This window comes from Streptomyces sp. NPDC021225 (genome assembly GCF_044332865.1).
Lineage (GTDB): Bacteria > Actinomycetota > Actinomycetes > Streptomycetales > Streptomycetaceae > Streptomyces.
The window spans coordinates 450,142-901,561 of record NZ_JBIRPV010000002.1 but is presented as its reverse complement, the minus strand read 5'-3'; the positions used below and the strand labels follow the sequence as shown (position 1 = coordinate 901,561).

The 451,420-nt window shown below is 71.3% G+C and carries 408 protein-coding genes, 3 tRNA genes, 6 pseudogenes and 1 riboswitch (2 of these 418 running past the window's edge); of the genes and pseudogenes, 193 read left to right on the top strand and 224 right to left on the bottom strand.

The window, feature by feature from the left end; translation table 11 throughout:
- The 7 genes from rho to ACH4S9_RS12220 all read right to left on the bottom strand — a co-directional run.
- Window positions 1–908 carry the 5' portion of a transcription termination factor Rho gene (gene rho / locus ACH4S9_RS12250; protein ID WP_385339143.1) on the bottom strand. 1,258 nt of this gene lie to the left of the window's left edge, so only the first 908 of its 2,166 coding nucleotides appear in the window; the start codon lies at window positions 906–908; the stop codon falls past the left edge of the window.
- A gap of 436 nt (window positions 909–1,344) precedes the next feature.
- Window positions 1,345–2,259: a homoserine kinase gene (gene thrB / locus ACH4S9_RS12245; RefSeq protein WP_311727857.1), complete on the bottom strand. Its 915-nt coding sequence runs from the start codon at window positions 2,257–2,259 to the stop codon at window positions 1,345–1,347.
- Window positions 2,260–2,688: 429 nt separating this feature from the next.
- A complete protein-coding gene (gene thrC / locus ACH4S9_RS12240; RefSeq protein ID WP_398371479.1) occupies window positions 2,689–3,804 on the bottom strand; it encodes a threonine synthase in 1,116 nt (371 codons plus the stop codon).
- A gap of 28 nt (window positions 3,805–3,832) precedes the next feature.
- Entirely contained in the window at window positions 3,833–5,125 is a 1,293-nt protein-coding gene (locus ACH4S9_RS12235; protein ID WP_311727855.1) for a homoserine dehydrogenase, read from the bottom strand.
- A gap of 128 nt (window positions 5,126–5,253) precedes the next feature.
- The gene (gene lysA / locus ACH4S9_RS12230; protein ID WP_311727854.1) at window positions 5,254–6,645 is read right to left on the bottom strand and encodes a diaminopimelate decarboxylase; all 1,392 of its coding nucleotides are present in this window, start codon (window positions 6,643–6,645) and stop codon (window positions 5,254–5,256) included.
- 19 nt (window positions 6,646–6,664) lie between these two features.
- The gene (nrtL, locus tag ACH4S9_RS12225; RefSeq protein WP_398371476.1) at window positions 6,665–7,678 is read right to left on the bottom strand and encodes an ArgS-related anticodon-binding protein NrtL; all 1,014 of its coding nucleotides are present in this window, start codon (window positions 7,676–7,678) and stop codon (window positions 6,665–6,667) included.
- 157 nt (window positions 7,679–7,835) lie between these two features.
- Complete coding sequence (locus ACH4S9_RS12220; protein ID WP_311727852.1) at window positions 7,836–8,264, bottom strand: response regulator; 429 nt, start codon at window positions 8,262–8,264, stop codon at window positions 7,836–7,838.
- Window positions 8,265–8,499: 235 nt separating this feature from the next.
- On the opposite strand from ACH4S9_RS12220, the gene ACH4S9_RS12215 reads away from it, so the two are divergent.
- Window positions 8,500–8,571: transfer RNA gene (locus tag ACH4S9_RS12215), tRNA-Arg, on the top strand.
- A 73-nt stretch (window positions 8,572–8,644) separates the two neighbouring features.
- On the opposite strand, the gene ACH4S9_RS12210 is transcribed toward ACH4S9_RS12215, so the two are convergent.
- Together ACH4S9_RS12210 and ACH4S9_RS12205 are read right to left on the bottom strand one after the other, a co-directional pair.
- Entirely contained in the window at window positions 8,645–9,277 is a 633-nt protein-coding gene (locus tag ACH4S9_RS12210; RefSeq protein WP_398371473.1) for a hypothetical protein, read from the bottom strand.
- Window positions 9,278–9,480: 203 nt separating this feature from the next.
- Window positions 9,481–11,175 (bottom strand): TIGR04141 family sporadically distributed protein, encoded by a 1,695-nt coding sequence (locus ACH4S9_RS12205; protein WP_398371471.1) that lies wholly within the window; start codon window positions 11,173–11,175, stop codon window positions 9,481–9,483.
- A gap of 194 nt (window positions 11,176–11,369) precedes the next feature.
- Between ACH4S9_RS12205 and ACH4S9_RS12200 the strand changes: the two genes are divergently transcribed.
- From ACH4S9_RS12200 to ACH4S9_RS12175, 6 genes are all read left to right on the top strand, one after another.
- The gene (locus ACH4S9_RS12200) at window positions 11,370–13,490 is read left to right on the top strand and encodes an N-6 DNA methylase (protein WP_398371469.1); all 2,121 of its coding nucleotides are present in this window, start codon (window positions 11,370–11,372) and stop codon (window positions 13,488–13,490) included.
- Between the two features lie 78 nt (window positions 13,491–13,568).
- A complete protein-coding gene (locus ACH4S9_RS12195) occupies window positions 13,569–15,635 on the top strand; it encodes an N-6 DNA methylase (RefSeq protein WP_398371467.1) in 2,067 nt (688 codons plus the stop codon).
- Entirely contained in the window at window positions 15,632–16,894 is a 1,263-nt protein-coding gene (locus ACH4S9_RS12190) for a restriction endonuclease subunit S (protein ID WP_398371465.1), read from the top strand. Before ACH4S9_RS12195 ends, ACH4S9_RS12190 begins: the two co-directional genes overlap by 4 nt.
- Before the next feature lie 7 nt (window positions 16,895–16,901).
- Window positions 16,902–18,143, top strand: coding sequence for an AAA family ATPase (locus ACH4S9_RS12185; RefSeq protein WP_398371463.1), 1,242 nt, complete (start codon window positions 16,902–16,904; stop codon window positions 18,141–18,143).
- Window positions 18,140–18,754 (top strand): DUF4276 family protein, encoded by a 615-nt coding sequence (locus tag ACH4S9_RS12180; RefSeq protein WP_398371461.1) that lies wholly within the window; start codon window positions 18,140–18,142, stop codon window positions 18,752–18,754. Before ACH4S9_RS12185 ends, ACH4S9_RS12180 begins: the two co-directional genes overlap by 4 nt.
- A 54-nt stretch (window positions 18,755–18,808) precedes the next feature.
- Window positions 18,809–21,967 (top strand): type I restriction endonuclease subunit R, encoded by a 3,159-nt coding sequence (locus tag ACH4S9_RS12175; RefSeq protein ID WP_398371459.1) that lies wholly within the window; start codon window positions 18,809–18,811, stop codon window positions 21,965–21,967.
- 48 nt (window positions 21,968–22,015) lie between these two features.
- Here the strand turns inward: ACH4S9_RS12175 and ACH4S9_RS12170 are convergent, their stop codons facing one another.
- Window positions 22,016–22,429, bottom strand: a complete 414-nt coding sequence (locus tag ACH4S9_RS12170; RefSeq protein ID WP_398371457.1) for an ATP-binding protein — start codon at window positions 22,427–22,429, stop codon at window positions 22,016–22,018.
- Window positions 22,430–22,672: 243 nt separating this feature from the next.
- On the opposite strand from ACH4S9_RS12170, the gene ACH4S9_RS12165 reads away from it, so the two are divergent.
- The 3 genes from ACH4S9_RS12165 (at window position 22,673) to ACH4S9_RS12155 (ending at window position 25,426) form a co-directional block, all read left to right on the top strand.
- Window positions 22,673–23,524: a helix-turn-helix domain-containing protein gene (locus ACH4S9_RS12165; RefSeq protein ID WP_398371455.1), complete on the top strand. Its 852-nt coding sequence runs from the start codon at window positions 22,673–22,675 to the stop codon at window positions 23,522–23,524.
- A gap of 11 nt (window positions 23,525–23,535) precedes the next feature.
- Window positions 23,536–23,727 carry a hypothetical protein gene (locus ACH4S9_RS12160; protein WP_398371453.1) on the top strand — a complete coding sequence of 64 codons (192 nt, stop codon included), beginning with the start codon at window positions 23,536–23,538 and terminating at the stop codon, window positions 23,725–23,727.
- Window positions 23,728–23,809: 82 nt separating this feature from the next.
- Window positions 23,810–25,426, top strand: coding sequence for a protein kinase (locus ACH4S9_RS12155; protein ID WP_398371451.1), 1,617 nt, complete (start codon window positions 23,810–23,812; stop codon window positions 25,424–25,426).
- Window positions 25,427–25,442: 16 nt separating this feature from the next.
- Here the strand turns inward: ACH4S9_RS12155 and ACH4S9_RS12150 are convergent, their stop codons facing one another.
- The 8 genes from ACH4S9_RS12150 to ACH4S9_RS12115 form a co-directional block, all read right to left on the bottom strand.
- Complete coding sequence (locus tag ACH4S9_RS12150) at window positions 25,443–27,557, bottom strand: AIPR family protein (protein WP_398371449.1); 2,115 nt, start codon at window positions 27,555–27,557, stop codon at window positions 25,443–25,445.
- Window positions 27,558–27,583: 26 nt separating this feature from the next.
- Window positions 27,584–28,948, bottom strand: coding sequence for a hypothetical protein (locus tag ACH4S9_RS12145; RefSeq protein ID WP_398371447.1), 1,365 nt, complete (start codon window positions 28,946–28,948; stop codon window positions 27,584–27,586).
- A gap of 418 nt (window positions 28,949–29,366) precedes the next feature.
- Window positions 29,367–30,419 carry a beta family protein gene (locus ACH4S9_RS12140; RefSeq protein ID WP_398371445.1) on the bottom strand — a complete coding sequence of 351 codons (1,053 nt, stop codon included), beginning with the start codon at window positions 30,417–30,419 and terminating at the stop codon, window positions 29,367–29,369.
- Between the two features lie 363 nt (window positions 30,420–30,782).
- Window positions 30,783–31,811 carry an HPP family protein gene (locus tag ACH4S9_RS12135; protein ID WP_398371443.1) on the bottom strand — a complete coding sequence of 343 codons (1,029 nt, stop codon included), beginning with the start codon at window positions 31,809–31,811 and terminating at the stop codon, window positions 30,783–30,785.
- Window positions 31,795–33,612 carry a DUF262 domain-containing protein gene (locus tag ACH4S9_RS12130; RefSeq protein WP_398371441.1) on the bottom strand — a complete coding sequence of 606 codons (1,818 nt, stop codon included), beginning with the start codon at window positions 33,610–33,612 and terminating at the stop codon, window positions 31,795–31,797. Before ACH4S9_RS12130 ends, ACH4S9_RS12135 begins: the two co-directional genes overlap by 17 nt.
- A 366-nt stretch (window positions 33,613–33,978) precedes the next feature.
- Window positions 33,979–35,898, bottom strand: coding sequence for an ATP-binding protein (locus ACH4S9_RS12125; protein WP_398371840.1), 1,920 nt, complete (start codon window positions 35,896–35,898; stop codon window positions 33,979–33,981).
- Window positions 35,899–36,400: 502 nt separating this feature from the next.
- A complete protein-coding gene (locus tag ACH4S9_RS12120; RefSeq protein ID WP_398371439.1) occupies window positions 36,401–37,036 on the bottom strand; it encodes a DUF6879 family protein in 636 nt (211 codons plus the stop codon).
- Window positions 37,029–37,298 (bottom strand): hypothetical protein, encoded by a 270-nt coding sequence (locus ACH4S9_RS12115; RefSeq protein WP_147966487.1) that lies wholly within the window; start codon window positions 37,296–37,298, stop codon window positions 37,029–37,031. The genes ACH4S9_RS12120 and ACH4S9_RS12115 overlap by 8 nt, the downstream gene beginning before the upstream one ends.
- Window positions 37,299–37,935: 637 nt before the next feature.
- Here ACH4S9_RS12115 and ACH4S9_RS12110 point away from each other — a divergent pair.
- Together ACH4S9_RS12110 and ACH4S9_RS12105 are read left to right on the top strand one after the other, a co-directional pair.
- Entirely contained in the window at window positions 37,936–38,277 is a 342-nt protein-coding gene (locus ACH4S9_RS12110; protein WP_398371437.1) for a helix-turn-helix domain-containing protein, read from the top strand.
- 369 nt (window positions 38,278–38,646) lie between these two features.
- Window positions 38,647–38,892: a hypothetical protein gene (locus tag ACH4S9_RS12105; RefSeq protein WP_398371435.1), complete on the top strand. Its 246-nt coding sequence runs from the start codon at window positions 38,647–38,649 to the stop codon at window positions 38,890–38,892.
- 113 nt (window positions 38,893–39,005) lie between these two features.
- On the opposite strand, the gene ACH4S9_RS12100 is transcribed toward ACH4S9_RS12105, so the two are convergent.
- The 9 genes and pseudogenes from ACH4S9_RS12100 to ACH4S9_RS12060 form a co-directional block, all read right to left on the bottom strand.
- Window positions 39,006–40,232 carry a hypothetical protein gene (locus ACH4S9_RS12100; protein ID WP_398371433.1) on the bottom strand — a complete coding sequence of 409 codons (1,227 nt, stop codon included), beginning with the start codon at window positions 40,230–40,232 and terminating at the stop codon, window positions 39,006–39,008.
- Window positions 40,232–41,614, bottom strand: coding sequence for an N-6 DNA methylase (locus ACH4S9_RS12095; protein WP_398371431.1), 1,383 nt, complete (start codon window positions 41,612–41,614; stop codon window positions 40,232–40,234). Before ACH4S9_RS12095 ends, ACH4S9_RS12100 begins: the two co-directional genes overlap by 1 nt.
- 119 nt (window positions 41,615–41,733) lie before the next feature.
- On the bottom strand, window positions 41,734–41,919 hold the full coding sequence (locus ACH4S9_RS12090) for a hypothetical protein (protein WP_398371429.1): 186 nt from the start codon (window positions 41,917–41,919) through the stop codon (window positions 41,734–41,736).
- A gap of 1,202 nt (window positions 41,920–43,121) precedes the next feature.
- Window positions 43,122–43,256 (bottom strand): hypothetical protein, encoded by a 135-nt coding sequence (locus ACH4S9_RS12085; RefSeq protein WP_398371427.1) that lies wholly within the window; start codon window positions 43,254–43,256, stop codon window positions 43,122–43,124.
- Window positions 43,253–44,443 (bottom strand): sensor histidine kinase, encoded by a 1,191-nt coding sequence (locus ACH4S9_RS12080; protein ID WP_398371425.1) that lies wholly within the window; start codon window positions 44,441–44,443, stop codon window positions 43,253–43,255. Before ACH4S9_RS12080 ends, ACH4S9_RS12085 begins: the two co-directional genes overlap by 4 nt.
- 157 nt (window positions 44,444–44,600) lie before the next feature.
- Window positions 44,601–47,144 carry an FtsX-like permease family protein gene (locus ACH4S9_RS12075; RefSeq protein WP_398371423.1) on the bottom strand — a complete coding sequence of 848 codons (2,544 nt, stop codon included), beginning with the start codon at window positions 47,142–47,144 and terminating at the stop codon, window positions 44,601–44,603.
- The gene (locus ACH4S9_RS12070) at window positions 47,141–47,938 is read right to left on the bottom strand and encodes an ABC transporter ATP-binding protein (RefSeq protein ID WP_398371421.1); all 798 of its coding nucleotides are present in this window, start codon (window positions 47,936–47,938) and stop codon (window positions 47,141–47,143) included. Before ACH4S9_RS12070 ends, ACH4S9_RS12075 begins: the two co-directional genes overlap by 4 nt.
- A 212-nt stretch (window positions 47,939–48,150) precedes the next feature.
- Window positions 48,151–49,631 (bottom strand): annotated as a pseudogene (locus tag ACH4S9_RS12065) (hypothetical protein); the annotation flags it as partial.
- A gap of 177 nt (window positions 49,632–49,808) precedes the next feature.
- A complete protein-coding gene (locus ACH4S9_RS12060) occupies window positions 49,809–50,195 on the bottom strand; it encodes a YrdB family protein (RefSeq protein WP_398371419.1) in 387 nt (128 codons plus the stop codon).
- A gap of 596 nt (window positions 50,196–50,791) precedes the next feature.
- Between ACH4S9_RS12060 and ACH4S9_RS12055 the strand changes: the two genes are divergently transcribed.
- Together ACH4S9_RS12055 and ACH4S9_RS12050 are read left to right on the top strand one after the other, a co-directional pair.
- Entirely contained in the window at window positions 50,792–51,466 is a 675-nt protein-coding gene (locus tag ACH4S9_RS12055; protein ID WP_385339229.1) for a lytic polysaccharide monooxygenase, read from the top strand.
- A 333-nt stretch (window positions 51,467–51,799) separates the two neighbouring features.
- A complete protein-coding gene (locus ACH4S9_RS12050; protein ID WP_398371417.1) occupies window positions 51,800–52,024 on the top strand; it encodes a hypothetical protein in 225 nt (74 codons plus the stop codon).
- Here ACH4S9_RS12050 and ACH4S9_RS12045 read toward each other — a convergent pair.
- The 4 genes from ACH4S9_RS12045 to ACH4S9_RS12030 all read right to left on the bottom strand — a co-directional run bounded on the left by ACH4S9_RS12045 (window position 52,021) and on the right by ACH4S9_RS12030 (window position 55,470).
- A complete protein-coding gene (locus ACH4S9_RS12045) occupies window positions 52,021–52,491 on the bottom strand; it encodes a hypothetical protein (RefSeq protein WP_385339233.1) in 471 nt (156 codons plus the stop codon). The two genes, ACH4S9_RS12050 and ACH4S9_RS12045, sit on opposite strands and share 4 nt — an antisense overlap.
- A 37-nt stretch (window positions 52,492–52,528) precedes the next feature.
- Window positions 52,529–52,942: a DUF427 domain-containing protein gene (locus tag ACH4S9_RS12040; RefSeq protein WP_398371415.1), complete on the bottom strand. Its 414-nt coding sequence runs from the start codon at window positions 52,940–52,942 to the stop codon at window positions 52,529–52,531.
- 74 nt (window positions 52,943–53,016) lie between these two features.
- Entirely contained in the window at window positions 53,017–54,735 is a 1,719-nt protein-coding gene (locus tag ACH4S9_RS12035) for a PHP domain-containing protein (RefSeq protein WP_398371413.1), read from the bottom strand.
- A 141-nt stretch (window positions 54,736–54,876) separates the two neighbouring features.
- Complete coding sequence (locus ACH4S9_RS12030) at window positions 54,877–55,470, bottom strand: MarR family winged helix-turn-helix transcriptional regulator (protein WP_398371412.1); 594 nt, start codon at window positions 55,468–55,470, stop codon at window positions 54,877–54,879.
- Window positions 55,471–55,599: 129 nt separating this feature from the next.
- Between ACH4S9_RS12030 and ACH4S9_RS12025 the strand changes: the two genes are divergently transcribed.
- Window positions 55,600–57,915: an MFS transporter gene (locus ACH4S9_RS12025; protein WP_398371410.1), complete on the top strand. Its 2,316-nt coding sequence runs from the start codon at window positions 55,600–55,602 to the stop codon at window positions 57,913–57,915.
- 907 nt (window positions 57,916–58,822) lie between these two features.
- Here the strand turns inward: ACH4S9_RS12025 and ACH4S9_RS12020 are convergent.
- Window positions 58,823–59,089: a hypothetical protein gene (locus ACH4S9_RS12020; RefSeq protein WP_385343097.1), complete on the bottom strand. Its 267-nt coding sequence runs from the start codon at window positions 59,087–59,089 to the stop codon at window positions 58,823–58,825.
- A 274-nt stretch (window positions 59,090–59,363) separates the two neighbouring features.
- Between ACH4S9_RS12020 and ACH4S9_RS12015 the strand changes: the two genes are divergently transcribed.
- Window positions 59,364–60,125 (top strand): alpha/beta fold hydrolase, encoded by a 762-nt coding sequence (locus tag ACH4S9_RS12015; protein WP_311728849.1) that lies wholly within the window; start codon window positions 59,364–59,366, stop codon window positions 60,123–60,125.
- Between the two features lie 62 nt (window positions 60,126–60,187).
- Here the strand turns inward: ACH4S9_RS12015 and ACH4S9_RS12010 are convergent, their stop codons facing one another.
- Window positions 60,188–61,402 (bottom strand): MFS transporter, encoded by a 1,215-nt coding sequence (locus tag ACH4S9_RS12010; protein ID WP_398371407.1) that lies wholly within the window; start codon window positions 61,400–61,402, stop codon window positions 60,188–60,190.
- Window positions 61,403–61,540: 138 nt separating this feature from the next.
- Here ACH4S9_RS12010 and ACH4S9_RS12005 point away from each other — a divergent pair, with 138 nt between their 5' ends.
- The gene (locus ACH4S9_RS12005; protein WP_398371405.1) at window positions 61,541–62,449 is read left to right on the top strand and encodes a LysR substrate-binding domain-containing protein; all 909 of its coding nucleotides are present in this window, start codon (window positions 61,541–61,543) and stop codon (window positions 62,447–62,449) included.
- A gap of 90 nt (window positions 62,450–62,539) precedes the next feature.
- On the opposite strand, the gene ACH4S9_RS12000 is transcribed toward ACH4S9_RS12005, so the two are convergent.
- The 6 genes from ACH4S9_RS12000 to ACH4S9_RS11975 are packed head-to-tail and all read right to left on the bottom strand — an operon-like array spanning window position 62,540 to window position 65,946.
- On the bottom strand, window positions 62,540–63,055 hold the full coding sequence (locus tag ACH4S9_RS12000) for a GNAT family N-acetyltransferase (protein WP_311728852.1): 516 nt from the start codon (window positions 63,053–63,055) through the stop codon (window positions 62,540–62,542).
- Between the two features lie 34 nt (window positions 63,056–63,089).
- Window positions 63,090–63,332: a hypothetical protein gene (locus ACH4S9_RS11995; RefSeq protein ID WP_398371403.1), complete on the bottom strand. Its 243-nt coding sequence runs from the start codon at window positions 63,330–63,332 to the stop codon at window positions 63,090–63,092.
- Window positions 63,329–64,297 (bottom strand): MerR family transcriptional regulator, encoded by a 969-nt coding sequence (locus tag ACH4S9_RS11990; RefSeq protein WP_398371401.1) that lies wholly within the window; start codon window positions 64,295–64,297, stop codon window positions 63,329–63,331. Before ACH4S9_RS11990 ends, ACH4S9_RS11995 begins: the two co-directional genes overlap by 4 nt.
- Before the next feature lie 50 nt (window positions 64,298–64,347).
- Window positions 64,348–64,977, bottom strand: coding sequence for a hypothetical protein (locus ACH4S9_RS11985; protein ID WP_398371399.1), 630 nt, complete (start codon window positions 64,975–64,977; stop codon window positions 64,348–64,350).
- Window positions 64,974–65,504: an RNA polymerase sigma factor gene (locus ACH4S9_RS11980; protein ID WP_385343116.1), complete on the bottom strand. Its 531-nt coding sequence runs from the start codon at window positions 65,502–65,504 to the stop codon at window positions 64,974–64,976. The genes ACH4S9_RS11985 and ACH4S9_RS11980 overlap by 4 nt, the downstream gene beginning before the upstream one ends.
- 31 nt (window positions 65,505–65,535) lie before the next feature.
- Window positions 65,536–65,946, bottom strand: coding sequence for a hypothetical protein (locus ACH4S9_RS11975; protein ID WP_398371397.1), 411 nt, complete (start codon window positions 65,944–65,946; stop codon window positions 65,536–65,538).
- A gap of 137 nt (window positions 65,947–66,083) precedes the next feature.
- Between ACH4S9_RS11975 and ACH4S9_RS11970 the strand changes: the two genes are divergently transcribed.
- Window positions 66,084–66,905: a helix-turn-helix domain-containing protein gene (locus ACH4S9_RS11970; protein WP_398371395.1), complete on the top strand. Its 822-nt coding sequence runs from the start codon at window positions 66,084–66,086 to the stop codon at window positions 66,903–66,905.
- Here the strand turns inward: ACH4S9_RS11970 and ACH4S9_RS11965 are convergent, their stop codons facing one another.
- Both ACH4S9_RS11965 and ACH4S9_RS11960 read right to left on the bottom strand, forming a co-directional pair.
- On the bottom strand, window positions 66,906–67,106 hold the full coding sequence (locus tag ACH4S9_RS11965) for a DUF397 domain-containing protein (protein WP_311728859.1): 201 nt from the start codon (window positions 67,104–67,106) through the stop codon (window positions 66,906–66,908).
- Between the two features lie 11 nt (window positions 67,107–67,117).
- The gene (locus ACH4S9_RS11960) at window positions 67,118–67,999 is read right to left on the bottom strand and encodes a helix-turn-helix transcriptional regulator (protein ID WP_311728860.1); all 882 of its coding nucleotides are present in this window, start codon (window positions 67,997–67,999) and stop codon (window positions 67,118–67,120) included.
- Between the two features lie 230 nt (window positions 68,000–68,229).
- Between ACH4S9_RS11960 and ACH4S9_RS11955 the strand changes: the two genes are divergently transcribed.
- Both ACH4S9_RS11955 and ACH4S9_RS11950 read left to right on the top strand, forming a co-directional pair.
- Window positions 68,230–68,664: an ATP-binding protein gene (locus ACH4S9_RS11955; protein WP_398371392.1), complete on the top strand. Its 435-nt coding sequence runs from the start codon at window positions 68,230–68,232 to the stop codon at window positions 68,662–68,664.
- A gap of 90 nt (window positions 68,665–68,754) precedes the next feature.
- Window positions 68,755–69,462: a hypothetical protein gene (locus ACH4S9_RS11950; protein ID WP_311728862.1), complete on the top strand. Its 708-nt coding sequence runs from the start codon at window positions 68,755–68,757 to the stop codon at window positions 69,460–69,462.
- 17 nt (window positions 69,463–69,479) lie between these two features.
- On the opposite strand, the gene ACH4S9_RS11945 is transcribed toward ACH4S9_RS11950, so the two are convergent.
- From ACH4S9_RS11945 to ACH4S9_RS11925, 5 genes are all read right to left on the bottom strand, one after another.
- Window positions 69,480–70,022, bottom strand: a complete 543-nt coding sequence (locus ACH4S9_RS11945; protein ID WP_398371390.1) for a tetratricopeptide repeat protein — start codon at window positions 70,020–70,022, stop codon at window positions 69,480–69,482.
- Between the two features lie 443 nt (window positions 70,023–70,465).
- Window positions 70,466–71,092: a DUF6879 family protein gene (locus ACH4S9_RS11940; protein ID WP_398371388.1), complete on the bottom strand. Its 627-nt coding sequence runs from the start codon at window positions 71,090–71,092 to the stop codon at window positions 70,466–70,468.
- The gene (locus ACH4S9_RS11935) at window positions 71,085–71,354 is read right to left on the bottom strand and encodes a hypothetical protein (protein ID WP_311728865.1); all 270 of its coding nucleotides are present in this window, start codon (window positions 71,352–71,354) and stop codon (window positions 71,085–71,087) included. The genes ACH4S9_RS11940 and ACH4S9_RS11935 overlap by 8 nt, the downstream gene beginning before the upstream one ends.
- A 144-nt stretch (window positions 71,355–71,498) precedes the next feature.
- A complete protein-coding gene (locus tag ACH4S9_RS11930) occupies window positions 71,499–72,476 on the bottom strand; it encodes an ADP-ribosylglycohydrolase family protein (protein ID WP_398371386.1) in 978 nt (325 codons plus the stop codon).
- Between the two features lie 95 nt (window positions 72,477–72,571).
- Window positions 72,572–73,111 (bottom strand): YceI family protein, encoded by a 540-nt coding sequence (locus ACH4S9_RS11925; protein WP_311728867.1) that lies wholly within the window; start codon window positions 73,109–73,111, stop codon window positions 72,572–72,574.
- Between the two features lie 142 nt (window positions 73,112–73,253).
- On the opposite strand from ACH4S9_RS11925, the gene ACH4S9_RS11920 reads away from it, so the two are divergent.
- The gene (locus tag ACH4S9_RS11920) at window positions 73,254–73,769 is read left to right on the top strand and encodes a MarR family winged helix-turn-helix transcriptional regulator (protein WP_385343139.1); all 516 of its coding nucleotides are present in this window, start codon (window positions 73,254–73,256) and stop codon (window positions 73,767–73,769) included.
- A 24-nt stretch (window positions 73,770–73,793) separates the two neighbouring features.
- On the opposite strand, the gene ACH4S9_RS11915 is transcribed toward ACH4S9_RS11920, so the two are convergent.
- A complete protein-coding gene (locus tag ACH4S9_RS11915) occupies window positions 73,794–74,903 on the bottom strand; it encodes a ferritin-like domain-containing protein (RefSeq protein WP_311728869.1) in 1,110 nt (369 codons plus the stop codon).
- 217 nt (window positions 74,904–75,120) lie between these two features.
- Between ACH4S9_RS11915 and ACH4S9_RS11910 the strand changes: the two genes are divergently transcribed.
- The 4 genes from ACH4S9_RS11910 (at window position 75,121) to ACH4S9_RS11895 (ending at window position 78,616) form a co-directional block, all read left to right on the top strand.
- Window positions 75,121–76,050, top strand: coding sequence for a diiron oxygenase (locus tag ACH4S9_RS11910; protein ID WP_398371383.1), 930 nt, complete (start codon window positions 75,121–75,123; stop codon window positions 76,048–76,050).
- 30 nt (window positions 76,051–76,080) lie between these two features.
- Window positions 76,081–76,860, top strand: coding sequence for a TetR/AcrR family transcriptional regulator (locus ACH4S9_RS11905; RefSeq protein ID WP_385343145.1), 780 nt, complete (start codon window positions 76,081–76,083; stop codon window positions 76,858–76,860).
- Window positions 76,861–76,870: 10 nt separating this feature from the next.
- Entirely contained in the window at window positions 76,871–77,134 is a 264-nt protein-coding gene (locus tag ACH4S9_RS11900; RefSeq protein WP_311728872.1) for a hypothetical protein, read from the top strand.
- A gap of 177 nt (window positions 77,135–77,311) precedes the next feature.
- On the top strand, window positions 77,312–78,616 hold the full coding sequence (locus ACH4S9_RS11895; RefSeq protein WP_385343149.1) for an NlpC/P60 family protein: 1,305 nt from the start codon (window positions 77,312–77,314) through the stop codon (window positions 78,614–78,616).
- Between the two features lie 17 nt (window positions 78,617–78,633).
- Here the strand turns inward: ACH4S9_RS11895 and ACH4S9_RS11890 are convergent, their stop codons facing one another.
- The 5 genes from ACH4S9_RS11890 to ACH4S9_RS11870 are packed head-to-tail and all read right to left on the bottom strand — an operon-like array spanning window position 78,634 to window position 84,642.
- Window positions 78,634–79,974: a styrene monooxygenase/indole monooxygenase family protein gene (locus ACH4S9_RS11890; protein WP_398371380.1), complete on the bottom strand. Its 1,341-nt coding sequence runs from the start codon at window positions 79,972–79,974 to the stop codon at window positions 78,634–78,636.
- Between the two features lie 13 nt (window positions 79,975–79,987).
- The gene (locus tag ACH4S9_RS11885) at window positions 79,988–80,638 is read right to left on the bottom strand and encodes an ATP/GTP-binding protein (protein WP_385343153.1); all 651 of its coding nucleotides are present in this window, start codon (window positions 80,636–80,638) and stop codon (window positions 79,988–79,990) included.
- Complete coding sequence (locus ACH4S9_RS11880; protein WP_311728876.1) at window positions 80,619–80,996, bottom strand: DUF742 domain-containing protein; 378 nt, start codon at window positions 80,994–80,996, stop codon at window positions 80,619–80,621. The genes ACH4S9_RS11885 and ACH4S9_RS11880 overlap by 20 nt, the downstream gene beginning before the upstream one ends.
- Complete coding sequence (locus ACH4S9_RS11875; protein WP_311728877.1) at window positions 80,993–81,487, bottom strand: roadblock/LC7 domain-containing protein; 495 nt, start codon at window positions 81,485–81,487, stop codon at window positions 80,993–80,995. The genes ACH4S9_RS11880 and ACH4S9_RS11875 overlap by 4 nt, the downstream gene beginning before the upstream one ends.
- A complete protein-coding gene (locus ACH4S9_RS11870; RefSeq protein ID WP_398371377.1) occupies window positions 81,484–84,642 on the bottom strand; it encodes a nitrate- and nitrite sensing domain-containing protein in 3,159 nt (1,052 codons plus the stop codon). The genes ACH4S9_RS11875 and ACH4S9_RS11870 overlap by 4 nt, the downstream gene beginning before the upstream one ends.
- Window positions 84,643–85,000: 358 nt before the next feature.
- On the opposite strand from ACH4S9_RS11870, the gene ACH4S9_RS11865 reads away from it, so the two are divergent.
- Entirely contained in the window at window positions 85,001–85,774 is a 774-nt protein-coding gene (locus tag ACH4S9_RS11865) for a hypothetical protein (RefSeq protein ID WP_398371375.1), read from the top strand.
- Between the two features lie 111 nt (window positions 85,775–85,885).
- Here the strand turns inward: ACH4S9_RS11865 and ACH4S9_RS11860 are convergent, their stop codons facing one another.
- Complete coding sequence (locus tag ACH4S9_RS11860; protein ID WP_311728880.1) at window positions 85,886–86,368, bottom strand: MarR family transcriptional regulator; 483 nt, start codon at window positions 86,366–86,368, stop codon at window positions 85,886–85,888.
- A gap of 275 nt (window positions 86,369–86,643) precedes the next feature.
- On the opposite strand from ACH4S9_RS11860, the gene ACH4S9_RS11855 reads away from it, so the two are divergent.
- Window positions 86,644–87,483 (top strand): lysozyme, encoded by an 840-nt coding sequence (locus tag ACH4S9_RS11855; protein ID WP_311728881.1) that lies wholly within the window; start codon window positions 86,644–86,646, stop codon window positions 87,481–87,483.
- Window positions 87,484–87,575: 92 nt separating this feature from the next.
- On the opposite strand, the gene ACH4S9_RS11850 is transcribed toward ACH4S9_RS11855, so the two are convergent.
- Both ACH4S9_RS11850 and lon read right to left on the bottom strand, forming a co-directional pair.
- Window positions 87,576–88,100, bottom strand: coding sequence for a Uma2 family endonuclease (locus tag ACH4S9_RS11850; protein WP_361191432.1), 525 nt, complete (start codon window positions 88,098–88,100; stop codon window positions 87,576–87,578).
- 163 nt (window positions 88,101–88,263) lie between these two features.
- Window positions 88,264–90,684: an endopeptidase La gene (gene lon, locus ACH4S9_RS11845; RefSeq protein WP_398371372.1), complete on the bottom strand. Its 2,421-nt coding sequence runs from the start codon at window positions 90,682–90,684 to the stop codon at window positions 88,264–88,266.
- A 218-nt stretch (window positions 90,685–90,902) separates the two neighbouring features.
- Here lon and ACH4S9_RS11840 point away from each other — a divergent pair, with 218 nt between their 5' ends.
- The 8 genes from ACH4S9_RS11840 (at window position 90,903) to ACH4S9_RS11805 (ending at window position 97,422) form a co-directional block, all read left to right on the top strand.
- Window positions 90,903–91,268, top strand: a complete 366-nt coding sequence (locus ACH4S9_RS11840) for a 6-carboxytetrahydropterin synthase (RefSeq protein WP_311728883.1) — start codon at window positions 90,903–90,905, stop codon at window positions 91,266–91,268.
- 82 nt (window positions 91,269–91,350) lie between these two features.
- Window positions 91,351–92,031, top strand: a complete 681-nt coding sequence (locus ACH4S9_RS11835; RefSeq protein WP_398371837.1) for a 7-carboxy-7-deazaguanine synthase QueE — start codon at window positions 91,351–91,353, stop codon at window positions 92,029–92,031.
- A 1-nt stretch (window position 92,032) separates the two neighbouring features.
- Entirely contained in the window at window positions 92,033–92,629 is a 597-nt protein-coding gene (gene folE / locus ACH4S9_RS11830) for a GTP cyclohydrolase I (protein ID WP_398371370.1), read from the top strand.
- Between the two features lie 54 nt (window positions 92,630–92,683).
- Window positions 92,684–93,847, top strand: a complete 1,164-nt coding sequence (locus tag ACH4S9_RS11825) for an IMP dehydrogenase (RefSeq protein ID WP_311728885.1) — start codon at window positions 92,684–92,686, stop codon at window positions 93,845–93,847.
- The gene (purB, locus tag ACH4S9_RS11820) at window positions 93,844–95,217 is read left to right on the top strand and encodes an adenylosuccinate lyase (protein WP_398371367.1); all 1,374 of its coding nucleotides are present in this window, start codon (window positions 93,844–93,846) and stop codon (window positions 95,215–95,217) included. The genes ACH4S9_RS11825 and purB overlap by 4 nt, the downstream gene beginning before the upstream one ends.
- Complete coding sequence (locus ACH4S9_RS11815; RefSeq protein ID WP_311728887.1) at window positions 95,214–96,233, top strand: adenylosuccinate synthetase; 1,020 nt, start codon at window positions 95,214–95,216, stop codon at window positions 96,231–96,233. Before purB ends, ACH4S9_RS11815 begins: the two co-directional genes overlap by 4 nt.
- Entirely contained in the window at window positions 96,230–96,757 is a 528-nt protein-coding gene (locus tag ACH4S9_RS11810; RefSeq protein ID WP_311728888.1) for a phosphoribosyltransferase family protein, read from the top strand. Before ACH4S9_RS11815 ends, ACH4S9_RS11810 begins: the two co-directional genes overlap by 4 nt.
- Window positions 96,754–97,422, top strand: a complete 669-nt coding sequence (locus ACH4S9_RS11805) for an HAD family hydrolase (protein WP_311728889.1) — start codon at window positions 96,754–96,756, stop codon at window positions 97,420–97,422. Before ACH4S9_RS11810 ends, ACH4S9_RS11805 begins: the two co-directional genes overlap by 4 nt.
- 273 nt (window positions 97,423–97,695) lie before the next feature.
- On the opposite strand, the gene queC is transcribed toward ACH4S9_RS11805, so the two are convergent.
- Window positions 97,696–98,424: a 7-cyano-7-deazaguanine synthase QueC gene (gene queC, locus ACH4S9_RS11800; RefSeq protein WP_398371364.1), complete on the bottom strand. Its 729-nt coding sequence runs from the start codon at window positions 98,422–98,424 to the stop codon at window positions 97,696–97,698.
- Window positions 98,421–101,468 carry an ATP-binding protein gene (locus tag ACH4S9_RS11795; protein ID WP_398371835.1) on the bottom strand — a complete coding sequence of 1,016 codons (3,048 nt, stop codon included), beginning with the start codon at window positions 101,466–101,468 and terminating at the stop codon, window positions 98,421–98,423. Before ACH4S9_RS11795 ends, queC begins: the two co-directional genes overlap by 4 nt.
- Window positions 101,469–102,206: 738 nt before the next feature.
- On the opposite strand from ACH4S9_RS11795, the gene ACH4S9_RS11790 reads away from it, so the two are divergent.
- Genes ACH4S9_RS11790 through ACH4S9_RS11770 form a run of 5 tightly spaced genes read left to right on the top strand, consistent with a single transcriptional unit; the run spans window position 102,207 to window position 106,459 of the window.
- A complete protein-coding gene (locus ACH4S9_RS11790) occupies window positions 102,207–102,806 on the top strand; it encodes an RNA polymerase sigma factor (protein WP_398371362.1) in 600 nt (199 codons plus the stop codon).
- Window positions 102,803–103,738: a zf-HC2 domain-containing protein gene (locus tag ACH4S9_RS11785; protein WP_398371360.1), complete on the top strand. Its 936-nt coding sequence runs from the start codon at window positions 102,803–102,805 to the stop codon at window positions 103,736–103,738. The genes ACH4S9_RS11790 and ACH4S9_RS11785 overlap by 4 nt, the downstream gene beginning before the upstream one ends.
- Entirely contained in the window at window positions 103,735–104,547 is an 813-nt protein-coding gene (locus ACH4S9_RS11780) for an ABC transporter ATP-binding protein (RefSeq protein ID WP_398371358.1), read from the top strand. The genes ACH4S9_RS11785 and ACH4S9_RS11780 overlap by 4 nt, the downstream gene beginning before the upstream one ends.
- Window positions 104,544–105,851, top strand: coding sequence for a hypothetical protein (locus ACH4S9_RS11775; RefSeq protein ID WP_398371356.1), 1,308 nt, complete (start codon window positions 104,544–104,546; stop codon window positions 105,849–105,851). Before ACH4S9_RS11780 ends, ACH4S9_RS11775 begins: the two co-directional genes overlap by 4 nt.
- Window positions 105,848–106,459, top strand: a complete 612-nt coding sequence (locus tag ACH4S9_RS11770) for a hypothetical protein (protein WP_398371354.1) — start codon at window positions 105,848–105,850, stop codon at window positions 106,457–106,459. Before ACH4S9_RS11775 ends, ACH4S9_RS11770 begins: the two co-directional genes overlap by 4 nt.
- On the opposite strand, the gene ACH4S9_RS11765 is transcribed toward ACH4S9_RS11770, so the two are convergent.
- Complete coding sequence (locus tag ACH4S9_RS11765; RefSeq protein WP_398371352.1) at window positions 106,411–107,286, bottom strand: rhomboid-like protein; 876 nt, start codon at window positions 107,284–107,286, stop codon at window positions 106,411–106,413. The genes ACH4S9_RS11770 and ACH4S9_RS11765 overlap by 49 nt on opposite strands.
- A 171-nt stretch (window positions 107,287–107,457) precedes the next feature.
- Here ACH4S9_RS11765 and ACH4S9_RS11760 point away from each other — a divergent pair, with 171 nt between their 5' ends.
- From ACH4S9_RS11760 to ACH4S9_RS11745, 4 genes are all read left to right on the top strand, one after another.
- Entirely contained in the window at window positions 107,458–108,201 is a 744-nt protein-coding gene (locus ACH4S9_RS11760; RefSeq protein WP_385343199.1) for a spermidine synthase, read from the top strand.
- A 100-nt stretch (window positions 108,202–108,301) separates the two neighbouring features.
- Window positions 108,302–109,042 carry a response regulator transcription factor gene (locus ACH4S9_RS11755; protein ID WP_311728899.1) on the top strand — a complete coding sequence of 247 codons (741 nt, stop codon included), beginning with the start codon at window positions 108,302–108,304 and terminating at the stop codon, window positions 109,040–109,042.
- Window positions 109,039–110,280, top strand: a complete 1,242-nt coding sequence (locus tag ACH4S9_RS11750; protein ID WP_398371349.1) for an ATP-binding protein — start codon at window positions 109,039–109,041, stop codon at window positions 110,278–110,280. Before ACH4S9_RS11755 ends, ACH4S9_RS11750 begins: the two co-directional genes overlap by 4 nt.
- A 294-nt stretch (window positions 110,281–110,574) precedes the next feature.
- Window positions 110,575–114,381 carry a multifunctional oxoglutarate decarboxylase/oxoglutarate dehydrogenase thiamine pyrophosphate-binding subunit/dihydrolipoyllysine-residue succinyltransferase subunit gene (locus ACH4S9_RS11745; RefSeq protein WP_398371347.1) on the top strand — a complete coding sequence of 1,269 codons (3,807 nt, stop codon included), beginning with the start codon at window positions 110,575–110,577 and terminating at the stop codon, window positions 114,379–114,381.
- A 90-nt stretch (window positions 114,382–114,471) separates the two neighbouring features.
- Here the strand turns inward: ACH4S9_RS11745 and fxsT are convergent, their stop codons facing one another.
- Entirely contained in the window at window positions 114,472–118,308 is a 3,837-nt protein-coding gene (gene fxsT, locus ACH4S9_RS11740) for an FxSxx-COOH system tetratricopeptide repeat protein (protein ID WP_398371345.1), read from the bottom strand.
- A gap of 324 nt (window positions 118,309–118,632) precedes the next feature.
- Between fxsT and ACH4S9_RS11735 the strand changes: the two genes are divergently transcribed.
- A complete protein-coding gene (locus tag ACH4S9_RS11735; RefSeq protein ID WP_311728903.1) occupies window positions 118,633–118,830 on the top strand; it encodes an antitoxin in 198 nt (65 codons plus the stop codon).
- A gap of 50 nt (window positions 118,831–118,880) precedes the next feature.
- Here the strand turns inward: ACH4S9_RS11735 and ACH4S9_RS11730 are convergent, their stop codons facing one another.
- Window positions 118,881–119,249, bottom strand: coding sequence for a hypothetical protein (locus ACH4S9_RS11730; protein ID WP_311728904.1), 369 nt, complete (start codon window positions 119,247–119,249; stop codon window positions 118,881–118,883).
- Between the two features lie 76 nt (window positions 119,250–119,325).
- A complete protein-coding gene (locus ACH4S9_RS11725; RefSeq protein ID WP_398371343.1) occupies window positions 119,326–119,850 on the bottom strand; it encodes a cupin domain-containing protein in 525 nt (174 codons plus the stop codon).
- 96 nt (window positions 119,851–119,946) lie between these two features.
- Between ACH4S9_RS11725 and ACH4S9_RS11720 the strand changes: the two genes are divergently transcribed.
- The gene (locus tag ACH4S9_RS11720; RefSeq protein WP_398371341.1) at window positions 119,947–120,333 is read left to right on the top strand and encodes a DUF397 domain-containing protein; all 387 of its coding nucleotides are present in this window, start codon (window positions 119,947–119,949) and stop codon (window positions 120,331–120,333) included.
- A gap of 89 nt (window positions 120,334–120,422) precedes the next feature.
- Here the strand turns inward: ACH4S9_RS11720 and ACH4S9_RS11715 are convergent, their stop codons facing one another.
- Complete coding sequence (locus ACH4S9_RS11715; RefSeq protein WP_398371339.1) at window positions 120,423–121,562, bottom strand: methyltransferase domain-containing protein; 1,140 nt, start codon at window positions 121,560–121,562, stop codon at window positions 120,423–120,425.
- A 438-nt stretch (window positions 121,563–122,000) separates the two neighbouring features.
- Here ACH4S9_RS11715 and ACH4S9_RS11710 point away from each other — a divergent pair, with 438 nt between their 5' ends.
- The 3 genes from ACH4S9_RS11710 (at window position 122,001) to ACH4S9_RS11700 (ending at window position 125,902) form a co-directional block, all read left to right on the top strand.
- A complete protein-coding gene (locus tag ACH4S9_RS11710) occupies window positions 122,001–123,260 on the top strand; it encodes a helix-turn-helix domain-containing protein (RefSeq protein ID WP_358845928.1) in 1,260 nt (419 codons plus the stop codon).
- Between the two features lie 90 nt (window positions 123,261–123,350).
- A complete protein-coding gene (locus ACH4S9_RS11705; protein WP_358845927.1) occupies window positions 123,351–123,761 on the top strand; it encodes a hypothetical protein in 411 nt (136 codons plus the stop codon).
- Complete coding sequence (locus ACH4S9_RS11700) at window positions 123,758–125,902, top strand: tetratricopeptide repeat protein (RefSeq protein WP_398371336.1); 2,145 nt, start codon at window positions 123,758–123,760, stop codon at window positions 125,900–125,902. Before ACH4S9_RS11705 ends, ACH4S9_RS11700 begins: the two co-directional genes overlap by 4 nt.
- Before the next feature lie 262 nt (window positions 125,903–126,164).
- On the opposite strand, the gene ACH4S9_RS11695 is transcribed toward ACH4S9_RS11700, so the two are convergent.
- Entirely contained in the window at window positions 126,165–126,536 is a 372-nt protein-coding gene (locus ACH4S9_RS11695) for a hypothetical protein (protein WP_398371334.1), read from the bottom strand.
- Window positions 126,537–126,807: 271 nt separating this feature from the next.
- Between ACH4S9_RS11695 and ACH4S9_RS11690 the strand changes: the two genes are divergently transcribed.
- Window positions 126,808–127,251 (top strand): nuclear transport factor 2 family protein, encoded by a 444-nt coding sequence (locus tag ACH4S9_RS11690; protein ID WP_398371332.1) that lies wholly within the window; start codon window positions 126,808–126,810, stop codon window positions 127,249–127,251.
- A 149-nt stretch (window positions 127,252–127,400) separates the two neighbouring features.
- Here the strand turns inward: ACH4S9_RS11690 and ACH4S9_RS11685 are convergent, their stop codons facing one another.
- Window positions 127,401–127,790, bottom strand: a complete 390-nt coding sequence (locus ACH4S9_RS11685; RefSeq protein WP_398371330.1) for a hypothetical protein — start codon at window positions 127,788–127,790, stop codon at window positions 127,401–127,403.
- Window positions 127,791–128,442: 652 nt separating this feature from the next.
- Between ACH4S9_RS11685 and ACH4S9_RS11680 the strand changes: the two genes are divergently transcribed.
- Window positions 128,443–129,051 carry a hypothetical protein gene (locus tag ACH4S9_RS11680; RefSeq protein WP_398371328.1) on the top strand — a complete coding sequence of 203 codons (609 nt, stop codon included), beginning with the start codon at window positions 128,443–128,445 and terminating at the stop codon, window positions 129,049–129,051.
- A 230-nt stretch (window positions 129,052–129,281) separates the two neighbouring features.
- Here the strand turns inward: ACH4S9_RS11680 and ACH4S9_RS11675 are convergent, their stop codons facing one another.
- From ACH4S9_RS11675 to ACH4S9_RS11665, 3 genes are all read right to left on the bottom strand, one after another.
- The gene (locus ACH4S9_RS11675; RefSeq protein ID WP_258572997.1) at window positions 129,282–129,407 is read right to left on the bottom strand and encodes a hypothetical protein; all 126 of its coding nucleotides are present in this window, start codon (window positions 129,405–129,407) and stop codon (window positions 129,282–129,284) included.
- Between the two features lie 197 nt (window positions 129,408–129,604).
- Entirely contained in the window at window positions 129,605–130,321 is a 717-nt protein-coding gene (locus ACH4S9_RS11670) for a bleomycin resistance protein (protein WP_398371326.1), read from the bottom strand.
- Between the two features lie 57 nt (window positions 130,322–130,378).
- The gene (locus ACH4S9_RS11665; protein ID WP_311729850.1) at window positions 130,379–131,197 is read right to left on the bottom strand and encodes a nucleotidyltransferase domain-containing protein; all 819 of its coding nucleotides are present in this window, start codon (window positions 131,195–131,197) and stop codon (window positions 130,379–130,381) included.
- Window positions 131,198–131,261: 64 nt separating this feature from the next.
- On the opposite strand from ACH4S9_RS11665, the gene ACH4S9_RS11660 reads away from it, so the two are divergent.
- The 3 genes from ACH4S9_RS11660 to ACH4S9_RS11650 are packed head-to-tail and all read left to right on the top strand — an operon-like array spanning window position 131,262 to window position 133,280.
- On the top strand, window positions 131,262–131,621 hold the full coding sequence (locus ACH4S9_RS11660; RefSeq protein WP_311729849.1) for a DUF6204 family protein: 360 nt from the start codon (window positions 131,262–131,264) through the stop codon (window positions 131,619–131,621).
- On the top strand, window positions 131,621–132,424 hold the full coding sequence (locus tag ACH4S9_RS11655) for an NAD-dependent epimerase/dehydratase family protein (protein ID WP_398371323.1): 804 nt from the start codon (window positions 131,621–131,623) through the stop codon (window positions 132,422–132,424). The genes ACH4S9_RS11660 and ACH4S9_RS11655 overlap by 1 nt, the downstream gene beginning before the upstream one ends.
- A gap of 31 nt (window positions 132,425–132,455) precedes the next feature.
- Window positions 132,456–133,280 (top strand): SDR family oxidoreductase, encoded by an 825-nt coding sequence (locus ACH4S9_RS11650; RefSeq protein ID WP_398371321.1) that lies wholly within the window; start codon window positions 132,456–132,458, stop codon window positions 133,278–133,280.
- Window positions 133,281–133,314: 34 nt separating this feature from the next.
- On the opposite strand, the gene ACH4S9_RS11645 is transcribed toward ACH4S9_RS11650, so the two are convergent.
- Window positions 133,315–134,175, bottom strand: coding sequence for an alpha/beta fold hydrolase (locus ACH4S9_RS11645; protein WP_398371319.1), 861 nt, complete (start codon window positions 134,173–134,175; stop codon window positions 133,315–133,317).
- Between the two features lie 89 nt (window positions 134,176–134,264).
- Window positions 134,265–134,672 (bottom strand): Pycsar system effector family protein, encoded by a 408-nt coding sequence (locus ACH4S9_RS11640; RefSeq protein WP_385343260.1) that lies wholly within the window; start codon window positions 134,670–134,672, stop codon window positions 134,265–134,267.
- Window positions 134,673–134,909: 237 nt separating this feature from the next.
- Here ACH4S9_RS11640 and ACH4S9_RS11635 point away from each other — a divergent pair, with 237 nt between their 5' ends.
- Window positions 134,910–135,512: a hypothetical protein gene (locus ACH4S9_RS11635; protein ID WP_398371316.1), complete on the top strand. Its 603-nt coding sequence runs from the start codon at window positions 134,910–134,912 to the stop codon at window positions 135,510–135,512.
- A gap of 4 nt (window positions 135,513–135,516) precedes the next feature.
- Here the strand turns inward: ACH4S9_RS11635 and ACH4S9_RS11630 are convergent, their stop codons facing one another.
- Window positions 135,517–136,575, bottom strand: a complete 1,059-nt coding sequence (locus tag ACH4S9_RS11630) for a methyltransferase domain-containing protein (protein WP_398371314.1) — start codon at window positions 136,573–136,575, stop codon at window positions 135,517–135,519.
- 128 nt (window positions 136,576–136,703) lie between these two features.
- Here ACH4S9_RS11630 and ACH4S9_RS11625 point away from each other — a divergent pair, with 128 nt between their 5' ends.
- Window positions 136,704–136,886, top strand: a complete 183-nt coding sequence (locus ACH4S9_RS11625; protein ID WP_014176503.1) for a DUF6104 family protein — start codon at window positions 136,704–136,706, stop codon at window positions 136,884–136,886.
- 51 nt (window positions 136,887–136,937) lie between these two features.
- Here ACH4S9_RS11625 and ACH4S9_RS11620 read toward each other — a convergent pair whose 3' ends face one another.
- The 3 genes from ACH4S9_RS11620 to ACH4S9_RS11610 all read right to left on the bottom strand — a co-directional run bounded on the left by ACH4S9_RS11620 (window position 136,938) and on the right by ACH4S9_RS11610 (window position 140,889).
- Window positions 136,938–139,079, bottom strand: coding sequence for a hypothetical protein (locus ACH4S9_RS11620; protein WP_398371311.1), 2,142 nt, complete (start codon window positions 139,077–139,079; stop codon window positions 136,938–136,940).
- Between the two features lie 299 nt (window positions 139,080–139,378).
- Window positions 139,379–140,194: an AfsR/SARP family transcriptional regulator gene (locus tag ACH4S9_RS11615; protein ID WP_358845911.1), complete on the bottom strand. Its 816-nt coding sequence runs from the start codon at window positions 140,192–140,194 to the stop codon at window positions 139,379–139,381.
- Window positions 140,195–140,217: 23 nt separating this feature from the next.
- Window positions 140,218–140,889, bottom strand: a complete 672-nt coding sequence (locus tag ACH4S9_RS11610; RefSeq protein ID WP_398371309.1) for a TetR/AcrR family transcriptional regulator — start codon at window positions 140,887–140,889, stop codon at window positions 140,218–140,220.
- Window positions 140,890–141,026: 137 nt separating this feature from the next.
- Here ACH4S9_RS11610 and ACH4S9_RS11605 point away from each other — a divergent pair, with 137 nt between their 5' ends.
- Window positions 141,027–141,650, top strand: a complete 624-nt coding sequence (locus ACH4S9_RS11605; protein WP_398371307.1) for a malonic semialdehyde reductase — start codon at window positions 141,027–141,029, stop codon at window positions 141,648–141,650.
- 60 nt (window positions 141,651–141,710) lie between these two features.
- Here ACH4S9_RS11605 and ACH4S9_RS11600 read toward each other — a convergent pair whose 3' ends face one another.
- The 3 genes from ACH4S9_RS11600 to ACH4S9_RS11590 form a co-directional block, all read right to left on the bottom strand.
- On the bottom strand, window positions 141,711–142,109 hold the full coding sequence (locus ACH4S9_RS11600; RefSeq protein WP_385343278.1) for a nuclear transport factor 2 family protein: 399 nt from the start codon (window positions 142,107–142,109) through the stop codon (window positions 141,711–141,713).
- A gap of 76 nt (window positions 142,110–142,185) precedes the next feature.
- Window positions 142,186–143,130, bottom strand: a complete 945-nt coding sequence (locus ACH4S9_RS11595) for an NAD(P)-dependent oxidoreductase (protein WP_311729837.1) — start codon at window positions 143,128–143,130, stop codon at window positions 142,186–142,188.
- A gap of 71 nt (window positions 143,131–143,201) precedes the next feature.
- Complete coding sequence (locus tag ACH4S9_RS11590; RefSeq protein WP_398371304.1) at window positions 143,202–146,036, bottom strand: AMP-binding protein; 2,835 nt, start codon at window positions 146,034–146,036, stop codon at window positions 143,202–143,204.
- Between the two features lie 311 nt (window positions 146,037–146,347).
- Between ACH4S9_RS11590 and ACH4S9_RS11585 the strand changes: the two genes are divergently transcribed.
- The 4 genes from ACH4S9_RS11585 to ACH4S9_RS11570 all read left to right on the top strand — a co-directional run bounded on the left by ACH4S9_RS11585 (window position 146,348) and on the right by ACH4S9_RS11570 (window position 150,071).
- Window positions 146,348–147,232: a DUF4097 family beta strand repeat-containing protein gene (locus ACH4S9_RS11585; protein WP_398371302.1), complete on the top strand. Its 885-nt coding sequence runs from the start codon at window positions 146,348–146,350 to the stop codon at window positions 147,230–147,232.
- Window positions 147,232–148,290: a helix-turn-helix transcriptional regulator gene (locus ACH4S9_RS11580; RefSeq protein ID WP_398371300.1), complete on the top strand. Its 1,059-nt coding sequence runs from the start codon at window positions 147,232–147,234 to the stop codon at window positions 148,288–148,290. The genes ACH4S9_RS11585 and ACH4S9_RS11580 overlap by 1 nt, the downstream gene beginning before the upstream one ends.
- Window positions 148,291–148,382: 92 nt before the next feature.
- A complete protein-coding gene (locus ACH4S9_RS11575; protein ID WP_361183248.1) occupies window positions 148,383–149,264 on the top strand; it encodes a hypothetical protein in 882 nt (293 codons plus the stop codon).
- A 90-nt stretch (window positions 149,265–149,354) separates the two neighbouring features.
- Window positions 149,355–150,071: an antibiotic biosynthesis monooxygenase gene (locus tag ACH4S9_RS11570; RefSeq protein WP_385343288.1), complete on the top strand. Its 717-nt coding sequence runs from the start codon at window positions 149,355–149,357 to the stop codon at window positions 150,069–150,071.
- Window positions 150,072–150,109: 38 nt separating this feature from the next.
- Here the strand turns inward: ACH4S9_RS11570 and ACH4S9_RS11565 are convergent, their stop codons facing one another.
- Window positions 150,110–151,072 (bottom strand): zinc-binding dehydrogenase, encoded by a 963-nt coding sequence (locus ACH4S9_RS11565; protein WP_311729831.1) that lies wholly within the window; start codon window positions 151,070–151,072, stop codon window positions 150,110–150,112.
- Between the two features lie 161 nt (window positions 151,073–151,233).
- The gene (locus tag ACH4S9_RS11560) at window positions 151,234–152,466 is read right to left on the bottom strand and encodes an NADP-dependent malic enzyme (RefSeq protein WP_358845903.1); all 1,233 of its coding nucleotides are present in this window, start codon (window positions 152,464–152,466) and stop codon (window positions 151,234–151,236) included.
- A 531-nt stretch (window positions 152,467–152,997) separates the two neighbouring features.
- Here ACH4S9_RS11560 and ACH4S9_RS11555 point away from each other — a divergent pair.
- The 3 genes from ACH4S9_RS11555 to ACH4S9_RS11545 are packed head-to-tail and all read left to right on the top strand — an operon-like array spanning window position 152,998 to window position 155,706.
- Window positions 152,998–153,960: an ABC transporter substrate-binding protein gene (locus ACH4S9_RS11555; RefSeq protein WP_385343293.1), complete on the top strand. Its 963-nt coding sequence runs from the start codon at window positions 152,998–153,000 to the stop codon at window positions 153,958–153,960.
- 37 nt (window positions 153,961–153,997) lie between these two features.
- A complete protein-coding gene (locus ACH4S9_RS11550) occupies window positions 153,998–154,948 on the top strand; it encodes an amino acid ABC transporter permease (protein WP_311729828.1) in 951 nt (316 codons plus the stop codon).
- 5 nt (window positions 154,949–154,953) lie between these two features.
- A complete protein-coding gene (locus ACH4S9_RS11545) occupies window positions 154,954–155,706 on the top strand; it encodes an amino acid ABC transporter ATP-binding protein (RefSeq protein ID WP_311729864.1) in 753 nt (250 codons plus the stop codon).
- A gap of 104 nt (window positions 155,707–155,810) precedes the next feature.
- Here ACH4S9_RS11545 and ACH4S9_RS11540 read toward each other — a convergent pair whose 3' ends face one another.
- Complete coding sequence (locus tag ACH4S9_RS11540; protein WP_398371296.1) at window positions 155,811–156,599, bottom strand: class I SAM-dependent methyltransferase; 789 nt, start codon at window positions 156,597–156,599, stop codon at window positions 155,811–155,813.
- Between the two features lie 88 nt (window positions 156,600–156,687).
- Between ACH4S9_RS11540 and ACH4S9_RS11535 the strand changes: the two genes are divergently transcribed.
- A complete protein-coding gene (locus ACH4S9_RS11535; protein ID WP_352129827.1) occupies window positions 156,688–157,380 on the top strand; it encodes a CGNR zinc finger domain-containing protein in 693 nt (230 codons plus the stop codon).
- A gap of 98 nt (window positions 157,381–157,478) precedes the next feature.
- Here the strand turns inward: ACH4S9_RS11535 and ACH4S9_RS11530 are convergent.
- A pseudogene (locus ACH4S9_RS11530) lies at window positions 157,479–157,649 on the bottom strand (S24 family peptidase); the annotation flags it as partial.
- 246 nt (window positions 157,650–157,895) lie between these two features.
- Here ACH4S9_RS11530 and sodN point away from each other — a divergent pair.
- From sodN to ACH4S9_RS11515, 3 genes are all read left to right on the top strand, one after another.
- Entirely contained in the window at window positions 157,896–158,291 is a 396-nt protein-coding gene (sodN, locus tag ACH4S9_RS11525) for a superoxide dismutase, Ni (protein WP_311729825.1), read from the top strand.
- A 231-nt stretch (window positions 158,292–158,522) separates the two neighbouring features.
- Window positions 158,523–159,185, top strand: coding sequence for a response regulator transcription factor (locus tag ACH4S9_RS11520; RefSeq protein WP_398371293.1), 663 nt, complete (start codon window positions 158,523–158,525; stop codon window positions 159,183–159,185).
- On the top strand, window positions 159,182–160,567 hold the full coding sequence (locus tag ACH4S9_RS11515) for a sensor histidine kinase (protein ID WP_398371291.1): 1,386 nt from the start codon (window positions 159,182–159,184) through the stop codon (window positions 160,565–160,567). Before ACH4S9_RS11520 ends, ACH4S9_RS11515 begins: the two co-directional genes overlap by 4 nt.
- Here ACH4S9_RS11515 and ACH4S9_RS11510 read toward each other — a convergent pair.
- A complete protein-coding gene (locus ACH4S9_RS11510) occupies window positions 160,548–161,468 on the bottom strand; it encodes a hypothetical protein (RefSeq protein ID WP_398371289.1) in 921 nt (306 codons plus the stop codon). The genes ACH4S9_RS11515 and ACH4S9_RS11510 overlap by 20 nt on opposite strands.
- A 166-nt stretch (window positions 161,469–161,634) precedes the next feature.
- Window positions 161,635–162,462 carry a hypothetical protein gene (locus tag ACH4S9_RS11505; RefSeq protein ID WP_398371287.1) on the bottom strand — a complete coding sequence of 276 codons (828 nt, stop codon included), beginning with the start codon at window positions 162,460–162,462 and terminating at the stop codon, window positions 161,635–161,637.
- Between the two features lie 107 nt (window positions 162,463–162,569).
- Here ACH4S9_RS11505 and ACH4S9_RS11500 point away from each other — a divergent pair, with 107 nt between their 5' ends.
- Window positions 162,570–163,232, top strand: coding sequence for a dihydrofolate reductase family protein (locus tag ACH4S9_RS11500; protein ID WP_398371285.1), 663 nt, complete (start codon window positions 162,570–162,572; stop codon window positions 163,230–163,232).
- 61 nt (window positions 163,233–163,293) lie between these two features.
- Here the strand turns inward: ACH4S9_RS11500 and ACH4S9_RS11495 are convergent, their stop codons facing one another.
- Complete coding sequence (locus ACH4S9_RS11495) at window positions 163,294–164,232, bottom strand: nitroreductase/quinone reductase family protein (RefSeq protein WP_398371283.1); 939 nt, start codon at window positions 164,230–164,232, stop codon at window positions 163,294–163,296.
- Between the two features lie 431 nt (window positions 164,233–164,663).
- Here ACH4S9_RS11495 and ACH4S9_RS11490 point away from each other — a divergent pair, with 431 nt between their 5' ends.
- Window positions 164,664–167,177, top strand: coding sequence for a SpoIIE family protein phosphatase (locus ACH4S9_RS11490; protein ID WP_398371281.1), 2,514 nt, complete (start codon window positions 164,664–164,666; stop codon window positions 167,175–167,177).
- A 51-nt stretch (window positions 167,178–167,228) separates the two neighbouring features.
- Here the strand turns inward: ACH4S9_RS11490 and ACH4S9_RS11485 are convergent, their stop codons facing one another.
- Complete coding sequence (locus tag ACH4S9_RS11485) at window positions 167,229–168,227, bottom strand: LysR family transcriptional regulator (protein WP_398371279.1); 999 nt, start codon at window positions 168,225–168,227, stop codon at window positions 167,229–167,231.
- Window positions 168,228–168,505: 278 nt separating this feature from the next.
- Here ACH4S9_RS11485 and snpA point away from each other — a divergent pair, with 278 nt between their 5' ends.
- Window positions 168,506–169,168: a snapalysin gene (snpA, locus tag ACH4S9_RS11480; RefSeq protein WP_398371277.1), complete on the top strand. Its 663-nt coding sequence runs from the start codon at window positions 168,506–168,508 to the stop codon at window positions 169,166–169,168.
- Window positions 169,169–169,323: 155 nt separating this feature from the next.
- Window positions 169,324–169,542 (top strand): hypothetical protein, encoded by a 219-nt coding sequence (locus tag ACH4S9_RS11475; RefSeq protein ID WP_361183267.1) that lies wholly within the window; start codon window positions 169,324–169,326, stop codon window positions 169,540–169,542.
- Between the two features lie 23 nt (window positions 169,543–169,565).
- Here ACH4S9_RS11475 and ACH4S9_RS11470 read toward each other — a convergent pair whose 3' ends face one another.
- From ACH4S9_RS11470 to ACH4S9_RS11460, 3 genes are all read right to left on the bottom strand, one after another.
- A complete protein-coding gene (locus ACH4S9_RS11470) occupies window positions 169,566–169,982 on the bottom strand; it encodes an anti-sigma factor antagonist (RefSeq protein ID WP_358845889.1) in 417 nt (138 codons plus the stop codon).
- 229 nt (window positions 169,983–170,211) lie between these two features.
- On the bottom strand, window positions 170,212–170,604 hold the full coding sequence (locus ACH4S9_RS11465; RefSeq protein WP_311729813.1) for an STAS domain-containing protein: 393 nt from the start codon (window positions 170,602–170,604) through the stop codon (window positions 170,212–170,214).
- Window positions 170,605–170,741: 137 nt separating this feature from the next.
- On the bottom strand, window positions 170,742–171,923 hold the full coding sequence (locus ACH4S9_RS11460; protein WP_398371274.1) for a DUF2330 domain-containing protein: 1,182 nt from the start codon (window positions 171,921–171,923) through the stop codon (window positions 170,742–170,744).
- Window positions 171,924–172,228: 305 nt separating this feature from the next.
- Between ACH4S9_RS11460 and ACH4S9_RS11455 the strand changes: the two genes are divergently transcribed.
- Complete coding sequence (locus ACH4S9_RS11455; RefSeq protein ID WP_358845888.1) at window positions 172,229–173,185, top strand: beta-ketoacyl-ACP synthase III; 957 nt, start codon at window positions 172,229–172,231, stop codon at window positions 173,183–173,185.
- 68 nt (window positions 173,186–173,253) lie between these two features.
- Window positions 173,254–173,658, top strand: coding sequence for a VOC family protein (locus ACH4S9_RS11450; RefSeq protein ID WP_398371272.1), 405 nt, complete (start codon window positions 173,254–173,256; stop codon window positions 173,656–173,658).
- Window positions 173,659–173,683: 25 nt separating this feature from the next.
- Here ACH4S9_RS11450 and ACH4S9_RS11445 read toward each other — a convergent pair whose 3' ends face one another.
- From ACH4S9_RS11445 to ACH4S9_RS11435, 3 genes are all read right to left on the bottom strand, one after another.
- Window positions 173,684–174,454: a helix-turn-helix domain-containing protein gene (locus ACH4S9_RS11445; protein ID WP_398371270.1), complete on the bottom strand. Its 771-nt coding sequence runs from the start codon at window positions 174,452–174,454 to the stop codon at window positions 173,684–173,686.
- Complete coding sequence (locus ACH4S9_RS11440) at window positions 174,451–174,675, bottom strand: hypothetical protein (RefSeq protein ID WP_311729809.1); 225 nt, start codon at window positions 174,673–174,675, stop codon at window positions 174,451–174,453. Before ACH4S9_RS11440 ends, ACH4S9_RS11445 begins: the two co-directional genes overlap by 4 nt.
- A gap of 90 nt (window positions 174,676–174,765) precedes the next feature.
- The gene (locus tag ACH4S9_RS11435; RefSeq protein WP_358845938.1) at window positions 174,766–175,677 is read right to left on the bottom strand and encodes a glutaminase; all 912 of its coding nucleotides are present in this window, start codon (window positions 175,675–175,677) and stop codon (window positions 174,766–174,768) included.
- A gap of 166 nt (window positions 175,678–175,843) precedes the next feature.
- On the opposite strand from ACH4S9_RS11435, the gene ACH4S9_RS11430 reads away from it, so the two are divergent.
- Window positions 175,844–176,434, top strand: coding sequence for an N-acetylmuramoyl-L-alanine amidase (locus ACH4S9_RS11430; protein ID WP_311729808.1), 591 nt, complete (start codon window positions 175,844–175,846; stop codon window positions 176,432–176,434).
- 31 nt (window positions 176,435–176,465) lie between these two features.
- Here the strand turns inward: ACH4S9_RS11430 and ACH4S9_RS11425 are convergent, their stop codons facing one another.
- The gene (locus ACH4S9_RS11425) at window positions 176,466–178,067 is read right to left on the bottom strand and encodes a Na+/H+ antiporter (RefSeq protein ID WP_398371267.1); all 1,602 of its coding nucleotides are present in this window, start codon (window positions 178,065–178,067) and stop codon (window positions 176,466–176,468) included.
- Window positions 178,068–178,111: 44 nt separating this feature from the next.
- Between ACH4S9_RS11425 and ACH4S9_RS11420 the strand changes: the two genes are divergently transcribed.
- The 3 genes from ACH4S9_RS11420 (at window position 178,112) to ACH4S9_RS11410 (ending at window position 180,093) form a co-directional block, all read left to right on the top strand.
- The gene (locus ACH4S9_RS11420; RefSeq protein WP_358845885.1) at window positions 178,112–178,372 is read left to right on the top strand and encodes a UBP-type zinc finger domain-containing protein; all 261 of its coding nucleotides are present in this window, start codon (window positions 178,112–178,114) and stop codon (window positions 178,370–178,372) included.
- A gap of 382 nt (window positions 178,373–178,754) precedes the next feature.
- On the top strand, window positions 178,755–179,168 hold the full coding sequence (locus tag ACH4S9_RS11415) for an anti-sigma regulatory factor (RefSeq protein WP_089511125.1): 414 nt from the start codon (window positions 178,755–178,757) through the stop codon (window positions 179,166–179,168).
- Window positions 179,169–179,208: 40 nt separating this feature from the next.
- Window positions 179,209–180,093, top strand: a complete 885-nt coding sequence (locus ACH4S9_RS11410) for an RNA polymerase sigma factor SigF (protein WP_385343410.1) — start codon at window positions 179,209–179,211, stop codon at window positions 180,091–180,093.
- A gap of 52 nt (window positions 180,094–180,145) precedes the next feature.
- On the opposite strand, the gene ACH4S9_RS11405 is transcribed toward ACH4S9_RS11410, so the two are convergent.
- Complete coding sequence (locus ACH4S9_RS11405; RefSeq protein WP_311729805.1) at window positions 180,146–180,676, bottom strand: hypothetical protein; 531 nt, start codon at window positions 180,674–180,676, stop codon at window positions 180,146–180,148.
- A gap of 85 nt (window positions 180,677–180,761) precedes the next feature.
- Between ACH4S9_RS11405 and ACH4S9_RS11400 the strand changes: the two genes are divergently transcribed.
- Both ACH4S9_RS11400 and ACH4S9_RS11395 read left to right on the top strand, forming a co-directional pair.
- On the top strand, window positions 180,762–181,730 hold the full coding sequence (locus tag ACH4S9_RS11400) for a diacylglycerol kinase family protein (RefSeq protein ID WP_311729804.1): 969 nt from the start codon (window positions 180,762–180,764) through the stop codon (window positions 181,728–181,730).
- Window positions 181,731–182,048: 318 nt separating this feature from the next.
- Window positions 182,049–182,306 carry a WhiB family transcriptional regulator gene (locus ACH4S9_RS11395; RefSeq protein WP_003953983.1) on the top strand — a complete coding sequence of 86 codons (258 nt, stop codon included), beginning with the start codon at window positions 182,049–182,051 and terminating at the stop codon, window positions 182,304–182,306.
- Window positions 182,307–182,503: 197 nt separating this feature from the next.
- Here ACH4S9_RS11395 and ACH4S9_RS11390 read toward each other — a convergent pair whose 3' ends face one another.
- From ACH4S9_RS11390 to ACH4S9_RS11365, 6 genes are all read right to left on the bottom strand, one after another.
- Window positions 182,504–183,973, bottom strand: a complete 1,470-nt coding sequence (locus ACH4S9_RS11390; RefSeq protein WP_311729860.1) for a PAS domain-containing sensor histidine kinase — start codon at window positions 183,971–183,973, stop codon at window positions 182,504–182,506.
- A 447-nt stretch (window positions 183,974–184,420) separates the two neighbouring features.
- Window positions 184,421–185,491 (bottom strand): SIS domain-containing protein, encoded by a 1,071-nt coding sequence (locus ACH4S9_RS11385; RefSeq protein WP_311729803.1) that lies wholly within the window; start codon window positions 185,489–185,491, stop codon window positions 184,421–184,423.
- Window positions 185,492–185,556: 65 nt separating this feature from the next.
- Window positions 185,557–187,134 (bottom strand): glycoside hydrolase family 3 protein, encoded by a 1,578-nt coding sequence (locus ACH4S9_RS11380; protein ID WP_398371263.1) that lies wholly within the window; start codon window positions 187,132–187,134, stop codon window positions 185,557–185,559.
- A gap of 8 nt (window positions 187,135–187,142) precedes the next feature.
- Window positions 187,143–187,973, bottom strand: coding sequence for a carbohydrate ABC transporter permease (locus ACH4S9_RS11375; RefSeq protein ID WP_311729801.1), 831 nt, complete (start codon window positions 187,971–187,973; stop codon window positions 187,143–187,145).
- Complete coding sequence (locus ACH4S9_RS11370) at window positions 187,970–188,986, bottom strand: carbohydrate ABC transporter permease (protein WP_398371260.1); 1,017 nt, start codon at window positions 188,984–188,986, stop codon at window positions 187,970–187,972. Before ACH4S9_RS11370 ends, ACH4S9_RS11375 begins: the two co-directional genes overlap by 4 nt.
- Before the next feature lie 5 nt (window positions 188,987–188,991).
- A complete protein-coding gene (locus tag ACH4S9_RS11365) occupies window positions 188,992–190,263 on the bottom strand; it encodes an extracellular solute-binding protein (protein ID WP_398371258.1) in 1,272 nt (423 codons plus the stop codon).
- Window positions 190,264–190,502: 239 nt separating this feature from the next.
- Between ACH4S9_RS11365 and ACH4S9_RS11360 the strand changes: the two genes are divergently transcribed.
- The 3 genes from ACH4S9_RS11360 to mctP all read left to right on the top strand — a co-directional run bounded on the left by ACH4S9_RS11360 (window position 190,503) and on the right by mctP (window position 193,444).
- Window positions 190,503–191,330, top strand: coding sequence for a GntR family transcriptional regulator (locus ACH4S9_RS11360; protein WP_385343414.1), 828 nt, complete (start codon window positions 190,503–190,505; stop codon window positions 191,328–191,330).
- Between the two features lie 201 nt (window positions 191,331–191,531).
- Window positions 191,532–191,813, top strand: coding sequence for a DUF3311 domain-containing protein (locus ACH4S9_RS11355; protein ID WP_398371256.1), 282 nt, complete (start codon window positions 191,532–191,534; stop codon window positions 191,811–191,813).
- Entirely contained in the window at window positions 191,810–193,444 is a 1,635-nt protein-coding gene (gene mctP / locus ACH4S9_RS11350; RefSeq protein ID WP_361183280.1) for a monocarboxylate uptake permease MctP, read from the top strand. Before ACH4S9_RS11355 ends, mctP begins: the two co-directional genes overlap by 4 nt.
- 67 nt (window positions 193,445–193,511) lie before the next feature.
- Here the strand turns inward: mctP and ACH4S9_RS11345 are convergent, their stop codons facing one another.
- Window positions 193,512–194,195 (bottom strand): TetR/AcrR family transcriptional regulator, encoded by a 684-nt coding sequence (locus ACH4S9_RS11345; RefSeq protein WP_385343360.1) that lies wholly within the window; start codon window positions 194,193–194,195, stop codon window positions 193,512–193,514.
- A 96-nt stretch (window positions 194,196–194,291) separates the two neighbouring features.
- On the opposite strand from ACH4S9_RS11345, the gene ACH4S9_RS11340 reads away from it, so the two are divergent.
- A complete protein-coding gene (locus ACH4S9_RS11340) occupies window positions 194,292–195,827 on the top strand; it encodes a DHA2 family efflux MFS transporter permease subunit (protein WP_398371253.1) in 1,536 nt (511 codons plus the stop codon).
- 92 nt (window positions 195,828–195,919) lie between these two features.
- Here ACH4S9_RS11340 and ACH4S9_RS11335 read toward each other — a convergent pair whose 3' ends face one another.
- Together ACH4S9_RS11335 and ACH4S9_RS11330 are read right to left on the bottom strand one after the other, a co-directional pair.
- Complete coding sequence (locus tag ACH4S9_RS11335) at window positions 195,920–199,930, bottom strand: GDSL-type esterase/lipase family protein (protein ID WP_398371251.1); 4,011 nt, start codon at window positions 199,928–199,930, stop codon at window positions 195,920–195,922.
- 81 nt (window positions 199,931–200,011) lie between these two features.
- Entirely contained in the window at window positions 200,012–200,527 is a 516-nt protein-coding gene (locus tag ACH4S9_RS11330) for a hypothetical protein (protein WP_385343369.1), read from the bottom strand.
- A 269-nt stretch (window positions 200,528–200,796) separates the two neighbouring features.
- Here ACH4S9_RS11330 and ACH4S9_RS11325 point away from each other — a divergent pair, with 269 nt between their 5' ends.
- Window positions 200,797–201,585, top strand: coding sequence for an MBL fold metallo-hydrolase (locus ACH4S9_RS11325; RefSeq protein ID WP_398371249.1), 789 nt, complete (start codon window positions 200,797–200,799; stop codon window positions 201,583–201,585).
- A gap of 22 nt (window positions 201,586–201,607) precedes the next feature.
- Here ACH4S9_RS11325 and ACH4S9_RS11320 read toward each other — a convergent pair whose 3' ends face one another.
- On the bottom strand, window positions 201,608–202,093 hold the full coding sequence (locus ACH4S9_RS11320; RefSeq protein ID WP_398371247.1) for an ATP-binding protein: 486 nt from the start codon (window positions 202,091–202,093) through the stop codon (window positions 201,608–201,610).
- Here ACH4S9_RS11320 and ACH4S9_RS11315 point away from each other — a divergent pair.
- Together ACH4S9_RS11315 and ACH4S9_RS11310 are read left to right on the top strand one after the other, a co-directional pair.
- Window positions 202,086–202,595, top strand: a pseudogene (locus ACH4S9_RS11315) (DUF5753 domain-containing protein); the annotation flags it as partial. The gene ACH4S9_RS11320 and the pseudogene ACH4S9_RS11315 overlap by 8 nt on opposite strands.
- Window positions 202,588–202,797 (top strand): DUF397 domain-containing protein, encoded by a 210-nt coding sequence (locus tag ACH4S9_RS11310; protein WP_394816874.1) that lies wholly within the window; start codon window positions 202,588–202,590, stop codon window positions 202,795–202,797. The pseudogene ACH4S9_RS11315 and the gene ACH4S9_RS11310, both read left to right, overlap by 8 nt.
- Window positions 202,798–202,908: 111 nt before the next feature.
- On the opposite strand, the gene ACH4S9_RS11305 is transcribed toward ACH4S9_RS11310, so the two are convergent.
- Window positions 202,909–203,349 carry a hypothetical protein gene (locus tag ACH4S9_RS11305; RefSeq protein WP_311729790.1) on the bottom strand — a complete coding sequence of 147 codons (441 nt, stop codon included), beginning with the start codon at window positions 203,347–203,349 and terminating at the stop codon, window positions 202,909–202,911.
- A 178-nt stretch (window positions 203,350–203,527) separates the two neighbouring features.
- Between ACH4S9_RS11305 and ACH4S9_RS11300 the strand changes: the two genes are divergently transcribed.
- From ACH4S9_RS11300 to ACH4S9_RS11275, 6 genes are all read left to right on the top strand, one after another.
- Entirely contained in the window at window positions 203,528–204,802 is a 1,275-nt protein-coding gene (locus ACH4S9_RS11300; RefSeq protein ID WP_311729789.1) for a histidine kinase, read from the top strand.
- Entirely contained in the window at window positions 204,787–205,434 is a 648-nt protein-coding gene (locus ACH4S9_RS11295) for a response regulator transcription factor (RefSeq protein ID WP_311729788.1), read from the top strand. Before ACH4S9_RS11300 ends, ACH4S9_RS11295 begins: the two co-directional genes overlap by 16 nt.
- 112 nt (window positions 205,435–205,546) lie before the next feature.
- Window positions 205,547–205,942: a sortase-dependent protein gene (locus tag ACH4S9_RS11290; protein ID WP_311729787.1), complete on the top strand. Its 396-nt coding sequence runs from the start codon at window positions 205,547–205,549 to the stop codon at window positions 205,940–205,942.
- Window positions 205,939–206,562: a class F sortase gene (locus ACH4S9_RS11285; RefSeq protein ID WP_398371243.1), complete on the top strand. Its 624-nt coding sequence runs from the start codon at window positions 205,939–205,941 to the stop codon at window positions 206,560–206,562. The genes ACH4S9_RS11290 and ACH4S9_RS11285 overlap by 4 nt, the downstream gene beginning before the upstream one ends.
- Before the next feature lie 90 nt (window positions 206,563–206,652).
- Window positions 206,653–207,144, top strand: coding sequence for an RNA polymerase sigma factor (locus tag ACH4S9_RS11280; RefSeq protein WP_311729785.1), 492 nt, complete (start codon window positions 206,653–206,655; stop codon window positions 207,142–207,144).
- Window positions 207,128–207,619, top strand: coding sequence for a hypothetical protein (locus tag ACH4S9_RS11275; RefSeq protein ID WP_398371241.1), 492 nt, complete (start codon window positions 207,128–207,130; stop codon window positions 207,617–207,619). Before ACH4S9_RS11280 ends, ACH4S9_RS11275 begins: the two co-directional genes overlap by 17 nt.
- Before the next feature lie 15 nt (window positions 207,620–207,634).
- On the opposite strand, the gene ACH4S9_RS11270 is transcribed toward ACH4S9_RS11275, so the two are convergent.
- Window positions 207,635–208,462 (bottom strand): alpha/beta fold hydrolase, encoded by an 828-nt coding sequence (locus ACH4S9_RS11270; RefSeq protein WP_398371239.1) that lies wholly within the window; start codon window positions 208,460–208,462, stop codon window positions 207,635–207,637.
- Window positions 208,463–208,552: 90 nt separating this feature from the next.
- Between ACH4S9_RS11270 and ACH4S9_RS11265 the strand changes: the two genes are divergently transcribed.
- From ACH4S9_RS11265 to ACH4S9_RS11255, 3 genes are read left to right on the top strand one after another with little or no spacing between them, the layout of a single operon-like run.
- Window positions 208,553–209,155, top strand: a complete 603-nt coding sequence (locus ACH4S9_RS11265; protein ID WP_398371237.1) for a sigma-70 family RNA polymerase sigma factor — start codon at window positions 208,553–208,555, stop codon at window positions 209,153–209,155.
- Between the two features lie 25 nt (window positions 209,156–209,180).
- Window positions 209,181–209,681 carry a GNAT family N-acetyltransferase gene (locus ACH4S9_RS11260; protein ID WP_398371235.1) on the top strand — a complete coding sequence of 167 codons (501 nt, stop codon included), beginning with the start codon at window positions 209,181–209,183 and terminating at the stop codon, window positions 209,679–209,681.
- A 16-nt stretch (window positions 209,682–209,697) separates the two neighbouring features.
- Window positions 209,698–209,829 (top strand): hypothetical protein, encoded by a 132-nt coding sequence (locus tag ACH4S9_RS11255; protein WP_398371233.1) that lies wholly within the window; start codon window positions 209,698–209,700, stop codon window positions 209,827–209,829.
- A gap of 98 nt (window positions 209,830–209,927) precedes the next feature.
- Here ACH4S9_RS11255 and ACH4S9_RS11250 read toward each other — a convergent pair whose 3' ends face one another.
- Window positions 209,928–210,536, bottom strand: a complete 609-nt coding sequence (locus tag ACH4S9_RS11250) for a TetR/AcrR family transcriptional regulator (protein ID WP_398371831.1) — start codon at window positions 210,534–210,536, stop codon at window positions 209,928–209,930.
- A gap of 32 nt (window positions 210,537–210,568) precedes the next feature.
- Between ACH4S9_RS11250 and ACH4S9_RS11245 the strand changes: the two genes are divergently transcribed.
- A complete protein-coding gene (locus ACH4S9_RS11245) occupies window positions 210,569–211,903 on the top strand; it encodes a M14 family zinc carboxypeptidase (RefSeq protein ID WP_398371231.1) in 1,335 nt (444 codons plus the stop codon).
- Entirely contained in the window at window positions 211,900–212,655 is a 756-nt protein-coding gene (locus ACH4S9_RS11240) for an alpha/beta fold hydrolase (protein ID WP_398371229.1), read from the top strand. The genes ACH4S9_RS11245 and ACH4S9_RS11240 overlap by 4 nt, the downstream gene beginning before the upstream one ends.
- A gap of 19 nt (window positions 212,656–212,674) precedes the next feature.
- On the opposite strand, the gene ACH4S9_RS11235 is transcribed toward ACH4S9_RS11240, so the two are convergent.
- The 4 genes from ACH4S9_RS11235 to ACH4S9_RS11220 form a co-directional block, all read right to left on the bottom strand.
- Window positions 212,675–213,937 (bottom strand): alginate lyase family protein, encoded by a 1,263-nt coding sequence (locus ACH4S9_RS11235; RefSeq protein WP_398371227.1) that lies wholly within the window; start codon window positions 213,935–213,937, stop codon window positions 212,675–212,677.
- A 203-nt stretch (window positions 213,938–214,140) separates the two neighbouring features.
- Entirely contained in the window at window positions 214,141–215,595 is a 1,455-nt protein-coding gene (locus tag ACH4S9_RS11230; RefSeq protein ID WP_398371225.1) for an FGGY-family carbohydrate kinase, read from the bottom strand.
- 115 nt (window positions 215,596–215,710) lie between these two features.
- Window positions 215,711–216,511 (bottom strand): DeoR/GlpR family DNA-binding transcription regulator, encoded by an 801-nt coding sequence (locus ACH4S9_RS11225; protein ID WP_311729770.1) that lies wholly within the window; start codon window positions 216,509–216,511, stop codon window positions 215,711–215,713.
- Window positions 216,508–217,257, bottom strand: a complete 750-nt coding sequence (locus ACH4S9_RS11220; protein ID WP_398371223.1) for a histidine phosphatase family protein — start codon at window positions 217,255–217,257, stop codon at window positions 216,508–216,510. The genes ACH4S9_RS11225 and ACH4S9_RS11220 overlap by 4 nt, the downstream gene beginning before the upstream one ends.
- Window positions 217,258–217,367: 110 nt before the next feature.
- Here ACH4S9_RS11220 and ACH4S9_RS11215 point away from each other — a divergent pair, with 110 nt between their 5' ends.
- From ACH4S9_RS11215 to ACH4S9_RS11200, 4 genes are all read left to right on the top strand, one after another.
- Entirely contained in the window at window positions 217,368–218,417 is a 1,050-nt protein-coding gene (locus tag ACH4S9_RS11215) for a 2-hydroxyacid dehydrogenase (protein ID WP_311729768.1), read from the top strand.
- A 103-nt stretch (window positions 218,418–218,520) separates the two neighbouring features.
- Window positions 218,521–219,999 carry an FGGY family carbohydrate kinase gene (locus ACH4S9_RS11210; protein WP_398371220.1) on the top strand — a complete coding sequence of 493 codons (1,479 nt, stop codon included), beginning with the start codon at window positions 218,521–218,523 and terminating at the stop codon, window positions 219,997–219,999.
- 313 nt (window positions 220,000–220,312) lie between these two features.
- A riboswitch (cobalamin riboswitch) is annotated at window positions 220,313–220,443 on the top strand.
- Between the two features lie 123 nt (window positions 220,444–220,566).
- The gene (locus ACH4S9_RS11205) at window positions 220,567–222,981 is read left to right on the top strand and encodes a ribonucleoside-diphosphate reductase subunit alpha (RefSeq protein ID WP_361183303.1); all 2,415 of its coding nucleotides are present in this window, start codon (window positions 220,567–220,569) and stop codon (window positions 222,979–222,981) included.
- A 62-nt stretch (window positions 222,982–223,043) separates the two neighbouring features.
- On the top strand, window positions 223,044–224,000 hold the full coding sequence (locus tag ACH4S9_RS11200; protein WP_311729857.1) for a ribonucleotide-diphosphate reductase subunit beta: 957 nt from the start codon (window positions 223,044–223,046) through the stop codon (window positions 223,998–224,000).
- An 86-nt stretch (window positions 224,001–224,086) separates the two neighbouring features.
- On the opposite strand, the gene def is transcribed toward ACH4S9_RS11200, so the two are convergent.
- The 8 genes from def to ACH4S9_RS11160 form a co-directional block, all read right to left on the bottom strand.
- Complete coding sequence (def, locus tag ACH4S9_RS11195) at window positions 224,087–224,716, bottom strand: peptide deformylase (protein ID WP_311729765.1); 630 nt, start codon at window positions 224,714–224,716, stop codon at window positions 224,087–224,089.
- 97 nt (window positions 224,717–224,813) lie between these two features.
- On the bottom strand, window positions 224,814–225,800 hold the full coding sequence (locus tag ACH4S9_RS11190; protein ID WP_043486837.1) for a tetratricopeptide repeat domain-containing protein: 987 nt from the start codon (window positions 225,798–225,800) through the stop codon (window positions 224,814–224,816).
- 219 nt (window positions 225,801–226,019) lie between these two features.
- On the bottom strand, window positions 226,020–227,627 hold the full coding sequence (locus ACH4S9_RS11185) for an HD-GYP domain-containing protein (protein WP_398371217.1): 1,608 nt from the start codon (window positions 227,625–227,627) through the stop codon (window positions 226,020–226,022).
- Window positions 227,624–229,078, bottom strand: a complete 1,455-nt coding sequence (locus ACH4S9_RS11180) for an HD domain-containing phosphohydrolase (RefSeq protein ID WP_398371215.1) — start codon at window positions 229,076–229,078, stop codon at window positions 227,624–227,626. The genes ACH4S9_RS11185 and ACH4S9_RS11180 overlap by 4 nt, the downstream gene beginning before the upstream one ends.
- Window positions 229,079–229,302: 224 nt before the next feature.
- Complete coding sequence (gene rsrA / locus ACH4S9_RS11175) at window positions 229,303–229,620, bottom strand: mycothiol system anti-sigma-R factor (RefSeq protein ID WP_089504922.1); 318 nt, start codon at window positions 229,618–229,620, stop codon at window positions 229,303–229,305.
- Complete coding sequence (locus ACH4S9_RS11170) at window positions 229,617–230,306, bottom strand: sigma-70 family RNA polymerase sigma factor (RefSeq protein WP_311729762.1); 690 nt, start codon at window positions 230,304–230,306, stop codon at window positions 229,617–229,619. Before ACH4S9_RS11170 ends, rsrA begins: the two co-directional genes overlap by 4 nt.
- Before the next feature lie 306 nt (window positions 230,307–230,612).
- On the bottom strand, window positions 230,613–231,245 hold the full coding sequence (locus ACH4S9_RS11165; protein ID WP_398371828.1) for an alpha/beta family hydrolase: 633 nt from the start codon (window positions 231,243–231,245) through the stop codon (window positions 230,613–230,615).
- Between the two features lie 171 nt (window positions 231,246–231,416).
- The gene (locus tag ACH4S9_RS11160) at window positions 231,417–232,250 is read right to left on the bottom strand and encodes an SOS response-associated peptidase (RefSeq protein WP_385348414.1); all 834 of its coding nucleotides are present in this window, start codon (window positions 232,248–232,250) and stop codon (window positions 231,417–231,419) included.
- Between the two features lie 119 nt (window positions 232,251–232,369).
- On the opposite strand from ACH4S9_RS11160, the gene ACH4S9_RS11155 reads away from it, so the two are divergent.
- The 4 genes from ACH4S9_RS11155 (at window position 232,370) to ACH4S9_RS11140 (ending at window position 236,105) form a co-directional block, all read left to right on the top strand.
- A complete protein-coding gene (locus ACH4S9_RS11155; RefSeq protein ID WP_398371212.1) occupies window positions 232,370–233,083 on the top strand; it encodes a M50 family metallopeptidase in 714 nt (237 codons plus the stop codon).
- Between the two features lie 154 nt (window positions 233,084–233,237).
- Entirely contained in the window at window positions 233,238–234,623 is a 1,386-nt protein-coding gene (gene aroA / locus ACH4S9_RS11150; RefSeq protein WP_311729759.1) for a 3-phosphoshikimate 1-carboxyvinyltransferase, read from the top strand.
- A 12-nt stretch (window positions 234,624–234,635) separates the two neighbouring features.
- On the top strand, window positions 234,636–235,643 hold the full coding sequence (rsgA, locus tag ACH4S9_RS11145; protein ID WP_385348421.1) for a ribosome small subunit-dependent GTPase A: 1,008 nt from the start codon (window positions 234,636–234,638) through the stop codon (window positions 235,641–235,643).
- A 138-nt stretch (window positions 235,644–235,781) separates the two neighbouring features.
- Entirely contained in the window at window positions 235,782–236,105 is a 324-nt protein-coding gene (locus ACH4S9_RS11140; RefSeq protein ID WP_311729757.1) for a multidrug efflux SMR transporter, read from the top strand.
- A 21-nt stretch (window positions 236,106–236,126) separates the two neighbouring features.
- Here the strand turns inward: ACH4S9_RS11140 and ACH4S9_RS11135 are convergent, their stop codons facing one another.
- The gene (locus ACH4S9_RS11135) at window positions 236,127–236,750 is read right to left on the bottom strand and encodes a TetR family transcriptional regulator (protein ID WP_358844473.1); all 624 of its coding nucleotides are present in this window, start codon (window positions 236,748–236,750) and stop codon (window positions 236,127–236,129) included.
- 157 nt (window positions 236,751–236,907) lie between these two features.
- Here ACH4S9_RS11135 and hisN point away from each other — a divergent pair, with 157 nt between their 5' ends.
- The 3 genes from hisN to ACH4S9_RS11120 all read left to right on the top strand — a co-directional run bounded on the left by hisN (window position 236,908) and on the right by ACH4S9_RS11120 (window position 238,880).
- Window positions 236,908–237,702 (top strand): histidinol-phosphatase, encoded by a 795-nt coding sequence (hisN, locus tag ACH4S9_RS11130; RefSeq protein WP_311729755.1) that lies wholly within the window; start codon window positions 236,908–236,910, stop codon window positions 237,700–237,702.
- A gap of 244 nt (window positions 237,703–237,946) precedes the next feature.
- Window positions 237,947–238,348 (top strand): CBS domain-containing protein, encoded by a 402-nt coding sequence (locus ACH4S9_RS11125; protein ID WP_311729855.1) that lies wholly within the window; start codon window positions 237,947–237,949, stop codon window positions 238,346–238,348.
- A gap of 115 nt (window positions 238,349–238,463) precedes the next feature.
- A complete protein-coding gene (locus ACH4S9_RS11120; protein WP_311729754.1) occupies window positions 238,464–238,880 on the top strand; it encodes a Fur family transcriptional regulator in 417 nt (138 codons plus the stop codon).
- Window positions 238,881–238,959: 79 nt separating this feature from the next.
- Here ACH4S9_RS11120 and ACH4S9_RS11115 read toward each other — a convergent pair.
- The 4 genes from ACH4S9_RS11115 to ACH4S9_RS11100 form a co-directional block, all read right to left on the bottom strand.
- Window positions 238,960–239,036 (bottom strand) — tRNA-Met (locus tag ACH4S9_RS11115).
- A gap of 109 nt (window positions 239,037–239,145) precedes the next feature.
- Window positions 239,146–240,936 carry a tetratricopeptide repeat protein gene (locus tag ACH4S9_RS11110; RefSeq protein ID WP_385348426.1) on the bottom strand — a complete coding sequence of 597 codons (1,791 nt, stop codon included), beginning with the start codon at window positions 240,934–240,936 and terminating at the stop codon, window positions 239,146–239,148.
- Window positions 240,937–241,118: 182 nt separating this feature from the next.
- Window positions 241,119–241,192, bottom strand: a tRNA-Met gene (locus tag ACH4S9_RS11105).
- A 75-nt stretch (window positions 241,193–241,267) separates the two neighbouring features.
- A complete protein-coding gene (locus ACH4S9_RS11100) occupies window positions 241,268–244,246 on the bottom strand; it encodes a UPF0182 family protein (RefSeq protein WP_398371826.1) in 2,979 nt (992 codons plus the stop codon).
- Window positions 244,247–244,378: 132 nt separating this feature from the next.
- Between ACH4S9_RS11100 and ACH4S9_RS11095 the strand changes: the two genes are divergently transcribed.
- Complete coding sequence (locus ACH4S9_RS11095) at window positions 244,379–244,945, top strand: PPA1309 family protein (protein ID WP_311729752.1); 567 nt, start codon at window positions 244,379–244,381, stop codon at window positions 244,943–244,945.
- Between the two features lie 70 nt (window positions 244,946–245,015).
- Here ACH4S9_RS11095 and ACH4S9_RS11090 read toward each other — a convergent pair whose 3' ends face one another.
- From ACH4S9_RS11090 to ACH4S9_RS11075, 4 genes are all read right to left on the bottom strand, one after another.
- Complete coding sequence (locus ACH4S9_RS11090; protein ID WP_352129762.1) at window positions 245,016–246,104, bottom strand: PDZ domain-containing protein; 1,089 nt, start codon at window positions 246,102–246,104, stop codon at window positions 245,016–245,018.
- 78 nt (window positions 246,105–246,182) lie between these two features.
- Entirely contained in the window at window positions 246,183–246,353 is a 171-nt protein-coding gene (locus tag ACH4S9_RS11085) for a hypothetical protein (RefSeq protein ID WP_311729750.1), read from the bottom strand.
- Window positions 246,354–246,553: 200 nt separating this feature from the next.
- Window positions 246,554–247,021, bottom strand: coding sequence for a molybdenum cofactor biosynthesis protein MoaE (locus ACH4S9_RS11080; RefSeq protein WP_311729749.1), 468 nt, complete (start codon window positions 247,019–247,021; stop codon window positions 246,554–246,556).
- 65 nt (window positions 247,022–247,086) lie between these two features.
- Window positions 247,087–248,220, bottom strand: a complete 1,134-nt coding sequence (locus ACH4S9_RS11075; protein ID WP_385348433.1) for an SDR family oxidoreductase — start codon at window positions 248,218–248,220, stop codon at window positions 247,087–247,089.
- Between the two features lie 190 nt (window positions 248,221–248,410).
- Between ACH4S9_RS11075 and ACH4S9_RS11070 the strand changes: the two genes are divergently transcribed.
- Entirely contained in the window at window positions 248,411–249,865 is a 1,455-nt protein-coding gene (locus ACH4S9_RS11070; RefSeq protein ID WP_385348436.1) for a zinc-dependent metalloprotease, read from the top strand.
- Entirely contained in the window at window positions 249,862–250,389 is a 528-nt protein-coding gene (locus tag ACH4S9_RS11065) for an NUDIX hydrolase (RefSeq protein ID WP_358844477.1), read from the top strand. Before ACH4S9_RS11070 ends, ACH4S9_RS11065 begins: the two co-directional genes overlap by 4 nt.
- A 252-nt stretch (window positions 250,390–250,641) precedes the next feature.
- Here ACH4S9_RS11065 and ACH4S9_RS11060 read toward each other — a convergent pair whose 3' ends face one another.
- The 4 genes from ACH4S9_RS11060 to ACH4S9_RS11045 all read right to left on the bottom strand — a co-directional run bounded on the left by ACH4S9_RS11060 (window position 250,642) and on the right by ACH4S9_RS11045 (window position 254,480).
- A complete protein-coding gene (locus ACH4S9_RS11060) occupies window positions 250,642–251,400 on the bottom strand; it encodes an AIM24 family protein (RefSeq protein WP_361183317.1) in 759 nt (252 codons plus the stop codon).
- Window positions 251,401–251,417: 17 nt separating this feature from the next.
- Window positions 251,418–252,101, bottom strand: coding sequence for an AIM24 family protein (locus ACH4S9_RS11055; protein ID WP_311729744.1), 684 nt, complete (start codon window positions 252,099–252,101; stop codon window positions 251,418–251,420).
- A gap of 10 nt (window positions 252,102–252,111) precedes the next feature.
- Window positions 252,112–253,758 carry a TerD family protein gene (locus ACH4S9_RS11050; protein ID WP_398371205.1) on the bottom strand — a complete coding sequence of 549 codons (1,647 nt, stop codon included), beginning with the start codon at window positions 253,756–253,758 and terminating at the stop codon, window positions 252,112–252,114.
- 107 nt (window positions 253,759–253,865) lie between these two features.
- The gene (locus ACH4S9_RS11045) at window positions 253,866–254,480 is read right to left on the bottom strand and encodes a M48 family metallopeptidase (protein ID WP_398371203.1); all 615 of its coding nucleotides are present in this window, start codon (window positions 254,478–254,480) and stop codon (window positions 253,866–253,868) included.
- A 189-nt stretch (window positions 254,481–254,669) separates the two neighbouring features.
- Between ACH4S9_RS11045 and ACH4S9_RS11040 the strand changes: the two genes are divergently transcribed.
- Together ACH4S9_RS11040 and ACH4S9_RS11035 are read left to right on the top strand one after the other, a co-directional pair.
- On the top strand, window positions 254,670–255,812 hold the full coding sequence (locus ACH4S9_RS11040; protein ID WP_398371824.1) for a ThiF family adenylyltransferase: 1,143 nt from the start codon (window positions 254,670–254,672) through the stop codon (window positions 255,810–255,812).
- A 76-nt stretch (window positions 255,813–255,888) separates the two neighbouring features.
- Window positions 255,889–257,367 (top strand): ABC1 kinase family protein, encoded by a 1,479-nt coding sequence (locus ACH4S9_RS11035; protein WP_398371201.1) that lies wholly within the window; start codon window positions 255,889–255,891, stop codon window positions 257,365–257,367.
- Window positions 257,368–257,438: 71 nt separating this feature from the next.
- Here the strand turns inward: ACH4S9_RS11035 and ACH4S9_RS11030 are convergent, their stop codons facing one another.
- From ACH4S9_RS11030 to ACH4S9_RS11015, 4 genes are all read right to left on the bottom strand, one after another.
- The gene (locus tag ACH4S9_RS11030) at window positions 257,439–257,747 is read right to left on the bottom strand and encodes a hypothetical protein (protein ID WP_311729740.1); all 309 of its coding nucleotides are present in this window, start codon (window positions 257,745–257,747) and stop codon (window positions 257,439–257,441) included.
- On the bottom strand, window positions 257,744–258,106 hold the full coding sequence (locus ACH4S9_RS11025; protein ID WP_043486847.1) for a WhiB family transcriptional regulator: 363 nt from the start codon (window positions 258,104–258,106) through the stop codon (window positions 257,744–257,746). Before ACH4S9_RS11025 ends, ACH4S9_RS11030 begins: the two co-directional genes overlap by 4 nt.
- A 116-nt stretch (window positions 258,107–258,222) precedes the next feature.
- On the bottom strand, window positions 258,223–258,492 hold the full coding sequence (locus ACH4S9_RS11020) for a hypothetical protein (protein WP_311729739.1): 270 nt from the start codon (window positions 258,490–258,492) through the stop codon (window positions 258,223–258,225).
- 141 nt (window positions 258,493–258,633) lie between these two features.
- Window positions 258,634–260,928: an ATP-dependent DNA helicase UvrD2 gene (locus tag ACH4S9_RS11015; protein ID WP_398371198.1), complete on the bottom strand. Its 2,295-nt coding sequence runs from the start codon at window positions 260,926–260,928 to the stop codon at window positions 258,634–258,636.
- Window positions 260,929–261,169: 241 nt separating this feature from the next.
- Between ACH4S9_RS11015 and ACH4S9_RS11010 the strand changes: the two genes are divergently transcribed.
- On the top strand, window positions 261,170–261,412 hold the full coding sequence (locus ACH4S9_RS11010; RefSeq protein ID WP_385348455.1) for a mycoredoxin: 243 nt from the start codon (window positions 261,170–261,172) through the stop codon (window positions 261,410–261,412).
- Window positions 261,413–261,469: 57 nt separating this feature from the next.
- Here the strand turns inward: ACH4S9_RS11010 and nudC are convergent, their stop codons facing one another.
- The 5 genes from nudC to ACH4S9_RS10985 all read right to left on the bottom strand — a co-directional run bounded on the left by nudC (window position 261,470) and on the right by ACH4S9_RS10985 (window position 271,746).
- Complete coding sequence (nudC, locus tag ACH4S9_RS11005; protein WP_311729736.1) at window positions 261,470–262,405, bottom strand: NAD(+) diphosphatase; 936 nt, start codon at window positions 262,403–262,405, stop codon at window positions 261,470–261,472.
- A gap of 51 nt (window positions 262,406–262,456) precedes the next feature.
- Window positions 262,457–263,860 (bottom strand): dipeptidase, encoded by a 1,404-nt coding sequence (locus tag ACH4S9_RS11000; RefSeq protein WP_398371195.1) that lies wholly within the window; start codon window positions 263,858–263,860, stop codon window positions 262,457–262,459.
- Window positions 263,861–263,922: 62 nt separating this feature from the next.
- Entirely contained in the window at window positions 263,923–267,567 is a 3,645-nt protein-coding gene (locus ACH4S9_RS10995) for a UvrD-helicase domain-containing protein (protein WP_398371193.1), read from the bottom strand.
- A gap of 156 nt (window positions 267,568–267,723) precedes the next feature.
- A complete protein-coding gene (locus ACH4S9_RS10990; RefSeq protein ID WP_398371191.1) occupies window positions 267,724–271,173 on the bottom strand; it encodes an ATP-dependent helicase in 3,450 nt (1,149 codons plus the stop codon).
- A 156-nt stretch (window positions 271,174–271,329) separates the two neighbouring features.
- Complete coding sequence (locus ACH4S9_RS10985) at window positions 271,330–271,746, bottom strand: MGMT family protein (RefSeq protein ID WP_398371189.1); 417 nt, start codon at window positions 271,744–271,746, stop codon at window positions 271,330–271,332.
- 185 nt (window positions 271,747–271,931) lie between these two features.
- Here ACH4S9_RS10985 and ACH4S9_RS10980 point away from each other — a divergent pair, with 185 nt between their 5' ends.
- The 3 genes from ACH4S9_RS10980 (at window position 271,932) to ACH4S9_RS10970 (ending at window position 278,183) form a co-directional block, all read left to right on the top strand.
- Window positions 271,932–274,823 (top strand): flippase-like domain-containing protein, encoded by a 2,892-nt coding sequence (locus ACH4S9_RS10980; RefSeq protein ID WP_394816822.1) that lies wholly within the window; start codon window positions 271,932–271,934, stop codon window positions 274,821–274,823.
- 119 nt (window positions 274,824–274,942) lie between these two features.
- Complete coding sequence (locus tag ACH4S9_RS10975; protein ID WP_398371187.1) at window positions 274,943–276,460, top strand: alpha/beta hydrolase; 1,518 nt, start codon at window positions 274,943–274,945, stop codon at window positions 276,458–276,460.
- Between the two features lie 109 nt (window positions 276,461–276,569).
- On the top strand, window positions 276,570–278,183 hold the full coding sequence (locus ACH4S9_RS10970) for an alpha/beta hydrolase (protein ID WP_398371185.1): 1,614 nt from the start codon (window positions 276,570–276,572) through the stop codon (window positions 278,181–278,183).
- 64 nt (window positions 278,184–278,247) lie between these two features.
- On the opposite strand, the gene moeZ is transcribed toward ACH4S9_RS10970, so the two are convergent.
- The 6 genes from moeZ to ACH4S9_RS10940 all read right to left on the bottom strand — a co-directional run bounded on the left by moeZ (window position 278,248) and on the right by ACH4S9_RS10940 (window position 286,574).
- Window positions 278,248–279,426: an adenylyltransferase/sulfurtransferase MoeZ gene (gene moeZ / locus ACH4S9_RS10965; protein WP_311727668.1), complete on the bottom strand. Its 1,179-nt coding sequence runs from the start codon at window positions 279,424–279,426 to the stop codon at window positions 278,248–278,250.
- A gap of 129 nt (window positions 279,427–279,555) precedes the next feature.
- Complete coding sequence (locus ACH4S9_RS10960; RefSeq protein ID WP_311727667.1) at window positions 279,556–280,527, bottom strand: NAD-dependent epimerase/dehydratase family protein; 972 nt, start codon at window positions 280,525–280,527, stop codon at window positions 279,556–279,558.
- Between the two features lie 45 nt (window positions 280,528–280,572).
- Window positions 280,573–281,898, bottom strand: a complete 1,326-nt coding sequence (locus ACH4S9_RS10955) for a hypothetical protein (RefSeq protein WP_398371182.1) — start codon at window positions 281,896–281,898, stop codon at window positions 280,573–280,575.
- Entirely contained in the window at window positions 281,895–283,775 is a 1,881-nt protein-coding gene (locus ACH4S9_RS10950) for a DUF3492 domain-containing protein (protein WP_385349893.1), read from the bottom strand. Before ACH4S9_RS10950 ends, ACH4S9_RS10955 begins: the two co-directional genes overlap by 4 nt.
- A 221-nt stretch (window positions 283,776–283,996) precedes the next feature.
- Complete coding sequence (locus ACH4S9_RS10945) at window positions 283,997–285,514, bottom strand: DUF3152 domain-containing protein (RefSeq protein ID WP_398371180.1); 1,518 nt, start codon at window positions 285,512–285,514, stop codon at window positions 283,997–283,999.
- The gene (locus ACH4S9_RS10940; RefSeq protein WP_385349899.1) at window positions 285,498–286,574 is read right to left on the bottom strand and encodes an alpha/beta fold hydrolase; all 1,077 of its coding nucleotides are present in this window, start codon (window positions 286,572–286,574) and stop codon (window positions 285,498–285,500) included. The genes ACH4S9_RS10945 and ACH4S9_RS10940 overlap by 17 nt, the downstream gene beginning before the upstream one ends.
- Window positions 286,575–286,785: 211 nt before the next feature.
- On the opposite strand from ACH4S9_RS10940, the gene ACH4S9_RS10935 reads away from it, so the two are divergent.
- From ACH4S9_RS10935 to ACH4S9_RS10920, 4 genes are all read left to right on the top strand, one after another.
- Window positions 286,786–287,016, top strand: a complete 231-nt coding sequence (locus ACH4S9_RS10935; protein WP_311727663.1) for a hypothetical protein — start codon at window positions 286,786–286,788, stop codon at window positions 287,014–287,016.
- A 135-nt stretch (window positions 287,017–287,151) separates the two neighbouring features.
- Entirely contained in the window at window positions 287,152–287,793 is a 642-nt protein-coding gene (locus ACH4S9_RS10930) for a TetR/AcrR family transcriptional regulator (RefSeq protein WP_311727662.1), read from the top strand.
- A 156-nt stretch (window positions 287,794–287,949) separates the two neighbouring features.
- The gene (locus ACH4S9_RS10925; protein WP_311727661.1) at window positions 287,950–288,177 is read left to right on the top strand and encodes a DUF3107 domain-containing protein; all 228 of its coding nucleotides are present in this window, start codon (window positions 287,950–287,952) and stop codon (window positions 288,175–288,177) included.
- A 211-nt stretch (window positions 288,178–288,388) separates the two neighbouring features.
- Entirely contained in the window at window positions 288,389–288,655 is a 267-nt protein-coding gene (locus ACH4S9_RS10920) for a hypothetical protein (protein WP_311727660.1), read from the top strand.
- Window positions 288,656–288,751: 96 nt separating this feature from the next.
- Here the strand turns inward: ACH4S9_RS10920 and ACH4S9_RS10915 are convergent, their stop codons facing one another.
- Window positions 288,752–289,531, bottom strand: coding sequence for a ferritin-like fold-containing protein (locus tag ACH4S9_RS10915; protein ID WP_311727659.1), 780 nt, complete (start codon window positions 289,529–289,531; stop codon window positions 288,752–288,754).
- A gap of 455 nt (window positions 289,532–289,986) precedes the next feature.
- Here ACH4S9_RS10915 and ACH4S9_RS10910 point away from each other — a divergent pair, with 455 nt between their 5' ends.
- Together ACH4S9_RS10910 and ACH4S9_RS10905 are read left to right on the top strand one after the other, a co-directional pair.
- The gene (locus tag ACH4S9_RS10910; protein ID WP_385349905.1) at window positions 289,987–291,762 is read left to right on the top strand and encodes a DEAD/DEAH box helicase; all 1,776 of its coding nucleotides are present in this window, start codon (window positions 289,987–289,989) and stop codon (window positions 291,760–291,762) included.
- Window positions 291,763–291,913: 151 nt separating this feature from the next.
- On the top strand, window positions 291,914–292,801 hold the full coding sequence (locus ACH4S9_RS10905) for an alpha/beta fold hydrolase (protein WP_398371176.1): 888 nt from the start codon (window positions 291,914–291,916) through the stop codon (window positions 292,799–292,801).
- Window positions 292,802–292,830: 29 nt separating this feature from the next.
- Here ACH4S9_RS10905 and ACH4S9_RS10900 read toward each other — a convergent pair whose 3' ends face one another.
- A complete protein-coding gene (locus ACH4S9_RS10900) occupies window positions 292,831–293,766 on the bottom strand; it encodes an NYN domain-containing protein (RefSeq protein WP_311727656.1) in 936 nt (311 codons plus the stop codon).
- A gap of 207 nt (window positions 293,767–293,973) precedes the next feature.
- Here ACH4S9_RS10900 and ACH4S9_RS10895 point away from each other — a divergent pair, with 207 nt between their 5' ends.
- Complete coding sequence (locus ACH4S9_RS10895; RefSeq protein ID WP_014176661.1) at window positions 293,974–294,126, top strand: hypothetical protein; 153 nt, start codon at window positions 293,974–293,976, stop codon at window positions 294,124–294,126.
- A 98-nt stretch (window positions 294,127–294,224) separates the two neighbouring features.
- On the opposite strand, the gene ACH4S9_RS10890 is transcribed toward ACH4S9_RS10895, so the two are convergent.
- The 3 genes from ACH4S9_RS10890 to ACH4S9_RS10880 form a co-directional block, all read right to left on the bottom strand.
- The gene (locus tag ACH4S9_RS10890; RefSeq protein WP_398371173.1) at window positions 294,225–295,130 is read right to left on the bottom strand and encodes a PHP domain-containing protein; all 906 of its coding nucleotides are present in this window, start codon (window positions 295,128–295,130) and stop codon (window positions 294,225–294,227) included.
- 70 nt (window positions 295,131–295,200) lie between these two features.
- Window positions 295,201–295,839, bottom strand: a complete 639-nt coding sequence (locus tag ACH4S9_RS10885; RefSeq protein WP_385349915.1) for a DUF6758 family protein — start codon at window positions 295,837–295,839, stop codon at window positions 295,201–295,203.
- A gap of 117 nt (window positions 295,840–295,956) precedes the next feature.
- A complete protein-coding gene (locus ACH4S9_RS10880) occupies window positions 295,957–296,562 on the bottom strand; it encodes a suppressor of fused domain protein (RefSeq protein WP_385349918.1) in 606 nt (201 codons plus the stop codon).
- A 472-nt stretch (window positions 296,563–297,034) separates the two neighbouring features.
- Here ACH4S9_RS10880 and corA point away from each other — a divergent pair, with 472 nt between their 5' ends.
- Entirely contained in the window at window positions 297,035–298,135 is a 1,101-nt protein-coding gene (gene corA, locus ACH4S9_RS10875) for a magnesium/cobalt transporter CorA (protein ID WP_311727652.1), read from the top strand.
- Window positions 298,136–298,162: 27 nt separating this feature from the next.
- On the opposite strand, the gene ACH4S9_RS10870 is transcribed toward corA, so the two are convergent.
- The gene (locus ACH4S9_RS10870) at window positions 298,163–299,107 is read right to left on the bottom strand and encodes a DMT family transporter (RefSeq protein WP_398371170.1); all 945 of its coding nucleotides are present in this window, start codon (window positions 299,105–299,107) and stop codon (window positions 298,163–298,165) included.
- 102 nt (window positions 299,108–299,209) lie between these two features.
- Here ACH4S9_RS10870 and ACH4S9_RS10865 point away from each other — a divergent pair, with 102 nt between their 5' ends.
- Window positions 299,210–299,749 carry a hypothetical protein gene (locus tag ACH4S9_RS10865; RefSeq protein WP_398371168.1) on the top strand — a complete coding sequence of 180 codons (540 nt, stop codon included), beginning with the start codon at window positions 299,210–299,212 and terminating at the stop codon, window positions 299,747–299,749.
- 244 nt (window positions 299,750–299,993) lie between these two features.
- On the opposite strand, the gene ACH4S9_RS10860 is transcribed toward ACH4S9_RS10865, so the two are convergent.
- Window positions 299,994–300,758, bottom strand: coding sequence for a hypothetical protein (locus tag ACH4S9_RS10860; protein ID WP_311727650.1), 765 nt, complete (start codon window positions 300,756–300,758; stop codon window positions 299,994–299,996).
- Window positions 300,759–300,954: 196 nt separating this feature from the next.
- On the opposite strand from ACH4S9_RS10860, the gene ACH4S9_RS10855 reads away from it, so the two are divergent.
- Genes ACH4S9_RS10855 through ACH4S9_RS10845 form a run of 3 tightly spaced genes read left to right on the top strand, consistent with a single transcriptional unit; the run spans window position 300,955 to window position 303,992 of the window.
- Window positions 300,955–302,259 (top strand): magnesium transporter MgtE N-terminal domain-containing protein, encoded by a 1,305-nt coding sequence (locus ACH4S9_RS10855; protein WP_361183350.1) that lies wholly within the window; start codon window positions 300,955–300,957, stop codon window positions 302,257–302,259.
- Entirely contained in the window at window positions 302,249–302,794 is a 546-nt protein-coding gene (locus ACH4S9_RS10850; protein ID WP_361183352.1) for a DUF1003 domain-containing protein, read from the top strand. Before ACH4S9_RS10855 ends, ACH4S9_RS10850 begins: the two co-directional genes overlap by 11 nt.
- Before the next feature lie 43 nt (window positions 302,795–302,837).
- Window positions 302,838–303,992: an Mrp/NBP35 family ATP-binding protein gene (locus ACH4S9_RS10845; protein WP_311727646.1), complete on the top strand. Its 1,155-nt coding sequence runs from the start codon at window positions 302,838–302,840 to the stop codon at window positions 303,990–303,992.
- 114 nt (window positions 303,993–304,106) lie between these two features.
- Here the strand turns inward: ACH4S9_RS10845 and ACH4S9_RS10840 are convergent, their stop codons facing one another.
- From ACH4S9_RS10840 to sigE, 5 genes are all read right to left on the bottom strand, one after another.
- Window positions 304,107–304,796, bottom strand: coding sequence for a hypothetical protein (locus ACH4S9_RS10840; protein WP_311727644.1), 690 nt, complete (start codon window positions 304,794–304,796; stop codon window positions 304,107–304,109).
- A gap of 117 nt (window positions 304,797–304,913) precedes the next feature.
- A complete protein-coding gene (locus ACH4S9_RS10835) occupies window positions 304,914–305,396 on the bottom strand; it encodes a sec-independent translocase (RefSeq protein WP_311727643.1) in 483 nt (160 codons plus the stop codon).
- Window positions 305,397–305,563: 167 nt separating this feature from the next.
- Window positions 305,564–307,513 (bottom strand): trypsin-like peptidase domain-containing protein, encoded by a 1,950-nt coding sequence (locus ACH4S9_RS10830; RefSeq protein ID WP_398371164.1) that lies wholly within the window; start codon window positions 307,511–307,513, stop codon window positions 305,564–305,566.
- 354 nt (window positions 307,514–307,867) lie between these two features.
- Window positions 307,868–308,767 carry an anti-sigma factor family protein gene (locus ACH4S9_RS10825; protein ID WP_385349935.1) on the bottom strand — a complete coding sequence of 300 codons (900 nt, stop codon included), beginning with the start codon at window positions 308,765–308,767 and terminating at the stop codon, window positions 307,868–307,870.
- Window positions 308,764–309,546, bottom strand: a complete 783-nt coding sequence (gene sigE, locus ACH4S9_RS10820; RefSeq protein ID WP_311727640.1) for an RNA polymerase sigma factor SigE — start codon at window positions 309,544–309,546, stop codon at window positions 308,764–308,766. The genes ACH4S9_RS10825 and sigE overlap by 4 nt, the downstream gene beginning before the upstream one ends.
- A gap of 131 nt (window positions 309,547–309,677) precedes the next feature.
- Between sigE and ACH4S9_RS10815 the strand changes: the two genes are divergently transcribed.
- Complete coding sequence (locus ACH4S9_RS10815) at window positions 309,678–310,343, top strand: O-methyltransferase (RefSeq protein WP_311727639.1); 666 nt, start codon at window positions 309,678–309,680, stop codon at window positions 310,341–310,343.
- A gap of 150 nt (window positions 310,344–310,493) precedes the next feature.
- On the opposite strand, the gene ACH4S9_RS10810 is transcribed toward ACH4S9_RS10815, so the two are convergent.
- The gene (locus tag ACH4S9_RS10810) at window positions 310,494–310,661 is read right to left on the bottom strand and encodes a DUF3117 domain-containing protein (protein WP_003966491.1); all 168 of its coding nucleotides are present in this window, start codon (window positions 310,659–310,661) and stop codon (window positions 310,494–310,496) included.
- 381 nt (window positions 310,662–311,042) lie between these two features.
- Between ACH4S9_RS10810 and ACH4S9_RS10805 the strand changes: the two genes are divergently transcribed.
- Window positions 311,043–311,846: an enoyl-CoA hydratase-related protein gene (locus ACH4S9_RS10805; RefSeq protein WP_311727638.1), complete on the top strand. Its 804-nt coding sequence runs from the start codon at window positions 311,043–311,045 to the stop codon at window positions 311,844–311,846.
- 4 nt (window positions 311,847–311,850) lie between these two features.
- Here ACH4S9_RS10805 and ACH4S9_RS10800 read toward each other — a convergent pair whose 3' ends face one another.
- Window positions 311,851–312,447: a DNA-3-methyladenine glycosylase I gene (locus ACH4S9_RS10800; protein ID WP_385345392.1), complete on the bottom strand. Its 597-nt coding sequence runs from the start codon at window positions 312,445–312,447 to the stop codon at window positions 311,851–311,853.
- 182 nt (window positions 312,448–312,629) lie between these two features.
- Window positions 312,630–312,965 (bottom strand): annotated as a pseudogene (locus tag ACH4S9_RS10795) (DivIVA domain-containing protein); the annotation flags it as partial.
- Between the two features lie 120 nt (window positions 312,966–313,085).
- On the opposite strand from ACH4S9_RS10795, the gene folP reads away from it, so the two are divergent.
- Window positions 313,086–313,946, top strand: a complete 861-nt coding sequence (gene folP / locus ACH4S9_RS10790; protein WP_311727633.1) for a dihydropteroate synthase — start codon at window positions 313,086–313,088, stop codon at window positions 313,944–313,946.
- 64 nt (window positions 313,947–314,010) lie between these two features.
- On the opposite strand, the gene ACH4S9_RS10785 is transcribed toward folP, so the two are convergent.
- Entirely contained in the window at window positions 314,011–314,760 is a 750-nt protein-coding gene (locus ACH4S9_RS10785) for a TIGR00730 family Rossman fold protein (protein WP_311727632.1), read from the bottom strand.
- Between the two features lie 114 nt (window positions 314,761–314,874).
- Window positions 314,875–315,945 carry a succinyl-diaminopimelate desuccinylase gene (dapE, locus tag ACH4S9_RS10780; protein WP_361183366.1) on the bottom strand — a complete coding sequence of 357 codons (1,071 nt, stop codon included), beginning with the start codon at window positions 315,943–315,945 and terminating at the stop codon, window positions 314,875–314,877.
- Window positions 315,946–316,087: 142 nt separating this feature from the next.
- Between dapE and ACH4S9_RS10775 the strand changes: the two genes are divergently transcribed.
- Both ACH4S9_RS10775 and ACH4S9_RS10770 read left to right on the top strand, forming a co-directional pair.
- Window positions 316,088–317,002, top strand: a complete 915-nt coding sequence (locus ACH4S9_RS10775) for a hypothetical protein (protein WP_385345395.1) — start codon at window positions 316,088–316,090, stop codon at window positions 317,000–317,002.
- 202 nt (window positions 317,003–317,204) lie between these two features.
- Window positions 317,205–317,897, top strand: a complete 693-nt coding sequence (locus ACH4S9_RS10770; RefSeq protein WP_385345397.1) for a hypothetical protein — start codon at window positions 317,205–317,207, stop codon at window positions 317,895–317,897.
- A 99-nt stretch (window positions 317,898–317,996) separates the two neighbouring features.
- Here ACH4S9_RS10770 and dapC read toward each other — a convergent pair whose 3' ends face one another.
- Window positions 317,997–319,109, bottom strand: coding sequence for a succinyldiaminopimelate transaminase (dapC, locus tag ACH4S9_RS10765; protein WP_358844509.1), 1,113 nt, complete (start codon window positions 319,107–319,109; stop codon window positions 317,997–317,999).
- A 113-nt stretch (window positions 319,110–319,222) separates the two neighbouring features.
- Window positions 319,223–319,549, bottom strand: coding sequence for a ferredoxin (gene fdxA, locus ACH4S9_RS10760; protein WP_014054705.1), 327 nt, complete (start codon window positions 319,547–319,549; stop codon window positions 319,223–319,225).
- A 114-nt stretch (window positions 319,550–319,663) separates the two neighbouring features.
- Here fdxA and ACH4S9_RS10755 point away from each other — a divergent pair, with 114 nt between their 5' ends.
- Window positions 319,664–320,704 carry a GNAT family N-acetyltransferase gene (locus ACH4S9_RS10755; protein WP_398371158.1) on the top strand — a complete coding sequence of 347 codons (1,041 nt, stop codon included), beginning with the start codon at window positions 319,664–319,666 and terminating at the stop codon, window positions 320,702–320,704.
- Between the two features lie 17 nt (window positions 320,705–320,721).
- Window positions 320,722–321,585, top strand: a complete 864-nt coding sequence (locus ACH4S9_RS10750) for a transglutaminase-like domain-containing protein (protein WP_385345402.1) — start codon at window positions 320,722–320,724, stop codon at window positions 321,583–321,585.
- 48 nt (window positions 321,586–321,633) lie between these two features.
- Here ACH4S9_RS10750 and ACH4S9_RS10745 read toward each other — a convergent pair whose 3' ends face one another.
- The 8 genes from ACH4S9_RS10745 to ACH4S9_RS10710 form a co-directional block, all read right to left on the bottom strand.
- Window positions 321,634–322,281: a response regulator transcription factor gene (locus tag ACH4S9_RS10745; protein ID WP_311727625.1), complete on the bottom strand. Its 648-nt coding sequence runs from the start codon at window positions 322,279–322,281 to the stop codon at window positions 321,634–321,636.
- Window positions 322,282–322,359: 78 nt separating this feature from the next.
- Window positions 322,360–323,469, bottom strand: coding sequence for a sensor histidine kinase (locus ACH4S9_RS10740; RefSeq protein WP_398371822.1), 1,110 nt, complete (start codon window positions 323,467–323,469; stop codon window positions 322,360–322,362).
- A gap of 210 nt (window positions 323,470–323,679) precedes the next feature.
- A complete protein-coding gene (locus ACH4S9_RS10735) occupies window positions 323,680–324,423 on the bottom strand; it encodes an ABC transporter permease (RefSeq protein WP_311727624.1) in 744 nt (247 codons plus the stop codon).
- On the bottom strand, window positions 324,420–325,391 hold the full coding sequence (locus tag ACH4S9_RS10730; RefSeq protein ID WP_311727623.1) for an ABC transporter ATP-binding protein: 972 nt from the start codon (window positions 325,389–325,391) through the stop codon (window positions 324,420–324,422). Before ACH4S9_RS10730 ends, ACH4S9_RS10735 begins: the two co-directional genes overlap by 4 nt.
- Before the next feature lie 133 nt (window positions 325,392–325,524).
- Window positions 325,525–327,714 carry a peptidoglycan binding domain-containing protein gene (locus ACH4S9_RS10725; protein ID WP_398371154.1) on the bottom strand — a complete coding sequence of 730 codons (2,190 nt, stop codon included), beginning with the start codon at window positions 327,712–327,714 and terminating at the stop codon, window positions 325,525–325,527.
- 173 nt (window positions 327,715–327,887) lie between these two features.
- Window positions 327,888–328,256 carry a DUF6113 family protein gene (locus ACH4S9_RS10720; RefSeq protein WP_311727621.1) on the bottom strand — a complete coding sequence of 123 codons (369 nt, stop codon included), beginning with the start codon at window positions 328,254–328,256 and terminating at the stop codon, window positions 327,888–327,890.
- The gene (gene mshB / locus ACH4S9_RS10715) at window positions 328,253–329,158 is read right to left on the bottom strand and encodes an N-acetyl-1-D-myo-inositol-2-amino-2-deoxy-alpha-D-glucopyranoside deacetylase (protein ID WP_398371152.1); all 906 of its coding nucleotides are present in this window, start codon (window positions 329,156–329,158) and stop codon (window positions 328,253–328,255) included. Before mshB ends, ACH4S9_RS10720 begins: the two co-directional genes overlap by 4 nt.
- Window positions 329,159–329,207: 49 nt before the next feature.
- Window positions 329,208–329,402, bottom strand: a complete 195-nt coding sequence (locus ACH4S9_RS10710) for a hypothetical protein (RefSeq protein ID WP_311727619.1) — start codon at window positions 329,400–329,402, stop codon at window positions 329,208–329,210.
- Window positions 329,403–329,663: 261 nt separating this feature from the next.
- Here ACH4S9_RS10710 and ACH4S9_RS10705 point away from each other — a divergent pair, with 261 nt between their 5' ends.
- Window positions 329,664–331,847: a prolyl oligopeptidase family serine peptidase gene (locus ACH4S9_RS10705; RefSeq protein ID WP_398371150.1), complete on the top strand. Its 2,184-nt coding sequence runs from the start codon at window positions 329,664–329,666 to the stop codon at window positions 331,845–331,847.
- Between the two features lie 6 nt (window positions 331,848–331,853).
- Here ACH4S9_RS10705 and ACH4S9_RS10700 read toward each other — a convergent pair whose 3' ends face one another.
- A complete protein-coding gene (locus ACH4S9_RS10700) occupies window positions 331,854–333,020 on the bottom strand; it encodes a hypothetical protein (protein WP_398371148.1) in 1,167 nt (388 codons plus the stop codon).
- Between the two features lie 470 nt (window positions 333,021–333,490).
- Here ACH4S9_RS10700 and ACH4S9_RS10695 point away from each other — a divergent pair, with 470 nt between their 5' ends.
- From ACH4S9_RS10695 to ACH4S9_RS10665, 7 genes are all read left to right on the top strand, one after another.
- Entirely contained in the window at window positions 333,491–334,528 is a 1,038-nt protein-coding gene (locus tag ACH4S9_RS10695; RefSeq protein ID WP_311727616.1) for an ABC transporter permease, read from the top strand.
- A gap of 16 nt (window positions 334,529–334,544) precedes the next feature.
- Window positions 334,545–336,344 carry an ABC transporter substrate-binding protein gene (locus tag ACH4S9_RS10690; protein WP_398371145.1) on the top strand — a complete coding sequence of 600 codons (1,800 nt, stop codon included), beginning with the start codon at window positions 334,545–334,547 and terminating at the stop codon, window positions 336,342–336,344.
- 151 nt (window positions 336,345–336,495) lie between these two features.
- Window positions 336,496–337,473, top strand: coding sequence for an ABC transporter permease (locus ACH4S9_RS10685; RefSeq protein WP_311727614.1), 978 nt, complete (start codon window positions 336,496–336,498; stop codon window positions 337,471–337,473).
- A 13-nt stretch (window positions 337,474–337,486) separates the two neighbouring features.
- Window positions 337,487–338,548 carry an ABC transporter ATP-binding protein gene (locus ACH4S9_RS10680; protein ID WP_311727613.1) on the top strand — a complete coding sequence of 354 codons (1,062 nt, stop codon included), beginning with the start codon at window positions 337,487–337,489 and terminating at the stop codon, window positions 338,546–338,548.
- Between the two features lie 11 nt (window positions 338,549–338,559).
- Window positions 338,560–339,699 carry an ABC transporter ATP-binding protein gene (locus ACH4S9_RS10675; protein ID WP_385345417.1) on the top strand — a complete coding sequence of 380 codons (1,140 nt, stop codon included), beginning with the start codon at window positions 338,560–338,562 and terminating at the stop codon, window positions 339,697–339,699.
- A 314-nt stretch (window positions 339,700–340,013) separates the two neighbouring features.
- Window positions 340,014–340,859, top strand: a complete 846-nt coding sequence (locus tag ACH4S9_RS10670) for a hypothetical protein (protein WP_398371142.1) — start codon at window positions 340,014–340,016, stop codon at window positions 340,857–340,859.
- Window positions 340,860–340,899: 40 nt separating this feature from the next.
- Window positions 340,900–341,289, top strand: a complete 390-nt coding sequence (locus tag ACH4S9_RS10665; protein WP_358844520.1) for a signal peptidase I — start codon at window positions 340,900–340,902, stop codon at window positions 341,287–341,289.
- A gap of 3 nt (window positions 341,290–341,292) precedes the next feature.
- On the opposite strand, the gene ACH4S9_RS10660 is transcribed toward ACH4S9_RS10665, so the two are convergent.
- Window positions 341,293–342,453 carry an ROK family protein gene (locus tag ACH4S9_RS10660; RefSeq protein ID WP_385345423.1) on the bottom strand — a complete coding sequence of 387 codons (1,161 nt, stop codon included), beginning with the start codon at window positions 342,451–342,453 and terminating at the stop codon, window positions 341,293–341,295.
- Between the two features lie 167 nt (window positions 342,454–342,620).
- Here ACH4S9_RS10660 and ACH4S9_RS10655 point away from each other — a divergent pair, with 167 nt between their 5' ends.
- From ACH4S9_RS10655 to ACH4S9_RS10640, 4 genes are read left to right on the top strand one after another with little or no spacing between them, the layout of a single operon-like run.
- The gene (locus tag ACH4S9_RS10655; RefSeq protein ID WP_398371139.1) at window positions 342,621–343,577 is read left to right on the top strand and encodes a carbohydrate ABC transporter permease; all 957 of its coding nucleotides are present in this window, start codon (window positions 342,621–342,623) and stop codon (window positions 343,575–343,577) included.
- Between the two features lie 19 nt (window positions 343,578–343,596).
- Window positions 343,597–344,514, top strand: a complete 918-nt coding sequence (locus ACH4S9_RS10650; RefSeq protein WP_311727605.1) for a carbohydrate ABC transporter permease — start codon at window positions 343,597–343,599, stop codon at window positions 344,512–344,514.
- 10 nt (window positions 344,515–344,524) lie between these two features.
- Window positions 344,525–345,868, top strand: coding sequence for an ABC transporter substrate-binding protein (locus tag ACH4S9_RS10645; RefSeq protein WP_398371136.1), 1,344 nt, complete (start codon window positions 344,525–344,527; stop codon window positions 345,866–345,868).
- A 41-nt stretch (window positions 345,869–345,909) separates the two neighbouring features.
- The gene (locus ACH4S9_RS10640) at window positions 345,910–347,112 is read left to right on the top strand and encodes a Gfo/Idh/MocA family protein (protein WP_385345428.1); all 1,203 of its coding nucleotides are present in this window, start codon (window positions 345,910–345,912) and stop codon (window positions 347,110–347,112) included.
- Between the two features lie 14 nt (window positions 347,113–347,126).
- Here ACH4S9_RS10640 and ACH4S9_RS10635 read toward each other — a convergent pair whose 3' ends face one another.
- The 7 genes from ACH4S9_RS10635 to ACH4S9_RS10605 all read right to left on the bottom strand — a co-directional run bounded on the left by ACH4S9_RS10635 (window position 347,127) and on the right by ACH4S9_RS10605 (window position 354,646).
- Window positions 347,127–347,909 carry a GNAT family N-acetyltransferase gene (locus ACH4S9_RS10635; protein ID WP_311727602.1) on the bottom strand — a complete coding sequence of 261 codons (783 nt, stop codon included), beginning with the start codon at window positions 347,907–347,909 and terminating at the stop codon, window positions 347,127–347,129.
- Between the two features lie 45 nt (window positions 347,910–347,954).
- Entirely contained in the window at window positions 347,955–349,016 is a 1,062-nt protein-coding gene (locus tag ACH4S9_RS10630) for an ABC transporter ATP-binding protein (protein WP_398371133.1), read from the bottom strand.
- Window positions 348,988–350,046, bottom strand: a complete 1,059-nt coding sequence (locus ACH4S9_RS10625) for an ABC transporter ATP-binding protein (protein WP_398371131.1) — start codon at window positions 350,044–350,046, stop codon at window positions 348,988–348,990. Before ACH4S9_RS10625 ends, ACH4S9_RS10630 begins: the two co-directional genes overlap by 29 nt.
- A 1-nt stretch (window position 350,047) precedes the next feature.
- Window positions 350,048–351,055, bottom strand: coding sequence for an ABC transporter permease (locus ACH4S9_RS10620; RefSeq protein WP_311727598.1), 1,008 nt, complete (start codon window positions 351,053–351,055; stop codon window positions 350,048–350,050).
- Window positions 351,048–351,971 (bottom strand): ABC transporter permease, encoded by a 924-nt coding sequence (locus ACH4S9_RS10615; protein ID WP_385345437.1) that lies wholly within the window; start codon window positions 351,969–351,971, stop codon window positions 351,048–351,050. Before ACH4S9_RS10615 ends, ACH4S9_RS10620 begins: the two co-directional genes overlap by 8 nt.
- Window positions 351,972–351,974: 3 nt before the next feature.
- Complete coding sequence (locus ACH4S9_RS10610; RefSeq protein WP_398371128.1) at window positions 351,975–353,639, bottom strand: ABC transporter substrate-binding protein; 1,665 nt, start codon at window positions 353,637–353,639, stop codon at window positions 351,975–351,977.
- A gap of 116 nt (window positions 353,640–353,755) precedes the next feature.
- Window positions 353,756–354,646 (bottom strand): AraC family transcriptional regulator, encoded by an 891-nt coding sequence (locus tag ACH4S9_RS10605; protein WP_398371126.1) that lies wholly within the window; start codon window positions 354,644–354,646, stop codon window positions 353,756–353,758.
- Between the two features lie 91 nt (window positions 354,647–354,737).
- Here ACH4S9_RS10605 and ACH4S9_RS10600 point away from each other — a divergent pair, with 91 nt between their 5' ends.
- Window positions 354,738–355,571, top strand: coding sequence for an NAD(P)H-binding protein (locus ACH4S9_RS10600; protein WP_311727594.1), 834 nt, complete (start codon window positions 354,738–354,740; stop codon window positions 355,569–355,571).
- Between the two features lie 87 nt (window positions 355,572–355,658).
- Entirely contained in the window at window positions 355,659–356,810 is a 1,152-nt protein-coding gene (locus tag ACH4S9_RS10595; RefSeq protein ID WP_398371124.1) for an epoxide hydrolase family protein, read from the top strand.
- Window positions 356,811–356,987: 177 nt separating this feature from the next.
- Here the strand turns inward: ACH4S9_RS10595 and ACH4S9_RS10590 are convergent, their stop codons facing one another.
- On the bottom strand, window positions 356,988–358,001 hold the full coding sequence (locus ACH4S9_RS10590; RefSeq protein WP_398371122.1) for an NAD(P)-dependent alcohol dehydrogenase: 1,014 nt from the start codon (window positions 357,999–358,001) through the stop codon (window positions 356,988–356,990).
- Between the two features lie 120 nt (window positions 358,002–358,121).
- Between ACH4S9_RS10590 and ACH4S9_RS10585 the strand changes: the two genes are divergently transcribed.
- On the top strand, window positions 358,122–358,940 hold the full coding sequence (locus tag ACH4S9_RS10585) for a helix-turn-helix domain-containing protein (RefSeq protein ID WP_398371121.1): 819 nt from the start codon (window positions 358,122–358,124) through the stop codon (window positions 358,938–358,940).
- Between the two features lie 56 nt (window positions 358,941–358,996).
- Complete coding sequence (locus ACH4S9_RS10580) at window positions 358,997–359,278, top strand: hypothetical protein (RefSeq protein ID WP_398371120.1); 282 nt, start codon at window positions 358,997–358,999, stop codon at window positions 359,276–359,278.
- Between the two features lie 13 nt (window positions 359,279–359,291).
- Here ACH4S9_RS10580 and ACH4S9_RS10575 read toward each other — a convergent pair whose 3' ends face one another.
- Complete coding sequence (locus ACH4S9_RS10575; protein ID WP_311727590.1) at window positions 359,292–359,489, bottom strand: DUF397 domain-containing protein; 198 nt, start codon at window positions 359,487–359,489, stop codon at window positions 359,292–359,294.
- 11 nt (window positions 359,490–359,500) lie between these two features.
- Window positions 359,501–360,391, bottom strand: a complete 891-nt coding sequence (locus ACH4S9_RS10570; protein WP_398371118.1) for a helix-turn-helix domain-containing protein — start codon at window positions 360,389–360,391, stop codon at window positions 359,501–359,503.
- 493 nt (window positions 360,392–360,884) lie between these two features.
- On the opposite strand from ACH4S9_RS10570, the gene ACH4S9_RS10565 reads away from it, so the two are divergent.
- A complete protein-coding gene (locus tag ACH4S9_RS10565) occupies window positions 360,885–361,202 on the top strand; it encodes a hypothetical protein (RefSeq protein ID WP_398371116.1) in 318 nt (105 codons plus the stop codon).
- Between the two features lie 70 nt (window positions 361,203–361,272).
- On the opposite strand, the gene ACH4S9_RS10560 is transcribed toward ACH4S9_RS10565, so the two are convergent.
- The 8 genes from ACH4S9_RS10560 to ACH4S9_RS10525 form a co-directional block, all read right to left on the bottom strand.
- The gene (locus ACH4S9_RS10560; RefSeq protein ID WP_358845216.1) at window positions 361,273–362,418 is read right to left on the bottom strand and encodes a dipeptide ABC transporter ATP-binding protein; all 1,146 of its coding nucleotides are present in this window, start codon (window positions 362,416–362,418) and stop codon (window positions 361,273–361,275) included.
- Window positions 362,411–363,469, bottom strand: coding sequence for an ABC transporter ATP-binding protein (locus tag ACH4S9_RS10555; RefSeq protein ID WP_311727585.1), 1,059 nt, complete (start codon window positions 363,467–363,469; stop codon window positions 362,411–362,413). The genes ACH4S9_RS10560 and ACH4S9_RS10555 overlap by 8 nt, the downstream gene beginning before the upstream one ends.
- An 11-nt stretch (window positions 363,470–363,480) precedes the next feature.
- Complete coding sequence (locus ACH4S9_RS10550) at window positions 363,481–364,446, bottom strand: ABC transporter permease (protein WP_311727584.1); 966 nt, start codon at window positions 364,444–364,446, stop codon at window positions 363,481–363,483.
- Window positions 364,439–365,365, bottom strand: a complete 927-nt coding sequence (locus ACH4S9_RS10545) for an ABC transporter permease (RefSeq protein ID WP_311727583.1) — start codon at window positions 365,363–365,365, stop codon at window positions 364,439–364,441. The genes ACH4S9_RS10550 and ACH4S9_RS10545 overlap by 8 nt, the downstream gene beginning before the upstream one ends.
- A 158-nt stretch (window positions 365,366–365,523) precedes the next feature.
- Window positions 365,524–367,170 (bottom strand): ABC transporter substrate-binding protein, encoded by a 1,647-nt coding sequence (locus ACH4S9_RS10540; protein WP_311727582.1) that lies wholly within the window; start codon window positions 367,168–367,170, stop codon window positions 365,524–365,526.
- 518 nt (window positions 367,171–367,688) lie between these two features.
- On the bottom strand, window positions 367,689–369,584 hold the full coding sequence (typA, locus tag ACH4S9_RS10535; RefSeq protein WP_311727581.1) for a translational GTPase TypA: 1,896 nt from the start codon (window positions 369,582–369,584) through the stop codon (window positions 367,689–367,691).
- Between the two features lie 146 nt (window positions 369,585–369,730).
- Window positions 369,731–370,393: a hypothetical protein gene (locus tag ACH4S9_RS10530; protein WP_361183411.1), complete on the bottom strand. Its 663-nt coding sequence runs from the start codon at window positions 370,391–370,393 to the stop codon at window positions 369,731–369,733.
- Between the two features lie 93 nt (window positions 370,394–370,486).
- On the bottom strand, window positions 370,487–372,517 hold the full coding sequence (locus ACH4S9_RS10525) for an ABC transporter family substrate-binding protein (protein WP_385345458.1): 2,031 nt from the start codon (window positions 372,515–372,517) through the stop codon (window positions 370,487–370,489).
- A 321-nt stretch (window positions 372,518–372,838) separates the two neighbouring features.
- Here ACH4S9_RS10525 and ACH4S9_RS10520 point away from each other — a divergent pair, with 321 nt between their 5' ends.
- The 4 genes from ACH4S9_RS10520 to ACH4S9_RS10505 all read left to right on the top strand — a co-directional run bounded on the left by ACH4S9_RS10520 (window position 372,839) and on the right by ACH4S9_RS10505 (window position 376,859).
- Complete coding sequence (locus ACH4S9_RS10520) at window positions 372,839–373,123, top strand: hypothetical protein (protein ID WP_311727578.1); 285 nt, start codon at window positions 372,839–372,841, stop codon at window positions 373,121–373,123.
- A gap of 141 nt (window positions 373,124–373,264) precedes the next feature.
- The gene (locus ACH4S9_RS10515) at window positions 373,265–374,110 is read left to right on the top strand and encodes a hypothetical protein (protein ID WP_358845222.1); all 846 of its coding nucleotides are present in this window, start codon (window positions 373,265–373,267) and stop codon (window positions 374,108–374,110) included.
- Window positions 374,111–374,127: 17 nt separating this feature from the next.
- Complete coding sequence (locus tag ACH4S9_RS10510; protein ID WP_358845223.1) at window positions 374,128–376,089, top strand: fumarate reductase/succinate dehydrogenase flavoprotein subunit; 1,962 nt, start codon at window positions 374,128–374,130, stop codon at window positions 376,087–376,089.
- Window positions 376,086–376,859 (top strand): succinate dehydrogenase/fumarate reductase iron-sulfur subunit, encoded by a 774-nt coding sequence (locus ACH4S9_RS10505; protein ID WP_385345461.1) that lies wholly within the window; start codon window positions 376,086–376,088, stop codon window positions 376,857–376,859. The genes ACH4S9_RS10510 and ACH4S9_RS10505 overlap by 4 nt, the downstream gene beginning before the upstream one ends.
- A gap of 33 nt (window positions 376,860–376,892) precedes the next feature.
- Here ACH4S9_RS10505 and ACH4S9_RS10500 read toward each other — a convergent pair whose 3' ends face one another.
- The 6 genes from ACH4S9_RS10500 to ACH4S9_RS10475 form a co-directional block, all read right to left on the bottom strand.
- Window positions 376,893–379,667 carry a SpoIIE family protein phosphatase gene (locus ACH4S9_RS10500; protein WP_311727574.1) on the bottom strand — a complete coding sequence of 925 codons (2,775 nt, stop codon included), beginning with the start codon at window positions 379,665–379,667 and terminating at the stop codon, window positions 376,893–376,895.
- A gap of 169 nt (window positions 379,668–379,836) precedes the next feature.
- Window positions 379,837–380,292: an ATP-binding protein gene (locus ACH4S9_RS10495; protein ID WP_311727573.1), complete on the bottom strand. Its 456-nt coding sequence runs from the start codon at window positions 380,290–380,292 to the stop codon at window positions 379,837–379,839.
- A 138-nt stretch (window positions 380,293–380,430) separates the two neighbouring features.
- Complete coding sequence (locus ACH4S9_RS10490) at window positions 380,431–380,823, bottom strand: (deoxy)nucleoside triphosphate pyrophosphohydrolase (protein ID WP_311727572.1); 393 nt, start codon at window positions 380,821–380,823, stop codon at window positions 380,431–380,433.
- 59 nt (window positions 380,824–380,882) lie between these two features.
- Window positions 380,883–381,068, bottom strand: coding sequence for an SPOR domain-containing protein (locus ACH4S9_RS10485; RefSeq protein WP_352129668.1), 186 nt, complete (start codon window positions 381,066–381,068; stop codon window positions 380,883–380,885).
- A gap of 220 nt (window positions 381,069–381,288) precedes the next feature.
- Window positions 381,289–382,962, bottom strand: coding sequence for an APC family permease (locus ACH4S9_RS10480; protein ID WP_311727570.1), 1,674 nt, complete (start codon window positions 382,960–382,962; stop codon window positions 381,289–381,291).
- Between the two features lie 464 nt (window positions 382,963–383,426).
- Window positions 383,427–384,179 (bottom strand): GntR family transcriptional regulator, encoded by a 753-nt coding sequence (locus ACH4S9_RS10475; protein WP_311727569.1) that lies wholly within the window; start codon window positions 384,177–384,179, stop codon window positions 383,427–383,429.
- Between the two features lie 290 nt (window positions 384,180–384,469).
- Between ACH4S9_RS10475 and ACH4S9_RS10470 the strand changes: the two genes are divergently transcribed.
- The gene (locus ACH4S9_RS10470) at window positions 384,470–385,891 is read left to right on the top strand and encodes a M1 family metallopeptidase (protein WP_398371108.1); all 1,422 of its coding nucleotides are present in this window, start codon (window positions 384,470–384,472) and stop codon (window positions 385,889–385,891) included.
- A gap of 15 nt (window positions 385,892–385,906) precedes the next feature.
- Here ACH4S9_RS10470 and ACH4S9_RS10465 read toward each other — a convergent pair whose 3' ends face one another.
- Window positions 385,907–386,722: a nitrilase-related carbon-nitrogen hydrolase gene (locus tag ACH4S9_RS10465; RefSeq protein WP_398371106.1), complete on the bottom strand. Its 816-nt coding sequence runs from the start codon at window positions 386,720–386,722 to the stop codon at window positions 385,907–385,909.
- A 114-nt stretch (window positions 386,723–386,836) separates the two neighbouring features.
- Entirely contained in the window at window positions 386,837–387,178 is a 342-nt protein-coding gene (locus ACH4S9_RS10460) for a DoxX family protein (RefSeq protein WP_358845229.1), read from the bottom strand.
- 94 nt (window positions 387,179–387,272) lie between these two features.
- Between ACH4S9_RS10460 and ACH4S9_RS10455 the strand changes: the two genes are divergently transcribed.
- The 5 genes from ACH4S9_RS10455 (at window position 387,273) to ACH4S9_RS10435 (ending at window position 392,260) form a co-directional block, all read left to right on the top strand.
- Window positions 387,273–388,172: a LysR family transcriptional regulator gene (locus tag ACH4S9_RS10455; protein WP_311727564.1), complete on the top strand. Its 900-nt coding sequence runs from the start codon at window positions 387,273–387,275 to the stop codon at window positions 388,170–388,172.
- 53 nt (window positions 388,173–388,225) lie between these two features.
- A complete protein-coding gene (locus ACH4S9_RS10450) occupies window positions 388,226–389,860 on the top strand; it encodes an FAD-binding oxidoreductase (RefSeq protein ID WP_398371103.1) in 1,635 nt (544 codons plus the stop codon).
- Between the two features lie 114 nt (window positions 389,861–389,974).
- Window positions 389,975–390,406 (top strand): XRE family transcriptional regulator, encoded by a 432-nt coding sequence (locus ACH4S9_RS10445; protein WP_398371101.1) that lies wholly within the window; start codon window positions 389,975–389,977, stop codon window positions 390,404–390,406.
- 37 nt (window positions 390,407–390,443) lie between these two features.
- A complete protein-coding gene (locus tag ACH4S9_RS10440) occupies window positions 390,444–391,022 on the top strand; it encodes a ParH-like protein (protein WP_352129652.1) in 579 nt (192 codons plus the stop codon).
- Complete coding sequence (locus ACH4S9_RS10435) at window positions 391,019–392,260, top strand: MAB_1171c family putative transporter (RefSeq protein ID WP_398371098.1); 1,242 nt, start codon at window positions 391,019–391,021, stop codon at window positions 392,258–392,260. Before ACH4S9_RS10440 ends, ACH4S9_RS10435 begins: the two co-directional genes overlap by 4 nt.
- Before the next feature lie 86 nt (window positions 392,261–392,346).
- Here the strand turns inward: ACH4S9_RS10435 and ACH4S9_RS10430 are convergent, their stop codons facing one another.
- Window positions 392,347–392,496: a class III lanthipeptide gene (locus ACH4S9_RS10430; RefSeq protein WP_311727559.1), complete on the bottom strand. Its 150-nt coding sequence runs from the start codon at window positions 392,494–392,496 to the stop codon at window positions 392,347–392,349.
- 189 nt (window positions 392,497–392,685) lie between these two features.
- On the opposite strand from ACH4S9_RS10430, the gene lanKC reads away from it, so the two are divergent.
- From lanKC to ACH4S9_RS10410, 4 genes are all read left to right on the top strand, one after another.
- Complete coding sequence (gene lanKC, locus ACH4S9_RS10425) at window positions 392,686–395,241, top strand: class III lanthionine synthetase LanKC (protein ID WP_385345481.1); 2,556 nt, start codon at window positions 392,686–392,688, stop codon at window positions 395,239–395,241.
- A 75-nt stretch (window positions 395,242–395,316) separates the two neighbouring features.
- Window positions 395,317–395,442, top strand: coding sequence for a SapB/AmfS family lanthipeptide (locus ACH4S9_RS10420; protein ID WP_311727558.1), 126 nt, complete (start codon window positions 395,317–395,319; stop codon window positions 395,440–395,442).
- Between the two features lie 202 nt (window positions 395,443–395,644).
- Window positions 395,645–395,773, top strand: coding sequence for a SapB/AmfS family lanthipeptide (locus ACH4S9_RS10415; RefSeq protein ID WP_398371095.1), 129 nt, complete (start codon window positions 395,645–395,647; stop codon window positions 395,771–395,773).
- 88 nt (window positions 395,774–395,861) lie between these two features.
- A complete protein-coding gene (locus ACH4S9_RS10410; protein ID WP_398371093.1) occupies window positions 395,862–398,207 on the top strand; it encodes a LuxR C-terminal-related transcriptional regulator in 2,346 nt (781 codons plus the stop codon).
- On the opposite strand, the gene ACH4S9_RS10405 is transcribed toward ACH4S9_RS10410, so the two are convergent.
- The 8 genes and pseudogenes from ACH4S9_RS10405 to ACH4S9_RS10370 form a co-directional block, all read right to left on the bottom strand.
- A complete protein-coding gene (locus ACH4S9_RS10405; RefSeq protein ID WP_398371091.1) occupies window positions 398,208–399,941 on the bottom strand; it encodes an ABC transporter ATP-binding protein in 1,734 nt (577 codons plus the stop codon).
- On the bottom strand, window positions 399,938–401,662 hold the full coding sequence (locus tag ACH4S9_RS10400; protein WP_398371089.1) for an ABC transporter ATP-binding protein: 1,725 nt from the start codon (window positions 401,660–401,662) through the stop codon (window positions 399,938–399,940). The genes ACH4S9_RS10405 and ACH4S9_RS10400 overlap by 4 nt, the downstream gene beginning before the upstream one ends.
- A complete protein-coding gene (locus ACH4S9_RS10395) occupies window positions 401,655–402,326 on the bottom strand; it encodes a flavoprotein (protein WP_311727553.1) in 672 nt (223 codons plus the stop codon). Before ACH4S9_RS10395 ends, ACH4S9_RS10400 begins: the two co-directional genes overlap by 8 nt.
- 39 nt (window positions 402,327–402,365) lie before the next feature.
- The gene (locus tag ACH4S9_RS10390) at window positions 402,366–402,497 is read right to left on the bottom strand and encodes an ALQxL family class IV lanthipeptide (protein ID WP_311727552.1); all 132 of its coding nucleotides are present in this window, start codon (window positions 402,495–402,497) and stop codon (window positions 402,366–402,368) included.
- A gap of 66 nt (window positions 402,498–402,563) precedes the next feature.
- A complete protein-coding gene (locus ACH4S9_RS10385) occupies window positions 402,564–402,683 on the bottom strand; it encodes an ALQxL family class IV lanthipeptide (RefSeq protein WP_311727551.1) in 120 nt (39 codons plus the stop codon).
- A gap of 44 nt (window positions 402,684–402,727) precedes the next feature.
- Window positions 402,728–402,856: an ALQxL family class IV lanthipeptide gene (locus ACH4S9_RS10380; protein WP_311727550.1), complete on the bottom strand. Its 129-nt coding sequence runs from the start codon at window positions 402,854–402,856 to the stop codon at window positions 402,728–402,730.
- A gap of 57 nt (window positions 402,857–402,913) precedes the next feature.
- Complete coding sequence (locus ACH4S9_RS10375) at window positions 402,914–403,846, bottom strand: lanthionine synthetase LanC family protein (RefSeq protein WP_398371086.1); 933 nt, start codon at window positions 403,844–403,846, stop codon at window positions 402,914–402,916.
- Between the two features lie 40 nt (window positions 403,847–403,886).
- A pseudogene (locus ACH4S9_RS10370) lies at window positions 403,887–405,683 on the bottom strand (serine/threonine protein kinase); the annotation flags it as partial.
- Window positions 405,684–405,988: 305 nt separating this feature from the next.
- Here ACH4S9_RS10370 and ACH4S9_RS10365 point away from each other — a divergent pair.
- Window positions 405,989–406,912, top strand: coding sequence for an NADP-dependent oxidoreductase (locus ACH4S9_RS10365; RefSeq protein ID WP_385345495.1), 924 nt, complete (start codon window positions 405,989–405,991; stop codon window positions 406,910–406,912).
- Window positions 406,913–407,160: 248 nt separating this feature from the next.
- Here the strand turns inward: ACH4S9_RS10365 and ACH4S9_RS10360 are convergent, their stop codons facing one another.
- The 4 genes from ACH4S9_RS10360 to ychF all read right to left on the bottom strand — a co-directional run bounded on the left by ACH4S9_RS10360 (window position 407,161) and on the right by ychF (window position 413,745).
- Window positions 407,161–408,414 carry an ATP-binding protein gene (locus ACH4S9_RS10360; RefSeq protein ID WP_398371084.1) on the bottom strand — a complete coding sequence of 418 codons (1,254 nt, stop codon included), beginning with the start codon at window positions 408,412–408,414 and terminating at the stop codon, window positions 407,161–407,163.
- A gap of 795 nt (window positions 408,415–409,209) precedes the next feature.
- The gene (locus ACH4S9_RS10355; protein ID WP_385345499.1) at window positions 409,210–410,628 is read right to left on the bottom strand and encodes an ATP-binding protein; all 1,419 of its coding nucleotides are present in this window, start codon (window positions 410,626–410,628) and stop codon (window positions 409,210–409,212) included.
- 154 nt (window positions 410,629–410,782) lie between these two features.
- Window positions 410,783–411,607, bottom strand: a complete 825-nt coding sequence (locus ACH4S9_RS10350) for an SDR family oxidoreductase (RefSeq protein WP_398371081.1) — start codon at window positions 411,605–411,607, stop codon at window positions 410,783–410,785.
- 1,049 nt (window positions 411,608–412,656) lie between these two features.
- On the bottom strand, window positions 412,657–413,745 hold the full coding sequence (gene ychF / locus ACH4S9_RS10345; RefSeq protein WP_311727542.1) for a redox-regulated ATPase YchF: 1,089 nt from the start codon (window positions 413,743–413,745) through the stop codon (window positions 412,657–412,659).
- A gap of 68 nt (window positions 413,746–413,813) precedes the next feature.
- Here ychF and ACH4S9_RS10340 point away from each other — a divergent pair.
- Window positions 413,814–414,509 (top strand): annotated as a pseudogene (locus tag ACH4S9_RS10340) (DUF6542 domain-containing protein); the annotation flags it as partial.
- 22 nt (window positions 414,510–414,531) lie between these two features.
- Here the strand turns inward: ACH4S9_RS10340 and ppgK are convergent.
- Window positions 414,532–415,428: a polyphosphate--glucose phosphotransferase gene (gene ppgK, locus ACH4S9_RS10335; RefSeq protein WP_311727541.1), complete on the bottom strand. Its 897-nt coding sequence runs from the start codon at window positions 415,426–415,428 to the stop codon at window positions 414,532–414,534.
- 39 nt (window positions 415,429–415,467) lie between these two features.
- The gene (locus ACH4S9_RS10330; protein WP_311727540.1) at window positions 415,468–416,478 is read right to left on the bottom strand and encodes a 4-hydroxy-3-methylbut-2-enyl diphosphate reductase; all 1,011 of its coding nucleotides are present in this window, start codon (window positions 416,476–416,478) and stop codon (window positions 415,468–415,470) included.
- Window positions 416,479–416,542: 64 nt separating this feature from the next.
- Between ACH4S9_RS10330 and xseA the strand changes: the two genes are divergently transcribed.
- The 3 genes from xseA to ACH4S9_RS10315 all read left to right on the top strand — a co-directional run bounded on the left by xseA (window position 416,543) and on the right by ACH4S9_RS10315 (window position 418,780).
- A complete protein-coding gene (gene xseA / locus ACH4S9_RS10325; RefSeq protein ID WP_311727539.1) occupies window positions 416,543–417,763 on the top strand; it encodes an exodeoxyribonuclease VII large subunit in 1,221 nt (406 codons plus the stop codon).
- A gap of 10 nt (window positions 417,764–417,773) precedes the next feature.
- Entirely contained in the window at window positions 417,774–418,055 is a 282-nt protein-coding gene (locus tag ACH4S9_RS10320; protein WP_311727538.1) for an exodeoxyribonuclease VII small subunit, read from the top strand.
- A 134-nt stretch (window positions 418,056–418,189) separates the two neighbouring features.
- Entirely contained in the window at window positions 418,190–418,780 is a 591-nt protein-coding gene (locus ACH4S9_RS10315) for a malonic semialdehyde reductase (protein WP_311727537.1), read from the top strand.
- Between the two features lie 84 nt (window positions 418,781–418,864).
- Here the strand turns inward: ACH4S9_RS10315 and ACH4S9_RS10310 are convergent, their stop codons facing one another.
- Entirely contained in the window at window positions 418,865–419,407 is a 543-nt protein-coding gene (locus ACH4S9_RS10310; RefSeq protein ID WP_398371819.1) for a DUF4245 domain-containing protein, read from the bottom strand.
- Between the two features lie 171 nt (window positions 419,408–419,578).
- On the opposite strand from ACH4S9_RS10310, the gene glpX reads away from it, so the two are divergent.
- Complete coding sequence (gene glpX / locus ACH4S9_RS10305) at window positions 419,579–420,610, top strand: class II fructose-bisphosphatase (RefSeq protein ID WP_311727536.1); 1,032 nt, start codon at window positions 419,579–419,581, stop codon at window positions 420,608–420,610.
- Window positions 420,611–420,679: 69 nt separating this feature from the next.
- On the opposite strand, the gene ACH4S9_RS10300 is transcribed toward glpX, so the two are convergent.
- A complete protein-coding gene (locus tag ACH4S9_RS10300; RefSeq protein WP_311727535.1) occupies window positions 420,680–421,036 on the bottom strand; it encodes a WhiB family transcriptional regulator in 357 nt (118 codons plus the stop codon).
- Window positions 421,037–421,185: 149 nt separating this feature from the next.
- Window positions 421,186–421,842, bottom strand: a complete 657-nt coding sequence (locus ACH4S9_RS10295; protein WP_311727534.1) for a DUF1707 domain-containing protein — start codon at window positions 421,840–421,842, stop codon at window positions 421,186–421,188.
- 211 nt (window positions 421,843–422,053) lie between these two features.
- Here ACH4S9_RS10295 and ACH4S9_RS10290 point away from each other — a divergent pair, with 211 nt between their 5' ends.
- Window positions 422,054–423,739 (top strand): fumarate hydratase, encoded by a 1,686-nt coding sequence (locus tag ACH4S9_RS10290; protein WP_398371075.1) that lies wholly within the window; start codon window positions 422,054–422,056, stop codon window positions 423,737–423,739.
- Window positions 423,740–423,761: 22 nt separating this feature from the next.
- Here ACH4S9_RS10290 and ACH4S9_RS10285 read toward each other — a convergent pair whose 3' ends face one another.
- Window positions 423,762–424,805, bottom strand: a complete 1,044-nt coding sequence (locus ACH4S9_RS10285; RefSeq protein ID WP_385340446.1) for a chitinase — start codon at window positions 424,803–424,805, stop codon at window positions 423,762–423,764.
- 340 nt (window positions 424,806–425,145) lie between these two features.
- On the opposite strand from ACH4S9_RS10285, the gene ACH4S9_RS10280 reads away from it, so the two are divergent.
- The 6 genes from ACH4S9_RS10280 to ACH4S9_RS10255 all read left to right on the top strand — a co-directional run bounded on the left by ACH4S9_RS10280 (window position 425,146) and on the right by ACH4S9_RS10255 (window position 433,462).
- On the top strand, window positions 425,146–425,523 hold the full coding sequence (locus ACH4S9_RS10280) for a hypothetical protein (protein WP_385340448.1): 378 nt from the start codon (window positions 425,146–425,148) through the stop codon (window positions 425,521–425,523).
- Between the two features lie 110 nt (window positions 425,524–425,633).
- Entirely contained in the window at window positions 425,634–427,766 is a 2,133-nt protein-coding gene (locus ACH4S9_RS10275; protein WP_358845252.1) for a bifunctional polysaccharide deacetylase/glycosyltransferase family 2 protein, read from the top strand.
- A 99-nt stretch (window positions 427,767–427,865) separates the two neighbouring features.
- Window positions 427,866–429,257, top strand: a complete 1,392-nt coding sequence (locus ACH4S9_RS10270) for a class II fumarate hydratase (protein ID WP_398371072.1) — start codon at window positions 427,866–427,868, stop codon at window positions 429,255–429,257.
- Window positions 429,258–429,314: 57 nt separating this feature from the next.
- Window positions 429,315–430,028, top strand: a complete 714-nt coding sequence (locus ACH4S9_RS10265; protein ID WP_358845253.1) for a DUF402 domain-containing protein — start codon at window positions 429,315–429,317, stop codon at window positions 430,026–430,028.
- A 263-nt stretch (window positions 430,029–430,291) separates the two neighbouring features.
- The gene (locus ACH4S9_RS10260; protein ID WP_311727680.1) at window positions 430,292–430,954 is read left to right on the top strand and encodes a class I SAM-dependent methyltransferase; all 663 of its coding nucleotides are present in this window, start codon (window positions 430,292–430,294) and stop codon (window positions 430,952–430,954) included.
- Window positions 430,955–431,011: 57 nt separating this feature from the next.
- The gene (locus ACH4S9_RS10255) at window positions 431,012–433,462 is read left to right on the top strand and encodes a SpoIIE family protein phosphatase (RefSeq protein ID WP_358845254.1); all 2,451 of its coding nucleotides are present in this window, start codon (window positions 431,012–431,014) and stop codon (window positions 433,460–433,462) included.
- A gap of 80 nt (window positions 433,463–433,542) precedes the next feature.
- On the opposite strand, the gene ACH4S9_RS10250 is transcribed toward ACH4S9_RS10255, so the two are convergent.
- A complete protein-coding gene (locus tag ACH4S9_RS10250; protein WP_385340453.1) occupies window positions 433,543–435,813 on the bottom strand; it encodes a transglycosylase domain-containing protein in 2,271 nt (756 codons plus the stop codon).
- 253 nt (window positions 435,814–436,066) lie between these two features.
- On the opposite strand from ACH4S9_RS10250, the gene ACH4S9_RS10245 reads away from it, so the two are divergent.
- Together ACH4S9_RS10245 and ACH4S9_RS10240 are read left to right on the top strand one after the other, a co-directional pair.
- The gene (locus ACH4S9_RS10245) at window positions 436,067–437,008 is read left to right on the top strand and encodes an SPFH domain-containing protein (protein ID WP_361183484.1); all 942 of its coding nucleotides are present in this window, start codon (window positions 436,067–436,069) and stop codon (window positions 437,006–437,008) included.
- An 80-nt stretch (window positions 437,009–437,088) separates the two neighbouring features.
- A complete protein-coding gene (locus ACH4S9_RS10240; RefSeq protein WP_311727679.1) occupies window positions 437,089–437,298 on the top strand; it encodes a hypothetical protein in 210 nt (69 codons plus the stop codon).
- Between the two features lie 147 nt (window positions 437,299–437,445).
- Here ACH4S9_RS10240 and ACH4S9_RS10235 read toward each other — a convergent pair whose 3' ends face one another.
- On the bottom strand, window positions 437,446–438,741 hold the full coding sequence (locus ACH4S9_RS10235; protein WP_385340457.1) for a helix-turn-helix domain-containing protein: 1,296 nt from the start codon (window positions 438,739–438,741) through the stop codon (window positions 437,446–437,448).
- A 239-nt stretch (window positions 438,742–438,980) separates the two neighbouring features.
- Between ACH4S9_RS10235 and rfbB the strand changes: the two genes are divergently transcribed.
- The 4 genes from rfbB to ACH4S9_RS10215 are packed head-to-tail and all read left to right on the top strand — an operon-like array spanning window position 438,981 to window position 442,324.
- Window positions 438,981–440,003: a dTDP-glucose 4,6-dehydratase gene (gene rfbB / locus ACH4S9_RS10230; RefSeq protein WP_311727523.1), complete on the top strand. Its 1,023-nt coding sequence runs from the start codon at window positions 438,981–438,983 to the stop codon at window positions 440,001–440,003.
- Window positions 440,004–440,008: 5 nt separating this feature from the next.
- Window positions 440,009–440,977 carry an ATP-grasp domain-containing protein gene (locus tag ACH4S9_RS10225; protein ID WP_385340459.1) on the top strand — a complete coding sequence of 323 codons (969 nt, stop codon included), beginning with the start codon at window positions 440,009–440,011 and terminating at the stop codon, window positions 440,975–440,977.
- On the top strand, window positions 440,974–442,113 hold the full coding sequence (locus ACH4S9_RS10220; RefSeq protein ID WP_311727521.1) for a DegT/DnrJ/EryC1/StrS family aminotransferase: 1,140 nt from the start codon (window positions 440,974–440,976) through the stop codon (window positions 442,111–442,113). Before ACH4S9_RS10225 ends, ACH4S9_RS10220 begins: the two co-directional genes overlap by 4 nt.
- A 25-nt stretch (window positions 442,114–442,138) precedes the next feature.
- A complete protein-coding gene (locus ACH4S9_RS10215) occupies window positions 442,139–442,324 on the top strand; it encodes a hypothetical protein (protein ID WP_385340461.1) in 186 nt (61 codons plus the stop codon).
- A 16-nt stretch (window positions 442,325–442,340) separates the two neighbouring features.
- On the opposite strand, the gene ACH4S9_RS10210 is transcribed toward ACH4S9_RS10215, so the two are convergent.
- The gene (locus ACH4S9_RS10210; protein WP_385340463.1) at window positions 442,341–443,531 is read right to left on the bottom strand and encodes a glycosyltransferase; all 1,191 of its coding nucleotides are present in this window, start codon (window positions 443,529–443,531) and stop codon (window positions 442,341–442,343) included.
- 227 nt (window positions 443,532–443,758) lie between these two features.
- On the opposite strand from ACH4S9_RS10210, the gene ACH4S9_RS10205 reads away from it, so the two are divergent.
- The 4 genes from ACH4S9_RS10205 to ACH4S9_RS10190 all read left to right on the top strand — a co-directional run bounded on the left by ACH4S9_RS10205 (window position 443,759) and on the right by ACH4S9_RS10190 (window position 448,197).
- The gene (locus ACH4S9_RS10205; RefSeq protein ID WP_014176769.1) at window positions 443,759–444,283 is read left to right on the top strand and encodes a PadR family transcriptional regulator; all 525 of its coding nucleotides are present in this window, start codon (window positions 443,759–443,761) and stop codon (window positions 444,281–444,283) included.
- The gene (locus tag ACH4S9_RS10200; protein WP_352127892.1) at window positions 444,280–444,966 is read left to right on the top strand and encodes an ABC transporter ATP-binding protein; all 687 of its coding nucleotides are present in this window, start codon (window positions 444,280–444,282) and stop codon (window positions 444,964–444,966) included. Before ACH4S9_RS10205 ends, ACH4S9_RS10200 begins: the two co-directional genes overlap by 4 nt.
- Window positions 444,963–447,419, top strand: a complete 2,457-nt coding sequence (locus ACH4S9_RS10195) for an FtsX-like permease family protein (RefSeq protein WP_398371066.1) — start codon at window positions 444,963–444,965, stop codon at window positions 447,417–447,419. Before ACH4S9_RS10200 ends, ACH4S9_RS10195 begins: the two co-directional genes overlap by 4 nt.
- Before the next feature lie 169 nt (window positions 447,420–447,588).
- The gene (locus ACH4S9_RS10190; RefSeq protein WP_398371064.1) at window positions 447,589–448,197 is read left to right on the top strand and encodes a Uma2 family endonuclease; all 609 of its coding nucleotides are present in this window, start codon (window positions 447,589–447,591) and stop codon (window positions 448,195–448,197) included.
- Window positions 448,198–448,201: 4 nt separating this feature from the next.
- Here the strand turns inward: ACH4S9_RS10190 and ACH4S9_RS10185 are convergent, their stop codons facing one another.
- Window positions 448,202–449,161, bottom strand: a complete 960-nt coding sequence (locus tag ACH4S9_RS10185) for a hydrogen peroxide-inducible genes activator (RefSeq protein WP_398371062.1) — start codon at window positions 449,159–449,161, stop codon at window positions 448,202–448,204.
- A gap of 138 nt (window positions 449,162–449,299) precedes the next feature.
- Here ACH4S9_RS10185 and ACH4S9_RS10180 point away from each other — a divergent pair, with 138 nt between their 5' ends.
- Both ACH4S9_RS10180 and ACH4S9_RS10175 read left to right on the top strand, forming a co-directional pair.
- Entirely contained in the window at window positions 449,300–449,854 is a 555-nt protein-coding gene (locus ACH4S9_RS10180) for a peroxiredoxin (protein ID WP_361183490.1), read from the top strand.
- Window positions 449,855–449,866: 12 nt separating this feature from the next.
- On the top strand, window positions 449,867–450,406 hold the full coding sequence (locus tag ACH4S9_RS10175; protein WP_311727510.1) for an alkyl hydroperoxide reductase: 540 nt from the start codon (window positions 449,867–449,869) through the stop codon (window positions 450,404–450,406).
- 63 nt (window positions 450,407–450,469) lie between these two features.
- On the opposite strand, the gene ACH4S9_RS10170 is transcribed toward ACH4S9_RS10175, so the two are convergent.
- Window positions 450,470–451,420: the 3' portion of a D-aminoacylase gene (locus ACH4S9_RS10170; protein WP_361183492.1), read on the bottom strand. The gene runs 630 nt beyond the window's last position; only the last 951 of its 1,581 coding nucleotides appear in the window; the start codon falls outside the window, past its right edge; it ends in the stop codon at window positions 450,470–450,472.

Below are 451,420 nucleotides of genomic sequence, written 5' to 3'. Positions count from 1 at the left end.
GCGCCGGGGCGCTGCTGGCCCTGGCCACGACCGTCGCGCTGCTGGCGGCCGCCGCCCTGCGCGGCGCTGTCCTCGCCCTTGCCGCCGCGGCGGTCACGGCCGTCACGGCCATCACGGCCGTCACGGCCATCGCGGCCGTCACGCTCGCGCTGGCCGCCGCGCTCCCGGCGGTCGCTCTTCTGGGCGCGCTCGCCGCGCTCGGACCGGTCCTGGCCCTTGATGCCCTTGCCCTCGGCCGTGTCCACGGCGGCTTCGGCCTTGGCGGCGGGCTCGGTCTTGACCGCGGCCTCGGCCTTGGCCTCCGTCTTGGTCTCGACGGCGGTGGCGGTGGAAGCGCTGTCGGTCGTGGCGGTGACGGGCGCGGTGGCCCGCCGGCGGCGGCGTCCCTCGGCCGGCTGCTCGTCGGCGGCGGGCTCACCCGGCTGGCCGGGAATCTCGATCTGCTGCTGAGCAGTGGCCTTCTCCGCCTTCGCGGACTGCTCGTCCTTGGCGGCGGGCTCGGCCTTGGTGGCGGCCTTGGCCGCGGCCGGCTCGGCGTCCTCGCCCGTACGGGCCTTGGACGTCGTACGGCGCTTGGGCTTTGTCACCCCCTCAGCGGCGGCGGGGGCGGCCTCGGCGGACTTGGCGGAGGCGCCGGAGCCGGAGGCCTGCTTCTCCTTGATGACCTCGATCAGCTGGCTCTTGCGCATCCGCGCGGTGCCCCTGATGCCGAGGCTCGAGGCGAGCTGCTGGAGCTCGGCCAGGACCATGGCGTCGAGGCCGGTGCCCGAGCGGCGTCGCCGCGGGGCAGCGCCAGTGGCAGCACCGGTGGCAGGCGCGGAAGCGTCCGTGGCGGGCGCGGCATTGCCGACACCGCTGTCGGAGGTGCCGGAGGCGTTCACGCCCATCAGATCGGTGGTGTCGCTCACGAAGGGTCCTTCCCTGGAGCGGGCGTCGGCCTGTCTGGCTCGGCGACCGGTTGTGCTGTCCGGCTGTGGTCCTTCTCGTGCGGACCGGCCGGGGCGGAGGTCCGCCAGGTGTGGCGGAGAGATCAATTCATTGGTTCCGACGCGACGGAGGCTTTGCCTGAATCCGCCACGCCATTCCGGAGCTCCGGAGCGTGCTCGGAACTGCTCAGGCAGGCTGCTCAGGCAGTTTGGGAGGCTCCCGGAAGAAAGGTGGTCCCGGAGGGGGACACTGAGCACTGCGCCTCCCCGCCCGGCGATCACTCCGAGCATGAGGCATCAAGTGCAGACTTGAGGTTAACACTACCGGATCCAACAAACATTCCCCCTCTCCAAGACCGGCTATCGAGTTTTTCGGGACTCGCGAGGCCCGCCTGGGCCGCATCGGGCGTCCGCGGTGTCAGGTGAGCGGCAGGACGCTCGCCCCCCCGGCGTCGAGAGCCAGCCGATTGGCCGCCCACCCCTCGCCCGCCAGCCGTGCGACCTTGTCGGCCGCACCGTCTTCGACCAGCGCGAGCACCGTGGGGCCCGCGCCCGAGATGACCGCGGGGACGCCGTCCGCCCGCAGCCGGTTCACCAGGGTCACGCTCTCGGGCATCGCCGGCGCGCGGTACTCCTGGTGCAGCCGGTCCTCCGTCGCCGCGAGCAGCAGCTCGGGGCGCCTGGTCAGCGCCTCCACCAGCAGCGCGGCGCGCCCCGCGTTCGCCGCGGCGTCCACATGCGGAACGGAGCGCGGCAGCAGCCCCCGGGCCGTCTCCGTGAGCACCGGCCGGCCCGGCACGAAGACCACCGGAACGATGGAATCCGCAGGGTCCATTCTGATCGCCCGGGCGGCCCCCGCGTCCGTCCAGGCCAGGGTGAAGCCGCCGAGCAGACAGGCGGCGACATTGTCGGGGTGGCCCTCGATCTCGGTGGCCAGCTCCAGCAGCGCCGCGTCGTCGAGCCTCTCGGCGCCGCCTATGGTCACCGCGCGGGCCGCGACTATCCCGGCGCAGATGGCGGCCGAGGAGGAGCCCAGGCCCCGCCCGTGCGGGATCCGGTTGGCGCACACGACCTCGAGGCCGCGCGGCTGACCGCCCAGCAGGTCGAAGGCGGTGCGCAGGGAGCGTACGAGCAGATGACCCTCGTCGCGCGGCAGCGTCTCGGCGCCCTCGCCGGCGATGTCGATGTGCAGGCCGGAGTCGGCCACCCGGACCACCACGTCGTCGTAGAGCCCCAGGGCCAGGCCGAGGGCGTCGAAACCGGGACCGAGGTTGGCGCTCGTGGCGGGCACGCGCACTCGGACGGCGGCGGCGCGGAACGCTGGACCGGCCATCGCTCGATGACTCTCCTTGTGTGACTGGGATTGCTCGAAGAGGTACGGAACACCGCGAGGGCCGTGACGGGAAGTACGGCAACGCCGTGCAGAGGCGGCTGCTCTGCGTCGGGGCGGATTCAGTACAGCCTATCGAAGGAAGGTTCTGTGGCGACATAGGGCGCACGGGAGGCGCACGGTGCGTGTCGCGCTCCCTCTCGTCGTCCGCGACCACTCTACTGGAGCGCTCCGCGCGCCCTCCTCGCTCCCGTACTTCTCCGCCCGCACTCTAGTGGATCTTGAGGCTCGGCGCCGGTGGGCCGGGCGGACAGCTCCGCCCGGCCCACCGGCGCCACATGAACCAGGGCCCCTGGAACCGGAGATCGACCCGACCGGCCCCTGGCGACCTGCGACCTGCGACCTGCGACCTGCGACCGCGTAACGGCCGGATCAGGCCAGCCCGAGCCGCTCGGCCGCCGCGTCCGCGTCCACCGGCACCGTGACCGGCTGCGGGGCACCCGCCACCGCCCAGTCCGGGTCCTTGAGGCCGTTGCCGGTCACCGTGCACACGATGCGCTGGCCGGGGTCGACCAGACCCTGCTCGGCGGCCTTGAGCAGACCCGCGACGCTCGCGGCGGAGGCCGGCTCGACGAAAACGCCCTCCTGGGCGGCGAGCAGCCGGTAGGCGGCGAGGATTTGACGGTCGGTCACCTCGTCGATGAGGCCGCCCGACTCGTCGCGCGCCTGCTCGGCGAAGGCCCACGAGGCGGGGTTGCCGATGCGGATCGCGGTGGCGATGGTGCTCGGGTTCCTGACCGGCTCACCGCGCACGATGGGCGCCGAGCCGGAGGCCTGGAACCCCCACATCCGGGGCGTACGGGAGGCGAGCGCGCCGAACGGGCCGTCCGTCGCGTACTCCTTGTAGCCCTTCCAGTAGGCCGTGATGTTGCCCGCGTTGCCGACCGGCAGCACATGGATGTCGGGCGCGTCGCCGAGCATGTCGACGATCTCGAAGGACGCGGTCTTCTGCCCTTCGATACGGGCCGGGTTGACCGAATTGACCAGCGCCACCGGGTACTTCTCGGACAGCGAGCGGGCCAGCTCCAGGCAGTCGTCGAAGTTGCCGTCGACCTGGAGGATCTTGGAGCCGTGGACCAGGGCCTGGCCCATCTTGCCCAGCGCGATCTTGCCCTGCGGGACGAGGACGGCGCAGACCATCCCGGCGCGCACCGCGTAGGCGGCCGCGGAGGCCGAGGTGTTGCCGGTGGAGGCGCAGATGACGGCCTCGGCGCCCGCCTCCTTGGCCATGCTGATGGCCATGGTCATGCCGCGGTCCTTGAAGGACCCGGTGGGGTTGGCTCCCTCGACCTTGAGGTGCACCTCACAGCCGGTGCGCTCGGAGAGCACCTGGGCGGGGACGAGCGGGGTGCCGCCCTCACGCAGGGTGACGACGGGGGTCGTCTCGCTGACCGGCAGCCGGTCGCGGTACTCCTCGATGATGCCCCGCCAGCCGTGCCACCGGCGGGTGCCGGACATCGCGGGCCCGGCGTCAGCGATTGTGTTCATGATCTTCCTTTACTCCCCTACTCACCCTCTACTCGCCCTCAACCCGCATGATGCTGGCGACATCACGGACGGTGTCCAGCCTGCGCAGCGCCTCGACGGTGGCCGTCAGGGCCGCGTCGCTCGCCCGGTGGGTGACCACGACGAGGGACGCCTCACCGTCCTTGCCCTGCTGGCGGACGGTATCGATGGATACGCCGTGCTCGGCGAAAACCGTGGCGACCGACGCGAGAACTCCTGGTTTATCGGCGACGTCCAGGCTGATGTGGTAGCGCGTGATCACGTCGCCCATGGGGCTGACGGGGAGCCGGGTGTATGCGGACTCGCCGGGTCCGGTGGACTGGGCCAGCTTGTTCCGGCAGGCGGCGACCAGATCGCCGAGGACGGCCGAGGCGGTCGGCGAGCCGCCGGCCCCGGGCCCGTAGAACATCAGCCGGCCGGCGGCCTCGGCCTCGACGAACACCGCGTTGTACGCCTCGCGGACGGAGGCGAGGGGGTGGCTCAGCGGGATCATGGCCGGGTGCACCCGCGCGGTGACCGACTGGCCGTCCTCGGCGCGCTCGCAGATGGCCAGCAGCTTGACCGTGCAGCCCATGCGCTTGGCGGAGGCGATGTCGGAGGCGGTCACCTCGGTGATGCCCTCGCGGTGCACATCGTCGAGGGTGACCCGGGTGTGGAAGGCGATCCCGGCCAGGATCGCGGCCTTCGCGGCGGCGTCGAAGCCCTCCACATCGGCGGTCGGGTCGGCCTCGGCGTACCCGAGCGCGGTGGCCTCGTCCAGGGCCTCGCTGTATCCGGCGCCGCTGGTGTCCATCCGGTCCAGGATGAAGTTGGTGGTGCCGTTGACGATGCCGAGAACCCGGTTGACCTTGTCCCCGGCCAGGGACTCGCGCAGCGGCCGCACCAGCGGGATCGCACCCGCGACGGCGGCCTCGTAGTACAGGTCGGCGCCGCGCTCCTGCGCGGCCGCGTGCAGCGCCGCGCCGTCCTGGGCGACCAGCGCCTTGTTCGCGGACACCACGCTGGCGCCGTGCTCGAAGGCGGTGGTGATGAGGGTACGGGCGGGCTCGATGCCGCCGATGACCTCAACCACGACGTCGATGTCGCCACGTTTGACCAGCGCGGTGGCGTCGGTGGTGATCAGCTCGGCCGGCACCCCGTCCCGCACCCGGTTGGGGCGGCGCACGGCGATCCCGGCCAGCTCGACCGGGGCGCCGATGCGCGCCGTGAGGTCCGCCGCGTGCGTCGTCATGATGCGCGCCACCTCTGAGCCGACCACTCCACAGCCCAGCAGCGCCACTTTCAGCGGACGCGTACGCATCATCCGACCTCGCTTCTCATCCATCTAGGTGGTGCACCAGTCTCACTCACTGGACGGGACTTTCTACCCCTGGTCCAGTATCCGAGATTTGTTTCTCGCCAGCCGAGCCAGCTACTACTCGGCTTGCTCGGCTAACCGACATCGAGCCGCAGGAGATCTTCCTCCGTCTCGCGCCGGACGATCTCGCGCGCCTGCCCGTCCTTCACGGCGACGACGGGCGGGCGGAGCGCGTGGTTGTAGTTGCTCGCCATGGAGCGGCAGTACGCGCCGGTGGCGGGGACGGCGATCAGGTCCCCGGGCGCCAGGTCGGCGGGCAGGAAGGCGTCCCGTACGACGATGTCGCCGGACTCGCAGTGCTTGCCGACCACGCGCGAGAGCATCGGCTCGGCGGTGGACGTACGGGAGACCAGCGCCACCGAGTACTCGGCGTCGTACAGCGCGGTACGGATGTTGTCGGACATCCCGCCGTCGACGCTGACGTAGGTCCGCAGCGCCGGCAGCTCCTTGACCGTCCCCACCTCGTACAGCGTGAACGCGGTCGGCCCGGCGATGGCCCGCCCCGGCTCCACCGACAGCCGCGGCACCGCGAGACCGGCGGACTCGCACTCGCGGTGGACGATGTCGCGGAGCGCCTTGGCGATCTCGTACGGCTCGCGGGGGTCGTCCTCGGAGGTGTACGCGATGCCGAGGCCGCCACCGAGGTCGATCTCGGGCAGCTCGACGCCGTGCTCGTCCCGGACCTCCTTGAGCAGCCCCACCACGCGGTGGGCGGCCACCTCGAAGCCCGAGGTGTCGAAGATCTGCGACCCGATGTGCGAGTGGACGCCGATGAGCTCGAGCCCGTCGAGCTTCAGCGCCCGCCGCACGGCCTCCGCGGCCAGCCCGCCGGCCAGCGGAATGCCGAACTTCTGATCCTCGTGGGCGGTAGCGATGAACTCATGGGTGTGCGCCTCAACCCCGACCGTCACCCGGATCTGCACCCGCTGCCGCTTGCCGAGCCGCTCCGCGATGTGCGCGACGCGCACGATCTCCTGGAACGAGTCGAGCACAATCCGCCCCACCCCGGCCTCGACGGCCCGGCGGATCTCCGCCTCGCTCTTGTTGTTCCCGTGCAGGGCGATCCGCTCGGCCGGCATCCCGGCGCCCAGCGCGGTCGCCAGCTCCCCGGCGGAGCACACGTCGAGGTTCAGCCCCTCCTCGTTGAGCCAGCGCACCACGGCGCGGCACAGGAAGGCCTTCCCGGCGTAGAACACATCGGCGTCCTCCCCGAACGCCTCCCGCCAGGCCCGGCAGCGGGCCCGGAAGTCGGTCTCGTCGAGGAAGTACCCGGGCGTCCCGAACTCCTCGGCCAGCGTCTTCACGTCCACCCCGCCGACGGTGACCACCCCGTCGGCGTCACGGTCGACCGTACGGGCCCATACGCGCGGGTCCAGGGCGTTGAGATCGGTGGGCGGTGCGGCGTAGTGCCCCTCGGGCAGCACATCGGCGTAGCGGGGCCCGGCGGGGTGTGCGGAACGGCTCATGGCGTCTCTCTCAGGTGTCTCACAGATGTTCCGGTGCGCTGATGCCGAGCAGATGCAGGCCGCCGGCCAGCACCGCCCCGGCGGCCTCGGCAAGGGCCAGCCGGGAGCGGTGGGCGGCCGAGGGTTTCTGCTCGCCGCGCGGGAGGGGCGGGCACGCGTCGTGGAAGCGGAAGAACGCGTCGGCGGTGGCTTCCAGGTGCCGGGCGAGGCGGTCGGGGGCGCGGTGGCGGGCGGCGGATTCGAGGAGGCGGGGGTAGTCGCCGAGGAGGGAGATCAACGCGACCTCGGCGGGATGGCCGTACGCAGCGTCGGGGCTGCTGTGAACCCCGAGCTGATGCCCGTTCCTGAGGAGGCCCCGAACCCGGGCATGGGCGTACCGCACCCGGAACAAGGCGTTGCTCTCCCGCTGGGCGAGGAGCCGACCGGGATCGAGGTCGGGCAGATCGTGCGCGGCAGGCCGTAGCAGCGCCCAACGGGCGCCGTCGCTCCCGAGCCGCCCGAGCAGCTCCTCAGCGTCGACCTCGACCGGCCGCACGCCGAGCACCTCACCCCCGTCAGCGACCTCGCCCTCTCCCCCACAAACGTCCACGAGCCGCCCCACGACGACCCCGACCAGCGCCCCACGTACCTCCCGCGCAGGCGCAAGCGTCACCCGCGTACCGGCGAGGGCGTCCGAGTGCCCGTAGGCCTCCCCGCGCTCCAGCACACCGCGCACGAGCGCGGCATGCCCGCCGGGATCGACGGTGATGTTCAAAAACCCGGGCCCGGCGATCTCCACCCGGGCAATCCCGGGCGTACGCACCAGCCGCCGCCGCAACACCTCGGCCACCCGCAGGGCGGCCGAGGGCCCGCCATCCCCCTTTACGAGCTTTGCAAGCTGGAGCGCCACATTAGTCGCGTAATCCCCACACCCCGCCCGCGGCGGAGTCTGCACCTTCACCCGCTCCGGCAGCACAGCCACCCGCAGCTCGTCGGCCTCGACGGCGCGACGCACGGTCTGTAGCACGGTGCGGGAGAGCTGGGCGGGTGTCACGGCACAAGCGTATGGGAGGAGGGGGGCGACCCCGCGAATGGGTTTCGCCCCTCGGACGGCGAACACCCAGCCCAGCCCGACAACCGGACGCGGGGACCGGGCGCGGGAACCGGGACAGAGGACAGCCCGCCCCGGCCCCGCACCCAGGCCCACGGACTCAGCCCGTGGGCCCCACAACGGGCTCCGCATCCCCGGGCGCCGCCGCAGCGGCGCCCCGGGCCATCAGCCGTCGCACGAGCTTCACCAGCGCGGCGGGCTCAAAGGGTTTCGCAAGGAACGCATCCACCCCCGCGGCCCTGCCGCTATCCACTTCGTACTGCGTACACGCGCTGATGATCGCGACGGGCACATGACACGTACGCGCATCGGCACGTAACCGGGATGCCGTATGAAGCCCATCCAGTCTGGGCATCACGACATCGAGAGTGATCACATCGGGCCTCACCTGGTGAACGATCTCCAGGCACTCGGCACCATCGGCCGCGGTCACGACCTCGAAGCCCTCAAGCTCGAGGTTGACCCTGATCAGCTGCCGGATGACCTTGTTGTCGTCGACGACAAGGACCCGGCCGGACAAGCCAGGCACATCTCGAAGGGTAGGCGCGCACCCAGCGCTGCGTCCGGGTTTTGCCCACTTCCGCCACGTGCGGGGGACCTTTCCTCAAGACGCCACCGCCAGGCCCCAGAATGCGGTATACCCCCCTCCGCTCGCGGTCCAGACCCCTGCCGACCGCCCCCTCCGCCCACCCTCGAAAAGCGTTCATGACCACCCTGAGCAAGCTGGTAGGGTTCTACCCGTCGCCGCAAACAACAGCGACGCCGCCCCCGTAGCTCAGGGGATAGAGCAACGGCCTCCGGAGCCGTGTGCGCAGGTTCGAATCCTGCCGGGGGCACTTCACTCGAAGTGCCAGAAGACCCCGCCACCAGCCAAGACGCTGGATGCGGGGTCTAATGCTGAGTCCGTCTTCAACTGTTGTCGGCAGGGTCGTTCCAGATCGCCGAAGAGCTGGATGGCGACCAGACACCAGGTGAGTCTCGGTCGAGGGCTGGGGGCTCCTCGTGGACAGGCAGCGGCTTGCCGTCGATGACGGACCCCAGAGACATCTGCACGTAGCGCAGGTAATTGCGGACATCTCGGACAAGCCGATCAGGGCGTTGGCCTCCTGCCCCACGCCACCCCGTGTCGTAGACGAGGCGTACCAACGCTCGGTACCGCTCACGCATCTCGGCGTCCGTGATCGAAAAGAGTTCGGTGAACATCCCACGGCGGACGGACTCCATCGCCTCGGCACAACGCACCCGCGCATGTTCACTCAGACTGGGGTTCTCAAGGGAGACATCTGGCAGTGAGGGCAACCAGGCATAGAGGTCGGCCAAGCGTTCAAGAAGCTGCTTGGCGGCGACTGCCGAGTTCTCCCGCTCCCTCTCAACGCGCGCCAGTTGAACACTGGCCACATGTTGATCAGCTGCTAGTCGGGTTTGCGCGTTGATCGTTTTGACAGTCTGCCAGCGCGCGACGAATACCGTGATCGCACCACCGAGGACAGTCCCCAGTAAGGCGCTGAACGCTTGGCCTATGAGATCACTCCAGTCCGACACACAAGACATGATCCGCAGGCCAGCCTAAGCCCAGCAACGGGCTTTTCCGGCCCCATCTGAAAAGTTCAGGGATCGCCGCCTCAACACGACGAAAGCCCCGGATCACTCCGGGGTTCGCGTCAGCCGATGGTCGTCACAGCCGTTTCATCACTCGGTGTCGCCTGCCTCTGATTCATCCTCCTTAGATGTGTTTGAGGCACCCGCTACGCGGCCAGGTGGCGGATTCCCGCCCCGCTCGGAGGCACCGCCGTGGCCTGGATCCCGATGACCTCGACTTCGACGCCCCAGGCCTCAAGGATCTTGGCCGTCTGCACGAGGGTGACCTGCGAGAACGGGAACAGCGTGTCGGCGGTGAGGTCAGCGCCGTCCTTCAGCAGGATCGCGAAGACGACCCTCGACGGCCGGAAACCTTCCGTCAGAGGCCGGCCAGGCCGGGCCGCAGCCACCTTCCGGGCAAATCCGTCCCCGGCCTCCGGCGAGTGCAACAGGGTCTGTACGGCGACGACGGCCTGGCCGAACAGATGGCTCAGCGCGTCGGAGCCCTTGGCCCGCTTCACCATGACCAGGACGTCGTCCGGGCTCAGCAGGTCACAGATCTCCACGCCGTTGCCCCGGTGCAGCGCGGTCCGGACGTTGTCACGGTCGAAGCAGACGTACCCGGGCCGCAGGTCGGGCACCGACTCGTTGTAGTCCCGCTCCTTGTCCCCGAGCACCCAGGCCGGAAGGTCGACCGAGGGCGTGTCGGTGATGAGCCGCTCCACCTGCGAACGGATCGCCTCCAGGTACGCCTCACCGATCTCATACCACTGCCCGTCCAACAGGAAGAACCGGCGAGCACCGAGCACCACCTCCGCCTCGATCCACCGCAGCACGCTCGACGTCCAGATGACGTCACCCTTCTCCGCCCGGGTGTGCGCGTAGAGGGTGACGGTGCCGTCCCGGAGCGCGGCAAAGCGCGTTCCCGCCCTCTGCACGCGGGCCCGGTTCAGGACGTAATCCAAGCTGAAGTCGTCGGTGAGGCGCGCCTCCGGGCTGTGCACCTTGGTGGCGAACGCCTGGGCGGTGCCGTAGTCGTCCCAGCGATCGGACGGGACGGCGACTGCGATACGTCCGTCCGGCACCTCGCCCAGCATGCCGTCGAGCCGCTCCTCCAGCCGAGTGGCGAGGTCGGCGCCCTTGACCGGGACGATGTGCTCGACGAACTCCAGTTCCGGAGCCGGGGCCTCGTCCCGAAGGACACGGGCGATGGCCCGGATGTCCGCGACCAGGTCCGCGGCGTCGATACCGAGGCGCATCCGCAGCCCGGTACCACCCTCGACGCTGGAGATCTTCGTACGGTTGTCCTGAGCGATCGTGAGCTCGATCCCGTCCAGTCGGCCGCCCAGCCGCCGCACGATCTGCGCGTGCTCCTGGACACCCAGGCTCCAGACCGGAGCGCCGCCGGGCACAAGGGTGATGTCGGTCCGGCCGCCGCCCGGCGTATGGGAGACCAGGTCCCGGATCTGGGCGGGGTCCACCCTGCGGATCACGAAACTCAGTCCGAACCGCCGGTCCTTGACCCGGTCGGGCACCAGGCGGAAGCCCTGGTCGTAGCCGATGGCGTACACCTCGCCGTCAACCGCGAGCATCAGCAGCCCGGCCGACCGGTTCACCGGCCGCGACACCTCGCACCCGGTCGTGCGGTTGATCTCGCCGCACCAGCTCGCCACCGGCTGCGCGAAGCTGCCGGTGACCAGCAGCGCCGGAACGCCCAACCACTCCCCCGGGAAGTCCAGTTCCGCACCGACGGCGTCAAGTCGGGTGGGGTCGAGGACGCCGAACATCGCGTCGACCGTGGGAGCGACACCCGTGAGCCGATACAGGGTGCGCTTGGACGTCCCGGAAGTGCTGGTGGCCATGGTGCCGCTCCATTCAAATCGACGTGTGGTGGGCAGGGGGAAGCCCGGGAGACCCGGGGAAGCCGGGAAGCCGAGTGAAAGCATGACCAGTAGAGCGACAACCGAAAGCACTGTCAAATACTTCACGGCGGTTGAGTGTCGGTATAGAGTGAAGCTGTCCAGCACGCCCGCCCCACGTCACCCGGCAGGAGCCCATGAACCAGCAGGCCAGTGCCCACGTGACCGCCGCCGACATCTCGCGGCTGGCCGGAGTCACCCGCGCCACAGTGAGCAACTGGCGTCGTCGGCATCCGGACTTCCCGGCCCCTGCGGGTGGCACGGACACCAGCCCGACCTACGACCTCGACGCCGTACGCGCCTGGCTCTCCGCCCGTGGCCAACTCCCCGAGGACACCCCGGCGGACCGGCTGCGCACCGCGCTGCGCACCCACCCCGGCGACAGCGAACTGGCCCTGCACCTGCTCCCTGTGGTGCTCGCGACTGCCCAACTGGACCGGAGAGAGCGCGAAGCCCGTTCCGAACTGCGTGACGACGCACTACTGCGATGGGTCCGGTCAGCTGTGGACGACGGAGCCCAGGACATCCCGGGAGCCGAGGACGCCGCATACGCTCCCGAGGCGACCGGGCCGGTGAGGGCCTTGTTGCAGTCCGTCATCGCGGATGGCGCCGAGGCTGCGTCGGACGTCCTGGCCGAACGTCTGCTGGAGGACGCGGGGGGCACCGGCACCTACCGCACGCCGCGCCCCTTGGCCGACCTCATGGCCCGGCTCCTGACCGACAGCGCGGGTGCTTTCCCCGCGAGCGTTCTCGACCCCGCGTGCGGTACCGGATCGCTGCTCGCCGCTGCGGCATCCGCCGGCGCGACCGCACTGTACGGCCAAGACGTGCTGGTCGCCCAGGCCGCACAGGCCGCCGTGCGGCTCCGGCTGAACGCCGCCGAGGCGGCGATCTCCGTACGTACGGGGGACAGCCTGCGCTCCGATGCCTTCAAGTTCCTCACCGCGGACGCCGTCCTGTGCAATCCCCCCTACGGGGTCCGTGACTGGGGGCACGACGAGCTGGCGTACGACCAGCGCTGGGCCTACGGCGTGCCGCCCAAGGGCGAGCCCGAGCTCGCCTGGGTCCAGCACTGCCTGGCCCACCTCACCCCCGGCGGCCGGGCCGTACTGCTCATGCCGCCCGCCGTCGCGGAGCGCACCGCCGGCCGGCGCATCCGGGCTCAGCTCGTACGGGACGGAGCCCTCCGCGCGGTCGTCGCGCTTCCCCAGGGCGCGGCCACCCCGCTCCACATCGGCCTGCACCTATGGGTGCTCGAGCGCCCCGAGCCACAAACTGAAGCCCCGGGGACCGTCCTGCTGGTCGATGCCGCCGCCGAGAACCGAGATCTTGACTGGTCCGCCGTCAACGACACCGTGCTCTCGGCATGGCGGGCATACCTCGCCGATCAGGGCGACTTCACGGGAGCCCCAGGCATCGCCGCCGCCATGCCGGTCACCGACCTCCTGGACGAGGCCGTGGACCTGACCCCGGCCCGCCACATCCGGACGGCTTCCCGGCAAGCACTCCGCCCCGCCCTGCTGGCCCGGCGGGCATCGGAGCGGTACGACCAACTACGTCAAGCGGCAACAGACCTGGTCGGCCTCAGTACTGGCGGCGACTGGCCGCCGGCCGACGACCGGCCCCGCGACTGGCGCACCGCAACGGTCGCGGACCTTCTGCGTGGCGGCGCTCTCAGTCTGCTCCACACGGCGCCCCCGGGCCGCCGGACCCGTAGCGGCCAATCGCAGCCTCGGCCCGAAGCAGAACCCGTCGCATGGCCAGCGCTCACGGCTGCCGACGTCTTCGAGAACCGGTCCGCCTCCGGAACGGATGCGGACCTTCCCACCGGCGTCGCCGTCCCCTTGATCCAGGGAAGTGACGTGCTGCTCACGGAGATCCTCCGCGTGGGACGCACGGCCGTGGCCCGGGTCGTCGAGCCTGGCGAGGCAGGCTGCTTCCTCGGAACCCACCTGCTGCTGTTCCGCCCGGATCGGCGTCGGCTCGACCCATGGTTCTTGGCCGGGTTCCTCGCGGCGGAGCAGAACGTCAACGCCGCCGCCACCGGCTCATCCCTCGTCCGGGTGGACCCGCGACGCCTGCGCGTTCCCCTGCTCCCGCTCGCCGAACAGCAGCGCTACGGCGCCGCCTTCCGCCGCCTGCACGAACTGCGCACCGCCGCCCGCCGTGCCGACCAGGCCGCCGAGGACGTCACACGTCTCCTCAGCACCGGACTCACCGGCGGCGCGCTGTTGCCGGACGGTCACGGATCGGCGTGAAACGTGCGGCCCGGCACCGCGAACGACCAGACTTGACGTCTCTGTCCCACAGGGACGGCGAACACCGGAAGGACTCCGTTGAACAGCAGTAAGCACACGCAACTGGCGAACCATGCGTGGTCGGTCGCGGACCTCCTGCGCGGCGACTACAAGCAGTCCGACTACGGCAAGGTGATCCTGCCGTTCACCGTGCTGCGGCGCCTGGAGTGTGTCCTCGCTCCGACCAAGGACAAGGTCCTGGAGGTCGCCGACCGCTACGAGAATCAGGACATCAACCCTGACCGCTTCCTGCGCAAGGCGTCCGGCCACAGCTTCTACAACACCAGCACCTACACGCTGAAGGCCATCGCGGGCGACGCCTCACACGCGGCGAAGTACCTCAACGAGTACTACGGCGCCTTCTCCCCCAACGCCCGGGAAGTCCTGGAGCGATACGAGTTCGCCCAGCAGATCAAGCGGCTGGAGGCGGCGGACCTGCTGTACCAGGTGGTCGGACGGTTCGCCGACCTCGACCTGCGGCCGGTGAAGAGGGACGCCGACGGCAATGTCGTACTCGACGAGGACGGCAAGCCGGTCGAGATCGTCTCCAACCACCAGATGGGCTATGTCTTCGAGGAGCTGATCCGGCGCTTCGCCGAGCAGTCCAACGAGACGGCCGGTGAGCACTTCACGCCGCGGGAAGTCATCCGGCTGATGGTCAACCTGCTCGTCGCACCGGACAGCGACGCGCTGGCCCTGCCGGGCACCGTCCGCACGGTCATGGACCCGGCCTGCGGTACCGGCGGCATGCTCAGCGCGGCCGAGGAGCACATCACCGCTTACAACCGGGATGCCACGGTCAAGGTCTTCGGCCAGGAACTCAACCCCGAGTCCTGGGCCATCTGCCGGTCGGACATGATGATCAAGGGTCAGGACCCAGAGAACATCAAGTACGGCAACTCGTTCAGCGACGACGGCCACACCGGCGCCACCTTCGACTACCTGCTGGCCAACCCGCCGTTCGGCGTGGAGTGGAAGAAGGTCAAGGACGCGGTCGAGGAGGAGCACGAACGCCTCGGTGAGAGCGGGCGATTCGGGGCCGGCCTGCCGCGCATCAACGACGGCTCGCTGCTCTTCCTCCAGCACATGATCTCGAAGATGAAGCCGGTGGACGCGTCGGGGTCAGGCGGCAGCCGGATCGCGATCGTCTTCAACGGCTCCCCGCTATTCACGGGGGCAGCTGAGTCGGGCGAGTCCAAGATCCGGCAGTGGATCCTGGAGAACGACTGGCTGGAGGGCATCGTCGCCCTGCCCGACCAGCTCTTCTACAACACCGGCATCTCCACGTACTTCTGGGTGCTCAGCAACCGCAAGGCCAGAGACAGGCGCGGCAAAGTCGTCCTGCTGGACGCGCGTGACTACTGGCGCAAGATGCGGAAGTCCCTCGGCGACAAGCGCAAGGAACTGGGCGAGCAGCACATCTCCGAGATCACGCGGCTGTACACGGAGGCGCTGGCGGTCCTCAACGCGGCGGAGAAGGGCGGCGGCCACGACCTGGCCGACCGGGCCGGGAAGATCAAGGTCTTCCGCAACGAGGACTTCGGGTATCGCCGGATCACCGTCGAGCGGCCGTTGAAGCTGCGGTTCGAGGTGACGGAGGAGACGCTGGCGGCGATCACCGCGTCGAAGCCGATCACACGGGCCACGGACGTCGAGGAGTTCGTGGCGGCGCTGCGCCCGCTGGTCGGGAAGTCCTGGACGACGAAGTCCGACGCGTGGATCGACCTGAAGGACGCGGTCGTCGCGGCTGGCCTGTTGTGGCCGACGGGTGCGCCGTTCGGTAAGGCGCTGCGGGAAGCAGTCGGCGTCCGCGACCCGGAGGGCGAGGTCCAGCTCGTCAAGGGCGAGCCGGAACCGGACCCGGAGCTGCGCGACTACGAGAACGTCCCGCTTGCGGAGGACGTGGAGGAATACCTGCGCCGCGAGGTCCTGCCGCATGTCCCGGATGCGTGGATCGACCACAGCAAGACGAAGATCGGGTACGAGATTCCATTCACGCGGCATTTCTACGTGTACAAGCCGCCGCGGCCGTTGGCAGAGATCGACGGGGAGCTGAAGGCGCTTGAGGCCGAGATTCAGGCGCTGCTTGGGGAGGTGACAGAGTGACTGTCGACCTCCAGTCGCTACCTGCTGGATGGAGCAGGACTCGGGTGGACCGGGTTGCTACGGTCAACGCGCGAATTGGCTGGAAGGCTCTCACTGCAGCCGAGTATCAGCCAGAAGGATACGCGTTTCTGTCAACTCCCAATATCAAGGGGCGCGAGATTGACTTCTTCAACGTAAATTACATTTCTGAATTCCGCTACGAAGAGTCCCCGGAACTGAAGTTGAGGCCAGGGGACGTACTGCTCGCTAAAGACGGCAACACTCTTGGAATCGTCAATATAATCCGGGATCTCCCTCGTCCGGCGACCGTGAACGGCTCGATTGCCGTCATCCGATCGACCGGGATTGAGCCGTCCTACCTTCGGTATGTCCTAGCGAGCCGGACGACACAGGAAACCATCAATATGCTCAAGGGCGGCATGGGGGTTCCGCATCTTTTCCAGTGGGACATCAATCGCTTGCCTGTCCCGCTGCCACCATTGGAGGAGCAGCGCCGCATCGCCGACTTCCTGGACGCCGGGACCTCCCGCATCGACCGCCTAGTAGCCCTGCGACGCAGACAGTCCGAGTTGGTTCTTGAGCGCTCAGATGTAGTTCTCACCGAGCTCTTCTCCGGTTCCAATAGGCACCGCGAGTACCGATTCAGGCACCTAATGAGATCAAACCCTTGCTACGGGGTGCTGGTGCCAAAATTCTCAAGCAATGGCATTCCGCTCATCCGCGTCAGCGACCTCGGGCGACTTGACCAAGACCTCGACAGGTTGCCAAGGATCGAGGAGGAACAAGCCCATGAGTATCGGCGCACTCGCATCTCGCCTGGCGACCTACTCATCACCGTGGTAGGTGCCACCATCGGGAGGTGTGATGTAGCTCCTAACGGCGTCGATGGGTTCAACGTAAGTCGCGCTGTCGCTCGAGTTCAACTCGTCCCGGAGCTGGAACCAGAGTTGATTGCTTCTTGGGTTCGAAGCAGAGGCTTCCGGCAGCAGGCTGAGGTTGCTACAAGTGGTTCTGCAGCTCAGCCTGCCTTGAACATGTCCGATCTCGCACACTTCACCGTCTGGCTCCCTGACGGCCTAGCGAAACGGCAGAATCTCGCCCGATGTGTGGGAGCGCACCAGCAACACACGGACACGTTGCTGTCGGCCTTGAACCGACAGTTGAGCCTCCTCGCCGAACGGCGCCAAGCCCTGATCACCGCCGCCGTCACCGGCCAGATCGACGTGTCCACCGCCAGCGGGCGAGGGATCGAGGAATGATCGCGCCATGAGTCCCGCCGCGCCCCACCGCCCGATGCCGTTCATCACCCGTGTCCGAGTCGACAACTACAAATCCATCGCTCATTGCAACGTGACTCTCGGCCGGTTCACCGTGCTGCTCGGGCTGAACGCCGCAGGCAAGTCGAACTTCCTCGATGCCCTGCGCTTCGTCCGCGACGCGCTGGTGAACGGCCCGACCGAGGCCGTGGCGACGCGTGGCGGGTGGGAGGAGGTTCTGCGCCGGGTCCCGGAGCCGGCGACCTCCTGCACGATCGGGCTGGAATTTCACCTGCCGGAGATCACCCCCAACGCGAAGCCGTGGGTGGGGCGGTACGAGATCACCCTCGCGCCGCAGACCATCCCCGAGACGGGGCGAGATACGGGGCATGGTGTCCGTATCCAGCGGGAGTTGTGCGAGATGCGCCGCCTGGGCGTCAAGGGTCGGGCGAATGCCGAGCGCTTCCTGATGCGCGACCGCAGCGGGAAGGGGCGTCGCCAGAAGCGACTGCAACTTTCACACCTGAGTGAGGGCGAGCCGTTCGGTGACCTTTTCGCGGCCCTCACGGAAATGTTCTTCTACAGCCCTGATCCGGCCAATCTCCGCAAGGCCAGCCCGAACACGCCGACCGCCGGAGCCCTGGGCGAGGACGGCGGCGACCTCGGCCCGGCCCTGGCCGCTCTCGGCGAACAGGAGCGCGAGCGCATCTCGCAGTACCTGGGGGTGATCGTGCCCGGTATCGTGGAGGTCGGTCCCACGGACCCCTCCGCCGATTACATCGCGGCGCGGATCAACTTCGCCACCGACGGCGAGACGGAACCCCACGTTTTCCGGGCCGAGTCCATGTCGGAAGGGACCATCCGGGCCATCGGCCTGCTGACCGCGCTTTTCCAGCCCGATGCCCGTGAAGGCTGGATTCCGCTCATCGCCGTCGAGGAGCCCGAGCTGGCGCCGCACCCGCTCGCGGCCGGGGCCCTCTACGACGCGCTCGCGGAAGCGAGCGAGCACGTACAGGTCCTTGCCACCACGCAGAGCGCGGAGCTGTTCGACCGCAAGGAGGCCGACCTGTCGGCCATCCGCGTGGTCGCCGCCGAGCGCGGGGTCACGGTGATCGGCGAAGTGGACCCGGTGAGTCGGTCGATCGTGGCCGACGGCCTGGCGACCACGGCCGAACTGCTGCGATCCGACCAACTGCGCCCGGTTGTCGAACCCCCAGCCCAGCCGGACGAGCAGCCGGAGGGTGAGGAGTGAACCCCCCGAGGGTCACGATCGCCTCCGTCGTGGAGGGTGAGGGCGAGATGAGCGCACTGCCCGTCCTCCTGCGGAGGCTGATGGGCGAGGCGCAGATCTGGGACGCGGACATCAAGCGACCCCTCCGGCGTGACCGCGGCCAGCTCGCCCGGCCGGGCGGGCTGGAAGCCGCCGTGGAGGCCCAGGCTCGACGCGTACCCGCCGACAACCTGGGTGGCATCCTGGTCATGATCGACGCCGCCGACGACTGCCCGGCCAGCGTCGGGCCTTCGCTGCTGGCCCGGGCCGAGGCCGCCCGCCCGGATCGCCGGACGGCCGTCGTGCTGGCGAACCGGGAGTTCGAGGCGTGGTTCCTCGCCTCAGCGCCCTCGCTCAGCGGCCGGGCGGGTCTGGCCGAGCACTTGGAGGTTCCGGCCAACAGCGAGACGTTACGCGACTGCAAGGGCCGGCTGACCCACCACCGGCGCGACGGGGTGCGGTACCGCCCGCGGGTGGACCAGGCAGCACTGACTGACGTCATCGATCTCGACCTGGCCCGCGCCAACTCATCCTCGTTCAACAAGTTCTGCCGCGACATCACCTATCTGGTCACTGGAAAGCGGGGAGAATAGCCGCTCATGCCCGTCCACGACGAAGCCGCATTCGGGAACGCCATAGTCGCCGCCATGCTGGAGCGTGGTTGGAGTGAAGGAAACCGACAGGACTACCGCCCTCACCTCGGCCTGGACACCGCCCAGCTCTTCGAGTTCATCGGCAAGACCCAAGCCGACGAATGGGCCGAACTGATCGCCGTCTACGGCGGAGATCCCAACACCGCCCAGGCCGGGTTCGCCAAGCGCGTGGACCAGGCGATCACGGACGACGGTGTGATGGATGTGCTCCGCAAAGGCGTGAAGGACCACGGCGTGCTGATGAGGCTCGCGCACTTCAAACCGTCGCTCGTCGCGTCGGACGCGGTGCTGGACGACTACTGGGGGAACCGGCTGACCTTCGTCAAGGAGCTGGAGTACGCCGCCAAGCAGGCGGACAAGGGCAAACGCCTCGACCTCACCCTCTTCCTCAACGGGATCCCGCTGGCGACCGCCGAGTTGAAGAACGCCCTCACGCGGCAGGGGGTGGAGGCCGCCAAGGACCAGTACCGCACGGACCGCGACCCCACCGAGCTGATCTTCACGCGGCGTGTGATCGCGAACTTCGCCATCGACACGGACCTGGTGTTCGTCGCGCCGGAGTTGCGGGGCAAGCCGACGCGGTTCCTGCCGTTCAACACCGGGTCGGAGGGCCCGGGGAAGCCCGGCGGCGCGGGGAATCCGGCGCCCACCGTCCCCGGGACGTACGCGACCTCGTACCTGTGGGAGCAGATCTGGGAGCGGGACACCTGGCTCGACCTGATCGAGCGGTTCGTGCACCTCAGCAAGGAGAAGGGCGCGGACGGGCGGACGCGCAAGAAGCTGATCTTCCCGCGCTACCACCAGTGGGACATCGTCAAGAAGCTCGCCGGCCACGCGGCCCGCCACGGCGCGGGTCACAACTACCTGGGCATGGCCTCCGCCGGCTCGGGCAAGTCGAACACCATCGGATGGCTGGCCCACCGCCTGTCGTCGCTGCACACTCCCACCGACCCCGCCGAGATCGACCCCGCCGCCTTGGCCGCCGGGCTCAAGCCGGGCGCCCCCGTCTTCGACAAGGTCGTGATCATCACCGACCGCCGCAATCTCGACGCCCAGCTCCGCGAGACCGTCGGCAGTTTCGAGAAGACCGCCGGTCTGGTCGTGAAGATCGACGAGAAGCACGGCGCGAAGTCCGACCAGCTCGCCAAGGCGCTGTCCCGCGAGACCGGGAAGATCATCACGGTCACGCTGCACACCTTCCCGGCCCTCATCGACTACCTGCGCCGCAACCCCACCGAGATCCAGGGCCACAACTTCGCGATCATCGTGGACGAGGCGCACTCCTCGCAGTCCGGCGGCGCGGCAACGGACGTCCGCGCGGCGCTGCGTGAGATGGGCCTGGACTCGGACTCCGACGAGGTCGGGGCCACCGAACAGGCAGCAGCGGCGGCCACCTCCACCGATGCCAAGCTCCGCCGGAAGGCCATCCAACGCAGCATGGCAGAGAACCTCTCCTACTTCGCGTTCACGGCCACGCCCAAGGCCAAGACGCTCGAACTCTTCGGCACCCTGGAGAGCGTCCACGGCAAGCCGACGTACGTCCCCTTCCACACGTACTCGATGCGCCAGGCCATCGAGGAAGGCTTCATCCTCGACCCTCTGCGCACCTACGTCACGTACAACACGTACTGGAAGCTGGTGAACAAGAACCCGGACGAGCGCGAGGTGGATCCGTCCAAGGCGAATCCACTGCTCGCCCGGTACGCGCTCACGCACGACTCCACCGTGACGCAGCAGGCACAGGTGATCGTCGAGCACTTCCGCACGCACACCGCCGGCCGACTCGGCGGGCGGGCCAAGGCCATGGTGGTGACGGCCTCCCGGCACAGCGCCGTGCAGATGGCCCGTGCAGTCAGGAAGTACATCGACGACCGCGCGTACGCCGACCCCGGCGTCCTGGTCGCGTTCTCCGGGAGCCTGACGTACGACGGCGAGGAGACGACCGAGCCGAAGGAGAACGGCGGCCTGGCCGAGTCCGCGCTACCGAAGGCGTTCGCGTACACACGCAAGGACGACAAAACCGTGCGTACCGGCGGGAAAGCGACGCAGCGCGAGTACCGCATCCTGGTCGTCGCCGAGAAGTACCAGACCGGCTTCGACCAGCCGCTCCTCACCACGATGTACGTGAACAAGAAGCTCGCGGGCATCAGCGCCGTCCAGACCCTCTCCCGCCTGAACCGCACCGCCGACCGCAAGTCGCAGGCGGACCTGGCCGTACTGGACTTCGTCAACGACGCCGAGGACATCAAGGAGTCCTTCCGCCCGTACTTCGAGGAGGCGACCACCCTCCCCTCCGACCCCAACCTCCTCTACACCGCGCAAAGCAAGGTCATGCAGCCCGACATCCTCGTCGAGGAGGAGATGCGGGAGTTCGCGGATGCCTATCTGGCGGCCGAGGAGAAGGCGGCGGGCTCCGTGGCCCGCTGGGAGAAGCTGCACGCGGAGCTGTACCGGAATCTGAGCCCCGCCGTCGAGCGGTTCACCGAGCTGCTGGACCGCAAGGACGAGGCGGGCGACCCGGACGAGGACGCCCAGGAAGCAGCCGAGCAGTTCCGCGCGGGCCTCAACGACTACGTCCGGAAGTACGGCTTCCTCTCGCAGATCGTGCCCTACCGCGACGCCGACCTCGAATGCCTCTACCTCTACGGCCGCCACCTGCTCAACCGCTTGCCGCGACGCGGAGACGGCGGCGTGGACATAGGGGACATCGACCTCAGTCACCTGCGCATCCAGAAGACCGGCGAGCACAACCTCGCGCTGACCGCCGAGGGAGCCGCGGAGCTGCGCGGCTTCGGCGAGGGTGCGGGCGGTGCCAAGGAGCAGGAGAAGTCGCTGCTGTCGGAGCTGATCGAGAAGTTCAACGACAAGTTCGGCACCGATTTCACGGAACAGGACGTGCTCACGCCGTTCGACGAGGCAAAGGCGGACCCGAAGGTCCGCGCTGCCGCCGTCAACGACGAGGAGAACTTCGGGCTCGTCTTCGACGAGGTCTTCGAGGACAAGATGGCCGAGCACATCGACACCATCGCCAACATGGGACGCCAGTACTTCAGCCACGACGACAGCTTCAAGCAGTCTCTCAACCAGAGTGCGCGCCGGGCGGCCTGGCGGATGATCCGCCGGGAGGAGAACATCGACGACGAGGCGGCCTGACCCGTACGCCCGGCCTTCCGGTCCCTCCCGGCGGACGGCTCCGCCCCGTCAACCGAACTGGCGGAAAGGGAGGCCCGCGATCACGGACGTTCCGCGCGTGGGGCGAGGCCGGACGGTCCAGGCGGTGGCGAGGCTGTCGACGAGGACCAGACCCCGACCGCTCTCGGAGTCCGTCTCCGGGCGGACCAGTTCGGGCTTGCCGGTGCCCGGGTCGGAGACGGCAAGCCAGTAGTGTCCGTCGGCGGGCCACAGGACGAGTTCGATGAAGTCCTCGTCCTCCCGGCAGGCGCCGTGACGGACGGCGTTGGTGACCAGCTCGGAGGTCAGCAGGCCGAGGTCGTCGCCGAGGTGGGGGCGAAGGCCGTACGGCAGCGACTCGGCGACGGCGTGCCGGGCCCGCCGTACGGAGGTGGGGTGGGCGGGGAAGCGCCAGTGGGCAGGTACGAGGGGGATTTCAGGCATGGCGGACTCCATGGCTGTATGAGGGGTTTTGGGGTCGCCGGTGGCCTGCCGCCCTGGTCGCGGGCACCCCGCCCCAAGGCAGGCAGGCATGCTCGCGCGGTGCGCTTCCGGCATTGCGGTGTGTAGCGTGCGCGATACTGACAGTAGAGCATCGGGGGCTACATGTGCTACCTAGTCTTGAAGACCCGTTGGAACGAACTTCGCTCAGCGGCAGACTGAGCCGCACATGACGAGAGGGAACGCATGCCGCCCAGGAGCAACCCAACCGCACGCCAACAGCGGCTGGGCGCGGAACTTCGCAAACTGCGGGAAGGGGCAGGACTGTCCACCGAACAGGCCGCCGCGCTACTGGACACGAAGCGGACGGTGATCACCAGCACGGAAGCGGGACGCCACGGTGTCAGCCCGGAGCGCGTCCGGCGCATTGCCTTCCGGTATGAGTGCACGGACCAAGCTCTGGTGGATGCGCTGGTCGCCATGTGCGGCGACCGTACGAGCGGCTGGTGGGAGGAGTACCGCGATATCCTGCCCGCGACATTCTTGGACATTGCCGAGTTGGAGTGGCACGCCCAGGGCTTGCGTGTGAGCACGATGACGCACATGCCGGGACAGTTCCAGACCGAGGCGTACGCGCGCGCTCTTTTCCAGGCTGCCATCCCGCCACTGCTTGCGGAAGAATTCGAAGCCAGAGTGGCGCACCGTGTGAAAAGACACCAGGCCATCGACCGGCCGGGGGCGTCGGCCTACGAGCTGATCATCCATGAAGCCGCGCTACGGATCGAAGTCGGCGGATGCCGGGGGCTACGGGACCAGCTCGGCCACCTCATGGCAGCGGCAGACCGCGACAACGTCACGATCCAGGCCATCCCGTTCTCGGCTGGCGTGTTCCCCGGTTCGGGTCAGGCGACCCTTTACGCCCTCGGCCAGGTACCCCCGTTGGACACCGTGCAACTGGATCGCACCATGGCGGGAGAGTTCCTTCATTCCGCAGCTGACTTGTGTAAGTACCGGCTGCAACTCGACGAGATGCAGAGAATCGCTCTTTCACCCAGCGCGACTCTTGACCTCATGCACACCATTTCGCGAAGCCTTTAGGAGAGTTGATTATGCCGGACATCAACTGGGAAGCCCCCTTCTGTCAGGATGCGAGCAACTGCTTCCGCCTCGGCACCGACGCCGACGGCAACGGCTACATAGCCGTCAACGGCCAGGAGGACCGCTACCTCACCGACTCCCTCGAAGCCCTGCGCACCCTCATCACCGACATCAAGGCCGGCAAGGCCGACCACCTGCTGTAGGACACGCCACGCGCCCCGGCACCAGTCGGTACCGTGTACGGCAATCGGCTGACGAGGCATCGGGATGGCGGGGGCGCGACGCGTGGCGCAGGCATGGAGAATCGGCGAGCAGGGCCGCTATGAGCTGATCGAGGAGATCGAGTCCGGCGGCATGGGCACGGTCTGGCGCGGCTACGACGCCGTTCTCGACCGGGAGATCGCGGTCAAGCTCATCCGGCCCGACGCCGTCGCGTCACCCGCGCAGGCGCAGGAGTTCACCCGCCGCTTCGAACGCGAGGCGCGCGTCACCGCACGGATCGGCCACCATGGCGTGCCGCAGGTGTTCGACGCGGTGTTGGACGAGGCGTCGTACGACCGGCTGTACCTGGTGATGGAGTACGTGCGCGGAATCTCCCTGCGCAGGGTGCTCACGGACACCGAGGACGGCGCGGCGGCACGGCTCCCGGTGAGCTGGGCCGCGTCGATCGCCGCTCAGATCTGCACGGTCCTGTCATACGCCCACGCCATCCCAGTCGTGCACCGCGACCTGAAGCCGGACAACGTCCTGATCGCCGGGGACGGGACGGTCAAGGTGCTGGATTTCGGCATCGCGAAGCTGCTGCGCACGGACATCACCCGACTCACGGCCACCGGCAACCGGATCGGTACCAGCCGCTACATGCCGCCCGAGCAGATCGACGGCGCGCAGATCACGCCGCTGAGCGACCTCTACGCGCTCGGCTGCGTGCTGCACGAACTCCTCGCCGGTGAGCCGGTCTTCAGCGGCGACAACGACTACCAGCTCATGCACCAACACATGGACGTGCCGCCGACGCCGCTGCGCGCCCTGCGGCCCGAGGTGCCGGAGGACCTGGAGGCACTGACCCTCGACCTGCTGGCCAAGGCGCCCGAGCAGCGTCCGGCCGACGCGTACGCGGTGTACGAGCGCCTGTCTCCGCACCTGCCGCAGCCGGGTTCAGCGGCTGACCCCGTGGTCTTCACCGACGGCGGCTCCCCTTCCGAGGTGCCCGACCCGACGGTGATCTACCGGCAGCCGAACGCACCGCTGCGGCGGACCACGACGCCTGCGCCCTCACCCGAGCCGACGGTTCCGGGCCCGGTCCCGGCGCGCGTCGACACCACCCTGCGGGACGCGATCCAGGACGCCTACGCCCGGTCCGCGGACCTCGCCGAGAGCGGGCGGTTCGCCCAGGCCGCGGACGTCCTCAAGACGGCGATCGCCACAGCGGCCACCGCCCTCGGCGCGCACAATCCCCGGGTGCTCGGCCTGCGGCGGCAGCGCGCTGCGGTCCTCATGGCCGGCGAGGACTTCCGGCGCGCCTTACCAGAGTTCGACGCACTGGCCGCCGTCTACACCCGTACGGCGGGACCATCCAGCGACAAGGCGCTGGAGTGCCGCCGACACGCCGCCCACTGCCGGGCCAACCTCGGCCAGGCCACCGCCGCCCTGCGGGAGTTCCAAAAAGTTCTGGAGGTCGTGTCCGACACGGACACAGACGCCTCCGAGACCGCTCTCGACCTGCGCCGCAGCATCGGCGTCCTCCTCTTCTCCGAGGGCCGCCGCACCGAGGCCGAGGCCGTCCTCGACGCCCTCCACGAGGACATGTGCGTCGTCCTCGGCGAGGACCACGAGGAGACCCGCGAAATCGCCGACCTCCTCGCCCGGCTACGCCACTCGGAGGGGCCAGGCCCCTACTGACGTTCCGCCGGTACCGTCATTCCTCGTCCTCGCCCTCTTCGTCCTCTTCGCTGTGGATGCGCTGTGCCAAATCCCATAGGCTGCGGCCGTCCGCAAGGAACCAGCGAGCTGTCCCCTGGTTGGCCACCGGCCGATCGTCCCATTCGGCATCCGCCCACATCTTCGACACCAGCCCAGACGGCGAGTACAGCTGCTCGTCGTACGCCCACAGGATCGGCTTGGTCCGGTGATTGACCCAGGTCGCCTGGCGTCGCCTTTCGTCTTCGACAAGCCACTCTTCCATGGCGTCACGCTCGGGCACGTTCAGAGCCTCGTACCGGAGGGGGGCTCCCTCCTTGATGACACGGCGGTCGACCAGGAGCGGCACCGTGTTCGGACGACGCGGCTTGCGCTCCTTCACGGGAGGTACGGGAACGGCGACACCATCGACCAGGTCGCCGAGGACCTGCTTCGCCAGCTCTCGGCATGTCTCCGCGGTCTGGAAGGATGCCTTGATCTGGGGACGCGGCCCGTAACGAGTGACGATCTGGTGCGTCAGCCGACGCACCAGATCCGGTACGAGGGCCGGGATTCTCTCCAGGACCTCGCTCTCCCAGTCGAAGTCGGGGTCCTCGATGCTCGTGGCCCCGAGATGCTGGAAGAGCATGTGGGTGACGAGAAAGCCACCGTGCTCCGCGGTCGCCGCCTCGCGGCTGTTCTGCCCGCTGCCCAGTTCGTAGACCGCGCTCCGTGCTGCCCGCAACGTGAGCACGGAACGCCACACCTTCTGGGGAGAGGGTTCGCGTTTGAACAGCAAAGTGTGGCTGCCCTTGGGACCCTGCTCCCAAAGGTTCTCCGTGGAACTGGCGGCCCGGGCGGCTTGTTCGGCATCCGGGTGCAGGCAGGCAAGGGCGAGGGCCAGTTCGTCCAGTGAACAGCCGGTCTCAGGCGCGGCGACCGGCTCGCCCCGCTTGATCACGTACTGCTTGCGCAGTTCGGCGCGCAGGTTGGCCTTGATCGCCTGGTGCACGGGTTCCAGCGCGATGTGGTCGCGCTGCTCGATGGCGTTCTGCCGGTTCGCCGCCTGCGAGACCTGGACGCTGAATTCCCGGTCCTCATGCGTGTTGATGACCTTGATGCTCAGAGTGGCGTTGGCCGCGGCCTCGCCGTCGTCGTGCATGGCCCTGGCGACAGCCCGTACCGTCTGAGCGCCGTTGACGATGCTCGCCCCCGTCACGGTGAGAGTGGTCGGCCTGCTCTGCGGTGCCTTGGCGCTGTCGTGCCTGGCCGTGAGCGAGTCGCAGATCATGGTGATGCCGTTGTTCAGATGCCAGAACTTGGTGGGATCGGAAGTGAGGGTCTGGCCGATCTCGGCATTCGTGACGGTGGTCCCGAGCGGGGCTCGGAGATTCTGCTCGAACAGGCCGGTACCGTGCGTCTCGTACCACTCGGCGACGCTCTCGGCGGAGACTGTGCCCTGATAGGCCTCGAGCGGTCCCTTCTGCTGGTACCAGTCGTCAAGGCGTACGTCGAGGCGGATCGGCTCCGGCCGGAGATCCGCGTGGATCTGGTCATGGAAGTCTGCGGCGTACAGCACCTCGACGCTCAAGCGGGCGCCGTGCTTGTTGAACTCGTCGAGAGCGTTGTCGAGAACCTCGCGTGCGGGCGGAGAGGGCTCCACGGTGCCCATCAGCGCGATGACCAGGGTGGCTCTCTCGTTGACGATGAACGGCCTGGCCTCCAGGGCGAGGGCACCGGCACGCTGGTTGAACTGGTCGTACAGCTCGTTCTCGATCCGGTTCAGGCCGTCCACCATCGCCTTGGCGGCGTCCACGTCGAAGGTCGCCGTGCCCTTGTCGCTCCACTTCGCCTGGACGAGCAGAGCCTGCCCGCTCTCAGGCAGGGGGGCAATGGCGTCCATTCCCTGGTCCGCGATACCGTCCGTGACGAACCGGGCCGCCTCGGCCACACTGCATTTGGCCACGCGTCGTACCGCGAGAGCTGCCAGAGCGCGGGAGAGGAAGCGCTGTTCGTAGTTGCCCCCTCGGAAGTGGGCGATGTCACTGTCCTCTATCACCCCGTCGAATGTTTCGTGCAGTTGCTCGCGGACCTGCGTTACCTGGCGAGGCGTGTCCGCCCCCGAGGTGGCCATGAATGGTTGCCTTCCCACTGGTGGTGTTATGCGACGCCCTGAGCCCGCGTCCCGATCCCTGAGCCGTTGCCACGCGGCCGACTGCTGAAATCGACGACCATCAACGCGACACCGACCGTTTCGACAGTGGCCTCCACCCAGTCCAAGGCCACTTCGAAGGGCACATCGCGCGCACCGAACCAGCCGTCGCGCACCAAGCGGGCGAAGTCGGTCGGCACCAGGTGGCGGGTGAGCATGTCCGTAGAGAGACCTGGGAGACCGTGCGCCGCGGTGGCCGAGACCGCTGCCGCGATCTGGCCGTATGGGTAGATCGCGCCGGGGCTCGTCCGGTCCAGAGCAGCAGTGAAGGGCACCTGCTCGTGAATGCGGAGAAAGAGAGGGTCGTCAAGCAAGCCGTAATCGTCGGCGCTGCGTCGGGCGGGTCTTGGCAGGCAGTGAACACGGCCGTGGAAATCGTCCAGACTGTGCCGGGCGTCGGACGACAAGAGCCCGTTCGGGGCAGGACTCAGGTAGCGCAGTATGACGAGCGTCCGGGTGGCGACGTGGTAGTAGTAGGCGTCGAGGGAGCCCTCCCCGCCGTCGACCACCCGCCGATCGGTTATAGACGTGGCCTCGAAGTCATAGCTTTGGCGGCCTTTGCCACTCACGAACGCCTGGACGACGGTCTCACCGACACCGCGGAACCTGTCCGCTGCCCGCCCACGGATGTCGTCGAGCATCGGCTGAACCGCGGTCCCGGTGAGCCCGCTGAGGAAGCTTTCTCGGGCGGCTGTCACGTCCCAGCCGCGTACCGGCGCGAAGTCGTTCGGGGTCAACCCGGCTATCTTGGCGAAGAGCAGCAAAGCGTCACGTTCATCGCGCCAGCGGAGCTCCCGTTCGCTCCAGCCTTCGGCGTCGTCGAGCAGAGGCATCAGCCTCTGGACTTCGGCCTCGACATCGCGGGAGATCCGCCGGAGATTGGCGAACACGGCGTCTGCGCCGACCGTGACAGGACCGCTTTCCGGTAACGACCTGGCGAGTGCGCCGTCCCGCCCACCGCCGGCGCACCAGAGCCCCGAGACAGGCACCAGGTCTCGAATCCTTCGTGTACGGGTGACGACGACCTTCCGGTCCCGGTCGGTCTCCCGAGCAGGACGCACGATGCCCAGCCCCCAGATCCGCTCCGGTTGCTCCCGGTCACCTTCGTCACCCTGCTGGTCGGCCGGAGCAAGCAGGATCGCAAGGTGTGACTTGACCTCGGGCCAGTCACGGCAGGGTTGGGAGTAGGACCTTCCCTTGGTGTAGTCGTCATCGAGCAGACGAAGGAAGCCATGGTCAGGGCGCAGAATCGCCAACCGTGGCGATCGCGCCGAAGACGGGAAATCCATCCGCCTTGGTTGTGCGAATGCCATCCACTCCCCCAAATCGCCTGCCGCCACACCGAGCCAGGCCCACAGGGATCGTAGCGCGCCAGCTCCAACTTCTGGCTCACGCGTCCTCGGTTCTCGCCGCCTCGGCCAGCTCCGTTACGTCTTCGCCAAGTTTCTCAAGGACCAAACCGACGGACTCACCGATTGTCTGGCGCCCGGTCAACGCTGCGCGCAGGTCGCTGTCCCCCGCGTCAAACGGCCAACCATGGAATCGACGTGTCCCGCATGGCCGTCGAGCCGATCACCGAGGCCTTCGGCCACCACTCCGCAGTCCCTCCTCGCCAACGCCGGCCTGCACGGGACAAGTACGCCATCGACGCCATGCCCGGCTCCGCCGCCCTCGCCGCACGTCCCCTCGATCACGGTGCTCAACCCGGTCCTGACCACCTCACCCACTTGCTCAGCGAAGGCGCCCTGGGAGACAGCTGACGACGAACGTCATGTGCTGGATGTTTCCCACTCGGTTCCACACGGAGTGGTTGCCGGTGGTGACGGATCCCTGGGCGCAATCGCGCAGCCAACCCTCCCCCGCTCCGGCCGACGGGCCGCGGAAGTCCGTGAGGCGGGTGAGGCGCCGAGCGGCGTCGCGGTTGGCCGCGTCGCGGTCCTCGCCGCGCTGCAGCACCTTGGCCAGGAAATAAGAACGGGCGGTGGTGTAGCGGAGGATGCCCCACTTCGGTCCGCCGTTTCCCGAGACCGGGGTCTGTGCCGCATATCTGGCCGGGAGGATGCCGTAGTCGCCGTAGTGCAGCAGGGGGAGATAGGAGCGCCCGCTGTCGTGGATCTCGTGCCACATGTCCCAGTCCGATCGGGGGGCCTCGCACCACCCGCTCTCCAGGAAGCCGTCAGGCAGCTCCGGGAAGCCGCCTGACGCTACAATTACCGCCCGCCAGGGGGCGAGTGGGACCAGAGCGTCGAGAGCGCACAGAGCTTCTTTGGCCGCGTCCTGGCGAGAGGGCTGTACAGAGCCCAGATCGAGGAACAGGTCGACTGGGTCGACGGGACAGGCACGATCGAGAAGCTCACACAGTCGTCCGACGTCTCGGTCGTGCCACCCACCCGGAACCCGTACACGTATACCCAGACCACCGCCATGCCGCCGAGCCACCGCGAGGGCCAGGGATTGCTGGGGGACGGGCCGGCCGGGGCCGGTCACCGGGCGCAGGTTTCGCTGAGCCCACCACTCGGGCGGCAGGGTTTCGGCCAGTACGGCGGCCTCGCTCTCGTCGGCGAACGGCGCGTCCAGCCATGCCGGCTGGTGGCGGTGCACGGTGGCGATCCGGCCCGCCTCCTTGCGAAGTTCCGCGGCCAGTAGGTCCGGCAGCATGCCGGGGCGGGGCGGCAGGGTCCACAGCGGGGCAACCCTGGCCTGAACATCGGGCCGCAGCCCGCGGTAGGCGGCCACGGCATGCGGTCGGGTCGGCAGCACAGAAACATATAGCGGTTCGGACATGGCGGCTCCCCCTCGGCGCAGACCGTGTCGTCTCCCCGCCTTCAGGGTGAATTGGGTTCCTGGAACGGGAAAGGGCGCCAATCAGCCACGACGGCGCGTTATGCGTCAGGAGCGAAGGGCCGAGGAGCCACGGCTCGCGCTTCTCTGCTGATGTACGTAGTGCCCTCACAGTGGTGGGGACCGGCCGCCCGGAGCTACGGGCTTGGGGGCTTCCCGCCGTGGCCTGCAGAGTCGTGAGAGGGGCAGTCCAGCGTGTGGGGCAGGCCAGGCGCCGCATCGTTGTGCGGACTGTCCCGGCCTGGCCGCGTGCATCCACGCCGAGGGCAGCGAGCACTGCTGCCCGAGGTCGGCATCGGGTTGCCTTCAGGTAGCGCTGGTCGCTCCGTAGTCCGGGTCGTAAAGCCGTAGCATGCCTACGAAGCGGTCGAGCAGGTCGAGTTGTTCGGGCTTGAGCGAGGGCGCGTTGAAGTGCATGACCGTGTTGCGGACGTCTTTCACACGGCTGAGCAGCCCGATGAAGTGCTCCCTGTCAACACCGGGCCAACCGAGCTTGTGCCAGCGTCCCTCGTTGTCCAGGAGCCGGATGTACTCGCCGAACATCATCTCGTCGACGGATTTCTTCTTCTTGTGCACTTTCTGAATATCGGACTCGTCGTAGGCCCGGCCCAGACAACGCCGCAATCGCCGCTCAATCTCCCCCAGGGTGAAGAACGGTCGAGCAACCGTGCCGAACTCGCCTGCGAGATCAGCAGAGGTGACGATGCCGCTCACCCGCCCGTCCGCAGCTCGGACCAGGACGAACTCATGGGCGCGAATGAGGGGCAGCACCGGCAGCAGGTGAGCGGACGCATTGACGATCTCGCACTCGCTGGTGATCGCACTGGCGAGACCCGGCTCGCGCCCGGTCGCGTGCATGTGGGCGATCGATTCCCAGGTGACGACCCCGTGCAGAGTACCCGCGAGGTCAAGCACAGGGAGTTGCGAGTATCCGTGCTCCGCCATCATGCCCATCGCGAGAGGGAGAGGATCGTCAGGCGCGATCGGTGTGACCCTGTGAGCGCATGGCAGGTCGTGGACCCTCATCGCCGTCTGCGGGAACATGCCGATGGAGTCCTCGGCGTCCTCAGCACCCTGGGCTGAATCCTGTTCGGAGTCCTCGGTCCTGACACGCTTATCGCGCTCACTGGTGGCCGCGATAACCTCAACCTGGTCGTCCAGTGCCCCGGCCGCAAAGTGCGGCACGGTGATCAGCCCCGCGTTCTTCAGGTCGATTTCGATCTGTGGGACGGATGCATGGTCGCGGATCCGGAAACCCCATAAAGACAGAAGGTCCCGGATCGATACAGTAGTGCCTTCCAGTTCCTTGAATGTCGCGTCATCCGGTGTAGCCATCGCTCGCCCCCTCACGGACCGCGGCTTTGCCCATCGCCCGATCCACGAGTCCCAGAAGCCTGGCCGTCCTGTCCTGGTAGAAGGCTTCGAAGTCGTCCGCACGCAGGGTCTTGGGGTCGATCAGATGGGTGCTGACGATGTCATCGAACCAGTCGCCCGGACTGCTTGTATGCCGTTCGAAGGAGAGCAGGTAGGCCGAAGGGACGCTGGTCCCCATAGTCTGCTGCGCCCGGTAGGACAGCGGGGTCTTGTTCACGATGCTGTTCATCGCCGGGCTGTCCACGCCGTTGTGCTCGAACCAGGTCTTCGGGAAGACCTGACGGATGTCCACGTACTGCCCGATGACGGTCTGCTCACTGATCGGTTCTTCGTGGAAGAACCAGTCGATTGCTCCCTCCTTGATGAGGAGAGCGTAGATTCCCTTGTACGCCGCGCTGTTGCGAGAGGTGAGCCGGTGCAGGCGCTGTTCCTGGAAGGTTGCCTCCGTGATGGTGTCTGGCTCCGGACCGCCGTCCCGGATCCAGCCGACCACCTGCTCGACATCCCGGACGAACCGGGTGTCGGTGACCCCTCCGTAGAGCTCTCCGAGTACACCGCACCAGTACCAGCGCGCGATCCTTTCATGGACGCCCGGGTCATTTACCACCTTCCCGAGAATGACGCCAATGGCTGCGAGGGGCACCACCTGAGACCCGTAAGGCAGGTCGCGTTCACGGAACACGTGCTGCGTAGCCAGGAATCGGCCGACCCAGGACAGCGCTTCTGCGGTTCTCGGAGCGATCTGCGTGTAGTCGGAGAGCGGAAGGTGCAGCAGATCACGGCGTTTACAGCTCACCGCCGGCGCGTTTGTCGCTCCGGGATGCTCCGTCAGGAAGTTCTGTTTGCGCCGGTAGGTTCGCACCAGTGCGATAGCTTGGAGAAAGTCCAGACTGGTGAGCCCCGTCTCCTGCCCACTGTCCTTGTCCAGGGTCCCGAAAACCGGGTACTCAGAGCACAATCCGCCCTTGATCGCGCGCCAGTCATCGATGAGGCTGAAATCCTCGCCTCCGTTGCGCTCAGCAAACTGTGCGTCACCCGCATAGGTCGCGGTGAGCAGCTCAAATACATTGAGGACAACGCCACCGGTATTCACACGCTCAAAGACAGAGCACACCGCTTCCTTACGGGTTTCCTTTGGCAGGCGGATCAACGGAACCTTGAATCCCTTGACCGTGTCGATAACCCGCGCCTGGAACGCCGACCACAGGTCCCAACGATCGTCGCCGCCGTTGACATAAGCCCGTTGCCACTTCCCGGTCCGATCCGGATCAAAGAGTAGATTCAGCGGAAACAGGCCGCTCTCGCACTCATTCACCCGCGTTGTGAGGTTCCAGGATGTTCCACGGCCGAAGGTGCCTCGCACGACTCGGTCCTCCGGAACAGAAAGGATCGCCTCATCCCGGTCCGCCGCCTCGTCCACTGCCTTGGCAATGTCGATGTAGTACCAGCGCCTGAGCGGCTTGTTGCGCGCACCAGTCGTCTCCACCGGGCGATCCGATTTCAGCGCCTGGAATAACGACGTCAGCCGCTGCTGTCCGTCGAGCAGCAGCTGTTCCGGGACAACGTGTGGGCCCACCTCGGTGCCATGGAGCGGCCGGGCCTTGAACTGAGCCTCGCCGCCGGTCTCCAGTGTCATGGCGACACCCAGCGGATAGTCGAGCGTCACCGTCGCCAACAGGGCACAAATCCGATCGTCATCCCATTTCCACTGCCGCTGGAAGTCGGGGAGCTGGATCCTCCCCGCCGCGACATCGTCCAGCATCTTGCCCAGGCTCGGCCCGTCCAACGCCACCCCACACCCCCAGTAACAAGGACGCTCTTCTGCGTCACGAGCCAGACATGCTACTGGCAGGCATGCCAACGCGCGTAGCCTTCGACATGCGCTGAACGGCGCCCACTAAAATGCACGACCGACCTCGCCGTGGACGGGCAGGCAGCGGCTCACGCGGTAAGCCCAAGCAAGTGGGATGCGTCGAGCCGTACAAGAGCGCCCATCCCGCCGTCGTTCAGCTGTACCCGGCCGGGAGCGTGGCCAGCACCCGCAGCTCGCGGTGCTGCGAAGACACCGCGATGGGTCTTCGGCTGATCAGCACCACCGGGCACCATCCGGAACGACTCAGCCCCTGCTTCAGCTTGTTTCTGCCACCTGGCGTTCGATTCCCTCACGCGCCGCCACTGCGCGAGGATCGTCGAAGTCGGCGAGTAGTCTCAGCGCCTGTGTCCAGTGTCGACGGGCTTCCTCCGGGCCTTCGCCGAGTACGACCGAGCCGAGACCATCGAGAGCCAGGGCCTGGTGCCACTCATCACCGAGCTCGCGGTGCGTCGAGGCGGCCTGGCGGTAGAAGTCGGCCGCCTCTGCATGACGTCCGAGCCGGCAGTACACCTCGCCCACGCCCTGCCAGGCCAGTGCCTCTCGGCTGCGGTCCGCGAGGCGTCGGTGCAGCGTGGCGGATCGCTGATAGGAGATTAGGGCCTCGGCGAACTGGCCCTTCGCTCGCTGGGCATCGCCGAGAGTCAGCAGCCAGAAGCCCTCCAGGCGCAGGTTGCGGAGGCCAAGGGCGATATCGAGGGCGGCCTGGGCAAAGACCAGGGCTTCCTCGGCATCGCCCTGCTCACGCCGGACGTCGCTCAGCACGCGCAGGATGTTGCCCTCACCGCGCTTGTTGCTGAGAGCTCGGTGTGCTGCCAGGGCCTGGTCGATGACGGTTGCTGCCTCTGGAAGCCGTCCGGCACGGTAGTGGGCGGTCGCCAGGTTGGACAGCGCGGTAGCGGCCCAGTGGGCGGCGTCCTGCTCCTGGAATACGGCGATGGCCTGCTCGAAGTGGCGGGCAGCGGCGTCGAGTCGTCTGCCGCGGAGGTGGTTGAGGCCGATCAGGTTGAGCGAGCGGGCTTCGCTCAGGCGGTCACCCAGCTCTCGCCGGATCAGCAGCGCTTTCTCGTGGTATTCGAGACTCTCAGCCAGGCAGTTGATGCGGGTGTGGGCCATCCCGAGCCAGGTGAGGAGTATGCCTTGCGCGGCGCGATCACCCAGCCGTTCCGCTGCCTCCAGCCCGATGCGGCCCACAGCCGGCCAGCTCGTGCCCGAGGCGGAAGGAAACTGCGCATTCCATAAGACTGCCGACAACTGCCACGCCAGTCGGTCTTGCCCGGCGTCAGCCGCTCTGCGTACGGCCTGGAGGAGGTTGGCGTGCTCCCGCTCGGCCCAGTCCACGGCAGCGTCGTAGTCGGAGAACATCAGCGGGCTGACATCATCCGGGGCAGGCGGGAGGGTCAGGCGGTCCTCGGCAGGGTTGATCCAGCTCTGCGCGGCATCGGCGGTGTGCAGGTACCACTCCAGCACCCGGCACAGGGCTGCCTCGCGCTCGGCGGGCGGCTCCTCGTGCTGAGCCTGGTCGATGGCATAGGCGCGCAAAAGGTCATGGAACTGGTAGCGGTCCGGGGCCGTCTGTTCCAGCAGATGGGCACCGACCAGGGAGTCCAGCAGCTGCCGGGTCCGGCTGCTGCTGGTCGACCCGGCCAGGGCCGCGGCGGCCTGCAGTCCGAACTCGGGTCCGGGGTGCAGGCCGAGCAGGCGGAACAGGCGGGCGGCCTGCTCGGACAGGGCGCGGTAGGACCACGCGAAGACGGTGCGGACTGCTTCGGCCTCCTCGTCGTCGCCCGTGCTCAGGGCGTCCCAGAGGGCCGATTCGTCGCGCAAGTCGGCAATGAGGTCGGCCAGTCGCAGGTGGGGGTGGCTGGCCGCGCGTTCCGCGGCTATACGCAGTGCAAGGGGAAGCCGTGCACAAAGCCGGGCCAGTTCGGCGAGTTGCTGCTCGTCGTCCACCGGCCGGTACCCAGCGGTGACGGCCCGCAGCAAGGCGACCGCTTCCGGCTCCGGCAGCACACCGAGCGTGAGCCGGCGGGCCCCGTCCCGGACGGCGAGGCCGGACAGGCGGCTGCGGCTGGTGACCAGCACCAGGCTGTGCGCGCTCCCGGGCAGCAACGGCCTGACCTGGCCCACACTGGCCGCATTGTCCAGGACGACCAGCACCCGACGGTCGGCCAGCAACGAACGGTACAACGCGGCAGCGGCATCGAGGTCCTGCGGTACGGCATCGGCCGGGACACCGAGAGAGGTCAGAAAGCGGTGCAGAGCCTCACGTGCCGCGACTGGCTCCCCGGGGTCGTAGCCACGCAGATTGGCGTACAGCTGGCCATCCGGGAAACGCTCCCGGACCTGGTGTGCCCAGCGCAGTGCCAGCGATGTCTTTCCAGCGCCGGCGGTACCGGCTATCACGTATACCGAGACGACGAGCGGACCGCCGCCCTCGCTGGTGAGAACGGCGTTCAGCTCGCCGAGCTCATCGGTACGGTTGACGAATCCGCGTACGTCAGCCGGTAACTGGCGTGGGGTGGGGCTGGCGGAACTTCCCGGGTCCGGCTTGTCCTGCGCGTGGAAGTGGATGCCGCCGTGGACATTCCTCGCCTGGACGACGTCACGTGAGGATCCCGACAGCTCGGAATGGGTGCTGCCGGACTGCTCGCCCCCTCCGCCTGGCGCTGCGATCGGCCTACTCCCTTCCTGCGCTCAGCGTCGGCGGATCAAAGTGCGCCACCTCACGGTCGAAGTAGGAGATCACATCTTCGCCTACCGCGTAGAGCGCCTTGATGTAGTTCTCCCAGCGCGTCACAAGATCACGGTCGGTGTAGCGGATCGCACCGTTCGCGACTCCTGTCTCGGTGTACAGGACCTGGAAGAGGGTGTGACCGCCGAGCACGACCAATTCCGGGAGTGGGTGAGTGCTCTCCGAAGCGGCCACCCGTTCGGCGGGGATGACCCTGATCCTCTGCCCGTACTGCGCACGCTGCCGCTGGGAGTGGAGTTCCCACTGCACATACGGTGTCAGCGGCTTCTCGACCACCCGCACGCGATGAAAGGCATAGCCCCTGCGCGCCTCTTCCTGAGCGGCCGCGGCAAGGGTGTCACGCCGGTCGGCGAGAAGTCGCAGCGCCTCGTCCCAGTCGCCCCGGCGCAGGGCGTCACGGCTCGGACTGCCCTGCTCCTCGAAGTGTTGCCGGCGCTCCAGCTTCCAGGAACTCCCGTCACGGATGGCGTTCTCCCGTTCCCGGAAGTCCTGCTTGTAGGCGGTCCGGGTGAGCCGTTCACCTTGCTCGGGGGTGAGGGCAGGGGCAAGGAGATCAAGCATCGGGGATGTCCTTCTTCGCCGCGCTGAGCATGTTCCCTGGGATGACGACCAGCCGCTCATCCGGAGCGAGGTTCACGCCATGAGGCAGACGGGTGCGGTAGTCGGCCGTCAGATCCCTGCCGATCACAGCAACATCGCCATTATCGAGCTGCCAGATGTCCGGGCACTCGTCATTGCCATCGGAGTTCCCCAGCTCTTCGGCTGATCTCCCCAGCCGACGCTCGAATAACGCGGACGGGTCAGCCTCCCAGGCACGGGCCATGTCTGCCTCCGGTCGAGGTGGTGGAGCACCCTTTTGCTACACAGTGTATCCAGGGCGGTACCCAAAGGTGAGAGGGTCGCCTTACGGTCATCACGCGGCTCACCCTGTGTGTGGATCTCGCCAAGGTCAGCGGGCTCGTGCCCGAGATCGCGTCTGGTTCACCAGCTCACCGCCCACTGCGGGGCCCGCCCGGTAGCCCCCGGACGAGACTCGGGCCGCTGGGTATGTCGCCTACGACATATATCGTTGCGCTGTGGACGAGCTCTTCGCGATCGGGATCGAACCCGAGGTTCGCGACTGGCTCGAGGCTCTGCAGCCAAGCACTTCCTCAAAGTCGACGCGTACGTCGGACTCCTCGCCGAGTACGCCGCCCAGCTCAGCGAGCCGTACGCTCGCCTCGCTGCCTCGGCGACGGAGTCCGCGAGCCGCGCCCCACCCCGGACGGAGCCGACACACGCATCACGTACTGGCTCACCCTCCATCGCAGGGTCGTCCTGCCGACCGTCTTCCGGAAGACGAAGATGAGAGAGGAAGCGGAGGCCAGGCGGGCCAAGCTCGCCCAGAAGACTTGTGAAGCCGAACACGGCCCCGCACATGAGGCGTTCGTACGCGTGATCGAGGAAGGAGAGCTTGAGCAATGAACCACAGCCGCTGGAAGACCCTGCGCGAACGGAAGCTCGCCGAGGGGGTCACCGAGCCGGATGACGTAGCCGAGGCCCGGCAGCAGATCGCGCTGTCCATGGCCCTCGCCCGCGCCGTGTACGAACGCCGCACCGAGCTCGCCCTGACCCAGGCCGAGCTGGCCGCCCGCGCAAGACTGACTCAGGCCAAGATCTCACGCATCGAGGGCTCCGACACCGTTCCCACGCTGCCTCTCCTCGCCAAGCTGGCCAAGGCCCTGGACGCCTCGCTCAACATCGCCCTCGACGATGACGACACACAGGTGACCTTCACCCCGCATCGCACCGAAGCGGCCTGATGCGGTGACGCTCCGGACGCCGCCGAGGGCAGCCCCATGACAGTGATCACGTAATGACCGCGTAATGATCTTGATGAGCTTTCCCGCAGGTCAGCGGGGATTTTTGAGCAGTTCCCGCAGGTGAAGGCCAAGGCGGACGCCGGATGCCGAGGCATGGCCAAGCAGTTCCCCGACCAGGCGGAAGCTCCACCACCGAAGCCGATAAACCGCGCCGTGGCGGCGGAGGCGAGTTGCCTGACCAGGGTGCGGCCCCCTGACCACGCCCGACCCCAAACCGGGCAGGCACCGGCCCAAGCCGCTCCGTCGGCCTCGTGTGGTGTGCGAGTTCCCCGGAAGCGGTTTCCGGCCACCTGCCCTACCGTGCCCAGTATGAGCACCCTCAATGAACGAGAGCTAGCAGTGCTCCGGGCGATGATCAGGTACTTCAACGACCATCACAACTCTCTTCCGCACTACTACGACCTGACCCAATACGTTCGTCTCGCCCATGAAGAAATCATCGAGGCAGGAGACGAGCTCGAACGTCGCGGCTACGTTCAGCTGGACCGATCAGCCTTCGGCGGGTGGGCAGTGTTCAAGGTCACCTGGGAGGGTCAACGGGCTGCCCAGCAGTAGGAGGTAGTGCGCGGCGGGGACGCCCCGGACATCTGGCAGCCGCCCTTCCCGAGATCCCCGCCCCGGCCCAGATCTCGCATAAGCGTCTGACGTGATCAGGCCGACACGTGCCTTCACGTTGACGAGTCAGTGCGTGGCACGGTTCCTTGCCGTTCGAAGAGGCCCCCTGACGTCGACGGGATGTTGCGGAGCAGCGTGTCGAGGAGTGCCTTCAGGGTGTGGTTCTCATCGAGCGCCGCGCGCGCCCTGCGGTGCAGGGGCTCCGCCGTCGCGTGGAATCGATGACGCGTCTCGGGGCCCGGCCAGGCGACGTCAAGGGCCGAGAAGCCCCGCTTGGTGAGCTCACGGGCATGTCTGCCGTGGGCTGCGTCCGACAGGTCTCTGCTTCGGGAACGGAGTTCGTGCAGAAGCCACCACAGGTCCGTGGGCTCGGCAGGAGTGACCGCGAGGACCCCTCTGGACGGTACGGCGGGCAGGAGGGTGACCGCGGTGCGAGCTCCGTCCGGGCGGGGCGCTATCAGGAGCGTCCCCGGAGGGGATACGACGCGTGGGTCGGCCGGCTCATGGGGAGTGGTGTCCTCGATGTACGGCAGGGAGGCGTTGAAGAGCTGGGCGGGAGCGACCCGGGGGGCCATCACGCCTTCGCTGTCCGGGAGAGGCGCGGAGGCCGACTTCCCGGTCCGCGCACGGGCAACTTTCTGGAATGTGCTCGGGGGCCAACCGGGCCGCTCGGAGGCCAAGATGGCGTAATGGGCGTCGGCCAGGGCGACCGCGTCGGCGGCGATTTGTCGATTGAGCTCGGTCTTCCGCTCGATCAGACTGATCAGTTCGCGGATCGTCCCCATCTGTTCGCGCGGGGGAAGGGCCACCGGCATCTTCCGCAGGGCGTCGAGGCTCAGGGTCGGCTCGACATGGGCGGTGACATGCTGTTCGATCCAGGACCTGGCGGTGGGAGTCCTGAGCCAGATACGCAGCCACTCGGTGACATCGGGATCCTTGGACCTGATGATCCCCACGGAGCGCGTCGCGATCCAGCCGTGGTGCTCCGCAGTCACCAGGGCCGCATCGCCGACCCGGCGGACCAGGACGACCACGAGATCGCCCTCCCGCAGCGCCGCCCGCGTCGTCCGCGGGTGGGCTCTGCCGGTACGGCCCGGCTGGTCGGTGGTGATCCGCCCATCGCCAATGTCGCCCGCGCGGACGACACCTTGATCGCCCGGCAGGCCGTTCTCGAGGATGCCGTACGTGAGCTTCCGGTCGGCGGCGTCTTCCACCGTCACGTTCTCCCAGGCCTCAAAGCGCCTCGGGAGGGAGGCGACCGCGGTCGTGAGGTCGTGCATCACAGGCTGTCCAAGGCTCGTCGCAGGTCACGCTCCAGCACGTGCGCTTCATCGAACTTCGCGTACAACTCCCGGGTGAGCCGCTCGACCTGGAGTCGCGCCGCCACGCCTTCCTCGACCGCTTCGGCTCCCGCGTATGACGTGGGCAGCAGATCGTGCTCACGGTCGGCGATCTCCTGAGCTGAGCTGGACCGGCACCAGCCGGGCTCATCCTCGTAGTCGGCTTCTCGCCCTCCGGAATCGGCCGCTGTCCCCCTCCAAGCGGCAAGCGTGCGCAGGATCTTCTCCACGCCGTCGGGGGCCAGGCGCCGCTGCCGGGATTTACCCACAAGCTCGTACGCCTCTCGGGCATGGATGAAGAGGACCTGACCACGACGGTCTCTCTGCCCCCAGCCCCTGTGCGGGCTCTTGTCCCGATTCAGCAGCCAGACGCAGCAGGAGATCTTGGTGTGGGTGAACAGTCCGGGTGGCAGCGCCACGACGCACTCGACGAGGTCGGAGCCGACAAGATGTTCGCGGATTCTTCGCTCGATCGGTCGTACGCCGGTGGCGGCACCGTCGGCCATGAGGACGGCGGCCCTGCCCTGAGGAGCGAGGGCGTGTGCGATATGCAGCAGCCAGGCGAAGTTCGCTTTGTCGCGTGGCGGAGCAGCTTCTTCCGGCCACCGCGGGTCGCTCTCGGGCAGGGGGTCGGGTCCCCAGGCCGACACGTTGAAGGGCGGATTGGCGAGCACGATGTCGTATGACGCGTGTGCGGGCCGCTCCAAGCTGTCCATCGGCGGCTCAAGCGTTGCCGTGACACCGTGCGCGGCGAGGTTCATCTGCGCGATCTGCAAGGTGCCGGCATGAAGGTCCTGCCCCGTCAGTGACAACTTGGCATCGAGAAAGCCGATCTGTTCACGAACCTGGCGTACGGCCTCGATCAGCAGCCCCGCCGAGCCGCACACGGGGTCGAGGACCCGGTTCCCGTCCTGAGGCACCGCCGCTGCCACCATCAGTCGCACGATGTCCCCGGGCGTGAAGTAGTGTCCGCCCTGAGCCTGAGCGGCGGACAGATCCGCCAGACATTGGTCAAGTAGCCCGGCCGGCTTCTCGGCTCGGTCGATGGCCACGATCAGCCGGCGGAGCTGATCCTCGACCGTCGCCGGAAGCCGGGGCACCAGGCCCGGGTCCTCATCGGCATCCTCCAGGCCAAGACCTCGCGGCAGCCACTGACTCAGGCAGCTTCGAACGCGCGGTCCCACCGGTGTGGAACGGTCTGCGGTCTGGGCGACGAGCCAGGTCCACGAAGGTCTCCTCGATACCGCCGCATGATGGTCCCGTGCCGCCCACCGCAGGTAGATCAAGCCGACGACAACGCGGCAGGCGTCCTGTGCGTTCATCCTGCCGCTGATGCTCCGCGTCAGCCGCCGAACCTGAGCCAGCACCGCGTCCGGTCCTGCTTCCATCATCCCTCCGGGCGTTTGCGTCCTTTGTCGCGCAGGCTGCCGGTCACGCACGCTCACACCACCCCCACGGTGGACATGATCAGGATGACAAGCGGCAGGGTGGCGGCGAAGGCCGCGGCCCCTGTCCGGATCGCCGCCGTAAGCCGCGCCCCTCCTGTCCTCTCCAGCATCCCGGCCAGCAGTGCGACCACCACCGCGAACAAGACCGCCACGGTCACGAGCAACAGCTTGTGTTCCATCTCCGACTCCCACCCTCTCGATGTGTCGCCCCATGGGGCGTACCACGAGTGCGTTCGGCTCGCTTTCCCTCGCCGACTTGTAAGAACCGTAGAGGTCGCACGGCAAGCGCCGCTCAGAGCACGCGGTTTGGGTTTTTCTTACGGAAAGGAGGAGGCCATCAGGGCCTGAATCAAGGAGCACAGGATTTGGGCTTTCCCGGCAGGGCGGAGTCGGCGTCCACGCAGGGGCAGTTACGTCCCCGGCCTTTCGGCCTCATCGGTCGCAGGAAGCAGCTCGGTCCTCCGTGGCAGGAGATGGCGAGAGCGGGAAGCCACGCCATGCGGCACCGGGGGCACTTCACCTGAAGCACCAGAGGACCGATGCGGCGTGACGGGTGGCACGACACTTCCCGCACACCCCGCCCAGCACGGGGAGATTTAGGTAAATCAGATCTACGTAAACTAAATCTACCTAGAGGTCGCGGAGAAGGCTGGCGTCGCCGTTCGACCAGCACGATCTCGCGGCCCTCCAGAAAGGCGCGGGACACGTGCCCGGCTTCATTGCAGGCAGTACCGGACTGGCTTTCGTTTCACTGTCCGGTACTGCCGAACAGCTGGACACCTCGACGATCGATCTGCTCTGGGGAGCAGTGGATGTCGTCGCCTCCTGGCAGCCATGACATGGGCGGCCCCGTGCGCAGCGGCCGACGGCCCGATCGGCTACGTGCCCGCTCGTTTCACCGGGACGGCCGTCTGAATCACCAGCTCGCCGCTCACCAATGGGTCGGTTTGTCCCCATTTCCTGGGTCCCCCGCCGGGGGCACCATCTGTGCAAGGAAAAGTGCAAGTCAGGGCCTTCTTGGGCGAACCCGGCAGCTGAGGGACTGACAGAAATACTCTGTCAGTCCCTCAGCTTTCCGTGTTCACGCAGGTCAGGTCTGGTACAAGTTCTTGCGCAGGTCGGTACCCCCGGGAGATACCCAATCCATAGGAAAGCTTTTCCGGCGGATGGTGACGAGCCAGCGTGCGCGCTTGGTTCTCGTGCGGCCATACGATCCACTCTGCCGAAACTGCCGCCCTGACGCCAATCATCCCAGGACTTCCCCGACACGGGCAGACGGCCCCGGTAAATATCGCGGACCTACGGCCCGCCCGCCCTCGGCATCTCCCACATCTCCCGAAGACACACCCGAACAGGGACGCTCGTCGCTCAGGATCGCACGTCAGCCCTCGTTCCAGTGCCAGGACGACGGCCCGCGTGCGGTCAGGGCGATGACTCCGGCGCGCATCACGGTGTGGTCGTCGACCACGACCACACGGATCCGGTCGTTCACGTTGTCGGTCACCGTGTCGGTCATGGTCGGTCCTGACTGTGAGTGGGAAGGGTGGCGAGGACGCGGGTGCCTTCCCCGGGGGAGCTGGTGACGGTGAGCTCGCCGTCGAGTTCGGCGAGCCGTCGCCGCATGCCGTCGAGGCCGAAGCCGCGGGCGTCCTCGACGACGAACCCGTGGCCGTCGTCGGTGATCTCCAGCTCCACTACGCCCGGCGATGCGCTGAGGAGCACGCCGACGGTGGCGGCTCCGGAGTGCTTGCGTATGTTGGCGAGGGACTCCTGCATGCAGCGCAGCAGGGCGACGCGGGTGTGCTGGTCCAGGTCGATGTCGGGCAGTTCGGCGGTGGCGGTGAGGCCGGTGTCCTGCGTGAAGCGGTCCAGGGTTCTGCGCAGGGTGGTGGCGAGCGAGCCGGCCGCGACTGCGCCCTTGGGGACGGAGCCGACGAGGACCCGGGCCTCGGCAAGGTTCTCGCGGGCGGTCTGTTCGATGGAGATGAGTTGCTGGGCGCAGCGTTCGGGGTCGCCGTCGGCGGCGGCACGAGCGGCCTCCGCGAGCACCACGATGGAGGCGAAGCCCTGGGCGAGGGTGTCGTGGATCTCCCGGGCGAGGCGCTCGCGCTCCTCGGCCGCCCCCTGCCGCTGATAGGCCGCTGCCAACTCCTCTTGGGTACTGGCGAGTTCGGCGGTCAGCTGTTCCTGCCGCTCGTTGCTCTGGTCGATGAACCGGTACATCCACAGGCCCAGGCCCGCCCCAGCGACGTAGGCGACCACGGTAACCACCAGGTTGCCGGTGCGGAATTGAGAGCTCCAGTCCTGGCCGATCGCGCCGCCGAACACGGCGAGCGCGGCGGCCGCCCCGCTGAGCGTGACCGCGTCGCGCGGGGCGCGGGTGTAGAGCCAGAACTGCGGCAGCGACATCACGTAGAGGGCGGCGGCGCCGTCCAGGGAGTAGGACGTCGCGCCCAGGACGAGGGCGAGGACGGCGAGGTAGGCACGGCGGCCCAGGACGGGGTTGTCCGGGCGGGTCAGGACAACGATGTGGCACAGGGCGACCAGGACGAGCAGGCCGAGCGTTCCGTACTTCCGGGCCGGCGACTCGTCGAGCACGGCGACGGCCGTCGGCAGCAGGCCGAGCAGGATCCAGCACGCCATGTTCCAACGGCGGATCCGATCCAGGGTGGGCCGGTCGCCCGGCTGCTGCTGCTGAGTCAATTGATTCACCTCGTACATAGGGCAGTTGAGTAGCGACCGACGGTCCGTTCGGGACAGCCCACCGAGCGAGCGGAGTTATGGCTCACGTGACTGTCCTCGAAGCCGACGGTGCGCTCATCAGTGGGGCGGATGTTCCTCGATGCGGCACCAGTCCGCACTAGTCCTTGATGCCCGCCATGTCCCCAGGGCGGCCCCGCAGCACGGCCCCCGCCGCCAGCAGCGTCGTCGTCAGGGTCAGTGCCGCCGCCGCGGCCAGGACCACGACGAGGATCCACGGGGAGCCGCCGGGTAGCGCCGTGCCGAGGACGCTCATGCTGAGCGGTACCAGCGTCGCCCCCGCGACCAGGAGGCCGAGGACGATGCCGGCCAGGGCCACCAGGGACGCCTCGACCGCCATCATCTGCAGTACCTGGCGGCGCGTGGCGCCGATGAGCCGCTGGAGCATGAACTCCTTGCGCCGCTCCGTCGTCGCGAGGACCTGCGTGTTGATCAGGGAGAGCGTCGCGTAGCCGACGACGACGCCGAGAACCAGGTACGCCATCCACGCCTGGGTGTCGTCCGCCTCCGCCTGCGCCGCTTTGAGAGCGTCCGTGTCCGACACCCGCAGGCCGGGCTGGAGCGCGGCCAACTTGGCGAGGGACGCCATGAGCTGGGCGCGGTCGGTGCCGGCCGACGCTGTCACCATGATCTGGGGCACGAGCGCGCCGTCCGTGTGTCCGACCAGCACCGACGCCGGAACGAGCGCGGTCTCGTAACCACGCCGTCCCTCGACCGTGGCCACCAGTTTCAGCTTGACCTGTGTGCCGTCGCCGAGCCGCATCGGGACCAGGTCGCCGAGCTCGCGGTCCTTCGCGTACGTGGCGGGCAGCGCCACCGAGTCGCCGCTGAGGGCGGTGAGACTGCCGCTCGACGCGTGGTAAGCCGTCGTACGGTCCAGGCCCTGTGGGGTGACGCCCTGCATCGACAGCTCGGTGGGTTGCGGGCCCGCGTCCTCTCCCTCGCCCGGGCGCATCGGCTCGTCCGGCTCGATGTACCCGGTCGTGGGGATCTGCGCGGACGCCGCCGCCACCCCCGGCTGTCTGCGGACCGTGTCGACGAGGTCGAGCGGCAGCCCACCGGAGGCCGATGTCACGACCGCGTCCGCGCGCAGGTTCTCGTCGAACGCCCGCTCGGCGCCTTCGGACTGTGTGGTCTGCATGTAGATCAGGCCTACCGCGAGACCGCTCGCCAGCATCACCGGCATCACGGCCGAGGCGAGTCGTGCCGTACGTGCCCGCGCGTTGTGCGCGGCGAGCTGGCCGGCGAGCCCGGACACCATGCCGACGGGACGGCGCAGCACGGCCACCATGGCGCGTACGACGACAGGACCGAGCAGACCGAACGCCGCCGCCCACACCATTGCCGCCGGCGTTGCGACACCGGCCGCGTCCGGCCCGGCCGAGCCCGCGGTGCCCCAGGCGAGGGCCGCGCCCCCGGCCATGCACAGCAGCCCGACGATCAGCCGGAACGCACTGAACCAGCGGCGCTGCAGCGTGGCCTCGGCCAGCGCCTCGATCGGGCGGGTGCGCGCCGCGGCCTGTGCCGCGATGTACGCCGAACCGATCGCGGTGAGCAGGGCCGTGCCCACACCGACGATCACTGGCACGGAGCCGGCCCGGTACGCGATCGACCCCGGTACCACGCCCGCGTCCGCGAACGCGTCCAGGAGCCAGCGCCCGAACCGGGGCCCGGGGATGGTGGCGAGCCCGGTGGCGACGACCGCGAGGAACAGGGTCTCGCCGAGGATGAGGCGGCGCAGCTGCCCAGGGGTCGAACCAATCGTGCGCAGCAGCGCCATCTCGCGCTGCCGCTGCTGGATAGAGAGGCCCAGCGTGCCGGCCACCACGAACACGGTGACCATCGCCGACAGACCGCCGAATGCGGCGGCGAGCGGGATCAGGTCGCTGCCGTCGGCCACCACGTCCGGGTCCTCGGCGCGGCCGCGGTTGTCCCCGGTCAGTACCGTGACCGGTGAGCCGTCGAGGACCGCGCGGATGGCCGAGGCGACCTCCTGGGTGTTCGCGCCGGAGGCCGGGAAGACACCTATGTTGTCGGTCGTGCCGACGCGGTCCGCGACCCTGGCGGCCTCGGCGTCCGCGAGGAAGACGTCGCTTTCGTCGTCGCCTCCGTCGTCCGGCCCGGTGGCAAGGCCTGAGACCTGGTAGCCCTTCTGTGTGCCGTGGACGAGGAGCTGGATCCGCTCGCCGGTGGTCAGCCCCGTACGGTCCGCGAACGCCTTGCCCAGCACGATCTGGCCGTCCTCGGTGGGTGCCGTGCCGTCGGTGAGCTGGTAGGGGGAGAGCCTGGCGGAGGACCAACCGTGGCCGGTGACCTTCCCGCCCTTGACGAGGGCCGCGGGGAAGGACATGTCCTGAACCGCCGCCGCAACGCCCGGTACCTTGTCGATCTTTTCCGTCAACTCGGCGTCGATACGCAGTCGTTCCGGGAAGACGAGGTCTTTCTGTGTGTACTTGTAGCGCTGGTCGCCGGTGACGACGATCGGTGCGGCGGCCAGCCGGTGCGGCGGTGCCGCGTTGTGGATCCCGGTCTCCAGGAGCCCGCCGGAGCCGATGACGATGACGGCACCGAGGAACAGGGCCATGAACGAGACGATGAAGCCGCTCATGTGGTGGCGCAGGGTGCGCGCCGCGATCCGGATCATCGGCGCACCTCGTGTCCGGTCCGCTGGATGTTGACGGGGTCGCCCCAGGTGCCCAGCTTCTGCAACTGCTCCGTCACCTGCTCGACAGTCGGCCGGTCGACTACACCGGTGAGCCGGCCGTCGGCCAGGAACACGACGCGGTCGGCGTACGCGGCGGCCACCGGGTCGTGCGTAACCATCACCACGGTCTGTCCCACCACGTCCACCGACTGCCGTATCAGCGTGAGCACTTCGGCGGCGGTGCGCGTGTCCAGGGCGCCGGTCGGTTCGTCGCCGAAGATCACCGCGGGCTGGGTGACGAGCGCCCGCGCGATGGCGACGCGCTGCTGCTGACCGCCGGAGAGCTCACCGGGACGGCTGCGCCACTTGCCGGACAGGCCGACCTGTTCGAGGACTTCGTCGACGACGGCCTTCTTGGGGCGTTTGCCCGCCAGCCGCAGCGGCAGTGTCACGTTGTCCACCACGCTCAGCGCCGGAAGGAGGTTGAACGCCTGGAAGACGAAGCCGATGCGCTCGCGGCGGAACTTGGTCAGCGCCTTCTCCCGCAGCGAGGCGAGGTCCACCCCGTCCAGGTGCACCGCACCCGATGTCGGACGGTCGAGGCCCGCGGCGCAGTGCAGGAAGGTGGACTTGCCCGAACCCGAGGGGCCCATGACGGCGGTGAAAGTACCCCTCTGCAGGCTGATGCTGACGTTGTCGAGTGCGGTCACTCGGTTTTTCGGTCCGCCGTAGAGCCGGCTGACGGCGTCGAGCCGGACGACCGGCCGAGCATGCGGGTCCTGTGTCCCGTCCATGGGCTGTCCTTTGGCCTGGGAAAGGGGGTGGCTTGGGGGTGCGGGGCGTATCACCGGGGGGAGAGAGATGGGCGCGCCCCGCTGCCATTCATGCTCTTCGTACGGGGTGTGGTGCCGACAGCGGCAAACAGTTGAACCTGAGGTCCACCGAACGGTGGACCCCCCGTACGGCTCAGTGGAAGCTGAGGGTGTGGTGGACGGTCACCTTGCCTTCACAGGCCGTGCTGGTCGAGGAGTCGCATCAGGTTGCGTTTGCGCTTCTGGCCGGCGCGCAGGGCGGTGAGGTACGTGGTGAACTCGTCCTGGGTACCCAGGCGGCGGTGGCAGTCGCGGATGCTGAGCAGCAGGCTGGTGAGCTGCTCGTAGATCGCGTTGCCCGTCTGCTTCGTGAGGGGTTGGCCAGGCGCAGGTAGACGCCGAGCGCGTCGGCGGGGCGGGTGGCACGGGCCTGGTCGGCGAGGGTGAGCCACTGTTGGTCGTGGGCGCCGGTCTCGGTGGCGGCTTGCCAGGCCGCGTCGGTGTCCTTGTCGTCGAGCAGGGCGTCGATCAGGGCCGGGCCGCCGTACCGAGAGTGATGTTGCTGCTCTGCGTCGGCACGCAGCAGGGCGAGCGCCCCCTCACGCTCGGCCGGCCAGCAGTCCGCGGCCCCGGCGTCCGCTCGCAGTTGCTGGTACGCGAGCAGAGTGCGGCGAGCGCCGAAGTGGTCACGGCGCAGGGCCACTGCATCGGGGAACCGGTCCGCCTGCGCGTAGCGGTCGCAGAGGTAGTCGACGAGGGCAGTGTCGACGGCGGCGAGGTCCCGGGTGTCTTGGATGCCGCGTTCCGCCCAGCGCAGGGCCTCGTCTGGTCGCCGGGCGGTGTCCAGCTCGTGGGCGATGACCAGGTGCGTGCGCCCGTTCGGTGAGAGGTCGGCCGCATGCACGGCGATCACCGCGTCGACGTCACCTCCCGCCTTGGCCAGACGCTCCATCAGGTACTTCTCGGCCCAGCCGCGGCGGTTGCCCCGCCACGCCTCGACCGCCAGCTTCCGCAGGACGGCCATCCCCTCTTCGCTGAGGATTTCCTCGTAGTCGAGCGGATCGATGTCTGTGAGGCCGTCGTCCACGTCGCCGAGCGCGTGGTCGACCAGCCAGCGCGCGAGCTCCTCGTGGTCGGGGCGTGCCGCACGGCACGCTTCGAGGTGGGCGTCGGCGAGGTCTGCACCGACCTGGCCGAGCCATCCGTCCGAGTCGTCGACGCTCTCCACCGCGTCGGCGAGCAGCTTCATCGCCTCCCGCGCCAGGGTGATCGCGTCGTCGGCCCGGCCAGATCTGGTGAGTGCGCCGATCGCGGACACCGCCTGCCCGGCCTGGTCGGCGTAGGCGCGGGCATCGGCGTACTCGACGTACCCGTACTGCGCGAATGGTGAGATGTTCAGCAGATCGCGGATACGGGCGCGGACCGCGGCGAGGTCCCCGCGAGCGCTCGCGGCCCGAAGCTCCAGGCGGCGCCGTAACTGCCGGTCCTCGACGATCTGTTCACGTACGAGGGCGAGCAATGCCTCCTTGGACAGGCCGGACAACCAGCCGTCAAGGTCCTGCCCACGGTCTCGGGCCGTCTTCCGCTGCCGCGGCAGACTCTCCCGCTGGGCAAGCACGGTCAGGCCGAGGGCGACCAGATGCTTGCAGAAGTTGCCCTCCATGCCATACGGGCAGTGGCGCTAGCTCCCCTCCGTGTGCAACGCAGGCGATTCCGGAAAGGTCGACACGTCTGCCTACGCGCCCGCTCGATTCACCGGGGCGGCCATCTGGACCACCAGCTCACCACCCATCAATGGCTCGTTTTCCCCATTTACCGGGTCCTTCGCCGGGGGCTCGTGCCGCGGCGGGGGTCAGTGGCTGAGGAGCCAGGTGATGCGGTCGTAGGCGAGGATCTGGTAGAGGACCATGACCGCCAGCAGCCAGCGGGCGGCGCGCTGCAGGCCGGCGAAGTGGAGGGCGGCCACCGCGCCGAAGAATATGGCGAGTTCGAGGAGCAGTCGCGCCGGGCCGGGGGTGTGGATGTCGCTCTCGCCGGACCGGGAGGGGTCGTCCGGCACGGTGAAGGTTCCCCATGCCCAGCCCAAGGCGACCGGGAGAGCGACGGCGGCGAGCCAGCGCCACGGCGGGGGCACGGCACGCCACGCCCAGAGTGTCACGCAGGCCAGCGAGGCGAGTTCGAGCAGGAAACGGACGGCGAGCATGCCGTCGTTGTTGGCGAGGGCCAGCGGGACGTTCATCTGGTCGCCTCCGGGCGGTCGTGGAGCGTCGTGCCGGAGGGGTCGCCGTGGAGGGCCTGGTCAGGTATCGAACGTGATGCGACAGGCACGGGGGCCACCCTTGTGCGAGGAACGGGAGGAACGGTACGAGCGTCGGCCGGGGTGAGCGGTCCAGTTGGCGGGCCGACCCGCCGTCTGGCATCGCCGCTGTCGGCAGGACAGTATCCGAGGCACCCGATGAGCCCGGGCCGGGCCGGCGCACCTGGCGGAAACCGCGGACAGGACCGCCTGGCGGCGGTTGCGCACAGCGGTGAAGGGTCGGCCTTACGGCCCGCCGAGCCCAAGCGGGGAGTTGGCCCCGCCCCGACGGCCGAAATCCGACTCCTCGCCGAAGCCCGGGAGCGGTGGGAGCGTCGGACGCGAGTGCCGCGTGACATGCCCCGCGGCCGCGCCCGGCGGGCCCCTTCGCCGCTCCTCCATCCCCGGCCGATTCGGCCATAGGTGAACCACATGTTTCGCTCCTGTGTCGTCGGGCACGCTCACGGCAATGGGAGCGCTCCCATCATCGGGCCTCCCCGCACCCATCGGCACCCCCCCACGGACGATGGAGATCGGCCATGAAGAATTGTCATGATCAGGTCAGACGCCCCTTACGCTGGGCCCTCCGCACCCTCGGCCTGCTGTCCGCCGCACTGCTCACCCTGATCCCCTGGACCGGCACCGCCTCCGCCCACGGCTCGGTCATCGACCCCGCGTCCCGCAACTACGGCTGCTGGCTGCGCTGGGCGGACGACTTCCAGAACCCCGAGATGGCACAGAAAGACCCGATGTGCTGGCAGGCGTGGCAGGACAACCCCAACGCCATGTGGAACTGGAACGGCCTCTACCGCAACGGCTCCGCGGGCAACTTCCCGGCGGTGGTCCCGGACGGCCAGCTCTGCAGCGGCGGCCACACCGAGAGCAACCGCTACAACTCCCTGGACACCGTCGGCGCCTGGCAGACCACGAACATCGGCAACAAGTTCACGGTGAAGCTGTACGACCAGGCCAGCCACGGCGCGGACTACTTCCTGGTCTACGTCACCCGCCAGGGCTACGACCCCACCACCCAGCCGCTCAAGTGGAGCGACCTCCAGCTGATCACCAAGACCGGTAAGTACGGCCCCAGCCAGAACTACTCGATCGACGTCAGCACCTCGGGCTACACCGGGCGCCACGTCGTCTACACCATCTGGCAGGCCTCGCACATGGACCAGACGTACTTCCTGTGCAGCGACGTCAACTTCACCTGAGCCGCCCACCACGCGGCAGGAGCGGCCCGCCAGGAGCCCTGGCGGGCCGCTTCGGCTTGCGGTGGGGAGTGGCCCATCGGCGTCAGGCGCCCTCCCGGCGCGAACCCGACGATCCCCGACGGACGGCCGACACAAACTCACACCGGACAGCAGGCGCATCTACGTCCGGTCGACGATCGAACCCGCCCTCACGCCTCCGTCCAGAGGCCGAGCCGAGGGGCATTAGCGAGGCGTTAGTGGGGCGTTAGCGGGGCGGCAGTGGCACGGCAGGGGGCGGGATCAGGGTGGTTGTCGTACCGATCAGCTTTCTCCGACCCCCGCAGGAGATCCGCCATGCGCCCCATCAGCTTCGCCGAATGCCGCGCCCACGCCGTGCAGATCACCGCCGTCGCGCTGGCCACCGCGGCCGCCCTGAGCGTGGCCGTGTGCGGGACCCTGGACGGTACGGGGCTGCGGACCGAGGGGAAGGTGGACCACGGTTACGGGCAGCAGGCGGTCACCGCCGACCCCATACGGGCGTCGCTCGTCGCCGACAGCGCCCAACCCATCGCGCGCTAGCGGCCGTTGCCGCGGGGGCATGGGACTCCGGGGGCGAAGCGGTTCGGGGAGCAGGTCACCAGGGCCAGGGAGAGGAACGACGTGCGGCCTGCGTAGAAGCCGACGGAGACGTCGCCGCCGTGCGTCAAAGTGTCCGCGGCCGTGGCGACCAGGTGGGCCAGGCGGGCCGTGTCCGCCTCCTGCTGGGAGTGGAAGCCGGGGGCGTGTTCGGTGAGCTGCCGGCCCAGCCACGCGGCGGCGTCCTTCGGTTCCTCGAAGGTCTCGCGGATCAGGCCGGGCGCCTTGAGCAGCCAGTGGGCGGTTTCCAGCGGGGGCAGCTCCGAGCGTCTGAAGGCGTCGACGAGGTGCCGGTGGTACTCCTGGTCCTCCGGGCTGACGGGTGGCCTGGGGCGGTCCGGTGGGCGGCGGAGCGCGTCCCGGTCGAACAGCTCCTTCTCGCCCAGCCAGGAATACGCGTGGATGTGCACGCGACAGCCGTTCCCGCCGCCGGGCCATCCGCTTCTCTCAGTCGGTCTCCTTCACCGAGATGTCGGCAACCGTGTCGTAGAACGACAGATGGTCCTTGATCTCCGCGACCGCGTCGAGCGGGTCCGGGTAGGCCCACACCACATCGGTGTGCGGGCCGCTCCCGCCCTCCTCGCCAAGGTACGTCCAGTACGCCGCCTGGCCCTTGAACGGGCAGGTGGTGTGCGTGTCGGTCGGCTCGAGGAGTGACAGGTTCACGTCCTGCGGGGGCAGGTAGTAGCGGACGGGCAGGCCGGTCTCGAAGAGGAGCAGCGGGCGGCGCGACTCGGCGACGACCCGGCCGTCGATCGTGACCGTGACGTGCTGGGTGCCGCGGACCACCTCCACGCGGTGGCCGCGGATGCCCGTGCCGGTGCCTGTGCCTGTGCCCGTCCCGTGGGGATGAGTCGTCATGACGGTCCTCCTCGCGGTGGTGACTCCGGGGGTGCGTCATCTACGACAACGCAGCCCCCGGGCCGGTCATTCCGTCAGTCCGCGACCTCGATGAAGATCGGGTTCGTGTAGCACCAGGTGTCGGCCCACGGGTCGCCGTCGCCAGGCTTGTGCGGGATCGGGCCGTGCGGGTCGACGGAGGCGCCCAGCAGGCCGGTGCCGTGACGGTTGCCGTCGCTGCCGCGGAGCCGGATGTAGCCGGACTCCTCGGCCCTGGCCAGGGGGATCCGCAGGGTGTACGTGCCGGTGCGGCCGGAGACGTCCGAGGTGTGCACGACGCGGGTGTCCGGGGCGCGCCACGCGTCACGGTCGCGCGCCGGGCCGCGGACCGCGCCGCGGATCACGTCGAGGTGGGCCAGGCGCGGCAGGACGCCGTGGAAGTTGGGGCGGGAGGCGGTGGTGACGGTGACCGTCAGGGTCAGCCGCTCGCCGCGGCGGACCCGCAGCCGGCCGCCCAGGGTGACCCCACGGCTCTTGCCGCTCTTGCCGTCCTGGTCACTACGGTCGCTCTCGCGGTGCAGGCGTACGTCCAGGGCGTCGAGCAGCTGCCCGTGGTCCACCCACACCCGCCCGGCCCGCAGCCCCGCCATCACCTGGCGGTAGCCGTACCCCGTCACGCCCACGTGCGTACGGCTGAACTGCCCCGGCCAGAAGTCGCTGCCCGGCTGCTCCTTGTCCGTGTCGACCGGGTTGGGCAGCCTGCCGGTGTTGTCGAAGTTCTGGCCGGGCTGCCAGTCGCCGTTGCGCCAGGTGTCGTGGACGGTCCGGTGGTTGTCGGAGTTCGTGGTGATCGAGAACAGCCGGCCCTCGGACAGCATGGCGTCCCACAGCCCGCCCACCGTCGCGGTCATCCAGTCGAAGCCGCCGTACGTGACGTAGGCCTCGGCCGGGTAGCCGGGCCAGGACTGGGCGGACGGCTTGTTCTCGTACTCCCCGCGGATGGCGGTGGCGCTGCCCCAGCCGGGCAGGGCCGCGCCCTGGGCGCCCGGGGCGCCCTCCGCGCCGATCATGACCTCGGGCGCGGCGTCGCGCCAGGCCCGCAGCTCGTGCGGGGAGTCGATGCCCAGCCGCAGCGGGTGGTTGGCGAGGACCAGCACATCGTCGACGTAGCCGCTCTTGCGCTGCTCGGCGAGCCACTTGATGCCCGCGACCGCGAGCGCCTCGTTCTCGGCGGTGCTGTCGGTGCGGCCCAGCAGCTTGCCGTCGTAGCGCAGCTCGAAGGTGCGCAGCAGGTCGGCCTCGTGGGGGCCGGGCGGCGAGAAGACGGTGCCGTGCTCGGCGCCCGGGATGTACCACTCCAGGCCCTGGAAGATCAGCATGCGCGGGTTCTCGGCGCGGGCCTTCAGGACGTCCTCGTGTTCGGCGAGCGCCCCGCCCGCGTTGGCGTGCCCGAAGTTGCTGTGCTCGGTGAAGACCATCCAGTCGAGGCCGTACTGCGCGGCCCGCTGGGCCTGCTGGGACGCGGTGTACTTCGCGTCGTGGCTGTAGACGGAGTGCACATGGTGGTCGCCGACCAGATAGACGAGGTCCGGGTCGCCACCCGCGTCGCCGCCGGCGGTGGTTGTCGCGGGCGTCTCGGCGGCTGCCGCGGCCGTGGGCGCCAGGGCCATGGCGCCCGCGAAGCCCGCGCCGTACAGGCCCGCCCGGCGCAGCAGCCCGCGCCGCGAGACGCCCTGCGCGTCCAGCGAGTGGGCCTCCACCTCGGGGTCCGCCCAGCGCGGAAGGGACGGAAGCGGTTCGTTCGGGCTCGGCATCGGGGCATCTCCTCGTTCGGGCCGGTCCCTTCCGGGCCGGTGCCCGGTGACCGTACGAGGGGGTGGCCACGGGTTTCCGAGCGGCGGGCGTACGGGGGGTGAACAACCCGCCGAAGCCCCTGGGACGCGTACGGCGTCGCGCTACGCGTCTCGTGCGTCCTCCGGGCGCGGCCAGGACCGTCCCTCGTCCGCCTCCACCTCCCGGTTGAACCGCGTCAGCGCGTCCTCGAACCGCCCCACCTCCTCCGGCGTCCAGTCGGCGAGCACCCGCGCCAGCCCCGCGCGGCGGCGCTCCCGGTCGGCGGTGAGACGGTCGGCGCCGGCGGCGGTGGCGCGCAGTTTGCGGGCGAGGCCCCCCTGGGGGTCCGGGATGCGTTCGAGCAGGCCGACGCGGAGCAGGGCGCCGGTCTGCCGGTTGACGGTCGAGACGTCGAGCCCCAGGGCGTCGGCGAGCTGGCCGATGGACAGCGCGCCCTCGGCGTCCAGGAAGGAGAGGAGGAAGTACGCGGAGCGGTCCAGGCGGTCGCCCGCGCACTGTCTGTCGCCCGCGCCCCGTCTGTCCCCTGCGCCCTGTCTGTCCCCTGCGCCCTGTCCGTGCTCCCTGGTTTCTTCGCCCCCTCCCTGTGCGCATTCCGTGCTGTGCGTGTCCTGCGCGCTCTGCCCCTTGCGGTCCCGGGGGGTCAGCAGAGTGCACCTGGCGACCAGCATCAGCTCGCGTTCCAGCCTCTCCAGCACGCTTCCTCCTCGTCGACCTCTCGCTCACCGCGAGAAATGTGCACGATACACACCGTGTGTAGGATGCACATCTCTCACTTCCTTATTCCGCTCATATGCACAGGACACCCGCTTGGAGGCGGCACCCGTATGTCCCCGTCAGCCCCACCAGCCCGCGTCGAGCCCCTGACCGCCGCGCCGCCCGACCGGACGCTCCCGCGCGAGGTGGGCGGCGGCTTCGTGGCCGTGCTCGCGTTCTGCGGCATCGCCGTCTCGGTGATGCAGACGCTGGTCGTCCCGCTGGTGACCGAGCTGCCGCAGCTGCTGCACACCTCCAGCTCCAACGCCTCCTGGGTGATCACCGCCACCCTCCTCGCGGGCGCCGTGTCCACCCCGGTCATGGGGCGGCTCGGCGACATGTTCGGCAAGCGCCGGATGCTGATGGTGGCCCTCGGGCTGCTGGTCGTCGGCTCGCTGGTGTGCGCCGTCACCTCCGAGCTGGTCGTCATGGTGATCGGCCGGACCATCCAGGGCGGCGCGATGGGCGCGATCCCGCTCGGCATCAGCATCATGCGCGACGAGCTGCCGCCGAAGAAGCTGGGCTCGGCGATGGCCCTGATGAGCTCCTCGCTGGGCATCGGCGGCGCGTTCGGCCTCCCGGCCTCGGCGTTCGTCGCCCAGCACACCGACTGGCACGTGCTGTTCTACGGGGCCGCAGGGCTCGGCGTCCTCGCGCTCGTCCTCGTGCTGGTCGTCGTCCCCGAGTCCGCCGTGCGGACCCCCAGCCGCTTCGACGCCGTCGGCGCGATCGGGCTCTCGGCCGGTCTGGTCTGTCTGCTGCTGCCCATCACCAAGGGCGGCGACTGGGGCTGGACCAGCGGCACCACCCTCGGGCTGTTCGGCGCGGCCGCGGCGATCCTGGTGGTCTGGGGGTTCGTGGAGCTGCGGACCGCCGAGCCGCTGGTGGACCTGCGGACCACCGCACGCCGCCAGGTGCTGCTGACGAACCTCGCCTCGATCATGGTCGGGTTCTCGTTCTACGCGATGTCGCTGATCCTCCCCCAGCTGCTGGAGCTGCCGAAGGCCACCGGCTACGGCCTCGGCCAGTCGATGGTCATGGCGGGGCTGTACGTGGCGCCGATGGGCGTGGCGATGATGCTGGTCTCGCCGCTCTCGGCGCGGATCAACGCCACGCGCGGGCCCAAGGTCTCGCTGGTCCTCGGGCTGATCGTGATCGGTGCGACGTACGGCGGCGGGATCGTGATGATGGACCACGTCTGGCAGGTCGTGGTGCTGTCGACCGCGCTCGGCGTCGGTGTCGGGATCGCGTACTCGGCGATGCCGACCCTGATCATCAGTGCCGTGCCGGCGGCGGAGACGGGCGCGGCGAACGGGCTGAACACCCTGATGCGGTCGATCGGCATGTCCACCTCCAGCGCCGTGGTCGGGGTGATCCTGGCGCACCAGACCACGGCCTTCGGCCCGCTCCAACTGCCGAACACGGACGGGTTCAAGATCTCGTTCGCGGTGGCGTGCGGGGCCGCCGCGGTGGGTCTGCTGATCACGCTGTTCCTGCCGAACCGGCGCCGTACGCCGCTGATCGCCCAGGCGTCGGGGAACCAGGAGCCCCAGCACGCTGAGCCGGTAGTGGCTGGCGTCCCGGCTGCCGAGGTCGCCTCCGGCATCCAGGGCCTGGTGCTCGGGCACGGCGACGCGCCGCTCGCGGGTGCCGCCGTCACCCTCATCGACAACACCGGCCGCCAGCTCGGCCGCACGATCAGCGGCCCGGACGGCCGGTATGCCCTGGCCGCGCCCGACCCCGGCAGCTTCGTCCTGATCGGCTCCGCCCCGGGCCACCAGCCGCAGGCGGCCACGCTGCTGGTGTCCGACGCCCCCGTCACCTGTGACGTACGGCTGGCCGGAGGCGGCGGGCCCATCGGGGCCGTACGCACCCTCGGCGGGGAGCCGCTGGCCGGGGCGGCCGTGGCCGCGACCGGTCCCGACGGTGCGGTCGCGGCCACGGCCGTCACCGACGAGAAGGGCGAGTTCGCGCTGCCCGAGCTGGCCCCCGGCTCGTACACGCTGACCATCAGCGCCGAGGGCCACCGCCCGCACGCCGAGCGGCTGGACGTCACCGGCCACGGTCAGCCCCCGCGGATCGACGCGGAGCTGCGGCCCGCGGCCAAGGTCCGCGGCACCGTACGGGCCCGGGGCGGGCGGCCGGTGGAGGATGCGCGGGTGACGCTGCTGGACTCGGCGGGCGATGTCGTCGGGCAGTGTCTGACCGGCGCGGACGGTGCGTTCTCCTTCGCGGGGCTCACGGGCGAGCACTACACGGTGGTGGCCGGCGGTTACGCACCGGCGACCGCCCCGGTCACGCTTGGCGGCTCGCGGGGGGCGCGGGGCGCGCAGGGCGCGCAGGGCGTCGAGGCGCGGGAGGTCGACTTCCTGCTGGGCCATGGCTGAGCGGCCCGGGGTCGGGGTCTGAGCGGGGCGGCGTAGGGGGCGTCGGCGGGTCGGACGCCTGCGGCGGGCTCGTCCCCTAACCGCCCCTTCCCACAACTGGGGCTCCGCCCCAGACCCCGGCGCGGCAAGGCCGCCCTACCTGGCCCGCTGCCGATGCACGGCTCCACTGCCGGGAAAGGCCCCGCCGCTCGCGGGCCGCACCGCCAGGAGGGATCCCGCCGCCAGGAGGGGCCCCATCACCAGGAAGGTCCCCGCCGCTGGAAGGGCCCACCGCCAGGGCTCCACCACCGGGCGGGACACCAGCCCCACCGCCCGACCGGGCTCCACCCCCGGGTCGGGCCCCACCGCCGGGCCGGGCTCCACCGCCAGGTGTCCGCCCCCGGGTCGGGCCCCACCCCCCGGGTCGGGCCCCACCGCCGGACCGGCTCCACCCCCGGGTCGGGCCCCACCGCCGGACCGGGCTCCACCCCCGGGCGGGCTCCACCGCCAGGGGTCCGCCACTGGACACGGGGTCCAGGAGTGGAGCCCCCGGCCGTGGGGCCGCCAGGCGGGACCCCACCGCCAGGGACCCCACCGCCGGGGACCCCACGGTCGGGGGCTCCGCCACCGCCAGAATGGGGCTCCACCGCCGGAAGGGGCTCCACCACCGGGAGGGGCTCCACCACCGCCAGGAGGGCCCACCGCCAGGTGGACATCACCGCCAGGTGGGGACACCGACCCCGGGGCGGGCTCCACAACCAGTGGCTCCGCCCCTGGACCCCGGGGTCCAGGGGCGGAGCCACTGGTTGTGGGAAGGGGCGGGTAGGGGAAAAAGCGCCGCTACGCGGCTCCGGCCGCGTCCGCCGGACGCGGGCACGCCGACGGCCCCTCGGCCGTCCGGCGCTCCGTCTGCCCCCTGAGCGCGCGCTCATTCCTCCATGGCGCCCTCCTCCTCAGGAAGGCTTTCCTCCTCCGGGAGGCTCTCCCACGCCTCGCCCTTCCTGAACAGCTCGTAGCCCTCCTCATCCGCGATCGACTCGGCCTCGGCGCGGCTGTGGAGGGGAACCTCGTAGGTGTGGCTGTCGACCGTCGCGTGGACGCCTTCGCCGTCGGTGATCGTTGCGATCGCGTGCGTCTCGTAGATGACGCACCCGGGCTCGGCCCTGCTCCAGACCACGTGCATGCTCACTGCCATCGGACACTCCCGAAGACGAGCCCCCTGGTATCAGGGTCTCACCTGCTGACCTGGTTCTCACCGAGTCGCCGCCCCGACCCCCTCGGGCAAGATCATCCGGCTCGTCGTACAGGGCCCCGACGGCGCACTCCGCGCGCCCGTCACCCGGTCCACAAACCGGTGCACCACCTAGAGCATTGAGCAACGCAAGCCCGGAAACAGGCGTGTGTGCAAGGGTGTTGACGAGAGGATGTTGAGCGGCAGGGGCACAGGGGCAGAGGAAGGAAGCACGACAATGACGAGCATCGCAGCGGACGCCGAGGCGTGGATCCGGCGGTACGAGAAGTCCCCGGGCAGCGCGGTACGGCTGGTGTGCCTGCCGTACGCCGGGGGGTCGGCCAGCTACTTCTTCCCGGTGGCGAAGGCGCTGGCGCCCTCGATCGAGGTGCTCGCCATCCAGTACCCCGGGCGTCAGGACCGGCACCGTGAGCCGTGCATCGACGACATCGGCAAGCTCGCGGACGCCATCACCGGCGTGCTGGACGGGCTGGACGACAAGCCGCTCGCGCTGTTCGGCCACAGCATGGGCGCCACGCTGTCGTACGAGGTGGCGCTGCGGCTGGAGAAGCGGGGGGTGGTGCCCGTCCGGCTGTTCGTCTCCGGGCGCCGGGCGCCGTCCCGGTACCGCGACGAGACCGTGCACACGCGGGACGACGCGGGGGTGTTGCAGGAGCTGCGCGCGCTGAACGGGACGAGCGGCGACGTGCTGGAGAACGAGGAGCTGCTGCGGATGGCGCTCCCGGCGATCCGCGGCGACTACCGGGCCATCGAGTCGTACCGCTGCGAGCCCGGGCGGCGGATCAGCTGCCCGATCACCGCGCTGACGGGGGACGCCGACCCGAGGGCGTCGGTCGACGAGGTGCGCGACTGGGCCAAGCACACGACCGAGGACATGGACCTCACGGTCCTCAGCGGCGGGCACTTCTTCCTCAACGACCATGTGCCCCAGGTCCTCAACATCATCTCCGAGCGGCTGCTGCCGACGACCCATTCCTGAAGCCGGAGGCCGGGCCCGGGTCCCCTTTCACCCGGGCCCGGGCCCGGGCCCGGCCCCCCGTCTCACCGCCGCCGCGCGACCGCCACGTTCACCAGGGCCAGCACCGCCAGCACGCCCCCGAACCACATCACGCTCGACACCCCGATCCCGTCGGCCGCCCGCCCGCCGAGCAGCGCGCCCAGGGAGATCGCGACGTTGAACACCCCGACGAACAGCGCCGAGGCCGCCTCCCGCGCGCCCGGCTCCGGCACCGCCTGGAGCACCCACGTCTGCGAGGTGACCGACACCCCTCCGTACGCCAGCCCCCACAGCAACAGCAGCACCGTGGCCCCCGGCGTCGTCCCGCCGACCAGCGGCACCAGCAGCTCCGCCACGGCGAGCAGGGTGAAGATGACCATGAGGGTGCGGCGCGGGTCGCGGTGGGCGGTGGCGCCGGCCAGGAAGTTCCCGGCGATGCCCGCCACGCCGTAAGCGAGCAGCAGCGTGCTGATCAGCCCGGTCTCGACCCCCGAGACCTCTTCCAGCACCGGGCGGATGTAGGTGTACGCGCAGAAGTGCCCGGTGACCACCAGCAGGGTCGTGATCAGGCCGGTGCGCAGCCGGGCATTGCGGAACAGGCCGGGCACCTCGGCCAGCCGGATCGCGCGGTCGGCGGGCAGCGGCGGCAGGGTGACGGCCAGCGCGGCGGCGACGGCCAGGGAGAGCGCCGCCATCACCGCGAACGCGGCGCGCCAGTGCACCAGATCGCCGATGAGCGTCCCGGCTGGCACGCCCACGACGGACGCCACGGCGATACCGCTGAAGACGACCGACGTGGCGTGGCCGACGGACTTCTCCGGCACCAGCCGCGCCGCCAGCCCCGCCGCGATGGACCACACGCCGCCGATGCTCACCCCCACCAGAATCCGGGCGAACAGCAGCACCGCGAAGCCGGGCGCGGCCGCCGACAGCAGGTTGGCGGCGGCCAGCAGCCCCAACAGGCCGATGAGCAGCCGCCGCCGGTCGATCCGGCCGGCGGCGACGGTCAGCAGGGGCGCGGCGACGGCGGCGACGACGCCGGGCACCGTCATGGCCAGTCCGGCCGTGCCGGGCGAGACGCCGAGCGCGGAGCCGATCGAGGTGAGGAGGCCGACCGGCAGCATTTCCGTGGTGACGACCGAGAAGGTGCCGACCGCCACGGCGGCGACGGCGAGCCAGTTCCTGAACGGCGAGCGCACGGATCCGGCCCCGGTCCCGGACATGCCCTCCGGGGTGGTGAGTTCCGTGGTGTTGGACATGTCTCAAGCGAACAGCCGGAATCGGCCGGGAACAACGGAGAATTCCTCAGCCTTCTATGAGCCGGGCTTATCGACACACGATTCGACGCGCGATTCGACGCGCGAATCGACACAAAGAAGCGGGGAGGCGGCCGAAAGGTGGGCACGGGCGGGCTGGACATCCGCGAGCTGGAGTGTTTCCTGACGCTCAGCGAGGAGTTGCACTTCGGCCGGGCGGCGGAGCGGCTGTTCGTGTCGCAGAGCCGGGTCAGCCAGCTCCTGCGCTCGCTCGAGGGGCGGATCGGCGCCCGGCTGCTGGAGCGCACCAGCCGCCGCGTGCGGCTGACCCCGCTCGGCGAGCGGTTCCTGGCCGACGTACGGCCCGCGTACGCATCGCTGCACGGCGCCCTGGAGTCGGCGCGCGACGCCGCGCGCGGCGTCGAGGGCGTCCTGCGGATCGGCTTCCAGGGGGCCGCCGACGAGCGGGTGATGGCGGCGGTCGCCGCCTTCCGCGCGCGGCATCCGGGCTGTGAGCTGGAGACCGTGGAGATCCCGTGGGCGGATCCGTTCGGCGCGGTGCGCGGCGGGGAGGTGGACGCCGCGATCGTCCTTCTGCCGGTCGCCGAGCCCGACCTCGTGCTCGGCCCGGTCTTCCCTCGGCAGCCGCTGACGCTCGCGGTCCCCGCCCGGCACCCGCTCGCGCGCCGGGTCGCGGCGGTCGGCGTGGTCGACGCCGAGGAGCTGGCCGACCACCCGGTGATCGAGCCGGGCGAGCCCGCCCCGCGCTACTGGCGCGACGTCGTGGCCCCCGCCGCCACGCCCGGCGGCCGTCCCGTCCCGCGCGGGCCGCGCGTGTGCACCCTTCAGGAGGGCCTGGCCGCGACGGCGGCGGGCCGGGGCACGATGCTGCTGTGCGCGCCGACCGCCGCGCTCCACAGCCGCCGCGACATCGCCTTCGTACCGGTCGAGGGCCTGCCGGACTCGGCCCTGGGGCTGGTGTGGCGGCGCGCCGGGGAGACCGCGCGGGTACGGGCCTTCGGCCGGGCCGTGGCCGAACTGGCCGAGTAGCAGCGGATTTGTGGTGAGTTTGGGACATCGACACGCCGTGGCGTCGGCGTGTCGATGTCCCAAACTCACCACAAATCCAGCCGCCCGCCGCTACGAGCCCAACTCGCGCCGCATGCACACCCGCGGCCACCGGTCAAGACCGTGCACCGCCTCGCTGCGCCGGATCTCCCGCAGCCCGGGGGTCAGTTCGTCCTCCCCCAGGGTCCGGAATCCGCACCGCGCCGCGTAGTACGGCGCGTTCCACGCCACATCGACGAACGTGGTCAGCGTCAGCGCCCCCGCCCCCTCGGCCGTCGCCCGCCCCGCCGCGTGCTCGATCAGCGCCCGCCCCAAGCCGCGCCGGGCGCTGGCGGGGTGCACGGAGACCTGTTCGATGTGCATGTTCCCGTCCACCGGGTCGGTGATCAGGTACGCCACGGCCCGGTCGTTGCCGTTCACCGCGACCCAGGCCCGCCCGGCGCGCTGGTACGTCCCCAGCTCCTCCAGGCTCAGCGGCTCGTCGTCGGCGATCTCGTCCATGCCGATGTCCCGGAAACACAGGCCCGCGGCCCGCTCGATGTCCTGGAGGACGGGGAGCTCTTCGATGGTGCTCGGTCGTATCCGCACGCGCCCATCATCCTCCTGGGCGCGGTCGGACGGGTCACACGGGACGCACCGGCTGCCGCAGGATCGTGCGCATCTTCGCCGGATCGCTCTCGCGGACGTCGGAGAGGTAGATCTCGTGGTGCGTCCCCGCCCGCTCCAGGCCCTGCTCGGACGCAGACGCCGTACTCGCTCCGCCCGGTTCGCCCTGCCCGGTCACCCCCAGGCCGTGGACCGGCCCGAAGGTCACGAGCTCGGGCTTGTCGGCGGCGGTATACCAGGTGTTGTCCGGGTGGTTCATGACGTCTCCTCCAACGGGATCAGCAGCTGGGTGGTCAGGTGGTCGGGGGCCGTGACTGCGGGGTCGTCGAGGTAGAGCTCCCGGATCGGCCCGGTGGGCGCGTGGCCGCGTTCGACGCACCAGGCCAGCAGGGCATGCGCGGTCAGGGAGATCTGGTCGTACGGGCCCGTGTGGGTCGCGCAGGCGAACGTGCCGCCGGGGAGCAGGTCCGCGGTGGTGCCCGGCGGGGCGGGGCGGCCCTCGGGGAGCGCGGCCGTGATGGTGACGGGGATGTACTCGCTCAGGTCGACGGGGAAGAGCCCGATCAGCCGAAGCCCCTCGCCGGGCGGCCCCGGAGGTCCCGAAGGTCCCGGAGGACCCGGTGGACCCGGAGGACCCGGAGGACCCGGAGGACCCGGAGGTCCCGGAGGACCCGGAGGACCCGGAGGACCCGGAGGACCCGGAGGACCCGGAGGACCCGGAGGACCCGGCGGACCCTGCTCCCCGCGCTCCCCCGCTGCCAGCAGCGCCAGCAGTCTGCCCACACACGCCCCCGTCACCCGCCCGATGTCCTCCGGCGAGTCGGCCACATCACGGACGACGGCCACCCGCTCGGGTTCCTCCCGCCGCAGGGTCACCTCGGCGGTGGGCAGGCCGTGGGCCAGGATCCGCTCCAGGGCGGCGAGGGACCGGCGGCGGCGGGCGAGCTCGTCGTCGAGCCGGTCGCGCACGCCGCTCAGCGCGTGGGCGGGGTCCTGCCCGCCGAGCACGTCCTTGATGGCGGCCAGCGGCACGTCCAGCGAGCGCAGCAGGCCGATGGACAGGGCGTCCCGTGCCTGGTCGGCGCGGTAGTACCGGTATCCGGTGTCGGGGTCCACCCAGGCGGGCGGCAGCAGTCCGAGGTCGGCGTAGTGGCGCAGCTGTTTGACGCTGAGCCGTACGATACGGGCGAACTGGCCGATGGACAGGGGGTCGTCGTCGTTCACGCGCCTCAGCATGGCCTGTCCTACGGGGGGAGAGTCCAACCGGCCATCCCTCATCCCTCCCGTCGCGGCGCCAGACCCAGCGCCTTGAGGACGCCCTCGCTGAGGGCCACGTCGTTGTCCGGCCCGGCCTCGGTGTGGCCCGCCTCGATCCCGTAGTAGCCCTGGGTGGTGTTCACCAGTGCGTACTTCCCGTCGTCCATGCGCTCCAGCAACAGGACGTATTCGTGCCGGGGGGTGAGTTCGGGCCCGGAGGGCAGCGCGGCGCCCGGGCTGGGGTACGACACCTGGATCGTACGGCCGGGGGGCTTGCCTTTGCCCGTTGCCACCACCCTCACCGTGGCGATGGTCTCCGAGAACCCGTCCTCGTCGGTCTCACGGGTGGCGGCGACGCGCGCGCGGACGATGACATCGGCGGACCGCTCGAGGTCCCCGGTGGTCCGGTAGTACGGCTCGTCGGCGGCGACGGGGGGCCGGGCCGGGTCGTCGGAGCCCCCGCCCCGCGAGCCGAGGACGGCGATGGACGTGATGATCACGGCGAGCGCGGCGGCGAGCCCACCCAATACCAGCACGCGGCGGCGCGGCGCCCACCCGGATGGCTCGGCCGCCTCCTCCGGGGCCGCCTCCGGGACCGCCTCCGGGACCGGATTTGCTTGCTGCATCAGAGACTTGACGCGGATCATGCTGACTCCTGGGGCGAGGGGGCCGGGGCCCGGTAGAGGTCGCGAAACGCCTTGCGTGCGCGGTGCAGCCGCACCCAGACCGCCGGTGCGCCGCAGCCCAGAACCGCTCCGGCCTCGGCGGCGCTCAGCCCGTCCCAGTAGCTCAGCACCAGCACCTCGCGATGGTGGGCGGGCAGGCGGTCGAGCGTGTCCAGCACCGCCGAGTCCTGGTCGGTGGCCGCCGTCCGGCCCAGCTCGTCCGTGATGCGCCGGTGCAGCTCGCCCAGGCGGGCCTCGGCGCGGTAGTGGTTGCGTACGAGATTGCGTGCGGTGACGAACAGCCAGCCGGCCGTGATCTCGCCCCCGCCCCCGTCCTTGAGGGTGTGCTCCCACGCGATGCGGAAGACCTCCGCCGCAAGCTCCTCGGACGCGCCGCGGTCGCCCACCCTCCGGTGCACGAAAGCGACGACGCGCGGGTGTTCGCGCGCGTACACCGTGGTGAACCGCGTCGAGCGCCCGCGCTCGTCCCCCGTTTGAATCGTCTTCACGCCCCCTATATGTCTGGCGCCCCCGGCATCCTTACCGGGCCGCACCCAGGATTCGTCGCAGCCCCACGAACTCGAACTCCCCGAACACCGCCACCACCACCGCCCCGACGACCATGAACGCCCTCCCCAGCCCGGTGAGCCCCACCACATCCGTGCACGCGAGCACCACAAGCCCCACGCACGAGAGCGTGTTGACCACGACCACCGCCCCCGCCGACCGCGCCGGGATCCGCTCGTATCCGGCGATCAGCGCGAGGACGACGGCCCCGCCCAGCATGGCGATCCCGAGCGCGACCGACCAGCTCACCGGCAGCCCCAACAGGCCGTCGAACCACGTCGCACCGGCGAGCATGACGACGCCGAAGGCGCCGGTGGACCAGCTGTCGACGCGCAGGGTGGTGCGCAACAGTTCCGGCGTCGTGGTCATGGCCTGGGCGCTCATACGGGTCCCCTCGCTATCCGGGCCCGGGGCCTAGCCCGGCCCCTGGTCTGCGCAAACGGTGACACCCCCGCGGTCATGGGCTCAATGACCTCCGAGGTCATGGCCCCGCTGATCAACCGGCGGTTACGCTCCTCGCCATGGATGTGGAACAGCCGTCCCGGGTGGGTGCCCTGCTCCGGGAGTGGCGTCGGCGCCGCAGGCTCAGCCAGCTCGAACTCGCCCTGCTCGCGGACAGCTCGGCGCGCCACCTCTCCTGTGTGGAGACCGGCCGCGCCCGCCCCAGCCGGGCGATGGTGCTGCGCCTGTCCGCCGCCCTGGACGTTCCGCTGCGCGAGCGCAACACGCTGCTGATGGCCGCCGACTACGCCCCCGCGTACCGGGAGAGCAGCCTCGACGACGAGGACATGGCCTCCGTGCGCACCGCGCTCGACATGATGCTGGCGGCCCACGAGCCGTATCCGGCCGTCGTCGTGGACCGGCTGTGGAATGTGCTGACCGGCAACCGCGCCATGTCCGTCCTCATGGACGGCATACCGCCCCATCTGCTGGACCCGCGCCCGAACGTCTACCGGCTGACCCTGCACCCCGACGGCCTCGCCGGCCGCCTGGCCAACCTCGACGAGGTCCGGGCCCTCTTCCTCGAACGGCTGCGCCGCCAGGCCGACGCCAACGGAGACGCGGAGCTGCGGGCGCTGTACGAGGAGGTACGCGACTACCCTGCCCCCACCGGCGCGATCACCCCGAACGCCGACGCCCGTACGACGACACGGCCCAGCCCCATCCAGGTGCCGCTGCGGGTGCGCACGCCGATGGGCGAGCTGTCGATGTTCGGCACAATGGCCACGTTCGGGGCTCCGGCAGACGTCACGCTGTCGGAGCTGGCGATCGAGCTGTTCTACCCGCTCGACGAGTTCACGGCGAAGGCCCTGCGGGCGCTGGGGTCCGGGGCCGCTGGCTGATCAGCTCGTAACGCCGTCGAAGTCCCCGGCCTTCGCGGCGGCGAGGAAGGTGGCCCATATCTCGCGGGTCGTCGCGGCGGTGACGCGCGGGTCGTCGCTCTCCCGGAAGTGGACCAACCCGTCGGGCCCGGCGGCGATCTCGACGCACTCGCCCTGCGGACCAGTGCTGAACGAAGACTTGCGCCATATACGCTCGGACATCGGACTCCTTCTCACAGTTCGTACATCACATGCTGGATCAAGCTCAGAGAGTCGCGGCCGCCGTGGGACTCCGGCGTCGCTTCCGGGTCGACGGGAGCGAGCGCCAGGTCCGTCAGCTTCTCGAACATCTTGGCGTACTCGTCGATGTGCTCTCCATCCCCAAGGAACATCGAATTGCCCGGGTACTCGAGATAGACGGTGTGCAACTCGGGCGTTGAGCCCTCGAAGAGCAGGAAGGGTCGACTGAAGGCCGCGTATGCGCCCCGTTCGAACGGGAAGATCTGCACGGTCACATTGGGCAGCCGGGCAAGTTCGATCAACCTCAGCAACTGCTTGCGCATGATCCTGCCGCCGCCAACCTGCACGCGCAGCGCCGCTTCATGGATCACCGCGTGATAGGTGACCGGCGACTCGCCATCAATGACCCGCTGTCGCGCCATCCGGAAGCCCACGTATCGATCGTCGTGCGCGTGATCCTCGCTGGTGGCGAGGATTTCCGCACGCGCGTAGTCCTCTGTCTGGAACATTCCCGGGATGAACAGCGGCTCGTGCATCAGGATCGCCGTGGAACGTGACTCCAGCTCCGCCAAGTCGAGGGCGCTTCGGCCCATGACGTCGCGGAACTCGTCCCACCACCCCTTGCCGTGCACCTGCGCCATCTCCATGAGCCCGTCGAAGAGTGGCCCCTGCGGACACCCGTACTCGCGCAGGAGCTTGTAGAGCCGATTCCGCGACACGTCGATCCGGCCCGCCTCGATGTTGCTGATGCGAGCGCGGTCCGCCTCCAGGATCACGGCGGCCTGGTCGCCTGAGAGTCCGGCCCGATTGCGCAGCTTGCGCAGTTCAGCGCCGAGGCGGCGCTGACGCTCGCTCGGCTCACTCCTGGGTGCCATGCTCACTCCTCCTCACGATGTGCGGGCAGTCTGCACAGCGCCCGAGCGGGCGGTCCACCGGTTGCGCCTTCCACCACCCCTGCGGGGTAACTTCCCGAGAAAAGGTTGCGGAGTGGGAAAACTGTTCCCTACCGTCGCAATCGACCTTATCGCGCTGCTCAACGCACAAGTGAGCAATCAGCAACGCCACTTGCCCTGACGACACGCGAACCCCACCCCAGGAGGCCGACATGCCGCCTTCCGACTCCCGCCTCGTCTCCCTCGTCTTCCCGCCCGAGCCCGTCTGGGTCCGGGCCGCCAGGCAAGCCGTCCGTACCCTCCTCGCTGCCGCCGACCGGCGCGACCTCGCGGACACCGCGCTGCTCCTCACCTCTGAGGCCGTCACCAACTCCGTGAACGCCTGCCTGCGCAGTGGCTGCTCGACACCCGTCACACTCTTCGCCGAGTGGACCGACCCCCACCACCTCCGCGTCCTCGTACAGGACGAGGCCCCCGGCCTCCCCGTCCCCCGCGCACCGGCGGCCACAGAGGACGAACAAGGCCGAGGGCTGGCACTCATCTCCTACGGCGCCGACGCATGGGGCGTCTGCGCGCATGGTCCAGGGCCCGGCAAGGCGACATGGTTCGAGCTGGGACCCTGCCCACCAGCCCCCGCAATCGGGTGAATCCGGCGCATCCCCGACGCGTACAGCGATCGACTCCACCGTGGATGGCTCAAGGTGGTTCTCCTGACGTCGGAGTGATCGGAGTTCACCGTGCGTCGATCGCGTCTCCTGACCGCCTGTGCCGCCATCCTGTTCGGCCTCTCCGCCACGGCCGTCGGCTCCGCCTCGGCGGCACCGGCCCCGAAGGCCGCGCCCGAGCAGGTGACCGGGACGGTCAGCCTGTGGTCGGCCCAGTACAAGGGCGCCGGCAATTACGTCGACTGCCCGAGGATGGACCACCCCCTCGACATCACCCTCGTCCTGAACACGCCGCCCGTGGAGCGGGAGTACATCGACCGCTGCGGTGACTCCATGCGCGCCGAGTGGCTCGTCACCTACCGCTACGTCAGCCCGGCCCCGAACTCCAACCTGGCCAGCGCCACAGAGAACCAGGTCAGCGTCCATGTGCGCGGAGTGCTGTACGAGGGCGACACCGAGCAGACGATGAGCAAGAAGGGCGAGCTCGACCAGGACCTCTCCCTCGGCCCCGGCCGGCCGCTCCAGCAGACCGTCGAGATCCGCAACCAGGCGCAAGCCGGCCCCGACGACGACGCGAGAAAGACCGACAAGGCCTGGGCCCAGTTCGACCTCACGGACGACAGCCCCCTCACACAGTCCGAGACGTCCCCGCTCTCCCCGCTGAAGGACAAGCTGGGCGGCCTGGGCGACAAGCTCGGCTCCTTGGGCAAGCTGGGCAATGGGGGTGGGCTGCTGGACTCCCTGGGCGGCCTCGGCGGGAAGCCCCTCTCCATTCCGTAATGCCGGGCCCCAAGCGGTCAGGGGCCAGGGGCCAGCCGGCCCTCGATCCGTTCTCGCAGCTTCACCGCGCGCGCGTCGTCGTAGCCGGCCAGGAGCCGTAGGGCGTCGCCCCAGTGCCGCCTGGCAGCTACCGCGTCTTCGGCCGACAGCGACGTCGCGAGGGCGTCCAGGGCCAGGGCCTGGTGCCAGGAATCACTCAGTTCCTGATGGACTGCGGTGGCCCTGCGGAAAAAGTCAGCGGCTTCGCCAGTGCGCTCAAGGCGTTGGTACGTCCTGCCCGCGCCGTACCAGGCGAGCGCCTCGCGGCTGCGGTCGCCCAGGCGACGGTGAATCGTGGCAGATCGCTGGTAGGAGATCAGTGCCTCGGCACACTGCCCGCGCGCTTGCTGGGCATCGCCCAGATAGAGCAGCCAATACCCCTCCATCACGCGGTCGCGCAGCTCCAAGGCGATGTCCAGGGCCTCGTGCGCCGTCCGGGCGGCCTCGGTCAGCTCGCCGCGCTCCAGGTGGACAGCACTGCGCATGCGCAGGACATTGCCCACGCTGCCCTTGTTCGCCATCCGCTCATGCGCCACAAGGGCTTGTTCAAGATTGCTTCCTGCGCGGTGACCGGCTCGCCCGGGTCGTACCCCCGTAGGTTGACGTAGAGCTGGCCGTCGGGAAAGTCGGCCTTCACCTGGTGGGCCCAGCGCAGGGCCAGAGATGTCTTCCCCGCTCCGGCGGTGCCAGCGATCACACATATGGCGACGACGACAGAGTCGCCCTCCCCGCCGGCCAAGATCGCATCGAGGCGGTGCAGCTCCTCCGTACGGTTGACGAAGCCTCTGACGTCACCGGGCAACTGTCGCGGAACGACCCGAGCCGGGTCGTCCGCCGCCCGGGTGCTGTGGAAGTGCACTCCTCCGGAGATGGCTCCCGCTTGTACGACATCGCGAGAGGATCCCGACAGATCGTTGTCCGTATCTCCCCGACGCCTCCCGTCCGCGTCGTCCCTGGTGATCGCTTACACCGCTTTCGGTTGCGGCGGCGAAAGGTGGGCCACGCGGCGTTCGAAGTAGGACAGCAGATCTTCCCCGGCCTCGTACAGCTCCTTGATGAAGCGCTCCCAGCGCTTGGTCAGCTCGGTGTCCGTGAAACGGATCGCTCCGTCCAGGACGCCGGCTTCGGTGTAGACGACCTGGTACAGGACCTGGCCGCCGACCACCACGACTTCGGGTAGCGGGCCAGTGGTCTCCAGCGAGCCCAGGGCAGCGGGCGTGACGACTCGAATCTTCTTACCGGCCTCCGACTGCACCCGCAGCGCGTGCAATTCCCACTGCATATAGGGCGTCAGCGGCTCTTCCGCCACGCGAACGCGGTGGAAAGCGGTACCGCGCTCCCGGTCGCGCTGGGCCGTCTTGAGCAGCGCTTCCCGTTCCTCGCCGAGAAGCCGCAGGGATTCCTCCCAATGGCCTCGGCAAAACGCTTCCCAGCTGTCGTCCCGTTCCTCGAACTCCTGCTGTCGCTCGAACTTCCAGGAGTGACGATCCCGGAGCTCCGCTCGACGCTGCCGGTATTCGCTCCGATATGCCTCGAGGGACAGCCGTTCCCCCTGGGAGAGGGGGAGTTCGAGGGCGCTCCGGTCAGGCATCCGCGATGTCCGGCTTCGCGGAGCGGAGCATGCGTCCGGGAATGACCACCAGGCGCTCATCCGAGGCGATGGTGACATCCGCGGGCAGACGTGCGGCGTAGGCATCGGTGAGATCGCGTCCAACGATGGCGATGTCGCCGTTGCCGAGCTCCCAGATGTCCGGGCAGCCGTCCTCGTCCTTGGTCGTGCCCAGCTCCTTGGCCGACTTTCCCAACCGCCGCACGAATAACGCGGACGGATCGGCTTCCCAGGGACGGGCCATGTTGTCTCCCCCTATGCGCTCAGCTCGATCGCTACCGAGCGTATGGAGGCCCTTTACCTACCGCAAGGAGCATGCCGGTCAACATGGCCGAGGAACGCCCGCACGGTCTACGGCGCCCCAGGGGAGTGCGGTGCTGCCCCGTCGTCAGGGCATCTGCGCCACCCACGCGGGCAGCGGCTCGCGTCGTTCCAGCCAGTCGGCCGGGACGGCCGATACGCCCGTGGCCGCTCCGACGACGCCGCCCACGATCGCGCAGGTCGTGTCGACGTCGCCGAGGCCCTCGGCCGTGGTCCACAGCGCGGCGATCAGGTCGTCCTGGTGGCGGGCGGCGCACCAGAGGGCGAAGGGGACGGTGTCGTCGGCGCGGATGCGGCGGCCGCTGCCGAGGAGGTCGGCTGCCTGGCGCGGGGTGGTGGCGGGTGGGAGCTCGGTGGCGTGGGTGAGGCCGTCGCGGACCGGGCCCGGCGGGGTGCGGTCGGCGGCCTGGCGCAGGAGGTCGGGGATGGGAGCGCGGCGGGCGGTGAGGGCCGCCGCGACGGCGACCGCGACCGCGCCGGCGATGCCCTGGGAGTGGGCGTGGGTGACCTCGGCCGAACGGCGGGCCTGTTCGGCGGCGTGGTCCGGGTCCGCGCTGAACCACGCGCCCAGCGGTGCGACCCGCATCGCCGCGCCGTTGCCCAGGCTGCCCTCGCCGCCGAACAGGGCGCGGGTGGCGGAGGGCCAGGAGGAGGGGGCGGCGGCGAGGGACGGCAGGAGTTCGTGCATGCCGCTGCCGTAGCCGCGCCCGGGGTCGGACAGGAAGGTGTCGGCCAGGGTCTGGGCCAGCTGGGTCCGGTCGATCTTCCCGTGCTCGTTGAGCGCGCTCAGCACGCCGAGCGCCATCGCCGTGTCGTCCGTCCAGGGCCACCGCGGCTCCTCGGGCACGGCCCGCGCCCGGATTTCTTCGTACGCCCGCCGCCGGTCGCGAAAGAGCGGGAACCAGCGCTCGCCGAAGGCGTCGCCCAGGGCGAGGGCCTCGATGCTGCGGCGGGCGGCCGCCGGGTTCGGAGTCGGGGTCGAGGTGGGGGTGGGGGTGGGGGTCGGAGTCGTCGGGCTCGGGTTCGGGGCCGGAGTCGCGGTCATGGTGCGCATCGTGCCAGTGGGGGGTGGCCCGCGCATCGCCGTTTTCCCGGCCACCGCGCCTCCCGCGCCGCGGTGTCCGTCGCCGCGTCCGTCCCTTACGCGCGCCCGCGGGTGAAGAGGGCCTCGACGGTGACCGTGGTGTGGCCCTTCATCATGCCGAGCCGGTTCCAGGTCAGCCCGAAGTCGGCCGGGTCGACGGTGAGTTCGGCGGCCAGCGTGACCTCGTCGGCGGTGGCGCCGGGCCCGGTGGCGGTGAAGGACAGCGGGCGGGTGGTGCCGCGGACCGTCAGCTCACCGGAGACCTCCACCGCGCCCTGGGGGTCGGGGGCGGCGCGGTGGGCGGTGAACACGAGGGTGGAGTGGCGGTCGGTGTCGAAGAAGTCCGCGCTGCGCAGATGCGCGTCGCGCTTGGCGTGGCCGGTGTCCACCGAGGCCGCGTCGATGGTCAGGGTGCCGCTCGCGGAGCCGTCGGGCAGGGTCTCGGCCTCGCCGTCGACGTTGGTGAAGCCGCCCTTGACCGTGACCATTCCCCACATGGTCTTGTGCTGGATACGGACCCGCGTCCGCGCGGGGTCGAGGATCCAGGAGCCGGGCTGGACGGCCGAGGGGGGCGTGGCGGCAGCGGGTTCGGACATGACGGGAGGCCTTTCATACGGGCAGGTCAGGAGCAGTGTCAGGAGCAGTTTTAGGTAGCCAGATATTAAGTAGCTAGTTAGACAATAGCTGGCGTTGATACCCTGGGCAAGACGGCCGGAAAGCGCGAGAGGGGTGCGAGACATGGCGGAACGCCCGGAGAAAACGCGCGCGGGCGACGACGGCGACGCGCGGTGTCCCACCCCGGAGGACCTCGCGCTGCTGGAGCAGTGGGACGTCCTCCAGTCGGGAATGCGCCGGCTCACCGATCAGCTCCTGGACGACGTCGAGGCGACGACCGACCTGGCGCCCTCGTCGTTCCGGGCGCTGTGGTTCCTGCTCACCGCCCCCGAGCACGCCGCACCGATGAACCAGCTCGCCGCCACGCTCGGCTTCACCACGGCCGGGACCACCAAGGTCGCCGACCGGCTGGCCGAGGCCGGGCTGCTCGAACGGCACCCCTCGCCCTGCGACCGCCGGGTGACCCTCGCCCGGCTGACCGAGCCGGGCCTGGCCGCCGCCGTCACCGCCGCGCTCACTCTGGCCGACGCCCTGCGCAAGCGCGTCGTCGGGCCGCTGGGCGCGCAGAGCTTCGCCTCCCTCGTGGACGGGGTCGGCACGGTGGACCCGACCCCGGGGGCGCGGCGCGGCTGCCCCTGAGCCCCAAGCCCCCGACCGCGAACCTCAGTCGTCCGCCGCACCCTCGGCGATCGCCGCCGACACCTCCCCCGTACGCGCCGCCTCCTCCGCCCTGAAGCGCTTCGCGTCGAGCCGGTCGGCCAGCTCCTCGTCCTGGGACATCAGCTGGTCGAGATCGCCGTCGCCCAGCTCCAGCACGCCCATGTCGACATACGCGCGCCGCAGCCGCACGCCCCACAGCCCGATGTCCTTCACACACGGCACAATCCGGCTGAACAGCAGCTTCCGGAAGAGCTGGAGCTGCGGTGACCTCTCGATACACTCCCGCGCCTCGGCGCTCGGGATGCCGAGGTTCTCCAGGACCTCGACCCCGCCCAGCCGGTCGCGCATCAAGTAGCAGCCCTCGATGACGAACTCCTCGCGCTCGCGCAGCTCCGCGTCCGTGAGCTGCCGGTAGTAGTCGCGCAGCGCCATCCGCCCGAAGGCGACATGGCGGGCCTCGTCCTGCATGACGTAGGTGAGGATCTGGCGGGGCAGCGGCTTGTCGGTGGTGTCGCGGATGAGCCCGAACGCGGCGAGCGCCAGGCCCTCGATGAGCACCTGCATGCCCAGGTACGGCATGTCCCAGCGGGAGTCGCGGAGGGTGTCGCCGAGCAGCCCGGCCAGGTTGTCGTTGATCGGGTAGAGGGTGCCGAGCTTGTCCCGCAGGAAGCGGGCGTAGATCTCGGCGTGCCGCGCCTCGTCCATGGTCTGGGTCGCGGAGTAGAACTTGGCGTCCAGGTCGGGGACCGATTCCACGATGCGCGCCGCGCACACCATGGCGCCCTGTTCACCGTGCAGGAACTGGCTGAACTGCCAGGCGGCGAAGTGGTGCCGCAGCTCGCCCTTGTCCCGCTCGGTCATCTTGGCCCAGTGCCGGGTGCCGTGGAGGGCGAGGGTCTCGTCGGGCGCGCCCAGCGGGTCGTACGGGTCCACCTCCTGGTCCCAGTCGATCCGCTTCACGGCGTCCCACTGCTTGTCCTTGCCCTTCTGGTAGAGGGCGAGCAGCCGCTCGCGGCCCTCGTCGTAGTCCCAGCTGAAGCGGGCCGCCCCGGCGGTCGGCACCTGCCACATCGGGTCCCCGGGGTCCATCGCGTAGAGCTCCTGCGTCGACACCGGCGCCTCCTTCGCCTTGCTCGCTCCCCCGTGAACGGTTGGGAAAACGCAGGCTCACACGTCTAGTACGGCCGGGTCCTATGACGCTCGAGGATCGGTCGAGCGAGACCTCCACTCGGCCGTACACAAGGGATTGACGTGCTTGCTGACACATCGTCTCATAAGATGTATCCGCCGGTAACCCTCCCGGCGGCCCGCCCTGACCGAGGTGCCGACCATGACGACTGCCACCCCACCCTCCGCGCCGCGCGACGCGCTCGGGCTCCTCAAGGACCGCGAGAAGGTGGCCGAGCGGCTGCTGAAGTCCTCCGCCCGGCACTCCTTCGACCCGGACACCGAGCTCGACTGGGACGCGCCGTACGAGCCGGACAAGTGGTTCTGGCCGCCGGAGCTGGTGTCCCTGTACGACACGCCGATGTGGCGGCGGATGCCGGAGGAGCAGCGCGTCCTGCTGTCCCGGCACGAGTTCGCCGCGCTCCTCTCGCTCGGCATATGGCTCGAGGTGATCCTGATCCAGCTGCTCACCCGCCATATCTACGACAAGCCGTCGACCAGCGCGCATGTGCGCTACGCGCTCACCGAAATCGCCGACGAGTGCCGTCACTCCAAGATGTTCGCCCGGCTGATCGCCAAGGGCGGCACCCCCGCTTATCCGCCCGCCCGGCCGCACCACAACCTCGGCCGCTTCTTCAAGACGGTCTCCACGACCCCCGGCTCGTTCACCGCGACCCTGCTCGGCGAGGAGATCCTGGACTGGATGCAGCGGCTGACCTTCCCCGACGAGCGGATCCAGCCGCTGGTGCGCGGCGCGACCCGGATCCATGTCGTGGAGGAGGCCCGCCATGTGCGGTACGCGCGCGAGGAGTTGCGCCGCCAGATGGTGTCGGCGCCGCGCTGGACGGCGGAGCTGACCCGGATCGGCTCTGGCGAGTTCGCCCGGGTGTTCGCGCGCGCCTTCGTCAACCCCCAGGTGTATGCGGACGTCGGGCTCGACCGGCGCGCGGCGGTGGAACAGGTGCGGGCCAGCGCACATCGGCGCGAGGTGATGCGCACCGGCGCGAAGCCGCTCACCGACTTCCTCGACGACATCGGCGTGCTGCGGGGCGCGGGGCGGCGGCTGTGGCAGAGCTCGGGCCTGCTGGCCTAATCGCACGCAGGGCCGGTTACGCTGCCAGGCATGACGACAGGCAGCGGCACCGCCCCGGCGCACCCGGCGGAAACGACCCCCGCCGCCGCGCGCCCCGCGCGCCGCGGCGCCTACCGCCGGCTCAGCGTCGAGGAGCGGCGCGCCCAGCTGATCAGCGCCGCGCTCGGGCTGTTCGCCCACCGCGCGCCCGAGGACGTCTCGCTGGACGACGTCGCCACCGCCGCCGGGGCCTCCCGCCCGCTCGTCTACCGCTACTTCCCCGGCGGCAAGCAGCAGTTGTACGAGGCCGCGCTGCGCACCGCCGCCGACGAGCTGGAGCTGTGCTTCGCCGAGCCCCGGAGCGGCCCGGTCACCGTACGGCTGAGCCAGGCGCTCGACCGCTATCTCTCCTTTGTGGCCGAGCGCGACACCGGGTTCAGCGCGCTGCTCCAGGGCGGCAGCGTCGCCGAGACCTCGCGGACCAACGCCATCGTGGACGAGGTGCGGCGGGCCGCCGCCGACCAGATCCTGCTCCATCTGGAGGTGGCGGAACCCGGCCCGCGGCTGCGGATGATGGTGCGCACCTGGATCACCGCGGTCGAGGCCGCCTCGCTGATGTGGCTGGACGAGGGCAAGCAGCCGCCGATGGCGGAGCTGCGCGACTGGCTCATCGACCACTTCGTCACGCTGCTGGCCGCCACGGGCGCGAGCGACCCGCAGACGGCGCGGGTGCTGCGGGCGGCGCTGGCGATCGAGCCGGCGGAGGGGCAGGCCGGGGCGCTGGCCCGGCGCCTGATGCCGGTGCTCGGCGACGCCTCCCACCTGCTGTGAGACTGGTGCGGTGAGAAGCGAGGAGACGCCCTTTGTGGGCGGGCCGCTGGACGGCCGGGTGCTGCCGGTGCTGACCGGGCTGACCGGGCAGCCGCCGAAGACATACGAGGTGCCGGTCCCCGACGAGGGCGGCGGCGCGCCGACGGTGTACGTCTACCGCCGGGTGCCGGCCGCCACTTCGCGGCGGCTGGGCCTGGTGCGCGGGTGGCGCTACGAGTACGACCCGGAGGGCAAGCCGCACCGGCTGAAATGGCCCTGGTCAAAGCCTGACTGACGTCACGACAGGGCGTCGGCTCGTACGTGTATGCGAGGGAACGGGCACGCGGACCGGCCGCCGGACGGGTGACCGTATTGCCCAGACTGCCAACAATTCTCCCGAATATACGACTGGTCATGTCACGATCGCCCCGAGGTCGTCGAGCCCGGAGGTGAGACCGTGTCAGGACGCATCGTGAGATCGGTCTGCGCGGTGGCGCTGACCGCGGCCGCCGCGGTGGTCGCCCCCGCCCCGTCAGCGCCCGCCGCGGCCGCCCCCGCCGAGCAGTCCGTCGCCGAGCTGCTGACACAGCTCAAAACGGCGTACCGCAAGGCCGAGGAGGCGACCGAGGCGTACAACGCCACCGAGGAGAAGCTGCGCAAGCAGCGCACCAAGACCCGGGCGCTGGCCGCCGCCCTCGCCCGCACCCGCTCCCGGCTCGCCCTCAGCCACGACGACGTGGGGCGGCTGGCCCGCGAGCAGTACCAGGGCCACACCCAGCTCTCCTCGTACTTCTTCCTCATGGCGCTGCTGTCCCCCAGCCCCGACCAGGTCACCGAACAGACGCGCGTGCTCGGCCGGGCCGCCGACCGCCAGGCGCTCCTGATGGAACGGCTGGCCAGAGGGGAGGTACACGCGGCACGGCTGGTCCAACAGGCCAGGGCCTCGCTGAAGAAACAGCTGTCCCTCGCGACCAAACGGAAGAAACAGCGGGACAAGGTCGAGAAACGCCTCACCGCCATCGAAGTGAAACTGGCCTCGCTGAGCCGCCGCCAGATCCGGGCCATCCAGAAACGGGAGCGGCAGGACACCGAGAAGGCCCAGCGCGAGCTGCTCGACTCGGGGGCCCTCGACCCCCCGGTGCCCGACATCGCGCCCGACATCGCGCCCGACACCGACCCGGACGACGTCGCCCCCGACCCGCAGACCGACGACGCCGACACCGGCGCCGACGCGAACAGCGACACGGGCAGCGACACCGGCAGCGGAACCGACGCCAAGGAAACTCCCAAGGAAACCCCTAAGGAAACTCCTAAGGAAACCCCCTCGGAGCCCACCCCCGAGCCCGAGGCCTCCGAGACCCCGCCCCGGCGCCCCAAGGAGACCGTCCACCGCCGCACGCCCCGCCGCGCCTCCGCCTCCAAGGCGGCCGGGCAGCGGGCGCTGCGGTACGCGCTGAAGCAGATCGGCAAGCCGTACGTCTGGGGCGCGGAGGGGCCGCGCTCCTTCGACTGCTCGGGGCTGACCTCCCAGGCGTGGGCGCACGCCGGGCGGCGCATCCCGCGCACCAGCCAGGAGCAGTGGCGCCGGCTGCCGCGGGTGAAACTCAACCGGCTGCGCCCCGGGGATCTGGTGGTCTACTTCAAGCGTGCGAGCCATGTGGCGATCTACGCGGGCAACGGCATGGTGGTGCAGGCCCCGCGCCCAGGGGGCCGGGTCAAGCTGTCCCCGATCGCGTCCAACCCGCTGCGCGGCGCCGTACGCCCCACCAAGGGCTGACGGCGACCCGGCCGCACTCAGCCCACCTGCTCGGCCGCCTCGCTCTCGGGCTCACCAACCGCCTCGCCGACCGACTCGGCGACTAACTCGCCGTCCGTATCCGCTACGGCGGCCCCGGCCTCCGCCTCCTCCAGATACGCCGCGGTCTTGTCCGGCTCGTAGAAGAAGTTCTCGAAGTCGGCCGGGTCGTCGAAGCCGTTGGCGAAGCGGTGGGCGACCGCGGGCAGCTGGCCCGCCGCGCCCAGCAGCCGCACGATGTGCTCCGGCGGCGGGGCCAGCATCGCGTTGGTCCACTTGGTCACGTGGCGCGCCGTCGCCCAGAAGCGCCCGAACGTCCGCCGCATCCACGCCTCGTCGAAGGGCCGGTCGCCGTGCTCGACGATGCTCTCCAGATACGAGGTGGCGCACTTGGCCGCGGAGTTGGACCCCTGCCCGGTGAGCGGGTCGTTGGTGACCACGACATCGGCCACCCCGAGGACCAGACCGCCGCCCGGCAGCCAGCCGATGGGGTCGCGGACGGTCGGGGCGTAGCGCCCGGACAGCGTGCCGCCGGCGTCCGTCAGCTCGACCCTGGTGGCCCGCCCGTACTCCCAGGGCGTGAACCACTCCATGAGCTCGAGGGTGAGGGCCAGGTGTTCGGAGGGGTCGGTGACGCCGCCGAAGACATCGGCCGGGCCGCCGGGGATGGCCTCCCAGAACAGGATGTCGGCGCGCCCGGAGTTGGTGAGGGCGGGCATGACGTACAGCTCGCCCACATCGGGCACCAGATTGCAGCGCACCGCTTCGAGCTCGGGGTGTTCGAGCCGGGGGGCGAGGTTGTGGACATAGGCGACGGCGAGGGCGCGCTGCGGGGTGGTGTACGGGGAGCGGGCGGCGTCCCGGCCGAAGAGGGCGCCGAGTTCGCCCTTGCCCGCGGCGACCAGCATCAGGTCGTACCGCGCCGCCAGGAAGTCCAGGTCGGAGACGGCGGCGCCGTGGATGACCAGCCGGCCGCCACGCCGCTCGAAGGCATCCATCCAGCCGGCCATCTTCAGCCGCTGGTCGACGGACTGGGCGTAGCCGTCCAGCTCGCCCAGCCAGTCGACCAGGCGCGGATGCCCCAGCGGGGTGACGGGACCGGCGACCGAGACGCCGAGACCCTGGATGCGCGGGGCCTGCTCCTCCCAGAAGTTGATCTCCAGATCGCGCTCGTGCTGGAGCGCGGTGTGGAACATGCACTGGGTGGACATCACCCGGCCGCCGCGGATCTCGTCGGCCGTGCGATTGGACATCAAGGTGACGTCGTACCCCAGGGCCTGGAGCCCCAGGGCGAGCTGGAGCCCGGACTGACCGGCCCCGACGATCAGGATCCTGCGCATGGCCGGGCCCGTGTCACTCGGGCGAGACGTCCACGGCGAACCTCACCAGGGCGAGCAGAGTGTCGGCCACCGAAATGCGGTTGCGGGCGTCCATGCTCACCACGGGCACCTTGGCCGGTACGGAGAGGGCGTCCCGCACGTCCTCCGGCTCGTACTCCGGCGTCCCGTGGAAGTGGTTGACCGCGATGACGTACGGCAGCCCGCAGCTCTCGAAGTAGTCGAGCGCCGGGAAGCTGTCCTCCAGCCGCCGGGTGTCGACCATCACCACCGCGCCGATCGCGCCGCGCATCAGGTCGTCCCACATGAACCAGAACCGCTGCTGGCCCGGGGTGCCGAACAGATACAGCACCAGGTCGGAGTCGAGCGTGATCCGGCCGAAGTCCATCGCGACCGTCGTGGTCAGCTTCTGCGGGGTCGCGGCGAGGTCGTCCACGTCCTCGCTGGCCCGCGTCATCAGCGCCTCGGTCTGAAGCGGTGTGATCTCCGAAACCGCACCGACGAACGTCGTCTTGCCGACGCCGAAACCCCCCGCGACGACGATCTTGGTGGCGATAGGGGCCCGCGAACGGTCCGTCTGCCACCCCTGGAGCGCCTCGTCGGCCCCGGGTATGTTCGGCACCCGCACCGGTGCCACCGTCATCGTCTCAGAGTCTGCGAAGTCCACTGAGCACCCTTTCGAGCAACGCGCGTTCCGGCTGTCCGGGGCTCCGCCCGGTCCCGTACACGCGGATCTTTCCCTGGTCCGCGAGATCGCTGAGGAGCACGCGCACCACACCGAGCGGAATCTTGAGCAGCGCGGAGACCTCCGCGACCGAGCGCATCCGGCGGCAGAGGTCGATGATGGCGCGGATCTCCGGCACCATCCGGGAGGCCGGCCCGCTGAGCGCGGGCTCGACCGCCCCGTCCGGGGTCTCCAGCGTGGCCACGAAGGTCTCGACCAGCAGCACATGGCCGGAGCGGGTCCGGCCGCCGGTGAGCGAGTACGGGCGTACGCGGGCGGCCTTGTGGGACGCGGACGTCACTGCGCGGACTCCAGGGACCGGCGCAACTCGGTCCGGAGCTCGGGGGTGAGCACATGCCCGGCCCGGCCGACGAACAGCGCCATGTGGTACGCGACCACCGTCATGTCGCAGTCCGGCGTGGCGTGCACGCCCAGCAGCGAGCCGTCGCTGATCGACATGACGAACAGGCTGCCCTGGTCCATCGCGATCATCGTCTGCTTGACCAGCCCGCCGTCCATCAGCTTGGCCGCGCCCAGCGTCAGGCTGCCGAGGCCGGAGACGATGGTCGCCAGGTCGGCGCTCGACCCCTTCGGGCCGTCCTGGGCCGTCGGGTCCGCGGCTTCCACGGCCGCCGCGGCGTGCCGCGCGTCCGAGGACAGCAGCATCAGCCCGTCGGAGGAGACGACGGCGACCGAACGGACGCCGGGCACCTCCTCGACCAGATTCGACAGCAGCCAATGCAGATTACGGGCCTCAGAACTCAACCCATATGTGCTACTGGGCGCATTCACCTGCGTGCCTCCTCAACCGTGCCACCCTCGTCCTGCGCCCCCGATTGTCCCCGCTGCCGCTCCCCCGCCGGGCCACGACCCGCGAACTCGGCCTCGGCGTCGCGGCGTCCTTCGCGCGCGCCCTTCTGGAAACCGCCGAGCCTGCGCCGAAGTTCCTCGGCGTTCACCGCGCCCGTGCGCTCCTGCGGATCCGGTTCCGGCAGGGCCACGTTCCTCGGGGTGCGCTTGGGAAGTCCCTTGTCCGTGAGGCGCCGTTCGGGCAGGCCCCGTTCGCGCGCCGCCGCCTGTTCCGGGGCCCGCTGCCCGGGCACCCCGGACAGCGCGGTCCCGGCCCCGTCCGGGGCGTCCGCCGCCGCACGGCGCTGGGGCAACCCGGGCTGGTGGGCCGCGTCCTGGCCGGTCGCGGCGGTCGCCGAGGGCTCAACCCCGGGCCGGGTGTGCTCGGCGCGCTCGATCAGAGACGGCCCGGTGACCGACCGCGTCGCGTCCGCGGGCCCGGCCGGAGCCGGTACGCCGGCGGCCGGGCCGTCGGCGATCGGCGCGTCGGCGATCGGGCCCCAGGCGTCGGCGCCGACCGGGCGCATGCCGTGGCCGCCGATCGTGTCACCGCCGCCGCGCTGGGCCGGCCGACGCGGGTCGGGGACCGTCTCGCCCCGGCGCCCGGAGAGCTGGATGGTCCGCTCGGCGGCCTCCACCAGCGGGTCGGGGTCCTGCTTCGCGGCGCGCCGCGGCAGCATGGGCAGCGTCCCACCGTCGGACGGCATCGGGTGGCCGCGCGGCGGGGTCGGCTCCTGGGCGAACTCGAGGCCGGGGGCGGCCGCCGCGGCGGGGTCCGCCGTCCCGGGCCGCGGGTCCTGGGCCGGCCCGCCGGACGGCGTACCGGTGGGGGTCGCCGCCGTACGAGCCGGGCCGTCGGCGCCTTCCGTGGCGGCGCCCGGGCGCGGCAGCCCCAGGCGCCCACCGCGCCGGTGCGACAGCGTCCGCGGCGACTCCAGGTCGGCCGCGGAGGTCCCCGAGGCGGTGAGGGCCGGGCGGACCTGCCCCGGAAGGGTGTTGGAGTTGGCCTCGGCCACCGAGCCCGGGAAGGACGGCAGCGAGGCGCCGCCGTACGACGAGCCGGCGGGCACGGCGGGCGGCAGCCCGGCGCCGGGCGGACCGGCGGGCAGGATCTTGGTCGGCAGGACCACGACGGCCGCGACCCCGCCCGGCTTCTGCTCGCGCAGCTGCACCCGTACGCCGTGGCGCGCGGCCAGCCGGGTCACCACGTACAGGCCGAGCCCCAGCGGGTCCTCGGGCTGCGGGCCCTGGCAGTACTCGGGCACCGGGTCGGCCAGCCGGCCGTTCAGCTCGACGAAGCGCTCGGGCGTCATGCCGATGCCCTCGTCCTGGACGGAGAGCATGACCTCGCCGCTCTCCAGCAGCCAGCCGGCGATCTGCACCATGGTGTCGGGCGGCGAGAACGTGGTCGCGTTCTCCAGCAGCTCGGCGACCAGGTGGCTGATGCTGTCCGCGGCGTAGCCGGCGACCTGGGCGTGCTGCGGCAGGGACTGGATCTGCACCCGGTCGTAGCGCTCGACCTCGCTGATCGAGGCGCGCAGCACATCCAGCAGGGGCACCGGCCCCGGGTGCGCGGCCTTGTTCTCGGAGCCCGCGATGACCAGCAGGTTCTCGCCGTAGCGGCGCATTCCGGTGGCCAGGTGGTCGAGCTGGAAGAGGGTCTGGAGCCGGTCCGGGTCCTGCTCCCGCTCCTCCATCTGCTCGATGATGGTCAGCTGGCGCTCGATCAGGCCGAGGGTGCGCAGCGCCAGGCTGACGAAGCTGCCGTGGACGCGGGCCCGCAGCCCCTCGAGGCGGGTGGCGACCGCGTCCCGCTCGCGGCGCAGCTCGGACCGCTCGTCGGCGAGCTTCCGCCGCTCCTCGATCAGGCGGGTCCGCTCGGCATCCAGCTTCAGGGCGCGCTCGTGCTCGCGCACCGCGGCCTGGTGCATCTGGTTGACGGCCCGCACGGCCTCCGCGAACTCGTCGTCGCGGCCCTTGAAGGCGATCGGCTCCTCGGCCACCGGGTCGGCGGCCACCCGCCGCGCGCCGAGCCGCAGCGCGGCCAGCGGCCGGGTCATCGAGCGGGCGGCCTGGACGCTGGCGCCGATGGCCAGCAGCAGACAGGCGCCGAGGAGGCCGATGCCCACCTCGAGGTCGGTGACCTCGTCGTCGCGCAGCTTCTCCAGATGTTCGATCTCGGCGGTGGCCAGCGAGGACTCCACGCCGCGCATCCGGTCGATACGGGCGGACAGGCTGGACTCGACGCGCTCGTCGCTGAGGAACCGGTCGGTGTCGGAGAGCTGGGGCTGGTCGGTGAGGCGGGCGATATAGCGCTCGGCCGCGGTGACCTCGGTGCCGTTGACCGTGCGGGCGAAGCGGTCGCGGACGGAGGACGGGGCGAGCTGGTTGAAGTCGGAGAGCGCGGACTGCTCGCTCACATTGGTGCGCTGGGCCGCCGAGGTGAGCTTGGGCTGGCTGCCGCCCGCGGCCAGCGCGCCGAGCAGCAGCCCGCGGGTGGCGGAGGCCTCTTCCGTGGCGCGGCCGAGGGGGGCCAGCGCGGCCGCGGAGCCGTCGTCGGCGCCGGCCTCCAGCCTGCGGGCCAGGGTGTCGGCGAGGCCGCCGAGGGCCTGGATGGTCTCGGTGTAGCTCTCGTACACGTCCAGCGCCGAGCCGTTGCCGGTCAGCGCCTGCTGCCGGACCTTGGGCAGCGCGTCCAGCAGCCGCCGCACCTCGGCGGGGGTGCTCGGGCCCACCTCCTTGACCTGCCGGTCCACCCGGGCCCGCTGGCTCTCGGAGACCCCGGCGCCGGAGGCGGAGTTGCGCCCGGCCGCGACGTACTCGGTCATGGCGTCGCGCTCGTCGGCGAGGGCGTGGGAGAGGGTCACCGCGCCGCGGTTGGTCTCGGCGAGGTCGACCAGCTTCTGGGCGTCGGTGGTGTCGTCGAGCGCGCCGAGCACGGCCGGGGCCCCGGCCCCGAGGACGGCGAGGGAGACGATGGCGACGGACACGGCGAGCCGGTTACGGACGCGTGCGGTGCTGCGCTGCGGCGACGCCTCCTGCCGGCGTGGCTCGCCGCCCTGCTCATGGTTGCTGCCCCGAAGCCGCTTCTTCCGCACCGGTGCTCACAATCTTTTCTCGCCCGACCCACTGTGGTTCCAGAGGTGACGACGGTTCAACAATTGTGCTCGCTCCCCCACCTCTGGTAGGGGTTCCGACCCTTTCAGGAGGGCTTGGGATGGATCGGATCATCCGTTCCAGCCACCCTGAACGAGTGAACCGCATTGCGTAGTTGACCACCAAACTTCGGTCGCGGGCCATACCCTCCTTCAACCTTTCACGGGTTGGAAATCACCTGACCTCCTGACAGGATGCTCCCCCACACATCCCGGGAACCGTCAATCGCGACCAATCCGGCAAACGACTCCGCCACCTATCCGGCCGGGGGCGACGGACCCGATCCGGCAGACTGGCCGAATGCGCATCGAACTCGCCACCGCCCCCGGTGATCCCCACATCCCCAACGAGGACTACGCGTCGGTAGCGTTGCCGGCGTCCGGGCAGGGTGGCGCGCTGGTGGTACTGGACGGGGTGACGCCCCCCGAGGACGACGACGGATGCGTCCACGGCGTGCCCTGGTTCACCGCGCGGCTGGGCGGGGCGCTGCTCGAACTGTCCGGTTCGCGACGCGATATGCCGCTGACGGACTGCCTCTCACGCGCGATCGAGCGGACGGCCGCGGCCCACGGTCCCGAATGTGACCTTTCTCACGTTAGAACGCCGCAGGCGACGGTCGTCGCGGTGCGGTGGGACACGGAGCGGATCGAGCATCTGGTGCTCTCCGACTCCGCGTTGCTCATCGAGGGGACGGACGGCACGGTGACTCCCGTGCTCGACGACCGGATCGACCGGCTCCGCGCCGCGGGCCGGCGGCCGCTGGCCCCGCTGCGCAATGTCGAGGGCGGCTTCTTCACCGCCGCCGCCGACCCCGCGGTCGCCCGCAGGGCCGTGACCGGCACCCGCCCGCGCGCGGGGACGCGCGCGCTGGCGGCGCTCACCGACGGGGCGGCGCGATGGGTGGAGGTGTTCCGCGAGGGCGACTGGGCCGAGTGGATCGCCCTGCTGCGCAAGGAGGGCCCGCAGTCGCTGATCGACCGGGTACGGGCGGCGGAGGGCGCCGACCCGGAGCGGACGGGCTTCCCGCGCGGCAAGACCCACGACGACGCGGCGATCGTCTTCGCCGAGCTCTAGGGGCATCCGACACCCCCGTGCGCCGGGCCGCGCGCGGCCCGGCGTACTCCCGTCGCCACACCCACGTCGCCGGATCGGCGGACCTCGCCGATCCTGACGTACATGAGAGCCCTACTCCTGTGGCGGACGTGCGCCCTGGCCGGGCTCGTCGGTGAGCTGTACGGAGTTCAGCCGGTGCAGCAGCCGGGCGAGTTCGGCCACCTCGCTGCGCTCCCACGCCGCGAGGCGGCGCGCGTACCGCGTGCGCCGGGCGCCGCGCACCCGACGGAACCGGGCCCGCCCCTCATCCGTCAACTGAACCAGGAAGGCCCGCCCGTCCGCGGGGTCGGGAGCTCGTGCCACCAGCCCGAGATCCTCCAAGGCGCGCAATTGGCGGCTCATCGTCGCCTTGCCCACGCCGAAGTAGGCCGCGAGATCCGTGGCCCGCTGTTCTCCGGCGTCTTCCAGCCGCATCAGGAGTCCGTACGCGGCGGATTCCAGCTCCGGGTGGACTTCCCGGGCCAATTCACCCGAAGAGGCGCGGGCTCGGCGAAGGAAAACCGCCAATTCGCGCTCCAGAGCCAGGAATGCATGGTCTACACCAATTCCACCCATGGTGCGTCCCTCACCCCCCTCGGGGGGCAATGCCCCGTTATTATGCACGTCAGAGCCCTCTCCGGATTTTCATGGCCTGAAAGTTTCTTCCAAGCGCGGTCGTCGCCGCAGCTCCGCCAGTATTTCGCAGGATTAGACCAACGGCAGCAACCCGACCCCCTTCCGCGCCGCGTATCTACGCCCGTAGCGTCTACGCCCGTAGCGTCAGAGTGACATGGCCACACCAATGACAGACACGTGCACCTCTCCCCACACGAGGCCTTCGGAGGCACGCCATGCCCAAGTACAGACCTGGCACGACCCGGCGCACCCTCACCGCGCTGTTCGGCATTCTCGCCGCGCTCCTCGCGACGAGCTTCACGCTCTCCGGTACGGCCACGGCCGCGGACAGCGGGAAGAAACCCAACCCAGAGGACCACTGGGCGGGCTCCCAGATACTCAAGCACGAAGGCGGTTCCACGAGCGGCGAGGAACCGCCGGGGCTCCTCGCCTCCGTCGAAGGCGTTGACGTCAGCAGCCACCAGGGCAATGTCGCCTGGTCGACCCTCTGGAACAGCGGAGTCCGCTTCGCCTACGTCAAGGCGACGGAGGGCACCAGCTACACCAACCCGTACTTCGCGCAGCAGTACAACGGGTCATTCAACGTCGGCATGATCCGCGGTTCGTACCACTTCGCCCTGCCGGACAACTCCACCGGCGCGGCGCAGGCCAGGTACTTCGTCAGCAACGGCGGTGGCTGGTCCAAGGACGGCAAGACGCTCCCCGGCGCGCTCGACATGGAGTACAACCCGTACGGCGCCACCTGCTACGGCAAGAGCGCCAGCGCGATGGTCACCTGGATCAAGGACTTCACCAACACCTACAAGTCCCTGACCGGCCGCGACCCGGTGATCTACACCTCGACCAGCTGGTGGAAGAGCTGCACGGGCAACTCCAGCGCCTTCGGCAGCATCAACCCGCTGTGGATCCCGCGCTACGGCTCCTCCGTCGGTGAACTCCCGGCGGGCTGGGGCTTCCACACCATCTGGCAGTACACCTCGTCGGGCGCGACGGTCGGCGACCACAACCAGTTCAACGGCGCCCTGGACCGCCTCCAGGCCCTCGCCAACGGCTGACGCCCCCCGCGGCCCCACCCTCGGCGCTTCCGCCCTCCGGCGCACGGACCCGGCTGTCCGTGCGCTGGGGGGCGACGGGCTTTCAGTCCGTTTCAGTCCCGGGGGAATTCGTCGGTCTTGAGCGTCAGACCGACGACGGTGTCGGTCAGGTCCAGCTCGCTGCCGAAGGGGACGGTCACTTCGGTTTGGTATTCGCCGTCCTTGGGCTGGGTGAACAGTCGGCACCGGCCGACATACGGGTCGGCGATCAGATAGACGGGGACTCCGGCGGTGGCATAGGTCGCCTTCTTCGAGCCGTAGTCATTCATGCCCGTACGCTTCGAGATCACCTCGGCCACGAACTCCACATCCTGGTAGCGCCAGTTGCCGCTGGAGTCCTTGCCGGCGCTCTCGGCAAGCAGCGTCACGTCGGTGGCGAAGCCGTTGAGATAGCCGGGGTAGTCGATCCGCACATCGGACATCAGCCGCTTGTGCGGGTATCGCGTCCACAGCTGGTCGATGATGCCGATGGTGATTTCCCAATGGGTCTCCCGCTGGGGCCACGTGAAGATGTTCCCGTCGACAATCTCCACCTTGAATCCCTCGGGGACCGGCATCTTCTCAAGCGCCTCGAACATCCTGTCCAAGGTGAACTCGCTGACGATCACCGTGCCGCTCCTCCCCGCCGCAACTCGAATGCGTGCGACCGGTTGGTACAACGATACGACGGCCCTCACGACACGCGCGGCCCGGAACTCCCGTGCGAACGGGAGCCCCGGGCCGGCGTACCGGTGGCGTCCGTCACGCCGCCACCGGGACCTCCGGGGCGGCCGGGGTGGCCGCCGGGGTGAGGGCCAGTTCCAGGACGTGGCGGACGTCCGAGACCGGGTGGACGTCGAGCCCCGCCAGGACCTCGGCGGGGACGTCGTCCAGGTCGGGCTCGTTGCGCTTCGGGATGATCACGGTGGTCACCCCGGCCCGGTGCGCCGCCAGCAGCTTCTGCTTGACGCCGCCGATGGGCAGCACCCGCCCGGTCAGCGAGACCTCGCCGGTCATCGCCACGTCCGGGCGCACCTGGCGGCCGGAGAGCAGCGAGGCCAGGGCCGTGGTCATGGTGATGCCCGCGCTCGGGCCGTCCTTGGGCACCGCGCCCGCCGGGACGTGCAGGTGGACGCCGCGCTCCTTCAGATCACCGACCGGAAGCTCCAGCTCCGCGCCGTGCGAGCGGAGGAACGAGAGCGCGATCTGCGCGGACTCCTTCATCACGTCGCCCAGCTGGCCGGTGAGGGTCAGCCCCGCGCCGCCCGTCTCCGGGTCGGCCAGCGACGCCTCGACGAACAGCACGTCCCCGCCCGCGCCGGTGACCGCGAGCCCGGTCGCCACGCCCGGCACGGCGGTGCGCCGCTCGGCCGGGTCCTGGGCGGACTCGGGGGTGTGGTGCGGGCGGCCGATCAGCGGCCGCAGCTCGTCGGCGTCGATCGTGAAGGGCAGCTTCCGCTCGCCCAGCTCGTGCTGGGCCGCCACCTTGCGGAGCAGCCGCGCGATGGACCGCTCCAGGGTGCGTACGCCCGCCTCGCGGGTGTACTCGGCGGCCAGCCTGCGCAGCGCGTCCTCGGCCAGGGTCACCTCGCCCGGCTCCAGGCCGGCCCGCTCCAGCTGCCGCGGCAGCAGGTGGTCGCGGGCGATGGTGACCTTCTCGTCCTCGGTGTAGCCGTCCAGGCGCACCAGCTCCATGCGGTCGAGCAGCGCCTCGGGGATGGCCTCCAGGACGTTGGCCGTCGCGAGGAAGACCACGTCGCTCAGGTCGAGCTCGACCTCCAGGTAGTGGTCGCGGAAGGTGTGGTTCTGCGCCGGGTCCAGGACCTCGAGCAGGGCCGCGGCGGGGTCGCCGCGGTAGTCGGAGCCGACCTTGTCGATCTCGTCGAGGAGGACGACCGGGTTCATCGAGCCCGCCTCCTTGATGGCGCGTACGATCCGGCCGGGCAGCGCGCCGACGTACGTACGCCGGTGGCCGCGGATCTCCGCCTCGTCGCGGACGCCGCCGAGCGCGACGCGCACGAACTTGCGCCCCATCGCGCGGGCGACCGACTCGCCGAGCGAGGTCTTGCCGACGCCGGGCGGGCCCACCAGGGCCAGCACCGCGCCGCCCCGCCGGCCGCCGACCACGCCAAGTCCCCGGTCGGCGCGGCGCTTGCGCACCGCCAGGTATTCGGTGATCCGCTCCTTGACGTCCTCCAGGCCCGCGTGGTCGGCGTCGAGCACGGCCTTGGCGCCGGTGATGTCGTACGCGTCCTCGGTGCGCTCGTTCCAGGGCAGCTCCAGGACGGTGTCCAGCCAGGTGCGGATCCAGCTGCCCTCGGGGCTCTGGTCGGAGGACCGCTCCAGCTTGTCGACCTCCTTGAGCGCGGCCTCCCGCACCTTCTCGGGAAGGTCGGCCGCCTCCACCCGGGCCCGGTAGTCCCCGGACTCGTCCTCCGGGTCGCCGTTGAGCTCGGCCAGCTCCTTGCGGACCGCCTCCAGCTGCCGCCGCAGCAGGAACTCGCGCTGCTGCTTGTCGACGCCCTCCTGGACGTCCTTGGCGATCGACTCGGCGACGTCCTGCTCGGCGAGGTGGTCGCTCAGCCAGCCCAGGGCCAGCTTCAGCCGCGCCACCGGGTCGGCCGTCTCCAGCAGCTCCACGCGCTGCTGGACGGACAGGAACGGCGAGTAGCCGGAGTTGTCGGCCAGCTGGCCGACGTCGTCGATCTGCTGCACCCGGTCCACGACCTGCCAGGCGCCGCGCTTGCGCAGCCAGCTGGCGGCCAGGGCCTTGTACTCCTTCATCAGCTCGGTGACGGAGCCGGGCAACGGATCCGGAACGATCTCCTCGACCTGGGTGCCCTCCACCCACAGCGCGGCGCCGGGGCCGGTGGTCCCCGCCCCTATCCGCACCCGGCGCACACCGCGGATCAGCGCGCCCGGGTCGCCGTCGGAGAGCCGGCCCACCTGCTCGATCGTGCCGAGCGTGCCGATGCCCGCGTATGTCCCGTCGACGCGCGGCACCAGCAGCACACGCGGCTTGCCGCCGCCGCTGCCGCTTGATCGGGCGGCGGCCTGGGCGGCCTCCACCGCGGCTCGTACCTCACTGTCGGACAGGTCCAGCGGCACCACCATGCCGGGCAGTACCACCTCGTCGTCGAGGGGCAGCACGGGCAGAGTGAGCGGTGTGGACATCGAAGCCATGATCTCCCCTTCGGCAGGCAAGTTGAGCTATGCAGACTCAATGCCTGGAGGCCCGCCGATGTTCCCGGCCCGTTGTTCGCTCTGAGCGATCAGCCCGGCAGCCGGATATTTCGGAACCCTCACCGCCGCTTCTCGGTGTCCCCTTCGGCCGCCCCACGGTGCGCGCCGTGATGTGTCGCCCCCGCGCTCGTCGCCACGATGTGCGCAGGAGGTCCGAGATGGCATTCAGGATCAGCAAGGAATTCCACTTCTCCGCCAGTCATCGGCTGGACGGGCTGGCCGAGGGGCATCCGTGCGGCCGGCTGCACGGCCACAACTACGTCGTCGCACTCGAGCTCGCCGCGGGGCCGGACGGCCTGGACCCGACCGGCTTCGTCCGGGACTACGGCGACCTGTCCGCGTTCAGCCGGTGGCTGGACGATGACGTGGACCACCGTCACCTCAACGATCTGCTCACCGATCGCAATCCCTCGGCGGAGAACCTCGCGCGGTGGCTGTACGAGCGCTGGCTGCCGCGGTTCCCGGAGCTGAGCTCCGTACGCGTCAGCGAGACGCCCAAGACATGGGCGGAGTACCGGCCGTGACGCGGGCGGCCGCGGGCGCGAGCGGAGGAGGTGATGCCGCTGTGGAACCGAAACTCGTCGTGAACGAGATCTTCGGCCCCACCTGAGCGCCGTACAGGGAGAGGGACCCTCGGCGGGGCAGCGCTGCGCCTTTCTGCGGCTGGGCGGCTGCAACCTGGCGTGCCGCTGGTGCGACACCCCGTACACCTGGGACTGGACCGGTGTCGGCGACTCCGGGGTGGCCTACCGCCCCCGCGACGAGCTGCACCCGATGGCCTGGCGCGAGGTGCTGGAGCGGCTGCGGGCGTACGAGGTCCCCATGATCGTCGTCTCCGGCGGGGAACCGCTCAGCCAGCAGGCCCGGCTGCTGCCGCTGCTGCGGGCGCTCATCGACACCGGCCATCGCGTGGAGATCGAGAGCAACGGCACCGTCGTACCGCTGCCCGAGCTGGCCGGCCTCGGCGTGCGCTTCAACATCTCGCCCAAGCTGGCGCACTCCGGCGACGAGGAGGAGCGCCGGCTCGTGCCGGAGGCCCTGGCCGCGCTGGCGGCCGTGCCCGGGACCGCGTTCAAGTTCGTCTGCCGGACGCGGGACGACCTCGACGAGGTGGCGTCCATCGTCGACCGGTACGGCACCACCCCGGTGTGGATCATGCCGGAGGGCCAGACGCCACACGAGGTCGACCGGCACATCGCGGCCCTCGGCGACGACGTGGTCGCCCGTGGCTGGAATCTGACGACCAGACTGCATGTCGCCGTATGGGGTGACAGGAGGGGTGTGTGACATGAGCAGTGGAGCGGTGGAGGTGAACGGGGCGGCGGAGGACCGCGACCGGATGCCGGACCCGTTGGAGGACGTGGCGCGCCGGCTCCTCCTCGAAATCGGCGAGAACCCGGACCGGGAGGGCCTGAAGGAGACCCCGGCCCGGTTCGCCCGCTGGTGGCGGGAGTTCAGCAACTACGACCCGGGCGAGGTCGGCACCCTGTTCCCGCTGCGCAACCAGGGGCAGATCGTCATGGTCTCCGACATCAACCTGTGGTCGCTGTGCGAGCACCACCTGCTGCCGTTCTCCTGCGCCGTCACCATCGCGTACCGGCCCGAGGGCGATGTGCTGGGCCTGTCGAAGTTCGCCCGGATCGCCCACCGCCACGCGCACCGGCTCCAGGTGCAGGAGCGGCTGGTCCGGGACATCGCCGAGGAGATCACCGCGGTGACCGGATCCTCCGATGTCGCGGTGGTGGCCCGGGGCGAGCACCTGTGCATGAGCATGCGCGGCATCCGCACCCCGGCGCTCATGACGTCCTCGGTGTTCAACGGGATCTTCCAGGATCACGGGCCGGCCCGCCAGGAGCTCGTGGCCGCCATCTTCCACGGACGGTGACGACCACCGGACCCGCACGTCAGGCACCCACCACCCCTCGCTCAAGGAGTGCACATGGCTCTGCGTGAAATCCGCACCGGACTCAGCCTGGACGATGTGCTGCTGGTCCCGCGGCACACCTCGGTGGTGAGCCGCTCGGCGACACACCTGGGCACCGAACTCGCCGCCGGAATCGAGCTGAGCGTCCCGGTGCTGTCCGCGAACACCCCGTGGTGCACCGGCGCCCGGATGGCCGAGGCGATGGCGCGCCGCGGCGGCCTCGGCGTGGTGCACCGCATGCAGACCGCCGAGGACCAGGCCGCCGAGGTCGCGGCGGTCAAGGCGGCCGCGCCGCCGGGGCCCGGCGGGCCGGAGGACCCGGCGCGTCCGACGGTCGACGCCGACGGGCGGCTGCGGGTGGCCGCCGCGGTCGGGGTGACGGACGACTATCTGCGACGGGCCGCCCTGCTCGTCGAGGCCGGCGCGGATGTGCTGGTCACCGACGTGGCACACGGCCACGCCGACTACGTGATCAAATCCGTCGAGGAGCTGCGGTCCCGCTTCCCGGGCACCACCCTGATCGCCGGGAACGTGGCCACCGCGGCCGGCACCCGGGATCTGATCGAGGCCGGCGCGGACGCGGTCAAGGTCGGCATCGGGCCCGGCGGCATCTGCACCACCCGCATCGTCGCCGGCAGCGGAGTGCCCCAGCTCACCGCGGTCCTCGACTGTGCCGAGGAGGCCGATCGCAGCGGGATCCCGGTCATCGCCGACGGCGGCATCAAGGCACCCGGCGACCTGGTCAAGGCCCTGGCGGCGGGCGCGCGTTCGGTGATGCTCGGCAGCGCCCTGGCCGGGGCCGACGAGAGCGAGGCGAGGCTGGTCGAGCACGAGGGGCGGCGCGCCAAGGTCAGCACGGGGTTCGTCACCTTCGGCATGCGGCTGACCCTCAAGCGGGCGCGCGGGGAGCAGGTGAGCCGCGAGGAGCTGGACGAGTACACCCCCGAAGGCGTCGAGGCGACCTTCGCGTACACCGGCTCCCTCGCCGCCACCCTGCGGCCCTTCCTCGGGGGCCTGCGGTCCGGCATGAGCTACTCCGGCGCGCACTCCCTGGCCGAGCTGCGCGAGCGGGCCGAGTTCATCCGGATCACCCCGGCCGGTATGGCCGAGAGCCGCCCGCACGCGCTCCAGCGCGCCGACCAGGTCCCCCTGGACTACGCCACGGAGGCCGCTGGATGACCACCCCCCTGGACAGCGGGCGGTACGGCACCGACGAGATGCGCGCGCTCTTCACCGACCGGGCCCGCTATCAGTTCTTCGTGACGGTCGAGGGCGCGCTCGCCGAGGCGCAGGGCCGGCACGGGGTGCTCCCGGCCGAGGCGGCGGAGCACATCGCGCGGCAGGCCCGCGACCACGTCTGCGACCTGGACCGGATCGCGGAGATCGAGGCGATGAGCCGGCATGAACTCTTCGCCGTGGTGCAGGAGTTCGCGCAGGCGTGCGAGCCGTACGGGCGGTACGTCCATCACGGCGCGACCAGCAGCGACATCCTCGACACCACCATGGCCCTCCAGCTGGACGCCGCGATCGGCATCCTGCGGACCCGGCTGACCGCCCTGATGGCGGCCCTGCGCGACCGGATCGCCGCCGACGGGGATCAGGTGATGATCGGCCGCACCCATGGCCAGCACGCCCAGCCCATCACGCTCGGCTTCAAGCTGGCCATCGCGCTGGACCAGCTCACACGCTGCCTGGCACGGCTGGACGGGCTGCGGGACCGGGCCGTGATGGGCAAGGTGGCCGGCGCGGTCGGTTCCCTCGGCGGACTGGGGCCGTCCGGGGTGCCCGTACAGCACGAAGCGCTGGAGCGGCTCGGGCTGCCGGAGCCGCGGATCTGTGCCCAGGCCGTGGCCCGCGACCGGTACGCGGAGTTCGTGTGCTGGGCCGCCCTGACCGCCGCCTGCCTGGACAACCTGGCCACCGAGATCCGCAACCTTCAGCGCACCGAGATCGGCGAACTCGCCGAGTCCTTCGCCGAGGGCGACCAGATCGGCAGCTCGGCCATGCCGCACAAGCGCAATCCGGTCCGCAGCGAGCGGATCTGCTCGCTCGCCAGGCTGCTGCGCTCCGCGGTCGGTCCGGCCCTGGAGAACGTGGTCACCTGGCACGAGCGGGACCTGGCCAACTCGGCCAACGAGCGGTTCACCCTTCCCGAGAGCTGTGTGCTGCTCGACGAGATGCTGACCACCGCCACCGCCGTCGTACGCGACCTGCGGGTCTTCCCCGACCGGATGGCGGAGAACCTGGCCCTGTCCCGCAACGCGCACCTCAGCGAGGCCGTCCTGCTCGCCCTGGTCGCGGGCGGCATGGACCGGCTGGCCGGCTACCGGCTGTTGCAGGAGGCCAGCTCCGCGGCCGCCCGGGACCGGCGCGACCTGCTCGCCGTGCTGGGCGAGGACCCGCGGGTCACCGCCACCGTCCCGGCCTCGGAGCTGACCTCCCTGGCGAAGGCCGCGGCCGACGTCGGAGCGTGTGCGGATCTCGCGCGCGAGACGGTATCGCGCGCCGAAGCGGCGATGCGCAACTCCGGATCAGGAGGACGGACATGACCTGCACGATCGTGGTGGGCGGTCAGTGGGGCGACGAGGCCAAGGGCAAGGTCTCCAGCTATCTGGCGCTGCGTGACGACCCCGGCGTCGCGGTCCGCGCCGGGCTCGGCCCCGGCGCCGGACACACCGTGGTGCACGGCGGGCGGACCCTGCGGCTGCGGCAGGTGCCCAGCGCCGTGGTCAACCCCCGCACCCGGCTGCTCCTCGGCGCCGGCGTGCTCATCCGCCCCGAAGTGCTGCTGCGGGAGATCAAGGAGACCGGGGTCGGCGACCGCATCGGCGTCGACCACCGCGCCACCGTCATCGAACCCGGGCACGTCGAGGCCGAACAGGCCGACGCCGGGCTCCGCGACACGGTGCGCTCCACCGGCAGCGGGCATGGCCCGGCCCTCGCCGCCCGGGCCATGCGCTCGGCGCGCCGCGCGCGGGACGTGGCCGAACTCGCCCCGTATCTCACCGATGTGGCCGCCGAGGTGAACGCGGCGGTCGACGCCGGGGACGGGGTCCAGGTCGAGGGCACCAACGGGTTCGGCCTGTCCGTGCTGTACGGCAGCTACCCGTACACCGTCGGCAAGGACTCCACCGCGAGCACCGCCGCGGCCGACGTGGGCCTGGGGCCGCTCGCCGTCGACGAGGTGGTCCTGGTGTTCCGGGCCTATCCCACCCGGGTCGGCGCGGGCCCCTTCCCCACCGAGATCCCCGAGGAGGAGGCGGAGCGGCGCGGGATCGTGGAGTACGGCACGGTCACCGGGCGGCGCCGGCGCACCGGCACCTTCGACCTGGACCAGGCGCGGGAGGCCGTCCGGATCAACCGACCGTCGCGGCTGGCGCTCACCTTCCTGGACCATGTCACCCCCGACGCCCTCGGCGTGCGCGGCGGGGCGCTGCCCGCGGAAGCCGCCGCGTTCGTCCGGCACGTGGAGAAGGGCCTGGGGCGGCCCGTGGATCTGATCGGCACCGGCCCCGCCAGCGACGACCTCATCGACCGATGGACGGCACAAGGAGGCGAACGATGAACGCGACCCCCACCTGGCGGCGCGCCAATCTGCTCACCATCGGCTGGTCCGAGATGGGCCGGATGCTGACCGGCCTGGCCCACGACGTCAAGGAGAGCGGCTTCGCCCCCACTGTCATCGTGGGCATCGCCCGCGGCGGACTGCCGCCCGCCGTCACCCTGTCCAACCTGCTGGGGGTGACCGACTTCCGGATCCTGGGTATCCCCCGCAACACGACCAATTCCCGCTACAGCGAGAGAGGCGAGGCGGTGCTCGACTACATCACCCCGCAGCGCCCCGTGACCGGCGCCGACGTACTGATCGTCGACGACATCATGGGCGACGGCGGCACCATGGCACTGGCGGTGGACACCATCCGCGGGCTGGGTGCCGCGGAGATCCGCACGGCCGTGGTGGTGCGCAACGTGGGATCGCGGGGGCGCGCCGACTTCCAGGCCGTCGAGGTCGACGACTGGACGGTCTTCCCGTGGGAACTGCCGCCGGGGGCCGAGGACTCCACCACCGTCCTCGCGGCGCCGCGGTGAACCCCGGCACCACGGTCATCCTGGACCGGGACGGCACCCTCCTCGACTTCTACGAGATGTTCCACCAGTTCGTGCTCGATCTGCACCGCGATGAGCGGGTCTCACCGCCGCCGCGCGAGGTGGTGCTCGGATACGCGTACTGGAAGGCCATCACCAGCGGCAGTCTGCACATCGGCGGGGTGCGGGTCCTGGACCGGGTGGACGATGTGGCCCACCGCTACATGGCACACGGCACGCTCTACGAGGGTGCCGTGCCCGCGATCACCGCCCTGTTCGGCGCGGGTGTCCGGCTGGCGCTGGTGAGTTCCTGGGTCGGCACCGCGCCGACGGTCGAACTGCTGCGCAGGAACGGCGTGGGGCACTGCTTCGGGGAGGTCGTCACCCGCGACGACCTGCCCGGCCGGGGCGAGGAGGCCTCGGACGCGGACGTCAAGATCACGCTGGCCCGGCAGGCGCTGGTCCGGATCGGCCACCGCACGGACGACCGGCTGTTCGTGGTCGGGGACACCGCGGCCGACGTGGCCCTGGGGCGCGGTCTTGACGCGGCCGTCGTGGGGGTGCGGACCGGAAACGGCCACATGCTGCCCGACGCCCCGCCTGAAGGCCCCGACACCATGCTGCCCTCGGTCGCGGGCCTGGTGGATGTGGTGCTGGGCCCGAACTGACGGGTTCCTGTGGTGCCGAGGGCCGGGATCCGCGGAGGATCCCGGCCCCAGGACCTGTCGTCAAAGGGGGCGCCCTGCTCCCGACGTCTGGCACGGCTCCCCCAGCTACCGCTGGGAGGTGCCCCCAGCTGCGTTGTCGCATCGCCCAAGTACGCCCAGTACGAGGACGATGCTCCGCCTTGCGATCCTCCCCCAGCTACCGCTGGGAGGTGCCCCCTGCGCCAGACGCCGCTCGCGGCCGGTCGCCCCCTTCGACGACAGGCCCTAGGCCGTTCAGGGCGCGGCGAACCGGGTCACGGCGTCCAGGTATTCCGTCGGGTCCGTCAGCCCGGCGGTCTGGAACGCCTCCCGCCGCTCGTAGCAGGTCCCGCAGGTGCCGCAGTGCCGCTCGCCGCCCTTGTAGCAGGACCAGCTGGCCTCCAGCGGGGCTCCGAGCCGCATCCCGTGGGCGGCGATGTCCGCCTTGGACCAGGTGATGAACGGCGCCTCCACCGAGGGGGTGGGGAAACCCTCGTTGGCCACCGTCACCAGCTCCCGCAGCGCGGCGTGGAACGCGGGCCGGCAGTCCGGGTAGATGAAGTGGTCACCGGCGTGCATGCCCAGCGCCACCACCCCGGCCCGGTGCGCGACCCCCACCGCCACGGCGACGTTGGCCAGCACCGCGTTCCGGTTCGGCACGACGGTGGCCTTCATCGACTGCTCCGCGTAGTGGCCGTCGGGGACCGTCACGCTGTCGTCCGTCAGCGCCGATCCGCCCAGCACCGAGCCGAGCCCGCTGAGGTCCACCACATGGTGCCGGGCCCCGTAGTGGGCCGCGATCCGGCGCGCCGAGTCGATCTCCCGGCGGTGCCGCTGGCCGTAGTCCACGGTCACGGCGATCAGCCGGTAGCTCAGCGCCGCGTAGTGCGCCATGAGCGTGGTGGAGTCCATGCCCCCTGAGAGCACCACCAACGCGGTGAACGGATCGGTTGGATCGGCACTGCTGCTGTTCTGCTCCATCATGAGCCTCCGGAGATAGGGGAGTCGCCGAGACACGAGGCGCATACGGCCGGGTGTGTTCGCTCATGGTGGTGTCCGGCCCGCGGGTCGCGCATCGCGGCACGGTGCCGAAGGACCCCTGGTACGAGGCCGAAGGGCGGGCACGGCGGTTCCGAGACGCAGCGGCCCGGGTCGGCCGGTGCGCTCTGCCGCGCGACCGGCGCCCCCTCGGTGAGCAGCGGCCACAGCCCGGGATCGCGGAACATCTCCGGGAAGTCCCGGCGGCCGGTGATGCCGAGCTTGCGGTACGCGCTCGACAGATGCAGCTCCACCGTGCGGCGGGTGATCCGCAGGGCCGTCGCGATGCGCTCGTTGGTGAGTCCGCGCGCCGCGTCGATCAGGATCTGGCGCTCCCGTGCGGTCAGCGCCAGCACGCCGCGCAGCGAGGAGTGGCGCGGGGCGCGGTCGTCCGCCAGGGCCAGCAGCTGCCGCCCCCGCTCGACCAGCGGCCGGGCGCCACACCGGCCGGCCAGCCCGATCGCCTGGGTCAGCACGGCGATCGCCTCGTCCGGCCGGTTGCGCCGGGTCAGCGAGGGCCCCAGGTCGGCCAGGCAGTACGCCAGGTCCAGCTCGCTCCCCTCCGCCTTCAGCAGCCGCGCCGCCGCGCGCAGCAGCCGCTCGCCCCGTGGCCCGCCGGAAACCCGGCTCAGCGCCCGCAACGCCCGGCCGCGCTCCTGCGGCGAGCCCGCGCGGTGGGCGAACCGCAGCTGCTCGCGGGCCAGTTCCAGGGCCTCGTCCGACCGCCCCACCTGGTGCAGCAGGATGGCGCCGTGCGTCCGCCACGAGGCGGTCACCGCGACGCGCAGCCCCGCCCCCTTGTTCCGGGCGTGCAGCTCCGCGAGGTCGCGCGCGGCACCCGGCAGATCGCCGTCGGCCGCCAGCAGCCGCGCCCTGGCCATGAGGACGTCCCGGTAGTGCCAGCTCGGCGGCAGATCGCCCCAGCACCGGTAGCGGCGCAGCAGCATGCGGGCCCGGTCGTTCTCGCCCTGGCTGATCAGCACGTCCGCGAGCGCGGCCAGCGCGGCCACCCGGGCCGGGGACCCCGGGCCCACGCCGTGCCGGGCGAGCTCCCGCAGGCACTCGCTCAACTGCTCGCGGGCGATGTCCAGGCGCCCTCGCGCGAGGGCGATCCGCGCCGCGACCGGCAGGAGCAGCACCCGGTACAGCGGGCGGGGCCGCAGGCCGGCCTGGTCGTCGTCCCCCAGCCGCGCCGCGGCCTCTTCGTGGTGGCCGTTGTCCACCAGGACGGTCAGCGCCGCCGCCCTGGCCAGCGGATGGAGGCACAGCTCGTCACCGGGGCGGCCGAGGGCCCGGCGCGCCTGCCCCACGGCCGACTCGGGAGCCTCGTCGGTGAGATGCCGGCAGAGCGCGGCCACGGCCGAGGCGGCCGTGCGCAGTCCGTCCGTGCCGTCCGCGTCGGCCAGCGGGTCCGGCCGGGACGCGATGAGTTCGTCGAGGAGCTCCGACGTCAGGCCCGGTAAGCGGTCGTACAGATGCCACGCGATGCGGTGCAGCCGGGGCCAGTGGGCCACTTCGGTCCCGGCGACGGCCACGGCGGTCGCGTCCAGCACCCGCTGCCGCTCCTCGGGGGAGTCCACGCCGTACAGCGCGCTCCCGACGCGCTCCAGCAGGCGCGCGCGGACGACCTCGTCGGTCGTACCGGCCAGGGTCGCCACCGCCGCGTCGAGGCCGCGGGCGCGGTCGGACCGGATCCGGATGTCGGCGATGCCCAGCACCGCCTGGCGGTGCTCGTCGCCGGAGGCCACCTGCGCGGCGTGTTCCAGACAGCGCAGCGCGGTGTCGGTGTCGTCGGCGGCCAGCGCGGACCGGGCGGCCTGGAGCAGCACGCCGGCCGGCCAGGAGCCGTCCAACGGGACGGCGGAGGCGATGAGATGGGCGGCGACCCGCTCGGCCGGGGCCCTCCGCTCGTGAAGATAGGTGGCGGCGGCCAGATGGGCCGCGTTACGGGCCATCAGGGTCATTCCGCCGACCAGGGCGTTGCGCACCAGGGAGTGCCGCAGCAGCAGGGTGTTGTCGTCCGCCACGAGCCCCATACGGACCAGCAGGTCCGCGGCCGTGAGCGTGTCCCCGAGCCCGGTGCCCGCCAGATGGGCGATGAGCGGGATGTCGGCACCGCCGTCCCCGGCGATGGCGATGGCCTCGGCCAGCCGCCCGGCCCTCGGGTCGATCCGGTTGAGCCGCCTGGTCACCACCTCGGCGACGGCCGGCAGCACCGCGGTGTCCAGCACCTCCGGGTCCGGGACGCCCCCGGTGTCACGGACGGTGTCACGGACCCAGCGGACGAGCTCCACCAGCATGAACGGGTTGCCGGCGGTCAGCCGGCGGCAGGCGTCGGCGAACCCGGTGCCGGGCGGGCGCGGCAGCCGGGAGCGTACGAGGGCGGCCGTCTCCTGCTCGGACAGCCCCCCGAGGTGCACCTGCTGTGCGCCGACGAGCAATTCGGCCAATTCCGAGGGAGCCGCGGCGGGCACGCCGTTCTGCACGGAGGCCACCAGCATCACCGGAAGGTGGCAGCATGCCTCCACCACGCAGCGCAGAAAGCTCAGCGACAACGCGTCGGCCCGGTCCGCGTCGTCGATGGTGATGACCAGCGGCGCTTTCACGGTCAGCTGGGACACCACATTCTGCACCGCGACCGCTATCTCCGCCCCCCATACCCGCGGAACAGCACCGTCGGGAACGGGACCCTGCGACAGTTTTTTGTAAATGTCGTGGAGTTCCACCCCCTGTTCACATCCGGGTGGCAAACAGTCTGCAAAACCTCCGACTAAATCATCCAGCAAGGCCCACGGAATGTAATGCCGCTGCTCGGTGCAGACCAGATCGACGACAGCGCACCCCTTGTGGCGCGAGGTGATGGCGAACGCGCGGAGCAGCGACGTACGCCCTATCCCCGCCTCGCCCGTCACCGCGTACCGGGCCGGGAGACGATCCGTGCTGTCGTGGCGCGCTCGGCGGAGCAGGCGCATTTCGGCCTGCCGCCCCATGAAATCCCGTAGTAGTTTCTCGTTCGCATGAACCATTGCTGAAACCCTCCGGTTCTGGATGACGCAGCCCGGTGTCAGATTCCCTTTTCCAGCTGATGCCGGGCACGTCGCCAAGGCTAAATCCAGGGAGGGTGACGGAGAAGGCAACAATCAGGCCAGCATGTCTGTATGTCGACGTTTCCCCGGCGGACATCATGATGTAAGGACCAGGATCTCGCGAGCGCCCCGAACCGGCCGGAAGTCCCGGCGCTTCGCCGTATCAAACGTGGTTCCGCGGTGGATATGTGCCCGGTCGCGCCCGGGGTGGCCGGTCCGCGACGGAGGGCGGTTCGGGCGAGTGGGTCCAGCACGGCGGGCGCGGACGTACCGGCGCCGTCCGCGCGCCGGTGACCAGCGGCAACAGGGCACCACGGACAAAGCGCCGACGCTCCGGTCCGGTGTCGCGATCCGCCCCTTGGTCCATCGGCCCGGTTCGGCGGCGGCGCGGAAGCACGCCCCCATGAGTGGACGCGCCATGCCGGACGCTGCCCGCTTTCCGTCGATCCCTGACCGAAAGCGGATCCGGGACGACCGTTTTCGACCCGCGTGCCCTCGGGCCGCCTGCCGTCGTTCCCCGCTCCTTGTTCGCTCTGAGCGATCAGCCACCGCCGCGCCGATTGCCCGGCCGAGGGAAGTCGGCCAACCGCGAACCGCCGCCCCTTCGGCGAGCGATAAGGAGTCGTGAAACTGTTCCGCCCCATGGGGCCAGACCGAAGCGACGGGGAGTTGCTGCGCGCCGTCGCGCGGGGGGACTCGCGGGCGCTCGCCACGCTCTACGACCGGCACGCGGGCTGGCTGCACGCGCGGCTCACCCGCCGCTGCCAGGACCCCGAGACCGTACGGGAGGTCCTCCAGGACACGTTCGTGGCGGCCTGGCGCACGGCCGACGCGCACCGCGGGCGCGAGGCGGGCGGCTGGCTGTGGACCATCGCGGCCCGGCGGCTCGTCGACGCCCAGCGCGCCGCCGCCCGCGCCGCCGAGGCCCAGGCCGCCCACGCCCGCCACCAGGCCGACGCGGCCCGCGCCACGGCGCCCTCCGCGGAGGAGCGGGCGCTCGACGCGCTGGAGTACGGCGACGTCGGCGCCGCCCTCGACCGGCTCTCCCCCGAGCTGCGCGCCGTCCTGCGCGCCACGGTCGTCGACGGGCTCACCACGCGCGAGGCGGCACAGCTCCTCGGCATCCCCGAAGGCACCGTCAAGACCCGCGCCCAGCGCGCCCGAAGAGAACTCCGCGCCGCCCTCACCCAGCTGCGCGCCACGCCCCCGCACCTCCTGGACGCCCTCGGAGGCACCGCATGACGCCCCGGCGACTGATCAAGCGCGGCGGCCCCGCCACCGCCTGGCACGTGACGCCCGGCCACGCGGCGTCCTACGCCGACGGCTCGCTGCCGGAGACCGACGCATGGTCGGTCGAGAAGCACGTCGAGTCCTGCACGGCCTGCGCGGAGCGCGTCTCGGCGGCTGTCCGCACGGGCGCGGCGGCCCCCGCGCTGGCCGAGATCCGCACGGCGGTGCTGGCCTTCGCCGCGCCGGACGCGGCGCCGGACGCGGAAGCGTCCCCCGCCGGGCGGCTCGGGGCGGTCCGGGCGTCCCGGGTGTGGATGGCGTGGGCCGCGGGGCCCGCGTTGTGGGGGCCCTGGCTGGTCGCGCTGGTGGTGACGGGCCTGGTCGCGGCCGGGGCCGCGCGGGCCGCCGGGATCTCCGGGGTGCGGCCGCTCCTGCTGGCGCTCGCGCCCGTACTGCCGTCCGCCGGGGTGGCCGTCTCGTACGGGCGGCACGTCGACCCGATGCACGAGCTGACCGCATCCACGCCGTCCGGCGGGCTGCGGCTGCTGCTGACCCGGACGGCGGCCGTGCTCGCCGTGTCCGTGCCGCTGCTGACCCTCGCCGGGCTGCTGCTGCCCGCCGCCGCCGGGGCGCCCGCCGCCTCGGCCTGGCTGCTGCCGGGGCTCGCGCTCACGCTCGCCGCGCTCGCCCTCGCCTCGTACGTCGGCTGCCGGATCGCCACCTTGGCGGTCGGCGCGGGCTGGCTGCTGGCGGTCGGCGCCCCGGCGCTGCTCGCGGGCCCGGTCCAGGGCGAGCGCGGCTCGCTCGCCGACGCCCTGACCGACTCCCTCACCGCCGTACTCTCCGGCCCCGCCGCCCAGAGCTGCTGGGCAGCCGCAGCGGCCGTCTGCGCGGGGCTGCTGACCCTGCGCCGCACCTCCTTCGACCGCCTGGAGCACATGTGAACAGCGCCGTCTCCGTCCATTCCGTCTCCGTCCATATCCATGGGTTGACCGTCCGGCACCGCAGGACCACCGCCCTCGACGCCGTCGACCTCGCCTTCGGCCCCGGCGTCCACGGCCTGCTCGGCCCCAACGGCGCGGGCAAGACCTCCCTGATCCGCGTGCTCGCGACGGTCGCCGCGCCCACCTCCGGGCGGGTGGAGCTGCTCGGCGGCGACATCTCGGCGCCCGCGCACCGCACCGCCGTACGCCGCAGGCTCGGCTATCTGCCGCAGGATTTCGGCTACTACCCGGGCTTCACGGTGCGCGAGTTCGTGGCCTACATGGCGTGGCTGAAGGAGATACCGCGGGCCGACGCCCCCGCCGCCGTGGAGCGCGCGGTCGCCCGGGTCGGGCTCGCCGACCGCATCGACGCGAAGGTCCGCACCCTGTCAGGTGGCATGGTGCGGCGCGTCGGCATCGCCCAGGCGATCGTCAACGACCCGCGGCTGCTGCTGCTCGACGAGCCGACGGCCGGTCTCGACCCGGAGCAGCGGGTGGACTTCCGGGCCCTGCTGCGGGAGCTGGGCCGCGACGCGACGGTGATCGTCTCCACCCACCTGGTGGAGGACGTCGCCGCGGCCTGCACGGAGGTCACGCTCATCGCGGCGGGCCGGGTGGCCTACCGGGGCACGCCGCAGACGCTGGCCGGGCTGGGCGCCGAGGCGGGGGCGGCGGACTTCGGCGACAACCCCATCGAGCGCGGCTACGCCGTGGCCCTGCGCCGCCAGCGGTCGGGCGCGGGGACCACCGGATGGACGGTGACCCGATGAGCCGGACCACCACCATCCGCCCCTCGCGCACCGCGCGCCCCCTGCGCACCGAACTCCGCCGCGGCATCGGCCCGGCCGTGGGCGCCGCGACGCTGGCCGCCCTGCTGCTCGCCATGTACGAGCGGGCCGACAGCTGGCTGGCCGGCTGGACCGACACCACCGACATGCTGCGCTCGGCCGGGGTGTTGGTCGGCGGGCCGCTGGCGGCCGCGGCCGCGTGCTGGCAGGGCGGCCGGGAGCGGCGGCGCGGGACGGAGGAGCTGCTGGCGACCGTGGCGCGCGGCCGCCTCCGGCGGACCCTGCTGACCGCGGCGCCCACCATCCTGTGGCCGGTGGTCGGGTATCTGCTCACGGCCGCCGTGTGCCTGGCGGCTACCTGGCGTTACGCGAGCGGCGTCGGCGGCCCGTACCCGTCGATGATCGCGGCCGACGCGATGGCGATCGGCTCGTTCGCCGCGCTCGGGTTCATCGCCGGCCGGCTGGTGCCGTGGCGGCTGGCCCCGCCCCTGGTGGCCTTCGTCGTCTTCGCCGTCGACCCCTTTGTCGCCAACCAGGACTCCCCCGTCGCCTGGCTGAGCCCCGGCAAGAACCACATCTTCTCCTGGGACCGGCCGGTGTGGTGGTTCGGCCCGGCCTCGATGGTGTGGACGGCCGGGCTCGCGGCGGCTGCGCTGCTGGCGTACGCCGCCCGCCGCCGCGCCCGCGCCCTGGCGCTCGCGCCGCTCGCCGCCGCGGCCACCGCCGCCGTCCTGATCGTGCAGACGGGCGACGGCGTATGGCGCCCGGACCCGGCGAGCGCGGCGCTGGTCTGCGACGACGGGACGCCGCGCGTCTGCGCGTCGCGGGCGCACGACCGGATGCTGCCGGACGCGTCCGCGGCGCTGGCGGGGCTGTCGGCGAAGCTGCGCGGCGTGCCGAACGCCCCGACCCGCATCGTCGAGAGCCGGGGCGACCACCACCGGGGGCCCCGCACCGACGCGGCGCTGTTCGGCTGGGACTACTACTTCCGGCGCAACCGGATCGTCGAGCCGGAGATGTTCGCGGCCAACGCCGCCCTCGGCGCGACGGCGCCGTCCTGCCCGGGCGTCTCGGACGAGGACCGCTACAACGACCTCAGCCAGGCCGTGGCCGAATGGCTGGCGCCCATGCCCCGGCCCGAGCCGCCCGCCGGCCAGGACGCCCCGGGCTACACCCGCGATCTGGAGAGGCTGAAGGCGATGCCCGACCGCGAGCGCACCCACTGGCTCGGCACCTACTTCGCCGCCGCGCGCTCCTGCCGTCTTGAGCAGGTGACGGCGCCATGAGCCTGCCGCTGTACGCGCGCTCGCGCGCCCTGCCCATGACCGTCGCCGTCCTGGCCGCCGCCTGGCCCACCACCGCCTGGCTCGCGGACTGGATCGTGGCGCACTCCGACCTCGGCCCGCGGGCCCGGCTGCCCCTCGTCGTCCTCGCGCCGGTGCTGGCCTCGGCCACGATCGGGGCGAGCCTGTACACCCACAGCGAGGAGCTGGACCGGACCGCCGTACGCCCGTGGTGGCCGCGGCGCGCCTGCCAGCTGCTGCTGCTCACGGCGGTGGCGGCCGGGCTGCTCGCGGCCGCCGTCCCCGGCGACCCGGAGCTGTACGGGGCGCCCGCCATGGTCCGCAACCTCCTGGGCGCGGTGGGGGTCACCGCGCTGGCCGCCACGTTCATCGGGGCGCGGCTGAGCTGGCTGCCGATGCTGCTGCACACCAGCGCGGTCTACCTCGGCGCGCAGACCGGCCCGGAGGACCCCGGCCCGGTCTGGGCCTGGTCGGTCCAGCCGGGACCGCAGCCGGCGGCATGGTGGACGACGGCCGTCCTCTTCGCCGCGGGCACCTGCCTCTACGCGCTGCGCGGCGCCCGCCCGGAGGGCCCCGGCTCGCGCCGCTGAGCGGGATCGCGCCGCCGGGCGGCCCGCCGGACCAACGGCCAGCACAGGACGCCGATCGCGAGGGCGAGCAGATGGCCCCAGTCGGTGAGCGGATCGGTGAACTCCAGCAGGTCCGCGACGAGGCCCAGCACGACCGCGCCGAGCACCGTCCAGCGCAGCCAGGGCCGCAGCAGCCCGGCGAGCGCGCCGGCGCAGGCGAGCAGCCCGTAGCTGATGCCGTAGTCGAGGCGGCGCAGCGAGCCGTCGGGCAGTTGCCCGGCGGCGACCGAGGCGGCCACGAACAGCTCGGTCAGCAGGGTCGCCAGGACGTGCCCGAGCAGGAACACCCCGGCGGTCCGCAGCGCGCCCAGCCGCCGCTCCAGGGAGCTGAGCACGACGAGGAAGGCGAGGATGTACGGCAGCCCGCCGACGAGCCAGGCCCCGCTGGCGACCAGCACCAGCACGGGCCGCTCGGCGAGGTTCGCGACGTCGGTACTGGAGTGGGCCAGCACGTCGCGCACGAGGTCCGGGTCCGCGAGCTGGGTGAAGGTCCCGGTGGCGACCAGGAGCAGGGCGTAGCCGAACGTGAACGGGGTCCGTGAGGGGCTGGGCAGGAACCGCGCCCACCCGCCCGCGCGCAGAGCCCGCAGGGCCCGGTTCTCGGAACGGAGCTGCGGGGTGTCGGCGTCCGGGGCGGCCGGGCCGGCATAACCGGCTTGGCCCGAGGAGGGGCCAGGGGAGGGGGCCGCGGCCGTACGACGCGCGGCGGCGTGGCGGCAGCGCTTCGGCGGGCGCGCCGCCCGCCGTGGGTCACCGGCCGCGGTGTCGACCGCTCGCGTCCACGTCACACCGGGGTTCCTTCCTCGTACCGCCCCCGTTTCACGCACAACAACAAACGGTCCGCGTCTCATGTCGCCGGACCGCCGGTTGTGAAGCAGGCCACAGTGAGGATCGCCGTCCCAGGGTCGGGCCCCGGTAGATTCGGCCGCATCCCGAGTTCACCCGGAAGGACCCGCCCCGTGTACCCGCCGTACGACACCGCCGACGCCGGCCGCCCCGTGACCCTCGACCGCCGCGAGGGTCCGTACGGCGAGGTGGTGCTGCGGCGGCGCGGCGGGGGCGGGACGGGTCCGGCCGGGGGCCCCGCCGCCCCGGCGCCGGTCTTCGAGATCATCGCGAACGGGTGCTTCCTGATGGACACCTCCGACGGCCGCTCCGAGCGGCTCCTGATCCGCGCCGCGCTGGACGCGCTGCCCGCCGGCCGGAGCGCGCCGGCGCTGCTGATCGGCGGCCTCGGCGTCGGGTTCTCGCTGGCCGAGGCGGCGGCCGAGCCGCGGTGGGGGCGGATCGCGGTGGTGGAGCGCGAGGAGGCGGTCGTCGACTGGCACCGCAGCGGCCCGCTGGGGCGGATCTCCGCGGCCGCGCTCGCCGATCCGCGCACCGAGGTGATCCGGGCCGATCTGGTCGCCTGTCTCCGAGCCGGCGAAGGGGCGGCGCCGTACGACGCCCTCTGCCTGGACATCGACAACGGCCCCGACTGGACGGTCACCGAGGACAACGGCGGCCTCTACTCCCCCGCAGGTCTCGCCGCCTGCCGGGCCCGCCTCACCCCCGGCGGGGTCCTCGCCGTGTGGTCCGCCCAGCCCTCGTCCGCGTTCGAGGAGGCACTCCGGAATGCCGGGTTCGTAGGGGTGCGGACGGAAGAGATCAGTGTTGCCCGAGGTGTCCCGGACGTCGTTCACCTCGCGGTTCGAGGCGCGTAGCCGAGCCGCGTACGCTGCCTTTACGCTGCTTGCCAGCGCGCGCGGCCGGGCAAGTGACCAGCCAGAGCCGCGGTTTCACGGAACAAGCAGGGGCGGGCGCATGGAGCAGACTCACAGCAGCCACAACGGGGCCGCCACGACCACCCCGGGGGCACAGCGCCGGGTGCTGGTCGTCGAGGACGACCCGACGATAGTGGACGCCATCGCGGCCCGGCTCCGCGCCGAGGGGTTCCAGGTGCAGACGGCCGGGGACGGCCCGGCGGCCGTCGACACGGCCGAGGCCTGGCAGCCTGACCTGCTCGTACTGGACGTGATGCTGCCCGGCTTCGACGGCCTGGAGGTCTGCCGCCGGGTGCAGGCCAGGCGCCCGGTGCCGGTGCTGATGCTCACCGCGCGGGACGACGAGACCGACATGCTGGTGGGCCTGGGGGTCGGCGCCGACGACTACATGACCAAGCCGTTCTCCATGCGTGAACTGGCCGCGCGGGTGCATGTGCTGCTCAGACGCGTCGAGCGGGCGGCGCTGGCCGCGCACACCCCGCGCAGCGGCATCCTGCGCCTGGGCGAGCTGGAGATCGACCACGCGCAGCGCCGGGTTCGGGTGCGCAACACAGATGTGCATCTCACCCCGACCGAGTTCGATCTGCTGGTCTGCCTGGCCAATACGCCGCGCGCGGTGCTCTCCCGCGAGCAGCTGCTCGCGGAGGTCTGGGACTGGGCCGACGCCTCGGGCACCCGCACCGTGGACAGCCATATCAAGGCGCTGCGCCGGAAGATCGGCGCGGAACGGATCCGTACGGTGCACGGCGTGGGATACGCCCTGGAGACCCCGGCGGCATGAGGCCATCCGGCCGCCGGACGGCCGTCTGGAGCCGCGGACCCTGGCGCGAGACCTGGCGCGAGACCTGGCTCGGGGTCTGGCGCGGGATCTGGCGCGGGATCTGGCCGGAGACCCGGCGCGCCGCCTGGGCCCGCCACTGGGACCGGCTGTGGGAGGCGCTGAAGCCCTTCGACCCGTACCGGTCGGTGAAGGCCGCGCTCGGCGCGCTGGTCATCGGCTCGGTGATCATCACCACGCTGCTGGTGTTCGCGGCGATGCACTCCGACACCGAGCTGCGCATCATCACCATCTTCTCGATCATCGCCTCGCTGCTGATCACCCAGTTCGTGGCGCACGGCCTGACCGCCCCGCTGGACGAGATGACCGAGGTCACCCGGGCGATGGCGCACGGCGACTACACCCGGCGGGTGAGCGCGGCCGAGCGGCGCGACGAGTTCGGCGCCCTGGCCACCTCCTTCAACCGGATGGCCGCCGATCTGGAGGCGGTGGACACCCAGCGCAAGGAGATGGTCGCGAACGTCTCCCACGAGCTGCGCACCCCGATCGCGGCGCTGCGCGCGGTCCTGGAGAACGTGGTGGACGGGGTCTCTGAGGCCGACCCGGAGACGATGCGCGTCGCGCTGCGCCAGACCGAGCGACTGGGCCGGCTGGTCGAACAACTGCTCGACCTGTCCCGGCTGGACAAGGGTGTGGTGCCGCTGTACGCGCGGCGCTTCGAGGTCTGGCCGTATCTGGCCGGGATCCTCAAGGAGGCCGGGATGGCCAAGGGCGCGTACGGGGGCTCGGGCTCGCACACCCGCAAGGACGTCCACCTCAACCTGGACGTCTTCCCGTCCGACCTGTCCGCGCACGCCGACGTGGAGCGGCTGCACCAGGTCGTCGCCAATCTGATCGACAACGCCGTGAAGCACTCCCCTGCGCACGGCCGGGTGACGGTGCGGGCGCGGCGCGGCGAGAGCCCGGAGAGCCTGGAGCTGGAGGTGCTGGACGAGGGCCCGGGGATCCCGGAGGCCGAGCGGCACCGGGTCTTCGAGCGCTTCAACCGGGGCGGCCCGTCCGCGCAGGCCGGCGAGCCGGGGGAGCCGCGCGGCCCGGGGCAGGGCAGCGACGGCGGCACGGGGCTCGGTCTCGCCATCGCGCGGTGGGCGGTCGATCTGCACGGGGGGCGGATCGGCGTGGCCGAGTCCCCCCGGGGCTGCCGGATCAAGGTCAGCCTGCCGGGACGCGCCGATCTCTAGGGCGATCTCCAGTGCGAACCGCACCCCCACAGAGATCAAAATTGACGTAAAGTCGTCAACGAAGGCGCACAGACGTCGAAGGACGCGCACATCCGAGCGGGTGTGGGCGCCTTTCAGCGTTCCCGTCGCCGGTCCGAACCAGCGGTGATTCCCGCCACCTCAGGCCCCGAAACCAGCCGATCAATGTGACTTGCGCGACGATGACCAGTGCGGCCTGCACGTAAGGCCCTGAGAGGCGTAGCCTTTATTCCCGCTGTCCACCACCTTAGGAAGCGGAAGAGGGCGGTTGCCGCCGTGTCGCCACAGTCCCCCAACAGTTCGAGCGTCTCGACCGACCAGCAGGACGGTCAGGGGAGTAACCCTGCCGCCGCGTTCGGTCCCAACGAGTGGCTCGTCGACGAGATCTACCAGCAGTACCTCCAGGACCCGAACTCGGTCGACCGAGCCTGGTGGGACTTCTTCGCCGACTACAAGCCGGGCCAGGACACCACCTCCGCCGTGGCCGAGTCCGCAGCACCGCCGGGCCCGGCCGCCGCGGGGGCGGCCGGTACCGCTGCCGCGGCTCCGGTCCCGGCTCCGGCTCCGGCTCCGGTGAAGCCCGCCCCGGCCGCGAAGGCCCCGGCCGCCCCGGCCCCGGCTCCGGCGAAGCCCGCCGCGGCCGCCGCCGCACCGGCCAAGCCTGCGCCCGCGAAGGCCGCGCCCGCGAAGGCGGCCGAGCCGGCCGCCCCGTCGGCCGGCCCGGAGTACGTCACCCTGCGTGGCCCCTCCGCCGCCGTCGCGAAGAACATGAACGCCAGCCTCGAGCTGCCGACGGCCACCTCCGTGCGCGCCGTCCCGGTGAAGCTGCTGTTCGACAACCGCATCGTCATCAACAACCACCTCAAGCGCGCCCGCGGCGGCAAGGTGTCCTTCACGCACCTGATCGGCTACGCCATGGTGCAGGCGCTGAAGGCGATGCCCTCGATGAACTACTCGTTCGCCGAGAAGGACGGCAAGCCGACCCTGGTCAAGCCCGAGCACATCAACCTCGGCCTCGCCATCGACCTGGTCAAGCCCAACGGCGACCGCCAGCTGGTCGTCGCGGCGATCAAGAAGGCCGAGACGCTCAACTTCTTCGAGTTCTGGCAGGCCTACGAGGACATCGTCCGCCGCGCCCGCGCGAACAAGCTGACGATGGAGGACTTCACCGGGGTCACGGCCTCTCTCACCAACCCGGGCGGCATCGGCACCGTGCACTCCGTGCCGCGGCTGATGCCCGGGCAGGGCGTGATCATCGGCGTCGGCGCCATGGACTACCCGGCCGAGTTCCAGGGCACGTCGCAGGACACCCTGAACAAGCTGGGCATCTCCAAGGTCATGACGCTGACCAGCACCTATGACCACCGGGTGATCCAGGGCGCCGCCTCCGGCGAGTTCCTGCGGATCATGAGCCAGCTGCTGCTCGGCGAGAACGACTTCTACGACGAGATCTTCAAGGCGCTGCGGATCCCGTACGAGCCGGTCCGCTGGCTGCGCGACATCGACGTCTCGCACGACGACGACGTCACCAAGGCCGCGCGCGTCTTCGACCTGATCCACTCCTACCGGGTCCGCGGCCATGTCATGGCCGACACCGACCCGCTGGAGTACCGCCAGCGCAAGCACCCCGACCTGGACATCATCGAGCACGGGCTCACCCTGTGGGACCTGGAGCGCGAGTTCGCGGTCGGCGGCTTCGCCAGCAAGACGATGATGAACCTGCGCGACATCCTGGGCGTGCTGCGCGACTCGTACTGCCGCACCACCGGCATCGAGTTCATGCACATCCAGGACCCGAAGCAGCGCAAGTGGATCCAGGACCGCGTGGAGCGCCCGCACGCCAAGCCGGAGCGCGACGAGCAGCTGCGGATCCTCCGCCGGCTCAACGCGGCCGAGGCGTTCGAGACCTTCCTCCAGACCAAGTACGTCGGCCAGAAGCGCTTCTCGCTGGAGGGCGGCGAGTCCGTCATCCCGCTGCTCGACGCGGTGCTGGACGCGGCCGCCGAGTCGCGCCTGGACGAGGTCGTCATCGGCATGGCCCACCGCGGCCGCCTCAACGTCCTGGCGAACATCGTCGGCAAGTCGTACGCGCAGATCTTCCGCGAGTTCGAGGGCAACCTCGACCCGAAGTCGATGCACGGCTCCGGCGACGTCAAGTACCACCTGGGCGCCGAGGGCACCTTCACCGGCCTGGACGGCGAGCAGATCGCCGTCTCGCTGACCGCCAACCCCTCCCACCTGGAGGCGGTGGACCCGGTCCTGGAGGGCGTGGTCCGCGCCAAGCAGGACATCATCGGCAAGGCCGGCACCGACTTCACCGTCCTGCCCGTCGCCCTGCACGGCGACGCCGCCTTCGCGGGCCAGGGCGTGGTGGCCGAGACGCTGAACATGTCGCAGCTGCGCGGCTACCGCACCGGCGGCACCGTGCACATCGTCATCAACAACCAGGTCGGCTTCACCGCCGCCCCGGCCGCGTCCCGCTCCTCGATGTACGCCACCGACGTGGCGCGCATGATCGAGGCGCCGATCTTCCACGTCAACGGCGACGACCCGGAGGCCGTGGTCCGCGTCGCGCGGCTCGCCTTCGAGTTCCGCCAGGCGTTCAACAAGGACGTGGTGATCGACCTCATCTGCTACCGCCGCCGCGGTCACAACGAGACCGACAACCCCGGCTTCACCCAGCCGCTGATGTACGACCTGATCGACAAGAAGCGCTCGGTGCGCAAGCTCTACACCGAGTCGCTGATCGGTCGCGGCGACATCACCGTGGAAGAGGCCGAGCAGGCGCTCCAGGACTTCCAGGGCCAGCTGGAGAAGGTCTTCACCGAGGTCCGCGACGCCACCTCGCACCCGGCCCCGACCGCGGTCCCCGAGCCGCAGGCGGAGTTCCCGGTGGCGGTCACCACGGCCGTCAGCCAGGAGGTCGTCAAGCGGATCGCCGAGTCCCAGGTCAACATCCCCGACCGGATCACCGTCCACCCGCGGCTGTACCCGCAGCTCCAGCGGCGCGCGGCGATGATCGAGGACGACACGATCGACTGGGGCATGGGCGAGACCCTCGCCATCGGCTCCCTGCTGATGGAGGGCACCCCGGTCCGCCTGGCCGGCCAGGACTCCCGCCGCGGCACCTTCGGCCAGCGCCACGCGGTGCTGGTGGACCGGGAGACCGGCGAGGACCACACCCCGCTGCTCTACCTGTCCGAGGAGCAGGCCCGCTACAACGTCTACGACTCGCTGCTCAGCGAGTACGCGGCGATGGGCTTCGAGTACGGCTACTCACTGGCCCGGCCGGACGCGCTGGTCATGTGGGAGGCCCAGTTCGGTGACTTCGTCAACGGCGCGCAGACGATCGTCGACGAGTTCATCTCCTCGGCCGAGCAGAAGTGGGGCCAGACCTCCGGCGTCACCCTGCTGCTCCCGCACGGCTACGAGGGCCAGGGCCCGGACCACTCCTCGGCCCGCATCGAGCGCTTCCTCCAGCTGTGCGCGCAGAACAACATGACGGTCGCGGCGCCGACGCTGCCGTCGAACTACTTCCACCTGCTGCGCTGGCAGGTCCACAACCCGCACCACAAGCCGCTGGTCGTCTTCACCCCGAAGTCGATGCTGCGTCTGAAGGCGGCGGCCTCCAAGACCGAGGAGTTCCTGAACGGCTCCTTCCGCCCGGTCATCGGCGACGAGACGGCCGACCCGGCCGCGGTCCGCAAGGTCGTCTTCTGCTCCGGCAAGGTCTACTACGACCTGGCCGCCGAGCAGAGCAAGCGCGGTGCGACGGACACGGCCATCATCCGGCTGGAGCGGCTGTACCCGCTGCCGGGCGCCGAGCTCCAGGCCGAGATCGCCAAGTACTCCGGCGTCCAGAAGTTCGTCTGGGCGCAGGAGGAGCCGGCGAACCAGGGTGCGTGGCCGTTCGTCGCGCTCAACCTGATCGACCACCTGGAGCTCGCGGTGGGCGCGGACCTGCCGGCCTCCGAGCGGCTCGTCCGGGTGTCCCGGCCGCACTCCTCGTCCCCGGCGGTGGGGTCGAACAAGCGGCACCAGGCGGAGCAGCAGGCGCTGGTCAACGAGGTCTTCGAGATCTGACGGCCTCCACGGCCCGTACCGGTACGGAAGGCCCGGCTCCCGCGCGACGCGGGGGCCGGGCCTTCCGGCGTACGGGGTCCGGTACGGCGGTCAGACGGGCAGCGGCTCGAAGTTCCACAGCGGGCGGGCCCGCTGCCAGGCCGCCACCGCCTGGGGGTGGTTCGGCCCCAGCAGGGCCTCCAGCTCGCCTATGGCCGCCTGCTTGATCGTCCACGCCTCGTCCCGCCCGCCCTTGATCTCGCCCAGATCGGCAGCGAGCGCGAGCCGTGCCGCCAGGGTCAGCGGATGTCCCTGGCCCAGCGTCTGTTCGGCCCGCAGCGCGGCCTCCCGGCTCAGGGCGCAGGCGTCCGTCCAATCGCCGAGGCTGTGGCAGGCGGCGGCGGTGTTGACGGCGATCCCGAGCGTCCAGGGGTGTTGCTCACCAAGCGCTGTGGTCATGTCGTCCAGGGCCTTCTCCAGTACCGACCGCGCGTCATGGGGATCGCCCCGCTTCAGCAACACGAGCCCCTGGTTCGCCGATGCCCCGATGGCATACGGATGCAGCTCTCCCAGAGTCACCCGGTAGGCGTCCGTGACGAAGTCATCGAGCGCTATCGCCTCATCGCGGCTCTGCCTCAGCAGCGCACACGCGTAGTGGGAGGCGATCATCAGGGACAGCGGCGCGGCCTCGCCCAGCAGCCGCCGCGCGCGGTCCAGCACCACGGCGAGCAGGGCCGTACCGGATTCCGACTCACCGCACTTGAGCCGGCACACCGCCAGGGCGCACTCGGCCGCCAGCGTGTGCGGGGTCTCGCTCCCCACGGCGGCGTGGTGCCGCCCGACGCTGCGGTACTGGTGGGCCAGGGCGTCCGCGTAGCGGCCCGTCAGCAGCAGGTCCCAGGCGTAGTCCGTCTCGGAGGCCAGCGTCTCGAGATGGTCGCTCCCCAAGATCTCCCTCCGGCGCCCCAGGACCGTCTTGTCCAGCTCCAGCGCTTTTCCGTACTGGCCGAGCGCCCGCAGCGAGGCAGCCAGTTCGGCTTGGCTGTGAAGTTCTTTACGGTGGTCGAGCACCGGGTGGAAGTCGGACTGGCGCCGGCAGAGCTCGTACGCCTCGGCGTAGCGGCCCAGGCCCCTCAGATCGGCGGAGAGTGCGTTCATCGCGGCGAGGGCGCTGGGGTGGCTCAACTGCCCCATGAGCGGCCGGTCCAGCCGCTCGGCCCGGGCGTAGTCCCCGGTCGCCCGCAGCAGCGCGGTGCGGCACAGTGTCAGCTCCCAGTCCGTGACGTCCATTTCCTTGTCGACGAGGCGCAGGGCCGTCGCGTCATCGCCTCGGAGCGTCAGATATGTCAGACAGTCGCGCCGCAGCGGGCGCGTCCTGTCCCGGGGATTCGGGGACTCCAGCGCCCACAACACGTCGAGATACGGCATGAGTTCGGCGTAGCGCGGCCAGGTAGCCGGTTCCTGGGGCCATCCCGGACGCGCCGCGACGAGGGCGCGCCAGACGACCTCGGCGTCCTTGTTCCGGCGGTCCTCCGGCCGCCTTCTGCGCACCGCGTCACAGACGAAGCGGTGCAGATGCAGCACCTCCGCCTCCCGCCGGACCACGGAGTGCTGCACCAGCCTGGCGACGGTGACCTCGACGTGGGTGGGGTCCTCCAGCAGCGACGCCAGCGCCGGGGAGACCAGCTTTCCCGGAACGGCCCGCAGCAGCGCGAGCGGCACCGGGCCCGGCCCGAAGACCGCGCACAACTGGAGCAGATCGGCGGCCAGTTGTGAGTGCGCCTGAAGCCGCCGGATCAGCTCCTTGTACGCGGCGGCGTACGACGCCGGGTACGCCGCCCCGGACTTCACCGGCACCGTCCCGCCCTCGCGCAGCTTGCGGCTGTACTCCTCGGCGGGCATCGTCGAGCCGTCCAGCCACCCCGCGGTCTGGTCGAGCGGCAGCGGCAGGTCCTCCACGGCGGCGGCGAGCCCGTCAGCCTCCTCGCGGCCCAGCCGTGGAGCGCGGGCGCGTACGAACGCCACGCTCTCGTCCCTGCTGAACGGCGGCACCTCCAGCAGCTCGACGTAGTGGTCGGCCCAGCCGCGGTTCTGCGAGGTGATCAGCACATGCCCGCGCCCGCCCGGCAGCAGATCGGCGACGGCCTCGGGGGCGTCGGCGCCGTCGAGGACGAGCAGCCAGCGGTCGGACGGCACGCCCCGGCGCAGATTGTCCAGCGCGGCCCCGGCCCGGGCGGAGGCGGAGTACCCCTGAACGTCCTTGCCGAGGTGCGCCAGATGCCCGCCGAGCCGCTCCTCCAGCACCCCGCGGTCATCCGCCGCGGCCCACCACACCACGTCGTACTCGGCGCCGAAGCGATACGCGTACTCGGTGGCGAGCTGGGTCTTGCCGATGCCCGGCAGCCCCACGAGCGCGCACACCGCGGCCTCGGCGGGGGCGCTCCGCAGACGGTCGTTGATCCGCTCCAGGAGCAGGTCCCGGCCCGTGAAGCGCGGGTTGCGGCGCGGCACCCCGTCCCACAGCTCGGGCGGGTCCCCGGGCAGCCGGGACCGCTGCCGATCACCGTTCGCCCTGGCCGGGGCCCCGCTCCCCCCGAGCGCGCGCAACAGCCGCCACTCGCACTCCTCCTCGTCGACCCCCAACAGCCCGACGGCCCCCAGCCGGGCGACGACGAGCGGCAACGGGTGACCGCTGACGACGAAGGCGGCGATCCGGTCCGCGCGTACGGCGCCCCTTCCCAGCGCCGCCTCCCACTCCGCCTCGATGCGGGCCGAGTCGGGGGCGAAGAAATGCTCGCTCAGCAGCAGCAGATGGAAGGCGTCGTCGACAAGCAGGTCCAGGGACGGCTCGGCCGCGGGATCCCAGCGCCGGACGGTGATCTCCTCGCGCGCGACCCCCGTCGCCTCCAGGCGCTGGGCGACCCAGGCCGCCCAGGGGCGGTTGGGCCCGGCGTACGTCACGACGACGGGCAGATGGCCGGGGAGGCCTGTGGTGGGGACGCCGGCCGGGCCCGGGCCCGGCGGCGCGGACACGTGCACCGCGTCCCGGTGCTGCACCGCGACCACCCAGTCCCGCGCTGGGACCCGGGAGGCCCGCCCGCCCTCCTCGCCCCGCATCCGGGCGAGCTCCGCCTCCAGCCGCCGGGCCCGGTCCTCCGCGGCGCTGGCCTGCTCCTCCGCCATCCACAGCCGGTGCGCCACGGGGTCCTCGGCCCCGGCCTGCTCGGCCGCCGCCTCCTCCCCCGCCTGAAGCTGGTGCTCCAGATCCTCGCACCGCCGCTCGGCCTCCAGCGCCTGCCGCCGCGCGTGCTCCAGCTCGCCCTGGAGCCGGGCGACCTCCTCCTTCAACCGGTCCCGTTCACCGCGTAACCGCTGCTGCTCGCCCCGCAGCAGCTCTACCTCGGAGCCGCGGCCGTCGCGCTCGACCGACATCGACACCGCGAGCTGCCGCTGCTCCAGCTCCATCTCCGCGATCCGCTGTTTCCGCGCCTGCAACGCCTCGGTCAGCGCCTCCGCGCGCACCTCGGCCTGCTGGCGCCGGCGGTCGGCGTCGGCGAGCTGGTCACGCAGGTTCTGAAGCTCCCAGCGGGACCTGTTGGTGGCCTGCAACGCCCGCCGTTGCAGGCCGTGCACATGGGCGACGACCTCGGGCGAGGCGGGCCGCCCGGTGGCCTTGGCTGCGTGGGTCAGCAGCGTGTCCACGAACTCGGCGGGGGCGACCACGGTCCCGTTGAGATAGCGCGAGACGGTCCCCGGGTCGCAGTGCACCCGCAGCGCGAACACCCGCAGGGACACCCCGACCGCCCCGAACAGCCCGCGCAGCCCCGCCGCCAACTCGGCGCAGGACGGCTCCACATGGTCCGGTATCGGCTTGAGGTCCCCGACCCGCCCGGTGTCCCCCGAGAGCGGCACCAACTCCCCGCGCAGCTCCCCGTCCTCGTCCTCCACGCACGCCCCTCCCCCGTTGCGGCGACCCGGCAACGCGTGACACCTGCCGCAACACCCGGCGTCCCGCGCAAGGTGAACGTACCCGGCGAACCGACCGGCCGCACGGAAAGGACCCCTCAGCCATGCACCCCACGAACCGCCCCACCCCCCGCCCGCTCCTCGCTCTCGCCGCCGCCGCGGTCTCGGGCGCCGTACGAGCCCTGGTGGGCTGGCTGTTGGAGCGGACGGTGGACTGAGCGTCCGCTCGGCTCGCTCTTGTCCGCCGCGCCCTCCGTGGGATCATGTCCCTGACCAGGCAGTCCACCGAAGGAGACAGGCCCGCACATGTTCGACGCCCTTAAGAACCTCAAGGAGAAGGCAGAGGACCTCGCCGAAGCCCACAGCGACAAGATCTCTGACGGGCTCGAAAAGGTCGGCGACTTCGTCGATGACAAGACCGGCGGCAAGCACAGCGACAAGATCGACACCGCGGTCGACAAGGCTCAGGGCTTCGTCGAGAAGCTGGGCGAGAAGAAGGACTGATCCGCTCGGGACGAGCCCGGAAACTCAGCGGGCGGCGCCTGCCCACCCCGTCATATCGGCAGTGCGCCGTACAGGCCCGCTCCCACGGCGGCGAAGGCCGCGGTGGCCCACTGAGGCCAGCCGCGGGCGCGTCGTCCCGCCACATGGGCGAGGGCCACGGCGGCCATGGCGGGCCACAGAACGCTGAAGGCGGCGGTGCGGGGATAGAAGCGATCCGTGGCGACGACAGCGACCGCGTACCCGGTGATCGCTGCCATCGCGGTGACCGGGAAGCCCGCGCCGAACGGATTCCAGACGTCGGGAGCCGCCCCCCGACGCTTGGTTCGTACGGAAAGCGCGATCGCCGCGATCAGCGAGGCGGCGGCCGCCACGGTCCACAGCGTTGCGGGTATGACCAAGAAGGGGCCGGGCGCGCTCATACGGGTCCTTCGCGAGCCTGCTCCGCCTGGGAACGATCACGATCGGAGCGCGGACGGGCACAGTAACACGGGTGGCTCAGTTGGCCGTACGGCGCCCGGCGAGCTCGTCCTGCCACACCGGGCTCTCGAAGTAGTGGTTGTCGTACGTCTCGGAGCTCTCGCGGATCTCCCGCACGCTCGCCTCGCCGCGGTACACGCGCTCCAGCAGCCGGTAGTAGTCGAAGCGGTGCAGCCCGGGCGTGAACACCACCAGCAGCTCCGCGGTGCTGTCCGCCGCCGGCGCGAACGCGTGCGGGACGGTCGGCGGCACGGTCAGGAAGTCGCCCTTGCCGAGGATGTGCACCTCGTCGCCGACCAGGATGCGCATCGTGCCGTCGAGCACGAAGAACATCTCGGTGGCCTTGGTGTGGAAGTGCGCCGGAGCCCCCGGGGACCCCTTCTCGAAGGTCGCCTTGTTGGCGGTCAGCGCCCCGCCGGTCACGCCCGCGTCGGCGAGCAGCGTGATCAGGCTGGTGGCACCGTCCTGGAGGGTCTCGGCCTGCTCGGCGCGGACGAGGACGGGGGCGGTGGGCTCGGTGGCGGTGGTGATGTTGCTGCTCATGGTGGCTCCTAGCTGCTTGTGGCGGTTGTCCCCTTGACACCAACAAAGCTAGGCCGCCGAAAGACCCATTGGACGGTTCATTCAGGCGCCGATTTCATGGGTCAATTTGGCGGGCGGCGGCAGCTCCCACCGGCCTCACTGTTGGATGCTTCCGCCGCACATCTATTACTGGATGGGTACCGGCAGGCCTACCATCCGCACGGGTGTACGATCGTCGCCCAAGAAATCTATGAGGCTGATCCAAGCCGCCATGGAGGTCTGCGACTTATGCCAACCACCCCGGTCCTGAGCACGGCTGTGTGGCACAAGTCCAGCTACAGCAGCACCCAGGCAGGGTCATGCGTTGAGGTCGTCGACGGCATACCGGGCATAGTCCCGCTTCGCGACAGCAAGAACCCCGAGGGCCCGGCCTTGGTCTTCGAGTCTGCAAACTGGACCTCGTTCGTGCAGGCCGTCAAGCGCGGGGAGTTCCACGCCGCCTGAGCCTTGAACCGCAGGCGACTTTGCAGTGGATACGAGACACGGACAAGCCGTGGCGTCGGCGTGCGTGTCCTGGTCGGGCCACCGCCACTTCAGGCGGGCAGCTCCCACTGATGACCACGATCCGGGTCCGCGTGCCATGCCACCTGCTGGTCAGCGGTCACCGTGAGCCCGAACTCGTACAGCTCCGGCTGCCCGGCCGCCCGCCACCACTGGTACGCGCCCTCCACCTCGGCGAAGAGGTCTCGCGGGCCCCATTGCTGCACGCCCCCGTCGCGTACGTACGCCCACGAGTCGGCCGTGGCGAACCACCACGCGTCGCCCTCCCAGTCGGCATGCACACCGGGAAGCCGGAGGCCCAACGCGAACCGTGCGTGAAAGTTGTCGTCCAGGAACGACAGGTCGAGGTCGGTACGGCTATCGCGGCTCTCGTCCCAGGATTCGGCGGTGTACACGTCCTTGAGCGGGAACTCCGGCCGCCGCTGACCCCGTAGATCCATGAAGGACATCGGGCGCCCGAAGTGTCCGCTCGCGGAGCCGCCGTCCTCCGACACCCGCAGGCAGGCCATCCCGTGAGGCTGCAGCGTCGTCTTCCACGGGGTGACGATCAGACCACCAGGCCGGGTCTGTTCCACCCACGCAAACGGAACGCGGTGCAGTGACGCCGTGCACAACACACGGTCGTACGGTGCCCCATCCGCCCAGCCACACTCCCCGTCGCCCGCCACCACCCACGGCAGGTATCCGGCCTCGCCCAGCCGCCGAACGGCTCCCTCCGCCAGCCCCGCATCCACTTCCACCGATACGACGTTCGCCTCCCCGGCCCGCTCGCAGAGCAGCGCGGCGTTGTAGCCGGTGCCGGTGCCGATTTCGAGCACCTTCATGCCGGGACGCACATCGGCGGCGGCAAGCATGGTGAACACCGCGTTCGGGGCGCTGATCGAGCTGGTGGGCAGGACTCCTCGCGCGTCCGCGCCCACTCCGCCGACGCGCCCGTCATCCACCTGCGTGACGAGGGAGTGCAGCGGGTCGTACACCAACGTGGCCCACGTGTCCGGCTCGTCGGCGGCGTGAAGCGGTCGGTAAGCGTCCTCCCGCCAGACCCATACGGTGTCGGGCACGAACGCGTGGCGCGGCACCTTGAGGAAGGTCTCACGCATCCAGTGCTCAGGAAACCCGTCCAGGCCGCCGATGATCTCGGCGGCCTGGACGCGCAGTTCATCGAGGGTCATTTGCGGTGCGTCCCGCCACCCGGCTTCGACACATCCGGGTGCTGACTGTCGCTGTCACTCGGCGACGGCTCCTTCGGCTGGGGGTTCGGGGCTGGTGGCTTTCCATGGCTACCCATCGGCTTTCCTTCCTTTCGTTGGTTCCAGCGCACGGCTCAAGGCAGGGTCACCTGCCCGCTGACGGCAGCGCGGGCACTCGCACGGCGGCCAGACAGACGACAGGCTGAATGGATCGCCATAGGCCATGGGCGGGCACGATAATGAGCAGACACTCGTCCGCTTCCCCGTCTCGGGATTGACCTTGTACACCTTGATCGTCATCGCGGACATGAGATGGCGGCTCCGGACTGGTTCGGCTGTCTTGCGTCCGATCCACCTTTTCGAGGGGTAGCCATCGCCGACCAGCCCAGCTCCCTATAGGACCGCCCTATAGTCGAAGCCATGGTGAACCAGTCGGCACCAGAACCGGCACCGAACCTATGGACGCACCCCCGGCTGGCCGCCGCAGCCGCCGACGAGAACTGGCAACAGCTCTTCCGCGTGTGGCGTCAACTGACCGGCACCAGCCAGACCCGACTCGGCGCGCTCGTGGGACTGGCACAATCCGACGTCTCCGAGATCGAACGCGGACGGCGGCGAGTGACCTCTTCGGAGGTGCGGCAACGCATCATCGACGGGTTGGGCGTTCCAACCGAGCTTCTTACCGGCGCTCCGCGACCGATTCCGACGCCCGTCAGCTCGCTTGGACTAACTTCCCTCGTGCCCGACGCCGACCTGCTCGACCGGCTGACGAAAGTCGTGGCGTCCCCCGCGAGGGTCGACCACGCGACCTTGGACTGGCTCGACCGGCTGCTCGCCGAGCATCGCCGGGCAGAGGACGACCTCGGTTCGAGGCCACTCGTCGGCATCATGCGACGGCAGTTGAGCACCGTCGCCGATCTCTACGCAGGCGCATCTGGCGTGTTGACGAACCGGGTTGTACGGCTCGCTTCCGAACACGCGCAGTTCCTCGCCTGGATGGCGCAGGACCAGGGCGACTCAGCCGCCGCCCTCGCCTGGTACGACCGCTCCCACGAATGGGCTCTGGAAGCCGACGAGCCCGATATGGCGGCGACGACTCTCAGCATGAAGGCGCATCTAGCCTGGTCAGCAGGGAACGGCCAGCGGTGCGCCCGCCTCGGCCAGGCCGCGCGCAGGGCTTCCCCTGGGGTCTCTCTGGGTGTCCAGGGCATGGCGGCGCAAATGGAGGCCCGTGGCCACGCGTTGGCGGGCCAGGCCGACGCGGCCCATCGACTCCTCGACGAGGCAGAGCGACTCATCTACCGCGCCGCAGAAAGGCCCGAGGACGAGCCACCGTGGATGTATTTCTACGGCGAGAACTGGTTCACGCTGCAACGCGGCATGGCCGAGATGCATCTGCGCCACTGGGACGGCGCTGTCGACTTGCTGCGTACGGGAATCAGCGTCCTGCCCGTCCAGTACCGCCGCGACCGCGCCTGGTACGGCGCTTGCTTGTCCCATGCGCTCGCCGCATCCGGTCACGTCGACATCGCGGTACAGACCGCAGTCGACTGTGCCGCTGACGCGGCCGATGTCGGACGCCCCCACGCCTGGAACGAACTGCACACCACCGCAGCGCTGCTCCTGCGGCGCGGCGCACCTCAAGCGCGCACCCTGGTCGATGCCTTGCGCGGCTACTGATCCCCTGGGCGGCCCTAGATCCAGTGCGTTTGCCCGGCTCGCTGGCTAGGCTGGGGCGACGGAACAGCGGCTGGTTGGAGGGGCGAGTTCGTGGATCCGGAGATGGTCGCGCTGGCGGGTACGGCAGGAACGACCCTGGTCACCATGATGACAACCGAGGCGTGGCAAAGCGTCAGAGAAGGCTTCGCCTCGTTGTGGCGCCGTGCTCAGCCGGACCGGGCCGACGCAATTTCCGCTGAGCTCGACGCGACGCGCAGCGACCTGCTCACTGCGCAGGCCAATGGTGACCTCGACTCCCGTGAGGAGTTGGGCGCAGAGTGGCAGGGGCGCGTCCGGCGGCTGCTCGTGGCCCATCCCGAGGAGATGGAGGAGTTGCGGACGCTGTTGAACGAACTGGCCCCACACACGCCCGAAGTCCCATCGGTGACTCAGCACGCCACCGCCTCAGGTCAAGCCCGGGTCTACCAGGCCGGCCGCGACCAGAACTTCGGCCCACGATGAGCGGCCGCAATGACGCCTGGGCCGATGGCCAAGGCCGCGTCTATCAAGCCTCCGGTGACCAGCACATCACCGAGCACCACCATCACGCCCCCGAGTGGTCGGGGCCCGACTCCGTACGCCGCCCGGCGGTCGGCCGTGCTCCCGCAGTGCTTCGCGACCGAGTCGGGGAGATGGACCGACTGCGCGCCGCCGTTGAACCTGGCGTCGGCAACCGCGTCTACGTCCTCCACGGCCTGGGCGGATGCGGCAAGACCGCTGTTGCCTACGCGCTCTTCCACCACGCCACTGGCGAGGCCGGTCGACTCGGGCTGTGGGTCAACGCGTCCGATCCCGCCTCTCTGCGGGCCGGGATGCTCGCCGTCGCAGCCGACCGCGGAGCCACCGACGGCGAGCTGATCGGGGCACGCAGCGGACTGCGTCCCGCCGCCGACCTCGTGTGGCACTATCTCGACCGCTCCGACGAGCCCTGGCTGCTGGTCCTCGACAATGCCGATACCCCCGCCATCCTCCGCGATGGTGGCTGGCTGCGCACCAGCCCAGCCGGCACTGTCGTCGTCACAACCCGGCAAGCGGCAGCTCACTGGTGGCCTGGTGCCGAGCTCCTTCAATTCGGCGTGCTTCCGCGTGAGGATGCCGCTCTCGTCCTCCGCGACCTTGCGCCACATGCCGGATCGGTCGAAGACGCCGCTGAGGTCGCCGACCGCCTCGGACGACTGCCCCTGGCACTCACCCTGGCCGGCGGATTCCTTGCCCACCAGGTGATCGACCCATGGACTCTCGCGGACTACAGTCGCCGGCTGGACGGCAGCGGCTCCGGTCTCAGCCCCACCGATCCCATCGAGCTCATCGACCAGGGCGCCGCAGCCGTCGGCGGTGACTCCCGTCACCTGCTCAGCCACACCTGGCAGCTTTCCCTCGATGCCCTCGCCGCCCAAGGCCTGCCTGAAGCGGACCGCCTTCTGAGCCTCCTCGCTTGCTGGTCCAGTGATCCGTTGCCGCTGTCGGTCCTCTCCGGAGCCGAGCTCGAACCGACACTCCCGGCTTATCGCGTTGAATCAGCCCTGCGCGGACTCCTTGATCACTCCCTTACCGAGCTCGTACCTGGGGAGACGCGCTGCCTACGCACCCACGGCGTACTCCTCGACAGCGTGGCCCGAACCACGCCCGATGACCAGCGCGAGCAGCTCTCGGCCGCGGCCGCCCGCCTACTTCTCGCTGTCTTGCCTGAGGTACCTGACCGAGGCACGCAGGAACCCCGGGTGAACATGCTTGCGCCGCATGTGATCGCCCTACTGCGGAGAACAGCGAATTGGGCACCCAGCCAATCGACGGTGGAAGCTGCAGCGGAGTGCGCTCTTCGGCTCGTCACTGCTGTCCACAGGGCTGGCGACTATGCGTCAGCACTCACGTTGAGCAGTGAAGCTGTGGAGCTGGTGAATCCCCGGCTGGGCGAAGACCATGTGTTGGTTATCGGGTTGCGTCAGCGTGTGGCGCGGGCTCTTTTTCGACTTGGCCGATTCGAGGAGTCCGAGGCTCTGTACCTGCACCTACTGGCTGACTGCGAACGGGCGCTGGGTCCAGAGGCATCAGAAACTCTTGGAACTTGCTTGAAGCTAGCCAGTCCAGTGATCAACCTTGACCGTGAAGCGGATGGCATCGCGCTGATTCGGCGCGCAGCAGAGGGGTACACCCAACTACACGGACCTGTACATCCCTTGACACTTATCGCGCGGTCATCCCTGCTGGATCAAACCACACAGCCGACCGAGGCCACCGCAGGTTCGACCGTGGTCACGGATTGCCGTCGCGAGCTGGGAGAAGACCACACCATCACGCTGGGCGCGGAGCTCGACTATGCGTGCGCACTCCATCACGGCGAGCGAAACACTGAGGCGCTACCATACGCCCGCTCGGCCTTTGCGAAGTACGTACAACGCTTTGGCTCTGATTACCCAATCGCGTTGAACGCCAGATCAACGCTAAGCATGATTCTGAGTGCACTCGGCCAATACACAGAGGCGATCGAGCACGGGGAAAAACTTGTAGAAGGCCGGACCAGAGTGCTCGGCTCGACTCATCCGTGGACACTTTTCGCCAAGGACCTCTTGGACCAATCTCGACGCTCGCAAAGAAACACCTGAGCGCGGAAAACCGCCATCCCCATTCATCTGCGCCCGAGTCACGGGATCCGTCAGCGGATTTGCGGTGGATATGGGACACAGACACGCCGTGGCGTCGGCGTGTCGCCGTCCCATATCCACCACAAACTCCATGCGTGCCGCCACCGCGCCAAGCCGACTTGGCGGCGTTGGCCACCCTCCGCGGTGAGAAGGGCATCCGCCGGGGCGGACGCCCCTCACGAAACCGCAACCTGAACCCGGCGGACCTATGCGGTCGCAGCACCTAGCCGAGTGGATTCCAGTTGAACCAGCCCCGGGAAGTGTCGTAGAGGCTTGTGGGTTCGTCGCAACCCTGGGATGTAAAAATTTGCAGGGCGACGGCATCCGCGCGCGCCGCATAGTCGTCCGCCAGAACCACCAAGATCAGAACCGAAGACAGCATGAGCACGGGAAGAACTCGTCCGCGGCGCACACGTGAGATGGCCAGCGCTGCCACGGACACCACGAGACCGGCCAGGAGGAGCCACCGGTTCATGCTTACTTCCTGGTCGAGTCGTTCGGACAGCTCTCCAACGTCACTGCAGAGTATGTACGTCTCCGGCCCACCGAACAGCGACAGATAGCGTTCCAGTACTGCGGCCAGCACGATCAACACCCCAAGCACCGGCAGCAGACTCGGCTCTCTCTCCGACCCCGACTCCGTCCTGACCTCCTGCCGCGCAACCCCCATTCCCCCACCCTTCGACCGCCCGGCGGAACATCCGACCGAGCGCAGAGATTACCGCCCCATGCGCGTCGGGGTTCGGTTGCCCAAGTCGGTGAACGGATGTGGTCAGAGCACCGGACAGTCCGCAAGACCGGCCGGCATCAGGCGATAATGATCACTAGCTGCCTGTGCGTATCTGCGTATTGCTTTGGGAGGTCTTGTGAGTCTGAGTCCGCGCGAGGTGTTTCTCCGGCTTGTTCATGGGGTCGCCGGCGGCAACTCAAACGAGTTGCCTGACCTGTATGGCGAGGTCACCGATGTCCGGCATCCGATGGCAACGCCCGAGTCCGAGCCGTTGACAAGTCGGCGGGAGCTCCAGGAGCACTTCACGGTGGAGCCGGAGGTTCGGGAGTCCGCGCCGAAGAGGCGGGTGGTCGATGTCGTCGTTCACGAGACCGCCGATCCTGAAGTGATCGTCGCCGAGTTCGCCTATGAGTTCACGTTGCCGGACGGCTCCACGGCCAAGGTGCCCTGTGTCTTCGTCATGCGGGTCCGGGACGGTCAGATCATCGAGTCACGCGACTACATCGACCCGATCCGTACGTACACGGCACGCGGCGACCTTGACCTCCTCATCGCGTCGTTGCGCAAGGATGTTTCCTGACTCCGCGCTTTCACGCGATGGGCTTTGCGAGGGCTGATCAGAGACGCGAGAGAACCAGGCCGCCAACCGCAAGAAGAAGGGCAGGCGGGGCGGCCGTCCCGTCACTTTCGACGCAGGGCTTCGGCGTGGTTTCCTGTCGTCCGTTTTGATCATGTGAGGCCGAGAAGGGCAAGGGGCCGGGTTTGGTCTCGGGCTGCCCGTCGGAGGCCGGAGGCGATGTTGCGGGCGCCGGTCAGGCGGAGAGCTCCGATCGCAAGGTTTCTGCAGGCGGCCAGGAGGTGGATCTTCCGTCCCTTCGCGCGGGCCGCACCCCGCAGCGACTTCCCGTCGACCACGAGCCCTCGCAGCCCTTGTCCCCTGGTCTGCCGGTCCGCGAGCCAGGCTCCGACCGCCCGGTCCAGGGTGTCCGCGTCGATTCTGGCGAGCAGTCGCCGGATCGTGGATTCCGCGGGCCAGGACCGTTTCGGGACCAGCGGGTCGACGGCCGTGCCGAGCCGTTCGAGCAGGGCCGGCGGTGCGTCGGCCACCCATTCACTCACCGCGAGCAGGGAAGATCGCTCCCGGACACTTCCGGATGCGGTCTGAGCTGTTCAAAGGCAGGGGAGATCAGAGATGACGCGTCGGCAGGCACGGGCAGTCCAAGGTCACAGAGCGTAGAGAACTCCGTGATCGCGGACGTCCGTGCCTGCTGTGTACCGAACCCCGCCCACCATGACGAGACGTCAGCAACCGGGCGTCAGCCGACTACGCCGAAGTCCTGACCGAAGAGGGCCCGGTAGTACGCGACTTCCGGTTCGCGCTCCATCCAGATGTTGCCGGTGGGGGTCTCCGTTGTTGCGCTGTCGGACCATCCGGTTGGTTTCCGCTGCGCTCTTCGAGATGCACGACGAATGGATCGCCTTACCGCGCCGCCACCTCCCCGAAGGCGATATGGGCGATATCTGCCGTAAACTCTCTTTTAGTTCCTCCGCGCTACCCAACGCACCGAAATGCAACCGCCAGTTGATCCCCAACAGCATGAGGAGGGACACTACCTGGCGGATGCGTGTTCCCGACCGAGTGGCACTCGCTTCGGTATCCTCCCGTGCAGGTCGTCGGAGGCCATTTACCCATAGATTACTGGGCAGTTGACCTCAGGGTTTCGTGGTAGCGTCCTTGTTCGGAGGGACAGTGCAACCTGAAAGGGAAATCGTGAACACGGAGAAGATCGCCGCTCGCCGCCTCTCGCTGGAAGAGGTGACGAAGCTCGGTGTGAAGGACAGGCTCTTCATTTCCGCCGACACGGCAGAACTCAAGCTTCCCGACTGCTATGTCTCTGCTTTTCTGACCAAGTCCGGTGAGGATTTCGAGGGCGGCTCGATCACGGCGAGAACCGTATTCCAGGAAGAGGTCACCTTCCTTCCCGACGACGAGAATGAAGCCGGAATCTACTTGGCCGACGAGAACGGCTCGGTGACCATCGAGGTCCTCCAGTCCGCCGGTGTCGTTCTGGACCTGGCACTTTTCGTCCCCGGTGGGGACAAGGGGGCCCTCACGGCCCTTTACGCCGCGGCCCGGCAGGCCTTCGGCGCCGACGTCGTGCAGATCTGGCGCCAGGGCCTCAAGGAGGTCCCCGACGTGAAGGTCGACATCTTCGAGGAGCAGATTCCCCGGGGGCGCAAGGGGACCGAAAGCCCCAAGCGTGACCGTCGCGCGGTCGACACCTACCCCACCCGTGCGGACTTCATCGAGTTCTCCGCGGGGTGGAAGCCGGTCGTTGAGATTCACAGGCCGGTTGTTGACGACACCCCGACCATCTGAGGCGGCGTTACCTCTCGGTCTCGGCCTGTGAGAACGCCGAGAACGCATGCGCCGGACCCGGTCGGCCCCTGAGCGACCCAGGGAGCCGTCGGAAAATAACTCACGAACGCCGAAGCGCCGTTCCCCTCGATGACCTCGCGAGACAGCCCGCCTGATCAAGATCAAAGCCTGAAGTTGTGCTGCGACAGCCCTCAGGGCTTCGGCGTAGTCGAGTGACCTCCACTTCGTGCTCAGGCGAGGCCGAGGAGCGTGAGGGGTCGGCGGGCGTCACGCGCATTGCGGCGACGGCCGGAGGCGATGTTCTTCGCGCCGTTCAGCCGCAGGGCGCCGACCGCGAGGTTGCGCCAGGTCGCCATGGCGCGGGGTGCGCTGTCGGTCCGCCACCGCGCACGCGGTCAGGTCGAGGACGACGGCCGGGCGCGTGCCGCACTCCTCCCAGCCGGATCATCTGCTATCAGCCCGAACGCCCAGCCCAGCCGCTCATCCCATGCACGACTTTCCAGCCGTACTGGGCCGGGGAACAGTGGTGGGTACCGCGAGGGGGATACGCGCCTTAGACCCTCCCCAGATCGGCCGCGAGGTCCGCCGCCCGAGAGAGCTCGTCCGCCAGTTCCGTCCGCTCCCCCTCGGTGAGTGTGAGGGCGGCCGCATCAGCAAGATGGGCGCGGGCCGTGGCGGGGTCGTCGAGTTGGGCGGCGAGGTCGGCGCGCAGGATCAGGGCGCGGTAGTGCTCGGCGGGGCCAGACGGGGTCTCCTTCGCGAGGACACGATCGAGGATGCGGGCGGCTTGGGCGGGGTCCTCCTTGGAGGTGCCGATCAGCGATGCGTTGTGCACCGCGCGGGCGAAGGGCTCCTTCGGTGCGGGGGCGTGTTCGAGGGAGGCGCCGGTGGGCTGGCCGATGCGGATGCAGTTGCCGCCTGGGTCGGTCATCAGGAACTGCCGCATGCCGTACGAGGTGTCTTTCAGCTGCCCGATGCGCGGGAGGCCACGGGTCGGGATGCGGCCGAGGGAGGCCTTGAGCCGGGCCCGGAAGGTCTCGTACAGCTCATCGACCCGGTCGGTGGCGATGTAGCAGGTGGACCAGGACTCGGCCGGGACAACCGACTTGGTGCCGAAGAACTGCAGCTCGATGTTGTCGCCGTAACTGAGTGCCGCGTACGGGTTGGGGCGGGTCTGTAGGTGGTCCACGGCGAAGCCGAGGCGCTCGTAGAACTCCACCAGTTCGGGGATCGACGGGCAGGGGAGGATGGGGATCATCTTCTCGACCATGCTCCAGACGGTAGGGCGCAGACACCTTCTAGTCAAAGTTGACTAGAACACATGCCACTACCCGCCCACCACCGCCCGCACCTCATCCACCAGCCCACCCGCCCGTCCCACCCGCTCCCCCAACTCCCCCGCCCCGCCGCCCAACTCCCCCAGCAGCGACTCCGCCCGCCCGGCGAACCCGGCAGGCGTGTCCGGCATCCCCGCCACCGCCGCCATCGCGCCCTTCTCATTGAGGCACCAGCGGCGGTGATGCGCGAACAGCGCCTGGACGAGCAGCCCAACAGCCCGGGACAGAGACAGTGAGACATGCAGGACGTCACCCCGCCGGGCGGACTTCGCGGCATTCGCGACCAGGAACCCCGCCTCCCACACCGCCCCCGCCGTCAGGGCATCCCGCAGCGGCTCCGGATAGTGCCCCGCCTCCGCCCGCAACTCGTCCAGCTCCCCGCCCGGGTCGGCCAGCACCCGCCCCAGGGCCACCTCGCCCACGTAGCAGGGCGACCAGAACCCGAGCGGATGCCCGGCCTGCGTGCCCACCTCGTACCGCCCGGCGCGGCAGTCCTCCCACACCGCCCGTACGCGGTCCACGTCCCGCAGGATCCAGTCCACCGCCCGGCCGTCCACGTCCAGCCATGCCCCGCCGTTCACCCACGGCCCCCACTCGCCCGGACCCGCGACCTCCACCGGCCCGCCGACCACCTCGGCCGCCAACACCCCCAGCCGCTCCACATCCAGCGGGCCCCGGTAGTACACGCCCAGGTCCCAGTCCGAGTCCGGGGCGTGTTCACCCCGCGCCCGGCTCCCGCCGAGCATCACCCCGACCACGCCCGGCACCTCCACCAGCCGCGCCGCCATGTCCGCGATCCCGATCGTCATCGGCCCATCCTCCGCCGCGCAAACTCGGTGGAGCCACACCGATGTCGCTGCATAGGCTCGCGGGATGGCCACTCGTACCTTCCGTATCACCGTCCGTGGCGTCTTCGACGGATTGAGCACCGATCAGCGGTCGGAGCTCCTGGCCCGCGCCGCCGAGCACGACGTACTGCGCGCGGCGTTCACGCCGGAGGGGCATCTCAGCTACGACATCGCCGCTCGGCCCGCCTTCACGTTCCGCTTCCTGGACTCGGGGGAGGCCGAGGAGGACATCCTGGACGCGACCGAGCGCGCCGAGGACGCGGCGAGGGAGTGGCTGGGGCAGCGCGGCTACGGCTTCAAGAACCTCAGGTCCAGCGCCGAGGACCTCTCCCAGGCGCCGCTGGGCAAGCGGCAGCGCCGCGAAGCCGCCCGGAAGGGGGCGTAGTGGGTCTCGGGACGGTAGCGGTCACGGGCGCGGCGGGGAACATCGGGTCCGTGGTGCGGAAGGCGCTGCGGGGCGAGGCGGAGCGGCTGATTCTGCTCGACCGGGTGCCGCTCCGGCCGGAGGCCGGGAACGAGGAGGTGCGCACCGTCGATCTGCGGGACGCGGCCGCCGTGGAGTCGGCGCTCGCGGGGGCCGACCGCGTGCTGCATCTCGGCGGTGTGCCGGATGAGGCGCCTCTTCCGGATCTGCTCGAGGCCAATGTGCTCGGTACGCACCACGTCCTGGAGGCGGCGCGGCGCGCGGGGATCGGGCGGGTGGTGCTGGCGAGCAGCAACCGCGCGACGGGCTTCTATCCGGCCGGGCATCTCACCGGGCCGCAGGAGCCGGCACGCCCGGACGGCCTCTACGGGGTGAGCAAGGTGGCCGTCGAGGCCCTCGGGCAGCTGTACGCGGACAAGTTCGGGCTGTCCGTGGTGTGCCTGCGTATCGGCAGTTTCGAGCACGCGCCCACCGAGCCCCGGCATCTGGCGACCTGGCTGAGCCCGCGCGATGCCATCGGCTTCGTCCGGGCCGCGCTGACCGCCCCGGCGTCCACTCGTTTCGCCACGGTGTACGCCGTCTCCGCCAACGCCCGCCGCTTCTGGGAACTCCCCGACCCGACGGTGCTGGACTACATCCCCGTCGACGACGCGGAACTCCACGCCGGGGACATCCCCGGGGCCGACCACCCCGCCGACCCTGCCGCACCTCAGGCCGGCGCGTACGCCCTGCCGGAGTTCACCCTCGAACACCTCCGGCCCTGACCGAGATCATTCACCTGCGAGGAGTGACGGCATGCCGGAAACACCGGGGACCAGCCATGTCGCGATCGTGACGGGCGCGAATCAGGGCATCGGGGCCGCGACGGCAAAGGCGCTCGCCGCCCGGGGCGTTGCGGTGCTCTGCACCTATCTGCGGCTGCGCGACGCCGATGCGACGGACGCAACGGACACGACAGACCGGTACCACAGCGAGCGATCCGTCGACGGCACGGACGTGGTGGACGAGATCCGCCGAGCCGGGGGCCGGGCCGAGGCATTCGAGGCGGATCTCAGCGACCCCGACGCCCCCGCCACACTCTTCGACGTCGCCGAGGAACGTCTGGGGCCGGTCAACATCCTGATCAACAACGCGTCGGGGTGGATCCAGGACACCTTCACCCCGAATCCGGCCGACCAGTTCGGCCGGCCGCTGCAACCGGTCACCGCCCACACCTGGTCCCGGCAGTTCTCGGTGGACGCGATGGCCCCGGCGCTGCTGATCGGCGAAATGGCCCGTCGGCACAGGGCCCGTGGTGCCGACTGGGGAAGGATCGTCGGTCTGACCTCGGGCGGCGACCTCGGCTTTCCGGGAGAGGTGTCGTACGGGGCAGCGAAGGCGGCTCAGACCAACTACACCTTGTCCGCCGCCGCGGAGCTGGCCCCTCTCGGCATCACCGCCAACGTCGTGCATCCGCCCGTGACCGACACCGGATGGGTCACGGACGAGGTGCGGCAATTCGTCGCGTCGAGCGCCACGCACTTCCATGTCGCCGACCCGGCAGACGTCGCGAAGACCATCGTGTTCCTCACCTCCGACGATGCGGCCCTGGTCACCGGAAATGTGATCACCCTTCGCTGAAGGGCCTGCGCCCGTCCGGTGAGTCACCAGGCGGTCAGGTCAGCCCATCCAGAATTCCCGCCACCTCCGCCGGGCGCAGGAGAAAGCCGACATGGCTGGTGTCCAGGGTGTGCACGTCGTAAGGGTTATCGGGCGTCAGTGCGTCGGCCTCGGCGATCAGACGATCCTGCATCGCCACCGGAAGCGTGCGGTCGCCGGTGAGCCGGATATACGTGCGGGCGATCGTTCCCCAGGTGTCGGCCTGCCCACGGGCATCGGCCGTCATCACGGCGAGCGACTCATCAGGTTGCAGAATGTTCAGAAAGGCACGGAACTGCTCGTCGGTGGCATCCGCCATGACCGCTGCCTTGAGGGCGGCCAGCAGGTCGGGGTCGGCCGTGCGGTAGTTCGCCCGCCCGACGCCGAGTCCGGCCGGGTCGCCCACGTTCAACGCGGCCAGCGGGGCCAACAGGTTGTCGGCGAACTCGGGCTCCTGCATGTACTCAACAGGGCTGGACCGCTGTACGCACGACCACGCGGAAATGTACACAAGCCTGTCCACCAAGTCGGGCACCGCGTTGCCCACTCCCGTGATGGCGGTCCCGCCAAGGCTCGCGCCCACCAGCACCACGGGTCCGTACCGGGCCACTCGGCGGACGACGTCAACCACCGTCTCCACGTTGTCCCGCAAGGTGACCTCGGCCAGCGTCGAAGGCTCGGCCGCCCAGGCGTCCAGGTCCTGCGGGGCCTGATAGGCCACCGGGTACTGCGCGTCGAAGCCGTGGCCCGGCAGGTCGACGGCGAAGCTGCGATGGCCGAGCAACGCAAGTTCCCGCTGGACGGGCGCCCACATGAACGAACTGGAGCCGGAGCCGTGGACCAGCACAAACGTGGGGCCGTCAGGGTGAGTACTCATGATTCGGATCGTAATGACCGCACCGCGACCTGACCTCCGGATTTTCGGCGGCGGCCCGGCCGGGCGACGTCGGTGTCACCAGCGGCACGCTACGCCGCCGCGACGAGGACGGCCGCGAGAGCCAGCAGGCCGAGCCCGGCGAGCAGACAGTCGACGGCGGCCCGGATGAGGCGGAACTTCCGTGCGGCGAGTTCGGCCATGAACCGCACATGCTCCACCTGGTAGCCGGCGGACAGACGCTCGCCCAACTGGTCATCGCTCAACGCGGGCCAGCTGGTCCAGTCGTTGCCCCCGACGTACGGACGCACCGCGAGCAGCAGGATCACGGTCGTGGCCAGCAGGGCGGCGGTGCCGAGGGCGCCGGCCACAGCGGCCGGGACGGTCGGGTGGAGGTCGGACGCCATGGAGCCGAGCGCCACGAGCGCCGCTCCGGCCAGGGCGAGTAACAGGCTGGCTTTGGATTCGGAGCGGGCCAGGTCGGCCTGTAAGGACGTCACCGTCGCGGCGATACGGTCTTGCGCGCGGTCCGGTCGCGGGTCAGGTGTGGTGGTGGTTGCCATCGGTGTGCCCTCTCCCATCGCGTCGGCGGGTTTGCCGAGCGCGGTCTGTTGAGAACTGAGACGCCGCGGACCGTCGCTCCGTTTCCGCCCGACGAGCGGGCCTGCCCCCCGCCCAGCCGCCTGAGCCCACGGCAGGTAGTGTCACCAGCGGAGTTGTTCAGGGGGAAACGGCATATGAGCACGGTCCAGCACTCGGTCCAGTTCGAACTCACCCACACAGGCTCCGCCCGGGGCCGTCTCAGGCTGAGGGCCACCCACACCTGGGCCGGGACCGTGCCCGGTTTCGGGCCGGTCGAGCTGGCATGTCCGGCGGAGGAGGATCTCTTCCAGGAAACCCTCACCGCCTGGGTGTCGGGACACGCGACACCCCCCATGTCGTTCACCGGCTACGAATTCCGCGACCTGCCGCGCCTGGCCACGATGACGCTGACCGCCGACGGCTGGACGGGCACGCTGCGCCGCCGCCACCTGGCGGTGACGGCGCGCGGGCGGGCGCTGCGGATCGAGGTCGCCGGGCGCTCGTACCGCTACCAGGTGCTGGGCGGCAAGCTCCGGCACGAGCTGCGGCGCGAGGGGGCCGTCGTCACGATGTCGCGCTCGGGCTGGCGGTATCCGCGCACCATCTCGGGCACGGGGCAGGGCGGCGTCGACGGGCTGGACATCGGGCTGGCCATCCTGCTGGAGGGCGTCTACACACGCAATCTCTCCTTCAGCGGCGCGCTGTATTCGTGGCCCGGCCGCTTCCTGAGCCGGCTGGACGATATTCCCGACTTCTGAGTCACTACGAAGAGGGCTGAGCGCCCGCCTCCGCAACCTCCGCCACCACCACGTACAGCGTCACCGCCGCGAAGAACGGCCCCTCCGCGAGGTGGTCGAGAAACCGCAGCGCCGCCTCCTCGCTGAGGTATCCGGCCGCCGCCGCGCGCTCCGCGTTGCGCTGGAAGCCGAGGATCCGGTCGGCGGACCGGGTGTCCCGGAAGACGGAGGTGACGGGGACGACCGCCGGCACCGCGAAGCCGGCCTCCGTCGCGAGCCGGGGCAGCTGGCGGCCGATGACGCCGTTGCGGACGATCCGCTCGGTGATGTGGCGGGTGTAGGCGCGGGAGATCTCGGGGTCGGGGTGGTCGATCGCCAGCGAGTCCCAGTCGGGCTCGCCCATGACCAGCCGCCCGCCGGGCCGCAGCACGCGCCGCGCCTCGGCGAGGACCTGGGCGGGGTCCGCCACGTGTTGAAGGGTGCGGTCGGTGCGGGCGCGATCGACGCTCGCGTCCGCGAGGGGGAGGGCTTGGGCGTCCGCGATCCGTACATCCACGACGGGGAGGTCCGCCGTACGCTCGCGGGCCCGGGCCGCCATCTTGGGGTCGGCGTCGATGCCGATCACCGTCCCGGACGGGGTGACCGCCTCGGCGAGGACGGCCAGATCGGTGCCGGGGCCGCAGCCCAGGTCGAGCGCGGTGTGGCCGGGGCGGACAGCCAGCGCGTCGAGCATGACCTGCTTGTAGGAGCGGGCCTGGTCGGTCCCGGCCAGCCGGTCCAGGTAGCCGATCCGGTCCGGCACGGCGGCCTCGAACATCCGCCCGGCGACCTCGGCCATGGACCGCACCTCCCGCTCCAGCACCTCGTGCCCCTCGGCCGTGAGCCGCATCGGTCGCTGGCGGCCCTCCCCCTCCAGGGGCTCGATCAGCGCCTTGGACTCCAGGCGGGCGAGGGCCCCGTAGAGGCTGCCGGGGCCGAGGCGTTCGCCCGACAGCTTCTCGATGGCGGCGTTGATGGCGTAGCCGTGCAGGGGCCCGTCGGCCAGGGCGCAGAGCACCAGCATCTGGGCGTCGTTGGTCCGCATGAACCCATACTACGCGATGCGTAGTACGCCGCGCGTAGCATTAGCGAGAAGAGGGCCCCGGCCGCTCTATCCTGGGGCCGTACGCACCCGCACACCTGACCCGACCCAACCCGACCCGGAGCACCCTCTTGTACTTCACCGACCGCGGCATCGAGGAGCTGGAGAAGCGGCGCGGCGAGGAGGAGATCACCTTCGAGTGGCTCGCCGAGCAACTGCGCACGTTCGTGGACCTGAACCCGGACTTCGAGGTCCCGGTGGAGCGCCTCGCGACCTGGCTGGCCCGGCTCGACGACGAGGACGAGGACGAGTAGCCCGCCTCGGCCGACACCGGGCCCGCCGAGGCCCGGTGTCGGGCTCCCGGCTCAGCCGTCCAGGTAGATGAGGCCTTCCGTCCGGGCGCTGTCGTAACGCTCCTGGCCGGAGCCGACGAGGTGTCGCGACAACCCGCTCTCGGCGCTGTAGCCGTTCTCCTTGGCCCAGCCCGCGACGAGATGGTTCACCTGCTTCTGGCCGGTGGTGAAGTGATACTCCGTCTCCCCCGCCGCCGCGTGCCCCGCCTGGGCGATCTGGTCTTCCTTCCAGTCGTAGACGCCCGCGTAGAGAATGCGGTAGACGGCGTCCGTGACGAAGCCGGTGGCCGGGCCCTTGCCGGCGAGCGAGGCGCCGGCGCTGGCAGCGGCCTGTATACCCCCGGTGATGACGAACTCGCCGGTCTGGGCGTGGTTGGCCCAGGAAACGGCGTCGTCCTTCTTGTCGCGGGCGATGTCGGAGCTGATTCCGTCGTAGAAACCGAAGACGGAGGACGCCCCTTCGATGGCCGAGGCACGTTCATTGGGGTCGTGGAAGTCCGTCTTGGTCAGCGTCCCGGCGGCGTAGAAGCGCTCGGCCTCGTACATCTCGTCGAATGCCTTACCGTCTTCCGACACACCGCGCATGATGCGGACGAGGCTCTCCCGGGGGACGGACATATGGGAGTCCTTGGGGTCGCTCGTGCCGTCGTTCCACACGCCGTCCTTGTCCATGTACATGCCCGTGCGGGTCAGGATCTCATGGGTTTCGGGTGTGTAGTCGACGAGCATGCGGCCCATGTTGTCGCGCAGGTTCGGGTGCAGATCGCCCCCGTGGCGGCCCTCGTCCAGGAGCTTGATGGTGTCGCGCATGATGCGGGCCTCGGCATCGGTGTGATAGCCGAGAACGTGGTCCGTGCCGGGGACGTTTCCGGTGGCCCCCGCTTCGAGCGCGGGCCCCAGACCCTGACGGCTGTCGGGGTCGTCCCGGTAGTAGATGTCGCCGTCCGGGGTCTGCATCACGATCTTGGGCCAGTTGCGGTCCTGGAGCACATAGCGCAAGTGGTCGTTCGAGCCGTCCACGCCCGGATCGAGGAATGCCTTGGCGACGTCGGGCTGCTTGCCCATGATGCCGAGCAGATCATCGAGCGGGTCGGTGGATTCGAGGCTGTGCCCGGCGCCCTTCTGCCACTTGTCGGTGCCGTCCTTTTTCTCCAGAGCGATGAGATCGTTCCCGAGATCGAGCAGGAACTTCTTCCCGTAGTTCTTGCCGTGAGTCATGAGGTTGAGGAACGACTGGTAGCCGTAGAGGCTTTCCCCGATGCGCCCGAAGTTCTCGGTGCCCACCTTGCGCAGCCCCTCCTGCCACTTCTTGTAGAAGGGGTCGGAGGGGGACTTGGTCGCGGTGGCCAGCGAGGTGGCCACGCCTTCCTGGAGGGCGCGGAAGTCCTTGTCGTCGCCGTCCTTGGCGAGGCTGTTGAACTTGTTGTTCAGCTGGATGGTGGCCTTGGGGCCCATGGCGTCCAGGAATGTCTGGCTGAACGCCTTGTCGTGCTGGTTGTCCCGGAACAGCCGCTGGAGTTCGGCCATCTCCTTGTCGCTGAGCTTGTCGCCGGAGTTGATTCTGGTCGAGAGCTCCTCGGCTTCCTTGGCCTCGACCTTCTCGATGTCGCCTTCGGCCTTGTCGTTGAACCCGTTGACCGCGCCGTCGATGAGATCGGGGTCCTGAACGGCCGCCTTGAGCGCGAGCTTCACGCCCTGGTCGGCGTCGTCGACGGCCTTGACCGCCGCGTCGATGTGCCGGGTCCAGGTCTGCTCGGCCTCATGCGTTCCCGGGTCGTGCCGCGCCGCGTTGGCGGCGCTCGCGCCGGCCTTCGAGTAGTCGTAACTCGCGACACCGGCGTCCGAGACCTTCATCCCGGCCTTCTGCGCGTCCGCGACCGCCGATTTCACCTTCCCGCGCAGCTCCACGAACTGGCTGTGCGCGTCCCGGAGAATCGAGGCGATGGCGCGGGCTTCCTTGGGCGCCGCGGTGAACTGGTGATCGGTCAGCTGCATATTGGGGCGCGCGACCAGGTTCGCCTGGCCGGTCCAGCTCCCGTCGAGCCCCACCGACTTGACCTTGCTGTCGTAGATCCTCTGGACCGCTTCGAACTTCTTGGCGGCCTCGTCCCATTTGGTGGCGGCCGTTTCGAGAAGGGACAGATCGGTGGTCATGACCTGGCGGTACGTGAGCACGATTCCCCTTCAGCGGTTCTTGGCGGCGCGAGACGGGGACGGCGTGTCTTGCGGATATGGAGCGAGCGGGACGAACAGCATGATTCCCCCGTGGCCGGTCATCAAGTGGAACGCCACATTCGGCGATTGCACTTTAGGAAGCTAGCAGCGCCACGTACAGACCTGGCTCGAAGATCAGAAGCTTGAGGACGATCTGAGGCGGCCGGCGGCAGCGGCGTCCGCGTCGGCGACCTCGAGCAGTCGCGCGGTGGGCCGCACGGACGTCGGGCCACCACCCGTTACGCCACCACCGGCCCCCGCCCCGCCGCCCCCGACTCGAAGTCCAGGCGGGGGTCGGAGGCCAGCACCGCCTGCTGGAGGCGCTGGAGCCTGGCCGACGGTTCGAGCCCCAGCTCATCCGTCATGGCCATGCGCAGCCGCTGGTAGACCGCGAGGGCGCGGGTGCGCTGGCCGGAGCGGTGGAGCGCGAGCATGTAGTGGCCGTGGATGCCCTCGTGGAAGCGGTGCTCGACGACGAGGGAGGCCAGGTCGCTCAGCGCCTCCTGGTGGCCGCCGAGCCGCAGCCGGGTCTCGATGCTCCGCTCGGTGACCGTGAGCCGGGACTGTTCGAGCCGGGCGACCTCGGCCTGGAGGGGGCGCCCGTGCGGCGTGACGTCGACCAGGGCCGGGCCCTGCCAGATCGACAGCGCCCGCCGGAGCGCCGCGTCGGCGGCCCGCTCGTCGCCCATCTCCAGGGCGCGCTCGCCGTCGGCGACGAGGTCGCGGTAGCGGTGGACGTCGAGCTGGCCGTAGCGCAGCACCACGGCGTAGCCGCCGGGCCTGGTCTGGAGGACGTCCCGGGCGACCGCGGTCGACGGGACGCCGAGCGCCTGCGCCAGCAGCTTGCGCAGATGCAGGACGTAGGTCTGGAGCGTGGTCAGCCCGGTGCGCGGCGGCCGCTCGCCCCACAGCTCGGTCATCAGGGTCTGTACGGGCACCATCCGGCCGTCGTGGAGCAGCAGCAGGGACAGGACCTTGCGCGGCTTCATCGCGCTGGGCACCGCCGACTGTTCGCCGAGGCGCAGCGTCAGCGGTCCGAGGACGCTCACATGCATAGGTGGTGCCACCTCCTCACACATCACCTGCGGTACGCGCGTACGAACAGGTCTGCGGCCTTCTCGCAGATGGCCGCGGCTTCGTGCCCGGGCAGCGGGCGGGTGCCGTACATCGACTGGTGCAGACCCTGCTGGACGAGCAGGGCGACGAACTGGCGGGCGACGGTGGCCGGGTCGTCGACGCTCAGCTCGCCGCGCTCGGCGCGGCGGGTGAGCAGGTCGACGAGGTGTTCGACGAGCTGCCTGGGTTCCCCCTCGGCGCAGGCCGGGCGCAGCGACGGATGGCGGGCCACCTCGGCGATGACCAGGCGGCGCAGCGCGGAGGCGCGCTCGTCGAGCAGTACGTGGAGCACCCGGTGGCCGAAGGTCACCAGGGCGGTCTCGGCGTCCGTGTCGTCCTGTCCCCCCGACGCGTCGGCGGGATCGGAGCCGAGGACGGGGGCGAAGTCGGCGGCCACCCGCTCGCGTTCGCCCTCGACGGCCGCGAGGAACAGCCGCTCCTTGTCGCCGAAGTGGTTGTAGACGGTCTGCTTGGACACCCTGGCCTCGTCGGCGATGACGTCCACGCTCGCCCGGGTGTATCCCTCGCGCAGGAAGACGGCGACGGCCGCCTCCAATATGGCCTGGCGCTTGGCGGGCTGAGGGCCCGCCGGCCGGCCCACGGTGCCGCGCCGCGGCGCGCTGTCCGTCCGCACAGGCCCGTCCTCCTGACTCCCCCGGTTTCGGTGCGCTCTTGCCCCCAATGGACTTGCGAGTCTAGCCTTCCATCACTTCACTGGACTAGCCAGTCCAGTCCAATAAATGACGACCCGGCCCACGAGGAGACAGCTCCATGAGCACACCGGAGAACAGCGACGCCGCCCTCAGCCACCTCACCCTGGCGCCCGAGGCGCAGAACCAGCTGTTCCTGGAGGCCCGTACGGCCAACACGTTCACCGACGAGCCGGTCACGGACGAGCAGGTCCGCGCCATCTACGAACTGGTCAAGTACGCCCCCACATCGATGAACCAGCAGCCGCTGCGCGTGGTCCTGGTGCGCTCGCCGGAGGCCCGCGCCCGCCTCGTGTCGTACATGACCGGGCGCAACCAGGAGAAGACGGCGAAGGCGCCGCTGGTGGCGATCCTCGCGGCGGACCTGGACTTCCACGAGGAGCTGCCCCGGCTGGTGCCGTTCATGGACAGCCCGCAGGACCTCTTCGCGGAGCCGGGCCTGCGCGAGGCCTCGGCGCGGTTCAACACCGCCCTCCAGGTGGGCTACTTCATCCTGGGCGTGCGGGCGGCGGGGCTGGCCGCCGGGCCGATGATCGGCTTCGACCCCGAGGCCGTGTCCAAGGAGTTCTTCGAGGACGGCCGGCACCGGGCGCTGTGCGTGGTCAACATCGGCCGGCCGGGGCCCGAGGCCTGGATGGGCCGGCTGCCGCGCCTGGACTACGCGGAGGTCGTCACCACGGCGTGACGCACGAACGGACCGCCTGTGCCCCGGCGGTAGGGCACAGGCGGTCCGTTCATGCGGGGGTCAGCTCTCGATCAGTTCATGGAACGCCACGGTGTCGAAGATGTCCTCCATCCTCGTCGCCTTGCCGTCCCGCATCGTCCAGGAGTGGACGAAGGCCAAGGTCATGGTGGTGCCGGTGCGCGAGGTCACCTCGCGGGTGCCGAAGACGACCACCCGGTCCCCCTGCTCGATGAACTCCTCGGGTCTGAGTCTCATCCCGCCGAGCACCGTCGGGACATGCGCGAGGAATTCCTTGATCCCCGCATGGCCCAGCTTGGTGCCGCCGAGGCCGTACTTGGCCATCCCGTCCGGGTGGACCCACTCCACGTCCGGGTGCATCCCGGAGAGGATCCCCTCGACGTCCCGGTCGCGGAAGCCCGCGTAGCACCCCTGGATGGCCTCGATGTTCTGTGACGCCACGGTGGTTCGAATCTCCTCGGTCTCTTCTCGGTCTCTTCTCGGTGTCTGCTCGGTGTCTGCTCGGTGTCTGCTCGGATCAGGCTGCCGGGGCGGCCGGACGCGGCTTGACGTGGTCGGGGTACAGCGCCTCCAGGGTCTGCCGCACCCCCTCGCGCCAGGGCACCCGGCAGGGACCGGTGAGCGCCAGGCGCCGCGCCGGGTCGAACTGGTAGGTCTCCCGGGTGACCTGGCTGGGCACCAGCTGGGCCGCGACGCCGGTGAGCTCCTCGAGATAGCGGACGCAGTCGGTCATGCCGACCGATTCGTCGCCGCCCCAGTTGACCAGCGTCGCGGGCACGGACGCGGCCGCCCACAGCCTGGGCACCTGGTCGACGAGGTCGTCGGTGTGGAGCAGCGAGCACCAGTTCTGACCCTCCAGCGGCACCGGTATCGGCTGGCCGGCCAGCATCCGCTTGAAGTAGAGCATCGGCACCCCGCCATAGCCCCCGGGCCCGTACGCGATGTTGAGCCGGGCGATGGTGGTCGGCAGGTCCAGCACGCTCGCGAAGGCCCGTACGGCGCCCTCGGCGGCGATCTTGCCCACGGGATAGGCCGGCAGCCAGTCGGCCACCCCGTCCACGGGGTCGTCCTCGGCGTACCGGTGGTCCAGGGTCTGCCGCTTGTAGAGCGCGCCCGTGGAGACGTAGAGGAACGCCTCCGCGCCTCGGCAGTGGGTCATCAGCCGGCCGCAGGCGACCGAATTGACCTCGATCGCGGCGTTGACGTCACCGTCCTCGCCGCGCCGCACGGCCGAGTGGATGACGTGGGTGAAGTCGTCGGGGAGCCCGTCGTACCCGGCCCCGCTCAGGTCGTCCATGTCCCAGTGGCGCGTCCTGATCCCGCGGGCGTTCAGCTCCTCCTCGACGCCCGGGGTGCCGAACCGGCCCAGGCACCAGACCTCGTTGTGCTCGGCCAGCGCCTCGGCCACCGGGCGGGCGACCTGTCCGGTGCCGCCCGTGACCAGGATCTTCTTGCCTTCCAACCTGCTCTTCTCCTCTTGCTCTCCGTCGACTGCCTGCCGTCGACTGCCTGCCGTCGGCTACGTGCCGTCGACTACGTGCCGTCGCCCAGCGCGCGGTCGAGCTCCCTGCGCAGGATGGCCTGGAAGGCCGCGACGTGCTGCGGCCCCATCAGGGTGTAGTGCTCACCCGGTACGTCGATGTACCGGTTGGCCTCGGTGCTGTGCTCGTCCCATCTGCGCAGCTCGTTGTCGAGCCAGTCCTGCTTGGTGCCGCGCAGCGGGATCGCGTAGAAGACCGTCATCGACCGGGTGGTGCCGGTGGGCGTGTAGCCGCGGCCGAGGTCGGTGAGCCCGCTGGCGAGCGCGGCCCAGGCGGCGAACTTCTCCAGGTCCAGATCGAGCTCGGCCAGCCGGCCGGCCGGGGCGATCTCGAGGAGGTGCGCCAGCTGCTCCTCCCGGGGCAGCCCGCGCAGCTGCCCGGGGAGGTCGAGGGACTGCTTCTTGTTGATCAGGTCGAGGAAGAAGGCGAGGTTGGTCGCGGTCTCGACGAAGTCCAGCTCGTCCATGCGGTACTTGATGTGCGGAGGGAGGTTGAAGCTGCCGACGAAGTCGACGCGCTCGCCCCGGGCCTCCAGCGCCTTGGCGATCTCGAAGGCCACGGCGCCGCCGTACGAATAGCCGGCGACCGCGTAGGGGCCGTGGGGCTGGGTGGCGCGGATGGCGTCGACGTAGGTGGCCACCATCTCCTCGAAGCTCCCGAAGGGCCGCTCGCCCTCGTTGAACCCCCGGGCGCGCAGGGCGTAGAAGGGCCGGTCGCCGACGAAGTACTTGGCGAGGTTGACGAAGACCAGGACCTCGCCGACGCCCGGGTGGACACAGAACAGCGGCGTCTTGTCGCCGGCGGCCTGAAGCGGCACCACCGGGTCGTACGCCGTGGCGGCGGGCGAGCCGCCCCCGTCGATCCGGGCGGCGAGCTGCCGCACCGAGGGGGCGGTGAGCACGGCGATGACCGGCAGGTCGGCGCCGCCGAGGCGGCGGGCCACCTGGCGGCGCAGCCGCAGGATGTCCAGCGAGGTCCCGCCGAGGTCGAAGAAGCTCGCGGTGACGCTGACCTGGTCCGGGGCCAGGTCGAACATCTCGGCGTAGATCTCGGCGAGCACCCGCTCGGTCCCGCCCTCCGGCGCCGTGTATCCGCCGAGCCTGCGGGTGGTCAGCTCGGCGACGCGCGCGATGACGTCGTCGAAGCCGCCGGACTCCAGGCGCGTGCGCATCCGCCGGCGCAGCGTCTTGCCCAGGCTGGTCTTGGGGAACGCCTCCTTGGGCAGCGGCAGGATGAGGGAGGGGCGGAACCCCCAGTGCATCACCACGGTCGAGCGCACGGCGGTGAGCAGCCGGTACAGCCCCGCCTCGTCGTCCTCCGCCGTCTCGGGGTGGACGGCGATCACCAGCTGCTCGGTGTCGCTGCCGGGCCGCCGGGTCGGGAAGGCCGCGGCGTAGCCGCCCGCCACGCCGTCCAGCTGCTCCAGCACGGCCTCCATCTCATGGCTGAAGTAGTTGACGCCGTTGACGATGACGCTGTCCTTGCTGCGCCCGACCAGGGTGAGCCGGCCGTCGTCGATGCGGCCCAGGTCGCCGCTGCGGAACCAGCCGTCGGGGGTGAAGGCCTCCGCGGTGGCCTCCGGGTCGTTGTAATAGCCCGCCGTGATCATCGGGCCGCTGAGCTGAAGCTCCCCCACCTCGCCCGCGGGCAGCGCGCGATGCTCGTCGTCGGCCACCCGGATGGACAGCGCCATGACGGGGGTGCCGAGGTTGGCGAACTCCTGGCCGGTGTCGGCGGCGGGGAAGTCGCGGTTGTAGATGCTGCCCGCGCAGGTCTCGGTCATGCCGAAGGCGGGCCAGAGGGCGGACCTCCGCAGGCCGTACGGGGCGTAGTTGGCGAGAAATGCCTCACCGGTGGCGACCACATTGGCCTCGCCGCCGCTCACGATGTGGCGCAGGGCGCTCAGGTCGAGCCGCTCCCCGCCCGCCTCGGCCTCCTCACCCGCCTCCGCCGCCTCCGCCGCCTCCTCCGCCTCTGCGAGTTCCCGAGCCGCGGCATTCAGCGGGCCGAGGAGAAAATTCGGCGTGAAGGTCATCGTCACCTGGTGGCGGGATATGATGCGGAGAAACCGCAGAGGCTCCTCGAGTATGACCGAGGCCGGGGCGTGCAATTGGTTCGCGCCTGTGTAGAGCGGCAGCATATGCGCTTCGAGAAGCGCCGCGACATGGTCGTAGGAAATCCAGTTGAAAGTGGTGTCGGCGGCGGTCAGCCGCTGTTTTTCCGCCTTTCCGGCCATGGACGCGAGCACGTTTCCATGGGAGAGCATCACGGCCTTGGAATTCCCGGTGGAGCCGGAGGTCAGCACCAGCAGCGCGAGGTCCTCCGGCGCGGCCCGGTGGATGTCCGGCGCGGGTTCGCCGCCGCCGAGCTCCTCCGCGGACGCCACGGCGAGCCCGGGCACCGCGGGCAGCTCGGCGCGCATCGCCTCGGTGGTGACCAGCAGCGGTCCGTCGAGCAGCCGGTTGACATGGGCGAGTTGCGCGGCCCAGCGGGCGGGGTCGCCGGGCACCGGCACCATGGGGCAGGGGACGAACCCGCCGAGCAGACAGGCCCAGAAAACGGTGAGGAATTCCCGCTGGCCGTCCAGCAGCAGCACGACCTTGTCATGCGGCTTCAGCCCGCGGGATCGCAGTGCGGTGAGCAATCGGAGCGCGGAATCAAGAAGCTCTGGATAGGACTGACGTGTTGATTCGCTCTCCGCGCCTTCGGCCAAGTAACCTACCCCCGAATAGGGGTAATCGTCCGCTGCCCTGACCAGCAGCTGGGCCACAGAACGCAGATCCCGAGCGTCTTCGGGTGTGATGTATTTCAAGGGCTGTGCCGGCATGACCCAATTTGACCCTTCCCCCCCGATTCCGAGGCCCTGAAGGTAACAGCCTCGAACATTCGCACTCCATGACTCTCCAGCAAGGCTCTAGCGGCGCTCTAGCGGAATCCCCGGACGACACCCTCGTCAGGAATCAGCCATTCCGTTCCTCGCCGCCGCCCCGCGCCCGGAACCGGCCCCGCCTCCGCCGCCGCTTGACTCTCCGGATCCGCGATATATCGTGTCTAGCAGGAGACGCGATATGTTGCGTCGCATCCGTCACGGGGTCCGGTCCGGGGTCCCGTCAGCGTCCAGCCCAGGGGAGGCCAGGGATGTCAGCCGGGTCGAAGTGGTCGTTGACCGAACCGCAGAAGCTCACCTTCGACGACCCCGTGTCCACCCTCCAGGTGCGCGTCGTCGGCGGCACCGTCAACGTCGTCGGAACCGACACCGGGCCCACCCGCCTGGAGCTGGCGGAGATCGACGGGCCGCCGCTGATCGTCACCCACGAGGAAGGCGTACTGCGGGTCGGATACGACGACGTCCCGTGGAAGGGCTGGCTCAAGTGGCTCGACCACAAGAGCTGGAACCGCACGGTCCATCTCACCCTCACCGTGCCCACCGGCACCAGCGCCTCGATCGGCGCGGTCGGCGCCGGCACCGTGCTCTCCGGGCTCGGCGGCCGCACCGATGTGCACGGCGTCACCGGCGACTTCACCCTGGTCGGGCTGACCGGCCCGGTCCGGGCCGACACCGTCTCGGGCCGGGTCGAGGCCCAGGCCGTCACCGGGCGGCTGCGCTTCAACTCCGTCTCCGGCGACCTGACCGTCATCGAGGGCTCGAGCGCCTCCGTGCGCGCCGACTCCGTCAGCGGCGACATCCTCCTCGACCTCGCCCCCGTCGCCGCCCCGGGCGGCGCGGACATCGCCCTCACCACCGTGTCCGGCGAGATCGCGATCCGGCTGCCGCACCCCGCCGACGCGGAGGTAGAGGCGCACACCACGAGCGGCGCCGTCTCCAACGCCTTCGAGAATCTGCGGGTCAGCGGGCAGTGGGGGGCCAAGAAGATCTCCGGCCGGCTCGGCGCCGGCCATGGCAGGCTCAAGGCCACCACCGTCTCGGGCGCGATAGCGCTGCTGCGCCGCCCGCCCACCGGAGAAGAGGATGCGGCCGGCCCGGCGCAAGGCCCTGACCGCCCCGAAGGAAAGGTCCTCTGATGCCGCCCGTATTCGCCCACGGCCGACTGCGCCTGTACCTCCTCAAGCTGCTCGACGAGGCGCCGCGCCACGGCTACGAGGTCATCCGCCTGCTGGAGGAGCGCTTCCAGGGCCTGTACGCGCCCTCCGCCGGCACCGTGTACCCCCGGCTGGCCAAGCTGGAGGCCGAGGGCCTGGTCACCCACACCACCGAGGGCGGCCGCAAGGTCTACTCCATCACCGACGCCGGCCGCGCCGAACTGGCCGACCGCGGCGGCGAGCTGGCCGACCTGGAGGTCGAGATCCGCGAGTCCGTCGCCGAGCTGGCCGCCGAGATCCGGGAGGACGTACGCGGCTCCGCCAGCGATCTGCGGCGCGAGATGCGGGAGGCGGCGCAGCAGGCCCGCACCTCCGGCAACGGCTCGAACGGCTCGGGCAGGTCGGGCGGCTCCGCCGAGCAGCCGGGGCCGTCGTGGGAGGGCCCGTGGGGGGACAAGGAGGCGTGGCGGCTGGCGAAGGAGGAGATGCGCCGCGCCAAGGACGAGTGGAAGGAGCAGGCGCGCCGGGCCAAGCAGGAGAGCCGCCGGGCGCGGCAGGACGCCCAGCGCGCCCGGCAACAGGCCAAGGACGCCCAGGACTTCGCGCGCGAGGAGATGCAGCGGATGGCCCGGCGGCTTCAGGAGCAGACGCAGGAACACCTCCGGGCGGGCGACTGGCAGCGCGCGGTCCGGGAGGGGCTGGCCGAGGTGTCGCGCGGCATGGGCCGTATCTCACGGCAGAACGCCGGGGGCGCGGAGCGGGCCGAGCCGGAGGTCGTCGTCGAGCGCGTGGATCTGCCGGAGACGGAGAAGGAGACGGCGGCTGAGGCCGGGCCCGAGCCGGAGTGGGCCCGGGACTTCACCCCGTCCGGCGACCCTGCCCGCGACCTGGACCGGCTGCTGGACCGCTTCCGCGACGACATCCGCGACACGGCCCGCGACCACGGCGTGAACGCCGAACAGGCGGCCGAGGCCCGGCGGCGGCTCGCGGCCACCGCGGCGCGGATCAACGCGCTGCTGCGGGGACGTACGGAGGAATAGGCCTCACCCTCCCCATGCTCTGGCTATCCTTCGGCCTCGGCTTTCCCCCGCTTCCGCCCGCCCTCGCCAGAGTCTCATCCGAAGAGGTAAGAGTGACGCAGTATCAAGCGCTCGCCCGCCGCATGTGGCACCAGCTGGAGCCGGTGCACGCATGTCTCTACTTCGCTCCGCAGGCATCCGAGGAGGCCGCGGCGCTCGGCTACGACGTCGAGTCCCGCTGGCCCAGCTATTTCGCCTGGCGGGCCGCCCCGCTGGGCCCGGTCGGCCCCGAGCTGGTGACGGCCACGTTCTACAGCTTCAGCCCGCGCACCATAGCCGAGTACATCCCCGCCGTCTGGTCGACGGCCGCCCCGGACAAGGTGGTGGCCGCCCGGCTGCGGGCGGTCGACCGTACGTACCGCGCGCTGCTCGGCGACCGGATCGACGGGCCGGACATCGCCGAGGCCGCGGCCCTGGCCAAGGAGGCGGCCGAGGCCGCGACCCTGGCCGCCCGCCCCATCGCCGCCGCCAACCGCGACCTCGGCTGGTCCGACGAGCCGCACCTCGCCCTGTGGCAGGCCACCGCCGTGCTGCGGGAGCATCGCGGGGACGGCCACCTGGCCGCGCTGCTCACCGCCGGTCTCGACCCGTGCGAGTCGCTGGTGTCCTTCGCGGGGATCGGCGCCGCTCCGACGGCCAACTTCGGCGGCCGCGGCTGGACCGCGGAGGAGTGGAGCGCCGCGGCCGGCCGACTGGCCGAGCGCGGCTGGCTCGACGCGGAGGGGAACGCCACCGAGCGCGGCCGGCAGGGCCGCGACGCGATCGAGCGGCTGACGGACGAGCTGGCCGCCGAGCCCTGGCGCGCGCTCGGCACGGAGCGCGCCGAGCGGCTGGCGAGCCTGGTCCACCCGCTGCTCGCGGCGGTGTTCGAGGCGGGCATGCTGCCCATGCAGAGCACGCTGGGCATCGCCGCGGTCCAGGTCGCGTACGAGTAGCGAACGGCCTTGACCTCAACCTCGGTTGAGGTATCAGGATCGCGGGCGAAGGCGAAGCGGCCTTCGCCCGCGATCCCGAAGGAGCCCCCCATGCTCGGTCCCACCAGCCCACTCCCCGACCTCGCGCGCCCCGACGTCGGCGCCGCCCTGTTCTCCACCTGGGGCGTCGGCACCCCCGAGCGGCAGCGGGCGACGGTGGATGCCCTCGCCCACTCCTGGGACTCCCGTCCGTGGCCGAGCCCGGAGCTGTTCTCGCAGAACGTGTATGTGGGAATGGACGGCGAGACGCTGATGCACCACGCCCAGTGGGCGAGCGAGGAGGCGTACCTCGCCTTCGTCCGCGCCCAGCGCCAGGAGCGGGTGGACGAGATCGACGCCGCCGTGCCGGGCATCGAGCGCCACGGCATCGCCAACTACCGCCGCTACCGCGGCTTCGACACCCGGGCGGCGGGCGATCCCCGGGTGCCCGGGTGCATCGTCGTCATCAGGGCCGACTTCGACGACCCCGCCCCGGAGCTGCGGCGGAGGTGGATCGACGCGGTCATCGAGGCCCTGGAGACCGACCCCGCCCCGAGCCCTGACCTCATCTCCGCCGACTTCCACCTGATCGTCGACGGCGCCCGCCATCTGGCCAACGACCGGGCGCAGGTGCTCAACTACGCCCAGTGGACCAGCGAGGAGGCGTACGACGCGGCCATCGCCGCCGACGATCCGACCCCTGAGTGGGAGCGGGTCAGGCACTTCCCCGGGTTCCAGGGCACCACGGCCAAGCGGTACCGCTTCGCGCGGAGCTTCATACGGCCGTAAAGCTGTGAAGCCGTGAAGCCGTAAAAGCCCTCAGACCCTCAGACCGTCAGCACGACCTTGCCGAAGAGGTCCCCGCTCGCCATCTTCTCGAACCCCTCGCGGGCCCGGTCCAGCGGCAGCACCGAGTCGATGACCGGCCGCACGCCGCGCGCCGCGCAGAAGCTCAGCAGGTCCTCCAGCTCCTCCTTGCTGCCCATCGTGGAGCCGACGACCTTCAGCTCCAGGAAGAAGATCCGGTTGAGCTCGGCGGACTTGGGGCTCGGCCCGCTGGTCGCGCCCGAGATGACCAGCGTTCCACCGGGCTTGAGCGACTTGACCGAGTGCGACCAGGTCGCCGCGCCCACCGTCTCGATCACCGCGTCCACGCGCCGCGGCAGCCGCTCCCCCGGCTCGTACGCGCCCTCGGCCCCCAGGTCGACCGCGCGCTTGCGCTTGGCCTCGTCCCGGCTGGTGGCCAGCACCCGCAGCCCGGCCGCCGCGCCCAGCACGATGGCCGCGGTGGCCACGCCGCCGCCCGCGCCCTGGACCAGGACGCTGTCGCCGGGGCGCACGCCCGCGTTGGTGAACAGCATGCGGTAGGCGGTCAGCCAGGCCGTCGGCAGGCAGGCCGCCTCCTCGAAGGAGAGCTCCGGGGGCTTGGGCAGCAGATTCCAGGTGGGGACGGCGACCTTCTCCGCGAAGGTGCCCTGGTAACGCTCGGTGAGGATGGAGCGGGGCTCGCGCGCGCCGACGCCGTGCCCGGTCTGTCCGATGACCGAGTGGACGACGACGTCGTTGCCGTCCTCGTCGATCCCGGCCGCGTCACAGCCGAGGATCATCGGCAGCGACTCCTCGCCGAGGCCGACGCCGCGCAGCGACCACAGGTCGTGGTGGTTGAGCGAGGCGGCCTTGACGGTGATGGTCGTCCAGCCGGGGCGCGTCTCGGGCTCGGGGCGTTCGCCCAGTTCGAGGCCGTTCAGCGGCTGGTCACGGTCGATACGTGCGGCGTAGGCAGCGAACATGATCCCGACGATAGGGGCGGCGGGCCGGGCGGCGGAACCACGCCGCGGTGTGACACGCGCCGCGCGTACGAACGGCCGCCCGCGCCCGTACGACGACCGGGCCGCCACCTCCATGCGAGGCGGCGGCCCGGCCGTCGTATACGACGCGCGCCCTGGGGGACTCAGCGGCGCGCCACGCCCTCCGCGCGCGCCGCCGCCGCGACGGCCGCGGTCACGGCCGGGGCGACCCGGTCGTCGAACGGCGAGGGGATGACCGTGTCGGCGCTCAGCTCGTCGGCCACCACGGCGGCCAGCGCCTCGGCGGCGGCGAGCTTCATGCCCTCGGTGATCCGGGAGGCCCGGACCTGAAGCGCGCCGGCGAAGATGCCCGGGAAGGCCAGAACGTTGTTGATCTGGTTCGGGAAGTCGCTGCGGCCGGTGGCGACCACCGCGGCGTACTTGTGGGCGACGTCCGGGTGGATCTCCGGGGTCGGGTTGGCCATGGCGAAGATGAAGCAGCCGGGAGCCATCTTGGCGACCGCCTGCTCGGGGACGGTGCCGCCGCTGACGCCGATGAAGACGTCGGCGCCGTCCAGCGCGGCCTCCATGGGCCCGGTCAGACCGGCCTTGTTGGTGAAGCCGGCCAGCTCCCGCTTGACGTCGGTGAGGTCCTCGCGGTCGGCGGACACGATGCCCTTGCGGTCGCAGACCGCGACATCCCCGATCCCCGCCTCGACGAGGATCTTGGCGATGGCGACGCCCGCGGCGCCGGCGCCGGAGATGACGGCGCGCAGCTGGCCGAGCGAGCGGTCGGTCAGCTTGGCCGCGTTGCGCAGCGCGGCGAGGGTGACGACCGCCGTGCCGTGCTGGTCGTCGTGGAAGATCGGGATGTCGACGCGCTCCTGGAGCTTGCGCTCGATCTCGAAGCAGCGCGGGGCGGAGATGTCCTCCAGGTTCACGCCGCCGAAGGAGGGGGCGAGTCGGACGACGGTCTCGACGATCTCGTCCACCTCGCGGCAGTCGAGGGCGATCGGCACCGCGTCGACGCCGCCGAACTGCTTGAAGAGGATGGCCTTGCCCTCCATCACGGGCAGGGAGGCCTCCGGACCGATGTCGCCGAGCCCGAGCACCGCGCTGCCGTCCGTGACGACCGCGACGACGTGGGACTTCCAGGTGTACTCGTCGACCAGCTCGGGCTTCTCCGCGATGGCGCTGCAGACCTTCGCGACGCCCGGCGTGTAGGCGAGGGACAGATCGTCCTTGTTCCGCACCGGCACCGTCGCCTCGATGGCCATCTTGCCGCCCCGGTGCAGCGCGAAGGCCGGATCGAAGGGCTCGCCGTCCGCGACTCCCTCCGCGTCTCCGGCGCTTCCGTTCGTGCTGTCGCTGCGAGGATTCGCGATCTCCGCTGCCACTATTTGACCCCTTTGTCGTATTTCTGTTGAGGGTATCCGCCCCTGGTTGGGGAGCGGGCGGGCACCGCGTCCGGGTCCCACTGGGCGGATATCCGCCGCTGGGTCCAGATTCGAACGCCGGGCGCGCCGCACACGCGCCCCGAGCCCCGGGTGAGGGGGGTAACCGTCCGTTCTACCGGAAGGGCTCCTCCGGGGACGAACGGTTTCCCGCCGCGGTCGTATGTGTGGTGTTCGAATACCTCGCGTTACCTGCGAAAGCGATTGAATCACCCTTGAACGTCCACCACTCGAGACGTTTCCCTATGTGATCAAACGTGATGAACGTCTCGTTCCGCTCATTGGCCGCGGTCTTCCGGCCGGGCGTTTCCGCCCCTGTGCACCACGGGGGTCGCCCGTTACCCGATTTTGACATGGCTGGACGTCTGATCGAGCCAGTCCGGTGGCAAGATGCCCCAATCACACAGGGTCGCGACACCCACAAACGTGTTCTGGCCCATCCGGACACCCTCTCACCCCGCAGGAGGAACGAGCATGACCGCCAGCATTACGCGCCGACGCAGCCGACGGACCGGCATGAAGTCCAAGGCGGCCGTCGCCGGCGCGATCGCGGTCACCGGTGCCCTGCTCCTGACGGGCTGTGGCGACCAGAGGGACAAGACGAACACCACCAGAGGCGCCACCACGGCCCCGCTCTTCAGCATGTTGCCGAAGAAGATCCAGAGCGCGGGCGTGATCAAGGTCGGCTCGGACATCAACTACCCGCCGGTGGAGTTCAGGAAGAACGGGCAGGTCATCGGCCTGGACCCGGACCTCGCCGCCGCGATGGGCAAGGTCCTCGGCGTGGAGTTCAAGTTCAACAACGGCACGTTCGACGGTCTGCTGACCGGCCTGCGCTCCAAGCGGTACGACATCGCCATGTCGGCCATGACCGACAACAAGAGCCGCCAGGACGGCGTCGACCCCGAGACCGGCAAGCCGGTCGGCGAGGGCGTCGACTTCGTGGACTACTTCACGGCCGGTGTGTCGATGTACACCAGGAAGGGCGAGGACCAGGGGATCAAGACCTGGGACGACCTGTGCGGCAAGGACGTCGTCGTCCAGCGCGGCACCACCTCCCACGACCTGGCCAAGGCCCAGAGCAAGACCTGCGAGAAGAACCACAAGAGCAAGATCTCGATCGAGGCCTACGCGAACGACACCGAGGCCCAGACCCGGCTGCTCGGCGGCGGCGGTGACGCCGGCGCCAGCGACTTCCCGGTCGCCGCCTACGCCGTGAAGACCTCGGGCGGCGGCAATGACTTCCAGGTGGTGGGCGAGCAGGTCGAGGCGGCCCCGTACGGCATAGCCGTGGCCAAGGGGAACACCGAGCTGCGCGATGCGCTGCGGCAGGCGCTGGCCTTCATCATCGCGAACGGCGAATACGACAAGATCATCGCCAAGTGGGGCGTCCAGGACGGCGCGGTCCTCAAGGCCATCGTCAACGGCGGCAAGTGACCCGGCCTCCCCTCTCCCCCACTGAAAGGCTCTTTCCGTGACTGTTGAGATCGACAAGGTGGGTCCCCAGGACGCCCCACCGCCCCCACCCGAGCCGGAGAACATCAAGGCCATCCCGGTGCGGCACTACGGGCGCTGGGTCGCGGCGGTCGTGGTCATCGCCTTCCTGGCGTCAATCGTGTACGCCTTCTCCCAAGGGAAGGTGAACTGGGGAGCCATCCCGGATTACTTCTTCAACGACCAGATCCTCAAGGGCGTCGGCAAGACCGTCTGGATCACGATCGCCTCCATGGCGCTCGGCGTGGTCCTCGGCATCCTCCTCGCGGTGATGCGGCTGTCCAAGAACCCGGTGACCGCCTCCATCGCCTGGGGCTACATCTGGTTCTTCCGCGGCACCCCGGTCTATGTGCAGCTGCTGCTGTGGTTCAACCTCGGGCTGATCTTCGAGTACATCAACCTCGGCCCGATCTACCAGGACGAGTGGTCGGACTTCATGACCCCGTTCCTGGCCGCCCTGCTGGGGCTCGGCCTGAACGAGGCCGCGTACATGGCGGAGATCTGCCGCGCGGGCATCCAGGCCGTCGACGAGGGCCAGACCGAGGCGGCGCACGCGCTGGGCATGAGCCACGCCAAGACGCTGCGCCGGGTGGTGCTGCCGCAGGCGATGCGGGTGATCGTGCCGCCGACCGGCAATGAGTTCATCAACATGCTCAAGACCACCTCGCTGGTCGTCGCCGTGCAGTACTGGGATCTGCTCCAGGCCACCAGCGAGGTCGGCCAGACCTCCGGCGCGCCCGCGGAGATGCTCTTCCTCGCGGCCCTCTGGTATCTCATCCTGACCTCCGTCCTGAGCGTGGGCCAGTTCTACCTGGAGCGGTACTACGCCCGCGGCTCGAGCCGCAGCCTGCCCATGACCCCGCTCCAGCGGATCCGGGTCAATCTCTTCTCCTTCTCCAACCGACCCTCCGGAGGTGTGGGCACGTCATGAACGCCATGGTGAAGGCCGAAGGCGTCCACAAGTCCTTCGGCGCGCTACAGGTCCTCAAGGGCATCGACCTGGAGGTCGCGCCCCGCGAGGTGTTCTGTCTGATCGGCCCGTCCGGCTCCGGGAAGTCCACCTTCCTGCGCTGTATCAACCACCTGGAGAAGATCAACTCCGGGCGGCTGTACGTGGACGGCGAGCTGGTCGGCTACCGGCAGAAGGGCGACAAGCTCTACGAGCTCAAGGACCGCGAGGTCGCCGCGAAGCGCCGGGACATCGGCATGGTCTTCCAGCGCTTCAACCTCTTCCCGCACATGACCGCGGTGGAGAACGTCATGGAGGCGCCGGTCCAGGTCAAGGGCGAGGCCAAGGCGGTCGCCCGGGAGCGCGCGCTGCGGCTGCTCGACCGGGTGGGCCTGTCCGACAAGGCCGGCAACTACCCCTCGCAGCTCTCCGGCGGCCAGCAGCAGCGCGTCGCCATCGCGCGGGCGCTGGCCATGGAGCCCAAGCTGATGCTCTTCGACGAGCCCACCTCGGCGCTCGACCCCGAGCTGGTCGGCGATGTGCTGGACGTGATGCGCGGGCTGGCCGAGGACGGCATGACCATGGTCGTGGTGACCCACGAGATGGGCTTCGCCCGGGAGGTCGGGGACTCGATCGTCTTCATGGACGACGGGGTGGTCGTGGAGTCCGGGCACCCGCGCGAGGTGCTCACCAACCCGCGGCACGAACGGACCAAGTCGTTCCTCTCGAAGGTTCTTTAGGCCCTCCAGAGCTGTCCCGCGGCGCACGACGGGTGGTACGGGCCGGATCCGGCCCGTACCACCCGTGCCTGCTTCAGCTCCTCCAGCCACTTCGACTACGCCGGCTACTTCAGGGCGAGCACCATCGCGTCCGACGGGGAGCACCACACGGCCCGCGCCTCCCCGAACCCCGCCTCGCGCAGCGTGGCCGCGTGCCAGCCGACGGGCTGGAACGCCTCGGCCACGCCGTCCGCGTGGTCCGCGCCGTCGGCCGGGTTGCCGAAGATCTTGAACCGCTCGGCGACGGGCGCGGCGAGCGCCTCGTCCCGGGCCGCCGCCTGCCACCACGCCGCCCAGTCCTGCGCGCCCTCGGCCCTGGCCCGCTCCCGCCGGGCGTGCTCGAACGCGCGCACGGCGGCATCGATCCTGGGCGTGTCCCGCCCCGGCATGTGGTCGGCGTTCAGGAACGCCCCGCCGTCCCGCACCACCCCTGCCAGCTGCCCGTACAGCACGCGCAGCGCGTCGTCCGGCAGCCAGTGCAGCGCGGTGGCGGTGAGCACGACGTCGTACGAGCGGTGTGGCAGCCTGTCCGTCCACCCCGGGTCGCGCAGGTCCGCCGTCACGAACTCGGCCCGGTCGTCCGCCGCGAAGTGGCCGCGCGCGATGGTCAGCAGCGCCGGGTCGAGGTCCACGCCCGTGCTGGTGGCGCGGGGGAATCTGCGCAGCGCCCGGTCGGTGATGCTGCCGGTGCCGCAGGCCAGGTCCAGAATTCTCGGCTCCGGGCCGACCAGCGCCTCGACCATGTCCAGCATCACCCCGAACCGCTCCTCGCGGTCGGGGAGGTACCACTCCTGCTGCCGGTCCCAGCTCTGCTGCCATGCCCGCCAGTCCGGCGCGGCGACGGTGTCGGTCATCAATTCTCTCCCCGCCTGCTCCGTCGTAATACCCTCGTAGCCATATCAGCCATTACCGACGATAGCCCGACCCTCGTAAGGACCACAAGTGGAACTGGCCTATTACTCGGATCTCGCCGTGCGCCTGGTCAACAGCGAGGAGCCCGCGCGCGGCACCGACGCCCTCACCTCGGTCGATGCGGTGCGCGCACTCTTCGGGGAGAGCCAGCAGGCGGCGCGGCGCGCCACCGACTCCGATGTCACCCGGCTGAGGTCGGTGCGCGCCCGGCTGCGCGCCGTCTTCGAGGCGGCGGCGGGCGGGGACGAGGTGCTGGCCGTGGACCTGCTGAACGCGCTGCTCATCGAGTTCCCGGTCAGCCCGCAGATCTCCGGGCACGAGTACCGGGACGAGGACGACCGCCCCAAATGGCATATGCACATCGCCGACTACGCCGCCAACGCGAGCGCGGGTTACGCCGCGACCGCCTCCATGGGGCTCGCGTTCCACCTCACCGAACTGGGCGTCGACCGCCTCGGCATCTGCGAGGCACCGCCCTGCCGCAACGCCTATCTCGACACATCGACAAATCGATCCCGGCGCTACTGCTCCGACCGCTGCGCCACCCGCGCCAACGTCGCCGCCTACCGCGCCCGCAAGCGCCTGGACACCGAGCGCTCCGAGACCGCCCCGCGCCGGCCCGGCAGCACCCCCCCAGACCGTGCCGACCGTGCCGACCGCGCCGACCCCACCCGCCGCACCGCGGACAGCACCCACGACAGCATCCCGGCCACCGACCGCTGACCCGACCCGGCCCCCGGCAGCGGCCGCAGCCGCACCCAGACCCTGGCCACCACCAGCTCGTCCGGCACCACGCCGAACTCCCGGCTGTCGTTCTCCACGTACGGGTTGTCCCCCATCACCCACCAGCCGCCGTCACGCCGCTCCACGATGCGCTTGACGATCAGCAGGTCCTGGCGGAACGGATGCCGCAGCAGCACCACATCGCCCGCCCGGACGGCCACGCCGTACCGGACGACCAGCTGATCTCCGGGGTTCAGCGTCGGCACCATCGACGGGTTGTAGACCTCGGCGAGCCCGATCCGCAGCAGCCCACGGCGCTCGCGGTCCTGCTCCTGCCCGCGATCGTGCAGCTGCTCTGGCATCAAGACACCTCCGGTCACGTACATTCAGCATCCCAGGCGTCCCAGGCTGCCACTGGACTTTTGACCTAAGCCCCCCGGGGCACCCGGGAAAAGCCTTCCCCCACGGAGTAATCTCGCACCTGAGAAGACGATCACTTAAGGAAGGACAGCTCTATGCTCTCCCGCCTGTTCGCCCCGAAGGTCAAGGTCAGCGCCCACTGCGACCTGCCCTGCGGTGTGTACGACCCGGCCCAGGCCCGTATCGAAGCCGAGTCCGTCAAGGCCGTCCAGGAGAAGTACCAGGCCAACGAGGACCCGCACTTCCGGGCCCGCGCCACCGTCATCAAGGAGCAGCGCGCGGAGCTCGCCAAGCACCACGTCTCGGTGCTGTGGAGCGACTACTTCAAGCCGCCGCACTTCGAGAAGTACCCGGAACTGCACCAGCTGGTCAACGACACCCTCAAGGCGCTCAGCGCCGCCAAGGCCTCCACGGACCCGGCCACGGGTCAGAAGGCTCTGGACTACATCGCCCAGATCGACAAGATCTTCTGGGAGACCAAGAAGGCCTGATCTTGGATCATGCCCTCTGAGCTGCGGTTGCTCCGATCGCAGCACCTTATTCGTCCGCACCCGGGCCACGGGCCGCCGACCACGGCGTCCCTGCGGTCCGGGTGCGGTCTTTTGTGCGGATGAGTACGGCTGAGTACGGATGTTTCTCGCGCGGCGCCCTTCGTCCGGGAACGCTCCATGGCCGCCGCTCGTCTACAGTTCCGTAGACGAACGGTGTTCCGACGGAGGATCATGCGCCCCAAGATCCTGGTGGTGGAGGACGATCACGCCCTGCGGGACGTGCTGCGCCGTGGCCTGTGCGACGAGGACTTCGCCCCGGTCCTGGCCGCCGACGGCGCCACCGCCCTGCGGCTGGCCACCGCCGACATCTCGGCGGCCGTCCTGGACGTCGGCCTGCCGGATGCGGACGGACGGGACGTATGCCAGGCGATGCGCGCCAATGGCTTCCTCGCCCCCGTGATCTTCCTCACCGCCCGGCACCAGCTCACCGACCGCCTGTCCGGATTCTCCGCCGGAGGCGATGACTACCTGCCCAAGCCCTTCCACCTCGCCGAGCTCGCCGCCCGGCTGAGAGCCGTACTCAAACGGGCCGCCACGACGGCGGTGGCCTCCGTCGGGGACCTGGTCCTGGACGCGGTGGACCACAGCCTGACCGTGGGCGGTGCCCGCGTCGCGCTGTCCCCCACCGAGTTCCGGCTGCTGGCCACGCTCGTCGCCGCCGACGGGACGCTGGTGCGCCGCCGTGACCTGGTGCGGGCCGGCTGGCCCGAGGGCGCGCAGGTCAGCGACAACACCCTGGACCAGTATCTGAGCCGGCTGCGCCGCAAGCTGCGGGAGGCGGGCAGCGGCCTGGCGATCGGCACGGCGCGGGGCGCGGGACACCGTCTGTCATGAGCCGTGTCTCCCGGGTCTTCCGTCGCCTTGTCCCCCGCACCCTGCGCGGCCGGCTCTCTCTCGTGGCGCTGACCACCGCCACGCTGCTGATGACGATCCTGACCGTGGCGTTCAACGCCGCGATGGACCGGCATCTGCGGCACCAGGCGGACGACGAACTGCGCAACCGGGCGGCGGCCGTGGCCACGACCATCGACACCAGCGGCCCCCGGGTTCGGGTCCTGGAAACCGTCAACGACCGCCTCCTCGACGCGAACGTCTGGACCTACGACGGCACTCGCCCGCTGGAGAAGCCGCCGTCCGTCACGGCCGACAGCCCGCTCACCCAGGCCGCCGACCGGCTGGCGGCGCAGCGGAAGCATGCCTGCGCGACCGTCGACGCCCGCGGTCACCCGCCGGTCCGGCTGTGTGCCCAGCCCATCCCCGGCCGCCATGTCACCGCCACCGTCGTCACCGCGCTGGACCTGACTCCGTACCGCAGTTCGGCCGACACCCTGCTGCTGGGGTCGCTCATCCTGGACGCGGTGATGCTCGGCTGCACCTATGGGCTCACCCGCCTGTCCGTCGGCCGGGCGCTGCGCCCGGTGCGGACGATGACCGACCAGGCCACCCAGTGGAGCGCCGTGGGCTCCGACGCACGCTTCAGCGCGGAGGACCGCCCGGCCGAGCTCGCCCGCCTCGGAGCCTCACTGGACCAGCTCCTGGACCGCATCCGCACCGTGCTGCGCCACGAACAGCAACTGACGGCGGAGCTGTCCCACGAACTGCGCACCCCGCTCACCCGGATCATCATCGAGCTCGACTGGTTGCGGGCCCGCCCCCGCACGGACGCCGAGACCCGCGCCACCCAGGAGGTGATCGCCGAGGCGGCGCAGTCCATACGCACCATCTGCGACACCCTCCTGGACGACGCCCGCGAGAACGCGCTGAACCCGGCGGCGGCCCCGGGGACGACCGACGTCGTGCCCGTCCTGTACCGCCTGCTCCAGCGCCTCGACACACCGGATCAGGTGCGGACCTCGATGGAGCCGGGAGCCCCGGTGCTGGCGGCGGGGGTCGCGCCCGCTCTCCTCGAACGCATCCTCAGCCCCCTGCTCGCCAACGCCGCCCGCTACGCCCGTTCCCGCGTGACCGTGTCCGCGCGGCCCGTCCCCGGCGCCGTGCGGATCGCCGTCGTCGACGACGGCCCCGGTGTGCCGGAGGCGTTCGTGGACGAGCTGTTCCAGCCCGGCAGGCGCGCCGACACCGGCGATGGGCACGACGGCGCCGGGCTGGGGCTGCCGCTCGCGCGACGCCTGGCCCGCGCCGTCGGCGGTGACGTGTCCTACGAACCCGGACCCGCGCCCGGCGCCAGGTTCACGGTCAGCCTGCCTGCCGGATGACCGGCTCCCGCTCCGGCTTCGCCGCAGGGGCGTCGGTCCGGCGCTCCCGCACCTGGGCGAAGGCCATCAGGCCGAACAGGACGGCGAGCAGGACGGCGGACGAGCCCGCGGTACCGAGATCCAGGCCGCCCTTGGCGACCGGCTTGGTGAGGAAGTCGCCCGCGGTGGCACCCAGCGGGCGGGTGAGGACGAAGGCGAACCAGAACAGCAGCACATTCGGCACCGCGCGCACCTTCATCAGCGCCACGAGCACGGCGAGCACCCCGGTCACGAGCAGTGCGCCGCCGGCGTAGCCGAGGCCCGAGCTGTCGGACAGGAAGTCGCCCATGGACGTGCCGAGGGTGTTCGACACGAGGATCGCCGCCCAGAACAGCGCCTCGCCCCTGAAGGTGACGATGTCGCGGATCCGGAACGTCATCCCGCTCACCTTCCAGGCGAGGAAGATCGCCAGAAGGATCGAGATCAGGATCGCCGCTCCGACCGGGTAGCCGAGGCCCAGCCCCTGCGGGCCCCAGCCGAGCGAAGCGGCGCCGTTCGCGAGGTATTTGGCGCTGGCGTCGCGATTCATGAAGTCGGACATCGTGGTGCCGGCCATGCTGGTCGACAGGATCACGGTCCAGTAGAAGAACGGGTTGTAGCGGTGGGATCGCAGCTGGACCACCAGCGTCACCACGAAGATCAGGAACAGCGCGATCGTGGTGAGGAAGTAGCCCAGCTTCAGGGTCTGTGAGAAGAGGTCGCCCGCCGTCTCACCCAGGGTCGTCGCGGCGATCTTCATGATCCAGAAGGCCAGCGTGACCTCGGGCAGCTTCTTCATCACCGACTTGGTCGTGCTCGACGTGCTCGACGTGTTCGACGTACTCGCCACGTCGAGTTCGGTGAGGATCTCCGATTTCGCCAACTCGGCTTCTCCTGTCCGGTCGAACAACAGAGCGCTCGCTCCCGGGACCGGGACGAGCGCCCTGTTGAGATGAACCGGCCGCCGGTGGCGGCCGGGATCTCCGACCGTGGCACAGAGAGCCTGAACGCATCCTGAACGCGGACCGCTCGGCAGGTCAGGCCGGGTGTCAGGCGGCCCGCTCCGGGGCGGTGACGTCCCTGCGCGTCACCCCCAGGTAGACGACCAGACCGAGGATGACGGCCAGGAACAGCGCGCTGGTGATGACGGTGCCCAGGCCCAGGCCGCCGTCTCCGGTGGGCTGGGAGAGGTAGTCGCCGATCGAGGCGCCGAGCGGCCGGGTGAGGATGTACGCGATCCAGAAGCTCCACACCGCGTCGAGGCCGAGTGCGAAGTGCGCGACGGCGACTGCGGCGATGGCCAGGGCGAACAGCACGGCGGCCAGCCAGTAGCCGAGGCTCATGCGCTCGGAGACCAGGTCACCGGCCGCGGTGCCCAGGGCGAAGGTGAAGAGCACCGCGAGCCAGTAGAAGGACTCGCGGCTGGTGGTGTCGACGCTGTGGATGGACAGCGTCCGCTCGCGCCGGTACCAGACGGCGAACACGGCCGCGAGGACGATCGCGAACACCGCCGTACTCGCCTCCAGCGGCACGCCCATGTTGTCGGTCAGGTTGTCGCTGATCAGGGTGCCGACGACGCTGATCAGGGCCACGGCGAGCCAGTAGACGCCCGCCCGGTACGCACTCGTGCGGAACTGCACCACAAGCACCACGGCCAGCAGCGCGCTCATCAGCACCGACACGCCGGTCAGGCCGAGCCCGGCCTTCTCGTTCAGCAGGTCGGCGGCGGTCTCGCCGACCGTCGTGCACAGCACCTTGATGATCCAGAAGTAGACGGTGACCTCGGGCACCTTGTTCCAGCTCAGCCGATGCCGCGCCGGAGCGGCGGGTCGGCCTGCCGTGGACATCGCGAATGTCTCGGACGTTTCATGGGTCATGGGCAGCGACCGTGCCATCGGACACCTGAACGCATCCTGACTGCCGCACGATGAGTTTTCCCGGCACGGACGGTCTCACTGTTGTCCATAAACGCAGGAGGAGACGCATGCATCAGCTGCTGAGAGTTCAGAACTTCAGTGTCTCGAGCGACGGAATCGCCGCCGGCGAGGACCAGACCCTCGAAAATCCGTTCGGCCACGTCGATCCCGGGAGGCTGTTCGCCTGGGCCGGCGCCACGGCGAGCTGGCCCATGCGCACCGACCCCGGAGGCAGCCGCGGCCTCGACGACTACTTCACTCGGGACTTCGCACGCAATATCGGCGCCGAGATCATGGGCCGTAACAAGTTCGGGCCCCAGCGTGGGCCCTGGCAGGACGAGGAGTGGCGCGGCTGGTGGGGTGACGAGCCCCCGTTCCACACCCCGGTGTTCGTCCTGACCCACCACCCGCGTCCTTCGTTCACGCTCTCCGACACCACGTTCCACTTCGTCGACGGCGATCCGGCCACGGTCCTCCAGCAGGCGCGCGAGGCGGCGCGGGGCAAGGACGTCCGGCTCGGCGGCGGGGCCACCACGATCCGGGAGTTCCTCGAGGCCGACCTCGTCGACACCCTGCATGTGGCGGTCTCGCCGGTGAAGCTCGGATCCGGGATACGGCTCTGGGAGTCGCCCGATGAGCTGCTCGACCGGTTCCACCTCGATGTCGTGCCCAGCCCCAGCGGGGTGACGCACCACCTCTTCTGGCGAAAGGAACGCGCTCCGCGCGCATGACGAGGCGCCCCCGCGTCCCGGCCCGGGAGCCGGAACGAGGGGCACCGCCCATCAGCCGCCGTCAGGCGGTGGCGCCCTCCGCCGCCCGGGGGCCCGGTGCGGCCGGCGGGAAGGGGATCTGCTCCAGGACGGGGAGCAGCTCCGCCTCCTCGTCGTCGAGATGGCGGGTCAGCTCCTCGGTCATCCGGTCCAGCTCGGCCCGGAAACGGGCCGGGTCGGCGGTGGTGATGTCGGCCAGGAGCGCGAGAAGCCGCTCCTTGAGGACGGCGACCGTACGGTGCTGGTCGCGCAGGCGGTCGAGGGGTTCGCGCAGATCCGGGTGGTGGGTCGCCAGGGCGGGGAAGACGGCGGTGTCCTCGCCGGTGTGGTGGTGCGTCAGCGCCTCGCAGAAGGCGAGGCAGTGCTGCCGGATCTGAAGGCCGAGCCCCGGTGCCGGGGGTTCGCCGGGCCCTTGGTGGGCGGCGCGGGCGACGAGGTGGGCGTCGGCCTCGTGGCGTATGTGGCGCAGCTGGCCACGCAGCCAGGCGTGGATCTCCAGGACCTTGTCGGCGAGGGTCCTGATCTCACGCGGCACCTCCCCCGCCGCTCCGTGGTCGGGGCGCTCCAGCGCCACGACCGGCAGGGCGCGCTCGGTACGGCTCTGGTAGTCGCCGTATCCGGGCGCCACCCGCACCACCCGCTCGAACAGCTCGTCCCGCCGCGCCCCCTCGGCGGGGACCGCGATCGCCTCGAACGCCTCGGCGCCGATCTCCACCCCCACCACGGGGTGGGCGAGGATGTTGCGGTACCAGGCGGGATGGCGGTGTGCGCCCAGGTTGGACGCGATGACGAGCAGCAGGTCGCCGTCGCGGACGTAGCCGAGCGGCACGGTGTGCCGACCGCCCGACTTCGCCCCGGTGGTGGTGAGCAGAAGGAGATCGCCGCCCTCGAAGGGGCCGCCGACCTTTCCCTCGTTGGCTCGGAACTCCTCGATGATCTGTTGGTTGAAGGATGTGGGCATACGGTGCCGAATCTCCAGAAAAGGTGTGTGACGACGGTGAGGCGCGCGACCCTGGTCCGGAGGCCCGGACATGGACGTCTGTGTGCTCAGTCGGCTGAGCGGAAGTGACGGAAGAGGGACGACGCGCGGAGGCGGTGCTCAGGTCAGACGCGCAGCGCGGAGTAGGCGCTCATGACGTGGTCCCTTCGTGATGGTGCTCGCCCAGCTGCCGGCCTGCCCACTGCTCTCTGGCCGACGCCACGTGGCACCGGGCGCCATTACAGCCGGGCGTTCATCCCCCTGTCAACGCGGAAGATCGGCCCTGACGAGGGGTTCCGCGCCGGCATCCCGGTTGATGTCGTGCCGGATGTGCACGACGCTGGATCTGCGCGCCCTTGTGACCTCCCGCTCGGAGGCCGGGCCAGGCGCGGTGAAAGTGGGACAGATCGACGATGACGGGCCAGGAGAGCGCCCTTCCCTTTGGCGACGGGCTCGGCGACCGGCGGGGCGACCCGCTCGACGAGGCGGCCACGGCGAGGGCCACGATCAGCGCTGACGCCGTCGTGACCAGCTGGAACGAGGGCGCCCGACGGCTGCTCGGCCACCTTCCCGCGGAGGTGGTGGGCCGGGACGCGGCCGCGCTGCTCGCCGAGGAGCTCTCCCCCGACGACGTCCGGGCCGCGGCGGCCCTTCCCCGCTGGAGCGGCACGCTGACCCTGCGCCACCGCGACGGGCGCACCGTACCGGTCCGGCTGCTGGCCCACCGCGGCGCGCCGAGCGCGGACGGGCCGGGCGACTGGCTGCTGGTCTCCCCGCTCCCGGGCCCCGGCGAGGGCACCGGGGGCACCGAGGACGTCACTGAGGACGTCACCGGGCAGGCGGAGGACGACGCCCTGCTGGCGCTGGCGTCCCAGCAGGCCCCCTGCCCCGTGGCGATCTACGACCGGCTGCTCAGGCTGCGCAAGATCAACGACCATATGGCCCAGGTCATCGGGTTGCCCGAGGAGGAGATCCGCGGTCTGCGGCTGTCGGAGATCGGCGGAAAGCTGGAGAGCGAGGACCTCGAACGGAACATGGCCGAGGTGCTGCGCACCGGGGAGCGGCGCAATGTGGAGACGTACCGCCGCGTCGGCGCCGAGACCCGCGCGCACGCCTGGTCGGCCCGCCTCGCCCCGCTCAAGACGCCGGACGGCGAGGTGCACGGCGTCTGTCTGGCCGCCCATGACATCACCGAGCAGTACCGTGCCCGGCAGCGGCTGCTGCTGCTCAGCGAGTCCAGCGTGCGCATCGGCACCACGCTCGACGTCACCCGCACCGCGCAGGAACTGGCCGACGTGGGCGTCCCCGGCCTGGCCGACTTCGTCAGCGTCGATCTGCTGGAGCAGCGAGGCCACAACGAGGGGGCCGAAGGGGTCGAGGGGGACGGGGCGTTCGGCGAGCCCCCGCCCGGGCCGCTCGCCGGCCCGGTGGTGCTGCGCCGGGCCGCCCACCAGTCCGTCCTCCCGGGCGCCCCGGAGGCCGTGGTGAAGCTGGGGCAGGTGGACACCTACCCGGAGTACTCCCCGCAGGCCGCGTCCCTGGCGGCGGGCCGGCCCATCATCCACCGCGAGACCGACGCCGCCATCAGGCGCTGGGCGGCCGAGTCCGCGGCCCGCGCCGCCACGCTGCGCACCTACGGCTTCCACTCGATGATGTCGGTGCCCATCCGGGCCCGTGGGGTCACGCTCGGCGTGGCCGCCTTCTCCCGCCACAGCCGGCCCGAGCCGTTCACCGAGGACGATGTGCTGCTCGCGGAGGAGATCACCGCCAGGGCGGCCGTCTGCCTGGACAACGCGCGCCGCTTCACCCGGGAGCGCGACACCGCCCTGGCGCTCCAGCGCAGCCTGCTGCCCCAGACCCTGCCCAGGCCCACGGCGCTGGACATCGCCTTCCGCTACCAGCCCGCGGGGACGTACGCCGGGGTGGGCGGCGACTGGTTCGATGTGATCCCGCTGTCCGGGGCGCGGGTCGCGCTGGTCGTGGGCGATGTGGTCGGCCACGGCATCCAGGCCTCCGCCACGATGGGCCGGCTGCGTACGGCGGTGCGCACGCTCGCCGACGTCGACCTGCCGCCCGACGAGCTGCTGACCCACCTCGACGACCTCGTCATCCACCTGTCCGCCGAGGGCGGCGCGGGCACCCCCACCGGGGACGTCGGCGCCACCTGCCTGTACGCGGTGTACGACCCGGTCGCCGGCCGCTGCTCGCTCGCCCGCGCGGGCCATCCGCCGCCGGTTCTGGTGGCCCTCGACGGCACGGCGAGCGCCGTCCACGTGCCGGCCGGGCCGCCGCTCGGCGTCGGCGGGCTGCCCTTCGAGGCGATCGAGTTCGACGTCCCGGAGGGCGTGGTGCTCGCCCTCTACACCGACGGCCTGATCGGCGGCCGCGGCCGTGACCTCGACGACGGGCTGACCGCACTCACCGCCGCGCTGGCCCATCCCGCCCCCTCCCTGGAGGCGGGGTGCGACAGCGTGCTGCGGACGCTGCTCCCCGAGCACGGCGCCTCCGACGACGTGGCCCTCCTGCTGGCCCGCACCCGCGGTCTGGACGCCTCGCGCGTGGCGACCTGGGACGTGCCCGACGACCCGGCCCTGGTCGCCCGGGCCCGCCGGGACGTGACGGACCGGCTGCTGGCCTGGGGGCTCGACGAGGCCGTCTTCACCACCGAACTGGTCGTCAGCGAGCTGGTCACCAACGCCATGCGGCACGCCGCCGAGCCCATCCAGCTGCGCCTGATCTACGACCACACGCTGATCTGCGAGGTCTCCGACGGCAGCAACACCGCCCCGCATCTGCGCCGCGCCCGCGTCTTCGACGAGGGCGGCCGCGGGCTGCTGCTGGTCGCCCAGCTCTGCCTGCGCTGGGGCAGCCGGCACTCGGCCACCGGGAAGACGATCTGGGCGGAGCAGGCGCTGCCGTCGCTGTAGCGATGGGGCTCTGCGGTGCGGCTCAGGGTTTCGGCAAGGGCCGGACAAGGCTCACGCGGGCAGCCGGTTCTTCGTGGGGTTGCCGCCCTCCGACGCGCGCGGCAGCGGGCTGTCGTTGCGCCGCAGCCACTGCCGGTACGCCGTGCTCGCCCAGGCCAGCTCCAGGTAGGAGTCCCTGAGGTCGTGGAAGAGCGCGTCCGCGTCGGGCGGGTCGGTGGGGCGGGAGGCCAGGGAGAGGCGGAGGGTGAGGGGGTCGTCGAGGAGGGGGCGGATGGCGAGGCCGGGGCGGGGGGTCGCGGTGGGGCGGCACGGGGTGACCAGTTCGCCGGAGGCGACCAGGTCGGCGGCGGTGGGGTAGTCGCCGTAGACGACTCGGGGGCCGCGGCCCGCGGTGGCGAAGGCCCGGCGGAGGGTGGCTTCCTGGCCCTCGTGGGCGGGGTCGAGCATCCACTGGTCCGCGGCGAGGTCGGCAAGCGGGACGACGGGGCGGGCGGCGGCCGGGTGGGTCGCGGGGAGGGCGACGAACTGGGGCTCACGGGCGACGAGTACGCGTCTGCGCACGCCGTCGGGGACGCGCAGCGGGGCGCCTTCGACCTCGTGGACGAAGGCGACGTCCAGCTGGCTCCCGGCGACCATCCGCAGCAGCGAGTCGGCCCAGACGTCGATGTGGATGGTGGTGTCCGCGTCGGGGAAGCGGGCGCGGAGTCTGCGCAGCCAGCCCGCCACGGCCTGGCCGCCGGTGCTGCCGATGCGCAGCCGGGCACCCGTGGCCGGACCGCACCGGCCGGCCTCCTGCTTGGCCTCCGCGACGAGGGCGTTCATCTCGGCCACGATGGGCCGGGCCCGGCAGAGCACGGAGCGCCCGAGGGGGGTCGGCCGGCTGCCGGTGAGCTCGCGTGAGAACAGCGGGCCGCCGATGGCGTTCTCGATGCGCCTGAGCTGGGTTGTCAACGAGGGCTGGCTCATACCCAGTTGGCGTGCGGCCTTGCGTAAGCTGCCGGTGTCGGCGATGGCGCACAGTGCGCGAAGGTGCCTGACCTCGAGCTCCACGGCGCGAGCATAACGGCCGTTCAGGAGGTCACACCAGACACTCAATGCACACGAACACCGCATCCCGGACGGTCGATCGAGGTCCGGGAGACGATCGGAGCGCGGCCGGAAATTCGGGGGCGCACGGGGGTTATGTGATGGTGCTATCGCCGGTTGATATCTCCGCGTGGCGCCGGATCTGACCAAGACTTCGGGGCACCAAGCGTTCATCCCATGGCCTCGGCCCGCCACCTCACCGTGGACGGACGGGGCCTGACGGACGATGAGGAGCCCCCCACATGAAGTTCTCCACGTCGGCGCTCGTGACGACGCTGGGCCTCGGCCTGGCCTCGACTCTGTCCGCCGTACCCGCCTCCGCCGCCACACCCGACGGCGGCGCCGTCAGCCACACCGCCAAGTCCGCGTACGTCGCGAGCGGCGAGAGCCGCGCCGACACCGACGCCTTCCTCAAGGCCGTGATCAAGTCGGTGCTGGACAAGCGGGGCGTGGTGCCCGGCGCGGAGGCCGTCACCGTCACCTACAGCACCAGCAGGGCCCCGAGCTTCAGGTCCGTGATAGCGCGCTCCACCCAGATCTGGAACTCCTCGGTCAGCAATGTGAAGCTTCAGGAAGGCAGCAACGCCGACTTCGAGTACCGCGAGGGCAATGACCCGAGCGGCTCGTACGCGAGCACGGACGGCCACGGCAACGGCTACATCTTCCTGGACTTCGCGCAGAACCAGCAGTACGACTCCACCCGCGTCACCGCGCACGAGACCGGCCATGTGCTCGGGCTGCCGGACCACTACTCGGGTCCGTGCAGCGAGCTGATGTCGGGCGGCGGGCCGGGCACGTCCTGCAGGAACTCCCAGCCCAACGCGGCCGAGATCAGCAGGGTGAACCAGCTGTGGGCGAACGGCCTGGCCGCCCTCGGCAAGACGTACGGAGCGAGCGCCCGGTAGGGCCGCGACCGGCACCCCTGACCGCACCCGGCACCCCGCGCCACGCCGGGTGCGGTCCGGTGTCCGCGGGGAGTACCGTAAAGGCCACGAGAGCATTCAGCGCATAACGGCCGGATTCCCTCCAGACTGGGGCCCGGCCCCTGGGAGTGAGCGCCATGGAGACCGTCGTCATGGTGGCTGTGATCGTCGTGCTGGTCGTCACGGGCGTGGTGGTGATCCACCGGCTCAACGCCCAGCACGGCAGTCGGGTCTCCGCGCTCCGCTACGGCGACAACCCGCCCGGACAGCGCCGCCCCCTGCGCCACCACCGCCTGCTCGCCCGCCGGCGGGCGAGCCACCACCGCGTCACCCACGGCGGGGGCCGGCGGCTCTGAGCGGCCCCGCGCCGCCTCCTCGGTCAGTCCTCTCGCAAGGCGTCGGCCAGCGTCGGCGCCGGGCGCAGCACGTCCAGGAGCCCGCCCACGCGCAGTGTGCGCAGGATCAGCGGGCTGTCGCAGACCAGCCGCAGCCGCCCGCCGCGGTCCCGCACCCGGCGGTAGGCGCGGCACAGCAGCTCTAACCCCGAGCAGTCGAAGAAACGGGTCGGCGTCAGGTCGATGACGACGGAGGGCGCGGGCGGGGAGGTGGCCCGGTCCAGCTCCAGGCCGATGCGCTCCCGGCCGACGATGTCGATCTCGCCGTGGAGCTCCACGACGGTGTACCCGGCGACCTTGTATGTACAGGCGCGGGGCGCCGCGCCGCGGTCCGCGCGGAGGCGCCCGGGGGTGATGGCAGGCGCGGGCACCTCCCGGCGGGGAGGGCCTTGCTGCGTCATCGCGAAATCACCTCGGAACGGCACACTGCCCCCTTTCACCCTCATGAGGGTCCCGGAAGCGGGCAGGGTCGGCACCGGGACGGATACCACCGGGGTCCTGGGTGATGTGCCCGCGAGCGTAGACGGGTGACCGCCGGTTACGGAGGTAGGGACCCGATTTTTGCCGGAGTAAATGCGCTCGTGCGAGTGAATTTCTGCTCATACTATTGACACTTGGTCGGACACACTTTTACGCAATGGCGCCGCTGCTCCCTCCGGCGCTCACCTCCCCCGACCGCGCGACCGCGAAGGCCAGGTCGTCCACGACCTCGAAGGCCTCATCGAGCCGGACCATCCGCAGCAGCCGGGTGAACCGCGGGTCGACGATCACCAGCCGCAGCCGCCCGCCGCGCTCCAGCACGCGGTTGCGCAACCGGCACAGCAGGGACACCCCGGCACAGTCCAGGAAGGTCACCATCCGCAGGTCCAGCACCAGGTTCGGGCGGGCCGCGCGGGTGAGGGAATCGAGCCGGGCGGAGATCCTCGCCGCGGCGAAGATGTCCAGCTCGCCCGAGACCTCCGCCACCGTGACACCGCCGAGCACACGCACGCGCACGCCGAACGCGGGCCGATCGTCAAACATGAAGCCCCCTTGGGGTGATGGAGGCGCGACCACGTCAGTACATGACATACCCATCTATCCGCTCACCAGTCAACGAACAGGGCGGCAAGTGTCGTTGGCGTATTTGCGCCGACCACATGAACACCGCCCCGCCCGGGTCACCCGAGCCGTGGCGCGGGCGGGCCTCCCGGCCCCCAGTAGCGCTCCGCCCGCCTGCGGCGCCCGGCCTTCAACGCCCAGAACGCCGCGGCCACCAGGACCAGCAGGACGCCGCCCACGGTCAGCAGCCAGGCGGGGACGCCCCCCACCCTCAGCAGCTCGTGGTCATAGGTGACGCGCTGAAAGGTGGTGTCCTCCGCGGCGCGCCGGAACTCATGGTCCCCGTCGATGAGTTCCGGACGCGCAAACGACTGCTGAAAGCCGGTCAGGAACATCCGCCGCCCCGCGACCTCCGCCAGCTCCCCCAGCGGCGCCTGCCCGGGGGTGAACCACCCGGCGTAGGTCACTCGCGGCGCCCCGCCCCCGATGTCGCCGCGCGGCTCCATGCGGTGCGGCGCCAGCACATACAGCTCCAGGGCCTGCGGAGTCTTCGCCAGCCGCGACAGCCTCATCGGATAGACCAGGCGGGACGAGTCGAAGGTGAGCCGCAGCGGGTCGAGCGTCCCGCCGAGCACCTCCTTGGCGCCGTCACCCTTGTCACCGGCCACCGCGGGCGCCAGGCGCACCGCGACGTACTCCCACTTGGCGCGCACATACGGCTTCAGCCCCTCGGCCAGCCGGTCGGGCAGTTCAAATCCGTGCGCCTCCAGCCAGTCGCGCAGCGCGTCCGGGTCGGTCGCGGTGAGCCGGGCGACGTCGAACGGGCCGAGCCGCTCACGGCTGACGACGCCCACGCGCGGGGGCGCGCCGGCCCCGGCGCCGTCCCGGGGCCCGCCCAGGTACTCGATCTTCCGGTCGTCGAAGGGCCAGTCGCCCGGCCTCGGCCAGAAGTAGTGACGCGTCCGGCGCACCGGCGCGGTGAGCTCGCGCACCTCGTCGAAGAGGGCGCGGTCCCCGAGCCGGACCGTCGCCCGGTTCGGCACCGGCATGATCCAGGCCGCCTCGTGGGCGTCGCCGCCCACGGTCAGGCTCATCACGATCTCCTCGGTGCGGCCGTCCCAGCGCACCACCGACGTCTCGCGCTCCACCACCATGGTGGTGTTCCGGCCCGGCACCAGCCCGCCGCAGCCGCAGGCGTACGCCGGCCACACCAGCGATCCGAGCTGGAACGTCACCAGCGCCAGCACCACCAGCCACGTCCGCCGCCCCGGCCACGCCAGCCGTCCCCCGACGTACCGCACTCCGTACTCCCCGCTCGCGGCGCCCGGCTCCGCCGTGCCGCATCACACCGTGCCCGCATGTCGCCATGCGCGCGTTCCCCCGCCCTACCGGCGGACATGACCTCAGACGGCGGCCACGAGGGATCCGGTTCCTCCGCTGGAAAGGCCGTAAGCTCCAGAACTCGGGGCGCAAGATTGGCACGTACCGGCGTGTCCAGTGGCCGCGCGCCCCCACAAGACTGAAGGCGACCAAGCCGACCGGCTCCCCGCTCACCCGCACATCCGGGCGGCGGCCGGATGGACACCCGGGCGAAGGGCTAGACAGCATGACGGGTTCACGCATAGCGGCCGTCGGCCATTACCAGCCCACGAGGGTGGTCACCAACGACGACCTGGCCGCCATCGTCGACACCAGCGACGAATGGATCCGCACCCGGGTCGGGATCCGCACCCGGCACATCGCCCGCCCGGACGAGACGGTGGACGAGATGGCCGCCGCGGCGGCCGGCAAGGCCCTCGCCGCGAGCGGGCTCGCCCCCGCCCGCATCGATCTGGTGATCGTCGCCACGTCCACAGCGATCGACCGCAGCCCCAACATGGCGGCCCGGGTCGCCGCCCGGCTCGGCCTCGGCTCCCCCGCCACCCTGGACCTCAACGTGGTGTGCGCCGGCTTCACCCACGCGCTGGCCACCGCCGACCACACCATCCGGGCCGGGTCGGCCACCGCCGCCCTCGTCATCGGGGCCGACAAGTTCACCGAGGCGGCCGACTGGACCGACCGCTCCAGCTGTGTGCTGCTCGGGGACGGCGCGGGCGCCGCCGTCGTGGTGGCCGACGACACGACGTACACGGACGGCGTCCCGGCGATCGGACCGGTCGTCTGGGGCTCGGTGCCCGAGATGGGCCGCGCGGTGCGCATCGAGGGCACCCCGCCCCGCTTCTCCCAGGAGGGCCAGACCGTCTACCGCTGGGCCACCACCCAGCTGCCGCCCATCGCGCGAGAGGTGTGCGCGCGGGCCGGGGTCACCCCCGAGGAGCTGGCCGGGGTGGTGCTGCACCAGGCCAATCTGCGGATCATCGAGCCGGTCGCCCGCAAGCTCGGCGCGACGAACGCGGTCATCGCGCGCGATGTCGTCGAGTCCGGCAACACCTCAGCGGCCAGCGTGCCGCTCGCGCTGTCCAAGCTGGTCGAGCGGGGGGAGATCGAGCCGGGCGCACCGGTGCTGCTCTTCGCCTTCGGCGGCAATCTCTCGTACGCGGGCCAGGTCATCCGCTGCCCATAAGGGCGCGCCGCCGGGCGGTGTCCGATTCGTTCAAGACCGGGGGCCGGCCCGGTGCCTACGCTGCCCGCATGACAGCACGATTTGACGCGGTCGGCCTGGTCGCGACCGACCTGGCCGCCTCGCTCGCCTTCTATCGCCGGCTCGGCGTAAACATCCCCGCCGACGCCGATACCCAGCCGCATGTCGAGGCCACCCTGCCGGGCGGGCTGCGCCTGCTGTGGGACACCGTCGAGGTGGTCCGCTCCTTCGACCCCGGCTGGACGCCGCCGCCGAGCGGGTCCGGGCGCATCGGCCTGGCCTTCCTCTGCGACAGCCCGGCGGACGTGGACAAGACGTACGCCGAGCTCGTCGAGTCGGGCGTCGGGCGCGGGCACCGGGAGCCGTGGGACGCGTTCTGGGGCCAGCGGTATGCCACCGTCCTCGACCCGGACGGCAATGGCGTCGACCTGTTCGCGCCCCTGGCCACCGACTGACGGGGGCGCGCGGGCGCGGGCGCGGCTACAGCAGCCGGCTCAGCGGCACCCCGGTCAGCGCCCTGACCTCGCGGGCGAGGTGGGCCTGGTCGGCGTAGCCGGTGACGGCCGCGATCTCGGCGAAGGCCGTCCCCGCCCGCGCCGCGTCCAGTGCGCGGTTCAGCCGCAGGACCCGGGCCAGGGTCTTGGGGCCGTAGCCGAACGCCGCGAGCGACCGCCGGTGCAGCTGCCGCTCCCCCAGGCCCACCTCGGCGGCGACCTCCGCGACCGTCCGGCCACCGGAGAGCCCCGCCACGACCGCGCCGACCGCCCGGTCGGGCGGCTCGGCGCCGCGCAGCCGGTCCAGCGCTACGGCCTCCAGCGCCCGGCCCGCACTGCCCTGGCCCGTACCGCCCCGGCCCGCGCCGTTCCACCCCGTGCCGGCCCGGCCCGCCTCCTCCGCCAGCCGCTCGGCGAGCCGCCGCACCTCGGCGCCCGGCCACAGCGCCGCCAACGGCACCCGCTGGTCCTTCAGTTCGTACGCGGGCACACCGAGCACGGCCGGACCCGTGCCGGGGGCGAACCGCAGCCCGACCCAGCCGGTGCCCGGGGCGCCCTCCGCGAGGTGCGCCCGGGTGTCGGGCCCGGCCACGAACAGTTCCCCGGCCGGGGCGGCCGGGTCGCCGTAGCTCCAGATCAGGTCGGTACAGCCGTCCGGCAGCACACGCTGCGGCCCGGCCCCGGCGGTACGGGACCACACCACGGCCCGGCCGCCCAGCAGCCCTGATCGCCACTCCTGGTACGGCACCTCGCTCAAGGAACCTCGCGCAGATACATCGCGCCACAAGAATGGCAGAAAGGCACCGAGTCGTCCGTGGCCCAGACCTCCGCCGACTGCGTCTCCGCGTCCGGGTTCAGCTCGCGTCCGCACATCGCGGTCGTGCCGATGCCGCGCACCATGTGCCAGATCTTGACCGGCGCGCCGGCCACCCGCCCGGAGCTGCCCTCCTCGTATTCGGCGCGCATCTCGTGCTGCATGCGTACACCTCCTGCTCCTTCCATGGTCCCGCCCGCCCCGGCCGAACGCCACCGGGGTCCGCACCCCCGAAACACCGGCCAGGACACCGGCTAGAACACCGACCAGCCGGTCAGCGTCGTGAAGTGGTCCAGCGCCGCCGTCCCGGCCACCGAGTTGCCGCGGGCGTCGAGCCCGGGGCTCCAGACGCACAGCGTGCAGCGGCCCGGTATCACCGCGACGATGCCGCCGCCGACGCCGCTCTTGCCGGGCAGGCCGACGCGGTAGGCGAAGTCGCCCGCCGCGTCGTACGTGCCGCAGGTGAGCATGACCGCGTTGATCCGCTTCGCCTGGCGCGGCGACAGCAGCCGGGAGCCGTCCGCGCGCAGCCCGTGCCGGGCCAGGAAGCCGCCGGCCAGGGCAAGGTCGCGGCAACTCATCTCGATCGAGCACTGCCAGAAGTAGTGCTCGAGGACCGTGGGGACCGGGTTGTCGAGATTGCCGTAGCTGGCCATGAAGTATGCGAGGGCGGCGTTGCGGTCGCCGTGCTCGGACTCGGAGGCGGCGACGGACTGGTCGAAGGCGAGGCCGGGGTTGCCGCTCTCGGCGCGCAGGAACTCCAGCATGGTGGTGCTGGCGTCGCCGGTCAGGGTCTGGAGCCGGTCGGTGACGACCAGGGCGCCGGCGTTGATGAACGGATTGCGCGGGATGCCGTTCTCGTACTCGAGCTGCACCAGGGAGTTGAAGGGGTTGCCGGAGGGCTCCCGGCCGACCCGCCGCCAGATCCGCTCGCCGTCCTGTTCGAGGACGAGCGCGAGGCTGAACGCCTTGGAGATGCTCTGCACCGAGAACGGGACCTCCCAGTCGCCGACCCCGGTCACCGTGCCGTCCACGTCCGCGACGGCGATGCCGAACCGGCGCGGGTCCACCGAGGCCAGCGCGGGGATGTACTGGGCCACCTCGCCCTGGCCGAGCTGCGGTGCGACGTGGGCCGCGACCTCGTCGAGAAGTCCCTGGTAGTCCATGGTTCCGTGGTTCTCCTGCGCGTCGTCGAGCGGCTCGGAACGCACGATAACCGGAGTGCTTCACATCGCTTGCACCAGGACTCGTCACCGAGCGTTTTCATGGGTATGCACGGGGTGACAGTCGGGCCGCGAGGGGCGGCCCCGCACGACGCGAACGGAGGCGGCCATGGCCTCACCCATGTCCGCAGGGGACTTTTTGTCGGCTCTGGAGCGCGAGGGCCTGCGTGTGGTGCAGGTCGGCGACTGGCGCCACCACAACAGAAACCACAAGGGGCCCTGGGGCGAGGTGCACGGCGTGATGATCCACCACACGGTCACCTCCGGCACCGACCTCACCGTGCGGATCTGCCGGGACGGCTTCGACTCGCTGCCCGGCCCGCTGTGCCACGGCGTGATCGCCAAGGATGGCGCCGTACACCTGGTGGGCTACGGCCGCGCCAACCACGCGGGGCTCGGCGACGACGAGGTGCTGCGCGCCGTGATCGCCGAGAAGGCCCTGCCCCCGGACAACGAGGCGAACACCGACGGCAATCGCTGCTTCTACGGCTTCGAGTGCGAAAACCTCGGGGACGGAAAGGATCCCTGGCCGGAGGAACAACTGGCGGCGATCGAGCGGGCCGCGGCGGCGATCTGCCGTCATCACGGCTGGACCGAGCGCTCGGTGATCGGCCATCTCGAATGGCAGCCGGGCAAGACGGACCCGCGCGGCTTCACCATGGACGCGATGCGCGCCCGCATCCGCGACCGCCTGAAGTGACCCCGCGGACTGGCCCGAGTCCGGGCACCGGCTAGTCCTCGTTCTCCTCGCGGTAGGCCGCCGCCTCCTCCAGGTCCAGCCTGCGCAGCAGGGTCCGCAGCATCTCGTCGTCGATCCGCCGGGCGTCGCGGAGCTCCACGAACACCGCGCGCTCGGCGCCGATCACCTCGCTGGCGAGCCTGCGGTACGTGTCGTCGGCCGACTCCCCCGTCACCTCGTTCACCGCCCCGAGCCGCTCCCACACCGCGTTGCGGCGCCGCTCCAGCACCGTGCGCAGCCGGTCGGCGAGCGGCTGGGGCAGGGCGTTGCGCTCGTCGGCGAGGAGCTCGTCGAGGCGGCGCTCGGCGGCCCGCGACGCGTCGTTCTGGGCCTGGGCCTCCGCCAGGGTCTGGGCCTGGGGGTCGCGACCGGGCAGCGGGAGCACGCGGATCAGCGCGGGCAGGGTGAGCCCTTGGATGACGAGGGTGCCGATGACGGTCGTGAAGGTCAGGAAGAGGACGAGGTTACGGGCGGGGAAGGGGAGTCCACCGTGCACGGTGACCGGGATGGAGAAGGCGATGGCCAGCGAGACCACGCCGCGCATCCCGGCCCAGCCGATGACGACCGGAGCGGTCCAGTCGGTCTCCGGCTCCCGCTCACGGATCCGCCGGGAGAGCGCGCGGGGCAGGAAGGTCGCGGGGAAGACCCAGGCGAAGCGCACGCACACGACCACGAGGAAGAGCAGGGCCGCGTACCAGCCGGCCTCGAAGGGGCCGTACTCGCCCAGGCCCCGCAGCACGACCGGCAGCTGGAGCCCGATCAGCGCGAACACCACGGACTCCAGAATGAAGGCGAGCATCTTCCACACCGCGGTCTCCTGGAGCCTGGTGGCGAAGTCCACCTGCCAGGACCGGTGCCCGAGGTAGAGGCCGACCACGACGACCGCCAGCACGCCCGAGGCGTGGACCTGCTCGGCCGCCGCGTAGGCGACGAAGGGGATGAGCAGCGAGAGGGTGTTCTGGAGCAGCGGATCCCGCAGCCGGGTGCGCAGCCAGTGCAGCGGCACCATCAGGATCAGCCCGACGCCGACGCCGCCGATGGCCGCGAGGGCGAATTCCTCGAGGCCGCCCGCCCAGGTGGCCCCCGCGCCCACCGCCGCGGCCAGCGCCACCTTGTAGGCGGTGATGGCGGTCGCGTCGTTGACCAGGGACTCGCCCTGGAGGACGGTGATCAGCCGGGAGGGCAGGCCGACCTTCCGGGCGATGGCCGTCGCCGCGACCGCGTCGGGCGGGGCGATGACCGCGCCGAGGACGAGCGCGGCGGTCAGCGGCAGGCCCGGTACCAGCAGATAGGTGATCCAGCCGACCGCGACGGTCGCGAAGAGCACATATCCGATGGAGAGCAGGGCGACGGGGCGGATATTGGCGCGCAGGTCCAGATACGAGCTGTCGTACGCAGCCTTGTGCAGCAGGGGCGGCAGCACGAGGGGCAGCACGACATGCGGGTCGAGCGCGTACTCGGGCACCCCGGGCACATACGAGGCGATGAGCCCGGCGGCGACCAGCAGCAGTGGCGCGGGCACGTGTGTGCGGCGGGCCGCGCCCGCCACGGCCGCGCTGCCCGCGACCAGTACCAACAGGGGAAATACGTCCATCAGCCAGCCCGTCCCGCTCGTCTTGTCGGTTTAGTCTGGCAATCATGAACGAGTGTCCGCATGTTCCCGAGCTGCCGGTGCCCGAGCCGGAGCCGAGGTACGACACCTGCCCGGAGTGTCTGACCGTGGGAAGCCATCCGGTGCAGTTGCGGCTGTGTCTGTCCTGCGGCCACGTCGGCTGCTGCGACTCATCGCCGTTCCAGCACGCCACCGAGCACTTCAAGGAGACCGGACACCCCGTGATGCGCAGTTTCGAGCCCGGCGAGAGCTGGCGCTGGTGCTACGTGGACCACATGATCCTCTAAGGACTGCCCCATGGACGGTGTGGCCCGCTAGCCTTCATCACATGATCCGAACAGCGACGCCTTCAGCGGGAGAGGAGGGGAAAGGAGCCATGTCACCTGCGGATCCTTCAACGGGGCGACATCTCTTTCGAATTGAGGCCGCAAACCTCTAGCCACTGTGCGTACTCATGTGCTTACTATGAGTGATATCGAGGACCTTCGGGTCGGCGTTCACCCATGACGGGGGCCGTGCTTCGTCCGGGCGACACCGAGCCGCAGATCGCGATAGCGTCGCAGCCGAACCACGTGCCGCGCCGGTCCGTTTCCCCCTCCACCATAAGGGCTCACGACCGGCGCTCCAATCAGCTCAGCTCAATCAGCTTGTGTCACCTTGGAGGTGAGGGTGTCCCAGATCGCAGGCGAGCCCGGGACCCAGGACTTCGTAGAAGTCCGGCTGCCCGCTGAGGGTGCCTACCTGTCGGTGCTGCGGACGGCCACGGCCGGCCTCGCAGCCCGCTTGGACTTCACCCTCGACGAGATCGAGGATCTGCGCATCGCCGTCGACGAAGCGTGCGCGATCCTGCTCCAGCAAGCCGTGCCCGGCAGTGTGCTGAGCTGCGTCTTCCGCCTGATCGACGACGCACTTCAGGTGACCGTCTCGGCTCCGACCACCGACGGGCGCGCCCCCGAGCGCGACACCTTCGCCTGGACAGTGCTCTCCGCGCTCGCGGGCAAGGTCGACTCGACCGTGGCCGAGGACCGCACGGTCAGTATCAGCCTGTACAAGGAGCGCGGCGCCGGCCCCGGACAGCCGTGAAGGAAAGGGGGGCTCCGTGAGCACCGCATCATCGCGGGGAGTGCGTACCCCGGCCATCCCGCACCCGCCGGCCCAGCCGCATCCCGCGGACCCGGAGGCGGCAGGAGACCGACCAGAGCGGGCGGACCACATGGATCAGCATCAGCACGAGCGGCACGAGCGGCCCGATCCGCATGACCGCAGCGGAGCGCGGGCGATGTTCGTCGAGCTGCGCGGGCTCCCGGAGGGCTCCGAGGAGCGCGCCGAGCTGCGCAACACCCTCGTGCGGATGCATCTGCCGCTGGTGGAGCATCTGGCGCGGCGCTTCCGCAACCGCGGCGAGCCGCTGGACGACCTCACCCAGGTCGCCACCATCGGGTTGATCAAGTCCGTGGACCGGTTCGACCCGGACCGCGGTGTCGAGTTCTCGACGTACGCGACCCCCACGGTCGTCGGCGAGATCAAGCGGCACTTCCGCGACAAGGGCTGGGCGGTGCGGGTGCCGCGCAGGCTTCAGGAGCTGCGGCTCTCGCTGACCACGGCCACCGCCGAGCTCTCCCAGCGACACGGCCGCGCCCCCACGGTCCATGAGCTGGCCGAGCATCTGAGCATCTCCGAGGAAGAGGTGCTGGAGGGCCTGGAGTCGGCCAACGCATACAGCACGCTCTCCCTGGACGTGCCGGACACGGACGACGAGTCCCCGGCGGTCGCGGACACACTCGGCGCGGAGGACGAGGCGCTGGAGGGCGTCGAGTACCGCGAGTCGCTCAAGCCGCTGCTGGAGGATCTGCCGCCGCGCGAGAAGAAGATCCTGCTGCTGCGCTTCTTCGGCAATATGACCCAGTCGCAGATCGCGCAGGAGGTCGGCATCTCGCAGATGCATGTCTCACGGCTGCTGGCGCGCACCCTCGCCCAGCTGCGGGAGCGGTTGCTGGTGGAGGAGTAACGGGCCGCCAGGAGTACAGGAGTAAAGGCGGCCGGAGGGCCGGGGAGAGGGGTCAGGCGTCGCGCGGGCCGATGCCCAGCGCTTCCGTCGCCGTCGGGTTGATCAGCAGCGCCAGCACGGCAAACGCCGCGAGGGCGGTGGCCACCCCGACGGCGATCAGCCCGCCGCCGTTCTGCACCAGCGTCCAGGCCACGGGCAGCGCCATGAGCTGAGTGATCATCGCGGGCCCGCGGCTCCACCGCCGGCGCAGCCACAGCCCGCGGGCGGCGGCCAGCGGCAGCAGGGCCAGCGCCAGCACGGTCACCCCGAGCATCTCGGCCTGCTGCGGGCTGTCCGGATCCCCGGTCACCCCCATGATCAGCACATACACCCCCAGGCCGACCAGCACCGCGGCCTCGGCCGCGGCGAGCACCGCGGCCGCGGTCAGCCGCGTCGGGCGGGGGCCGGACGGGGCCGCGTCGGCGGGGGCCTGCGTGGTCGCCTTGGCCGTCGTCGCCTTCGGGGCCGTCGTCGCCTTCGGCGTCGGCTTCGCCGTCTTCGCGGGCCTGGCCTTCTTGGCGGAGGCGGACTTCTTACTGCTCACCCCGGCAGCCTAGCCGCCGCCCGGGTCCGGCCGGGGCGGGCCCGGGATTGCGGGCGGTTCATCATCAGTGGGTAGGCTGCTGCGCATGCGCGCACTCATCGTGGTCAACCCGGCAGCAACCACCACCAGTGCCCGCACTCGCGACGTCCTGATCCACGCGCTCGCCAGCGACCTGAAGCTGGACGTCGCGACCACGGAGTACCGGGGGCACGCCCGCGACCTGGCCCGGCAGGCCGCGGAGGGGGGCACACACGAGCTGGTCGTCGCCCTCGGGGGCGACGGCACGGTCAACGAGGTGGTCAACGGGCTGCTGCACAGTGGCCCCGACCCGGACGCGCTGCCCCGCCTGGCCGTCGTGCCCGGCGGCTCCACCAATGTCTTCGCCCGCGCCCTCGGTCTGCCCAATGACGTCGTGGAGGCGACCGGCGCCCTGCTGGACGCGCTGCGGGACGGCACCGAGCGCACCGTGGGCCTCGGCCTCGCCGCGGGCACGCCGGGCACCGCGGACGAGTCGGTGCCGGCCCGGTGGTTCACCTTCTGCGCGGGCTTCGGCTTCGACGCGGGCGTGATCGGCCGCGTCGAACAACAGCGCGAACGCGGCAAGCGGTCAACACACGCGCTCTATATACGCCAGGTCGCACGGCAGTTCCTCGGCGACCCGCACCGCCGCGAGGGGACCATCACCCTCAAGCGCCCGGACGAGGACCCCGTCGAGGGGCTCGTGGTGTCCATAGTCTGCAACACCGTCCCGTGGACATATCTGGGCAACCGCCCGATCTACGCCCTACCGGACGCGTCCTTCGACACCGCCCTTGACGTGCTCGGACTCTCCAAACTGTCCACGCCGGCGGCCACCCGCTATGTGACCCAGCTGCTGACTTCCAGCCCCGAACGGGGGCCCCGCGGCAAGCACGCGGTCTCGCTGCACGACCTGACGGACTTCACCTTGCAATCGCAGGCGCCACTGCCGTTTCAGATGGACGGTGACCATCTGGGACTGCGTACGAGCGTGACGTTCACAGGCGTACGCCGTGCACTGCGTGTGATTGTGTGAGTGAGACCGCAAAAAGTCCTTCCAGTCGAACGTTTAGCCTGGCTTCCACCCCCCGGAAGTAGGGCTGTGACAGAGCCGACACCAAGGAATCAAAAAAAACTTTCCGGAAGGGGTTGTATCCGCCGCCGAGGTTTGCGAGTCTCTTCTTGGCGATCGGGACGGCCTCCAGAAGGCCCCCTTGAGAGTCCGAATCCCCCTCCTCATTCCATGGGACCGCACCAGCCCCAACTGGTTGATGTCCCTACCCTTGTCGAGGGGTTCGTGAAAGCGTTCACATTCACAAGCAACTTTTCCGCAACACGAGGAGATGGAGCAGCCATGGACTGGCGTCACAACGCCGTTTGCCGCGAGGAAGACCCCGAGCTGTTCTTCCCCATCGGCAACACCGGTCCTGCGCTGCTGCAGATCGAGGAAGCCAAGGCCGTCTGCCGCCGCTGCCCCGTCATGGAGCAGTGCCTGCAGTGGGCGCTTGAGTCCGGCCAGGACTCCGGCGTCTGGGGTGGACTCAGCGAGGACGAGCGCCGCGCAATGAAGCGCCGTGCCGCTCGCAACCGGGCACGCAACGCCAGCGCCTGACGCCCACACCCCGTGGCCCCCGAGCCGCAGCGCGCAGTAACCCCGATGCGCACAGCAACGTGAGCTTTGAGCCCCGGACCGGAAACGGTCCGGGGCTCAGTGCTGTGCGGCTCAGTGCTGTGCTCAGAATGTGAGCGTGTGCTGAAGGTCTCACCCGGAATTCCGCCCGGCGCGACCCGGCGCGACCCGGCGCCGGGTCAGTGCTTCTCGGCCCGCACCGGGATGTCCAGGACCACCCGGGTGCCGCGCTCGGGCGCGGGCACCATGTCGAACGTCCCGCCCAGCTCCCCCTCCACCAGCGTCCGTACGATCTGAAGGCCCAGGTTGCCCGCCCGCTGCGGGTCGAACCCCTCCGGCAGCCCGCGCCCGTCGTCCTCGACGGTGACCAGCAGCCGCCCGTCCGCGCCGGTGCCGCCGCGCACCGCCGAGACCTCGACCGTGCCCAGCTCCCCCGGCCCGAAGCCGTGCTCCAGCGCGTTCTGGAGCACCTCGGTCAGCACCATGGACAGCGGGGTGGCGACCTCGGCGTCCAGGATGCCGAACCGGCCGGTGCGATGGCCGGTGACCTTGCCCGGGGATATCTCGGCGACCATGGCCAGCACCCGGTCGGCGATCTCGTCGAACTCGACCCGCTCGTCCAGGTTCTGGGACAGGGTCTCGTGCACGATCGCGATCGAGCCGACCCGGCGCACCGCCTCGTTGAGCGCCTCCCGCCCCTGGTCGGAGTCCATCCGGCGGGCCTGGAGGCGCAACAGGGCGGCCACGGTCTGGAGGTTGTTCTTCACCCGGTGGTGGATCTCCCGGATGGTGGCGTCCTTGGTGATCAACTCGCGCTCGCGGCGGCGCAGCTCGGTGACGTCCCTGAGGAGGACGAGCGAACCGATGTGGACGCCCTTGGGCTTGAGCGGGATGGCCCGCAGCTGGATGACGCCTTCGTCGCCCTCCACCTCGAACTCGCGCGGCGCCCAGCCGCTGGCCAGCTTGACCAGCGCCTCGTCCACCGGGCCGCGCACCGGGGCGAGTTCGGCGGTGGTCTGGCCGAGGTGGTGGCCGACCAGGTCGGCGGCCAGGCCGAGGCGGTGGTAGGCGGACAGGGCGTTGGGGCTGGCGTACTGGACGACGCCGTCCGCGTCGAGCCGGATCAGCCCGTCGCCCGCGCGGGGCGAGGCGTCCATGTCGACCTGCTGCTCGGGGAAGGGAAACGATCCTGCGGCGATCATCTGAGCGAGGTCGGAGGCGCTCTGGAGGTAGGTGAGCTCCAGCCGGCTGGGCGTCCGTACGGTCAGCAGATTGGTGTTACGGGCGATCACCCCGAGCACCCGGCCCTCCCGGCGGACCGGGATGGACTCGACCCGGACCGGGACCTCCTCCCGCCACTCCGGGTCGCCCTCCCGGACGATCCGGCCCTCGTCGAGAGCGGCGTCGAGCATCGGGCGGCGGCCGCGCGGGGCGAGATGGCCGACCATGTCGTCCTGGTAGGAGGTGGGGCCGGTGTTCGGGCGCATCTGCGCCACCGACACATAGCGGGTGCCGTCGCGGGTCGGGACCCACAGGACGAGATCGGCGAAGGACAGGTCGGAGAGCAGCTGCCACTCCGATACCAGCAGGTGGAGCCACTCGAGGTCGGAGTCGCCGAGTGCGGTGTGCTCGCGTACGAGGTCGTTCATGGAGGGCACGCTGTGAGCCTACCCGGACGGCGGATTCAGCCTTTCCGCGCAGAGCCGTGGACAGGCAAGACTGGTCTAGTCCAGAATGGGCCCCACTACGATCTTCCACTCTCCCCGCACAGGAGGGTGGATCGAGGCACGCGGGGCGCTCTGCCCTGACCGCTCCGGGCGCCTCAGGTCGGCCCGCTGCGGCCGATGCAACTCCGGGCTGCGGTGCCGGGCGGGTTGAGGGTCCCGCTTTGGCGCCGCGGCCCGCGGGTGGTTTTGGGGGGTCTGGGGGTCTGGACGCCTGCGGCGAGCCGTTTCCCCTACCCGCCCCTTCCCTCAACTGGGGCTCCGCCCCAGACCCCGAGAGTCCAGGGGCGCCCCCGCCCCGAAACGGGAGGCTCCCGCGCCTCGCAGGGAGGCGCGGGAGCCGGTGGGGGGTGGCGGCCCGTATCCGGTGACTCAGCGGGTCTCGGTGACCTTCGCGAGGGCGCGGGGGGCGTCCGGGTCCTGGCCTCGGGCGATGGTCACCTCGTACGCGAGCAGCTGGAGCGGCAGGATCTCCAGGATCGGCTGGACCTCCTCGGCCACCCCCTCCGTGGGCAGGGCGAAGCCCGCCGACGCGCGGTCGACCTCCGACTGGGCGCCGATCACGACCAGGTCCGCGCCGCGGCCGCGCAGCCGCTCCAGGACCGGCTGAAGCGCCTGGCCGCCCTTGCCCTCGGTGACGATCGCGATCACCGGGGAGATGTTGTCGACCATGGCGAGCGGGCCGTGCAGCAGGTCGGCGCCGGAGTAGGACAGCGCGGGGATGTAGCTGGTCTCCATCAGCTTCAGCGCGGCCTCCTTCGCGGTCGGGTAGCCGTAGCCACGGGAGGTGATCACCATGCGCTCGGCGAAGCGGTAGCGGCCGGCGAGCTGCTTCACCTCGTCCCCCCGGTCCAGGATCTGCTGGGCCAGCTCGGGGAGGCCCTTGGCGGCCGCGCCGTCGCCGCCCCGCAGGCCCTCGACGAAGAGGTAGAGGGCGAGCAGTTCGGCTGTGTAGGTCTTGGTCGCGGGGAGCGCGTTCTCCGGGCCGGCCAGCACGTCGATGTGGAACTCGGAGACGGCGGCCAGCGGGGAGTCGGGGTTGTTGGTGACCGCGAGGGTGATCGCGCCGGCCTCGCGGGCGGCCTTGGTGGAGGCGACCAGGTCCGGGGAGCCGCCGGACTGGCTGACCGTGATCACCAATACATCGGTCAGGTCCTGCTCGGCCCCGTACGCGGTGGTGGTGGACATGGAGGTGAGGCCGCACGCCTTGCCCAGCAGGACCTCGAGCAGATACTTCGCGTACAGCGCCGCGTTGTCGGACGTGCCCCGCGCGGTGAGGAGTACGAAGCGCGGGTCGCGCGCGGCGATCCGCTCGGCGATCTCGCGGATACGGGGCGCGCCCTCGTCGAGGATCCGACGCAGCACCGCGGGCTGCTCGGCCATCTCCCCGGACATGATCCGGCCCGGCTGGTCGCTGTGCTGTGCCGGAGTCGTGGCGGACATGCTGGGTGCCTCCAGTGTGCTGTGCTGTGCCGGGCCCGCGGTGCGGGTCCGGCTGGGCGGTGGTGTCATCGCCCGGCCACGCCGCCGGTGATGACCTCCGCGGCGGCCACCCCGCAGACCCGGGCGGCGCCGTGAGTCGCGATGTGCAGCGCCCCGGTCGGCGGCGCCTGGGGCACGCCCATCTCGACGACGACCGTGTCCGGCCGGGCGGCGAGCAGGGTGTCCAGGGCACCGGCCATCCAGGGGTGGCGGTGGACATCGCGTACCACTGCGACGATCCTACGATCCGCCGCCTCGCCGAGTACATTTGCGATCAATGCGGGCGCACCCTCCGCAGCCTCAGCAGCCTCCGCAGCCTCAGCAGCCTCGACGTCCTGCCGTCCGTAGGTGGCCGTGCCGGTGCCCGGGAGCAGCCGGGCCAGTTCGGCGGCGACGCCCCAGGGAGTCTCGTCGCCGACGGCGATGTTGGCCACCGGGGTGAAGGCGGCGACGAACACCGGGCCGGCGGGCGGCTCGTAGGGCCGCTCGCCGCGGGTGATCCGCAGCGCCCGGCGGGCCGCGCGCAGCCCCGCCTCGGGGGCGGGTGCGATCCCCTGCGCCGCACCCGGCCCCCCGGCGTGGCGCGCCCAGTCGCCCAGGGCGCGTACCCGGGCCGCGGCGTCGGCGAGCCGCTCCTCCGGCAGCTCCCCCGCCCGTACGGCGGCCACCAGCGCGTCGCGCAGCCGCAGCACGGTGTCCTCGTCGGAGAGCCCGCCGCCGACGCAGATCGCGTCGGCGCCCGCGGCGATGGCGAGCGCGCTGCCGCGCTCGATGCCGTAGGCGGCGGAGATGGCCCGCATCTCCATGCCGTCGGTGACGATGAGCCCCTCGAAGCCGAGGCCGCCCTCGGTGGCGGGGGCGCGCAGCAGGCCGTGCAGGGCGGCCGGGCTGAGAGTGGCGGGGAGGGTCGGGTCGAGCGCGGGCAGCAGGATGTGGGCGCTCATCACGGCCTTGGTGCCGGCGGCCACGGCGGCCCGGAAAGGGACCAGTTCGCGGGCGGCCAGGGTGTCGAGATCGGCGTCGATGCGCGGCAGGGCGTGGTGGGAGTCGATGGCGGTGTCGCCGTGCCCGGGGAAGTGTTTGGTGCAGGCGGCGACCCCGGCGCCCTGGAGGCCCCGGACGTACGCGGCGGTGTGGCGGGCCACGAGCCCCGGGTCGGCGCCGAAGGCGCGTACGCCGATGACCGGGTTGTCGGGGTTGGAGTTGACGTCGGCGGACGGCGCCCAGTCGAGGTTCACTCCGCACTCGGCGAGCCGGCGGCCCAGCTCCCGGGCCACGGCCTCGGTGAGGGCGGTGTCGTCGACGGCGCCGAGCGCCAGGTTGCCGGGGAAGGAGGAGCCGGTGCGCACCTCCATCCGGGTGACGTCGCCGCCCTCCTCGTCGATGGCGACGAGGACGTCGTCGCGCTCCGCCCGCAGCTGGGCGGTGAGGGCGGCGAGCTGCTCGGACGAGACGACGTTGCGGCCGAAGATGCCGACGGAGCCGAGCCCTTCGCCGAGCCGCCGCAGCAGCCAGTCGGGGGCGGTGGTGCCGGCGAAGCCGGGCTGGAGTACGGCCAGGGCGTCCCTGGTGAGGGTGGCCGAGCCGCGGGCGAAGGTCGTCATGCGAGGGATCATCCCTTCACAGCGCCGGAAGTGAGACCACCGACCGCCTTGCGTTGCAGGAAGAGGAACAGGAGGAGGATGGGGAGGGCGAAGAGCGAGGCGGCGGCCATGGTGGCGCCCCAGTCGTCGCCGAAGTTGCTCTGGAAGCTGGACAGCCACAGCGGCAGCGTCTGGGCCTCGGCGTCCTTGTTCAGGATGAGCACGAGCGGGAACTCGTTCCAGGCCGTGATGAAGCCGAACAGCGAGGTGGCCATCAGGCCGGGCGCCAGCAGCGGGAAGATCACCCGGGTGAACGCCTGCGGCCGGGTGCAGCCGTCGACCATCGCCGACTCCTCCAGCTCCTTGGGCACGGCGGCGACATAGGAGCGGAGGGTGAGGACGGTGAAGGGCAGCACCATGACCATGTAGAAGAGGGTCAGCGGCACCAGGCTGTTCAGCATCTCGCCATCGCGGACGATCATGTAGATCGCGATGACCATGACCTCCCAGGGCGCCATCTGGGCGATCATGAAGGTCACCAGGAAGCCGCGCCGCCCCTTGAAGCGCATCCGGGCCAGGGCGAAGGACGCCAGGAGCGCGATCACCAGGGAGAGCGCCACCGCCGAGACGGTCACGGTGAGGGAGTTGCCCACCAGGGTCCAGAAGTTCTCGGCGTCGATGGCCGTCCCGAAGTGCTCGAAGGTGGCGTCGGCCGGGAACCAGACCGGGTCCTCGGAGATGATGTCCGAGGTGGGCTTGAGGGCCGTGCTGAACATCCAGTAGACGGGGAACACGAAGGCGACGAAGAGGACGACCGCCGTCGCATTGGGCCACAGCCGCCCGGCCAGCGAGCGTTTCACAGCTCGTCCTCCTCCTGCTTGAGCACGATCCGAAGGTAGTAGGAGGTCAGGGCCAGCAGGACGAGGATGGTCAGCAGCGAGATCGCGGCTCCCATGCCGTAGTGCTGGTTGCCCACGCCCTCGATGAACGCGTAGACGGGAAGGGTCTCGGTGAGCCGCTCCGGGCCGCCCTCGTTGATCGCGAAGACCTGGGCGAACGACTTGAAGACCCAGATCACTTCGAGGAAGGTCGTGGCGAACAGGAACGGCTTGAGGAAGGGCAGGGTCACGGAGGTGAAGCCGCGCCAGGCCCCGGCGCCGTCCAGCGCGGCCGCCTCGTACAGCTCCTGGGGGATCGTCGTGGTCGCGGCGTAGAGGTTGATCGCCACGAAGGGGATCGACTGCCAGACGATGAGCACAGTGATGACGAAGAAGGTCGAGAACTGGCTGCCGGTCCAGTTGTAGTCGGCCATCGAGTGCCAGCCGAGCTTGTCCAGGACCCAGTTGACCACCCCGAAGCGCGACGCGAAGAGCCACTGGAAGACGGTGGTGGCCGCGATCACCGGCATCGCCCAGGCGAGGACGAGGCCGGTCGACAGCAGCAGCCTCATCTTCTTGCCGAGCCGGGCCAGCAGCAGCCCGATCAGCGTCCCGAGCACCATGATCAGTACGACGTTGACGGCCGTGAAGACCACCGATCTGAGGGTGACCCGCCAGAAGTCCTCGCTGGTCAGCGCCTCGCGGTAGTTGTCGACGCCGTTCCACTCGGTGAGGTGCTGGATCAGCTGCCGCATATTGAGGTTCTGGAACGACAGCATGCCGTTCTTCACCATCGGCCAGCCCAGCAGCACCACGGTGACGGCCAGCGCGGGCAGGAGCAGCAGATAGGGCGCGGTGCCGGTGAGCCGGCCGCGCCGCCCCCGGGGCGCTCCGCCGCCCGTGCGCGTACGGCCCGGCGGCGCTCCGCGCCCGGGGGCCCCGGCCGCCGTCGGGCGGCCGGGGCCGGGGCCCTTGCGTGTGGTCGCTACAGCCATGGCCGTTACTGCTCCTGGCTGAGGCGCTTGTTCATCTCGTCCTCGACCGACTTGGCCGCTTCCGCGGGCGACTTACCCCGGAGCACAGCGGTCATATAGGTCTTGATCGGGTTGGGGGCGTTCTCCACCGGGGCCCACTCGGGGATCAGCGGGGTGGTGCCGCCGCCCGCGGCGGCGGGTGCCGCGGCCTCGGCCGCCGCGTTGCCCTTGAGCTGGGACTGGAGCGACTCCTTGTTGGGGATCACGCCGCCTTCCTTCGCCAGCTGCCCCTCGTGGGTGTCCGACAGTGCGATCTTCAGGAACTCCTTGGCCAGTTCCTGCTTCTTGCTGCCCGCCGCGACCGCGAGGTTGGAGCCGCCGAGGAAGACGCCCTCCGGCTTGTCCGCGGTCTCCCCCGGGATGGTGAAGTAGCCGATGTCCTGCTCGATCTTCGGGTTGGCCTTGATCGCGGTCGCCGCCTCCCAGCCCATTCCGATGAAGGCGCCGGTCTTGCCCTTGGCGAAGACCTCGGCCTGCTGCGGGGTGGCCTCGTCCTTGTCCTTGGGGGCCTCACTGAAGGACTGGTACTGCTTGTAGATGTCCATGGCCTTGGCGACCTTGGCGTCGGCGAGGTTGGAGACCCACGTGTCGCCTTCCTTCCTGACGAGGTCGGCGCCGGTTCCGATGGTCAGCCCGTCGAAGAAGTACCAGTTCTGGCCCGGCAGATAGATCGGCTCGGCGTCCGTCTTCTTCTTGATCGCGTCAAGGTCCTGGAAGAACTCGGACCGGGTCTTGGGGGTGTCCTTGATCCCGGCCTTGGCCCAGATCTTCTTGTTGTAGAGCACCACCCGGTTGGCCGCGTACCACGGGGCGGCGTACTGCTTGCCGTCGTAGACCGCGGACTTGTTGAGCGACTCGGCCCAGTCGGCGCCGATCGACTCCTTCAGGTCGGTCAGCTCGGCCAGACCGCCGGTCCGGGCGTAGGCGGGGGTCTGGGTATTACCGATCTCGATCACGTCCGGCGGGTCGGACTCCGAGAGCGCGGTGGTCACCTTCTGCTGAATGCCGTTCCACTGCTGGACTTCCAGCTTCAGCTTGGCGCCCGTCTTCTTCTCGAACGCCGCCTTGACGTCCTTGGTCCAGCCGTCGGGGGTGGATCCGTCCATCGCCCATACGGTGAGCGTCTCGCCCTTGAAGCCGTCCGCCCCTGTCTTCTCGTCGTCATCGCCGGACCCGCAGGCCGCGACGGTCACCAGCATTGCCGCGACGCCCGTCGCCGCTATCAGCCCACGCTTCACAGCACACTCCCCAAAGGACCGGAAGACAGGTTTAATGGTTTAGACCAGTGCCCGCAGCTTGGCCTAGACCTTTTGGGGTGTCAAGGTGCCCAAGAGCCGCCGTAGGCTCCGTTATCGGACCGACACCTGACGACATCCGGGCGCAGCAGTCGTCCGAGGCCAGGGCCGTGCCACGATGTGAGCCGCTGAAAACGGAGGAGCCGGTGACGGCAGCAGATCAGGAGTCGGAAGGGCGCGCGATGGACACCGAGGGGGCAACGGCGACGGCCGGCACGGCCACGGCGGCTACGACGGCCACATCGGCCACGGCCGAGAGCGCCAACAGCTCCGGCAGCAGCTCCGGTGGGACGCGCACCGCGCGCGTGCCCAAGTACTACCGGCTCAAGCGGCACTTGCTGGAGATCACCGAAACCCTGCCGCCCGGCACCCCGGTCCCCCCCGAGCGCACCCTCGCCGCCGAGTTCGACACCTCCCGCACCACCGTGCGCCAGGCCCTCCAGGAACTGGTCGTCGAGGGACGCCTGGAGCGGATCCAGGGCAAGGGCACCTTCGTGGCCAAGCCCAAGGTCTCCCAGGCCCTCCAGCTGACCTCGTACACCGAGGACATGAAGGCCCAGGGCCTGGAACCCACCTCCCAGCTCCTGGACATCGGCTATGTGACCGCCGACGACCGGCTCGCCGGGCTCCTGGACATCGCGACCGGCGGCCGGGTACTGCGCATCGAGCGGCTGCGGCTGGCCAGCGGCGAGCCCATGGCCATCGAGACCACCCACCTGTCCGCGAAGCGCTTCCCCGCGCTGCGCCGCAGCCTGGTCAAGTACTCCTCGCTCTACACCGCCCTGGCCGAGGTGTACGACATCCACCTCGCGGAGGCCGAGGAGACCATCGAGACCTCGCTGGCCACCCCGCGCGAGGCCGGGCTGCTGGGCACGGACGTCGGGCTGCCGATGCTGATGCTCTCGCGCCACTCGCTGGACGCGGCCGGCGAGCCGGTGGAGTGGGTGCGGTCGGTCTACCGGGGGGACCGCTACAAGTTCGTGGCCCGGCTACAGCGGCCGAACGGCTGAGCCCACGCCGATCGGCTGAGCCTCCGTCATCCGAGTCGCCTCCGACGCCCTTTCTTTCCCATACCGATATACGGACGGGTAGTGACGTCCGCCCGGCCTCTGGCTTAGATTTCCTGCGCATTAAGCAAACGATCAGTCTGTATACACAGGTGCTCAGCGCAGGTGCTCAGCCACGGGACGGACGGGACGGAGCAACCGCCAATGTCAGGAACATCCGAAACACAAGGCAGGAGACCGGTCATCACGCCCTCGCGCGTCGTGGTCGGTCTGTGCCTGGTCGCCCCCTTCGTGGCGTTGCTGTGGGTCGACTCGTACGCCAAGGTCGAGCCCACCTTCATCGGCATCCCGTTCTTCTACTGGTACCAGATGCTCTGGGTGCCCGTCTCAGCCGTGCTGACGGCGGTCGCGTATGCGCTGGTCCGCCGTGAGAAGCGGGCGCTGCGCGAGGCGGAGCGGGCGCAGAAGGGAGGTGCGGCGGAATGAAGAACGACGTGAACGGCGTCGCGCTCGGCGTCTTCATCTTCTTCTTCCTGGCCGTCACGGTCATGGGATTCATGGCCGCGCGCTGGCGGGCGGCCGAGAACGCCAACAACCTCGACGAGTGGGGCCTGGGCGGCCGCAGCTTCGGCACCTGGGTCACCTGGTTCCTGCTCGGTGGCGACCTCTACACCGCGTACACCTTCGTGGCCGTCCCGGCGGCCATCTACGCAGCGGGCGCGTCCGGCTTCTTCGCGGTCCCGTACACCATCCTGGTGTATCCGCTGATCTTCCTCTTCCTGCCCCGGCTCTGGTCGGTGTCGCACAAGCACGGGTACGTCACCACCTCGGACTTCGTCCGCGGCCGCTTCGGCTCCAAGAGCCTGTCGCTGGCCGTCGCGGTCACCGGCATCCTCGCCACCATGCCGTACATCGCCCTCCAACTCGTCGGCATCCAGGCGGTGCTGGACGTGATGGGCGTGGGCGGCGGCGAGAACACCAACTGGTTCATCAAGGACCTGCCGCTGCTGATCGCCTTCGGCGTGCTCGCCGCGTACACCTACTCCTCGGGTCTGCGCGCCCCCGCCCTGATCGCGTTCGTCAAGGACACGCTGATCTACATCGTCATCGTGGTGGCGATCATCTACATCCCGATCAAGCTGGGCGGCTTCGACGACATCTTCTCCAAGGCGGGCGCCTGGCTCTCCAGCGACAACCCGAAGACCGGGGCGCCGCGCGGCGCCCTGGCCCCCGGGGAGAAGGCGCAGTGGGCCTACGCCACCCTGGCCGTCGGCTCGGCGCTCGCGCTGTTCATGTATCCGCACTCGATCACCGCGACGCTCTCCAGCCGCAGCCGCGAGGTGATCCGCCGCAACACCACGATCCTGCCGCTCTACTCCCTGATGCTGGGCCTGCTGGCGCTGCTCGGCTTCATGGCGATCGCGGCGGGCGTGAAGGTGGACAACAACCAGCTCGCCATCCCGCAGCTGTTCGAGGACATGTTCCCGGACTGGTTCGCCGGCGTCGCCTTCGCCGCCATCGGCATCGGCGCGCTGGTCCCGGCGGCGATCATGTCCATCGCGGCGGCGAACCTCTTCACCCGCAACATCTACAAGGACTTCCTGCGGCCGAACGCCACGCCCGAGCAGGAGACCAAGGTCTCCAAGCTGGTCTCGCTGCTGGTCAAGGTCGGCGCGCTGGTCTTCGTCCTCGGCATGGACAAGTCCGTCGCGATCAACTTCCAGCTGCTGGGCGGCGTCTGGATCCTCCAGACCTTCCCGGCCCTGGTGGGCGGCCTGTTCACCCGCTGGTTCCACCGCTGGGCGCTGCTGGCCGGCTGGGCGGTCGGCATGGTCTACGGCACGATGGCGGCGTACGGCGTGGCCACCCCCACCCAGAAGCACTTCGGCGGCAGCCAGAAGGAGATCCCCGGGATCGGCGAGATCGGCTACATCGGCTTCACGGCCTTTGTGCTCAACGCCGCCGTGGTGGTCGTCCTCACCCTCGTCCTGCGCGCCGTGAAGGCCCCGGACGGCGTCGACGAGACGACGGCCGCCGACTACAAGGCGGACGCGGGCGACCCGGGCGTCAAGGCGGACCTCCCCCCGGCCACGGCCGGCACCTCCGGCGGCCACTGAGCCACACCTGACGGGCCGCCGTCCTCCCTGGTGGGGGGATGGCGGTCCGTTCGCATGCGTACGGCTGTCAGCGCTCGTCGCCGGTGGTGGGCGGCGCGTGAAACGCCGCGGTCAGGAAGGTGACCAGCCGCCCGGCGTCGTCATCCCCCGGCGCCGCGCCCTCGGCCGCGTCGCCCGGGTGCAGATCGCCCAGAGCGCTCGACTGATGCAGGCCCAGCAGGCCGACCATGGCGCGGAAGCGGAACGCCACCTCCGCCGCGGACAGCTGAGGCAGCGCCGCCCGCAGCGCGTCGAGGTACCGCCCCTCCACCGGGCCGACCTCCGTGGCGAAGAGACGCCGGATCGCGGGGTCGGGCTCGGCCATCACCCGCCCCAGGAACCGGGCGACCGACGCGCCCCGCTCCCCGCTGCGCTCCACGAGCCGCGCGCCCGTCATGACGAAGGCGCGCACCAGCTCCGCCACTCCGGGCCGCCCGTCACCGGCGGCCCCCAACTCCTCCAGCAGGCGCAGGCGCTCGCCGTTGACCTCGGCCATGGCGCGCTCGACGACCGCGCGCAGCAGCCCCTCCTTGGATCCGAAGTGGTAGTTGACCGCGGCCACATTGGCCTCGGCCGCGACCGTCACCGTGCGGAGCGAGGTGGCGGCGAAGCCGTGCTCGCCGAACAGCCGCTCGGCGGCGTCGAGAAGCCGGTCCCGGGTCGGGGCGGGACGGGACGGGGGCGCGGCGGTGGGCTGCTTGGGCTCGCTCATCGCCACCGAGTTTAAACGAACGCTTGATTCAAGCAAGCCACTCATGCTCCACTTGAAACAGTCGTTTGAAACGCTCGCTTAAACGGAGTGATCGCCATGCAGCAGTCCACGGCCCCGCCGACCGCACCGCCACACCCCGGCGCCGCCCGCCGGACAGCCGTCCTGGTGGTGATGTGCCTGGCCCTCGCCGTCGTGGTCGGCATGCTCGCCTCGCTCCTGGTGGCCGTGCCCGACATCGCCCGCGACCTGCGGGCCACCGAGTCCGAGCTGCAATGGATCATGAACGCGTACGGCGTGGCCTTCGCCGGCCTGCTGCTCCTGGGCGGCGCCCTCGGCGACCGCTACGGGCGCAAGGGCGTCCTGCTCGTGGGCCTCGCCCTCTTCGCGCTGTCCTCGGGCGCCGTCGTCTGGACCGACGAGGTGACGCTGGTGATCGGCCTGCGCGGCCTGGCGGGCGTGGGCGCCGCCCTGGTCATGCCGATGACCCTGTCGATCATCACCCATGTCTTCCCGCCCGAGGAGCGCGGCCGCGCCGTCGGCATCTGGTCCGGCGTCAGCTTCGGTTCCGGCCTGCTCGCCGTACTGCTGGCCGGCGGCCTCCTGGAGGCGTACTCCTGGCGCTCGGTGTTCCTGACGAACGCCGTACTCGCCGCCCTCGCCCTCGCCGTCGCCGCCGCGATCGCCCCGGCCTCGAAGCAGACGGAGTCGGCGCGGCTCGATGTCGTGGGCGCCCTGCTGTCGGTGATCGGCATCGGGGCGCTGGTCTTCGGCATCGTGGAGGGCCCGGAACTGGGCTGGTCCGACGGCTCGGTGATCACGGGCTTCGCCCTGGGCGCCGTCGGCCTCGCGGCCTTCGTCGGCTGGGAGCTGCGGACCGCGCACCCGCTGCTGGACGTACGGGTCTTCCGGCTGCCGGGCGTCTCGGCGGGCTCGCTCATCATCACGGCCGAGTCGATCGCCATGTTCGGCTTCTTCTTCCTCGGCCTCCAGTACCTCCAGCAGATCCTCGGCTACTCCCCCATCCGCTCCGGGCTCGCCCTGGTCTCCATGGCCCTCGGCGCGATCCTGTTCTCCCCGGTCGCCCCCGGATTCGCCAAGCGGTACGGGATGCGCGCCGTGATGGGTCTCGGCATGGCCCTGATCGCCGCCGGGCTCGGCGTCCTGGCCGCGACGGTCGACGGCGGCGGCCTCTGGCCCTTCCTCGCCAGCACCACCCTCCTCGGCGCGGGCATCGCCTTCGCCGCGACCCCCGCCACCGAGGCCATCGTCGCCGCGCTGCCGCCCGAGAAGCAGGGCGTCGCCTCCGCACTCAACGACCTCACCCGCGAACTGGGCGGAGTTCTCGGCATCGCCGTCCTGGGCAGCGTCTTCAACTCCACCTACCGCTCCGACATCGCCGACACGGCCCACGGCCTGCCCGCCGAGGCGGCGGATGCCACCCGGGACTCCCTGGCCGGCGCCCTGCGCGCCGCCACCGAACTGGACGACCGCACCGGAGCCCGGCTGACCGACGCCGCCCGCGAGGCGTTCAACAGCGGCATGGCCAACGCACTGCTCGGCGGCATCGCGGTCGTCGCGCTGGGCGCGGTCGCGGCGGTGGCGCTGCTGTCGCGGCGCGCGGACCGCGGCTGAGCGCCATCCCGACCGTCGCGATCAGGCGGCGATACACGGGGCCACCGCCCCCTGGGGAGCGGTGGCCCGTTCGCGTGGTGTCGGCGTCGTCGTTACGCGCTTCCCATCTGCCTCAGTGTCTTCTCCAGGGCATCCGCATACAGCCGGGCTCCTTCGATCTTCGGGTGGAAGGACTGCGCGGACGTACCGGCCTTGATGGGGCCCCACTCCCACAGCGGGTCGTCACCGGGGGTCAGGTCCGTCACGACGCCATGGATGGTCTCCGGGTCGTCGCAGACGCCCTTGCCGGAGAACTCCTCTGCGGGGTCGGCGAATGTCACGTCCACCCCGGCGGCCCTGGCGTCCGCGGCGGCCTCGGTCATGACGTCGGTCAACACGCCGCCCATCTCGTTGAACCACCGCACCTCCGCGTCGCTGAAGAAGGACCCATCGGCAATGCACCGCCCGTAGTCCGACTCCGAGAACAGCAGCGGATATCCCATCAGGACGATCCGCGCGTTGGGCGCCTTCTCCTTGATCGCGCCCAGCGCTTCGGTGATCTTGGGGGTGACCTGGCTCCGCATGTACTTCGGCTGAGCGAGCTCCAGGCGCTCGCTGTCGTCATCCATCGTCTCCAGGTGGCAATCCGGCCGCATGGCGCAGAACGAGACGATGTCGGCGAAGCGCGCGTCGTTGCCGCCGATCGACAGAGTCACCAGCGTGGTGTTCTGGTCCAGGTAGCCCTGGTCGAGCTGGGCCAGCTCGCCGTACCCGCCCTTGTTCCCGGGCAGCAGGTTGTGCGTCTTGGCGCCGGAGCAGGCGGTCATGTGGAAGTCCAGGGACGGGTCCCAGTTGGCGACCCGCTCCCCGACGCTGGTGCTGTTGCCCGGCAGCGCCGCCTGGCGCGACCAGGCCTTGCGGGAACGGTGGCAGGCGCTGCGCAGCTTGCCTTGGTCACCACCCCAGTCGGTCTCCCGGTAGTAGTCGCCGCCACCGCCGGCGGAGGCTCCCTCGCCGGACGAGTACGAGTCGCCCATCGCCACGACGAAGTCGTCCGGCTTCTCCGACAGCGGCTGGAAGGCGACGGCGTCCCAGGCGACGTCCTCGCTGCCGTCGCCGTCCTGCGCATCGGTGGACAGTGACACCTGGGGCGTGCCGGTGAACCGGAACACCCCCAGCTCCACCCATCTGTTCTCCATGGTGCGCTGCGGCACCACCCGGACCGGGCTGGTGGAGTCGGTGCCCCTGATGATGTAGCGCGCCTGGCGGGTGTGCGCGCCGTGGTCCGGGATGTGCGCCATCACCCGGGCCCACCCGCCGAGTTGCCGATCCAGCGTCCAGGTGCCGGTGGTGGACAGGCGCCGGCCGTCCGTGTCCCCCGGGTCCCGGGTGTCGCGGGTGTGGGAGAACCAGAAGTGGTTGCCATAGCCGGCGCCGATCTGATGGGTGTCGATCTTGCCGGGATACTGCCCCCCGTCGTTGGCGAAGGTGAACTCGAATGTGCCGCGCGAGGCGATTCCCGAGCATTGCCGTGGTGCCGATCCCGCGTAGGCGGCGCCGTTCGGCAGGTCGTCCACGATCAGCGAGCCGGTCGGCAGGCCGCTGATGCAGCGTGGCGGGTAGGAGTTCTCGTCGGGCTGTTCCGGGTAGTCGCTGTTGTTGAACCGGTGAATCGCGTTGCCACAGGCCGCGCTGGAGCACAGTTTCCACCGGGCGGGTTTGTTCCACCAGCAGTACAGATCCTCGCGCTCACAGGCCCCGAGGCCCGGTTCGTTCGCGTCCTCGGGCCCGATCAGGCTCGGGTCACACTCGTTCGAGGCATCGCAGAACAGGTCCACCGGGGGTTTGACCGTGGAGCGGTCCGCAGGCAGGCTCCACCACGCCGCGCGGTAGCCGGGCTGCATGTCACCGGGCTTGAACAGCGCGGAGATCGGCCGGGCGGCCCAGCCGAGGACCTTCTCCTGGTAGGGCCAGTCCTGGGGATGCGCCGCGTGTGAGTAGTCGTCACCGCCGCTCTCGCCTTCCAGGAACGGGAGCCGGTTGGCCTTCCACAGGGGATTCGCGGGGTTGTTGGTCCAGCCCACACCCCACTTGCCCTTGTTCTCACCGGCGTCCGCCTGCGGGTAGAAGCCGGAATTGTAGGCCCACAGGGCGAAGAACCAGCTCTCCAGATACCTCGGGCTGCCCTCCGCGATGATCAGGCCGGCGCCGCGGGTCTGGTTCCACTTCTCGGCCAGGATGTCCGCGCCCGCGGCGATGTTCGCGGTGTAGTCCAGGGCGACGGCCTCCTGCTGGGTCTCGCTGAGGGTCGGCTGGCCGTGGCCCGGCAGCCGCATGCCGTCGGTGACCTGGGTGATGCCGTAGCCGCAGTCCGCCTCCGCCCAGTCGACGCGCCACGGGTCGACCTCGGTGCCGTCGGAGCCGTACGCGATGCCGTAGTAGTTCCCGATCAGCGGGTTGGACGTGACACCCGGCACGGCGAAGCGGGTGGCCTGCCACATGTTGGACTCCTGCGCGGTGATGCCGAGCAGGATCTGCGCCGGGATGTGCCACTGTTCCTCGTCGCGGTCCACCTTGCCGTTGGGGTCACCGGACAGCACCCGCAGCGGGAACAGAGCCTGCGGCCGGTAGGCGGCCATCCCGGTGTTCTTCCAGTTCGCCGGGCGGCTGATCCACTTGTCCAGGCCGTTGATCACAGCCTGGTCGACGGCCCACTCGACCTGCCGCGGCGTCGGCTGGAAGGCCTGCTTGCGGACGTCACCGCGCGGCACCGAGCAGGTCCGCTCCGACTCGACCGGGTCGTGGGGGTCGGCGGCGGCCTTGACGCCTTGCGGGACGGCCAGAGCGGGAGAGGTTCGCCGTCCCAGCGACATCCACCGTTCGGCCACGGGCGAGGCGCCGGGCACCGAACCGAGCCGCACTTCCTTCCCCGTGCCCGGAACCGTGATGTCGATGGTGACGGTACGTTCGGTCAGGGCTTCTTCGGAGCGGATACGGGAGCCCTTACCGGCCGCCCATCGGGATGCCACGGCCGCGCGGCCGCGCGTGCTGACCTTTGTCTCCTTGAGAAGGCCACCGGGATTGTGCACATGTACGGGAGCCTTGCCCCGGCTGGTGGCCTTCCCGGTGACGAACACCTCTCCGGAGGCGGAACCGGTGAGATCCAGCGCGGTCAGCTCACCGGAGGCCACCAGTCTCGGCTCGGGCTCCGTCCCGCCGCGGCCGGCCGCATCGATGGCCCCGGCGGCCACATGTCGGACGTGTCCGAAGGTCTTTCCCGTCTTCGCCTCGCGACCGGCCCGGTCCAGGTAGCTGATGCCGTCGGCGGCGTCCTTGGTGATCTGGAACGGTATGCCGGCGGTGTCGGCGATCTTCGTCCGCTTCCCCCGCTTGTCGATCTTCACCAGACGGGTTCCGTCCGCGGCGACGATCTCGTCCTTGTCGTAGGGGATGGCGGAGGTGATCTGCCCCTTGGCCTCCAGCGGCTTGAGGGCCCTGCCCGCCGCGGCGTCGACGGTGATCAGACGGGTGGCGTTCTCGGCCATGCCGTCATCGGTGAGCTGGGACAGCACCGCCCGCTCGCCATGACCACAGCCCGGCGAGAAGTACGCCAGCGACGACTGCACCGGCAGCTTGGTGACCTTCCCGCTGCCGAGGTCGACGACAGCGGTGAACGCGCCCCTGCTCATCAACTCGGGCTTGTTGGTGAAGGTGCGCGGCGCATAGGCGACGACCGCGCGGGTGCCGGATTCCGTCACGCAGGCGTTTCCGATCCAGGCGTCGGTGTCGAATCCGGGCTCGGAGAGCGTGGCGGCGGTCTTCCAGCGGTAGCCGCCCTTGGCCTCCGCCACCAGAACGTGGAAGCCGGTGGCGTCCCCGGACGTGGTCCACGCCCGGTCACCGGATGTTCGGTAACCCTCACCCAGGACGGCGGCGCGCTCATCGGGCTCGACCGCGTCGGCAAGCGACTGTCCCGGGACCTGCTTGTCGGCCTCGTGGACTGAGGACGACGACGCCTCGTCGGCTCGCACCGCCGGTGCCTGAAGCAGACCGGCGGCCAGCGCGACGGCCAGTGCTCCCGTCCCCCAGAGCGGAGTGGTACGTAATCCGTGCCGGTGTTTCATCCCTGCCCCTTTCCGGGCGAAAAAGCTCGACACCGCCCTCCGGCGCCGGTGCGACCGGAGGACGCTGCCGGGGATTGCCCGTCAGTTACACGAACCCGCCACCCTCACGGCGTCGATGAGGGCCGTGCCGGAGCTCTGGGAGTTCTTCATGATCGCGGTGACCCTGGCGCACTGCGGGTATTTCCATTGAGTGCCCGTGTACACCGGGCCCGCGTACTGGCTGAAGTTTCCTTCGTCCGTGTCGCAGGGAGGATTGTCGGTCTTGTTGTCACACACCTTGAGCTTCATGTATTTCGTGCTGCCGGTGTTGTTGTCGAAGATTTGGCACCCGCGCCACGAACTCCCCGCGCCGGCTTTCAAGTAGAGAAAGAGCGTTCCCAGTCTCCAGTCCGTTTCGGGAAGCTGATCGGCGTCGGAGAGCTCATAGCCCGAGCCGCACAGCGTGGCCGCAGCCTGGACCGCCTGCGGGTCCTCAGCGGCTATCCTTCGGGTCTCTTCGTCCGCCTGGGGCGCGACCAAATCGACGACGGAGGCCGTCTCGGCGGCGGATGCCTGCGGAGCGGTGAAGCCGAGCGCCGCGAGCGCGGCAGTGGCCACGGCAACTCGTATGGTGGCTCCTGGGGAAATGGACATACGTGTCCCCTCGTTGTCTGCGTGTGGATTTCCCGGGGGTAAGTTTTCCGCGGCTGAGATGCTCGAAATCCCGAGGGATATCCCAGCAGCGTCAATCGCTTTCAGAGTGTCATGCGGCCGTCGGGACGTCTTTGACCGGAAGTACCCACTTCGTTGATGATGCGTCCACGGAGGGCGACGCCTGGCGCCGCTGCCGTCTGAAGGACCGGCAGAGGACGTCCGAGAGGGAACGTATGCGCACAGAAGACATGAACAGCTCCCAGGGCCTGCGCCTCACCGTCCTCGGTTGCGCCACGCCGTACCCGAGCGTCGACAACCCCTGCTCCGGTTACCTCGTGTCCAGTGGCGACACCCGCGTCTGGGTGGACGCGGGCACCGGGACACTCGGCCCGCTGCAACGCTATGTCCGGCTCGACGAGCTGGACGCGATCTGGATCTCACATCTGCACGCCGACCACAGCGCGGACCTGCTCACCGCCTACTACGGCGCGCTCTTCGCGGACATCCGGCTCGCCGCGCCCATCCCCCTCTACGGCCCGCCGGGCATCGCCGACCGGCTCGCGCACTTCCTCACCAACACCTCCGAGCGCAGCCCGGTCGAGTCCGCCTTCGCCATCGACGAACTGCACGACGGCCACCAGGCGCGCGTCGGCGCGCTCACCCTCACCAGCCGCGCGGTGGCGCACGGCATCCCCGCCTTCGCCCTGCGCGCCGAGGCCGAGGGCCGGTCCTTGGTCTACTCCGGGGACACCGCCCCGTGTGCCGGCCTCACCAGCCTGGCCGAGGGGTGCGATGTGCTGCTGTGCGAGGCGGAGAGCGCGGAGCGGCCGAGCACGGGGGAACAGGTCCACCACACGCCCGAGGACACCGGCGACACCGCCCGCGCGGCCGGGGCGGGACGGTTGATCGTCACGCATGTCGGCCGCTTCCTCACCCCGCAGCAGGCCGTGGCCCGGGCCTCGGCCCGTTTCCCCGGTCCGGTCGACTACGCCGCACCCGGCGCCACGTTCGTGGTCGGCTGACTCGCCTGCGCCGTGGGCCGCCTCAGGCCGCGATGTCGAAGGCATCACAGGGTGTCGGCGCGAGCTCGAACCAGAGCAGCTTGCCGCTGACCCCGAACAGTTCGTCGGCGAGGGCGTAGCCGCCCCAGTTGTCCGCACAGATCCGCACGATGAGCAGCCCGCGCCCGTACGTGGCCTCGGTGTTCGCGGCGGCTTCGGCGAGGGCGGCCGAGCGGCCGAAGAGGGCCGGGGGCTTGTCGAAGGGCGGCGGGATGTCGGGGTTGGTGTCCCAGATGCTGACGCGGAGGCGGCCCTCTTCGACGGCGCGGATGCGCATTTCCGCCGGGCCGGTGGTGTGACGGTAGGCGTTGGCCACCATTTCCGACGTCACGAGCTCCGCTGGGTCCGTCAGTTCTCGCATACCGTGCCAGGCGAGTACGGCCCGCAGGGTGGTTCGGGCGATGGCGGCGGCACGGGGGTCGTGAGGCAGGCGGAGGGAGTATGACCAGGGGTTTTCCATCGCCCACATCCCTGGCCTGCTGCAGACCCCCGAGCATGCTCGGGAGATCTTCCGGCAGGCTGTGCCACAGCTGCCTCCTCCCGACGTGGAACACCGTGTCTCGCACCGCATCAAACGCCAGGCGATTCTGTATCGCGACAACCCCACGCCATATACGACGATCGTCCACGAAGCTGCTTTGCGCATGCGTTTCGGTGGCCCGGAAACCGCGCGAGGGCAGCTGCGGCACATCCTCGACATGAGCGAGCGCAAGCACATCAGGGTGCTGGTGATCCCCTTCGAGGCCGGATCGTTCCCGGGCTCGGGACAGTCCGTCTGCTACGCCACCGGGCCTGTCCCACAGCTGGACACGGTGCAGCTTGATGCGGAATATGGCTCCGAACTACTCGACGCCGCAGCGCAGTTGGAAAAGTACCGCGTCGTGCTGGACCGTATGGAGGCGGTCGCCCTCACGGAGCACGAGTCGCGTGACCTCATCCGGAACATCATCCGCACCCTGGAAGGTGAATGAGTTGTCCTCTCGCAATTGGCAAAAGTCCTCGTACAGCGCCGAAGGCAACGCCTGCCTCTACGTCTCCTCGACCGACGACGCCACCGTCCGGCTCCGCGAGAGCGACGAGCCCGACACCATCCTCACCACCACCCCCGCCGCCCTCCGCGCCCTCATACGCAGCGCCAAGGCAGGCCACCTCGACCACCTCCGCAGGACATGAGCATCGACCCTAAAACCCTCAGGCCGCGTACAGCTGACTTCGACGCCGTGCTGCGCCGGTGGAGCCGCAGCGACGGTGCCGAGGACCCCGCCGAACTGACCGACCGGTAGCTCAGCGCCCCTTGGGGAAGGCGGCGCGCAGTGCGGAGCCGCGGGTGAGGAAGGCGACGCGGATGATGGGCAGCATGCAGACGACCTGCGTCACGACGTACCACGGCGGGCAGACACCCGGGATCAGGTCGACGCCGATGATCGCGATCGGCATGATGACGGCGAGGGTGCTCACGCGCTCGAAGGCCCGTCGGGATCCCCGGGAAGCGGAGATGGCCATCCGGTAGATCAGCGCGGTGACGACCGGCAGCAGGACTGCCCGGACCCACATGAACGTGTTCACCATGTGCCCGCTGCTCGACACCACGACGACCGCCAGGAGGGCGACGGCGCTGAGCGCGCCGTAAACCTTGATGCTGCTCTTCGCCGTGTCGAGAGCCCCTTGGGCGCGGGGGTTGTCGAGGAGTGCCGCCTCGGTCGTGGTGTGCGTGTTGGTGTCCATGCTCACCGACGCTACGAAGCGCTTGGCCGAGGCGGTATGCGCCTGGACCCACAGCCGGGTGGGGCCAGACCCACTTCGCGGCCGATCCGGCGGGCGTCCGGCTCCGTGCGGTGCACAGTGGCAGCAGCGAGCCGTACCGGCCAGGTCGGCGCACCGTGTTGAAGGAGACGGAAGGGTCATGCGACAGGTGGTGTCGTGGGCGACTGACGCCTGCGTGGGGTTTGTGCGGGGGTGTGTCGTGGTGGTCGTCAGCATGCTGGTCCCGGCGGTGTGGGGGGCCGCCGTGACACTGGGGATCTGGTGGGGGGCGGGCAACCCGTGGTCGTGGGTCGCGCCGCTGGTGCTGGTGTGCGTGGGCACGCTCGGCCTGGCCCGCCCGGTGTGCCGGATGGTCCGCCATCTCGTCGCGCGGTGGACCGCCACCGTCGTCCCCGACGGATACCGGCAGGCCGGGCCGGTGACGCGGATGTCCACCGGGTACTGGTGGAACGGCTTCGGGTACGAGCGCACCAAGCGCGACGCCCTCCTGGACCAGAGGTGGCGGGTCCGGTGGAAGGACCCCGCCAACTGGCGCGACCTGCGGTTCACGGCGATCGCGCCGCTCACCGCGGGCCTGGTGGCGTCCCTTCCGCCGGCCGGGGTGGCCGCGGCGGTCCTCGGGCTCGGTTCGCTCGGCCAGGGCGAGTCGGGGCCCGCCGGGCGCGTCGTCGGGGCGCTCGGCCTGGTCGTGGCCCTCGCCGGGGCCCCGTACGCCTGGCGGCCCGTCGAACCGGTGGCCGTCCGCTTCCTGGGCCCGTCGCCCGCGATGGCGCTGGCGGACCGGGTGGACGAGCTGACCGCCCAGCGCGCGGACACGACGGTCGCGCAGGCCGCCGAGATCCGCCGGATCGAACGCGACCTGCACGACGGGGCGCAGGCACGCCTCGTCGCGCTCGGGCTCTCCCTGGCGACCGCGGAGAAGCTGATGGAGACCGACCCCGACCAGGCCAGGGCACTGATGAGGGAAGCGCGGGTCGGCGCCGCCACATCGCTGACCGAACTCCGCGACCTGGTCCAGGGAATCAACCCGCCGGTGCTGAACGACCGGGGGCTCGTCGATGCCGTGCGCGCCCTCGTCCTGGACAGCCCGCTCGAAGCGGCGGTCAGCGCCGACGTTCGGCTCAGCCTGGACCCGCCGATCGAGTCCGCCCTGTACTTCGGAACCACCGAACTGCTGACCAACGCGGTCAAGCACGCCCATGCGACCCGGGCGCGGATCTCCATCGCCCGGGACGACACCGCCATCGTCATCGATGTCGAGGACAACGGCCGGGGCGGGGCCCGCGTGCGGACCGACGGAGGGCTCGCGGGGCTGCGCCGCCGTCTCGCGGTCTTCGACGGCACCCTGGAGGTCACCAGCCCGGCGGGCGGCCCGACCCGCGCGAGGATGATGGTGCCGTGCGAATCGTTGTAGCCGAAGATCTCTACCTGCTGCGTGACGGGATGGTCCGCCTCATCGAGGCGTGCGGACACGAGGTGGTGGCGACGGCGGCCACCGGACCCGAGACGCTCGACGCGCTGCTGACATGGCGGCCGGATGTCGCCGTTGTCGACGTCCGCATGCCGCCGAGCCAGTCGGACGAGGGCCTGCGGGCGGCTCTCGCCGCCCGCCGCGAACTGCCCGGACTGCCGGTCCTCATCCTCTCCCAGTACGTCGAGCAGCTGTACGCCCGCGAGCTGCTGGCCGACGGCGCCGGTGGCATCGGCTACTTCCTCAAGGAGAGCGTCTTCGACGCCGATCAGTTCATCGACGCCCTGGAGCGCGTCGCCGCCGGCGGTACCGCCATGGACCCGGCCGTCATCGCCAAACTGCTGTCCAGCGGGGCCTCGAACCGACGGCTCGGAGGGCTCACCGAACGCGAATACTCCGTGCTCGGCCTCATGGCCGAAGGACTGTCCAACCAGGCCATCGGCCGGCGGCTGTTCCTCAGCGACAGCGCCATCAGCAAGTACACCACCTCCATGTTCGGCAAACTCGGCATCACCGACGACGACAGCAGCAACCGCCGCGTCCTCGCCGTGCTCACCTACCTGAACAAGCCCTGACGGCTTTGCCATCTCTTTACAACCCGCGCCGCCGCTGCCTCGTCTCTCCGCTCGATCCGTAACCCAGCCCGCCGGGTACCGGCCAGGCGGACCGACGAGAGAGAGCGATCAGATGCGCCGAACTGTCCTCAGTGCCGTGGCACTCGCGTGCACCGCTGTGCTGGCGAGCACCGGGCCCGCGTTCGCCGACGAGGCGACCCCGGTTCCCAAGCCCACCGTCAGCGCCGAACCGACCAAGACGCCGGCCCCCGCCGACCAGGCTCCGAGCATCGAACCGTCCAAGTCCCCCGCCACCGCCGTCCCGACCCCCCGCGACGAATCGGCCCAGAAGCGGGCCGAACCCCAGGTCCGCGCGGTGCCGAAGGGCGCGCCGAACACCGGGGTGGCGGAGGAGTCCTCGGGGTCCGGGGCCGAGGGCGCGCTGATCGGCGGGGGCGCCGCCGCGCTGCTGGCCGCTGGTGGCGCGGCCGTCTTCGTCGTACGCCGCCGGCGGGCCACCGGGGCATGACCCCCGTCTCCAGGCGCGCGTTCGCCACCGCGGCGATGGCTTCGCTGCTCGTGGGCTGTGGTGGCGGCAACCAGGCCCCGCGGACCCGGCAGACCACGGCCGGGCACCGCGAGAGCACGCCCCCGCCGTCCTCGACCCCCGTGAAGAGGGCGCGCGCCCTTGCGCGTTCGGCCCCGGTCAGGCTGCGGATCCCGGCCATCGGGGTGGACACCCCGGTCATGCGGCTGGGTTTGGCGGCGGACGGCACCGTGCAGGTGCCCCCGATCACGGCGCACGACCGGGCGGGCTGGTACCGGGACTCGCCGACACCGGGGCAGGTCGGCCCGTCGGTCATCCTCGGCCATGTCACGGTCGGCGCCTACGGGGATGGGGTCTTCCGTCACCTGTCGCGGCTGCACCGGGGCGACCGGATCGAGGCGCGCCTGGAGAACGGCACCGCGGCGGTGTTCGCCGTCAGCAGCGTACGGACGGTCGCCAAGGCGGACTTCCCGGCGGACGACGTCTACGGGAACGTGGACCGCCCGGAACTGCGGCTGATCACATGTGGTGGCCCTCGTAGCGGCAGTGTGTACCGCGACAACGTGATCGTCTTCGCCGCTCTGAGCCCCACCAGCCCCTGACCCACCCCCCACCGGATCCCGGGCCCGCGGAACGTACGCCGCCGGGCCCGGGATCCTCCCCTACGAGTGCCATCACGGCCATGGAGAGCGTTGAAACGGTCCCGTGACAAGGCGGCGTCCGAGCTGTTCGCCGCCTTCTACCCGCGCCTCGCCGGCTGGTGCCGCAGGCTCGTCGACGACGACGAGACGGCGCACGAGATCGCCTCGGAGGCGTTCACCCGGCTCTGGGCCCGGTGGACGTCCGTGGAGGAACCCCGCGGCTTCCTCTATGTCACCGCGGCAAACCTCGTCCGGGATCACTGGCGCAAGCTGGAGCGCGAGCGCAGGGCCCTGCGCCGGGTCACCGCCGAAGCCGCCGTCCGCCCCCACGCCGAACAGGGCGACCCGTCGGTGCGGCTGCTCGTGCAGTCGCTGCCGGAACGGCTGCGTGTCCCGATCCTGCTGCACTACTACGCTGACATGCCGGTCCGGGACGTGTCCGTACTGACCGGGCGCAAGGAAGGAACCGTCAAGGCCGACCTCCACGCGGCCCGCGAACTGCTCCGCGCCCACCTGAGGAGAAGCCTTGACCACACGCCTTGACGACGGCCCGGAGTTCGAGCCCGACGACCCTCTCGCGGTGATCCTCCGGCCCGCCTCCGACCGCCTCGCCCCGCCCCCCGGCCGATACGAGGCGATCCGCCGCACCGCGACCCGCCGTCGGGTGCTCCGCACGGCGGCCGGGGTCGGCGTGTCCTGTGCCGTCGCGGCCCTGGTCGCGCTGCCGCTCCACCTGGCGACGCGCGAGTCGCCCGCGCCCCCGTCGGTCCCCCTGGCCCCGCCGGCGAGCGGCCGTACCGCGTCCCCGGCCCCGTCGGCGACCCCCACCCCGTCGTCGTCGCCCGAACGCGTCACCCCCCGCCCCACCCAGCGGCCCCAGAGCAACACCCCCGGCACCACCGCCACCCCGAGCGGCCGGGCCGACCCCACCCGCGCACCGGTGCGGCCGACCACGCCGCTGGACCAGCCGACGAAGCGCCGGACCTCCACCCCCGCCGAACCGGAGCCCCGGTCGTAGGCGGGGCCTCCGTCCTCAGCCCAGGAACGCCGCGGTGGTCGCGGTGAACCGGTCCGCGTCGTCCAGCCAGGGATAGTGCCCCGCCCCCGGCTGCACGACGAGCGTGGCGTCGGGGAACAGCTCCGCGAACTCGGCCACCGACTCGGGAGGGCTGTTCAGGTCGTACTCACCGGCGAGCAGCAGGACGGGGGCCTCGCAGGCCGCGAGCGCCGCGCGAGTGGCCTCCGGGTCGAAGGCGCCCTCGGCCCCGAAAAGGGCGACGGCTTCCTTGTTGCTCGGCCGGGCGGCCGCATGGTGCTTCCGCGCCGCGGCGTCCCACCGGCCCCAGAAGAAGGGGGCGATGGCGTCCCCATCGCCGCCCCTGCCCTCGGTGATCGCCTCCAGGGCCGTGAACGCCGCCGGGAACCACGGCTCGTCCTTCCGCAGCCGCGCGAGCTCGCGCCGCGTCTCCCCGGTGATCGCTATGCCGACGGCTCGGGTGCTGGGGCCGATCAGGGCGAGCCTGCCGAGGCGCTTCGGGTGTCGGGCCGCGTATTGCGCCGCGATGTTCACGCCCGCGGAGTGCGCGAGCACGTCCATCCTGGCGAGCCCGAGGTGTGCGCGCAGCGCCTCGACGTCGTCGACCAGTCGGTCGCAGCGGTACGAGGAGACGTCCTCGGGGATCGCGGACCGGCCGGTGCCGCGAAGGTCGAGAACGATCAGCCGGCGGTGCGCGGACAGGCCGCCGAGATCGCCGAGGTAGCCGGCGTCCGTGGGACCCCCGGGGATGCAGACGACCGGGTCGCCGTCTCCGTGTACGCGGTAGGCGAGTTCGGTTCCGTCAGGTGCGGAGAAGGTGGGCATGGGTCGCACCCTGCCATGCCATAACCGAGTTATACAACCCGGTTATGGTGATGGCGCACCCGCACCCGCTCCCGGGTGTATAACCGTGGTGTGGCAGGTGAGGAGAGCACGGACCGGATCCCCGAGGCGCTGACCGAGGAACAGGCCGGGCGGATGCTCGCCGCCATGAACGAGGTCATCCGCGCGGGCGAGGAGATGCGGAAGCTGCGCGCCGAGATGATCAAAGTGCTGGTCGGCTTCGGCTGGACCCAGGACAGGATCGCCCGGCTCACCGACATGAGCCAGCCCGCCGTGTCCAAGCAGGTCGCGAAGTACAGGGCGGGGGACCCACCGCCCCCGGTGACGCTCTCCCTGGACCAGCGCGACATCTCATGGCTCGAAGGACGCCTATGGGGCCTCGCCGAGGAGATCTCCGAGACCTTCTACGACACCGCCCGCTGCACCCGCTACGTGAACGCCATCGCCCGGGGCAGGAAGCGCTTCACGCCCGAGAATGTCGACGAGCTGAGGCGCCTGGTCGAAGAGGACCTGCGGACGCATCAGCCGGAGCTGCCCAGCGGCTATCGGGCCGCGTACGACGAGATCAGCCGCGCCCTCGACCTCCCCTCGGGGGCCACCACCACCGCATCGGCCTCCGTACGCCGCGCCCTCGCCCACCAGATCCAGCGCGACCGGCTCCGGGACGGCGCCTGAGGCCGAGTGCGCCACACTGCCTGGTATGGACATCATGATCAGGCGGGCGCGGGACGAGGAGCTCGACGAAATCGGCGAGTTCACCGCGCGGGCGTACCTCGCGGACGGGCTGCTGGAATTCGACGAAAGCGGCTGGTATCAGGGCGAGCTGCGCGACGTCCGGCGGCGGGCCGAGCATGCGGAGGTCCTGGTCGCGGCCGACGCGGGGAGCGACGAGGTGCTGGGGGCGGTGGCCTTCACCGGGCACGGCGGGGCGTACACGGATCTGGCCCGCCCGGGCGAGGGCGAGTTCCGGATGCTGGCCGTGCGGCCGGAGGCACGGCGGCGGGGAGCGGCGGAGGCGCTGGTGCGGGCGTGCCTGGAGCGGGGGCTGGAGCTGGGCCTCGAACGGATCGTGATCTGTAGCCAGCAGAAGATGACCACCGCGCACCGGCTGTACGGGCGGCTGGGGTTCGTACGGGCCCCGGAGCGGGACTGGGAGCCGATACCGGGGATCACGCTGTGGGCGTTCACCGTTGAGCTGTAGCCGGGCAGGGGCTTCCGTGGCCTGCCGGCGGTTCGCCGCCGAGATGCCGCACACCGGGTTGGTCCGGGTCGCGGGGGCCGACCACATTCCCATGGAGAACGACGCCGCCGCAGTAGCGCGCGCTCTGGCGGACTTCTTCACGGCCTGACACCGAGGCCTCGGTTTGTGGTGAGTATGGGACAGCGACACGCCGTCGCGACGGCGTGTCGCTGTCCCATACTCACCACAACCGCACCCATGACGGTGTCATGGCGGGCCGAGCACGTCCGGGGTGACCAGGGCGCGGGCGGTGTCGGCGAAGTAGTCCTCGGGGGCCGCGTCGATCCGGCCGAGGATGACTCCCTGGCTGAGGCCGACCAGGAGCCCCCTGACCGCGGTGGCCAGGCGTTGTGCCTGGGGCGGCGTCACGGCGGAGCCGTCATGGGACCGGCCGGTGAAGAGCCCGGCCAGTCGCTCCTCGTGGGCGCGGACGGACGCGGCGAGCCTGGGCTGCAACTCGGGGTCGCGCAGGGCCAGGTCCTGCAAGCTGATCTCGAACGAGAGATGGCGCAGCGCGTCGGGGTCGTCGCACAGGCGGCGGTAGTGGCGGGCGAAGGCGTCGACCGCGTCGACGAGCGCGAGCTCGGCGGGGAGGAGCCGCTCCAAGCCCTCGTCGTGCGGGCCGAGGTGGTCCGCGACGAGCGCGATCAGCAGGCCGTTCTTGCTGCCGAAGAGGGAGTAGATCGCTCCGGTGGTCAACTCGGCCCGCTCGGCGATCTCTTCGAGCCTGGCCCGGTGGCCGTCTCTGGCGACGATGCCGCGCGCGGCGTCGAGGAGGGCCCGCCGGTTGCGCTGCTTGGCCTCCACCCTTGTCATTCTCATAATCTCATTATTACGGTAACTCCATTATGAATACAGGGGAGTATCTGAGCCGGGTCCCCGGCTCCACCGCGTTCCCGTCCGTCGACGCCATGCACGCCGAGCTGGATGCGTTAGCCGCCACCCACCCCGACCTGGTGCGACTGCGCCGCATCGGCACCTCGCGCCTGGGCGAACCGCTGCGCGCGCTGACCGTCGGCGACGGACCGGCGGACGCGGTGGTCATCGGCGGACCGCACCCCAACGAGCCGGTCGGCGGCCTCACCGTCAGCGCGTTGATCAAGCTGCTGTGCGAGGACCCCGAGCTGCGGGCGGAGCTCGGCCACCGCTGGCACTTCGTCCCGTGCGCGGACCCGGACGGCGCCAGGCTCAACGAGCCCTGGTACAGCAGGCCGGGCGACCGGCGCGGCTACGTCCGGCACTTCTTCCGCCCCGACCTGTCCGAACAGGTCGAGTGGACGTTTCCGCTGGCCGAAGGCGACTACCGCTTCGACCGCACGCTGCCGGAGACGGCGGCGCTGATGCGGCTCATGGACGAGGTGAGGCCGTCGCTGGTCTACTCCCTTCACAACGGCGAGTACCACGGCGCGTTCTTCTACCTCAACCGCGACAACCCGACGCTCGCCGAGCGGCTGGCCGAACTGCCAGGCGAGGAAGGCCTCCCGCTGCACCACGGCGAACCGGAACTGCCCGGCGCCAAGCCGATCGCCCCCGCCGTCTACCTGACTCCGTCCGGGGCCCACGTCGGCGCCGCCTTCGGCGCGGGCGGCAGCAGCGCTGACTACGCGGCCAGGTTCGGCGCGCTCCACCTCGTGGCCGAGGTGCCGTACTGGGCCGACGACCGCGTATCCGACCGAAGCGCCACCGACCGGCCGTACGGCGAGGTCGTCGCCGAGGCGGCGGTGGCGCGGCGCGAGCTGATCGAGACGCTGAAGGCGGCGATGCGGGCCGTCTCCGACGACCTGACCGTACCCTCGCCGTTCCGCCGCTCGACCGAGAGCACGCTGGAGACCTTCCGCAGGATGGCCGAACTGGAGGAATCCCGGCCCGGCCCTGGCCCCGGCCTCGGCCGCCCGGCCACCGTCGCCGAGGAGTTCAGCAGCCACCAGACCACACACCTACTGCGCCTTCGCCTCCTCGGCGTGTTCCTGCGCATGCTCGACGCCGAACTCGCCGCCGGAAACCTGACACCGGCGATCCGCGAGCAGCACCGCGCCCTCACCGAGCGTTTCGACCAGTGGTACGGCCAGGCCGAGGCGGACTCCCCCGGCCTGCCCGTCGAGCTCCGCAAGCTCGTCGCCGTACAGCTGGGCGCCGCCCTGATCGCCGCCTCGCACACGGCGGAGGGAGCCTCGCCGTCATGAACGGGCTGCCCTGTCTGTCGATCGGTGCCGGGCCGCCGCTGATCGTCCTGCTCTTCACGCCCGAGGCGGCCAACCCGACCGGACTGGCGCGCCGTTACCTGATGCGAACGGTCCGGCCCTACACCGAGCACTTCACCGTCCATGTCCTCAACCGGCCGCCCGGGCTGCCGCCCACCACGACGATGGCCGAGCTGGCCGACTGTTACGCCCACGCGCTCAAGGCCACCTTCACCGGCCCGGTGAACGTCCTGGGCCTGTCCAGCGGCGGCTCCGCGGCGCTCCAGCTCGCCGCCGACCGCCCCGAACTGGTCGCCCGCCTGGTCCTGGGCGGTACGGCCTGCACGCTCGGGCCGATCGGCAGGCGCGCCCAGCGCGCCTACATCGACCGCGCGCGGCGGGGCGAGCGCCCGAGCCCGGCCCTGGCCGAGTTGGTGACCGAGTCGACGGTCGGCCGCACCCTCGTCAGGGCGCTGGGATGGCTGGCCGACGGCCGGAAGGACCATACCGACGCCGCCACCATGCTGGGCGCCGAAGACGGCTTCGACCTGCGCGGGCGGCTGGACGACATCAAGGCCCCCACGCTTCTGATCCAGGGGGAGAAGGATGTGGTCTACCCGCTGGAGCTGGCCCGCCAGACGGTCGCGGGGATCCCCGGCGCCCGCCTGATCAGCTACCCGGGCAGGGGCCACGGCGCGACGTTCACCGACAGGCGGTTCGCCGCCGACGCGCTGGCCTTCCTCCTCGGCGGCTGACCGGCGGGACACGGTCGGCTCAGCCGGAGTTGTCGGCGTGGGTCAGGGTCTCCCAGGCCACGAAGAGATTGTTGGTGCCGGCCGGGCGCTGTTGCTCGGTGAGCTTCTGGGTGTTGTCCATGGGGTAGCCGAGGCGGTTGTGCAGGGCGTTGAACCCGACCTCGGTGACCGGCCCCAGCTTGTCCTTGAGCGTCCCGCCGCACAGCCAGGACGGCACGGACGCGCCGAGATCGTACTTGGACTGGAAGCCCAGCGCCTGGCGCAGGCGTTCGCCGACCTTCGGGTAGAGGTCCTCGCCCTGGATCCGGGAGGTCTCCGCCACGTGGGAGATCGCGGAGATGCCGTAGCCGGTGTGGGTGAGGTCCCGGCAGGTCTCCTGGGTCAGCCCGGTGACGAACGTGGACTGGCCCTGCCAGTACTTGACGATCTTGTCCTTGGTGTCCAGCCCGCTGCCCGGCACGGTCTTGGGCAGGGCGCCGTCCGACTCCAGGTAGACGTAGGCCTGGGTCCGGTTCAGATAGCGGGCGACCGCCTTGTCGTAGCTCGCGCGGTCGTCGAGGAAGACGGAGATGCCGACGGCGGCCTCCATCATGGACAGCTCCCAGTTGCCGTTGCTGTTCGAGCCGTTGATCACCTTGGGGAGGTAGACGTTGCGCAGCATGGTCGCGAAGCGGCTGACGTTCGGCCAGCCGGTGTAGGTGTAGCGGATGATCTCCGCCGCGCGCGGCCACACGGATCCGGCCCAGCCGGTCTGTAGGGGCGCGTTGCTGTTGGTGTGGTCTTTGATCGTGGCCGACCAGGCGTCCATGATCTCGATCGCCTTCTTCGCGTAGCGGTCGTCGCGGGTGACGTACCAGGCGAGCGCGTGGGTGTACGCGGCGATGGCGTCCTGCCGCTCGTCGGTGCACCCGTAGTTGGGGTCGGAGTACGGGCCGCACTCCACCACCGCGCGCGGCTTCGGCGTGTACGACAGCGAGCCGTACTTGCTCGCCATCATCGCGTCGTACGCCCCCTTCCAGGGCGCCGAGCCGGCCTGCACCTTGCCCCGGATGAAGTCGAGTTGGGAGCGGCCGACCAGGACTCCGGGGTGGGTGAACGCGGCGGGCGCGGCGGCCTTGTCGGCGGAGCGCGGTGCGGACGCCGTCTTCGCGGCCTGGGCCTGGGCCGGGCCGACGAGGGCACCGGCCAGGCAGGCGGCGGACAGGGCGGCGGCGGTGAGTGCGGGAATCCTTCGCCGGCGGGGGCTTCGCGGGTGGGTCGGTCGCTGAGCGGTCTCGCGCATGAGGGTTCTCCTCTCGGCGGCAGATGCCGGGGCATCTGTCTGTGGACCCGAATCCCAGTCACATACATGACAAGTGGGGGCGGAGGAGAAGCTAGGTATAGACCAAGCCTCCGTCAAGGGGTCGGACTTGACTCCGTTCGACAGTGGGTACCGGGGGAGCCCGGGGAGCGATTCCGAGGGCCGGACTACAGCAGGAGGCCGGACTACGCCGGCCAGCCGCGTTCGCGCAGGGCGGCGGTGAAGGCCGCGTACGACTCGTCGAGCGCGGCGCGCTCGGTCTCGTCCGGGTCGATGTCCCGGCCCGTACGGACCATCGCGGCGGCGCTCGCGGCCAGGTCGGGGTGGAGGGTGCCGGAGGCAGCGAGGAGCGCGGCGCCGAAGGCGGTTTCGGCGTGGTCGGCGACGCGCAGGGGCATGCCGAGGGCGGTGGCGCGGACGCGGGTCCACAGGGCGCTGCGGCTGCCGCCGCCCGCCGCCCACAGCGGCCCCTCGACGGGTACGCCCAGCTCCCGTACGCGCTCGATGGCGAGGCGTTCCAGGAAGGCGACGCCCTCCAGCTCGGCGCGGTGGCGGTCGGCCTCGTCGGCCGGGGTGCCGAGGACGAAGCCGCAGGCCTCGCCGCTGACGAACGGGAAGCGCTCGCCCTCGCGGCGCAAGGGGTAGGTCACCACGGAGGCGGGGCCGCGGGCGGCCGCGGCGCGGTCGAGGGCGGGGAGGCGGTCGGCGGGGACGTGCGCGAGGGCCTCGCCGCCGGTGTTGGAGGCGCCGCCCGGCAGCCACCAGCCGTCGGGGTGGCGGTGGCTGTAGAGCGCGCCGGTCGGGTCGTGGACCAGCTCGCGGGTGACGCCCTTGAGGACGTACGTGGTGCCGAGGACGCCCACGAACTGGCCGGGCCGGACGGCCCCGGTGGCGATCTGTCCGGCGCAGCCGTCCGTCATCCCCAGGCGGACGGAGCAGCCGACCGGCAGCCCGGTCTCGTGTGCCGCGGCCGCGCACACCGTGCCCACCTCGGTGGCGGGCGGCTGCACGGGCGGCAGCCACCCGGGCGGTACGCCGAGCGCGTCCAGGACCTCGGCGGGCCACTCGCCGAGGCGCGCGTCGTAGCCGCTCTTGAGGGCGTGGCTCCAGTCGGTGGCCACCGGGCCTCCGGTGAGCCGCCGGCCGATCAGGTCGGGGGTGTGGAGGAGCTTGCCGTCGTCGCCCTCCTCCTCCGCCGCCAGCCAGGCGATCCGGCCCAGGGCCGCCGTCGGGCCGACCGAGAGGCCGAGGGCCTGCCAGCGCGGGGCGCCGACGCGCTGGGCGCGGGCGTTGAGTTCGGCCGCGCGGCGGTCGTCGTACATCAGGGCCGGGCCGACCGGTTCGCCCGCGCCGTCGGCCAGGACGACCGTGCCCGAGGTCGCGGACGTGGCGACGGCCACCACCTCCCGGCCGCCCGACGGGAGCGCCGCGGTCGCCCGCCGCAGCGTGGCGGCGACGGCGGGCCACCAGGCCCGCGCGTCCTGCTCGCTGCGCCCGCCCGCGCCGCGCCGGGGCGGCGGCAGCGGCTCGCGCGTCTCCGCGCGGATCCGGCCCTGCGCGTCGACGCACACCACCCGGACCGCCGCCGTGGCGATGTCGATGCCTGCCACGACCTCCAGGGAGGGCGACGTTGTGCTCATAGCGGTCGGCTCCTTCGACGCGCGGCGCGGCCGTACAACGGTGGGCCTTGGGGGCTCCCCGGCGCGCCCAAGGCCCACCAGCCTCATGTGCGAAGTGAAGTTAACACGGGAGACGTTAAGAGCGCGCCCCCGCCACCCTCACATCCGTGCGCTCCCGCAGCTCCACCAGCAGCGCCGCGTCCACTCCGCCGTCCACCACCAGGTGGTCGAACTCGTCGACCGGGCAGAGGCGGTGCAGGGCGGTGCGCCTGGTCTTCGACGCGTCCATAAGGAGCACTTTTCGGCTTCCGGCCGCGAGCATCGCCCGCTTCACCAGCACCACGTCCTGCTCCTGGTGGTAGGTGGTGTGCGCGTCCACCGCCGAGGTGGAGACCAGCACCATGTCCACCGACAGCGCCTCGATCGCCGCCACACAGGGCACGCCGAGGAAGGAGTCGTGGGTGTGCGAGTACTCCCCGCCCAGGCCGATCAGCCGGGTCTGCTCCACCCCCGCGAACACCTCCACCACGCGCCGGGCGTTGGTCACCACGGTCAGCGGGGCGGCGTCGACGAGGAGCCGGGCCAGGGCGAGGGCGGTCGTGGAGTCGTCCAACATGATCGACATGCCGGGCTCGACCAGCTCCGCGGCGGCCGCGGCCACCGCCTCCTTCTCGGCCCGGTTCACGCCCATCCGGTAGTCCAGGCTGGACTCGAAGACCGACGACGGCAGCGCCGAGACCCCGCCCCGGAACTTGCGCACCACCCCGAGCCTGGCCAGCTCGTCCAGGTCCCGGTGCACGGTCATGAGGCTGACGCCGGCCAGCTCGGCGAGCTCGGCCGCGGTGGCGGTGGAGTGCGCCAGCACGTACTCGGTGATGGTCTGTCTGCGTGCGGCCTGGGAGCGGGGCGGGACGTCGGACGCGCCGGTCGTGGTCATGGGGCGGATTCTCCCCCACGGCCGGTGTACGCGTCCCCGGCGGGCGCGGCCCCCGTGGCCCCCGCGCTCGTGGCCGCCGCCCCCGTGGCCGCCGCGCTCGTGGCCACCGCCCCCGTGGCCCCCGCGCTCGTGGCCACCGCGCCCGTCGGTACGTTCAGCGAGCGCAGCGCCGTCCTCTCGCCTGCCACCTCGATCTCGCTCACCGCCGCGTTGTCCAGCCGCGGGAAGACCTGCCGGTAGCGGCCGACCGGGATGCCCAGCAGCGCGCACAGCGCCATCCGCAGCAGGGAGTTGTGCGCCACGACGAGCACCGTGCGGCCCGGGTGCGCGGCGGCCAGCCCGCGCAGGGCGGACGCGGCGCGGGCGGACGCGGCGCCCGGCGGTTCCGCGCCGGGGAAGGCGCCCGCTTCCGCGTCCGCCCGGAAGGCCCGTACGGCCGCCGGGTCCTCCGCCTCCATCTCGGCGATGGTGCGGCCCTCGCCCCAGCCGAAGTCGACCTCGCGCAGGTCCTCGACGATCTCGGGGACGAGCCCGAGCGCGTCCGCGGCCGGGCGCGCGGTGAGCCGGGCGCGGCTCAGCGGGGAGCAGGCCACCACGTTTACTTCGCGCCCCTTCACCCAATGGGCGAGCGCTTCCGCCTGCCGGAATCCCCGTTCCGTCAGGGCCACGTCCGAGATCCCGGCATACCGGTTCTCCGCGTGCCACACCGTCTCTCCATGGCGGACGAGCAGTAGGCGAGCCGTCACAGGACGCTTCCTCCCTTCGGCCCGCACGACGCGCGGGCCATTGCTTTGTCACGTCAACGATGTTAAATCTAGCGTCGCCTCTGTGATGGAACGCCGAAGAAAGGCCACCCATGCGTGTCCTCGCCGCCGGAGACCACTTCGTACGCCCCGACCTCATCATCGCCGCGCTCCGCGACGAGCCGGGGCTCGAGGACATCGACGTCGACGTCGCCGAGCTGACGCTGCCGTGGCCCCACGAGCCCTTCGGCCCGGTGGGCGGCCCGGCGAGCCGGGTGATCGAGGCCAGCGGCACCGAGGAGCAGCTGATCGAGGCGCTGGCCGGGGCCGAGGTGTGCGTGACGCAGATGGCGCCGTTCACCGCCGAGGTCTTCGCCGCCCGCCCCGAGCTGCGTATGGTCGCGGTCTCCCGCGGCGGCCCGGTCAACGTCGACCTGCCGGCCGCCACCCGCGCCGGCGTCGCCGTCAGCTTCGCGCCCGGCCGCAACGCCACCGCCGCCGCCGAGTTCGCGGTCGGCATGATGCTCGCCGCGATGCGCCGCATCCCGACGGCGGACGCCGAGCTGCGCGCCGGCCGCTGGCGCGGGGACTTCTACGCGTACGAGGAGGGCGGCATCGAGCTGGACGGCGCGACCGTCGGCCTGGTCGGCTACGGGGCCATCGGCCGGATCGTCGCCCGCGTGCTGCGCGCGTTCGGCGCCCGGGTGCTGATCGCCGACCCGTACACCGACCCCGAGACCGCCCGCGCGGACGGCGTCGTCCCGGTCGAGCTGGACGAACTCCTCGCCCGCTCCTCCGTGGTCAGCCTGCACGCCCGGCTCACCCCCGAGACCCAGGGGCTCATCGACGCCGACCGGATCGCCCGGATGCGGCCCGGCGCGGTGCTGGTGAACACCGCGCGCGGCGGCCTGCTCGACTACGCCCCGCTGCCCGAGGCGCTGCGCTCCGGCCGGCTCGGCGCCCTCGCCCTCGACGTGTACGACCTCGAACCGCCGCCCGCCGACTGGCCGCTGCACTCCGCGCCCAACGTCGTCACCACCCCGCACCTCGCCGGCGCCACCCGGCAGACCGCGCACCGCGCGGCCGCCATCACCGCCGCCGAGGTCGGCCGCTACGCCCGCGGCGAAAAGCTCGCCCACCCCGCGAACCAGCCCACGGGCTAGGAGGTGTCCGGCGGCAAGATCCGCCGGACAGGCCCAGCCCGGCCCCCGCACAACAGCCCCGCACAAACCCGCGCAGTCGACGCCCCCAAGGAGGGCCCACGTCATGAGCATCGTCCTCGGAGTCGACGTCGGCACCTCCGTCACCAAGGCCGTGGCCTTCGGCCGGGACGGCAGGTCCCTGGCGGCCGCCAGCCGTCCCAGCCGGCTCGACCGCCTGCCCGGCGGGCGGGTGGAGCAGGACCTGGAGGACGTGCTGCGCACGGTCGCCGAGGTGGTCCGCGAGGTGACCGCCGCCCTGGCCGCGAAGGGCCGGGAGGCCCCGGTGGCGCTCGCGCTCACCGGGCAGGGCGACGGGCTGTGGCTGCGCGACGCGGCGGGCCGCGCCGTGCGCCCGCCGATCTCCTGGATGGACGGCCGGGCGAACGACACCGTGGCCCGCTGGGGCGAGGACGGCACCATCCGCGACCTCTACCGGCTCACCGGCTCCGGGGTGTTCCCCGGCTGCCACGCGCCGCTGCTGCGCTGGCTGGCCGACCACGAGCCACAGGCCCTGGCGCGCGCGGAGGTCGCGGGCTACTGCGTGGACGCGGTGGCCCAGCGGCTCACCGGCGTCATCGGCGTGGACGCCTCGGACGCGTCCATGCCCTTCCTGGACGTGACCACACGCGCATACGTCCCCGATGCCCTGGAAGCGTGCGGAATCGCCGAATACGCCCGGCTGTTGCCGACGCCCGCCGCGCCCGGCACCGTCCTGCGGCTCGACGACGCGGGCGCGGAGCTGCTCGGGCTGCCGGCCGGACTGCCCGTCACGGCGGGCCCGTACGACCTCCCGGCCTGCGCGATCGGCAGCGGCGTGACGGAGGTGGGCGACGGGCTGCTGATCGTGGGCACCACGCTCGCCAGCCAGGTCCTCACCGACAGCGCGCGGATCGACCCGGCGGCCGACCCGGCGGGCATGTGGCTGTGCACGCCCGACCGGGACCGCTGGCTGCGCGGCATGCCCGCCATGGTGGGCACGGCGGCCCTGGAGTGGGTCCTGGAGTTCACCGGGGCGACCACCGCGGATCTGGAGACGCTGCTCGCCGACAGCCCGCCGGGGGCGCGCGGGGTCACCGCGCTGCCCTTCCTGTCGGACGCGGGCGAGCGCGCCCCGTTCGTGGAGCCCGCCGCGCGGGGCCGGTTGGACGGCCTGACCCTGGCCACGACCCGCGCGGACGCCGTCCGGGCCGCCTGCGAGGCCGTGGCGTACGCGGCACGCCACTGCCTGGAGGCCGCGGGGCTGAGCGCGACGCTCGCGGCCTGCGGGGGCGGCACCCGGTCCGCCGCCTGGACCCAGCTGTTCGCGGACGTCCTGGGGCGGCCGGTGCGGATCCCGGACGAGCCCGAGGTGGGGGCGCGCGGCGCGGTCGCGGTCGCCTGGCGCGCGTTGGGCGACCCGGTGGACGCGGCACAATGGCGAGCCGATTCGCGTACTGTCGTACCCGACGCGGAGCGCGCCGAGGCATACGAGCGCGGCTACGCGGACTACCGGGCCAGGCTGGCCCGTACCCTCGCGGAGTGGCGGGCAACGGCGCCCGCTTAAAGGCGACCCGGCGCCGCGCCGGGCCCGGCGCAGGCCCTTGCCGGGCCCCTGCCGGGCTCGCGCCCGACCGTCCGCGCCGGACCCGCACCGGGGCCGCGCCGGGGCCGTACCGGCCCCCTGCCGGCCTCTGCCGGGCCACCTCGGGGCACCTCGGGGCACGCCCCAGGGCCCGCGTCAGGCCTGTCTCGGGCCTGCGTCAGGCCTGTGCCAAGCGCGCGCCAAGACCGCGCCAAGTCCGGCACTGAATAGCACATTCGTACGAAACACTCCACCTCGCGACACAACATGTGGGGGCGCGTGCGCTCGCCACCACAAGATGTATGCTCATGCTCGCTGTCGCCGCAGGGGAATCCGGTGCGAATCCGGAACTGTCCCGCAACGGTGTACGCGTACGCTTTTGCGTACCCGCGAGTCCGAGGACCTGCCGACAGCCGTCTCATACGTCCGGGCCCCGCGGGTTGGGCCGATGGACGCTGTGCGGTATGCCCTTGGCGGTTTCGGCATGCCCGCACGCGCCCATCGCGTACCACCCGCCCGGCCCCCAGCCGAGCGAGGGAGAACACTTCAGTGACCATCGCGCCAGCCGATCCGGTTTCAGAGGCAGCGGCTACTCAGGCAGCGGACGACGCGCCCGGGACCGCCCTGCTGCGGACCCTGACGGAGCTCACCGCCGACCTGCCCGCCACCGACCCCGGCAAGGTCGCGGCCGCCGCCCTGCGCGGCCGCCATCCCGGCTCGGACGAGGCGGAGTTGCGCACCCTCGCGACCGAGGCGGCGGCCGGTCTGATCGCCGAAGAACCCGAGTACTCGAAGCTCGCCGCGCGGCTGCTGACCCTCGCCATCGCGGAGGAGGCGGCCGGGCAGGGCGCGGTCTCCTTCTCCGCCTCGGTGGCCGTGGGCCACCGCGAGGGCCTGATCGCGGACGGCACGGCCGAGTTCGTGACCGCCCACGCCGCCCGCCTGGACGCGCTGGTCGAGCGGGCGCTGGCCGACGGCGCCGACGACCGCTTCGGCTACTTCGGGCTGCGCACCCTCCACAGCCGCTATCTGCTCCGCCACCCGATCACCCGCCAGGTGATCGAGACCCCGCAGCACTTCCTGCTGCGGGTGGCCTGCGGGCTGGCCGAGGACCACTCGGAGCGGGCGCTGGACGACGTCGCCGAGCTGTACCGGCTCACCAGCACACTGTCCTACCTGCCCAGCTCCCCCACGCTGTTCAACTCCGGCACCCGCCACCCGCAGATGTCGTCCTGCTATCTGCTGGACTCGCCGCTGGACGAGCTGGACTCGATCTACAACCGCTACCACCAGGTCGCGCGGCTCTCCAAGCACGCGGGCGGCATCGGCCTGTCCTACTCGCGCATCCGCGCCCGCGGTTCGCTGATCCGCGGCACCAACGGCCACTCCAACGGCATCGTGCCGTTCCTGCGCACCCTCGACGCCTCCGTCGCCGCCGTCAACCAGGGCGGCCGGCGCAAGGGCGCGGCCTGTGTGTACCTGGAGACCTGGCACGCGGACATCGAGGAGTTCCTGGAGCTTCGGGACAACACGGGCGAAGAGGCCCGCCGCACCCACAACCTCAACATCGCGCACTGGATCCCGGACGAGTTCATGCGCCGGGTGGAGGCCGACGCCGACTGGTCGCTGTTCTCGCCGGTCGACGCGCCCGCGCTGGTCGACCTGTGGGGCGAGGAGTTCGACGCCGCGTACCGGAAGGCCGAGGCGGACGGGCTGGCCGTCAAGACCGTCCCGGCGCGCCAGCTGTACGCCCGGATGATGCGCACCCTCGCGCAGACCGGCAACGGCTGGATGACCTTCAAGGACGCCGCCAACCGCACCGCCAACCAGACCGCCGAGCCCGGCCGGGTCGTGCACTCCTCCAACCTGTGCACCGAGATCCTGGAGGTCACGGACGACGGCGAGACGGCCGTGTGCAATCTGGGCTCGGTCAACCTGGCCGCGCACCTGGGCAAAGACGGCGGCGCCGGGGAAGAAGTAATGGACTGGGAGCGGCTGGACGCGACCGTCCGCACCGCCGTCACCTTCCTCGACCGCGTGGTGGACATCAACTTCTACCCGACCGAGGAGGCCGGGGCGTCCAACTCCCGCTGGCGCCCGGTGGGCCTGGGCCTGATGGGCCTCCAGGACGTCTTCTTCCGGCTGCGGCTGCCCTTCGACTCGCCCGAGGCGCAAGCGCTGTCCACCCAGATCTCCGAGCGCATCATGCTCGCGGCGTACGAGGCGTCCTGCGCCCTCGCCGAGCGCCACGGCCCGCACCCGGCCTGGTCCGCCACCCGCACCGCGCGCGGTGTGCTGCACCCGGACCACTACACGGACGCGGTGGCGACCTGGCCCGAGCGGTGGGCAGCGCTGCGCGAGCGGATGGCCAAGTCCGGGATGCGGAACTCGCTCCTCCTGGCCATCGCGCCGACCGCCACCATCGCCTCGATCGCGGGCGTCTACGAGTGCATCGAGCCGCAGGTCTCCAACCTCTTCAAGCGCGAGACGCTCAGTGGTGAGTTCCTCCAGGTCAACTCCTACCTGGTGAACGACCTGAAGAAGCTCGGCGTGTGGGACGCCCAGAGCCGTGAGGCGCTGCGCGAGTCCAACGGCTCGGTCGAGGACTTCTCCTGGGTGCCCGAGGACGTACGCCGGCTGTACCGGACGGCGTGGGAGATCCCGCAGCGCGCCCTGATCGACATGGCCGCCGCCCGCACCCCGTACCTCGACCAGAGCCAGTCGCTGAACCTCTTCATGGCCTCGCCCACCATCGGCAAGCTCAGCTCGATGTACGCGTACGCCTGGAAGCGCGGCATCAAGACCACGTACTACCTGCGCTCGCGCCCGGCGACCCGGATCGCCCAGTCGGCCCGCGCGGCCGCCCCCGCCACCGTGCCCATCCCCACTCAGCAGGCGCCCGTCGACCCCGAGGTCATCGCCTGCTCCCTGGAGAACCCCGAGTCCTGCGAGGCCTGCCAGTGACCACCGCCCCCGAACGCGTCAAGAACCTCCTGGACCCCGGGTTCGAGCTGACCCTGCGGCCGATGCGGTACCCGGACTTCTACGACCGCTACCGCGACGCGATCAAGAACACCTGGACCGTGGAGGAGGTCGACCTCCACTCGGACGTGGCCGACCTCGCCAAGCTCTCCCCCGGCGAGCAGCACCTGATCGGCCGCCTGGTCGCCTTCTTCGCGACCGGTGACTCGATCGTGGCGAACAACCTGGTGCTCACCCTCTACAAGCACATCAACTCGCCCGAGGCGCGGCTGTATCTGTCCCGGCAGCTGTTCGAGGAGGCCGTGCACGTCCAGTTCTATCTGACGCTGCTGGACACCTACCTCCCCGACCCGGACGACCGGGCCGCCGCGTTCGCCGCGGTGGAGAACATCCCGTCGATCAGGGAGAAGGCGGAGTTCTGCTTCCGCTGGATCGACTCGGTCGACAAGATCGACCGGCTGGAGACCAAGGAGGAGCGCCGCCGCTTCCTCCTCAACCTGATCTGCTTCGCGGCGTGCATCGAGGGCCTGTTCTTCTACGGCGCCTTCGCGTACGTCTACTGGTTCCGCTCCCGCGGCCTGCTGCACGGCCTGGCGACGGGCACCAACTGGGTGTTCCGCGACGAGACCATGCACATGAACTTCGCGTTCCAGGTGGTGGACACGGTCCGCGAGGAGGAGCCCGAGCTCTTCGACGACGAACTCCAGCAGCAGGTCACCGACATGCTGCGGGAGGCCGTCGAGGCCGAGCTCCAGTTCGCCCGCGACCTGTGCGGCGACGGGCTGCCGGGTATGAACACCGAGTCGATGCGCGAGTATCTGGAGTGCGTCGCCGACCAGCGGCTCGCCCGGCTGGGCTTCGCCCCGGTCTACGGCTCGGAGAACCCGTTCTCCTTCATGGAGCTTCAGAACGTCCAGGAGCTGACCAACTTCTTCGAGCGCCGCGCCTCCGCGTACCAGGTGGCGGTCGAGGGCTCGGTCTCCTTCGACGACGACTTCTGAGCCGCTTCTGATGCAAACCCGGCATACGGCGCGGCGCCCCTGGGATCTCCCGGGGGCGCCGCGCCGTATGTATGCCCTGTCGGGCGTCAGTCGTTGGGCACCGTCTCGTAGCGCGGCGTGCCCTCCGCCATCTGCCGCAGCGCGTCCTTACGGTCGCGCTTGGAGAGGCGGTCGATGTAGAGACGGCCATAGAGGTGGTCCGTCTCGTGCTGGAGGCAGCGCGCGAAGTAGCCGGTGCCCTGGACCGCGATCGGCTTGCCCTGGGCGTCCTGGCCGCGCACCACCGCGTAGTCGGGGCGGGCCAGCGCGGCGTAGGCGGTGGGCACCGACAGACAGCCCTCGTTGGAGTCGTCCAGCACCCGGCGGTCGGCCGGGAGCTCGTCCAGCACCGGGTTGCAGACCACGCCCACATGGCGGACGCCGTCGTCGTCCGGGCAGTCGTAGACGAAGACCTTCAGGTCGACGCCGATCTGGTTGGCGGCCAGGCCCACGCCCTCGGCCGCCTTCTGGCTGGCGAACATGTCGTCGATCAGCGCGGCCAGCTTGTCGTCGAACTCGGTGACGTCCTGGCACTCCTTGTGCAGCACCGGATTGCCGACGACCGTGATCGGGCGGGCCGTGCCGCGCTCGCGATACGCGCGCTCGCGCTCCTCACAGTCCTCCGTGTCCACGATGAACTCGTCGTCCACCCGCTGCTCAGTCCCTTGCTGCGCCATCGTCCGCCGCACGCCTTCCTCAAAACCGCCACTCGTCGCCCTACAGGGTAACGGCCGCACCCCAGGTCGTAAGGCCCGCGACGGATGAGCGGGTATGTCAGCAGACCTCTTCCAGGTCCCGCCACTCACGGGTGTCCGGGCTGTCCGCGACCCAGCCGTCCAGCAGCCCCCGCACCAGCCCGCTCGGCGCGGCGATCCCGCACTCCCGCTCCGCCACCCACAGCGAGCCCGAGCCCGCCATGCGGTGCCCCAGCGGGCCGGGCTGGCCGGGCTCGCTGTGGTCGTGCGGGTCCAGGTGCTCGCCCTCGCCCTCGTCGCTGGGCATCCGGCTCTCCGAGCAGGAGCGGCACAGCAGCCGCACCGAGGACGACCAGTCCTCGGCGGCGAAGCCCGCGTCCGCCGCGAGCCGCTCCAGGGCGTCCCGGTCGGCCTCCGTCGCGGCCTCCAGCAGCACCACCCAGGTCGGCACCGGGGACGGCGCCCACAGCTCGATCTCGTCGAAGACCGGATACGCGGGGCCGGCGGAGGTGACGCGCTCGCCGTGCGGAACGCCGTCGTGCAGCACCACCTCGCCCCAGCGCCGCCCGGAGGACGGCAGCGGGATGGACAGCACCTCGATCCGGGCCGGGTCGAGCCGGCGGCCCCAGACGACCTCGGACTCGCCCTCCGGCGACAGCCGCACGGCCGCGCTGCCCAGCTCCATGCCCAGCGGCTCACCGGACGCGGAGGCCTCGCCCGGCACCTTCAGGCCGTACGCCTGCCAGGCGCGGCGCGCCAGCGGCCAGTCCTGGAGAGCGGTGGCGGCGATCCCCACGTTCCACCAGTCCGGGGCGCCGGTCTCGCGGTCCAGCAGCGCGACCGCGCGCAACCCCGCCGCGCGCGCCTGCTCCCAGTCGTGCCGGAACTTGTGCAGCAGCGCCAGGTTGAACCAGGACTCCGACAGCCACGGTTCCAGGTCGGCGGCGCGGGTCAGCAGAGCTCCCGCGTCCTCGTACCGGCCGTCTCCGATGAGCGTGAACGCGCGGTCCGTGGCCTGCCGCCATGACGCGGACGGCCGGTGCCGCACCTTGCCGAAGATCTTCACCATTCCCGCCTGCCGGTATCGAAGTAGTACCGCACCAGATGCCTTCGCGGACGGACAAGCCCTCCCTCGACGACAACCTGCCACACATTCGCGGACATCTCAGCCCGGCCCCTCACACATCGGCCCGGGGACGATGCCCACCACACCTCCTTGCCGCCGGCCATAGGCCCGACACCCCCTCTCTTCGCATCCAACCATGCCTCTCGGGGCAGCCGCTCATTACCCGCGAGTTCTCGCTTCGGGAGACCTCGGGTGACCTGGTACGCGGCCGGCTCGGCGGCCGTGCACCAGGTCGGGCGCCGGACGCGACACGACCGTGGCCAGGGCCTCCACCACGGCCGGGTCGAAGTCGTGGGCCGTGCCCCGCCGCAGCCGTTCCAGGGCCCTGGGCCCGGCCGCGCCCCGGCCCTTCTGAGGGCTTCCCAGGGAGCCGCCCGGGGAACCTCCCACCGGCTCGGTGTAGGCGTTCACCAGCTCGGTGTAGGCGTTCACGGCCCGCACGATACGGGCCGGAAGCGGCTGTTCCCGATACGGGTCCGCCTGCCGCTCCACGATCTCCGCGACCTCGTCCGGCACCCCGGTCTGCCGGACGACGGCCCCGCCCAGCAGCGCTATCCGCCGCCGCTCGGCCTCCGGCAGCGGCTCGGTGGCCCCGGCCGGCACGGCGTCGAGCAGCGACAGCTGGCCGATGTCGTGCATCAGCGCCGCGTACTCCAGCACGGTCAGGGACGGGCCGGAAAGCCGCAACTCGCGGCCGACGGCGCGGCTGAGGAGGGCGACCTGGCGGGCGTGGCCCGCGGGGGTGTACCCGGCCGTCTCCGTCGTCCTGGCCAGCGAGGCGACGGTCTGGCGGCGGGTGGCCCGGATCGCCGCGCGGCGGCGGAAGGAGTGCTGGACGAGCAGCAGCGGCACAGCCAGCACCGGCAGCGCCCACAGCCCGGCCACGGCCACCGCCGGGGCCATGGCCGCCGCCGTCGCGCAGACCGCGGCGCCCACGCCGGGCAGCGCGCGCAGTCCGTCGCACAGCAGGAGGGCGTACGGCCGGCCCGTACGGGCCCGGGTCAGGGCCGCGGCCAGGGCGGCGTCGCCGAGCGCGGCCAGGGCCAGGACCAGCAGCGAGGAGACGACGAGATACGAGCCCTCGCTCAGCCGGTCGAGACCGTCGAGCAGGGCGGGCAACCGGCCGGTGTGGTGGAGCGGTTGGCAGCAGAGCGCGACAAAGGCGACGGCGAGCACCCGGCGCGCGGCGCGGTCGGTGTCCAGGCCGAGGCCGAGGCCGACCGGGCGCCCGAGCGCGACGCGCGGCAGCAGCGCCACGAGGGAGGCGGCGCCGATGACGGCGACGGCCTGGAGGACGCCGTGCGCGGCCGGCTGGCCGTTCAGCCGCCCCAGTACGGCGGCGTAGCCGAGGGCGCCGGCGGCGGCGACGGGCGCGGGCTCGCGCTCCCCGGCCTCCGGCTCGTCCGGCCGCCCGGGCGCCCCGGCCGGGCCCGCGCGCCCGTCCCACCGCAGGGCCTCCCCCAGCGCGACCAGCGCCCCGAAGGCGAGCGCCGTCCCCGGCTCGCGCACGCCCCGCCACTGCGTCCAGGCGACGGCGGCCACGGCCAGCGCGCCGGCCGCGCCGTACACCGCGACGACGGTGAGCGCTCCCCGGCCCCGCCGCGCCGAGCGGCCGGACCATGGCCGGTGCCCGGCTTCCGGCCCGGGCCCGGCCTCGCGTCCGCCGCGGCGACCGGCCCGGCCCGGGGCCGCGGCACCTCCCCCGCCGACGGCCGTCCTGCGCGCGCCCGCGCCGGGCCACGGCACGGCGCACCGCCACGGGCTCATGTGCCACCGCCCGGCCCGGGCCGCGAGGCGCTCAGCCCCCGGGGCCGGGAGCCGCCCGGGCCCCGGCCCGGCACGGTCTCAGGGGACGCAGGCGGGACGTTTCCGCGCCGGTCCGGCGAATGCCCCGGTGCGCGTTCCCGGCCGGCCGGGGCGAGGTGGCGCGCCTCCTCCGGGGCCGGGGACGGGGCGGGGACAGGCCAGCCGTACCGGTCCAGGGCGCGGGCCAGGGCCCCCACCATCCGCGGGTCAAACTGCGCCCCCGCACACCGCTCGAGCTCCTCCATGGCCACGGGCACCGGCCGCGCCCGCCGGTACGCGCGGGTCGAGGTCATCGCGTCGAAGGCGTCCGCGACCGCCACCACCCTCGCCGACTCCGGAATCTCCGCCCCCGCGAGCCCATAGGGATAGCCGCTCCCGTCCAGCCGCTCGTGGTGGTGCAGGACCGCCTCCCGCGCCTCCTCCAGGAAGCCGATGCCGCGCACCATCTCGTGCCCGTACTCGGGGTGGAGTTCGATGACGCGGCGCTCCTCGGGGGTCAGCGGACCGTTTTTGCGCAGCAGCCGGGTGGGGACGCCGAGCTTGCCCACGTCGTGCAGGACGCCCGCGACGCGCAGCGCCTCCAGCCGGTCCCCGCCCATCCCCAGCTCGCGGGCGATCATGACGGAGGCGCGGCCGACCCGCTCGCAGTGGCCGCGCGTATAACGGTCCTTGATGTCGACGGCCTGGACGAGGGCGCGGACGGTGGCCTGGTGGGCGGCGCGCTCCTGGTGACACAGCGCGAAGGCGCGGGCGCAGACGTACATCGGCACCGGCACCAGCAGCGCGGCGGGCGGCCCGTACGGGCTGCGCCACAGCGCCGCCATGAGCAGCCCGGCCAGGCCGTGCGCCAGATGGGGGACGACCGAGCACAGCACCCGGCCGCGCCAGGCGGCGCGCGGCGAGCGGTCCTCGGCGGTGATCAGCACACCGCCTTCCAGGGCGGCGGCGGTCAGGCCCAGGACGAGCGCGGCGACGGCCGCGGGCACCAGGACGTACGGAAAGCCGCCCGGCACATCGGGCGCACCGGCGGTGGCGGGGGCGGCCAGGGCCTCCCGACCGCCGCAGAGCGCGAAGGCGCCCGAGGCGGCGTATCCGGCGAGCGCGAGCCGCGCGGCGCGCCACAGCCGCCGTACGCCGGCGGGGCGCCGCTCGACGGGTCCGAGCAGCGCGCCGGGCACCGCCACGAGCGCGGCGGCGGGCGCGGGCAGCAGAAAAGCCCCGGCCAGAAGCGCGGGGCTGAGCAGGAGGGAGCCGGGCGGCCTGCGGACGACGACCGCGTGGAGCGCGGCGAGCAGCGCGGCCGTGGCCCATGAGACATGCGCCGCGGGCCACAGGGCCGGGGCGGCGCACACCGCGGCCAGGAGCGCGGCGCTCAGGATGTAGACGCGCGCCGCCAGAGGAACCGCCCGCATGCCCCCTCCTCCCCGTCCGTCCGCGGCCCCGGTCGGGCCGTCAGATTGGGGAGGATAGAGCCGGGCGCGCGGGGTTCGTCCGTGTGCTCCGCCCGATTGCACACCTTCGGGTGATGATCGGGCGGCCGTACTGTACGAACGCGCGAGCCGGGCCGGGCTGCCCGGACAGCGCGCAGGGCCTCGGCCCCGCACGGCGGTGAACGGAACAGCCCGCCGGAGGGCGCCTAGTCCTGCGCGGGCGTCGGCGCGTTCGCCTCCGCGACGACCTCCCGCTCCGGCGCGACTTCGCCGGAGCGGATCAGCTCGATGCGGTTCATGACCTTCGAGCGCAGGTCGCTGGGCACGTCGTCATGGCCGCAGCACCGCTTGACCAGCTTCTTGACGGCCTGCTCCAGCCCGTACTTCTCCAGGCAGGGGGAGCACTCGTGGAAGTGCACCTCCAGCTTGGCGCGGTCCACGTCGGGCATCTCGCGATCGAGAAACTCGTAGAGGTGGTCGAGGACCTCGGAGCAATCCGTCTCGTGCGGCTCTCCGCAGCTCATGAGTCCGCGCCTTTCCGATCGTGCGACTCGTCCGCCGCGGCGGGCGCGCCGGCCGGGACCAGCCCGCGCCCACGGGCATAGTCCTCGAGCAGTCCGCGCAGCTGGCGGCGCCCACGGTGCAGCCGCGACATCACGGTACCGATGGGTGTCCCCATGATGTCCGCGATCTCCTTGTAGGCAAACCCCTCGACGTCCGCGAGATAGACCGCTATGCGGAACTCCTCGGGAATGGCCTGGAGCGCTTCCTTGACATCCGAGTCGGGGAGGTGGTCGAGCGCCTGCGACTCGGCGGAGCGCAGACCGGTCGACATGTGCGACTCGGCGCGCGCGAGCTGCCAGTCCTCGATCTCCTCGGCCGCGCTGCGCTGGGGCTCCCGCTGCTTCTTGCGGTACGAGTTGATGAAGGTGTTGGTGAGGATGCGGTACATCCACGCCTTGAGGTTGGTGCCCTCACGGAACTGGTGGAACGACCCGTAGGCCTTCGCGTACGTCTCCTGGACCAGGTCCTCGGCATCGGCCGGATTGCGCGTCATACGCAATGCGGCGGAGTACATCTGGTCGAGGAACGTGAGGGCGTCCCGCTCGAAGCGCGCGTTGCGCTCGGCGTCAGTCTCGTGCGGCTGCCCGGCCGGCCGGCCCTCGGTCACGCCGTCGGTCCCCGCGTCGGTGCCAGTGACCTGACCCACCTCCTCCGCCTTCGTGTCGGGACCGCCGAATGCGGACCCACTCGAATCGGAGAATAGACGACGATCCGGTCCGCCCGCCGCTTCGTTCCGGGCGGTCCACCCCGGCTGCGGCTGCGACCAGTCCAGGTCGGCGGCGCGCGGGCGGGCCGGGCAAGCGAGCGAACCCATACTGGGGACTCCTTCTCCTGGTGCGGGTACCTGAGCCTGTGCCTTGTCCTGATTCATAGCTACGCGCGCTACAACACACAGCGTCCCGATCGCATTCCCGGGCCGCCTCCGCCGCTCGATACGGCACGTCCGCGCAGCTCAGCCCGGTAGGCGGGCCAGCCAGTCGGCGACGGCTCCGGTGATCAGCGCCAGCGCCTCCTCCTGGCCGATGTCCGCCCTCTTCGGCACGGCGAAACCGTGGTCGCCGTGCGGGATCCCGACCAGCTCCATGCCGACGGGCAGCTCGGGGAACTCCTCGGGGCGGCCGAACGGGTCCCGGTCGCCCTGGACCACCAGCGTCGGCAGGCCGGCGTCCAGCAGCTCCTCGGCCCGGGACCGCTCCGGCCTGCCCGGCGGGTGCAGCGGGAAGGACAGCGCCAGCACGGCGCTCGCGCCCAGCTCGCGCGCCGTACGGCAGGCCACCCGCGCCCCGGCGCTGCGCCCGCCCGCGACGACCGGCAGCCCGGGCTTCTCCAGCGCGGGCCACAGCGCGCGCCATCCGGTGTCCAGGGTCTTGGGCGCGGGCGCGACCTTCTTCCCCGCCACCCGCCACGGCTGCTCGACCAGCGCGACATCGACGCCCAGCGGCGGCAGCGCGGCGGCCAGCGCCCGCAGGTCCCGGGCCTCGATCCCGCCCCCGGCGCCATGGCTCACGGCCAGCACGGCGCGGGCGCCGGAGGCGGAGGCGGCGCGGTGCCAGGTGATGCGGGCGTCACCGGCGGGGGTCGGCACGGTCTCGCCGGTCCCGGCCGTCGTCGCTCCGGACGGCTCACCGGTCTGTGCGGTCTGCTGGGTCTGCTCGGCGCTCACAGGCCCATCCTGCCGCGTCCGGGCGGCGCGCCGCGGTATCGACCCCGCGCCGATCGGAAGACCGGCGGCGCAGAACGCGGCGCAGAACGCGGCTCAGAAGAGCGTGCCCGCCTCGGGGGCCTCCAGCTCGGCCACCAGCTCCGGCCCGTTGTTGCGAACGTCACTCACGGCCGTGGCGACCGGGTAGGCGCGCAGCAGCCCCGCGGGCGGCGGGGCGAGCAGCGGGCGCAGCTCGTCGGGGTCGGTGTGGGAGGGGTCGAGCCAGTCCGCCCAGCGGTCCTCGGTGAGCACGAGCGGCATCCGCGGGTGGATGTCGGCGAGCGACCGCGGCCCCGCGCCGGCGTCGTCGCCGCCCTCGCCCAGCAGCGGGAACGGCTCCTTCTCCGCCTCGGTCGTGATGACCGTGCAGGTCACCCACCAGGCCCGCGGATGGTCGTCCGGCAGCGTCCGGTCCCGCCAGAACTCGTACAGCCCGGCCATGGCCATCACCGAGCCGTCCACCGGGGTCACGAAGTACGGCTGCTTGCGCGGCCGCTTGCGCTTCCCCTGCTCCTCCAGCTGCCGCTCCGCCGGTGCGGTGACCCACTCGTAGTAGCCGTCGGCGGGCAGCAGACAGCGGCGCGAGGCGAAGGGGCGGCGGTACGAGGGCTTCTCGTGGACCGTCTCCGCCCGCGCGTTGATCATCTTCACGCCGGTGTCCGGCGACTTGGCCCAGGACGGGACCAGTCCCCACTTCAGCGCTCTCAGCTGGCGGACCGGGCCCGGCTCGTCGGCGTCCTTCAGAGGGCGTTCCAGAACCGCGTACACGTCCTTGGTGGGCGCGACGTTCCAGTCCGGGGCCAGCGTCTCCTCCGGCTCCCACTTCTGCACCGCGAAGAGGCCCACGAGGTCCTCGGGCTTCCGGCTCGCTGCGTATCGACCGCACATAGGTGCCACACTGCCACGACGCCCGGGGCCGGTGACGCCGGGCCGTCGAAACCGCGCGACCAAGAAGAACGTACAGAACAGAAGAAGCACCGAACTCGGACGCGAGGAGCCTCCCGCGCATGGACAGCACGAACGCCGCCGATCTGTGGGACCGCGTCGTCGGCACCCAGCCGGACCCCACCCCCTGGCTGGTCGCCGCCACCGGGCTCATCGCGCTCTCGGCGGTCGTCTCCCAGATCGCCTGGCGGATCGCCCGCAACGCCATCACCATCGCCCACGAGGGCGGCCACGGCCTGGTGGCGCTGGTCAGCGGGCGGCGGCTGGACGGGATACGTCTGCACTCGGACACCTCGGGGCTGACCGTCTCGCGCGGCAAGCCCACCGGCCTCGGCATGATCCTCACCGCGGCCGCCGGATACACCGCGCCGTCCCTGCTCGGCCTGGCGGGCGCGTGGCTGCTGGCCGCGGGCCACATCACCGCGCTGCTGTGGGGGACGACGGCGCTGCTGGCCGCGATGCTGGTCATGATCCGCAACGCGTACGGCGTGCTCACCGTGGTCCTCTCCGGGGCCGCCTTCTTCCTGGTCTCCTGGCTGACCGAGCCGGACGTCCAGGCGGCCTTCGCGTACGGCGTGGTCTGGTTTCTGCTCCTCGGCGGCGTACGCCCCCCGTTCGAACTTCAGCGCAAGCGCCGCTACTCGGGGGCGCACGACTCCGACCCCGATCAGCTGGCCCGGCTGACCAATGTGCCGGCCACGGTCTGGCTGCTGCTCTTCCACGTGGTCTCGCTGACCTCGCTGATCGGCGGCGGCCGCTGGCTGCTGGGGGTGTGAACCGAGGTCCCGCCGGTCCTCGACCTGGCCGCGAGCCGGCCCCGACCCGGCCCCGAGCCAACCGCGAGCTGTTCATACCAGCGGCGTGTTTCGACTGGGTTTCGCCACTTTTGATCAGGAATCTCACTCTCGGCGAGCCACTAAAGTGAGAGCCATGACCGGCATTGAGACCTCTTCGGGCGCGCACTCCGCCCTCTGGCCCGCTCCGCTCGCCGACAGAGCGGTCGACGCGACCGTCACCGTGCCCGGATCCAAGTCGGTCACCAACCGCGGCCTGATCCTGGCGGCGCTCGCCGCCGAGCCCGGCTGGCTGCGCCGCCCGCTGCGCTCCCGCGACACCCTCCTGATGGCCGAGGCGCTGCGCGCCCTGGGCGTGGGCATCGAGGAGACGGTCCCCGACTATTCCCCCGGCTCCCACGGCGCGCCGGGCTCCGCGGGCGGCGGCGAGGCCTGGCGGGTCATCCCGGCGGGGCTGCACGGCCCGGCCACCGTGGACGTCGGCAACGCCGGCACCGTGATGCGCTTTCTGCCGCCGGTCGCGGCGCTGGCCGACGGCCCGGTCCGGTTCGACGGCGACAAGCGCTCGCACGAGCGTCCGCTGCACGGCGTGATCGACGCGCTGCGCGCGCTCGGCGCCCGGATCGACGACGACGGCCGCGGCTCGCTGCCCATGACCGTGCACGGCGGCGGGGCGCTGGACGGCGGCCCGGTGCGCATCGACGCCTCCTCCTCGTCGCAGTTCGTCAGCGCGCTGCTGCTGTCCGCGCCGCGCTTCAACCAGGGCGTCGAGGTGCGCCATGTGGGCGCCGCGCTGCCCTCGCTGCCGCACATCCGGATGACCGTCGACATGCTGCGGGCCGCGGGCGCGGCCGTGGACGCCCCGGAGGCGGGCGGCGAGCCGAACGTCTGGCGGGTGTCGCCCAGCGCGCTGCTGGGCCGCGACCTGGTGGTCGAGCCCGATCTGTCCAACGCGGCGCCGTTCCTGGCGGCCGCCCTGGTCACCGGCGGCCGGGTGACGATCCCGGACTGGCCGGAGCGCACCACCCAGCCCGGCGACTCGCTGCGCCGGATCTTCACCGACATGGGCGGCTCCTGCGAGCTCACCGAAGCCGGGCTGACCTTCACCGGCACCGGCCGGATCACCGGCATCGACGCCGATCTGCACGAGGTGGGCGAGCTCACCCCGGTGATCGCGGCGGTGGCGGCGCTGGCCGACTCCGAGTCCACGCTGAGCGGCATCGCGCATCTGCGGCTGCACGAGACCGACCGGCTCGCGGCCCTGGCCAAGGAGATCAACGAGCTGGGCGGCGATGTCACCGAGACCGCCGACGGGCTGCGGATCCGCCCGCGCCCGCTGCACGGCGGGGTCTTCCACACCTACGAGGACCACCGGCTGGCCACCGCGGGCGCGGTCATCGGCCTGGTCGTCGAGGGCGTGCGGATCGAGAACGTGGCCACCACGGCCAAGACCCTGCCCGACTTCCCCGGCCTGTGGAGCGGCATGCTCGACGCGGCGACGGCCCCGGCGCGGAGAGCCTGAGGCGCCCCCGCCATGCGCCGCTACGGCAAGCACACCGACGAGGACGACGTCCGGGTCCGCCCCAACCGCAAGGGCAACCGGCCCCGCACCAGCATCCGCCCCAAGCACGCGGACGCCGCCGAGGGGTTTGTGCTGACCATCGACCGCGGCCGGCTGACCGTCCTGGTCGAGGACCGCACGATCATCGCCATGAAGGCCCGCGAGCTGGGCCGCAAGGGCGTGGTGGTCGGGGACAGGGTCGCGGTCGTCGGGGATCTGTCGGGGGCCAAGGACACCCTCGCGCGGATCGTGCGGGTCGAGGAGCGCTCGTCGGTGCTGCGCCGTACCGCCGATGACGACGACCCGTTCGAGCGAGTGGTCGTGGCCAACGCCGACCAGCTGGCGATCGTCACCGCGCTCGCCGATCCGGAGCCGCGCCCGCGGCTGATCGACCGCTGTCTGGTCGCCGCCTTCGACGCCGGTCTTTCCCCGCTGCTGGTCCTCACCAAGTCCGACCTGGCTCCGGCGGCCCCGCTCCTGGAGACCTACGAGCCGCTCGGCATCCCCTATGTCGTCACCAACCGCGAGGAGTTGACCGACGGCGCCGCGGCCGACCGGGTGCGCGCGCGGCTTGCGGACCAGGTCACGGTCTTCGTCGGGCACTCGGGCGTCGGCAAGACCACCCTGGTCAACGCCCTGGTGCCGGAGCGCAAGCGGGCCACGGGCCGGGTCAACGCGGTGACCGGCCGCGGCCGCCACACCACCACCTCCGCGCTCGCGCTGCCGCTGCCCGGCGACGACGGATGGGTCATCGACACCCCGGGCGTACGGTCCTTCGGGCTGCACCACGTCGACCCCGCGCGGGTCATCCAGGCCTTCCCGGACCTGGAGCCCGGCACCGAGGGCTGCCCGCGGGCCTGTAGCCACGACGAGCCGGACTGCGCGCTGGACCAGTGGGTCGCCGACGGCCACGCCGACCCGGCCCGGCTCTACTCCCTGCGGCGGCTGCTGGCCACACGGGAGCGGCGCGAGGGCGACTGATCCGCCCGCCCGCGCGACGTTTGCCACCCCCCATCACATGGGAGGTAACTGGATAATCACACCGGGCCGATCCAGATCGCGAGATCGGCTCCAGGCGAGCGAGGCGGAAGCAGCCGACACCGGCGCGGGAGGACTTGTATGGCGTGGCTGCTGGTCGTGGTCGCCGGGCTACTCGAAACCGGCTTCGCCGTCTGTCTCAAACTCTCGCACGGCTTCACCAGACTCTGGCCGACCATCGCCTTCTGCGCCTTCGCGCTGGGCAGCTTCGGCCTGCTGACGCTCTCTCTGAAGAAGCTGGACGTGGGCCCGGCGTACGCGGTGTGGACGGGCATCGGGGCGGCCGGAACGGCGATCTACGGCATGGTCTTCCTCGGTGACCTGGTCTCCACGCTCAAGATCATCTCCATCACGCTGGTGATCGCCGGCGTGATAGGACTCCAGCTCTCCGGCTCGGCCCACTAGGGCCGTGGCGAAAGTGCCGGCCTAGGCCAGGACGCCGCGTACCGCGCTCTCCGCCTCCTCCTCCGACACGGGCGCGACCACGTACGACAGCGCCAGGCGCGCCGCCGTCTCGCAGGCCCGGCCGAGGTCCGCCGCCGCGCCCTGCGGCCAGTCGCCCGCCAGCAGGCGCACCGCGCGGTCCCTGATCTGGGCCAGGACCTCGACGGGCGAGGGCAGCGGATCGTCCGGGCGGTCCGGGCGCCACGACGGCCTCACCGGAGCGGCACCGGCACCGGTACCGGCTCCCGCCCCCGCGTGCGCGGGCGAGGGCAGCCGTTCGCTCCAGCAGCCGGTGAGCACCGCCCGCACCAGAGGGTTCGCGGCCGCCACCCGCAGGGTCCAGACCACCGCGGCCGCCAGCCGCTCGTCCGGGCCGGCGGCGCCGGACGCTCCGGACAGCGCCCGCTCGACGCCGGTCAGATACGCCTCCGCCTCCCGGCGCACCAGAGCGCGCGCGAGGCCGTCCTTGCTGCCGAACTCGTTGTAGAGCGTCTGCCGCGAGACCCCGGCCGCCAACGCCACATCGACCATGCGGATCAACGCCCACGGGCGGTCGGCGAGCGCGGTGAAGGCCGCGTCGAGCAAGGATTCACGTGCTGCGGGCATCGTCGCCTCCCAGGCCATGCGTCCCTCTTCAGCGGCACGTGCGGACAGAATTGACGCACCGCCAGGTGATGTCAATGGCCACGGCGTACGCCCCGGGCGCCCCCCGTCCGGCCGTCGTCGTGTGGATCGGCCGAATCCGTATCGATACTGTTCGGCCATGCCCGACTACCACGATGACCTGCGTCTCGCCCATGTACTCGCCGATGCCGCCGACGCCACCACCATGGAGCGATTCAAGGCGCTCGACCTCAAGGTCGAGACGAAACCTGATATGACGCCGGTCAGCGAGGCCGACAAGGCGGCCGAGGAACTGATCCGCAGCTCGCTCCAGCGCGCCCGGCCGCGGGACGCGGTGCTGGGTGAGGAGTTCGGCAGCGAGGGCAGCGGTCCGCGCCGCTGGATCGTGGACCCGATCGACGGCACCAAGAACTATGTGCGCGGGGTGCCCGTCTGGGCCACACTGATCGCGCTCATGGAGCGCGGCCAGGGCGGCGACCGGCCGGTCGTCGGGGTGGTGTCGGCGCCCGCGCTCGGCCGCCGCTGGTGGGCGGCCGAGGGGCTGGGGGCGTACACCGGCCGGAGCCTGTCGTCCGCGACCCGGCTGGGGGTTTCGCAGGTGTCGCGGCTGGAGGACGCGTCGTTCGCGTACTCCTCGCTCAGTGGCTGGGAGGAGCGCGGCAGGCTGAACGGCTTCCTCGATCTGACGCGGGCCTGCTGGCGGACGCGCGGCTATGGCGACTTCTGGCCGTACATGATGGTCGCCGAGGGGTCGGTGGACATCTGCGCCGAGCCGGAGTTGTCACTGTGGGACATGGCGGCGAACGCGGTCATCGTTCAGGAGGCGGGCGGCCGCTTCACGGGACTCGACGGGGTGCCGGGGGTGCTCAGCGGTGACGCGGCGGCATCGAACGGCCTGTTGCACGGCGAACTGCTGAACTATCTGGGCGGCTAGGGCCGCTGGCGGGCCCGGACCGGCTCGTACATCCCGGAGCGCGGGGGCGCACCAGGCGGTAGATCGGCTTCCGCACGCCCCTTGTTGACGCCCGCGCCCCCATGTGAACATGTGAATCCGCGCGCTTGTGAACTTGTGCAGTCGCCGCGGTTTCGCTCACCCCCGCAATCGTTCACCCGCGCAGCCGTTCAACCCCCCGCAGTAAGGATTCGCCAAGGAGGAGGCGACGACCATGTCCCCACCCATGCTCGTCCGCGACGCCATGAGTTCCGTGGTGCTCACCATCGGCCCCACCCACACCCTGCGCCAGGCCGCCCGGTTGATGTCCGCGCGATGCGTCGGCTCGGCGATCGTGCTGGACCCCGACACCAGCGGGCTCGGCATCCTGACCGAGCGCGACGTCCTCAACTCACTGGGAGCGGGCCAGGACCCGGACCATGAGCCGGCCCACGCCCACACCACCTCCGACGTCGTCTTCGCCGCGCCCCAGTGGACGCTCGACGAGGCGGCGCGCGCGATGTCCCACGGCGGCTTCCGCCATCTGATCGTCCTGGACGCGGGCGACCCCGTGGGCGTGGTGTCGGTGCGCGACATCATCCGCTGCTGGACCGGCGCACGGCGGCCGGCACCGGCACTGGCAGGCTGAGACGAAGCCCACCCTGGACAACGTCTAACTCAATAATGCCTTCAGAGTGATAACAGATCTGGTCATGGACGCGCCCACTGCTACCCTTGCCTTATCTGACTGATAGGTGAATGGCATGAGTGACCTGCTGGAACGACTCCGGGGACGCGGCTGGCGGTTGACGGCACAGCGGCGCGTCGTCGCCGAGGTCCTCGACGGGGACCATGTGCACTACACCGCCGATGAGGTTCACGCCCTCGCAGCCGGGCGTCTGCCCGAGATCTCGCGCGCGACCGTATACAACACCCTCGGGGAGTTGGTTTCGCTCGGCGAGGTGATCGAGGTCAGCACGGACGGCCGGGCCAAGCGGTACGACCCGAACGCCCACCACGCCCACCAGCACCTGGTGTGCGCGCGGTGCGGCACCATCCGCGACGTCCACCCCTCCGGCGACCCGCTGGCCGACCTCCCCTCGGAGGAGCGCTTCGGCTTCGCGGTCTCGGCGGCCGAGGTCACCTACCGCGGACTCTGCCCCGACTGCGTGGCCGCCTGACCCCAGGCGACCGCCCGGTCCCGGACGCACGGGCGCGACACGAAGGGCCCGGATCCTTGAGGATCCGGGCCCTTCGCCTTGGTAGCGGGGACAGGATTTGAACCTGCGACCTCTGGGTTATGAGCCCAGCGAGCTACCGAGCTGCTCCACCCCGCGTCGGTGTGTCGAAATATTAACCACAGGGCGACGGCCAGGGCAAATCGCGAGCAGAGAGCGATCAGCGGGAAGGGGCGCGGGAAGGAGGAGGGGGCCGGGGAAGGCGGGGCTACGCCGTGAGCTCCTGCTGGAGGGCGTCCCGCAGCCGCGCCGCGCGCTCGGCGACCTCCGCGGGGCCCAGCTCGACCGCCCGGGCGCACCACCGCTGGCCCTCGGAGAGCGCCCCCCGGCGGGCGGCCAGGAGGGCCAGACGCAGCGCGGCGCGGCCGTGGCCCGCTTGGGCGGCGCGGGTCCACCACAGGGCGGCCTCGGGCTCGCTGCCCTCGCGGGCGAGGAGCAGGCCCAGGTTGAACGCGCCGTTGCTGCTGCCGGCCTCGGCGGCCTCGCGGTACCAGCGGGCGGCCTCCACCACATCGCCCCGGCCGGCCGCGAGCATGCCCATGCGCACCTGCGCGCGCCGGTGGCCCTGCCGGGCGGCGCGCTCGTACCACTCCTCGTACTCGGGCACGGCGGGCTCCGTCTCGGCCCGGCCGAGGGACCCGCGGGGCGCGCCCCCGTCGGCGGACGGCCGGTCCAGGAGCGCGCCCAGCCGGAAGGCGGCCTCGGCGCTGCCGCCCCCGGCCGCGCAGCGCAGATGGCGCTCGGCCTCGCGGCCGTCGCCCTCGCGCAGCAGGACGATGCCGACCTGGAGCGCGGCATCGGTGTGCCCGGCGGCGGCGGCCCGCTCGTACCACTGGTGGGCGGCCCGCTCCTCGCCCCGCCCGGCGTACAGGATGCCCAGGTTGAACGCGGCGTCCACGCTCCCGGCCTCGGCGGCCTTGGAGAACCACGGCTCGGCGCCGGCCGCGTCGGAGCGCTGGAGCAGCATGACGGCCACCGCGTTGGCGGCCTCGCGGTGCCCCGCGTAGGCGGCGCGGCGGTACCACTGCTCGGCCTGCGCGGCGCGGCCCTGCTCGGCGCAGAGCAGCCCGAGGTTGTACGCGCCGTTGATGTCCCCGGCGTCCAGGGCGGTGCGGTACCAGCGCTCGGCGGTCTGGGTCTCGCCGCGGTCGGCGTGCAGGGCGCCCAGCGCGTTGGCCGCGTTGCCGTCGCCGTCCTGGGCGGCGCGGTGCCACCAGACGGCGGCGCTGTCGGTGTCGCCCGCGTCACGCAGCAGGAAGCCGAGCGCGCAGGCGGCGCGGGCCTCGCCGTCCTTGGCGGACGTCAGGTACCAGCGGCCCGCCTCCTGGATCTCGCCGCGCTTCTCCAGGAGCGTGCCCAGGTGGAGCGCGGCACGGCGGTGGCCGCGCGCGGCGGCCTGCCGGTACCACTTCTCGGCCTCCGACTCGGCGCCGGGACCGGCGCGGCCTCTGACGGCCTCGTCCTCGCGCTTGTCGAGGATGCGGGCGAGGCGGTACGAGGCCTCGCGGTGGCCGCGCTCCGCGGCGGACCGGAACCAGTGCTCGGCGCCGATGTCGCTGCGGTGCTCCAGCAGGTCGCCGAGGGCGTAAGCGCCCAGGGCGTGGCCGGACTCGGCGGACTGGCGCAGCCAGTACTCGGCGGCGGGCTCGTCCCCGCGCTCACGGTGGTGGCGGCCGAGGGCGTGGGCCGCGGCGGCGGACCCGGCGACGGCGGCGATGCGCCACCAGCCTGCCGCCTCGTCCGCGTAGCCGCGCTGATGGAGAAGGACACCGAGGTTGTTGGCAGCGGCCCGGTCGCCCGCGGCGGTGGCCCCGCGCAGATGCGCCTCGGCACCGTCGAGGTCGCCGCGGCGCAGCAGCAGCGCACCCAGGGCGCTCATCGACGCGATGTCGCCGGACTCGGCGGCCCGGCGGTGCCGGGCCTCCTCCTCGGCATCGTCGTGAGTGTGCGCAAAACGCCCTGTCTCCAACAGACTGACCCTGTCCCCCATAAATTCCATCGTGGCATCACCTGCAACCCGGGTACACCTTGGTATACCGCAGCCGATGAGGTCACTTCAGCGTTTTGTCGACATGCCCACAGAGAGACAACCCAAACGCTTGTATCGCGATTCCTTGGGTAGACGTCCGGCGGACACACGACAAGGCCCGGATCCTTTCGGATCCGGGCCTTGTCTGTCAGTAGCGGGGACAGGATTTGAACCTGCGACCTCTGGGTTATGAGCCCAGCGAGCTACCGAGCTGCTCCACCCCGCGCCGTTGTTTCTCAAGGTTACCACGGCGCGGGGTGGCGGCCGCCCGGATATTCACCCGAGCGGCCGGGGCGTCAGCTCAGGCGTCTTCCCGTCTCGCCTTGTCGTCGGCGGACTGACCCTGCTTCTGGTCCTGCTGTCCGCCGTCCTGGCTCTGGCCCTTCTTCTCGGCCGCCTTCTCCTCGGCCTTGGCGGCCCGGTCCAGCGCGTCCTTGAGGTCCTGCTGGGCCTTGCCGTAGGCCTCCCAGTCCTGCGGGTCCTTCTTGAGCGCCTCCTGGGCCTGCTCGTACGCCTTCTGGGCGTCCTTCAGGGCCTGCTCGACCGTGGCGTTACCGGCCGCCGGCGGCTTGGAGGTGTCGCCACCGCCACCGCCGCCGTCCTGGCCACTCGAGGAGTCGGACGGTTCGCTCTGACCGAAGACCACGTCCAGCGCCTTGCTGAGCGAGCTCTCGAAGGCGGTCTTGTCCCCGTAGCTGACCAGCACCTGCCGCAGCAGCGGAAGGTCCGTACCGGCGCCTCGCAGATAGACCGGCTCGACGTACAGCAGGCCACCGCCGAGCGGAACGGTGAGCAGATTGCCGTACTCGATATCCGAATCGCCCCGCTTGAGAATGTTGAGCGTTTCGGCGATCTTGTCATCGGAGTTGAATTTGGACTGCACCAACTGTGGACCGGCCACACCGGTGTTGGACGGCAGTTTCAGGATTCTGATCTTGCCGTAGCCGCTGCTCTCCGAATCCGCGTCCACCGCCACGAAGGCACCGAGGTTGTCCCGGCCCTTGGGCGTGAGCGTCGTCGTCAGCGAGAAGGTCTGCTCCTTCTGGTCCGGCATCTTCATGCTCAGGTAGTACGGCGGTACCGAGGTGCCCTTGTTGGTCGGGTCGTCCGGGACCTGCCACACCTCACTGCCGCTGTAGAACGTCACGGGGTCGGTGACGTGGTAGCGGGTGAGCAGCTCGCGCTGCACCTTGAACAGGTCCTGCGGATAGCGCAGATGCTCCATCAGGCTGGAGCTGATCGCGCTCTTCGGCTTGACCGTGCCCGGGAACGCCTTCTTCCACGTCTTCAGCACCGGGTCCTTGGTGTCCCACTCGTACAGCGTGACCTTGCCGTCGTACGCGTCGACGGTCGCCTTGACCGAGTTCCGGATGTAGTTGACCTTGTTCTGCTGCGCGACCACCGACCGCTCGCCGTCGTGGTCGTTGAGCGAGTCGGCCGTCGTGTCGCCGAGTGTCGTACGCGACGCGTACGGATAGCCGTCCGTCGTCGTGTAGGCGTCCACTATCCACTTGACCCGGCCGTCGACCACCGCCGGATAGGCGTCGCCGTCGATGGTCAGCCACGGGGCGACCGCCTCGACGCGCTCCTTGGGCGTGCGGTTGTAGAGGATCCGCGAACCGTCCCCTATGGCCCCGGAGTACAGGATCTGGGGCTCACTGAAGGTCAGCGCGTACGCGGCGCGGGTGATCGGGTTGGACAGCTTGACGCCGCTGTCGCCCTGGTACCGGTAGGTCTTCTCACCCTTGTCGCTGGAGTAGTCCAGCTCCTTCTGCGGACCGCCGACGATCGAGTACTGGGTGGTCTTCTCGCCGTAGTAGATGCGCTGCTCGTACTTCGGGAGCTGACCCTTGGACGGCAGGTCCTCCTCGATGAAGTCCGGAGCGCCGCGCCGCGTCTGGGACGTCGTGGTGCCCTTGGCCGCGACCGCGCCGTACCCATGGGTGTACTTGAAGTGGTCGTTGATCCAGTTGTGCTCGGGGATACCGCTCACGTTCAGCTCGCGCAGCCCGATGACGGTGTCCTGGTCCTTGCCGTCCGGGGTCTTGTAACGGTCCACGTCCAGGGTGGACGGGAAGCCGTAGTAGTCCTTGACCTGCTGGAGCTGCTGGAAGGTCGGGGAGACCACATTCGGGTCGAGCAGCCGCAGGCTGGCCGTGGCGTCGGCGTCGGCGCGCAGCTGCTTGCGGTCCGCGTCCTTGGGCGCCTCGCCCTCGTAGTCCCGCACGTCGGAGCCGTCGATGCCGTACGCCTTGCGCGTGGCCTCGATGTTCTTCTTGATGTACGGCGTTTCCTTGGCCTGCTCATTGGGCTGGACCTGGAACTTCTGCACGATCGCCGGGTAGAGCCCGCCGATCAGGATCGCCGACAGCACCATCAGGCCGAAGCCGATGACGGGCAGCTGCCAGGTGCGCCGCCACAGCGTCGCGAAGAACAGCACGGCGCAGATCGCCGCGATGCAGAAGAGGATCGTCTTCGCGGGCAGATAGGCGTGGGCGTCCACATAGCGCAGACCGGTCCAGTTGCTGGACGACTTGAAGTCGCTCGACTTCACCGCAAGCCCGTACCGGTCGAGCCAGTACGCCACGGCCTTGAGGCTGACGAAGATGCCCAGCAGCACCGACAGATGGCCGGTGGCCGCGCCGGTCGCGCGGGCGCCCGGGCTGGTGACGCGCAGGCCTCCGTAGAGGTAGTGCACCAGCGCGGCGGCGACCAGCGAGAGCACCGTCGCCGCGAAGCCGAAGCTCAGCAGGAAGCGGTACCAGGGCAGGTCGAAGGCGTAGAACTTGACGTCCAAGTGGAACTGCGGGTCGTACTGGTGGAACGGCACGCCGTTGACCCACAGCAGCCAGGTACGCCACTGGCTGGACGCGGAAGCTCCCGCGATCAGCCCGACCACCACGGTGATCGCCAGCAGCACCCACTTCTTGTAGGGCGCGATGCCCATGCGGTAGCGGTCCAGGCTCTGCTGCTCCAGCGACATCGCGCTCAGCGGCGGCCGCAGCCGGTGCGCCAGCCAGATGTTGACGCCGACGGCCAGGGACATCAGCAGGCCGAAGACGAAGAACAGACCGATCTTGGTCCACAGGGTGGTGGTGAAGACCGAGGAGTAATGGACCGAGCGGTACCAGAGCCAGTCGGTCCAATACCCCGCGAACATGACGAAGAGCATGGCCAGCACGGCCAGCACACCCAGGGTCATGAGCAGGGTCCGGACTCGCCGGGACGGTCGGCCGACTCTGATCCGCGGCCCCGTCGGGCCTCCGCCGCGGTCCGGCATCTGGAAAGCCAAGGTGTGCACCTCGAAGTTCGCTGTCGACTAGCGGGTCCGGGCAGTAGGACCCAATGGAGCAACTTACCCAGGCTTTACTCAGTTCCCGTTTCCGGGTCCGATCAGGGCACGATATGACCCATGTCGAACGTTCCCCCTCCCTCCGGGCCCCTGGCCGCCAATCCGCTGACCCGTGCCGTCCTCGAGATCGACGAGTACGCCGCCGGGCTCGGCTGGGACCGCCCGGCCCGCCTCTTCGCCCTCGTCGACACCGCGCGGCTGCGCGAACAGGAGCCCGGCCTGGCCGCCCAGCTCGGGCTCGACGAGGAGACCGACACCACGGAGGCCGCCACCCTCACCCCCATCGAGCAGGACGAGCTGCCCGCTGGCACCCCCTTGGACGAGTTCCTGGCCACCATCGCCTGGCCCGACGCGGTGGTCGGCTGCGCACTCACCGTCGAGCGCCTGATGCTGCCGCCGTCCGCCGAGGACTCCGTGCCCCAGAACCTGAGCGAGAAGCAGCTCGCCGCCTGGGTCGCGAAGCATCCGGACCGCCAGGAGGTCCGCATGACGGTCGCGGTGCTGCGGGACGGGTCGCGCGAGGCGGCGGTGCGGCTGCGCGAGAAGGACTCGCCCACCGACGTGCTCACCGGCGCCGACCTGGTGCCGGGGCTGGCCGAGGCGCTGTCCGCCACCTTCGCCGACTGACGGCGGCGGGGGCCGCGGCGGGCCGGGGCTGCGGGGGCCTGCGGGGCCTCCGCTCAGCCCCCGCCCGGGCTCAGCCCTTGGCGCACTTGGGCAGTGCGGCGGTGTCCCCCGCGCGGATCTGCTTCAGGGCCTTCATCGCCCCGTCGAGAGTGTGCACCTTCACCAGCGTGAGGCCGCCGGGCTTGTCCGCGGCGGCCGCCGCGCAGTTCTCCTGGGGCGTGAGGAAGTACTCCGCGCCCGCCTTCCGCGCGCCGATGGTCTTCATCTGGATCCCGCCGATCGGGCCGACGGTGCCCATGTCGTCGATGGTGCCCGTGCCCGCGATGAACTTGCCGCCGGTCAGGTCCCCCGGCGACAGCCGGTCCACGATGCCCAGCGCGAACATCAGCCCGGCGCTCGGCCCGCCCACGTCGGCCAGCTTGATGTCGATCTTCAGCGGGAAGGTGTAGTCGACTCCGGGCCCGATGCCGACGATCGCCCGTCCGTCCTTCGCCTTCTCGGTGGTGACGGTGACCGACTCGCGGCGCGTGGCCTCCTTGTTCTGCTTCTCCGCCGCGGCCGCGTCCTTGGCCGGGACGACCGTGAAGACCACCTTCTCGCCGGGCTTGTGCTTGGTGATCAGCTTGGCGACGTCCTCAGCGCTGCGCACCGGCGAGCCGTCCACCTCCTTGATCACATCGCCCGCGTGCAGCTTGCCCTGGGCCGGCTTGTCCCGCTCCACGCGGGCCACGATGACGTGGGCCTTGACCTTCTTGCCCAGCTGCCTGAGCGCCGCCACCTTCGCGCTCTCCTGGGACTGGGTGAACTCCTCCGCGTTCTCCTGGTTCACCTCGTCCGCCGTCTTGTCGTCCGGGTAGAGCGTGCTGTGCGGCACCACCACTTCGTCATGGGCCAGCCAGCCGTAGACGGCCTCCACGAGGTTCATCTTGTACTCGGAGCCGGTGACGCGCACCGTCGTCATGTTCAGATGCCCGCCGGTGGTCTCACAGCCCTTCTGGCCGGAGATCTGAAGCACGCACTCGCCCTCGTGCGACCCCAGAGTGTTGTAGGTCGGCCCCGGCGACATCTCGGAGTACGGCACCGGGATCAGCAGCCCGGCGCACAGCAGCGCGATCAGCATCAGGAGGGAAGCGAGCATCGTCGCGGTGCGGCGTGGCATGGAACGACAGTACGGGACACGCCCGTCAGTGCACCGCCCGGGCCGTCCGTACGAGCCGACGGCCGAGGGCGGCGACGACTAGGCGGCGTCCGAATCGGAATGTGCGCGTTCCATCGCCTCACGGAACCGCGCGTACCCGGCGAGCTCGGCAACGTCCCCGGTCTTGCGGGTGCGTGAGGCCCAGCCCGTATAGAGCACGGCAGCCAGTGCGGCAAGAACCGGAATGAGCAACCACAGAAGCACACTCATAGCGGCCTCCCATCCCCATGACACAACCGCGACTGACAGATGAGCAGATTAATCCTCCGCCATGTCAACGCTCGGGGCAGGGTGCGGGTTACGCAACCGGAGTACATCCTTCAGCGGTACACCTCCACCCGCCCGCCCTAAGCGCCCCTTACGCGCCCACCCGCCCTCCCGTCACCCGACCACCACCCCTCAACGAGGCGCTACGCGCCCACCCATTCGTCTGTGCCGTCGCTGAAGGTCTGGTGCTTCCAGATGGGGACCTCGCTCTTGAGGTCGTCGATCAGCCGGCGGCAGGCCGCGAAGGCCTCGGCCCGGTGCGGGCAGGCCACGGCCACGACCACGGCCAGGTCCCCGATCGCGAGGTCCCCGACCCGGTGCACCGCCGCGAGCGCCCGCACCGGGAAGTCCGCCGCGACCTTCTCGGCCACCCGGCGCAGCTCCGCCTCGGCGGACGGGTGGGCTGAGTAGCCGAGTGCGCCCACGTCAGCGCCTCCGTCGTGGTCGCGCACTGTGCCGACGAACAGCGCGGTGCCCCCCGCGGCGGCGTCGCCGACCGCCCCGAACACCTCGTCGACGGACAGGGGGGTGTCACGGATCGCGAGCAGGCGGATCGGATCGGCGGCCGCGAGCTCGCCCGGATGGTCGTACCTACGTCCCATGCGCCCCATCGTGCCCCACCGCACTCACTCCACGGAATGCCGGATCTTGCCGGATGGCGGAACATGGTTTCCGCTCAGGCCCTGCGGCGTGCCCTACGGGCGCGGCGGACGATCGCCGCGGTGCCCACCAGGGCCACCGTCGCGCCGGCGGCGCCCAGCGTCGTGGCGGCGTCCTTGCGGCCGAGCCGCCGCCCGGCGACCGTGTGGCGCCCGGAGACCTCCTCCAGCAGCTCGGCAAGAACCTCCTCATTGGTCCACCGCGGGCGCCAGCCCGCCTCGTGCAGCCTGCTGCCGCTGACCGCCCAGGGGTGCATGGTGTACGCCAGGTCGCCCGCCGGGGACGGGGTCAGGCCGAGCCGGTGCAGCCGGGAGGCCGCGCCCAGGGCGACCGCGGAGGGCAGCTCCATGCGCCGGATGCCCGACAGCTCCTCGATCTCCTCCTGCTCCAGCCACCCGTCGCAGCCGACCGCCAGCTCACCCTCGACCTTCTCCAGGGCGGCGTACTCCAGCGCCTCGACCAGGTCCTCGACATGGCAGAACTGCCAGGTGGGCCGGGATCCGGCGACCACCAGGAGGCGCGGCGACTCGAAGTAGCGGGTGAGCGCGGTGTCCGTGCCGCCGACCAGGATGGCGGGGCGTACGACGGTGACGTTCAGCCCGGGGTGGGCCCTGGGCGCGCGCTGGGCGAGCCGCTCGATCTCCAGCAGGTCCCCGACGCCGGTGGCCTCTGCCGTGGCGCGCAGCTCCGCGTCCTCGGCGAGCGGCACGTCGTTGTCGGGCAGCGCCCCGTAGACCATCGCGGAGGTGCACAGCACCACGCGGCGCACCCCGGCGGCCGCGGCGGCGGTCAGGACGGTCTGGGTGCCGCGCACGTTGTAGGCCGTACGGGCGGCCGGATCGGTGCCCAGGTCGAGGTCGACGGCGAGGTGGACGACGACGTCGGCGCCCCGCAGCTTCTCGGCGATGGCCGGGTCACGCACGTCCAGGACATGCCACTGCGCCTCGGTCACCTCGCCGCGGCGCTCGTCGATGGCCAGGACGTGCTTGATCTCGTCGGATTCGGCGAGCCGCTGCGTGAGCAGGGCTCCGGCGCCCGACGCGGCGCCGGTGACCGCGACGACGGGGCGTCGCGCGGTGCGCGGCGTATCGTTTCGCGCTGCGCGAATTTCTCGGTCAGCGGCGCGAACTTCTCGGTCTGGGGAACTCACCGGGCGTCTCCAGCGGTTGTCTTCAGTACGCAGCGCACTGACGCATACGTACCAGGTGACGTCCATCCTGCCGCAGGCCCGCTATCAGCGAAGCACTGAGCCCGCAAACCGGCGAGGTGTCTAGGCTGGGTGGTGATGCAAGGCATTCGCCGCCGGCCCGGGCCGGCGGCCCTACGAGCCGAGGGAACCCGTGAGTGACACCCCATTCGGATTCGGCCTCCCGCCGGAGGAGCCGGATGACGGCGACGACGGCAAGAAGAAGGGCGGCCACGGCGGCAGTCAGGGCCCCGCGAATCCGTTCGGGTTCGGCGCGGGCGGTGGCGGCGGTGAGAATCCGTTCGCCGCGATGTTCGGGTCGCTGAACCCGAGCGACCTGGGCGCGGCCTTCCAGCAGCTGGGCCAGATGCTCTCCTATGAGGGCGGCCCGGTGAACTGGGACATGGCCAAGGACATCGCGCGGCAGACGGTGGCGCGCGGCACGGCGGACGGCACCAAGGACTCGAGCGTCGGCCCGGCCGAGCGCGCCGCGGTCCAGGAGGCCCTCCGCCTGGCCGACCTGTGGCTGGACGGCGTCACGTCGCTGCCCTCCGGCTCGGGCGCCGCGCTGGCCTGGAGCCGCGCCGAGTGGGTCGAGGCCACCCTGCCGGTGTGGAAGGACCTGGTGGACCCGGTCGCCGAGCGGGTCGGCGCCGCCATGGGCGATGTGCTCCCCGAGGAGATGCAGGCCATGGCCGGCCCGCTGCTCGGGATGATGCGCTCCATGGGTGGCGCGATGTTCGGCACCCAGATCGGGCAGGCGGTGGGCGTGCTGGCCGGCGAGGTCGTCGGCTCCACGGACATCGGGCTGCCCCTGGGGCCCGTGGGCAAGGCGGCGCTGCTCCCGATCAACATCGCGGCGTTCGGCTCCGGGCTCGGCGTCCCCGAGGAGGAGGTCCGGCTGTACCTGGCGCTGCGCGAGGCCGCCCACCAGCGGCTGTTCTCGCATGTGCCGTGGCTGCGCTCGCATCTGTTCGGCGCGGTCGAGGGGTACGCCCGCGGGATCAAGGTTGACACCGCGAAGCTGGAGGACGCGGTCGGCCAGCTCGACCCGACCCACCCGGAGCAGCTGCAGGAGGCGCTCCAGCAGGGCATGTTCCAGCCGGAGGACACCCCGGCCCAGAAGGCCGCGCTGGCGCGTCTGGAGACCGCCCTGGCGCTCGTCGAGGGCTGGGTGGACGCGGTGGTGCACGCCGCCGCGGCGCCCCATCTGCCGTCGGCCGACGCCCTGCGCGAGACGCTGCGGCGGCGCCGGGCGAGCGGCGGCCCCGCCGAGCAGACCTTCGCCACGCTGATCGGCCTGGAGCTGCGGCCGCGCCGGCTGCGCGACGCCTCGCGGCTGTGGGCCTCGCTGACCGACGCCCGCGGTGTGGACGGGCGCGACGGGCTGTGGGCGCACCCCGACATGCTGCCGACGGCCGAGGACCTGGACGACCCGGACGGCTTCGTCCACCGCGAGCAGCTGGACTTCTCCGAGCTGGACAAGATGCTCGGCGAGGCCGCGGGCGGCGAGAAGGGCACCGGCGGCCCTCAGCAGGCCGGCGGCGCCCAGGACGGCGAGGACGACGGCGACAAGGGCAGCGGCGGCAAGGGCGAGAGCGGCCGGTGAGTCTGCACCAGGACGCGGCGCGCGTGCTGCGCGAGTGGCCCGCGCCGGACGCCGCGCAGGACCGGCTGCGGCAGGACTACGGCGACCATCTGGCCGCGTATCCGGACGGCATGTGGAAGGCCTGCCAGGACGGGCACATCACGGCCAGCGCGCTGGTGATCGACCCGTCCCAGGAGCGGGTCCTGCTGACGCTGCACCGCAAACTGAAGATGTGGCTCCAGATGGGCGGCCACTGCGAGCCCGAGGACGCCACCCTGGCGGGCGCGGCGCTGCGCGAGGCCACCGAGGAGTCCGGGATCGAGGGGCTGACGCTGCTGCCGGGCGGCCCGGTGCGTCTCGACCGCCATCGGACCCCGTGCGCCTGGCACCTGGATGTGCAGTACGCGGCGCTGGCCCCGCGGGGCGCGGTCGCGGCGATCAGCGAGGAGTCGCTGGATCTGCGCTGGTTCGGCTATGACGAGGTGGCGGGCGTGGCCGACGAGTCGGTGCACCGCCTGGTGGCCCGTACCCGCGCGCTGGTGTAACGACCTGGGGCGCCATAGGGAGTGGGCCAAGGAGCGGCGTCCGGTGCGGTCGATCGCAAGGCACCGGAAGGTCCTCGTAGCGGAGCTACTTGGGCATTTCGGTAACGCCGCGAGCGGCCGTGCTGGACGTCGCGACGCCGCTCCCTATGGCGCCCCAGGTCGTAAGGGAAGCGCGCGGGTACGGCGGGCCCCGGGCCGCCACACCCGGGGCGTCGACTGCCGTCGGCCGACATCAGCGGCCGTCGGTGGCCGTCAGTTGCTGAAGATGTTGCCCTGGTTCTGCCCACGGGCGCCCTGCTGGCCCATGCCGAACTGGGCGGCCGCCCCGCCGCCGATCGTCGCGTCCTGCGGCGGCAGCAGCTCGCTGGGCTGCACCAGCGCATAGCCCTGGCCGAGGAAGCTGAGCTCCCAGCCCTCCCCCGTGTTGCCACGGCGCCGCCACACTCCGCTGGAGTGCGTCTGGGCCTGCATCTGGACCCGCAGCGAGGTGGACCAGGCGACGATGGCGTCCGCGTCCACATTGACGTACTTGTCGGGGGTGACCTGCATCATCAGCGGCTGGCCCGAGGTCATCAGGGCCACCTTGCCGCGGCCGGAGATGTTGAGGTTGTACTTCCCCGAGCCGGAGATGCCGTACTGGCTGTCCACCGCGATCGACTCCCAGTGCAGGGTGGAGTCGAGCGCGAGCACATAGGCGCTGTCGACGGTCAGCCCCTCGTGGTCCACATCCAGGACGTGGATGTGCTGCGCGAGGTTGGCCAGGTAGACGGTGCCCTGGCCGGAGCAGCGCATCAGGTCCAGCGCCTCGCCGGTGCGGGCCCGGGCGCGCTGCTGCCCCTGCGTCTGGTATTCGCCGTCGAACTCGATCAGCCCCTGGTAGGCGACCATGGCGCCCTTGCGGGCCAGTACGTCCTCATGGCCGTTGAGGGCGACCCGCAGCAGCTGCGGGTTCTGAAGCGCGTAGCGGTCCTGGGTCTGGGCCTCGGTGAAGCCGAAAAGCGGGCTCTGCATGGTGTCTTCGCTCCCCCTCAGCCCCGCGCCCGGAGCCGGTCAGTGCTGTCCTCGCTGGGCTGGACGACGACGAAGCCCTGCCCGGAGAAGCCGAGCTGGTAGGCCTCGCCGCTGCCCCGGCCGATCAGGGACGACGCCTTGAAGCTGCGCTTCCCCTTCACCTTGAGATTGGTGGACCAGGCCACAAGTGCGTCCGGGTCCACATAGGTCTCGTCCTCGCCGCGGCCGCAGTCGACCACGATGGGGGTGCCCCGGGAGGTCAGGGCGACCCAGCCGGTGCCGGAGACGCCCACGTTGAACAGGCCCTGCCCGGCGAACTTGGCGATCCCCTTGACCCGCTCGACGCCCCACTGGAGGTGGGCGTCGAAGGCAAGCAGATTGGTCCCGTTCACCGACAGCGAGTCGCCGTTGAGGTTGACGCACACGACGTCCGCGCCGTAGTCGGCGAGATAGAGCAGGCCGTCGCCGCTGCACTTCATGAGCGGGGCGCCCTCCCCGGTGAACCACTGGGAGGCCATCTGGCGCACCGCGGGCGGGTTGGGCTCGTACTGGATGAAGCCCTCGTACGCGACCATCGAGCCGGTGCGGGCGAAGAGGTCCTGGCCGCTCTGCATGGCGACCTTGAGCATGCTGCTGCCGTGGTTCTCCATCCGGGCGGAGACCGGGGCCGGCGCGTAACCGTTGATCAGTTGCTGGTCCATGGCGGTCCCTTTAGACCTCGTAGGGCTGGACGACGATGAAGTTGCCGGGCGCACCGCGGAACTGGAGGTTCACGGTCTCCCCGCTGTGGCCGGGGTAGGCGTTGCGGCGCAGCCGCACCTGGCTGGAGATGATCACCTGTGAGGCGGCGGACCAGGCGACGACGGCGTTGGCGTCGGCGAAGGTCGTGGGGGTGACCGGCAGCACGACGGGCGTGCCCAGGGTCTTCACGACGACGGTCCCGGTGCCCTGGAACTGCATGGTGAACAGCGCCCCGCCGGGGATCCCGTGGCCCTCGATCCGGCGCACCTCGTGGTGCAGCCCCTCGTCGAAGGCCAGCACGCTCTCGGCGGACACGCAGATCGCGTCGCCCTGGAGCTCGATGGGGTGGAGTTCGGCGGCATCCTCGGCGAGGAAGACCTGGCCCTGGCCGGTGCAGCGCATCAGCTGCATCTCCTGGCCGGTCGCGTTGCCCGTGATCCGGCCGCGGAAGCCGGCGCCCTTGTAGCTGAAGTCGACCTTGCCCTGGTAGAGCACCATCGAGCCCTGGCGGGCCAGGATCGGCTGGCCGCCGACCCCGAGGTCGGCCCGGATGAGCCGGGGGTTCTGCGGCGTCCAGCGCTGGCCGGTGGGCGCCTCGCGGTACTTGGCGAGCGCGGCCTGGACGCCGGGGGCGGCGCCGCCGCCCTGCGGCTGGGCCGGCTGGCCGTACGGCGCGGGTTGGCCGGGGTACGGGGCGGGCTGGGCGGGCTGGCCGTACGGGGCGGGGGCCGGGGGCATCTGGCCCGGGGGCTGGCCGAACTGCGGCTGGCCGGGGTACGGCGCGGGCTGGCCCGGGGGCGGCACCTGGCCGGGCGGCGGCACCTGGCCGGGGGGCACGATCGGCGCGGCGATGGTCGGTGCCGCGTGCATCTGCGGCGGGTTGGGGGCCACCGGAGGGGGCGTGCTGCCGGGCGGCGGCGCGAAGCCCTGCGCGGGCGCGGGCTGCGGGGCCTGCGGTGCGGGCTGCGGCGGGCCGAAGTCCGGGGCGGGCTGCGGCGCGGCGGCCGGGGGCGCGAACCCCGGCGCGGGGGCGGCCTGGCCGGGCGGCGCGAAGCCGGGGGCCGCGCCCTGGGCGGGGGCGGGCTCCTCCTCGGCGACCTCGCCGCCGAAGTTCTTGAGGAGCGCGTCGAGGCCGCCGTCGAAGCCCTGGCCCACCGCGGCGAACCGCCACACGTCCTTGAGGTAGAAGTCACCGAGCATCACGGCGCGTTCGGTGCTGAACTCCGCGCCGGTGAAGGAGTAGCGGACGACCTCCTCGCCGCCCGCGACGACCCGGATGTAACCGGGGCCGACCTGGGACATCTGGCCCGCGCCGTCGATGGTGGCGGTGAAGGAGAGCTTGTGGATGTGGGCCGGGATGCTGTCGAGGGTGACGCGGAACGACTCGGCGTCGCCGGCCTGCGCCCCGAGCTGCTGGATCGCTTCCTCGGGGGACTTGGGCTGGTTGAAGAAGATGAAGTAGCGGTCGTCGGAGAGCCGCTCGTCGGCGTCGAGGCCGAAGCAGGTGATGTCGAAGGTCAGGCCGGGCCCGGCGATCTGCACACCGACATACAGATCCCTCCCCGCGGTCAGATCACTGAGCTTGGCCTTGTGGCCGCGTTGGAATTCCCTGGCCATACGTAACGACCGTCCCCCATCCCGATAGCGGAGAATGCATTGCGCGCCAGGCTAACCGCTGCCGCCGAGAAGGAGCGACGCCGGGGAGCGACGTGTGGTTCCGGTGACTACTCGGCCGGGGCCGGGGGGAGGTGCGGCAGTCTTCCTGCGGCCACCACGCCCTCCAGATACCCCCGCGCCCGCTCGGTCCGCGGATACGACTCCAGCAGCTGCCAGAAGCGCCGGCCGTGGCCGGGCACCAGCAGATGGGCCAGCTCGTGGACGAGGACGTAGTCCACCACGTACTCCGGCATCCCCTGGAGGCGGTGCGAGAGCCGGATGCTGCCCTCGGACGGGGTGCACGACCCCCAGCGGGTGTTCTGGTTGGTGACCCAGCGGACGCTGGCGGGGCGGGCCCGCCCCGCCAGGTACTGCTCGGACAGCCACTCGGCGCGGTCCGCGAGCTCCGTGTCGCCGAGCATCCGCTTGCTCTCCTGTGCGGCGAGCTTGTCGAGCATCACCCCGACCCAGCGCTGCTCCTCCGCCTCGGACATGCGGGCGGGGATCAGGACGATGGTGCGGTCGCCCTCGCGGTACGCCGAGACCGTTCTGCGCCGCCGTGTGCTCCGGCGGACCTCGACCGCGCCCGGGCCCCGGCCGGGCGGGCTCTGGGCGCCGCGCGTCCTGGCGGCGCTGTGCGAAGAAGTCTCCCCGGCGAGGTGGGGGGAACGGTCGGCAGACACCCCTTGACGTTACCCGCTGGCAGCCGGGGAAGTCCCGCCGCGCACCGGGTCGCCGGACGAACCACTCCACCGTGGTCATCGCTTGTACGACTATCCCCCGGGGCTGTGGACAACTTTCGGCGGCGGCGTGGCGGGGTCGCGCAAGCTGGGTGCAGTTCGGAGACGGGGACTGTGACCACGGGGGTGGCGATGCATCCGATGCTCAAGCCCGCGCTGCGGCGCGGCTGGCGAAGCCGGGACACCGTGCAGTTCGGGGTGGCCCGGGCCCATGCGGTGGTGGTGGGGCCGCTGGACACGGCGACGGGCAGCTTTCTGGAGCTGCTGGACGGCACGCGCGGGCTGCCGCTGCTGCGGGAGGAGGCCAGGGCCCTGGGGTTGCCGGAGGGGCGGGCCGACGCACTGGTGGAGCGGCTGGCGGCGGCCGGTCTGCTCGACGATCCGGTGGAGGGCGGTGAGCGGGCGGCCGCGGCCTGGGGCCGCGGGGCGGCCCTCGATCGGCTGCGGCCCGATCTGGCGGCGCTGTCGGTGCTGTGTCCCGAGCCGGGGGCCGGGGCGCGGCTGCTGGCCGCGCGCGGTGCGATGCGTGTGCAGGTGAGGGGCGCGGGCCGGGTCGGGGCGGCGGTGGCGGCGCTGCTGTCGGCCTCGGGGGTCGGGCGGGTCGATGTGGTGGACGGCGGCTGTGTCGAGCCGTGGGATGTGATGCCCGGCGGGCTGCCGCCCGAGCGGATCGGCGAGCGGCGGGACGCGGCGGCGCGCGGCCTGGTGCGGCGGTCCGCGCCGGGGCCGATGCCGCGCCGGCCGTCGGCGGGCCCGATGCCCTCGGGCGAGCCGGGGCTGAGCCTGGTGGTGTTCGCCCCGCGCGACGGGCTCGCGGCCTATGCACCGGATCCGGCGGAGGCCGAGCCGCTGCTGGCCTCGGGGACACCTCATCTGTACGCGGGGGTGCTGGAGGCGACGGGGGTGGTGGGGCCGCTGGTGTGCCCGGGGATCACCCCGTGTGCGGGGTGCGTCGCGGCGGGGCGGGCCGAGCGGGAGCCGGCCTGGCCGAGGATGCTGGCGCAGTGGCGGTCCGGCCGCCGCCGGCCCACCTGGGCCTGCGACACCGCGTTGGCCACGGTGGTCGCGGGGGTCACGGCCGTGCATGCGCTGGGTTTTCTGGACGGGCGGCTGCCGGCCGCCGCCGGAGCCCGGTTGGAGGCGGCGCTACCGGCTCTCACCTGGGACATGCGGCGGATCGAGCCCCATGCGGAATGCGGCTGCGGTGCGGCGGAGCGGACTGATGCGGTATATGCCTCGGTTGCCGAGGACCCGCACGCGACAATGTCCGGGTGACCGGCGTCCGCCAAGTGGGCGACGGGGGCCCGGGGGCCACCTCCCGGGAATGGCTCAGCTGTAGTTGGAGGGGCGCATGTCCGATCTGCCGCGCAAGGCGATCACCCGTACCGCCAAGCTGGCGACGCTGCCCTTGGGGTTCGCCGGGCGCGCCACCTGGGGTCTGGGGAAGCGGATAGGGGGACGGCCGGCGGAGATCGTCGCGCGAGAGGTGCAACAGCGCACCGCGGAGCAGATGTTCAAGGTGCTCGGCGAGCTCAAGGGCGGTGCGATGAAGCTCGGCCAGGCCATGTCGGTCTTCGAGTCGGCGCTGCCGGAAGAGATAGCCAAGCCCTATCGGGCGGCGCTGACCAAGCTCCAGGAGGCGGCGCCACCCATGCCGACCCGCACGGTGCACGGCGCGCTGGAGCAGCGGCTGGGCCCGGAGTGGCGCGAACTGTTCGCCGAGTTCGACGACAAGCCCGCGGCGTCCGCCTCGATCGGGCAGGTGCACCGGGCGGTGTGGCACGACGGGCGCACGGTCGCGGTCAAGGTGCAGTACCCGGGCGCGGGCGAGGCACTGATATCCGACTTGAACCAATTGAGCCGATTTGCCCGAGTCTTGGGGCCGTTGGTGCCGGGCCTGGATGTCAAGCCGCTCATCGCCGAGCTGCGCGAGCGGGTGGCGGAGGAGCTGGACTACGAGCTGGAGGCCGACTCTCAGCGCATCCACGCCGAGGAGTACGCGGAAGATCCGGATGTGGTGGTCCCGCAGGTGGTGCACCAGAGCGACCAGGTGCTGATCACGGAATGGCTGGACGGCATACCGCTCTCCGAGGTGATAGCCGAGGGCACGCCCGAGGAGCGGAACCGGGCCGGACAGCTGCTCGCGCGCTTCCTGTTCTCGGGCGCCTCCCGCACCGGGCTGCTGCACGCCGACCCGCACCCGGGCAACTTCCGGCTGCTGACCGGTGACGCCCCGGATGGTCCGCCGGAGAAGTGGAAGCTGGGGGTGCTGGACTTCGGTTCGATGGACCGGCTCCCGGGCGGGCTTCCCGAGCCCATCGGCATCGCCCTGCGGATGGCGCTGGAGGGCGATGCCCAGGGGGTCTATGACCTGCTGCGCGGCGAGGGGTTCGTCAAGCCGGCCATCGAGCTCGACCCGGAGGCGCTGCTGGACTTCCTGCTGCCCATGCTGGAGCCGGCCCAGGTGGAGGAGTTCACCTTCGACCGCCAGTGGCTGCGCCGCCAGGCGGCGCGGGTGGCCGATCGTCGCTCCCCGGTCTATGAGCTGGGCAACCAGCTCAATCTGCCGCCCGCCTATCTGCTGATCCACCGGGTGTGCCTGAGCACGATCGGGGTGCTGTGCCAGCTGGGCGCGGAGGTGCGGCTGCGCAATGAGCTGGAGGACTGGGTGCCCGGCTTCGCCGAGCGGGACGAGGAATACACAGAAGAAGCAGCAGAGGCACCCGAGACGGTCGAGGCCGTCGAGGCCACAGAGGTGGAGGAAGCGGACAAGGGTTCGTCGGAGATCGTCGCTGAGGTGCCCGGGAAGACGGCTGAGGCATCTGCCTGAAGCGTCCGCCCTCATGGCGGACAGACGAAGGGGCCGGTCCGATCGGACCGGCCCCTTCGTATCCCCCTGTGTTACTGCATGACCGCCACGGCCAGAGCGCGGCGGGCGCGGAGCGAGGCGCGCTCCGCACGGCGCTGCATCCGCCGCGCCGCGGCGAGCCGGAGCGCCCTGCGTTGAGACTCGGCCTCGTGCAGTCGTTCACGCATATGCGCACGGGCCAGGGCTTCTGGGATGAGTTGCATTTCACGGGTCCTGTTCTGGCGCGACTCGGTCGCACCCGAAGTGTTGCGGGCTGAGGTGTCGGAGACGGACGGGGTCATCGGGACCTGTTTCATCGGGTCGTGCGTCGCTGGGCGATCGATGGTGCCGGTGGCGTTCATGCCATGACCGGGTTCTTGCGCGGGCGACCACGCGGCCGCTTCCGGGCGACGACGACGCCCTGGACGAAGAGCTCGCCGCCCCACACCCCCCAGGGCTCACGGCGGTCCTTGGCCCCGGCGAGGCAGGCCTCACGCAGCGGGCAGGTCTGACAGAGCGACTTGGCGTACTCGACGTCGGCCGGGGACTCGGCGAAGAAGACTTCCGGGTCGTAGGAGCGGCACGGCACGGCCACGCCGAGGTTCTCGATGGCCTCATCCAACTCGGTGAGGGCGGTAAGCGGGGTCAAGGAGTCCTCCGAAGGGTCGGGCGGGGGGATCAGGTCGGTCGCTACGGACGGCGTGTGTGCCTTGAGTTGCACGGTCGTCAGTTCCTCGTCTTTTCGGTCCGGCTGGTGGCCGGACGCGGGCAAATCAAAAGGGCCGCGGATCCCGGTGTGGGTTCCGCGGCCCTGGAAGGTGCCGACCTGATCGTGGATCAGGCTGGATAACTCCAGGGTCCAAGCCCGCGGAGGGCCCACTTCTGGTGGTGCTGCTGCGTCGTCCGGGATCCGGCACCATTGGCCGCAAACGCATAGGCAATCGCCCGCGCGGTCGCTGCTACCGCAGGTGCCTGGATCGGTCGCTCGCTGAGACGTGCTTCATTGGCGCCGGTGGACAGACCGGTGCCAGGCAGTTCAAAGCCGAGCGGGCAGGCGGCGACGACCGAACGATCGGTCATTTTGATGGTCTTCATGAAGCTGATCATTGGGCTCGCCTCCTCTCGGCGTCTCAGGGACCGTCTCGAATCCGGTCCGGCTAGTTCAGTACAACACGGATTCATCGGATCCCGGAAGGGCCGTTGTCTCCGTGCTCGGAAGGCTATGGGTATGCGCTCCGCGCGCGCAAACTATTTTTCCGTCGAGTTTTGCGCGGTGTCTTCGGGACCACTTCCGCCGGTCCCGTCGGCATCCTCCGCCCGGGTGAGTTCCCGCCCGGAGCAGAGCATGAGGACGTCGGCACCGAACTTGTCGAGCTTCCGCCTCCCCACTCCAGGGATGCCGGCAAGCTCCCCTTCGGTTCCCGGCACAGCCTCGGCGATCGCCAGCAGCGTCTTGTCGGTGAAGACGCAATAGGCGGGCTGACTCAGCTGTCCGGCCTGCTCGGCCCGCCAGTCCCGCAGCCGCTCGTACAGCGCCTCGTCCATCTCGGAGGGGCAGTCCTCGCAGCGCCTCAGCTTCATCTCGCCCCCGTCCGTCAGCGTCCTGCCGCACACCCGGCAGTGGACCGGGCCACGCCGCTTGCGGACCGGGCCGGTCGCGCCGCCGCTGACGCCGCGCTCGATGCCGCCGCCCCCGCCCGGAGCGCGGGGGACGGAGGCCGCGGAGCCGGGGCGCAGCCCGTTCAGAAAACGGCTGGGGCGGCGGTTCGCGCGGCCCCCGGGAGAGCGCGAGAGGGCCCAGGAGAGGGCCAGATGGCGGCGGGCGCGGGTGACCCCCACATAGAGCAGCCGACGCTCCTCCTCCACCTGCGCGTCGGTCTTGGCGTAGGTGATGGGCACCATGCCCTCGGTGAGCCCGACCAGAAAGACCGCGTCCCACTCCAACCCCTTGGCGGCGTGCAGTGAGGCGAGTGTCACACCCTCCACCGTGGGCGCGTGCTGGGCCGCCGCCCGCTCGTCGAGCTCCGCCACCAGGTGGGCCAGGGTGACCTGGTGGCCCTCCGCCAGACGGCCCGCGCAGAACTGCTCGGCCAGCCGCACCAGCGCCGCCAGGGACTCCCAGCGGTCCCGCACCGCGCCCGACCCGGCCGGGGGCTCCGGCGTCCAGCCGCGGGTGCCCAGCACGGCCCGCACCTGGGAGGGGACATCCGCGTCCGTCAGCGCGGGGTCGGCGCTTCCGGCGCGGGCCGCGCCGCGCAGCAGCAGCCCGGCCTCACGCACCTCGGAGCGCTCGAAGAACCGCTCGGCGCCGCGCAGCTGGTAGGGCACCTGGGCATCGGCCAGCGCCTGCTCGTACACCTCCGACTGTGCGTTGACCCGGTAGAGGATGGCGACCTCGCTCGCCGGGATCCCGCCGCCGCCCCGCTCCACGGGGGTGATCAGCTCGCGGATCCGGCGGGCCACCCCCTCGGCCTCGGCCGGCTCGTCCGCGTAGGCCGAATAGACCGGGTCGGGTCCCGGCTCGCGCTGCGACACCAGCTCCAGCCGGTGCTCGGCCGCCCGGCCCCGGGCCTGGGCCAGCACCCCGTTGGCCAGGTGCACGACCTGGGGCGTGGAGCGGTAGTCGCGGATCAGCTTGACGACCGTGGCACCCGGGTGGCGGGTGCGGAAGTTCAGCAGATGGTCGGGGGTGGCGCCGGTGAAGGAGTAGATGGTCTGGCTGGCGTCGCCGACCACGCACAGGGTCTCCCGGTCGCCGAGCCACAACTCGAGCAGCCGCTGCTGGAGCGGGCTGACGTCCTGGTATTCGTCGACCACGAAGTGCTGGTACTGACGGCGCACCTGGTCGGCGATGTCATGCCGCTCCTGGAGCACCCCGACCGTCAGCAGCAGCACATCCTCGAAGTCGATCACCCCGCGCTCGCGCTTGAGCTGCTCGTACATGCCGTAGATCCGGGCGATCTCGGCGGCGTCGCGCGGGGCCTCCCGGCCGGACTTGGCGGCCGCGGCCGGATAGTCCTCGGGCACCGTCTGGGTGACCTTCGACCACTCGATCTCGCCCGTCACATCCCGCAGCTCATTGCGGTCCAGCCGGACCCGGCAACGCGCCGCGGCCTCCGCGACCAGCTGCACCTTGCGCTCCGCCAGCCGCGGCACCTCGCCGCCCACCGCCTTGGGCCAGAAGTACTGGAGCTGGCGCAGCGCGGCCGAGTGGAAGGTGCGCGCCTGCACCCCGCCCGCGCCCAGCTGCCGCAGCCGCCCGCGCATCTCCCCCGCCGCGCGGTTGGTGAAGGTGACGGCGAGCACGCTCGCGGGCTGGAAGACTCCCGCACGCACCCCGTAGGCGATCCGGTGGGTGATGGCACGGGTCTTGCCCGTGCCGGCTCCGGCCAGCACGCACACCGGGCCCTGGAGGGCCGTGGCCACCTCGCGCTGCTCCGGATCGAGCCCTTCGAGCACCGCGTCGGCGTCGCGCGGAACCGCCGCGTACTCGGCCGGCGTGGAGACTCGCGGGAAGAGAGGGGAGGGCGTTGCTGCTGTCACCCCGCCATGCTGCCAGGTCCGCTGAGACCGCCGGGACGGTTGTCCACAGCCGTGACCACCCGGTCATCTCATCTGCCTGCCGGTCATCCGCCTGCCGATCATCTGCCTGCCGGCGGGGGCCCCGTCGCACGGCGGCGAGGGTCGCGCGGCGGCGGGGGAATCTCCGGGGCCGGGCGGACGTTCCACCACTGCCATACGCCGAGCCTCACGGAGAGGCCGAGCCCCGAGGAGAGTAGGACCGATGTCCGGCACTGTGACGATGTACAGCACCACCTGGTGCGGCTACTGCCGCCGGCTCAAGGGCCAGATGGACCGCGAGGGAATCGCGTACACCGAGGTCAACATCGAGCAGGACCCGGAGTCGGCGGCCTTCGTCGAGAAGGCGAACGGCGGCAACCAGACGGTGCCCACCGTGCTCTTCGCCGACGGCTCGACCCTGACCAACCCCTCCCTCGCCCAGGTCAAGGCGAAGGTCGGCGCCTGAGCCTGGCGCCTGTGCCCAGCCTCACACCCGGGCTCGCACCCGGCCTCGGGCGCGGGCTCAGGCCCTGGGCAGCGGCTCCCCGTACCAGAGCTCGATGAGACGGGCCGCGATCGAGATACCCGACGGAGGGAGCACCTCCCCGGACTTGAACGCGGCCCGCAGCTCGTCCCGCGAGAACCAGCGCGCCTCGTGGATCTCCTCCCCGTCCACCTGGATCCGGGAGGTGGTGGCGCGCGCCATGAAGCCGAGCATCAGGCTGGACGGGAACGGCCACGGCTGGCTGGCCACATACTCGACCTGGCCGACCGTGACGCCCGCCTCCTCCGCCACCTCGCGCACCACGGCATGCTCGATCGACTCGCCCGGCTCGACGAAGCCCGCGAGCGTCGAGAAGCGCCCCTCGGGCCAGTGCATCTGGCGGCCCAGCAGCGCCCGGTCCTGCTCGTCGGTCACCAGCATGATCACGGCCGGGTCCGTCCGCGGATAGTGCTCGGCCCCGCAGGCCGGGCAGCGGCGGATGTGCCCCGCCGCCGCGATCACCGTGCGCTCGCCGCAGCGCGAGCAGAAGCGGTGCAGCCGCTGCCAGTTCTCCAGCGCCACCGCGTGCACCAGCAGCCCGGCGTCCCGCGCCGACAGCAGCGCGCCCGCCTCCCGCAGCCCCGCGGGGCGCGCCGACTGGTCCATCCGGCCCGGCAGCGCGTCCTTCTGGAGCGCGAAGTAGCGCACCCCGTCGTCGTCGGTGCCCAGGAAGTAGCGGTGGTTCTCGGTGAGCGGGGCCTCGAAGGACGGGGTCATGACGAGCTCGGTGCGCCCGTCGGAGGTGTCGTCGACCAGCGCCTGGCCGCCGGAGACCACGAAGACCCGCGTCGTCGGGTGGCTCCACGCCGCGGCCAGCCACGCCTCGTCCAGACGGTGGTGCGCGGCACGGTCGATGCCGCTCGCGCCGCTGAGGGCGATCGGCAAGTCGTCGGTGCGATCGGTCCAGGTGGTCACGGCTGCTTCCAACTCCCCCTGAGGAACGGGTGTCTTACCTACATATGCGTGCTATACGGGGCGTTTCTCCGCGAGATCGCACCACAGGTACGCGGCCGTCTCGGCGCCCCTCATGAGCAGGTCGAGCTCGACCTTCTCGTTCGGCGCGTGCCAGCCGTCGGAGGGCACCGAGATGCCCAGGAAGAGCACCGGCGCCCCGAGCACGTCCTGAAGATCGGCGGCCGGTCCCGAGCCGCCCTCCCGGGTGAAGCGGATCTCGGTGCCGAAGGCCCGCCCCATGGCCCGCGCCAGCGACTGGAGCGCCGGGTGGTCGAGGGGGGTCAGACAGGGGCGGGTCGCGTTCCCGAAGGCGATCTCATGGCGGATGCCCGTCGGGAGCCGGGCCGCGACCCACTCCCGCACCGCCGGCTCGAGCTTGTCCGCGTCCTGGCCCGCCACCAGCCGGAAGGACAGCTTCAGCTGGGCGTACGACGGCACGATCGTCTTGCCGCCCGGCCCCTGGTAACCCCCGCCGATCCCGTTGACCTCCGCGGTCGGGCGGGCCCAGATCCGCTCCAGGGTGGAGTGGCCCGCCTCGCCGAGCGTGGCGTGCGAGTGCGCCGAGCGCAGCCAGGCGCCCTCGTCGAAGGGCAGCTCGGCGAACAGCTCGCGCTCGCGGTCGGTCAGCTCCACGACCCCGTCGTAGAAGCCGGGGATGGCGACGCGGCGGTCGGCGTCGTGCAGGGCGGCGGCCAGCCGGGCCGCCTCGGTGGCCGGGTTCGGGACCGCGCCGCCGAACGAGCCGGAGTGGATGTCCTGGTCGGGGCCGTAGAGATCGATCTGGCAGTCCGCGAGACCGCGCATGCCCGTGCAGACGGTCGGGGTGTCCTCGGACCACATCCCGGTGTCGGAGACGATCACGGTGTCACAGGCGAGCCGGTCGGCGTGGGCCTGGATCAGCTCGGCGAAGTGCGGCGAGCCGGACTCCTCCTCGCCCTCGACGATCAGCTTCAGGTTGACCGCGGGGGCGGTACGGCCGGTCGCCGCGAGGTGGGCCCGTACGCCCAGGGTGTGCAGGAACACCTGCCCCTTGTCGTCGGCGGCGCCGCGCGCGTACAGCCTGCCGTCCTTGACTGTGGGCTCGAAGGGCTCGGTGTGCCAGCCGTCCTCCCGGGCGGCGGGCTGGACGTCGTGATGCCCGTAGACCAGCACGGTCGGGGCGTCCGGATCACCGGACGGCCACTCCGCGAACACGGCCGGCGCCCCGGCCGTCGGCCAGGTCTCGGCCACCGGGAACCCCGTGGCGGTCAGGCTCGCCGCCAGCCACTCCGCGCTCCGCCGGACGTCGTCGGCGCGGGCGGGGTCGGCGGACACGGACGGAATGCGCAGCCACTCGGCGAGATCATCGAGGAACGCGGCGCGGTTGCCTTCCACGTAGGTGCGGACGGCGATGTCCGTGTCCGGGGTATTACTCATGCACTTGAGCCTATCCGGCCCGGAGGGGTGCCAGGGCCGGGGTCCACGCGCGGCCGCCGCCGCTATGTGTTCTCCGTCACGTGTTCCTCGGCTTGCTCGGCGTGCGGCTCGTGCTCCTCGCCGAGCAGGATGCGCTCGAGCCCGGCCCGGCCCGGCAGGTCGGCCGGGCGGACGACGTCGCCGGTGCGCACATAGAGGAACGCCGCCGAGACCGCCGACAGGGGCAGACCGCGCTGCTCCGCCCAGGCCAGGCGGTAGACCGCCAGCTGGAGCGGGTCGGCGTCCTGCGAGCGGCCGGTCTTCCAGTCGACGATCTCGTACCGCACGCCCGGCCCGGCCCCGGCGGCCCGCGGCACCCGGTACACCGCGTCGATCCGGCCCCGGATCGTCCGGCCCGCCAGCGCCAGCTGGAACGGCTCCTCGACGCGGTAAGGGGTGCGCCGCGCGTACGGCGTGCGCGCGAACGCCTCCTTGAGCTCGGCCAGGTCCCGCTCGTTCGCGATCTCCGGCTCGTGGTCCTCGCCGCCGGGCAGCTCGTCCGGGCCGAGGAACGGGAGCGGCAGCGCCTCGAAGCGCGACTCCACCCAGGCGTGGAAGCGGGTGCCGCGGCGGGCGGCGGGGCGCGGCGGGCGCGGCATGGGGCGGGCCAGCTCCCGCGCGAAGCCGTCGGGGTCGGCGGCGAGGCGCAGCAGCTGCGAGGCGCTGAGGGTGTACGGCATCGGCACGTCGCGGACGGTCGCGCGGGCGCGGCGCAGCTCGCCGGCGAGCGCGTCCAGGTCCCGGTCCCAGGAGCCGACCAGCCGCGCCTCCTCCGGCGACAGGCCGCCGCCGGGCGATGCGGCTGCCCCTACCGGGGTCGGGTGGGGGTCGGCTTCGGCAGGCCAGTCGGCCCACAGGTCGTCGTCGGGTCGGTCTCCTCCCTCGCTCCGCCCCTTCCCGGCGGCGTCGGGGTCGGGGTACGGCTCATCGGCGTACGCCTCGTCGTACGGGTACGGGCCGTCGTACGCGTCCGGGTCGTCGTACGCGTCCTCGGGCGGCTCGGGCCAGGCCGGGGCGTCTCCGGCGCCGACGTCTGCCTCGGGCGTCCGGCCGACCGACGGGTGGCCCGCGTCGTGCGCGGCGGGGCCACCGCGCGGGGGCAGGGCCTCGGGCGCGGGCGGCTCGTTCCGCGCCGCCTCCAGGCGGTCCAGGTGCGCCAGCACCACATCCGCGGCGCGGCGGCGGCGGGCGAGCGCGTCCGGGTCGAGGGGCAGCGGCCAGGCGCGGTCGGCGGCCGCGGCTTCGAGGGCCGGGTTCTCCTCGTCCTCCTCCGGGGGCGGCGCCCACGCCTCCACCTCGCCGTGGCCTGCCTCGCAGTGCTCGCGCAGGGCCTCCAGGAAGGCCGAAGGGCCGCGCGGCCGCTTCTGCGTGGGCCCCCACCAGTGGCCGGAGCCGAGCAGCAGGGAGCGGGGGCGGGTGAAGGTCACATAGCCGAGCCGCAGCTCCTCGGTCCTCTGGTGCGCCTTCATGGACTCCTTGAAGGCGGTCAGCCCCTTGGCGTTCCAGTCGGCGACCTCGGGGAGCGTCTCCGCGTCGCCGCGCAGCCCGTGCGGCAGCACCCGCGCGTTCGCCGTCCAGGACTCGCGGGCCTGGTCGCTGGGGAACTGCTTGGCGACGAGACCGGGCACCGCCACCACGTCCCACTCAAGCCCCTTGGACTTGTGCGCGGTGAGCACCTTGACCGTGTTCTCCCCGCCGGGGAGGGAGTTGTCGAGCCCCTTCTCGTACTGCGCGGCCGTGCGCAGAAAGCCGAGGAACGCGAGCAGCGTGGCCTCGCCGTCCAGGGCCGCGAAGCCCGCCGCGACGTCGAGGAAGTTGCCGAGCGTCTCCCGGCGGCGGGCGGCCAGGGCCTGGGGCGAGGCGGACAGCTCGACCTCCAGGCCGGTGGCGGCCAGCACCCGGTGGAGCACGTCCATCAGAGGGTCGCCCAGCGAGCGGCGCAGCTCGCGCAGTTCGGCGGCGAGGCGGGCGAAGCGGATCCGGGCCTCGGCCGAGAAGGGCAGCCCGTCGTCCGGGCCGTCCGGGGTGAGGAAGGTGTCCAGGGCGTCGGCGAGCGAGACGATCTCGGCTGGGTCGACACCTTCGACGGCCTCGGCGAGCCGGCGGTCGGGGTCCTCGCCCCCATCCGGCAGCCCCGCGCCCCCGTACCGCACGAGCGCGCGGGCGCGGCGGCCGAGCAGCGCCAGGTCGCGGGGGCCGATCCGCCAGCGGGGGCCGGTCAGCAGGCGCACCAGGGCGGCGTTGGCGCCCGGGTCCTGGAGCACCTCGCAGACGGCCACCAGGTCGGCGACCTCGGGGAGGTGCAGCAGCCCGGAGAGGCCGACGACCTCCACCGGGACCTCCCGCTCCACCAGGGCGCCCTGGATCCGGGCGAAGTCGCCTGCCGTACGGCACAGCACCGCGATCTCGCCGGGCGGGGTGCCGGTGCGCACCAGGTGGGCGATGGAGTCGGCGAGCCAGGTCAGCTCCTCGGCGTGGGTGGGCAGCAGCGCGCAGCGCACCACGCCGTCCCGCTCGGCGCCGGGGGCGGGGCGCAGCGCCTCGACGCCCTCGTGCATGGCGCGCAGGGGCGCGGCGAGCCCGTTGGCAAGGTCCAGGAGGCGGCCGCCGCTGCGGCGGTTCTCGCTGAGCGCGAAGCGGCGCGCGGGGCTGCCGTCGGCGTGCGGGAAGTGCTCGGGGAAGTCGTCGAGGTTGGCCACGGACGCGCCGCGCCAGCCGTAGATGGCCTGGCAGGGGTCGCCGACGGCGGTGACGGCGTGGCCGGTGCCGCCGCCGAAGAGGCCGGAGAGCAGCAGGCGCTGGGCGACCGAGGTGTCCTGGTACTCGTCCAGGAGGACGACAGCGAACTGTTCGCGCAGGATCCGGCCGACCTCCGGGCGGGTGCCGGCCAGGGTGGCGGAGAGCGCGATCTGGTCGCCGAAGTCCAGCAGATCGCGGCCGCGCTTGTCCGCGCGGTACGTCTCGACGAGGCGCAGGAGTTCGAGGCGGGCGTGGGCGGCCTCGGGCACCTTGCGCAGCTCGGCGTTGGTCAGCTTCACCCCGTCGAGGGTGCGCAGCAGCTCGGTGTCGTACGCGCGCAGCCGCTCGGCGGGGACCAGGTGTTCGGCCAGCTCGGCGTCGAGCGCGAGCAGATCCGTGACCAGGTCGGCGAAGGGGCGGGTGAGGGCCGGGAACGGCCCGGGGGCGGTGCGCAGCACGCGCGCGGCGAGCTGGAAGCGGGTGGCGTCGGCGAGCAGCCGGGCGCCCGGTTCGAGGCCGATGCGCAGCCCGTGCTCCTTGAGCAGCTGCCCGGCGAAGGCGTGGTACGTGGAGATGTGCGGCTCGCCCGCAGCGATTTCGGGCCCGGTCCCGGCGCTCCGCGCGGCCCCCGGCGGCACCGGCTCCGGGTCCGTCACCCCTGCCTTGACCAGTGCCTTCCGCACCCGCTCCGACAGTTCCCCGGCCGCCTTGTTGGTGAACGTGAGGCCGAGCACCTGCTCCGGGGCGACCTGCCCGGTGCCCACCAGCCACACCACCCGCGCGGCCATCACCGTGGTCTTGCCCGAGCCCGCTCCGGCCACGATCACCTGAGGGGCTGGGGGCGCGGTGATGCACGCGATCTGCTCCGGGGTGAACGGAATGCCGAGGAGCTCCTTGAGCTGCTCGGGGTCGGTGATGCGGGCGGACATTCCAGTGAGGCTATCCGGGCCCGCTGACACCGACGTCAACACCGAGGTCAGCGCCGGTCCGTACGCGGGCCCCACCGGACGGGACCGATCGGCATCAATCAGCAGCAACCAGAACCAATCAGAACCGGTGTAGCGAACGCCACATCGCTCACTCGCTCACTCCACGACGTGCCGCCCCTCCGCCCGCGCGCTGCACGCCCCGCGGAACGAGCAGCGGTTGCAGTGGTCGCCCGCGCTCGGGGAGAAGCGCTCGTCGAGGACGCGCCCGGCCGCCGTGGCCAGCAGCTCGCCCACCCACTCCCCCTGCAACGGCTCCTGCGCCTGCACTTTGGGCGCGGTGTCCCCGCCCTCCTTACGGGCCGCGCCCTGCCGCAGCTGTACGAGCTCCGCGCCGCCCGGCTCGGGGCGGCCGTCCGCGAACAGGCCGTCGACCGCGCCCTCCCGTACCGCCAGCTGATACACGGCCAGCTGGGGGTGGCGGGCGACGGCGTCGCGGGTCACCGACTGCTTGCCCGTCTTGAAGTCGACAACATAGGCGCGGCCATCCCCGTCCGCCTCGACCCGGTCCATGCTGCCGCGGATCCGCACCAGATAGGCGTCCGCCTCCAAGGTGACGTCGAACTCGTGCTCGGTGGCCACCGGGGTGCGGCCGCCGCGCTCCATCACATGCCAGCGCAGAAAGCGTTCGAGTGCCGCCCGCGCCTGCTCCTTCTCCTGCCGCGACTTCCAGGGCGCGTCGAAGGCCAGCGCCTCCCATACGGAGTCCAGCCGCTCCATGAGGACCGCGAGATCGGCCGGGGTGCGGCCGGACGCCACCTCGTCGGCCAGGACGTGGACGACGTTGCCGAAGCCCTGGGCGGCCGTCGCCGGGGTGTCGGCCTTCACTTCCCGACCCAGGAACCACTGGAGCGAGCAGGTGTTGACCAGCTGGTCGAGCGCGCTGCCGGACAGCGCCACGGGGCGGTCGCGGTCGCGCAGCGGCACCTCGCTGTGCGTCGGCTCGTACAGCCCCCACCAGCGGTAGGGGTGCGCCGAAGGGACGAGCGGCTGACCGTCCTCGTCGCGCAGCGCCGCCAGCCGCGCGAGGCGGCGCGCGGCGGCGTCCCGCAGGGCGTCGGGGGCCGCCGGGTCGACGGTGGTGGCACGCAACTCGGCGACCAGCGCCGCGACCGACAGCGGGCGGCGCGGGCGCTGGGTGACGTCCACCGGCTCGACGCCCAGCTCGGCCAGGAACCGGGAGGGCTGGTCCCCGTCCTCCGCCGCGGCCTTGACGGCCGTGACCACGAGCCGCTCCTGGGCCCGCGTCGCCGCGACGTAGAACAGCCGCCGCTCCTCGGCCAGCAGCGCCCCTGCGGGCAGCGGCTCGGCCAGCCCGTCCCGGCCGATCCGGTCCGCCTCCAGCAGCGAGCCACGGCGCCGCAGATCGGGCCAGAGCCCTTCCTGCACCCCCGCCACCACGACCAGCCGCCACTCCAGGCCCTTGGAGCGGTGCGCGGTCATCAGCCGTACGGCGTCGGGGCGGACGAGACGGCGGGAGAGGGTGTCGGCCGCGATGTCCTGCGCGTCGATCTCCTCCAGGAAGTTGAGCGCGCCGCGGCCGCCGACGCGCTCCTCCGCGCGCGCGGCGGTCTCGAACAGCGCGCACACCGCGTCCAGGTCGCGGTCCGCGTTGCGCCCGGCGGCGCCGCCGCGGTGGGCGGCCCGCTCCAGCCGCTGCGGCCAGGGCGTGCCGTCCCACAGCTCCCACAGCGCCTGCTCCGCGGTGCCGCCGCCCGCGAGCAGTTCGCGCGCCTTGCCCAGCAGCAGGCCGAGCCGCTGCGCGCCGCGCGCGTACGCCGGGTCGTGTGCGACCAGCCGCTCGGGCTCGGCGAGCGCCTCAGCGAGCAGGACGTCGGAGGGGCGCGGCACCCCCCGCCCCGCGGCCCGCTCCTCCTCCCGCAAGGCCCGGCCCAGCCGCCGCAGATCGGCCGCGTCCATGCCCCCGAGGGGCGAGGTGAGCAGGGTGAGCGCGGTCTCGACGTCGAGACCGGCGGCGGGCACGGCCGCTTCGGCCGGCCCGGGGCCGGTGGCACCGGCCGCGTCCGCGGCCGCGCCGGGGGAAGCCGCCGCCCCGGCGAGCCCTGCGGGCTCGGCGGACCCCCGGCCGCGAGCCGCCACGGGCGCACCTCGCCCCACGGGCCCCCGCCCGGCGGGCCCCCGCAGGGCGGCCGTCGCGGCGGCGCGCAGGGCGGTGAGGAGGGGGGCCACCGCGGGCTCGTGGCGCAGGGGGATGTCGTCGCCGTCGACCTCCACGGGCACGCCCGTCGAGGTCAGGGCGCGGCGGACGCCGGGGAGCGAGCGGCCTCCGGCGCGCACCAGCACGGCCATCTCGCGCCACGGAACGCCGTCCTCCAGATGGGCGCGGCGCAGGATGTCGGCGATGTTGTCGAGCTCGGAGCCCGCGGTCGGATACGTGTACGCCTCCACGCGGCCGCCCGCGCGGGCGGGCGCGAGCTCCCGGTGGGCGCGCACCGCGGCCGCGGGGAGGCGGGTCAGCGGCATCCGGTGGGTGATCAGGCGGGTGGCCGCGAGCAGCGCGGCGCCGGAGCGGCGGGAGGTGGTGAGGACCTCGACGGGGGCCGGTCGGCCGTCCCGCCGCGGGAAGCTGCGGGGGAATTCGAGGATGCCGCCCACGTCGGCGCCGCGGAAGGCGTAGATCGACTGGTCCGGGTCGCCGAAGGCGACCAGCGTCCTGCCGCCGCCCGCCAGCGCGCGCAGCAGCCGCAGCTGGGCCACGTCCGTGTCCTGGTACTCGTCGACGAAGACGGCGTCGTAGCGCGCGGCCAGCTCCGCCGCCGCGCCGGGGCCTTCGGCGAGCAGCACGGCCCGGTGCACCAGCTCCGCGTAGTCCAGCACCCCCTGCGCGTCCAGCACATCCAGGTACTCGGCGAGGAAGGCCGCCGCCGCGCGCCAGTCCGGCCGCCCCTGGCGCGCCGCGAAGTCCCCCAGCGCGCCGGGGTCGAGCCCCAGCTCCCGGCTGCGCGCGAGCACCGCGCGCACCTCGTCGGCGAAGCCGCGGGTGGTCAGGCAGGCGCGCAGCTCGTCCGGCCAGCGGACCGCGGCGCGCCCCTCGCGCTCCAGCTCGGCCTGGCCGGTGAGCAGCTCGCGGACCACGACGTCCTGCTCGGGACCCGACAGCAACCGCATCGGATCGGCGAAAATGTCCATGTCCTGGTAGGCGCGGACCAGGGCATAACAGAAAGAGTGGAAGGTCGTGGCCTGCGGTCCGCGGGCGCCCCCCAGGCGCGCCGCCATCCGATCGCGCAGCTCGACCGCCGCCTTGCGGCTGAAGGTGAGCACGAGGATCCGCTCGGGGTCCGCACCGCCCCGCACCCGCTCGGTCACCGCCTCCACCAGCGTCGTCGTCTTCCCCGTGCCCGGACCGGCCAGCACCAGCAGCGGGCCGCCGGGGTGGTCGACCACGGCGCGCTGCCGTGCGTCCAGCGCAGGCGGCGCCACCGGGTCCGGCCGGGTGCGGACCAGCCGGTACGTGCCCGGGGACGGCTGCCGTGAGGACGGCTGTCGGGCCTGCCGCTGGCGCGGAACGGACGAGGAGGAGGAGCTCACGTGGATCGCCGGTCCTGGTGGGTGTGCTGGGTGCGGCACAGCCTCTCATGTGACGCGGGGCGTCACCCGAATGGCTGTGGATACGGCCGCGGGCGCGCCGCGTCGCTTCGGCATGGGCCCCGCCGGCCATGCGACCGGCGGACGTGGGGCCCGGGGTCAGTCCGCACCGGCCCCGCCGTCCCCGCCGTCCCCACCATCCCCGCCCCAGCGGGCCCGGGCCATGTCGATGCGCGGCAGATGGCCCTCGGCCGAGCGCGCCGCCTCGCGCAGCGGCGTGCCCTCCTGCCGGTAGTGGCCGAGCGCCCGCAGCTCATGGCCGGGCAGCAGCGCGCCGTCCGCGCGCACCACGCGCCACCAGGGCACGGCGCCGCCGTAGAGCGCCATGACGCGGCCGACCTGCCGCGGGCCACCCTCGTCCAGCCATTCGGCAACATCGCCATAGGTCATCACCCGGCCGGGCGGAATCAGCTCGGCGACCTCCAGCACTCGCTCCGCGTAGTCGGGCAGCTGGTGCGCGTCCCCCGTCCGCTCGCCCTCGGCGTGCTCACCGCTCTGATCGGGAATCCGGCTCATCCGGTACATCCTGCCGCACCCCACCGACAGCCCCGCCGGTGCTCCACAGCGCCATCCCCCGACCCGGCCATCAAGCGTGCGGAAACCCCATACGCGACGTACCATCCGAATTTCACGTCCCCGAAATGCACCCTGATGCCCACCTGCTCAGCCCGGGCATGCCACCATCTTCCGGGCGGTGACTGGTGATACGAGATCAAGAAGAGACAGCCGAGCAGCAGGGTGCGCAGCCTCCGGAAGGGGAGGCCCGCTCCCCCAAGGCGCTGCCCCGCGCCAAGAAGCGAGAGCCCTCGAAGCGAGAGCCGAAGCCAGAGACGTCCGACCACGAAGCGTCACGGCCCGAGGCGCCCGAGCCGGAGCCGTCCGCCCCTGAGGCTCCCGAGACTCGTGAGGCTCGCGAGACCGGCGACAAGACCTCCGAGATGAACGACTGCGACACCCCCCAGCCGCCCGTCGACCGCGTGTCGGGCGACGAGCCTCTGCTCCCCGCCCGGGTCCACCGCCCCTTCGACCTGATGCGGCTGCTGCTCGGGATCCTGGGCATCGGCGTCGTGCTGGCCATCGCGGCCTTCGCCCACGGCACCACCGCCGGCCTGGAGAAGGACATCGGCCACGGCGCCAACCAGGCGCCCACGCTGCTGATCGACTTCGCGGGCCTGGCGGCCAGCGTCGCGGTGCTCCTCCTCCCGATGGCCTTCGCCATCGAGCGGCTGATCAAACGCGACGGACTGCGGATCGCCGACGGCGTGCTGGCCGCGGTCCTCGCCCATGGCGTGTCCCTGGCCACCGACCTGTGGGTGGCCCGCGGCGCCCCCGACTCGATCCGCGAGGCGCTCACCCAGCCCGCGCCCGGCGGCACCCTCAGCGACCCCGTCCACGGCTATCTCGCACCCGTCATCGCCTATATGACGGCCGTCGGCATGGCCCGCCGCCCGCGCTGGCGGGTGGCCATGTGGTTCGTGCTGCTGCTCGACGCCTTCGCGGTGCTGGTGGGCGGCTACACCACACCGTTCTCGATCATCATCACGGTGCTGATCGGCTGGACCGTGGCCTACGGCACGCTGTACGCCGTCGGCTCCCCGAACGTGCGCCCCACCGGCCAGCATCTGCTCGCCGGGCTGCGCCGGGTCGGCTTCGCGCCGGTCAGCGCGCTGCGATACGACGATTCCGGCTCCGCCGACGGCGAGCACGGGAACCACAACGACCGGGGCCGCCGCTATCTGGTCACCCTCGAGGACGGCCCGCCGCTGGACGTCACCGTCGTGGACCGCGAGCAGCAGGCCCAGGGCTTCTTCTACCGCCTCTGGCAGCGGCTGACGCTGCGCACCATCACCCCGCCGCGCAGCCTCCAGTCGCTGCGCCAGGCCCTCGAGCAGGAGGCGCTGCTGTCCTACGCGGCCATCGCGGCCGGCGCCAACGCGCCGAAGCTGATCGCCACCTCCGAGCTCGGCCCGGACGCCGTGATGCTGGTCTACGAGCACATCGGCGGCCGCCCGCTCAACGCGCTGCCCGACGCGGCGGTCACCGACGAGCTGATGGCCGGGGCCTGGCGCCAGGTCCAGGCCCTCCAGTCGCGCCGCATCGCCCACCGCCGGCTGGACGGCGACGCGCTGCTGGTGGACCGCTCCGGCACCATCGTGCTGACCGATCTGCGCGGCGGCGAGATCGCGGCCGGCGACGTGGTGCTGCGGATGGACGTCGCGCAGCTGCTCACCACCTTCGGCCTGCGGGTCGGCGCGGAGCGGTCCGTCGCCGCCGCGGTCGCGGTCCTCGGCCCGGACGCGGTGGCCGACAGCCTTCCGCTGCTCCAGCCTCTCGCCCTCCACCGCAGCACCCGCGCGACGCTGCGCCAGCTGGCGCGCGAGCGCGCGCAGCGCTACCGGGAAGCCGTCGTGGAGGCCTCGCGCGCCGCGAAGGAGGCCAAGGAGGCGAAGCAGGCCGAGGAGGCGGCCAAGGCCGTCCCCGCCGAGGAGGTGGGGCGCCGGGTGGACACGGCGGCGGTCGACCGCAAGGCGCTCAAGGCCGAGAAGCAGGCCGAGAAGCGGGCGATCGACGAGGCCGTGGAGGTGGCCCGGGAGGAGGACCTGCTCTCCCAGATCCGCCGCCAGGTGCTGCTGATCAGGCCGCAGGCGCCGATAGAGCCGGTGCGGCTGGAGCGCATCAAGCCGCGCACGCTGGTCAGCTTCTGCGCGGGCGCCTTCGCCGCGTACTTCCTGCTGTCCCAGTTCACCCACATCAAGCTGGGCACGGTGGTCGGCGAGGCCAACTGGATCTGGGTGATCGCCGCCCTGCTGTCCTCGGCGCTGACGTACATCGCGGCGGCGCTGGCCCTGCTCGGCTTCGTGCCGGAGAAGGTGCCGTTCGGGCGCACCGTGCTGGCGCAGGTCGCCGCGTCGTTCGTGAAGCTGGTGGCGCCCGCCGCGGTCGGCGGGGTCGCGCTCAACGCCCGCTTCCTCCAGCGCGCCGGGGTGCGGCCCGGGCTGGCGGTGGCCAGCGTCGGCGCGTCCCAGCTGTTCGGCCTCGCCAGCCACATCCTGCTGCTGCTGGCCTTCGGCTACATCACCGGGACCGAGCGCACCCCGACCCTCTCGCCGTCCCGCACCGTGATCGCCGGGCTGCTGACGGCCGCGGTGCTCGCGCTCGTGGTGGCCGCGATCCCGGGCTTGCGGAAGTTTGTGTCCACCCGCCTGCGGTCCCTGTTCGCGGGCGTCGTCCCGCGCATGCTGGACGTGCTCCAGCGGCCCAGGAAGCTGCTGGCCGGGATCGGCGGGATGCTGCTGCTGACCGCGGCCAACGTGCTCTGCCTCGACTCCTCGATCCGGGCGTTCGGCGGCGACATGAGCTACGCGAGCATCGCGGTGGTCTTCCTCGCGGGCAACGCCATTGGGTCGGCGGCGCCCACCCCGGGCGGCGTGGGGGCTGTCGAGGCGGCGCTGATCGCGGGTCTGACGCTGGCCGGGCTGCCGTACGAGATCGCCGCGCCCGCGGTGCTCCTCTTCCGGCTGATGGTCTTCTGGCTGCCGGTGCTGCCGGGCTGGCTGGCCTTCACCCACCTCACCCGCAAAGAGGCCCTGTAGGGGGCCCGGGCACGGAGCCCTTTGGTGCCCGGGCACGGATCACCCGTACGCCCGCACCGCGCGCGCCGGGCCCGGGCGCGCCGGAGGATGGCACCACGCCCCCACCCCCGGAGAGCGCCGTGTCCCGACCCGTACGCGCCGGTGCGCCGTCCGCCGTCGCCCTGCTGCTGGCCGCCGCCGTGGGCTGCGGAACGGGCGGCGACGAGCGGCCGGACACCTCGGCCCACCAGAAGCTGAAGTGGTCCACCTGTCACGCCCCCGACAACAGCGAGGACGGGGCCACCACCAAGGCCCCCGGCAAGCAGTGGGAGTGCGCGACGCTCCACGTCCCGCTGGACTACCGCAAGCCGCACGGGGAGACCCTCGGCATCGCCATGATCCGCGCCAAGGCCACCGACCAGCGCCGCCGCATCGGCTCGCTCATCTTCAACTTCGGCGGCCCCGGGGGCTCCGGCGTCGCCGCCCTGCCCGCTTTCGCGAGGGGCTACAAGGAGCTGCGCACCCGCTATGACCTGGTCAGCTTCGATCCGCGCGGGGTCGGTCTCAGCAGCGGGGTGAGATGTCTGAGCGACAAGCAGCTCGACGCCTTCTTCGCGGCCGACTCGACCCCGGACGACAAGACGGAAGTGAACGCCCTTGTGGGCCGCGGCAAGAAGTTCGCCGCGGCCTGTGAGAAGCGCTCCGGAAAAGTGCTTCCGTATGTCGGCACCGCCAACGCGGCCCGTGACATGGATCTCATGCGCAGCGTCCTCGGCGACAAGAAGCTGCACTACTTCGGCGTCTCGTACGGCACCGAACTGGGCGGCGTCTACGCCCATCTGTTCCCCAAGAAGGTGGGGCGCGCGCTCTTCGACGGCGTGGTCGACCCGACGCAGAACCCCGAGCAGGGCGCCCTCGGCCAGGCGAAGGGCTTTCAGCTGGCGCTGGGCGACTACATGAAGGCGTGCGCCGGCGGCAGCGGCGGCGGCTCCAGCTGCCCCACCCAGGCGGAGATCCGCGGGCTGCTGAAGAAGCTCGACCAGCGCCCGCTGCCCGGCATCGGCGGGCGCAAGCTGACCGAGTCGCTGGCCGGCGGGGGCATCGCGCAGTCGCTGTACTCGCGCGACTTCTGGCCGTACCTCACCGAGGGCATGGCGGACGCCGAACAGGGCGACGGCAAGATCCTGCTGGCCCTCGGCGACGCCATGAACGGCCGCAGCCCGGACGGCCGCTACAGCACCCTTCAGTCCTCCCTCGCCGCTATCACCTGCGCCGACTTCAAACAGCGCTACACGGTCGCCGATGTGAAGGCGAGGCTGCCCGAGTTCCGCAAGGCGTCCCCGGTCTTCGGCGACTCGCTGGCCTGGGGCCTCACCCAGTGCTCCGGCTGGCCGGTGCACGGCGCCTGGCGCACCCCGGACGTCAGTGCCCCGGGCGCCGCGCCGATCCTGGTCGTCGGCAACACCGGCGACCCGGCCACGCCGTACGCGGGCGCCCGCAAGATGGCCCAGGAGCTGGGCCCGGGCGTCGGGGTGGAACTGACGTACCGGGGCGAGGGGCACGGCGCGTACGACAGCGGCAACGCCTGTGTGCGCCGTACGGTCAACGACTATCTGCTGCGCGGCAAGGTGCCGGCGAACGGCAAGGTCTGTGGCTAGCGGGCCCGGTTCCGTACCGGAATCCACACCCGACGTTCCGGAACCTGTGACCGAATCGAGAAGGGACCTGCACCTTCCGGGTCATACCGTGCTCATAGGATCCTCGGCTATGTCGAGTTCCATACGCACCATACGGGCCAGGGCACTGGTCTGCGCGACCGTCGTGGTCGCACTCACCGCCGTCGCCGGCTGCAACGACGACAACGGCGGCGAAAACAGCAAGGACAATGCCTCCTCCGCCCCCTCCTCGTCGTCCGACGGACCATCCGCCTCCGGCCTGCCCACCTCGCTCACCGGACAGAAGCTGAACTGGAAGTCCTGCCCCGCGCCCACCACCATGCAGGGCAGCGGCGAGGCCCCGGGCAGCGACTGGCAGTGCGCCACCCTGCGCGCCCCGCTGGACTACGCCAAGCCCGAGGGCGAGACGATCGACCTCGCCCTGATCCGTTCCAAGGCCACCGATCCGGGCAAGCGGATCGGCTCGCTCATCTTCAACTTCGGCGGCCCCGGCGGCTCCGGGGTCTCCACCCTCCCCGGCTTCGCCGACGACTACGAACGCCTGGGCGCCCGCTACGACCTGGTGAGCTTCGACCCGCGCGGGGTCGGGGAGAGCGCGGGCGTGAAATGCCTGAGCGACAAGGAACTCGACGCCTCCGACTCCGTGGACGGCTCGCCCGACGACGCCGCCGAGATCGCGGCCGCGACGGCGGACCAGAAGAACTTCATAGCCGCGTGCGAGAAGAACTCCGCCAAGGTGCTCCCGCATGTGGACACCGTCAGCGCGGCCCGCGACATGGATCTCATGCGGGAGGTGCTCGGCGACAAGAAGCTGCACTACTTCGGCATCTCCTACGGCACCGAGCTGGGCGGCGTCTACGCCCACCTCTACCCCAAGAACGTGGGGCGCGCCGTCTTCGACGCCGTGGTCGACCCGACCGAGGACCCGGAGCGGAGCAACCTCGGCCAGGCGAAGGGGTTCCAGCTCGCCTTGGACAACTATCTGAAGGACTGCGCCAAGAAGGGGCTCGCCTGTCCGGTCGGCGACGACCCCGACCAGGCCGAGAAGACGATCACCACGCTGCTGGCCAGGCTCGACAAGCAGCCGCTGCCCACCAGGAGCGGCCGCGAGCTCACCCAGGACCAGGCCGTGGGCGGCATAGCCGCCGCGCTGTACAGCAAGGACACCTGGCAGTACCTGACGCTGGGGCTGACCGAGGCCCTCCAGGCCAAGCAGGGCAACATGCTGCTCCTGCTGTCGGACTCCATGGCCGGCCGCGACGAGAACGGCGGCTACAGCAACATCAACGCCGCCAACGTCGCCATCAACTGTGCGGACGACAAGCAGCGCTACACGGTCGCCGATGTGAAGGCGAAGCTACCCGAGTACCGCAAGGCCTCCCCGGTCTTCGGCGAGTTCCTGGCCTGGGGCATGCTCTCGTGCATGGACTGGCCGGTGACGGGCAAGACCGAGCACCCCGAGGTCAGCGCCCCGGGCTCGGCTCCGATCCTGGTCGTGGGCAACACCGGCGACCCGGCCACGCCGTACGAGGGCGCCCGGAAGATGGTCCAGGAACTGGGCAAGGGCGTCGGCGTGGAGCTCACCAACAAGGGCGAGGGCCACGGCGCGTACAACGGCGGCGGCGGCAACACGTGCACCACGAAGACCGTGAACGACTACCTGCTGAACGGGAAGGTGCCGGCGGACGGCAAGGTCTGCTCGTAGCGCCTGCGCACAGGGGCCCGCACCGTCCTCGACGGTGCGGGCCCCGTGGCACACAAGCCTCGGGTCAGTAGACGGGCTTCTCGGGCTCGATCTGGTGGACCCAGCCGATGACGCCGCCGCCCACATGGACCGCGTCCGCGAAGCCCGCGGACTTCAGGACGGCCAGGACTTCCGCCGATCGGACACCCGTCTTGCAATGCAAGACGATCTTCTTGTCCTGCGGAAGGTCCTGGAGGGCGCTGCCCATCAGGAACTCGTTCTTCGGGATCAGCCGGGCGCCGGGGATCGAGACGATCTCGTACTCGTTCGGCTCGCGGACATCGATGATGTCGATGTTCTCGCCGTCGTCGATCCACTCCTTGAGCTGCTTGGGAGTGATCGTCGAGCCGGCCGCCGCCTCCTGGGCCTCCTCCGACACGACGCCGCAGAAGGCCTCGTAGTCGATGAGCTCGGTGACGGTGGGGTTCTCGCCGCAGACCGCGCAGTCGGGGTCCTTGCGGACCTTGACCTGGCGGTAGGTCATCTCCAGGGCGTCGTAGATCATCAGGCGGCCGACCAGCGGCTCGCCGGTGCCGGTGAGCACCTTGATGGCCTCGGTGACCTGGATCGAGCCGATGGAGGCGCACAGCACGCCGAGCACGCCGCCCTCGGCGCAGGAGGGGACCATGCCGGGCGGCGGGGGCTCCGGGTAGAGGCAGCGGTAGCAGGGACCGTGCTCGGACCAGAAGACCGACGCCTGGCCGTCGAAGCGGTAGATCGACCCCCACACATACGGCTTGTTCAGCAGCACGCACGCGTCGTTGACCAGATAGCGGGTGGCGAAGTTGTCGGTGCCGTCCACGATCAGGTCGTACTGGGAGAAGATCTCCATCACGTTGTCGGCCTCGAGGCGCTCCTCGTGCAGCACGACCTTCACATACGGGTTGATGCCGAGCACCGAGTCGCGCGCGGACTCCGCCTTGGAGCGGCCGATGTCCGCCTGGCTGTGGATGATCTGGCGCTGCAGATTGGACTCGTCGACCTCGTCGAACTCCACGATGCCGAGGGTGCCGACACCGGCCGCGGCGAGGTACATCAGCGCGGGCGAGCCGAGACCGCCCGCGCCCACACACAGCACCTTGGCGTTCTTCAGCCGCTTCTGCCCGTCCATCCCCACATCAGGGATGATCAGATGGCGCGAATACCTGCGGACCTCGTCGACGGTGAGCTCGGCGGCCGGCTCGACCAGGGGTGGCAGCGACACGGGGACTCCGTAATGAGTGGGAGCAGGGTTCTTCTCCTCGTAACACTGCCATGGCCCATCTCATTCCGAGACGGGCGGTCCGGTCCGCGAGACGGATCCGTCCCAGCACCCGGGCAGCGCCGCCGGCCGTCAGATGCGGCACGCCGCCTCCATCCAGATGTCGGCCAGCGACTCCTCCAGACCGATCCTGGAGCGCCAGCCGAGCCGGTCGCGCGCGGTGCGCACATCCGCCTGCTGCCAGCTGCCGCAGCCGTCCGGGTACGGATACGCGCCGCCCACGTGCTCGACCCCGGGCCCGGCCGGGCCCGCCGCCGCGGGGATGTGGTGCAGCGGCCCGCGCCCGGGCGGGCCGTCGATCTCGTGCAGGGTGCCGCCGTAGCCCGCCACCCGGGCGAGCACGGCGGCCGCGTCGCGCAGCCGGACGGCCCGCCCGGTGCCGATGTTGACGACCCCCTGCGCGGCCGAGAGCGAGGCCGCGTGCACCGCCCGCGCCACGTCCCGTACGTCCACGAAGTCCCGCTGCACCCCGAGGCCGCTCAGCTTCAGCTCGCCGTCCCCGGCCTGCATGGCGCGGCGCATCGCCTCGGCCAGCCGGCCCAGCGGCGAGCCGGCCGGGGTGCCGGGCCCGACCGGAGAGAAGACGCGCAGCACCACCGCGTCCAGGCCGGACCCCAGCACCAGCTCGGTCGCGGCCAGCTTGCTCACCCCGTACGGGCCACCGGGGCGCGGAACCGCGTCCTCGGCCGTCGACGAGCCCGGCTGGGACGGCCCGTACTCGGCGGAACAGCCGAGCTGGACCAGGCGGGCGCCGCAGCCGCTGCGACGCAGCGACTCGCAGATCGTGGCGACGGCCACGGTGTTGTGCCGGGTCAGCTCGCGCGCCCCGCCGCGGGTCGCGCCCGCGCAGTTGATCACCACTCCGGGGTGGACGGCGTTGAGGAAGCGGGTCAGCGCGCCGGGGCTCCCGGTGGACAGGTCGAACCGCACATCCGCGTCGTCGCCGCGGCCGAGCGCGGTGAGCTGGACGGCGGGGTCGGCGAGCAGGTGTTCGGCGACATAGCGGCCGAGATATCCCCCGGAGCCGAGCAGCAGAACTCTCATCGGCCACGCTCCCGGGGCTGTGGGTCGGTCATGTCGTCGCGCATGTCATGTGCTCCTTGTGGTGGTGGGGCGGAGGGGGGCGGCGAGTTCGGAAACGTCGGAGGCGGCGGCGTACGGGGAGTGGGCCGAGGCGCGGGAGAGCGCGGCGAACGCGTACGCCAGCAGCGCGAGGGCGGTGGCGCCGCAGATCGCGGCCGGGATGGCGGCGGGTGCGCAGGCGGCCGAGGCCCACGCCACCGCCTCGGCGAACCGCCCGCCGCCCGGCAGCCGGCCGGCCGCGGCACCGGCCAGCACCGCCGCCTCGGCCGCACAGGCCACGGCGGTGCCGGCGGCCGCGGCCCCGCGGAAGCCGTGGACGGCGAGCAGCCGGGCGACGAACAGCAGGACGCACACGGTCACCACGGCGCTGTCGGACGCGGCCGCCGCGTCCGCCGCCGGGACGGCCCCGGGCGGGCGGCCGGGCAGCGGCAGCGCGAGCCGGACCGCGAACACCAGGGGCGGCAGGGCGCAGAGGAACAGCGCCACCGTGCCCGCGAGCAAGGGCCGCGCCCCCGCCGCGAACTCCTCGAGCCCACGGCTGGCCGCCAGCCTCCGGCGTGCCCGCCGCGCGAACCAGCGCGCGCACCACGCGGCGGGCGCGACGGCGAGGGCGAGGACGACAACCGCCTCTGCGGCGAGGGGCCGGTCGGCGGGCGCGGCGCCATACGGCCGCCACACACCGGTACGCACCCCGGCCAGCAGCCAGTCGCCGCAGAGGGCGTACGCGACGAGCCAGCCGGCGCGGAGCAGCCCGGCCGGCCGCCCGGCGAACCCGCCGCCCCGCGCCTTCAGCGGCCCGCGCGCCAGGCACAGCCACAGCGCGGCCCCCGCCAGCACCGCCCCACCCGCCCCGGCGGCCACCCGCGCCCCCGGCGCCGCGTCCTGCGCCCTGGCGAGCCAGACGACGACCGCCGCGCCCAGCACACCGGGCACCAGGTGCAGCGCGCCCAGGGCGTATCCGCCGCAGGCCCGCCCGCGCGGCGGCGCGGCCGCCGGGCCGCCTGGGGCGCCTGGGACGCCTGGGACGTCGTCCTCGCGGTCTTCGCGGGGGACGCGCGCGTACAGCTCCTCGGCGAGCGAGAAGACGTCACGGTGGCGGAAGCGGGCGGCGGTGCGGTCCGTCACGCCGTGGGCCTCCAGACCGGCGGCGATCTCCAGCGGGTCGACGGCGTACGCGCACAGCTCGTGGTGACGGTGTATCAACGCCCGCACCGGATCCGCCGACCCCCGGCCGACGGGCGCGGCATCCCCGGAAAGATGGGGGGCCGCTTCGGCAGCGGCGTCCGACGGCCGCGGGACGTCCCCCGGGGCGGCGGGGCCCGGCCGGGTCATGGGCGCGCCTCCCCCGGCAGGGGGGCGCACGGGCCCACGCCCAGGGGTTCGGGTCCGGGTCCGGTGTCGCTGCCGGGCCGTGCGGCGGCCCAGCTGGGGATGTGGTCGTCGGGCGCGGGGCCGGGGCGGCGGATGGCCGCCCAGCGGCCGGGGATATGGGCCTCGGCCGGGCGGGCGAAGGGCACGGGCTCGCCGTCCGGGCCGAACTCCTCGCGGCGCACCGGGCAGTGCGACATCAGCTCCAGATAGATGCCGCGGAACGCCGCCACGTTCTGCTCGGCGGTGAAGAGCTCAAGCGCACGGGCGCGCGCCGCGGCGCCCAGGCGCTCCCGGCGGGCGGGGTCGGCGAGAAGCTCCAGGCAGGCGTCGCCGAGCGCCCGCGGATTGCGCGGCGGCACCACCAGGCCGGTGCCGCCGATGACCTCGCACACCGCGCCGACGTCGGTCGACGCCGTGGCGCGCCCGCAGAACATGGCCTCCACCAGCCCGACCGGGAAGCCCTCGACGACGCTGGACAGCACCACGACGCTGCCCGCCGCGTAGGCGTCCGCCGCGGTCGGCAGCTCCGGGTCGCCGAGGCGCTCGAAGGAGACGGGGTTGTCGCCGACCGTGTGGGCGTCCGCGGCCTCGTCGGGGAAGAGGTGGGCGGCGAGGGCGCGGCAGTGGGCCGGGTAGCCCCCGACGGTGGGGGCGGCGGGCCCGGTCTCGACGAGGCGCAGCCGCGCCCGGGGCACCGCCCGCCGCACCTGGGCGAAGGCGTGCAGCAGCGCCACGACGTCCTTGGCGGGTTCGAGCCGGCCCAGCCACACCAGCGTCCAGCCGTCGTCGGCCCGCGCCCCGGCGCCCCCGCTCCGGCCCCCGCCTGATTCCGTGCCCGCGCCGCGCTCGCCGACCTCGGCGAAGCGGTCGGCGTCCATGCCCGGGTAGACGGTGCGCAGCCGCTCCGGGGCGGCGCCGCAGCGCTCCTGCCAGCGGCGCGCATGGGCGTTGCCGGGGGTGATCAGCGCGGCGCGGGCGTACGCCTCGGCGGCCAGCCGGCCCTGGAACGAGGCGAGCAGCGTCCGCACCGGCCCGGAGAGGGCCGCGCCTCGGGGCGCGGCGGGACGGGCCGCGGTCGCCAGGTAGTACTCGCGCAGCCGGACGCCGTACTCGGTGATCAGGAGGGGGGTGCCGAAGAAGCGCCGGGCCAGCAGCCCCGGGAGCGCGGCCGGGCCCGCCGAGGCGGCGTGGCACAGATCCACCCCGGACAGGCCCGGGTCCGCCCCGGCCCCGGCCGGGGCGGACCCGTCGCCGTACCAGTCGAGCGACAGCGGGCGCAGCGCGCGCTCCAGCGCTCCGGCCACGGTCAGCAGGTCGGCGACCCGCACCCGGTGCGCGCCCTGGAGCGCACCGGGGGTGTGGCAGGCCCGCTCCAGGGCGCGCACGGCCGTCTCGGAGCGGAGCGCGGCGGGCAGCCCGCCGCGCTCCCGGGCCAGCTCGGCGAGCCCGTACAGGCCGCTGGCGAAACGGTCCGCCTGGCCTGTGGCGGCCCCGGGGACGCCGGGACCGTCGGGGGCGTCGGGACCGCCCGTACTGCCGGGCCCGCCCGGCGCGCTGATGGCCGCCGCCAGCTCCCCGAAGCACTCGGCGAACCGCCGCCGTTCGCGCCGCCCGTAGGACCCCCCGTCCCGGCGCTCCCCCCACAGCGGCGCCGTACGGACCCGCCGCACCGAGTCGGGCAGCTCCATGAAGCCCCCCGCCGCCTGGCGGGCGCCGCGGCTGAGCGCGTAGACCTCGAACTCGTGCTGGGCGAGCCCCCGCACCAGCCGGTCGCACCACAGCCGCGCCTCACCGCTCGCGTACGGATATCCACCCTCCGTGAGCAGTCCCACGCGCATGAGCGCACCCCCGATCTCCCATGTCGGCAAGCCGTCGCGCCGCCGTCCGGCAGCGGGAGCACGTTATGCGGGAGGGGTGGTGGTGCGGCGGACGGTTGTCCGTCGCACCACCGGAAGGGGTGAACGCCCGTGACCTTCCATGACGTCAGGCGTTGTCGAATGCCGCTCGGCGCCGGTACGTCAGCCGGGGGCGGGGCCGGGCCGGGTTCGCCGGCCCGCCGCTATCGGTTCGCGGTGCCGCCGCCCGAGGCGGCGGCGGGGTACGGCCAGGCGTTCGGCCGACAGGTGACCCCGTCCGTCGACAGGAACTTGGTCTGCTGCATCATCACCGGCGCCAGCGCGCCCTGCCGGGTGCATGCCTCGTGGTTGTGGCCGAGCCGGTGGCCCACCTCGTGGTTGATGAGCATCTGCCGGTAGGCGTGCATCTTGTCGTCGCCGAAGGTCTTCGCGCCCTGCGCCCACCGATAGGCGTTGATCATGACGCGCTCGGTGGAGGCGGAGTCACAGGAGACGTTGTCCTGGGTGGTGTCAAGGCCGGATTTCAGACACCAATCCGCGGTGGTGCCGGGGCTCGCCAGCGTGATCACGAAGTCGGCCCGGCCCGAGGAGACCCGGTCGAAGGAGCGCATCCCGGCGTGTGCCCAACTGCGGTCGTCGTTGAGCGTCTTGTGCACGGCCTTCGCGAACAGCTCGCCGTCCAGCGGCAGGCCCTTCTCCACGTCCACGCGATAGCGCCACACCCGGCCCCGGCCGGTCCCCTTGTCCTGCCCGGAGACCGTGGTGAACGCCCCGGACCCGCTCAGCTTCGGGTCCAGCGGGAACTGCCGCGCCATCAGCGCGTCGTACGAGGTGGCCTTCGGGCTCGGGGTGGCGGTGGAGGGCGCCGCCCGCCCGGCCCGCCCGTCGTCGCGGTCGCCCGCGGCGTCGGTGCGCTCCGCGCCGCCCTGGGCCCGTGCGGTGTTGCCGCCGTCCTGCGGCCCGTTGGCCACCTGCCCGGCGACCACGACCGCCAGCACGGTCGTCACGGCCGCGGCGGCGACGCCGGTGAACGTCCGCCCCTTGCCGCCCTTGCCGCCCACGTCCTGAGGCTCGTCCTCCGCGCCGTCGTCGGCATCGGCCTCGGCGCCGCTGCCGACATCGGTGCGGCGCGGTCTCCGCTCCGCTCCCGGGGCGCCCGCCGCGAACACGTCCTCGCCGTCGCAGTCGAGGGCGTCGGCCGTGTCGAACGCATCCACGTACTCCTTGCGCGGGCCGGGCATCAGGCCGCCCGCCGCCGCGCCCGCCGGCGGGCCCGCGGTCCGCGCCCCGAAGGACGCCCGCGCCCCGCCCGGCACACCACCGGGACCGCCGCCGCGCCGCACCGGACCGCCGGGGCCCATCTGGCCGCCGGGGCCCATCTGGCCGCCGGGCCCGCTCGGCGCGCCCAGGGCGCCCCAGCCGCCGCCCGGCTCGCGGTGCTCCGGGTGCCCGCCCCTGGCCCGCGGCACCGCGGGCCCCTGCGGACGCATCCGCGGCACGCCCTGCGGCGGGGTCACCCCGGGGTCCGCGCCGGTCCCCGGCGCCACCCGCCGTCTGCGGCCGGTGCCCGGAGCCGCGCCGGAGGCCGTGTACTCCACGAAGCCGGGACCGGAGCCGGGGCCGCGCCCGCCGCCGGGGGCCGAGCCTGGGCCCGCCTGCCCGGACGGGCGGTCGCGGCCCTCCTGGCTGCCACGTGCGCTGTGTTTACCCACGCGCCGCACCGCTCCCGTCCGCGCCCGGCACCGGGGCGGCGGGCTCCCCCGGGTCGCCCCGGCGGCCGCCGTCCTCCCAGCCCTCCAGGCCTTCTCTGACTTCTCTGGGTTCTCTGCCTGTCACATCGTCGAGCAGCTCGCGGATCCCCCGCGCCACTGCCTCGGGACACTCCATCATCGCCACGTGCCCCGCGTCCACCAGCGTCAACAGCCGCGAGTCGCGGAAGGCCGCGCCGGCCCGCCCCGCCATCCGGTAGGACACCAGCTGATCGCGCATGCCGTAGACCAGCAGCGTCGGCGCCAGCACCCGCTCGGCCTGGCGCCACATCGAGTGCTGGCCGCCGAGGGTGTACGAATCGACGAGTCCGCGCGCAGAACGGGACAGCGCGTCCCAGAAGTACGGGAGGGCGAGCCGCCGCTCGAACTCCTCCACCGCCATCGCGAAGTGCTCCGGGCTGACCCGCGACGGGTTGCCGTAGGTGAGCGCCATGACCTCGCGGGTGCGCCGCTCCGCGTCCCAGTCCTTGGTCAGCCGGGTGAACAGCCGGGTGACGCCGGGGATCGCGAGCAGGCCGGTGGGGACCGCGGTGCGCTGCGGGCGCAGCTCGGGCAGCGCGGGCGAGACGAGGGTGAGGGTGCGCACCAGGTCCGGCCGCAGCGCGGCGACACGGGTGGTGACCGCGCCGCCCAGCGAATTGCCGATCAGATGGACGGGCCCGCGCCCGCTCGCGTCGAGATAGCGGACCACGGCGCGGGCGTGGCCGGCTATGGAGTAGTCGCCGTCGTCCGGCGGCGGGGAGTCGCCGAAGCCGGGCAGGTCCAGGGCTTCCCCGTCCACCAGGTCGGCGAGCGGCTCCATCAGGAGCGACCAGTTCATCGAGGAGCCGCCGAGCCCGTGCACATACAGCGCCGGCGGCAGGCCGTCCCGCACCGGCGGACGGGACCGTACGGTGAGAGTGAGGCCGGGGAGGCGCGCGGTGCGCAGCTTCTCCCCCGCTCCGAGACGAACGGGCCGGGCGGGCGGGACCGCGGAAACAGTGCGGGCATCCGGCTGCTCGGTCGAAGACATGCGGCAATGTTACGAGACGATCACGTACGGAGCTCTGTGTTCGGCCTCACAGGCCGCGTAGCGTCCGAAAGTGAGCTCTCCTAGGCTCGTAATACACAGGGACGATCACCCGGGCCGGAAAGCGGGCGGGACAGACGCCCGGATCCGGGGACCCGAGGAACGCAGGAACGCAGGAACGCCCCAGGAGAACGCGCCCCAGGGAAGGGGAGAGATGTCCGTCGACCCCAGCGACCCCGAGACCTTCGAGGAAACCGACGTCACCGAATCCGCTGTGGAGGACGTCGAGGCGCCGGAAGTGGACGCCGCGGAGCAGCGCCACGATCTCCTTCCGCACCGGGACGAGCCTCTGCCCCGGATCACCGACAGACTGGTGGAGGCGAACGAGGCGGACCGGGTGGAGCAGACCCGGGTCGTCGAGGTGAACGAGGACGACTATCAATGACCTGCGCCATTTGTCAGCTTTTCATGGAGTCCGGTCCGTGAAATTCTCCGTACGGACCGCGCGCCGCCCTGTTACCCAAAAGTACGATGGCGGCGCGGTGGACACCGTGTACGGAACACTCATTTGGGAGGCGGCGTGACAGCCATCGAGCAGACCGAGGCGCGCCCGCGTGGCACGCGCCTGCCGCGCCGAGCCCGACGGAATCAGCTCCTGGGGGCCGCCCAGGAGGTCTTTGTCGCACAGGGCTATCACGCGGCGGCCATGGACGACATCGCCGAGCGCGCCGGGGTCAGCAAGCCCGTGCTCTACCAGCACTTCCCCGGCAAGCTCGACCTCTATCTGGCCCTGCTGGACCAGCACTGCGAGGCGCTGCTCCAGGCGGTGCGCACCGCGCTGGCGTCGACGACCGAGAACAAGCAGCGGGTCGCCGCCACCATGGACGCCTACTTCGCGTATGTCGAGAACGAGGGCGGCGCCTTCCGCCTCGTCTTCGAGTCCGATCTGACCAACGAGCCGGCCGTGCGCGAGCGCGTGGACCGGGTCGCGCTCCAGTGCGCCGAGGCGATCAGCGAGGTGATCGCCGAGGACACCGGGCTGTCGCAGGACGAGTCGATGCTGCTGGCGGTCGGCCTCGGCGGGGTCTCGCAGGTGGTCGCGCGCTACTGGCTCTCCAGCGAGAGCTCCGTCCCGCGCGACACGGCGGTGCAGCTGCTCACCTCGCTGGCCTGGCGGGGCATCGCGGGCTTCCCTCTGCACGGGACCGAAGGCGGCCACTGAACGGCACGGCCCCGCCGCGTATTCCCCGCGGACGGCGGTGCGTGTTCGCTGCGGGCGTGCGCCCGGGCGGCCCGCTCGGTCTCCGCACCGGGCTAATGTGTGCTGCGTACGGCGCGGCTGGCCGCGCACCCAACTGACCGTCGGAGGGACAAAGCCGTGGAGGTCAAGATCGGCGTGCTGCACGCGCCCCGCGAGATCGTCTTGGAGAGCGGGCAGACCGCCGAGGAGGTCGAGCGCGCGGTGGCCGAGGCGCTCGCCGGCAAGGCGCAGCTGCTGACCCTGGTGGACGACCACGGCCGCAAGGTCCTGGTCCCGTCCGACCGGCTGGCGTACGTCGAGATCGGCGAGCCGACCGCCCGCAAGGTCGGCTTCAGCGCGCTCTGAGCGTCCGAGCGTCCGCGCCAACAGCGGCGGGGCCCGGTGGGGAAACCTCACCGGGCCCCGCCGCTTTCCGTACGGAAGGCCACCTTCGGGTGCGGCTCGGGCCGACAGGGGTTGCCTACCCCCGGCCGGGGGTAGGACGGCCTCGACCAGGGCACGGACCGATGTGACCCCGGGCCCCGGTCCCGATCCCCGCCCACGGGAAGGACGCACCATGATCTTGGAAGCGCTCGCCTCCGTACTGATCGGTCTCGCCATCGCTTACGGGGCGGGCCGATGGCAGCCCCGGAGGTTCCATTCCAGGCGTCTGCTGCTGTCCACCGGCCCCGGCGCCGCACTGCTCGGCGCCCTGCTCGCCCACGCCGTGCTGGGCGCGGGCCACACGGCGACGGTGCTGATCGTCGCGCTCGGCTTCGCGGTGGCGCTGCTGTCGCTGCTGGTCCGCCCGGCGAGCGGGCTGCGCCGCTCCGCCCCGGCCTGAGACCCGGCCGCGCATCCACCGGCCTGTCCATCCCACCTGAGCGGCGGCCCGCACCCCCCTGGGGCACGGGCCGCCGCTGCCGTTCCGTCCGCCGACTCAGGAAGCCAGGCCCAGCGCGGCCATCCGCTTGGTGTGCGCCTCGGTGATCCGGGAGAACATCCGGCCGACCTCCGCCAGGTCGAAGCCGTCCGCCACCCCGCCGACCAGCATGGTGGACAGCGCGTCCCGCTCCGCGACCACGCGCTGCGCCTGCGACAGCGCCTCGCCCATCAGCCGCCGCGCCCACAGCGCCAGCCGCCCGCCGACCCGCGGGTCCGCCTCGATGGCCGCCCGCACCTTCTCCACCGCGAACGTGGCGTGGCCGGTGTCGTCGAGCACGCTCAGCACCAGCCCGCGGGTGTCCGAGTCCAGCCGGGCCGCCACCTCGCGGTAGAAGTCGCTGGCGATCGAGTCGCCGACGTACGCCTTGACCAGGCCCTCCAGCCAGTCCGACGGCGCGGTCTGGCGGTGGAAGCCGTCCAGCGCCGCCGCGAAGGGCTCCATGGCCGCCGTCGGCTGCTCGCCCACCTCCGCCAGCCGGTCCCTGAGCTGCTGGAAGTGGTGGAACTCGGCGGACGCCATCTTCGCCAGCTCCGCCTTGTCCTCCAGCGTCGGCGCCAGCTTGGCGTCCTCGGCCAGGCGCTCGAAGGCGGCCAGCTCGCCGTAGGCGAGGGCGCCGAGCAGATCCACGACGGCGGCCCGGTACTGCGGGTCGGCGGCCGCCCGATCCCAGTCCTGGGCGGCGATCCCGGTGGGCTCCTCGCCGGTGTGTCCCTCTGCGGTCTCCCCGGCGGCGGGGGCGTTATCCGGTGTGTCAGACGTCTCCATGGAGCGCACAATAGCCCGCTGAGCGCCCCTGGGAAGGCCCTGGTCAGCCACGGCCGACCACAGGGCGGAACCGGCATCCCGGTCACAGATGCGCGCTCTCGGGGTACAGTGCTATTGGCGCCCGCCGAGTATCGGCGGGTCGTTCCACGAATACGGATGCCCGGTCGGTGGCCCGATCGGCTCCAAACCGACCGCCCTCCGCGCGGCGCGCATGGAATCGTGCGCACGGCAGGAGGGACCCGCTCGCGGTATGAGCGCTCGAGCGAGGGCAGTGGTCCCGCGCCGGACCGGCCACCCCAAGGCCGGTTGTACTCGGGGCGCCGTGCGACCCCCTTCGCCGCCTCACGCCGCGTCTCACAGAAGAGGCAAGCATCCTGACCACTTTCCGAGAACTCGGGATCCTCCCCGAGACGGCCGAGGCCCTCGAGGCCGTCGGCATCACGTCCCCGTTCCCCATCCAAGAGATGACGCTCCCGGTGGCCCTCTCGGGCTCCGATGTCATCGGCCAGGCCAAGACCGGCACCGGCAAGACGCTGGGCTTCGGCCTCCCGCTGCTGGAGCGCGTCACCGTCCCCGCGGACGTCGAGGCGGGCCGGGCCGCGCCCGAGCTGCTGACCGACGCCCCGCAGGCGCTCGTGGTCGTCCCCACCCGCGAGCTCTGCCAGCAGGTCACCAACGACCTGCTCACCGCCGGCAAGGTGCGCGCCGTGCGCGTCCTGTCGATCTACGGCGGCCGGGCCTACGAACCGCAGGTCGAGGCCCTGAAGAAGGGCGTCGACGTGGTGGTCGGCACCCCCGGCCGGCTGCTCGACCTGGCCGGCCAGAAGAAGCTGCGGCTCTCCGCCGTGAAGTCCCTCGTCCTCGACGAGGCCGATGAGATGCTCGACCTGGGCTTCCTGCCCGACGTCGAGAAGATCATCCAGATGCTGCCGGCCAAGCGCCAGACGATGCTCTTCTCGGCGACCATGCCGGGCCAGGTCATCTCGCTGGCCCGGCGGTACATGTCGCAGCCCACCCACATCCGCGCCACCGCGCCGGACGACGAGGGCGCGACCGTCGCCAACATCACGCAGCATGTCTTCCGCGCCCACTCCCTGGACAAGCCCGAGGTCGTGGCGCGTGTGCTCCAGGCCGAGGGCCGCGGCCTCGTCATGATCTTCTGCCGTACGAAGCGGACCGCCGCCGACATCGCCGACCAGCTGGCCCGCCGCGGCTTCGCCTCCGGCGCGGTCCACGGCGACCTCGGCCAGGGGGCGCGCGAGCAGGCGCTGCGCGCCTTCCGCAACGGCAAGGTCGATGTGCTGGTGGCCACCGACGTCGCCGCGCGCGGCATCGACGTCGAGGGCGTCACGCATGTGATCAATTACCAGTCCCCCGAGGACGAGAAGACATATCTGCACCGCATCGGCCGCACCGGCCGCGCGGGCGCCTCGGGCACCGCCATCACCCTCGTCGACTGGGACGACATCCCGCGCTGGCAGCTGATCAACAAGGCGCTGGACCTGCCCTTCAACGAGCCGGAGGAGACCTACTCCACCTCCGAGCACCTGTTTGAGCTGCTGAACATCCCGGAGGGCACCACCGGTGTCCTGCCGCGCGCCGAGCGCACCCGGGCGGGCCTGGACGCCGAGGAGATCGAAGACCTCGGCGAGACCGGCGCCCGCGGACCCCGGGGCGGCCGCGGTGGCCGCCGCTCGGCGGCGCCCGTCGAGGAGCGCCCCGCCCGCACCCGCACGCCGCGCCAGCGGCGCCGGCTGCGCGGCGGCGTCGCGGTCGACGGGACGACGGGCGAGACGGGCGAGACGGCCGTGGACACCGCGGCGGTCGAGTCCCCCGCCGACGCCGAGACCGCGCCGGCCGAGCCGAGGCAGCCGCGCCGCCGTCGCCGTACCCGCGCCGGGGTCACCGGCAAGGCGGCCGAGACGGCCGAGGCAGCCGTGGCCACGGCCGAGGGCCCGGCCACGGCCGTCGCCGACACCGCTCCGGCCCAGCCGGGCGCGGAGGCGGCCGCCGAGCCCGCCGAGGCCCCCGCCAAGCCGCGCCGTCGCCGCACCCGCTCCACCACGGCCGCCAAGGCCGCGGAAGCGGCAGCGGCGGCCCCGTCCGCCGAGGCCGAGGCGTCCCCGGCAGCTGCCGAGGAAGGCGAGCCCCAGCCGGCCCGCCGCCGTCGCCGCACCCGCGGCGCGGCCTCCAAGGCCGCCGAGGCCACAGAGGCCACAGAGGCCACAGAGGCGAGCTGACGGCACCCGCTCAACCGCCGAAGGGCCCGGTCCGCTCCCCGCGGACCGGGCCCTTCGGTGTCCCCGTCCAGGCCCTCGAGCGGCCCGCGGCACGGGGTACTCGTCACGGTGGGTTGGCCGGGATTTTCCGTGTACGCGCTAGCCTCGGCGCATGAGCAGGCCGCCGTTCCTCACGCTGCCCAGGTGCGCCCGCGCGTACCGCCTTCGCACCGCGCGCGGCGAGTTCGCCGTACACGAAGCGCGCCCCGAGGGGGCGCCGCGCGGCACGGTGCTGCTGGTGCCCGGGTTCACCGGCAGCAAGGAGGACTTCATCGCGCTGCTGGAGCCGCTGGCCCGCGCCGGGTTCCGGGCGGTCGCGCTGGACGGGCGGGGGCAGCACGAGAGCGAGGGGCCGCGGGACGAGGCGGCGTACGCGCAGCCGGAGCTGGCCCGGGACGTACTGGCGCAGGCGGCCGCGCTGGACTCCGCCGCTGCCGGGAACCCCGCGCCGCCGCATGTGCTCGGGCATTCGCTGGGCGGGCTGATCGTACGGGCCGCCGTGCTGCTGGACCCGGGCGCCTTCGCCTCGCTGACGCTGATGTCCTCGGGCCCGGCCGCCATCTCCGAGCCGCAGCAGGCCCGCACCAAGCTGCTGATCGACGCGCTGTCCGTGACCGACATGGAGAGCGTCTGGCGGGCGATGCGCGAGCTGGACCCGCAGGAGGCGCCCGAGGAGACGACGCCGCCCGGCATCGAGGAGTTTCTGCATCAGCGCTGGCTCGGCACCGTGCCCGAGCAGCTGATGGCCACCGGGCGGCAGCTGAACCGGGAGCCGGACCGGGTCGCGGAGCTGGCCGCGGTGGCGCTGCCCAAGCATGTGCTGTCGGGGGTGGTGGACGACGCCTGGCCGGTGTCGCTGATGGACGGGATGGCCGAGCGGCTGGCCGCCCGCCGCACCGTGATCCAGGGCGCGGGGCACTCCCCCAACGCCGAGCGGCCGCGTCCCACCGCCGAGGCACTGATCGACTTCTGGTGCGGCGTCGCACCCCGCCAGGGCTGACCCTCGGCGCCGGGCCTTCAGTACCGGGTTCAGTACTGGGCCTGTAGGTGCTCCCAGAAGCCGTCCCGCAGCGCCCGGCGCAGATCGGCGTGCGTACGCAGCGACAGCCGCAGCAGCGCCTCCGCGTCGATCAGCAGCTCCTGGTCGACCGAGCCCGGCAGATAGGGGTGGCCGGGCAGCAGCTCGGCGAGTGACTCCCGGCCGCGCGAGGACAGCCATCGCGCGGCGATCTGCGCCCCGACGAAGCGCACATCGTCGCGGCTGGGGGCGGGACCGCCCGGGACCGGGTCGCCGCCGCCGTACGGCTCGAAGCCCATGGGGCGGCGGGTGACGTACGGCTTGCAGAAGTCGAGGTCGAAGGTGCGCTGGCTGTCGACCTCCCACAGCAGCGGCTCGGCCTGGTTGCGCCCCTCGACGGCCTCGATGCCCCACAGGTGCACCCGCGCGCCGTACCCCTGCGCCGCCTCGACCGCGGAGACCAGGTCCTCGTCCCCGCCGATCAGCGCCGCGTCGCCGATGGCGCGGTGCCGGGCGAGGGACTCCAGGTCGGTGCGGATAAGCGAGTCGACGCCCTTCTGCTGGTTGTTGGCGTTGAGGTTGCCGAGCCGGACCTTGACGTCGGGCAGCTCGGCGATGCCCTGCTGCTCGGAGGTGTGGATACGGCGCCGGGCGCCGTCGTACCAGTAGACGCGCAGGAGTCTGCTGTCCGGGAAGATCGTGCGGGCCTTGTCGATGAACGCCTCGATGAGCCCCTCGGCGTCGAGCTCGAAGGCTCTGCGGTCCTCGGTCCCGGCGACCAGTCGGCCGGCTGCCGCGTAGACGTAGCCGGCGTCCACGAATATCGCGTGGGTGGAGGGTGTGGTCGCGACCTCGGCGAGCACACGCTGCAACAGCTCGTTGGTGCGCTCGATGCCCGAGACGATCGAGGCGAGGTCTGGTTGGCCCGCAGGCGTGACGTCACTCATACGCGCTTCATTGTCCGGGCCAGCGCGCTAGGGACACAACCGGACCTGGTACGAGACGGTAATTAGGCTCCCGAAAATTTTCTTTAGCGTAGGGAATGTTTTCCGTAGACCCTCTGTTGGACCGTACAGACGCTCGCGGCAGTGACGCCGCCGGCGTCCGTTCATCATCACAGTTCTCCTCAGGAGGATCAGACGAAGGGAGAAGCCATGCGCTTCGAGATCATGCGCCTTGACGACGTCGACGGCACCGCCGTGGACAGCACCGTTGTAGACGCCGCCTCCGTCAACCGGATCGTGCAGCAGGCCGCCGCAATCGGTCAGCGCATCTACATCCGTCCCGCCGAAAGCTCAGCCCGGTAACGCCCCGCATGTAGTACGCAGCTAGTACGCAGCTTCCGGCGCCCCTGTGCCTCGTCGCACGGGGGCGCTTGTGCGTCCGGGCGTCCCCGGTGCCGGGCTCAGCCCGCCGTGCCCGGCACCGGGGACGCCCCGGTCGCCCGGCGGGCGATCTCTCCGTAGATCTCCGGATCCGTCGTGTACTCACCGAGACGACAGGTCTTACGGCTGCCGTGGTAGTCGCTGGAGCCCGTGGTGAGCAGTCCGAGGTCGGCGGCGAGGCCGCGCAGCCGCGCGCGCGTGGGCTCGTCGTGGTCCATGTGGTCCACCTCGATGCCGTCGAGACCCGCGGCGGCGAGCTCGGCGATCGCGCTCTCGGGCACGCACTGCCCGCGCTTGAGGGCCAGCGGATGCGCGAAGACGGTCACCCCGCCGGCCGCCTTGACCAGCCGGATCGCGTCGAACGGGTCGAGCTCGTGCTTCTCGACGTAGGCCCGGCCGCCATTGGCGAGCCACTGCGGCGTAAACGCGTCCGAGACGCTTTCGACGACACCCAGGTCGACCATCGCGGTGGCCACATGCGGCCGCCCCACGGCCCCGTCACCGGCGATCCGCGCCACCTGCTCCCAGGTGATCGGCACGCCCAGCTCGCGCAGCTTGTCGACCATCCCGCGGGCGCGCGGCACCCGGTCGTCGCGGACGAGCTCGCGCTCGCGCGCCAGCTCCGGCTCGGCCGGGTCGAAGAGATACGCCAGCATGTGCAGGCTCACGCCCGCCGCGCCGTCCTCCGAAGCGCCCGAACCGCCGCCGCCGGACGGCGGGAGCACCAGCCGGCACGACAGCTCGGCGCCGGTCACCAGGGTCAGCCCCGCAGGCAGCGCCCGCTTCGCCGCCTCGTATCCGCCGACCGTGTCGTGGTCGGTGAGCGCGACGACGTCCAGCCCGGCCGCGGCGGCATGGCGCACCAGCTCGGCGGGGGTGTCGGTGCCGTCGGACGCAGTGGAGTGGGTGTGCAGATCGATGCGCACGACGCGGACTCCCGGCTACGGCGGTGGAACGGAGCGGACGCTCCAGGGTAACCGGCCGCGACCGGGATGATCAGCCCAGGATCCGCGGCGAGAGCGCCCCGCACGGCACCAGGTCCACCTCGGCCCCGGCGTCCCGCAGATCGGTGAGCACCATCTCGTCGTACATCATCAGACCGGTCTGCTCGGGCCAGAGGATCGCCCACAGCCACAGCCCGCACGCCTCGCCCGCGAACACCGCGCGGTCGTCCGGCGTGCCCTCGACCAGCCACAGCGGGGTGGGCCGCCCCGCGGCCAACACCTTGACCTGCGGCGCGCGGTCGACCCGCATGCCCGGCCCCGGATCGGGGCCGCGGATCCCGGCGTAGCGCGCCCCGAGCCCCACCCCCAGCTCCTCCGCGACCAGCAGCAGCTCCCCGGGCCCGCCCAGCGGGCCGGGTCCTGAGCAGGCGACGGCGGTGGCCCGGCCGCCGCTGCGGTCGTCGCCCGCGCACGCGACACCGGTGAACAGCCAGCCCACGGGCAGCGGCCACGGCATCCACACGGGCACCCGGGCACGGTTGGTCACCACCACGAGTGCTTCGACGCTCGGCGGGACGACCGGCTGGAGGGGGTGCACCGTGCCGTGCACCCCGCACTGCCAGGAGTCGGCGAAAAGACCGGGCGCCCGCACCCGGCCACCGCACTTCGGGCAACTGGGTTCGCCCCTCATAGGGCACCACGGTCCTCCCCGGAAACCGCCACGTCAAGGACGATCACCCGTCCGGATACGACGCGTGGACACGCCCGGATCGACCGGGGCCCGGCCGAGGACCTACGGCCGCGTCCCTCAGCTCGCCAGCGGCACCGCGGAGCGGGCCGGGTCCCGCAGATCCGTGCCGTGCCTGAGCCAGCGGTCCTGGAGCGCCCCCGCCCCGTGCACCCGCTTCCAGGCCGCCTCGTTCCCGGTCATGGGCAGCAGCGGCAGAAACCGGACCGGGTCCCTCGGCAGGTCCAGCTCCACGTCCTCGACCAGCCCGCCGGGTTCGGCCACGAGTACGGAGCTGAAGGGCGCCCCCGGCCACAGCGGCCCGCCCAGGTCGAGCGAGGCGCCCGGCGTCACCACCACCCCCTCGACCTGAGGGGAGGCGGCGAGGACCGCCAGCGGGCGGAGCACCTCGTCGAGCACGGACAGCCCGGGGCCGGCGTCCTCGCCGATCCGCACCGTCAGCACCAGCTCGGCGCGCGGGCCGCGCAGCGGGTTGCGCGCCGAGCTGGTGGGGTCGGCCATCGGCCGGTCGGACATGCCGAGCGTGGCGTAGCGGACGACGTCCCCGTCCCGGAAGCGGAGCACCTCGATGCGGTCCGTACCGACGAAGGTCACGGCCGCGCGGGCGTCGGGCTCGCCCAGCGCCGTACGCAACCGGGCCTCGACCAGCTCAAGAACGTCTGACATGCGGCGAGCATAGATCGCGTATCGAACAGGCAAAGCGACGGCTGAACGCTTCAGGCGGCTGATAGCCTTGACGCCTGCCCAGGGAGTTACACGTCATCCCTCAAGGGGGACCGGCTGGAGGAGGTGGGGCTGCGGTGGATCCGAGTCGACCGTGCAGTACCGACAGTTCTCCCGTCCTCTTCCCCTCGGTATGCGTCTGTTCGTGATCTGAAACCTTCCGTACCCCACCGCCTCGCGGTGAAACACGTGAAGTGATTTCGCATCCAGGGCACGTGACGGTAGAGCGCCTTCGTAACGCTTTGCCCCTTTCTTTATCGCGCCTCCGCGATTTTCCGCGAACTTCCGTCAGCGCCATCGCACGGAGCGCCGCCCGCTTTGCGGACGTACGGCCACCGGAGCCCGTACGTCCACCTTCCGGGCCGCGCTGCGCCGCGCGCCCGCCGCTGACGGCCCGCTTGTGAAGGAGCCCGTCATGTCGATGATCCGCGACCTGCGCGCAGCCGTCCGCCCCGCCCTGCGCCGCCCCCGCGCCACCAGCAACTACGACACCACCCGCGACCCGTCCGTCTCCAGCGCGGTGATCGACTGCGCCGTCTACCGCGAGGGGCGGCGGGTCAGCGACCACTGCTCCCCGGCCGAGGCCATGAAGCGGGTGCGCGCCGAGGGCGGCTTCGCCTGGATCGGGCTGCACGAGCCCACCGAGCGCGAGTTCGCCGGCATCGCGCAGGAGTTCGGGCTGCACCCGCTGGCCGTGGAGGACGCGGTCCAGGCACACCAGCGGCCGAAGCTGGAGCGGTACGACGACTCCCTGTTCACCGTCTTCAAGACCATCCACTACGTCGAGCACGCGGAGCTCACCGCCACCAGCGAGGTCGTCGAGACCGGCGAGGTGATGTGCTTCACCGGCCGGAACTTCATCGTGACCGTCCGGCACGGCGGCCAGGGCTCGCTGCGCGCGCTGCGCCACCGCCTCCAGGAGGACCCCGAGCTGCTCGCCAAGGGCCCCTCGGCGGTGCTGCACGCGATCGCCGACCAGGTCGTGGACGGCTACCTCGCGGTCGCCGACGCGGTCCAGGACGACATCGACGAGGTCGAGATCGACGTCTTCTCGGCGGCCAGCTCCCGGCGGGGCGGCGACGCGGGGCGGATCTACCAGCTCAAGCGCGAGGTGCTGGAGTTCAAGCGGGCCGTCTCGCCGCTGCTGCGGCCGATGCAGCTGCTCAGCGAGCGGCCGATGCGGGTGGTGGACCCGGACATCCAGAAGTACTTCCGGGACGTCGCGGACCACCTGGCCCGGGTCAACGAGCAGGTGCTGGCCTTCGACGACCTGCTCAACTCGATCCTCCAGGCGAACCTGGCGCAGGCCACGGTCGCCCAGAACGAGGACATGCGCAAGATCACCTCCTGGGCGGCGATCTTCGCCGTGCCCACGATGATCGCCGGGATCTACGGCATGAACTTCGACTACATGCCGGAGCTGCGCTGGAAGTTCGGCTACCCGGCGGTGCTCGTCGTCACGGTCGCGATCTGTGTCACGATCCACCGCGGCTTCAAGCGCAACGGCTGGCTCTGATCTGTTCGCGGCCCGGCAGCCCGGCCCTCAGCCCGGCTTCCTGCGGTCGGCCAGGATCACCAGCGCGAGGCCGATCAGGATCACCGCGAGCGCCGGGTAGGCGACCGCCTCGGGCGTCTGGCCCAGCCAGAGGGCGGCGATCAGCGCCGCGCCCGGCGTCTCGAGCAGCAGCGCGGTCGAGGTGATGGACGGCCCCAGGCCCTTGACGACGCGGTTGATGAGCGAGTGGCCCAGCAGCTGGGCGGTGACCGTCAGCACGGCCAGCTTCAGCCACGTCGCGCCGCTGTAGCCGCCCAGGGCCGTGCCGGAGGCCAGGCAGGTGAGCAGCAGGAGCACGCTGGTGGTGCCGTAACAGACATAGGTGTACGCCGTGGTGCTCACCGTCCGCCGCACCTCCGCGCCGAGCACCACATACCCCGCGCCCGCGATGCCGCCCACCAGCGCGAGGGCGTCGCCCGCGAGCGCGCGGGGGGACAGCGCCAGGTCGACCCCGGTCAGCAGCAGCACGCCGAGCATGGCGACCGCCATGCCCGCCCAGGCCAGGGCGGGCGGGCGCTGCCCGCGCAGCCGCAGCAGCAGCGCGGTCCAGATCGGGGTCGTGGTGACCAGCGCGGTCGACGAGGCGACGGAGGTCATGTGCAGGCTGGGCAGCCACGTCCCGAAGTGCAGCGCCAGCAGCGCCCCCGCCCCGGCGGACAGCAGCACCCCGCCGCGCCCCATCCCGCGCAGCTCCCGGCGATGGCGCAGCGCCGCGAAGGGAGTGAGCACGCCGACGGCCATGGCGTTGCGCCAGAACGCGACGGCGAGGGCCGGGGCCGCCGTCGCGGCGACCAGGGGCGCCGAGGACGAGACCGAGACGACGGCGAGCGCCAGCAGCGCCACATCGAGGGGGGCGGCTCGGTGAGGGACGGGCTCGGCGGCCGACCCGGCACCGGTGGCGGCACCGGTGCTGCTGGAACTGGCGCTGGACACCGCCTCAGGGTAAGGGGCATAGGTCCGCTTCGAAACTGTCCGCCCACGTGCTGGGACGGCCGTCCGTCCGGCGGTCGCCGGGGGTGGCCATAGGCTGTCCGCATGACGCAGACCCCCATGGACCGCGCCCTCATCGAGGAGGCGGCCAAGAAGTCCGCCCTCATCTGGGTCCGGGGCGCGGACGGCGCCCGGGACACCGAGCGCGCGCTGTGGCACGTGTGGCACGAGGGCGCGGTGTGTCTGGTCGGGGACGGCCCCGGGGAGCAGCCCCTGAGCGGCCTCGGCCTGGTGGACGGGGGCGCCGCCACCGTCACCGTGCGCAGCAAGGACAAGGGCGGACGGCTCGTCGCCTGGCCCGCCCGGGTGGCCGAGCTGGCGCCCGGCGGCGAGGCGTGGACGGCCGCCGTCGAAGAGCTCAAGGGCAAGCGGCTGAACGCGCCGGACGCCGAGCGGATCGCCGAGCGCTGGGCCCGTGAGTGCCGGGTGCTGCGCCTGGAACCGGCGCCGGGCCCGCTCGCGGAGCCGCCGTCCGGCTCCCTGGCCGCGACGCCGCCCCCGAGTCCGGCCATCACCCGCCGCCCGATGCCCGCCGCGCTCCCCAAACTCCTGACCCGCCGCCCCCGCACCCGCAAGCGCGCCTGAGCCCCCGTCGATTTCCGTCGCGCCCGGCTCCCCCGCCCGCAGCCCCGACCCCGCCGCACGAAACTCCAGCCCACGGCCCTCCAGCACGCCGGTCCAGCACGCGGGGCGCCAACACGCGCAGGGCCCGCCTCGCGGGCCCCTGCCCCCGGGGTCTGGGGCGGAGCCCAAGGGGCGGGTAGGGGAAAGGGCCGGCCGCAGGCGCCGACGCCCGCCAGGACAGCGCCGAGCCAGCCCGCCGCAGGCGCTACGTGCCGCTCGGAATCTGCTGTCCGTAGTCCACGACATCGCCCTTCTCAGGCGCGGCCAGCGTGAAGTCCTTGTCCCAGTCGGCGAGCCGGATGACCCCCGCGTCACCCGCCCGCTGAAGCCGCAGCGGATACGGCCGGCCCTCCAGGGAGACGTCGAGCATCCCGCCGCTCCCCTCCCCGCCGCGGATCCGGATGGTCCGTACGCCCCCGACCTTGCCCCGGTCGCCGGTGGAGATCTCGCCGTGCAGGGCGAGCAGCCCGTCGAGCAGCAGGCTCTTGTCCGTCAGCCCGCTGAGCCGTTTGTACGAGGGGTCGCCCACCGGCACCTTCACGTACTTGTCGTCGAGCTTGTCCGCCGCGGCCGCGTCGGCGTCGGTCGGCGCGCCGCCGTTGCCCTTGCCGCTCTCGTCCTCGTGTGACCAGAAGCCCGCGTCGGCCTTGAGGTAGAGCTCCTTGCCGACGCGCAGCAGCTCGAAGGTGCTGCCCTCGCTGGAGACCTGGCCGGTGCCGCCGTCCGCCTTGAGCCGCATGTCGACCTTGTAGGTGCGCCCCTTGGTGACGAGGTTGCCGGACAGGCGTACCGCCTCCGCGCCCACCGCGGCGTTGCGGGCCTTGCTCTCGATCTTGGCGGCGGGAAGTTTGCCCACGCCGTTGGTGCCCGCGTCGGGGTCCTCACCGCCGCCGTCGCCGCCGCATCCGGCGACCGTCGCGGCCAACGCCGCGCACATCGCCGCCACGAGAGCCGTGTTCCGGGTGCGCACGTCTGCTCTGCCTCCTGAAGCCGGTGCAGGGGCAGCGTACCGGTGCTGTCCAGAGGTGTCGGCACGGTGGAGCGGGAGGGGGTACCCCAGCGGTAGCCGGGGAGGTTGTCCGGCGGCAGGGCAGGGCAGGGCGCGCTAGCCTGAACCAGGCATTCAACCAGATAAGCCACAAATAGTTCACAGGGAGGCGCATGACATGCCCGCAGGCGCCCCCAGGGTGTTCGTGTCGCACCTCGCGGGTGTTCCCGTCTTCGACCCGAACGGCGACCAGGTGGGCCGGGTCCGTGACCTGGTGGCCATGCTGCGGCTCGGCGGGCGGGCGCCGCGCGTCCTGGGGCTGGTGGTCGAGGTGGTCACCCGCCGGCGGATCTTCCTGCCCATGACCCGGGTGACCGGCGTCGAGTCCGGACAGGTCATCACCACCGGCGTGGTCAACATGCGCCGCTTCGAGCAGCGCCCGACCGAGACCCTGGTGCTCGGCGAGCTGCTCGACCGGACCGTGACGCTGGTGGAGACGGGCGAGGACGTGACGGTCCTCGACGTGGCCATGGGGCAGCTGCCCGCGCGCCGCGACTGGGCGATCGAGAAGGTCTTCGTACGGCGCGGCAGGTCGGGCGCGCTGCGGCGGCGCGGGGAGACGCTGATCGTCGACTGGTCCGCGGTCACCGGCTTCTCCCTGGAGGAGCACGGGCAGGGCGCGGAGAACCTGCTGGCCACCTTCGAGCAGCTGCGCCCCGCGGACCTCGCCAACGTACTGCACCACCTCTCGGCGAAGCGACGCGGCGAGGTGGCCGCGGCGCTGGACGACGAGCGGCTCGCCGACGTCCTGGAGGAGCTGCCGGACGACGACCAGGTCGAGATCCTCGGCAAGCTCCAGGAGGAGCGCGCGGCCGACGTCCTGGAGGCGATGGACCCGGACGACGCGGCCGATCTGCTCTCCGAGCTCCCGGAGGAGGACAAGGAGCGGCTGCTGGCCCTGATGCGGCCGCGGGACGCGGCCGACATGCGGCGGCTGATGTCGTACGAGGAGGGCTCGGCGGGCGGGCTGATGACGCCCGACCCGATCGTGCTGCGCCCCGACGCGACGGTCGCGGACGCGCTGGCGCGGGTGCGCAACCAGGACCTGACCCCGGCGCTCGCCGCGCAGGTGTATGTGTGCCGGCCGCCGGACGAGACGCCGACCGGCCGCTATCTGGGGCTGGTGCACTTCCAGCGGCTGCTGCGCGAGCCGCCGTACACCCTCGTCGCCTCGGTCGTGGACACCGATCTGCGGCCGCTGCCGCCGGAGGCCCCGCTGCCCGGTGTGACCAGCTATCTGGCCACGTACAACCTGGTCACGGCGCCGGTCGTGGACGAGAGCGGCTCGCTGCTCGGCGCGGTGACCGTGGACGACGTACTCGACCACCTGCTGCCGCACGACTGGCGGGAGCGGGAGCTGTACGGCCTGACCGTGCGCCCGGTCCCCGGCAGCGCGCCGCCCGAGGTCCCCGATGCCAGGTGAGGGAACCCGGCTCGACCGGCCCAGGGAGCCGCGCCGCGTGCGACTGCCGCGGTGGGACCCGGAGGCGTTCGGCAAGGCGTCGGAGCAGATCGCCCGTTTCCTGGGCACCGGACGCTTCATCGCCTGGATGACGGTCTTCGTAGCCGTGTGGCTCGGCTGGAACATCCTGGCCCCGGAGCGGCTGCGGTTCGACTCGTACCCGTTCATCTTTCTGACCCTGATGCTCTCGCTCCAGGCCTCCTACTCGGCCCCGCTGATCCTTCTCTCCCAGTACCGGCAGGCCGACCGCGACCGCGTCACCCTGGAGCAGGACCGTGCCCGGGACGAGCGATCCATCGCCGACACCGAGTTCCTGGCCCGGGAGATCGCGGCGCTGCGGATGGGGCTCGGCGAGGTGGCCACCCGCGACTGGATCCGCTCCGAGTTCCAGGAGCTGATCAGGGACCAGGAGAGGGACCGGGCCACCCCGCCGTCCGGTGCCCCGTCCCCCGGCGCGCCGCCCCCCGGCGCCCCACGTGACGAATCAGACCGCTGACGGCCCTTACCGCCGAGTACCCGCCGCGCCGTACCATCTCCGTATGGCTACCGACACTGCCCCCACGCCGGCCGAGGACGCGGTGCGCGCCGCGCTCGCCACGGTCAACGACCCGGAGATCCACAAGCCGATCACGGATCTCGGCATGGTCAAATCCGTCGAGATCGCGGCGGACGGGACGGTCGCGGTGGCGGTCTATCTCACGGTCTCCGGCTGCCCCATGCGCGACACGATCACCGAGCGGGTGCGGGAGGCGGTCGGCAAGGTCGCCGGGGTGGCCGGGGTCACCGTCGAGCTGGATGTGATGAGCGACGAGCAGCGGCGCGAGCTGGCCGCCTCGCTGCGCGGCGGCCAGGCCGAGCGCGAGGTGCCCTTCGCCAAGCCCGGCTCGCTGACCCGGGTGTACGCGGTGGCGTCCGGCAAGGGCGGCGTCGGCAAGTCGTCGGTGACGGTCAACCTGGCCGCGGCGATGGCCACCGACGGTCTGAAGGTCGGCGTCGTGGACGCCGACATCTACGGCCACTCGGTGCCGCGCATGCTGGGCGCCGACGGCAGCCCCACCCAGGTCGAGAACATGATCATGCCGCCGTCGGCCAACGGCGTGAAGGTCATCTCGATCGGGATGTTCACGCCGGGCAACACTCCGGTGGTGTGGCGCGGGCCGATGCTGCACCGCGCGCTCCAGCAGTTCCTGGCCGATGTCTACTGGGGCGACCTGGACGTGCTGCTGCTGGACCTGCCGCCCGGCACCGGCGACATCGCGATCTCCGTGGCCCAGCTCGTGCCCAACGCCGAGATCCTGGTCGTCACCACGCCGCAGCAGGCCGCCGCCGAGGTCGCCGAGCGGGCGGGCTCGATCGCGGTCCAGACCCATCAGAAGATCGTCGGCGTGGTGGAGAACATGTCCGGGCTGCCCTGCCCGCACTGCGACGAGATGGTCGACGTCTTCGGCACGGGCGGCGGCCAGCGGGTCGCCGACGGGCTGACCCGGGCCACCGGCGCCACGGTGCCGGTACTCGGCTCCATCCCGATCGATGTGCGGCTGCGCGAGGGCGGCGACGAGGGGAAGCCGGTCGTGCTGACCGACCCCGACTCCCCGGCGGGCAGCGCGCTGCGGTCGATCGCGGGCAAGCTCGGCGGGCGGCAGCGCGGGCTGGCGGGCATGTCGCTGGGCATCACGCCGCGCAACAAGTTCTGAGCGCGTGCGCGGCCGCGGGCCGCGCGCCATGAGCCACTGAGCCATGAGCCACTGAGGGCGGCCTCCCCAAAGGGGGGCCGCCCCACTCATGTCCGCCCATATGCCGCCGTACGGCTACTCGTACGCCGTGATGTCCTTGACCACCGCGAAGCCCAGCCCGTACGCGCTCATCCCGCGCCCGTACGCGCCGATGTGCACGCCCTCGCGGGCGGAGCCGGCCAGCACCCAGCCGTACTCCGACTCGCGGTAGTGGAATTCGGTCGGCACCCCGTCCACCGGCAGCGACAGCTGCGACCAGCCCGGGCCTTCCAGGTCGTCCGCCAGCTCCCAGGCGATCGCGGTCTGCTGGTCCAGCCAGTCCTGGCGCAGCGCGCGCTCCATGCGCGTCGGCCAGGTGGACGACAGCAGTCCGGACCCGGCCAGCCAGGCCGCCGAGGAGACCGAGGTGGCCTCCAGCACGCCCGTGCCGTCCGCGCTGTCCCGCACCGGGCGGCTGGCCACGGTCACCACCACCGCGAAGCGCTGCTGGTCCGGCTCGGTCTCCGCGCGCAGCGACGGCTCGTCGCCGTGCCCGGTGGAGCCGTGCTCGACCGTGCCGTCCGCGGCGGCGCCCACCTGCATCAGCCAGCGCCGTCCCGTGAACGCCTCGTCAAGGCCGTACCACGGAAAGGCGGCCAGCAGATAGCCGTCGACCTTCCGCCGAGCGTCGGCGGGGATCCCTTGCGCGGCCGACGCGCCGTCCCCGGCGGGCGCGCCCGGTGTATCAGCCACGCCATGCGCCCCTAGCCGACCCGTCGTCTCCATCTGTGCGGAGCCTCCTCGTTGCCCTTCGTCGTGGGCGGCCCGCCCCCCTCAGGCGTCCTCACCCCGGACAAAGGGAGGATAGCCATACGGGTCAACCAGGCCGGGCATACGGGGGGATCAAGTGGCGTCGGAGTCGAAAGGAGGGCGCTCCTCGCGCTTCGGCTCCTCGCGCTTGCGCAGCAGGTCAGGGGTGCTGGAGCCGCTGTCGGTGCCGGACCCGCCGCCGGACTGGGAGGCCGGGGAAGAACCGGAAGAGCCCTGTGCGGAGTCACTCTCCCGGCCGTTCACCGAGTCCGCGACCTCGGCCATCTCCTTACGGAGGTCGAAGCCGTTGCGGATCTCCTTGAGGCCCAGCTCGTCCGAGTCCAGCACATGCTTGCGGACGAAATTCTTCGGGTTCAGGTCCTCGAACTCGAAGTCCTTGAACTCCGGGCCCAGCTCGGAGCGGATGTCCTCCTTGGCGTTGTCGGAGAACTCCCTCACCTTGCGTATGAACCGCGACACATCCTGGATGACCTTGGGAAGCTTCTCCGGGCCGAAGACGAGCACCGCAAGGACGACGAGCGCGATCAGCTCGAGGGGTCCTATGTCGAAGAACACCTTGCAGCTCCTAGAGACGTCCGTGGCCACGGTCCAGGCCACTGAACACGGTACCCGTCAGTGGGGGCGGGACGGGAGACGCCCGGGCCAACATCCGGCGTCCTCCGCCCACCATCACCGCCCCCAGCTACCGCTGGGAGGTGCCCCCTGGCCTCCACCAGGCGTGCTCAGCCGCTGCCGCCCGCCGAACCGAGCGTCAGCTCCACCGTCCGCTCCTGGCCGTCCCTCCGCAGCGTCAGCCGGAGCCGGTCGCCGGGCCGATGGCTGCGGATCTTCACGATCAACTCCTGCCCGCTGTGCACCCGTACGCCGTCGACCTCGGTGATCACATCGCCGGCCTTGATCCCGGCCTTGTCGCCCGGGCCGCCCGGATTGACCGGCGGGCCGCCGGCGCCGCGGGCGTGCACCCGGGCGCCGTCGCCCGCGTACTCCATGTCGAGCGTGACGCCGATCACAGGGTGGGTGGCCTTGCCGGTGTTGATCAGCTCCTCGGCGACCCGCTTGCCCTGATTGATCGGGATCGCGAAGCCCAGGCCGATGCTGCCGCCCTGGCCGCCGCCGAGCCCCGAGCCGTCGTCGGCCGCCCGGATCGCGCTGTTGATGCCGATGACCCGCGCCCTGGAATCCACCAGCGGGCCGCCGGAGTTGCCCGGGTTGATCGGGGCGTCGGTCTGGAGCGCGTCGACATAGCTGATGTCGCTGCCGTCGCCCTCATCGCCGCCGGCGGTGATGGGGCGCTCCTTGGCGCTGATGATCCCGGATGTCACGGTGCCCGCCAGGTCGAACGGGGCGCCGATCGCCACAACGGGGTCACCGACGCGCACGGAGTCGGAGTTGCCGAGGGCCAGTGGGTGCAGCCCCGAGACGCCGTCGACCTTGATGACCGCCAGGTCGTAGCCGCTGTCCCGGCCGATGATCTTGGCGTCCGCCACCTCGCCGCCGTTGAACGTCACCGATATGTCGCCGCCCGAACCCGCGGGCTCCACGACGTGGTTGTTGGTGAGGATGTGGCCCTGCTTGTCGAGCACGAAGCCGGTGCCGGTGGCCTGCTCCGAGCCTCCTCTGACATGGATGGTCACCACGCCCGGCAGCGCGCTCTCGGCGATGCCGGCGACGCTCTTCGGGTCCCTGGCGCCCTTGTCGAGGGGCGCCTGCGGGAGGTCGACCACGCTGTCCTCGGTGGTCCGCTGGTGCTCCAGATACGCGCCGACGCCGCCGCCGATCCCGCCCGAGATCAACGCGATCACCGCGATCACGATCAGAGCGACGCGGCGGTCGGACCTCCGCGGCTTCTCCGGCGCGGGGACCTCCGTCCACGGGTCGTAGTGCTGCCACTGCGCGGCCTGACCCGGCTGGGGCTGAAGGGGGGGCTGCGGCCCGGCCTGCTGCTGCGGCAGCTGGGCGGTGGCGGCGGCGCCCGGGTCCGCCTGCGCGCCCGGCGGAAGCTGGGTGCCGTGCGCGGGGGTCATCCCGGGCGGGGGGAGCTGGGTGCCGTGGGCCGGGGTCATCCCGGGCGGGGGCATGGTCTGGGCCGCCGCGGGCGGCACCTGGGTGCCGTGTGCGGGGGTCGTGCCCGGGACGACGCCGGGCGGAAGGTGGGTGCCATGGGCCGGGGTCGGCACGGGCCGCTGCACGGGAGGGGCGGGCGCCCAGGGGCCCGGCCCGCCGTAGGGCGGCGTGCTGTACGGGTCGGGGGCGTGCAGCGGGGTGGCGGCCCGCCCGGCCTCCGCGCCGGAGGCGGCTCCCGCCACGGCCCCGGCACCGCCGCCGTCGGCCGCCGATGACGGAGACGCGGACGACGCGGACGACGCCGACGACGCCGACGACGCCGACGACGCGCCGTCACCTACCGCGCCGTCGGCGGGTTCTTGGGCCACGGGCGCCGCGCCCGGCTCGGCCGCCCCGGCCGCCTGGACCGTGTCACCCGTCGGGGCCGGAGCCGACGCGCCGTCAGCCGGGCCTTGTGCGCCGCCGGCCGCGCCGGGCGCCGCGGCATCCCCGGCCGTGGTGTCTCCCGCGGGCCTCAGCCCGGCCCCGGATGACGATCGGCCGCCGGGCCGCGCGTCCGGACGGCTCCACCACTTCGGCTTGGGCCCGGTGGCCTTCCCCTCGTCCATGATCTCCTCAGAGTTCCCGCGAAACGGCACGGACTGCGCCGCCTCGGAACAGCCGCCACCGCCACCGGGTGGCGCTGCCCGGTAGCGATTCAATCAGGTCCGCCGACGCCCGCGCAGTGCGTACGCCGGGAGCCGCCCCCGCCGCGACGGTTCACCGCCCCCGCCCCCGCCCTCGGGCCAGGTCGGGTCCGCAAAGTCTCATCGGATCAGCCCGCGGCGTCAGGGGGCACCCCCAGCTACCGCTGGCGGGGGCGTGTGCGATCGCAAGGCGGAGGGTCGCTCTCGTCCTGGACGTACTCGGGCGAGCCCGAGAACGCAGCGAGCGCGGGCGGACATGGCGCCCGCCGGCCACGGCTACTCCGGGGGCGCGCTGACGCCGTGGTACGGCGGGGTCCGGGTCGCCGGGTGGGAGGGGCCCGCCATCTGGGAGGGCTCGGGGGCCGCGGGCGTGGCCGCCGCGGCGCGCAGCAGCCGGGTGGCGGCCAGGATCGGCTGGATGAGCGGGTCCGGCACGCTGCCGGCGGCCTCGCTGAGGGTACGGGCCCGGGTGGAGCCCGGGGAGGTCGTGTCGACCGGGGCCGCCACATCCAGCAGCCCGACCTCGCGACGGGTGCGCTCGCGCACGCCCATGGCGTCGGCATCCTCCACCTTGGACGTCACACCGACCGGGCTCGCCGCGCTGTCCGAGCCCTCCGCCTGGCTCCCGGGCGACTCGACCGCCGCGTCCAGCGGAAGCGCGCCGCCGAGCGCGAACGCGGCCAGCGACACCGCCCCCGCGGCCGCGAAGGCGAACCGCCGGCGCGGCGCGGGGCGCTCGACCTCATGGATCCGGAAGCCGCGCTGACGCGAGGCGGCGACAGCCGCGGCGGCCGGGCCGACCGGCCGGCTCGTGGGAAGGAACGCGAAGGCCTGCTCCCGCGGCTCGTGGACACCCCGGGTGTCCGGGACGCCGAAGACGCCCGAGGCGCCGAACGGCGAGCCGTCGCCCCCGGCGCCGTCGCCATCGTCCGCCGACAGGCCCGGCAGGCCCTGGAGACGCGCCAGAAAGCCCTCCGAGGGAGCGGGGGGCGCCGTCTGCGCGAACACGTCTTTCAGCCGCCGCTGAGCGTCGGCCTCCGCCTTGCACTTGCAGCACGTCGCGAGGTGTGCGAGCACGCGCTCACGGGCATCGTGCCCCAGCTCGCCATCGATCAGAGCTGCAAGGCGGTCGCCGAGATGCTGCTCGGCGGGGGACTGACCGCCTGACCGGGTCACGCGATTCCGACCTCCCCGCTGAGCCGGGGCGCGGCGACGCGGCGGGGCGCCGCGGTCACCGTGCGCTGCTCGGCCCGCGCCGCGGGCGAGCGGTGCTGGAGGGCCTTGCGCAGATGCGAGCGGCCGCGGTGGATCCGGCTGCGCACCGTGCCGAGCTTCACACCGAGGGTCGCGGCGATCTCCTCGTACGAGAGCCCCTCGATGTCGCAGAGCACGACGGCCGCGCGGAACTCCGGCGCGAGGGTGTCGAGGGCCTGCTGCACATCGGCGTCGAAGTGGGTGTCGTTGAAATGCTGCTGGGGAGAGGGCTCGCGGCTGGGGAGCCGCTCGGCCGCGTCCTCACCGAGCGCGTCGAAGCGGATGCGCTGACGGCGGCGGACCATGTCGAGGAAGAGATTGGTCGTGATGCGGTGCAGCCAGCCCTCGAAGGTGCCCGGGCTGTAGGTGGACAGCGAGCGGAAGACCCGGACGAAGACCTCCTGTGTGAGGTCCTCGGCGTCGTGCTGGTTGCCGGTGAGGCGGTACGCAAGGCGGTAGACACGCGCGCTGTGCGTGCTGACGATCTCCTCCCAGGTAGGAGGTGTCCACGCCGGAGCGTCCGCGTCGGTGGCGAAGGTCGCGGTCGTAGCGGAATCGGCGGAACGAGGACGGTCAGCGATGTTGGTCACGGATTTCGGCTCGCCCGTTGACCTGCGAAAGCGCCTCAGCACTCTCCGGTCACCGGCCGCAGCCGCACCTCCCCTGTCGGCTCTGGTGGTGTCCAGTAGAGCCCCTACCATATCCACCTCGCCCGTTAGCTCCGGATAAGCATTTTTGACCTGCATTTGTTCGCGATCCATATGCTCCCCCCTTCTCCTCTCAACGCCCGGTCCCATCAGCGGGTTCCCGGGCGCAGCGGCTACAGTCACGCTTGCGTCAACTACGGGGACAGGAGAGGGCCATTACCGCCAACCGGCAGACGAGCTGGGCGTTCGCCGATGCGTTCGTCGCCGAGGACGCAGCCCTGCGCTGGGCCCGTGAACGGGCCCGGGAGGCGGGGATGCGCTCGGTGTCGTCCGGTACGGGCGCCGCGCTGCGCCTGCTCGCCGCCACCGCGGACGCCAAGGCCGTCGCCGAGATCGGCACCGGGACCGGGGTCTCGGGCATCCACCTGCTGCACGGCATGCGGCCGGACGGCGTGCTGACCACCGTGGACTCCGAGCCGGAGATGCAGCAGTTCGCCCGGCAGGCGTTCCGCGCCGCCGGCTTCGCCGGGAACCGGGCGCGCTTCATCCCCGGCCGGGCGCTGGATGTGCTGCCCCGGCTCGCCGACGGCGGCTACGACCTGGTGTTCTTCGACGCCGACCGCTCCGAGTGCCTCGAATACCTCGGTGAATCGTTGCGCCTGCTGCGGCCCGGCGGGCTGGTCTGCTTCGAGGGCGTCTTCGCGAACGGGCGGACCGTGGACTCCGCCGCGCAGCCGGCCGAGGTGCTGCGCCTGCGCGAGCTGCTGCGCAGCGTACGGGAGTCCACCGTGCTCCAGTCCTCGCTGCTGCCGGTGGGCGACGGGCTGCTCTGCGCGGTCAAGCGCGCGTAGCCGCGCGGGGGCGCCGGCGGTCAACCGCGCGTGATCAAGCGCGGATGGTCAAGAGTGCCTGGTCAAGCATGGGTAAAGCACCGCCCCGGCGGCCGGTACGTACATACCGGCCGCCGGGGCGGCACACGGGTGGTGGTAGGGCCTGAGCCTTCAGCCGACAACCTTCTTCAGAGCGTCGCCGAGCGCGTCGGCCTCGTCCGGTGTCAGCTCGACGACGAGCCGACCGCCGCCTTCGAGCGGAACGCGCATGACGATGCCCCGCCCCTCCTTGGTCACCTCGAGCGGGCCGTCGCCCGTCCGCGGCTTCATGGCCGCCATGCTCGTTCCCCTTCCTGAAACCAGCTCATCGCAGCCGACAACCCAGGTGTCACCGGCATCGAACACGTTGCTTCCCTGTCATTATCCCGCATGGCACGACCCGATGACCAACATCAGTCGGCAACCCCCGCGCAACGCGCTCGCCCAAAACCACCCAATTCGGGGAGGGGTCGCGATACCGTACGGGCGCCGATGTCCGGGGCACCCGCCGGCGATGGCCCGGAGAGGGCCGAATTCTTTGACGCAGGTCACATGTCGGCCGAGCCGATCTTTCGGCATGCTGAGCGCTGACCGCCGCGGCGGGGCCCCGACCGGGCCGCCGGTGCGGCGCCACCGGCGGCCCGGACCGGGCCCCGCCCCAGCCGCACCGGAGGACCCACCATGGCCGACACCGTGCTCTACGAGCTGACCGACGGACTCGCGACGATCACCCTGAATCGTCCCGACGCCATGAACGCGCTCGACATCGACACCAAGGTCGCGCTGCGCGACGCCCTGCTGCGGGCCGCCGGGGACGCGGCCGTACGGGCCGTGCTGCTGACCGGCACCGGCCGCGCCTTCTGCGTGGGCCAGGACCTCAAGGAGCACATCGGGCTGCTGGCGGCCGACCGGGCGGGGGAGGGCGAGGGCTCGACCATGAGCACCGTCGCGCTGCACTACAACCCGATCGTGACCGCGATCGCCGGGATGCCCAAGCCGGTGGTCGCCGCGGTCAACGGGGTCGCGGCGGGCGCGGGCGCGGGCTTCGCCCTCGCCGCCGACCACCGCATCGTCGCGGACACCGCCTCGTTCAACACCTCCTTCGCCGGGGTCGCCCTCACCGCCGACTCCGGCGTCTCCTGGACCCTCCAGCGGCTGATCGGCCATGGCCGCGCCGCCGACCTCCTCCTCTTCCCACGCAACGTCGGCGCCCAGGAGGCGTACGACCTGGGCATCGCCAACAAGGTCGTCCCCGCCGCGGAGCTGGCCGACGAGGCGGCGGCGGTGGCCCGGCGGCTGGCGGAGGGCCCCACCGCCGCCTATGCGGCGATCAAGGAATCCCTCGCCTTCGCGGCCGGGCACGGCCTGACCGAGGCCCTGACCAAGGAGGACGAGCTCCAGCGGCGCGCGGGGGCCTCCGAGGACCACCTGGCGGCGGTGGACGCGTTCGTCAAAAAGCAGAAGCCCCGCTTCACCGGGCGCTGATATTTCAGCCGGCGCCCCGCGCATGGCAGTCGGCCAGGTGGTCGTTGACCAGGCCGCACGCCTGCATCAGGGCGTAGGCCGTGGTGGGGCCGACGAAGCGGAAGCCGCGCTTCTTCAGATCGCGGGCCAGCGCCGTCGACTCCGGGGTGGTCGCGGGGACGTCGGCGAAGGTCCGCGGCGCCGGGCGGCGGGCCGCGTTCGGGGCGTGCGACCAGATCAGCTTGTCCAGCTCGCCCGCCGCGAGCTCGCCGGCCACCCGCGCGTTCGCCACGACGGCCGAGATCTTGGCGCGGTTGCGGATGATGCGGGAGTCGCCGAGCAGCCGCTGCTCGTCCGCCTCCGTGAACTCCGCGACCGCCGCGATCTTGAAGTCCGCGAAGGCGGCGCGGAACCCCTCGCGGCGGCGCAGGATCGTCAGCCAGGACAGGCCCGACTGGAACGCCTCCAGGGAGATCCGCTCGAACAGGGCGTCGTCGCCATGGACCGGGCGGCCCCACTCGGTGTCGTGGTAGGCGCGGTAGTCGGCCATGCCCTCGGCCTCCAGCCCCCACGGGCAGCGCGCCAGCCCGTCCGGCCCCAGAACCACGCCGGCGGCGCTCATGCGCCCTCCCCGTCCTGGCCGCGCGGCGGGAAGTCGGGCGCGGGCGGATGGTTCGGGGGCGGGTCGTGCGGGGTCAGGTCATGGGTGGGCAGGTCGTGCGTGGGCAGCCCGGGCGGCGGCAGGTCATGCGGCGGCAGGTCGTGGGCGAAGCCCGGAGGGGCGACATCGGGCGGCGGAAAGCCGCCGGGCCCCTTCAGCGGCCCCGGCCCGCCCCGCGCCGACGCGTGCGCCCCGGCCAGGGCCGTCTCCAGCTCGGCGATCCGCGCGTCGCGCTCGGCGAGCTCGGCACCGAGCCTGCCCAGCACATCGTCGACATCGGCCATCCGGTAGCCCCGCACGGTCATCGGCAGCCGCAGGGCCTCCACATCGGCCCGGCCCAGTGGCCGGTCGGCGGGCAACGCGTCGTCCAGCCGGTCGGGGGGCGCCTCGGGCAGCACACTGCCGTCACCGCCCCCGACGACGGCGAGCGTGACCGCGCCGACCACCACGACCAGCGCGATCAGCAAGAACCAAAACACGACGATCGTCTCCCCGGGGTGCGCTCGTACGTCCTACCAGTCTGCCTCGATCGTGCCATGCCCCACCGACAGTTATCGTCGCTGGCAGCCCCTCCGGGGAGGAAGCGAGAGGAAGTGCGGATGTTGCGGCTCGGACGGCGTGAGTTCGGCGAGAACGAGCAAGTGATCATGGCGATCGTGAACCGGACGCCCGACTCCTTCTACGACCAGGGGGCGACCTTCCGCGACGAGCCCGCCCTGGCCCGCGTGGAGCAGGCCGTGGCCGAGGGCGCCGCCATCATCGACATCGGCGGGGTCAAGGCCGGTCCGGGCGAGGAGGTGAGCGCCGCCGAGGAGGTGCGCCGCACGGTCGGCTTCGTGGCCGAGGTACGCCGGCGCCACCCCGACGTGGTGATCAGCGTGGACACCTGGCGCCACGAGGTCGGGGAGGCGGTCTGCGCGGCGGGCGCCGACCTGCTCAACGACGCGTGGGGCGGGGTCGACCCCAAGCTGGCCGAGGTCGCGGCCCGGCACGGCGCCGGCCTGGTGTGCACCCACGCGGGCGGCGCCCAGCCGCGCACCCGGCCGCACCGGGTCGGGTACGACGACGTGGTGGCCGACATCCTGCGGGTCACGCTCGGGCTCGCGCGGCGCGCCGTCGAGCTGGGCGTGCCGCCGGAGTCGATCATGATCGACCCGGGCCATGACTTCGGCAAGAACACCCGGCACTCCCTGGAGGCGACCCGGCGCCTCGGCGAGCTGGCCGAGACCGGCTGGCCCGTGCTGGTGTCGCTGTCCAACAAGGACTTCGTGGGCGAGACGCTCGACCGGCCGGTCAAGGAGCGGCTGCTGGGCACCCTGGCGACGACCGCGGTCTCGGCCTGGCTCGGGGCGCGGGTCTACCGGGTGCACGAGGTGGCCGAGACCCGCCAGGTGCTGGACATGGTCTCGTCCATCGCCGGGCACCGGCCCCCGGCGGTCGCCCGGCGCGGCCTGGCCTGACAGCACCCGGCCGGACAGCACCCGGCCGGAAAGAGGCGCCGGGCGGGCGGTCCGGCAGGCGGGGTCAGCCGCCGGACTCCTTCGTCATCAGGTCGACCGCCTCGTCCACGTCGTCGGTGAGCCGGAACAGCTCCAGGTCCGCGGGGCTCGCCTTGCCCTCCGCGACCAGCGTGTCCTTCAGCCAGGACATCAGCCCCTGCCAGTAGGCGCAGCCGTAGAGCACGATCGGGAAGCGGGTCACCTTCTTGGTCTGGACGAGGGTGAGCGCCTCGAAGAACTCGTCCAGCGTGCCGACCCCACCGGGCAGCACCACGAATCCTTGGGCGTATTTCACAAACATTGTTTTTCTTACGAAGAAGTAGCGGAAGTTCACACCGATGTCGACGTAGGGGTTGAGCCCCTGCTCGTACGGCAGCTCGATGCCCAGCCCGACGGAGACCCCGCCCGCCTCGCACGCGCCCTTGTTCGCCGCCTCCATCGCGCCCGGGCCGCCGCCCGTGATCACCGCGAACCCCGCCTCCGCGAGCGCCCGCCCGATCCGCACCCCCGCCTCGTACTCCGGCGACTCCCGCGGCGTGCGGGCGGACCCGAAGACGCTGACCGCCCGGCCGAGCTCGGCGAGCGCGCCGAAGCCCTCGACGAACTCCGACTGGATGCGCAGCACCCGGAACGGATCCTCGTGTACCCAGTGCGTCGCGCCCTGGGTGTCCAGCAGCCGCTGGTCGGTCGTGCCCGGCCGCATCTGGTGGCGTCGGCGCACGACCGGACCCTCACGCTGCTCCCGCAGCGCTCGCTCGTCCTCCGCGTTGCCCATGTGTGCTCCCTTCGCCAAGATCTGCCTCCGATCAGCCGCAGATCTGTCGTTCAGCGTAGGCCCCTCGATTCGGCACGTCAGCCAGGTCGGGGCGGCGGCCGGGCGGTCAGGCGGTCAGGCGGTCAGCCAGGCCCGCAGCCGCTCCTCGGCCTCCAGCACCGCCGCGGTGGCCACATGCTCCTCCCGGGTGTGCGCGAGCTTGGGATCGCCGGGGCCGTAGTTGATCGCGGGCACGCCGAGCGCCGAGAAGCGGGCGACGTCCGTCCAGCCGAACTTGGGACCCACCTCCGCGCCGACCGCCTCGACGAAGGCGGCCGCGGCCGGGTGGGACAGCCCGGGCAGCGCGCCGGGGGCGCTGTCGGTGACCTCCACCTCGAAGCCGTCGAAGACCTCGCGCACATGCGCCGCCGCCTCCTCCTCGGAGCGGTCGGGGGCGAACCGGAAGTTCACCGTCACGGTGCAGTGGTCGGGGATGACGTTGGTGGCGTGGCCGCCGTCGATGCGCACCGCGTTGAGGCCCTCACGGTAGGTGAGCCCGTCGATGTCCACGCGGCGCGCCCGGTAGGCGGCCAGCCGGTCGAGGACGGGCGCGGCCTTGTGGATGGCGTTCTCGCCGAGCCAGTCGCGCGCGGAGTGGGCGCGCCGGCCGCTGGTGGTGACCTGCACCCGCAGGGTGCCCTGGCAGCCGCCCTCGACATTGCCCTCGGTGGGCTCCAGCAGGACGGCGAAGTCGGCGGCCAGCCACTCGGGGTGCCGCTCGGCCAGCCGCCGCAGCCCGTTGAGCTCCGCGGCGACCTCCTCGTGGTCGTAGAAGACGAAGGTCAGATCGCGGCCCGGGTCGGGGACGGTCTGGGCGATGCGCAGCTGTACGGCGACGCCGGACTTCATGTCGGAGGTGCCGCAGCCCCACAGCACGCCGTCTTCGTCGAGCCGGGAGGGCACGTTGTCGGCGATCGGCACGGTGTCGATGTGTCCCGCGAGCACGACCCGCTCGGCCCGCCCCAGGTTCGTCCGGGCCACGACGGCGTCCCCGTCGCGGTCGACGGTCAGGTGCGGCAGGGCGCGCAGGGCCTCTTCGACGGCGTCGGCGAGCGCCTTCTCGTCGCCGCTGACCGAGGGGAAGTCGACGAGGCGGGCGGTGAGCCGGGCGGCGTCCAGGGACAGATCGAGTGCGGGATGTGCCATACCCGCGACCCTAGCCCGTTCGCGGCGTCCGCCGGGCGGCGGTGGTGGCGGCGGCTCTCACGGCGGTGGTGGCGGGGTCCCCCGGGCCCGTGATGCTCCTGTTGACACAAGCCGGTCCGGGTCCGGGCGGCCCTGAAGTAACGTGTCCGCCGTGCCCCTGCCCGTCCTCGCCAGCCGCGCCCGCCGGACGCGTGCCGCGATCGCCTGTGCCGTACTGCTGGCCCTGGTCGGATATGTGGCGCTGCACGTCCTGACCGGTGGCTGGGGCCCGCCCCGCTGTCTCGTGCGGGCGGAGGGCGAGGGGGTGTCGCTCGACCCCGAACAGGCCGTGAACGCGGCCACGATCGAGGCGGTGGCCGCCTCCCGGGGACTGCCCGAGCGGGCCGTCACCATCGCGCTGGCCACGGCGCTCCAGGAATCGGGGCTGCGCAACATCCGCCATGGCGACCGGGATTCGGTGGGGCTCTTCCAGCAGCGGCCCTCGCAGGGCTGGGGCACCGCGCGGCAGATCCTCGATCCCGTCTACGCGGCGGGGAAGTTCTACGACCGCCTGGTCAAGGTCCCGGGCTACTCACGGCTTCCGCTCACGGTGGCCGCCCAGCGGGTGCAGTACAGCGGTTTCCCGCAGGCGTACGCGAAGCACGAGACCGAGGCCGTGGTGCTGACCGGCGCGCTGACGGGGCGTTCGGCGGCCGCGTTCTCCTGCCCCGGCCCGGCGGACGACGGGATTCCGGGCGATCCGGCGCGGGTCCGGGCGGAGCTGAAGCGGCAGTTCGGCGCCGAGGTGGCTGCGGCGGTGCGGTCGGCCGGGCAGGGTGGCGGGCGCTCCGCGGCCGCGGATGTGGTGCGGGTGCCGACCGGGGCGACCACGGCCCGCGGCGGTGCAAAGCAGCGCGGCTGGGAATTGGCGTACTGGGCGGTGGCTCACTCGGACGAGTTGCGCATCGAACGCGTTTCTTACGGAAATCACGTGTGGACCGCCGGGAATTCAGAGGCCCGCTGGCGCACCACCGAAGACGGATCCGGCTCGGAAGTGCATATCTCCACCGCCCGATAGCGCGGTACATCTCCGCAGGTGAAAGCGGGTTGGAGCGGGTTCTGAGGCATTCCCGGAAACCCACTCACATCTTAAACGGATTATGCGACGCATTATCAATTCTTTACCTTGGCGTACCGCAACCTTCCCGCTTCTCACGCGGTATTCACTGCGTCCGCCTGCCGGACATTCACGCCAAATGTCCCTCCGTCAAAGGAGCATCATGTCCCTCCCCCTCACGCGTCGGATCGCGCGAACCGCGCTGCTGGTCGCAGCGGGTGCAGCTCCCGTGGCCGGTGCCGCCGGCGCCGCGAGTGCAGCGGACCTGAACCTCTCGCAGGCCCCCAAGCTGGGCGGGCTGAGCGCGCTCGACACCTCCTCGGTCGGCAACCTCGCGGACTCCGCCTCGCGGCAGGTCGGGAACGCGGCGGGCGGGACCGTCAAGCGCGCCCTCCGGGGCCCGGAGCAGGCCGCCCCGGCCGCCCGGCCCGCGGACAAGACCGCTCCGGCGGCGGGCAAGGCGGCCCCCTCCGGGGCCAAGGCGGCGTCCGGGACGAAGGCGGTCGCGGGCAAGGCGGGAGAGGACAAGGCCGTCAGGGCCAACAAGGGGGCCAAGGCCGCCAAGGCCGCCGGGGGCGAGCACGGCAAGGCCGCGGCCCCGGCCGCCAAGGGCAAGGGCAAGGGCCGGCACGCCGCGCCGAGCCGTGGCAAGGCCGTGATGGGCAAGGTCGGAAAGGCCGTCACCGGCAAGGCGGGCAAGTCGGGCAAGATGGAGAGGGTCGGCAAGGAGGGCGCGGCCGCGCCCGAGCAGCCGACCTCGGCCGCGCCCTCCGCCCCGGTCGCCCCGAACCCGTCGCCCCTCGCCGCCCTGACCGACAGTCTGCCGCTCAAGGGCCTGCCGTTCATCAGCGGCTGACGCCCCGCGACACACCCGGGCCCGGGGAGCATCGGCTCCCCGGGCCCGTCATGTCCGTGCCGGCCGGTGTGTCCCGGCCGCCGTGTCCCGGCCGCGCCCTCAGCTCCTGGGCAGACCGCCGCCCAGCCGCTGGACCGCCGACGCGACCCGCTCGTCGGTGGCGGTGAACGCGACCCTCACATTCCGCTCCCCCGCCACGCCGTAGAAGTCACCCGGCGCCACCAGGATGCCCAGCTCGGCGAGCGCGCCGACAGTTTCCCAGCACGGCTCGTCCCGCGTCGCCCACAGGTACAGCGACGCCTCGCTGTGCTCGATCCGGAAGCCGCACCCCTCGAGCGCGCCGCGCAGCGCGGAGCGGCGGCGGGCGTAGCGCTCGCGCTGCTCGGCCACGTGCGCGTCGTCGCCGAGCGCCGCGATGGTGGCGGCCTGTACGGGCGCGGGCACCATCATCCCGCCGTGCTTGCGCAGTTGCAGCAGCTCGCCGAGGACCGCCGCGTCACCGGCGAGGAACGCCGAGCGGTAGCCCGCCAGGTTGGAGCGCTTGGAGAGCGAGTGCACCGCCACCAGGCCGTCGAAGCTGCCGCCCGACACCTCGGGGTGCAGCACCGACACCGGGTCGGCGTCCCAGCCGAGCTCCAGGTAGCACTCGTCGCTGACCAGCAGCACGCCGTGCTCGCGCGCCCAGGCCACCGCCGCCCGCAGCTCGTCCTTGTCCAGCACCCGGCCGGTCGGGTTGGACGGGGAGTTGAGCCACAGCAGCTTCAGCCCGGCCGGGTCGAGTTCCGTAGGCTCGTCGTACGGCACGGGCTCCGCGCCCGCGAGCCGCGCGCCCACCTCGTACGTCGGGTAGGCCAGCCGCGGGAAGGCGACCCGGTCGCCGGGGCCGAGGCCCAGCTGGGTCGGCAGCGACGCCACCAGCTCCTTGGAGCCGACGACCGGCAGCACCTGGGTGTGCGACACACCCGTCGCGCCCAGCCGCCGCTCCACCCAGCCGGTCAGCGCGTCCCGCAGCGCGGCGGTGCCCCACACGGTCGGATAGCCGGGGCTGTCGGCCGCGCCGCTCAACGCCGCGCGGATCAGCTCGGGGACCGGGTCCACGGGGGTGCCGACCGACAGGTCGACGATGCCGTCCGGATGCGCCTCGGCGGTCGCCTTGTACGGTTCGAGCCGGTCCCACGGGAAGACGGGGAGACGGGCGGAGACGGGTGGCACAACTGGCTCGCTTTCTCGGGAAAACAGCCCGGCCCCGCAGGCCCGGGTGGCTTGCGGGACCGAAGGCTGCGCGGTGCCGGGGCGTCTTCAGAACGCGCCCGCGCGCCGCGAGGTCACTCGTCGTGCTCCTGCGGGGGCAGGGCGGCGATGAAGGGGTGGTCACGCTCGATCAGGCCCAGCTTGCTCGCGCCACCGGGCGAGCCCAGCTCGTCGAAGAACTCGACGTTCGCCTTGTAGTAGTCCTTCCACTCCTCGGGAGTGTCGTCCTCGTAGAAGATCGCCTCGACCGGGCAGACCGGCTCACAGGCCCCACAGTCGACGCACTCGTCCGGGTGGATGTACAAGGACCGCTGGCCCTCGTAGATGCAGTCGACGGGGCACTCCTCGATGCACGCCTTGTCTTTCAGGTCGACACAAGGCTGCGCGATGACGTAGGTCACGCTGTCGTTCCTCCTCGTTAGGGCTGCTATCGCGCGGGAGCGCGGCGTCGTCGATGCCCGCACCTAGTATCTCCGTTCTTGGGCACCAGACGCACACGAGGGGCGAGCAGAGCTGTGGATTTCACCACTGGCGGACGGCTAGAGGTCCGGATTACCCCATCCGACGTGGGTAAACGTGTGTCCGTCAGGCTGACGATCGAGGGTGGGAACAGCGGCGCGCGGTTCACGGACGTCGTCGGAGTGCTCACATCGTGGACGAGCGGTGTGCTGTGCGTCACCCGGCGCACGGGAGAGGAAGTCCGCATCGCGGAAGCCTCGCTCGTGGCGGGGAAGGTGGTGCCCGCCGCTCCGGCCCGCCGCCGCGGCCCGGCGGCGACCGCGGCCGAGCTGGACCGGGCCGCGGCCCGCGCCTGGCCGCCGGTGGAGAGCGAGCGGCTCGGCGCGTGGGAGCTGCGCGCGGCGGGCGGCTTCACCCGGCGCGCCAACTCCGTGCTGCCGCTCGGCGACCCCGGCGTCCCGGTCGAGGAGGCACTGCGGCGGGTGACCGCCTGGTACGCCGAGCGCGGGCTGCCCGCGTACATCCAGGTCAGCACCGGCGCCGAGGGGACACAGGAGCTGCTGGCCGCGGAGCTCGCGGCCCACGGCTGGATCCAGGAGGTCTCCGCGGAGACACGGATCGCCGCCCTCGCGCCCCTCGCGGATCTCGACGCCGATGTCTCACGGGTCGCCCTCTCCCAGGACATCGACGAGGCCTGGCTGGCCCGCTATCAGCGCTCCGCCTCCGGCGAACCCGCCCCCGAGGTGCTGCGGGTGCTCGGCGGCGGCCCGTCGGTGTGGTTCGCGACCATAGCGACCGCCGAGGCGACCTCGGAGACGGAGAACGAAAGCGTCCCGGCCGCGATCGGGCGGTGTGTGGTGGACGGCCGCTGGGCCGGGTTCACGGCCGTGGAGACCGATCCGCGACTGCGCCGTCAGGGGCTGGCCACCGCCGTGATGACGGCGCTCGCCCGCAAGGCCCTGAAGGAGGGCGCCTCGGCCGCGTATCTCCAGGTCGAGACGGACAATGACGGTGCCCGAGCGCTCTACGAGGGCATGGGCTTCACCCTCCACCACCGCTACCACCACTGGCGCGCACCCCACGAGAACCACCGCTGATCGGGTACGAGGCACCTATGCCACGCAGAGACGACACCCCGGCCCGGCGCCGGCGCTTCGCCGAGGCGGCCCGCGAGGAACGCCCCGACCTGGCGTTGCTGTGCCTGCTGCTGGCCCAGGAGGCCGATCCGGAGCTGGACGAGGACGCGATCGACGCCACGCAGATCGAACTCGACCGGCTGGCCGGTCTGGTGCCCTACTCCCCCGACGGGCCCGGAGCCTGGGCCGCGGCGCTGGCCCGGCTGCTCGGCGAACGCCTCGGCTTCCGCGGCTCCGCGGCCGACTACCGGCGGCTGGAATCCTCGCTGCTGCACGAGGTGCTGCGGCGGCGGCGCGGGCTGCCGATCCTGCTGTCCGTGGTCTGGATGGAGGTCGCCCGGCGGGCGGGCGCGCCGGTGTACGGGGTGGCGCTGCCGGGCCACTTCGTGGTCGGCTTCGGCGATCCGTACGGGAGCCATGTGCTGGCCGACCCCTTCGACGGCGGGCGGTCGCTGTCCGACGAGGACGCGGCGCTGATGGTGGCGGGCGCGCTGGGGACCCCGCCGGGCCCGATCAGGCCGGGCCCGGCCACCCCGCTGGAGATCGTCCTGCGGATCCTCAACAACATCCGCGCCTGGGCCGCCGCCAGGCCGGGGGCACCTCCCAGCGGTAGCTGGGGGAGCTCGGACGTCCAGCTCTGGGCGGTGGAGCTGTCACTGCTGCTGCCCAGCCACCCGGCCAGGCTGCGCTACGAGCGCGCCAAACTCCTCGTGGAGCGCGGGGACTTCGTGGGCGGCGCGCAGGAGATGGAGGAGTACGCGGAGGTGGTGGCCGCGATGGAGCCGAACGCGGCGGAGGCCATACGGCGCCAGGCGCGGGCCGCCAGGGCGAGGCTGAACTGAGCTTCGCCGCCGAACCGGCTGCTGAGCCCGGTCAGATACTGATCCTGGTCAGAGCCACCCCTTGTCACGGGCGATGCGCACCGCGTCGGCGCGGTTGCGGGCGGCGGTCTTCTGGATGGCCGTGGAGAGGTAGTTACGGACCGTGCCCTGTGAGAGGTTCAGCCTGCGCGCCAGCTCCGCGTTGGTCGAGCCGTCGGCCGAGGCCCGAAGCACCTCCCGCTCCCGCGCGGTCAGCGGGCAGGCCCCGTCCACGAGCGCGGCCGCGGCCAGCGTCGGGTCGATGACCCGCTCGCCGCGCAGCACCCGGCGCACCGCGCCCGCGAGCTCGGCCGCGGGGGCGTCCTTGACCAGGAAGGCCTCGGCCCCGGACTCCATCGCCCGGCGCAGATAGCCGGGGCGGCCGAAGGTGGTCAGGATCACTATCCGCACGCTGGGGAGCTCCGTGCGGAGCACGGCTGCGGCGTCGAGCCCGGTCATGCCGGGCATCTCGATGTCCAGCAGCGCGACGTCCGGCCGGTGGGCCCGGGCCGCGTCCACCACCTCGTCCCCGCGCGCGACCTGGGCGACGACCTCGATATCGGACTCCAGCCCGAGCAGCGCGGCCAGCGCCTCCCGCACCATCGACTGATCCTCGGCGAGAAGCACCCGAATGCGACCGCCCGGCGCCCCGCCCGGCTCCCCCGTCTGCACGTTCATGGGCCCAGAGTAAGTGGCGACCCCGACACCCTTGGCCCGGGTGTGGACGGCGCTCTACCCGGCTGTGGACAACCCGCTTTACCCGGGTGTGGACGACGAGAGTTCGGGGGCGGTGGCTCGGCGCGAGAGGGGCACATAGGCCCGGAGCGCGAACCCGCCCCGCTCGCCGCTCCCGGTCTCCAGCCTGCCGTCGGCGAGCTGGAGCCGCTCGGACAGCCCGGACAGGCCGTTGCCCGGCGGACCCTCGGGGCCCCGGCCGTCGTCGCTGACGGTCAGGCGCAGCTCGTCGCCGGCCTCGGTGAGGGTCACGGCGCAGCGCAGCGCCCCGCTGTGCCGCACCACATTGGTGATCGCCTCGCGCAGGGCCCAGGCCAGCGCCCCTTCCTCGTCGGGCGGCAGATCCGGGTGGCCGTCGGCGGCCCGGCCGAGGTCGGCGGCTATGCCCGCGGCGGCCAGCGCGGTGCGGGCCCCGGCCACCTCGGCCTCCAGGGTCGGGCGGCGGAATCCGCCGACCGCCTCCCGTACGTCGACGAGCGCCTGGCGGCCGACCCGCTCGATGTCGGCGACCTGCCGCCCGGCCTCCTCGGGCCGGGCGGGGAGCAGCCGCCCGGCCAGCTCGCTCTTGAGCGTGATCAGCGACAGTGAGTGGCCGAGCAGGTCGTGCAGATCGCGGGCGAGCCGCAGCCGCTCCTCGTTGGCGGCGAGCTGGGCGACGGTGGCCCGCGCCTCCCGCAGCGCCCTGGTCGTACGGACCAGCTGCCGCACCCCGCTCATCGCGAACCCGCCGAGCAGCGCGGGGATCACCAGGGCGGGCAGCAGATGCCGGGCGTCCCTGGCCGTCAGGCCGACCAGCAGCAGGACGACGGTGACCAGCGGGATCGCCAGCCGCGCGGCCCTGAGCGGGAGCACCGCGCCGCAGGCCACCGACACATAGACGAAGAGCACCAGCCAGGAGGCGCCGAGCGTCAGCGCCAGGACGGCGGCCAGCGCGGCCATCGTGACCAGCGCCCCGACGACCTTCCGGTGGTCCAGGGGCCGGCCGACGTGCCGGAACAGGAGCACGCAGTAGGCGGACAGGAAGGCCAGCAGGCCCAGGCAGCCCAGGGCGGTGGCGAGGGGGCCGTGGCCGCCGTTCAGCAGATCTCTGACCGGAGCGGTCATATACGCCATCCAGATGCCGACCCACATCAGCTTGATCAGCGCCTGCTTGCGGTCGGTGGCCTCGCGGCCGATGCCGGTCAGCACATCGTCCTCGCGCGTCAGCGACCGGCGCCAGGCCGCCCGGCGGGCGCCGCCTCGCTCGGCCGCCCCGCTCTCCCGCTCGCACCGCTCGTCCACGCCTCTCATCCCTTCTCGGCCCCTCGGCCCTCGGCTTCTCGTATGGTCCCTCCCTGCGGCTCAGGCCTTGCGGGTGTCCTTGCGGTACAGCCAGGCGGCCGCGCCCGCGAAGAGGACCAGATACGCGGCCAGGAGCGCGACGTCCTTGGTGTGCGGCGCGCCGCCCAGCTCGATCGCCTGGCCGAGCGCGGCATAGGCGTGGGTGGGCAGGTAGTCGGATATGTGCTGGAGCCACTGCGGGTAGGAGGTCGTCGGGCTCCACAGCCCGCCGAGGATCGAGAGCCCGAAGTAGATGATCATCGTCAGGGGGCGTACGGCGTCGCCGGACGCGAGATAGCCGATGGCCACGCCCAGCGCGGCGAACACCAGGGAGCCCGCCCAGATCACGCCGGTCAGGGCGAACCACTGCCACGCGGCGTCGAACCGCACGTCCTTGGCCGCCGCGGCCACGACGAAGACGACCACGATCGCCGGGAGGGTGGCGACCGCCGCCGAGGCGATCTTGGCCACCACATAGCCGCGCCCGGGCAGCGAGGTCAGCCGCAGCTGCCGCACCCAGCCCGATTCGCGCTCCTTGGCTATGCGCTCGCTGTTGCCCATCAGCACGGCGGTCAGCGAGCCGAAGGAGGCCATCGCGACCATGTAGTACAGCGGCATCGTCAGATGGGTGTTGGACACCAGGGAGGTGGTGTCGCTGGTACCCGCGATCATCAGAAACAGCGCCGAGGGGTAGATGATCGTGAAGAACATGAACTTCCGGTTGCGCAGGGCGCGCACGATCTCCAGCTTGATCAGGGTGGTCATCGTCCCGCCTCCTCAGCGGTCGCGGCGTCGGTGATGGCGAGGAACGCCTGCTCCAGGCCGAGGCCCGCGACCTCGATGCCGCGCGGGTACACCCCGAGGCCGTAGAGCGCGTGGACCGTCGCGTCGGCGTCGCTGGACCGCATCCGGACCGTGCGCCCCGATATCTCGATCCCGGTCAGACAGGGCAGTGCGCGCAGCGCCGCCTCGTCGGCCGGCTCGTCGAGCTCGAAGGCGATCCGCCGGGCCCCGGCCATCGCCTTGATCTCGGCGGACGAGCCGTCGGCGAGCACCCGCCCGCGGTGCAGCACGATCACGCGGTCGGCGATCGTGTCGGCCTCTTCGAGGTAGTGGGTGGCGAAGAGGATGGTGCGCCCCTGCCGCGCCTGCGCCCGCATCGCGGCCCAGAAGGTCTGCCGGGACGAGACGTCCATGCCGGTGGTCGGCTCGTCCAGCACGATCAGATCGGAGGCGCCCGCGGTGGCGAGCGCGAAGCGCACCCGCTGCTCCTGGCCGCCGGAGAGTTTGTTCACCTTACGGTCGGCGATCTCCGTGATCCCCGCCTGCTCCAGCACCTGCCGCACCGGGTGGGCCCGGGGGTGCAGATCGCAGGCCAGCCGCACCAGCTCCTGGACCGTGACGTCCTCCATCAGGCCGCCGCTCTGAAGCATCGCGCCCACCCGGCCGCCCTCGATCGCCTGGCGCGGGCTGGTGCCGAACAGCCGCACCGCGCCGGAGTCGGGGGTGCGCAGCCCCAGCAGCAGATCGAGGGTGGAGGACTTCCCCGCGCCGTTGGGCCCGAGCAGCGCGACGGTCTCGCCCTCGTGCAGCGTGAGGTCCAGGTCGGCCACGGCGCGCACGCTGCCGTAGCTCTTGTTCACCTTGTCGAAGGCGACCACCGGCGCGGACGCCGGGGCGCCGCCGGACGCGGTGGCCGGGCCGGAAGCGGACTGAGCGGTTGTTGCGGTCATGGCCCAAGCTTCGCCCGGAGCGATGGCTCCCCGGCAGTGTCTGCGGTCGTGGGCTCGGCATGACAGATGTCATGGTCCGGGCCGGGCACGCCGCGGCCCCCGCCCGGAGCCGGACGGGGGCCGTACGCGATGTTCACTTGGTCGCGATGATGCCGATCCGCTCGGCCGGGGTCTTGCCCTGGAGCGCCTTGCCCAGCGCGACCGCGACATCGGTCGGGGCGACGGGCTGCTTGCTCCCGTTGCCGCGCTCGATGAGGACGCTGTCGAAGAAGCCGCCGTACAGCTCCTTCAGGGCCTTCAGGTCGTAGTGCTCCACCAGCTTGCCGTCCACCACCTTCATGGACAGGACCTTCCACAGGGAGTTCTGCGGGCTCAGCGGAAGGGAGTGCGCCGGGTCCGTCTGGACCTTGACCAGGTCCGACATGGCGGGCTGGGCGAAGGTCTTCATCTTCCGGTCGACCTCGGCGTTGCTGACCTGCGGCTGCTTGGTGACGACGGGCAGGGTGATGACCTTGTTCTGGCCCGTGGCGGCCCGCTGCCGGAACGCCTCGTCCACCGCCGCGACCGCCTTCTCGACGTCCAGCGCCTTGCCCGCCTTGCCGTACACCGCGACGGCCCGGCCGGGCTGGAACCTGATCGTGCCCTCGCGTGCCGTGCCCGAGGTGCCCGCGAGCCGCTCCAGCGCGTCCTTGAGCTTCTCCTCGTCGATCGTGACGACCGGCTCGGCCTCATGGGTGCCGCCGAACAGCGAGCCGACCACGGTGACCGGGTTGTAGTCGCGGCCCGCGACCTCGCGGACCGTGGCCTCGGTGTCCAGCGTCAGGCCGGCGACGGACGGCTTGATCTCCTTCTGCTGGCCGTCGACCGACACCTTCAGCGGGGCGGTGGTACGGCCCGACAGGGCGGTGTCGAGCTTCTGGACGGCCGTCGCCTTGGAGGTGCCGCCGATGTCGACGCCCAGCACGGTGGTTCCGTTCGGGACGTCGGCGTGGTTCATCACCAGGCCCGCGCCGTACGCGACGCCGCCGATGAAGACGAGCGCGCCCACCGCCAGGACCATCTTGGAGCGCCCCTTCTTCTTGGGGCGGGCGGCCGCCGGGGTCGCGGGCGGCTTCGGGCCGCTCGGCGGGGCGGTCCCCTCGTCGGGTGTGGGGGGCGAGGCGGCGCCGCTCGGGGCGGACGGGAAGGGCGAGCCCGGCCCCTTCGCAGCGGGCGGGACCACGGGGATGCCGCTGACCAGCGTCTCCCCGGAGGCCTGGTCGACCGGCACGCCCCCGCTGGGGGTCGGGTCCGGGTCGCGGAACAGCGGCGGCGCCGTGTCCGTCTGGGCGCCCGGCTTGCCGCCGGGGCCGCCGAGCGGCCCGGCGGGCGCCACGGGGCTCGTACCGGTGGTGGCGCCGAGACTGCCGGACAGCGGCGAGCCGTTCGGCGGGGTGGGCGGCTGGCCGGCGAGCCCGGCGCCGCCCAGCGGCGGCCGGGTGGCGCCCGAAGGCCGGGGCAGCCGCATGTCGCCGGTGACCGGGCCGGTCGTCGGGCCACTGGGCTCCGGCACCCCGGAGAAGCCGCCCGGCGGGGTGTCGGTGAAGTAAGGCAGGTCGGCGCCCGGCCCGCCGCCCAGCGAGGGGGCGGGGAACTGCTGCGTGGTCTCGGGAGCCGAGAAATCGGCGGCCGGGAAGTCGGCGGCCGGGAAGTCGGGGGCCGAGAAGTCGGGCGCCGGGAACTGCTGGGTGGTCTCCGGGGCGGCGGCCGCCGCCCCGAACGGCTCGGCCGCGAACGGCTCGGCCACGGAGGGCCCGGGGGCCGGGGGCGTGGCGGCCGGCGGCACCGGAGGCTTGGGCGAGCTGCCCGTCGTCGACCCGCCGCCCTTGCCCTTGCGGGGCGCGAACCAGTCGCTGGTCCGGTCCTCCTTCTTCTTCTCGGCCCTGTTCGCCGAATGCTCTCCGTGTTCTCCGCGCACCGGCAGGGGCGGGCGCGGGCCGTCCGCCGGGGCGGCGTCGGGCCCGGGCTGGTCGTCGGCGCCCTCGGGGTCGTCGGCGGAGCGCTGGTTCGGCACGCCCTCCTCGCCGACCGGTGTGCGCATGACCACCGGAGGGATGGGCCGCGACCCGGGGATGTTGATCCTGATCCGGGTCGTCAGTGTGGTCTCGGTCTTCGGCTCCTCCGGCCTGGCCGCGGCACGCGCCTCGCCGTCTCCGGAACCGCCCTGCTGGGCATCCTGCGACGGGTACTGGCGGGATCCGTACGGCGGGGTGCCCGGCGGGTACGCGGCGGCGCCGCTGCCCTTCCGGGTCCCGGAGGACGAACTGTCAGATTCACGGCTCAAAGCAGGTTCTCCCAGTTAGCTCCGCCGCCCGTCAGACTCGCGCGGGCGGCTCGGCGGCGGCACCACCTTACTGGGCCCCGCAGGCATGCACTTGACGACCGCTGCGACAGCGCGGCCCGCGCACCGGCGGGCACCGCCCGCCGCCCTGGCGAAGGCCCCGGCGAAACGTGACGTCACTTAACAAGTCGGGCCGGGCCTCTGCCCGGTTGCGACACCTTCGGGATCGTGGCGCACATCACACCCGCGAACATTCCGCCCAGCAGGAAGACATAGGAACCCAGTCCGGCACCGAAGAGGAAGTCCCCCTCGGGCCGGGCCGCGGTGAGAAACAACACGGCGATCACCCAGGCCCCGGCCGGCACCACCCCGCCCAGCCGGGCGTCCATCGCCTTGACCCCGCCGACGCACAGCGCGCCGATCCCGAGCAGCGCGAGCAGCAACCCGCCGGGAAACCAGGCCGCTTGGACCAGCGCGCCCGCGGCGGCGACCAGCACCCCGAGAACCCCGAGCCCCACATACCCCGCCAGGCGCACGGCCGTCATGCCGGCACCCCCGCGAACAGGTCGTCCTCGCGGCCGCGCGCCGGGTCCGCCGCCGCGGCCGCCCGCCCCCCGACGAGCAGATAGTGCTCCGTGGCGAACAGCGGCTGCCCCAGATCGTTCGAGAGCGCGAAGAAGGGCTCGTCCACCACGATCTGGGTGGCGTGGGCGCGCATGGCCTCCGCCTTCGCCCCGGCGTACGCGGCGCCGACCACGGTCGTGGTCACCCGCGCGTCGTCGACCACCCCCGGCACGTCCTCGGCCGAGGCGGTCCGCGGGAACGGGGCCTCCGCGCCCGCGGCGCGCAGCCGGGCGAAGCCCTCCTCGAGCTCCGAACGCGGCACGCAGTTCCAGTAGATCTTGTCGATCTCGTGCGGGTTGCCGAGGTCCCGGCGGTAGACCGGCTCGGCGGCGAGCTCCGCCGCGCGCATGGCGACGCGGTGCGCCTGGATGTGGTCGGGGTGGCCGTAGCCCCCGTGCGGGTCATAGGTGACCAGGACCTGCGGGCGCATCTCGCGGACCACCTCGACCAGGTGCGCGGCCGCCTCGTCCACCTCCGCCCGCCAGAAGCACTGGGGGCGGTCGTTCTGCGGGGCGCCCATCATCCCGGAGTCGCGATACCGGCCCGGTCCGCCCAGAAAGCGGTGATCGCTGACCCCCAACGCCTTCATGGCCACGGCGAGTTCGCCGATCCGGTGCGGGCCGAGCGCATCGTCGCGATCGGCGGCCAGATGCGCCAGGGCGGGCGGGATGATCTCGCCCTCCTCGCCGAGCGTGCAGGTCACCAGCGTGACATGAGCACCCTCGGCGGCGTACTTGGCCATGGACGCGCCGTTGTTGATCGACTCGTCATCCGGATGTGCGTGTACCAGGAGCAGGCGTCGGGCGGGAAGGACCGGGGTCATGGGCACAGCCTACGAGCCCCCTGGGGGAGGATCGTGGGTCACCCGCGGATCAGAGGTCGACATCTCCGATCATGTTCGCCACGTTCGTCGTGAGGTCGTCGATCGTCGGGGCGATCGACGAACTGGCGAGGTAGAAGCCGAGCAGCACACAGACAAGCGCGTGCGCCGACTTCAGCCCAGCCTTCTGGACGAGCATGAAGACGACGATCAGCAACAGCACGACCAACGAAATCGAGAGCGCCACAGCGGCTCACCTCCAGGTACACGCGCTCGAACGGACAACATATTCATGCCACAGGGGGCCTACCCACTATGCGCAATCGATCATAACTATGGGCCCGTGCGCACGACTCGGTGCACGGGAGCATGACAGGGGCGCATGCCTGTTCGCACGATCGCCCTCGTCATCAGGCCTGATTCTCGCCACATTCGGTGAGTTGATCTTCTCGGGCGTCGCGGGACGAACATGCCCCCGGCAACCCGGCCCGGGCCGTACGCTCGGCCCATGACCGGACAGCTCTCCTTCCCCCGGCAGCACGCCCGCACCCAGCGCTTCACCCTCGGTGCGCCGCGCGCCTTCGCCGTGGCCCCCGACGACTCGCGCGTGACGTTCCTGCGCTCCCGCTCGGGCACCGACCGGGCCAACCTCCTGTGGGTGTACGACCTCGAAGAGCGGCGGGAGTACCCGGCCGCGGACCCCGCCGCCCTGCTCGGCGGCGCCGACGAGGAGTTGTCCGCCGAGGAGCGGGCGCGCCGCGAGCGCAGCCGGGAGGGCTCGGCGGGCGTCATCGATTACGCCACCGACTTGGCCGTCGAATTGGCCGCTTTCGCACTCTCCGGACGGCTGTTCGCCACCGAGTTGCGCGCCGGTGTGACCCGTCGACTCCCCACGCCCGGACCGGTGATCGACCCGCGCCCGTCGCCCGACGGACGCCACATCGCCTATGTGGCGCAGGGCGCGCTGCGCGTAACGGACGCCAACGGCGGCGCCGGGGGCACCGAGGGCGCCGGCGACCGGGCGCTGGCCCTGCCGGAGGGCGACACCGTCACCTATGGGCTCGCGGAGTTCATCGCCGCCGAGGAGACACAGCGCTCGCGCGGCTTCTGGTGGTCGCCGGACAGCGACGCCCTGCTGGTCGCCCGGGTCGACGACGCGCCCGTGAGGCGCTGGTGGATCGCCGACCCCGCGCACCCCGACCGGGAGCCCGCCGAGGTCGCCTACCCGGCCGCGGGCACCGACAACGCCGAGGTGCGGCTGGTGCTGCTGGGCCTGGACAGGTCCCGTACGGAGGTCGAGTGGGACCGGGGGCGCTATCCGTATCTCGCCCAGGTGCACTGGTCCGCGTACGGCCCGCCGCTGCTGCTCGTCCAGGCGCGCGACCAGCGCAGCCAGCTCTATCTGGCCGTGGATCCCGATTCCGGGCGCACCCGCACCGTCCATGTGGACGAGGACCCGGTCTGGCTTGATCTTTTCCCTGGTGTACCGGCCTGGACCCCGGACGGACGGCTGGTCCGCATCGCGGACGAGGGCGGCGCCCGCGTGCTGATGGTCGGCGACCGCAAGCTCACCTCGGGCGCGCTGCACGTCCGGGCGGTCCTCGACATCGGCGAGGAGGACGTCCTCTTCTCCGCCTCCCCCGGCGCGGACGCCGACCTGCCCGAGCGGCCCGGCGAGATCGGCGTCTTCCGCGCCTGGTACCGCGGCAGCGGGGACCAGGGCGGCTGGGAGGCGGTCGGCAAGCGGCCCTTCCCGGCCGTGCACTCCGCCGTGCGCGGCGGCGAGGTGATCGTCCTGTCGTACGCCGAGCCGGAGCGGCCCGGCGCCACGGTCGAGGTGGTCCGTCCCGCCGCCGACGGCTCGGCGGAGCCGCTCGCGGAGATCGCCTCGTACGCGGAGCGGCCCGTCATCACCGCCCGCCCGCACCTGGTCTTCGCGGGCGAGCGCGACATCCCGTGCGCCGTGCTGCTGCCGGCCGGCCACACCGCGGACGACGGCCCGCTGCCCGTCCTCATGGATCCTTACGGCGGTCCGCACGGCCAGCGTGTGCTGGCCGCCCACAACCCCCACCTGACCTCGCAGTGGTTCGCCGACCAGGGGTTCGCGGTGATCGTCGCCGACGGCCGCGGCACGCCCGGCCGCTCCCCCGCCTGGGAGAAGGCCGTCCGCGACGACCTGGCGGAGGTGACGCTGCGGGACCAGGTCGACGCGTTGCGGGCGCTCGCCGAGCGCTATCCGCTGGATCTCTCCCGTGTGGCCATCCGCGGCTGGTCGTACGGCGGCTATCTCGCCGCGCTGGCGGTGCTGCGCCGCCCCGACGTCTTCCACGCGGGCATCGTGGGCGCCCCCGTCACCGATCTGCGGCTGTACGACACCCACTACACCGAGCGGTACCTGGGCCACCCGGACGAGCAGCCGGCGGTCTACGCGGCGAACTCGCTGGTGACGGACGAGGGGCTGTCCGGCGCGGCGGACCCGCACCGCCCGATGATGGTCATCCATGGCCTGGCGGACGACAATGTGGTCGCCGCGCACACCCTGCGCCTGTCCTCCGCGCTGCTCGCGGCCGGCCGCCCCCATGAGGTGCTGCCGCTGTCCGGCGTGACCCATATGACGCCGCAGGAACAGGTCGCCGAGAACCTGCTCCTGCTCCAGGTGGACTTCCTGAGGCGGTCGCTGGGCGCGAGCTGAGCCTTCCTACCAGCCCGGCGGGGGCGGAGGCGGGGGCGAGGAGGGCGGCGGCGGGACCGCGGGCGGGGTCGCGGGCGGCGGGGGCGGAGCCGTCGGCGGGGACGACGGGTAGCCGTAGCCGCCGGACGCGCTGCCGTAGGCGCCGTAACCGCCGGTCGCGTCGCCGTACCCCCCGGGCGCGGCACCGTAGCCGCCGTAGCCCCCGTACGGCGGCGCGGGCCGGCCCCATCCGGTGAGCGGTCCGTCGTCCGTGGGGACGCCGCGCTGCGCCAGGGCGATCAGCGCGACCAGGCCGACCAGCACCTCGAAGAACGCGGTGAGCACGCCGAGCACGACCACGGTCGGCACCTCGTCGAGGTGCTCGACGACCTTGACCTTGATGTACACCGAGACCTCGGCGATCCCGCTGCCCAGCACCAGCGCCGCCGCCGTCATCCCCAGCGGCCGGGCCAGCGGCGCCCGGCCGAGCGCCGCGAAGGCGGCGGCCAGGGCCAGCGCCACCACCGTCCACGACGCCCAGGCACTGGGGGGCGAGAGCAGCGTGGAGATCGTGTGCTCGCCGGAGAGTAGGTACTTGTAGTTGTCCCAGCCCCGCTCCTGGGCCCAGTAGATCTGCCAGGCGCCGCCGACGACCGCGACGGCTCCCAGGAACAGCGCGGCCGTCACGGCGACCGCGGGCGTCGGCCGGGCGGGCGGCTGGTCGGCGGGCGAGACGGCGTGGTCGGGGACGGCCGGATCGGCCGGGCGCCGGGCGGCGGCCACGACGGCCAGCAGGAGGCCGCCCAGCACGACGGCCGCCCATACGCTGAGCTGCGCGCGGGTCTTCAGCCCGCCGGGGATGCCCTGCATCCAGTCGGCCTGGAGATTCCACAGGCTGGGCAGGCGCAGCACGACCGTCGCGACGGCGGCCGAGGCCAGCGCCCCGGCGGCGGCCGACGAGCGCAGCGCCGTGATGCCGACGGCCGCATAGACGGCCAGCAGGACCACGTCGACGAGGGACGAGCCGAGGAGCCCGTACGGAATCCCGGAGGTCCAGGCCCACCACACGTCACTGGCCTTCTCGGCCTTGTCCAAGTCCCGGATGATCCACGCCAGTGAGATCAGTCCGAGCGCTGCGCAGACCAGTGCGCCGAAGGTGCGCGCGCCGCGGTTGAGTATGCGTCCCTGCCCCATGGCTGTAGGTTTGCCCCGCCCCGGCACCGGATCAACCGTCGAGGCGCCACCAATGTGCCGGCAGTGTGCCGAAGGTGTGCCGACATGGGTGACCGGCCGGGGCGACATGGCGCGCCCCGGCCGGTCTACGGCACCCGCACGGCCGTACGCAGTTCAGCCTGGCGCGTCCGTATATCGGTATCGCGTCAGTCAAGTTGCTTGCGTGTTAACGCGTTTGATGTGCGTTGCTCACTCTTTGTCGCCGACGGACGATCTCTGTCAAGCACGCCGGGACCTCGATCTGCAAAATGTTCGCTCAAGACTGCCCGGTGGGTGCCTTCCGCTTCCGCTGGCCCCTTGACTGGGCTGCGAATCGGTTGCGAAAGTCCGCTCATCCCGAGACGCGCACGACCACCGGCGGCCGGGCTGCGACATGACGCGAGTAGACCAGCGCGAAAAGACACAGCGAACAGTCCGGGGGGCGTTACGCGATGACGAGTCCTTCCCAGGCCGCGGCGGCCGGGGCGAACGCGCCCCCGCCCGGCCCGGATGCCGCCCCTGCGGCCGAAGTCGGCAAGGGGGGCGCGCCGTTGGTGGGGCGCTCGCCCGGCCAGCTGATGTGGCGGCGCTTCAAACGCGACAAGACAGGCGTGATTTCGGCCTACATCGTGATCTTCTTCTTTGTGATCGCGTTACTCGCGCCCGTGATCGCCTGGCTGTACGGCAAGAACCCGTACACCACCTACGGACTCGACAGGCCCGGGCTGCTCAACGAGTTCTACTACCCCATCAAGCCCAACGGGGGCATCGACGGCGAGTTCTGGTTCGGCCTCCAGCCGCAGCTCGGCCGGGATGTGTTCACCCAACTCCTGTACGGCATACGGACCTCGCTGCTGATCGCGGTTGCCGTCACCCTCCTGTGCACCCTCACCGGCATCCTCGTCGGCGTCACGGCCGGCTATATGGGCGGCAGGACCGACTACTTCCTGGGCCGCTTCATCGATCTGCTCCTCGCCTTCCCGGCGCAGCTCTCCTTCGTGGCGTTCACCCCGGTCGTCTACTCGCTCTTCGTCAGCCCGGAGAAGGAGACGCCCACTTATCTGCGCGTGATCACTCTGATCCTGGTCCAGTGGGCGCTGGGCTGGATGGGCCTGGCGCGGCTGCTGCGGGGTCAGGTGCTCAGCCTGCGCGAGCGGGAGTTCGTGGAGGCCGCGAAGGTGACCGGCGCCTCCCCGTGGCGGATCATCAGCAAGGAGCTGCTGCCCAATCTGTGGACGCCGATCCTCGTGCAGTCGACGCTGATGCTGCCGACCTTCGTGACCGCCGAGGCCGGGCTCTCCTTCCTCGGGGTCGGGCTCGTCGAGCCGACCCCCGACTGGGGCCGGATGTTCGCCACCGGTGCCAGGCACTACCAGAACGACATCACGTACATGTTCTTCCCGGGCGTGGCCATGGTGATCTTCGTGGTGGCCTTCAACCTGCTCGGGGACTCGGTCCGGGACGCATTCGATCCGAAGACTAAGCGCTAGGCAGGTGCAACGACACATGACCTCATCTCAACGGGGCAGAGGGCGGCTGGCGGCCGTCTCTCTGGCGATCGGGGCCCTCGTGCTCTCCGCCTGTAGCAGCGGCGGGGGCGGCGAAGAGGATCCCGTCGAGAACAAGCCGGACAAGGCCAGGGCCGAGAACTACTCGCTCGGCACCGCGGCCGACTCCACCGGCCCGGCCGCCGAGGTGCCCGGCGCCAAGAAGGGCGGGACGGTCAACGTCCTCCAGCGCGACGCCTTCACGTATCTCGACCCGGCGCAGATCTACTACGCCGACATGCTGACCGTCCAGATGCTCTACAACCGGTCGCTGACCACCTACAAGGTCGACGACAAGGGCCGGGTGAAGCTGGTCGGCGACCTCGCCACCGACACCGGCAAGTCCTCGGACGGCGGCAAGACCTGGACGTACACGCTCAAGGACAACCTCAAGTTCGAGGACGGCTCCCCGATCACCTCGGCCGATGTCCGGCAGTCCGTCGAGCGGCTCTACTCCAAGTGGGCGACCGACGGGCCGCTGTACATCCCGCAGTGGCTCTCGGGTGAGGGCCAGTCCTTCCGGAAGGCGCTGCCCGACGGCCCGTACAAGGGCAAGCACCTGCCCAAGGACGTGCTGGACACGCCCAACGACAAGACGGTCATCTTCCACTTCAAGGAGCCGCACGCGGACACGCCGTACGCGGTCGGCATGCCGAACATCGGGGCGGTGCCCTCCGACGGCAAGAGGGACACCGCCGAGAAGTACACCAACCATCCGGTCTCCTCGGGCCCGTACAAGATCGAGAAGCTCAACCCGGACAAGTCGCTGACCCTGGTGCGCAACGACCAGTGGGACCCGAAGACGGACGCGGTCCGCCACCAGTACCCGGAGAAGTTCGACATCCGCTTCGGCGTCCAGGAGCCCGAGTCCGCCCGCCGGCTGCTGGCCGACCGGGGCAGCGACAAGCAGGCGATGTCCTTCACCAACGCGGTCACCGTCGAGTCCGCCCAGGAAGTGGCCAAGGACGCGGGGGCCAAGGCGCGCACCTTCCTCGAGGTGCAGCCGTACGTCGACTACATGGCCATCAACATGGACCGGATCAAGGACAAGAAGGTCCGGCAGGCCCTCGCCTACGCCATGCCCAACGACCAGATCCTCGGCCAGTTCGGCGGCAAGCGGGCCGGGCAGGTCGCGGGCAACCTGCTCGCTCCCTCGCTCGCCGGGTGGAAGGAATTCGACCCCTTCGAGAAGACGAAGAAGGGGAACGAGGGCGGCGACACCAAGAAGGCCAAGGAGCTGCTGAAGGAGGCGGGCAAGGAGGGTCAGGAGATCGTCTACGCCTACCCCAACACCACCGAGTACCAGAACGTCTCCGTGGTCGTCGTCAAGGCTCTGCAGGCGGCCGGGTTCAAGGTGCAGAAGAAGGAGATCGACTCCAACAACTTCTCCACCGAGATCTCCAAGGTCGACAACGGCTTCGACATCTACCGGGCCTCCTGGGGCGCCGACTGGCCGGTCGGCTCGACCGTGATCCCGCCGCTGTTCGACAGCAAGGCCGTCGCCGACGGTTCGCAGAACTACTGGCACCTCAGGAACACCGAGGTCGACTCCGAGATCGCCCGCATCCTGAAGATCACGGACGTGGAGAAGGCGTCGGGTGAGTGGGTCACGCTCGCCAACAAGATCCTCACCGACGATGTGCCGGCCGTCCCGCTCTTCTACAACCGCCAGTGGAACATCTGGGGTTCGGGGCTCGGCGGCATCAAATACCAGCCGGTATATGGAACCGCGGACCCGACCGGGGTGTATGTGAAGTAGCACAACCGCGATCGCCACGCGGCTCCGCCGCGTGATCACCGCACCAGCCCCAGGGCGCGCTGTCCGTCACCCTCCGCGGGTGGCGGACGGCGCCGCCTCTCCGACCCGCCCTGGTCGCCCAAGGCGCCCGTACCGGAAGACCCGCGACGCCATGCTTCGTTTCCTCGTACGCCGCTCCCTCGGCGCGATCGTCATCATCCTCCTGATCAGCGCGATCACGTTCTTCCTCTTCTTCGCGCTGCCCTCCGAACCGGCGCAGCTGGCCTGCGGGAAGAACTGCGGCCCGGACGCCATCGCCCTCATCAACAAGAACCTGGGCCTCGACCAGCCGGTCCCGGTCCAGTACTGGCACTATCTGGTCGGCATCTTCGCCGGCCGGGACTTCGAGGTCGGCCACTGCCCGGCCCCCTGTTTCGGGTACTCCTTCACCAACTCCCAGCCGGTCTGGGAGACCATCATGGACCGCTACCCGACCACGCTCTCGCTCGCCGTCGGCGGCGCCGCGGTCTTCCTGCTCATCGGGGTCTCCATCGGCATGATCGCCGCGGCCAAGCGGGGCACCTTCGCCGACAAGTTCTTCAGCTCCCTGTCGCTGATCGGCAACTCGCTCCAGATCTACTTCGTCGGCGTCATCGCGCTGTGGCTGCTGGTCGACACCTGGGGCCTGGTGGACCGGCCCGAGTACACCCCGTTCACCGATAATCCGGCCAAGTGGTTCAGCGGGCTGCTGCTGCCCTGGCTGGTGCTCTCCATCATCTTCATCGCCAACTACAGCCGTATGACGCGCTCCCAGATGGTCGAGCAGCTGGGCGAGGAGCATGTGCGCACCGCGCGCGCCAAGGGGATGTCGGGCCGTACGGTCTTCTTCCGCTACGCCTGGCGCGGCGCGATCGCCCCGATCATCACCATCGTCGGCATCGACCTCGGCTCGCTGTTCGGCGGCGCGATGATCACGGAGTTCACCTTCACCCTGCACGGCCTGGGCCGGCTCGCCGTGGAGTCGGTGACCGAGAAGGACCTCCCGATGCTGATGGGCGTGATGCTCTTCAGCTGCACGGCGATCGTCATCGCCAACATCATCGTGGACGCGCTGTACGCCGTCATCGACCCGCGCGTGCGCCTCGCCTAGGAGTACGACCGACGTGACCACCCTGACCAAGTCCGAGGCCACCCCGGCCCCCGCCGCGGGCGACGCCTTCCTGTCCGTGCGCGACCTGTATGTGCGCTTCTCCACCGAGGACGGCGTCGTCAAGGCCGTGGACGGCCTCTCCTTCGACCTCGAGCGCGGTCGCACCCTCGGCATCGTCGGCGAGTCCGGCTCCGGCAAGTCCGTCACCAACCTCGCCGTCCTCGGTCTGCACGACCCGCGCAACACCGAGATCCGCGGCGAGATCGTGCTCGACGGCCAGGAGCTGACCCGGGCGCCCGAGCGCGCGCTGGAGAAGCTGCGCGGCCACAAGATGGCGATGATATTCCAGGACTCGCTCACCGCCCTCTCGCCCTATTACACGATCGGCCGCCAGATCGCCGAGCCCTACCGGAAGCACACCGGGGCCTCCAAGCGCGAGGCGTGGGACCGCGCCATCGAGATGCTCGAGAAGGTCGGCATCCCCAACGCCAAGCTGCGCGTGCGCGACTATCCGCACCAGTTCTCCGGCGGTATGCGGCAGCGCGCGATGATTGCCATGGCCCTGGTCTGCGACCCCGATCTGCTCATCGCCGACGAGCCGACCACCGCTCTGGACGTCACCGTCCAGGCCCAGATCCTCGACCTGCTCAAGGATCTTCAGCAGGAGTTCGGCTCCGCGATCATCCTCATCACCCATGACCTGGGCGTGGTCGCCAACACCGCCGACGACCTGCTGGTGATGTACGCCGGCCGGGCCGTGGAGCGGGGCACGGTCCGCGAGGTGCTCCGCTCCCCCGGGCATCCGTACACCTGGGGGCTGCTGGGCTCCATGCCCCGTCTGAACTCCGCCGTCGACGAGCCGCTCAGCCCCATCCCCGGCGCCCCGCCCAGCCTCCTCGCCCCGCCGCCCGGCTGCCCCTTCCACCCGCGCTGCGCCTACACCGAGGAGGTCGGCGGCGACCGGTGCGCCACCGAGCGCCCCTCGCTCCCGGACGGGCGGGGCGCGGCCTGCCATCTGGCCGCCGAGCGCAAACAGACCATCTTCATCGAGCAGATCAAGCCCCGGCTGGCTTAGGAGTCACGGACATGAGCAGCAACGCGTCGCCCGCGTCCGGGGAACCCCTCCTCGTCGCCGAGAAGCTGACCAAACACTTCCCGATCATGGGTGGCTTCCCCTTCAAGCGGAAGGTGGGCGCCGTCCAGGCGGTGGACGGCATCGACCTGACCGTGCGCGCGGGCGAAAGCTTCGGCCTGGTCGGCGAGTCCGGCTGTGGCAAGTCCACCACCGGCCGGCTGCTGACCCGGCTCGTGGAGCCCACCGCCGGGACCATCACCTACCAGGGCCAGGACATCACCCACGCGGACCGAAAACAGCTCGCTCCGATCCGCTCCGAGATCCAGATGATCTTCCAGGACCCGTACTCCTCGCTGAACCCCCGGCAGACGGTGGGCGCGATCATCTCCGGGCCGATGGAGATCAACGGCATCAGGCCGCCGGGCGGCCGCGAGGCCCGGGTGCGCGAGCTGCTGGAGATCGTCGGGCTGAGCCCCGAGCACTACAACCGCTTCCCCCACGAGTTCTCCGGCGGCCAGCGCCAGCGCATCGGCGTCGCCCGCGCGCTCGCCCTCGAACCCAAGCTCATCGTCGCCGACGAACCGGTGTCAGCTCTCGACGTCTCCATCCAGGCCCAGGTCGTCAACCTCCTCCAGGAGCTCCGCCGCGAGCTGGGCATCGCCTTCCTCTTCATCGCCCACGACCTGGCCGTGGTGCGCCACTTCTCGCAGCGCGTCGCGGTCATGTACCTCGGCAAGATCGTCGAGGTCGGCGACCGCGACTCCATCTACCTCCGCCCCCGCCACCCCTACACCCACGCTCTGCTGTCCGCGGTCCCCGAGGCCGTTCTGCTGGCCGAGGACGAGGGCGAGGACGACGGCGAGGCCGACGGCTCCGGGGCGAGCGCCACCTCCCGCCGCGAGCGCATCCGTCTCGCCGGCGACGTCCCTTCCCCCATCGACCCGCCCTCCGGCTGTCGCTTCCGCACCCGCTGCTGGAAGGCCCAGGACAAGTGCGCCCGCGAAGAGCCCCCGCTGATCCGCCTCGAAGGCAACCGCGAGGGCCATCTGTCCGCCTGCCACTTCCCCGAGGACCCGACCACCGAGGCCCGCGAGCAGGACGTCATCCTCGACCCGGCCCTGATAGCGGCGGAGGACATCCACAAGGACTGAGCGCACCGATGCCTGATCGACGGCGCTTGGCGCGGCTGGTGAAGTACCAGATCGTGATCGACCAAATCGACCGAACGACCGACAGGGTGATGTCCTTGCGTAAAAGTACCCAAACCGGCGGAGCGTCTGCCGTAAGCCGTCGCACGCTCTTCCGAACCGGAACAGGGTTAGCAGCCGCCGCAGCGAGCGGCGGCCTTTCCTTATTCGCGGCTGAATCGGCGTCCGCGACCGTCCCGACATCGCAGCGCTTCGTATTCGAGGGGGCCGGCGGCGATCCCGTTGTGCGGGCCACGCTTCACCAGCCTTACTGGGCGATGCAGTCCTTCGCCTTCGACCACGTCCACGGGCACATCTACTTCGTACAGACCAAGGTCGGGAGCACGAACGGCGACCTCTGGATGACCAGGACCGACCTGAGCGGCAAGGTGCTGGGTGCCATGGCGCTCCACGGGTTCGACCACGGTTCGTCGATGGGGATCCAGCCGGACACGTCCGGCTCTCCGTATGTGTGGCTCGCGGGCGACTGGCGGAGCCTGTCCCCCGATACGGCCGCCAACAGCCACACGATCTGCCGCATCAAATACAGCGACGGGGGCGAGCTCGACTACGCCGAGGACGCAGGGGTCTGGAAATTCCCGATCGGCCTCTCCGATTTCCGGGACTGTCCGAGACCGTCGATCGATCCCTACACCAACCGGCTGCTCGTCCGGTACATGGGGACGACGAGCCCGTGGCGCCTCGCGCTGTTCGACCTCCCCGCCGTCATCAACAAGGGCATCAGCGACAGCACTCCCATCCTTGCCAAGCGCGCCCTCCCGACCAACGCGCAACTCGGTCTCTCCGACTCCGACCTCTTCCAGGGCGTGACCTCGTACGGCCAGTACGCGTACCTCTCCTACGGCGGTGCGCCCGCGACCCCCTCGGACCCGGCCGAGCCGTCCTACCTGGTCCGTCTCGACATGAACAAGACCGGGGGTTCGTTCGAGGAGGTGTACCGGACGAGAGCGGGCGAGTCGCTGCCCGGTCGCGAACCCCAGGGAATGGCGATCTGGCGATCGTCGGGCGGCCCGCGCCTCGCGTTCGGCTTCTCCAGCAAGATCAGTGGCAGTCCTGACCAGTTCCGGGCGACCGTCTTCTACAAGAGCGACCTCGCCGGGTAGGTCGCCCGAACCGTAAGCCTGGCTGGTAGCGTCCGAGCGCGTGAACGACAGCGTGTACGTGGGCAACGCGGGCAAGGACGCCCCGCTGGACCGGGGATGGATCCTCGGCCACTTCAAGGACGCCGGCGATCCTCGCCACAGCGACGCCGTGGAGATCAAGTGGGGCATCCACCCGCCGGGTGACGAGCGGGCCCAATGGGTGCGGGGCGAGGAACGCACGGCTCTGCTGGTCCTCATCAGCGGCCGCTTCCGCGTCGAGCTGCCCGGCCGCAGCGTGCTCCTGGAGCAGCAGGGCGACTACGTCGTGTGGGGCCACGGCGTCGACCACTCCTGGTTGGCGGAGGAGGAGTCGGTGGTGCTGACGGTCCGCTGGCCGTCCGTGCCCGGCTACGCGGTGGACGCGTCGGACACGGCGGAGCCGCGCGGCTGACCGTCAGACCTCAGCCGACCCCAGGACCAGCACCTGGATGGCCAGAACCGCGGCGCCACGGGCCCAGTCATGGAAGTCGGAGACCTTGGTTTCCAGGTTGACCGGGTCGGCCTGGGGGTGGCGGCCCGCGAGGATGGCGTCCTCCACCGCCGGGCCGGCCACATCGACCAGGCTCACCCCCTCACCTGCCAGCAGGATCTTCTGCGGCATCGCGAAGTTGGCGATCTGGGCCACGAGCGTGCCCAGGGCCCGGGCGGCCTCGTCCACGACACGGGCCGCCATGGGCTCGCCCTCGGCGGCGAGGGCGAGGATCTCCTCGTAGGTCATCTCACGGCCCGTCGCGGCCTGGAGTTGGTAGCGGATGCTGGGGATGGTGAGCAGGGAGATGGCGCTGCCCCGATCGCCATAGGGGGTGAGCGGTCCGTAGGGGTTGACGATCCACCGCCGGCCCACGCCCGCACCGTCCTCCGAGGAGGCCACCCGCCTGCCGCCGACGACCAGCCCGTAGCCAAGACCCGCCCCGATGGTGAGCACCGCGAACCGCTCCAGGCCCCGCCCCGCGCCGAACCAGGTCTCGGCCTCCACCAGCGCCGCCACGTCGTTCTCGACGACCACCGGCAGTCCGGTGCGCTTCTCGACCAGTTCGGCCAGCGGCACATCCGCCCAGTCGAGGAAGGGCGAATCGACGACGGCGGAGCGGTCCCGGACGCTGCCTCCGACGCCGATGCCGATCCCCGCCAGGCGGGGAAACGCACGAGCCGGCTCGTCCGTCATCTCATGCAGCAGGTCGGCCACCTCGGCGGGGTCGTGTGTGGTCAGCGGCCGTTCGTAACGGGCCACGACCTCGCTGCGCAGGGTGGTGACGACCCCGTACACCCGGTCCCCGGTGATCTTGAACCCGAGGAAGTAGCGGGACTCGGGGATCACGTCCAAGGGCTGTGAGGGCCGCCCCTGCCGTACCTCCGCGAGCGTCGTGTCCTCGGCCGACTCGATCAGCAGACCCGACTCGATCAGCGGCTTGGTCAGCCGGGTGAGGCTGCCCGCCGAGAGGTTCAGCCGGCGGGCGATCTCGCTGCGTGACAGCGGGCCGTGCACCAGCACCTCGATCGCCACCGCGCGCTCACCGGGACTCAGCGGTGGCCAACTCGCCGCACGTGTCGTCATGAAGGTCGGACCCCCACAAGATTTTTTTCACCAAGGAAGTAATGGCGTCACTCTACGCCGAAGGATCCGGGCACAGAACAAGTTTGCACGGCTCTTGACGCGTGGATTCTTTTGCATCAAAAGTAAGTGCCCTCAACCTGAGGACGCCGCAGACGAGGGAGTCTCCGATGACCGTCGCCTCCAGCAGCCCTCCTTCGCGTCTGCCGTTGCGCGGCGCCGACGGAGTCACACCGAAACTCAAAGCCCGCAAGGCCCGGGAGCGCGGAGACGGAGCCCTCGCGGCCCTCTTCATCGCCCCCGCCCTGCTGGGCTTTCTGGTCTTCCTGCTCTGGCCGACGCTGCGGGGCATCTATCTGAGCTTCACCCGCTTCAACCTGCTCACCCCGGCCGAGTGGGTCGGCCTGGACAACTACGTGCGCATGGTCCACGACCCGATCTTCTGGGACTCGCTCAAGGTCACCGTCGAGTACGTGGTCATCAACATCGGCGTCCAGACGGTGTCTGCGCTGGTGATCGCGGTGCTGCTCCAGCGGCTGACGCAGTCGGCGGTGCTGCGCGGCATCGTGCTGGCCCCGTACCTCATGTCGAACGTGGTCGCGGGCATCGTCTGGCTGTGGATGCTCGACAACCAGCTCGGCATCGGCAACGAGATCCTCCAGAGCCTCGGCTTCGACCGCATTCCCTTCCTCGCCGACGAGACCTGGGCGATCCCCACCATCGCCCTGATCAACGTCTGGCGGCACGTCGGCTACACCGCGCTCCTGCTCTTCGCCGGCCTCCAGGCGATCCCGAACGACATGTACGAGGCGGCCAGGGTCGACGGCGCGAGCGAATGGCGGATGTTCTGGCGGATCACCATGCCGCTGCTGCGGCCGGTCCTCGCGGTCGTCCTGATCATGACGGTGATCGGTTCGTTCCAGGTGTTCGACACGGTTGCCGTGACAACCGCGGGCGGTCCGGCGAACGCGACCAACGTCCTCCAGTACTACATCTACGGCTCTGCCTTCGGCCGCTTCCAGTTCGGCTACGCCTCGGCGATGTCCGTCGCCCTGTTGGTCGTCCTCAGCGCGATCACCGTCATCCAGTACCGGGTCACCCGGGCCGGCCAATCCGACCTCGGCTGACGGAAGGGAGAGATCCGACATGGCTGCCGTGGCAACGACCACCACCGTACGGCGCGTCCGGCGCAGGCCCTCCCTCGGGCGGGCCCTGGCCTGGACGGTGATGGCCGCGATCGTGCTCATCACCCTGCTGCCCTTTTACTGGATCCTGCGCACCGCGCTGTCCGCCAACAGCGCGCTCGTCGCCCACCCCGGCGACCCGCTGCCCGTGGACCTCACCGGCGGCGGCTTCGCACGCGCCCTGGGCCTCCAGTCCACGCAGGAGGCGATCGCCCAGGGCGGCTCGGGCGGCGGGCTGGCGTTCTGGCGCTATCTGCTGAACTCGGTGATCGTCTCGACGCTGATCACCGTCTGCCAGATCTTCTTCTCGTCCATGGCCGCGTACGCCTTCGCACGCCTGCGATGGCGGGGCCGGGACAAGGTGTTCGGCCTCTTCCTGGCCGGGCTGATGGTGCCCGCGATCTTCACCCTGCTGCCGAACTTCGTGCTCATCAAGCAACTCGGGCTGGTGGACACGCTGCTCGGGATCGCACTGCCGACCATGTTCATGACCCCGTTCGCGGTGTTCTTCCTGCGGCAGTTCTTCATGAACGTGCCCCGCGAGGTCGAGGAGGCCGCGCTGCTCGACGGCGCCGGCAAGGTCCGCGTCTTCTTCCGGGTGCTGCTGCCCATGGCGTCCACCCCGGTCCTCACCCTGGCCGTGCTGACGTACATCACCTCCTGGAACGACTACTTCTGGCCGTTGATGGTGTCCTACAGCGACAGCTCCCGGGTGCTCACCGTGGCGCTGGCCATTTTCCGCGCGCAGACGCCGCAGACCGGCACCGACTGGTCCGGTCTGATGGCGGCGACGCTCATCGCCGCGCTCCCGATGCTGGTGCTCTTCGGCCTGTTCGCGCGCCGCATCGTCAGCTCCATCAGCTTCACCGGGATCAAGTAAGGGGACCGTGATGCGAATTCGTAAGGTGGTGGCGCTGGCCGGGGCGCTGACGCTGTCCCTGCTGACAGGCTGCGCGAAGGGCGACTCGGCCGGGTCGTCCGGGAACACGGTGACGTACTGGCTGTGGGACGCCAACCAGTTGCCCGCCTACCAGGCCTGTGCCAAGGACTTCGAGAAGCAGAACCCGGGCCTCCGTATCAAGATCACCCAGATGGGCTGGGACGACTACTGGACCAAGCTCACCGCGAGCTTCATCGCGGGCACACAGCCTGACGTGTTCACCGACCACATCCAGAAGTTCGGGCAGTTCGCCGACCTCGACGTGCTTCAGCCGCTGGACGACCTCGGCATCGACGAGGCCGACTACCAGCCGGGGCTGGCGTCCAGCTGGGTCGGCCAGGACGGCCACCGCTACGGATCCCCGAAGGACTGGGACACCGTCGCCCTGTTCTACAACCAGAAGATGGCCCAAGCGGCCGGGCTGACCCCCGAAGAGCTGAACAGCCTCTCCTGGAACCCGAAGGACGGCGGCACCTTCGAGAAGGCCATCGCCCACCTCACCATCGACAGGAACGGCAGGCGCGGCGACGAACCGGGCTTCGACAAGCGCCACGTCAAGGTGTACGGCCTGGCCACCGGAGGGGCGGGCGACGGCGACGGGCAGACCCAGTGGAGCAACTTCGCCGCCTCCGCCGGATGGTCCTACACCGACAAGAAGCGGTGGGGCACGAAGTACCAGTACGACAGCAAAACCTTCCAGTCGGTCATCACGTGGTACTTCGGGCTGGCGAAGAAGGGCTATCTCGCCCCGTTCACCGACTACAGCCAGGGCGCGAACCCCGCCAACGCCCAGGTGGCCTCGGGCAGGGCGGCGACCGCCTTCGACGGCGCCTGGATGATCTCCACGTACTACGGCTTCAAGGGCGTGAAGATCGGCACCGCCTTCACCCCCACCGGTCCCACCGGCAAGCGGGCGACGATGATGAACGGCCTCGCCGACTCGATCACCAAGAACGCCCGCAACAAGCGGGGCGCCGAGAAATGGGTGAAGTACCTGTCCTCGAACGAGTGCCAGAAGACGGTCGGCGGGTACGGCATCGTCTTCCCCGCCACTCCCGACGGCACGAACGCCGCGGTCGCCGCCTACAAGAAGAAGGGCATCGACGTCACCGCCTTCACCAGGGCGGTCGCCGACAAGAAGGACTCCACCACCTTCTCCTTCCCGATCACCGACTACGCGGCGGACGTGTACGCGCTGATACGCCCCGCCATGCAGGACGTCTACGCCAACGACGCGCCCGTGAGCGGCCTCGACAAGACCAACGACCAGATCAACTTCATCCTCGGCCAGTGAGGCCCCCGTTGATCCCCGACCACCGAAAGGGCAACCCCCACATGACTTTCTCGCTCGGCATCGTCGGCGCCGGCCAGTTCTCCGGCCAGTTCGCCACGCTGTTCCAGGCCCATCCCGGCGTCAGCGACATCTACGTCACCGATCTGCTGCCCGAACGCGCGGAACAGCTCGCCGCCGCACAGGGGCTGACGGGCACCTTCCCCTCGTACGAGGCGATGCTGGAGTCGGAGGCGGTCGACGCGGTCGCCATCTTCACCCAGCGCTGGACGCACGGTCCGCTGGTGCTCCAGGGCCTGAACGCGGGCAAGCACGTCTACTCCGCCGTCCCCATGGCGATCAGCACCGAGGAGATAGCGGCGATCATCGAGGCCGTACGGGCCACCGGGCTGACATACATGATGGGTGAGACCAGCCAGTACAACCCGGCGACCGTCCATGCCCGCGATCAGATCGCCGAGGGCGCCTTCGGCCGGCTCTTCTACGCGGAGGGCGACTACGTCCACGACATGGATCTCGGCTTCTACGAGGCCTACCAGTACAGCGGCGGCGAGAACTGGAAGGCGACCGCCAGCTATCCCCCGCTGCTCTACCCGACGCACTCCGTCGGCGGGGTGCTCGGCGCCTGGCAGACGCATGCGGTGAGCGTGTCCGCGATCGGGGTGAAGGACGACCGCGGGGACGGCGTGTTCGACCGGGAGATCAGCCAGTTCGGCAACGACTTCTCCAATGCCACCGCGCTGTTCGAGGTGGCGGGCGGCGGGTCGTTCCGTACGAACGAGTTCCGGCGAGTCGGCTATCCCTCGCACATACGGGAATCACGATTCCGGTTCTTCGGTACGGAGGCCAGCATGGAGCAGCTCGCCACCGTCAGCTTCTGGCAGGACAAGGAGGGGGTGAAGGACATCACCGAGCTGCTGGAGCCCAAGCCCACGCTGGCGCCCGACGATCCGTCGCTCGAGCACATCGCCCCGGCCCTGCGGGCCGCCTTCACCTCGGGTTCCGCGCCGGTGCACGACCGGTCGCGGCTGCCGAGGGCGTTCGACCATCTGCACAACGGCCATGAGGGCAGCCATCACTTCCTGGTGGACGACTTCGTGACCGCGGTCAACACCCGCACACTGCCGTCCGTGAACGCCTGGGTCGCGGCCCGCTACACCCTGCCGGGCATCGTCGCGCACCAGTCCGCGCTCCAGGGCGGCGTCAGGCTGGATATCCCGGACTTCGGGGACGCGCCCGAGGCGTAGTCGGTCCGCACGGCTCACGGCGTGGCGGCCCGGTGGCGGGTGAAGACATGCGCGCGGCCCACCACCGTGAAGCCACGCCGGGCGTACCAGTGGCGCGGCCAGTCGTCGGCGTCCGCGATCAGGAAGCGGAGGGTGCAGCCCGCGGCGGCGGAGCGGTGGAGGGCGTCGGCCAGGAGGGTGTCCGCGTGGCCGCGGCGGGCGTGGGGGGCGGCGGTGACCAGGTCCTCGACCTGGGCGACGCCGTCCGTCGGGGCCAGGTAGAGGTCGGCCCAGGAGGCCAGGTCGCCGCCCGTGGCGTACACGCCGAGGAACTCGACCCGCTCGGCTCCGCGGAGCCGGGCGGCGCGCCGCTCCACGAGTTGGCGGATCGTCTCGTCGTCGGCGTCCGGCATCCAAAGGCGCTGTTGGCGGGCGAGCGCGGGCGCGAGGGCCGGCAGGTCCAGGGACTCGGCGCGGGCCGGGGCCGGGGGCGGAGTGGGGCCCGTGTGAGTCATGACGAGCTCGGTGGCGTGCTCATAGCCGGCCCGGGTGAGATGAGCGGCGCAGGCGGTACCCAAGGCGTCGTCGTGGACGGTGATGAGGCGGTGGGGCAGATCGGCCATGGCCGCCTCGGCGAGGCCGGAGACCTCGGCGGGGGACACGGGCCCGTCGAGGTGGAGTTGGTTGTGTTCGTACGAGCGGGCGTAGCGCTCGTCCAGCACCAGGAAGCCCCCCGGCACCTCCCGCACCTCGGCGGCCTGGCGGCGGGCGAAGGCGAGCCGGAAGGCCGTGGCCCGATGGAGATCGCTCGATGGCATGGGGGGATCGTAGGTGCCCCGGCGCGGGATCAGGAGGGCGGGTCGTCAGCGGCTGGGAGCGGGCAGGCGTTCCCCGGCGAAGTGGCAGGCCGAGGGGTGTGCGGCCGGGCCGCCCGAACGCTGGAAGGCCGTGGGCACCGCGAGGCGGGGCACCTCCACCGCGCAGCGGTCCTCGGCCTTCCAGCAGCGGGTGCGGAAGCGGCAGCCGGAGGGCGGGTCGGCCGGGGAGGGGACGTCTCCGGCCAGGATGATCCGCTCCCGGCCCTCGCGCGAGGTCGGGTCGGGGACCGGGACCGCGGACAGCAGGGCCTGGGTGTACGGGTGGGTCGGGTGGTCGTAGATCTCGGTGTCGGTACCGGTCTCGGCGAAGCGGCCCAGATACATCACCGCGACCCGGTCGGAGATATGGCGGACGACGGACAGGTCATGGGCGATGAAGAGATAGGAGAGGGCGAACTCCTCCTGGAGCCGCGCCAGCAGATTGACGACCTGCGCCTGCACCGACACATCCAGCGCCGAGACCGGCTCGTCGCAGATGATGATCTCCGGGTTGAGGGCCAGACCGCGCGCGATCCCGATGCGCTGGCGCTGACCGCCGGAGAACTGGTGCGGATAGCGGTTGATGTACTCCGGGTTCAGACCCACGACATCGAGCAGCTCCTGGACCTTGCGGCGCCGGTCGCCCTTCGGGGCCACCTCCGGGTGGATCTCGAACGGCTCCCCGATGATGTCGCCCACCGTCATCCGCGGATTCAGCGAGGTGTACGGATCCTGGAACACCATCTGGATATTGCGCCGTACGGCCTTCAACGCCCGTCCCGACAGCCTGGCGACGTCCTCGCCCCGGTAGCGGATCTCCCCCGCGGTCGGCCGCTCCAGATTGACCAGCAGCCTGGCGAGGGTGGACTTGCCGCAGCCGGACTCGCCGACGACGCCGAGCGTCTCGCCGCGCCGCAGCTCGAAGGAGACGCCGTCGACGGCCTTGACCGCGCCGACCTGGCGCCTGAAGACGACGCCCTGGGTGAGCGGGTAGAGCTTGGCCAGGTCACGGACGCGCAGGAGCGGCTCGGCGGCGGGCTCAGGGGGCTGCGATGGCGTCGCGGGCATCGAGCTCGTCCTTCCAGAAGTGGCAGGCGCTGGCCCGGCCCACGGGCCCGTCCCCGTACGTCACCTCGTACAGCGGCGGCCGTTCGGTGCGGCAGACGTCCTGGGCGCGGGGGCAGCGCGGGGTGAAGGGGCAGCCGGGCGGGAGGTCCGCCGGGCCGGGCGGCAGGCCCTTGATCGCGTACAGCTCGCGACCCCCGTGAGCGCCCCCGCGGGCGTCCAGGCGCGGCACCGAGTCCAGCAGCCCGCGCGTGTACGGGTGGGCGGGGCGCCGGTAGAGGTCGCGTACGGGCGCGGTCTCGACGATCCGGCCCGCGTACATCACGGCGATCGTGTCGGCGGCGTCGGCGACCACGCCCAGGTCATGGGTGATCAGGATCAGACCCATGTCGTACTCGCGGCGCAACTCCGCGAGCAGCTCCATGACCTGGGCCTGGACGGTCACGTCCAGCGCCGTCGTGGGCTCGTCGGCGATGATCAGATCCGGCTCCAGCGCCAGCGCCATGGCGATCATGATGCGCTGGCGCATACCGCCGGAGAACTGGTGCGGATAGTCCCCCACCCGCTCCTTCGCCGCCGGGATCCGCACCCGGTCCATCAGTTCGACGGCCCTGGCGCGCGCGGCGCGGCGCGACAGGCCCTGGTGGACCTCGTACATCTCGGCGAGCTGGGCGCCCACCGACAGCACCGGGTTCAGCGCGGAGAGCGCGTCCTGGAAGATCATCGCCATCCGGGCGCCACGCACCCGGCGGCGCTCCTCCTCCCCCATCGCCAGCAGGTCCCGCCCCTGGAAGAAGATCTTCCCGCCGGTCACCAGGGCGGGCGGGGAGTCCAGGATGCCCATGATCGCCTGGGCGGTCACCGACTTGCCCGACCCCGACTCGCCCAGCACCGCCAGCGTCCGGCCCGCGTCCACGCCCAGCGTCACCCCGCCCACGGCCTCGGTGACGCCGTCCCGGGTGCGGAACTCGACCCGCAGGTCCCGTACGTCCAGCAGCCGCGGCACGGCGGGCGGTTCTTCGACGCGGCTCATCTCAGCGCAGCTTCGGGTCGAGCGCGTCGCGCACCGCGTCGCCGAGCATGATGAACGCCAGCACCGTGACGCTCAGCGCTCCGGCGGGCCACAGCAGCATGTGCGGGGCGTTGCGGATCTGGGTGGAGGCGGACGAGATGTCGATCCCCCAGGAGACGGTCGGCGGCTTGAGCCCCACGCCCAGGAAGGACAGGGTCGCCTCCAGCGCGATGTACGTGCCGAGCGCGATGGTGGCGACGACGATCACGGGCGCCACGGCGTTGGGCGCGATGTGCCGCAGCAGCGTCCGGGCGTCGCTCGCGCCGAGCGCCCGCGCCGCCTGGACGTAGTCCTGCCGGGTGGCGGTCAGGACGGTGCCGCGCGCGATCCGGGAGATCTGTGGCCACCCCAGCAGCACGATGAAGCCGACCACCGGCCACACCGACCCGCTGGTGACCACGGACAGGAAGACCAGGCCGCCCAGCAGGATCGGGATGCCGAAGAACACGTCGGCGATCCGCGACAGCAGGGCGTCCCACCAGCCGCCGTAGTACCCGGCCAGCCCGCCGAGCACGCTGCCGAGCAGGGCCGCGCCCGCGGTGGCGCAGATGCCGACGGTGATGGAGGCGCGGGCCCCGTAGACGGTGCGGGTGTAGACGTCGCGGCCCTGGAGGTCGTAGCCGAAGGGGTGGCCGGGCGCCGGGCCGTCCTGCGCCTTGGACAGGTCGCCGCGGTACGGATTGCCGTCCGTGATCAGCTGCGGCCAGATCGCGATCAGCACCAGGAAGACGATGACCAGGGCGGAGACCACGAAGACCGGGTTGCGGCGCAGGTCCCGCCAGGCGTCGGACCACAGGCTGTGGGGCGCGGCGGCCCGCCCGCCGTGGCGGCCCCGGCCGCGTCGGCCCGCGGGCACCACGGGGGCCGGGGCGGGGGCGCCCGCCAGGGTCGCGGTGTCGGCCCCGGCCAGGGCCGGCGCGCCGCCGCCGGGCGGGACGATCGCTTGGGGGGTGTCGTAGGGCTCAGGCATACCGGATCCTCGGGTCGAGCACGGCGTAGAGGAGGTCGACAAGCAGGTTCGCCAGCAGGAAGACGATCACGAGGATGGTCACGAAGCCGACGACCGTCGGGGAGTTCTGGCGCAGGATGCCCTGGTAGAGCTGGTATCCCACGCCGTGGATGTTGAAGATCCGCTCGGTGACGATGGCGCCGCCCATGAGCGCGCCGATGTCGGTGCCGAGGAAGGTCACCACCGGGATCAGGGAGTTCCGCAGCAGATGGCGCACGACCACCCGGCGTCGCGGCAGCCCCTTGGCGACGGCGGTGCGCACATAGTCGGCGCGGGCGTTCTCGACGATGGAGGTGCGGGTGAGCCGCGTGGTGTACGCGAGCGAGACCAGGCCGAGGACGACGCCGGGCAGCAGCAGCTGGTCCAGGGGCGCCTCCGGGGCGACGGAGGGCGTGGTCCAGCCCCACTTCACCCCGATCAGATACTGGAGCACCGAGCCGCTGACGAAGGTCGGGACGGAGACCACGACCAGGGTCAGCAGCAGGACCGAGCTGTCCAGGCCGCGCCCGCGGCCCAGCGCGGTCGCGACGCCGAGGGTGAGCCCGAGGGCCGTCTCGAAGAGGACGGCCACGACGGTGAGCCGGAGGGTGATGGGGAAGGCATCGGCCATCAGCTCGGTGACGGGGCGGCCGTCGAAGGCGGTGCCGAAGTGGCCGGTGAAGACCTGCCCCATGTAGTGCGCGTACTGCCGCCACAGCGGCTCGTCGAGGTAGAGGTCCTTGCGGATGCGGGCGGCGGTGGCGGGGTCGGGGGCCTTGTCGCCGAAGAGCGCGGCGACGGGGTCGCCCAGCGCGTACACCATGAAGAAGATCAGGAAGGTGGTGCCCAGGAACACGGGGATCATCTGGAGCAGCCGCCGGAGCACATGACGGCCCATGGCTCAGCCCACCTCGATCCGGTCGTAGACCGGGACGCTGAACTGGTTGAGGGCCACGTCGGAGAGCCGGGACGAGTAGCCCGCGCTGCCGTTCTGGTACCAGAGCGGGATGGCGGGCATCTGCGCGGCGAGGATCTTCTCGGCGTCCTGGAAGGTGGCGACGGCCCGGCCGTCCGCGGACTCGGCGTTGGCCCGGTCGACGAGTTCGTCGAAGCCGGTGTCGCTCCAGTGGCCGTCGTTGGAGGAGGCGTCGGTGTAGTACATCGGCTGGAGGAAGTTCTGGATCAGCGGGTAGTCCATCTGCCAGCCCGCCCGGAACGGGCCGGTCATCCGCTGGTTCGCCACCTTGTTGCGGTAGTCGGCGAAGGTGCCGACCGGTCGGCCGACGCAGGCCCGGTCGCTGCCCAGCACGGTGTTGACGCTGTTGCAGACGGCGTCGACCCAGTCCTTGTGGGAGCCGGTGTCGGCGTTGTACGTGATGGTCATCCGGCCGCCGGGCAGCCCGCCGCCCGCCTTGATCAGCGCCCTGGCCCGCGCCGGGTCGTAATCGCAGGCGCCGCCGCACAGGCCGGGCCGGTAGCCCCCCTGGCGGCGCAGGACCGGGGAGGTCCAGTCGCTGGCCGGGGTCCGGGTCCCGTGGAAGATCCGGTCGGTGATCTGCGCGCGGTTGATCGCCATGGAGATGCCGCGCCGCAGCTTGGCCGAGCCGGGCCCCCGCCAGCGGCGGTCGTACATCGGGAAGGTGAGGGTCTGGATGATCCCGGCGGGCCGGCTGATGTAGCGGTCGCCGAGGTCGGAGCGGACGAACTTCAGCTGGGCGGCGGGCACATCGTCCACCAGGTCGAGATTGCCCGCCTGGAGATCGGTGTACGCGGTGTTGCTGTCGGTGTAGACGCGCAGCTCGACGCCCTTGTTGCGGGGCCTGTCGGGGCCGGGGTAGCCGTCCCGGGCCCGCAGCTTCATGGCCGAGCCCTTGTCGTACGAGACCACCTCGTACGGGCCGTTGCCGACGGGCTTGCGCAGCCAGGCGGCGTGGTCGTCGAAGAACGCGCGGGGCAGCGGGGCGTAGGCGTTGTAGCCCAGGGTCTTGGGCCAGCTGGAGAACTTCTGGGTGAGCTTGACCGTGAACGTCCGCGCATCCTTGACGCGCAGGCCGGAGAGGGTCTTCGCGGTGGGGTGGCCGGTCGCCGGGTGGACCTTGTCGTAGCCCTGGACGTACTCGAAGAAGTAGGCGTTGCGCTGCTTGTTGTCGAGCAGGGCGCCGTAGTTCCAGGCGTCCACGAAGGACTTGGCGGTGACCTTCTCGCCGTCGCCGAACGTCCAGCCGTCCTTGATGGTGACCGTGAAGTTCCGCTGGTCGCTCGTCAGGATCCGCTCGGCCATGGCGTTCTTCGCCTCGCCGGTGACGGGGTCGTACCGCTTGAGCCCCCGGAAGACCATGTCCAGGACCTTGCCGCCCTGGACGTCATTGGTGTTGGCGGGCTCCAGCGGGTTGGGCGGGTCGCCCCAGGAGGACCGTACGACGCCCTTGGGTGCGTTCCCGCCGCCGCAGCCCGTCGCGGCCAGGGCCAGCACCAGCAGGCCGAGAACCGGCACGGCGGGGCCCACCGGCACGCGGGCGGCCCCCGATCCACGCCGAAGGCGCCGAGCGCGTGTGGCGATGCGCATGGGTGCCTCCCGAGGGCGGATCCGAGTTCCGGCTTAGGCCCATATGGCATCCCATGAGATGACTTTCCGCATCCGGGAGGGGTCCGTCCGTGTTCTCCAGGAGGAGAAGGGCGGTCTCAGCCCTGTGAGCACTCCGCGCCGACGCAGTCGGCGTCCGTACGGCAGGTCCTGCGGTACTCGCTGGGGCTGACCCCGTGGATCCGCTTGAAGGCCGCGCTGAGGCCGAACGCGTCCGCGTATCCCACCTGGCGCGCCACCGCGGCGACCGTCGCGGTGGACCCGGTCAGCAGATCGGCGGCCAAGGCCATCCGCCAGTCGGTCAGATAGGTCAGCGGCGGCTTGCCCACCAGCTTGGCGAACCGGCCGGCCAGCGCCGTACGCGACACCCCCGCCTCGCCGGCCAGGGCCGCGAGCGTCCACGGCCGGTCCGGCGCGGCGTGCATGGCCCGCAGCACGGGGCCGATCACCTCGTCGTCCAACGCCCGGAACCAGCCCGGCGGCACAGCCTCCGGTTGCTCGGACCACTCGCGCAGCGCGCACACCAGCAGCCAGTCGAGCAGCCGGTCCAGCACCACCTGCTGCCCCGGCGGGCAGGCGGCGACCTGCGCGTCCAGGAAGTCGAGCAGCGACGCGCAGCCGTCGTTGCCGGGCATCACCAGCACCGGCGGCAGCACCCCCAGCAGCCGCTGTGACACCTCGGACCGCACCTGGTACGTCCCGACCAGCAGCACCGTGCGACCGGCCGGTCCGGCCGACGAGGGCCGGTCGGAGAGGACGTACGGTCCCGGCCCGCGCACGATCGCGGTGTCACCGACCCGCACCGGCCGCGGTTCCCCGCCCTCTCCGGGACGCTCGGAGGAGATCCATCCCTCGCCCCGCAGCGGCACACACAGCGTCAGGGACGCCGCATCGGTGAACCGCAGGGCCCACGGCGGCGACAGCTCCGTCCGCCGGAAGCCGGCCCCGTCGGCACGGACACCCCGCAGCAGATCGTCGAACGGATCCATGTGCCTCACGATAACCGTCTGGACGATCGCGTATGCCCCGTGTACGACCGGCCATCCCCAGCCCGCGCCCCGGCCGGTTGACTTGCTGACCATGACGACACACGCAAACGAGATCCTGGTCCTGGGCGGGACGGGCAAGACCGGCCGCCGCCTGGTGCACACGCTGCGGGCGGCGGGCGAGCACGTCCGGGCCGCCTCCCGCTCAGGCGAGGTGCGGTTCGACTGGTCCGACCAGGACACCTGGCCGACCGCCCTGGACGGGGCCTCGGCGGTCTATCTCATGGCTCCCGAGGACCCGGCCCTGGCCCAGGTCTTCGTCAAGCGGGCGACCGAGGCGGGCGTCGGCCGCTTCGTGGCGCTGTCCGGCCGCGGGATCGAGCAGGTCTCCGCCGACGCCTTCCAGGGCATGGCCGCCGCGGAGCAGGCCGTGCGCGACTCCGGCGCGCGGTGGACGATCCTCCGCCCGAACAACTTCAGCCAGAACTTCGACGAAGACGTGTGGCACGCCCCGCTGCGGGACGGCCGGCTGGCGCTGCCGATCGGCTCCATGCCGGAGCCGTTCATCGACGCCCAGGACATCGCCGATGTGGCGGCGGCCGTGCTGACCACGGACGGCCATCACGGCCAGGTGTACGACCTCTCGGGGCCCCGGGCGCTCACCTTCGAGGCCGCCGTGGCGACGATCGCCGAGGCGGCGGGCCGTCCCATGCGCTACGTGGAGCTCACGCCGGAGGAGTACCGGGCCGAGCTCCTGGCCGAGGGGTTCCCGGAGGAGGCCGTCAGGGAGCTCGACGCGCTGTTCGCCATCATGCGCGCCGGGCACTTCACCGAGCCCGGCGACGGGGTACGGCGCGTCCTCGGACGCGAACCGATCGATTTCGGCGCCTACGCCGCGCAGGCCGCCGCGGCCGGGGCGTGGGCTTAGCCAAGGGGGCGCACGTGTGCTGACGCGCGCCGGGGGCAGGCCCCTTGAGGACGTCAGCCGTCCTCAAGGGGCCCTACCGTGCGCCCCATGAACGACACCGCGCACGGCGACCACCCCGCCATCCGCCCCTTCCGCATCGCCATCCCCCAGCCCGACCTCGACGACCTGCGCGAGCGCCTGGCCCGTACCCGCTGGCCCGATGAGCTCCCCAGCGTCGGCTGGTCCTACGGCGTGGCGCTCGACTACGTACGCGAGGTGACCGACTACTGGGCCGAGCAGTTCGACTGGCGGGCGCAGGAGGCGCGGCTCAATGCGTTTCCGCAGTTCACCACCGACATCGACGGCCAGCGGGTGCACTTCCTCCATATCCGCTCCCCCGAGCCGACGGCCCTGCCGCTGCTGATCACCCACGGCTGGCCCGGCTCGGTCGCCGAGTTCACGGAGATCATCGGCCCGCTGACCGACCCCCGCGCCCACGGCGGCGACCCCGCCGACGCGTTCCACCTCGTCGTCCCGTCCCTCCCCGGCTTCGGCTTCTCCGGCCCGACCCGCGAACCCGGCTGGGACATCCGCCGCATCGCCACCGCCTGGAGCGAGCTGATGCGGCGCCTGGGCTACGAGCGCTACGGAACGCAGGGCGGCGACTTCGGCTCGCTCATCTCTCCCGAGGTGGCGCGGGTGGCCCCGGCCGAGGTCATCGGCGTGCACGTCAACGCGCTGGTGCCGATCCCCTCGGGCGACACGGTCCAACTGGAGGGGCTCACCCCGGCGGAGGAATCCCGCCTGGCCGGTACCCGCCGCTGGCGCCGCGATCTCTCCGGCTACGCCGCCATCCAGGGCACCCGTCCCCAGACCCTGGCCTACGGCCTCGCCGACTCCCCCTCCGGCCAACTCGCCTGGAACCTCGACTGGTTCGCCGCCCATGGCGACAAGCCGGACGCGCTCGACCGCGACGCCGTGCTGACCAACGTCTCGATCTACTGGTTCACCAACACGGCCGGTTCTGCCGCCCGGCTCTACAAGGAGGCGGCGTCGGTGTGGAGCACTGTCCCGGAGCGGTCCAAGATCCCCACGGGTGTGGCGGTCTTCCACGGCGACGGCGCCATCCGCCGCCTCACCGAGCCGTACCACGCGATCACACACTGGTCGGAGTTCGACGCGGGCGGCCACTTCGCGGCGATGGAGGTGCCGGAGCTGCTGATCGGCGATGTACGGGCGTTCTTCCGCTCGCTGCGCTGACGGCTGTCCTTCCAGGCCCAATGCCAGTGACTTTGCGGTGAGTATGGGACAGCGACGCGCCGACGCCATGGCGTGTCGCTGTCCCATACTCACCGCAACCTCAGGCTTCGGACGCAAAAGTCACCGAGGACGCCGACGCCACGCACCGCAGGGGTAACGCGCCTCCGTCCGCCGGGGTCAGCCGTGGCTGATGACGACCTTCCCGAAGCCGCCGCCCGACTGGACGTACCGGAAGGCGTCCGGTACCTCGTCGAACGGGAACACCCGGTCGATCACCGGACGCACCCGATGCGCCGCGACGGCCCGGTTCAGCTCGGTGAAATGGGCCCGGCTCCCCGTGGCGACCCGCCGCAGCACCGCGCCCGCGCCGAACAGGACCGCGGGGTCGAGGGGCTTGGCCCCCTCGGCCCCGGACAGCCATCGGCCTACGAGCGCCACCTCGCCGCTGACCGCGACGGACTTGAGTGACTGCTCCAGTGGGCCCGACGGATCGACGACGCGATCGGCGCCGTGGTCATCGGTCAGGGCGCGTACGTCCTGCCACCACTGCGGGCTCTCCCGGTAGTTGATCACCTCGTCGGCGCCGAGTTCCCGCAGCCGCTCGGCCTTGGCCGCGCCGGAGGTGGTCACGATCACCCGGGCGCCGGCCAGCTTCGCGAACCGCAGGGTGAACAGGGAGACGGCTCCCGAGCCGAGGGTCAGCACGGTCGAGCCGGGGCGCGGCGCGCCGCCCGTGGTCAGGGCGTTCCAGGCGGTCACCGCTGCCAACGGCAGCGTCGCGGCCTCCTCGTACGACAGATGCTCCGGGATGGGCACGACGCCGTCCTCGCTGAGCACCGCGTACTCGGTCAGCACCCCGTCGATCATGGTGCCGAGCTGTGCGGCGTTGTCGCGCCGGAACGGGCCGTCGAGCCAGCGGGGAAAGACGGCGGCGGCCACCCGGTCGCCCGCCTTCACCCGCCCCACGTCCTCGCCGACGGCCACGACCTCCCCGACTCCCTCGCAGCCGGGCACCACGCCGGGCGTGATCGGCAGCGGATAGTTGTCGGCCAGCACCATCAGATCGCGGAAACCGATCGAGTTCGCGCGCATCCTGACCACGACCTGACCACGCCCCGGCTCGGGCTCGTCCCGGTCCTGGACGGTCAGCCCGGCGAGGCCATGGCCCGGAACAAGGCGGTAGCTCTTCATCAAACGGCCTTTCGCAGTCGCTCAGTGGTTGTGCCGAGCGATCCTGCGAGGCGGCCCGCGATGCGGCAATTCCCTCCAGGGAATCGCCGCATGCCACGACCTCCGGATACAACTACCCGGGTGAACAACACCGTCGAGCAGTCGGGCGTCGGCGCCGAGCTGAGACGCTGGCGCCGGGCGCGCCGGCTCAGCCAGCTCGAACTGGCCGCGCTGGCCGACACCACCCAACGCCACCTGAGCTTCATCGAAAGCGGCCGCTCCCAGCCGGGCCGCGCGATCCTGATCCGGCTCGCCGAGTCGCTCCGCCTGTCCCTGCGGGAGCGCAACGACCTGCTCGGCAGGGCCGGTTACGCCCCGGTGTTCGCCGAGTCGGGCCTGGACGAGACCGCGCTACGGCCGGTCCGTACGGCCCTCGAGCAGATCCTGCACGGTCATCTGCCCTACCCCGCGCTCGTCATCGCCCCGTACGGACGCGTGGTCGCGGCCAACGACGCCGTCGAGGTCTTCACCGAGGACGCGGCCCCCGAACTGCTCGTGCCCCCGGTCAACATGCTGCGGCTCATGCTCCATCCGGACGGCATGGCCCGCCGCGTCCGCAACCTCCCCGAGTGGGGCCGCCACGTCATCGAGAACCTCCGCGCCCGGGCCCGGCGCAGCCCGGACCCCCGCCTCGACGCGTTCACCGACGAGCTGGCCACCTACGTCCCCCAGGCCCCCGTCGGCCCTGACCACCTCGGCTTCTCCGTTCCCATGCGACTGACGTCGGCGGACGGCGAGCTACGCCTCATCACCACGCTGACCTCCTTCGCCACCGCGACGGACATCACGCTCGCCGAACTCCACCTGGAGGCGTTTCTGCCCGCGGACCAGGCCACGGCGGAGCTGCTGCGTATCCGCGGGGAGCGGCACCGGGGTGATCGACGTGCGTCCTCGCCGTGAGCGAGCGAAGAATTGAAACAAAGGCAGTTCAGAATCGATCCGAGAAGGTGACAGTGATGCGGAACTCGATCGTACGCACCCTGGCGACCGGTGCTGCGGCGGCCCTGCTGGCCAGCGGAGCGGCGGTGGCCTCCACGAGTACCGCTTTCGCGACGCCCGCCGCGTCGGTGACACACGCCAAGACGGTCTCCGCCCAGGACACGCCCTCGCCCACGCCTTCGCCCACCATGTCGGGCAAACAGTGTAAGGAGGTCAAGGCGAAGACCAAGACGGTCACCCACAACGGCAAGACCTACAAGATCTGGATCGAGGGCCACAAGGTCTGCTACATGAAGTGACCGCCGCCGGGCACTAGATCATCCGGTCGAACTCCCCCGCCTTCGCGGCCCGCAGAAGCGCACGCAACGCGGCCGGGGTCGTGGCTATGACGACCTCCGGGTCGTCGCTCTCCCGGAGGTGGGGAGTTCCCGTGGGGTCGGCGGCGAGTTCCACGCAGTTGGCGGCGTCCCCGGAGCTGAAGCTGGACTTGCGCCACTGAAGCGTGGACATGCGGACGTCTCCTAGAGCAGGGGATACAGGACGTGCTGGATGAGCCCGAGCGAGTCCTTCACCGTACGGCCCTCGGGTGCGGCTTCGGCGTCGATGGGCGGCAGGGCCAGCTCGCTCAGTTCGGCGAACGACCGCCCGTATTCGGCGAACGATCGACGGTCGTCAAGGTACTGGGTCTTGCCCAGTTGGTCGACCAGCGCCGTCCCCAGTTCCACCGCGTCCGGTTCGATCAGCATGAACGGGTGGCTGAACGCGCTACGACCTTCGTCGTCCAGCGAGATCACCTGGATCATCACATTCGGCAGCCGTGACACCTCGATCAGCCGCAAGAGTTGATCACGCATCACCGCCCGGCCTCCGTACAGCACGCGCAGCGCCGCCTCATGGATGATGGCGTGCAACCGAGGGGGCTGGGCCCCGGTGAGGACATGCTGGCGCCGCATCCGGAACTCGACGGCCGTCTCCCGTACCTCGTTCGCGGCAGGGGAGAAGACACTGCGGTGGACGGCGGTGGCGTACTCGAAGGTCTGGAGCAGCCCTGGGATGAACAGCAGCTCGTAGTTGCGCAGGGTGGCGGCCCCGGCTTCCAGCTCGGCCAGGTCCAAGTGAGTCGCGCCGACAGTACCGCCGTAGTCGCTCCACCACCCCTTACCGGACTCCCGACCCAGCGCCAGCAGGGCGTCAACGGGATAGGTATACATACCCCTCAGCACCTCAGCCAGTTTCTGAAGCCGCTCGGCCGACAGGCTCGTCCGACCCGCCTCGACGTTGCTCAGGTGCGGTTGACGCATTCCCAGCAACTGCGCAGCCTCGCCAACGGTCAGCCCCGCCGCCTCACGCAGCCTGCGCACCTCGATGCCGAACCGGCGCTGCCGATACGTGGGATCGGCCCTGAGCCCCATGCGGATTCCCCTTTCACCTGTGGCGAGTGTTGCGTGGTGCAGGCGGATGCGTCCACTCCGTAACCACCATCCAGCCAACTGGGTTGTATGTATACGCATCGAGTCGCTACCTTACGTATGGCGCCAGTCACAGAAGGCACTCACCCGGAGGCTGCCCCATGCGCACGCCCGAAGAGCCCTGGTCCTACGGCCTGTTCATCCCGCACGACCCCCGAGCCGTGGGCGTCGTCCGGGCCACCATCCGCTGCGTCCTTAAGGCGGCCCGCCTCGACTGCATCGTCGACACCGCCGAACTCCTCGTGTCCGAGCTGGTGACCAACGCGTACCGCAACACCACCACCGACGCGTACGTCAGCATGGACTGGGAGCCCGCGCCGCCCGACTTCCGGGTCACCGTGTGGGACTCCGGCGACGACCTGCCGCAGCCGGTGCCCGCCCGGTGCGACGACAGACTGGATGACCATTGGCCGAAGTCGACACGGCGCTGTCGCCCATGCCTCCGCTCTCGGAGCAGGCCCTGCGGGTCGCTGTTCGCGCTCTGGCGCCCAGCGCGTCCGTCCGGTTCGAGGCCGAACTCCACCATGCCAAGCGGGAGGCGGCGAAGGCTGACAGCACCGTGCCCACCCGCACCTTCCTGCACCGCTGGGACGTGTTCGTGGCGCTGCGACGCCACCCCTACCGTGCTCGGCGGCTCCAGGAGCTGGAGCGCGCCGTCGGGCAGGCGGACGGGATCGAGGACGCCCGCCGGGCCTCGGCCGAGATCGGGAGGCTGCTGGACGCGGCCCGCCGTGAGGTGAGCGGCGGGGCCTGAACGACCGCGAGGGCCGCTCGGACCGTCGGTACGGTCCGGGCGGCCCTCGTCGTGGCCCGAGACGGGAACGCTAGGCGTGGACCACGTCCTTCTCCTCCGCGAAGTGGCACGCCGACTCGTGCGCCGCCGGCGAGTCCGTGCCCGCGAAGCGCTCGGGGATGGCGAGCAGCGGGGCCTCCTTGGCGCAGCGGTCCTCGGCCTTCCAGCAGCGGGTGCGGAAGCGGCAGCCGGAGGGCGGGTTGGCCGGGGAGGGGACGTCTCCGGCCAGGATGATCCGCTCCCGGCCCTCGCGCGAGGACGGGTCGGGGACCGGGACCGCGGACAGCAGGGCCTGGGTGTACGGGTGGGTCGGGTGGTCGTAGATCGCGGTGTCGCTGCCGATCTCGACCACCTTGCCCAGGTACATCACGCCGACGCGGTCGGAGATGTGGCGCACGATGGACAGGTCGTGGGCGATGAAGAGGTAGGAGAGGTTGAACTCGTCCTGGAGCTTCTCCATCAGGTTGATGACCTGTGCCTGGACGGACACATCCAGCGCCGAGACCGGCTCGTCGCAGATGATGATCTCCGGGTTGAGGGCCAGACCGCGCGCGATCCCGATGCGCTGGCGCTGACCGCCGGAGAACTGGTGCGGATACCGGTTGATGTACTCCGGGTTCAGACCCACGACATCGAGCAGCTCCTGGACCTTGCGGCGCCGGTCGCCCTTCGGGGCCACCTCCGGGTGGATCTCGAACGGCTCCCCGATGATGTCGCCCACCGTCATCCGCGGATTCAGCGAGGTGTACGGATCCTGGAACACCATCTGGATGTTGCGCCGCACGGCCTTCAGGGCACGCCCGGACAGCCTGGTGATGTCCTGGCCCTTGTAGAAGACCTCGCCCGCCGTGGCGGTCTCCAGGGTCATCAGCAGCTTGGCGACCGTGGACTTGCCGCAGCCGGACTCGCCGACGATGCCGAGGGTCTCGCCCTGGTAGAGGTCGAAGGAGACGCCGTCGACGGCCTTGACCGCGCCGATCTGCCGCTTGAACAGGATGCCCTGGGTCAGCGGGAAGTGCTTGACCAGGTTTCGCACCTGAAGGATCGGCTCGCCGCGCTCGACCGGGGCGTCGAGGGCGGCCACGGCCGCCTCCTCGGTGGCCGCCTCGACCACCTCCACCTCGGTGACGTTGGGGGTGGCGTCCATGGCCTCGTCGTTCTTGTCGGTCTCAGCCATGGATCGTCTCCTTCCAGAAGTGGCACGCGCTGCCGCGGCCCGGCAGCGGGGTGCCGTCCTGCTCTGTCACCGGCTCCAGCACAGGGACGTCGGTGCGGCAGATGTCCTGCGCCTTGGGGCAGCGCGGGTTGAAGGCGCAGCCCGTCGGGATCTTGAGCAGGTTGGGCGGCAGGCCCTTGATCGCGTAGAGCTCCTGGCCCTTGCGGTCCAGGCGCGGGATCGAGTCCAGCAGCCCCTGGGTGTACGGGTGGGACGGGCGCTTGTAGAGCTCGTGGACCGGGGCGGTCTCGACGATCCGGCCCGCGTACATCACCGCGATCTTGTCGGCGACGTCGGCGACCACACCCAGGTCATGGGTGATCAGGATCAGGCCCATGTTGAACTCGCGCTGGAGCTCGGCGAGCAGATCCATGACCTGGGCCTGGACGGTCACGTCCAGGGCGGTCGTGGGCTCGTCGGCGATAATCAGATCCGGCTCCAGCGCCATCGCCATGGCGATCATGATGCGCTGGCGCATACCGCCGGAGAACTGGTGCGGATAGTCCCCCACCCGCTCCTTCGCCGCCGGAATGCGCACCCGGTCCATCAGCTCGATGGCCTTGGCCTTGGCCGCCTTCTTGGACAGGCCCTGGTGAACGCGGAACATCTCGCCGAGCTGGTAGCCGACGGAGAGCACCGGGTTCAGCGAGGAGAGCGCGTCCTGGAAGATCATGGCGATCTTCCGGCCGCGGATCTTGCGGCGCTCCTCATTGGACATGGTGAGCATGTTCTCGCCGCGGAACAGGATCTGGCCCTGCGGGATCTTGCCGGGCGGCATGTCGAGGATGCCCATGATCGCCTGGGCGGTCACCGACTTGCCGGATCCGGACTCGCCGAGGACGGCGAGGGTTTCGCCGGCCCGGACGCTGTAGTTGACGCCGTTGACGGCCTTGGCGACGCCGTCCCGGGTGTGGAACTCCACGTGCAGATCGCGGACTTCCAGCAGCGGGGTGGCGTCGTCACCCTCGGTCTGCGCCGCGGGGGCGCTCGTGGTCTTCTCGATGGTGGTCACGTACGCCCTCCTCAGCGCAGCTTGGGGTCGAGGGCGTCGCGCACCGCGTCGCCGAGCATGATGAACGCGAAGACGGTGAGGCTCAGCATCCCCGCCGGGAACAGCATCACATGCGGATTGTCCCGGATGGCGTCCTTGGCCGAGGAGATGTCGACACCCCAGGAGACCGTCGGGTCGGCGAGGCCCAGGCCCAGGTAGGACAGCGTGGCCTCGGCGGAGATGTACGCACCGAGGGCGATCGTCGCGACGACGATCGTCGGGGCGATCGCGTTCGGCAGCACATGGCGCAGCAGGATCCTGGGCGTACCGGCGCCGAGGGCGCGCGCCGCCACCACGTAGTCCGCCTGCTTGGCCGTGATCACCGAGCTGCGCGTCACCCGCGCGATGGTGGTCCAGCCGAGGAACGCCAGGGCGCCGACGACGACATACACCTTGCGCTCGGTGAAGGCGTTCATCACGACCATGGTGCCGAGCAGGAACGGCAGGCCGAAGAAGATGTCGGTGATCCGGGAGATGATCGTGTCGATCCAGCCGCCGAAGTAGCCGGCCAGCATGCCGAGCAGCCCGCCGACGATCGTCACCACGAGGGTGGTGCCGAGGCCGACCAGGACCGAGGCTCGGGTGCCGTAGATGACACGCGCGTAGATGGAGCGTCCCTGGCCGTCGTAGCCGAACCAGTCGGCCTGGAAGAAGTGGGTCAGCTCCGGCTTGGTCAGGAAGTGGTTGGTCAGGTCGCCGTCGCGCGGGTCGGCGCCGGTGAACAGCCCCGGGAAGGCGGCGATGGCGATCAGCAGCACCAGCAGGACCGCCGAGATCCAGAACATGGGCCGGTGGCGCAGTTCGTACCAGGCGTCGCCCCACAGGGAGCGCGGCTTGCCCTGGGGGGCGGGTCCGGCGGCCGGGGCCGCGGCCGGCTCGGCCGGCGGGGCCACCGCGTCGATCGCCGTCTCGGTCTTGGTCTCGGTCACGTCAGGCATAACGGATCCTCGGGTCCAGGACCGCGTACAGCAGGTCGACCAGCAGGTTGATCAGCAGGATGATGAGAACGAGGACCGTGACGATGCCGACGATCGTGACGCCCTCACGCTGTACGAGCGCGGTGTACAGCAGGTTTCCGACACCCTGGACGTTGAAGATGCCCTCGGTCACGACCGCGCCGCCGACGAGGCTGCCCACGTCGGTGCCGAGGAAGGTGATCACCGGGATGAGCGAGTTGCGCAGCAGGTGGACGCCGACGATGCGGCGGCGCGGCAGGCCCTTGGCGAGCGCGGTGCGCATGTAGTCGGCGCGCAGGTTCTCCGCGAAGGTGGTGCGGGTCAGCCGGGCCACATACGCCATGGACAGCATCCCGAGGACGAAGCCCGGGAGCAGCAGTTGCTCCAGGCTGGTGGAGTCCTGGACGTTGGGCGGCAGCCACTGGAGTTCGTCCGCGAAGAGGAACCGGGCGAGGTAACCGAGGACGAACACCGGCATCGCGATGACGATGAGCGTGAAGATCAGCACGCCGGTGTCGACGGCCTTGCCGGCCTTGAGCCCGGCCCAGGCGCCGAGCCCGATGCCGACGATCATCTCGATGGTGAGGGCCACCGCCGCGAGGCGGAGGGTCACCGGGAACGCCTGGGTGATCTCGTCGAGGACGGGGCGGCCGCCGAACGTCTCGCCGAAGTCACCCTTGAACAGGTTGACCATGTAGTCGACGTACTGCTGCCACAGGGGCTTGTCCAGCCCGAACTTGTGGCGCAGCTGCACGACCTGCGCGGGGTCCGCCGCCTTGTCGCCCCACATCGCCCTGATGGGGTCGCCGGGGAGGACGTGGATCATGAGAAAAATCAACAGAGTCGTCCCGATGAACACCGGGATCATCTGGAGCAGTCGTCTGAGGACGTAGCGCCCCATTATGCCTCCATGCCGTTGGGGGGCGGCGAAGGCCTCGTCTCGTCTCGTCTACAGCCACCGGGTGGGGGGACAAGTGGCGGGGCCTTGACGCCTGCGAGCCGGTGCCGCCGCTCCCCGGGGTGAGGGGGAGCGGCGACACCGGCAGGCGGTCCCGATGCTTACTTCTTCTTCACCTGAACGTCGGTGAAGATGGGGTCACCGTCCTGGCCGTACGGGATCTTCCCGAGGACGTTCTTGGACTGGCCGCTGTTGACCTTGTAGAACCACAGCGGGATCGCCGGCATGTCCTTGGCGAGGAGCTGCTCCGCCTGCTGGTACAGCTTCACCGTCTCGTCGAGCGTCGGGGCCTCGTCGGCCTTCTTGCTCAGCTTGTCGAACTCCTTGTTGGAGTAGCCGCTGGTGTTACCGGCGGAGGTGGTGCCGTACAGGTCACGCATGAAGTTGGAGTTGACCGGGTAGTCGAGCACCCAGCCACCGCGGTACATCGACTTGACCTGGTGCTTGTCACGGGCGTTCAGGTCGGTCTGGAAGTCCGGCTTGGAGTCGCCCACGCACTCGATGTCGAGGGCCTTGCGGATGCTGTTGCAGACCGCGTCCACCCACTCCTTGTGCGGCTGGTCGGCGTTGTACTGGATGGAGATCTTGTTACCCGGGACGCCGCCACCCTCCTTGACCAGCTCCTTGGCCTTCGCCGGGTCGTAGGTGACCTGCTCCTTGAGGGCACCCGGCTTGTAGCCGAGCACGCCGCGGGCGACATAGCTGTCGGCCGGGGTGCGCGAGCCGTGCAGCACGGTCTTGGTGATCGTGTTGCGGTCGATCGCCATCGACAGACCCTGGATGACCTTGGGGTCGATGTCCTTGAACTGCTTGGTGTAGAAGGCCGGGACGATCGACTGGACCGCCGAGTACTCCTGGTCGATCGCGCGGGCACCCAGGTCGCTCTTGTAGTTGGTGAGCGCGGTGGTGGGGATCTGCTCGATCCAGTCGAGGGTGTCGGAGCGCAGCGCGGAGTAGGCGGCGTCGGCGGTGGTGTAGTTGACGAAGTCGATGCCGCCGTTCTTGGGCTTGTCCGGGCCCTGGTAGTCGGCGAACTTCCGGACCTTGATCATCTTCTTGTGGTCCCAGGAGACGAACTTGTAGGGACCGTTGCCGATCGGGTGCTCACCGGCGGCCTTGGGGTCCTTGAAGAACTCCTTGGGCAGCGGGGACCAGACGTCGTAGCCGAGCTTGTAGGCGAAGTACGAGACCGAGCTGGCCAGCTCGATCTTGAACTCGTTGTCGTTGACGACCTTCAGACCGGACATCTTGTCCGACTTGGGGTCACCCTTCGCCGGGTGGACATCCGCGTAACCCTTGATGTCCTGGAACCAGCTCGAGTTGGTCTGGTTGTTCTTGACGTTGGCCGACCAGTTCCACGAGTCCACGTAGGACTGGGCGGTCACGGCCTCGCCGTTGTGGAACTTCCAGCCCGGCTTGAGCTTGACGGTCCAGACCGAGGAGTCCTTGTTCGGGGTGACGGACTCGGCGTTGACGTAGGTCAGCTTGCCGGTGCCCGGCTCATAGCCCACCAGCTGGGAGAAGACCGAGCGGATGACGCGGCTGCCCTGGCTCTCCTTGGCATTCGCCGGCTGAAGCGGGTTCTGCGGCTCGCTCAGCTGGGCGGTCAGGATCCCGTTCGGGTCCGCCGTCCCCTTGTTCATGTCCTTGCTGCCGCTGTCCTTGTCGTCGCCGCCACCACAGGCGGTTGCGGCCAGCGCCACAACCGCGGCCATCGCGACCCACTTGGCGCTCATCGCACCGCGCATGGGTAAGCCTCCTCAGGAGTCCACTGTCACTACGAAAAAAGGGGCCGCCGGAGACACGCTGACACCCCTGACAGCGAAAGGGACCGGAACCCCCCGTGTGCTCGTAGGCCGGCGCTCCCCACAGCGCGTGACCCATCGACCCGAGCCCAACGGACCCAATAATTGAGCACGGCAGTCCCGTTAACCACACTTTAAGGGTCTCGCTTTGGTCACGAGATCTACGCGCGGAGCTTCGAAATCCGGACAAAACTGCCGCAGACAGACACACGCGAAACGGACTGTTAACACATCATGCGGAGCGCATTCACCGATAATCGGACACTGGTTGTCGGATAAGAGCTTGACTGGCAAGTTGCTGACATGGCAGCGGCCCGGACCCCGACCAAAGAGGCCGAGAGTCCGGGCCGCCGAATAGCGCAGACGCCATACCGGCCGATTACGTAGGGTAATCGGCCGGTATTGTTTTCGATATTGCGTTTACGGGCGGTCGCGCGCGGCGTTACCGCCTCGCGCAGGCCTTACCGCTTCGCGCGGGCGGCGGTCCGGGCGCGGTCCTTCTGGTCCAGCACCACCTTGCGGATACGGGCCGTCTCCGGGGTCACCTCGACGCACTCGTCGTCGCGGCAGAACTCCAGGGACTGCTCCAGCGACAGCTGCCGCGGCGGGACCAGGGACTCGGTCACATCCGCCGTCGAGGACCGCATGTTGGTGAGCTTCTTCTCCTTGGTGATGTTCACATCCATGTCGTCGGAGCGGGAGTTCTCCCCGACGATCATGCCCTCGTACACCTCGGTGCCCGGGGAGACGAACAGCGTGCCCCGCTCCTGGAGGTTGGTCATCGCGAAGGCGGTCACCGCGCCCGAGCGGTCGGCCACCAGCGAGCCGTTGTTGCGGGTCTTCAGCTCCCCGAACCACGGCTCGTGGCCCTCGTGGATGGAGTGCGCGATACCGGTGCCCCTGGTCTGGGTCAGGAACTCCGTACGGAAGCCGATGAGGCCGCGGGAGGGGACGATGAACTCCATGCGGACCCAGCCGGAGCCGTGGTTGGACATGTTGTCCATCCGGCCCTTGCGGGTGCCCATGAGCTGGGTGACCGCGCCCATGTGCTCCTCGGGCACATCGATGGTGATGCGCTCGATGGGCTCGTGGACCTTGCCGTCGACCTCCCGGGTGACCACCTGCGGCTTGCCGACGGTCAGCTCGAAGCCCTCCCGGCGCATGGTCTCCACCAGGATGGCCAGCGCCAGCTCGCCCCGGCCCTGCACCTCCCAGGCGTCCGGGCGGTCGGTGGGCAGGACGCGCAGCGAGACATTGCCGATCAGCTCGCGCTCCAGGCGGTCCTTGACCAGGCGCGCGGTGACCTTCCGGTCCTTCACGACCGACTTGTCGGCGCCCTTGCCGCCGGGGCCCCGGCCGACCAGCGGCGAGGTGTTGGTCCCGATGGTCATCGAAATGGCCGGCTCGTCGACCGTGATCAGCGGGAGGGCGATCGGGTTCTCGGGGTCGGCCAGGGTCTCGCCGATCATGATCTCCGGGATGCCCGCGACCGCGCAGATGTCGCCGGGACCGGCCACCTCGGCGGGCTTGCGGGTGAGCGCCTCGGTCATGAGCAGCTCGGTGATCCGGACGTTGGAGATCGAGCCGTCCCGCTTGATCCAGGCCACGGTCTGGCCCTTCTTCAGCTCGCCCTGCTCGACGCGGAGCAGCGCGATACGGCCGAGGAAGTTGTCCGCGTCCAGGTTGGTGACATGGGCCTGGAGGGGGGCGCTCGCGTCGTACTCGGGGGCCGGGATGGTCCCCAGGAGGGTGGAGAAGAACGGCTCGAGACTGTCGCTGTCGGCCGGGACGGTGCCGTCCTCCGGCTTGTTCAGCGAGGCCACGCCGTCACGGGCGCAGGCGTAGACGATCGGGAACTCGATCTGCTCCTCGGTCGCGTCCAGGTCCAGGAAGAGGTCGTACGTCTCGTTGACGACCTCGTCGATCCGGGCGTCCGGGCGGTCGGTCTTGTTGATGCACAGGATGACCGGCAGCTTGGCCTGAAGCGCCTTGCGCAGCACGAAGCGGGTCTGCGGCAGCGGGCCCTCGGAGGCGTCCACCAGCAGCACGACCGCGTCGACCATGGACAGGCCGCGCTCGACCTCGCCGCCGAAGTCGGCGTGGCCGGGGGTGTCGATGATGTTGATGGTGACGGGGTCCCCGCCGCCCGCCGGGTGGTACTTGACGGCGGTGTTCTTCGCGAGAATGGTGATGCCTTTCTCGCGCTCCAGGTCATTGGAGTCCATGACCCGGTCGTCGACGTGCTGGTGGGCGGCGAACGCGCCGGCCTGCTTGAGCATGGCATCGACGAGGGTCGTCTTGCCGTGGTCGACGTGGGCGACGATGGCAACGTTACGGATGTCGTGGCGCGTGGGCACTGCGGCGCTTCTCCCGGAATCGTGGATGGCGGCGCGCCCGGTCCGGTACGCCCGCCCGCCGGGCAGATCACGCCACGGCCTCACCCCATGGTACGTGGGCGGGGAGGTAACGGGCGCCCCGCCCACGTACGGCCGGTGGGCCGTGCTCAGGCCCGGGCGCGGTCGCCTTCGCGGCAGCCCAGCCTGGCGGCCTCGCGCGCGCCGCCGCTCGCCTTCTTGTCCAGCTTCTCGCCGCACTCCAAGGAGATCGAAACATTGATCCTCCAGGTCACCACGTGACCGGAGCTGACCGTCTTGTCCCCGCAGGCATAGCGGAAATCGGCCTCGACCAGGTCGAACGCGCGGGCCGTGACATAACGGCCGGGCGCTCCTTCGCCGGAGGAGGAGTCCTTGTCCTTCTCCTGGTCCTTGTCGTACGCGGTCGTTTGCCCGATCCGGTCGGCCAGGGGGACGACCGGCTTGACCTGCCGGGCGAGACTGTGGATCGACTGCTTCTCGGACAGGGTCGCGCCCTGTGTCCGGACAGACACGGTGTAGCGGGCCACCGTCTCAAGGCCACGGGTGCTGACCTTGCCGCCCTTCTCGCTCCGAGTGCCGACCGCCAAGTCGGTCACCACCGGGCGCCGGGAGACGTTCAGCCAGGTGTACGTGCCGTCGGCGCACGCCTTTGGGGCCGCGATGTTCTGCCCTTTGGCCGCAGTGTTCTGGGAGCCGCCGCGGGCGGCCCCATCGGAGCCGCCCGACGTACAGCCCGCGGCCCCTGCCATGATCGCTACGGCCGCGACCCCCGTGGTCAATCCGCGCTTCATATCGTCCTCCCCCGTGTAGCCGGTGTCGTGATCACGCACCATACTTCACGTCGACCGGCCTACAGGAAAAGGGAGTTGAGACAGCCCTGAGGGTTACTTCCGGAAGCCGATGTCCTGGTAGCGCGGGGTGGCGAAGCCGAAGGCGCCCGCGTTGACGACCTTCTTCCCGGCCGCGACCAGCTGCGGGCGCTGGTAGAGCGGGATCGACCCGGCCGCCGCCCAGATCCGCGCGTCCGCGCGGCTGACCAGGGCCCGGGCGGAGCCGGCGTCCAGCTCGGCGACCGCCTGGTCGAACAACTGGTCGATCTGGTCCGTGCCGACCCGGGTGTAGTTCTGCTCGACGACCAGCGAGCCGTCGGTGGCGGGCTGCGGCTTGGCGTAGATCGGGCGGCCGTCCGTGGCGGGGTAGGCGCTGGCGGGCCAGGAGTAGAGGGCGAGGTCGTAGTTGCCCGAGGCGATGTGGTCCTTGAAGTAGCCGCTGCCCGAGACCTTGGTGATCCGGGTGCGCACCCCGATCGCCTCCAGCATCCGCGCGATGCGCCGGCTGACCGTGCCCAGCGGGGCGGTGCCGGAGCCGGTCGGCACCACGAAGCGCAGCTCCAGCGGCCGGCCGTTCTTGCGTACGACCGCCGCGGCGGCGCGCCCGGTCTTGCCCGAGCGGCCCGCGTCGCCCGCGTCGGGGCCCGCCCCGCGGCCGCCGTCCCGCGCCTTGTCGTGGCCCTGGTCGTCCGTCCCGGCGCCGAGCGCCTTCCGCCGTTCCGAGGCGGACGCGGCGCGCCAGCCCGCGTCGGCGAGCAGGGACTGGGCGGCGTGGGTGTCCTGGCCGCCGATGGCGCCGCTGTGGTCCTTGTAGCCCTGCTGGCCTGCCATCAGCAGATGGTTGCCGAGCGGCTTGTCCGGCAGGCCCATGGGGGCCAGCACCAGCCGTGCGAGGGCCTTGCGGTCGATCGCGCGGGCCACCGCGCGGCGCACCCGCTCGTCGGCGAGCGGGCCCTTGGTGCCGTTCAGGGCGAGCTGGGTGTACGCGGGCTCCAGGGCCTTGCGCACGGTGAACCTGCGCAGGGCCGCCGCCTCGGCCCGCGCCTTCTTCGAGCCGTTCTCCTCGGCCCAGGCGCGCATCGAGTCGGCCGCGTCCCGGCCGTCCGCCGCCAGGTCGGCCGGGTCCTCCCGCGGGGGCTGGTCCTGGGCCGCTCCGTGCTGGGCCGAGGGCTCGGCCGCGGCCTGCTTCTCCTTCTTCCCGTCCTTCTTCTTCGGCGTCTCGCCCACGTCCTGGATCCGCTCGGCCGTCGCCCGGTCGACCTCGGCCAGATCGACCTGCCCGGCCAGCAGCGCGGCCGCCCGCTCCTTGGCCGGCACGGTCTTGAAGACCAGCTTGTCGAGCCGGGCCCGATCGCCCCACCAGCGGGGGTTGCGCACCAGCGTGACGTTCTTGGTGCCGCCGGTGTTGCTGCGCATCATGAACGGGCCGGCGCTGACCGCCAGGCCCCGGCGCCTGCCGTCGTTGAAGGCGGCCGCGGTGCTCATCACGCTCTTCGGGTAGAGCGGAGTGAACAGCGAGCGCCAGTCCGCGTACGGCTTGGCGAAGGTCACCTCGACCTCGTGCTCCCCGTCACCGCGCGCGACCTTGGCGATGCGGTCGTACCCGGCGTTGCGGGCCGTCCAGTACGCGCCGTCCGCGCCGCGCAGCGCCTTCCACTGGGCGACGAAGTCCTCGGCGCCGATCGGGCGCCCGTCGCTCCAGACCGCCTCGGGGGTGAGCTTGTAGCGCACGACCTGCTTGGGCTCGCGGTCCACCACGTCGGCGGCCTCGAGGTAGTCGGGGTTGCGCTGCGGGCTGCCCCGGCCGTCCAGGGTGAACAGGGACGGCAGCACGGCGCCGGCGATCCGCTGGGTGCCGCTGTCGGCGTTGGTCTGGAAGACGTTGAACGTCCCGGGTGCCGCGTCCAGGGCCCAGCGCAGCGTCCCGGTGCCGGCCACCTTGTCGCGGGCGGCCGGGGCCACGTCCCGCCGGGCGGCGGTGGGCGAGCTGTCGTCATCACTGGAGCTGCATCCGCTCACCCAGGGCAGCGGCAGCAGCACTCCCGCGGCGAACAGCGCGACGCGGCGGCGCTTGGCGATGGACATGACGCGTACCTCCGGTGGGCCTGAGCGCCCGGATGGACCGGGTGAGCCGGGATTATGCACATTTGGCATATTGTGACACTCATCGCATATACTCCTCACTCAAAGCGACGGTTCAGGGAACAGCACGCCGAGACGGCCATGGAGGGGAAAGGATCACTCGTCCGGGTCAATCCGGTGGGCGCACGCCCCCGCGCGCGAGGGGGCGATCGCCCCGGTGGCTCCGCGAATCGCGACAGATCCCTTCCCAACCGTGACCATGACGCGCAACACTCGCTGTCGCATGAGCGTCGCCAACCGCAACCGCGGAAGTGAGGGCTAGCCATGTCCTTGAACGACGACTTGACGGCCGTCCAACGCTGTCTCGACGACCTGGTCCGTTCCGTCACCCGGCTCGAGCAGTCGGTCGGCACCCAGGGCCTGGAGATACGCCGCGTCCGTACCGACGCGGACCACCTGCGCGAGAGCCTCGCCCTGCTCCGCGAGTCCGCCCCCGGCGAGCGGTCGCGCCCCGAGATGGTGCTGGTTCCCGACGCGCCGTACAACAGTGCGCTCTGGTTGGACGTCGACGACGAGGGACTCGGCGTACGCGACCATCACGCACCCTGAGGCGCGTACGCTGTGTGACCGGTGCGCGACGCGAGGTGACCCGCCGGGCGGGCGCCTACGCCCACCGTCCCGCCGCCCACACCGCGTGAGCGCCGCCCCGCCATCCCATCCCGCCCGCACACACTCCACACGGAGTTCCCTTTGGCCACAGGCACCGACCCCCAGGCCCGTACGACCTCCGGAAAGGACCCCGCCGCGCACGGCGTACACACGCCCTCGCGAGCCGCCGTCCCGGCCCGCCATCTGCGGACCGACCGCTGGTGGCTCGCGCCCGCGGCCACCGCCGCCGGGCTGTTCGCCTTCATCGTCTACTCGACCTGGCGGGCCTTCTCCGGAGACGACTACTACGCCGAGCCGTACGTCTCGCCCTTCTACTCGCCCTGTATCGCGCAGAACTGCGTGCCCATGAAGGGCGGCGCGAACTGGGAGATCTTCGGCGCGTGGTGGGGCCTGTCCCCCGCCCTGCTGATCCTGATCTTCCCGCTGGGCTTCCGGCTGACCTGCTACTACTACCGCAAGGCCTACTACCGGGGCTTCTGGGCCTCGCCCCCGGCCTGCGCGGTCCCCGAGCCCCGCGCCAAGTACACCGGCGAGACCCGCTTCCCGCTGATCCTCCAGAACATCCACCGCTACTTCTTCTACTTCGCGGTGATCGTCGCCGGGATCCTCACCTACGACACGGTGCTCGGCTTCCGCGACGAGCACGGCCGGTGGGGCCACATGGGCCTCGGCACCCTGGTGCTGCTCGTCAACATCGCGCTGATCTGGGCGTACACCGTCTCCTGCCACTCCTGCCGGCACATCGTCGGCGGCCGGCTCAAGCACTTCTCCCGGCACCCGGTGCGCTATCGGCTGTGGGGGTGGGTCAGCAAGCTCAACGCGCGCCATATGCAGCTGGCCTGGGCGTCGCTGGTGAGCGTGGCCGTGGCCGACTTCTATGTCTATCTGCTCGCGAGCGGCGCCTTCGACGACCCGCGCTTTTTCTAGGAGAGGTGCCCAACAACATGACGCAAGTCGAACGGCAGTCGTGGGACGTGGTCGTGGTCGGCGCCGGCGGCGCCGGGCTGCGGGCCGCGATCGAGGCGCGGGAGCAGGGCAAGCGCTGCGCTGTCATCTGCAAGTCGCTCTTCGGCAAGGCCCACACCGTGATGGCCGAGGGCGGCATCGCCGCCAGCATGGGCAATGTCAACGAGGGCGACAACTGGCAGGTGCACTTCCGGGACACCATGCGCGGCGGGAAGTTCCTCAACCACTGGCGGATGGCGGAGCTGCACGCGCAGGAGGCGCCGGACCGGGTCTGGGAGCTGGAGACCTGGGGCGCGCTCTTCGACCGCACCTCCGACGGCAAGATCTCCCAGCGGAACTTCGGCGGCCATGAGTACCCCCGCCTCGCCCATGTCGGGGACCGCACCGGCCTGGAGCTGATCCGCACCCTCCAGCAGAAGATCGTCTCCCTCCAGCAGGAGGACAAGGCCGAGTTCGGCGACTACGAGGCGCGGCTGAAGGTCTTCCAGGAGTGCACGGTCACCCGCGTCCTCAAGGACGAGGCGGGCGAGCGGGTCGCCGGGGTCTTCGGCTACGAGCGCGAGTCCGGCCGCTTCTTCCTCATCGAGGCCCCCGCGGTGGTACTGGCCACCGGCGGCATCGGCAAGTCCTTCAAGGTGACCTCCAACTCCTGGGAGTACACCGGAGACGGCCACGCGCTGGCGCTGCTGGCCGGGGCGCCGCTGGTCAACATGGAGTTCGTGCAGTTCCACCCGACCGGCATGGTCTGGCCGCCCTCGGTCAAGGGCATCCTGGTGACCGAGTCGGTGCGCGGCGACGGCGGGGTGCTGCGCAACAGCGAGGGCAAGCGCTTCATGTTCGACTACATCCCGGATGTGTTCAAGGAGAAGTACGCCCAGACCGAGGACGAGGGCGACCGCTGGTACGAGGACCCGGACCACAACCGCCGCCCGCCCGAGCTGCTCCCGCGCGACGAGGTCGCCCGGGCCATCAACTCCGAGGTCAAGGCGGGCCGGGGCTCCCCGCACGGCGGGGTCTTCCTCGATGTCTCCACCCGGATGCCCGCCGAGGTCATCAAGCGGCGGCTGCCCTCCATGCACCACCAGTTCAAGGAGCTGGCGGACGTCGACATCACCGCCGAGCCCATGGAGGTCGGCCCGACCTGCCACTACGTGATGGGCGGCGTGGACGTCGACCCGGACACCACGGCCGCCACCGGAGTGCCAGGACTGTTCGCCGCGGGCGAGGTCGCGGGCGGGATGCACGGCTCCAACCGGCTGGGCGGCAACTCCCTCTCCGACCTGCTGGTCTTCGGCCGGCGCGCGGGGCTGCACGCGGCCCGGTACGCGGAGGAGGCGGCCGCGGCCGAGCGGCGGCCGGAACCGGACGACGCGCAGATCGACCTGGCCGCGGCCGAGGCGCTGCGCCCGTTCAGCGCCGAGGGCGGCGATCCGCAGCTCGCACCCCCGTCCACGGTTCCGGCCGAGAATCCGTACTCGCTCCACCAGGAGCTCCAGCAGACCATGAACGACCTGGTGGGCATCATCAGGAAGGCCGGCGAGATGCAGGAGGCGCTGCACCGCCTGGCCAATCTGCGGGTGCGGGCGCGGCGCGCCGGGGTGGAGGGGCACCGGCAGTTCAACCCCGGCTGGCACCTGGCCATCGACCTGCGCAACATGCTGCTGGTCAGCGAGTGCGTGGCGCGCGCCGCGCTGGAGCGGACCGAGAGCCGCGGCGGGCACACCCGCGACGACTATCCGGAGATGGACCGCGAGTGGCGGCCGGTCAACCTGGTCTGCCGGCTCTCCGACCCCTCGGGCGGGCTGGCGGCACCGGACGCGCGGCAGGGGCAGATCCGGCTGGAGCGGCGCAACACCCCGCCCATCCGCCCCGATCTGCTGGGCCTGTTCGAGAAGGACGAGCTGGCGAAGTACCTGACGGACGAGGAGCTCACCCAGTGACGGCGTACGAGGCCCACTTCAAGGTGTGGCGGGGCGATGTGGAAGGCGGCGGTCTGAAGGACTTCCACGTCGAGGTCAATGAGGGGGAGGTCGTTCTGGACATCGTCCACCGGATCCAGGCGACCCAGGCCCCGGACCTGGCGGTCCGCTGGAACTGCAAGGCGGGCAAGTGCGGCTCCTGTAGCGCCGAGATCAACGGCCGACCCCGGCTGCTGTGCATGACCCGGATGTCGGTTTTCGGCCGCGACGAGACGCTCACCATCACCCCGCTGCGGGCCTTCCCGGTCGTCCGGGACCTGGTGACGGATGTGTCGTTCAACTACGCCAAGGCGCGCGAGGTGCCGTCCTTCGTGCCGCCCGAGGACCTGGGGCCGGGCGAGTACCGGATGTGGCAGGAGGACGTGGGGCGTTCCCAGGAGTTCCGCAAGTGCATCGAGTGCTTCCTGTGCCAGGACACCTGCCATGTGGTGCGCGACTTCGAGGAGAACAAGGAGGCCTTCGCCGGGCCCCGGTTCCTGATGCGCGTCGCCGAGCTGGACATGCACCCGCTGGACGCGGCGGCCGAGACCGGGCTCGACCGCAAGCGCGCGGCCCAGGAGGAGCACGGCCTGGGCTACTGCAACATCACCAAGTGCTGCACCGAGGTCTGCCCCGAGGGGATCAAGATCACGGACAATGCGCTGATCCCGCTCAAGGAGCGGACGGTGGACCGCAAGTACGACCCGCTGGTGTGGCTGGGCAACAAGATCCGCCGCCGCGATTCGTCCTGATACCGGGCCCGGGTCGGGATGCCGGCCCGGGCTTCACCACATGCTGAGCAGCGCCTCGACCGAGTCCGGGGTGGACGACTGCCCGTTCGGCAGCGCCAGCTCGAACCAGACCGTCTTGCCGTGCGGGGTGCGCCGGCTGCCCCAGCCCGCGCTGAGCATGCCGACCAGCTGGAGCCCGCGCCCGCCCTCGTCGGTGTCGCGGGCGCGCCGGCGCCGGGGCTGGACCAGGCCGCTGTCCCAGACCTCGCAGACCAGCGTGCGGTCCAGCAGCAGGCGCAGCCGGATCTCACCCTCGCCGTACCGCAGGGCGTTGGTGACCAGCTCGCTCACCAGCAGCTCGGTGGTGTCCACCAGTTCGTCCATGCCCCAGGACTCCAGCTGCTCCCGGGCCAGTTCGCGGGCGCGGCCGACCGACTTGGGCTCGCTGGGCAGCTGCCAGTCGCCGACCGACTCCGCCGACAGGCCCTGCATCCTGGCCATGAGCAGGGCGATGTCGTCCTCGCCGTGGTGGGTGTCCAGGGTGGACAGAACGTGGTCGCAGACGTCCTCCAGGGAGCCCGCCACGGCCTTTGCCCCGTCCGAGCCGTCAGGGATGTCCAGGGACGCGCGCAGGGCCTGGAGGCCCTCGTCCAGCGAGTGGTCGCGGGACTCGACCAGGCCGTCGGTGTAGAGGGCGAGCAGCGCGCCGTCGGGGAGTTCGACCTCGATCTCCTCGAACGGCTCGCCGCCGACGCCGAGCGGCATGCCGGGCGGTACGTCCATCAGCAGGGCGGACTCGCCGGGTTCGACGAGGACGGGGGGCGGGTGGCCGGCGTTGGCGAAGGTACAGCGGCGGGTGACCGGGTCGTAGACCGCGTAGACGCAGGTGGCGAGGTAGACCTCGGAGAGGTCGGCGGCTCTGCCGCCGCGGGCGCGCGAGCCGGACCGCCCGCCGCCGTGCGAGCCGCCGGGCGCGCCGAGCCCGCGGGCGATCTCGTCGAGCGCGGAGAGGACCTCGGCGGGCTCCAGGTCGAGCAGCGCCAGCGTCCGTACGGCGGTGCGCAGCTCGCCCATGGCGACGGCGGCGCGCAGGCCGCGGCCCATCACATCGCCGACCACCAGGGCCGTGCGGTGTCCGGGCAGTTCGATGACGTCGAACCAGTCGCCGCCCACCTCGGTCGCCGCGTTGCCCGGCAGATAGCGGCAGGCGATGTCGAGCCCGGCTGCCTCGGGGTCGCCGGGCGGCAGCAGGCTGCGCTGAAGTATCAGCGCGCGCTCGTGCTCCCTGCGGTAGAGGCGGGCGTTGTCGATGGAGACGGCGGCGCGGGCGGCGAGCTCCACGGCGAGGGCGGTGTCCCGCTCGCCGAAGGGCTCGCTGCCCTTGGTGCGGGAGAACTGGGCGAGGCCGACGACCGTGTCGCGCGCGACCATCGGCACCACCAGGGTGGACTGGAGCATCGTGCCCAGTTCGAGGCTCTCGGCGCTGTCGCGGCCGGGGACGACGCGGGCCCGGGCGGTGCGCAGGGCCACGGCGCAGGGCGAGTTGAAGGGGTAGCGGTGCACCTCGCCGACCTGGACGGGCTCGGTGGCCCCGCCCTCTCCGTCGCTACCTGCGCGGTAGCTGTCGCCGAAGGCGACCGGGCCGTCCGAGACGGCGCTGGCGAAGGCGACGCGGCGCAACTCGGCGCTGCCGTCGGCCAGTCCGGGCGGGGTCTCGTCGCCGGAGAGCAGCCCCTGGTAGAGGTCGACGGAGGCCAGGTCGCAGAACTGCGGTACGGCCACGTCCAGCAGCTCGCGCGCGGTGGTCTCCAGGTCGAGGGAGGTGCCTATTCGGGCCCCGGCCTCGTTCAGCAGTGCCAGGTTGCGGCGTACGCCCGCGGCCTCCTGCTCGGCGCGGCGGCGGCCGGTCACATCGGTGGCAAGACCGGCCACGCCGATGGGGCGGCCCGAGCCGCTGTGCAGCCGGTACAGCGAGACCGACCAGCGGCGCCGCTCGGGGTTGCCGGGCACGGTGCCCACGATGGGCATGTCGGTCAGCGACTGCCCGCTGTCGAGCACCTGGCGCAGGGCGGCGGCGAGCCGGTCGGCCTCGCCGCGCGGCAGCAGGTCGTACGCGGAGGCGCCGCGGTACGACTCGGCGGGGCGGCCGAAAACCGTCGCAAACCGCTCATTGACGCGGAGCATGCGCAGATCGGTACCGAAGAGAAAGAAACCGAGCGGAGATTGACCGAAAACGGCCTGCGAGGCGGCGAGGTCGGTCTCCAGCCCGCGCAGGGCCGTCACATCCACGGCGATACACAGGGCGGAGCGCTCACCGTGCTCGGTCTCCGCCGGCATCACATAGACCTCGGCGATGCCATGCCCGTGGGGCGCCCGGGGGTTGTGATACGGGACGAGACCCGTCCACTCTCTGCCGTCGAGGATGTCCGCGACCGTGCGGCGGCTGGCCTCGTGCAGCTCCGGCGGCACGAACGCCTCCACCGGGTCCTTGCCGATGGCCTGTTCGGCGGTCAGCCCGAGGAGCTCGGTGGCGCGCCGGCTCCACTGCGCGATCCGGCCGTCGGGCCCCAGCGAGAACGAGGCGACCCGGATGTAGTCGTAAATCGAGCCGGGCGGGCTGCTCTGCCACACCGTCGGAGCGGACGAAAGAGAGGGTTCGTGCGAACTGGATGACAGTGCTGGCAATCGGGATGGAACGGGCACAAGAGACGAAGAGGGCTTCGCGCGCGAGGCGGACGAATCTGACGATGAGGATGTACGCGAATCCGGCGACATCTGCGAACCAACCGCCTCCTCGGGGATGTCCGCCCCCGCTGGCTTCTCGCTCATGCGCCCGTCCCCTCCGGCTCAGGTGCTCCGACCGGCTCTCAGATAGCGAGTATCCAGCACCTCGGCCATCCGGAGTACGGTCTTCACGATCACAGCACTATCTCAGCCCGCGTTCAGGTTCCGTCCCGGCTTTTTGACAAGCGCTCAAGATCAGTGCTCTCTCACACTCTTAACCGGGCAGAGCCAGCTCGAACCACACCGTTTTCCCAGCGCCGTCCCGCCGGGAGCCCCAGCGCAGCGCGCTGCCAGCCACCAACTGGAGCCCGCGGCCACCCTCATCCTCCAGGGCGGCCACGCGCTCGCGCGGCGGGTCGGCGAGCGGGTCGGAGACCTCGACCAGCAGGACCGGGTCGGCCGCGGCGCGTTCGCGAAGGGCGTACATACGAACGCCGATCGGACCGCTGGCATGCCGCAGCGCATTGGTGACCAACTCGCTCACCAGCAACATTGTCACATCACCAAGCGGCGTCAGACCCCAGCCGTCCAGCGCCTGGCGCACCCGGGAGCGGACCACCCGCACGGCCACGGGGTCGGCGGGGAACACCCACTCGACGAAGCCGGGCCCGCCGGACCCGGAGCCGGGCGCTCCTGAGCTGTCCGTCACGCCGATCACTTCCCCCGACATGTGCAATCCCCGCCGGAATGTGCGGATTCAGGGAGGTTAATCAGTACATACCCGATATCCGGGCCCGGTACCGTCACCGCCCTGAAGGCTTCCGCGACCGCGGGAAGGGGTGGGGTGGGGTGGGGTGGGGGAAAGTCCTCAGGCGCGCAGCCGGCGGATCGCCTCGGCCACCGCCGGGCGGTCCTCGTCCAGCCAGTCGACCTCGTTCACGCGGTCGGGCGGGAGCCAGCGCAGCTCATCGTGGTCCTCCAGCGGGCGCGGCTCGCCGGAGCACAGCTCCGCGGTCCACACCTGGAGGACGTACCCCGGCTTCAGGGTCCACTCGCCGGGCAGCCGCTCCAGCGGCCGTACCTCGACGCCCAGCTCCTCGCGCAGCTCCCGGACAAGGGTCTGCTGCGGGGTCTCGCCCGGCTCGGCCTTGCCGCCGGGCAGCTCCCAGCGGCCGGCGAGCTCGGGCGGGGCGCTGCGCCGCGCGGCCAGCAGCCGCCCCTGGTCGAACACCGCTCCGCCCACCACCACGCGCACCGTCATGTGCCGCACCCTACGGGAGCAAAGGCGCGAGGGGAGGCGTACAGGGGGAGCGGGACGGCTCAGCGGACCTGGCGGGAGGCCTCGGTCCGCTCGACGACGTAGAGCCGCTCCTCGGTCCGCGAATCGAGCCGGTCGGCCACTTCCTGGGCCTCGGTCTTGGTGGCGTAACGGCCGACGCGATAGCGATTGCCGTTGTCGTCCTGGCGGATGACGAGCCATGGCAGGACGGCATTGGTGTCACTCATCGGTCCGCCCCCTCCAATCTGGCGCGCCCCCACGCACGCCTCCGTGACTCCGGTAAGGAATTCCCGATCCGCATATGCCCGAGCCTACGCCCAACCTTCACGCACCGGATACGCCTTCTTACAACGAGGTACTCATCCGGCCACGCGGCCGGTCATCGGCGGTGTGGCCGGTCGAGGTGTCGCCTCGCCGAGGCGACACCCTCGTCCGGACCGCATCGTGTCAGACGCCCGCGGCGGCCTTCTCGCGACGGTCGTCGCCCGCGTCGTCCGTGCCCTCCGCGTTCGCGGTCTCGGCCTCGGCGGCGACCAGCTCCTGCTCGGCCTGCACCAGGGACGGGTTGCGCCATGCGCTGCCCACGCCCCAGGCGTAGAAGAGCAGAGCGATCACGGCCACGATCAGGAAGTCCCAGCCGTCGGCCAGATCGCCGCGGCCGCCGTACTTCTTACTGCCGAGGAACGAGACCAGCGCCATGACCAGCAGGTACGACACCATCCAGGCGCCCCCCATGAGGTGCGGCTTCAGCTCGGCCCACGGCTTGCGCAGCTCGTACCAGGCCCAGATCGGCAGACCGATGGCCATGATCAAGATGACCTTGCCGGTCAGCGGCCAGCGGGCCCAGTACAGGACGAGCGAGCCGAAGACCATCGCGACCGGCGCGACGATCGGCATCGCGCGCAGCTTCACCGGGCGCGGCAGGTTCGGGGAGAGGCGGCGCAGCGACATCACGGCGACCGGGCCGGTGATGTACGAGATGACGGTCGCGACGGAGACGATCTCGGCGAGCGAGCCCCAGCCGCGGAAGACCGCGAGGAACGCGAAGGCGATCACCAGGTTGAGCAGCAGCGCCGGGCGCGGGATGCCGGTCTTGGGGTCGACCCGGCCGAAGATCTTGGGCAGATGGCCGTTCTCCTGCACACCGTGGATCATGCGGGAGGTGGTGGCCGCGTAGATCATGCCGGTGCCGGACGGGGAGATGAAGGCGTCCGCGTACAGCAGCAGCGCCAGCCAGTTCAGGCCCCAGGCGGTGGCCAGGTCGGCGAGCGGGGAGTTGAAGGACAGCTCCTTCCAGCCGCCGTGCGCCAGGTCGGCGGCCGGGACCGCGCCCAGGAAGGCGACCTGGAGGGCGACGTAGATCACCAGCGAGATGAGGATGGAGCTGATGACGGCCTTGGGCAGGGACTTGCCGGGGTTGCGCGCCTCGCCCGCCATGTTGAGCGGGGACTGGAAGCCGTTGTACGCCCAGACGATGCCGGAGACCGCGACGGCGGTGAACACCGAGCTCCAGCCGTTGGGGGTGAAGCCGCCGTTGCCGCTGATGTTGCCGCTGTCGAAGTGGGCCAGCAGCAGAGCGCCCGCGGTCAGCGCCGGGACGACCAGCTTGAAGACGGTGATCGCGGTGTTGGTCTTCGCGAAGAGGGTGATCGCGAACCAGTTGAGGAAGAAGTAGAAGACCAGCAGGACGGAGGCGAGGATGACGCCGGTGCCGGTCAGCTCCTTCCCGTCGTACAGGTGCTTCGCCCAGCCGAAGTCCCAGGAGCTCATGTACTGGATGGAGGCCGTGGCCTCACCCGGGATCACCGAGACGATGGCGATCCAGTTGGCCCAGGCGGCCAGATAGCCGGCGAGCGAGCCGTGCGAGTACTGCCCGTACCGGACCATGCCGCCGGCCTTGGGGAACATCGAGCCGAGTTCGGAGTAGGTCAGCGCGATGGTCAGTGCCACCGCGGCACCGATCACCCACGCGAGAATTGCGGCGGGGCCGGCCAGCGACGCGGCTCGCTCGGCACCGAAGAGCCAGCCGGAGCCAATGATGGAACCGAGGCCGACCGCGGTGAGCGACACCGTTCCGAGCGACCTTTTGTAATGCGAGTGGGAACCTTGTTCAGTGCTCAACGTCCCTGACACTCCCTTCGTCCCCGATAGCTGTACCTGATGCAAACGCGCGTCATCGTACAAGCGAATTGAAGGGGTTCTTCGCGGGTTTGAGCTGAGTTTGAGGTCCACCTCTCACGGATGCGCTCTTGACCGTATCGACGCAGGTCAATCACTGGTAAAATCCATGAGAAGCATAAGTCAAGGGGGGTTTGGGGGGCCCTTCGCGGGATCTTTACCGGCCGGGCACGGGACTTATTGATCCCGCCCGCAATCGCCTATAACCCACCGGGGAAGCGACGACTCTTCCTCAATGTTCGTGCACAGATACCGCGAATGGGCCCGGATGGCTGGGTGACGCGAGTTGCGTACGATGTGCCGCTTTTCATGCAGCGGCCACGGACCTCAAATCTACCTCAAATTCCACCCAGCTCAAATTCAGCTCAAACCCTTATCCGATAACTGGAGTTGAGGAATGTTTCCGCTCACTTCACCGGGAGGTGGTACGCGACGCGGTACCGCTCGGCCAGCACCACCACATCGGCCGTCTCGACGGGGCGGCCGCCCGCGAAGTACGTACGCGAGATGACGAGGACGGCGTGGCCCGGTACCCCGCCCAGCGTCAGCACCTCCTCCGCCCGGCCGGGCCGCGCGGAGACCTCCTCCGTCACGTTGTCCACCACCAGGTCGATGGCCGCCATCCGCTCGACCACGCCGCGCCCGGCCAGCGGCCCCTCCTCGGGCAGCATCACGGGCGAGCGGCCGGTGACGGCGAGCGGCTCCCAGGACGTGGAGATCATCACCGCGTCCCCGGCGGCCCGGAACACATAGCGGGTGCGCATGACGCGCTCGCCGGGGGCGATGCCCAGCCGCCGGGCGGTCTCGCGCCCGGCCTCCTCCCGCTCGCTGCTCGACTCCCAGGTGCCGATGATCCGGTCGTCGGCCTGCTCCTGGCGGAACGGGTTGGACCTGCCGCGGTCGCGGTAGCCGGTGCGGATCAGCCGGCGCGGGACGGGAAGCGCGCGGACATAGGTGCCCGAGCCGGAGCGCCCCTCGACCAGGCCCTCGGCCATCAGCACCTTGCGCGCCTCGAGGGCGACGGTGTCGGAGACCCCGTACTCCTGGCGGATCCGGGCCTGGGAGGGGAGACGGGTATGCGGTGGCAGCTCGCCGGTGGTGATCTTCTTCCGGAGGTCGTCGGCGACTCGGAGGTATGCGGGCTGGTCACCAAAGGCCACGTGCGCTCCCAGTGGTTGACAGTCGGCAACAGCTTCGCAACCGAGGGTTGTCGTACGCAACTACAGGCCAGAGCTTCACCAGAAGTGGTGAACCGCAGCTCAGAGACGTTTACTTCGACAACGGCGCATCAGGCCGCTATCAATGGCGATCAACGCCCGAAACATCTCCGCACACCGCCGTACACCGCCCGTACACCGCCGCCCGCCCGGCGCTCAGTGCTGTTCAGTGCCGTTCAGTGCCGTTCAGTGCCGTTAAAGGTTTCATCCGCCAGTCCCTCAGGAGCCCCGCCGTGCGCACCCGTCCCTCCCCGCGGCCACTGCCCGCCGCCCTCGCCCTGCTGCTGTGCGCCGCCTGCACCGGCGGCTCGGGAGCCCGGGACACCGCCGACGACGTCCCCGGGACGAAGCCCGGCGCCGCCGGCGTCGGCGATCCGCTCTTCCCGAAACTCGGCAACGGCGGCTACGACGTGACCCGTTACCGCCTCACCCTCGACTACGCCCCCGACTCCGGCCGCCTCAAGGGCACCGCCGAGATCAGCGCCCGCACCACCCGCGCCCTGACCTCCTTCCACCTGGACCTCGCCGGGCTGCGGGTCCGCGAGGCCAGGGTCGACGGCAAGCCCGCCAGGACCGCGCGCTCCGGCACCGAGCTGACGCTCACCCCCGCCGCCGCCCTCCCCAAGGGCCGCGCCTTCAAGACCACGGTCGTCTACGACGGCAAGCCCAGGACCATCAAGGACCCCGACGGCTCGGAAGAGGGCTGGATCAAGACGGCCGACGGGGCCTTGGCGGTCGGCGAGCCCACCGGCTCCATGGCCTGGTTCCCGGGCAACCACCACCCCTCCGACAAGGCCGCGTACGACATCACCATCACCGTCCCCCAGGGCTACACCGCCGTCTCCAACGGCGAGTTGACCCGCCGGAGCGAGAACCACGACCGCACCACCTTCCACTGGCGCACCGACGAACCCATGGCGAGCTATCTGGCCACCGTCGCCATCGACGACTTCGACATCCACACCACGACCACCGACGGCACGCTCCCCCAGTACGTCGCCATCGACCCCGAGCTGGCCGACCGCGCCGCCGAAGTCCCCGACCAGGTCACCGAGGTCATCGACTGGGAGAGCCGGACCTTCGGCCGCTACCCCTTCTCCTCCACCGGGGCGATCGTCGCCGACGTACCCGACCTCGGCTACGCCCTGGAGACCCAGACCAAGCCGCTCTACCCCTCCCCGCCGAGCGAGCCGCTCATCGTGCACGAGCTCGCCCACCAGTGGTTCGGCAACTCCGTCACGCCCCGGACCTGGAAGGACATGTGGCTCAACGAAGGGTTCGCCACCTACGCCGAGTGGCTGTGGGAGGAGGACCACAACGGCCGCACCGCCCAGGAGATCTTCGACGACTTCTACGACGGCACGGACGACGAGAGCGAGGGCATCTGGGACTTCCCGCCCGCCGCCCCGCCCAGCGCCGGCCAGGTCTCGGACCCGCCCGTCTACGGACGCGGGGCGATGGTGCTGCACAAGGTGCGCGAGGCCGTCGGCGACAAGACCTTCTTCGCCATCCTGCGCGCCTGGACCCGCGACCACCGCCACGGCAACGCCGACACCGCGCAGTTCATCGCGCTGTGCGAGAAGAAATCGGGCAAGGACCTCCAGGGCCTCTTCGACATCTGGCTGTACGGGGACGGCAAGCCGAAGAAGCCGTGACGCGCACACCGACGCTCAGCCGGGCCCGGAGCGCCCCGCCCCGGGGGCCGGGATGGCGAGGACGCGGTCCCGCAGAACCGGGAGCTCGGCCCGGATCGCCGCGACCGCGTCCGTGTCGATCTCGGCGGTGAGGACCTCCTCGCCCGCCCCGGCCTCGGCGAGCACCGCGCCCCATGGATCGACCACCAGGCTGCCGCCCGCCTGCTCCATCCCGCCGTGGGTGCCCGCGGCGCAGCAGGCCAGGACGACGGCCTGCTCCTCGACCGCGCGGGCACGGACCAGGATCCGCCACTGCTCGCGGCGCCCGGCGGGCCATGCGCCGGGCACGACCAGGATCTCCGTACCGGCGTCGACCAGTGCCCGGAACAGCTCGGGGAACCGCAGGTCGTAGCAGGTGGCGAGGCCTAGCTCGCCGAGGTCGGTGGGGACCGTCACGACGTCCCGCCCGGCGGCCATCCAGGCGGCCTCACCGGTGTCGAAGCCATAGCGGTGGATCTTGCGGTACGTGCCGCGCAGCGCCCCCGTCCGGTCGAAGACCAGCGCGGTGTTGTAGAGGGCGCCGCCGTCGCGCTCCACCACCGTCCCCGCGTGCAGCCAGACGGCCGCGGATCTGGCCGCCGCCGACATGGCGCGCAGGGTCGGCCCGTCGATGCCGATGGGCTCGGCGCCCGTCCGCCAGTCGTCGTAGGCCCAGGCGCCGGTCGGCCAGAGCTCGGGCAGCACCACGAGGTCGTCACCGGCCCGGTCGCGGACCAACGCGGCGGCGCGGGCCCGGCGGTCGTCGGCGGATTCCGTGTCCGAGACCTCGAGCTGGACCAGAGAGGCGCGCACGGGTCGCCCCCTTCCGTGGACCGTCCCGCCGATGCGAGGGGACGGCGACATCAGTGACATTCTCCCAGCCCTCCCGCCGACCCGCAGCCCGCCGAGGTCGCAGCCCCGTGGCGGCTATATGAGGGCAGCGGCCAGAGCCGCGACGGCCAGCCCCAGATATCCCACGGAAAACGCGATGTTGTGGAAGACGCGCTTGCGCACATGCGCGCCGACGGCACCGACGAAGAACAGCACGAGCCCGACCGCGGCGGCGACCCCGATCAACCGGACCCCCAGAAGCCCGAGCAGCAGCCCGGCGGCCCCGGCCGCCTTGAGCACCGCGAGCCAGGGGATCCAGGTCCGCGGAACACCCACCTCCGCCGAGTTGGCGAGCACGAACTCCGCCTTCGCCAGGTCTGCCACCGCGATCCCGGCGTTCGCCACGATCGCGGCGACGGTAACGGCCGCGTACCCCATGATTCCTTACACCCCTTCCCGTCCCTGCCCCCCGCTGACCAGCCTCGTCAAGGCTCGGAGCGCCGTCCAATACCCGTGTCCATAACCTGGCGGCATGGATATCGACACGCGGTTGCTGCGGTACTTCGTCGCCGTGGCGGAGGAAGGGAACCTCACCCGTGCCGCGCGGCGGCTGTTCGTCTCCCAGCCCGCGCTGACCAAGCAGATCAAGCAGTTGGAGGACCAGCTCGGAGCGGCCCTGTTCACCCGCTCCCGGTCCGGCATGGCCCTCACCGAACCGGGCCGCGCGCTGGCAGAGCGGGCGCCCGCTCTGCTGGCCGAGTGGGACGGCATCCTGCGCGAGACGAAGGCCGCCGCCGGCCGGGCCGCCCGCGTGCTGCGCGTCGGCTTCGTGGCCAGCGGGGCCAACGAGGCGACGCAGCTCATCGTCGCCGGGTTCTCCCGCCGCCGACCGGGCTGGCGGGCGCAGCTGCGGCAGGCCTCCTGGGCCAACCCCTCGGCCGGGCTCGCCGACGGAGAGGCCGATGTCGCCCTGGTGCGGCTGCCCTTCCCCGGCCAGGACGCGCTCCGCACGGCGCTCCTCTTCACCGAACCCCGCTGCGTCGCCCTCGCCGCCGCACACCCCCTGGCCGCCCGCGACGTGATCCCCTTCCGGGCCCTGTGGGACGAACCCTTCGTGGCGGCCCCCGCCGAATCCGGCCCATGGCGCGACTACTGGCTGGCCGCCGACGAACGCGAGAACCACCCGGTCCGCATCGGCGCCGTCACCGACCAGCCCGACGACTGGCTCAGCGCGATCGCGAACGGCTACGGCATCGCCCTCGCCCCGGAATCCGCCATCCGCTTCTACGCCCGCCCCGGCGTCGTCTACCGCCCCGTCACCGGAGTCAGCCCCAGCCAGGTCGCCGTCGCCTGGGCCCCGGCCGACGACGCCAACCCGGTCGTCCAGGACTTCGTCAGCTGCTGCCTGGCCTCCGCCGCCACCCGGTTTTAGATCCGCTTAACGGCGCTCAGGCACCTTTGGCGCCTATCCAGGGGGTGGGGACCATGCGGGAGCAGACCAGACGTTCCATGCTGCGCTCGGCGGCGGCGGTCGGTGTCGGTACCGGGATCGGGATCGGGATCGGGATCCCGGCCGCCGGGACCGCGAGTGCGACGGAGGCGCCCGGCCAGGGGGCCACCTGCCCGCCGCCGCTCGGCCCCGTGCGGGTCGGCAGCAAAGACCGGCGCTACTACGAGCTGGTGCGTCGCGGCACCAACGCGCGCTTCACCGGATCGCCCGATCACGTGCGCGTCGTGGGCAGCACCGAACACGTGGAGGAGGCGGTGCGGGACGCGGTACGCGGTGGCCTGCGCGTCGCGGTGCGCGGCGGCGGACACTGCTTCGAGGACTTCGTCGACAATCCCGAGGTCCGGATGGTCATCGACATGTCCGGCATGACGGCCGTCTCCTTCGACCCGGACCGCAACGCCTTCGCGGTCGAGACGGGCGCCACGCTCGGGGAGGTGTACCGCAGGCTGTACCTGGGCTGGGGCGTGACCATCCCGGGCGGCTGGTGTCCCTCGGTGGGCGCGGGCGGGCATGTACAGGGCGGCGGCTTCGGCACGCTGAGCAGGCTGCACGGGCTCACCGTCGACCACCTGTACGGGGTCGAGGTCGTCACCGTGGACGGCGGCGGGCGGGTGCGCACGGTCGTGGCCACCCGCGAGGACAACGACCCGCACCGGGATCTATGGTGGGCGCACACCGGGGGCGGCGGCGGCAACTTCGGAGTGGTGACCCGCTACTGGTTCCGCTCCCCCGGCGCCGGCGGCTCGGACCCGGCACGGCTGCTGCCGGCCCCGCCGCGGCACGTGCTGACGTTCAGGGCGGCGTGGCGCTGGCAGGACCTCGACCGGGCGGCGTTCACCCGGCTGCTGGAGAACCACGGCGCCTGGGTCGAGGCCAACAGCGACTCCGGCTCACCCGCCGCCGCGCTGCACTCCGACCTCCTCCTGATGCCGTCCGTGCTCGGCGCCCCGTACATCATGGGCCAGGTCTCCGCCGAGTCGAACGCCGAGCGGCTGATGCGCGACCACCTCGACGCGATCAGCGCGGGCACCGCGGCCTACTCCCTCACCCAGCTGCGGAAGGAAGTGCCCTGGCTCCAGGCCGCGCTGATCGGCACCGGGGAGGGCGTGAGCCGCCGCTATACGAAGATGAAGTCGGCCTACGCGAAGAAGACGCTCAGCCGCGCCCAGACCGAGGTGGCGTTCTCGCATATGACCGACCCCGACCCGGGCCGCGTACCGGGCGTGATGACGCTGTCGACGTACGGCGCCAGGGTGGGAGACATCGCCCCCGACGCCACCGCGTATGCCCACCGGGGGGCCCGCTTCAAGATCGGGTATGTGACGGCCTGGGCCAACCCCTCGGACACCGACGCGTTCGAGGCGGGCGTCAGGAACTTCTACCGGGCGATGTACGCCGGCACGGGCGGGGTCCCCGTCCCGGATGAGATCAACGACGGGGCGTACATCAACTACCCCGACGCCGACCTGCGGAACCCGGCCTGGAACACCTCGGACACGCCGTGGCACCACCTCTATTACAAGGACAACTACCGGCGCCTCCAGCAGGTGAAGGCGAAGTACGACCCCACGAACGCCTTCCGCCACAGCCTGTCCATCGAGCCGGCCTGAACCGGCCGGCCACTCGGTGTCCCAGGTCAGCCCCCGCCGCGGACACAAGCTAAGATGGACGTGTTTTCGTGGGTGCTTCATTCAGGCTGACCCCGTGGTGGAAGGGAGTCGCACGTGAGCGACACCGATCCGTCCGCGCCGACGACTCTCGCGGACAAGATCGACGCGCTGTTCCGCATCGTCCGGCGCCCCAACCGCGAACAGTTCAGCCACGAGGAGGTCGCGCGCGCCTGCCGGGAGGTCACCGGGGAGAGCTTCTCCACCACCTACCTGTGGCAGCTGCGCACGGGCCGCCGCGACAACCCCACCAAGCGGCACCTCGAAGCGCTCGCCCAGTTCTTCGACGTCCCGGTCGCGTACTTCTTCGACGACGACAAGGGAGCGGCCATCGCCAAGGACCTGGAGCTGCTGGGAGCCCTGCGGGACGCCGGGGTCCGGAGCATGGCGCTGCGCGCGGTGAACCTCTCGCCGGAGGCGGTCAGCACGATCAGCGACATGATCGACGTCCTCGCCCGCCGTGAGGGCGCGGACCGCACCGAGGGCTGACCCGCGACAACGGCCACACAGCGACCGGGGGAAGAGGATGCGCGTGCGCAGCGGCCTGAGCAGCAAGGACCTGTGGCAACGATGTCGGCGTCTGGTGGACGACCTCGACCTGCCGACCCCGTTCGACACGGCCACGTTCATCGGCATGCTGGCACAGGCCCGGGGCCGGCCGATCGAGCTCGTACCGGTCGCGGCCCGACCGCATCTTCCGTGCGGGCTGCTCGTCACCACCGACCGCGCCGACCGCATCCTCTTCCCCGCGGACACCACACCACTCCACCAGCAGCACATCCAGCTGCACGAAGTGGCCCACCTGCTGTGCGGTCATCACGAGACGTCTCCCGCGGTGTCCTCGGCCGTCGAGGTCTTACTGCCCCATCTGCCGCCTTCGCTGGTCCAGCGGGTTCTCGGACGCACCGTCTACAGCGAGCCGCAGGAGGAAGAGGCCGAGCTGGTGGCGTCGCTCATCCTGAGCCGTGCGGCTCAGCTCGACCGGGCCGGACACGCCAAGGCGTCGTCGGCCGACCCGGAACAGGCCCGGCTGCACTCGCTGTTCGGCCCACGCGGACAGCACCGGGACTCGCCCCGCAACGCGCACCGGCGGCGGCACCCGTGACGAACCTGACCGCGTCTCTCGCCGCCCTCGTCTTCCTGGTGTTCGCCGTGCACCGCCTCGTGACCACCCGCGGCGGGAGAGTGGATCCGGCCCACCGCGACGTGGCCGGGTTCGCGTTGTGCGCGGGAACGGCGATGCTGCTCAACGCCCCGGCGGTGATGGATTCGCTGGACCGGCTGCTTCCGTCGCCCGATGCCGAGCTGCTCCTCACGTACCAGCTGAACGTCGCCGCCGCCGCCTTCCTCGTACTGATCGCGCTGACCATCGATCCGCCGGCGGCCGAACGGAAAGCCTTATGCCGCCGGCGCCGCATCCGCGCCGCCGTCCTCGTCCAGGCCGCGGCGCTGGGACTGTTCCTCGGCGCCGGCGTCACCACCGTCGGCGCGTCGGCGGTGGCCGCGCCCGGCCGCGGCTGGGTCCTCGCCTCGTACAACGTCCTCTTCGCCGGCTACTCCTGCTGGTGCCTGTACGTCCTCGCGCAAGCCGTCATCCGGCAGACGCGGCGCACGCCACCGGGCTCGCTGCGCACGGGCCTGAGGCTGGCCACGCTGGCCACGGCCACCGCGGCGGTGTGGGCCCTGTGGGCTCTGGACGACGCCGCCGCCAACCTCGCCCAGGGCAGCCAGGGCCTGGGCGAGGACGTCGTTTCCACGACTCTCGGCATGGTCACCGCCGTCCTCGCCACGGCCGGCGCCACGGCCACTCGATGGGGCGACCGGATCACCGCCCCGCTGCGCCGGCTGCGCGCCCGCCGCGCGCACAAGAACCTGGAACCGCTGTGGTCGGCGCTCTACGCCGAACTGCCCGAGATCGCGCTGGACCCGGACGCCGCCGTCCGGCGCCCCGGTCTGCGCCGAGCGGAGTTCGCCCTGTACCGCAGGGTCATCGAGATCCGGGACGGCAGCATGGCCCTGAGGGCCTATCAGCAGACGGAAGCACTCACCTGGGCCATGGAGGCGCTCGACCGCGCCGGCCCGGCGGCGGCCGACCCCGAGGCCGTCCTCGAAGCCGCCGTCATCGCCGCGGCCCTCGAGAACAAGCGGGCCGGGCGCACGCACAGCGGCACACCGGACCAGCACCGCCGGACACCGACGGCGCACCTGGAAACCACCGAGGACGAGGCGGCCTGGCTGGTTCGGGTCACTCGCGCGCTCATCCATTCCCGAGTGGTCGGCGACGTCCTCGACCGTATGCGCGACCACGTCGCGGCGGGAACCGAAAGCTCGGGTCGCGCCTGAGACGAGGGACATCCCCGATGTCCGCCGATGCGCCGTCAGCCAGAGTCGTTCGAGACGCCGTCAGTTGTGCACGTTCCGCGTGTTCCCTACTCCACTGCCCGCGTGACGGTCGTGGAGCAGTCCATGAACACGCTCAGATGACTGTTGCTGGTGGTGATGGTCATGGTCGTGGGGAACGCGTCCGCGACCTCGGTTTCCGCCGGCTCCAGGGACTGGAGGGCCAGAACTCTGCTCATGACTGTCTCCTTGTGGGTTGACCGGACGGCAGATTAGCTCATGTGAATGAGTTTTAGAAGGTCATTCATTTCAGTTGACATGGCGCATGCGGTTCGCCCATCGTGTGGTGCGTCAACCGGTGCGAGAAGAGCGGGCCCGACCGCTTCGCCGTACTGGACGGTCTCGTACGCGGCCCACTGGAGAGACGGATGAGGAAACCGTACGGATTCACTGTCGCCGACCCGGACTTCTACGCACCGCTGGAGAGCGCTCCCGCGCCCGGCTGGCTGTTCCGTCCGAGCCGGGTCCCGGACGGGTGGACGTCCAGCCAGGCAGGCGTGTGGACCATGTGGCTGCCCGAGGACGCCGCACTCGCCGACTGCGGCTGGAAGGTGCATGTCTCGGCCCGGCCCGACCGCCTCGACGAGGTCCTCGACATCGCCGCCGGCATCCTCTTCGAACAGGGCACAGCCTTCAAGCACATCACCGCGGAGCTGTTCTACGAGTGGATGCACCAGAAACACGCGGCTCGTCCACAGAGCGGCAAGTTCATCGCCGCCTATCCCCCGGATGTCGCGGCCTCACGCACGTTGATGGAGGCGCTGAGCGAGGCGCTGAAGGATGAGGAGGGCCCGTACGTCCTCAGCGACCGACGGTTCGGCGCATCCCGCACGGTGCACTATCGCTACGGGGCCTACCGGCGGTCCGAGCGGCTGAATCCGGACGGTACGCGCCTGCCGCTCGTCCGTGACGGCCACGGAAACCTGGTCGAGGACCAGCGCGGGGTGTCGTTCCACCTGCCGGCCGGCATAGAAGACCCCTTCGCGGAATCCGTTTCCGCCCCCTCCGACGAGCTGTCCTTCGGCGGGTTCACCTTCGAGGCCGTGCTGCGGCCCAGCAACGGCGGAGGCGCCTACCGGGGGCGCGAGAACAGCACCGGCCGCAGCGTGTTCATCAAGGAGGCACGGCCGCACACCGGCGTGAGTGCGGGCAACACCACCGCGCCCGAGCGGCTGCGGGCCGAGTGGGAGACCCTCAAAGCCCTGCACGCCGCCGCCCCCGGGCTCGTACCCGAACCGATCGCGTACTTCCGGGAGTGGGAGCACGAGTTCCTGGTCACGGAGTTCATCGAGGGCCGCACCCTGAACGCGTGGACAGTCGCCCACAATCCGAGCATCAGAACGGCACCGACGCACGATGACTTCGCCGACTACTTCGCGCGGTGCGAACGGGTCTTCACGGAGACCCAAGGGGCCCTCGACAGACTCCATTCCCTCGGCTTCGTATTCGTCGACGTCAGCCCCGGCAACGTGATGGCGACCGACGACGGCGCGGTCCGGCTGATCGACTTCGAGGCGGCAGCGCGCATCGGCAGCGATTTCGCTCCCATGGGCACGCCCGGATTCAGCCCGCCCCGCAGCCTGACCGGCGCGGATCCCGAGATCTACGACCACTACGGGCTGAGCGGAATCGCCGAGTTCCTGATCTTCCCGCTGAACCTGGTCGCCCACCGCAACCCCGACGTTCTGACACATCTGCGTCATGGCATCGAGAAGACGGCGCCGGTACCGGACTCTCTGTGGACGCACGCCACCCGCTATCACACCCCGTCCGACAGCCCCTCGCTCCCCACGCCCGCGGACGTGGAAAGCGACCCGCTCACGCATCTGGCCGCACTGCGGGAAAGCACCGCGGACGCCCTCGTCGCGATGGCCGATCCGGGCCACTCGGAGCGAGTGTTCCCCACCGTCCCGGAGGGGTACCTGGCCAACACGCTGTGCGTGGCCTACGGGTCGGCAGGTGTCCTGCACGCCCTGACCCGGGCCGGCCGGCCGCTGCCCGAGGGGGCGCTGGAGCGGCTGCGGCGCGACGCTCTCTCGGCCGCGCCGACTCTGCCACCCGGCCTGCACGTCGGCCTGTCGGGCATCGCGTGGGTCCTCGCGGACCACGGCCTGATCGAGGAAGCGGCCGACCTGCTTTCCACAGCCACCCCGCATCCCCTCGCCGCGCGGAGCGCCACCCTGTCCGAAGGCTCGGCCGGTATCGCGATGGCCCATCTCGCCCTGTACCGCCACACAGCCGACGAGCGTCACCTCGACCGAGCCCTGGCCATCGCGGCCGCGCTGCCACCGGACAGCGAGCTCACCCCGTACCTCGGTCCCGACGACGCGGTCGGCCTCCTGCACGGCCGGAGCGGCATCGCCCTGATGTTGCAGCAACTCGCCCATGTCACCGGGGACAGCGGCCCGCTCACCCGTGGCATGCGCCTGCTCCATGCGGAACTCGACCGTGCCTCCGACCCGCTCGCTCCCGACCTGTCCTTCCCGGTCTCCACGGCCGACCGCCGCGCCATGCCGTACATGTACAGCGGTACCGCCGGAGTCACCTTCGCGGTGTCCCGATATGCCGCCGCCGTGGATGACGAACGGCTGGCCGGGGATCTGCCCAGGCTGCTCGCCCGGCTCGACTCGAGGTTCACCGCGATGCCCGGGCTGTACCAAGGGCTCTCGGGTCTCGGCCTGGTCCTGGCCGAGCACGCCCGTCTCACCGGCGACACCGAAGCCCGGGAGGCGGCCCTGCGCGTCGCACAGGCGTTGTACACACACGCCGTTCCGCACGCGGACGGTACGCGTTTCCTGGGCGACCAGACGCTCCGGTTCAGCGCCGAACTCTGGAGCGGTTCATCGGGAGTGCTGCTCTTCCTCAGCCAACTGCTCGATCCCGCCCCGAATCCCTTCTTCACCGTGGACGCGGTCCCCGCATGAGACCCCACAAGCTCCCGGCCGCGTCTGTTGTCGGCCGGGGTCACCAACCATCCCATCGATGAAAGGAACACCACCATGCCTCAGATCCTGGAGCTTCAGGAGCTCGAGACCAGCCAGGGGCACGACGAGGACGGCGTCGAGGCCTGGAGCTCGCTCAGCGGCTTCGCCTGCGACAGCAACTTGAGCCTCATCGTCTGCTAGTAACGCCGGCCCGACAGCGTCGCACCATCGGTGGGGAGGTGTCAGGTGCCCGACACCTCCCCACCCCCGCCGAAGCCACGCGGCGGAGCCGCACATCGGTGCTGTTCCCCGCCCCGCCGCAGGCGTCACACACCGCCGGACAAGGCCTGGTGCCCGAGGGTCCGGCGCGATCAGCAGCGCTCGTCCCATTAAGGAATACGCCATGCCGCAGATTCTGCAACTTCAGGATCTCAACACCGACAACGGTCCGGACGAAGAAGGCCTCGTCGCCGCGAGCAGCATGAGCATCGCCCTCGGCTGCGAGAGCAACACGAGCGTCGTCGTCTGCTGACAGCCCGCCGAACAGCCGACCAGCCCAGTGACGCACACCACCGCGTCGCTGGCTGTCGGTCCGCGTCGAGACTTGTCTGGCTGATCCCATGAACGATGTGACCGCCGTGCTGGACCAGGCCATCGCCGAGGCCTTCCGGCCGCAAACACCCGCGGTGTGCGAGATCCAGATAGCCGGCGAGCCAGGCAGCGGCCGGACACGGATGCTGAAGCAACTGGCCGCACAGGCGCAGAAGCGCGGACTGGCTGTCGTGTGGAATCCGTCAGGCGCCCCGGCGGACGCACGCGCCCTCGTCTGTCTCGACGACAACGGCTTGGCCGGCGCCCTCCCCGTGTCGGTGCCGCCGGCCTCCGCCGTCGTCGCCCGCACCGTCCTGCCCGAACAGCCCGTCAGCGAGCGGGCGTACCGCATCGGGACCGCGCCGTTGACCCGGGAGCAGTTCGCCGGGCTGCTCGGCTCGGGGTTGTCCGTCGAGCGCCGCTGTCTGCTGTACGAGCTGACCCGCGGCCTTCCGGGCTGGCTGCCCACCCTGGCCTCGCTCAGCGACCTCGAACTGCGCGCACTGGCACGGACCGGCCTGTTCGCCGCCCCGCTTTCCCAGCACGCCCGGGAGCCCGCCTGGCTCAGCCCGGACGAACGTGAGCTCGCTTCGGCCGCGGCCGTACTGGGAGACCCCTTCGATGTGACGCTCGTCGCCACCGTGGCCCGCCGTGAGGTGGCCGCCGTGCTCCCGGCGCTGGACGCCCTCGTCGAGCGCGGCATCATCAGCGCCCATATCGTCGGCACACCGCTGTTCCGGTTCCGCCACCCCCTTGTGCGGGCTGTCGTGTACGCCCGGATCCCGCCCGGCGCCCGGATCGCCGCGCACGCCCGGGCCGCCGAGGTGCTGCACGAGGCCGGTGCCGATCCCGTCGAACGGGCCGTACATGTCACCCGGTCCGCCGCGCCCGGCGACCTGCCGGCGGTGCGGCTGCTCGCCGACGCGGCGGACCGCGCTATCGGCTCGTCCCCGGAACGTGCCGTGGAATGGCTGCGCGCCGCGCGTCGGATCGCGCCGTTCGACGTGCCGTCCTCGCTGCGCCGTCGACTCGCGGTCTCCCTCTGGCAGGCGGCGGAGCACTCCGGGGATCATCGCGCGCGCCGCGAACTGCTGCCGGAACTCGGTGCTCTGGAAGACCCCACCGTCATGGCCGATCTCCGTGCCCGTCTGGCCATCGACCTGGGCAGGCATGACGAGGCACGTGAGCTCCTCGCCGGGGGTCTGCGGGCCGCTTCCGAGGACATGGCCCCTCCCCTGCGTCTGCGGCTCGCTCTCATGGCTGCCGTCCGCAGTGAAATCCCCACCGTACGAAGGCTGCTGGCCGAGGACACGAGACCGGAGGCGGCGGCCGTGGTGGCGCTGGCCGGTGCCATGGCCGATCACTCCACCACCTACCGCACGGGAGCGGCTGCCGCGGGGGCCTTCTTGCACGGGTTGGACGGCACGGCATTGGCAGAGCATCTGGAGACGGTCGTACGGCTGGGCTGGGCGGCGAATTTCGCCGAGGACTTCCCGGCCGCCGCCGGCCTCTTCGCCCGGGGGAGCCGGGCGGCGCGCCGGGCCGGACGGTCCGGGCTGCTGCCCCGGCTCCTGCTGGGGCACGGGTGGGCGCTGCTCGCCCTGGGGCGGCTGGAGGAGGCGCTGCGGACGGCGGAGGACTGCGAGACACGCGCGGGTACCCTGCACCGTCCCGACCTGGCCGGTCCGGCCCGTCTGCTGCGCTCGTCGGTCCTCGCGTGGCGCGACGGCCGCCGGGGGACGGCGACCGTGGCGATGACATCGGCCATGCCCGCCCCCGAGCGGCTGTGGTGGGCCGTTGTGCCGCCCGAAGGCGTCCCCGATGTGCCGGGCCGCGGAAACGACATGCGCACCGAAAACGCACCCGGACGCGAAGCCCATGACCTGTGTGCCCGGGCGGATACCGCCGATGACGACAGCGCGCTGGGGCTGCTGAACGAGGCCGTATCGGGTTTCGCCGGCCAGGGCATGGCTCTGTGGGAGTGCCGTACCCGCCTCCTGCTGTCCCAGCGGCTGGCCCGCGCCGGCCGGCTGCCGGAGGCCGCGGAGGAGGCGGGCCGCGCCAAGGCGCTGGCCGTGGCGACGGGGTCCGCGTGGCTCCGGCGTGCGGCCATCGACCAGCAGCGTGCGATCGGTGGGCGCCGGCCCAGGGCCGACGCCGCCTTGACGTCCGCCTTGTCGGCCCGGGAGTCGGAGATCGTCGGGATGGTCCGGCTGGGCCTGCCGAACCGTGACATCGCGGACACGCTCGTCATCTCCGTGAAGACCGTCGAGGCGCATCTCACCCGTATCTTCCGCAAGACCGGCGTACGGTCCCGGACGGCCCTGGCCGCCGCGGCAGGCGGGGCCGCACGAGGCTGGGCCGGACGCGGCTGATCACGGTCGTGCGGCGGGTCGCGGTGCCTGTGCCGTCCAGTGGCCGACGAGTGCCGCGTACGCCGGGCTGGTGGCGCCGAGTTCGGTGTGGCTGCCGAGGACGGGGTGTTCGCCGTCGAGGAGCAGGACGCGCCGGGCGCGGGCGGCGCTGGTCAGGCGGTGGGCGATCACGATGAGTGCCCCGGGGCGGGCCGCGAAGGCCGTCTCCGCCACGGCCTCCGCCGCCATGTCGAGGTGGCTGGTCGCCTCGTCCAGGACCACGACGGCGGACGGTGAGGCGTACACGCGCACCAGCGCTATGAGTTGACGTTCCCCGCTGGAGAGCGTGCCGGCCGGATCGGTGATCTCGGCGTGGTATCCGCCGAGGCGGGTGATGAGTTCCCGCGCCCCGACCGCTTCCACGGCCCGGTCCAGCGCCTCCGTGCCCAGGTCGGGAGCGAGATAGCGGAGGTTGTCGGCGACGGTGCCGGGGAACACGTACGCCTCCTGGGGCAGCAGGGCCACCCGGCCCGCCTTCACGGGCTGCCCGGCCATGGTCACCGTGCCGTGGAGGGGTGCCTCGACGCCGACGAGCAGTGCGGCGAGCGTCGACTTGCCGACGCCGCTGGGGCCGACGATCGCGAGATGGTCGCCGGACGGGACGGTGAGGTTCAGCTCGCGCAGCACCGGTTCGGCGTGCGGCCCGTAGGCGAAGGTCAGATGGTGGACCTCCAGGTCTCCTTCCCGCGGCTCCTCGGCCGCCGAAAGGGGTGCGGGCTCGTCCGGTGTGTCCGAGGCCGCGGCCAGCCGGGCGGTCAGGACGCGCAGTTGGCTCCAGTAGCCGGCGACCGAGCCGGTCATCAGCTCGAGGGCGGGAATCAGGTACATCGTGACGTACATGACGGCGCCGACGACCGCGCCCGCCGACATCCCACCGCGCTGTACCAGGGCCGGTCCGGTCAGCAGCATCAGCAGGACGGGCAGGTGGCCGCCGAGGAGGATGACCGGCGTGCGGACGGCGCCGGCCCGTGCCACCGCCGAGGTGGCCGTCACGGAGGCGTCCGCCGCGCGCTCGACATCACGGGCCGCCCGTTCCTCCGCGCCCAGTGCGGTGATGTCCCGCCCGGCGGCGAGGACCGCCCCGGTGACGGCGGCCACCTCTTCCTCGGCGGCCAGATAGAGCTGTCGGCGGCGGGTGACCGCGCGCATGCTCACCAGGAACACGGCGACGGCCGCCGCGAGGGGCACCCCGACCACGACGGCCAGGAGCGGATCCAGCACGGCCAGGCCGGTGAGTGCCGCGATCAGCGTCACGGCCAGGGGCCGGGCCGTGCGCAGCAGGGCACCGACGATGCCGCGCACCGCGTCGACCTGGCTGGTCAGCCGTGACACATCGGTCGCGTCGGCGGTGCGGACGCGGTGAACGGCGGCATACAGCGTGCCGTGCACGAGCCGCCGCACGAGTTCGTCGCGCAGCGGTTCGACGATGTGGGCCAGCGGGTCGAAGGCGGCGCGTTCGGCCGCGGCCCGGACGGTGTAGAGCACACCCAACAGGGCCAGCCAGGCGAGGCCCGTGGCCGGGCGTCCGTTCAGGAATCCCTGGTCCAGGGCGCGCGCCAGCACCCAGCCGGAGGCCAGCGCCGGCGCCGCCTCCACGGCCGACCAGGCGGCGAGGCGCAGCGCCGGGGAGCCGGTGTCGCGCAGTGCGGAGCGCAGCAGGCGCAGCCCGGGACGCCAGTCGGCGATCTCGGTCACGACGGATCCTCCTCGGCGATGGCGAACACCGCCCGGTAGGCGGGGTCCGGCCAGAGTTCGGTGTGCGGGGCCACCGCGCGGACACGGCCGTCTGCGAGCCATACGACCAGATCGCAGCGGGCGGCGGTGGTGACGCGGTGGGCCACGACGAGTCTCGTCCGGCCGGCCAGGGCGCTGGTGACGGCCGCGCTGACCTCGGCCTCGGTGACGGTGTCGAGGCCGGAGGTGGCGTCGTCGAGGACGTAGACGAGCGCGTCGCGGGTCAGGGTCCGGGCGAGGCCGACGCGTTGCCGTTCGCCGCCGGACATGGGGGCGGATGCCAGCAGGGTGTCGTAACCGTCGGGCAGGCGCCGGATGAAGCCGTCCGCGCGCGCGACCTGGGCGGCCCGTTCCACTGCCGCACGGGAGGTGTCCGGGCGGCCGTAGGCGATGGTGTCGTGCAGTGTGGTTCCGATGAGTTCCGGGCGTTCGAAGGCGTAGGCGACGGCGTGGCGCAGTTCGGCGGCCGTCAGCTCGCGCACCCGGACACCGTCGAGGAGCACATCGCCCTCGTCCGGTTCGGTGAGCCGGCCGGGCAGGCCGGCGAGCAGGCTCTTGCCGGAGGCTGTGCGGCCCACGAGCGCGGCCGAGACGCCGGCCGGGATGTCGAGGTCGATGCCGTCCAGCAGGACCTCGTCGTCCCGGCGCACGGTGACCTTGCGCAGGCTCAGCGCGCCCTGGGCGGCGGTCGGGGCCGCGGCCTTTCCCTGGCCGTAGGCCTGGGGTGGGGTGGCGAGTGCGGCTGCCAAGCGGCGTGCGGCGGCGCTGGCCTGGGCCAGCATGAGCTGCGTGTCGATCTGCTGGAGTGCCTGGAAGGCGAGTTGCAGGTAGCCGGTGACGGCGAGCAGCTGCGCGGCGGACAAGCGGCCCTGGGTGACGCCGAGTCCGGCGACCGCCAGGACGAGGGCCTCGGTCAGCGACAGCAGGAGGCCGAACTTCCATACGGTGCCCCGCTGTAGTCGCCACATCCGCCACCCCGCGGCCGACAGGTCCGGCAGCGGCCGCAGCACACGCGCCCGTTCCGCGTCGAGTGTGTCGGAGGCGCGTATGGTCCGGGCGCCGGAGAGCGCCGCGAGGAGCCGGTTGGCGATCTCGGCCTGCGCGGCCAGGTAGGCGGAGTGGGTCCGCGTGACCCGGCCGATGAACCGGCGGGCGATGACGACCGTGATCGGGGCCGCCAGGCTGAAGGCGAGGGCGGAGCGCCAGTCCGTGGTCCACAGCCAGGCGAGTGCGGCGAGCGAACCGGTCAGTGTCACCGCCGACTGCGCGAGAGCCATCGGCAGCATGCCGGCCTGGGCGGCGGCCTGGGTGATCTGGGTGACGGACTCGCCGTGTGGCTGGGGCTGTCGGGCTCCGAGGCCGATGAGATGCCGGGCCAGGCGCATGCGCAGCCGTCGGGCGCCGCGGGCGGCGCCGGAGGCGCCCAGCGGCATCATGACGGTCTCGCAGAGAGCGCCGAGCGTCACCACCGCCGCCCACCGCGTCGCGGGGCCGGGGTCGCTCGAGCCGTGCAGGACCCCGTTGACCGCGACCGCGAGCAGGGCGGGCGCGGCGAGGGCGGTGGCGCTGCGCACCAGCATGAGTACGGCGAGCAGCGTGAGCCGACCTCGTGTCTCACGGGCGGCATCCCACAGCAGGGAACGGCCGGAGGGGATGGCCGCAGCGGCGGGAACCTCAGGCAACGGGCTGCTTCTTCGCATCGACGGCGCCGCTGTGCCCCCGCTTGTCCAGCACGCGGGCGGCGGTGTTCAGGATCGCCGGCAGGCCGGGCATACCGGACGGGCTGACGGTGCCGCGGTGGGCCGAGACCGCGGGGCTCATGGGCACCACGTGGTAGCCGTCCTCCTTCAGGAGCCGCAGATTGCGCTGCACCGCCGGACGGGCCAGGGCATTCTCCGGAATGCTCGGTGCGATCAGTACCGGTGCTCTCGTGCACAGAACGGTGGTCAGGGCGAGGCTGTCGGCCATCCCGGCCGCACACTTCGCGACGAAGTTGGTGGTGGCCGGGGCGGCGATCACGAGGTCCGGCCACTCGGCCAGCTCCTGGTGGGGTACGACGCCCCGCTCGGTGGACCAGTCGGGGCCTTCGACGGGTGCCTGTGTCACGGCGGCAAGCGCGCTCCTGGACACGAGCCGGTCGGCCGAGTAGGTGAGGCAGACGCGGACGGACCAGCCGTACCGGAACCGCAGGGCCATGGCCCATTCGGGTAGGGCGGTGACGCCGATGGCGCCGGAGGACACGAACAGCACGCGTCCCCGCTCCAGCGTCACTCCGGGCAGCCCCCGCCCGGGGGCGGGGCGTGCGGAGGACGGCTGCGTCACGGCCTCGTCCTGCGGTTCCGGCACGGTGGTTCCTCTCAGTCGGCCATGGATACGGACGTCAGGTCAGTTGGTCACCGGGCAGGTGACGCCGCAGGTGGCTCCGGTGTCGCAGGTGATCCCCCCGCAGGTCGTGGGCGCGCCCTCCACCTGGCCGGGAGCGGGCAGGAGCTGGAGCGCGTCGGGATCGAATTCCATGTCGTCGCCTTTCCAAAGTGGTTGTCCCAAGGCCGTGCCGGCCTTCCGATCGGACGCCGGGACACGTCAGCCGGACGTCTGGGTGCAGGTGCCGCCCTGGTGGCACGTGTCGGCACAGGTGGCGGTGCAGACGGCGGCGGTCTCCTCTCCCGAGAGGAGCTGGAGCGCGTCGATGTCGATGTCCATGTGCGAGGCCTTTCGGAGGTGAACTTGAGCGGGGTTGCGGTGCGTCACGCGTCCGTACGCCCGCAGGTGCCGTCGCAGGTGAAGCCGTTGCAGCTGCCGAGGCAGGTGAACCAGCAGATGGCGGCGGTCTCCGCGGCGGGGAGGAGCTGCAACGCGTCGAGATCGATGTCCATGTCTCTTCCTCTTCCTCTGTCTCTTGTCGGTCGTCGGAGTGGGTGTGATCACCGAGGTCAGGACCGCGGCATCCAGGGGCGCGGGCCGCCGTGTGCGAGCCTCAGCAGGAACTGGACCGGGCCGCCCAGGCCGGTCTGGTAGTCGGCCCGGAGCGTGGCGCCCGTCTCGTCGGGGATGACGAGCAGGCCGTCCCGAACGGTGTGCCGTTGGTACAGCACACCGGCCAGGTCCTCGGCCCAGCGGCGGTACGGTCCGTCGGGGACCGCCTCCGCGAGGTCGAGCAGGAATTCGCCGTCGCCGGCCAGCCCGTGGCAGGCGGCGGTGGGCGCGGACCAGCGGACCCGGTGGACGGCCGCGGCCGCCTCCTTCGCCAGCTCCAGGCAGGCGTCGTCGCCGGTGGCCGACGCCAGGCTCAGCAGGAACGTGCCGACGCCCGAGGAGCCGCTGCACCAGTGGTAGAGCAGCCCCGTGCCGGGCTCCTGCGCCACGTCGGAGCGCCAGCGGGCGCCCCAGGGACCGCGTTCCGCCTCGGCCACCAGGGTCTGCCCCGCGGCGGTGGCCAGGTCGGCGTACCGCTGGTCTCCGGTCTCGTGCGCCGCGTGCAGCAGGAAGGCTCCGATGCCGGCCACACCGTGGGCGAAGCCGAGATGGCGGGCACCGGCCAGCGCGGAGTCGAAGTCGTCCGGTACCGGCCACACAACCCCCCGTGCCGTGGTCTCCGCGACAGCCACCAGACGGTCCGCGCACTCCACCGCACGCTCCAGGAACTCCTCCCGCCCGGTGCGGTACCAGAAGCGCAGCTGGGCGAGACCGGCTCCGGCGACCCCGTGGCACACGTCCGGGTTGGGCCAGGACACGGGGACGGACAGGGCGAGTTCGGCGGCGCGGTCGGCGAGGCCGGTGTCGCCGAGATGGCGCGCGGCGTCGTACAGCGCCCAGGCGACACCCGAGCGGCCGAAGTAGAGGCCGGGGAAGGACGCGAGGCACATCGGCGCTTGTGGTGTCGATCCATTCGACGACCCGCGCGATCGCGTCCCGCAGGTCGCCCCGGTCCAGCGCTTCGTCGGCGCGGACGAGGGTCCCCAGGACACCCGCCGCCCCGTGCTGAACGGCGCACGGGTCGGCCTTGTCGCCGAAGGGCCCGGCAGGCCACAGCCGCTTCGGCCCGTCGGCCGGGTCCGCCATGGTGCGCAGCACGTACGTGAGCCCGTCGTCGACGAGCCGCAGCCACTCGGCCCGCCCGGGCGGCCGGGTGCCGGTGTCGCGGACGGTCCCTGGCTCGCCCAGGCCGTCCAGGAAGTCCTGGACGCGTCGCACGCTCCAGCGCCGGGCCGGGTCTTCCCGCGTGAGGCCGACCACGGCAGGCGCCAGCAGCCGCGCCGCGGGGCGCTCCGCGGTGACCGCCTCCAGCAGGGAGCGGATCCGTTCGCTGTGTGTGCGGAGATCTGGTTCGTCCGCCGCGAAGACGGGTGCGACACCGGTGGCCACGTAGCACAGCACCGTGCCGAGCGAGTAGAGATCCGACTCCGGACCGAAGGCGGGACCGTAGCGCGGCCCGGCGAACTGCTCCGGGGAGGCGAAGCCGGGAGTCATCGCTCGCGTGATCCACGTTCCGGGGGCGGTGACCCACTCGGGATCGATCAGCACCAGCCGCCGCTCGGGAGTGACCATCACGTTGTTGGGCGTGAAGTCCTGGTAGACGAGACCCTGGCCGTGCACCTCGACGAGCAGCCGGGTCAGGTCCGCCGCGAGCGCGACGGCCTCGGCGGGGACCATTCCACTGTCGTCCGGCGCCTCCACCTCGCGCGTGCGGACCCACTGCGCGAGCGGCTCCCCCGCGACCAGGCCCTCGACAAGGAACGCGTGGCCGTCCTGCTCGAACTCGTGCACCAACTCGGGGCACACACTCGCCAGTTCGGACAGGTTCCGGGCCTCACGGCGCAGCAGCACCCGGGCGTCCTCCCCGGTCAGGCCGCCGCCCACGTGAGCTCTCGCCTGCTTGACGACCACCTCGCGCCCGGTTTTGCGGTCCAGCGCCCGGTAGACACCACCGCGCGCGGAGTGGCGGATCGCCTCGCGCACCTCGAACCGGCCGTCCAGCAGCACCGGCCCGGGCACGGCCGGAGGCTTCGCCGCCCGCCCCGGCGGCCCGGCGAGCGGCAGGGCCGCCCACTCGGGCGGGGCGAACCACGCCTTGCGGTGGTCGGTCACCAAGGTGCCGTCGGGCGCCTCGATCCGCGCCTCGTACGAGCCGTCGTCGGTCAGGACCGGCTTCCCGCGGAACGCCCCGTACCGGTAATGGACCAGGCTGCCCTTGCGGTACGGGCGATCGGAGAGGATCGCCGGCCCCGGCAGGCCGGCCGTAGCCGCGTCGAGTTCCTCGGCCAGCGACCTGAACTGGTCGTCGTCGCGGGGATACGCGGTGATGATCTTGCCGCACTGAGCACGGTCGTAACCGGCCGACGTCATCTCGTCGACAAGCCGCAGACTGCCCGCGAACTTGAAGGAGCAGCCCGCGGCGACGAGCACCTCGGCCGCACGGTGCAGGACATGCGGCACTGACAGCGGTGTCGCCGAGACATGGAGCTTCCAGCCCTGGATCCGCGCCCGGCCGGTCGGCGGACTGACATGGCACCAGGTGTCGGTCTCCTCGACCGTCCACTCGCCCTCGCCCAGTTCGACGAGGACGGAGCGCACGAGGCTGTGCAACGGAAAGGTGAGCACGGGACGGCTTTCTGTCCGGTTCGACGGGAGGGCGTCACCGCTGGTGCCTGTCGGGGTCCACGGCTGAGGCGAGCGGCCCGGGAGGCGGCGCGGCGGCGCCATGTGCATCGTGGCCGCGGAGTGCCGGTGCCGACATCGGGGGAATCCCCACAACCTCGCGCTCGGCGTGGACCCTGCATCCGGGCACAAACGGGTACGACAAGGACACTCCCGCGCCGCCATCCTCGACTGGCCGATTTCGGCCAGGACGCCGCAGCTGCCGTAGCCCGGCAAATGACCCAGCAGGATGGCACGGGATTGGACCAGACATCTGGGATGCTTCGCCCATATCGCCGAAAATGCGATCACAGCCGACGCACATCGACCGCCAGGGCCTTTGCCCGCCGCCCCCCACGCCTGAGGAATCCATGCGAGCCATCACCGTCCAGGACCGCGACGCCGGCATCGGCGGCCTCACCCTGACCGAGCTGCCCCACCCGCACGCCGCCGAGAACGACGTGATCGTCCGCGTGCACGCCGCCGGCTTCACCCCGGGCGAGCTGACCTGGCCCGGCACCTGGACCGACCGGGCCGGCCGCGACCGTACGCCGTCCGTGCCCGGCCACGAACTGTCCGGTGTGGTCACCGAGCTCGGCTACGGCACCACCGGCCTGACCGTCGGCCAGCGTGTCTTCGGGCTCGCCGACTGGGCCCGCAACGGCTCGCTCGCCGAGTACACCGCAGTCGAGGCCCGCAACCTCGCCCCGCTCCCCGCCGACGTCGACCACACCACGGCCGCCGCCCTGCCCATCTCCGGACTCACGGCCTGGCAGGGCCTCTTCGACCACGGCCGCCTCACCACCGGACAGACCGTGTTGATCCACGGCGCCGCGGGCGGCGTCGGCTCCCTCGCCGTGCAGCTCGCCCGCGAGGTGGGCGCCCGGGTGTTCGGCACCGGCCGCGCCGACGACCGGGGCACCGCGTTGGAACTCGGCGTGGACACGTTCATGGACCTGCACGCCGAGCGCCTGGAGGACATCGGCGAGGTGGACGTCGTACTCGATGTGATCGGTGGCGAGATCCTGGAGCGCTCCACGGCGCTGGTGCGGGCCGGCGGCACGCTGGTCACCATCGCGGAGCCGGTCACCGTCCACCCCACGGACGGACGCGCGGTCTTCTTCGTCGTCGAACCCGACCGGGTCCGCCTCGCCGACCTGGCGCAGCGGCTGCGCGAGGGGCGGCTCAAGCCGATCGTCGGAGCGGTACGGCCGCTACAGGAGGCGGCCGCCGCCTTCGCGCCCGAAAAGCGCACCCCCGGCAAGACGATCATCCAGGTCGCCGAAGACGAGTAGGACTGCCAGGCGTGGTGACTGAGCCGCCGTGCTACGTCAGGGGCAGTTGTCCGATGCGAGTCTCGAGTGCGCTCGCATCGGCCGGGAAGGGCCGGTCGACCTGCCGGAAGAGGCCCCGCTACACGTTGAAGCGGAACGTCGGGAACAGCGCAGTCACCTGCGGAAACGGCAAATCCGGCCGGACCATCCAGCGCCGATCCAGCAACAGGCATGGAATCGCTGGGTCACCCCACCGGCCCCACCGCCCGTCAGGGGCTCAGCTGCCACAGGGCGTCCATGGGCAGAGCCCGGATCCGGTCGCCGAACGGCAAGGTCTGCTGCCCCGTATAGAGGACGTAGCCGGCGACGAACCGGTCCCCGAGCAGGTTGGCGAGATTGCGCAGCCCCGAGAGGTCCTCGGTGCGCACGGTGGCCCCGGCCTTGACCTCAATGCCGATCACGTCGCCTCGCGGCGTCTCGATGACCGCGTCTACCTCGACCTTGTCCTTGGTCCGATAGTGGAAGAGGCGGCCTTGCTGCTCGGACCAGGTCAGCTGGCGGGCGAGTTCCATGACGACGAAGTTCTCCAACATGGCACCGGCCGCGCCGTCGGGCTCAGCGAGCCGGGCGGCGTCCTGGCCCGTCAGATGGCAGGCGATCCCGGTGTCGACGAAGGCGAGTTTGCCAGTCCCCACCGTCCTTCCCGTCAGCCCGGAGGTCCAGGCCGGAATGGTCTTGATCAGAAAGACTGAGGTAAGCAGTTCCAGGTAGCGCACCAGCGTGGTGCGGGGAATACCCGAGGCGGTGGCGAGCGCCGCAGGGACCAGCAGCCCTCCAGTCCGCCCGGCAAGGAGACCGAGGAGTTTCAGGATCCCGCCGTGCCGCTCGATACTGGCGAGCTCCAGCACATCACGTTCGACAAGCGTCGAAAGATAGGCGTTGAAGAAAGCGGTCCGGCGCCGGGACGTGCGCTTGACGGCCTCGGGGAATCCACCGACGACCGCGCGGTCCAGATAGTCGCGCTTACGCAGAGCGGAGGTGCGGCTGAGGCCGGGGCCGTGAGTGAACGCCGCGTCGACGAACCGGTCCCGACCGCCGCTGATCTCCCCTTGCGAGAACGGCCACAGTTCGATGACCTCCATACGGCCGGGCAGCGCATCCGGCAGCGTCCGCATGGCAAGGATCCGCGAGGATCCGGTCAGCAGGAAGCGCCCCGGCGTCGGATCGAGGTCGACGGCCACCTTGATCGCACGGAGGAGTTCCGGCGCAAGCTGGATCTCATCGATGAGCATCATCGAGTCGTGCTCGACGAATCCCGTGGGATCGTCCATCGCGGCACGCAGGGTCGCCGCGTCGTCGAGCAGACGCAGGACGGGGTCGCGGCGACGCGCGGCGGTCAGGCGGGTCAAGGTCGACTTCCCCGCCTGACGGGCGCCGTTGACCAGCACCACGCGTGTGTCATCGAGCGCTTCCGCGACAAGGCTCTCGGCATGGCGCCGAACCAGATCATTGCGAGTTGCCATGCATCACAGAGTGCCAGCACAGCCAAGATCAATGGTCATTTAGAGGGACCCCTTGTGGACAAACAGCCGATAGGGCGGCGGGCATTCGGACGGACGATAGCCCATCGATCACTCAAGCGACCAGCAGCTGAAGACCCTGAGCGGCCAAGCAGCTCGGCGAGCAGCTGCCAGGCAACGGGCACGTCACCGCCACCGCAGCTCAGCCCGGGCCGCCCCGCACAACAGTCGGCACGCGAGGACGATGCGGCAAGGTCTGCGTGCCCCTGCCGCGGCGTAGCGCACGACTCCGACAACGCAGCGAGGTGCCGTGCCGGGCGGCGTGGGGGCGTGCCTCACTCCCCCGAGGCCGCTCAGCCACGCCGGCCGAACCAGCAAAAATCCAGCAACCGGAAACCCCGCCCGGATTCAACAAGTCGGACGGCAACGCCCTGACTTGCACAAACACCGCGTCGCATCTCGCGAACCTCGACCTTGAACATTCCGCCGCAACGCACGAATCCAAGCAGCGAATCGCCCCCTGAACTGCGCGAATGTCGATCAGGGGGCGAGCTCGGGGAGGAACTAGACGTTGAAGCGGAACATCGACGACTCCGCAGTGACCTGCGGAAACGTCCCCCGGTGGCGCCCGATCCAGCACGTATCCGGCTGTCGGCGATCGCCACCGTCGCGCAGCTCACGCAACAGCGGCGATGTCCCCGGCGAAACGGCTGCGACGACGGACCGTTCCCAGCAACTGAGCGTACGACCGACTGGCAGCCTCGCGTGGGACCATCCCCGCGCCTCGCAGCCCGCCACTCACAACGGCCAGGCGGTGAGCAAATCGCCGGGGCCGTATGCGGCATCGAGGCCCAGAGAGTCCACGCCGCTTCGCGAGACCGCCATCACCGGAACGGGTTCGTCGGTGAGAGCGGCCCGGTGTCGATGAAGAGCTGCCAGGTCGTGCCGGTCGAAGGGCGACTGCTCCAGCCACTTGATGGAGCCGACGAAGAGCAGCTCCTTGGCAATTGGGGCGCGATCCGCCCCGACGATATCGATCTCGACGTCGTTGGTGCGGGTCCAGTAGCCGCCCACTGCGGGGGCCGCGGGCAGCCGGTCATCGGGCAGTATCCGTGCCAGGGCCTCACGGACAAGGGGCTCGACGGCCCGGCCGCGCCAGCTGGTCCAGTTCTCCCGGATGCGCGCCAGGGTCAGATCGCCCCGCCCCCGCTCGATCTCCTCCATGGACGGGCCGAGCAGATGCAGCCAAAACCGCAGGTGGGGATCTGTCACCCGGTAGCGGCGATCCTTCGACGGACGCAGCGATACGGGCAGCTCCGCGGCGACGATCCGCTTGTCCGTCAGCAGCTCCAGCGCTCGCTGCAGTGGCGTGGCCCCGATTCCGCCGGCCGCACGGGCGATGTTGGTGAAGGTCCGCTCGCCGCTGCCGATGGCCGCCAGCACCGTACGCGCCTGGGCCTGCGGCGGAAATTCGGCAGCCAGCGAGCGCTCGGCCGACACCAGCAGGGCGGAGACCGGATCACTCAGCGCCTCGCCGAGGAAATCCCACAGCCCCGCGCCACGCGGCCACTCCGCGCAGATCAACGGTAGCCCGCCGGTGACCAGCGCAGCGTCGAAAGCTTCCGCCGGATCCAGCCCAAGCATCTGTCCCACCTCGGCGGGGTTGAGTGGTCCCAGCACCATCTCCCGGCCGCGCTGATGGAAGGGTCGCCCGTAGCTGTTCAGCGCCTCCATCATCGACAGATCGGAGCCGATGAGGACCAGCAGCACCGGCTTGGTTTCCAGCACCCGGTCCCAGGCCCGCTGCAGCATCCCCTCAAAGGCGCCACCGGTATCCATCAGGTACGGCACTTCATCGATGACCAGCACGCTCGCCCGGTCAGCGGGCAGCGCCGCAGCCAGCACGTCGAACGCGGCATCCCAACTCTCCGGCCGCGCGGCGGCCACCAGCCCCGCCAACGGCAGCGTCGATGCCTGGGCGTCCCGAGCCAGCCGCGCCAGATCATCCCTGGGGGACGCACCAGTGGCCGCGTAGAACAGGAACGGGGCTCCGGAGTGCTCCGCAAACCGCTCGACCAGTCGCGACTTGCCCACTCGGCGCCGCCCGCGCAACATCACGCACCGACCGGGCCGCTCCCCGCCAACCCCTGCCGCGACCTTCCGCAGCTCTCGCTCCAACGTCGCCAGTTCCTGCCGACGGCCTACAAAGTCCGCCATGCCTACCGACCTCCATCCATGATACTAACATCAACGTTAGCAACATTGATGTTAGTGTGGTGCCTCCCTCCGGCCGTGCGGCACCGGGCCGGTCGTGCCACGCAGGGGCCAAGGCCAGCATCACGGTGCCCGCCAGGGGGAGCCCGCACTTCTCCTACGCCTCGCCAAGGAACTCCCGGGCACCACGGAGCCTGGTGGTCAGGCGAAGCTCAGTAGCGCGGCTGTCGAGGCGCACGTCGAGTGGCCCGGGCAGGCGCGTGTCCGCTCGGCGCCCAGACGGCAGACGGGATGCGTCCAGGCCGTCGCGCCGGGCGATGCGCGCACCGAGGTCGTAACGGCTGAGAGCGTCGGGGCCGGCAAGGTGGAAGAGGCCGGCCCCGTCCGATCGCGTGAGTTCCCACAAGGCGGCGGCCAGGTCCTCGACGTGCACGGGGCAGCGCACGTCGTCGGTGAAGAGAACACCTTCCCCCGTTCCGGCGATCAGCGCGTGCGCCAGGCGTTCGTGTTCGGAATGGCCGTTCCCAATGATCAGCGAGGTGCGGGCGACGGCCGCGTCCGGACACAGGAGCCGCACGGCTGTCTCGGCGGCGGCCTTCGCGGCCCCGTACGGCGTGATCGGGTCTGGGGCGCAGGTCTCGTCGTAGTGGACCCGGCTGCCGGAGAAGACGGCGTCGCTGGAGACGTGCACCAGACGGATCCCGAGCTTCGCGATGGCCATGGCGATGTGGATGGAACCGTCCGCGGTGACCTTCCAGTCCGCCCCGCCGCTGGTCACGTTGATCACCGCGTGCGGCGCCACCACGGTCAGCACCGCCTCCACGCGTACGGGATCGCGGATGTCCAGCTGGTGCCAGGCGGCGGCTGCGGGGTCGCCAGGGCGGGAGTGGAACGTCGCAGCCGTGTCCCAGCCCTTGGCGCGCGCCTCGCGCAGCAGCTCCGTCCCCAAGAACCCGCTGCCACCGATGATCAGCACCGTCATGCCGCAACACGCTAAGGCACGCTGCCTCGGCCTGGAGGGTGAATCGAGAGCCCGGCGCAAAGACGGGCGGTTCGGCCCTACGCAAGACGGCACGAGCATCGTGCGGGAGATGGCGGCGGACGGTGCGCGCTGTGTAACCGCTACCTGCTGGACGAGGCGATCACCGGCAGGACCGTCCGGCTCGGCGAACTCGCGCACATCGTGGGACAGCAGAGCACGCCGGGCTCCCCGCGAGGCCAGAACGAACTCGCCGAACCCGAGCGCAACACTGCGGACAACCTCTACCGCCAAGATCGATGGTCATTTAGACGGACTCCTTGCGGGCAAATAGCCGACAAGGTGGCGGGCATTCGGACGAATGATGCCCATCGATCACTCAAGCGACCGACAGCTGAAGATCCTGAGCGGCCAAGCAGCTCGGCGAGTAGCTGCCAGGCAACGGGCACGTCACCGCCACCGCAGCCGCCCTCAGCCCGGGCCGCCCCGCACAACAGCCGGCACGCGAAGAGTGGGCGGCGCCTCCATCATCGACAGATCCGAGCCGATGAGGACCAGCAGCACCGGCTTGGTTTCCAGAACCCTGTCCCAGGCCCGTTGCAGCATCCCGGTGTGGCCGATGCGGCAAGGTCTGCTGTCCGGTGTAGAGGACGTGGCCGACGACGAACCCCAGCAGGTTGGCGATCGGGGAAGTGGGGTGCGTCCCCGCGTCGTCCGGTGCAGGGCACCTTCCGGCGGTAACTGGGGGAGGCACCCCCTGCCGCGGCGTAGCGGGCGACTCCGACAACGCAGCGAGCTGCCGTGCCGGGCGGCATGGGGGGCCTCACTTCCCAGAGGCCGCTCAGCCACGCCGACCGAACCAGCAAAAATCCAGCAACCGGAAACCCCGCCCGGATTCAACAAGTCGGGCGGCAACGCCCTGACTTGCACAAACGCTGCGTCGCATCTCGCGAACCCCGACCTTGAACATTCCGCCGCAACGCACGAATCCACGCAGCGAATCGCCCCCTGAACTGCGCAAATGTCGATCAGGGGGCGAGCTCGGAGAGGAACTAGACGTTGAAGCGGAACTCCACCACGTCCCCGTCCCGCATCACATACTCCTTGCCCTCCATCCGGGCCTTCCCCGCCGCGCGGGCCTCGGCGACCGAGCCCGTGGCGACCAGGTCCTCGAAGGAGATGACCTCGGCCTTGATGAAGCCCTTCTGGAAGTCGGTGTGGATCACACCGGCCGCCTCCGGGGCGGTCGCGCCCTTCTTGATGGTCCAGGCGCGGGACTCCTTGGGGCCGGCTGTGAGGTAGGTCTGGAGGCCGAGGGTGTCGAAGCCGACGCGGGCGAGGGTGGCGAGGCCGGGTTCGTCCTGGCCCACGGACTGGAGGAGCTCGAGGGCCTCCTCGTCGTCGAGCTCGGCGAGGTCAGCCTCCAGCTTGGCGTTGAGGAAGATCGCCTCGGCGGGGGCGACGAGGGCGCGCTGCTCTTCCTTGAAGGCGTCGTCGGTGAGCTCGTCCTCGTCGACGTTGAAGACGTAGAGGAAGGGCTTGGTGGTGAGCAGGTGCAGCTCGTGGAGGACGGCGGCGCGCTCGGTGCCCTGGACGATGCCGGCGGAGAACAGGGTGCGGCCCTCCTCGAGGATGTCCTTGGCCTCCTCGACGGCCTTGACCTGGGCCTGCTTGTCCTTCTGGATCCGCGACTCCTTGACCAGGCGCGGCAGCACCTTCTCGATGGTCTGGAGGTCGGCGAGGATCAGCTCGGTGTTGATCGTCTCGATGTCGTCCTTGGGCGAGACCTTGCCATCGACGTGGACGACGTTCTCGTCCTTGAAGGCGCGGATGACCTGGCAGATCGCGTCGGACTCGCGGATGTTCGCCAGGAACTTGTTGCCCAGGCCCTCGCCCTCGGAGGCGCCCTTGACGATGCCCGCGATGTCGACGAAGTCGACCGTGGCGGGGAGCTTGCGGGCCGAGCCGAAGATCCCGGCGAGGGTGTCGAGGCGGGGGTCGGGGACGCCGACGACGCCGACGTTGGGCTCGATGGTGGCGAACGGGTAGTTGGCCGCCAGCACGTCGTTCTTGGTCAGGGCGTTGAACAGGGTCGACTTGCCGACATTCGGCAGACCGACGATTCCGATCGTGAGCGACACGTTGGCGACTTCCCGTAACTTCCCGTAGCGAGAATGTGACGACAGGGACGAGGCCCGCTGCGGGGCCGATGCACCAGTCTACGGGGCCGCCCCGTGTCACCCGGCCGGACCGACAATCGGTCGAACACACTGCCAAGGTCCTGCGAAGGGCGTGTCCAACGCCGGATTCCCGCCGCCCGTCGACCTACGTTGGTCGGGTGGAGCCATACAGCACCCGTACGCCGCGCCGCTCTTACGCCGCCCCGCCGCCCCGCCCCGCGGCGGACGACGACGCGGACGACAGGAACGCGGGCAGGAACGCGGGCAGGGACCGGCACAAAGGCGGGGCGGGAGAGGCGAAGCGGCGCGTGCCGTCGTCCGCCGCCGCCGCGCCGCGGCGGCGCGGGCCGGGCATCGGGCCGGCCGTGCGGCGCGCGGTGGCCGGGCTGCGCTATCCCACCCCGCGCCTGACCGGCTTCGGCGCGGGTCTGCTGGCCACCGTCGCCCTGCTGACCTTCGGGTGCCTGGACGCGCTGCTGTTCTCCGCCTCCACCACCGCCTACGGCACGGTCTTTCTGCTGGTGTCCACGGCGTGCGGGCTGTGGGTGCGCCCGGCGGACCTGGCGGCGGCGCCGGTCGGGGCGCCGATCGCGTTCACGTTCGGGCTGCTGCCGATCAACGACGGGTCGGAGGGCCTGGCCGGGCAGGCGATGGGCGTCTTCACCTCACTGGCGCTGAACGCCGGCTGGCTCTACGCCGGAACTCTGCTGGCCTCGCTGATCGTCCTGGCGCGCAAGGGCGCCATGGTCAGCCGGCGGAACCAGCGGCATCAGTGGGAGCGGCAGCGGAGCCGGGATCCCCGGCCGGACCGGCCGTCGCGGCCCGGGCGGCCATCGCGGCCCCCACGATCCCCGCGTTGTTCTGAAGCTGCGCAGGCACGATCTCGGCCTTGATCCCCTCGATCAGCGGCAGGAACTTCTCCGACTTGCGGCTCACCCCGCCGCCGATCACAAACAGCTCGGGCGAGAACAGCATCTCCACGTGCTCCAGGTACTTCTGCACCCGGTGCGCCCACTGGTGCCAGGTCAGGCCGTGGTCGTCCTTGACCTTGGTCGAGGCCCGCTTCTCCGCCTCGTGGCCGCTCAGCTCCAGATGGCCCAGCTCGGTGTTGGGCACCAGGCGCCCGCCGGTGAAGACCGCGCTGCCGATGCCGGTCCCGAAGGTGAGCAGGATGACCGTGCCCGTACGGCCGCGCCCGGCGCCGAAGGTCATCTCCGCGACGCCGGCCGCGTCCGCGTCGTTGAGGACCGTCACCGGACACCCGAGCCGCTCGCCGAGCAGCGCCGCCGTGTCGACGTCGATCCAGCTCTTGTCGACGTTCGCGGCGGTGCGCGTCGTACCGCTGGTCACCACGCCCGGGAAGGTCACCCCGACCGGCCGCCCGCTCCAGTTGAAGGAGTCGACGACCTCCCGGACCCGGTCGGCGACCGCGTCGGGCGTGGACGGCTGCGGGGTCAGGACCTTGAAGCGCTCCTCGGCCAGGTCCCCGCGCACCAGGTCCACCGGGGCGCCCTTGATGCCCGAGCCCCCAATGTCCACGCCCAGGACATGGCCCGTGAGGTGGCCGGAACCCTCCGGCCGGGCGGCGGAGGCTGTCGGCTGGGACTGAGGCTGCGACTGCGGTGCGGAGTGCGTCGATTGCATGGTCAGAAGGCTAGAGGGTGGAGCCGCCGGATGGGCCGCTCACGCGTCCCGGGAGGGGGCCGCCGGGGTGGCGTCCGCCGCCGCGGCCGCGGCCTCGGACCTCAGGTCGCGGCGCAGCTCCTTGGGCAGCGAGAAGGTCAGGCTCTCCCGCATCGGCTGGACGACCTCGACATCTCCGAAGCCGCGCTCGGCCAGCCACTCCAGCACGCCCTCGACCAGCACGTCCGGCACCGAGGCGCCCGAGGTCACGCCGACCGTCGTCACGCCCTCCAGCCAGGCCTCGTCGATCTCGCTGGCGAAGTCGACCAGGTGGCCGTCCTTGGCGCCGGCGCCGAGGGCGACCTCGACCAGCCGCACCGAGTTGGAGGAGTTCTTGGAGCCGACGACGATCACCAGGTCGGCCTCGGCGGCGACCTGCTTGATCGCGATCTGGCGGTTCTGCGTGGCGTAGCAGATGTCGTCGCTGGGCGGGCTGACGAGCCCCGGGAACCGCTGCTTGAGCGCGTCCACGGTCTCCATCGTCTCGTCGACGGAGAGCGTGGTCTGGGACAGCCAGACGACCTTGGACTCGTCGCGGACCTGGATGTTCTCCACATCCTTCGGGCCGTCGACGAGGGTGATGTGGTCGGGCGCCTCGCCGCTGGTGCCGATGACCTCCTCGTGGCCCTCGTGGCCGATCAGGAGGATGTCGTAGTCCTCCTTGGCGAACCGGACCGCTTCCTTGTGGACCTTGGTGACCAGCGGGCAGGTCGCGTCGATGGTGGCGAGCCGGCGCTGCCGCGCCTCCTCGTGGACGACGGGCGCGACGCCGTGGGCCGAGAAGATCACGATGGATCCCTCGGGCACCTCCTCCGTCTCGTCGACGAAGATCGCGCCCTTCTTCTCGAGGGTCTGCACGACGTACTTGTTGTGGACGATCTCCTTGCGCACGTAGATCGGCGCCCCGTACTGCTCCAGGGCCTTCTCGACGGCGATTACGGCACGGTCCACGCCGGCGCAGTAGCCCCGGGGGGCCGCGAGCAGGACCCGGCGGGCTGTCGTTGCGGTCATGTTCACCATGGTAGGGGGCCGTGGACCCGGGTCATTGTCGGCGGCGGCCGATACGCTCCCGCACATGGCTGTCAACACATCCGCTGAGGCGCCGATCCCGGTCGGCGAGGTGTCCCGGCTGATCGGGGGATGGATCGACCGGCTCGGGGCGGTGTGGGTCGAGGGGCAGATCACCCAGCTGTCCCGGCGCCCGGGCGCCGGGGTGGTGTTTCTGACCCTGCGCGACCCCTCGTACGACATCTCGCTCACCGTCACCTGCTTCCGCGCCGTCTTCGACAAGGTCGCGGATACGGTCACCGAGGGCGCGCGGGTGGTGGTGCTCGCCAAGCCGGAGTGGTACGCGCCGCGCGGCCAGCTGTCCCTGCGGGCCACCGAGATCCGGCCGGTCGGGGTCGGGGAGCTGCTGGCCCGGCTGGAGCTGCTGAAGAAGTCGCTGGCGGCGGAGGGCCTTTTCGCGGCCGAGCGCAAGAAGCCGCTGCCCTTTCTGCCGCAGCTGATAGGGCTGGTCTGCGGGCGGGCCTCGGCGGCCGAGCGCGATGTGCTGGAGAACGCGCGGCTGCGCTGGCCCGCGGTCCGCTTCGAGGTGCGCAATGTCGCCGTGCAGGGCGTCCACGCCGTGCCCCAGGTGATCGAGGCGGTCCAGGAGCTGGACGCGCTGCCGGAGGTGGACGTGATCATCGTGGCGCGCGGCGGCGGCAGCGTGGAGGATCTGCTGCCGTTCTCCGACGAGCAGCTGGTGCGGGCCGTGGCGGCCTGCGCCACCCCGGTGGTCTCGGCGATCGGGCACGAGCCGGACTCGCCGCTGCTGGACCTGGTCGCCGATCTGCGCGCCTCCACGCCCACCGACGCGGCCAAGAAGATCGTGCCGGACGTGGGCGAGGAGCTGGTGCGGATCCAGCAGCTGCGCGAGCGCGGGCTGCGCAGCGTGCGCGGTCTGCTGGACCGGGAGGAGCGGGGGCTCGCGGCGGCCCTGGCGCGCCCGTGCCTGCGCCAGCCGCAGCGCATGGTGGACGAGCGGGCCGAGCAGGTCTCGGGGCTGCTGGACCGCGGCCGGCGCTGCCTCGGGCATCTGCTGGACCGGGCGGAGTCGGAGCTGACGCACACCCACGCCCGGGTGGTGGCGCTCTCCCCCGCCGCGACGCTGCGGCGCGGCTATGCGGTGCTCCAGCACGCGGACGGGTCGGTGGTGCGGGCCGCGGCCGAGGTGAGCGCGGACGAGGAGCTCCGGGCCCGGGTCGCCGAGGGCGAGTTCGCGGTTCGCGCCGTTGTCAGCCCCCCTGAATAGGCTGTGCGGTATGGCGAAGACGGATCAGAAGGCCACGAAGGCCGCCGGGAGCGCGGCCGAGGCGTCCACGCTCGGATATGAGCAGGCGCGGGACGAGCTGGTCGAGGTGGTGCGCCGCCTGGAGGCCGGCGGTACGACCTTGGAGGAGTCGCTCGCCCTGTGGGAGCGGGGCGAGGAGCTGGCGAAGGTCTGCCGCCGCTGGCTGGAGGGCGCCCGCGCCCGGCTGGACGCGGCGCTGGCCGAGACGGCGGACGCGGGCCAGGGCGGGGGCGAGGGGGACGGCGAGGGCTGACGGGCGAGCCGACGCGATCAGTCGCTGTGATTCGGAGCACCCCGCCCGCGATTTAGTTGAATGTTAACCTAAATCGCGTATGGTGGGGCTCCGTAAGCACCACCCCCACAGCAAGCAGAAGGTTGCGCACGACCATGTCTCTCGCCCTCGACCCCACCGCCCAGGACCTCCTCTTCCGCGAGGCCCACACCGCCAACACCTTCACCGACGAGCCGGTGTCCGACGAGCAGGTCCAGGCGATCTACGACCTGATCAAGTACGCCCCCACGGCGTTCAACCAGTCGCCCCTGCGCGTCGTGCTGGTCCGCTCGGCCGAGGCCCGTGAGCGCCTGGTCCCGCACATGTCCGAGGGCAACCGGGCCAAGACCGCCACCGCCCCGCTGGTCGCGATCCTGGCCGCGGACAACGAGTTCCACGAGGAGCTCCCCACCCTCTTCCCGGCCTTCCCCCAGGCCAAGGACCTCTTCTTCGCCGAGCGCGCCGCCCGTGAGCAGGCCGCGGCGATGAACGCCTCGCTCCAGGCCGGCTACTTCATCCTGGGCATCCGCGCCGCCGGTCTGGCCGCCGGCCCGATGACGGGCTTCGACCCGGCCGGGGTGCGCAAGGAGTTCCTGGACGACGACCACACCCCGCTGATGATCATCAACATCGGCAAGCCGGGCGAGAACGCCTCGTTCCCGCGCGGCCCCCGGCTCCCCTACGACGAGGTCGTCACCACGGTGTGACCTCTCCGGACCGCCCCGCTCCCCCCGGCGGGGCACCGCCGCCGCCCCGCTCCCCCCGCGGGGCGGCGCGCCCGGCCGCCGCGCTCAGCCCTTGTCCGTGTTGAGCGCGGCGGCCATTTCCGTCAGCTGCCCGAACGTCGCCGTGCCGGTGACCACCGTGGTCGCGCCCGGCTCCGCGTGCACCAGGGCGTTGTACTTGTCGCCCTCGTAGCGGACCCACTCCCTGCCGTCGATCCGCTCCGTCCGGTCCGTCTTCGTCGCCCGCTGGGTGACATCAGCGATGAACGGCCCCGCCTTGGTGTCGCTCTGCTCCACCGCGACGTACTCCTCGTCCGGGGTGAGGAAGCCGAGGTGCCAGACCGTGTCGCCCTCCGCCTGCGCGAGCTTCACCGGCCCGTACGTCACCGAGGTCGCGCGCCAGCCCTTGGGCAGGCTGCCGGGCTCCGGCGCGGCCACCGGGTACGGCGCCGCGCGCCGGGCGGTGATCAGCTCTACCCTGTAGTCGACCGTCTTCAGCGGATTCTTGCTGTCGTCGTGCGGAATGGCGAAGACGTAAATGAGTGCCGCGAAGGCGCCTATCGCCGCCAGCGACAGCACCATGTCCCGCACCGTCTCTTTGCCTCGCATACCTGCCACGCCCCCTATCGTCCCTCATGGCCGCCGTGCTCATGCGTGGGGCCCTCTGCTCACATTCGCAATCAGCGGATACTGTGATTTTCGGGGGGCTGTCCACAGCTCCCGCACCAAGTACAAAACACCCTCACATCCGGCCGTCGCCGTACAGAAAGGTGCGATCCGATGACCGAGCATCATCTCCCGTCCCAGCTGGAAGTCAGCCCCGAAGCGCCCGACCGCAACCTGGCCCTGGAACTCGTCCGGGTCACCGAGGCCGGCGCCATGGCCTCCGGCCGCTGGGTGGGACGCGGCGACAAGAACGGCGCCGACGGAGCCGCCGTCAAAGCCATGCGCTCCCTCGTCCACACCGTGTCCATGAACGGTGTCGTGGTGATCGGCGAAGGCGAGAAGGACGAAGCGCCCATGCTCTTCAACGGAGAGCGGGTGGGCGACGGGACCGGCCCGGAGTGCGACGTGGCCGTGGACCCGGTGGACGGCACCACGCTCACCGCCAAGGGCATGGCGAACGCGGTGTCCGTCCTGGCGGTCGCCGAGCGCGGCACCATGTTCGACCCGTCCGCGGTCTTCTACATGAACAAGCTGGCCACCGGCCCCGAGGCGGCCGAGTTCGTCGACATCACGGCGCCCGTGGGCGTCAACATCCGCCGGATCGCGAAAGCGAAGAAGTCCAGCCCCGAGGACGTCACGGTGGTCGTGCTCGACCGCCCCCGGCACGAGAACATCGTCAAGGAGATCCGGGAGGCGGGCGCCCGGATCAAGTTCATCTCCGACGGCGACGTGGCCGGCGCGATCATGGCCGCGCGCGAGGGCGCCGGCGCGGATCTGCTGCTCGGCATCGGCGGTACGCCGGAGGGCATCATCGCGGCCTGCGCGATCAAGTGCCTGGGCGGCACCATCCAGGCCCAGCTGTGGCCCAAGGACGACGAGGAGCGGCAGCGCGCCATCGACGCGGGCCATGACCTCGACCAGGTGCTGGAGACGGACGACCTGGTCAGGGGCGACAACGTGTTCTTCGTGGCCACCGGCATCACCGACGGCGATCTGCTGCGCGGGGTGCGGTACCGCGCGGAGACCGCGACCACCCAGTCGCTGGTGATGCGCTCCAAGTCGGGGACCATCCGGCAGATCGACTCGGTCCACCGGCTGTCCAAGCTGCGCGCCTACGCCGCGGTCGACTTCGACCGCGCGCGCTAGCGGGCATGCACTCGCGGGCGGGCCCCTCCTCCCCGGTGGGGCCCGGCCGCGTGGTTTCTCAGGTCTCGGTCAGCCGGCGGCGGCCACCCGGACGGTGCGCTGGAGCTCCGCCTCGCGGCGCCGCCGGCGGGCCAGCACGACCCGGCGCTCGGCCGCGGTCAGCCCGCCCCACACCCCGTACGGCTCGGGCTGGAGCAGGGCGTGCTCGCGGCACTCGACCATGACCGGGCAGCGCGCACAGACGCGCTTGGCGGCCTCTTCCCGCGACAGCCGCGCAGCCGTGGGCTCCTTCGAAGGAGCGAAGAACAGCCCGGCCTCGTCCCGGCGGCACACAGCCTCCGAGTGCCAGGGGCCTGCCTGATCCCGAGCGGGACTGCGCTGCGGGGGCACGGCGGCGTCCAGCAGGGGCTGATGCGGTTGCAGCACGGTCTACTCCTGACGACGGCTCCGGTGGTCACCCTTGCCCGCCTGGCCCGCACGGCCCCTTGACACCCCCATCAGCCGTACGAGAGACGATGCACCAAGCCTTACCCGCTGTGCGCGTGCTTATGCACACCGTTGCCCCTGCCGGAAATTCAATATGAACGTAGGTTCTTCAGCCGTTTTCCGCGCTTGCGCTTGACCTCGGCACCGCCGAAGAAGGCGAATCCCCGCACCACGATGACCGGGGCCTCCGGGTCCGGCGCCTCGTATGTCTTGATGTCGAATCCACCGAAAATGCCCCCGCCGTCGCCGCGGACCGTGACGTTTTCCGGGACCTTGATCTCGACTCCGCCGAAGATGGCGGAGACGTCGATGACGATCTCCCGATGCTCGAACAGCGCCTCGGTCAGGTCGATTTCGACGCCACCGAAGATCGCCAGGACCCGGGTGGTGCGCCTGACCCGCCAACGGCCCTTGCGCGCCGCGCCGCCGAAGATCGCCGTCAGGTTGTCGGAGGCGGGCAGGGCCCGGGCCCCGTACGGCTGCCCCGGCGCCGGGACGGCGGCCCGGCCGCTCGCCGCGGGCGAGGGCAGATCGCGGACCAGGGGCTCCAGTTCGCCGACGGTCTTGGCCCGGTAGACCGCGTCGATCCGCTCGGCGTGCTCTTCGGGGTCGAGCCTGCCCTCGGCCAGCGCCTCGCGCAGAACGTCCGCGATCCGGTCGCGATCCGCGTCCGAGGCCCGCAGCTCCGCGGCGGGCACGGGGGCGGGCGCGGTCTTCGTCAATGGCACCGGCTGTTGGTCAGTCACGTGACCAGAGTACCCAGTCGCGATACATCGCGACTAGGGGTCGTGGCGACTCGACGGACGGAGTCCGGCGGACGGAGTCCGGCGGACGGAGCTCGACGGACGGAGTCCGTATGCCCGACCTCACAGGTTCGGGCGCCCGGCCCCGTTCTACGCTGGTGTCCGCTGTCGACGAAGTCAGCCGTAGCCCCGTCGAGTGAGGAATGGCCACGCCATGCCCCCTGTCTCCCAACCCGCCCGCCCTGCGTTCGCCTATTCGGACCTGCTGCCCCTGGGCGAGGACACCACGCCGTACCGCCTGGTGACCGCCGAGGGCGTGAGCACCTTCGAGGCCGACGGGCGTACGTTCCTCAAGGTCGAGCCGGAGGCGCTGCGCAAGCTCGCGGCCGAGGCGATGCACGACATCTCGCACTATCTGCGCCCCGCCCACCTCGCCCAGCTGCGCCGCATCCTGGACGACCCCGAGGCCAGCCCCAACGACCGCTTCGTCGCGCTGGACCTGCTGAAGAACGCCAACATCGCGGCCGCGGGCGTGCTCCCGATGTGCCAGGACACCGGCACCGCCATCGTGATGGGCAAGCGCGGGCAGAACGTGCTGACCGAGGGCGGCGACGAGGAGTCCCTGTCGCGCGGCGTCTACGACGCGTACACCAAGCTCAATCTGCGCTACTCCCAGATGGCCCCGCTGACCATGTGGGAGGAGAAGAACACCGGCTCCAACCTCCCCGCCCAGATCGAGCTGTACGCGACCGACGGCGGCGCGTACAAGTTCCTCTTCATGGCCAAGGGCGGCGGCTCGGCCAACAAGTCCTTCCTGTACCAGGAGACGAAGGCGGTCCTCAACGAGGGCTCGATGATGAAGTTCCTGGAGGAGAAGATCCGCTCGCTGGGCACCGCGGCCTGCCCGCCGTACCACCTGGCGATCGTCGTCGGCGGCACCAGCGCGGAGTACGCGCTCAAGACCGCGAAGTACGCCTCGGCGCACTACCTGGACGAGCTGCCCACCGAGGGCTCCCCGACCGGCCACGGCTTCCGCGACAAGGAGCTGGAGGAGAAGGTCTTCGAGCTGACGCAGCGGATCGGGATCGGCGCGCAGTTCGGCGGCAAGTACTTCTGCCATGACGTGCGGGTGGTCCGGCTGCCCCGGCACGGCGCGTCCTGCCCGGTGGCCATCGCGGTCTCCTGCTCCGCCGACCGCCAGGCGCTGGCGAAGATCACGCCCGAGGGCGTCTTCCTGGAGCAGTTGGAGACCGATCCGGCCAAGTACCTGCCGGAGACCACCGACGAGCACCTGTCGGACGACGACGTGGTGCGCATCGACCTCAACCGCCCGATGGACGAGATCCGGGCGGAGCTGACCAGGTACCCGGTCAAGACCCGGCTCTCGCTCAGCGGCCCGCTCGTGGTCGCCCGCGACATCGCGCACGCGAAGATCAAGGAGCGGCTGGACGCGGGCGAGGAGATGCCGCAGTACCTGCGCGACCACGCCGTCTACTACGCGGGCCCGGCCAAGACCCCCGAGGGCTACGCCTCCGGCTCCTTCGGGCCGACGACAGCGGGCCGCATGGACGCGTACGTCGAGCAGTTCCAGGCGGCCGGCGGCTCGCACGTCATGCTGGCGAAGGGGAACCGCTCCCGGCAGGTCACCGAGGCCTGCCAGGCGCACGGCGGCTTCTACCTCGGCTCGATCGGCGGCCCGGCGGCGCGGCTGGCCCAGGACTGCATCAAGAAGGTGGAGGTCCTGGAGTACGCGGAGCTGGGCATGGAGGCGGTCTGGAAGATCGAGGTCGAGGACTTCCCTGCGTTCGTCGTGGTCGACGACAAGGGGAACGACTTCTTCACCGACCCGGGCCCGTCCCAGCCGTTCGTCACCAGCATCCCGGTGCGGCCGCAGGGCTGATCCACGCGAGGCCGGACCCGCTCTAGCCGGCCAGCAACGACTCGAACGCCCCCGGGCGCTGGGCCACGCCGCTACAGGCGGGGTCCGGCCCGGGGGCGTTGTCGCGTGCGGGGCAGGGACGGTCGCGCTCCGCGGACCACATGGACAGCCGGCCGATCCCCTTGGCCGCCGCGAACCGGGCGAGACCGGCGGCGTCCTCGAGCGTGAAGACCTCGCCCGAGACGTCGTTGACGCCGATCATCGGGGTCACGGCGAGCGCCTTCCAGGCCGCGGCCGCGGAGAGGCCGAGGACGCCGCGGATCCGGCCGTGGGCGTTGATGGCGGCCTGGACGGCGTACCGGCCCATGTTTCCGGTGTGCTCGCCGCCGTAGTTCATGGCCATGATGTTCACGCCCGAGACGGCGACGCCCTGGGCCCTGGCGTTGGCGAGCAGGGCGCTGCCGTCGTCGGTCAGGCCGTACGGCATGGCGGGCAGGGTGAACGAGACGTCCAGGCCCGGCCGGACGCGCTGGAGCAGCGCGATGGCCCGCGCCCGGCGGGTGGCGGAGACGGGGTCGGCGAGGGCGGCGCCCTCGATGTCGAAGTCGGCCTTGGTGAAGCCGTAACGGTCGATCACCGCGGCGTAGACGGTGACGAGTTGGCCCACGCCGGGGCAGGCCGCGGCCAGCTCCGGCCCGGTGGCGCCGCCGAAGGAGACCCGTACGTCGCCCCCGGCCCGGCGTACGGCGGCGATCCGGGCCGCCAGTGCCCGGTCGGCCAGCGGGATCCCGCCGTCCCACACCGGGGCGCAGCCCGCGCCCGCGATGACGAAGCCCAGGGTGAACTCCTTGACGCCGCGCGCCGCGGCCGCGGTCATGTCGTATCCGGAGGCCGCCCAGGCGCTGACGTACGGCGCCAGCGGTACATCGGCGTGGCCGCGGGCAACAGCGGGTGCGGGCGGGCGCGCGGGCGGGGAGGCGGGCCGCGGGAGTGGCCGCTCGCCACCGGCCCAGACGGCGACGGCCGCGCAGACCGCCGCGGCGAGCGCGGTGCGGCCACCCAGGCGTGGGGTGGATCTGGCCCTCACGCGAATGTCTCTCCCCTCCAGTCTCAGGACTCGCCTCCGGGGCGCCTCAGCCCCTGTCGACAGTCGACCGTGCTCGGCCCTTCGCGCGGCGGAGCCGCATATCGATTGCAGCCTCAGGGCCTCCGCGCGCTCTCCCTTTCACAGTGACATCAGCGCCTCCGGCGCGGGCGGCGCGCCCCTTCAGCTCACTCCCCGCCCGGTACGGGGCTCCGGGCCTGGCCGAGTGCTCCATCGGCCGCCGTTCAAAGCTCGCACACCGGATGAACCGTCATGAGCTATGACACACCGCGTCGTTTACCTATATGCGGAAAATCCTATTTGCTGCATTAGCCTCTCGCTCATGCACCCACAGTCAGACGTGGCCGAGCGCGCTCCGGCGCGCCTCCTCGCCGCGGACGGGGCCACGGCGGGGCCCGTGTTCGTGGACCTCTCCGGGCGCCGCGCCCGCCTGTTGCGGCACGCGGGCCTGGTCGCGGGGGCCGCCGTCCTCGGCTACACCGCTCTCCTGGGAGCGGGGTTCTCGGGCAGCACCACCCTCGCCCCCGACACCCTGGTCCCCGGCAGCGGCGCCACCGCCGCCCCGGCCGCCCGGGACGGCAAGGGCACCCGGGACGGCAAGGACGCCCGGCGCGGCCACCACCCGCCCCACAAGCCCCCGGCCATGGCCGGAGCTGCCTCCCGGCACGCCGGCCGCCCGGCCGGGGCCGAGGCGCGATGAACGGCGGCAGACAGCCGAGGCTGCCTCGCCCGCGCCGCCGCCGGCCCCCGGCGGCCGAGCCCCCGCCACGGCCGCAGCCGCAGCGGGCTCCCCGCCGCACCGTGTCCCGGATGGCCGCAGCCGGGCGGCACGCCGTCCCCCGGCTGCGGCTGGTGCTCGGGGTGGCCACACTGGTCGCGGTGGTCTGCGGGATGCTGCTGGACGGCTATCTGCACGCCGAGGTCGGCAACGACGCCCGGGTGCACCGGACACTCCGCGCCGATCACGTCCCCGACCGGGTCCGCACCGGAGGCCCGGTGCTCGCCTTCGATGACCGCGGCAGGCCCACCGGCCACCGCATCCCGGCCCGGACCATCGCGCTGACCTTCGACGACGGCCCCGACCCGCGCTGGACCCCGGAGATCCTGAAGGTGCTGCGCGACCACGACGTGCCGGGCACCTTCTTCGTGCTCGGCCAGATGGTGGTCCGCCACCCCGGCCTGGTGCGCCGGGTGCGGGCCGCCGGCCACGAGATCGGCGTGCACACCTTCACCCACTCGGACCTCGCCTACCAGGACCGCGGCCGGGTGGACCGCGAGCTGGCGCAGTCCCAGGTGGCCCTGGCCGGCGCGGCCGGCATCACCAGCTCGCTGTTCCGCGCCCCGTACGCCTCGACGCTCGGCGCGCTCGACGACCTGCTCTGGCCGGTCCAGCGGTATCTGGGCGACCGCGGCTACATCAGCGCGTTCATCGACGTCGACAGCCAGGACTGGAAGCGCCCGCCGGTCGAAAGGATCATCCGCAACGCCACCCCGAAGGCCGGAAAGGGCGCCGCCGTGCTCTTCCACGACGCGGGCGGCGACCGCTCGCGGACCGTCCGGGCGCTGGGGACGTACATCGAGCGGATGAAGGCGAAGGGCTACACCTTCACCACGGTCACCGGGGCGCTCGGCGCCGGGACCGCCGTCCACCCGGCCGACGGCTCGCGCGTCTGGCAGGGCCGGGCCCTGATCTGGGCCGCGGCGCTCACCCATTTCGCCATGCCGGGGCTGGCCTGGCTGCTGGCCGTGGTGGGTCTCGCGGTGATCGCGCGGCTGCTGATGATGCTGGTGCTCGCGTGGTGGCACCGGCGCGCCCGCGACCGGCGGCGCTTCACCTGGGGCCGGACGGTGGAGGAGCGGGTGAGCGTGATCGTGCCCGCGTACAACGAGAAGGAGTGCATCGCCAACACGGTGAACTCGCTGGCCGCCAGCACCCATCCGATCGAGATCCTGGTCGTGGACGACGGCTCGACCGACGGCACCGGCGACATCGTGACGGCCCTGGGCCTGCCGAACGTACGGGTGCTGCGGCAGGAGAACGCGGGCAAGGCCGCCGCGCTCAACCACGGCATCGCCGAGGCCCGCTACGACCTGATCGTGATGATGGACGGCGACACCGTCTTCGAACCCGGCACCGTGCACGAGCTGGTCCGGCCCTTCGCCGACCCGGGCGTCGGCGCGGTCGCGGGCAACGCCAAGGTCGGCAACCGCGCCGGGCTGATCGGCGCCTGGCAGCACATCGAGTACGTGATGGGCTTCAACCTCGACCGCCGGATGTACGACCTGCTGCGCTGCATGCCCACCATCCCCGGGGCCATCGGCGCCTTCCGCCGCCGCGCCGTGCTGGAGGCGGGCGGCATGAGCGCCGACACCCTGGCCGAGGACACCGACATCACGATCGCCCTGCACCGGGCCGGCTGGCGGGTCGTCTACCAGGACAGCGCCCACGCCTGGACCGAGGCGCCCAGCACGGTGGCCCAGCTGTGGCGGCAGCGCTACCGCTGGAGCTACGGCACCATGCAGGCGCTGTGGAAGCACCGCCGCTCGCTGGTCGACCATGGCCCCTCCGGGCGCTTCGGCCGGGTCGGGATGCCACTGGTGGTCCTCTTCCAGGTGGTCGCACCGCTGTGCGCGCCGCTGATCGACCTGTTCACGCTGTACGGGGTGGTCTTCCTCGACCCGGTGAAGTCGCTGCTGGCCTGGTGGGCCCTGGTGCTGCTCCAGCTGCTCGCCGCGGCGTACGCCTTCCGGCTGGACCGCGAGCGGTACGGGCCGCTGCTGGCGCTGCCGCTCCAGCAGATCGCCTACCGGCAGCTGATGTACCTGGTGCTGCTGCACTCCTGTGTCACGGCGGCGTCCGGGGCGCTGCTGCCGTGGCAGAAGCTGCGGCGCACCGGCGAGGTGGACCCACCCCGCACCCCCACCCCCGAACCCGTACGCTGACCGCTCCCCGGGGACGGTGCGGGACAGGGGAAAGATCACCCCCTGGCCGGGAACACGGCGGGGCAGGCGGGTGCTGTCGGGAGTGGAGGTGGGTCCGTCATGACCGACGAGAAGTACCGCATCGAGCACGATTCCATGGGTGAGGTGCGGGTCCCGGCGCACGCCAAGTGGCGTGCCCAGACCCAGCGGGCGGTGGAGAACTTCCCCGTCAGCGGGCAGCGCCTGGAGCGCGCACACATCGAGGCGCTGGCGCGCATCAAGGCCGCGGCCGCCACCGTGAACGCCACGCTCGGCGTGGTCGACGCCGAGGTCGCGCAGGCCATCGCGGACGCCGCGGCCCAGGTCGCCGAGGGCCGCTGGGACGACCACTTCCCCGTCGACGTCTTCCAGACCGGCTCGGGCACCTCCTCCAACATGAACATGAACGAGGTGCTGGCCACCCTCGCGAGCGAGCGCCTTGGCCGCGACGTCCACCCCAACGACCACGTCAACGCCAGCCAGTCGTCCAACGACGTGTTCCCCTCCTCCATCCACATCGCGGCCACCGCAGCCGTCACCGCCGACCTGATCCCCGCGCTCGACCACCTCGCCGCGGCGCTGGAGCGCAAGGCGGCGGAGTTCGCGGAGGTGGTCAAGGCGGGCCGTACGCACCTCATGGACGCCACGCCGGTGACGCTGGGCCAGGAGTTCGGCGGATACGCCGCCCAGGTCCGCTACGGCGTCGAGCGGCTGCGCGCCGCGCTGCCCCGGCTGGCCGAACTGCCGCTGGGCGGCACCGCCGTGGGCACCGGCATCAACACCCCGCCCGGCTTCTCCGCCGCCGTCATCGCCGAGCTGGCCCGCGCCACCGGGCTGCCGCTCACCGAGGCCCGTAACCACTTCGAGGCGCAGGGCGCGCGCGACGGCCTGGTGGAGACCTCCGGCCAGCTGCGCACCCTCGCGGTCTCCCTCACCAAGATCGCAAACGATCTGCGCTGGATGGCCTCCGGGCCGCGCACCGGGCTGGCCGAGATCGCCCTGCCCGATCTCCAGCCCGGCTCCTCGATCATGCCGGGGAAGGTGAACCCGGTGATCCCCGAGGCGGTGCTCATGGTGGCCGCCCAGGTCACCGGCAACGACGCGACCGTGGCCTGGGCCGGGGCGGCCGGAAACTTCGAGCTGAATGTGATGCTCCCGGTCATCGCCAAGAACCTGCTGGAGTCCGTCCGACTGCTGGCGGCCGCCTCCCGGCTGCTGGCGGACCGCACGGTCGACGGGATCACCGCCAACGCGGAGCGCGCCCGCGAGTACGCGGAGTCCTCCCCCTCCGTCGTCACCCCCCTCAACCGCTACATCGGCTACGAGGAGGCGGCGAAGGTGGCCAAGAGGTCGCTGGCCGAGCGGAAGACCATCCGGGAGGTGGTCCTGGAGTCCGGGTACGTGGAGCGGGGGCTGCTGACCCTCGAGCAGCTGGACGAAGCCCTCGATGTCTTGGGGATGACCCACCCGTAACGCGGTGTTGCGGTATAGGTCACGGCGTGGTGCCGCCCGCCCACCTAAGATCTGCTCATGACAGCGGACATCGTGGAGACGACGGGGACGGCACACACCGCTCGATGGGCGCGGGGGGACCACATCCTGTGGCGCTACCGCGCCAACGCCGCCGACAGCATCCACATCTGCCGCCCCGTGACCGTGGTCCAGGACACCGCGAAGCTGCTCGCCGTCTGGCTCGCCCCCGGCACCTCCTGTGTCAAGCCGCAGCTGACCGACGGCACCTCGCTCCACCACGAGCCGCTGTCCACCCGCTACACCAAGCCGCGCACCACCGCGCTGTCCACCTGGCTGGGCACCGGCGTCCTCAAGCTCGCCCGGCCCGGGGACCCGTGGTCGGTGTGGCTGTTCTGGGAGCGTGACTGGCGCTTCAAGAACTGGTACGTGAACCTGGAGGAGCCGCGGCTGCGCTGGAGCGGCGGCATCGACTCGGAGGACCACTTCCTGGACATCGCGGTCTACCCGGACCGCAGCTGGGAATGGAAGGACGAGGACGAGTTCGCGCAGGCCCAGCGCGACGGCCTGATGTCCCCCGAGCAGGCGGAGCGCGTACGGGCCGCGGGGCGGGCCGCCGTCGGTCTCATCGAATCCTGGGGAGCGCCGTTCCGGGAGGGCTGGGAGGACTGGCGTCCTGACCCGGCGTGGACCGTGCCCGAACTGCCGGCGGACTGGCGACGGCCGGCTGTCCGTACCGACCGGTATCGCACGTCGGCGCACTCGAGGCCATGAACCTCTTGCTGTGCCCCTGTGTTTCAAACGTAGGATCGTCGTCCGGAAGACTGCACTCACGAAAACGGGACAGCGGCGCAACTCAAGATTGAGGCGTGGCATCTGACGCGGTCACAGGAGGGGGCGGAGGCGTGAGCGATGAGGGAGGTCGGCACGTCCACGGCGGGGCGGGCGACGGAGGGGCGGTGACCGTGACGGGGAGCGCCGGCTCGGAAGACGCCGACTATGCCGACGACTACGAGGGGTTCGAGGACTTCGACCGGCTGGCGCTGGACCGCAGCGGGCAGGCGGAGGCCTTCGACGCCATCGGCGACCGCTACGACGAGGCGTTTCCGCACAAGGACGGCCAGCTCACGGCCGGCCGCTGGCTGGCCGGCGCCCTCGCGCCCGGCTCCCGCGTGCTCGACGTCGGCTGTGGCACGGGACTGCCCACGGCCCGTCAGCTCGCCGACGCCGGACACCAGGTGGTCGGCATCGACATCTCCCCCGGCATGCTCAAGCTGGCCCGGCACAACATCCCGGCCGCCACCTTCCACCTGACGGACATCGTCGACCTGCGGGCCGGCGGCCGCTACGGGCCGGGCGGCTCGCGCGACCTCGGCGAGTTCGACGCCGTCGTCGCGTTCTTCTCGCTGCTGATGCTGCCGCGCCCGGAGATCCCGTACGCGCTGCGGGCGCTGCGCGGGCTGCTGAGACCGGGCGGGCTGCTGGCCCTGGCCATGGTCGAGGCGGACATCGACGACTTCGCAATCCCGTTCCTGGGCAACTCGGTGCGGGTATCCGGTTACCTGCGGGAAGAACTGCGGCGGGTCGTGCAGGACGCGGGCTTCGAGATCACCGGGGAGGACTCGCACTCGTACGCCCCGGCCAGCACGGACGTACCACCGGAGATCCAGCTCTATCTGCACTGCCGACGACGTGTCTGACACTCGGTGCGCCCGGACGAACAGGGCGCATGGCCCCGGACGGATGGAAACCCACGCGTGACGGAGCACCCCACCTCCCACAACGAGCGGCAGGCCACCAGCCCTGCCGCCGCCTCGGGCGCGCATACGCCCGAGGACGCGCACGGCGCGGTCCCGGACCCGCGGACCGCCGTGCGCCGAGCCGACGCCCCCGGCCAGGAGCCGGGCGGCGGGCGGCCTCGTCCGGCCTTTCCCGCGGCCGAGTCGGCCGGCGGCCCCGTCTCCGGCCAGGCCCGGGACAACACCCCGGGCCGGGGTGTCGTCGCGGGCGGGGACGGCGCCCAGGACCGCGGCGACGACGCCTCGCGCCATACGAGGAGACGCGGCCGTGCCGCGGATCCCGGCGGCGGTGCGGCGGGCGGCGAGTCGGCCAACGAGGCGGTAAACGAGCACCCGGCGCAGCCGGAGCACGGCACACCGGAGGGCGAACCAGTGTGGGACGCGGACCGCAACGCCGCCAGGGGCGCGGCACACGGGCCCGGAGCGCGGGACGGCGCTCCCGGCCCCGGCGCCGAGCCCCCGGCCGCCGGGGGCGGCACGGGCGGGCGGCCAGGGCGTGACGCCCGGGGAGCCACCCGGCGCGGCGCGGCCGCGGGCGAACACCCCCCGGCCGGGGTGGGTGACGCCCGGGCCGCGGCCGAGGTGGGCTACGGCACGCCCGAGGGCGGGGTGCCGGCGGTGCCCGCGGTCCCGGCTGTTCCCGCGGTGCCGCCGGGGGGCGGCCCCGTGGCCGCCGAGGCGGCCGCCGCGCGGGACCGGGGCGGTGACCGGCTGCGGTTCGTCGGGGCGGCGACCCGCCGGATCGCGCGCGGCATCGACCTGGACGAGATCGTGCTGGGCCTGTGCCGGGCCACCGTGCCGACCTTCGCCGACGCGATCCTGGTCTATCTGCGCGACCCGCTCCCGGTCGGCGACGAGCGCCCGGTCGGCCCGGTCGTGCTGCGGCTGCGCCGCACCGACCGCATCCCGCTGGACCCGGACACCGAGAGCGGGCGGCTGCCGCTGCTGCCCTCGCAGCCGGATCTGTCGCCCGCCGTGGGCGGCGGCCCGGCGGCCGAGCTGTGCGAGGTGGAGGCGGGCGGTCCGCTGAACGAGGTGCTGCGCGGGGTGCGGCCGGTCTTCGGCGACTCCTCGGCGGCCCGGGCCGCGCTGCCCGAACTGCTGGGCGAGAACACGTCGGTGGCCACGGGCCAGCGCACGGTCCTGGCGCCGCTGCGGGGGCGGCGCCGGGTGATCGGCGCCGCTGTGTTCGTACGCCGCCCGGACCGGCCGCCGTTCGAGCCGGACGATCTGCTGGTCGCCGCCCAGCTGGCCACGCACACCGCGCTCGGCGTCGACAAGGCGGTGCTGTACGGCCGCGAGGTGTACATCGCCGACGAGCTTCAGCGCACCATGCTGCCCGACTCGCTGCCGCAGCCCACCGGCGTGCGGCTGGCCAGCCGCTATCTCCCGGCCGCCGAGACCGCGCGGGTCGGCGGCGACTGGTACGACGCGATCCCGCTGCCGGGCAACCGCGTCGCGCTGGTGGTCGGCGATGTGATGGGCCACTCCATGACCTCGGCCGCCATCATGGGCCAGTTGCGCACCACCGCGCAGACCCTGGCCGGGCTCGACCTGCCGCCGCAGGAGGTGCTGCACCACCTCGACGAGCAGGCGCAGCGGCTGGGCACCGACCGCATGGCCACCTGCCTGTACGCGGTCTACGACCCGGTCGCGCACCGCATCGTGGTGGCCAACGCGGGCCATCCGCCGCCCCTGCTGCTGCACCGCGGCGGACGCGCGGAGGTGCTGCGGGTGCCGCCGGGCGCGCCGATCGGGGTCGGCGGCGTCGACTTCGAGGCGGTCGAGCTGGACGCGCCCGCGGGCGCCACCCTCATGCTCTACACCGACGGCCTGGTCGAGTCGCGGATGCGGGACGTGTGGACCGGGATCGAGCAGCTCCGCGAGCGCCTGACGGCGACCGCCCGGCTCACCGGCCCCAACCCGCCGCCGCTGGAGCCGCTGTGCGACGAGGTGCTGGACATGCTCGGCCCGGGCGACCGGGACGACGATGTGGCACTGCTGGCGGCCCGCTTCGAGGGGATCGCGCCGAGCGATGTCGCCTACTGGTTCCTGGATCCCAAGGCGCAGACGGCCGGACAGGCGCGCCGGCTGGCGCGGCGGGCGCTGGCCCGGTGGGACCTGGAGGATCTGACCGACGCGGTGGAGCTGCTGGTGAGTGAGGTGATCACCAATGCCGTGCGGTACGCGGAGCGGCCGGTGACGCTGCGGCTGCTGCGGACGGACGTGCTGCGCTGCGAGGTCGGGGACGATGTCCCGCAGCTGCCGCGGCTGCGCCAGGCACGCCCGTCCGACGAGGGCGGGCGCGGGCTGTACCTGGTCAACCGGATGGCGCGGCGGTGGGGCGCGACGCGGCTGAGCACGGGCAAGGTCGTGTGGTTCGAGCTGGCGATGCCACCGCGGTCCTGAGACGCGCGGCACACGCGGCGGCGGGCGGGGCCTTCTCGGCCCCGCCCGCCGTCGCGTATCGGATGATCCCGGTGTGGGGGTCAGCCGTGCTTCTTGCTCGGGCCCGTACTGCCGCCGTGGAAGCCGCGGGTGTCCACGGAGGGCGAGGTGGGCGGGGTCGTCGGCGGCGTGGTGGTGTCGGTCGACGACTCGCCGCCGGAGCTCGGGGGCGTCGTCGGCGGGGTGGTGGGCGCGGACGAGGAGGCCGTCGGGCTCTCGTCCGTGGGCGGGGCCGAGGTCGTCGGGTCCGCCGACTCACTGGCGGACGAGGAGGCGGCGGAGCTGCTGCTCGGCGGCGGCGGGACGGCCGCGCCCATGTCGGTGTCCAGGTCGAACTTGGCGGTCCCCTCGCCGTCGAGCGCCGACCCCATGTACGCGGCCCAGATCTGGGCCGGGAAGCCACCGCCGTTGACGCGCCCGCCGCCGGCGGTGCCGGTCAGCGTCACCTGCTTGCCGCCCTGGCCCTCGCCGAACATGCCGACCGAGGTGACCAGGTCCGGGGTGTAGCCGGTGAACCAGGCGGACTTGTTGTCGTCGGAGGTGCCGGTCTTGCCCGCGACGGCCTGGCCCTTCTGCTTGACGGCCGAGCCGGTGCCCTGGTCGACCACGCCGGTCATGACGGAGGTCACGGAGTCCGCCGCGGTGCGGCTGATCACCTCGTCGCCGGTGGTGTCGGGAAGTTCGACGGTCCGGTCGCCCTTCTCCGCCGACTTCAGGATGGTGGGAGTGACCTTCTTGCCGTGGTTGTCGAGGGTGGCGTAGACCCCGGCCATGTCCTTGGGGCTGGCGCCCATGACGCCCAGCGACATCGCGGGGGCCACGTCGAAGCCGCCCGCCTTGGCGTTCATGCCCAGGTCGGTGGCGGTCTTCTTGACCTTGCTCAGGCCGACGTCCACCGCCATCTGCGCGAAGACCGAGTTGACGGAGTTGTTCATCGCGGTCTGGACGGTGATCCGGCCGTAGTCCCTGTTGTCCTCGTTCGGCGGCGCGAACCCGACCTCGCCGCCGTCCTGGCCCTTGACCGGCCGCTTGCTGTCGCCGTCGTAGACGGTGTTGGCCCGGATCGGGGTGCCGTCCTCGGTGGTGGATTCGTTCTCCAGCGCGGAGGCGAGGATGAGCGGCTTGAAGGTCGAGGCGGGCTGGTAGTCCGCGCGGGTGGCGTTGTTGGTCCAGTGCTTGGTGGCGCCCGCGCCGCCGTACATCGCCACGATCGCGCCGTTCTTCGGGTTCACCGAGACCGCGCCGACCTGGGCGTGCTTGTCGACGGTGCGCGCCTTCGGCTTGAGCTTGTCGGTCAGCTGGGTGCGGACCGCCTTCTCCAGCTCCTGCTGCTTCTTCTTGTCGATGTTGAGGGTGATCGTCCAGCCGCCGGCCGCGAGTTCGTCCTCGCTCACCCCGGACTTGGCCAGCTCCTGCTTGGCGAGCTCGACGAAGTAGCCCGCCTGGCCGTCGACGCCGGGGGTGGGGCGGGGGTCGTCGGGAACGGGGAACTTCAGGCCCGCGCGCTCGCCCGCGTCCAGCCAGTGCTTCTCGACCATGTTGTCCAGGACGTAGTTCCAGCGCTGCTCGACCAGCCGCTTGCCGTTGGGGCCCGCCACCGAGTAGTCGTACTGGCTGGGGGCCTGGAGCACCGCGGCGAGGTAGGCGCCCTGCGCCACGGTGAGCTTCTCGACGTCCTTGTTGTAGTACGCGCGGGCGGCCGCCTGGATGCCGTACGCGCTGCGCCCGTAGTAGCTGGTGTTGATGTACCCCGCGAGGATGTCGTCCTTGGACTCCTGCTGGTCGACCTTGAGGGAGATCACCAGCTCCTTCAGCTTGCGGCTGACGGTCTGTTCCTGGCTGAGGTAGTAGTTCTTGACGTACTGCTGGGTGATGGTCGAGCCGCCCTGCTTGCCCCGGCCCAGCAGCGTGTTGATCATGCCGCGCGCGGTGCCCGTGAACGAGACGCCGGGGTCGCTGTAGAAGTCCTTGTTCTCGGCGGCGACAAAGGTGTGCTGCACCTCTTTGGGGATCTTCGACAGCGGTACGGACTCACGGTTGATCTTGCCCGTCTTGGCCATGATGCTGCCGTCGCTGTACTTGTAGACGTTGGCCTCCGCCGTGGCCAGGGCGTTGGCGTTGGGTACGTCGACCCAGAAGTAGAGCACGATGAAGGCGCCGATGAGCAGCAGTCCCATCGAGAGGAAGTAGCCCAGCACCATCTTCCAGGTGAAGAAGCGGCGTATACCGGTCTTCTTACCGGCCTTCTTGCCACCCTTCCCGGCTCTGCGAGCGCTTTTCTGCCGCGCCCGCCGCTCTTCGGCTCTGCCCATCTCTCCCGCCGCTCCCGCCGCTCCCGTACGTCAGCCCCCAACTCAGCTCATGAAGCTAACACCGCAACTGACGTCAAATACTCATCGATCAAGCTTTTTCCGAAGGTGACAAACAGCACCCACCCTGTGGGAACTGACGTCTGGCCGCGGCCAAGGGTTGCCTTCCGCCATAAATCTGCTATCACTTTGATAGAAGGCCGAACGGCCCCGCACCACCCAGCACCAGCGAAAACGGGGGAACTCCATGCCCGACATGACCGATATCACACCTGCCGCCGACATACCGGAGCAGCCCAGGACCCCGGTGCGTGAGCGCCCCGCGCGCAGCATCAGCGGCGGGCTCGCGCTGCTGCTCAGCCTGGCCGGCCTGGCCGCGGGCCCCATCCTCATCGCGGCCGGAGCCGACACCTCCGAATACGCCTACGAGGACAACAGCAACCCCGGGCTCATCACGCTCGGCATCTTCGTGATCATCGCCTCCTTCATCTCGATGCGCGGGCTGTGCGCGATCGCCCCCGGCCAGGCCCGCGTCGTCCAGCTCTTCGGCCGCTACAAGGGCACCATCCGCACCGAAGGGCTGCGCTGGGTCAACCCGTTCACCAGCCGCAAGAAGATCTCCACCCGGGTGCGCAACCACGAGACCCCGGTGCTCAAGGTCAATGACGCGTACGGCAACCCGATCGAGCTCGCCGCCGTCGTCGTCTGGCGGGTCGAGGACACCGCGCAGGCGGTGTTCGAGGTGGACGACTTCCTGGAGTTCGTCTCCACCCAGACCGAGGCCGCGGTGCGCCATATCGCCATCGAGTACCCGTACGACGCGCACGACGAGGACGCGCTGTCGCTGCGCGGCAACGCCGAGGAGATCACCGAGAAGCTGGCGCACGAGCTGCACGCGCGGGTCGAGGCGGCCGGGGTGCGCATCGTCGAGTCGCGCTTCACCCATCTCGCGTACGCCCCCGAGATCGCCTCCGCGATGCTCCAGCGCCAGCAGGCGGGCGCGGTGGTCGCGGCGCGCCGGCAGATCGTGGACGGCGCGGTCGGCATGGTCGAGGCGGCGCTGGCCCGGATCTCCGAGGAGCAGATCGTCGAGCTGGACGAGGAGCGCAAGGCGGCGATGGTCAGCAATCTGCTGGTCGTGCTGTGCGGCGACCGCGCCCCGCAGCCGGTCCTCAACACGGGCACGCTCTACCAGTGACGGAGAGCGGCGAGCGGGACGAGGCCGCGGAGCCGGACGCGCGCGAGGGCGCGCGCCGGGCTCCGCGGCAGCGCAAGCAGATGCTGCTGCGGCTCGACCCCGCGGTCCATGACGCGCTGGCGCGCTGGGCCTCGGACGAGCTGCGCAGCGCCAACGCGCAGATCGAGTTCCTGCTGCGGAAGGCGCTCGCGGAGGCGGGGCGGCTGCCCCGCTCCGCGGCCCCCATCCCCCGCCGCGGCCGCCCGCCCCGAGCCCCTCATCCCCCGGAGCCCGACCCCTCAGAGGGCTGAGCGGCCTCGGGGAAGTGGTGCACGCCCACCCCTACCTCCCCGAGGCCGCTCAGAAAGCTGATGAAGATCTGGTTGAGGGGCCACCCGACCATGGGCCGGGAGGCCACACGTCCGCCCACTCCTGACCGTGGCCCGGAGTGGGGCCGGTCAGGCGGAGATCGCGCCCGTACGGGCCGCGAACTCCCGCACCCCGGATACGCGGGCCGGTGCGTAGAGCAGATCGGCGGTGAGCGCCCGAAGCGCCGGCCGCCGTACCTCCTGCGGCGCTTCCTGCTCGACACGCCGCAGCGCCGCGAAGGTCTGCCTACCGTCCCGGAGGGCGTGCCACATGCGGGCGGTATCGGTCCAGAAGCGGGCGCGCCGCTCCGGCGTCGGCATGCTGTCGACGTTGATCCGCCGCGCCACGCTCACTCCCTCGTCCGGGGTGCCGAGCGCGTTGAGAACGCCGATACGGTAGACGTCGACCTGCGCGCGCGTCGCATCGACGGTGAACAGCCCGGACGGTGTCGCCTCGCGGCGGGCGGTCTCTTCCTTGGCCGCGTCGAGGAGATCCAGCGCGGTAGTGCGGTCTCTGCCCGTCGCCGCGCTGTACGCCGCGGTGAGCAGGAGCGTCGTACGGACCGCTCCCGTCTGCTCCTGCCCGCCGTCGAGGTCTGCGGCCTCGCGGGTGAGGAGCTGCACAGCGGAGGGGCAGCTCCCTGAGCGGCGCATCGTGATCGCCAGCACACGGGAGGCCTCCCCGACGGGCACCGGGTGCCCGGAGGCGCGGGCCGCGGTGAGCGCGCGGTCGGCGGCGGCCCAGGCTGCATCGCTGTGGTGCTTGAGCGCGAGCTCCGCGGCGAGGATGTATGAGCGGGCGAGGACGACGCTCGCCTTCTCCCGGTCGTGCCCTGTCGCCTCCTCCCACGTCGCGGAAGCGGCGGCGAGGAGGGACGGGAGAGAGCGGCCTAGGGCGGTGTACCGAGCGGCGCGGAAGTCCGCCCGCGCGCTCGCCGTCTCCTGCACCAGCCGCGCCAGCGGCACCGGGGCGACGGCGGGGAGCCGGAAGAGGTAGTCCTCAAGAGGCGCGGCCGGGTCGCCCCCGGTGGGTGAGGCGCTCGCCGCAGGGGCGCCGAACGCGGCCGTCACTCCGATCGCTGCCGCACCGGTGAGCAGGTTCCTACGACGCACCGCATCCTCCTCGTCCGCTGGACGCCCCACCGTATCGATCGGGGCCGGGCTGGGGACAGGAGTCCCGCCCAGCCTGTCGAGTGGGATGTTGAGGAACGCGGCGAAGGCAAGGAGCCGGTCGTACTCCAGCCGCATTCGGCCGGCCTCGATCCGGGAGACCGCGCTCGCTGAGTAGCCGACGACTTTCCCGACCTGGGTCTGCGTGAGCCGGGCACGGCACCGCGCGCTGCGGAGTTCGGCCCCGATCTCTCGCGCGATTCTGGTGACGTCCATAGGCGCCTCCTACGGAACGGCGGGAGCAATGACGCTAGTGCCAACTCCCCAGTGCGGGGAGGGCGTACGGATGCATGCCGTGTGCGGGCCTCGCACACCGTGTGCGGACCGGCGCCGGGTACCTCCCGGCCCCGGTGGCGGGCCCGCATGGTGAGTTCACGCCCGGCCGATCGGCCCGGGAGCTCCGTTTGACGGCACGGTCAACGCCGGGCCGTCTCCTTCCCTCCATGGAGGCATCTATGGAACACGTACTCGTGACCGGTGGGGCGGGCTTCATCGGCTCGCACTTCGTCAAGCGCATCCTTGCGGCGGACGACGTCGCGACCGTGACCGTCCTCGACGCCCTCACCTACGCCGGCCACATCGAGAACCTGGGGACGGCGTTCTTCAACCCGAAGCTGACATTCGTCCACGGCAACATCCTCGACGCCGAACTCGTAGGCGGTCTGATGGCCGCGCACACGGCGGTCGTACACTTCGCCGCGGAGTCCCACGTCGACCGCTCGTTTTTCGCGGCCGGGACGTTCCTGGAGACGAACGTCCGCGGCACGCAGACCCTCCTCGACGCCGCGATGCGGCACGAGGTGCAGAAGTTCGTGCACGTCTCGACAGACGAGGTGTACGGCCCGCTCCTGGAAGGCATGGCCACCGAGGAGTTCCCGCTCCGTCCGTCCGTCCCCTACGCCGCGTCGAAGGCCGCGAGCGACCTCATCGCCCTTAGCTACTTCCAGACGTACGGCGTGCCGGTGTGCGTGACGCGGTCCTCGAACAACTACGGCCCGTACCAGCACCCCGAGAAGATCATCCCCCTGTTCGTCACCCGGCTCCTGCGCGGTGAGCCGGTCACCCTCCACGGTCGGGGCGAGCACGTCCGCAACTGGCTCCACGTCGAAGACAACTGCGCCGGCGTCGAGGCCGTCCTCCACAGCGGAACCCCCGGTGAGGTCTACAACCTCGGCGGCGGAACCGATCTCACCGGCCGGGAGCTCACCGAGCGCCTGCTCCGCATCTGCGGCGCGACCCGGGAGGCGGTCACCTACGTCCCCGACCGGCCGGCGAATGACCTGCGGTACTCGATCGACTGCTCGAAGGCCTCCGCCCAGCTCGGGTACCGGCCCGCCCGGGACCTGGAGGGCGGGCTCGCCGAGGCCGCTGACTGGTACCGCCGCAACCCCGACCGGTGGGCGCCGCTCATGCGGAATCCGCAGGCCGCACCTCCGCCCGCGCGGCGCGCCGTGCCCGCCGCTCCGGCCGGGCGGTGACCGACGTGGCGAAGCGCATCCTCGTGACCGGGGTCGGCAGCACTCCCGGCTTCGACCTCGCCCGGTCCCTCCAGCAGCTCGGCTGCAAGGTCCTCGCGGCCGACGCGGACCCGCACGCGGCTGGGCTCCTCCTCCCGGAGGTCACCGCGCACGTCCTCCCACCCGCGGCGGACGCCGCGTACCGGGCGGCCGTACTCCGGCTGTGCGCGAAGGCCCGCCCGGACGCCGTCCTCTCGACGGTTGAGCGGGAGCTCCCGAGGCTCATCGCCCTCCGCCGCCCCCTGGCGAACCTTGGCGTCACCACCTGGCTCCCGACCCGGGAGGCGGCGACGGCGTGCGGAGACAAAGCCCGGTTCGCCGCTGTGCTGGCCAAGCACCGGGTGCCGACACCTCGCACTGTCCTCCCGGACGAGCTCGACAGCGCGCCGGACGGCCTCCTCGTCGTCAAGCCTCGGTATGGGCAGGGCGCAAAGGGCGTGCATGTGTGCCGGACGCGGGAGCAGGCCCGGGTGTTATGCGAGCTCGTCCCGGCGCCGGTCGTGCAGGAGCACGTCCGCGGCCGGGAGTTCACCGCGGATTGCCTCGTTGACCGTGCCGGTCGGGCCTCGGTGATCCTCCGGTACCGACTCTTGGTCAAGGGCGGGCTCGCCGTCGTCTCCCGCACGTTCGCCGACCCCGAGGCGGCCAAGTGCGTCCGGGCGGCGCTCACCGCGACCGGGGTCACCGGGGCGTGCTGCGTCCAGGGCTTCATCCGCGACGAGGAGGGCCCGGAGCAGGTCGTCATCACCGAGGCGAACGCCAGGGTCGGCGGAGGCTTCCCCGCCTCCGTCGCGGCCGGCGCGGACTACGTCGGGCAGTACCTCCGCGGCCTCTTCCGCCAGGACGTCGACCATGACCGGCTCACGTACAAGCCGGAGATCACCCTCACGAAGTACGTCGAGACGCTGACCACCAGCGAAGGGACCCCGCGATGACCCGCACCGCATCCCCGGACCTCGCGCGGAACGGGCGCCCGTACCTCTACGGCGGCGAGGAGGCCGCTATCGCCTCGATGTTGAGCGCCGGGCAGTACAACCACGGCGCGGTCACGGAGGAGTTCGAGCAGCGCGTTGCCGGGTTCCTCGGGGTGTCGGAGGTCGTCGCGGTCGCCTCCGGCACGGCCGCCCTCCACGTCGCCATGCTCGCCGCCGGCGTCGGCCCCGGACACGATGTCCTGGTGCCCTCCTTCACGTTCTGCGCGACCGTGCAGGCGATCATCGCGACGGGGGCCCGGCCGCGGTTCATCGAGGTCAACCCCCGCACGTGCTGCGTCGAGCCCGCCGAGGTCCTGGGCGCCCTCACTCCGCATACCCGCGCCGTCATGCCGGTTCTCTACGGGGGCCGGGCCGTCGACCTCACTCCGGCCCGGCCCGCGCTGGACGAGCAGGGCGTGACCGTCGTCGAGGACGCGGCGCAGGCCTTCGGCTCCTGCCAGGGAGAGCGCCGGGTCGGCGCGACCGGCGTGGTGACGTGTTTCTCCTTCGGCCCGGTGAAGAACCTCACGTGCGGGCTCGGCGGCGCGATCGTGCCCCGCACGCCACTGGAGGCCGACACCTGTCGGCGGCTGCGCGGCCTCGGCATCATCGAGTCCGCGGCCCGGCGCGCCGAGGCGACGACATACACCGTTGACGGGTTCGGGCTGCGCGTGCAGATGTCGCCGCTCAACGCCGCCGTCGGGCTGGTGCAGCTCGACCACTTCGCGGAGGCGGAGACCCGGCGCCGCTCCTTGTGGCGGGCCTACGCCGCCGCGCTGGAGGGGGTCGGCGGCATCGCCCTGGTCGACGCCGACGTGCCGCGCACCGTGCCGCCGATGTGCGCCGTCCGCGTCCTCGACGGCCGCCGCGACGCGGTGTTCCGCGCGCTGCGGGAACGCGGCATCGGCGTCGGCGTGCACTACCCGCCGAACCACACGCAGCCGGCCTTCTCCGCCTGGCACCGGCCGCTGCCGGTCACCGAGCGCCTGGGACGGGAGATCATGACGTTGCCGTTCCACCAGCACCTCACGGAGGTGGACGCTCGGCACGTCGCCGGCGAGCTCCGGCAGGTCCTCGCGGCGGGGGCCGGCCAGTGACCCCCGGCCGCGGCGGCTGCTGACGGTGTGCCTCGGGAACCGCTGCCGCCTAGCGCTGGCCGCGCTCATTCTCGCCGACGAGGCGACCGCGCCGAAGCTCGGCCTCTACCTCGATGACCGAGACGTCCCCGACCCCTGGGGCAAGGAGCCGGATGCCTTCGCCGACGTCGTCCGCCTCATCGAGAACGGGGCCCCGCAGCACCTCCCGTAGACCCGGCCCCGGCCGGTCAGCCGCCGGACGCGGCGGACAGGAGCACGTCTACGAGCCTGTCCGCCGCGTCCGGCCGCCCGTGCACCCGGGCCGCCTCCGCCATCCCCGCGCGCCGCGCCGGATCGGCCAGCAGCGGTCCGAGAGCATCCCGCAACCGCACCGCGGTGACCTCCCCCTCAAGAGCGACCGCAGCCCCTGCCTCCTCCAGGTAGCGGGCGTTGTGCGCCTGTTCGTTCCCAGCCGAGGAGGCGAGCGGCACGAACACGGCCGGCTTACCGAGGGCGGTGAGCTCCGCGAGGGTGCCGGCGCCGCTGCGAGAGACCACGACGTCGACGAGCGCCAGGACGTCGGGTAGCTCTGGGCCGACGAACCCAGTGAGGAAGTACCGGCCAGCGAGCTGCGGCGGGAGCCCGGCCGCGCTCGCGCGCAGGGCCTCGACGTTCGCCGGCCCGCATTGGTGCACCACGTTCGCGCGCTCCAGCAGCCAAGGGAGGGCGTCCCGCACAACGTTGTTGATCTGCTGCGCGCCCTGGGCGCCGCCGGTGACGTAGAGCGTCGGGAGCTGCCGGTCGAAGCCGGTCAGCCCGAGCGCGGTGATTGCTTTTTCCGCGTGGCCGGCCAGCACCTCCGGGCGGACCGGGTTCCCGGTGACGACGGCCGCAGACCGTACGGCCTCCGGGAGGAGCGGGAGCGTCGACTCCGACGACACGGCGATGCGCGTCGCCGAGCCAGCCAGCTTCCGGTTCGCCAGCCCGAGCCGCACCGTCTGTTCATGCAGCACCAGCGGGCGCTTGCACATCCGCGCGGCAAGCCCGGCCGGGACGGCGACGTACCCGCCGGTCGCAAGGACAACGTCCGGCCGGAAGTCCGACACGATTTTGCGGGCTTGGGCGACACCGAGCGGCACGCGCGCCATGTCCTTGACGTTCGCCGGGCTGATCATCTTGAGCGGGTTCGCAGACCGGCGAATCTTGCCCGTCGCGACCGTCTTGAAGGCGATGCCCTCGGCCGGGGCGACGCGAGCCTCCAGACCGTCGGGCGTGCCGATCCAGAGGACATCGAGAGCGCGGCCGTCGGCCGCCAGCCGGGCCTGCAATGCCCGGACCGCGGTGAGCGCGGGGTAGGTATGGCCGCCGGTACCACCCCCCGTGACGATGAGGCGGAAGGTGCTCGGCAGGCGGGAAGCAGGTTCGTTCACCCCGCGCACCCTAGTAGCTCCCGCCCGACCCGGATGTGCATTCCGGAGGGTCCGCCCGGAGGTCTGGGGCGGAGCCCCCCGGCGCGGCGAAGCCCAACGCGGCGGAGCCGCACATGGACAGGGGCTCGACACCGCGGAACCGGGCGGGCTTGCGAGACTACCCCTCTCACCTGCGGAAACGCCCAGCCTCGCGCATCTATACACACGAGGTATACGCATGGTGTAGAGTGCTGCGCATGTCAATCGGCCACACCCTGCTCGGACTCCTGGAGTCCGGCCCGCGCCACGGCTACGACCTCAAGCGGGCCTTTGACGAGAGATTCGGGCACGACCGCCCGCTGCACTACGGACAGGTCTACTCGACCATGTCCCGGCTCCTGAAGAACGGCCTCGTCGAGGTCGACGGCATCGAGCACGGTGGTGGCCCCGAGCGCAAGCGCTACGCCATCACCGAGGCCGGCATCACCGACGTGGAGCAGTGGCTCCGGCAGCCCGAGAAGCCCGAGCCGTACCTCCAGTCCGTCCTCTACACCAAGGTCGTCCTCGCGCTGATGACCGGCCGGGACGCCGCGGACCTGCTCGACGTGCAGCGTGCCGAGCATCTGCGCCTGATGCGCGAGCTCACCCAGCGCAAGCGCACCGGCGACCTCAGCGATCAGCTCATCTGCGACCACGCCCTCTTCCACCTCGAGGCCGACCTGCGCTGGCTGGAGCTCACCGCCGCGCGCCTCGGCCAACTCGCCAAGGCGGTAACCCCATGACTCCCGCAGGCTCGCTTCTCATAGCCGAAGGGCTGAACAAGGCCTACGGCCCGACCCCCGCCCTGGACGGCGCCGACTTCTCGATCCACGCGGGCGAGGTCGTGGCCGTCATGGGCCCCTCGGGGTCCGGCAAGTCGACCCTGCTCCACTGCCTCGCCGGGATCGTCACCCCGGACTCCGGCACCGTCCAGTACGGCGGGCGGCTGCTGTCCGCCATGCCCGACTCCCAGCGCAGCGCGCTGCGCCGCAGCGAGTTCGGCTTCGTCTTCCAGTTCGGCCAGCTGGTCCCCGAGCTGAGCTGTGTGGAGAACGTCGCGCTGCCGCTGCGGCTGACCGGCGTGGGGCGCAAGGAGGCGGAGAGCCGCGCGCTGGTCTGGCTGGAGCGGCTGGAGGTCGCCGATGTGCGCGACAAGCGGCCCGGCGAGGTCTCCGGCGGCCAGGGACAGCGGGTCGCCGTGGCCCGCTCGCTGGTCACCGGCCCGCGCGTGCTGTTCGCCGACGAGCCGACCGGCGCACTCGACTCGCTCAACGGCGAGCGGGTGATGGAGCTGCTGACCGAGGCCGCCCGCGAGACCAACGCGGCAGTCGTCCTGGTCACCCACGAGGCGCGCGTCGCCGCGTACTCCGACCGCGAGGTCGTCGTACGGGACGGCAAGGCGCGGGACATGGCGGGCGCCCGATGAGCGCCGGCCATGTGACCCCGCTGCGGGCTGCGGAGCAGGCGGAACAGCCCCCCGGCGGAGCGCCCCCGGCGCCCCCCGCCCGCCCGGAGCCCCGCCAGCCGGTCGGGCTGCGCCGCTGGGCCGCCGACCTGGCGACGGGGGCGCGCTTCGCGGTCGGCGGCGGCCGGGAGAGCTGGACCAGGACGCTCCTGACGGCGGTCGGCGTCGGGCTCGGCGTGGCGCTGCTGCTGGTCGCCGCCGCCGTCCCGCATATCGTCTCCGCGCGCGACGACCGCACCAGCGCCCGCTCCTACACGAACGGCTACACGAGCAACGTCAAACCGGGCCCCAACACCGTGCGGCTCGGCTTTGGAAGCACCACCTTCCGCGGCTCCGACATCACGGGGCTCCTGCTGGCCCCCGACGGCGACCGGCCGGCCCTGCCCCCGGGCGTCGACCGGATCCCCGCGACCGGCGAGATGGTGGTCTCCCCCGCCCTGAAGAAGCTGCTCGCCGACGGCGACAACAAGCTGCTCAGGGAACGCCTCGACTACAAGATCGTCGGCACCATCGGCGACGAGGGACTGGCCGGACCGGCCGAGCTCTTCTACTACGCGGGCGTCGGACCCGACGCCGTCGAGGGCGCCGGCAACCGTCTCGACCACTGGGGTGACAACTCCCCGAAGCAGGAGCAGGAGCTGGACCCGGTCCTGCTGATGCTGATCGTCGTGGGCTGTGTGGTGCTACTCCTGCCCGTGGCCATCTTCATCGCCACCGCCGTACGCTTCGGCGGCGAGCGCCGCGACCGACGGCTCGCCGCGCTGCGCCTGGTGGGCGCCGACAGCCGGATGACGCGGCGGATCGCGGCCGGCGAGGCACTGGTCGGCTCCCTCCTCGGACTCGTGGTCGGCACCGGGATCTTCCTGCTGGTCAGGCAGTTCATCGACGGGGTCGCGGTGTTCGGCACCAGCGTCTTCTCCTCCGACGTCCAGCCCTCGGCCGCCATCACCACGCTGATCATGGTCGCGGTGCCCACCTGCGCCGTCGTGGTCACCCAGATCGCGCTGCGCAGTATCACCATCGAACCGCTCGGCGTCGTACGCAACACCGCGCCCAAGCCGCGTCGCCTGTGGTGGCGGCTGCTGTTCCCCGTCCTCGGCCTCGCGCTGCTGCTGCCGCGCCTCAGCTCGGGAACGGGGAGCAGCGACGGCGACATGTACCAGGTCGCGGCCGGTGCGGTGCTGATGCTCGTCGGCATCACCGCGCTGCTGCCGTGGCTGGTCGAAGCCGTCGTCAAGCGCTTCGGTGGCGGCCCCGTCCCCTGGCAGCTCGCCACCCGGCGGCTCCAGCTCAGCAGCGGCGCCGCCTCGCGCGCGGTCAGCGGCATCACGGTCGCGGTGGCCGGCGCGATCGCGATCACCATGCTCTTCGCCGCCGCGGAGAGCGACAACACCACCTCCACCGGACAGGACCCGACCCGCGCCGATGTGGTGGCGTACATCCCGGTGGACACCGGCGCGCAGGCGCGGGACGCCATCGCGCAGTACACCGGCACCAAGGGCGTGCGCGACGCGCTCGGCGTCACCGAAGGAATGGTCAGCGACCCGAACAGCAAGGTCAAGGCCCCGGGCGACATCCCGGTCCAGAGCGTGATGGTCGGCGACTGCCGCACGCTGAAGGAGCTGGCGCGGATCGGCGACTGCCGCGACGGCGACGTCTTCGTCACCAAGCCCGCCGAGTTCGACGACAAGGACACCTACTTCACCCAACCGGGCGCGACGGTCAACCTCAACTTCGACGAGGACTACAACCCCTCCCGCAGCAAGCCGCTGCTGTGGACGATCCCCAAGTCCACGCCCGTCGTGGACCTCAAGAAGGACCCGCGGGGCAGCGAGCACTCCGGCATCCTGGCCACCCCGGGCGCGCTGGACATCGCCGACCTGGACGAGCCCTCGGTGCAGATGATGCTCCGGCTCGACCCGAAGGTCCCGGACGCCATCGAGTACGCCCGCAACACGGCTGCCCGGCTCTCCTCCCAGCCGGACACCTACGAGCTGCAGAGCACCAAGCAGTCGGACGAGTTCCGGACCATCAAGCGCGGCCTGTTCATCGGCGCCTCGGCCACCCTGCTGCTGATCGGCGCGAGCATGATCGTCTCCATGCTGGAGCAGCTGCGCGAACGCAAGAAGCTCCTCTCGGTCCTGGTCGCCTTCGGCACCCGCCGCGCGACTCTCGGCTGGTCCGTCCTGTGGCAGACCGCGATCCCGGTGGTCCTGGGCCTGGCCCTGTCGGTCGCGGGCGGCATCGCCCTGGGGGCGATCCTGCTCAAGATGGTCGACGAGCCGATCGCCGTGGACTGGGCGAGCGTCACCACGATGACCGGCATCGGCGCGGGCGTGATCCTGCTGGTGACCCTGGTCAGCATGGGGCCGCTGTGGCGCATGATGCGGCCGGAAGGGCTCCGTACGGAGTAGCGCACGATCGGCGCGCTTGTTGCCGCCGGGCCCTTCCCACCTGGGGAAAGGGCCCGGCGGTCGGGTGTTTCGGGGTTTATGCCACCCGTTGGAGTGAATCCCGTCTTACGGGACACATGACGGTGGCGCGGCCACGACGATGGTCTCGACAGCCGCTGGGAGGCCCGCTTTGTCCGCAACCGCCGAGCCGCGTGTTAAGCGCAAGCCGCTGACTCTGCTCGAGGAAGCCAACCTGCTCATGGACCGGCTCCCGGGGTGGCGAGCCGAGATCATCGGCGGAGTGCTCACCGTGACCGCTCTCCCCGATATGTCGCATGCGGTGGTCCTGACCGACCTTATGGGGAACTTCTTCGCAGCGGACCTTCATGGGCAGGAAACGGAGGTAATCCAGAGGATCGGCGTGTGGCTGCCGACCGGACCGGACGACTACGCCATTCCGGACCTCGCGATCGTGGACGCCGACATCATGGAGCACCAGCGTGAGAACAACTGCTACGGCCCGGAAGTATTCCGTCTGATCGTCGAAGTCACCTCGAACAACTACAACAACGACCTACGGAACAAGGTTGCCGTATACGCCGAGGCCAAGATCCCGGTGTATCTGATCGTCAACCGCAAGCACGGCCAGGTCCATGTGCTGACCGACCCCGGCGCGGGCGGATACGACACCCACTGTGTCCATGCTCCCGGCGAGCAGATCACCCTCCCCGACTCGATCGGTGCCAAGGTCACCCTCGATGTGTCCGAGCTGTTGCAGGCGGGACGGCAAAAGGGCTGACCCGCTACCCCTTGACGATCCGCACCGGCAACACCCCCATCGCCTCCCGCAGCGCCCCCGCGAACGCCTCGAACTCCTCCTGCCGCGCCGCCCCCGCCCGCATCGCGAGCGCGATCCGGCGCGCGGGTGCCGGATCGGCGAAGTAGCCGGTGGCCAGCTGCTCACTGCGCCCCGTCTCCACGCGCAGCGCCGTACGCGGCAGCAGCGTCACCCCGAGGCCGCCCGCGACCAGCTGCACCAGCGTGGAGAGCCCGGCGGCGCTCGTGGTCACCGGGGCGCCCTCCGTACGGCCCGCCTCGCGGCAGATGTCCAGGGCCTGGTCGCGCAGGCAGTGGCCCTCGTCGAGCAGCAGCAGATCCAGCTCCTTCAGCGCCGCGCGAGGGATGTCGCTCCGTCCGCCGAGCCAGTGGTCCTGGGGCGTGACGAGCACGAAGTCCTCGTCGAACAGCGGTAGTTCGACCACCCCGGGGGCGGCCAGCGGGACCGCGAGCAGCAGCAGATCGAGCCGGCCCTGGGCGAGCCCGTCCAGCAGCGAGGCGGTCTGCTCCTCGTGTACCTGGAGGTCGAGCAGCGGATAGCGGCCGCGCACCAGCCGCAGCACGGTCGGCAGCAGATACGGCGCCACGGTCGGGATCACCCCGAGCCGCAGCACCCCGGTGAACGGCGCCCGCGCCGCCTCCGCCTCGTCCATCAGCGCGCCCACCGCTTCCAGCACCGTACGGGCGCGCGCCGCCAGCCGCTCCCCCGCCGGGCTGAGCAGCACCTTGCGCGTCGTACGCTCCAGGAGCTGCACCCCGAGCGCCTCCTCCAGCGCGGCCACGGCCCCGGAGAGCGCGGGCTGGCTCATGCCGATGGCGGCCGCGGCATCGCGGAAGTGCAGCTGCTCGGCGACCGCGGCGAACGCCCTGAGCTGGGCGAGGCTGGGCTGACGGGGCTTGCCCCCGGGTGTGGTCGGTGCGACCAACTGATAACCACCTCCGATCAAGAGCACCTAGTCTAGCTATTTCACTGATCAATGCCGAGTATGACAGGGTGGTTCAGTCCAACCCCGAGGAAACCACCCCATAAGGGTTTTCTCCGCTGAAAGCTGCAAGGAGAGCACGTGCTCACTGTCGGTGACAAGTTCCCCACGTACGATCTGACCGCCTGTGTGTCGCTGGAGAGCGGCAAGGAGTTCGAGCAGATCAACCACAAGTCCTACGAGGGCAAGTGGCGCGTCGTGTTCTTCTGGCCGAAGGACTTCACTTTCGTGTGCCCGACCGAGATCGCCGCGTTCGGCAAGCTGAACGACGAGTTCGCCGACCGTGACGCGCAGATCCTCGGTGTCTCCGGCGACTCCGAGTTCGTCCACCACGCCTGGCGCAAGGACCACGCCGACCTGCGTGACCTGCCCTTCCCGATGCTGGCCGACTCCAAGCACGAGCTGATGCGGGACTGCGGCGTCGAGGGCGAGGACGGCTTCGCGCAGCGCGCGGTCTTCATCGTCGACCCGAACAACGAGATCCAGTTCACCATGGTGACCGCCGGTTCCGTGGGCCGTAACCCCAAGGAGGTCCTGCGGGTCCTCGACGCCCTCCAGACCGACGAGCTGTGCCCGTGCAACTGGAGCAAGGGCGAGGACACCCTCGACCCGGTCAAGCTCCTCTCGGGCGAGTGAGCTGACCCGACCATGGCACTCGACGACCTGAAGTCCGCCCTGCCGGACTACGCCAAGGATCTCAAGCTCAACCTGGGCTCGGTCATCGGCAACTCCGACCTGCCGCAGCAGCAGCTGTGGGGCACCGTGCTGGCCTGCGCGATCGCCTCGCGATCGCCGCGCGTGCTGGCGGAGCTCGAGCCGGAGGCCAAGGCCAAGCTGACGCCCGAGGCGTACACCGCCGCCAAGTCGGCCGCCGCCATCATGGCGATGAACAACGTCTTCTACCGGACCCGGCACCTGCTGTCGGACCCGGAGTACGGCACCCTGCGCGCGGGTCTGCGGATGAACGTCATCGGCAACCCGGGCGTGGAGAAGACCGACTTCGAGCTCTGGTCGCTCGCGGTCTCCGCGATCAACGGCTGCGGCCAGTGCCTGGACTCGCATGAGCAGGTGCTCCGCAAGGCGGGCGTGGACCGTGAGACGGTCCAGGAAGCCTTCAAGATCGCCGCCGTGGTGCAGGCGGTCGGCACCACGCTCGACGCCGAGGCGACGCTGGCCGCGAACGGCTGACGGAAAACCCACGCGAGGGGCGGTCCCACCGGTTGGTGGGGCCGCCCCTCGCGTGCGTGCGGGTCAGGCCGGGGTGAGCCGGGCGCCACGGCGGGTGCCGAGCCAGCGGCCGTCGCGGACGACGACATGGCCCGACTGCATGACCCAGCGGATGCCGGCCGGGGTGCGCCGGGGCTCCTGATAGGTCGCGGTGTCGCCGACCGTGGCGGGGTCGAACGCCACCAGGTCGGCGACCAGGCCCGGAGCGATCCGCCCGCGCTCGGGCACCCCGAAGACCTCGGCGGTCAGCCCGGTCATCTTGTGGACGGCCGTCGCCAGGTCCAGCACACCGCGCTCACGCACATACCGGCCCAGCACCCGGGGGAAGCTTCCGTACAGCCTGGGATGCGGCTTGCCGCCCAGATCGATGGGCAGCCCGTCGGTGCACACGCTGGTACGCGGGGCGCGCAGCACCGTCTCCACGTCCCGCTCGTCCATGGAGAAGTCGACCATGTGCACCTGAAGGTCCTCGGTACGCAGCAGATGCACGATCACGTCGAACGGCGCCATGTCCAGCTTCTCGGCGAGCTGGGCGAGCGTGGCGCCCTCATGGGAGTGGCTGCGGGTCGAGGAGACCATGATCCGGTCGTAGCCGTCCCCCGCCACGATGTTCTCCCAGCCGTGGTCGGTGGGGTCCTCCACCTCCGCCCGGGCGCGCTCGATCTGCCGCGGGTCGGCCAGCCGCTGACGCAGCAGGGCGTCGTCGCCCTCCTGGAACCAGGGCGGCAGGACGGCGTGCAGCGTCGTCGAGCTGGCGTCGTAGGGGTAGACGTCCTGGTTGACGTCCACGCCTTCGGCACGGGCCCGGTCCAGTCGGGCGAGCGCGTCGTCCACGCCTCCCCAGAACGGCACGCCGGCCGCCTTGAGGTGCGAGACCTGCACGCGGCGGCCGGTGCGGGCGCCGAGCATGACCGCCTCTTCGACGCTGCGCCCCAGGTGGCGCCCCTCGTCACGCATGTGGGTGGCGTAGATACG

Coding starts and splice junctions, on each gene's coding strand:
- thrB (WP_311727857.1), bottom strand. CDS start 2,259: ATGGCCGGTCCAGCGTTCCGCGCCGCCGCCGTCCGAGTGCGCGTGCCC.
- thrC (WP_398371479.1), bottom strand. CDS start 3,804: ATGAACACAATCGCTGACGCCGGGCCCGCGATGTCCGGCACCCGCCGG.
- ACH4S9_RS12235 (WP_311727855.1), bottom strand. CDS start 5,125: ATGATGCGTACGCGTCCGCTGAAAGTGGCGCTGCTGGGCTGTGGAGTG.
- lysA (WP_311727854.1), bottom strand. CDS start 6,645: ATGAGCCGTTCCGCACACCCCGCCGGGCCCCGCTACGCCGATGTGCTG.
- ACH4S9_RS12205 (WP_398371471.1), bottom strand. CDS start 11,175: ATGGCCACCAGCACTTCCGGGACGTCCAAGCGCACCCTGTATCGGCTC.
- ACH4S9_RS12200 (WP_398371469.1), top strand. CDS start 11,370: ATGAACCAGCAGGCCAGTGCCCACGTGACCGCCGCCGACATCTCGCGG.
- ACH4S9_RS12185 (WP_398371463.1), top strand. CDS start 16,902: ATGAGTCCCGCCGCGCCCCACCGCCCGATGCCGTTCATCACCCGTGTC.
- ACH4S9_RS12175 (WP_398371459.1), top strand. CDS start 18,809: ATGCTGGAGCGTGGTTGGAGTGAAGGAAACCGACAGGACTACCGCCCT.
- ACH4S9_RS12170 (WP_398371457.1), bottom strand. CDS start 22,429: ATGCCTGAAATCCCCCTCGTACCTGCCCACTGGCGCTTCCCCGCCCAC.
- ACH4S9_RS12165 (WP_398371455.1), top strand. CDS start 22,673: ATGCCGCCCAGGAGCAACCCAACCGCACGCCAACAGCGGCTGGGCGCG.
- ACH4S9_RS12160 (WP_398371453.1), top strand. CDS start 23,536: ATGCCGGACATCAACTGGGAAGCCCCCTTCTGTCAGGATGCGAGCAAC.
- ACH4S9_RS12150 (WP_398371449.1), bottom strand. CDS start 27,557: ATGGCCACCTCGGGGGCGGACACGCCTCGCCAGGTAACGCAGGTCCGC.
- ACH4S9_RS12145 (WP_398371447.1), bottom strand. CDS start 28,948: ATGGCATTCGCACAACCAAGGCGGATGGATTTCCCGTCTTCGGCGCGA.
- ACH4S9_RS12140 (WP_398371445.1), bottom strand. CDS start 30,419: ATGTCCGAACCGCTATATGTTTCTGTGCTGCCGACCCGACCGCATGCC.
- ACH4S9_RS12135 (WP_398371443.1), bottom strand. CDS start 31,811: ATGGCTACACCGGATGACGCGACATTCAAGGAACTGGAAGGCACTACT.
- ACH4S9_RS12130 (WP_398371441.1), bottom strand. CDS start 33,612: ATGCTGGACGATGTCGCGGCGGGGAGGATCCAGCTCCCCGACTTCCAG.
- ACH4S9_RS12120 (WP_398371439.1), bottom strand. CDS start 37,036: ATGCTTGATCTCCTTGCCCCTGCCCTCACCCCCGAGCAAGGTGAACGG.
- ACH4S9_RS12115 (WP_147966487.1), bottom strand. CDS start 37,298: ATGGCCCGTGCCTGGGAGGCTGACCCGTCCGCGTTATTCGAGCGTCGG.
- ACH4S9_RS12110 (WP_398371437.1), top strand. CDS start 37,936: ATGAACCACAGCCGCTGGAAGACCCTGCGCGAACGGAAGCTCGCCGAG.
- ACH4S9_RS12105 (WP_398371435.1), top strand. CDS start 38,647: ATGAGCACCCTCAATGAACGAGAGCTAGCAGTGCTCCGGGCGATGATC.
- ACH4S9_RS12100 (WP_398371433.1), bottom strand. CDS start 40,232: ATGCACGACCTCACGACCGCGGTCGCCTCCCTCCCGAGGCGCTTTGAG.
- ACH4S9_RS12095 (WP_398371431.1), bottom strand. CDS start 41,614: ATGAACGCACAGGACGCCTGCCGCGTTGTCGTCGGCTTGATCTACCTG.
- ACH4S9_RS12090 (WP_398371429.1), bottom strand. CDS start 41,919: ATGGAACACAAGCTGTTGCTCGTGACCGTGGCGGTCTTGTTCGCGGTG.
- ACH4S9_RS12085 (WP_398371427.1), bottom strand. CDS start 43,256: ATGACCGACACGGTGACCGACAACGTGAACGACCGGATCCGTGTGGTC.
- ACH4S9_RS12075 (WP_398371423.1), bottom strand. CDS start 47,144: ATGATCCGGATCGCGGCGCGCACCCTGCGCCACCACATGAGCGGCTTC.
- ACH4S9_RS12070 (WP_398371421.1), bottom strand. CDS start 47,938: ATGGACGGGACACAGGACCCGCATGCTCGGCCGGTCGTCCGGCTCGAC.
- ACH4S9_RS12060 (WP_398371419.1), bottom strand. CDS start 50,195: ATGAACGTCCCGCTGGCCCTCGCCAACAACGACGGCATGCTCGCCGTC.
- ACH4S9_RS12055 (WP_385339229.1), top strand. CDS start 50,792: ATGAAGAATTGTCATGATCAGGTCAGACGCCCCTTACGCTGGGCCCTC.
- ACH4S9_RS12050 (WP_398371417.1), top strand. CDS start 51,800: ATGCGCCCCATCAGCTTCGCCGAATGCCGCGCCCACGCCGTGCAGATC.
- ACH4S9_RS12040 (WP_398371415.1), bottom strand. CDS start 52,942: ATGACGACTCATCCCCACGGGACGGGCACAGGCACAGGCACCGGCACG.
- ACH4S9_RS12035 (WP_398371413.1), bottom strand. CDS start 54,735: ATGCCGAGCCCGAACGAACCGCTTCCGTCCCTTCCGCGCTGGGCGGAC.
- ACH4S9_RS12025 (WP_398371410.1), top strand. CDS start 55,600: ATGTCCCCGTCAGCCCCACCAGCCCGCGTCGAGCCCCTGACCGCCGCG.
- ACH4S9_RS12020 (WP_385343097.1), bottom strand. CDS start 59,089: ATGGCAGTGAGCATGCACGTGGTCTGGAGCAGGGCCGAGCCCGGGTGC.
- ACH4S9_RS12015 (WP_311728849.1), top strand. CDS start 59,364: ATGACGAGCATCGCAGCGGACGCCGAGGCGTGGATCCGGCGGTACGAG.
- ACH4S9_RS12010 (WP_398371407.1), bottom strand. CDS start 61,402: ATGTCCAACACCACGGAACTCACCACCCCGGAGGGCATGTCCGGGACC.
- ACH4S9_RS11995 (WP_398371403.1), bottom strand. CDS start 63,332: ATGAACCACCCGGACAACACCTGGTATACCGCCGCCGACAAGCCCGAG.
- ACH4S9_RS11985 (WP_398371399.1), bottom strand. CDS start 64,977: ATGATCCGCGTCAAGTCTCTGATGCAGCAAGCAAATCCGGTCCCGGAG.
- ACH4S9_RS11975 (WP_398371397.1), bottom strand. CDS start 65,946: ATGAGCGCCCAGGCCATGACCACGACGCCGGAACTGTTGCGCACCACC.
- ACH4S9_RS11970 (WP_398371395.1), top strand. CDS start 66,084: ATGGATGTGGAACAGCCGTCCCGGGTGGGTGCCCTGCTCCGGGAGTGG.
- ACH4S9_RS11965 (WP_311728859.1), bottom strand. CDS start 67,106: ATGTCCGAGCGTATATGGCGCAAGTCTTCGTTCAGCACTGGTCCGCAG.
- ACH4S9_RS11960 (WP_311728860.1), bottom strand. CDS start 67,999: ATGGCACCCAGGAGTGAGCCGAGCGAGCGTCAGCGCCGCCTCGGCGCT.
- ACH4S9_RS11955 (WP_398371392.1), top strand. CDS start 68,230: ATGCCGCCTTCCGACTCCCGCCTCGTCTCCCTCGTCTTCCCGCCCGAG.
- ACH4S9_RS11945 (WP_398371390.1), bottom strand. CDS start 70,022: ATGGCGAACAAGGGCAGCGTGGGCAATGTCCTGCGCATGCGCAGTGCT.
- ACH4S9_RS11940 (WP_398371388.1), bottom strand. CDS start 71,092: ATGCCTGACCGGAGCGCCCTCGAACTCCCCCTCTCCCAGGGGGAACGG.
- ACH4S9_RS11935 (WP_311728865.1), bottom strand. CDS start 71,354: ATGGCCCGTCCCTGGGAAGCCGATCCGTCCGCGTTATTCGTGCGGCGG.
- ACH4S9_RS11930 (WP_398371386.1), bottom strand. CDS start 72,476: ATGACCGCGACTCCGGCCCCGAACCCGAGCCCGACGACTCCGACCCCC.
- ACH4S9_RS11925 (WP_311728867.1), bottom strand. CDS start 73,111: ATGTCCGAACCCGCTGCCGCCACGCCCCCCTCGGCCGTCCAGCCCGGC.
- ACH4S9_RS11920 (WP_385343139.1), top strand. CDS start 73,254: ATGGCGGAACGCCCGGAGAAAACGCGCGCGGGCGACGACGGCGACGCG.
- ACH4S9_RS11910 (WP_398371383.1), top strand. CDS start 75,121: ATGACGACTGCCACCCCACCCTCCGCGCCGCGCGACGCGCTCGGGCTC.
- ACH4S9_RS11905 (WP_385343145.1), top strand. CDS start 76,081: ATGACGACAGGCAGCGGCACCGCCCCGGCGCACCCGGCGGAAACGACC.
- ACH4S9_RS11890 (WP_398371380.1), bottom strand. CDS start 79,974: ATGCGCAGGATCCTGATCGTCGGGGCCGGTCAGTCCGGGCTCCAGCTC.
- ACH4S9_RS11865 (WP_398371375.1), top strand. CDS start 85,001: ATGCGCATCGAACTCGCCACCGCCCCCGGTGATCCCCACATCCCCAAC.
- ACH4S9_RS11860 (WP_311728880.1), bottom strand. CDS start 86,368: ATGGGTGGAATTGGTGTAGACCATGCATTCCTGGCTCTGGAGCGCGAA.
- ACH4S9_RS11855 (WP_311728881.1), top strand. CDS start 86,644: ATGCCCAAGTACAGACCTGGCACGACCCGGCGCACCCTCACCGCGCTG.
- ACH4S9_RS11850 (WP_361191432.1), bottom strand. CDS start 88,100: ATGTTCGAGGCGCTTGAGAAGATGCCGGTCCCCGAGGGATTCAAGGTG.
- lon (WP_398371372.1), bottom strand. CDS start 90,684: ATGGCTTCGATGTCCACACCGCTCACTCTGCCCGTGCTGCCCCTCGAC.
- ACH4S9_RS11840 (WP_311728883.1), top strand. CDS start 90,903: ATGGCATTCAGGATCAGCAAGGAATTCCACTTCTCCGCCAGTCATCGG.
- folE (WP_398371370.1), top strand. CDS start 92,033: ATGAGCAGTGGAGCGGTGGAGGTGAACGGGGCGGCGGAGGACCGCGAC.
- ACH4S9_RS11825 (WP_311728885.1), top strand. CDS start 92,684: ATGGCTCTGCGTGAAATCCGCACCGGACTCAGCCTGGACGATGTGCTG.
- purB (WP_398371367.1), top strand. CDS start 93,844: ATGACCACCCCCCTGGACAGCGGGCGGTACGGCACCGACGAGATGCGC.
- ACH4S9_RS11815 (WP_311728887.1), top strand. CDS start 95,214: ATGACCTGCACGATCGTGGTGGGCGGTCAGTGGGGCGACGAGGCCAAG.
- ACH4S9_RS11810 (WP_311728888.1), top strand. CDS start 96,230: ATGAACGCGACCCCCACCTGGCGGCGCGCCAATCTGCTCACCATCGGC.
- queC (WP_398371364.1), bottom strand. CDS start 98,424: ATGATGGAGCAGAACAGCAGCAGTGCCGATCCAACCGATCCGTTCACC.
- ACH4S9_RS11795 (WP_398371835.1), bottom strand. CDS start 101,468: ATGGGGCGGCAGGCCGAAATGCGCCTGCTCCGCCGAGCGCGCCACGAC.
- ACH4S9_RS11790 (WP_398371362.1), top strand. CDS start 102,207: ATGGGGCCAGACCGAAGCGACGGGGAGTTGCTGCGCGCCGTCGCGCGG.
- ACH4S9_RS11785 (WP_398371360.1), top strand. CDS start 102,803: ATGACGCCCCGGCGACTGATCAAGCGCGGCGGCCCCGCCACCGCCTGG.
- ACH4S9_RS11775 (WP_398371356.1), top strand. CDS start 104,544: ATGAGCCGGACCACCACCATCCGCCCCTCGCGCACCGCGCGCCCCCTG.
- ACH4S9_RS11770 (WP_398371354.1), top strand. CDS start 105,848: ATGAGCCTGCCGCTGTACGCGCGCTCGCGCGCCCTGCCCATGACCGTC.
- ACH4S9_RS11755 (WP_311728899.1), top strand. CDS start 108,302: ATGGAGCAGACTCACAGCAGCCACAACGGGGCCGCCACGACCACCCCG.
- ACH4S9_RS11750 (WP_398371349.1), top strand. CDS start 109,039: ATGAGGCCATCCGGCCGCCGGACGGCCGTCTGGAGCCGCGGACCCTGG.
- ACH4S9_RS11735 (WP_311728903.1), top strand. CDS start 118,633: ATGTTCGACGCCCTTAAGAACCTCAAGGAGAAGGCAGAGGACCTCGCC.
- ACH4S9_RS11730 (WP_311728904.1), bottom strand. CDS start 119,249: ATGAGCGCGCCCGGCCCCTTCTTGGTCATACCCGCAACGCTGTGGACC.
- ACH4S9_RS11725 (WP_398371343.1), bottom strand. CDS start 119,850: ATGAGCAGCAACATCACCACCGCCACCGAGCCCACCGCCCCCGTCCTC.
- ACH4S9_RS11720 (WP_398371341.1), top strand. CDS start 119,947: ATGGGTCAATTTGGCGGGCGGCGGCAGCTCCCACCGGCCTCACTGTTG.
- ACH4S9_RS11715 (WP_398371339.1), bottom strand. CDS start 121,562: ATGACCCTCGATGAACTGCGCGTCCAGGCCGCCGAGATCATCGGCGGC.
- ACH4S9_RS11710 (WP_358845928.1), top strand. CDS start 122,001: ATGGTGAACCAGTCGGCACCAGAACCGGCACCGAACCTATGGACGCAC.
- ACH4S9_RS11700 (WP_398371336.1), top strand. CDS start 123,758: ATGAGCGGCCGCAATGACGCCTGGGCCGATGGCCAAGGCCGCGTCTAT.
- ACH4S9_RS11675 (WP_258572997.1), bottom strand. CDS start 129,407: ATGGCGACCTGGCGCAACCTCGCGGTCGGCGCCCTGCGGCTGAACGGC.
- ACH4S9_RS11670 (WP_398371326.1), bottom strand. CDS start 130,321: ATGGTCGAGAAGATGATCCCCATCCTCCCCTGCCCGTCGATCCCCGAA.
- ACH4S9_RS11665 (WP_311729850.1), bottom strand. CDS start 131,197: ATGACGATCGGGATCGCGGACATGGCGGCGCGGCTGGTGGAGGTGCCG.
- ACH4S9_RS11660 (WP_311729849.1), top strand. CDS start 131,262: ATGGCCACTCGTACCTTCCGTATCACCGTCCGTGGCGTCTTCGACGGA.
- ACH4S9_RS11650 (WP_398371321.1), top strand. CDS start 132,456: ATGCCGGAAACACCGGGGACCAGCCATGTCGCGATCGTGACGGGCGCG.
- ACH4S9_RS11645 (WP_398371319.1), bottom strand. CDS start 134,175: ATGAGTACTCACCCTGACGGCCCCACGTTTGTGCTGGTCCACGGCTCC.
- ACH4S9_RS11635 (WP_398371316.1), top strand. CDS start 134,910: ATGAGCACGGTCCAGCACTCGGTCCAGTTCGAACTCACCCACACAGGC.
- ACH4S9_RS11630 (WP_398371314.1), bottom strand. CDS start 136,575: ATGCGGACCAACGACGCCCAGATGCTGGTGCTCTGCGCCCTGGCCGAC.
- ACH4S9_RS11620 (WP_398371311.1), bottom strand. CDS start 139,079: ATGACCACCGATCTGTCCCTTCTCGAAACGGCCGCCACCAAATGGGAC.
- ACH4S9_RS11615 (WP_358845911.1), bottom strand. CDS start 140,194: ATGCATGTGAGCGTCCTCGGACCGCTGACGCTGCGCCTCGGCGAACAG.
- ACH4S9_RS11605 (WP_398371307.1), top strand. CDS start 141,027: ATGAGCACACCGGAGAACAGCGACGCCGCCCTCAGCCACCTCACCCTG.
- ACH4S9_RS11590 (WP_398371304.1), bottom strand. CDS start 146,036: ATGCCGGCACAGCCCTTGAAATACATCACACCCGAAGACGCTCGGGAT.
- ACH4S9_RS11585 (WP_398371302.1), top strand. CDS start 146,348: ATGTCAGCCGGGTCGAAGTGGTCGTTGACCGAACCGCAGAAGCTCACC.
- ACH4S9_RS11580 (WP_398371300.1), top strand. CDS start 147,232: ATGCCGCCCGTATTCGCCCACGGCCGACTGCGCCTGTACCTCCTCAAG.
- ACH4S9_RS11570 (WP_385343288.1), top strand. CDS start 149,355: ATGCTCGGTCCCACCAGCCCACTCCCCGACCTCGCGCGCCCCGACGTC.
- ACH4S9_RS11565 (WP_311729831.1), bottom strand. CDS start 151,072: ATGTTCGCTGCCTACGCCGCACGTATCGACCGTGACCAGCCGCTGAAC.
- ACH4S9_RS11555 (WP_385343293.1), top strand. CDS start 152,998: ATGACCGCCAGCATTACGCGCCGACGCAGCCGACGGACCGGCATGAAG.
- ACH4S9_RS11545 (WP_311729864.1), top strand. CDS start 154,954: ATGGTGAAGGCCGAAGGCGTCCACAAGTCCTTCGGCGCGCTACAGGTC.
- ACH4S9_RS11540 (WP_398371296.1), bottom strand. CDS start 156,599: ATGACCGACACCGTCGCCGCGCCGGACTGGCGGGCATGGCAGCAGAGC.
- sodN (WP_311729825.1), top strand. CDS start 157,896: ATGCTCTCCCGCCTGTTCGCCCCGAAGGTCAAGGTCAGCGCCCACTGC.
- ACH4S9_RS11520 (WP_398371293.1), top strand. CDS start 158,523: ATGCGCCCCAAGATCCTGGTGGTGGAGGACGATCACGCCCTGCGGGAC.
- ACH4S9_RS11515 (WP_398371291.1), top strand. CDS start 159,182: ATGAGCCGTGTCTCCCGGGTCTTCCGTCGCCTTGTCCCCCGCACCCTG.
- ACH4S9_RS11505 (WP_398371287.1), bottom strand. CDS start 162,462: ATGACCCATGAAACGTCCGAGACATTCGCGATGTCCACGGCAGGCCGA.
- ACH4S9_RS11500 (WP_398371285.1), top strand. CDS start 162,570: ATGCATCAGCTGCTGAGAGTTCAGAACTTCAGTGTCTCGAGCGACGGA.
- ACH4S9_RS11495 (WP_398371283.1), bottom strand. CDS start 164,232: ATGCCCACATCCTTCAACCAACAGATCATCGAGGAGTTCCGAGCCAAC.
- ACH4S9_RS11490 (WP_398371281.1), top strand. CDS start 164,664: ATGACGGGCCAGGAGAGCGCCCTTCCCTTTGGCGACGGGCTCGGCGAC.
- snpA (WP_398371277.1), top strand. CDS start 168,506: ATGAAGTTCTCCACGTCGGCGCTCGTGACGACGCTGGGCCTCGGCCTG.
- ACH4S9_RS11475 (WP_361183267.1), top strand. CDS start 169,324: ATGGAGACCGTCGTCATGGTGGCTGTGATCGTCGTGCTGGTCGTCACG.
- ACH4S9_RS11470 (WP_358845889.1), bottom strand. CDS start 169,982: ATGACGCAGCAAGGCCCTCCCCGCCGGGAGGTGCCCGCGCCTGCCATC.
- ACH4S9_RS11465 (WP_311729813.1), bottom strand. CDS start 170,604: ATGTTTGACGATCGGCCCGCGTTCGGCGTGCGCGTGCGTGTGCTCGGC.
- ACH4S9_RS11455 (WP_358845888.1), top strand. CDS start 172,229: ATGACGGGTTCACGCATAGCGGCCGTCGGCCATTACCAGCCCACGAGG.
- ACH4S9_RS11450 (WP_398371272.1), top strand. CDS start 173,254: ATGACAGCACGATTTGACGCGGTCGGCCTGGTCGCGACCGACCTGGCC.
- ACH4S9_RS11440 (WP_311729809.1), bottom strand. CDS start 174,675: ATGCAGCACGAGATGCGCGCCGAATACGAGGAGGGCAGCTCCGGGCGG.
- ACH4S9_RS11435 (WP_358845938.1), bottom strand. CDS start 175,677: ATGGACTACCAGGGACTTCTCGACGAGGTCGCGGCCCACGTCGCACCG.
- ACH4S9_RS11430 (WP_311729808.1), top strand. CDS start 175,844: ATGGCCTCACCCATGTCCGCAGGGGACTTTTTGTCGGCTCTGGAGCGC.
- ACH4S9_RS11425 (WP_398371267.1), bottom strand. CDS start 178,067: ATGGACGTATTTCCCCTGTTGGTACTGGTCGCGGGCAGCGCGGCCGTG.
- ACH4S9_RS11420 (WP_358845885.1), top strand. CDS start 178,112: ATGAACGAGTGTCCGCATGTTCCCGAGCTGCCGGTGCCCGAGCCGGAG.
- ACH4S9_RS11400 (WP_311729804.1), top strand. CDS start 180,762: ATGCGCGCACTCATCGTGGTCAACCCGGCAGCAACCACCACCAGTGCC.
- ACH4S9_RS11395 (WP_003953983.1), top strand. CDS start 182,049: ATGGACTGGCGTCACAACGCCGTTTGCCGCGAGGAAGACCCCGAGCTG.
- ACH4S9_RS11390 (WP_311729860.1), bottom strand. CDS start 183,973: ATGAACGACCTCGTACGCGAGCACACCGCACTCGGCGACTCCGACCTC.
- ACH4S9_RS11385 (WP_311729803.1), bottom strand. CDS start 185,491: ATGTCCGCCACGACTCCGGCACAGCACAGCGACCAGCCGGGCCGGATC.
- ACH4S9_RS11380 (WP_398371263.1), bottom strand. CDS start 187,134: ATGACGACCTTCGCCCGCGGCTCGGCCACCCTCACCAGGGACGCCCTG.
- ACH4S9_RS11370 (WP_398371260.1), bottom strand. CDS start 188,986: ATGGCTGTAGCGACCACACGCAAGGGCCCCGGCCCCGGCCGCCCGACG.
- ACH4S9_RS11360 (WP_385343414.1), top strand. CDS start 190,503: ATGGACACCGAGGGGGCAACGGCGACGGCCGGCACGGCCACGGCGGCT.
- ACH4S9_RS11355 (WP_398371256.1), top strand. CDS start 191,532: ATGTCAGGAACATCCGAAACACAAGGCAGGAGACCGGTCATCACGCCC.
- mctP (WP_361183280.1), top strand. CDS start 191,810: ATGAAGAACGACGTGAACGGCGTCGCGCTCGGCGTCTTCATCTTCTTC.
- ACH4S9_RS11345 (WP_385343360.1), bottom strand. CDS start 194,195: ATGAGCGAGCCCAAGCAGCCCACCGCCGCGCCCCCGTCCCGTCCCGCC.
- ACH4S9_RS11340 (WP_398371253.1), top strand. CDS start 194,292: ATGCAGCAGTCCACGGCCCCGCCGACCGCACCGCCACACCCCGGCGCC.
- ACH4S9_RS11335 (WP_398371251.1), bottom strand. CDS start 199,930: ATGAAACACCGGCACGGATTACGTACCACTCCGCTCTGGGGGACGGGA.
- ACH4S9_RS11325 (WP_398371249.1), top strand. CDS start 200,797: ATGCGCACAGAAGACATGAACAGCTCCCAGGGCCTGCGCCTCACCGTC.
- ACH4S9_RS11320 (WP_398371247.1), bottom strand. CDS start 202,093: ATGTGGGCGATGGAAAACCCCTGGTCATACTCCCTCCGCCTGCCTCAC.
- ACH4S9_RS11305 (WP_311729790.1), bottom strand. CDS start 203,349: ATGGACACCAACACGCACACCACGACCGAGGCGGCACTCCTCGACAAC.
- ACH4S9_RS11300 (WP_311729789.1), top strand. CDS start 203,528: ATGCGACAGGTGGTGTCGTGGGCGACTGACGCCTGCGTGGGGTTTGTG.
- ACH4S9_RS11290 (WP_311729787.1), top strand. CDS start 205,547: ATGCGCCGAACTGTCCTCAGTGCCGTGGCACTCGCGTGCACCGCTGTG.
- ACH4S9_RS11285 (WP_398371243.1), top strand. CDS start 205,939: ATGACCCCCGTCTCCAGGCGCGCGTTCGCCACCGCGGCGATGGCTTCG.
- ACH4S9_RS11270 (WP_398371239.1), bottom strand. CDS start 208,462: ATGCCCACCTTCTCCGCACCTGACGGAACCGAACTCGCCTACCGCGTA.
- ACH4S9_RS11260 (WP_398371235.1), top strand. CDS start 209,181: ATGGACATCATGATCAGGCGGGCGCGGGACGAGGAGCTCGACGAAATC.
- ACH4S9_RS11250 (WP_398371831.1), bottom strand. CDS start 210,536: ATGACAAGGGTGGAGGCCAAGCAGCGCAACCGGCGGGCCCTCCTCGAC.
- ACH4S9_RS11245 (WP_398371231.1), top strand. CDS start 210,569: ATGAATACAGGGGAGTATCTGAGCCGGGTCCCCGGCTCCACCGCGTTC.
- ACH4S9_RS11240 (WP_398371229.1), top strand. CDS start 211,900: ATGAACGGGCTGCCCTGTCTGTCGATCGGTGCCGGGCCGCCGCTGATC.
- ACH4S9_RS11235 (WP_398371227.1), bottom strand. CDS start 213,937: ATGCGCGAGACCGCTCAGCGACCGACCCACCCGCGAAGCCCCCGCCGG.
- ACH4S9_RS11230 (WP_398371225.1), bottom strand. CDS start 215,595: ATGAGCACAACGTCGCCCTCCCTGGAGGTCGTGGCAGGCATCGACATC.
- ACH4S9_RS11225 (WP_311729770.1), bottom strand. CDS start 216,511: ATGACCACGACCGGCGCGTCCGACGTCCCGCCCCGCTCCCAGGCCGCA.
- ACH4S9_RS11215 (WP_311729768.1), top strand. CDS start 217,368: ATGCGTGTCCTCGCCGCCGGAGACCACTTCGTACGCCCCGACCTCATC.
- ACH4S9_RS11210 (WP_398371220.1), top strand. CDS start 218,521: ATGAGCATCGTCCTCGGAGTCGACGTCGGCACCTCCGTCACCAAGGCC.
- ACH4S9_RS11200 (WP_311729857.1), top strand. CDS start 223,044: ATGCGGTACCCGGACTTCTACGACCGCTACCGCGACGCGATCAAGAAC.
- def (WP_311729765.1), bottom strand. CDS start 224,716: ATGGCGCAGCAAGGGACTGAGCAGCGGGTGGACGACGAGTTCATCGTG.
- ACH4S9_RS11185 (WP_398371217.1), bottom strand. CDS start 227,627: ATGAGCCCGTGGCGGTGCGCCGTGCCGTGGCCCGGCGCGGGCGCGCGC.
- ACH4S9_RS11180 (WP_398371215.1), bottom strand. CDS start 229,078: ATGCGGGCGGTTCCTCTGGCGGCGCGCGTCTACATCCTGAGCGCCGCG.
- rsrA (WP_089504922.1), bottom strand. CDS start 229,620: ATGAGCTGCGGAGAGCCGCACGAGACGGATTGCTCCGAGGTCCTCGAC.
- ACH4S9_RS11160 (WP_385348414.1), bottom strand. CDS start 232,250: ATGTGCGGTCGATACGCAGCGAGCCGGAAGCCCGAGGACCTCGTGGGC.
- ACH4S9_RS11155 (WP_398371212.1), top strand. CDS start 232,370: ATGGACAGCACGAACGCCGCCGATCTGTGGGACCGCGTCGTCGGCACC.
- aroA (WP_311729759.1), top strand. CDS start 233,238: ATGACCGGCATTGAGACCTCTTCGGGCGCGCACTCCGCCCTCTGGCCC.
- rsgA (WP_385348421.1), top strand. CDS start 234,636: ATGCGCCGCTACGGCAAGCACACCGACGAGGACGACGTCCGGGTCCGC.
- ACH4S9_RS11140 (WP_311729757.1), top strand. CDS start 235,782: ATGGCGTGGCTGCTGGTCGTGGTCGCCGGGCTACTCGAAACCGGCTTC.
- ACH4S9_RS11135 (WP_358844473.1), bottom strand. CDS start 236,750: ATGCCCGCAGCACGTGAATCCTTGCTCGACGCGGCCTTCACCGCGCTC.
- hisN (WP_311729755.1), top strand. CDS start 236,908: ATGCCCGACTACCACGATGACCTGCGTCTCGCCCATGTACTCGCCGAT.
- ACH4S9_RS11125 (WP_311729855.1), top strand. CDS start 237,947: ATGCTCGTCCGCGACGCCATGAGTTCCGTGGTGCTCACCATCGGCCCC.
- ACH4S9_RS11120 (WP_311729754.1), top strand. CDS start 238,464: ATGAGTGACCTGCTGGAACGACTCCGGGGACGCGGCTGGCGGTTGACG.
- ACH4S9_RS11110 (WP_385348426.1), bottom strand. CDS start 240,936: ATGGAATTTATGGGGGACAGGGTCAGTCTGTTGGAGACAGGGCGTTTT.
- ACH4S9_RS11100 (WP_398371826.1), bottom strand. CDS start 244,246: ATGCCGGACCGCGGCGGAGGCCCGACGGGGCCGCGGATCAGAGTCGGC.
- ACH4S9_RS11095 (WP_311729752.1), top strand. CDS start 244,379: ATGTCGAACGTTCCCCCTCCCTCCGGGCCCCTGGCCGCCAATCCGCTG.
- ACH4S9_RS11090 (WP_352129762.1), bottom strand. CDS start 246,104: ATGCCACGCCGCACCGCGACGATGCTCGCTTCCCTCCTGATGCTGATC.
- ACH4S9_RS11085 (WP_311729750.1), bottom strand. CDS start 246,353: ATGAGTGTGCTTCTGTGGTTGCTCATTCCGGTTCTTGCCGCACTGGCT.
- ACH4S9_RS11080 (WP_311729749.1), bottom strand. CDS start 247,021: ATGGGGCGCATGGGACGTAGGTACGACCATCCGGGCGAGCTCGCGGCC.
- ACH4S9_RS11060 (WP_361183317.1), bottom strand. CDS start 251,400: ATGCAGAGCCCGCTTTTCGGCTTCACCGAGGCCCAGACCCAGGACCGC.
- ACH4S9_RS11055 (WP_311729744.1), bottom strand. CDS start 252,101: ATGGACCAGCAACTGATCAACGGTTACGCGCCGGCCCCGGTCTCCGCC.
- ACH4S9_RS11050 (WP_398371205.1), bottom strand. CDS start 253,758: ATGGCCAGGGAATTCCAACGCGGCCACAAGGCCAAGCTCAGTGATCTG.
- ACH4S9_RS11040 (WP_398371824.1), top strand. CDS start 254,670: ATGCATCCGATGCTCAAGCCCGCGCTGCGGCGCGGCTGGCGAAGCCGG.
- ACH4S9_RS11035 (WP_398371201.1), top strand. CDS start 255,889: ATGTCCGATCTGCCGCGCAAGGCGATCACCCGTACCGCCAAGCTGGCG.
- ACH4S9_RS11030 (WP_311729740.1), bottom strand. CDS start 257,747: ATGAACGCCACCGGCACCATCGATCGCCCAGCGACGCACGACCCGATG.
- ACH4S9_RS11020 (WP_311729739.1), bottom strand. CDS start 258,492: ATGATCAGCTTCATGAAGACCATCAAAATGACCGATCGTTCGGTCGTC.
- ACH4S9_RS11010 (WP_385348455.1), top strand. CDS start 261,170: ATGTCCGGCACTGTGACGATGTACAGCACCACCTGGTGCGGCTACTGC.
- ACH4S9_RS11000 (WP_398371195.1), bottom strand. CDS start 263,860: ATGAGTAATACCCCGGACACGGACATCGCCGTCCGCACCTACGTGGAA.
- ACH4S9_RS10995 (WP_398371193.1), bottom strand. CDS start 267,567: ATGTCCGCCCGCATCACCGACCCCGAGCAGCTCAAGGAGCTCCTCGGC.
- ACH4S9_RS10985 (WP_398371189.1), bottom strand. CDS start 271,746: ATGAGCCGGATTCCCGATCAGAGCGGTGAGCACGCCGAGGGCGAGCGG.
- ACH4S9_RS10970 (WP_398371185.1), top strand. CDS start 276,570: ATGTCGAGTTCCATACGCACCATACGGGCCAGGGCACTGGTCTGCGCG.
- ACH4S9_RS10960 (WP_311727667.1), bottom strand. CDS start 280,527: ATGAGAGTTCTGCTGCTCGGCTCCGGGGGATATCTCGGCCGCTATGTC.
- ACH4S9_RS10955 (WP_398371182.1), bottom strand. CDS start 281,898: ATGACCCGGCCGGGCCCCGCCGCCCCGGGGGACGTCCCGCGGCCGTCG.
- ACH4S9_RS10950 (WP_385349893.1), bottom strand. CDS start 283,775: ATGCGCGTGGGACTGCTCACGGAGGGTGGATATCCGTACGCGAGCGGT.
- ACH4S9_RS10940 (WP_385349899.1), bottom strand. CDS start 286,574: ATGTCTTCGACCGAGCAGCCGGATGCCCGCACTGTTTCCGCGGTCCCG.
- ACH4S9_RS10935 (WP_311727663.1), top strand. CDS start 286,786: ATGTCCGTCGACCCCAGCGACCCCGAGACCTTCGAGGAAACCGACGTC.
- ACH4S9_RS10920 (WP_311727660.1), top strand. CDS start 288,389: ATGATCTTGGAAGCGCTCGCCTCCGTACTGATCGGTCTCGCCATCGCT.
- ACH4S9_RS10910 (WP_385349905.1), top strand. CDS start 289,987: ATGACGCTCCCGGTGGCCCTCTCGGGCTCCGATGTCATCGGCCAGGCC.
- ACH4S9_RS10905 (WP_398371176.1), top strand. CDS start 291,914: ATGAGCAGGCCGCCGTTCCTCACGCTGCCCAGGTGCGCCCGCGCGTAC.
- ACH4S9_RS10900 (WP_311727656.1), bottom strand. CDS start 293,766: ATGAGTGACGTCACGCCTGCGGGCCAACCAGACCTCGCCTCGATCGTC.
- ACH4S9_RS10895 (WP_014176661.1), top strand. CDS start 293,974: ATGCGCTTCGAGATCATGCGCCTTGACGACGTCGACGGCACCGCCGTG.
- ACH4S9_RS10885 (WP_385349915.1), bottom strand. CDS start 295,839: ATGAGGGGCGAACCCAGTTGCCCGAAGTGCGGTGGCCGGGTGCGGGCG.
- ACH4S9_RS10880 (WP_385349918.1), bottom strand. CDS start 296,562: ATGTCAGACGTTCTTGAGCTGGTCGAGGCCCGGTTGCGTACGGCGCTG.
- corA (WP_311727652.1), top strand. CDS start 297,035: ATGTCGATGATCCGCGACCTGCGCGCAGCCGTCCGCCCCGCCCTGCGC.
- ACH4S9_RS10865 (WP_398371168.1), top strand. CDS start 299,210: ATGACGCAGACCCCCATGGACCGCGCCCTCATCGAGGAGGCGGCCAAG.
- ACH4S9_RS10855 (WP_361183350.1), top strand. CDS start 300,955: ATGCCCGCAGGCGCCCCCAGGGTGTTCGTGTCGCACCTCGCGGGTGTT.
- ACH4S9_RS10850 (WP_361183352.1), top strand. CDS start 302,249: ATGCCAGGTGAGGGAACCCGGCTCGACCGGCCCAGGGAGCCGCGCCGC.
- ACH4S9_RS10845 (WP_311727646.1), top strand. CDS start 302,838: ATGGCTACCGACACTGCCCCCACGCCGGCCGAGGACGCGGTGCGCGCC.
- ACH4S9_RS10840 (WP_311727644.1), bottom strand. CDS start 304,796: ATGGAGACGACGGGTCGGCTAGGGGCGCATGGCGTGGCTGATACACCG.
- ACH4S9_RS10830 (WP_398371164.1), bottom strand. CDS start 307,513: ATGGACGAGGGGAAGGCCACCGGGCCCAAGCCGAAGTGGTGGAGCCGT.
- sigE (WP_311727640.1), bottom strand. CDS start 309,546: ATGGTAGGGGCTCTACTGGACACCACCAGAGCCGACAGGGGAGGTGCG.
- ACH4S9_RS10810 (WP_003966491.1), bottom strand. CDS start 310,661: ATGGCGGCCATGAAGCCGCGGACGGGCGACGGCCCGCTCGAGGTGACC.
- ACH4S9_RS10805 (WP_311727638.1), top strand. CDS start 311,043: ATGGCCGACACCGTGCTCTACGAGCTGACCGACGGACTCGCGACGATC.
- ACH4S9_RS10800 (WP_385345392.1), bottom strand. CDS start 312,447: ATGAGCGCCGCCGGCGTGGTTCTGGGGCCGGACGGGCTGGCGCGCTGC.
- folP (WP_311727633.1), top strand. CDS start 313,086: ATGTTGCGGCTCGGACGGCGTGAGTTCGGCGAGAACGAGCAAGTGATC.
- ACH4S9_RS10785 (WP_311727632.1), bottom strand. CDS start 314,760: ATGGGCAACGCGGAGGACGAGCGAGCGCTGCGGGAGCAGCGTGAGGGT.
- dapE (WP_361183366.1), bottom strand. CDS start 315,945: ATGGCACATCCCGCACTCGATCTGTCCCTGGACGCCGCCCGGCTCACC.
- ACH4S9_RS10770 (WP_385345397.1), top strand. CDS start 317,205: ATGTCCCTCCCCCTCACGCGTCGGATCGCGCGAACCGCGCTGCTGGTC.
- ACH4S9_RS10750 (WP_385345402.1), top strand. CDS start 320,722: ATGCCACGCAGAGACGACACCCCGGCCCGGCGCCGGCGCTTCGCCGAG.
- ACH4S9_RS10745 (WP_311727625.1), bottom strand. CDS start 322,281: ATGAACGTGCAGACGGGGGAGCCGGGCGGGGCGCCGGGCGGTCGCATT.
- ACH4S9_RS10740 (WP_398371822.1), bottom strand. CDS start 323,469: ATGTGGGTCGGCATCTGGATGGCGTATATGACCGCTCCGGTCAGAGAT.
- ACH4S9_RS10735 (WP_311727624.1), bottom strand. CDS start 324,423: ATGACCACCCTGATCAAGCTGGAGATCGTGCGCGCCCTGCGCAACCGG.
- ACH4S9_RS10730 (WP_311727623.1), bottom strand. CDS start 325,391: ATGACCGCAACAACCGCTCAGTCCGCTTCCGGCCCGGCCACCGCGTCC.
- ACH4S9_RS10720 (WP_311727621.1), bottom strand. CDS start 328,256: ATGACGGCCGTGCGCCTGGCGGGGTATGTGGGGCTCGGGGTTCTCGGG.
- mshB (WP_398371152.1), bottom strand. CDS start 329,158: ATGACCCCGGTCCTTCCCGCCCGACGCCTGCTCCTGGTACACGCACAT.
- ACH4S9_RS10705 (WP_398371150.1), top strand. CDS start 329,664: ATGACCGGACAGCTCTCCTTCCCCCGGCAGCACGCCCGCACCCAGCGC.
- ACH4S9_RS10700 (WP_398371148.1), bottom strand. CDS start 333,020: ATGGGGCAGGGACGCATACTCAACCGCGGCGCGCGCACCTTCGGCGCA.
- ACH4S9_RS10695 (WP_311727616.1), top strand. CDS start 333,491: ATGACGAGTCCTTCCCAGGCCGCGGCGGCCGGGGCGAACGCGCCCCCG.
- ACH4S9_RS10690 (WP_398371145.1), top strand. CDS start 334,545: ATGACCTCATCTCAACGGGGCAGAGGGCGGCTGGCGGCCGTCTCTCTG.
- ACH4S9_RS10685 (WP_311727614.1), top strand. CDS start 336,496: ATGCTTCGTTTCCTCGTACGCCGCTCCCTCGGCGCGATCGTCATCATC.
- ACH4S9_RS10675 (WP_385345417.1), top strand. CDS start 338,560: ATGAGCAGCAACGCGTCGCCCGCGTCCGGGGAACCCCTCCTCGTCGCC.
- ACH4S9_RS10670 (WP_398371142.1), top strand. CDS start 340,014: ATGCAGTCCTTCGCCTTCGACCACGTCCACGGGCACATCTACTTCGTA.
- ACH4S9_RS10660 (WP_385345423.1), bottom strand. CDS start 342,453: ATGACGACACGTGCGGCGAGTTGGCCACCGCTGAGTCCCGGTGAGCGC.
- ACH4S9_RS10655 (WP_398371139.1), top strand. CDS start 342,621: ATGACCGTCGCCTCCAGCAGCCCTCCTTCGCGTCTGCCGTTGCGCGGC.
- ACH4S9_RS10650 (WP_311727605.1), top strand. CDS start 343,597: ATGGCTGCCGTGGCAACGACCACCACCGTACGGCGCGTCCGGCGCAGG.
- ACH4S9_RS10645 (WP_398371136.1), top strand. CDS start 344,525: ATGCGAATTCGTAAGGTGGTGGCGCTGGCCGGGGCGCTGACGCTGTCC.
- ACH4S9_RS10640 (WP_385345428.1), top strand. CDS start 345,910: ATGACTTTCTCGCTCGGCATCGTCGGCGCCGGCCAGTTCTCCGGCCAG.
- ACH4S9_RS10635 (WP_311727602.1), bottom strand. CDS start 347,909: ATGCCATCGAGCGATCTCCATCGGGCCACGGCCTTCCGGCTCGCCTTC.
- ACH4S9_RS10630 (WP_398371133.1), bottom strand. CDS start 349,016: ATGCCCGCGACGCCATCGCAGCCCCCTGAGCCCGCCGCCGAGCCGCTC.
- ACH4S9_RS10625 (WP_398371131.1), bottom strand. CDS start 350,046: ATGAGCCGCGTCGAAGAACCGCCCGCCGTGCCGCGGCTGCTGGACGTA.
- ACH4S9_RS10620 (WP_311727598.1), bottom strand. CDS start 351,055: ATGCCTGAGCCCTACGACACCCCCCAAGCGATCGTCCCGCCCGGCGGC.
- ACH4S9_RS10615 (WP_385345437.1), bottom strand. CDS start 351,971: ATGGGCCGTCATGTGCTCCGGCGGCTGCTCCAGATGATCCCCGTGTTC.
- ACH4S9_RS10610 (WP_398371128.1), bottom strand. CDS start 353,639: ATGCGCATCGCCACACGCGCTCGGCGCCTTCGGCGTGGATCGGGGGCC.
- ACH4S9_RS10605 (WP_398371126.1), bottom strand. CDS start 354,646: ATGGATCCGTTCGACGATCTGCTGCGGGGTGTCCGTGCCGACGGGGCC.
- ACH4S9_RS10600 (WP_311727594.1), top strand. CDS start 354,738: ATGACGACACACGCAAACGAGATCCTGGTCCTGGGCGGGACGGGCAAG.
- ACH4S9_RS10595 (WP_398371124.1), top strand. CDS start 355,659: ATGAACGACACCGCGCACGGCGACCACCCCGCCATCCGCCCCTTCCGC.
- ACH4S9_RS10590 (WP_398371122.1), bottom strand. CDS start 358,001: ATGAAGAGCTACCGCCTTGTTCCGGGCCATGGCCTCGCCGGGCTGACC.
- ACH4S9_RS10580 (WP_398371120.1), top strand. CDS start 358,997: ATGCGGAACTCGATCGTACGCACCCTGGCGACCGGTGCTGCGGCGGCC.
- ACH4S9_RS10575 (WP_311727590.1), bottom strand. CDS start 359,489: ATGTCCACGCTTCAGTGGCGCAAGTCCAGCTTCAGCTCCGGGGACGCC.
- ACH4S9_RS10570 (WP_398371118.1), bottom strand. CDS start 360,391: ATGGGGCTCAGGGCCGATCCCACGTATCGGCAGCGCCGGTTCGGCATC.
- ACH4S9_RS10565 (WP_398371116.1), top strand. CDS start 360,885: ATGCCTCCGCTCTCGGAGCAGGCCCTGCGGGTCGCTGTTCGCGCTCTG.
- ACH4S9_RS10560 (WP_358845216.1), bottom strand. CDS start 362,418: ATGGCTGAGACCGACAAGAACGACGAGGCCATGGACGCCACCCCCAAC.
- ACH4S9_RS10550 (WP_311727584.1), bottom strand. CDS start 364,446: ATGCCTGACGTGACCGAGACCAAGACCGAGACGGCGATCGACGCGGTG.
- ACH4S9_RS10545 (WP_311727583.1), bottom strand. CDS start 365,365: ATGGGGCGCTACGTCCTCAGACGACTGCTCCAGATGATCCCGGTGTTC.
- ACH4S9_RS10540 (WP_311727582.1), bottom strand. CDS start 367,170: ATGCGCGGTGCGATGAGCGCCAAGTGGGTCGCGATGGCCGCGGTTGTG.
- ACH4S9_RS10530 (WP_361183411.1), bottom strand. CDS start 370,393: ATGAAGCGCGGATTGACCACGGGGGTCGCGGCCGTAGCGATCATGGCA.
- ACH4S9_RS10525 (WP_385345458.1), bottom strand. CDS start 372,517: ATGTCCATCGCCAAGCGCCGCCGCGTCGCGCTGTTCGCCGCGGGAGTG.
- ACH4S9_RS10520 (WP_311727578.1), top strand. CDS start 372,839: ATGTCCTTGAACGACGACTTGACGGCCGTCCAACGCTGTCTCGACGAC.
- ACH4S9_RS10510 (WP_358845223.1), top strand. CDS start 374,128: ATGACGCAAGTCGAACGGCAGTCGTGGGACGTGGTCGTGGTCGGCGCC.
- ACH4S9_RS10500 (WP_311727574.1), bottom strand. CDS start 379,667: ATGAGCGAGAAGCCAGCGGGGGCGGACATCCCCGAGGAGGCGGTTGGT.
- ACH4S9_RS10495 (WP_311727573.1), bottom strand. CDS start 380,292: ATGTCGGGGGAAGTGATCGGCGTGACGGACAGCTCAGGAGCGCCCGGC.
- ACH4S9_RS10490 (WP_311727572.1), bottom strand. CDS start 380,823: ATGACGGTGCGCGTGGTGGTGGGCGGAGCGGTGTTCGACCAGGGGCGG.
- ACH4S9_RS10485 (WP_352129668.1), bottom strand. CDS start 381,068: ATGAGTGACACCAATGCCGTCCTGCCATGGCTCGTCATCCGCCAGGAC.
- ACH4S9_RS10460 (WP_358845229.1), bottom strand. CDS start 387,178: ATGGGGTACGCGGCCGTTACCGTCGCCGCGATCGTGGCGAACGCCGGG.
- ACH4S9_RS10455 (WP_311727564.1), top strand. CDS start 387,273: ATGGATATCGACACGCGGTTGCTGCGGTACTTCGTCGCCGTGGCGGAG.
- ACH4S9_RS10450 (WP_398371103.1), top strand. CDS start 388,226: ATGCGGGAGCAGACCAGACGTTCCATGCTGCGCTCGGCGGCGGCGGTC.
- ACH4S9_RS10440 (WP_352129652.1), top strand. CDS start 390,444: ATGCGCGTGCGCAGCGGCCTGAGCAGCAAGGACCTGTGGCAACGATGT.
- ACH4S9_RS10430 (WP_311727559.1), bottom strand. CDS start 392,496: ATGAGCAGAGTTCTGGCCCTCCAGTCCCTGGAGCCGGCGGAAACCGAG.
- lanKC (WP_385345481.1), top strand. CDS start 392,686: ATGAGGAAACCGTACGGATTCACTGTCGCCGACCCGGACTTCTACGCA.
- ACH4S9_RS10420 (WP_311727558.1), top strand. CDS start 395,317: ATGCCTCAGATCCTGGAGCTTCAGGAGCTCGAGACCAGCCAGGGGCAC.
- ACH4S9_RS10415 (WP_398371095.1), top strand. CDS start 395,645: ATGCCGCAGATTCTGCAACTTCAGGATCTCAACACCGACAACGGTCCG.
- ACH4S9_RS10410 (WP_398371093.1), top strand. CDS start 395,862: ATGAACGATGTGACCGCCGTGCTGGACCAGGCCATCGCCGAGGCCTTC.
- ACH4S9_RS10390 (WP_311727552.1), bottom strand. CDS start 402,497: ATGGAATTCGATCCCGACGCGCTCCAGCTCCTGCCCGCTCCCGGCCAG.
- ACH4S9_RS10385 (WP_311727551.1), bottom strand. CDS start 402,683: ATGGACATCGACATCGACGCGCTCCAGCTCCTCTCGGGAGAGGAGACC.
- ACH4S9_RS10380 (WP_311727550.1), bottom strand. CDS start 402,856: ATGGACATCGATCTCGACGCGTTGCAGCTCCTCCCCGCCGCGGAGACC.
- ACH4S9_RS10375 (WP_398371086.1), bottom strand. CDS start 403,846: ATGTGCCTCGCGTCCTTCCCCGGCCTCTACTTCGGCCGCTCGGGTGTC.
- ACH4S9_RS10365 (WP_385345495.1), top strand. CDS start 405,989: ATGCGAGCCATCACCGTCCAGGACCGCGACGCCGGCATCGGCGGCCTC.
- ACH4S9_RS10360 (WP_398371084.1), bottom strand. CDS start 408,414: ATGGCAACTCGCAATGATCTGGTTCGGCGCCATGCCGAGAGCCTTGTC.
- ACH4S9_RS10355 (WP_385345499.1), bottom strand. CDS start 410,628: ATGGCGGACTTTGTAGGCCGTCGGCAGGAACTGGCGACGTTGGAGCGA.
- ACH4S9_RS10350 (WP_398371081.1), bottom strand. CDS start 411,607: ATGACGGTGCTGATCATCGGTGGCAGCGGGTTCTTGGGGACGGAGCTG.
- ppgK (WP_311727541.1), bottom strand. CDS start 415,428: ATGCAATCGACGCACTCCGCACCGCAGTCGCAGCCTCAGTCCCAGCCG.
- ACH4S9_RS10330 (WP_311727540.1), bottom strand. CDS start 416,478: ATGACCGCAACGACAGCCCGCCGGGTCCTGCTCGCGGCCCCCCGGGGC.
- xseA (WP_311727539.1), top strand. CDS start 416,543: ATGGCTGTCAACACATCCGCTGAGGCGCCGATCCCGGTCGGCGAGGTG.
- ACH4S9_RS10320 (WP_311727538.1), top strand. CDS start 417,774: ATGGCGAAGACGGATCAGAAGGCCACGAAGGCCGCCGGGAGCGCGGCC.
- ACH4S9_RS10315 (WP_311727537.1), top strand. CDS start 418,190: ATGTCTCTCGCCCTCGACCCCACCGCCCAGGACCTCCTCTTCCGCGAG.
- ACH4S9_RS10310 (WP_398371819.1), bottom strand. CDS start 419,407: ATGCGAGGCAAAGAGACGGTGCGGGACATGGTGCTGTCGCTGGCGGCG.
- glpX (WP_311727536.1), top strand. CDS start 419,579: ATGACCGAGCATCATCTCCCGTCCCAGCTGGAAGTCAGCCCCGAAGCG.
- ACH4S9_RS10290 (WP_398371075.1), top strand. CDS start 422,054: ATGCCCCCTGTCTCCCAACCCGCCCGCCCTGCGTTCGCCTATTCGGAC.
- ACH4S9_RS10280 (WP_385340448.1), top strand. CDS start 425,146: ATGCACCCACAGTCAGACGTGGCCGAGCGCGCTCCGGCGCGCCTCCTC.
- ACH4S9_RS10275 (WP_358845252.1), top strand. CDS start 425,634: ATGGCCGCAGCCGGGCGGCACGCCGTCCCCCGGCTGCGGCTGGTGCTC.
- ACH4S9_RS10270 (WP_398371072.1), top strand. CDS start 427,866: ATGACCGACGAGAAGTACCGCATCGAGCACGATTCCATGGGTGAGGTG.
- ACH4S9_RS10265 (WP_358845253.1), top strand. CDS start 429,315: ATGACAGCGGACATCGTGGAGACGACGGGGACGGCACACACCGCTCGA.
- ACH4S9_RS10250 (WP_385340453.1), bottom strand. CDS start 435,813: ATGGGCAGAGCCGAAGAGCGGCGGGCGCGGCAGAAAAGCGCTCGCAGA.
- ACH4S9_RS10245 (WP_361183484.1), top strand. CDS start 436,067: ATGACCGATATCACACCTGCCGCCGACATACCGGAGCAGCCCAGGACC.
- ACH4S9_RS10240 (WP_311727679.1), top strand. CDS start 437,089: ATGCTGCTGCGGCTCGACCCCGCGGTCCATGACGCGCTGGCGCGCTGG.
- ACH4S9_RS10235 (WP_385340457.1), bottom strand. CDS start 438,741: ATGGACGTCACCAGAATCGCGCGAGAGATCGGGGCCGAACTCCGCAGC.
- rfbB (WP_311727523.1), top strand. CDS start 438,981: ATGGAACACGTACTCGTGACCGGTGGGGCGGGCTTCATCGGCTCGCAC.
- ACH4S9_RS10220 (WP_311727521.1), top strand. CDS start 440,974: ATGACCCGCACCGCATCCCCGGACCTCGCGCGGAACGGGCGCCCGTAC.
- ACH4S9_RS10205 (WP_014176769.1), top strand. CDS start 443,759: ATGTCAATCGGCCACACCCTGCTCGGACTCCTGGAGTCCGGCCCGCGC.
- ACH4S9_RS10200 (WP_352127892.1), top strand. CDS start 444,280: ATGACTCCCGCAGGCTCGCTTCTCATAGCCGAAGGGCTGAACAAGGCC.
- ACH4S9_RS10195 (WP_398371066.1), top strand. CDS start 444,963: ATGAGCGCCGGCCATGTGACCCCGCTGCGGGCTGCGGAGCAGGCGGAA.
- ACH4S9_RS10175 (WP_311727510.1), top strand. CDS start 449,867: ATGGCACTCGACGACCTGAAGTCCGCCCTGCCGGACTACGCCAAGGAT.